This window comes from Marinomonas vaga (assembly GCF_055388305.1).
The window spans coordinates 3,169,093-3,630,465 of sequence record NZ_AP043903.1 but is presented as its reverse complement, the minus strand read 5'-3'; the positions used below and the strand labels follow the sequence as shown (position 1 = coordinate 3,630,465).

At 46.2% G+C, this 461,373-nt stretch carries 425 protein-coding genes, 24 tRNA genes, 1 pseudogene and 1 riboswitch (2 of these 451 cut by a window edge); of the genes and pseudogenes, 288 read left to right on the top strand and 162 right to left on the bottom strand.

The annotated features are described in order from the left end of the window. A protein-coding gene (locus ACZ5DR_RS17070; protein WP_377365412.1) for a LysR family transcriptional regulator crosses the window boundary here: on the top strand, nt 1-833 show its 3' portion. It extends 97 nt beyond the left edge of the window; the window shows 833 of its 930 coding nt (coding positions 98-930); the start codon falls outside the window, past its left edge; the stop codon is at nt 831-833. A gap of 40 nt (nt 834-873) precedes the next feature. Here ACZ5DR_RS17070 and trpA read toward each other — a convergent pair whose 3' ends face one another. Together trpA and trpB are read right to left on the bottom strand one after the other, a co-directional pair. After that, nucleotides 874-1,662 carry a tryptophan synthase subunit alpha gene (trpA, locus tag ACZ5DR_RS17065; protein WP_377365414.1) on the bottom strand — a complete coding sequence of 263 codons (789 nt, stop codon included), beginning with the start codon at nt 1,660-1,662 and terminating at the stop codon, nt 874-876. A gap of 2 nt (nt 1,663-1,664) precedes the next feature. After that, entirely contained in the window at nt 1,665-2,921 is a 1,257-nt protein-coding gene (gene trpB, locus ACZ5DR_RS17060) for a tryptophan synthase subunit beta (protein WP_377365416.1), read from the bottom strand. A gap of 562 nt (nt 2,922-3,483) precedes the next feature. Between trpB and ACZ5DR_RS17055 the strand changes: the two genes are divergently transcribed. The 6 genes from ACZ5DR_RS17055 (at nt 3,484) to ACZ5DR_RS17030 (ending at nt 7,202) form a co-directional block, all read left to right on the top strand. Then, nucleotides 3,484-3,657 carry a DUF1127 domain-containing protein gene (locus ACZ5DR_RS17055; protein WP_377365418.1) on the top strand — a complete coding sequence of 58 codons (174 nt, stop codon included), beginning with the start codon at nt 3,484-3,486 and terminating at the stop codon, nt 3,655-3,657. 233 nt (nt 3,658-3,890) lie between these two features. After that, nucleotides 3,891-4,208, top strand: coding sequence for a type II toxin-antitoxin system RelE/ParE family toxin (locus tag ACZ5DR_RS17050; RefSeq protein ID WP_377365420.1), 318 nt, complete (start codon nt 3,891-3,893; stop codon nt 4,206-4,208). Nucleotides 4,209-4,212: 4 nt separating this feature from the next. Beyond that, entirely contained in the window at nt 4,213-4,506 is a 294-nt protein-coding gene (locus ACZ5DR_RS17045; RefSeq protein WP_377365422.1) for an addiction module antidote protein, read from the top strand. A 328-nt stretch (nt 4,507-4,834) separates the two neighbouring features. After that, entirely contained in the window at nt 4,835-5,248 is a 414-nt protein-coding gene (locus ACZ5DR_RS17040) for a GFA family protein (RefSeq protein ID WP_377365424.1), read from the top strand. Nucleotides 5,249-5,429: 181 nt separating this feature from the next. Beyond that, nucleotides 5,430-5,969, top strand: coding sequence for a hypothetical protein (locus ACZ5DR_RS17035; RefSeq protein ID WP_377365426.1), 540 nt, complete (start codon nt 5,430-5,432; stop codon nt 5,967-5,969). A 204-nt stretch (nt 5,970-6,173) separates the two neighbouring features. After that, on the top strand, nt 6,174-7,202 hold the full coding sequence (locus tag ACZ5DR_RS17030; RefSeq protein ID WP_377365428.1) for a serine hydrolase domain-containing protein: 1,029 nt from the start codon (nt 6,174-6,176) through the stop codon (nt 7,200-7,202). A gap of 92 nt (nt 7,203-7,294) precedes the next feature. Here ACZ5DR_RS17030 and ACZ5DR_RS17025 read toward each other — a convergent pair whose 3' ends face one another. Both ACZ5DR_RS17025 and rutR read right to left on the bottom strand, forming a co-directional pair. Beyond that, nucleotides 7,295-8,149: a PA4780 family RIO1-like protein kinase gene (locus ACZ5DR_RS17025; protein ID WP_377365430.1), complete on the bottom strand. Its 855-nt coding sequence runs from the start codon at nt 8,147-8,149 to the stop codon at nt 7,295-7,297. A gap of 99 nt (nt 8,150-8,248) precedes the next feature. Continuing rightward, nucleotides 8,249-8,944, bottom strand: a complete 696-nt coding sequence (gene rutR, locus ACZ5DR_RS17020; protein WP_377365431.1) for an HTH-type transcriptional regulator RutR — start codon at nt 8,942-8,944, stop codon at nt 8,249-8,251. 424 nt (nt 8,945-9,368) lie between these two features. Between rutR and rutA the strand changes: the two genes are divergently transcribed. The 7 genes from rutA (at nt 9,369) to ACZ5DR_RS16985 (ending at nt 15,434) form a co-directional block, all read left to right on the top strand. Further along, complete coding sequence (gene rutA, locus ACZ5DR_RS17015; RefSeq protein WP_377365433.1) at nt 9,369-10,460, top strand: pyrimidine utilization protein A; 1,092 nt, start codon at nt 9,369-9,371, stop codon at nt 10,458-10,460. After that, nucleotides 10,457-11,167, top strand: coding sequence for a pyrimidine utilization protein B (rutB, locus tag ACZ5DR_RS17010; RefSeq protein ID WP_377365434.1), 711 nt, complete (start codon nt 10,457-10,459; stop codon nt 11,165-11,167). Before rutA ends, rutB begins: the two co-directional genes overlap by 4 nt. Before the next feature lie 10 nt (nt 11,168-11,177). Next, complete coding sequence (gene rutC / locus ACZ5DR_RS17005; RefSeq protein WP_377365435.1) at nt 11,178-11,567, top strand: pyrimidine utilization protein C; 390 nt, start codon at nt 11,178-11,180, stop codon at nt 11,565-11,567. A 23-nt stretch (nt 11,568-11,590) separates the two neighbouring features. Next, on the top strand, nt 11,591-12,367 hold the full coding sequence (gene rutD / locus ACZ5DR_RS17000; protein WP_377365436.1) for a pyrimidine utilization protein D: 777 nt from the start codon (nt 11,591-11,593) through the stop codon (nt 12,365-12,367). A 95-nt stretch (nt 12,368-12,462) separates the two neighbouring features. After that, complete coding sequence (locus ACZ5DR_RS16995) at nt 12,463-13,044, top strand: flavin reductase (protein WP_377365437.1); 582 nt, start codon at nt 12,463-12,465, stop codon at nt 13,042-13,044. A 138-nt stretch (nt 13,045-13,182) separates the two neighbouring features. Beyond that, a complete protein-coding gene (locus ACZ5DR_RS16990; RefSeq protein ID WP_377365439.1) occupies nt 13,183-14,664 on the top strand; it encodes an NCS1 family nucleobase:cation symporter-1 in 1,482 nt (493 codons plus the stop codon). Nucleotides 14,665-14,852: 188 nt separating this feature from the next. Beyond that, nucleotides 14,853-15,434, top strand: a complete 582-nt coding sequence (locus tag ACZ5DR_RS16985; protein WP_377365440.1) for a 3'-5' exonuclease — start codon at nt 14,853-14,855, stop codon at nt 15,432-15,434. 29 nt (nt 15,435-15,463) lie between these two features. Here the strand turns inward: ACZ5DR_RS16985 and ACZ5DR_RS16980 are convergent, their stop codons facing one another. Together ACZ5DR_RS16980 and ACZ5DR_RS16975 are read right to left on the bottom strand one after the other, a co-directional pair. Continuing rightward, complete coding sequence (locus ACZ5DR_RS16980) at nt 15,464-16,222, bottom strand: EAL domain-containing protein (protein ID WP_464543829.1); 759 nt, start codon at nt 16,220-16,222, stop codon at nt 15,464-15,466. Then, nucleotides 16,158-16,619, bottom strand: a complete 462-nt coding sequence (locus ACZ5DR_RS16975) for a hypothetical protein (RefSeq protein WP_377365442.1) — start codon at nt 16,617-16,619, stop codon at nt 16,158-16,160. Before ACZ5DR_RS16975 ends, ACZ5DR_RS16980 begins: the two co-directional genes overlap by 65 nt. A gap of 220 nt (nt 16,620-16,839) precedes the next feature. Here ACZ5DR_RS16975 and ACZ5DR_RS16970 point away from each other — a divergent pair, with 220 nt between their 5' ends. Beyond that, nucleotides 16,840-17,289, top strand: a complete 450-nt coding sequence (locus ACZ5DR_RS16970) for a helix-turn-helix domain-containing protein (protein WP_377365444.1) — start codon at nt 16,840-16,842, stop codon at nt 17,287-17,289. A 68-nt stretch (nt 17,290-17,357) separates the two neighbouring features. On the opposite strand, the gene ACZ5DR_RS16965 is transcribed toward ACZ5DR_RS16970, so the two are convergent. Then, complete coding sequence (locus ACZ5DR_RS16965) at nt 17,358-18,446, bottom strand: mechanosensitive ion channel family protein (RefSeq protein ID WP_377365445.1); 1,089 nt, start codon at nt 18,444-18,446, stop codon at nt 17,358-17,360. A gap of 118 nt (nt 18,447-18,564) precedes the next feature. On the opposite strand from ACZ5DR_RS16965, the gene ACZ5DR_RS16960 reads away from it, so the two are divergent. Together ACZ5DR_RS16960 and ACZ5DR_RS16955 are read left to right on the top strand one after the other, a co-directional pair. Next, nucleotides 18,565-19,044 (top strand): hypothetical protein, encoded by a 480-nt coding sequence (locus ACZ5DR_RS16960; RefSeq protein WP_377365447.1) that lies wholly within the window; start codon nt 18,565-18,567, stop codon nt 19,042-19,044. Nucleotides 19,045-19,297: 253 nt separating this feature from the next. Next, entirely contained in the window at nt 19,298-19,507 is a 210-nt protein-coding gene (locus ACZ5DR_RS16955; protein ID WP_377365449.1) for a cold-shock protein, read from the top strand. A gap of 67 nt (nt 19,508-19,574) precedes the next feature. Here ACZ5DR_RS16955 and ACZ5DR_RS16950 read toward each other — a convergent pair whose 3' ends face one another. The 3 genes from ACZ5DR_RS16950 to ACZ5DR_RS16940 form a co-directional block, all read right to left on the bottom strand. Beyond that, nucleotides 19,575-20,009: a pseudoazurin gene (locus tag ACZ5DR_RS16950; protein WP_377365451.1), complete on the bottom strand. Its 435-nt coding sequence runs from the start codon at nt 20,007-20,009 to the stop codon at nt 19,575-19,577. A 137-nt stretch (nt 20,010-20,146) separates the two neighbouring features. Further along, nucleotides 20,147-21,640 (bottom strand): methyl-accepting chemotaxis protein, encoded by a 1,494-nt coding sequence (locus tag ACZ5DR_RS16945; RefSeq protein ID WP_377365452.1) that lies wholly within the window; start codon nt 21,638-21,640, stop codon nt 20,147-20,149. Then, nucleotides 21,637-22,248 (bottom strand): SCO family protein, encoded by a 612-nt coding sequence (locus ACZ5DR_RS16940; protein WP_377365454.1) that lies wholly within the window; start codon nt 22,246-22,248, stop codon nt 21,637-21,639. The genes ACZ5DR_RS16945 and ACZ5DR_RS16940 overlap by 4 nt, the downstream gene beginning before the upstream one ends. A 247-nt stretch (nt 22,249-22,495) precedes the next feature. Here ACZ5DR_RS16940 and ACZ5DR_RS16935 point away from each other — a divergent pair, with 247 nt between their 5' ends. Continuing rightward, entirely contained in the window at nt 22,496-23,188 is a 693-nt protein-coding gene (locus tag ACZ5DR_RS16935; protein WP_377365456.1) for an META domain-containing protein, read from the top strand. 65 nt (nt 23,189-23,253) lie between these two features. Beyond that, nucleotides 23,254-23,589, top strand: a complete 336-nt coding sequence (locus ACZ5DR_RS16930) for a zinc ribbon domain-containing protein YjdM (protein ID WP_377365457.1) — start codon at nt 23,254-23,256, stop codon at nt 23,587-23,589. A 198-nt stretch (nt 23,590-23,787) separates the two neighbouring features. Here the strand turns inward: ACZ5DR_RS16930 and ACZ5DR_RS16925 are convergent, their stop codons facing one another. After that, on the bottom strand, nt 23,788-24,969 hold the full coding sequence (locus ACZ5DR_RS16925; RefSeq protein WP_377365459.1) for an MFS transporter: 1,182 nt from the start codon (nt 24,967-24,969) through the stop codon (nt 23,788-23,790). A gap of 98 nt (nt 24,970-25,067) precedes the next feature. Here ACZ5DR_RS16925 and ACZ5DR_RS16920 point away from each other — a divergent pair, with 98 nt between their 5' ends. The 3 genes from ACZ5DR_RS16920 to ACZ5DR_RS16910 all read left to right on the top strand — a co-directional run bounded on the left by ACZ5DR_RS16920 (nt 25,068) and on the right by ACZ5DR_RS16910 (nt 27,006). Further along, nucleotides 25,068-25,955 carry a LysR family transcriptional regulator gene (locus ACZ5DR_RS16920; protein ID WP_377365461.1) on the top strand — a complete coding sequence of 296 codons (888 nt, stop codon included), beginning with the start codon at nt 25,068-25,070 and terminating at the stop codon, nt 25,953-25,955. Nucleotides 25,956-26,016: 61 nt separating this feature from the next. Next, the gene (locus ACZ5DR_RS16915) at nt 26,017-26,319 is read left to right on the top strand and encodes an antibiotic biosynthesis monooxygenase family protein (protein WP_377365463.1); all 303 of its coding nucleotides are present in this window, start codon (nt 26,017-26,019) and stop codon (nt 26,317-26,319) included. Between the two features lie 84 nt (nt 26,320-26,403). Further along, on the top strand, nt 26,404-27,006 hold the full coding sequence (locus tag ACZ5DR_RS16910) for a flavin reductase family protein (protein WP_377365466.1): 603 nt from the start codon (nt 26,404-26,406) through the stop codon (nt 27,004-27,006). 71 nt (nt 27,007-27,077) lie between these two features. On the opposite strand, the gene ACZ5DR_RS16905 is transcribed toward ACZ5DR_RS16910, so the two are convergent. The 3 genes from ACZ5DR_RS16905 to ACZ5DR_RS16895 all read right to left on the bottom strand — a co-directional run bounded on the left by ACZ5DR_RS16905 (nt 27,078) and on the right by ACZ5DR_RS16895 (nt 31,543). Then, entirely contained in the window at nt 27,078-27,719 is a 642-nt protein-coding gene (locus ACZ5DR_RS16905) for a hypothetical protein (protein ID WP_377365468.1), read from the bottom strand. A gap of 66 nt (nt 27,720-27,785) precedes the next feature. Continuing rightward, a complete protein-coding gene (locus tag ACZ5DR_RS16900; protein ID WP_377365470.1) occupies nt 27,786-29,504 on the bottom strand; it encodes a hypothetical protein in 1,719 nt (572 codons plus the stop codon). A 128-nt stretch (nt 29,505-29,632) separates the two neighbouring features. Beyond that, entirely contained in the window at nt 29,633-31,543 is a 1,911-nt protein-coding gene (locus ACZ5DR_RS16895; RefSeq protein WP_377365472.1) for a methyl-accepting chemotaxis protein, read from the bottom strand. A 678-nt stretch (nt 31,544-32,221) separates the two neighbouring features. Here ACZ5DR_RS16895 and doeB2 point away from each other — a divergent pair. From doeB2 to ACZ5DR_RS16875, 4 genes are read left to right on the top strand one after another with little or no spacing between them, the layout of a single operon-like run. Further along, nucleotides 32,222-33,379 carry a N(2)-acetyl-L-2,4-diaminobutanoate deacetylase DoeB2 gene (gene doeB2 / locus ACZ5DR_RS16890; protein ID WP_377365474.1) on the top strand — a complete coding sequence of 386 codons (1,158 nt, stop codon included), beginning with the start codon at nt 32,222-32,224 and terminating at the stop codon, nt 33,377-33,379. A gap of 26 nt (nt 33,380-33,405) precedes the next feature. Beyond that, nucleotides 33,406-34,665: an aspartate aminotransferase family protein gene (locus ACZ5DR_RS16885; RefSeq protein ID WP_377365476.1), complete on the top strand. Its 1,260-nt coding sequence runs from the start codon at nt 33,406-33,408 to the stop codon at nt 34,663-34,665. Continuing rightward, nucleotides 34,662-35,942, top strand: a complete 1,281-nt coding sequence (doeA, locus tag ACZ5DR_RS16880) for an ectoine hydrolase (RefSeq protein ID WP_377365478.1) — start codon at nt 34,662-34,664, stop codon at nt 35,940-35,942. The genes ACZ5DR_RS16885 and doeA overlap by 4 nt, the downstream gene beginning before the upstream one ends. Nucleotides 35,943-35,955: 13 nt before the next feature. Further along, nucleotides 35,956-37,317 (top strand): NAD-dependent succinate-semialdehyde dehydrogenase, encoded by a 1,362-nt coding sequence (locus ACZ5DR_RS16875; protein WP_377365480.1) that lies wholly within the window; start codon nt 35,956-35,958, stop codon nt 37,315-37,317. 19 nt (nt 37,318-37,336) lie between these two features. Here ACZ5DR_RS16875 and ACZ5DR_RS16870 read toward each other — a convergent pair whose 3' ends face one another. The 3 genes from ACZ5DR_RS16870 to ACZ5DR_RS16860 all read right to left on the bottom strand — a co-directional run bounded on the left by ACZ5DR_RS16870 (nt 37,337) and on the right by ACZ5DR_RS16860 (nt 39,449). Beyond that, nucleotides 37,337-38,296: an acyltransferase family protein gene (locus ACZ5DR_RS16870; protein WP_377365482.1), complete on the bottom strand. Its 960-nt coding sequence runs from the start codon at nt 38,294-38,296 to the stop codon at nt 37,337-37,339. Nucleotides 38,297-38,369: 73 nt separating this feature from the next. After that, on the bottom strand, nt 38,370-39,113 hold the full coding sequence (locus tag ACZ5DR_RS16865) for a class I SAM-dependent DNA methyltransferase (RefSeq protein WP_377365484.1): 744 nt from the start codon (nt 39,111-39,113) through the stop codon (nt 38,370-38,372). Between the two features lie 126 nt (nt 39,114-39,239). Continuing rightward, nucleotides 39,240-39,449, bottom strand: a complete 210-nt coding sequence (locus ACZ5DR_RS16860; protein ID WP_377365486.1) for a hypothetical protein — start codon at nt 39,447-39,449, stop codon at nt 39,240-39,242. A 190-nt stretch (nt 39,450-39,639) separates the two neighbouring features. Between ACZ5DR_RS16860 and ACZ5DR_RS16855 the strand changes: the two genes are divergently transcribed. After that, entirely contained in the window at nt 39,640-41,424 is a 1,785-nt protein-coding gene (locus ACZ5DR_RS16855) for a diguanylate cyclase domain-containing protein (protein WP_377365488.1), read from the top strand. Between the two features lie 5 nt (nt 41,425-41,429). On the opposite strand, the gene ACZ5DR_RS16850 is transcribed toward ACZ5DR_RS16855, so the two are convergent. Together ACZ5DR_RS16850 and ACZ5DR_RS16845 are read right to left on the bottom strand one after the other, a co-directional pair. Next, nucleotides 41,430-42,704 (bottom strand): cation:proton antiporter, encoded by a 1,275-nt coding sequence (locus ACZ5DR_RS16850; RefSeq protein ID WP_377365490.1) that lies wholly within the window; start codon nt 42,702-42,704, stop codon nt 41,430-41,432. Nucleotides 42,705-42,937: 233 nt separating this feature from the next. Further along, nucleotides 42,938-43,363, bottom strand: a complete 426-nt coding sequence (locus ACZ5DR_RS16845; RefSeq protein ID WP_377365492.1) for a DUF3010 family protein — start codon at nt 43,361-43,363, stop codon at nt 42,938-42,940. Between the two features lie 97 nt (nt 43,364-43,460). Between ACZ5DR_RS16845 and ACZ5DR_RS16840 the strand changes: the two genes are divergently transcribed. Next, complete coding sequence (locus ACZ5DR_RS16840; RefSeq protein WP_377365494.1) at nt 43,461-44,015, top strand: TetR/AcrR family transcriptional regulator; 555 nt, start codon at nt 43,461-43,463, stop codon at nt 44,013-44,015. Here ACZ5DR_RS16840 and ACZ5DR_RS16835 read toward each other — a convergent pair. Beyond that, nucleotides 44,012-44,443 (bottom strand): GtrA family protein, encoded by a 432-nt coding sequence (locus ACZ5DR_RS16835; RefSeq protein WP_377365496.1) that lies wholly within the window; start codon nt 44,441-44,443, stop codon nt 44,012-44,014. The two genes, ACZ5DR_RS16840 and ACZ5DR_RS16835, sit on opposite strands and share 4 nt — an antisense overlap. A gap of 41 nt (nt 44,444-44,484) precedes the next feature. Beyond that, nucleotides 44,485-45,675 (bottom strand): MFS transporter, encoded by a 1,191-nt coding sequence (locus ACZ5DR_RS16830; RefSeq protein WP_377365498.1) that lies wholly within the window; start codon nt 45,673-45,675, stop codon nt 44,485-44,487. 255 nt (nt 45,676-45,930) lie between these two features. Here ACZ5DR_RS16830 and ACZ5DR_RS16825 point away from each other — a divergent pair, with 255 nt between their 5' ends. From ACZ5DR_RS16825 to ACZ5DR_RS16810, 4 genes are all read left to right on the top strand, one after another. Beyond that, entirely contained in the window at nt 45,931-47,952 is a 2,022-nt protein-coding gene (locus tag ACZ5DR_RS16825) for an oxidoreductase (RefSeq protein ID WP_377365499.1), read from the top strand. 74 nt (nt 47,953-48,026) lie between these two features. Beyond that, nucleotides 48,027-48,638, top strand: coding sequence for a peptide-methionine (S)-S-oxide reductase MsrA (gene msrA, locus ACZ5DR_RS16820; RefSeq protein ID WP_377365501.1), 612 nt, complete (start codon nt 48,027-48,029; stop codon nt 48,636-48,638). 70 nt (nt 48,639-48,708) lie between these two features. Continuing rightward, nucleotides 48,709-48,954: a DUF2164 domain-containing protein gene (locus ACZ5DR_RS16815; RefSeq protein WP_377365503.1), complete on the top strand. Its 246-nt coding sequence runs from the start codon at nt 48,709-48,711 to the stop codon at nt 48,952-48,954. A gap of 103 nt (nt 48,955-49,057) precedes the next feature. Further along, nucleotides 49,058-50,482: a DEAD/DEAH box helicase gene (locus tag ACZ5DR_RS16810; RefSeq protein ID WP_377365504.1), complete on the top strand. Its 1,425-nt coding sequence runs from the start codon at nt 49,058-49,060 to the stop codon at nt 50,480-50,482. 4 nt (nt 50,483-50,486) lie between these two features. Here ACZ5DR_RS16810 and ACZ5DR_RS16805 read toward each other — a convergent pair whose 3' ends face one another. The 5 genes from ACZ5DR_RS16805 to ACZ5DR_RS16785 form a co-directional block, all read right to left on the bottom strand. After that, on the bottom strand, nt 50,487-50,981 hold the full coding sequence (locus ACZ5DR_RS16805) for a LabA-like NYN domain-containing protein (protein ID WP_377365506.1): 495 nt from the start codon (nt 50,979-50,981) through the stop codon (nt 50,487-50,489). A 132-nt stretch (nt 50,982-51,113) separates the two neighbouring features. Continuing rightward, entirely contained in the window at nt 51,114-51,287 is a 174-nt protein-coding gene (locus ACZ5DR_RS16800) for a DUF1328 domain-containing protein (protein WP_377365508.1), read from the bottom strand. Nucleotides 51,288-51,456: 169 nt separating this feature from the next. Then, nucleotides 51,457-51,804, bottom strand: a complete 348-nt coding sequence (locus ACZ5DR_RS16795) for a hypothetical protein (RefSeq protein ID WP_377365511.1) — start codon at nt 51,802-51,804, stop codon at nt 51,457-51,459. Then, entirely contained in the window at nt 51,805-52,305 is a 501-nt protein-coding gene (locus tag ACZ5DR_RS16790) for a GAF domain-containing protein (protein ID WP_377365513.1), read from the bottom strand. A 122-nt stretch (nt 52,306-52,427) separates the two neighbouring features. Next, nucleotides 52,428-53,666, bottom strand: a complete 1,239-nt coding sequence (locus ACZ5DR_RS16785; protein ID WP_377365514.1) for a multidrug effflux MFS transporter — start codon at nt 53,664-53,666, stop codon at nt 52,428-52,430. 213 nt (nt 53,667-53,879) lie between these two features. On the opposite strand from ACZ5DR_RS16785, the gene ACZ5DR_RS16780 reads away from it, so the two are divergent. After that, nucleotides 53,880-54,398 carry a hypothetical protein gene (locus ACZ5DR_RS16780; RefSeq protein ID WP_377365516.1) on the top strand — a complete coding sequence of 173 codons (519 nt, stop codon included), beginning with the start codon at nt 53,880-53,882 and terminating at the stop codon, nt 54,396-54,398. A gap of 5 nt (nt 54,399-54,403) precedes the next feature. On the opposite strand, the gene ACZ5DR_RS16775 is transcribed toward ACZ5DR_RS16780, so the two are convergent. The 8 genes from ACZ5DR_RS16775 to dbpA all read right to left on the bottom strand — a co-directional run bounded on the left by ACZ5DR_RS16775 (nt 54,404) and on the right by dbpA (nt 63,395). After that, nucleotides 54,404-56,140, bottom strand: a complete 1,737-nt coding sequence (locus ACZ5DR_RS16775) for a protein kinase domain-containing protein (RefSeq protein WP_377365518.1) — start codon at nt 56,138-56,140, stop codon at nt 54,404-54,406. Nucleotides 56,141-56,227: 87 nt separating this feature from the next. Continuing rightward, complete coding sequence (locus ACZ5DR_RS16770; protein ID WP_377365520.1) at nt 56,228-57,088, bottom strand: formate/nitrite transporter family protein; 861 nt, start codon at nt 57,086-57,088, stop codon at nt 56,228-56,230. Between the two features lie 69 nt (nt 57,089-57,157). Further along, nucleotides 57,158-57,406 carry a hypothetical protein gene (locus tag ACZ5DR_RS16765; protein ID WP_377365522.1) on the bottom strand — a complete coding sequence of 83 codons (249 nt, stop codon included), beginning with the start codon at nt 57,404-57,406 and terminating at the stop codon, nt 57,158-57,160. Further along, the gene (locus ACZ5DR_RS16760) at nt 57,407-58,678 is read right to left on the bottom strand and encodes a nitrate- and nitrite sensing domain-containing protein (RefSeq protein ID WP_377365524.1); all 1,272 of its coding nucleotides are present in this window, start codon (nt 58,676-58,678) and stop codon (nt 57,407-57,409) included. A 129-nt stretch (nt 58,679-58,807) separates the two neighbouring features. Beyond that, nucleotides 58,808-60,112 carry a guanine deaminase gene (guaD, locus tag ACZ5DR_RS16755; RefSeq protein WP_377365526.1) on the bottom strand — a complete coding sequence of 435 codons (1,305 nt, stop codon included), beginning with the start codon at nt 60,110-60,112 and terminating at the stop codon, nt 58,808-58,810. Nucleotides 60,113-60,269: 157 nt separating this feature from the next. Further along, entirely contained in the window at nt 60,270-61,547 is a 1,278-nt protein-coding gene (locus ACZ5DR_RS16750) for a glycerate kinase type-2 family protein (RefSeq protein ID WP_377365528.1), read from the bottom strand. Nucleotides 61,548-61,634: 87 nt separating this feature from the next. Continuing rightward, entirely contained in the window at nt 61,635-61,991 is a 357-nt protein-coding gene (locus ACZ5DR_RS16745; protein ID WP_377365530.1) for a VanZ family protein, read from the bottom strand. A gap of 18 nt (nt 61,992-62,009) precedes the next feature. Further along, the gene (gene dbpA / locus ACZ5DR_RS16740) at nt 62,010-63,395 is read right to left on the bottom strand and encodes an ATP-dependent RNA helicase DbpA (protein WP_377365532.1); all 1,386 of its coding nucleotides are present in this window, start codon (nt 63,393-63,395) and stop codon (nt 62,010-62,012) included. Between the two features lie 109 nt (nt 63,396-63,504). Here dbpA and ACZ5DR_RS16735 point away from each other — a divergent pair, with 109 nt between their 5' ends. From ACZ5DR_RS16735 to ACZ5DR_RS16715, 5 genes are all read left to right on the top strand, one after another. Further along, entirely contained in the window at nt 63,505-64,095 is a 591-nt protein-coding gene (locus ACZ5DR_RS16735; protein ID WP_377365534.1) for an acyl carrier protein phosphodiesterase, read from the top strand. Nucleotides 64,096-64,408: 313 nt separating this feature from the next. Continuing rightward, entirely contained in the window at nt 64,409-65,395 is a 987-nt protein-coding gene (gene ylqF, locus ACZ5DR_RS16730) for a ribosome biogenesis GTPase YlqF (RefSeq protein WP_377365536.1), read from the top strand. Nucleotides 65,396-65,406: 11 nt separating this feature from the next. Next, complete coding sequence (locus ACZ5DR_RS16725; protein WP_377365538.1) at nt 65,407-65,787, top strand: YacL family protein; 381 nt, start codon at nt 65,407-65,409, stop codon at nt 65,785-65,787. 68 nt (nt 65,788-65,855) lie between these two features. Beyond that, nucleotides 65,856-66,452, top strand: a complete 597-nt coding sequence (locus ACZ5DR_RS16720) for a hypothetical protein (protein ID WP_377365540.1) — start codon at nt 65,856-65,858, stop codon at nt 66,450-66,452. 175 nt (nt 66,453-66,627) lie between these two features. Then, nucleotides 66,628-68,928, top strand: a complete 2,301-nt coding sequence (locus ACZ5DR_RS16715) for a fatty acid cis/trans isomerase (RefSeq protein ID WP_377365542.1) — start codon at nt 66,628-66,630, stop codon at nt 68,926-68,928. Between the two features lie 71 nt (nt 68,929-68,999). Here the strand turns inward: ACZ5DR_RS16715 and ACZ5DR_RS16710 are convergent, their stop codons facing one another. Beyond that, nucleotides 69,000-69,929 carry an LpxL/LpxP family acyltransferase gene (locus tag ACZ5DR_RS16710; protein WP_377365544.1) on the bottom strand — a complete coding sequence of 310 codons (930 nt, stop codon included), beginning with the start codon at nt 69,927-69,929 and terminating at the stop codon, nt 69,000-69,002. Then, nucleotides 69,922-70,635, bottom strand: coding sequence for a 3-deoxy-D-manno-octulosonic acid kinase (locus ACZ5DR_RS16705; protein ID WP_377365546.1), 714 nt, complete (start codon nt 70,633-70,635; stop codon nt 69,922-69,924). Before ACZ5DR_RS16705 ends, ACZ5DR_RS16710 begins: the two co-directional genes overlap by 8 nt. A 105-nt stretch (nt 70,636-70,740) precedes the next feature. Here ACZ5DR_RS16705 and ACZ5DR_RS16700 point away from each other — a divergent pair, with 105 nt between their 5' ends. Further along, nucleotides 70,741-71,739 carry a glycosyltransferase family 9 protein gene (locus tag ACZ5DR_RS16700; protein WP_377365547.1) on the top strand — a complete coding sequence of 333 codons (999 nt, stop codon included), beginning with the start codon at nt 70,741-70,743 and terminating at the stop codon, nt 71,737-71,739. Here the strand turns inward: ACZ5DR_RS16700 and ACZ5DR_RS16695 are convergent. Then, entirely contained in the window at nt 71,732-72,688 is a 957-nt protein-coding gene (locus tag ACZ5DR_RS16695) for a methylenetetrahydrofolate reductase (RefSeq protein ID WP_377365549.1), read from the bottom strand. The two genes, ACZ5DR_RS16700 and ACZ5DR_RS16695, sit on opposite strands and share 8 nt — an antisense overlap. A gap of 162 nt (nt 72,689-72,850) precedes the next feature. Between ACZ5DR_RS16695 and ACZ5DR_RS16690 the strand changes: the two genes are divergently transcribed. The 4 genes from ACZ5DR_RS16690 (at nt 72,851) to ppnP (ending at nt 76,111) form a co-directional block, all read left to right on the top strand. Next, complete coding sequence (locus ACZ5DR_RS16690; RefSeq protein WP_377365550.1) at nt 72,851-73,387, top strand: DUF1285 domain-containing protein; 537 nt, start codon at nt 72,851-72,853, stop codon at nt 73,385-73,387. Between the two features lie 68 nt (nt 73,388-73,455). Continuing rightward, nucleotides 73,456-74,787, top strand: coding sequence for a DEAD/DEAH box helicase (locus tag ACZ5DR_RS16685; protein ID WP_377365552.1), 1,332 nt, complete (start codon nt 73,456-73,458; stop codon nt 74,785-74,787). Nucleotides 74,788-74,873: 86 nt separating this feature from the next. After that, complete coding sequence (gcvA, locus tag ACZ5DR_RS16680) at nt 74,874-75,761, top strand: transcriptional regulator GcvA (protein ID WP_377365703.1); 888 nt, start codon at nt 74,874-74,876, stop codon at nt 75,759-75,761. A gap of 65 nt (nt 75,762-75,826) precedes the next feature. After that, on the top strand, nt 75,827-76,111 hold the full coding sequence (ppnP, locus tag ACZ5DR_RS16675) for a pyrimidine/purine nucleoside phosphorylase (RefSeq protein ID WP_377365554.1): 285 nt from the start codon (nt 75,827-75,829) through the stop codon (nt 76,109-76,111). A gap of 71 nt (nt 76,112-76,182) precedes the next feature. On the opposite strand, the gene ACZ5DR_RS16670 is transcribed toward ppnP, so the two are convergent. Next, complete coding sequence (locus ACZ5DR_RS16670) at nt 76,183-77,835, bottom strand: lytic transglycosylase (RefSeq protein ID WP_377365555.1); 1,653 nt, start codon at nt 77,833-77,835, stop codon at nt 76,183-76,185. A gap of 57 nt (nt 77,836-77,892) precedes the next feature. After that, a complete protein-coding gene (gene gloB, locus ACZ5DR_RS16665; protein WP_377365557.1) occupies nt 77,893-78,669 on the bottom strand; it encodes a hydroxyacylglutathione hydrolase in 777 nt (258 codons plus the stop codon). Nucleotides 78,670-78,768: 99 nt separating this feature from the next. Here gloB and ACZ5DR_RS16660 point away from each other — a divergent pair, with 99 nt between their 5' ends. The 3 genes from ACZ5DR_RS16660 to dnaQ are packed head-to-tail and all read left to right on the top strand — an operon-like array spanning nt 78,769 to nt 80,680. Next, nucleotides 78,769-79,506, top strand: a complete 738-nt coding sequence (locus ACZ5DR_RS16660; RefSeq protein WP_377365559.1) for a class I SAM-dependent methyltransferase — start codon at nt 78,769-78,771, stop codon at nt 79,504-79,506. Beyond that, nucleotides 79,503-79,946, top strand: coding sequence for a ribonuclease HI (gene rnhA, locus ACZ5DR_RS16655; protein WP_377365561.1), 444 nt, complete (start codon nt 79,503-79,505; stop codon nt 79,944-79,946). The genes ACZ5DR_RS16660 and rnhA overlap by 4 nt, the downstream gene beginning before the upstream one ends. After that, the gene (dnaQ, locus tag ACZ5DR_RS16650) at nt 79,943-80,680 is read left to right on the top strand and encodes a DNA polymerase III subunit epsilon (protein WP_377365563.1); all 738 of its coding nucleotides are present in this window, start codon (nt 79,943-79,945) and stop codon (nt 80,678-80,680) included. Before rnhA ends, dnaQ begins: the two co-directional genes overlap by 4 nt. Before the next feature lie 69 nt (nt 80,681-80,749). On the opposite strand, the gene nhaB is transcribed toward dnaQ, so the two are convergent. Further along, entirely contained in the window at nt 80,750-82,252 is a 1,503-nt protein-coding gene (gene nhaB, locus ACZ5DR_RS16645) for a sodium/proton antiporter NhaB (RefSeq protein WP_377365565.1), read from the bottom strand. Nucleotides 82,253-82,422: 170 nt separating this feature from the next. Here nhaB and sohB point away from each other — a divergent pair, with 170 nt between their 5' ends. Continuing rightward, complete coding sequence (gene sohB, locus ACZ5DR_RS16640; RefSeq protein WP_377365567.1) at nt 82,423-83,457, top strand: protease SohB; 1,035 nt, start codon at nt 82,423-82,425, stop codon at nt 83,455-83,457. A 69-nt stretch (nt 83,458-83,526) separates the two neighbouring features. Here sohB and ACZ5DR_RS16635 read toward each other — a convergent pair whose 3' ends face one another. From ACZ5DR_RS16635 to folX, 3 genes are read right to left on the bottom strand one after another with little or no spacing between them, the layout of a single operon-like run. Then, complete coding sequence (locus tag ACZ5DR_RS16635; protein WP_377365568.1) at nt 83,527-84,297, bottom strand: hypothetical protein; 771 nt, start codon at nt 84,295-84,297, stop codon at nt 83,527-83,529. Beyond that, nucleotides 84,294-87,707, bottom strand: a complete 3,414-nt coding sequence (gene mfd / locus ACZ5DR_RS16630) for a transcription-repair coupling factor (RefSeq protein ID WP_377365570.1) — start codon at nt 87,705-87,707, stop codon at nt 84,294-84,296. The genes ACZ5DR_RS16635 and mfd overlap by 4 nt, the downstream gene beginning before the upstream one ends. 13 nt (nt 87,708-87,720) lie before the next feature. Further along, nucleotides 87,721-88,086 (bottom strand): dihydroneopterin triphosphate 2'-epimerase, encoded by a 366-nt coding sequence (gene folX / locus ACZ5DR_RS16625; RefSeq protein WP_377365572.1) that lies wholly within the window; start codon nt 88,084-88,086, stop codon nt 87,721-87,723. A gap of 406 nt (nt 88,087-88,492) precedes the next feature. Here folX and ACZ5DR_RS16620 point away from each other — a divergent pair, with 406 nt between their 5' ends. From ACZ5DR_RS16620 to sthA, 9 genes are all read left to right on the top strand, one after another. Next, nucleotides 88,493-89,830 (top strand): Na(+)-translocating NADH-quinone reductase subunit A, encoded by a 1,338-nt coding sequence (locus ACZ5DR_RS16620; protein WP_377365574.1) that lies wholly within the window; start codon nt 88,493-88,495, stop codon nt 89,828-89,830. Nucleotides 89,831-89,833: 3 nt separating this feature from the next. Next, nucleotides 89,834-91,030 (top strand): NADH:ubiquinone reductase (Na(+)-transporting) subunit B, encoded by a 1,197-nt coding sequence (locus ACZ5DR_RS16615; RefSeq protein WP_377365576.1) that lies wholly within the window; start codon nt 89,834-89,836, stop codon nt 91,028-91,030. Further along, a complete protein-coding gene (locus ACZ5DR_RS16610; RefSeq protein WP_377365578.1) occupies nt 91,023-91,820 on the top strand; it encodes a Na(+)-translocating NADH-quinone reductase subunit C in 798 nt (265 codons plus the stop codon). Before ACZ5DR_RS16615 ends, ACZ5DR_RS16610 begins: the two co-directional genes overlap by 8 nt. A 2-nt stretch (nt 91,821-91,822) precedes the next feature. Next, nucleotides 91,823-92,485, top strand: coding sequence for an NADH:ubiquinone reductase (Na(+)-transporting) subunit D (locus tag ACZ5DR_RS16605; protein ID WP_377365579.1), 663 nt, complete (start codon nt 91,823-91,825; stop codon nt 92,483-92,485). Then, the gene (nqrE, locus tag ACZ5DR_RS16600) at nt 92,486-93,094 is read left to right on the top strand and encodes an NADH:ubiquinone reductase (Na(+)-transporting) subunit E (RefSeq protein WP_377365581.1); all 609 of its coding nucleotides are present in this window, start codon (nt 92,486-92,488) and stop codon (nt 93,092-93,094) included. 42 nt (nt 93,095-93,136) lie between these two features. Further along, the gene (nqrF, locus tag ACZ5DR_RS16595; protein WP_377365583.1) at nt 93,137-94,360 is read left to right on the top strand and encodes an NADH:ubiquinone reductase (Na(+)-transporting) subunit F; all 1,224 of its coding nucleotides are present in this window, start codon (nt 93,137-93,139) and stop codon (nt 94,358-94,360) included. Between the two features lie 68 nt (nt 94,361-94,428). Then, entirely contained in the window at nt 94,429-95,445 is a 1,017-nt protein-coding gene (locus tag ACZ5DR_RS16590) for an FAD:protein FMN transferase (RefSeq protein WP_377365585.1), read from the top strand. An 18-nt stretch (nt 95,446-95,463) separates the two neighbouring features. Then, nucleotides 95,464-95,697, top strand: a complete 234-nt coding sequence (gene nqrM / locus ACZ5DR_RS16585) for a (Na+)-NQR maturation NqrM (RefSeq protein WP_377365587.1) — start codon at nt 95,464-95,466, stop codon at nt 95,695-95,697. 17 nt (nt 95,698-95,714) lie between these two features. Then, entirely contained in the window at nt 95,715-97,109 is a 1,395-nt protein-coding gene (gene sthA, locus ACZ5DR_RS16580) for a Si-specific NAD(P)(+) transhydrogenase (protein WP_377365589.1), read from the top strand. A 72-nt stretch (nt 97,110-97,181) separates the two neighbouring features. Here sthA and ACZ5DR_RS16575 read toward each other — a convergent pair whose 3' ends face one another. Together ACZ5DR_RS16575 and ACZ5DR_RS16570 are read right to left on the bottom strand one after the other, a co-directional pair. After that, complete coding sequence (locus ACZ5DR_RS16575; protein WP_377365591.1) at nt 97,182-97,730, bottom strand: hypoxanthine-guanine phosphoribosyltransferase; 549 nt, start codon at nt 97,728-97,730, stop codon at nt 97,182-97,184. Nucleotides 97,731-97,766: 36 nt separating this feature from the next. Next, the gene (locus ACZ5DR_RS16570; protein ID WP_377365593.1) at nt 97,767-98,618 is read right to left on the bottom strand and encodes a YihY family inner membrane protein; all 852 of its coding nucleotides are present in this window, start codon (nt 98,616-98,618) and stop codon (nt 97,767-97,769) included. A 341-nt stretch (nt 98,619-98,959) separates the two neighbouring features. Here ACZ5DR_RS16570 and ACZ5DR_RS16565 point away from each other — a divergent pair. The 8 genes from ACZ5DR_RS16565 (at nt 98,960) to ACZ5DR_RS16530 (ending at nt 107,440) form a co-directional block, all read left to right on the top strand. Then, nucleotides 98,960-99,036 (top strand) — tRNA-Arg (locus ACZ5DR_RS16565). A 109-nt stretch (nt 99,037-99,145) separates the two neighbouring features. Beyond that, on the top strand, nt 99,146-100,480 hold the full coding sequence (gene tig, locus ACZ5DR_RS16560; protein WP_377365595.1) for a trigger factor: 1,335 nt from the start codon (nt 99,146-99,148) through the stop codon (nt 100,478-100,480). A 71-nt stretch (nt 100,481-100,551) separates the two neighbouring features. Continuing rightward, nucleotides 100,552-101,184 carry an ATP-dependent Clp endopeptidase proteolytic subunit ClpP gene (gene clpP, locus ACZ5DR_RS16555; RefSeq protein WP_377365597.1) on the top strand — a complete coding sequence of 211 codons (633 nt, stop codon included), beginning with the start codon at nt 100,552-100,554 and terminating at the stop codon, nt 101,182-101,184. Between the two features lie 18 nt (nt 101,185-101,202). Next, the gene (gene clpX / locus ACZ5DR_RS16550; protein WP_377365599.1) at nt 101,203-102,486 is read left to right on the top strand and encodes an ATP-dependent Clp protease ATP-binding subunit ClpX; all 1,284 of its coding nucleotides are present in this window, start codon (nt 101,203-101,205) and stop codon (nt 102,484-102,486) included. 179 nt (nt 102,487-102,665) lie between these two features. Then, the gene (gene lon / locus ACZ5DR_RS16545; RefSeq protein ID WP_377365601.1) at nt 102,666-105,053 is read left to right on the top strand and encodes an endopeptidase La; all 2,388 of its coding nucleotides are present in this window, start codon (nt 102,666-102,668) and stop codon (nt 105,051-105,053) included. A gap of 125 nt (nt 105,054-105,178) precedes the next feature. After that, on the top strand, nt 105,179-105,451 hold the full coding sequence (locus ACZ5DR_RS16540; RefSeq protein WP_115469112.1) for an HU family DNA-binding protein: 273 nt from the start codon (nt 105,179-105,181) through the stop codon (nt 105,449-105,451). Between the two features lie 7 nt (nt 105,452-105,458). Continuing rightward, nucleotides 105,459-105,535, top strand: a tRNA-Asp gene (locus ACZ5DR_RS16535). A gap of 75 nt (nt 105,536-105,610) precedes the next feature. Then, a complete protein-coding gene (locus ACZ5DR_RS16530; protein WP_377365604.1) occupies nt 105,611-107,440 on the top strand; it encodes a SurA N-terminal domain-containing protein in 1,830 nt (609 codons plus the stop codon). Nucleotides 107,441-107,509: 69 nt separating this feature from the next. Here the strand turns inward: ACZ5DR_RS16530 and ACZ5DR_RS16525 are convergent, their stop codons facing one another. Genes ACZ5DR_RS16525 through ACZ5DR_RS16495 form a run of 7 tightly spaced genes read right to left on the bottom strand, consistent with a single transcriptional unit; the run spans nt 107,510 to nt 115,309 of the window. Beyond that, complete coding sequence (locus ACZ5DR_RS16525) at nt 107,510-108,430, bottom strand: Dyp-type peroxidase (RefSeq protein ID WP_377365606.1); 921 nt, start codon at nt 108,428-108,430, stop codon at nt 107,510-107,512. A gap of 20 nt (nt 108,431-108,450) precedes the next feature. Further along, nucleotides 108,451-110,280, bottom strand: a complete 1,830-nt coding sequence (locus ACZ5DR_RS16520; RefSeq protein WP_377365608.1) for a BatD family protein — start codon at nt 110,278-110,280, stop codon at nt 108,451-108,453. Then, complete coding sequence (locus tag ACZ5DR_RS16515; RefSeq protein WP_377365610.1) at nt 110,274-111,992, bottom strand: vWA domain-containing protein; 1,719 nt, start codon at nt 111,990-111,992, stop codon at nt 110,274-110,276. The genes ACZ5DR_RS16520 and ACZ5DR_RS16515 overlap by 7 nt, the downstream gene beginning before the upstream one ends. Beyond that, nucleotides 111,989-112,987 (bottom strand): vWA domain-containing protein, encoded by a 999-nt coding sequence (locus tag ACZ5DR_RS16510; protein WP_377365612.1) that lies wholly within the window; start codon nt 112,985-112,987, stop codon nt 111,989-111,991. Before ACZ5DR_RS16510 ends, ACZ5DR_RS16515 begins: the two co-directional genes overlap by 4 nt. Then, nucleotides 112,980-113,450 (bottom strand): DUF4381 domain-containing protein, encoded by a 471-nt coding sequence (locus ACZ5DR_RS16505; protein WP_377365614.1) that lies wholly within the window; start codon nt 113,448-113,450, stop codon nt 112,980-112,982. Before ACZ5DR_RS16505 ends, ACZ5DR_RS16510 begins: the two co-directional genes overlap by 8 nt. Continuing rightward, nucleotides 113,450-114,340, bottom strand: a complete 891-nt coding sequence (locus ACZ5DR_RS16500; protein ID WP_377365616.1) for a DUF58 domain-containing protein — start codon at nt 114,338-114,340, stop codon at nt 113,450-113,452. Before ACZ5DR_RS16500 ends, ACZ5DR_RS16505 begins: the two co-directional genes overlap by 1 nt. A 3-nt stretch (nt 114,341-114,343) precedes the next feature. Then, complete coding sequence (locus ACZ5DR_RS16495) at nt 114,344-115,309, bottom strand: AAA family ATPase (protein ID WP_377365618.1); 966 nt, start codon at nt 115,307-115,309, stop codon at nt 114,344-114,346. A 126-nt stretch (nt 115,310-115,435) separates the two neighbouring features. Here ACZ5DR_RS16495 and ACZ5DR_RS16490 point away from each other — a divergent pair, with 126 nt between their 5' ends. Beyond that, complete coding sequence (locus tag ACZ5DR_RS16490; protein ID WP_377365620.1) at nt 115,436-115,657, top strand: DUF2835 family protein; 222 nt, start codon at nt 115,436-115,438, stop codon at nt 115,655-115,657. Nucleotides 115,658-115,689: 32 nt separating this feature from the next. Beyond that, complete coding sequence (locus ACZ5DR_RS16485; RefSeq protein ID WP_377365622.1) at nt 115,690-116,727, top strand: quinone-dependent dihydroorotate dehydrogenase; 1,038 nt, start codon at nt 115,690-115,692, stop codon at nt 116,725-116,727. A 61-nt stretch (nt 116,728-116,788) separates the two neighbouring features. On the opposite strand, the gene rmf is transcribed toward ACZ5DR_RS16485, so the two are convergent. Next, nucleotides 116,789-116,998, bottom strand: a complete 210-nt coding sequence (gene rmf / locus ACZ5DR_RS16480; protein WP_377365624.1) for a ribosome modulation factor — start codon at nt 116,996-116,998, stop codon at nt 116,789-116,791. Between the two features lie 124 nt (nt 116,999-117,122). On the opposite strand from rmf, the gene rlmKL reads away from it, so the two are divergent. The 3 genes from rlmKL (at nt 117,123) to ACZ5DR_RS16465 (ending at nt 120,628) form a co-directional block, all read left to right on the top strand. Beyond that, on the top strand, nt 117,123-119,288 hold the full coding sequence (rlmKL, locus tag ACZ5DR_RS16475; RefSeq protein ID WP_377365626.1) for a bifunctional 23S rRNA (guanine(2069)-N(7))-methyltransferase RlmK/23S rRNA (guanine(2445)-N(2))-methyltransferase RlmL: 2,166 nt from the start codon (nt 117,123-117,125) through the stop codon (nt 119,286-119,288). Between the two features lie 91 nt (nt 119,289-119,379). After that, nucleotides 119,380-120,237: a formyltetrahydrofolate deformylase gene (purU, locus tag ACZ5DR_RS16470; RefSeq protein ID WP_377365627.1), complete on the top strand. Its 858-nt coding sequence runs from the start codon at nt 119,380-119,382 to the stop codon at nt 120,235-120,237. Nucleotides 120,238-120,367: 130 nt separating this feature from the next. Beyond that, nucleotides 120,368-120,628: a hypothetical protein gene (locus tag ACZ5DR_RS16465; RefSeq protein WP_377365629.1), complete on the top strand. Its 261-nt coding sequence runs from the start codon at nt 120,368-120,370 to the stop codon at nt 120,626-120,628. 7 nt (nt 120,629-120,635) lie between these two features. Here the strand turns inward: ACZ5DR_RS16465 and ACZ5DR_RS16460 are convergent, their stop codons facing one another. Then, the gene (locus ACZ5DR_RS16460; RefSeq protein ID WP_377365631.1) at nt 120,636-121,694 is read right to left on the bottom strand and encodes a DUF3549 family protein; all 1,059 of its coding nucleotides are present in this window, start codon (nt 121,692-121,694) and stop codon (nt 120,636-120,638) included. 68 nt (nt 121,695-121,762) lie between these two features. Between ACZ5DR_RS16460 and ACZ5DR_RS16455 the strand changes: the two genes are divergently transcribed. The 5 genes from ACZ5DR_RS16455 (at nt 121,763) to can (ending at nt 126,619) form a co-directional block, all read left to right on the top strand. Next, nucleotides 121,763-122,104, top strand: a complete 342-nt coding sequence (locus ACZ5DR_RS16455; protein ID WP_377365633.1) for a YqcC family protein — start codon at nt 121,763-121,765, stop codon at nt 122,102-122,104. Then, nucleotides 122,104-122,970 carry a DUF1853 family protein gene (locus ACZ5DR_RS16450; protein WP_464543801.1) on the top strand — a complete coding sequence of 289 codons (867 nt, stop codon included), beginning with the start codon at nt 122,104-122,106 and terminating at the stop codon, nt 122,968-122,970. Before ACZ5DR_RS16455 ends, ACZ5DR_RS16450 begins: the two co-directional genes overlap by 1 nt. A 63-nt stretch (nt 122,971-123,033) precedes the next feature. Next, nucleotides 123,034-125,043: a putative bifunctional diguanylate cyclase/phosphodiesterase gene (locus ACZ5DR_RS16445; protein WP_377365637.1), complete on the top strand. Its 2,010-nt coding sequence runs from the start codon at nt 123,034-123,036 to the stop codon at nt 125,041-125,043. Nucleotides 125,044-125,144: 101 nt separating this feature from the next. Beyond that, on the top strand, nt 125,145-125,984 hold the full coding sequence (locus ACZ5DR_RS16440) for a putative RNA methyltransferase (protein WP_377365639.1): 840 nt from the start codon (nt 125,145-125,147) through the stop codon (nt 125,982-125,984). Continuing rightward, complete coding sequence (gene can, locus ACZ5DR_RS16435; protein ID WP_377365641.1) at nt 125,984-126,619, top strand: carbonate dehydratase; 636 nt, start codon at nt 125,984-125,986, stop codon at nt 126,617-126,619. Before ACZ5DR_RS16440 ends, can begins: the two co-directional genes overlap by 1 nt. A 96-nt stretch (nt 126,620-126,715) precedes the next feature. On the opposite strand, the gene ACZ5DR_RS16430 is transcribed toward can, so the two are convergent. After that, nucleotides 126,716-127,669, bottom strand: a complete 954-nt coding sequence (locus ACZ5DR_RS16430) for a LysR family transcriptional regulator (RefSeq protein ID WP_377365643.1) — start codon at nt 127,667-127,669, stop codon at nt 126,716-126,718. A 202-nt stretch (nt 127,670-127,871) separates the two neighbouring features. Between ACZ5DR_RS16430 and ACZ5DR_RS16425 the strand changes: the two genes are divergently transcribed. Then, the gene (locus tag ACZ5DR_RS16425; RefSeq protein WP_377365645.1) at nt 127,872-129,362 is read left to right on the top strand and encodes a TyrR/PhhR family helix-turn-helix DNA-binding protein; all 1,491 of its coding nucleotides are present in this window, start codon (nt 127,872-127,874) and stop codon (nt 129,360-129,362) included. Between the two features lie 44 nt (nt 129,363-129,406). Here ACZ5DR_RS16425 and ACZ5DR_RS16420 read toward each other — a convergent pair whose 3' ends face one another. From ACZ5DR_RS16420 to ACZ5DR_RS16405, 4 genes are all read right to left on the bottom strand, one after another. Next, the gene (locus tag ACZ5DR_RS16420; protein ID WP_377365647.1) at nt 129,407-129,562 is read right to left on the bottom strand and encodes a hypothetical protein; all 156 of its coding nucleotides are present in this window, start codon (nt 129,560-129,562) and stop codon (nt 129,407-129,409) included. 116 nt (nt 129,563-129,678) lie between these two features. Next, complete coding sequence (locus ACZ5DR_RS16415) at nt 129,679-130,500, bottom strand: HAD-IIB family hydrolase (RefSeq protein WP_377365649.1); 822 nt, start codon at nt 130,498-130,500, stop codon at nt 129,679-129,681. Nucleotides 130,501-130,653: 153 nt separating this feature from the next. After that, entirely contained in the window at nt 130,654-131,001 is a 348-nt protein-coding gene (locus ACZ5DR_RS16410; protein ID WP_377365651.1) for a HopJ type III effector protein, read from the bottom strand. A gap of 14 nt (nt 131,002-131,015) precedes the next feature. Further along, nucleotides 131,016-132,215 carry a Bcr/CflA family multidrug efflux MFS transporter gene (locus tag ACZ5DR_RS16405; RefSeq protein WP_377365653.1) on the bottom strand — a complete coding sequence of 400 codons (1,200 nt, stop codon included), beginning with the start codon at nt 132,213-132,215 and terminating at the stop codon, nt 131,016-131,018. 195 nt (nt 132,216-132,410) lie between these two features. Here ACZ5DR_RS16405 and ACZ5DR_RS16400 point away from each other — a divergent pair, with 195 nt between their 5' ends. Continuing rightward, nucleotides 132,411-134,261, top strand: a complete 1,851-nt coding sequence (locus ACZ5DR_RS16400) for an ABC transporter ATP-binding protein (protein ID WP_377365655.1) — start codon at nt 132,411-132,413, stop codon at nt 134,259-134,261. Nucleotides 134,262-134,335: 74 nt separating this feature from the next. Here the strand turns inward: ACZ5DR_RS16400 and ACZ5DR_RS16395 are convergent, their stop codons facing one another. The 3 genes from ACZ5DR_RS16395 to ACZ5DR_RS16385 form a co-directional block, all read right to left on the bottom strand. Next, nucleotides 134,336-136,087 (bottom strand): alpha-amylase family glycosyl hydrolase, encoded by a 1,752-nt coding sequence (locus ACZ5DR_RS16395; protein WP_377365657.1) that lies wholly within the window; start codon nt 136,085-136,087, stop codon nt 134,336-134,338. 78 nt (nt 136,088-136,165) lie between these two features. Further along, entirely contained in the window at nt 136,166-137,395 is a 1,230-nt protein-coding gene (locus ACZ5DR_RS16390; protein ID WP_377365659.1) for a glycosyltransferase family protein, read from the bottom strand. Nucleotides 137,396-137,455: 60 nt separating this feature from the next. Beyond that, complete coding sequence (locus ACZ5DR_RS16385) at nt 137,456-138,298, bottom strand: HAD-IIB family hydrolase (RefSeq protein WP_377365661.1); 843 nt, start codon at nt 138,296-138,298, stop codon at nt 137,456-137,458. Between the two features lie 667 nt (nt 138,299-138,965). Here ACZ5DR_RS16385 and ACZ5DR_RS16380 point away from each other — a divergent pair. The 7 genes from ACZ5DR_RS16380 (at nt 138,966) to ACZ5DR_RS16350 (ending at nt 146,728) form a co-directional block, all read left to right on the top strand. Continuing rightward, nucleotides 138,966-140,195, top strand: coding sequence for a pyridoxal-phosphate-dependent aminotransferase family protein (locus ACZ5DR_RS16380; protein WP_377365663.1), 1,230 nt, complete (start codon nt 138,966-138,968; stop codon nt 140,193-140,195). A gap of 264 nt (nt 140,196-140,459) precedes the next feature. Next, nucleotides 140,460-141,452, top strand: coding sequence for a Bug family tripartite tricarboxylate transporter substrate binding protein (locus tag ACZ5DR_RS16375; protein ID WP_377365665.1), 993 nt, complete (start codon nt 140,460-140,462; stop codon nt 141,450-141,452). 65 nt (nt 141,453-141,517) lie between these two features. Beyond that, nucleotides 141,518-141,958, top strand: coding sequence for a tripartite tricarboxylate transporter TctB family protein (locus ACZ5DR_RS16370; RefSeq protein WP_377365667.1), 441 nt, complete (start codon nt 141,518-141,520; stop codon nt 141,956-141,958). A gap of 3 nt (nt 141,959-141,961) precedes the next feature. After that, nucleotides 141,962-143,476 carry a tripartite tricarboxylate transporter permease gene (locus tag ACZ5DR_RS16365; RefSeq protein ID WP_377365669.1) on the top strand — a complete coding sequence of 505 codons (1,515 nt, stop codon included), beginning with the start codon at nt 141,962-141,964 and terminating at the stop codon, nt 143,474-143,476. Between the two features lie 93 nt (nt 143,477-143,569). Further along, complete coding sequence (locus ACZ5DR_RS16360) at nt 143,570-144,247, top strand: response regulator transcription factor (protein WP_377365671.1); 678 nt, start codon at nt 143,570-143,572, stop codon at nt 144,245-144,247. Continuing rightward, on the top strand, nt 144,216-145,670 hold the full coding sequence (locus tag ACZ5DR_RS16355) for a sensor histidine kinase (protein WP_377365673.1): 1,455 nt from the start codon (nt 144,216-144,218) through the stop codon (nt 145,668-145,670). The genes ACZ5DR_RS16360 and ACZ5DR_RS16355 overlap by 32 nt, the downstream gene beginning before the upstream one ends. Further along, entirely contained in the window at nt 145,667-146,728 is a 1,062-nt protein-coding gene (locus tag ACZ5DR_RS16350; protein ID WP_377365675.1) for an ABC transporter substrate-binding protein, read from the top strand. The genes ACZ5DR_RS16355 and ACZ5DR_RS16350 overlap by 4 nt, the downstream gene beginning before the upstream one ends. Here the strand turns inward: ACZ5DR_RS16350 and ACZ5DR_RS16345 are convergent. From ACZ5DR_RS16345 to ACZ5DR_RS16320, 6 genes are all read right to left on the bottom strand, one after another. Next, nucleotides 146,725-147,468 carry an AraC family transcriptional regulator gene (locus tag ACZ5DR_RS16345; RefSeq protein ID WP_377365677.1) on the bottom strand — a complete coding sequence of 248 codons (744 nt, stop codon included), beginning with the start codon at nt 147,466-147,468 and terminating at the stop codon, nt 146,725-146,727. The two genes, ACZ5DR_RS16350 and ACZ5DR_RS16345, sit on opposite strands and share 4 nt — an antisense overlap. 150 nt (nt 147,469-147,618) lie before the next feature. Further along, on the bottom strand, nt 147,619-148,944 hold the full coding sequence (locus ACZ5DR_RS16340) for a TRAP transporter large permease (RefSeq protein WP_377365679.1): 1,326 nt from the start codon (nt 148,942-148,944) through the stop codon (nt 147,619-147,621). Between the two features lie 2 nt (nt 148,945-148,946). Next, nucleotides 148,947-149,444 (bottom strand): TRAP transporter small permease subunit, encoded by a 498-nt coding sequence (locus ACZ5DR_RS16335; protein WP_377365681.1) that lies wholly within the window; start codon nt 149,442-149,444, stop codon nt 148,947-148,949. Between the two features lie 80 nt (nt 149,445-149,524). Next, nucleotides 149,525-150,577 (bottom strand): TRAP transporter substrate-binding protein DctP, encoded by a 1,053-nt coding sequence (dctP, locus tag ACZ5DR_RS16330; protein ID WP_377365683.1) that lies wholly within the window; start codon nt 150,575-150,577, stop codon nt 149,525-149,527. A gap of 74 nt (nt 150,578-150,651) precedes the next feature. Then, nucleotides 150,652-151,479, bottom strand: a complete 828-nt coding sequence (gene proC / locus ACZ5DR_RS16325; protein WP_377365685.1) for a pyrroline-5-carboxylate reductase — start codon at nt 151,477-151,479, stop codon at nt 150,652-150,654. 187 nt (nt 151,480-151,666) lie between these two features. Further along, complete coding sequence (locus ACZ5DR_RS16320) at nt 151,667-153,133, bottom strand: RimK family protein (protein WP_377365687.1); 1,467 nt, start codon at nt 153,131-153,133, stop codon at nt 151,667-151,669. Nucleotides 153,134-153,311: 178 nt separating this feature from the next. On the opposite strand from ACZ5DR_RS16320, the gene ACZ5DR_RS16315 reads away from it, so the two are divergent. Beyond that, nucleotides 153,312-154,409: a peptidase C39 family protein gene (locus ACZ5DR_RS16315; protein ID WP_377365689.1), complete on the top strand. Its 1,098-nt coding sequence runs from the start codon at nt 153,312-153,314 to the stop codon at nt 154,407-154,409. Nucleotide 154,410: 1 nt separating this feature from the next. On the opposite strand, the gene ACZ5DR_RS16310 is transcribed toward ACZ5DR_RS16315, so the two are convergent. Beyond that, a complete protein-coding gene (locus ACZ5DR_RS16310) occupies nt 154,411-155,256 on the bottom strand; it encodes a universal stress protein (protein WP_377365691.1) in 846 nt (281 codons plus the stop codon). A 10-nt stretch (nt 155,257-155,266) separates the two neighbouring features. Beyond that, nucleotides 155,267-156,751, bottom strand: coding sequence for a SulP family inorganic anion transporter (locus ACZ5DR_RS16305; RefSeq protein ID WP_377365693.1), 1,485 nt, complete (start codon nt 156,749-156,751; stop codon nt 155,267-155,269). 225 nt (nt 156,752-156,976) lie between these two features. Between ACZ5DR_RS16305 and ACZ5DR_RS16300 the strand changes: the two genes are divergently transcribed. The 4 genes from ACZ5DR_RS16300 (at nt 156,977) to recD (ending at nt 183,662) form a co-directional block, all read left to right on the top strand. Next, nucleotides 156,977-174,202: a Calx-beta domain-containing protein gene (locus ACZ5DR_RS16300; RefSeq protein WP_464543791.1), complete on the top strand. Its 17,226-nt coding sequence runs from the start codon at nt 156,977-156,979 to the stop codon at nt 174,200-174,202. A gap of 148 nt (nt 174,203-174,350) precedes the next feature. Beyond that, complete coding sequence (recC, locus tag ACZ5DR_RS16295) at nt 174,351-177,908, top strand: exodeoxyribonuclease V subunit gamma (RefSeq protein ID WP_377368828.1); 3,558 nt, start codon at nt 174,351-174,353, stop codon at nt 177,906-177,908. Next, on the top strand, nt 177,905-181,627 hold the full coding sequence (gene recB / locus ACZ5DR_RS16290) for an exodeoxyribonuclease V subunit beta (RefSeq protein WP_377368830.1): 3,723 nt from the start codon (nt 177,905-177,907) through the stop codon (nt 181,625-181,627). Before recC ends, recB begins: the two co-directional genes overlap by 4 nt. Beyond that, on the top strand, nt 181,620-183,662 hold the full coding sequence (gene recD / locus ACZ5DR_RS16285) for an exodeoxyribonuclease V subunit alpha (protein ID WP_377368832.1): 2,043 nt from the start codon (nt 181,620-181,622) through the stop codon (nt 183,660-183,662). The genes recB and recD overlap by 8 nt, the downstream gene beginning before the upstream one ends. Before the next feature lie 54 nt (nt 183,663-183,716). Here the strand turns inward: recD and msrA (ACZ5DR_RS16280) are convergent, their stop codons facing one another. Then, the gene (gene msrA, locus ACZ5DR_RS16280) at nt 183,717-184,376 is read right to left on the bottom strand and encodes a peptide-methionine (S)-S-oxide reductase MsrA (protein WP_377368834.1); all 660 of its coding nucleotides are present in this window, start codon (nt 184,374-184,376) and stop codon (nt 183,717-183,719) included. 159 nt (nt 184,377-184,535) lie between these two features. On the opposite strand from msrA (ACZ5DR_RS16280), the gene ACZ5DR_RS16275 reads away from it, so the two are divergent. From ACZ5DR_RS16275 to ACZ5DR_RS16245, 7 genes are all read left to right on the top strand, one after another. After that, complete coding sequence (locus ACZ5DR_RS16275) at nt 184,536-185,426, top strand: hypothetical protein (protein WP_377368836.1); 891 nt, start codon at nt 184,536-184,538, stop codon at nt 185,424-185,426. Between the two features lie 39 nt (nt 185,427-185,465). Next, nucleotides 185,466-185,542, top strand: a tRNA-Met gene (locus tag ACZ5DR_RS16270). A 48-nt stretch (nt 185,543-185,590) separates the two neighbouring features. After that, a tRNA-Met gene (locus tag ACZ5DR_RS16265) sits at nt 185,591-185,667 on the top strand. Between the two features lie 48 nt (nt 185,668-185,715). After that, nucleotides 185,716-185,792: transfer RNA gene (locus ACZ5DR_RS16260), tRNA-Met, on the top strand. A gap of 65 nt (nt 185,793-185,857) precedes the next feature. Beyond that, a tRNA-Met gene (locus ACZ5DR_RS16255) sits at nt 185,858-185,934 on the top strand. An 81-nt stretch (nt 185,935-186,015) separates the two neighbouring features. After that, nucleotides 186,016-186,092, top strand: a tRNA-Met gene (locus ACZ5DR_RS16250). Between the two features lie 689 nt (nt 186,093-186,781). Then, complete coding sequence (locus ACZ5DR_RS16245; RefSeq protein WP_377368838.1) at nt 186,782-187,252, top strand: hypothetical protein; 471 nt, start codon at nt 186,782-186,784, stop codon at nt 187,250-187,252. A gap of 42 nt (nt 187,253-187,294) precedes the next feature. On the opposite strand, the gene ACZ5DR_RS16240 is transcribed toward ACZ5DR_RS16245, so the two are convergent. After that, a protein-coding gene (locus ACZ5DR_RS16240; RefSeq protein ID WP_464543525.1) for an IS3 family transposase occupies nt 187,295-188,451 on the bottom strand; the annotation gives its coding sequence in 2 pieces (ribosomal slippage) (nt 187,295-188,203 and nt 188,206-188,451; 1,155 coding nt in all). Nucleotides 188,452-188,504: 53 nt separating this feature from the next. On the opposite strand from ACZ5DR_RS16240, the gene ACZ5DR_RS16235 reads away from it, so the two are divergent. From ACZ5DR_RS16235 to ACZ5DR_RS16195, 9 genes and pseudogenes are all read left to right on the top strand, one after another. After that, nucleotides 188,505-188,789: an MbcA/ParS/Xre antitoxin family protein gene (locus tag ACZ5DR_RS16235; protein ID WP_377370041.1), complete on the top strand. Its 285-nt coding sequence runs from the start codon at nt 188,505-188,507 to the stop codon at nt 188,787-188,789. Nucleotides 188,790-188,914: 125 nt separating this feature from the next. Beyond that, nucleotides 188,915-189,508, top strand: a complete 594-nt coding sequence (locus ACZ5DR_RS16230; RefSeq protein WP_377370039.1) for a class I SAM-dependent methyltransferase — start codon at nt 188,915-188,917, stop codon at nt 189,506-189,508. Between the two features lie 4 nt (nt 189,509-189,512). Further along, entirely contained in the window at nt 189,513-190,523 is a 1,011-nt protein-coding gene (locus ACZ5DR_RS16225; protein WP_377370037.1) for an HNH endonuclease signature motif containing protein, read from the top strand. A gap of 19 nt (nt 190,524-190,542) precedes the next feature. Further along, nucleotides 190,543-190,848 carry a hypothetical protein gene (locus ACZ5DR_RS16220; protein WP_377370035.1) on the top strand — a complete coding sequence of 102 codons (306 nt, stop codon included), beginning with the start codon at nt 190,543-190,545 and terminating at the stop codon, nt 190,846-190,848. Nucleotides 190,849-191,016: 168 nt separating this feature from the next. Next, nucleotides 191,017-191,472: a hypothetical protein gene (locus ACZ5DR_RS16215; protein ID WP_377370034.1), complete on the top strand. Its 456-nt coding sequence runs from the start codon at nt 191,017-191,019 to the stop codon at nt 191,470-191,472. 33 nt (nt 191,473-191,505) lie between these two features. Next, nucleotides 191,506-193,746, top strand: a complete 2,241-nt coding sequence (locus ACZ5DR_RS16210) for a S8 family serine peptidase (protein ID WP_377370032.1) — start codon at nt 191,506-191,508, stop codon at nt 193,744-193,746. A 93-nt stretch (nt 193,747-193,839) separates the two neighbouring features. Next, nucleotides 193,840-194,247: pseudogene (locus ACZ5DR_RS16205) on the top strand (transposase); the annotation flags it as partial. A 416-nt stretch (nt 194,248-194,663) separates the two neighbouring features. Then, nucleotides 194,664-195,440: an MBL fold metallo-hydrolase gene (locus ACZ5DR_RS16200; RefSeq protein WP_377370030.1), complete on the top strand. Its 777-nt coding sequence runs from the start codon at nt 194,664-194,666 to the stop codon at nt 195,438-195,440. A 12-nt stretch (nt 195,441-195,452) separates the two neighbouring features. Continuing rightward, complete coding sequence (locus tag ACZ5DR_RS16195) at nt 195,453-195,854, top strand: ester cyclase (RefSeq protein ID WP_377370028.1); 402 nt, start codon at nt 195,453-195,455, stop codon at nt 195,852-195,854. 184 nt (nt 195,855-196,038) lie between these two features. On the opposite strand, the gene ACZ5DR_RS16190 is transcribed toward ACZ5DR_RS16195, so the two are convergent. The 4 genes from ACZ5DR_RS16190 to ACZ5DR_RS16175 form a co-directional block, all read right to left on the bottom strand. Next, on the bottom strand, nt 196,039-197,385 hold the full coding sequence (locus ACZ5DR_RS16190; protein ID WP_377370026.1) for an aspartate aminotransferase family protein: 1,347 nt from the start codon (nt 197,383-197,385) through the stop codon (nt 196,039-196,041). A gap of 582 nt (nt 197,386-197,967) precedes the next feature. Beyond that, nucleotides 197,968-198,765 carry a helix-turn-helix domain-containing protein gene (locus ACZ5DR_RS16185; protein WP_377370024.1) on the bottom strand — a complete coding sequence of 266 codons (798 nt, stop codon included), beginning with the start codon at nt 198,763-198,765 and terminating at the stop codon, nt 197,968-197,970. A gap of 471 nt (nt 198,766-199,236) precedes the next feature. Then, the gene (locus ACZ5DR_RS16180) at nt 199,237-200,682 is read right to left on the bottom strand and encodes an aldehyde dehydrogenase (RefSeq protein WP_377370022.1); all 1,446 of its coding nucleotides are present in this window, start codon (nt 200,680-200,682) and stop codon (nt 199,237-199,239) included. Nucleotides 200,683-200,763: 81 nt separating this feature from the next. After that, on the bottom strand, nt 200,764-202,155 hold the full coding sequence (locus ACZ5DR_RS16175) for an APC family permease (RefSeq protein ID WP_377370020.1): 1,392 nt from the start codon (nt 202,153-202,155) through the stop codon (nt 200,764-200,766). Nucleotides 202,156-202,423: 268 nt separating this feature from the next. On the opposite strand from ACZ5DR_RS16175, the gene ACZ5DR_RS16170 reads away from it, so the two are divergent. Next, a complete protein-coding gene (locus ACZ5DR_RS16170) occupies nt 202,424-203,395 on the top strand; it encodes a GlxA family transcriptional regulator (RefSeq protein WP_377370018.1) in 972 nt (323 codons plus the stop codon). Nucleotides 203,396-203,500: 105 nt separating this feature from the next. After that, on the top strand, nt 203,501-204,001 hold the full coding sequence (locus ACZ5DR_RS16165; RefSeq protein ID WP_377370016.1) for an isochorismatase family protein: 501 nt from the start codon (nt 203,501-203,503) through the stop codon (nt 203,999-204,001). A 43-nt stretch (nt 204,002-204,044) separates the two neighbouring features. On the opposite strand, the gene ACZ5DR_RS16160 is transcribed toward ACZ5DR_RS16165, so the two are convergent. Together ACZ5DR_RS16160 and ACZ5DR_RS16155 are read right to left on the bottom strand one after the other, a co-directional pair. Continuing rightward, the gene (locus ACZ5DR_RS16160) at nt 204,045-204,977 is read right to left on the bottom strand and encodes a GlxA family transcriptional regulator (RefSeq protein WP_377370014.1); all 933 of its coding nucleotides are present in this window, start codon (nt 204,975-204,977) and stop codon (nt 204,045-204,047) included. A gap of 47 nt (nt 204,978-205,024) precedes the next feature. Next, nucleotides 205,025-205,864 carry an SDR family oxidoreductase gene (locus ACZ5DR_RS16155; RefSeq protein WP_377370012.1) on the bottom strand — a complete coding sequence of 280 codons (840 nt, stop codon included), beginning with the start codon at nt 205,862-205,864 and terminating at the stop codon, nt 205,025-205,027. A 96-nt stretch (nt 205,865-205,960) separates the two neighbouring features. On the opposite strand from ACZ5DR_RS16155, the gene ACZ5DR_RS16150 reads away from it, so the two are divergent. Both ACZ5DR_RS16150 and ACZ5DR_RS16145 read left to right on the top strand, forming a co-directional pair. Beyond that, nucleotides 205,961-206,299: a winged helix-turn-helix transcriptional regulator gene (locus ACZ5DR_RS16150; protein WP_377370010.1), complete on the top strand. Its 339-nt coding sequence runs from the start codon at nt 205,961-205,963 to the stop codon at nt 206,297-206,299. Between the two features lie 222 nt (nt 206,300-206,521). Further along, nucleotides 206,522-207,244 carry a LysR family transcriptional regulator gene (locus ACZ5DR_RS16145; RefSeq protein WP_377370008.1) on the top strand — a complete coding sequence of 241 codons (723 nt, stop codon included), beginning with the start codon at nt 206,522-206,524 and terminating at the stop codon, nt 207,242-207,244. Nucleotides 207,245-207,251: 7 nt separating this feature from the next. Here ACZ5DR_RS16145 and ACZ5DR_RS16140 read toward each other — a convergent pair. Next, nucleotides 207,252-208,408, bottom strand: a protein-coding gene (locus tag ACZ5DR_RS16140; RefSeq protein WP_464543525.1) for an IS3 family transposase whose coding sequence is annotated in 2 segments (ribosomal slippage) — nt 207,252-208,160 and nt 208,163-208,408 — 1,155 coding nt in all. Because the reading frame shifts where the segments join, the coding sequence is not laid out codon by codon here. A gap of 323 nt (nt 208,409-208,731) precedes the next feature. Here ACZ5DR_RS16140 and proV point away from each other — a divergent pair. The 6 genes from proV to ACZ5DR_RS16110 all read left to right on the top strand — a co-directional run bounded on the left by proV (nt 208,732) and on the right by ACZ5DR_RS16110 (nt 214,896). Continuing rightward, nucleotides 208,732-209,904, top strand: a complete 1,173-nt coding sequence (gene proV, locus ACZ5DR_RS16135) for a glycine betaine/L-proline ABC transporter ATP-binding protein ProV (protein ID WP_377367575.1) — start codon at nt 208,732-208,734, stop codon at nt 209,902-209,904. Nucleotides 209,905-209,935: 31 nt separating this feature from the next. Further along, the gene (gene proW, locus ACZ5DR_RS16130) at nt 209,936-210,913 is read left to right on the top strand and encodes a glycine betaine/L-proline ABC transporter permease ProW (protein WP_377367577.1); all 978 of its coding nucleotides are present in this window, start codon (nt 209,936-209,938) and stop codon (nt 210,911-210,913) included. Between the two features lie 25 nt (nt 210,914-210,938). Further along, nucleotides 210,939-211,961 (top strand): glycine betaine/L-proline ABC transporter substrate-binding protein ProX, encoded by a 1,023-nt coding sequence (gene proX, locus ACZ5DR_RS16125; RefSeq protein ID WP_377367579.1) that lies wholly within the window; start codon nt 210,939-210,941, stop codon nt 211,959-211,961. An 89-nt stretch (nt 211,962-212,050) separates the two neighbouring features. Next, nucleotides 212,051-213,013, top strand: coding sequence for a GlxA family transcriptional regulator (locus tag ACZ5DR_RS16120; RefSeq protein WP_377367581.1), 963 nt, complete (start codon nt 212,051-212,053; stop codon nt 213,011-213,013). Between the two features lie 27 nt (nt 213,014-213,040). Further along, nucleotides 213,041-213,799: an SDR family NAD(P)-dependent oxidoreductase gene (locus ACZ5DR_RS16115; RefSeq protein ID WP_377367583.1), complete on the top strand. Its 759-nt coding sequence runs from the start codon at nt 213,041-213,043 to the stop codon at nt 213,797-213,799. A gap of 107 nt (nt 213,800-213,906) precedes the next feature. Continuing rightward, the gene (locus tag ACZ5DR_RS16110) at nt 213,907-214,896 is read left to right on the top strand and encodes an isopenicillin N synthase family dioxygenase (protein ID WP_377367585.1); all 990 of its coding nucleotides are present in this window, start codon (nt 213,907-213,909) and stop codon (nt 214,894-214,896) included. A 138-nt stretch (nt 214,897-215,034) separates the two neighbouring features. Here ACZ5DR_RS16110 and ACZ5DR_RS16105 read toward each other — a convergent pair whose 3' ends face one another. The 5 genes from ACZ5DR_RS16105 to ACZ5DR_RS16085 all read right to left on the bottom strand — a co-directional run bounded on the left by ACZ5DR_RS16105 (nt 215,035) and on the right by ACZ5DR_RS16085 (nt 221,549). Next, nucleotides 215,035-216,144 (bottom strand): FAD-binding oxidoreductase, encoded by a 1,110-nt coding sequence (locus tag ACZ5DR_RS16105; RefSeq protein WP_377367587.1) that lies wholly within the window; start codon nt 216,142-216,144, stop codon nt 215,035-215,037. A 44-nt stretch (nt 216,145-216,188) separates the two neighbouring features. Continuing rightward, a complete protein-coding gene (locus ACZ5DR_RS16100; RefSeq protein ID WP_464543782.1) occupies nt 216,189-217,526 on the bottom strand; it encodes an NAD(P)/FAD-dependent oxidoreductase in 1,338 nt (445 codons plus the stop codon). Nucleotides 217,527-217,618: 92 nt separating this feature from the next. Next, nucleotides 217,619-219,136: an aldehyde dehydrogenase gene (locus ACZ5DR_RS16095; protein ID WP_377367590.1), complete on the bottom strand. Its 1,518-nt coding sequence runs from the start codon at nt 219,134-219,136 to the stop codon at nt 217,619-217,621. A 15-nt stretch (nt 219,137-219,151) separates the two neighbouring features. Further along, nucleotides 219,152-220,111, bottom strand: a complete 960-nt coding sequence (locus tag ACZ5DR_RS16090; protein ID WP_464543780.1) for a dihydrodipicolinate synthase family protein — start codon at nt 220,109-220,111, stop codon at nt 219,152-219,154. Between the two features lie 229 nt (nt 220,112-220,340). Then, nucleotides 220,341-221,549 (bottom strand): aromatic ring-hydroxylating oxygenase subunit alpha, encoded by a 1,209-nt coding sequence (locus tag ACZ5DR_RS16085; RefSeq protein ID WP_377367594.1) that lies wholly within the window; start codon nt 221,547-221,549, stop codon nt 220,341-220,343. A gap of 429 nt (nt 221,550-221,978) precedes the next feature. On the opposite strand from ACZ5DR_RS16085, the gene ACZ5DR_RS16080 reads away from it, so the two are divergent. Next, nucleotides 221,979-223,325: an MmgE/PrpD family protein gene (locus tag ACZ5DR_RS16080; protein WP_377367596.1), complete on the top strand. Its 1,347-nt coding sequence runs from the start codon at nt 221,979-221,981 to the stop codon at nt 223,323-223,325. 792 nt (nt 223,326-224,117) lie between these two features. Here the strand turns inward: ACZ5DR_RS16080 and ACZ5DR_RS16075 are convergent. The 3 genes from ACZ5DR_RS16075 to ACZ5DR_RS16065 all read right to left on the bottom strand — a co-directional run bounded on the left by ACZ5DR_RS16075 (nt 224,118) and on the right by ACZ5DR_RS16065 (nt 228,821). Then, a complete protein-coding gene (locus tag ACZ5DR_RS16075) occupies nt 224,118-225,275 on the bottom strand; it encodes an alpha-hydroxy acid oxidase (protein WP_464543778.1) in 1,158 nt (385 codons plus the stop codon). A gap of 138 nt (nt 225,276-225,413) precedes the next feature. Then, a complete protein-coding gene (gene rhaI, locus ACZ5DR_RS16070; RefSeq protein WP_377367600.1) occupies nt 225,414-226,706 on the bottom strand; it encodes an L-rhamnose catabolism isomerase in 1,293 nt (430 codons plus the stop codon). A gap of 21 nt (nt 226,707-226,727) precedes the next feature. Then, complete coding sequence (locus tag ACZ5DR_RS16065; protein WP_377367602.1) at nt 226,728-228,821, bottom strand: bifunctional rhamnulose-1-phosphate aldolase/short-chain dehydrogenase; 2,094 nt, start codon at nt 228,819-228,821, stop codon at nt 226,728-226,730. Between the two features lie 203 nt (nt 228,822-229,024). Here ACZ5DR_RS16065 and ACZ5DR_RS16060 point away from each other — a divergent pair, with 203 nt between their 5' ends. The 6 genes from ACZ5DR_RS16060 to ACZ5DR_RS16035 all read left to right on the top strand — a co-directional run bounded on the left by ACZ5DR_RS16060 (nt 229,025) and on the right by ACZ5DR_RS16035 (nt 236,205). Further along, nucleotides 229,025-229,807, top strand: coding sequence for a DeoR/GlpR family DNA-binding transcription regulator (locus tag ACZ5DR_RS16060; protein WP_133559440.1), 783 nt, complete (start codon nt 229,025-229,027; stop codon nt 229,805-229,807). A 67-nt stretch (nt 229,808-229,874) separates the two neighbouring features. Next, nucleotides 229,875-230,870, top strand: coding sequence for a rhamnose ABC transporter substrate-binding protein (rhaS, locus tag ACZ5DR_RS16055; protein ID WP_377367604.1), 996 nt, complete (start codon nt 229,875-229,877; stop codon nt 230,868-230,870). A 102-nt stretch (nt 230,871-230,972) separates the two neighbouring features. Further along, nucleotides 230,973-232,475: a sugar ABC transporter ATP-binding protein gene (locus ACZ5DR_RS16050; protein WP_377367606.1), complete on the top strand. Its 1,503-nt coding sequence runs from the start codon at nt 230,973-230,975 to the stop codon at nt 232,473-232,475. After that, entirely contained in the window at nt 232,472-233,473 is a 1,002-nt protein-coding gene (locus tag ACZ5DR_RS16045; protein WP_377367608.1) for an ABC transporter permease, read from the top strand. Before ACZ5DR_RS16050 ends, ACZ5DR_RS16045 begins: the two co-directional genes overlap by 4 nt. A 9-nt stretch (nt 233,474-233,482) precedes the next feature. After that, nucleotides 233,483-234,496, top strand: coding sequence for an ABC transporter permease (locus ACZ5DR_RS16040; RefSeq protein WP_377367610.1), 1,014 nt, complete (start codon nt 233,483-233,485; stop codon nt 234,494-234,496). Further along, nucleotides 234,493-236,205, top strand: a complete 1,713-nt coding sequence (locus tag ACZ5DR_RS16035) for an L-rhamnose mutarotase (protein WP_377367612.1) — start codon at nt 234,493-234,495, stop codon at nt 236,203-236,205. Before ACZ5DR_RS16040 ends, ACZ5DR_RS16035 begins: the two co-directional genes overlap by 4 nt. 361 nt (nt 236,206-236,566) lie before the next feature. Here ACZ5DR_RS16035 and ACZ5DR_RS16030 read toward each other — a convergent pair whose 3' ends face one another. The 7 genes from ACZ5DR_RS16030 to ACZ5DR_RS16000 form a co-directional block, all read right to left on the bottom strand. Beyond that, nucleotides 236,567-237,967: an HD-GYP domain-containing protein gene (locus ACZ5DR_RS16030; protein ID WP_377367614.1), complete on the bottom strand. Its 1,401-nt coding sequence runs from the start codon at nt 237,965-237,967 to the stop codon at nt 236,567-236,569. A 284-nt stretch (nt 237,968-238,251) separates the two neighbouring features. Then, entirely contained in the window at nt 238,252-239,052 is an 801-nt protein-coding gene (locus ACZ5DR_RS16025) for a M48 family metallopeptidase (RefSeq protein WP_377367616.1), read from the bottom strand. 19 nt (nt 239,053-239,071) lie between these two features. Continuing rightward, nucleotides 239,072-239,431 carry a DUF2750 domain-containing protein gene (locus ACZ5DR_RS16020; RefSeq protein ID WP_377367617.1) on the bottom strand — a complete coding sequence of 120 codons (360 nt, stop codon included), beginning with the start codon at nt 239,429-239,431 and terminating at the stop codon, nt 239,072-239,074. Between the two features lie 145 nt (nt 239,432-239,576). After that, the gene (locus ACZ5DR_RS16015) at nt 239,577-240,644 is read right to left on the bottom strand and encodes a BMP family ABC transporter substrate-binding protein (RefSeq protein ID WP_377367619.1); all 1,068 of its coding nucleotides are present in this window, start codon (nt 240,642-240,644) and stop codon (nt 239,577-239,579) included. A gap of 60 nt (nt 240,645-240,704) precedes the next feature. After that, nucleotides 240,705-241,637 (bottom strand): ABC transporter permease, encoded by a 933-nt coding sequence (locus ACZ5DR_RS16010; RefSeq protein WP_377367621.1) that lies wholly within the window; start codon nt 241,635-241,637, stop codon nt 240,705-240,707. Between the two features lie 9 nt (nt 241,638-241,646). Then, nucleotides 241,647-242,714: an ABC transporter permease gene (locus ACZ5DR_RS16005; protein WP_377367622.1), complete on the bottom strand. Its 1,068-nt coding sequence runs from the start codon at nt 242,712-242,714 to the stop codon at nt 241,647-241,649. Beyond that, nucleotides 242,711-244,174 (bottom strand): ABC transporter ATP-binding protein, encoded by a 1,464-nt coding sequence (locus ACZ5DR_RS16000; protein WP_377367624.1) that lies wholly within the window; start codon nt 244,172-244,174, stop codon nt 242,711-242,713. Before ACZ5DR_RS16000 ends, ACZ5DR_RS16005 begins: the two co-directional genes overlap by 4 nt. Nucleotides 244,175-244,799: 625 nt before the next feature. Here ACZ5DR_RS16000 and ACZ5DR_RS15995 point away from each other — a divergent pair. Both ACZ5DR_RS15995 and rlmM read left to right on the top strand, forming a co-directional pair. Further along, on the top strand, nt 244,800-245,492 hold the full coding sequence (locus ACZ5DR_RS15995; protein ID WP_377367626.1) for a pseudouridine synthase: 693 nt from the start codon (nt 244,800-244,802) through the stop codon (nt 245,490-245,492). Between the two features lies 1 nt (nt 245,493). Beyond that, nucleotides 245,494-246,546: a 23S rRNA (cytidine(2498)-2'-O)-methyltransferase RlmM gene (gene rlmM / locus ACZ5DR_RS15990; protein WP_377367628.1), complete on the top strand. Its 1,053-nt coding sequence runs from the start codon at nt 245,494-245,496 to the stop codon at nt 246,544-246,546. Nucleotides 246,547-246,602: 56 nt separating this feature from the next. Here rlmM and ACZ5DR_RS15985 read toward each other — a convergent pair whose 3' ends face one another. Then, nucleotides 246,603-248,294, bottom strand: coding sequence for a L,D-transpeptidase family protein (locus ACZ5DR_RS15985; protein ID WP_377367630.1), 1,692 nt, complete (start codon nt 248,292-248,294; stop codon nt 246,603-246,605). Then, on the bottom strand, nt 248,294-248,566 hold the full coding sequence (locus tag ACZ5DR_RS15980; protein WP_377367632.1) for a YkgJ family cysteine cluster protein: 273 nt from the start codon (nt 248,564-248,566) through the stop codon (nt 248,294-248,296). The genes ACZ5DR_RS15985 and ACZ5DR_RS15980 overlap by 1 nt, the downstream gene beginning before the upstream one ends. 103 nt (nt 248,567-248,669) lie before the next feature. Between ACZ5DR_RS15980 and ACZ5DR_RS15975 the strand changes: the two genes are divergently transcribed. Continuing rightward, nucleotides 248,670-249,893 (top strand): GGDEF domain-containing response regulator, encoded by a 1,224-nt coding sequence (locus ACZ5DR_RS15975; RefSeq protein ID WP_377367634.1) that lies wholly within the window; start codon nt 248,670-248,672, stop codon nt 249,891-249,893. Nucleotides 249,894-249,944: 51 nt separating this feature from the next. Here ACZ5DR_RS15975 and gatB read toward each other — a convergent pair whose 3' ends face one another. Genes gatB through gatC form a run of 3 tightly spaced genes read right to left on the bottom strand, consistent with a single transcriptional unit; the run spans nt 249,945 to nt 253,152 of the window. Next, the gene (gatB, locus tag ACZ5DR_RS15970) at nt 249,945-251,390 is read right to left on the bottom strand and encodes an Asp-tRNA(Asn)/Glu-tRNA(Gln) amidotransferase subunit GatB (RefSeq protein ID WP_377367636.1); all 1,446 of its coding nucleotides are present in this window, start codon (nt 251,388-251,390) and stop codon (nt 249,945-249,947) included. A 2-nt stretch (nt 251,391-251,392) separates the two neighbouring features. Further along, a complete protein-coding gene (gatA, locus tag ACZ5DR_RS15965) occupies nt 251,393-252,853 on the bottom strand; it encodes an Asp-tRNA(Asn)/Glu-tRNA(Gln) amidotransferase subunit GatA (protein WP_377367638.1) in 1,461 nt (486 codons plus the stop codon). Between the two features lie 11 nt (nt 252,854-252,864). Beyond that, the gene (gene gatC, locus ACZ5DR_RS15960; protein WP_377367640.1) at nt 252,865-253,152 is read right to left on the bottom strand and encodes an Asp-tRNA(Asn)/Glu-tRNA(Gln) amidotransferase subunit GatC; all 288 of its coding nucleotides are present in this window, start codon (nt 253,150-253,152) and stop codon (nt 252,865-252,867) included. A gap of 239 nt (nt 253,153-253,391) precedes the next feature. Between gatC and ACZ5DR_RS15955 the strand changes: the two genes are divergently transcribed. Genes ACZ5DR_RS15955 through ACZ5DR_RS15930 form a run of 6 tightly spaced genes read left to right on the top strand, consistent with a single transcriptional unit; the run spans nt 253,392 to nt 261,647 of the window. Then, nucleotides 253,392-254,435, top strand: coding sequence for a rod shape-determining protein (locus ACZ5DR_RS15955; RefSeq protein ID WP_377367642.1), 1,044 nt, complete (start codon nt 253,392-253,394; stop codon nt 254,433-254,435). A 28-nt stretch (nt 254,436-254,463) separates the two neighbouring features. Beyond that, the gene (gene mreC / locus ACZ5DR_RS15950) at nt 254,464-255,288 is read left to right on the top strand and encodes a rod shape-determining protein MreC (protein ID WP_377367644.1); all 825 of its coding nucleotides are present in this window, start codon (nt 254,464-254,466) and stop codon (nt 255,286-255,288) included. Continuing rightward, a complete protein-coding gene (mreD, locus tag ACZ5DR_RS15945) occupies nt 255,285-255,758 on the top strand; it encodes a rod shape-determining protein MreD (protein WP_377367646.1) in 474 nt (157 codons plus the stop codon). Before mreC ends, mreD begins: the two co-directional genes overlap by 4 nt. 11 nt (nt 255,759-255,769) lie before the next feature. Further along, complete coding sequence (locus tag ACZ5DR_RS15940) at nt 255,770-256,366, top strand: Maf family protein (RefSeq protein WP_377367648.1); 597 nt, start codon at nt 255,770-255,772, stop codon at nt 256,364-256,366. Continuing rightward, nucleotides 256,359-257,813, top strand: a complete 1,455-nt coding sequence (gene rng, locus ACZ5DR_RS15935) for a ribonuclease G (RefSeq protein WP_377367650.1) — start codon at nt 256,359-256,361, stop codon at nt 257,811-257,813. Before ACZ5DR_RS15940 ends, rng begins: the two co-directional genes overlap by 8 nt. A gap of 12 nt (nt 257,814-257,825) precedes the next feature. Next, nucleotides 257,826-261,647 carry a YhdP family protein gene (locus tag ACZ5DR_RS15930; RefSeq protein WP_377367652.1) on the top strand — a complete coding sequence of 1,274 codons (3,822 nt, stop codon included), beginning with the start codon at nt 257,826-257,828 and terminating at the stop codon, nt 261,645-261,647. Between the two features lie 75 nt (nt 261,648-261,722). Here the strand turns inward: ACZ5DR_RS15930 and yjgA are convergent, their stop codons facing one another. The 9 genes from yjgA to ACZ5DR_RS15885 form a co-directional block, all read right to left on the bottom strand. After that, nucleotides 261,723-262,253, bottom strand: a complete 531-nt coding sequence (yjgA, locus tag ACZ5DR_RS15925) for a ribosome biogenesis factor YjgA (RefSeq protein ID WP_377367654.1) — start codon at nt 262,251-262,253, stop codon at nt 261,723-261,725. Between the two features lie 11 nt (nt 262,254-262,264). Then, a complete protein-coding gene (gene mgtE / locus ACZ5DR_RS15920; RefSeq protein WP_377367656.1) occupies nt 262,265-263,620 on the bottom strand; it encodes a magnesium transporter in 1,356 nt (451 codons plus the stop codon). Nucleotides 263,621-263,628: 8 nt separating this feature from the next. Continuing rightward, nucleotides 263,629-263,898, bottom strand: coding sequence for an HPr family phosphocarrier protein (locus tag ACZ5DR_RS15915; protein WP_377367658.1), 270 nt, complete (start codon nt 263,896-263,898; stop codon nt 263,629-263,631). A gap of 9 nt (nt 263,899-263,907) precedes the next feature. Next, the gene (locus tag ACZ5DR_RS15910) at nt 263,908-264,357 is read right to left on the bottom strand and encodes a PTS sugar transporter subunit IIA (protein ID WP_377367660.1); all 450 of its coding nucleotides are present in this window, start codon (nt 264,355-264,357) and stop codon (nt 263,908-263,910) included. Nucleotides 264,358-264,368: 11 nt separating this feature from the next. Continuing rightward, on the bottom strand, nt 264,369-265,850 hold the full coding sequence (locus tag ACZ5DR_RS15905) for an RNA polymerase factor sigma-54 (RefSeq protein ID WP_377367662.1): 1,482 nt from the start codon (nt 265,848-265,850) through the stop codon (nt 264,369-264,371). Between the two features lie 76 nt (nt 265,851-265,926). Beyond that, nucleotides 265,927-266,652: an LPS export ABC transporter ATP-binding protein gene (gene lptB, locus ACZ5DR_RS15900; protein ID WP_464543770.1), complete on the bottom strand. Its 726-nt coding sequence runs from the start codon at nt 266,650-266,652 to the stop codon at nt 265,927-265,929. Between the two features lie 17 nt (nt 266,653-266,669). Continuing rightward, entirely contained in the window at nt 266,670-267,170 is a 501-nt protein-coding gene (gene lptA, locus ACZ5DR_RS15895; RefSeq protein WP_377367664.1) for a lipopolysaccharide transport periplasmic protein LptA, read from the bottom strand. Next, complete coding sequence (gene lptC / locus ACZ5DR_RS15890; protein ID WP_377367666.1) at nt 267,151-267,729, bottom strand: LPS export ABC transporter periplasmic protein LptC; 579 nt, start codon at nt 267,727-267,729, stop codon at nt 267,151-267,153. Before lptC ends, lptA begins: the two co-directional genes overlap by 20 nt. Before the next feature lie 13 nt (nt 267,730-267,742). After that, nucleotides 267,743-268,690: a calcium/sodium antiporter gene (locus ACZ5DR_RS15885; RefSeq protein WP_377367668.1), complete on the bottom strand. Its 948-nt coding sequence runs from the start codon at nt 268,688-268,690 to the stop codon at nt 267,743-267,745. A gap of 173 nt (nt 268,691-268,863) precedes the next feature. On the opposite strand from ACZ5DR_RS15885, the gene ACZ5DR_RS15880 reads away from it, so the two are divergent. The 10 genes from ACZ5DR_RS15880 (at nt 268,864) to ACZ5DR_RS15835 (ending at nt 275,933) form a co-directional block, all read left to right on the top strand. Further along, nucleotides 268,864-269,667, top strand: a complete 804-nt coding sequence (locus tag ACZ5DR_RS15880; RefSeq protein WP_377367670.1) for an ATP-binding cassette domain-containing protein — start codon at nt 268,864-268,866, stop codon at nt 269,665-269,667. Continuing rightward, nucleotides 269,664-270,443 (top strand): lipid asymmetry maintenance ABC transporter permease subunit MlaE, encoded by a 780-nt coding sequence (gene mlaE / locus ACZ5DR_RS15875; protein WP_377367672.1) that lies wholly within the window; start codon nt 269,664-269,666, stop codon nt 270,441-270,443. The genes ACZ5DR_RS15880 and mlaE overlap by 4 nt, the downstream gene beginning before the upstream one ends. Nucleotide 270,444: 1 nt before the next feature. After that, nucleotides 270,445-270,903 carry an outer membrane lipid asymmetry maintenance protein MlaD gene (gene mlaD / locus ACZ5DR_RS15870; protein ID WP_377367674.1) on the top strand — a complete coding sequence of 153 codons (459 nt, stop codon included), beginning with the start codon at nt 270,445-270,447 and terminating at the stop codon, nt 270,901-270,903. After that, nucleotides 270,903-271,532, top strand: a complete 630-nt coding sequence (locus ACZ5DR_RS15865) for an MlaC/ttg2D family ABC transporter substrate-binding protein (protein ID WP_377367676.1) — start codon at nt 270,903-270,905, stop codon at nt 271,530-271,532. Before mlaD ends, ACZ5DR_RS15865 begins: the two co-directional genes overlap by 1 nt. A gap of 1 nt (nt 271,533) precedes the next feature. Continuing rightward, the gene (locus tag ACZ5DR_RS15860; RefSeq protein ID WP_377367678.1) at nt 271,534-271,806 is read left to right on the top strand and encodes an STAS domain-containing protein; all 273 of its coding nucleotides are present in this window, start codon (nt 271,534-271,536) and stop codon (nt 271,804-271,806) included. 110 nt (nt 271,807-271,916) lie between these two features. Continuing rightward, the gene (locus ACZ5DR_RS15855; protein ID WP_377367679.1) at nt 271,917-272,150 is read left to right on the top strand and encodes a BolA family protein; all 234 of its coding nucleotides are present in this window, start codon (nt 271,917-271,919) and stop codon (nt 272,148-272,150) included. Nucleotides 272,151-272,171: 21 nt separating this feature from the next. Then, the gene (gene murA, locus ACZ5DR_RS15850) at nt 272,172-273,434 is read left to right on the top strand and encodes a UDP-N-acetylglucosamine 1-carboxyvinyltransferase (RefSeq protein WP_377367681.1); all 1,263 of its coding nucleotides are present in this window, start codon (nt 272,172-272,174) and stop codon (nt 273,432-273,434) included. Between the two features lies 1 nt (nt 273,435). Further along, nucleotides 273,436-274,074 (top strand): ATP phosphoribosyltransferase, encoded by a 639-nt coding sequence (gene hisG, locus ACZ5DR_RS15845; protein WP_377367683.1) that lies wholly within the window; start codon nt 273,436-273,438, stop codon nt 274,072-274,074. A 3-nt stretch (nt 274,075-274,077) separates the two neighbouring features. Next, nucleotides 274,078-275,388 (top strand): histidinol dehydrogenase, encoded by a 1,311-nt coding sequence (gene hisD / locus ACZ5DR_RS15840; protein WP_377367685.1) that lies wholly within the window; start codon nt 274,078-274,080, stop codon nt 275,386-275,388. A gap of 11 nt (nt 275,389-275,399) precedes the next feature. Then, nucleotides 275,400-275,933 carry an SRPBCC family protein gene (locus ACZ5DR_RS15835; protein WP_377367687.1) on the top strand — a complete coding sequence of 178 codons (534 nt, stop codon included), beginning with the start codon at nt 275,400-275,402 and terminating at the stop codon, nt 275,931-275,933. 9 nt (nt 275,934-275,942) lie between these two features. Here the strand turns inward: ACZ5DR_RS15835 and ACZ5DR_RS15830 are convergent, their stop codons facing one another. Next, nucleotides 275,943-276,992 (bottom strand): S1C family serine protease, encoded by a 1,050-nt coding sequence (locus ACZ5DR_RS15830; RefSeq protein WP_377367689.1) that lies wholly within the window; start codon nt 276,990-276,992, stop codon nt 275,943-275,945. 14 nt (nt 276,993-277,006) lie between these two features. On the opposite strand from ACZ5DR_RS15830, the gene ACZ5DR_RS15825 reads away from it, so the two are divergent. Continuing rightward, the gene (locus ACZ5DR_RS15825) at nt 277,007-277,768 is read left to right on the top strand and encodes a Nif3-like dinuclear metal center hexameric protein (protein ID WP_377367691.1); all 762 of its coding nucleotides are present in this window, start codon (nt 277,007-277,009) and stop codon (nt 277,766-277,768) included. Nucleotides 277,769-277,841: 73 nt separating this feature from the next. Here the strand turns inward: ACZ5DR_RS15825 and ACZ5DR_RS15820 are convergent, their stop codons facing one another. After that, entirely contained in the window at nt 277,842-278,279 is a 438-nt protein-coding gene (locus ACZ5DR_RS15820; protein WP_377367693.1) for a ZapG family protein, read from the bottom strand. Nucleotides 278,280-278,409: 130 nt separating this feature from the next. Between ACZ5DR_RS15820 and zapE the strand changes: the two genes are divergently transcribed. The 5 genes from zapE to ACZ5DR_RS15795 all read left to right on the top strand — a co-directional run bounded on the left by zapE (nt 278,410) and on the right by ACZ5DR_RS15795 (nt 281,983). After that, nucleotides 278,410-279,519, top strand: a complete 1,110-nt coding sequence (gene zapE, locus ACZ5DR_RS15815; protein ID WP_377367695.1) for a cell division protein ZapE — start codon at nt 278,410-278,412, stop codon at nt 279,517-279,519. Nucleotides 279,520-279,674: 155 nt separating this feature from the next. Next, entirely contained in the window at nt 279,675-280,103 is a 429-nt protein-coding gene (rplM, locus tag ACZ5DR_RS15810; RefSeq protein WP_377367697.1) for a 50S ribosomal protein L13, read from the top strand. 15 nt (nt 280,104-280,118) lie between these two features. After that, nucleotides 280,119-280,511 carry a 30S ribosomal protein S9 gene (rpsI, locus tag ACZ5DR_RS15805; RefSeq protein ID WP_377367699.1) on the top strand — a complete coding sequence of 131 codons (393 nt, stop codon included), beginning with the start codon at nt 280,119-280,121 and terminating at the stop codon, nt 280,509-280,511. Nucleotides 280,512-280,894: 383 nt separating this feature from the next. Further along, a complete protein-coding gene (locus ACZ5DR_RS15800) occupies nt 280,895-281,527 on the top strand; it encodes a glutathione S-transferase N-terminal domain-containing protein (protein WP_452600457.1) in 633 nt (210 codons plus the stop codon). Between the two features lie 63 nt (nt 281,528-281,590). Beyond that, nucleotides 281,591-281,983, top strand: coding sequence for a ClpXP protease specificity-enhancing factor (locus ACZ5DR_RS15795; protein ID WP_377367700.1), 393 nt, complete (start codon nt 281,591-281,593; stop codon nt 281,981-281,983). A gap of 4 nt (nt 281,984-281,987) precedes the next feature. On the opposite strand, the gene ACZ5DR_RS15790 is transcribed toward ACZ5DR_RS15795, so the two are convergent. The 3 genes from ACZ5DR_RS15790 to ACZ5DR_RS15780 are packed head-to-tail and all read right to left on the bottom strand — an operon-like array spanning nt 281,988 to nt 284,761. Then, on the bottom strand, nt 281,988-282,581 hold the full coding sequence (locus ACZ5DR_RS15790; protein ID WP_377367702.1) for an SIS domain-containing protein: 594 nt from the start codon (nt 282,579-282,581) through the stop codon (nt 281,988-281,990). Nucleotides 282,582-282,594: 13 nt separating this feature from the next. Further along, the gene (locus ACZ5DR_RS15785) at nt 282,595-282,966 is read right to left on the bottom strand and encodes a YraN family protein (protein ID WP_377367704.1); all 372 of its coding nucleotides are present in this window, start codon (nt 282,964-282,966) and stop codon (nt 282,595-282,597) included. Then, complete coding sequence (locus ACZ5DR_RS15780) at nt 282,926-284,761, bottom strand: penicillin-binding protein activator (protein ID WP_377367706.1); 1,836 nt, start codon at nt 284,759-284,761, stop codon at nt 282,926-282,928. The genes ACZ5DR_RS15785 and ACZ5DR_RS15780 overlap by 41 nt, the downstream gene beginning before the upstream one ends. Nucleotides 284,762-284,794: 33 nt before the next feature. On the opposite strand from ACZ5DR_RS15780, the gene rsmI reads away from it, so the two are divergent. The 7 genes from rsmI (at nt 284,795) to ACZ5DR_RS15745 (ending at nt 292,893) form a co-directional block, all read left to right on the top strand. After that, nucleotides 284,795-285,649: a 16S rRNA (cytidine(1402)-2'-O)-methyltransferase gene (rsmI, locus tag ACZ5DR_RS15775; RefSeq protein WP_377367708.1), complete on the top strand. Its 855-nt coding sequence runs from the start codon at nt 284,795-284,797 to the stop codon at nt 285,647-285,649. A 63-nt stretch (nt 285,650-285,712) separates the two neighbouring features. After that, a riboswitch (TPP riboswitch) is annotated at nt 285,713-285,817 on the top strand. A gap of 130 nt (nt 285,818-285,947) precedes the next feature. Beyond that, complete coding sequence (thiC, locus tag ACZ5DR_RS15770) at nt 285,948-287,903, top strand: phosphomethylpyrimidine synthase ThiC (RefSeq protein WP_377367710.1); 1,956 nt, start codon at nt 285,948-285,950, stop codon at nt 287,901-287,903. Continuing rightward, nucleotides 287,904-289,067, top strand: a complete 1,164-nt coding sequence (thiE, locus tag ACZ5DR_RS15765) for a thiamine phosphate synthase (protein ID WP_377367712.1) — start codon at nt 287,904-287,906, stop codon at nt 289,065-289,067. It begins immediately after the preceding gene. Beyond that, nucleotides 289,048-289,245 carry a sulfur carrier protein ThiS gene (gene thiS / locus ACZ5DR_RS15760; RefSeq protein WP_377367714.1) on the top strand — a complete coding sequence of 66 codons (198 nt, stop codon included), beginning with the start codon at nt 289,048-289,050 and terminating at the stop codon, nt 289,243-289,245. The genes thiE and thiS overlap by 20 nt, the downstream gene beginning before the upstream one ends. 1 nt (nt 289,246) lies before the next feature. Beyond that, complete coding sequence (locus ACZ5DR_RS15755; RefSeq protein ID WP_377367716.1) at nt 289,247-290,020, top strand: thiazole synthase; 774 nt, start codon at nt 289,247-289,249, stop codon at nt 290,018-290,020. After that, nucleotides 290,017-291,177 (top strand): 2-iminoacetate synthase ThiH, encoded by a 1,161-nt coding sequence (gene thiH, locus ACZ5DR_RS15750; RefSeq protein WP_377367718.1) that lies wholly within the window; start codon nt 290,017-290,019, stop codon nt 291,175-291,177. Before ACZ5DR_RS15755 ends, thiH begins: the two co-directional genes overlap by 4 nt. 150 nt (nt 291,178-291,327) lie before the next feature. After that, nucleotides 291,328-292,893, top strand: coding sequence for an MFS transporter (locus ACZ5DR_RS15745; RefSeq protein WP_377367720.1), 1,566 nt, complete (start codon nt 291,328-291,330; stop codon nt 292,891-292,893). A 101-nt stretch (nt 292,894-292,994) separates the two neighbouring features. Here the strand turns inward: ACZ5DR_RS15745 and ACZ5DR_RS15740 are convergent, their stop codons facing one another. Then, nucleotides 292,995-293,870 carry an MYG1 family protein gene (locus tag ACZ5DR_RS15740; RefSeq protein WP_377367721.1) on the bottom strand — a complete coding sequence of 292 codons (876 nt, stop codon included), beginning with the start codon at nt 293,868-293,870 and terminating at the stop codon, nt 292,995-292,997. Between the two features lie 234 nt (nt 293,871-294,104). Between ACZ5DR_RS15740 and ACZ5DR_RS15735 the strand changes: the two genes are divergently transcribed. After that, the gene (locus ACZ5DR_RS15735; protein WP_377367723.1) at nt 294,105-294,251 is read left to right on the top strand and encodes a hypothetical protein; all 147 of its coding nucleotides are present in this window, start codon (nt 294,105-294,107) and stop codon (nt 294,249-294,251) included. A 153-nt stretch (nt 294,252-294,404) separates the two neighbouring features. After that, nucleotides 294,405-294,692, top strand: a complete 288-nt coding sequence (locus tag ACZ5DR_RS15730) for a hypothetical protein (protein ID WP_377367725.1) — start codon at nt 294,405-294,407, stop codon at nt 294,690-294,692. 72 nt (nt 294,693-294,764) lie between these two features. Here the strand turns inward: ACZ5DR_RS15730 and ACZ5DR_RS15725 are convergent, their stop codons facing one another. After that, nucleotides 294,765-296,072 carry a YjiH family protein gene (locus tag ACZ5DR_RS15725; RefSeq protein WP_377367727.1) on the bottom strand — a complete coding sequence of 436 codons (1,308 nt, stop codon included), beginning with the start codon at nt 296,070-296,072 and terminating at the stop codon, nt 294,765-294,767. A 425-nt stretch (nt 296,073-296,497) separates the two neighbouring features. On the opposite strand from ACZ5DR_RS15725, the gene ACZ5DR_RS15720 reads away from it, so the two are divergent. Then, the gene (locus ACZ5DR_RS15720; RefSeq protein WP_377367728.1) at nt 296,498-296,791 is read left to right on the top strand and encodes a putative quinol monooxygenase; all 294 of its coding nucleotides are present in this window, start codon (nt 296,498-296,500) and stop codon (nt 296,789-296,791) included. Between the two features lie 497 nt (nt 296,792-297,288). Then, nucleotides 297,289-297,783 carry a Spy/CpxP family protein refolding chaperone gene (locus ACZ5DR_RS15715; protein ID WP_377367731.1) on the top strand — a complete coding sequence of 165 codons (495 nt, stop codon included), beginning with the start codon at nt 297,289-297,291 and terminating at the stop codon, nt 297,781-297,783. 67 nt (nt 297,784-297,850) lie between these two features. On the opposite strand, the gene ACZ5DR_RS15710 is transcribed toward ACZ5DR_RS15715, so the two are convergent. Further along, nucleotides 297,851-298,498, bottom strand: coding sequence for a YecA/YgfB family protein (locus ACZ5DR_RS15710; RefSeq protein WP_377367733.1), 648 nt, complete (start codon nt 298,496-298,498; stop codon nt 297,851-297,853). Between the two features lie 58 nt (nt 298,499-298,556). On the opposite strand from ACZ5DR_RS15710, the gene ACZ5DR_RS15705 reads away from it, so the two are divergent. From ACZ5DR_RS15705 to ACZ5DR_RS15690, 4 genes are all read left to right on the top strand, one after another. Then, nucleotides 298,557-300,323, top strand: a complete 1,767-nt coding sequence (locus ACZ5DR_RS15705) for a RecQ family ATP-dependent DNA helicase (RefSeq protein ID WP_377367735.1) — start codon at nt 298,557-298,559, stop codon at nt 300,321-300,323. Next, nucleotides 300,313-300,831, top strand: coding sequence for a SprT family zinc-dependent metalloprotease (locus ACZ5DR_RS15700; protein ID WP_377367737.1), 519 nt, complete (start codon nt 300,313-300,315; stop codon nt 300,829-300,831). Before ACZ5DR_RS15705 ends, ACZ5DR_RS15700 begins: the two co-directional genes overlap by 11 nt. Before the next feature lie 72 nt (nt 300,832-300,903). Then, on the top strand, nt 300,904-301,740 hold the full coding sequence (gene ttcA / locus ACZ5DR_RS15695; RefSeq protein WP_377367739.1) for a tRNA 2-thiocytidine(32) synthetase TtcA: 837 nt from the start codon (nt 300,904-300,906) through the stop codon (nt 301,738-301,740). Nucleotides 301,741-301,752: 12 nt separating this feature from the next. Further along, nucleotides 301,753-302,316, top strand: coding sequence for a YfaZ family outer membrane protein (locus tag ACZ5DR_RS15690; protein ID WP_377367741.1), 564 nt, complete (start codon nt 301,753-301,755; stop codon nt 302,314-302,316). 67 nt (nt 302,317-302,383) lie between these two features. Here the strand turns inward: ACZ5DR_RS15690 and ACZ5DR_RS15685 are convergent, their stop codons facing one another. The 3 genes from ACZ5DR_RS15685 to hemN are packed head-to-tail and all read right to left on the bottom strand — an operon-like array spanning nt 302,384 to nt 305,116. Beyond that, on the bottom strand, nt 302,384-302,926 hold the full coding sequence (locus tag ACZ5DR_RS15685) for an adenine phosphoribosyltransferase (RefSeq protein WP_377367742.1): 543 nt from the start codon (nt 302,924-302,926) through the stop codon (nt 302,384-302,386). Between the two features lie 27 nt (nt 302,927-302,953). After that, the gene (gene fnr, locus ACZ5DR_RS15680; protein WP_377367744.1) at nt 302,954-303,715 is read right to left on the bottom strand and encodes a fumarate/nitrate reduction transcriptional regulator Fnr; all 762 of its coding nucleotides are present in this window, start codon (nt 303,713-303,715) and stop codon (nt 302,954-302,956) included. Nucleotides 303,716-303,745: 30 nt separating this feature from the next. Then, complete coding sequence (gene hemN / locus ACZ5DR_RS15675; protein WP_377367745.1) at nt 303,746-305,116, bottom strand: oxygen-independent coproporphyrinogen III oxidase; 1,371 nt, start codon at nt 305,114-305,116, stop codon at nt 303,746-303,748. A 253-nt stretch (nt 305,117-305,369) separates the two neighbouring features. Between hemN and ACZ5DR_RS15670 the strand changes: the two genes are divergently transcribed. Further along, complete coding sequence (locus ACZ5DR_RS15670) at nt 305,370-305,963, top strand: alpha/beta family hydrolase (protein ID WP_377367747.1); 594 nt, start codon at nt 305,370-305,372, stop codon at nt 305,961-305,963. A 7-nt stretch (nt 305,964-305,970) separates the two neighbouring features. Next, nucleotides 305,971-306,219, top strand: coding sequence for a sulfurtransferase TusA (gene tusA / locus ACZ5DR_RS15665; protein ID WP_377367749.1), 249 nt, complete (start codon nt 305,971-305,973; stop codon nt 306,217-306,219). A 34-nt stretch (nt 306,220-306,253) separates the two neighbouring features. Here tusA and ACZ5DR_RS15660 read toward each other — a convergent pair whose 3' ends face one another. Further along, nucleotides 306,254-306,847, bottom strand: coding sequence for a CBS domain-containing protein (locus tag ACZ5DR_RS15660; RefSeq protein WP_377367751.1), 594 nt, complete (start codon nt 306,845-306,847; stop codon nt 306,254-306,256). Between the two features lie 47 nt (nt 306,848-306,894). Continuing rightward, entirely contained in the window at nt 306,895-307,185 is a 291-nt protein-coding gene (locus ACZ5DR_RS15655) for a hypothetical protein (protein ID WP_377367753.1), read from the bottom strand. 239 nt (nt 307,186-307,424) lie between these two features. On the opposite strand from ACZ5DR_RS15655, the gene ACZ5DR_RS15650 reads away from it, so the two are divergent. The 5 genes from ACZ5DR_RS15650 to ACZ5DR_RS15630 all read left to right on the top strand — a co-directional run bounded on the left by ACZ5DR_RS15650 (nt 307,425) and on the right by ACZ5DR_RS15630 (nt 312,469). Continuing rightward, entirely contained in the window at nt 307,425-308,147 is a 723-nt protein-coding gene (locus tag ACZ5DR_RS15650) for a DUF599 domain-containing protein (RefSeq protein WP_377367755.1), read from the top strand. After that, on the top strand, nt 308,137-308,844 hold the full coding sequence (locus ACZ5DR_RS15645) for an O-methyltransferase (RefSeq protein WP_377367757.1): 708 nt from the start codon (nt 308,137-308,139) through the stop codon (nt 308,842-308,844). Before ACZ5DR_RS15650 ends, ACZ5DR_RS15645 begins: the two co-directional genes overlap by 11 nt. Nucleotides 308,845-308,941: 97 nt before the next feature. Next, nucleotides 308,942-310,864 carry a molecular chaperone HtpG gene (gene htpG / locus ACZ5DR_RS15640; RefSeq protein WP_377367759.1) on the top strand — a complete coding sequence of 641 codons (1,923 nt, stop codon included), beginning with the start codon at nt 308,942-308,944 and terminating at the stop codon, nt 310,862-310,864. A 70-nt stretch (nt 310,865-310,934) separates the two neighbouring features. Continuing rightward, nucleotides 310,935-311,750: a DNA ligase gene (locus ACZ5DR_RS15635; protein ID WP_377367761.1), complete on the top strand. Its 816-nt coding sequence runs from the start codon at nt 310,935-310,937 to the stop codon at nt 311,748-311,750. A 23-nt stretch (nt 311,751-311,773) separates the two neighbouring features. Beyond that, entirely contained in the window at nt 311,774-312,469 is a 696-nt protein-coding gene (locus ACZ5DR_RS15630; RefSeq protein WP_377367762.1) for an alpha/beta fold hydrolase, read from the top strand. On the opposite strand, the gene ACZ5DR_RS15625 is transcribed toward ACZ5DR_RS15630, so the two are convergent. Together ACZ5DR_RS15625 and xthA are read right to left on the bottom strand one after the other, a co-directional pair. Beyond that, nucleotides 312,455-312,763 (bottom strand): ArsR/SmtB family transcription factor, encoded by a 309-nt coding sequence (locus ACZ5DR_RS15625; protein ID WP_377367764.1) that lies wholly within the window; start codon nt 312,761-312,763, stop codon nt 312,455-312,457. The two genes, ACZ5DR_RS15630 and ACZ5DR_RS15625, sit on opposite strands and share 15 nt — an antisense overlap. Before the next feature lie 179 nt (nt 312,764-312,942). Then, nucleotides 312,943-313,755, bottom strand: a complete 813-nt coding sequence (gene xthA / locus ACZ5DR_RS15620; RefSeq protein WP_377367766.1) for an exodeoxyribonuclease III — start codon at nt 313,753-313,755, stop codon at nt 312,943-312,945. 172 nt (nt 313,756-313,927) lie between these two features. Between xthA and gorA the strand changes: the two genes are divergently transcribed. The 11 genes from gorA to ACZ5DR_RS15565 all read left to right on the top strand — a co-directional run bounded on the left by gorA (nt 313,928) and on the right by ACZ5DR_RS15565 (nt 327,928). Continuing rightward, the gene (gene gorA / locus ACZ5DR_RS15615) at nt 313,928-315,286 is read left to right on the top strand and encodes a glutathione-disulfide reductase (RefSeq protein ID WP_377367768.1); all 1,359 of its coding nucleotides are present in this window, start codon (nt 313,928-313,930) and stop codon (nt 315,284-315,286) included. Between the two features lie 61 nt (nt 315,287-315,347). Beyond that, nucleotides 315,348-316,823 carry an aminoacyl-histidine dipeptidase gene (locus ACZ5DR_RS15610; protein ID WP_377367770.1) on the top strand — a complete coding sequence of 492 codons (1,476 nt, stop codon included), beginning with the start codon at nt 315,348-315,350 and terminating at the stop codon, nt 316,821-316,823. Between the two features lie 136 nt (nt 316,824-316,959). Beyond that, entirely contained in the window at nt 316,960-317,664 is a 705-nt protein-coding gene (locus tag ACZ5DR_RS15605) for a PAS domain-containing protein (RefSeq protein WP_377367772.1), read from the top strand. 79 nt (nt 317,665-317,743) lie between these two features. Continuing rightward, the gene (locus tag ACZ5DR_RS15600) at nt 317,744-318,487 is read left to right on the top strand and encodes a 2Fe-2S iron-sulfur cluster-binding protein (protein WP_377367774.1); all 744 of its coding nucleotides are present in this window, start codon (nt 317,744-317,746) and stop codon (nt 318,485-318,487) included. A gap of 3 nt (nt 318,488-318,490) precedes the next feature. Next, nucleotides 318,491-319,684, top strand: coding sequence for an exonuclease SbcCD subunit D C-terminal domain-containing protein (locus ACZ5DR_RS15595; protein WP_377367776.1), 1,194 nt, complete (start codon nt 318,491-318,493; stop codon nt 319,682-319,684). Next, a complete protein-coding gene (locus ACZ5DR_RS15590) occupies nt 319,681-323,358 on the top strand; it encodes an SbcC/MukB-like Walker B domain-containing protein (protein ID WP_377367778.1) in 3,678 nt (1,225 codons plus the stop codon). The genes ACZ5DR_RS15595 and ACZ5DR_RS15590 overlap by 4 nt, the downstream gene beginning before the upstream one ends. Nucleotides 323,359-323,624: 266 nt before the next feature. Then, complete coding sequence (minC, locus tag ACZ5DR_RS15585) at nt 323,625-324,350, top strand: septum site-determining protein MinC (RefSeq protein ID WP_377367780.1); 726 nt, start codon at nt 323,625-323,627, stop codon at nt 324,348-324,350. Nucleotides 324,351-324,392: 42 nt separating this feature from the next. Further along, a complete protein-coding gene (gene minD / locus ACZ5DR_RS15580; protein ID WP_377367782.1) occupies nt 324,393-325,202 on the top strand; it encodes a septum site-determining protein MinD in 810 nt (269 codons plus the stop codon). A gap of 1 nt (nt 325,203) precedes the next feature. Continuing rightward, nucleotides 325,204-325,461, top strand: coding sequence for a cell division topological specificity factor MinE (minE, locus tag ACZ5DR_RS15575; RefSeq protein ID WP_377367784.1), 258 nt, complete (start codon nt 325,204-325,206; stop codon nt 325,459-325,461). A 128-nt stretch (nt 325,462-325,589) separates the two neighbouring features. Beyond that, nucleotides 325,590-326,756: a cytochrome-c peroxidase gene (locus ACZ5DR_RS15570; protein WP_377367786.1), complete on the top strand. Its 1,167-nt coding sequence runs from the start codon at nt 325,590-325,592 to the stop codon at nt 326,754-326,756. A 119-nt stretch (nt 326,757-326,875) separates the two neighbouring features. Further along, entirely contained in the window at nt 326,876-327,928 is a 1,053-nt protein-coding gene (locus ACZ5DR_RS15565; RefSeq protein WP_377367788.1) for an aldo/keto reductase, read from the top strand. A 72-nt stretch (nt 327,929-328,000) separates the two neighbouring features. Here the strand turns inward: ACZ5DR_RS15565 and fusA are convergent, their stop codons facing one another. The 3 genes from fusA to ACZ5DR_RS15550 all read right to left on the bottom strand — a co-directional run bounded on the left by fusA (nt 328,001) and on the right by ACZ5DR_RS15550 (nt 331,821). Then, complete coding sequence (gene fusA / locus ACZ5DR_RS15560) at nt 328,001-330,091, bottom strand: elongation factor G (RefSeq protein WP_377367790.1); 2,091 nt, start codon at nt 330,089-330,091, stop codon at nt 328,001-328,003. Between the two features lie 311 nt (nt 330,092-330,402). Beyond that, entirely contained in the window at nt 330,403-331,068 is a 666-nt protein-coding gene (locus tag ACZ5DR_RS15555; protein WP_377367792.1) for a TIGR04211 family SH3 domain-containing protein, read from the bottom strand. A gap of 168 nt (nt 331,069-331,236) precedes the next feature. Then, nucleotides 331,237-331,821 (bottom strand): superoxide dismutase, encoded by a 585-nt coding sequence (locus ACZ5DR_RS15550; protein ID WP_377367794.1) that lies wholly within the window; start codon nt 331,819-331,821, stop codon nt 331,237-331,239. Between the two features lie 159 nt (nt 331,822-331,980). On the opposite strand from ACZ5DR_RS15550, the gene ACZ5DR_RS15545 reads away from it, so the two are divergent. The 18 genes from ACZ5DR_RS15545 to nadA all read left to right on the top strand — a co-directional run bounded on the left by ACZ5DR_RS15545 (nt 331,981) and on the right by nadA (nt 347,959). After that, on the top strand, nt 331,981-332,931 hold the full coding sequence (locus tag ACZ5DR_RS15545; RefSeq protein ID WP_377367796.1) for a hypothetical protein: 951 nt from the start codon (nt 331,981-331,983) through the stop codon (nt 332,929-332,931). 138 nt (nt 332,932-333,069) lie between these two features. Next, nucleotides 333,070-334,428: a prephenate-dependent tRNA uridine(34) hydroxylase TrhP gene (trhP, locus tag ACZ5DR_RS15540; RefSeq protein ID WP_377367798.1), complete on the top strand. Its 1,359-nt coding sequence runs from the start codon at nt 333,070-333,072 to the stop codon at nt 334,426-334,428. 156 nt (nt 334,429-334,584) lie between these two features. Further along, entirely contained in the window at nt 334,585-335,499 is a 915-nt protein-coding gene (gene cysD / locus ACZ5DR_RS15535) for a sulfate adenylyltransferase subunit CysD (RefSeq protein ID WP_464543760.1), read from the top strand. 17 nt (nt 335,500-335,516) lie between these two features. Next, nucleotides 335,517-337,130 (top strand): sulfate adenylyltransferase subunit CysN, encoded by a 1,614-nt coding sequence (gene cysN / locus ACZ5DR_RS15530; RefSeq protein ID WP_377367802.1) that lies wholly within the window; start codon nt 335,517-335,519, stop codon nt 337,128-337,130. Nucleotides 337,131-337,193: 63 nt separating this feature from the next. Further along, nucleotides 337,194-337,679, top strand: a complete 486-nt coding sequence (locus tag ACZ5DR_RS15525; protein ID WP_377367804.1) for a hypothetical protein — start codon at nt 337,194-337,196, stop codon at nt 337,677-337,679. A 165-nt stretch (nt 337,680-337,844) separates the two neighbouring features. Continuing rightward, the gene (gene aspS, locus ACZ5DR_RS15520; RefSeq protein ID WP_377367806.1) at nt 337,845-339,614 is read left to right on the top strand and encodes an aspartate--tRNA ligase; all 1,770 of its coding nucleotides are present in this window, start codon (nt 337,845-337,847) and stop codon (nt 339,612-339,614) included. 119 nt (nt 339,615-339,733) lie between these two features. Then, nucleotides 339,734-340,288 (top strand): crossover junction endodeoxyribonuclease RuvC, encoded by a 555-nt coding sequence (gene ruvC / locus ACZ5DR_RS15515; protein WP_377367808.1) that lies wholly within the window; start codon nt 339,734-339,736, stop codon nt 340,286-340,288. Nucleotide 340,289: 1 nt separating this feature from the next. Next, the gene (gene ruvA, locus ACZ5DR_RS15510) at nt 340,290-340,889 is read left to right on the top strand and encodes a Holliday junction branch migration protein RuvA (protein WP_377367810.1); all 600 of its coding nucleotides are present in this window, start codon (nt 340,290-340,292) and stop codon (nt 340,887-340,889) included. 7 nt (nt 340,890-340,896) lie between these two features. Then, nucleotides 340,897-341,910, top strand: coding sequence for a Holliday junction branch migration DNA helicase RuvB (gene ruvB, locus ACZ5DR_RS15505; protein ID WP_377367812.1), 1,014 nt, complete (start codon nt 340,897-340,899; stop codon nt 341,908-341,910). A gap of 10 nt (nt 341,911-341,920) precedes the next feature. Then, nucleotides 341,921-342,595 carry a protein TolQ gene (tolQ, locus tag ACZ5DR_RS15500; RefSeq protein ID WP_377367814.1) on the top strand — a complete coding sequence of 225 codons (675 nt, stop codon included), beginning with the start codon at nt 341,921-341,923 and terminating at the stop codon, nt 342,593-342,595. A 2-nt stretch (nt 342,596-342,597) separates the two neighbouring features. Further along, entirely contained in the window at nt 342,598-343,020 is a 423-nt protein-coding gene (gene tolR, locus ACZ5DR_RS15495) for a protein TolR (protein ID WP_377367816.1), read from the top strand. Between the two features lie 3 nt (nt 343,021-343,023). Then, the gene (tolA, locus tag ACZ5DR_RS15490) at nt 343,024-343,995 is read left to right on the top strand and encodes a cell envelope integrity protein TolA (RefSeq protein WP_377367818.1); all 972 of its coding nucleotides are present in this window, start codon (nt 343,024-343,026) and stop codon (nt 343,993-343,995) included. Continuing rightward, nucleotides 343,995-345,296, top strand: coding sequence for a Tol-Pal system beta propeller repeat protein TolB (gene tolB / locus ACZ5DR_RS15485; RefSeq protein ID WP_377367820.1), 1,302 nt, complete (start codon nt 343,995-343,997; stop codon nt 345,294-345,296). Before tolA ends, tolB begins: the two co-directional genes overlap by 1 nt. A gap of 20 nt (nt 345,297-345,316) precedes the next feature. After that, complete coding sequence (pal, locus tag ACZ5DR_RS15480; RefSeq protein ID WP_377367822.1) at nt 345,317-345,901, top strand: peptidoglycan-associated lipoprotein Pal; 585 nt, start codon at nt 345,317-345,319, stop codon at nt 345,899-345,901. Beyond that, nucleotides 345,901-346,662, top strand: coding sequence for a tol-pal system protein YbgF (gene ybgF / locus ACZ5DR_RS15475; protein ID WP_377367824.1), 762 nt, complete (start codon nt 345,901-345,903; stop codon nt 346,660-346,662). Before pal ends, ybgF begins: the two co-directional genes overlap by 1 nt. Before the next feature lie 43 nt (nt 346,663-346,705). Continuing rightward, nucleotides 346,706-346,781: transfer RNA gene (locus ACZ5DR_RS15470), tRNA-Lys, on the top strand. Between the two features lie 19 nt (nt 346,782-346,800). After that, nucleotides 346,801-346,876: transfer RNA gene (locus ACZ5DR_RS15465), tRNA-Lys, on the top strand. Between the two features lie 36 nt (nt 346,877-346,912). Then, nucleotides 346,913-347,959 carry a quinolinate synthase NadA gene (nadA, locus tag ACZ5DR_RS15460; protein WP_377367826.1) on the top strand — a complete coding sequence of 349 codons (1,047 nt, stop codon included), beginning with the start codon at nt 346,913-346,915 and terminating at the stop codon, nt 347,957-347,959. 46 nt (nt 347,960-348,005) lie between these two features. Here the strand turns inward: nadA and ACZ5DR_RS15455 are convergent, their stop codons facing one another. Next, complete coding sequence (locus ACZ5DR_RS15455) at nt 348,006-349,397, bottom strand: M48 family metallopeptidase (RefSeq protein ID WP_464543759.1); 1,392 nt, start codon at nt 349,395-349,397, stop codon at nt 348,006-348,008. 45 nt (nt 349,398-349,442) lie between these two features. Between ACZ5DR_RS15455 and ACZ5DR_RS15450 the strand changes: the two genes are divergently transcribed. Then, nucleotides 349,443-349,688 carry a sulfurtransferase TusA family protein gene (locus ACZ5DR_RS15450; RefSeq protein WP_377367830.1) on the top strand — a complete coding sequence of 82 codons (246 nt, stop codon included), beginning with the start codon at nt 349,443-349,445 and terminating at the stop codon, nt 349,686-349,688. A gap of 3 nt (nt 349,689-349,691) precedes the next feature. Continuing rightward, nucleotides 349,692-350,774, top strand: coding sequence for an AI-2E family transporter (locus ACZ5DR_RS15445; protein ID WP_377367832.1), 1,083 nt, complete (start codon nt 349,692-349,694; stop codon nt 350,772-350,774). Between the two features lie 48 nt (nt 350,775-350,822). On the opposite strand, the gene bcp is transcribed toward ACZ5DR_RS15445, so the two are convergent. Beyond that, a complete protein-coding gene (gene bcp / locus ACZ5DR_RS15440) occupies nt 350,823-351,269 on the bottom strand; it encodes a thioredoxin-dependent thiol peroxidase (RefSeq protein WP_377367834.1) in 447 nt (148 codons plus the stop codon). Between the two features lie 180 nt (nt 351,270-351,449). Between bcp and dapA the strand changes: the two genes are divergently transcribed. The 5 genes from dapA to ACZ5DR_RS15415 all read left to right on the top strand — a co-directional run bounded on the left by dapA (nt 351,450) and on the right by ACZ5DR_RS15415 (nt 356,165). After that, a complete protein-coding gene (gene dapA / locus ACZ5DR_RS15435) occupies nt 351,450-352,328 on the top strand; it encodes a 4-hydroxy-tetrahydrodipicolinate synthase (RefSeq protein ID WP_377367836.1) in 879 nt (292 codons plus the stop codon). Between the two features lie 3 nt (nt 352,329-352,331). Next, nucleotides 352,332-353,423, top strand: coding sequence for a hypothetical protein (locus ACZ5DR_RS15430; RefSeq protein WP_377367838.1), 1,092 nt, complete (start codon nt 352,332-352,334; stop codon nt 353,421-353,423). A gap of 37 nt (nt 353,424-353,460) precedes the next feature. Then, nucleotides 353,461-354,177, top strand: coding sequence for a phosphoribosylaminoimidazolesuccinocarboxamide synthase (purC, locus tag ACZ5DR_RS15425; RefSeq protein ID WP_377367840.1), 717 nt, complete (start codon nt 353,461-353,463; stop codon nt 354,175-354,177). A gap of 61 nt (nt 354,178-354,238) precedes the next feature. Beyond that, nucleotides 354,239-355,480, top strand: coding sequence for a lipoprotein-releasing ABC transporter permease subunit (locus ACZ5DR_RS15420; RefSeq protein WP_377367842.1), 1,242 nt, complete (start codon nt 354,239-354,241; stop codon nt 355,478-355,480). Next, nucleotides 355,473-356,165, top strand: coding sequence for an ABC transporter ATP-binding protein (locus ACZ5DR_RS15415; protein ID WP_377367844.1), 693 nt, complete (start codon nt 355,473-355,475; stop codon nt 356,163-356,165). Before ACZ5DR_RS15420 ends, ACZ5DR_RS15415 begins: the two co-directional genes overlap by 8 nt. A 30-nt stretch (nt 356,166-356,195) precedes the next feature. Here ACZ5DR_RS15415 and ACZ5DR_RS15410 read toward each other — a convergent pair whose 3' ends face one another. Continuing rightward, complete coding sequence (locus tag ACZ5DR_RS15410; protein WP_377367846.1) at nt 356,196-356,702, bottom strand: DUF2062 domain-containing protein; 507 nt, start codon at nt 356,700-356,702, stop codon at nt 356,196-356,198. 38 nt (nt 356,703-356,740) lie between these two features. On the opposite strand from ACZ5DR_RS15410, the gene ACZ5DR_RS15405 reads away from it, so the two are divergent. Genes ACZ5DR_RS15405 through murI form a run of 8 tightly spaced genes read left to right on the top strand, consistent with a single transcriptional unit; the run spans nt 356,741 to nt 363,069 of the window. Continuing rightward, on the top strand, nt 356,741-358,501 hold the full coding sequence (locus ACZ5DR_RS15405) for a ComEC/Rec2 family competence protein (RefSeq protein ID WP_377367848.1): 1,761 nt from the start codon (nt 356,741-356,743) through the stop codon (nt 358,499-358,501). Between the two features lie 24 nt (nt 358,502-358,525). After that, the gene (locus tag ACZ5DR_RS15400) at nt 358,526-359,140 is read left to right on the top strand and encodes a MotA/TolQ/ExbB proton channel family protein (protein ID WP_464543758.1); all 615 of its coding nucleotides are present in this window, start codon (nt 358,526-358,528) and stop codon (nt 359,138-359,140) included. A gap of 12 nt (nt 359,141-359,152) precedes the next feature. Beyond that, on the top strand, nt 359,153-359,575 hold the full coding sequence (locus ACZ5DR_RS15395; RefSeq protein WP_377367852.1) for an ExbD/TolR family protein: 423 nt from the start codon (nt 359,153-359,155) through the stop codon (nt 359,573-359,575). Beyond that, nucleotides 359,572-360,597 carry a tetraacyldisaccharide 4'-kinase gene (lpxK, locus tag ACZ5DR_RS15390; RefSeq protein ID WP_377367854.1) on the top strand — a complete coding sequence of 342 codons (1,026 nt, stop codon included), beginning with the start codon at nt 359,572-359,574 and terminating at the stop codon, nt 360,595-360,597. Before ACZ5DR_RS15395 ends, lpxK begins: the two co-directional genes overlap by 4 nt. Further along, complete coding sequence (locus ACZ5DR_RS15385; protein WP_377367856.1) at nt 360,590-360,784, top strand: Trm112 family protein; 195 nt, start codon at nt 360,590-360,592, stop codon at nt 360,782-360,784. The genes lpxK and ACZ5DR_RS15385 overlap by 8 nt, the downstream gene beginning before the upstream one ends. Beyond that, nucleotides 360,784-361,242 carry a low molecular weight protein-tyrosine-phosphatase gene (locus ACZ5DR_RS15380; RefSeq protein WP_377367858.1) on the top strand — a complete coding sequence of 153 codons (459 nt, stop codon included), beginning with the start codon at nt 360,784-360,786 and terminating at the stop codon, nt 361,240-361,242. Before ACZ5DR_RS15385 ends, ACZ5DR_RS15380 begins: the two co-directional genes overlap by 1 nt. Beyond that, a complete protein-coding gene (gene murB, locus ACZ5DR_RS15375; protein ID WP_377367860.1) occupies nt 361,239-362,276 on the top strand; it encodes a UDP-N-acetylmuramate dehydrogenase in 1,038 nt (345 codons plus the stop codon). Before ACZ5DR_RS15380 ends, murB begins: the two co-directional genes overlap by 4 nt. Then, a complete protein-coding gene (gene murI / locus ACZ5DR_RS15370; RefSeq protein WP_377367862.1) occupies nt 362,266-363,069 on the top strand; it encodes a glutamate racemase in 804 nt (267 codons plus the stop codon). Before murB ends, murI begins: the two co-directional genes overlap by 11 nt. 119 nt (nt 363,070-363,188) lie before the next feature. Here the strand turns inward: murI and rne are convergent, their stop codons facing one another. Beyond that, nucleotides 363,189-366,395, bottom strand: a complete 3,207-nt coding sequence (gene rne, locus ACZ5DR_RS15365) for a ribonuclease E (RefSeq protein ID WP_377367864.1) — start codon at nt 366,393-366,395, stop codon at nt 363,189-363,191. Between the two features lie 427 nt (nt 366,396-366,822). On the opposite strand from rne, the gene rluC reads away from it, so the two are divergent. Continuing rightward, nucleotides 366,823-367,791: a 23S rRNA pseudouridine(955/2504/2580) synthase RluC gene (gene rluC, locus ACZ5DR_RS15360; protein WP_377367866.1), complete on the top strand. Its 969-nt coding sequence runs from the start codon at nt 366,823-366,825 to the stop codon at nt 367,789-367,791. A 56-nt stretch (nt 367,792-367,847) separates the two neighbouring features. On the opposite strand, the gene ACZ5DR_RS15355 is transcribed toward rluC, so the two are convergent. Further along, complete coding sequence (locus ACZ5DR_RS15355) at nt 367,848-368,255, bottom strand: MaoC family dehydratase (RefSeq protein ID WP_377367868.1); 408 nt, start codon at nt 368,253-368,255, stop codon at nt 367,848-367,850. Nucleotides 368,256-368,323: 68 nt separating this feature from the next. Here ACZ5DR_RS15355 and ACZ5DR_RS15350 point away from each other — a divergent pair, with 68 nt between their 5' ends. Beyond that, nucleotides 368,324-368,968 carry an HAD family hydrolase gene (locus ACZ5DR_RS15350; protein ID WP_377367870.1) on the top strand — a complete coding sequence of 215 codons (645 nt, stop codon included), beginning with the start codon at nt 368,324-368,326 and terminating at the stop codon, nt 368,966-368,968. Nucleotides 368,969-368,972: 4 nt separating this feature from the next. Continuing rightward, nucleotides 368,973-369,980, top strand: a complete 1,008-nt coding sequence (locus tag ACZ5DR_RS15345; RefSeq protein WP_377367872.1) for a S49 family peptidase — start codon at nt 368,973-368,975, stop codon at nt 369,978-369,980. Between the two features lie 71 nt (nt 369,981-370,051). Here the strand turns inward: ACZ5DR_RS15345 and ACZ5DR_RS15340 are convergent, their stop codons facing one another. Then, nucleotides 370,052-370,642 carry a Maf family protein gene (locus ACZ5DR_RS15340; protein WP_377367874.1) on the bottom strand — a complete coding sequence of 197 codons (591 nt, stop codon included), beginning with the start codon at nt 370,640-370,642 and terminating at the stop codon, nt 370,052-370,054. Between the two features lie 113 nt (nt 370,643-370,755). Here ACZ5DR_RS15340 and ACZ5DR_RS15335 point away from each other — a divergent pair, with 113 nt between their 5' ends. From ACZ5DR_RS15335 to fabF, 7 genes are all read left to right on the top strand, one after another. Then, nucleotides 370,756-371,307 carry a YceD family protein gene (locus ACZ5DR_RS15335; protein WP_377367876.1) on the top strand — a complete coding sequence of 184 codons (552 nt, stop codon included), beginning with the start codon at nt 370,756-370,758 and terminating at the stop codon, nt 371,305-371,307. Between the two features lie 10 nt (nt 371,308-371,317). After that, entirely contained in the window at nt 371,318-371,497 is a 180-nt protein-coding gene (gene rpmF / locus ACZ5DR_RS15330) for a 50S ribosomal protein L32 (protein ID WP_377367878.1), read from the top strand. Between the two features lie 14 nt (nt 371,498-371,511). After that, the gene (locus ACZ5DR_RS15325) at nt 371,512-372,462 is read left to right on the top strand and encodes a hypothetical protein (RefSeq protein ID WP_377367880.1); all 951 of its coding nucleotides are present in this window, start codon (nt 371,512-371,514) and stop codon (nt 372,460-372,462) included. Beyond that, nucleotides 372,459-373,382 (top strand): ACP S-malonyltransferase, encoded by a 924-nt coding sequence (fabD, locus tag ACZ5DR_RS15320; RefSeq protein WP_377367882.1) that lies wholly within the window; start codon nt 372,459-372,461, stop codon nt 373,380-373,382. Before ACZ5DR_RS15325 ends, fabD begins: the two co-directional genes overlap by 4 nt. Nucleotides 373,383-373,406: 24 nt before the next feature. Then, entirely contained in the window at nt 373,407-374,132 is a 726-nt protein-coding gene (fabG, locus tag ACZ5DR_RS15315; protein WP_377367884.1) for a 3-oxoacyl-ACP reductase FabG, read from the top strand. A gap of 136 nt (nt 374,133-374,268) precedes the next feature. Then, a complete protein-coding gene (gene acpP / locus ACZ5DR_RS15310) occupies nt 374,269-374,502 on the top strand; it encodes an acyl carrier protein (RefSeq protein WP_055462884.1) in 234 nt (77 codons plus the stop codon). A 101-nt stretch (nt 374,503-374,603) separates the two neighbouring features. Beyond that, on the top strand, nt 374,604-375,842 hold the full coding sequence (gene fabF, locus ACZ5DR_RS15305) for a beta-ketoacyl-ACP synthase II (RefSeq protein WP_377367887.1): 1,239 nt from the start codon (nt 374,604-374,606) through the stop codon (nt 375,840-375,842). Nucleotides 375,843-375,895: 53 nt separating this feature from the next. Here fabF and ACZ5DR_RS15300 read toward each other — a convergent pair whose 3' ends face one another. Then, nucleotides 375,896-376,312, bottom strand: a complete 417-nt coding sequence (locus ACZ5DR_RS15300; protein WP_377367889.1) for a PA2817 family protein — start codon at nt 376,310-376,312, stop codon at nt 375,896-375,898. Between the two features lie 54 nt (nt 376,313-376,366). Between ACZ5DR_RS15300 and ACZ5DR_RS15295 the strand changes: the two genes are divergently transcribed. The 3 genes from ACZ5DR_RS15295 to queF are packed head-to-tail and all read left to right on the top strand — an operon-like array spanning nt 376,367 to nt 378,879. Beyond that, the gene (locus ACZ5DR_RS15295; RefSeq protein ID WP_377367891.1) at nt 376,367-377,281 is read left to right on the top strand and encodes an ABC transporter ATP-binding protein; all 915 of its coding nucleotides are present in this window, start codon (nt 376,367-376,369) and stop codon (nt 377,279-377,281) included. A 1-nt stretch (nt 377,282) separates the two neighbouring features. Beyond that, nucleotides 377,283-378,056 (top strand): ABC transporter permease, encoded by a 774-nt coding sequence (locus ACZ5DR_RS15290; protein ID WP_377367893.1) that lies wholly within the window; start codon nt 377,283-377,285, stop codon nt 378,054-378,056. A 10-nt stretch (nt 378,057-378,066) separates the two neighbouring features. After that, complete coding sequence (gene queF, locus ACZ5DR_RS15285; RefSeq protein WP_377367895.1) at nt 378,067-378,879, top strand: NADPH-dependent 7-cyano-7-deazaguanine reductase QueF; 813 nt, start codon at nt 378,067-378,069, stop codon at nt 378,877-378,879. Between the two features lie 39 nt (nt 378,880-378,918). On the opposite strand, the gene ACZ5DR_RS15280 is transcribed toward queF, so the two are convergent. Continuing rightward, nucleotides 378,919-380,439: a coiled-coil domain-containing protein gene (locus ACZ5DR_RS15280; protein ID WP_377367897.1), complete on the bottom strand. Its 1,521-nt coding sequence runs from the start codon at nt 380,437-380,439 to the stop codon at nt 378,919-378,921. Nucleotides 380,440-380,539: 100 nt separating this feature from the next. Between ACZ5DR_RS15280 and ACZ5DR_RS15275 the strand changes: the two genes are divergently transcribed. Both ACZ5DR_RS15275 and ACZ5DR_RS15270 read left to right on the top strand, forming a co-directional pair. Then, nucleotides 380,540-381,106, top strand: a complete 567-nt coding sequence (locus ACZ5DR_RS15275; RefSeq protein WP_377367899.1) for a nitroreductase family protein — start codon at nt 380,540-380,542, stop codon at nt 381,104-381,106. 71 nt (nt 381,107-381,177) lie between these two features. After that, a tRNA-Ser gene (locus tag ACZ5DR_RS15270) sits at nt 381,178-381,265 on the top strand. Nucleotides 381,266-381,335: 70 nt separating this feature from the next. On the opposite strand, the gene ACZ5DR_RS15265 is transcribed toward ACZ5DR_RS15270, so the two are convergent. From ACZ5DR_RS15265 to ACZ5DR_RS15235, 7 genes are all read right to left on the bottom strand, one after another. Continuing rightward, nucleotides 381,336-382,052 carry a GntR family transcriptional regulator gene (locus ACZ5DR_RS15265; RefSeq protein WP_377367901.1) on the bottom strand — a complete coding sequence of 239 codons (717 nt, stop codon included), beginning with the start codon at nt 382,050-382,052 and terminating at the stop codon, nt 381,336-381,338. A gap of 98 nt (nt 382,053-382,150) precedes the next feature. Then, nucleotides 382,151-382,543, bottom strand: coding sequence for an acyl-CoA thioesterase (locus ACZ5DR_RS15260; RefSeq protein ID WP_377367903.1), 393 nt, complete (start codon nt 382,541-382,543; stop codon nt 382,151-382,153). Between the two features lie 23 nt (nt 382,544-382,566). Further along, nucleotides 382,567-383,574: a GGDEF domain-containing protein gene (locus tag ACZ5DR_RS15255; protein ID WP_377367905.1), complete on the bottom strand. Its 1,008-nt coding sequence runs from the start codon at nt 383,572-383,574 to the stop codon at nt 382,567-382,569. Between the two features lie 146 nt (nt 383,575-383,720). Further along, complete coding sequence (locus tag ACZ5DR_RS15250) at nt 383,721-384,065, bottom strand: translation initiation factor (protein ID WP_377367907.1); 345 nt, start codon at nt 384,063-384,065, stop codon at nt 383,721-383,723. Between the two features lie 3 nt (nt 384,066-384,068). Next, nucleotides 384,069-384,821, bottom strand: coding sequence for a pseudouridine synthase (locus tag ACZ5DR_RS15245; protein ID WP_377367909.1), 753 nt, complete (start codon nt 384,819-384,821; stop codon nt 384,069-384,071). Next, the gene (locus tag ACZ5DR_RS15240) at nt 384,818-385,759 is read right to left on the bottom strand and encodes a D-2-hydroxyacid dehydrogenase (RefSeq protein ID WP_377367911.1); all 942 of its coding nucleotides are present in this window, start codon (nt 385,757-385,759) and stop codon (nt 384,818-384,820) included. Before ACZ5DR_RS15240 ends, ACZ5DR_RS15245 begins: the two co-directional genes overlap by 4 nt. Before the next feature lie 14 nt (nt 385,760-385,773). After that, the gene (locus ACZ5DR_RS15235) at nt 385,774-386,376 is read right to left on the bottom strand and encodes an arylesterase (protein WP_377367913.1); all 603 of its coding nucleotides are present in this window, start codon (nt 386,374-386,376) and stop codon (nt 385,774-385,776) included. Between the two features lie 26 nt (nt 386,377-386,402). Here ACZ5DR_RS15235 and ACZ5DR_RS15230 point away from each other — a divergent pair, with 26 nt between their 5' ends. The 4 genes from ACZ5DR_RS15230 (at nt 386,403) to ACZ5DR_RS15215 (ending at nt 392,721) form a co-directional block, all read left to right on the top strand. After that, complete coding sequence (locus tag ACZ5DR_RS15230; RefSeq protein ID WP_464543928.1) at nt 386,403-387,080, top strand: ABC transporter ATP-binding protein; 678 nt, start codon at nt 386,403-386,405, stop codon at nt 387,078-387,080. Next, nucleotides 387,081-389,537 (top strand): ABC transporter permease, encoded by a 2,457-nt coding sequence (locus ACZ5DR_RS15225; RefSeq protein ID WP_377367917.1) that lies wholly within the window; start codon nt 387,081-387,083, stop codon nt 389,535-389,537. A gap of 12 nt (nt 389,538-389,549) precedes the next feature. Then, the gene (locus ACZ5DR_RS15220; protein WP_377367919.1) at nt 389,550-391,877 is read left to right on the top strand and encodes a DNA polymerase II; all 2,328 of its coding nucleotides are present in this window, start codon (nt 389,550-389,552) and stop codon (nt 391,875-391,877) included. 175 nt (nt 391,878-392,052) lie between these two features. Continuing rightward, nucleotides 392,053-392,721, top strand: a complete 669-nt coding sequence (locus ACZ5DR_RS15215) for a TetR/AcrR family transcriptional regulator (RefSeq protein ID WP_377367921.1) — start codon at nt 392,053-392,055, stop codon at nt 392,719-392,721. Nucleotides 392,722-392,747: 26 nt separating this feature from the next. Here ACZ5DR_RS15215 and ACZ5DR_RS15210 read toward each other — a convergent pair whose 3' ends face one another. Continuing rightward, on the bottom strand, nt 392,748-393,518 hold the full coding sequence (locus ACZ5DR_RS15210; RefSeq protein WP_377367923.1) for a TatD family hydrolase: 771 nt from the start codon (nt 393,516-393,518) through the stop codon (nt 392,748-392,750). 171 nt (nt 393,519-393,689) lie between these two features. Between ACZ5DR_RS15210 and ACZ5DR_RS15205 the strand changes: the two genes are divergently transcribed. From ACZ5DR_RS15205 to ACZ5DR_RS15180, 6 genes are read left to right on the top strand one after another with little or no spacing between them, the layout of a single operon-like run. Beyond that, a complete protein-coding gene (locus ACZ5DR_RS15205; RefSeq protein WP_377367925.1) occupies nt 393,690-394,625 on the top strand; it encodes a chemotaxis protein CheV in 936 nt (311 codons plus the stop codon). Nucleotides 394,626-394,640: 15 nt separating this feature from the next. Beyond that, nucleotides 394,641-395,366 carry a hypothetical protein gene (locus tag ACZ5DR_RS15200; protein WP_377367927.1) on the top strand — a complete coding sequence of 242 codons (726 nt, stop codon included), beginning with the start codon at nt 394,641-394,643 and terminating at the stop codon, nt 395,364-395,366. A gap of 30 nt (nt 395,367-395,396) precedes the next feature. Next, entirely contained in the window at nt 395,397-396,383 is a 987-nt protein-coding gene (gene hemH / locus ACZ5DR_RS15195; protein WP_377367929.1) for a ferrochelatase, read from the top strand. A gap of 3 nt (nt 396,384-396,386) precedes the next feature. After that, nucleotides 396,387-397,109 (top strand): HAD family hydrolase, encoded by a 723-nt coding sequence (locus ACZ5DR_RS15190; RefSeq protein ID WP_377367931.1) that lies wholly within the window; start codon nt 396,387-396,389, stop codon nt 397,107-397,109. 4 nt (nt 397,110-397,113) lie between these two features. Continuing rightward, nucleotides 397,114-397,407 carry a hypothetical protein gene (locus ACZ5DR_RS15185; protein ID WP_377367933.1) on the top strand — a complete coding sequence of 98 codons (294 nt, stop codon included), beginning with the start codon at nt 397,114-397,116 and terminating at the stop codon, nt 397,405-397,407. Nucleotides 397,408-397,417: 10 nt separating this feature from the next. Continuing rightward, a complete protein-coding gene (locus ACZ5DR_RS15180; RefSeq protein WP_377367935.1) occupies nt 397,418-397,930 on the top strand; it encodes a DNA topoisomerase family protein in 513 nt (170 codons plus the stop codon). Here the strand turns inward: ACZ5DR_RS15180 and ACZ5DR_RS15175 are convergent. After that, the gene (locus tag ACZ5DR_RS15175) at nt 397,918-398,802 is read right to left on the bottom strand and encodes a TIGR01777 family oxidoreductase (protein WP_377367937.1); all 885 of its coding nucleotides are present in this window, start codon (nt 398,800-398,802) and stop codon (nt 397,918-397,920) included. The two genes, ACZ5DR_RS15180 and ACZ5DR_RS15175, sit on opposite strands and share 13 nt — an antisense overlap. A 144-nt stretch (nt 398,803-398,946) precedes the next feature. On the opposite strand from ACZ5DR_RS15175, the gene ACZ5DR_RS15170 reads away from it, so the two are divergent. From ACZ5DR_RS15170 to ACZ5DR_RS15145, 6 genes are read left to right on the top strand one after another with little or no spacing between them, the layout of a single operon-like run. Further along, on the top strand, nt 398,947-399,324 hold the full coding sequence (locus tag ACZ5DR_RS15170) for a sirohydrochlorin chelatase (RefSeq protein WP_377367939.1): 378 nt from the start codon (nt 398,947-398,949) through the stop codon (nt 399,322-399,324). Between the two features lie 41 nt (nt 399,325-399,365). Beyond that, a complete protein-coding gene (locus ACZ5DR_RS15165; protein ID WP_377367941.1) occupies nt 399,366-400,751 on the top strand; it encodes a Wadjet anti-phage system protein JetA family protein in 1,386 nt (461 codons plus the stop codon). A 5-nt stretch (nt 400,752-400,756) separates the two neighbouring features. Further along, nucleotides 400,757-401,401, top strand: a complete 645-nt coding sequence (locus tag ACZ5DR_RS15160; RefSeq protein WP_377367943.1) for a DUF4194 domain-containing protein — start codon at nt 400,757-400,759, stop codon at nt 401,399-401,401. Nucleotides 401,402-401,407: 6 nt separating this feature from the next. Beyond that, on the top strand, nt 401,408-404,833 hold the full coding sequence (locus ACZ5DR_RS15155; protein WP_377367945.1) for an SbcC/MukB-like Walker B domain-containing protein: 3,426 nt from the start codon (nt 401,408-401,410) through the stop codon (nt 404,831-404,833). A gap of 17 nt (nt 404,834-404,850) precedes the next feature. Beyond that, entirely contained in the window at nt 404,851-405,159 is a 309-nt protein-coding gene (locus ACZ5DR_RS15150; protein ID WP_377367947.1) for a BolA family protein, read from the top strand. A gap of 22 nt (nt 405,160-405,181) precedes the next feature. Beyond that, nucleotides 405,182-405,484 (top strand): STAS domain-containing protein, encoded by a 303-nt coding sequence (locus ACZ5DR_RS15145; RefSeq protein ID WP_377367949.1) that lies wholly within the window; start codon nt 405,182-405,184, stop codon nt 405,482-405,484. Between the two features lie 145 nt (nt 405,485-405,629). On the opposite strand, the gene gcvP is transcribed toward ACZ5DR_RS15145, so the two are convergent. The 3 genes from gcvP to glyA all read right to left on the bottom strand — a co-directional run bounded on the left by gcvP (nt 405,630) and on the right by glyA (nt 410,274). Continuing rightward, on the bottom strand, nt 405,630-408,488 hold the full coding sequence (gcvP, locus tag ACZ5DR_RS15140; RefSeq protein ID WP_377367951.1) for an aminomethyl-transferring glycine dehydrogenase: 2,859 nt from the start codon (nt 408,486-408,488) through the stop codon (nt 405,630-405,632). Between the two features lie 70 nt (nt 408,489-408,558). Further along, on the bottom strand, nt 408,559-408,942 hold the full coding sequence (gene gcvH, locus ACZ5DR_RS15135; RefSeq protein WP_377367953.1) for a glycine cleavage system protein GcvH: 384 nt from the start codon (nt 408,940-408,942) through the stop codon (nt 408,559-408,561). A gap of 54 nt (nt 408,943-408,996) precedes the next feature. After that, nucleotides 408,997-410,274 (bottom strand): serine hydroxymethyltransferase, encoded by a 1,278-nt coding sequence (gene glyA / locus ACZ5DR_RS15130; protein WP_377367956.1) that lies wholly within the window; start codon nt 410,272-410,274, stop codon nt 408,997-408,999. Between the two features lie 392 nt (nt 410,275-410,666). On the opposite strand from glyA, the gene gcvT reads away from it, so the two are divergent. The 4 genes from gcvT to ACZ5DR_RS15110 are packed head-to-tail and all read left to right on the top strand — an operon-like array spanning nt 410,667 to nt 414,208. Next, nucleotides 410,667-411,764, top strand: coding sequence for a glycine cleavage system aminomethyltransferase GcvT (gene gcvT, locus ACZ5DR_RS15125; RefSeq protein WP_377367958.1), 1,098 nt, complete (start codon nt 410,667-410,669; stop codon nt 411,762-411,764). A gap of 59 nt (nt 411,765-411,823) precedes the next feature. Next, complete coding sequence (locus ACZ5DR_RS15120) at nt 411,824-412,366, top strand: elongation factor P hydroxylase (protein WP_377367960.1); 543 nt, start codon at nt 411,824-411,826, stop codon at nt 412,364-412,366. Beyond that, nucleotides 412,347-413,480 (top strand): 4-phosphoerythronate dehydrogenase, encoded by a 1,134-nt coding sequence (locus ACZ5DR_RS15115; RefSeq protein WP_377367962.1) that lies wholly within the window; start codon nt 412,347-412,349, stop codon nt 413,478-413,480. The genes ACZ5DR_RS15120 and ACZ5DR_RS15115 overlap by 20 nt, the downstream gene beginning before the upstream one ends. Nucleotides 413,481-413,488: 8 nt before the next feature. Beyond that, complete coding sequence (locus ACZ5DR_RS15110; RefSeq protein WP_377367964.1) at nt 413,489-414,208, top strand: flagellar brake protein; 720 nt, start codon at nt 413,489-413,491, stop codon at nt 414,206-414,208. Between the two features lie 59 nt (nt 414,209-414,267). On the opposite strand, the gene htpX is transcribed toward ACZ5DR_RS15110, so the two are convergent. Both htpX and ACZ5DR_RS15100 read right to left on the bottom strand, forming a co-directional pair. Further along, nucleotides 414,268-415,155 (bottom strand): protease HtpX, encoded by an 888-nt coding sequence (htpX, locus tag ACZ5DR_RS15105; protein ID WP_464543927.1) that lies wholly within the window; start codon nt 415,153-415,155, stop codon nt 414,268-414,270. A gap of 66 nt (nt 415,156-415,221) precedes the next feature. Beyond that, a complete protein-coding gene (locus tag ACZ5DR_RS15100; protein WP_377367968.1) occupies nt 415,222-416,436 on the bottom strand; it encodes a pyridoxal phosphate-dependent aminotransferase in 1,215 nt (404 codons plus the stop codon). 66 nt (nt 416,437-416,502) lie between these two features. Here ACZ5DR_RS15100 and msrB point away from each other — a divergent pair, with 66 nt between their 5' ends. Beyond that, on the top strand, nt 416,503-416,916 hold the full coding sequence (gene msrB / locus ACZ5DR_RS15095) for a peptide-methionine (R)-S-oxide reductase MsrB (RefSeq protein WP_377367973.1): 414 nt from the start codon (nt 416,503-416,505) through the stop codon (nt 416,914-416,916). A gap of 21 nt (nt 416,917-416,937) precedes the next feature. Here the strand turns inward: msrB and ACZ5DR_RS15090 are convergent, their stop codons facing one another. After that, nucleotides 416,938-417,516, bottom strand: a complete 579-nt coding sequence (locus tag ACZ5DR_RS15090) for a YajG family lipoprotein (RefSeq protein WP_377367975.1) — start codon at nt 417,514-417,516, stop codon at nt 416,938-416,940. 131 nt (nt 417,517-417,647) lie between these two features. On the opposite strand from ACZ5DR_RS15090, the gene ACZ5DR_RS15085 reads away from it, so the two are divergent. From ACZ5DR_RS15085 to ACZ5DR_RS14960, 26 genes are all read left to right on the top strand, one after another. Further along, a tRNA-Glu gene (locus ACZ5DR_RS15085) sits at nt 417,648-417,723 on the top strand. 64 nt (nt 417,724-417,787) lie between these two features. Then, nucleotides 417,788-417,862: transfer RNA gene (locus tag ACZ5DR_RS15080), tRNA-Gly, on the top strand. 48 nt (nt 417,863-417,910) lie between these two features. Next, nucleotides 417,911-417,986: transfer RNA gene (locus ACZ5DR_RS15075), tRNA-Glu, on the top strand. A 32-nt stretch (nt 417,987-418,018) separates the two neighbouring features. Beyond that, nucleotides 418,019-418,093, top strand: a tRNA-Gly gene (locus ACZ5DR_RS15070). Between the two features lie 48 nt (nt 418,094-418,141). After that, a tRNA-Glu gene (locus ACZ5DR_RS15065) sits at nt 418,142-418,217 on the top strand. A 32-nt stretch (nt 418,218-418,249) separates the two neighbouring features. Beyond that, nucleotides 418,250-418,324, top strand: a tRNA-Gly gene (locus tag ACZ5DR_RS15060). A gap of 48 nt (nt 418,325-418,372) precedes the next feature. Further along, a tRNA-Glu gene (locus ACZ5DR_RS15055) sits at nt 418,373-418,448 on the top strand. 32 nt (nt 418,449-418,480) lie between these two features. Further along, nucleotides 418,481-418,555 (top strand) — tRNA-Gly (locus ACZ5DR_RS15050). A 48-nt stretch (nt 418,556-418,603) separates the two neighbouring features. Then, nucleotides 418,604-418,679: transfer RNA gene (locus ACZ5DR_RS15045), tRNA-Glu, on the top strand. 32 nt (nt 418,680-418,711) lie between these two features. Next, nucleotides 418,712-418,786 (top strand) — tRNA-Gly (locus ACZ5DR_RS15040). Between the two features lie 48 nt (nt 418,787-418,834). Then, a tRNA-Glu gene (locus ACZ5DR_RS15035) sits at nt 418,835-418,910 on the top strand. Between the two features lie 46 nt (nt 418,911-418,956). After that, nucleotides 418,957-419,032: transfer RNA gene (locus ACZ5DR_RS15030), tRNA-Glu, on the top strand. 44 nt (nt 419,033-419,076) lie between these two features. After that, nucleotides 419,077-419,151 (top strand) — tRNA-Gly (locus ACZ5DR_RS15025). Nucleotides 419,152-419,189: 38 nt separating this feature from the next. Then, nucleotides 419,190-419,265: transfer RNA gene (locus ACZ5DR_RS15020), tRNA-Glu, on the top strand. 44 nt (nt 419,266-419,309) lie between these two features. Further along, entirely contained in the window at nt 419,310-420,122 is an 813-nt protein-coding gene (pabC, locus tag ACZ5DR_RS15015) for an aminodeoxychorismate lyase (RefSeq protein WP_377368840.1), read from the top strand. Further along, entirely contained in the window at nt 420,109-421,134 is a 1,026-nt protein-coding gene (gene mltG, locus ACZ5DR_RS15010) for an endolytic transglycosylase MltG (protein ID WP_377368841.1), read from the top strand. The genes pabC and mltG overlap by 14 nt, the downstream gene beginning before the upstream one ends. 8 nt (nt 421,135-421,142) lie before the next feature. Continuing rightward, complete coding sequence (tmk, locus tag ACZ5DR_RS15005; protein WP_377368843.1) at nt 421,143-421,781, top strand: dTMP kinase; 639 nt, start codon at nt 421,143-421,145, stop codon at nt 421,779-421,781. Further along, nucleotides 421,778-422,710, top strand: coding sequence for a DNA polymerase III subunit delta' (gene holB / locus ACZ5DR_RS15000; protein ID WP_377368845.1), 933 nt, complete (start codon nt 421,778-421,780; stop codon nt 422,708-422,710). The genes tmk and holB overlap by 4 nt, the downstream gene beginning before the upstream one ends. A 4-nt stretch (nt 422,711-422,714) precedes the next feature. Then, nucleotides 422,715-423,515: a TatD family hydrolase gene (locus tag ACZ5DR_RS14995; protein WP_377368847.1), complete on the top strand. Its 801-nt coding sequence runs from the start codon at nt 422,715-422,717 to the stop codon at nt 423,513-423,515. Between the two features lie 57 nt (nt 423,516-423,572). Continuing rightward, the gene (locus ACZ5DR_RS14990) at nt 423,573-425,990 is read left to right on the top strand and encodes a Lon protease family protein (protein WP_377368849.1); all 2,418 of its coding nucleotides are present in this window, start codon (nt 423,573-423,575) and stop codon (nt 425,988-425,990) included. 515 nt (nt 425,991-426,505) lie between these two features. Further along, nucleotides 426,506-426,943 carry a cytochrome b562 gene (locus tag ACZ5DR_RS14985; protein WP_377368851.1) on the top strand — a complete coding sequence of 146 codons (438 nt, stop codon included), beginning with the start codon at nt 426,506-426,508 and terminating at the stop codon, nt 426,941-426,943. A 67-nt stretch (nt 426,944-427,010) separates the two neighbouring features. Next, nucleotides 427,011-427,349 carry a hypothetical protein gene (locus ACZ5DR_RS14980; RefSeq protein ID WP_377368853.1) on the top strand — a complete coding sequence of 113 codons (339 nt, stop codon included), beginning with the start codon at nt 427,011-427,013 and terminating at the stop codon, nt 427,347-427,349. Nucleotides 427,350-427,414: 65 nt separating this feature from the next. Further along, on the top strand, nt 427,415-428,470 hold the full coding sequence (locus ACZ5DR_RS14975; RefSeq protein ID WP_377368855.1) for an AraC family transcriptional regulator: 1,056 nt from the start codon (nt 427,415-427,417) through the stop codon (nt 428,468-428,470). 111 nt (nt 428,471-428,581) lie between these two features. Then, nucleotides 428,582-430,276, top strand: a complete 1,695-nt coding sequence (locus tag ACZ5DR_RS14970) for an acyl-CoA dehydrogenase (protein ID WP_377368856.1) — start codon at nt 428,582-428,584, stop codon at nt 430,274-430,276. Between the two features lie 176 nt (nt 430,277-430,452). Then, the gene (locus ACZ5DR_RS14965; RefSeq protein WP_377368858.1) at nt 430,453-430,902 is read left to right on the top strand and encodes a YaiI/YqxD family protein; all 450 of its coding nucleotides are present in this window, start codon (nt 430,453-430,455) and stop codon (nt 430,900-430,902) included. An 81-nt stretch (nt 430,903-430,983) separates the two neighbouring features. Continuing rightward, nucleotides 430,984-432,273, top strand: coding sequence for an NAD(P)/FAD-dependent oxidoreductase (locus tag ACZ5DR_RS14960; protein ID WP_377368860.1), 1,290 nt, complete (start codon nt 430,984-430,986; stop codon nt 432,271-432,273). A 38-nt stretch (nt 432,274-432,311) separates the two neighbouring features. On the opposite strand, the gene ACZ5DR_RS14955 is transcribed toward ACZ5DR_RS14960, so the two are convergent. After that, entirely contained in the window at nt 432,312-433,943 is a 1,632-nt protein-coding gene (locus tag ACZ5DR_RS14955) for an alpha-glucosidase (RefSeq protein WP_377368862.1), read from the bottom strand. A gap of 200 nt (nt 433,944-434,143) precedes the next feature. Between ACZ5DR_RS14955 and ACZ5DR_RS14950 the strand changes: the two genes are divergently transcribed. Beyond that, complete coding sequence (locus tag ACZ5DR_RS14950) at nt 434,144-434,974, top strand: amidohydrolase family protein (protein WP_377368864.1); 831 nt, start codon at nt 434,144-434,146, stop codon at nt 434,972-434,974. A gap of 83 nt (nt 434,975-435,057) precedes the next feature. On the opposite strand, the gene ACZ5DR_RS14945 is transcribed toward ACZ5DR_RS14950, so the two are convergent. The 3 genes from ACZ5DR_RS14945 to ACZ5DR_RS14935 form a co-directional block, all read right to left on the bottom strand. Then, nucleotides 435,058-436,326 carry a TRAP transporter large permease gene (locus tag ACZ5DR_RS14945; protein ID WP_377368866.1) on the bottom strand — a complete coding sequence of 423 codons (1,269 nt, stop codon included), beginning with the start codon at nt 436,324-436,326 and terminating at the stop codon, nt 435,058-435,060. After that, nucleotides 436,326-436,805, bottom strand: coding sequence for a TRAP transporter small permease (locus ACZ5DR_RS14940; protein WP_377368868.1), 480 nt, complete (start codon nt 436,803-436,805; stop codon nt 436,326-436,328). The genes ACZ5DR_RS14945 and ACZ5DR_RS14940 overlap by 1 nt, the downstream gene beginning before the upstream one ends. Nucleotides 436,806-436,886: 81 nt before the next feature. Further along, the gene (locus ACZ5DR_RS14935) at nt 436,887-437,897 is read right to left on the bottom strand and encodes a DctP family TRAP transporter solute-binding subunit (RefSeq protein WP_377368870.1); all 1,011 of its coding nucleotides are present in this window, start codon (nt 437,895-437,897) and stop codon (nt 436,887-436,889) included. A gap of 639 nt (nt 437,898-438,536) precedes the next feature. Between ACZ5DR_RS14935 and ACZ5DR_RS14930 the strand changes: the two genes are divergently transcribed. From ACZ5DR_RS14930 to ACZ5DR_RS14895, 8 genes are all read left to right on the top strand, one after another. Beyond that, nucleotides 438,537-439,544 (top strand): amidohydrolase family protein, encoded by a 1,008-nt coding sequence (locus ACZ5DR_RS14930; RefSeq protein WP_377368872.1) that lies wholly within the window; start codon nt 438,537-438,539, stop codon nt 439,542-439,544. A gap of 24 nt (nt 439,545-439,568) precedes the next feature. Beyond that, nucleotides 439,569-440,246, top strand: coding sequence for a 4-carboxy-4-hydroxy-2-oxoadipate aldolase/oxaloacetate decarboxylase (locus ACZ5DR_RS14925; protein WP_377368874.1), 678 nt, complete (start codon nt 439,569-439,571; stop codon nt 440,244-440,246). Further along, nucleotides 440,239-441,309 (top strand): 4-oxalomesaconate tautomerase, encoded by a 1,071-nt coding sequence (locus ACZ5DR_RS14920; protein ID WP_377368876.1) that lies wholly within the window; start codon nt 440,239-440,241, stop codon nt 441,307-441,309. The genes ACZ5DR_RS14925 and ACZ5DR_RS14920 overlap by 8 nt, the downstream gene beginning before the upstream one ends. 36 nt (nt 441,310-441,345) lie before the next feature. Then, nucleotides 441,346-442,218 carry an amidohydrolase family protein gene (locus ACZ5DR_RS14915; protein ID WP_377368878.1) on the top strand — a complete coding sequence of 291 codons (873 nt, stop codon included), beginning with the start codon at nt 441,346-441,348 and terminating at the stop codon, nt 442,216-442,218. 38 nt (nt 442,219-442,256) lie between these two features. Further along, nucleotides 442,257-442,616, top strand: a complete 360-nt coding sequence (locus ACZ5DR_RS14910; RefSeq protein WP_377368880.1) for a protocatechuate 4,5-dioxygenase subunit alpha — start codon at nt 442,257-442,259, stop codon at nt 442,614-442,616. After that, on the top strand, nt 442,616-443,467 hold the full coding sequence (locus ACZ5DR_RS14905) for a class III extradiol dioxygenase family protein (RefSeq protein WP_377368882.1): 852 nt from the start codon (nt 442,616-442,618) through the stop codon (nt 443,465-443,467). Before ACZ5DR_RS14910 ends, ACZ5DR_RS14905 begins: the two co-directional genes overlap by 1 nt. A 260-nt stretch (nt 443,468-443,727) precedes the next feature. Next, the gene (locus ACZ5DR_RS14900) at nt 443,728-444,075 is read left to right on the top strand and encodes a protocatechuate 4,5-dioxygenase subunit alpha (protein ID WP_377368884.1); all 348 of its coding nucleotides are present in this window, start codon (nt 443,728-443,730) and stop codon (nt 444,073-444,075) included. Next, entirely contained in the window at nt 444,075-444,917 is an 843-nt protein-coding gene (locus ACZ5DR_RS14895) for a class III extradiol dioxygenase family protein (protein ID WP_377368886.1), read from the top strand. Before ACZ5DR_RS14900 ends, ACZ5DR_RS14895 begins: the two co-directional genes overlap by 1 nt. 80 nt (nt 444,918-444,997) lie before the next feature. Here ACZ5DR_RS14895 and codA read toward each other — a convergent pair whose 3' ends face one another. The 6 genes from codA to ACZ5DR_RS14865 form a co-directional block, all read right to left on the bottom strand. After that, nucleotides 444,998-446,248 carry a cytosine deaminase gene (gene codA / locus ACZ5DR_RS14890; RefSeq protein WP_377368888.1) on the bottom strand — a complete coding sequence of 417 codons (1,251 nt, stop codon included), beginning with the start codon at nt 446,246-446,248 and terminating at the stop codon, nt 444,998-445,000. Between the two features lie 8 nt (nt 446,249-446,256). After that, on the bottom strand, nt 446,257-447,498 hold the full coding sequence (locus ACZ5DR_RS14885) for a PucR family transcriptional regulator (protein ID WP_377368890.1): 1,242 nt from the start codon (nt 447,496-447,498) through the stop codon (nt 446,257-446,259). After that, nucleotides 447,495-448,751: a cytosine permease gene (gene codB, locus ACZ5DR_RS14880; protein ID WP_377368892.1), complete on the bottom strand. Its 1,257-nt coding sequence runs from the start codon at nt 448,749-448,751 to the stop codon at nt 447,495-447,497. The genes ACZ5DR_RS14885 and codB overlap by 4 nt, the downstream gene beginning before the upstream one ends. A gap of 393 nt (nt 448,752-449,144) precedes the next feature. After that, on the bottom strand, nt 449,145-450,128 hold the full coding sequence (locus ACZ5DR_RS14875) for an aldo/keto reductase (RefSeq protein ID WP_377368894.1): 984 nt from the start codon (nt 450,126-450,128) through the stop codon (nt 449,145-449,147). 75 nt (nt 450,129-450,203) lie between these two features. Next, on the bottom strand, nt 450,204-451,151 hold the full coding sequence (locus tag ACZ5DR_RS14870; protein WP_377368896.1) for a Gfo/Idh/MocA family oxidoreductase: 948 nt from the start codon (nt 451,149-451,151) through the stop codon (nt 450,204-450,206). Between the two features lie 145 nt (nt 451,152-451,296). Beyond that, nucleotides 451,297-452,463 (bottom strand): LysR family transcriptional regulator, encoded by a 1,167-nt coding sequence (locus ACZ5DR_RS14865; RefSeq protein ID WP_464543741.1) that lies wholly within the window; start codon nt 452,461-452,463, stop codon nt 451,297-451,299. Nucleotides 452,464-452,778: 315 nt separating this feature from the next. Between ACZ5DR_RS14865 and ACZ5DR_RS14860 the strand changes: the two genes are divergently transcribed. The 3 genes from ACZ5DR_RS14860 to aroQ all read left to right on the top strand — a co-directional run bounded on the left by ACZ5DR_RS14860 (nt 452,779) and on the right by aroQ (nt 454,927). Further along, nucleotides 452,779-453,633 carry a shikimate dehydrogenase family protein gene (locus tag ACZ5DR_RS14860; protein ID WP_377368900.1) on the top strand — a complete coding sequence of 285 codons (855 nt, stop codon included), beginning with the start codon at nt 452,779-452,781 and terminating at the stop codon, nt 453,631-453,633. 122 nt (nt 453,634-453,755) lie between these two features. After that, complete coding sequence (locus tag ACZ5DR_RS14855) at nt 453,756-454,424, top strand: GntR family transcriptional regulator (protein WP_377368902.1); 669 nt, start codon at nt 453,756-453,758, stop codon at nt 454,422-454,424. 53 nt (nt 454,425-454,477) lie between these two features. Further along, nucleotides 454,478-454,927: a type II 3-dehydroquinate dehydratase gene (aroQ, locus tag ACZ5DR_RS14850; RefSeq protein WP_377368904.1), complete on the top strand. Its 450-nt coding sequence runs from the start codon at nt 454,478-454,480 to the stop codon at nt 454,925-454,927. Nucleotides 454,928-455,024: 97 nt separating this feature from the next. Here aroQ and ACZ5DR_RS14845 read toward each other — a convergent pair whose 3' ends face one another. Together ACZ5DR_RS14845 and pcaQ are read right to left on the bottom strand one after the other, a co-directional pair. Beyond that, nucleotides 455,025-455,966 carry an AEC family transporter gene (locus tag ACZ5DR_RS14845; RefSeq protein WP_377368906.1) on the bottom strand — a complete coding sequence of 314 codons (942 nt, stop codon included), beginning with the start codon at nt 455,964-455,966 and terminating at the stop codon, nt 455,025-455,027. A 61-nt stretch (nt 455,967-456,027) separates the two neighbouring features. After that, a complete protein-coding gene (gene pcaQ / locus ACZ5DR_RS14840; protein ID WP_377368908.1) occupies nt 456,028-456,969 on the bottom strand; it encodes a pca operon transcription factor PcaQ in 942 nt (313 codons plus the stop codon). A gap of 258 nt (nt 456,970-457,227) precedes the next feature. Between pcaQ and ACZ5DR_RS14835 the strand changes: the two genes are divergently transcribed. Further along, nucleotides 457,228-459,084 (top strand): bifunctional sugar phosphate isomerase/epimerase/4-hydroxyphenylpyruvate dioxygenase family protein, encoded by a 1,857-nt coding sequence (locus ACZ5DR_RS14835; RefSeq protein ID WP_377368910.1) that lies wholly within the window; start codon nt 457,228-457,230, stop codon nt 459,082-459,084. Between the two features lie 54 nt (nt 459,085-459,138). Here the strand turns inward: ACZ5DR_RS14835 and ACZ5DR_RS14830 are convergent, their stop codons facing one another. After that, nucleotides 459,139-460,032 carry a LysR family transcriptional regulator gene (locus ACZ5DR_RS14830; protein ID WP_377368912.1) on the bottom strand — a complete coding sequence of 298 codons (894 nt, stop codon included), beginning with the start codon at nt 460,030-460,032 and terminating at the stop codon, nt 459,139-459,141. Nucleotides 460,033-460,125: 93 nt separating this feature from the next. Between ACZ5DR_RS14830 and leuC the strand changes: the two genes are divergently transcribed. Continuing rightward, nucleotides 460,126-461,373, top strand: the 5' portion of a protein-coding gene (gene leuC / locus ACZ5DR_RS14825; RefSeq protein WP_377368914.1) for a 3-isopropylmalate dehydratase large subunit. It continues 180 nt past the right edge of the window; the window shows 1,248 of its 1,428 coding nt (coding positions 1-1,248); it begins with the start codon at nt 460,126-460,128; the stop codon falls past the right edge of the window.

The following is a 461,373-nucleotide window of genomic DNA, read 5'->3' as shown; positions in this document are numbered from 1 at the left end:
AGAGCCTTCATGTGACCCATGGGGCGGTAAGCCGTGCGGTAGCTTCCTTGGAGGCACATCTGGGGGTGCCCTTGTTTCATCGTCGTAATCGACGGGTGGTACTCACCCCTGCAGGGGAGTTGCTTTACAAGGCGACCCGAGACAGCTTGGCCGGGTTGGATGAGGCCGTGGAAAAAATCCATCGGCATTCGGTGGATTCGCCCTTTTTTACCATTTCCTGTGAACCGACTTTGGCTATGCGCTGGTTAATGCCAAAGTTGGGGGACTTTTACCGTTTGCATCCTGAGCTTAACGTAGACGTGCGGATGGCTGGGGGCCCCATTGATCTGCTCGCCGCTGGGTGCGATGTGGCCATTCGTCGCTCTGACTTTGGTATCCCAAATGACTATCGGGTGACCCCATTTGCTGAGGAGCGGGCAGGTCCTGTGTGTACCCAAGCCTACTTCGATGCCTTAGGAGGGCATTGGCAGCTGGGAGCGAGGCTTCATAGCAGAACTCGCCCCGCCGCCTGGAAAGACTGGTTAGCACAACAGAGCCAAGAGATGGTATTTGATGGTGAGCAGGAGGCTTCTATCTTAGACCGCCAACAGGATCGACATTTTGATCATTTTTTCTATGCTTTGCAGGCTGCACAAAGTGGCTTAGGTATGGCCATCGGCTCGTTACCGGTTGTTCAAAAAGATTTGGAAGAAGGGTTTCTAATAGCCCCTTGGGGAATGGTGCCTACAGGCCACTGTTATCAGGTATTGAGCCTCGACAGAATGACACCCGACCCGCGAGTGTTAGCGCTAGAGAGTTGGCTGATAGAAACCTGTTTAGAGCAGGAACGTTAGGCAACTAGATAGGAGCGTTGCCTAACGTGATGGGTAGAGATTATTCAGCAAACAGAGCGTTAAATAGCTTCAAACCTTCTACTTTACCGCCTTTGTTGTAGGCGTCCAGCAGGGCAGAACCTATGATAGCCACGTCAGCTTTGCCTTTTAGGGCATCCACATGGGCGCGTTCACGGATACCAAAGCCCACACCAATCGGTGCGTTGCTGTGAGCGCCGATTTCCGCTAGGTATTCGTCTAAGGACTGTTGTTTCTCACCGTTGTGCTTGGAATTGCCAGTCACACCAGAGCGAGCCACACAGTACAAAAAGCCACGGGCTTCGCTTGCTAAAAAGGCTAAGCGATCTTTTGGCGTCACGGGTGTTACCAACCAGACAGGGTCAATACCGTTGGCATCGCAGTAACCACGTAGCTCATTTGCTTGCTCGTATGGAAGATCTGGCAAGATCAACCCTAGAATGTTCTCTTCAGCACAGCGTTTTACCAGCTTTTCCAAACCGTAGCGGTACATAGGGTTTAAATAGCTCATCAAAGCAATGCGGCTTTCTGGAAAGTCCCGACCAAGCTGACCAATGTCTTTCAAGCACTGCTCAACCGTTAGGTTTTGTCCGTGTAAGGCACCGTGACAAGCCGCCACGATAGTTGGGCCATCGGCCACTGGATCAGAGAATGGAAACTGCACTTCGATAAAGTCTGCACCGGCTTCCAGCAAGGTTGCCATCCACTCCAAACTGTCTTTCACCGTAGGGTAGCCGTAAACCACGTGAGTCATGGACAAAATAGGCTTTTGCTGGCGTTTTGCAGCGATGTATTGGGCTAACTGACTCATGCTTATGCGTCTCCCTGTTGTGCTAGATGCTCTTTGTAATCCACCAAGTAGTCTTCCAAGAAGTTAGGGAAGGCTTCATCATTCAAGGCTTTGGCAACGTTAAAGATGTCTTTATCGCCACGGCCTGACAGGTTGATCACAATGCGTGATTCTTTTGGCAAATTCGGCGCGTCTTTAAACGCACCCGCTAATGCGTGGGAAGATTCCAGCGCAGGAATAATGCCTTCTTTTTTCAATAGTAGAGAACAGGCTTCCACCACTTCATCGTCCATGGCGTAGGTCATTTGAATACGACCTTCTTGTGCCAAATGGGCAATGATCGGCGACACGCCCACATAATCCAAGCCCGCAGCAATAGAATGGGTGTCTTGCAATTGACCGTTATCGTCCTGCAAAAACATGGTCGCAAACCCTTGGGCGATGCCTTTAGAACCTAAACCATTGGACAAGCGAATCGAGTGCTCACCCAACTCAAGACCTTTACCACCGGCTTCAACACCGACCATCTCTACTTTGGCTTCGTCCAAGAAAGGCAGGAACAAACCACAGGCGTTAGAACCGCCTCCCACACAAGCGTATAAACGCTCTGGGTACTGGCCAAACTGAGCGACACTTTGCTCTTTAACCTCTTCACCGATCACAGATTGGAAGTAAGCCACCATCTCAGGGAAAGGGGCACACCCACAGGTGGTGCCGATCAGGTAATGGCTGTCTTCATGGCTCGAAGACCAGTCTCGTAGAGCCTCATCTAACGCATCACGTAAGGTTTCGGATCCTTCGGCAACTGGCACGACCGTCGCACCCAATTGCTTCATCCAAAATACGTTCGGGTACTGACGTTTCACGTCTTTCGCACCCATGTAAATGGTACATTCCAGACCTAGTCGCGCGGCAATCAAAGCGGTTGCGACACCGTGCTGACCCGCGCCGGTTTCCGCGATCACACGGGTCTTACCCATGCGCTTAACCAACAGGGCTTGGCCAATCACGTTATTCATCTTGTGTGCGCCAGACTGGTTTAAGTCTTCACGCTTTAGGTAGATCTGAGCGCCACCAAAGTGCTCTGTTAAGTTCTTACAAAACGTTAACGGCGTTGGGCGACCAGAATAGTTCTGCCAAGTCTCCTTAAGCTCCGCAATGAACGCAGGATCATTCTTCGCTTCCTCAAAAGCATGAAGAATTTGCTGCTGGCTGGCATAAAGAATCTCGGGGATGTAGCTCCCACCGAACTCACCATAATAACCATTATTGCTTTGCATGGATGACTCCTGAACTAACGCAGTGTAGTGACAATTAATAACTAAACGATGTGGTAAAGTTAATAGGGAAAACGCCAAGCGTCAAGGGGTGAAATGTAATTTTCTTTACTCAATCGTTTAGTTATTGATTTGGAGAGATTTTTAGCGACGTCGCTCTTCACCTGTAGGTCGAGCTACAGCGCGACAAACCTTGCAACAACGAACAGAAGTCACCAGCTTGTAGGAGTCGATTGCATTGGTGGCAGTCTCTGCAGACTAGGTTCCAAATTGATAACAGCTGTTTATGACCTAGATAATGACCTGCGCCATGCAAGATGAAAAAACTGAGAATTTGATCAAACCGAGGATGACACCTAGCAAAGACTGTTTTAAAATTTGTCTTACTTGATTGAGTGGTAAAATCACCACATCCAATGGTCAAGATCGAATAAGCCTCTAAAAAAAATAACAGTCTAACCTTAGACAGATTACCTCGAATCTTGCAGTGTCCCTTCTACTGATCGTAGCTACGCACAATTGGAATCAAGTTATTTCTACTTGAATGATATATGTGAGGCTCACAATGATTAAACTGATTTCAAACCTAGTAAACCTACTAACTTTCTCATCCAGCAAAAAAGTGTCTGACCGTGAGAAAGCGATCCAAGAACTAAACTCATACACCGACCGCGAACTTGCTGACCTAGGCATCTCTCGTTTCGGTATTCAAGCAGCAGTAGACTACGGTCGCGCGTAATCTCGAATCGCTTGTAAAAGATAGAATTCACAGAAGCCAAGCTGCATTTAGCTTGGCTTTTTATTATCTAGCCCCTCAATCAACCGCCCATACCAACGACCTCAACACCTGTAGGTCGAGCTTCAGCTCGACAAACCTTGCAGTCATTACAATGAAATTTTCACTCTTGCTTAGAAGGGCAAACTAAGGTTGAAAAGTGTATCTTTTGGGATACAATTGGAGGCATAAAACGAATGGATTCGTTAGTGATGTATAAGATTAGAAAGACTGCAACTTTTGATAAGTGGCTGAGAAATTTAAAAGATCTACGTGGCAAAGCTTTAATTCTAAACCGGCTGGTTAAGGTCGAAAGCGAAGGACACTTTGGTGACGTTGCAAGTGTTGGTGGAGCACTTCAAGAGATGAGATTTTTTAAGTCTCCCGGATACAGAATATATTACGTAGAACGAAATAATGAGTTAATCGTGTTGCTGGCTGGAGGTGATAAATCAACCCAGAGCCGTGACATTAAAAAGGCTCAGCAATTACTTAATGCTTTAGAAGAGGGTTGAGACAATGAAACTAGAAACCACAAATCTAGATATCGCTGATTACTTGGAAACAGATCAAGACATTCAAGCATTTTTATTAGAAGCGATCCATGACGGTGGAAGTGAGCATTTGTTACACTGCTTATCCATCGCGGCCAGAGCAAAAGGCATGACAGATGTTGCTAAGCAAGCTGGGGTGACCCGAGCAAGCTTGTATAAATCGCTAAACAACAACGCCAACCCTAAACTCGAAACCATTACTAAACTACTTAACGTTTTTAACTGCCGACTTACGATTGAACCCATTACGCCAAACTAACCCTATTTTAGTCACTCAAGCTCACCTTACCTAGCTATAGGTCGAGCTTCAGCTCGACAAACCTTGAAACTTCAAAAGCAAAATAGAAGGTTCAAGCACTTGTAGGAGGCGATTGCATCGGCGACGAGACCAGCTACCTAGATGCCAAATCGCCTGAACTACAAGTACACTTGATACTGGTAAATTTATTTTTCATCAGACCCCAGTAGTTCAAGTGGATAATCTATTCTTATATTCCAGAGTTTGGGTCAAAAAACGATCCGTGCCTCTGCATTGAGTGTTAGATGATGTGAGGTGTCACTCACAATAAAAATATATCGGAGGATCTATGAAAGGTCATGGTAAGTGCTTATGTGGTTCCGTTGATTTAGAAGTAGAGTTCACCAGCAGCGAAGTCGCTGTATGTCATTGCAGTATGTGTAGAAACTGGATGGGCGGGCCTATGCTAGCTATCGATTGTGCCGATTCTGTTAAAATATCAGATGAAACTAGCGTTACTAGGTATTCATCTTCTGAGTGGGCAGAGCGAGGCTTTTGCAATAAATGTGGTACACATCTGTTTTATTATCTACTACCAGCCAATCAATACCATATACCTGTTGGGCTTTTACAAACTGATGAAGCGTTTGTATTGACTCACCAAATATTTATTGATGAAAAGCCAGAATATTATGAATTTAAAAATGAAACACATAATATGACAGGCGCAGAGGTCTTCGCCCATTTTGAACAAGAAGGGTAAGCGGCTGAAAAAGCCGATTCTTCATTTATTATCACACAATAGAGCGAAGGGGAATTGGCTTTTCACTGCAAAAGAAAGCGATGCCCAAAAGGTTAGATCGTGCCTTGGGGCCGCGCTTTTTATCGGTCGATTCAGCTCGCAAAAAGCAGACGGTTCATAGATGTTAGATTTTTAGGGAAGCATGAAGTATTTACTCATTTTATTAATACTGCTGATAACAGGGTGTGCGTCAAACTCAAATCAAGAGTTTCCAGATGCATGGGCAAAGCTCCCTAAATCTAATAGCAATATTTGTCCTGACGTTTCTGGGGCGTATGAAAATATTGCAACGACCATCAAAGGCGAAAGCGGTTTAAATTTGGCATGGTTAATTATTCCATCTTCTAAAGAGGTGCTAGAGCTCAACTCTATTGAGTTCACTCTCGATCCGTTACAGGAAAGCTTGCGTATTACCGCTCACTCTGAAAATGGTGCAGTAGTCTACTCTACTTTATTTAAGAGTGATAAAGACTTTTTTTGCGAAAAAGGTTCACTCATCATAGAAAACAGTGAATTTGTAAACCGAGATGGCGTCATTGCAAAAAACTGGAGGTCCTATGAATTTGCTAAAACTGCTGACGGGTTGGTGATGCACTATGTTGATAGTGCGACTGGACTATTTTTCTTAGTCCCTGTAATCGGGAGCCATAAATATTGGTATCTCTACAAGCAAAAAAGTTAACAAGCCAAACCGCTGGGGGTTATATAGTCGGGCGAGCCTCTCAATTAATACCAGCGTACTAAAAGATACCAAGGCCAAGAAAAATCTCTATTTGCTAACCGCCCATTCAACCCAATCATTCTAAAGCCCTAGGGCACTTTTTATTCTATGACTTGTCTCTTAATAGAATAGTACTCACTCCATTCAACGGATGATTTATCTTTTATGCTTTTATCAAGATCCCCGATTCTTCGAAAACTAGTACTTAGCTCCTTTGCATCGGTTGTTGTTATGGCCGCGGGTGTGGCGCAGGCAAGCGCTATTGATTTCAGTGCCATGGATAAAACTGCCCAGAGTTTTTCTAATATCGAAACCATTCAAGTGGCTTATCAGGGGGAGCGTGTTTGGTCTAAGGCGTATAACAATGCGGACATCGAGGCGGTGACAAACATTAAGTCGGCTTCAAAATCCTTGATGTCAGCAATCGTTGGCATTGCCATTGATCGTGGTGTGCTGGATGGTGTGGATCAATCTGTGGCGGCGTTACTGCCGGATCAGGTTCCGAGTGATCCTGATCCCCGTTTAAAAGAGATTACCATTGGTCATTTGCTGTCTATGCAAGCTGGATTGGAGCGTACGTCTGGTCGTAATTATGGTGCTTGGGTCACCAGTGATAATTGGGTGAAGAATGTGTTGAACCGACCTTTTGTAGAGGAGGTCGGCAGGAATATGCAATATTCCACCGGGAATACCCATGTGCTATCGGCCATCATTATGGGACAAAGTGGGCGACATACTTATCAGCTCGCCAATGACTGGTTTCAAGATTCTGGTGTGCAAATACAAAGTTGGGAGACTGACCCCCAAGGGATTCCAATGGGCGGTAATCAAGTGGGCATGACGCCCGCATCATTATTGGCCTTTGGTGAGTTGTACCGTCGAGGTGGTGTCACAAAAGCCGGTAAACGGATACTGTCAGAAGAATGGATAGAGCAAAGTTGGACGCCAAGAACTCAGTCTCGTTTTCATCGTGGGCTCTATGGTTACGGCTGGTTTATGCAGCCTTTTGCTGGCGTGCAGGGCTATTATGGTTGGGGCTATGGCGGTCAGATGATTTATGTATTGCCGGACTTAGAGCTCACCGTGGCCATTACGTCTCAGGAAAATTTGCCTTCTGGTCGCACAGGGTATCGTGACTCACTGCATCGTATGTTGAGCGAAGATATCATTCCCGCGATTCAGTCGGCTCAATAGAAAACAAGCGGGAGCAGACGAGTATAACTTTCAGCTTGAGACGATAACTCAAGCTGAAACTCTCAATCTCTCTTAATCCCTCGCAACCTCTCTCAATCTTCCTCGTCTCCCTTTATGCGTCTCAACCTTGCTTGCTCTTCTTCAAAGGCTTCTTGAATCTCTACCAAGACGGCATCCACATCCGCCGCTTCCGTTGGCTCATCAAAATGACCTGTGAGTTCGGTATCTGGTTTAAGTTTGCCGGATTCGTAGATGTCCCATATCTCTTTGGCGTATTGGGTGGTGAGCAGCTCTGGGGCGAATTGACCGTAGTAATCCCGCATATTGTTGACGTCACGCTCTAGCATCCATTCAGCATGGTTGTTGGCGACAGCATCCACTGCTTGGGGCAGGTCTATGATCACGGGACCATCTTGATCCACAAGTACGTTGAATTCCGATAGGTCGCCGTGTACCAAGCCAGCGCACAGCATGCGTACCACATCTCGGATGATCTGGGTGTGGTGTTCGAGGGCTTGTTCTTGGGTGAGCGTCACATCGTTTAAGCGCGGTGCTACATCGCCGTCTGCGTCGGTAATCAGCTCCATTAGCAAGACCCCATCAAAGCAGCCATAGGGCTGAGGCACCCGCACGTGCGCCTGGGCCAGCTTGTATAGAGCATCGACTTCGGCGTTGTGCCAGAGGGATTCTTGCTCTTCGCGACCGTATTTGGAGCCTTTTGCCATGGCGCGAGCTTGGCGGCTATTCCGCACTTTACGGCCTTCACGGTATTGCACTGCTTGTTTAAAGCTGCGTTTGTTAACCTCTTTATACACCTTGGCACAGCGGATGTCAGACCCACAGCGGACCATGTAAACGGTGGCTTCTTTACCGCTCATAAGTTGGCTAATCACTTCGTCGATGAGTCCGTCTTCAATCAGTGGTTGCAGCCTTTTTGGGGTTTTCATGACATTCCTTTAATGACAGAGAAAAATGGAAACCATAATCCTTAGGATAGTGAGGTTTCATTTTATAGGTAAAGTGAAATAGGTGGTCAGGTCGCCAACCTAAAGCCTTGGACGCTTTAATCCATCAATGATTAATTGTTGGATCGAGGTACAGGTTTCTTCGAAGAATTTCTTATTCGATAGGTCTTTGCCTGTGATGGCTTTGACCTGCACGTTGAAGTCGGCAAAGTGCTGGGTGGTGGACCAGATGAAGAAGATCAGTTGGATCGGGCTAATGGGTTTGATCTTGCCTTTTTTAATCCAGCTTTCGATGACCTTGGTTTTGTCTTGCAACAGGCTCTTTAGCTCGTTTTCAAGATAGCCTTTGAGAATCGGTGCCCCTTGGATGATCTCAAGGCAGAACAGACGTGACGCCTCCGGTTGATCCCGTGACAGCTCTAGCTTCAGGCGAATGTAGTTTTTTAGGACTTCTTCTGGGTCGTCCATTTCTTCAAACACGGCAATAGGCTTCAGCCAGTCGTTAAGGATGTTCTCTAAGATGGTGAGATACAGGGCTTCTTTGTTGCTGAAGTAGTAAAATAGGTTGGTTTTAGAGATGTCCGCAGTATTGGCGATTTGCTCAATGGTCGTTCCGTGAAAGCCGTAGGTAGAGAAGACGGATAACGCCGTTTCTAAAATAAACTGTCTTTTGTCATCAAACTTTTTACGTCTACGGGCACCTGGTTCGGTCTCGGTACGAGGCTTTTTTAGGGGTTGAACCTTGGTGTCTTTCAGAGAGATGTCAGTTTTTGTCATTGAAAACGCTACGTCCTTTCAGGGAACTCTTTAATTCATCAAGAGCAGTTGCTGAGATTGTACCACTTGCTAGGGCATGTGTGACTAACTTGGTTGCCTTGTCAGTCATGTCTCTCAGTTAGATCACTCTTCCATCGTGTTTTCGTTCAAATTTCCTTGTTTAGAAAGGTGTGATTTTGAATCCATTTTATGACGTTTGGTCATGGTCAAGTGTGTCTTTGTGTGCACTTTTTGTTCGATTTAAGTGCATGATGAAAAAAGGTTGCACCATTCTAGATGGTTCAAAACAGACCAATTGGTCTGAAAACTTTAGGCTGTTTTTAGCTAAGTGATTGTTAAATATAAGTAAAACTTTTTTGGCATCTTTCTTGATATAGATCAAAAAGTGAGCAGATAGATATTTTGAAAGATAAAAGGAGTTTTTATGCAAATTGGTGTTTTTATCCCGATTGGAAATAATGGCTGGCTGATCTCTGAAAATGCACCTCAGTACATGCCGACATTTGATCTCAATAAAGAGATTGTTTTGCGCGCTGAGCACTACGGTCTGGACTTCGCTTTATCCATGATTAAGTTGCGTGGATTTGGTGGTAAAACAGAGTTTTGGGATCACAACTTAGAGTCTTTCACCCTAATGGCGGGTTTGGCTGCTGCCACCTCTAAAATCAAACTTTTCGCTACCGCGGCGACCCTAACATTGCCCCCTGCGATTGTGGCGCGTATGGCGTCCACTATTGATTCCATTTCCCATGGTCGCTTTGGTGTGAACCTTGTGACTGGCTGGCAAAAACCTGAGTACTCACAAATGGGGTTATGGCCAGGGGATGAGTTTTTTGGTTCCCGTTATGACTATCTCTCTGAGTATGCTCAGGTGTTGCGTGACCTGTGGGACGAAGGCAAGTCGGATTTCAAAGGGGATCATTTCACCATGGAAGACTGCCGAGTCAGTCCTCAGCCACAGGAGAGAATGAAGATCATTTGTGCCGGCTCCAGTGATGCGGGCATGGCGTTTTCGGCCAAATTTGCTGACTACAACTTTATCTTTGGCAAAGGGGTCAACACACCACAAGCCTTTGAGCCTGCGATAAATCGTCTTAAAGGTGCCACCGAAAAGACTGGTCGTGATGTGAGTGCTTTTGTGCTCTTTATGGTGATCGCTGATGAAACCGATGAGGCGGCTCGCGCAAAGTGGGAAAGCTATAAAGAAGGCAAAGACGACGAGGCACTGGAGTGGTTGGGGGTTCAGGCTGCCAAAGACAAAACCTCAGGTTCTGATACCAATGTGCGTCAAATGTCTGATCCGACTTCGGCGGTCAATATCAATATGGGCACCTTGGTGGGCTCCTACGAAACCGTAGCAAAGCTACTGGACGAAGTGGCAGAAGTGCAAGGGACTGGCGGTGTGTTGTTGACCTTTGATCACTTTGTTGAAGGTGTGACGGCCTTTGGCGAGCGCATTCAGCCATTAATGAAAACCCGCCAGCACGTGACTGTGGAAGGGGAGTACGCCGCATGATGTCAGGGTACGCCTTAAATACCGGTGCGGATACGAGCAAGCAGATTAACGCTGAGCCGGAAGCCATTGCCATCAAGCCCAGCGAAACGGCCTTGATCGTGGTGGATATGCAGAATGCCTACACCACCATCGAGGGCTATTTGGATCTGGCGGGGTTTGATGTGTCGGCCACCGCACCAGTGGTGAAAAACATTAATACGGCCATTGAGTTGTCCCGCAAAGCAGGCATCCAAGTGGTGTTTTTGCAAAATGGCTGGGACCCAAAATATGTGGAAGCGGGGGGCGAAGGCTCTCCTAACTGGCATAAGTCTAATGCCTTAAAAACCATGCGTAAGAAGCCCGAACTTGAAGGCCGATTCTTAGCAAAGGGCGGGTGGGATTATGCCTTGGTGGATGAACTCACACCTCAGGAAGGGGATTGGATTATCCCGAAAACCCGCTACAGCGGCTTTTTTAACACTAACCTAGACAGCATGCTCCGTGCGCGGGGGATTCGTAATCTCGTGTTCACGGGGATCGCTACCAATGTCTGTGTGGAGTCGACTCTGCGTGATGGTTTTCACTTGGAATATTTTGGTATCGCCCTGTCCGATGCGACCTATCCCGCTGGGCCTCAGTCTGCCCATGACGCCGCCCTTAAAAACATCAGCACGTTTTTTGGTTGGGTTGCCAGCCTAGAAGACTACCGTAACGCTCTCTCTGAATAAGGAATCATGTATGCCAAAGCAAACTGTAATGCCAAAAGGAACCGGAACACCTATTGCACCTTTTGTCCCTGGGACAATGGCGGACGGCATTGTTTATGTGTCGGGCACCTTGCCGTTTGATAGTGATAACAACGTGGTTTTTCCGGGGGATGCCAGTGCGCAAACTCGACACGTTTTGGAAACCATCAAAGGCGTGGTGGAAGAAGCGGGAGGCACCATGGCAGATGTGACCTTCAACATGATTATGATCAAAGACTGGGGCGATTACGCTGCCATTAACCAAGTCTATGCGGAGTTTTTTCCCGGTGAAAAACCTGCCCGTTACTGCATTCAATGTGGCTTAGTAAAAGAAGCGGCCCTGGTTGAGATCGCTTCCATTGCTCACGTTGGCAAAGACTAATCCAGAGCAAGGCAGGGAAGACCATGTATTACGAAATCCATGGTGATCCTGCTCACTCCGAGGCGATTTTACTCTCCTCGGGGCTGGGTGGTTCTCACCATTATTGGCAGGCGCAAGTGCCTGAGCTGGCGAAGCGCTTCAAGGTCATTATTTATGATCACTATGGCACTGGGAAAAGTATGGGCACTTTGCCTGAAGGCTACAACATGGCTCAGATGGCGGCAGAGATTGAAACCGTCATGGCGCAGACGGAAACCGAACGCGCCCACATCCTAGGTCATGCCTTGGGGGGCTTGATGGGCTTACAACTGGCGATTCAAAGCCCTGAGAAGGTGGCGAGTCTGTTGCTGATCAATGCTTGGGCGAAAACCGATGATCACACTAAACGCTGTTTTGAGATTCGTCAGTCCATTCTTAAGCAATCCGGTTTGGCCATGTACCTCAAAGCCCAGCCGTTGTTTTTGTACCCATCAGAGTGGATGAAAACCAATCGGGCCCTGCTGGATCGCGAATTAGACCATTTACTGTCTTCTGATTTTAGCGAAGACAACTTGCTGACGCGGATCGCGGCCATTGAAGCCTTTGATGTGTCTCAGTCTTTACCATCTGTGACGTGCCCGGTTGGGCTAGTGGCCACCAAAGACGATTTGCTGGTGCCGTATTCTTGCTCCTTGGAGCTGGACAAGACTTTGACCCATTCAAGTCTGTATCTGTTAGAGCACGGTGGTCACGGCTGCAATGTGACTGAGCCTGAGGCTTTTAATCAACTACTCGAAACGTTTTACGATGCTTTGCGTTAGGGGCGAAGAATTGTTCACGACCACTGAGATGAGCAAAGCGCCACTTGCACCGTCCTTATATAAAGCAAATCTAGATTCAGAGGAGATCTGACCATATGTCTGATTCTGCAACCTATTCAAAACCACATTTTAAAGAATCCACCACAGCCCAAAGGGAATCGGCTGTAAACGCTTTTGCATTTGATCCGTCACTAAAGGGAGAAGATGTCTCCAAGCTGTTTCGTGAAGGGATGTCTCGATTAGGGGCGTCCGTCAACGTGATCACTACCATGACAGACGGGGGACCTGTTGGCTTTACCGCGACGGCGGTGACCAGTGTGACCGATACGCCACCGACACTTTTGGTGTGTTTGAACCGTTCTTCTTCGGTGTATTCAGCCTTTGATCAGGCGGAACACCTTTGTGTCAATGTGCTTGGGGCTGGGCAAGACGAAGTTTCTGGCACCTTTGCCAGTAAGCTCAGTCAAGCCGAGCGCTTTGCCCAGACCCAGTGGCAGCCTATGGTCACTGGCGCTCCGTCATTGACCGCCAGTGCTACCGTGTTTGATTGTCGCATTGCGTCGCGCAATACGGTCGGCACTCACGAAGTGTTTTTTTGCGAAGTGGTGGCGGTGGGCTTAGCCGAAGCCGCGACTAATTTGGTGTATTTCAATCGCAAATACCAAAGTCTGAGCTAACAAAGTGATTTTTGTATGGCTCAACGATAACCAAACAAACCTCTGAAATCTTAATAAAAACAAAGTCATGTTTGTGCAATACGTGGATGAAACGAGTGATTAACTAAAACTGTTTTCTTAGTCAATGAGGACCTAGAAATGAATTCAAGCATGAAAAAGATTGATGAGTTTTACGAGTTAGAAGTCGGGGAAGATCTAAAGTCGAGTAACAATTTCAATGAGGATTTGGCGCCGACGAAAGTATCTGAACGAACCTGGGGGAAATTTAATATCGCTGCCTTGTGGGTAGGGATTGCTATCTGTGTGCCGACTTATACGTTGGGGGGGATTTTAACCAACTATTTTGGTTTGTCTGTGGTGGAAGCCTTGGTGACGATTTTGATCGCCAATATAGTCGTGCTGATTCCATTAACCTTAAACGCTTTTGCAGGGACGAAATACGGCATTCCATTCCCTGTCATGCTCCGTTCTTCATTTGGTATAAAAGGGTCGAACATTCCTTGTATGGTTCGTGGTTTGGTGGCCTGTGGTTGGTTTGGTATTCAGACCATGTTTGGCGGTCTGGCTATTCATCTATTTCTCTCATCGATCTCTTCTGCTTGGGCGAGTTTAGGGGGCGTCGGGGAAGTCATTGGTTTCTTCATTTTTTGGTTGTTGAATGTCTTGGTGGTACTGAAAGGGGCTAATTCCATTAAGTGGTTAGAAACCTTGTCTGCACCTTTATTATTGGTGGTATCGCTGGGTTTGTTATTCTGGGCCAGCGGCAAGGTCTCCTATGTGGAGCTGCTAGCAACGCCTGCTAACCGTCCTGAAACCGATGGCCTTGCTAAATACTTCTTTTCTGGATTGACTGCCATGGTGGGCTTTTGGGCCACTTTGTCCCTGAACATTCCAGATTTTAGCCGTTACGCCAAGTCGCAAAAGGATCAGGTGATTGGTCAAATCATTGGCTTGCCGCTGACCATGTTTATGTTTTCGTCCTTAGGTGTGGTGATGACCGCCGCGTCAGTACAAATGTTTGGTTACACCATCTCTGACCCGATTACTCTAGTGGGCCAGATCGATAATCCTTTTGTGGTGGCTGTGGCCATGATCATGATCATTATCGCCACCTTATCTACTAACACTGCGGCTAATGTGGTTTCTCCTACCAATGATTTCCAGAACATTGCGCCAAAGTACATCAATCATACAAAAGGTGTGTTGTTGACCGGTGTGGTTGGGATCGCTCTGATGGGTTGGGAGTTGATGAAAAAGCTTGGTTGGGTCGCGTCCGATGTGAGTGTTGAGGGCTTTATATCCAACTGGCTGTTGGCCTATTCAAGTCTGCTTGGGCCGATTGCTGGCATCATGATTGTGGATTATTTCGTAACCAAAAAGCAGACTCTAGATGTGTTGGCTCTGTATCAAGAAGACGCTTATCCTGCGGTGAATTGGGCGGGTATGTTTGCCTTCTTGATTCCTGTGTCGCTCACCATGGTCGCTATCACCTTTGATACCTTAATGTGGTTCTACAACTACGGCTGGTTTACGGGAGCCATCAGTGGTGCAGTCTTGTATTACGTGATCACTCAGTTTAGCCCTAAGTATTATGTGAACTCTGAGCTGTCTAACGTCTAATCAGGCTTGCTCATCAGGGGGGGCTTTTATTCGTCCTTTCTGAGTTAGTCTAAGATCGATTCAACCCTAGTTCAGCCATGCTGGACTAGGGTTTTATTGTATGGAAGGAGGGCATCGTCCTCGACAAGCTAAGGTGAATCGCGTAAATAGAGTGCCTACTTAAAAAAGACTTAGATAAGAGCGAAACGATGCAAAGGCCGACGAAAGAACAGATCAATCAATTGCCTCCTTATGTGGGCTTAGCCTTGGCAGATATTTTAGTGGTTGAAAATGAGGATCAGGCTGAGCAGGCATTGGCCGTGTTACGCCAGCAAGAAAGCGTTGGTTATGACACAGAAAGTAAGCCGATCTTTCGCAAAGGCGAAGTCAGCCCTGGGCCAACCTTGATTCAGCTGGCGACCTTAACACAGGGTTTTTTATTTCCCACACGCTTCCCCGCTGCATTGGCCGCGGCGGCAGAAATCTTAGGCAATGCCAAGATTCAAAAAGTGGGTTTTGGGCTTAAAGACGACAACCGTGAATTACGAGGCAAGCTTGGGATGAGTATCGTAAATACGGAGGATTTGTCTTTGATCTTAAAGCGCTTAGCCGGTGAAAAGAACACTATAGGTGCAAGGGCCGGTGTCGCCATGGTGCTTCAGGCTCGGCTGATGAAAGGGGCACAAAAATCCAATTGGGGAGCCTATCCACTGAGCGAGAGCCAAATCTTGTATGGGGCAAATGATGCCCATTCTGCTATCTGCATTCAACACAAGCTCAATGGAGGTTAAGCGTTTACATTAACTTGTGCTGATGCAGTCTAACGACCCCAGCGATTGCTGATGTTGAAAAACCAGTTCTCAAAGTCTGCCTCGGAAAGTGGCTTTGAAAACATGTATCCCTGATAAATTTGACAGCCTAGATCTTCCAGTATTTCCAGTTGTTCGGTATTTTCCACCCCTTCGGCAATGACGGACAGTCCTAGTTTCTTGCCTATGGATAAAGTAGATGCACTGATTTCTTTATAGAGGTTTTCAGGAAGGTTTAATACGAATGATCGGTCTAACTTTAATTGTGAGACAGGGATTCTTGTGAGTCTTTTAAAGTTTGAATAACCAATTCCAAAGTCATCCAAAGAAAACTTTATTCCCAAGGCATTTAAATGATTCAATGAGGAAATAACAGCATCGGAATAATGTATTTTTTTGCCTTCTGTAATTTCTATGGTGATTTTATCAGTAGGGATTTGGTGTTTATTTAATGTCGCTAATATTCTGCTATGGGTGTTTAGGTTATTAAGGCTAACAGGTGAAAAGTTCACCGAGGTCATTGGGATTTCTATGCCTTTATCTTGCCATTTTGTTAACTGGTGACAAACCTGATCAAGTACCCAGATATCCAACTCAGAAATAAAGTTAAAATCTTCCGCTAGGGCAACAAATACATCTGGGTTAATAGGTGTTTCTTGTCCTCGATCCCATCGGCAGAGCGCTTCAATGCCAAATAATTCTCTATTAATTGTATTGATTTGAGGCTGGTAGTGGACTGAGAATTTGCCATAGTGAAGATCTCTTACCAATTGATCTATAAGCGTTTCTTGAGTCTTTGAAGGGGGGGGATAGTGTTGCAATCGGCTCTTCAACATAACTGACGGCAAGGTATTTTTGGCTAGGGGTTTCTATTTCATTGATGGTTAATTTGACTTCAGTAAACCCGCTAAGTTTACTTTTGAATAAAAGTTCAATTTCATTTCCGATTAAACCGTTAAATTCATTGAGATCAAAAATTCTTTGCTCATCCTTCAGCCAAAAACTATCTGAGGGTAGGGCGTATAGTTGTTTGGATTCAGAGTAGATTGCATTCAGTGCCTCGTTACAAAACACTAGACAATCATTACGATCTAATACAATAAAGCATCCTTTCGTATCTTGTAAAAAATGTGCATCAGTCTCAAAATCAGTCTTATCGCTATACATCAAATATTCGCCAAAGTTTTACTGTTTGCTGAAGTTTGTACAAGAACTCGCGATCTTTGTTTTCGAAAAACAACAACGGCTTTGTTAAGTCAATATTGCCCCATAGGCAATAAATGTCAAGGGTTTTGCCTTTGGTGTATTGCCCTGATGGCAAAAAAATATCGATTAATTTGCCCTATTGGTTTTGCCGTTTAGGCAAGAAAATACGGATAATTCCGCTATGAATATTGGCTATGTTATTAAAATCTTGCGCAAGCAGCGTAAATTGACTCAAGAGCAAATCGCGCTGGAAGCAGATATTGCAACCAGTAACATTTCGCGTATTGAGAAAGGCCTGAGACAGCCTTCCCAGAAGGTTTTGCAGAAGATCTCTCAAGCGTTAGGCACAACGCCGTCTATGCTTTATGCAGCCTGTGAGCAACCTGAGTCGAGTATTCCTAGCTTCTTGGAGCGTAGTAATGTAATGGCTTGGCATGGTCACCATGACGAGCAACATTTAACAGCTGGCTCTCAAACCGTGCTAAAGCTTTTTAACGAGCTTTCTTCCAACAATAAAGCCTTGTTAATTGAGCAGCTGAAAGCGCTTCATCAGTGGCAAAACTCGTCAGACGAAGAGATGGACATTCAGCTTTCGACCCACCACGCCAAGATAAGCATTGTCTCCAAATAGGCTTAAACCACCTATATTGTGCTTTCGACATTTTAATTAATGACTCTTTTAGCATCAGCTGGGTGACATCAGTTCTGATCCTTTATGGTCATAAACTTGGCATTCTCTTGATCGGTGTTGATAGCACTGATTGGATAAGGGATGACGATTTGCTCTTCTTTAAAGCGTTTATGTAGGGCTTTGATAAACGCGGCTCTCAAGAAAAACTGATGGAAAAACTCCTGACCTCTTAGGATCACGGTAAAGTTGATGCTGGAGTTGTCGAAGGTGTGAAACAACACAACAGGATCATGGGTCGGGACTCCGAATTCGTGTTCCTTCATCAGGTTTTTGGCGACGTCAATGACCACTTCTTCTACCTGCTCTAAGTCTGAATCGTAATGAACCCCCACTTCTACAGGCACGGACATTTCACGAGATGGGTAAAAATAGTTAATGATTTTTGACTCAGACAACACACTGTTGGGCATGATAACGGTGTTGTTGGGGAGCATCTTGATCCAAGTCGAGCGCCAGCCGATTTTCTCCACGAAGCCCTGCTCGCCAGAGTCCAGCTCGATGAAATCTCCTACCCGTATCGGTCGGTCTACCAGCAGCTGTACGCCAGAAAAGAAGTTTTCTAAGGTCGGTTGCAGAGCCAAAGCTACCGCCAATGAGCCGATTCCTAAGGAAGCAATCAATGGGGTAATGGATATTCCCAAGGTACCCAACAAGATTAAAACCCCAATACCAAATACAAAAGAGCGGCTGATGCCTTTAACAATCGGGCGGCTACTGTGAAGTAGGGTGGACTTGGTGCTGTAATGGTTGATGGTGCCTGCGACAATGCGATCAAAGAACAGCACTGTGGCTAAGACTAATAAGATAGGCACCACATAGACCGTTGAACCTTCAATGGCTTTTGAAAACTCGGTCTCTTTAGCGGGTAGGCGCTCTAAAATAAAGATGCCGATACAGACAATGACCAAAGAGAGAGGTGTTTTAATCGCGGTGAGAATGAGTGAATCTAGAAAGAATTGACTCTTGTTGGCTAAACGAATCAAGCGCTTTAACACGAAGTGTTTGATTAATAATAACGCACTGATAATGACCAATACGCCCACTAGTGAGAGCATCCAATCGGGCAGGAGTTGATTTAAGGAACTGATATCATTCATGAAAGTATCCTTGTCAAAGAGTCATAAATAAAATGCTGCAATATCCATTCCCCTGTAACAAAATCATCCGAACCTGCGTCTAACTAGATAATTAACCGCCATGGAGACCCTAAACACGATGGACAGTATTCAGTATCTACCCTTGGACCAGATTGCTGCGGCCGATCTGCTTCCCATTTTGAATAAATCCAGTACTCGTAAGCATTTGATCGAACACGACGTATTTGACCTACAGCGGGTGAGGGACTGGGTCGTCGATAAGGTCGAAGAAGACGCCTGTGATGGCTGCTTAGTGCGCGCTACTTTGTTGGATGAAACTCCCGTGGGCTGGTGTGGGATACAGCAATCAGAGTTAGGGTATGAAATTGCCATCGTGTTGGATGACGGTAGTTGGGGGATCGGTAAGGCTATTTTTAAACAATTGATTTTCTGGTGTGAGGCGTTCCAGCATGAGACGGTTTACATTCATTTATTGCATACTCGACCCGCTTATAACTTTTTGCACCGACTGGCAGAACGCACCTTTGAAACTCAAATGCTAGGGGATACCTTTACCACCTATGAGCTTAATGTAGGCAAGATGACAAAGCAGTTTTAGTCATCTTGTTAGGCGGTAGAGTTGGTAAGAGCGCGTTAATTGGTGAACTTCTGAATATATATGAAATAAATCTTGACCGAGTTAACAATTGTCTATAGATTAACCGCAGCTAGAAACACAGCGTCTTTTTACTTCCTCTTTGCGTAGCGTTATTCGTAGTTCTCCGTCCTGCAGTATTTAAAACTTTGTCTTCATTTCCATGCTATTCCGCCTAAAAAGGCACATTATTTTTTATATCTACAGGATACTTATTATGTCTACGACAACTACTGGCACCGTAAAATGGTTTAACGAAACGAAAGGTTTTGGCTTCATCGAGCAAAAATCTGGTCCAGACGTGTTCGCTCATTTCAGCGCTATTCAAACATCTGGTTTCAAAACATTGGCTGAAGGCCAAGCAGTTGAGTTCATCGTGACTCAAGGTCCAAAAGGACCTCAAGCTGAGAACATTGTAGCGATCTAATCATCACTGATTCATTGCTTACCGAAAGAGGCTGCCATTAGGCGGCCTTTTTTTATGTCTAAAAAACTTACTCTGCAAGCACTGAAGCCTTGATGGCGTTGAAACGTAGCTTGGGCTGTTTAGGCAGGGTTTTAGGGATGTCGAATTCGCTGATGTCTCCTTCACCCGCTTGGATGATCATCACCATCCCCATGGTAAGGTGGGGCGCGCATTCGATGCCATAAAAGCCTGCTTTATTGATGGTCATGGTAATCGGCTTATTGATATCACCACGGTAACGGTTTGCTCCGCGTGGAATCATGTAGTTTATTGTGACGGCGTTATGACCATAATCCGTGGGCTCAAAGGTCACGGTATCGCCCACCTCGACTTTCAAAAAGCTGGGTTCAAACGCCATGTAGCCCCATTCTCCTTGGTTAAGCATTTTTACCACGTGCTCTGCGGAATAGCTGACAGTGGTAAAAACAGTGAGCGCAACAGTGAACACGAGTCGATGGAACATAGGGCCTCTCGGACATAATGTTTGAAAACGCTACCTTAGCATATTGTGTTCAAAGGGATACTTTCTAAACATTAACCATGCAGAAAAAGAAAAGGCACGAATCCGGAAGGAAAACGTGCCTTTTAGGGAGTAGAGGGTTATGCCAATTTGAAGATTTTAGACTTCTCGTTGTAATCGGTGGCAATAGTGCTCAGCTCATCTGCTAAGCCTGAGACTTTGTGAATTTCGCTGGCCAGTTCTTTAAGAGTGGCGCAGTTTTCTGCCAGTTGGCGATCCACTTCAGTCAGCATGGAGGCTTGGTTTTTCGTGTCGTCTGCCGTAGCTCGGTTCATATGAGATACTTGGCTCACTTGAGATGCTCTGCTGGAGATGCGATCGGCAATGCCTTGTACCTTGCTGACATTTTCAATTGTACGGCTTCTTCCTGAGTCCATTGAGCTGACCGCATTGATCATGCTCTGATTGAGGCGTTCAACGACTTTTTCGATTTCGTCAGTGGACTCGCCACTGCGTTGTGCCAGGGCGCGTACTTCGTCGGCAACCACCGCAAACCCACGGCCTGTTTCTCCTGCTCGGGCGGCCTCAATGGCAGCGTTTAGGGCGAGCAAATTAGTTTGTTCTGAGATGCCTCGGATGGCTTCTAATGCACTGGTGATGGAGGCTACTTCCTGAGTCAGCTCATTAATAGACTGCACTGCAGATGAGGTTTCTTGCTCCAGTGTCTGCATGTCTTTAGCGACAACGTTGGCATCTTGCTGATCCGTTGCGCTGGAAGACTCCACTTCTGACGCTAGCTCTGCTGCATTGGAACAGTTGTTAGCCGTTTGCTCCACCTGCTCCATCATTTTCGCGGTTTCTTCCTCTAGGTGCTCTGTAGTACGACGCTGCGTGTCACTGGTCTGGATGGTCATCTGGCTGATGTTCTGAATACTTTCAGAGGTTTCAGACAGGCGGTTGGCAATACACAGATAGTCTTTAAAGATGCCACTCAAGGAGTCCAGCATGGCATTCAGAGCCAGCTCTGATTCACCTTTGGCATTATCAATACGGGGTGTGAGGTCATTGTTTAAGGAGACTTGGTTGACCACATCTGCGATACGGCGATTCGCTGTGGATTCACGGGCCATTAGGTGCGCCATGAAAATTAGGATACCGGTCTCTGCGGCAGCAAATGCCGCGTGTAAGAAGGTAATGCCCCAGTTACAGTCGCCAGCAAAAGCCATGGCCGGTAGGCCCATAATCATGCTGCCGTTCATTTGCAAATAGGTAAGTAGCAAATGGTGAACGGCTACGGTCAGCAATCCGGCGATAAATGGCAGATAGCGCTCATAGATTAGGAATACGGCAATGGTGGCAAAGATATGAAAGTGCATTTCGATCATACCCAGCTGGGATTGGATCAAGAGCCCTGACACGGACATCATGATAACAGCAGCGAGGATGCCAAAGGCCTTAGTGCCTTTTAACAGGAAAAAAGCAATGCTGGATACAACGGCGATGATAACGGCCGACAGCACAGAAAAAGTCATCAGCTTGGCTCCAAAGAACCCCGATACCAACAGGATTGGCGCTTGAGCTAATAAAATACGATAAATGAAGGTGTCACGCTTCAGTAAGAGTGCATCCATCATAAGGCGCTCCTTAAAAGGTCAGTTGTTGTAAGGTCGCTGTATAAGGCGCCTTTTGGTTGTGCCAATTGGCTGTATATCCGTACCAGTTCTTTGTCCTTGTTTAATAGGTAGAGATGTCCCGCATGAGATAGGGTGTCTCCCATTTTTCGAACGCGCTCCCCCAGCTGGTATTGCAATCGTTTAAGGGTTTTTTCGTCTAATGAAGCACTGATGAAGCGATCAGATAAACTAGCAAAATACCGCTCACGTAGATCCGCCGGTTCATTGATAGGGTCGATGGTGATCATGAAGAAGCGAACTGAGCTGTTAGGGTGCTTGGCATCCAGTTGTTGGCTAAGCTGCTGAAGCTGATGGACTCGCAATGGGCAGGCTTCTGAGCAGGAGAAGAAGCCCATCATTAAGTACACAGCATCGGACTCCAGATCACTGAAAGCATGGTTTTTAGCTTGAGTGTCCTGCCATTCAAATTCTAATCCCTGATCGTGTTTGACGGACAATCCATGCCCCGCGTTCACATAGCTGCCCATCATCAAGGTAATGGGAAAAGCCAGTGTCACAAGGACGCCTGCCAAGGTTGTTTTGAGCCATAGGGCTTTTCTTTGAGACATAGAGCACATCACGATCTAATTTTTTTTGCAGTGTAGGGAAGAGGGCTCTGATTTTCTGTGAGTTTTTGGTAATGACTGGTGTTTTTACGTATTACTTAACGGACTTCTTGTATTGACGAATGGGAGGCACTGCAAGCTGTAAGCTTTCTGTACGCTATATGGATAAATAGGGATCTATGTATTCAAGAGGCAAGGTTTTGCCTAAATTTACGCTTTTGAGTTCATTGGATGAAACTAGGGGAAAGTAATGTCTTATTTACGATTTGGCTCGTGTGTTTTTTTGGCTTCTGCGATAACAGGATGTGCATCGCAAAAAGCCGAGACCACCTCTTATGAAAGTGTTTCGGTAAGTGATCTAACGGGTCAATGGCAGGTAGAAAGCATTGACCAAGGGGGCGTAATTGATAGCTCCATGGTCACACTGATGTTTACCGGAGAAGGACAGGTATCAGGCGTGACAGGATGTAATCAGTATTCTGCCACCATGACCGACGAAGGGGAAACGGTGGCCTTGAGCCAAGCTATCTCCACACGCATGGCCTGTGCTCCGGCCCTGATGCGTCAGGAACAGCGCTTTTTAAATGCCTTGCAAGAAACGGTAACCATACATCGATTAGCGGATACTTGGCTGGTGGCAGAGGATGCAGCCGGTAAGCCTCGTTTAAAAATGATCGAGATGTCGTCAACTCCAGTGATTCATGATAAAGCGTCAAAATCTGTGACGTATTTTGACTGTGGCTCCGCTGGAGAAGTTGCCATTCGATTGCTTCGAGAAGATGCGATTCAACTTACGGTTGGGGAGCAACGAACAGTACTTGCAGGTATGGAAACCGGGTCCGGTGCTAAGTACGGGGAAGGGGAGCTAAGCTTTTGGCAAAAGGGCAACGAAGCTCTATTTGAATCCGGCGGACGCATGTTTCAGTGTCAACAAATGAACTAGCCTCGGTTGGATATCGGTAAAAGAGTCGTTACCATACGCTCTTTTACCGACCACAAGTGAATCCTATGTCTTTACCTTCTTGTCCTAGCTGCCAATCTGAATACGTCTATCAAGATCAAGAATTGTTGATCTGTCCTGAATGCGGCTATGAATGGAACCCAGTAGAAGTAGCGGAAGATGAGGCAGTGAATGTCAAAGATGCTAATGGCGCCTTGTTAGAAGAGGGTGACAAAGTCACTTTGATCAAAGATCTAAAAGTGAAGGGCAGTTCCCAAGGTCTGAAAATTGGCACCAAAGCCCTTGTAAAGCGAATTCATGACAAAAAAGATCATCAGTTAGACTGTAAAGTGGATGGTGCTGGGGATATGTTCATCACTGCCAAATATGTGAAGAAGGCCTGATGAAGGCCAAAAACCAGACAAGACTAGCCACTGAATGCAACAAAAAGCCAACCCATCAAAGGTTGGCTTTTTGCTATCTAGCACTCAGGAGCTATTAATCCCATTGGGGAGCAAAGTCTGGGTTGGCGATGCGTTCCCCTTGATCAAGGGTAGCGATACGACTCATGTCAGCTTCGGTCAGGGTTAGGTTCAAAGCGTTTAAATTGATCTCCTGATTGCGACGTTTGGTTGCTCTAAGGCGCCCGACAGGCGGGTGAGCACTAGGGCAATAAGGACGATCAGAGCGCCGATCCAAGCGGTATCCATCAGGGTCATATGGTTAATGATTTGCCCGCCGAGAATAGACCCAAGGGCGATACCCACATTGAACGCTGCGATGTTCAAACCTGACGCCACATCCACCGCATGGGGCGTGTATTTTTCAGCCAGTTGTACAACATACACTTGAAGCCCAGGCACGTTACCAAAGGCGAAGGCGCCCCAAACTAGAATGGTCAGCACTGCCAGCACTGGATGGCCTGCAGTCATGGTAAAGATCCCTAAGATGAGGGCTAAGGCTACAAAAATAATGGTTAATGCTTTGATGGGGCCAAGGCGATCCGCCAGCTTGCCACCCCAGATATTGCCCACGGCCACAGAGACGCCGTATACCAGCATGATTAATCCGACAGTGCTGGCTTGAAAGCCGGAGACTTGTTCCAAAATGGGAGCCAAGAAGGTGAACGTTGTAAAAGTGCCGCCATAGCCCACGGCTGTCATGGCAAACACCAACAGCAATCGAGGCTGAGCCAACACATTTAACTGCTGCTTAATAGGCGCAGGGGCTTTTTGCGTTAGATTTCTCGGGATCAATAAAGCACTCCCTATCAGAGCAATTAATCCTAGGGCTGAGACAATCATAAAGGTGGCGCGCCAGCCGAAATGCTGACCGATCCAAGTTCCCAGAGGCACACCTGTCACTAGGGCAACGGTCAAGCCGGTAAACATGATGGCGATGGCGCTGGCCTCTTTGTTTTTACTGACCAGACTGGTAGCAATGGTGGAACCGATGGAGAAAAACACCCCATGGGCTAAACCAGTAAGCACCCTAGCGGTAATCAGAGCCTCATAACTTGGGGCGAGCCAAGCCAGAAGGTTGCCAATAACGAATAGGCTCATAACGCTGAGCAACACCTGTTTGCGTTTCCAGCGTCCCATTAGGGCGGTCAGCACAGGAGCACCGATGGCAACGCCGAGGGCGTATAAGCTCACCAATAAACCTGCGGATGGTAGAGATACGTTAAGATCTTGAGCGATAGTGGGCACCAGTCCGACAATGACGAACTCTGTGGTTCCAATCGCGAAGGCACTGAGTGTCAGTGCTAACAATGCAATGGGCATTTGGGCCTCCAATTAGGCGAGATGTTTAGGTTGCGGAGAAGTATGCCCAATGCTATTTTTTGCAAAAACAGCATTAACAACAAATTACTTTTGCAAATATGACAATAATTTCCCGAAGTGAAGATTTAGAGATATTGCTAACCGTGGTGGACTGCGGCAGTTTTTCTCAGGCGGCTCGTATTTTGGATTTGCAGGTGGCGAAGGTGTCGAGAGCGGTCTCACGTTTAGAAAAGGAGCTAGATAGCACCTTACTGAACCGCACCACTCGCAAGCTAGAGTTGACGGAAGAAGGGCGTACTTTTACGGACCAAGTACGACTGGGATTGAAACAACTCATGGTGGCAGAAGAGTCTTTAAAAGCCCTCAAAGAAGCCCCCGCTGGCCGCCTGAGAGTGGATGCGGCAACACCCTTTATCCTGCATCAATTGGTGCCACATATTGATGGCTTTCGAGCCCTTTACCCTAAAATTGAGCTAGAGTTGGTGGCCAGTGAAAACAATATCGACCTAATCGAGCGGCGTACGGATCTGGCATTTCGTATCGGAGCTCTGAAAGACTCCAACTTACATGCCAGGTTCCTCGGGCGCAGTCTGCTACGGGTGGTGGCATCTCCAGATTATCTGAAGCGTAACACTGTCCCCAGCACTGTGGACGATCTCAGGCACCATCAGCTGTTAGGCTTCACCGATGCGCCCCATTTGAGTCGTTGGCCGCTTGCACAGGGTGGCGAGCTAAAGCCCACCCTGTATTGCAGTAGCGGTGAAACCATGCGCCAGTTATGTTTGCATGGCCAAGGTTTGGCGCTGATGTCAGAGTTTATGATTAAGCAAGACGTTACCGCAGGGCGATTGGTCAGCGTCCTTGAAGACGTGGTAGTGAGCCCCAATGAAAGAGAATTAGTGCATGCGGTCTATTATCGAAACACGGCTTTGTCGAGCCGCATTCAAGCGTTTTTAGACTATATCAGTGACCGATTAACACTCTGATTCAGAGCCTGTGTATATGGGCCCAATGGAGTGTTGCAAAGAAGATCCAACAGGAGTTGTTATGTTTATCGCCATGAACCGTTTCAAGATAAAACTAGGGTGTGAACAGGAGTTTATTGACGTTTGGAAAGGCCGTGATTCTTACCTAAAAGAGGTGCCAGGATTCCAATCATTTAACCTTCTACAAGGGGCTACTACAGAAGAGTACACCCTGTTTTCTTCTCACGCCGTATGGGAATCCAAAGCTGCATTTGAAGCGTGGACCCATTCTGAAGCATTTCGAAAAGCCCATGCGAATGCTGGTAGCCGTCGAGACATGTACTTAGGTCATCCTCAATTAGAGTGTTTTGAGGCGGTCATTTAATTCATTGAGCAGAACTTGATCTGAATCTCGTTGCCCATTGGCAATAGAAGACACGACATTAGATTAATTTAACTTGAGGTGTTCATGAATTTTGAAGCTCAATCGCTGCCGACTCCTGACATTTATCGACTGTTAGTGGGGGGCATTACCCCACGGCCTATTGCTTGGATCAGCACTGTTTCCCCAGATGGGGTTGATAACCTTGCGCCATATTCGTTTTTCAATGTGGCCAGTGTAAACCCTCCTGTGTTGAGCTATACCCAAGTGCTGCCACAAACGGGTGAAGACAAAGATACCCTGAAAAACCTGCTGGCCAATGGGGAGTGCGTGGTGCATATCGTTAACTCTGCCAGCATGGAACAGATGAATCAGACCTGCGCATTATTACCCTCTGAGCAAAGTGAATTTGAGTTTGCAGGGATAAGGAGTCAACCCAGCGAAACTGTGACACCCAAGTCCGTTAGTGAGTCTTCCGTGCGATACGAATGCACTCTTCGGGAGGTCATTCGAATGGGGGAAACGGCGGGTAGCGGCACCATGGTATTGCTGGATGTAAAGCATGTATATGTGGAAGACAGCTTGTTTGAGGATAGCCAGATTGATCAGCACCAGTTAGACAGTGTTGGCAAAATGGGAGGCGATTACTACAGCTTTACGGCTGAGTTGAAGGCCCTGAAGCGTCCATAGGTGATTCGACTTCATGTTATCAAGCGCCAGCCGTGTGTCTGGCGCTTGATATTGACTTATAAGAGGAGCCCCTAGAGCTTGTAGCCGATGGAAAGGCCCAGCTGAGTTCCATTATCCAGTTCCGGATGGTACACATAGCGCGTGTAGCCATACACCTCGATTCCCCCCGTAAGCATAGAAAAGCCCACCTCTGGGAACACGCCACCGGTAACATCTTCGTCACAGACGGTGGTGTCATCACATTGGTTGTCAGCAATGTAAAAGCCAGCACCAATGACAGGTCTAAGGGAAAAACTCGGGTTATACTTGCCGATGCTGTAGAGCAGTGCACCTGAACCACCAAAATTCATGCCTTCGAAGAGGTCTTTTCGGTCATCCCAGTACATCAAAACGTTGGCTCGGCCAGACCAATTGTCGTCAAATAACACTCGTACACCGGACTCAACGATCCAGATGTTTAAGTCATCTGAATCTTCATGGGTCAATCCCGCGTAGAAATAGGCGTTGATCTCTTCGTTGTTCGGGTTGAAGTCTGGGCTGTCTGGATCAAAGGGCTCAAAGACTTCTTCTGATTTCTCTTGGTTGAAGGCTTTTTCAATGGCCGCGTTGGATGCCTTTCTAGCTTCTGATATGTCGTCGTCGGATAATACCGGAGTCGAAACCACACTCAAAAGACCTGCAGTAACCAAGGTGTACAGGGTTGATTTATTCATAATGTCCTCAATGAACAAAAGCGGTGAAGGGAAGGACGATTATAAATGTAAAGACAACAAAACTCGCTAATTAAACTCTGAGTTCCGTTGTAATAAGTCAAATTTCATCTCCTGCAAAGCATTCGATAAGAATGCAAACTGTGTATTGGTCGTTACTTTGTTGCGGAAACTCTCAGAACGGATTTCATTACTGACATTTTCCATCAAGTCATCACGGATACCTGAGTGCATTTGATTTAGCTCACGGACAAATTGAGTGAGGCTTGTTTTCTCGGAGGCGGTGCTGTCTTGGCTCATACTCTCGAAAGAGACCAAGGTATTGACCAGATGACTAACATCGCTTTTGTAGGTTTCCAAGTCTTTGGCGCTGTATAGGTTTTCCGATTCATGTCCTTTAACAGAGTGACCCTTTTCCATTTGGACTTTATCAGGAGTAGCGCCTAGGAGCAGGCGAGATTGGCCAAAGGCGCTGTTAGCGTTTTGAAATACGGCGGCTCCTTCTAAAGCCACGACTGTTAAGCCTTCTTCAATGTCAGGGCGCTCCACTAGGGTGACATCATGGTAACGGGTGCGGTTCACCAGTTCTAAAACGTCAGGTTGAGTTCGTAACGCACTTACCGTCTCTAAGGCCTCTTCAAGGTTTTTTCCTTGTGCTAGCAGGGTATCTATTCCCGACGTTGTAATGTCGATGTAGGCACGCTTTTCTGGGTTAGATAGACGATTTAGTTCGCTGCCTAGGGTGGTTAATTGTTCTTCGGGCAGATCATGACTTTCTAACAAGGTGATCATGCTGGTAACACTATCCAGAGCAAAGTCACGGCCGCTACTTTGCTCATTTTCTTGGGCTAGTGCGTCTTCTCCTGTGTACGCAAAACCAAAGCTTTCTTCTGCAAATGGAGAAATCTTGATGGCTGCTACCATGTCTCCTAAAGCCTTGATAAGGCTTTCTGGAATAGCGCCTTGTTCGGATGCCATCAAGTTAGATAATCGCTCCCCAAGCTCTGTGTCCAAGCCATAAACGTTTAATAGACCTTGTTGAGCGTCTGCACTGAGTTCGCCAAGCTGTTCCGTGAGTGCCGCTGGGGTGTCGCTGGCAATGACTGCTGAGACGAAGTTCTGCAGATTATTAGCGGAGCTATCATCGGAAAATCGCTGTAGGGCGTTAAATCGACCAATGTCTTGGCCGTATACCACGGCGCTAAAAGTACTCAAATGCTCTTGGTCAACTTGGGCGGCATAGCTCGCCCCTTGTGAAAGGATTTGCTCCTGTTGTGCGACAGAGCTGTGTTTCAAAACATCCATAAATTGTGTGACTTTTTCAGTCAGAGTGCGATTGGCTTCAGCATGGTGAGTGATGCTGCTGGACGCAGGCAGCACCATGGCTTGCAGGGTGTCAGCAAGATCTTCTAAGCCTTGGTCGCTAAGCCCACTGGCCATGTCTAAAAATTCTGGGTCAGTCAGGACACCGGCTCGCATTAGATCTGACATGCGACCTTGATAGAAGAAGTGGTCTTGATTGGAGTCATGAATAGGGCCATCAAGGCGCTCTGCTAGGGCTTTGGCTTGGGCCATTACATCTGGATTTGTGTGATAAAGCTCGTAAGGGTCCCCGGCAGATCGGATGAGAGTAAAGCTGGACGAGCTACTTAGGTTAGTGTCCGAATCCTTGAGGCGAGATGCACTGTATTCTGCCACGGACTGGGACAGGGATTGAGCACTTGTTTTGACAGAGTGTGAGGAGCTTGTCAGTGATTGGGTGCCAGTCGTTATTGTTATGTGAGCCATACCACAAATCCTTGTCGTTAAGTCATCTGGAGGGTATCGGCGCACTTGATTGAATCTTGAACAGAAAAGAGCGCCCCCAGGAAATCCTCTCCTTGGGGGGGCGAGCTAGAATTAGGCCATGGTGCGGGTTAATTTGGCTGGCGGGTTATAAAACTCTCCGTAAGGGCCGTTAAAGTTTGGCTGAGGCCTTTTAAATTATCTGCTTCGATCACGGATTCTCGGTTTGCGGTTGTGGTTTGATCTGCCAAGTGGCGCACCGTTTCAACTTTGCAGTTGATCTCGTTAGCGACTAAAGCCTGTTGCTCTGCGGCGGTGGCGATTTGTTGATTCATATCTTGCACCTGGCTCATTTGCTCTGTGATATTTTCGAAGAGCATGAGTACCGTTTTAGCTTGGTCTGCGTTTTTAATGGATTGATTTCGGCTGGTTTGGATTTGCTCTAGAGAGGCCTGGGCGCCACTTTGCAGTTCGTCAACCAGTTGCTCTATCTCTAGGGTTGAGGCTCGAGTGCGAAAGGCTAGGTCACGAACTTCTTCCGCTACTACGGCAAACCCTCGACCGGATTCTCCAGCTTTGGTGGCCTCAATTGCGGCGTTTAGGGCGAGTAGGTTGGTTTGTTCTGCCACCGCTGTAATGACCTCCAAAATACTGCCCACATTATCTGAGCAGTGTTTGAGGGATGCCATGGTGTCTTGGGTGGTGTTCAGTTCCGTTGCTAGGTTGGTAATTTGTGCGACGGTGGATTTCACCAATAAATAGCCTTGGTTAACGAGATCATCGGTTCTATTCGTGGCGATAGCGGCTGTGTCTGCATTTCGGGCGACTTCTGCCACAGTGGAGGACATCTGATTAATCGCCGTGGCGACTTGATCTGTCTCGTCTCGTTGGGCTTTCATCATGGCTTGGTTGTCGTTGGCAATGGAGGTTAGCTGTTGGCTTGTTGTGCCCAACTGGCTCACGCTGTTGGTGACTTGAGATATGAGGTTGTTTAAGGAAACACTCATATTGCCCATCTTGTTATACAGTTTACCCAGTTCATCAGAGCGGTGGGTTTGGAAAGTTTGGCTTAGATCCCCTTGGGAGATAGTGTCTACAGCACCCATTAGCTCTTTTAAGGGGATGACAATCATGCGTTGGATAGACCAAGCAAAAAAGCCGCCAATCAAGATTGCCAAAAGGGTAACAATCACTAAGGTGGTCCGTACCTTGTCCCATAGGTGCTGACTGACTTGCTGCTGGTAGCGTCCCAGCTCGATCATTTTGGCACTCATGGTTTCAGACAAACGGAGCATCATATCGCTGTTTTCTTCCGTTTCACGCTTAAGTTCAGGGGTTCTCATCAGCAACTGGGAGTATTCATCAAACAGTTGTAATACCGCGTGCTGACTTAACTGCGCTGGGCCCCTGAGGGACAGGCGTTTTAAGTCTGACGCTATATTGGGGATGTGCTCTTGAATCACTGTGATAGGCACTGCACGATTCTTCCTCACATATTCAGAGATAATATCGGCGGACTGGTGAACGTTTTTAGACATGTAAAGGGTCGTTACCATCGCCTCTATTTCTCCAGCGTTACGTAATCGCTCTAGCAAGTGATCCACTTCTTGATAGATATGTTTGCGTTTAGTATTGATCTTTTGGACCGTTTGATTCCACTCTTGCTGGGTGCGATAAAAGCGGGCGAAGATGGTTTTGTACTCCTCTAGGCTGTTTGTCGCCTCCCTAACCAACCGCTGGCTGGTCGGCGAATCATAGCGCTGGTTGGCATCTAGCAGAGCCTCTCTGAGAATGGCTTCTAACACTAGGGTTTTTTCATAGGCTTCTTCGGTGCCGACCTTCAGATACAGTTGGCGCTGTTCACTCAGGGCAATGACGGAATTATCCAGTCGTTCAGATAGGTGGACTTTTTCAGCCCGGTCGAGGAGTGAGTTGATCCCCAAAAGGCTAGTGATAGCGACAATGAGGGTAATAAGTAGAACGAATCCAAAGCCCAACCCGAGCTTGGCTCCGATCGAGCAGTTTTCCATAGGGTTCTTCATGAAAATATCCTTTTTGCATGATGATGTAGGTAACGGGTTTTTATACGTCTCTATGTGTCCTGTATTTCCTCCTGATAGGGCTGATGGATTAAGTATATTTTATTCCTTGGGTTCAGGTTAACCGTTCAGTCTTTCTTTTCGTTTGTCATGGTTGCCGTGATGACCTGACAGGCTTTAGAGCCAGCTTCTCAAATGGGATTCCCCAGTTGCGATAAAAGTATTCGTGAATTTTTTAGTCAGTTTTATTCCCTTTAATTAATGATGTTTTCTTTGGCTGTCATATTGGCTCAAAAAATGGGGTTAATATTATAAAAATAAAACATAGTTACAGATCTAATTATTAGGATTGATTTGTTTTGACTTAAAAAGTTATATCTCTAATGGTTAGATATGGAATGTTTTTAATGGGCTGAAATGTCTATAAATGCTTGATTTTAGGGCGATATGGCTCGATTTTGGAGCAGCATTTTTAGGCTGTATAAATTGTGAATTTAAACTTTTTTTTGATGTTTTTATTATTGTTCTATCTGTTTGATTTGAGCGTTATTTTTTGGTTTTTTAGGCGATTAAATTCAATTCAAACTATTTTATTCGCATTTTACCCTCTTGCAAAAGACGATTTCGTTAATTACTACTTTAGTAACGATGCTATTTCTTTATGGTTTTCAGGAGGGATGAATGTCCAGCCCATGGCAAGAGACAATCGATTTTGCAGAAACGGTGCGCAAAACATTGCACACTCACCCGGAGCTAAGTTGGCAAGAAACCAATACTGCCGCTCTGGTGCGCGCTAAGCTGGATGAGCTGAATATCCCATGGCGAGCGTGTGCCAAAACCGGCACGGTAGCCTACCTTCGAAAAGACGCTGAAGGCCCAGCCATAGCGCTCCGAGGGGATATGGACGCACTGCCAATCCAAGAACAAACTGGCAAGGCTTGGCAGTCTGAGCATCCGGGCTGTATGCATGCCTGTGGCCATGATGGGCACACTGCAACCTTGCTCGCCACGGCTCGTTGGTTGAAGCAACATGAGCAGGATCTGCCACAACCTGTGGTGTTGATTTTTCAACCTGCAGAGGAGGGATTCCACGGTGCCAGAGAGATGATCAAAGATGGGGCACTGGATGGTGTCGGTGAAATCTATGGTTGGCACAATTGGCCCGCGCTGCCTTACGGAGCCATTGCCTGCCCAGACGATATTGTTATGTGTGGTAACGGCACCTTCGAGATGACGTTTCATGGGCGCGGAGGTCATGCCAGTCAACCGGAATTGTGCGCTGATCCTTTGTTAGCTGCCAGCGCGGTGAACGTGGCTTTGCAACAGATTGTGAGCCGTCGCATTGCCCCGCAGGCCACAGCTGTCATCAGCGTGACTCAAATCCATGGGGGCACAGCACCGACGGTCATTCCTGAAACGGCGAATTTGTCTGGGAGCATCCGAGTCCCAGATGAAACCACACGAGAAAAGCTTAATCAGCACATCACCGATGTGGCCACTCAAACCGCTGCCGCCTATGGTGTCACTTGTGAGGTGGTTCATGATATGCGCTACCAAGCCACCATCAATCACGCAGCGCCAGCCACACGTGCACGTCAAATTTGGACATCCCTTTACGGCGATGAGGCACTCAAGCATGGACAGGCGTTGCCCATTATGGCGTCAGAAGATTTTAGTTATTACTTGCAGGCCATTCCAGGCTGCTTTGCCTTAATCGGCAGTGATGATGGTCAAGGCCATGATGTGCCTTGCCACAGTCCTCATTACGATTTTAATGATCGTTTAATTCCAGATGTTTGCCGCTGGTTCAGCCAGTTGGCGGGTCTTTCCCAACCATAAACTACCAAGCTGCTATAGGAGGCGGTATGAGTATTTTTGAACAACGAGAATCCAGTATTCGAGCCTATGCTCGCACGTATCCTACGGTTTTTGTTACGGCAAAGAACGCCCGTCAGGTAGACGATAAAGGCAAGGAGTACATTGACTTCTTCGCTGGTGCAGGGGTATTGAACTTTGGCCATAACAACGAGCGCATGGTGAAGGCCATGGTGGATTACATGCAAAATGATGGCGTGCTTCACAGTTTGGATATGCAAACGGATGCCAAAGCACGCTTCATGCAGAAATTCACCGATGTGATCCTGACGCCACGGAACATGCCTCACAAAATGCAGTTTATGGGGCCAACTGGGACCAATGCGGTGGAAGCGGCGATGAAGCTAGCCCGCAGAGCGACAGGTCGACATCAAGTGGTGGCGTTTAGTGCTGGTTTTCATGGCATGACCTTGGGTGCTTTGGCCGCTACGGCGAATCAATACTTCCGTCAAGCGGCAGGGGTTCCACTGCTGCATGTGAGTCATGAGCTGTTTGATCAGGCCCATGACCCAGAAGCTGCCCTTCAAGGTTTGGAACAATTGGCAGAACAATACCGAGATCCGTCCAGTGGGGTAGAGCCACCAGCGGCGTTCTTGGTAGAGACCATCCAAGCAGAAGGTGGGGTGAACGTTGCCAGCACTGGGTGGATGCAAGCACTAGAAAAGTTAGCCAAGGAATTCGGATCCATTCTAATTGTGGACGATATTCAGGTGGGCTGTGGTCGTACCGGTTCGTATTTTAGTTTTGATGACATGGGGATTAATCCTGACATCATCACCTTGGCCAAAGGTATTGGCGGTGTCGGAACACCAATGGCCATGAACTTGGTTCATCCTGATTTAGATAAACACTGGTCGCCTGGTGAGCACACGGGGACTTTCCGTGGGCAAAACTTGTCCTTCATTGCGGGTGCGGAAGCTCTTTCTTACTTCGAAGACGATACCCTGATGAGTGCTGTGGATGTGAAAGCGCAGTTAGTACGAGATGTTCTAGGGCCATTAGTGGATGAAAAGAGTGTACAGGAGATTCGCGGTCGCGGTTTGATTTTAGGGCTCGATATGGGCAGCGGCGAAGTCGCCGCTAAAGTCGTACAACGCTGCTTTAAGCAAGGCTTGATGCTTGGTGCCTGTGGCAGTGGTGGTCGGGTATTGAAGATTATTCCGCCACTTACTATCCCAGAAGCGGATTTAACCGAAGGACTTGAGATTTTGAAAGACGCAGTGCGTTTCGTAATGGAGGAAGCCGCATGATTGAACGTGATGACATGACCTTTTCGTACAATGAGTTTCAACGCCGTTTAGGGGAATTGCGTAGCCGTATTGCGGAGCGTTGTTTGGATGCGGTGGTGATTACGGACCCAGAAAACATCACCTATTTAACGGATTATCAGACCACAGGATATTCCTTCTTTCAGGCACTGGTAGTGCCCCTAGAGAAAGAGCCATTTATGATCACTCGTGCATTGGAAGAGTCTAATGTTCACGCTCGAACTTGGGTGGAGGTGACGCGGCCTTATCCAGATACGGGGGATGCGATTCAGATGTTGGTGGATGCATTACGTGAGTTTGGTCTGAGTGATAAACGCATTGGCTACGAGCGTAACAGCTACTTCTTCCCTGCGTATCAACAGGACACCATTCATACCACTTTGAAGAACGCCAAGTTGATGGATTGCTTCGGAATTGTCGAGGAAGGGCGCATTTGCAAATCCCAAGAGGAAATTGCCGTTATGCGCCGTGCTGCTCTGGCAACTGAAGCGGGGATGAAAGCTGGCATTGAAATCTGTCAGCCGGGTGTCACGGAAAATGAAATCGCTGCGGAAATCTCTGCTGCTATGTTCCGTGCTGGCGGCGAGACGCCGTCTGTGATGCCCTACGTGACGTCAGGTCCTCGAACCATGATCGGTCATGCCACCTTTGAGGGGCGCAAAGTTCAAGCGGGAGAACATGTTTTCTTGGAAGTGGGAGGCTGTTATCGCCGTTACCATACCGCCATGATGCGTACTGTGATCCTAGGGGAATTGTCGGATGCCATGTATCAGTCCCAAGAGGTTATGAAGCGAGCGTTAAATGAGATTCATCGCATGGTTCAGCCTGGCATGACAGTGTCAGACGTGGACAATTTAGTGCGCAATATCATTATGGACAATCAAGTGGGAGCGCGCCTGATCACCCGCTCGGGTTACTCCATTGGCATCGCTTTCCCGCCAAGCTGGGACGAAGGTTACATCATCAGCCTTAAGCAGGGGGATTCGTCGATCCTCAAACCGGGCATGACCTTCCATATGATTCCTTGGATGTGGGGCATTGAAGGAGACAAAACCTGTGGTATTTCAGACACCATTGAAATCACCGAAGACGGGTGTCGTTCCTTCTTTACTTTAGATCGAGATTTTGTTGTGAAGCCTACGGTGGCGGAGTCCATTAAGCCAGTTGAAATATTGGCACCTAATGGCCAAAAGGCCTCCACAGAAGTTGTCACTGATACATCTAAAAAATCTAAACGGTCTGCAAAAGCCACCGGCTAGTAAGGAGAGAGGTATGTTACAAGCAACCAATCCTAATAATGGCCAATCGTTAGAAGCGTTTGAGGCGTTAAGCCTAGAACAGGCCAATGGGCTGATTGATCAAGTGGCAGGGGGCTTTGCGGCTTGGCGGGGACAGTCTATTGAACAGCGTAGCGAGATACTTAAATCCGTCGCGACCAAGTTGCGAGAAAATAAGCAGCCTTTGGCAGAGTGGATGGCCCTTGAAATGGGTAAGCCTATGAAAGAAGGCCTTGCAGAAGTGGAAAAGAGCGCTTGGTGTGCGGAATATTACGCCGAGCACGGAGCCGAGTTTCTGGCTCCGGAAACTCTTGCTTCTGATGCTAGCCATAGTTATGTGCAGTACCCTCCATTGGGTACTGTATTGGGCATCTTGCCTTGGAACGCGCCAGTTTGGCTGGCTTTGCGATTCTTAGCCCCCGCTTTGATGGCAGGCAATACTTGTGCCTTGAAAGCGGACCCCAATGTGCCCGCTACAGCTGAAAAACTGGTGGCGTGTTTTCATGAAGCAGGGGTTCCAAAAGATGCTTTGGTTAATCTTGCGGTGGAAAACCAAGTGGCTAAGCAGTTAATCGATCATCCTAAGGTCAAAGCGGTGTCCTTCACTGGCTCCAGCCAAGCAGGTCAAGTTATTGCGGCTCAAGCGGCAGGTGGTTTAAAACCCGCCGTCTTAGAGCTGGGGGGCTCTGACCCTTGCATTGTCATGGCGGATGCAGAGTTAGACAAAGCGCTGGATGTGATTACTCTGTCGCGTATGATCAATGCGGGTCAATCATGCATCGCGGTGAAGCGTTTGTTTGTCGAGGCGTCCATTTATGACACAGTTTGTGAAGCACTGCGACAAAGGTTTGAGCAGGTAAGCTTTGGTGACCCCATGGATGAGACCAAACAGCTAGGCCCCTTGGCACGTGCCGACTTGAGGGATCAACTCCATCGCCAAGTGTCCGATACCATCAAGTCGGGAGCCAAGTGTTTGATTGGCGGTGACCTGCCTAAAACCGATGGGTTCCATTATCCAGCAACCCTCTTGGTGGACGTGGAACCCGGTATGGCGGTGTTCGAAGAAGAAACCTTTGGTCCAGTGCTTAGTGTGACGCCAGTGTCTTCTTTAGATGAGGCACTGACCTTAGCCAATGCCACTGAGTATGGGCTTGGGGCGAGTATCTGGACCACAAGTCAAACGGCCATAGATCAAGCCGTGAACAACTTGGCCTCGGGGCAAATCGCGGTCAATGGCATTGTCAAAAGCGATCCGAGATTGCCTTCTGGAGGCATTGGCAAATCCGGCTATGGTCGAGAGCTTGGCCCCCAAGGCATACGGGAGTTTGTCAACGTACAGCAGGTTTGGATTGGCTAAATCGATTCCAGTATAAGGGCTACGGTGTAGCCCTTTCTTTCAAGCTGAACAGACGTTTTTCTACTTCCACTACGGCATACGCCATGCTGCAGAGCATGATCATAAACAAGGAAATAGCGAGGGGAATGGCCATGCCTAAATCTGATAGCCAAGGTACTATGAATAAAAATGGGTAGTGCAGTAAAAACAGAGGAAAGGACAGATCACTTAAAAACGCTAACCATTTCCCTTTTCCTAGATTCCATTTACACCAAAATTTGCTGCTAACGGTTTGGGCCAGCCAGATCCCTAGGGCAAATTCAAACAGGCGACACAAAGGAAACCAATCTCCCGGCCGCCCAGGCATAAAGCCATATTGACGGTAAAGCCAACCTTCCACTTGATCCAGCATATTTTTGTCTGTGAATGGTAAACCGTATTGCCCCACGTACCAGCGACTAGAAGCGCTGATGAAAAAAAATAGCCCAAGGGTAAGATGAGGGGCACGTCTTAAGCAAGCTGCCAAGAGTGGGAAGATTAAGTACATAGTTAGAATCAAGCCGATAAACCAACTGGGCGGGTTATAAGGCCCACCCCAGAGCCCTATCCAAGCATACAAGCCGGTAACAGAGCCAACGATGTCCAACATAAAGCCATTTGGAAATGGCTCAGGAACGCCGCTCCCTAAGAGCAGTTCCTTCAATAGGTAACCTGAAAAGCAGAAGGGGATGGTGAGCCAATAGATGGGGTAAATGCGTTTTAGCTTTTTCCAGATATAGTGTGTATAGGGGGTGGGGCGTGCCAGACCAGTCAGCCCCGCTAACAACCCAGATAACACTAAAAAAAGCGAAACCCCAACGCCACCTAGGCTCACATAATAGAAGTTTTTAACGCCAAAAAACTGCCCTACATTTGAGTCCAGTAGCTGCCCAAAGTGCGCGACAAACACCAATACGATGGCGAAGATACGAAGCAGATCCAATAAATGTGAGCGTTGCATAATGAGGCCAACCTAGGAATTGATAATTTAGGTTGTACCTCAACGAGATGACAAAATTGTGAGAGGGCGGCTGTTAGGGTTTTACACAGACGAACAAGGCATTGCCTGAGGTTTCGTTCCAAGGTTGCAAGGTGTCGTAATCGTGCTCCAGCACAGTGACCTGGAAATATGGCGCAAGGAGCGCTTGCAGTTGGGCAAAGCTGACCGCCACCATGGGATGGCTGTCGTGCCAGTATTCCACTTTATCCCCTGTGGTTTTGCGAATGCTTAAGCGCAGAGCTTGCTGGTTACCATGGCCTTGATAATACCAGCTTGACGAGAAATCAAATTGACTACCTTGGGACACAGCGGAGTGAGACACTGATAAGGTGTTATCGATATGATCCTTATCCACGGCATTAAAACAAAACACACCACCACTTTTGAGGGCCTTTGCGACGGCAGCAAAGCAGCTGTCTAACGGGGCAAGGTCGCCGCTGTAATGAACGGAATAGAGAAAACAGGTCACTAAATCGACAGTTTCGTTGATCTCGAACTCGCACATGTTTTGCAAAGTGAATTGGGCTTCAGGGCAGCGAATCTGTGCCTGATCTAGCATAGGTTGGTTCAGATCCAAGCCTTGGCATTGGTAGCCATATTCTAGGAAATGGCGAAGGTGTGGACCCGTGCCGCAAGCCAGATCTAAATGGCTCATACCTTGGTTGCCAAACACCTGGTGAATGCGTCGAACGCCTTCGCTTTGGGATTGATAATTGATGTCGGCACACATCAAATCATAGTAGGCGGACAAGTCCGTGTATAAGGCGTTTTCGGACATAAGCCAGCCCCTAATAACAGGTCAAATTGAAAACGCGAATAGTAGCTTTGAGTGTTGTGAAAAGCTATGAAAAACTGCTCAAATCAACTTAATTTGTAGGGATAGTGCAGTTATATTGATCATGACTCAGCAGGCAAAATAGCCTTGATCAACGATGGACTGTAGCGCGTCAAAGTAATTTTCCACATATTGGGTGAGAGCACCAATAATCGTCTCCTGGAAGCATGCCAAAAAAATCCCTACTAGGAATAGGATTACGAACAGTTTTGAATGTTCAGTAAAGTGGTGAATCACGTTGGACATGCCATGGATACTCAATGATTGATCTGTTTTCACGTACCCTTCATAGGGTGTCGTATTGTAAAAGACTAGTGTAGCGCATTCTTTTAACTCTCTCTCATTTTCACACTACATCGTTTCTGGAAGGCAAATGGTAAGGAATATTTTACAATTATCCACTACATTAGAATATGTTTATGTGGTTATTTTATAGCAAGTTTAACGCCCCACACACTAGGTAGTGTCTATGAAGGAACAGCCTTCAACGTTTCGAATGTATTTCTACAGCATGATAGTGATTGTCGGCTTGCTATGGCTTGGTCTTGTGCTTTTAATTGTCGAGCAGGGACGATATCAAGCCACGGTTGAGAAGCGTGATAAATCCCTTCGACTGGTAGAAGAATTACAACAGTCTTCAGCAGATTTAGCTAAGCTGGTGCGCACCTATATCATCAGCGAAAATCCCGTCTACAAAGAGCAATTCTTTTCTATCATTGATATTCGAGATGGGGAAAGCCCTCGCCCCAAAAACTACAATAATGCCTATTCCGACCAAAGGGTTGCCGAGCCTGAAAGCCACTCGACTCAAGAATATCTTGAGCCTCGCCCTCTATTGGAGCTACTTGGAGAAGTAGGGCTGACAGCTCAAGAGCTCCATAATCTGTATCAAGCAAAACAGAACTCGGATCTGTTGGTAGCCGTGGAGCGGAAAGCTATGGAAATGGTGGATGCCAATGTCTCAAATGATATGGCGACCCGCAGAGAAGCATTTTTGCTCTTAGCAGATGACTATTTTGTCCGTGTCAAAGCCGACATCATGGGAACCATCGCTGACACCAAACAAATGATTTTTGATCGTACTCAACAAGAAGTCGATCAAGCAAATCAGCGTTTGAATTGGGCGACCGGAGGGTTGGTTGCCTTAGGAGTCGCCTTGGTATTCTTAATGTTTAAGCTTGGGAAACAGGTGTCCAACACGATTGGCTGTTCCATCCCTGAATTACAGCGCACTATTAAGGAGTTGGGTAGGGGGAAGTTTGTTACGCCGATAAAGCAGTATGATGATACGGATAATAGTGTGATCGGTTGGTTGTCGCGCACTCAACAACAGCTTGCGGATCTTAATTTAGAGCATTTCCGTGCCATCGTCGGTTCGTCTGATGATGCCATTATCAGTAAAGATTTAAACGGGATTATTGCCAGCTGGAACCGAGCTGCGGAAACGGTGTTTGGCTACACCGCTGAGGAAATTATTGGCAAGCCCATGACAACCATAATCCCAAAAGAGCGTTTGTATGAAGAGCCTGAGATCCTCTCTAAGATCGCCAGAGGTGAAAAGGTTGATCATTTTGAAACACAGCGAGTGAGAAAAGATGGTCGTCTAGTGGATGTGTCCGTGACGATTTCACCTATGTATGATCCAGATGGAAAAGTTATTGGTGCTTCCAAGATTGCACGGGATATTACTTCAGCAAAAGTCGCTAAGGCGGAAATCCAACGGCTGGCCTACTTTGATAATCTTACTGGATTGGCAAACCGAGCCTATCTGGATGAAGCTTTACCTGAGGCCATACAGCGAGTTGCTCAAAAAGAGTCGTGCTTAGCGGTGTTGTTTGTTGATTTGGATAACTTTAAGCCCCTTAACGACCAGCATGGCCATAGCGCTGGAGATTTGTTGCTGCAACAGTTTGCGACCCGTTTAAACAACAGTATTGACCATAATGATATTGCGGCCCGCTTTGGTGGAGATGAATTCATTGTCGTGATGGAGCGTCCTTTTGATCACGAGCATCTGTCTTTTGAATGGCTAACCCATGAGCTTGAAGGTCTAGTGTCTTATTTATCGGAACCCTATCAATTACATGAAATCCAGCATCAATCATCCGTGAGTATTGGCGTGATGACCTGTGTGGATGGCAACGCAAGAGCCAATGACTTGATCTTACAAGCTGACCAAGCCATGTATAAGGCCAAAGCGGCAGGCAAAAATGGCTATGCATTTTTATCCCGCCGTATCTATCGCAATGGTTAAAGGCTTTAAGCTTGCTGTTTTCCCGCTTCGATACTCTTTTGAATGATGGGAGAAATCGTAGAGCCTTGAACGATGATTGAGAAAATCACCACCACGTAGGTGATCATCACCATAAGGGTATGGATGTCTGTGCCGTTTACGATGAACTGCCCTGTGGGCACGGACGCAGCCATAGCAAGTGCCAATCCTCCACGTAGCCCACCCCAAGTGAGTATTTTTACCGAATGAGCATCGTATTGTCGAAAACGACGGAATGCCTGATAGGGCAGAGAGATGCTGATAAAGCGTGCCAGCAATACCACAGGGATCATTAACACTCCTAAAGCCGCCTGTGCCCAAGTAACAGGCAAGACCACCAATAACAATCCAATCAAGACAAACAAGAGTGAGTTAAGGAAAGCATCCACTGTGTGCCAAAAGTGCGCCAGCGTTTCTTGGCTGTGCTTTGAAAAGCCACTGCCACGGGTTACGTTTCCAATGAAAATGCCACTGACCACCATGGCCAGTGGACCTGAGATGTCCATTACATTGGCAAAAGCATAACCTGCGGTGGGGATACAAAGTGTGACCAGCAGCTCAATGCTGGTGTCATTACTCCGTTTAATCAGCCAATGGGCGATTAGCGCCATTACGAGACCAAAAATGACGCCGCCTACGGCATCCGTCAGGAACAGCTCTGCTATCCCCGTAAAGGTTGGTTCTTCCCCAGAAAATGCCAGCGCAAAGATAGTGGTAAACACGACTAATCCCACACCATCATTAAATAATGACTCGCCTTCCACCTGTACGGAGATGGTATCGGGAGCGTTCATCTTTTTAATAATCGCCAATACCGCAATAGGGTCTGTTGGACTGATTAACGCACCAAACAAAAGGCAGTAAATAAAAGGAACAGACCAGCCAAATAAAGCCAATAGGCCATAGGCGAGGGCACCGACAATAAAGGTCGAGATCAAAGTGGAACCCAATGCCATGATGGCAATTTCCCAACGTTGGTGCCGCAGCAGATGCAGATCGATCTCTAGCGCCCCTGCGAACAACAAAAATCCTAACATGCCGTTAAGCAGTAAGAGGTTGAAGTCAATGTTGGCGATGGCTTGAGTAATCGCGATGGTAAGTTCGTTGTTGGCAAATTGCGTTAACAACATGAGTAAAAAGGAGATAACGACGGAGCCAGTGGTGATGGCGATAGTGGTTTGCAGTTTCAGTACATATTGGTTGGTAAAAGCAATGAATATTGCCACAACCGAGAGTAGGCAGAGAAAGTACCAAGCGTTCATTTGTGTTTCCTGTGAGTAACATGCTTACAACTAAGCACCATCACGATGAGGCATATCTGCGGCGGCGGGTGCTTAGTTTTAAACACGTGAGCGGCGCAAATTATAACTCTGAGCTATAGCTTGGGGAGTCTTTCTTGGTGAGAATCTTAATAAAACATTATTTCTACTAGAGTTTGCAAATAAAGTGCTTTGGAGAGGATACGCGCCCGAAGTTGAGCGCGTAGGTTAGCGTATTAGGCTTCTGACAAGGCTGCGTAAGCCACCATAAAAGCGCTTTCTTGAAAGCCTTTTAGACCGGTTGCAGCAAAGGTAATTGGGAGCGGATTTTGCTTGATGATTTCTTTCATGGAAGCGTTGTTCATAAGCTCCACAGTCAGCTCAGGAATGAGTTGAATCGCGGCTTCAATCTTAAAGCCTACCGCACCACCGGCAAATTTACCTTTGGTTGGGCGTTCGCGAATCACCACACGGGAGACCTTATAGTCTTCGAATAGTTTTTTTAGCATGAATTGAAACTTGCGCAGGCTTTCAGCGTCGTTTGGCCCTTGCAAGGTGTGACGTACTTTTCGGCAATCCGCAATTTGAAATAGGCCGTCTTGTTTAGAAAGTAAGCAGAGAATCACTTCGCTGCCTTTGATTTCGATGCCACAGGTAATCATAGAATGGATCCTAGAGGTGAGTATTGCCCCATTATCTCACAATTCATGGCCAACAATGGCATAATGTGCCACGACTAAATCATTTAAGTGAGACACCATGGCCAGAGGACGCCCCTCAAAAAAAGGACTGATCGCTACTGCTGCGTCGAGTCTGTTTCGTGTGTCTGGTTATCAAGGCACCAGCATTGACCAAGTAGTCGCCACGGCAGAAGTCTCCAAGCCCACTGTGTATAGCAACTTTCCGTCCAAACTGCTCCTGTGGCAAGAGGTGTTGCGCCTTTTGATCAGCGCCAGCGATACCGAACTGCATACTCTAAGGGAGAGCTTAGCGGCCTCTGGATCTAGCTTTACGGAAGGCTGGATTCGCCTTTGGCATGCTTGGGCAGACAACCCTGATCGGATTGCTGCCTATCGCATTCATTGGGGGGAGGCTCACAAACTCACGGAAGATGAGCAACTACTATTTAAGGGGTTAGAAGAAGTCCTAATCCAACATTTATCCCATTGGATGAATCAACATCAGATACCAGAGGTTTTGTTTCCGCAGCTGATGGCCTTAAGCCGAGAGGCATGTCTTATTTCAAAGCTGGCGGAACCTTGCTATTCCCATCCTGATTTGACATTGCAAATAGAGCAATGCATCGCACCTTAAACAGAAGCCCTGTGCTTACTGGGATTGAATACCCAGTATTTCGCTAGAGCAAAGTTCACACAATGACCCACCATGATACCTGGGATCATGGCCAGTACAGGTGCAAATGGGAACGCCTGATGAGTTTGATAAAAGCCAGTGCTCACCGTCCACCAGTAGATCCCCACATTCGGTAACATGCCCAATAATGACGCAATGGTGAAATGGGTCGCTTCTCTGAGTTTGGCATCCAGAGTAGCGTGGTCTTTAAAGGTGTAGATGCGATGAAAGATCCAGTTGCTCAGCACTGCCGCTGCAAAGGCAAGGACACGGGCTAGCACCAGAGGGAGTTTGTCTGCCAGCAGCCACATGACGACCACGTCAATGGCGAAGCTAACAAGCCCCACAAGACTGAATTGAAAAAACTGTCGAATAGAAGAAGTTGTCATGGTTGCCAGCATAACCAGCAACCATGAAGTATTTGTGACGGTTAGACTTTTAAACGGTTAGCGAAAAACGCAAAGATGCTACCTAGGGCACAAATGATCAGCACTAAACCGATTAAGCCATAAATACCAAATAAGGTAATAGCTGTGGCAAAACTTGGTGGCCCGATAGTGGCACCAAGGTTGCCTAACTGAGCAATCAAACCATAGCCGTTGGCTTGTTCGTGACTGTCTCGCGCAAGTTTTGGAATCATGGACAAGGCAGCACCAGGGATCAGTCCAGCGAACAAAATCATTTGGGCAATAATGATGGCAAACACACTCGGAGTATCTAAGAATTGGCTCAGCAATAGGGCACCTATGGCAAGGCCCACATAGGCTAACTGCGCCACCCGTTGAGGGCGCATGACATACTGCGACAGGGTGCCAGCTATGAAGGTTCCTGCAGTACTCATCAGGGGAAGCAGTACTTGCATAGTGGTTCTTAGGGTCGGTGACTCAATGGAATGAGGGATATAGGTCAGCAGGGACACCAGTGTGCAGGTATAAAACAAAAAGACTAACCCAGGTAACAGGGAACGTGGGTTAGAGTAAATTTGCCCTAATTTTTTGAAGTAGCCCACCCCATCACTCGGCTGAGCTGAGCCATAGCGTGACTCATCGCGATTGAGTAGTAATGTTAGTAAAATCGCCATAGAACCAATTAATACGCCATGGGCGAGATACAATCCGCTTATGCTGTATTGCTCCAAAATCATTTTGCCAGCAAAACCGCTGATGGCAAAGGCAACACCAAAGAAAGTACCCCAAAGCCCCATGGTAACTGAGCGGTGTTGTGGTGCGCTCAATTTAGCGATCATGGTTGGCGCTGCGACGACGACACCCAGTTGAGAGAAACCTTCGAGTACCCGTGTCACCAGCACCCATTGGAAGTCTGGCAAGCTGGCTTGTATAAAGGACATCACCGCCCCCAGAGATAAGGCGCCGATTAAAACTTTTCGGTAGCCAATTCGGCCCGCTAGCATGCCCGCTGTGACACCAAATATTAAGCCTATAACACCCACTACAGAGATGGCTGCGCCTGTCATAGTAGGGCTGGTTTGATAGTAGTCTTGCAGCTCGTTGAAAGAGAGAGAGAATTTCGCAAATTGCATGGCAGCGCTAACGCCTGCAATCCAAAGAATAATGACTTCGAGCCAACGGGTGTGCTCGGTATTTGGCTGGGTAGTGCTCATGAGAAGACGTCCATTATCGTTGAAATAGGCATAGAATCAATGACAGTGCCTGAAAATAGGCGCCGATTATAAACCGTATGGTCAAAGAAAGTTAGGGCTGAATCGGGTAAGTTTTAAGGCTTATTGGGTACTGGGTAATTCGCTTATGGCGTAATTTGTAACAAGATATGCCCAGTTTTGTGATTTGTCAGATTGAGCGCATTTGTCATGATAAATAGATTCTTTACCGACTTTGGCATATGAGGATCGTGTTTCATGGGGCATAAAAATAATCATTACCCTAATTTATTTGAGCCGCTGGACTTAGGCTTTACCACCCTTAAAAATCGTGTGTTGATGGGCTCCATGCATACGGGATTAGAGGAAAAAGACAAGGACGGCTCCCGCTTAGCAGCCTTCTATGCTGAACGGGCAAAAGGGGGCGTCGGGCTGATCGTCACAGGGGGCTACAGTCCCAATGCAGAAGGCTCACCTTACCCCATGCCCTATGAAAAGCCCCAGTTGCCTGCCCATCAAAAAGTGACGACAGCTGTGCATCAAGCCGGAGGTAAAATCTGTCTGCAAATCCTCCATACGGGCCGTTACGCCTTTCATCCTAAGCTAGTGGCTCCGTCAGCCATTCAAGCTCCCATTAATAAATTCACTCCTGCTGAACTCACCGAAGACCAAATAGAAAAGCAGATAGCCGACTTTGTCGAGCTGGCTTTGTTTGCCCAACAGGCGGGCTACGATGGGGTAGAGGTGATGGCGTCTGAGGGGTATTTACTCAACCAGTTTATCGCTACCCGAACCAATCAGCGTCAGGATGAATGGGGCGGAGACTATGACAACCGTATTCGTATGGCGGTGGCGGTGGTGCAGCGGATTCGAGCTGCCGTAGGGACAGATTTTATTATCATCTTTCGTTTATCCATGTTGGATTTGATCGAAGGGGGGTCTTCGGCGGAGGAGATTATTCAATTAGGCCAAGCGGTTGAAAGGGCCGGTGCGACCATCATTAACACGGGAATAGGCTGGCATGAAGCGCGTATTCCAACCATTGCTACCTGTGTTCCCAGAGGCGGATTTGCTTGGGTAACGGCTTCCTTCAAAGAGCATTTTTCTATACCTGTGGTGGCTACTAATCGTATCAATACGCCTGAGGTGGCCGAAGGCATTCTTGCCCGTGGTGAATCCGATATGGTGTCCATGGCGCGGCCATTTTTGGCAGACCCAGCGTTTGTGGCCAAAGCCGAGGCGGGTCAAGGGGATCGCATCAATACCTGTATCGGTTGTAACCAAGCGTGCTTGGACCATGTCTTTGTGGGTAAAACCGCCAGTTGCTTAGTGAACCCGTTCGCCTGCCATGAAACGGAATGGGTGAAAACGCCAACGGATCAAGTTAAAAAAGTCGTGGTTGTTGGTGCAGGACCCGCAGGATTAGCGGCCGCGACTACTGCCGCAGAGCGAGGTCATCAGGTCACATTAATTGATGGTGCCCATGAAATTGGCGGTCAATTTAATATCGCGAAAACCATCCCAGGTAAGTCAGAGTTCGATGAAACCTTGCGCTACTTCCGTCACCGTTTAGCAGATCTTAACGTGACACTAAGTTTGGGGGCGAGAGTAGATGCTGCCATGCTCAACAGTATGGATGTGGATGAGGTGGTCATTGCTACAGGGATTCAACCTCGCACCCTGGACATTGAAGGTATAGACCACCCAAGTGTACTGAGCTACCTAGATGTACTGCGGGAGCATAAACCCGTTGGCAAACGTGTTGCTCTTATTGGTGCTGGCGGTATTGGTTTTGATGTGGCGGAATACTTGATGCATGAACACCCAGAGCAAACACCAAGCGTAGCGGGCTTTACCAAAGAATGGGGGATTGACCAGTCCTTGCAAGCTCGAGGTGGCATAGAGAATGTCCCAGCAGAACCGGTTGCTGGGCATCGGGAAATGTATTTACTGCAACGAAAAACCTCAAAAGTGGGTGCGGGGCTAGGTAAAACCACGGGTTGGATTCATCGCACTCAACTTAAAAATGGTGGTGTAAGAATGTTGTCCGGTTGTACGTATAAGAGAGTAGATGATCAAGGTCTACACTTAACCTTAGACGGAGAGGATCAATGTCTTCACGTGGACAATGTGATTGTTTGCGCAGGACAAGAGCCGCAAAAGGCGTTAGTGGACGGTCTTAAGCATTCTTATCATGTGATAGGTGGCGCGGATGTTGCGAAAGAGTTGGATGCCAAGCGTGCGATTGCACAAGGGACTAAACTGGCTCTTTCGTTATAAGGAAAGACGTTTTAGAAACGAATCCACTTTGCGGCCTTTCAACGTACAATAATGAAAACGAATGGGGTAATACCATGAAGTGGACAATGTTACTTGGCTCGGTTTTGGCGTTTGGGACGGTGTTTTCCTTACCTGCCAAGGCAGAAGAGCAAACTATGATCGCAGCAGGCGGTTGTTTTTGGTGTGTAGAATCGGATTTTGAAGCCATTGAAGGGGTGAAGGATGTGGTTTCTGGCTACACGGGTGGCCATGTAGCCAATCCAACCTATCAGCAGGTGTCTTCTAAAGACACGGGTCATTACGAGGCGGTGTTGATTACCTTTGATGATGATGTGGTCAGCTTGCGTGAATTGACCGATTACTTCTGGCGCACCATAGATCCAACGGACCCAGATGGGCAATTCTGTGATAAAGGTGAGCCTTACCGTACCGGATTGTTTTATCAAAACGAGGAACAAAAAGCCGTGTTTGAAGCCTCGTTAGCAGCGGTTAAAGCAGATAAGCCCTTTGAAGCGGACATAGTGACGGAAGTGATGCCGGCGAAAACGTTTTACCTAGCAGAGGACTATCACCAAAATTATTACGAAAACAACTCTTGGCGATACCGTTTCTATCGGGCGAGTTGTGGTCGAGATAATCGTATAGAAGAGTTATGGGGAAGCGTTGCCAGTAAGCAATATCATTAATTGACAAGGTCAACCTAACTTTTCATCAGGCATTTGTTAGACTATCAATACCAAAATGGTTGAGGTCTTTATGAGTGATGTGAAGCTGACACAAGAAGAATTAGATCGTCTTGTGGTTAAGATAAAGCGATATTTTGATGAAGAGTTAGGACAGGACATAGGCGCTTTTGAAGCCCAATTTCTTATCGAGTTTTTCGCGAGGGAAGTGGGGCCAGCCTTTTACAATCAAGGGCTATCTGACGCCCACTCACTGCTAAACGAAAAAGTAGAAGAGCTGAGCTATCAGATTCAAGAACTTGAAAAGCCAATCCTTTAGGGTTGGCTTTTTTAGTATAGACCATGCAATTCTATGAAATCCTTCGCATATCTGTAACAGACAGGGTAAGCTTCGCGCCTTTCCTTTCAATTGAGTACCCCTAATGAGTTTTGAGTCCCTTGGTTTAGATCCGCGCATCCTAAAAGCACTGTCACAGAAAGGGTATACGGAGCCAAGCCCAATCCAGCAACAAGCTATCCCTGTGGTATTGGCTGGTAAAGACCTGATGGCCGCGGCACAAACCGGTACGGGGAAAACTGCTGGCTTTACATTGCCTATTTTGCAGAACCTTTTGAAAGGCAATAAAGCACAAAACAACCAAGTTCGCGTCCTGATCCTGACACCGACCCGTGAATTGGCACAACAAGTGGCTGACAATGTAGCGGAATACAGCGCCCACTTACCTCTGAAAAGTGCTGTGGTGTACGGTGGGGTTAAGATCAACCCACAAATGATGCGTCTGCGAGGTGGTGTCGATGTCTTAGTAGCGACACCGGGACGTCTGCTGGATCTTCATAATCAAAATGCCCTGAAGCTCAATCAACTGGAAGTCCTAGTCTTAGATGAAGCGGATCGCATGCTGGACATGGGCTTTATCCATGACCTTAAACGTATCATGGCTCTTTTGCCTCCTAAGCGACAAAACCTATTGTTCTCTGCGACCTTCTCTGACCCGATTAAAGACTTGGCGACGCGTATCGTCCAAAATCCAGTGGAAGTGTCTGTGGCCCCAGCGAATACCACGGCGAAGACCATTACCCAAGCCATTTATGAAGTGAACAAGGCGGATAAAACTCGTCTGTTAACGCATTTGATAAAGGATCAAGGTTGGGATCAGGTACTGGTATTTTCTAAAACCAAGCATGGTGCGAACCGAATCACCAAAACACTGGAATCAAAAGGCATTAAAGCGGCGGCCATCCATGGTAATAAGGGGCAAGGTGCTCGCACGAAAGCCTTGGCTGACTTCAAATCGGGGGCTATCCAAGCTCTGATCGCCACAGACATTGCGGCCCGCGGCATCGACATTGATCAGCTGCCTAATGTGGTGAACTTTGATTTACCGAAAGTACCGGAAGATTATGTACACCGTATCGGACGTACGGGCCGTGCCGGTGCGACAGGTCATGCGGTCTCTTTCGTGTGCCATGAGGATATTAAAGAGTTGTTTGCCATTGAGCGTGTGATTGGTGAGCTACTTGAGCGTAAGGTGGAAAGAGGCTTTGAACCCACTGAAGCCTTGCCTGCTTCGAAATTGGACACTCGCCCCATCAAACCTAAAAAGCCGAAGAAGCCAAAGAAACCGAAAGGAGAAGGGGAGACAGCCAGTACCACAGGGAACACAGCTCCTGGGAAGCAATCCAACAGCGGTGCTCCAAAGCGTCCTGCACAAGGGAGAGGCCGAGGTAATAATGAAAACCGTAGCGGTCAAGGGCAAAGCCAAAGCAGAGGCAATGCACCCCAAGGGGATACGCCACGTAAACCTCGTGCCCCTCGTCGACGCCCAACGGCTAAGCCTGCCGAGTAAAAGGTTACTTCAGCAGAAGTGATCCTTTAATTGGAATGAAATCATCGGCCGCTTGAATCAAGGAGGCGGCCGTGAGTTCTTCAACACCGTATACTTCCACCCGTTTTTGGTAGCGTTCGCGTAGGGTGGTGGCCAACATATCAAAATCCCCATCCCCTGATACCAGTACGATCACATCTACGTCCGATGCATATTGCAAAGCATCTATAGTGATGCCCACATCCCAATCGCCTTTGGCGGAGCCATCGGAACGTTGAATAAAGGGCTTTAATCGCACCGTAAAACCAATGCCACGAAGAATGTTTTGAAATTCCTGCTGCTTTTTGTCGCCCCTGTCTATGGCATAGGCAAACGCATGACGGACCTCTCGATCCTGAGTGGCTTGGGCCCAAAACTGGTTGTAATCAAAGTGGCAGCGATGGATAGAACGGGTGGTGTAATAGGCGTTTTGAACGTCCACTAACAACATGACACGTGGAACTTGATTGGAAGAAGTCATTCAATAGCTCTGGAAGTGGAAAGCCCCTATCTTCCATTAAAGACAGGCAAACTGCGAGGATTTGTCATGGATTATTGGGCATAAAACTAAAAAGCCCGCATTAGCGGGCTCTTTCAATGACGTCTTGAGTGATTAGAGCGGTGATTTACCTTTGACGATATGCATGACCACTGAGATAACCATCAATACCAAGAATACGAAGAAAAGCACTTTCGCGATACCAAAGCTGGCACCAGCAACCGTGGTAAAACCTAGTGCGCCAGCAATTAAAGCAACAATTAAAAATATCAAAGTCCAACCCAACATAATTAGTCTCCTTTCTGATGACTGATTGAAATACTTATCTTTTTGTCTTTCACAGGAATCAGCTTACGTAGGATCGAAAAGGATTTGGCGCAAAAAACGTGTCTCTTTTTAGGACTTGTACGCACAACTGTAAAGAAATTGACGGTCCAAAAGTCACTTACTGCCTGCTTTAAAAGCGCTTTAAGCGTGCTGCCCAGTTACCCTCATGGGTCCGTGCGCAGGCTTCTTCGTTATCGAAAAAGAGATGCTTTTTGAGATTTTTAAGCACAATTTGATGATTTTCTAAGGCGCGATTGACCAGATTTGGTAAGGCTGCAAACCCTTGGCTGGCTTGATATTGGCTCATGGCCGCTTCTGTTTCAAAGATGCAGATGATTTTTAAGCTGGCGGGGAAGCGATCATAGTCCACTAGGTGGGTGACCCATTGGAAACCTATGTTTTCCTCTAACAGTTGATCACACACTTGGTTGAGAGCATCCCGAAGCTGCTTTTCAATTTTCTTGTCTGACTTGCGCATTTAAAATTGCCAGGTCCAGTCTGTTGCATGAATAAAGCTGTTTACCAGTTGTTCAATGCCTTCTTGATCTGCTTCAGAGAAGCGATGTGTGATGGGACTGTCTATATCGAATACGGCTTTGACAACACCGCCAACGATTATGGGCACCACTAACTCTGCATTGGATGCTGCGTCACAGGCAATGTGATCGGCCACCGCATGAACATCATCCACTCGCTGCGTACTGCCGGTGCGCGCAGCAGCACCACAAACACCACGAGTAAAAGGAATACGTGTACAAGCAACTTTGCCCACATAGGGACCTAGCACTAACTCTTGACCACGAACCAAGTAAAGTCCAGCCCAGTTTAGATCCGGTAGGGTTTGCATGATAAAGGCGGAAAATTGCGCCCCATTACAAATCAGATCACGCTCATCTGCTAGTAACGCCATGAGTTGTTGGTTTAACTGGTTGTAAAAGTCTTCTTTGGAAAGGCTGGGGTCAATATCGATGGAAAACATAAAAAGGTCGTCCTGTTATTTTTACTGTGTTGTTCTTGTGTCTAGTGTCTGAAAACGCATCAGTTTTTACTGAAAAAAAAGAGCGCCTTAGCGCTCTTTTAGGAAGAGTGCTGATTTGATTTTCAAGCGGTTGCGGGATCTAAATCTAGATCGTCATTACGTTTGTATTCCAACCAAATCATGATTAATAGTGCTGTACCGCCTAGAACTGTGAAGCCTGTCGCGATAGGAATCAAGGTGTTGTTATACATTTGTCCGATGAGTGTACCAATCCCCATAGACATGATGGCCGAAACGGAACCAATCACCGCTGAGGCAATACCTGCCACGTGACCCATTGGCTCCATGGCTAAGGCATTGATGTTGCCAAATAAAAGTCCGAAGCAGAAAAACAACACTGTGGCGTAGACCATAAACATCCACAACTGAATCTCTGCGACCGCGTGGAGTACAAGGAACAGGAAGGATGCAATGACGACAGTACTGATCGCGCGCAGGGCGATTGGGCGCATGCCATGTTTCTCCACGATGCGAGAATTCACCAGAGAGGAGAATCCTAACACTAGGGCTAAAGCACCAAAATAAACGCTGAACATCACCCCGGTATCAAACTGCACTTGGAAAATCTGCTGGGATGAGTTCAAGTAGCCCATAAAAGAACCAAAGAAAAGTCCCATGCAAATGGTGTAGCTCGCGGTTTGTCGGTTGGTTAGAACTTCTTTGAAGCCTTCTTTGAAGCCTGCCACCGTCATTGGGATACGTTCAGACTTGGGTAAGGTCTCTTTTAGGCGTGTAGTAATCCAAAGCACTAATAGGGCTGCATAGATGAAGTACATGATGAAAATGGCGCGCCAATCCGCAAACAACATTACCCCTTGACCTAAAGACGGAGCGATCGCAGGTACTAACACGAAAATCATCATCACCAAAGACATGGTACGGGCCATTTGAGCCCCTGCAAACATATCCCGAACGAGTGAAATCGCCGCTATATAAGGGCCAGCAACTCCCAGACCTTGGATAAAACGACCCACCATTAAGCTATCCAGAGTATCTGCTTGGTAACACAGCAAGGTACCAACAAAGTACAGGGCAAAACCCGCGTAGAGAATCGGTTTGCGGCCTAAGGCATCTGACATTGGGCCTGCGATCAATTGTCCTATGGCCATACCAAGGAAGATCAAACCGATCAAAAGTTGTGGTTGGTTGGCGTCGGTGGCATTTAAGGCACCGCCAATAATCCCGAGAGCCGGTAACAGTGCATCAATAGAGATGGCAACAATGGACATCAGGAGCGCTACCAAAACGGTAAATTCCTTTGCTCCCATGCCTGACTGGCGAGATTGTGATTGAGTTGTCATGTTCATTTCCTAATGGTATGAAAGAGCAGTCGCCCCAAATGGTCGTAGCACTGCTCGATGTTTGATCGCAGATTATATGCCGTGTTTGTGAAAGCTTCCCATGTGAGAATGTGGACGAAAAGAGAAACATCAGCGGCTAAACTGAGGGGAGGAGCCTATTAATGAGGCCCAGTGAAGGGCTTAGGTAGCCAGTCGTAATGGAGAACCACTCTCATGAATACAGACAACCTACATCCCAGCCAAAAAGAGAAAATCGAGTTGGAGCATGACGCTGCTAAGTTGTTTATGCGCTGGTATGAGCAAAACACAGGTAAACCCATTCGCCATATTTGGCACAATGAACCGGCACGGCCAGACGTGTCTTGCCTGTTTGAAGACGAACGTTTGGATTTAGAAATCGCTCATTTATATGGCTCTGAAGAAGAGGCTATGTCCATCCTGGGGCGGTCCTTAAGTGATGCAACCCGTGAGGCTTTGCATGCATTGGATCAAGAGGCCCTTGATGATCGCCTGCTGCAAGCGCTCAACCGTATCTTGTTAGGGAAATCTAAGAAAACCTACCAATCAGAGCGTGTTTGGCTTGTCATTCGCAATGCACACCCCCAATGGAGTGCGGCGGATGTGAAGGTATTGTTCAGCCAAATTGAGGTGCCTCAAGGGCACCCCTTTGAAAAGATTTGGGTGTTGGGGGATATGGAGGGCAAATCCGGTATCGTTCGTCTTTACCCCTGATTCTCCTAATGGCTTACCATCCAGTAGATGAGCATCAGGCAGATCATCCCTAAGATGGCCGTAGTAGATTGCCAAAATCTCACAGGGTTTCTGTGAAGCAGAGGCTGAAAGGAGTGCTCGATGAGTTGTCGGTTTGGTTTTTTCAGATCGTAGATAAACTCATCAGCATCCTGATAGCGTTTTTGTGGTGTGATACTGAGAGCTTTTTTAATGGCTTCGTCTACCCAATTTGGCACGGTCGGTCCCTCGGTCAATTGGTTGATGGGTTGCATGCGTAGTCGTGACTGGTCTTTAGGTGTGCGAGTTTTGATGACTTCGACACCGTAGGGCAGTCTCCCTGTGAGCATTTGATACACGATCACCCCTAAAGAGAATACATCCGCTGAGGCGTTCACTGCTTGTCCCAAGAAGTACTCTGGCGCTGTGTATTGAGCGGTGCCGAGTATGGCTAAACGCTCTTGGTTAAGATCGGTATTAGCAAGTCCTGCCACATAGACCGATCCGAAGTCGATGATCTTTACCGTCCCATGCTGATCGATCATGATGTTTTCCGGTTTTAAGTCCTGATGAAGCATTTCTAAACGATGGAAAGCTCGTAAACCGCGGGCAATTTGTTGGGCGATGTTACGCACTTCATCCAAACTGGGCTTAGGGTTATCCCGCATCCATTGGGCCAGTGTGATGCCTTCAATATATTCAGAAACCACATACAGATACGTGGGACGACGCTGTTGTTCTAATGGCTTGATGACGTGGGCGCTGGTAATGCGTCTGGCGATCCATTCTTCCAGCAAAAATCGTTCGAGGTAATGCTTGTCGTCTTTCTTATCAACGGAAGGTGTTTTGAGTACTGCCACCTGTTGGGTAGCCACATCTTTTACTAGGTAGACATGACTTCGAGGACTCACATATAACTGACGCAGCACTTCGTAACCATCAAAAAGCGTGCGTGGCATTAATTCAGGAGGGAAAGGCAGTTCCTCAACCTGTTTTAAAACCTCTTCTTCATTCATGGATGGTAAGGAAGTGATTTCTAGTAGTTGTATGGTGAGATTGTCGACGCTGCCTCTTTCAAGGGCAAGTTCAGCCAGCTTTTGTGCTGCTAGGTCATAGTCTTCTTCTGCTTCTAAGGTGAGTTTTACATCCTGCTCACTGATGTACTCGTACACCCCATCAGTGGCTAAAACAAAAAGGTCACCTACTCTAAGGGGCAAACTACGGTGATCGAACTCCACATGGGGCTCCATCCCCAAAGCTCGTGTTAGGTAGCTTTGTGAGCTGGATGTTTGATATCTGTGATCAGTGGTTAATAGCTCCCAATTGTCCTTCTGCAGTCGATAAATGCGTGTGTCGCCAGAGTGAAAAATATAGCCCGTGGCCGACTTCAAAATCAAAGCACTGAAGGTGCAAACATACCCACGATCCATGTTGCCAGTGAGACGGTTATGACGGGATTGGGCGTATAGCCAAGTATTGAGGGCATGTAACACCCGTTGGGCAGAGGTTTTCACTGACCATGCTTGTGAGGTACAAAAATAATCAGATAGGAACCCTTGAACGGCAGCCGCACTGGCAAGATGGCTAACATCACTCGAGCTGATACCATCCGAAATGGCCAGCGCAAGTCCTTTGCGGTTCAGCAATAACGTCTCAGGTATTTTTGTCCCGTGACAGTCCTGATTAATAGGTTTGCGTCCTGCAGAGGAGAACTGACCTATTTTGACGTTTAGAGTGTGGCTCATGTTGGTGTCTCCGTTAAAAAACGGTGTCCATAAAGGACACCGAATGAAGGGAGTGCAAAATCTAAAGCAAGTTAAATGTACCTTGGATTAGAAGGTTGTTTTGGCTTCCGCCTCAACTTGAGCTTGTTCGTTAGCGTCGGCGATGCGGCGCTTAGAACCTTGTTTCACATGGGTGTAGTAAAGCGGTAAGCCAACGAATAGGAAGCCACCAGCTAAGTTACCCAATGCGGTTGGAAGTTCATTCCAGATCACGTAGTCCATGACCGTGAACTCACCACCCATGATCATAGAGAATGGGAATAAGAACATGTTTACGATGGAGTGCTCAAAGCCCATGAAGAAGAACAGCATGATCGGCATCCACATGGCCGCCATTTTGCCTGTAGCAGAGGTGGAGATCATAGCGCCAACAACGCCCATGGAAACCATCCAGTTACACAACATGCCGCGAATGAAAATAGTTAACCAACCATCAACACCGTGAGCAGCGTAGCCAACCGTACGAGATTCACCAATGGTTGCGACTTTTTCTGCTAGGGCGCCGCCATCTGTATTGTAGCCATAGGTTAGGATGAAGGAGATCATGAAGGCAACAGTCAGAGCCCCACCTAGGTTACCAATGAAAACCAAACCCCAGTTGCGCATCAGTTGGCTCATGTTACAGCCTGGACGTTTGTCGATCACAGCCAGTGGCACTAAAGTGAAAACGCCAGTTAATAAGTCAAACTTCATCAAGTACAGCATGATGAAACCAACTGGGAACAAACAAGCCCCTAAAATAGGTGAGCCACTTTTCATCGCCACCGTGATAGCGAAAACTGCTGCCAGCGCAAGAATAGCACCAGCCATGAAAGCACGAATAAGAGTGTCCTTGGTGGACATATAGATTTTTTCCTCACCCGCATCGACCATTTTTGTCGCGAATTCAGAAGGCATTAAGTAAGACATGGGGAATCTCCTTTCATCATTACTAAGTAGGTTGCTGGTCTTATTAGTGCTTGTTGTTTTTATGTCACCTTAAGTAGCAGGCAAAAAAAAGCGTCCACAACCCAGCCTGACGGAAGGGTTGTGGACGCCATTGTCCGATTTCTTAATGAAGCCATCGTTGGCTTCAATTAATATGTACATGTAGTAAATAGCAACTAGTGTGCCATTTTTAAATTCCTTTATTTTTAAAGGTGTTAGCAATACATGGTCAATGACAGCCTCAAATTTTGAAGCTATATGGTGCAATAAATGTGCAGGCGCACCGATTCGATGCTTCAATTAAGAGGTCTTTAACATGCTGGCGACACTGATGATGTTCTCAGCAATGTCGATAATACGCTTATTTCGATCCATGGCGGCTTGGCGTAGTTGTTTATAGGCGTCTTCCTCAGACACATTTTGTGTGCTCATTAAAATCCCTTTGGCTTTCTCGATTAACTTACGTTCGTTGAGTGTCTGTTTCGCGTTTTCTAGCTCTTCACTCACTTGGCGAAGGTGTTCAGACTGACGTTGTACCAGCTCATAAATGGAACCGGCGAGCTTAATGTGAACGCCTCTCGATAGGTTAACTGTGTAATCTTTGCCTTGCTTATTCATAGCGGTTAGCGCAGACATGGGAGGCTCTTCGTAGCTGGCTAAAGTAATGAGATGTTCTTGATGTTGCTGTAACTCGTCTTCGGCTCGAGCCACTTTGCTTTGGCACAATTGCGCTAATTCATTGGTGATTTGATAAGCGATCTCTAACATGCTGTCGATACGTGCAGTGGCGGCCTGATACCAGACTTCACCAATGGTGGTGGGTAGGGAGTCACCACTGCGAAAGCGTGCAATCAATTGACGCATGCGCTGAAGCTCAAATGCCGCTTCTTCTGCTTCGAGTTGACGCAATTTTGCAGCGGGTAAAATGGTTGAAAACTCGCTAAAAATCTCAAAACAGTGCTGCTGAGCGTCCTGAAGTGCCTTAATTTGTTCACGAGTGTTGTTAGAGAATGCACCTGTAGTGAAACCTATGACGCCCCATGCGCGCTCTTGTCCGGCGTATTCCTTGCCTTGCAAAAAGTTAAAAAGAGCCACTAATAGTCGAGTAATGTCGGGATCGTTTGAGACATCCGCAGCTTCAAATATCACTGCCAGTAAGCCGGCAATCAGATGATTAAAAAACTTGGTGTTGTCTGGTGCTGTTAGGCGACCTGAGGCAATGGAAGCGCGAATGGTTGGCAGTCCTTCCAGTGCATGAAGCGCATAGGCGAGGGAGTTATACAAGCGTGTGGTGGATGATCCACAGTCTTCTAAATCTAATGAATTCAGTGTGTTTTGAAAATTAAGTAGGGCGGTGTCTGTTACCGTAATGGCTTCGGAATGTTCTGTGACTAAGCGTTTGCCTTCGGACACTAAAATAGAATTGGAAAGTCCCCGTTCTTTTTGTAGTTCATGTATCAGATCGGAAATGGTAATGACCATTTCTGAACTCAGCATTAGGTGATTAAGAGAGTTTATTTCTGAGCGTTTGGCCGCGAGTAAAAAGTCTTCCGCATTGGGGGATCGAGTCATATAAAGCAACTTTTTCAATGATTGGACACTGAAAATCAAGCAAGCTTTATTCCACTTCGCTAATAAAGCTCCCCTTGAAGCCTCAAGTCACATTTGATGACGTTTCAAGGGGAGTGTTTAGCTTGCACGTTACGTGTTTTGGAACACGCATTGACCGTGGGAGTAGGTGGCTTGGATAGCTCTATCGTCCCCTAAGATCATCAAGGCAAAGAGGGTATCTTGGATACTGGTAGCACGTTCTGTACGGGTCTTGAGCAGGGGCGTGGCTTGGGTGTTAACCACCACAAAGTCGGCTTCAGTGCCCACCGCTAGATTACCGATCTTGTCTTGCAACTGCAGTGCTTTAGCGCCGCCCAAGGTTGCCATATAAAGGGACTTGATAGGATCAAGGTTCTGTCCCCGCAATTGGGTCACCTTGTAGGCTTCATTGAGGGTGGTGAACATGGAAAAGCTGGTGCCGCCACCCACGTCAGTGCCCATCCCCACGTTTACTTTGAAGAGGTCTGCTTTGGCTAAATCAAACAACCCGCTCCCAATAAAGAGGTTAGAGGTTGGGCAGAAGGAGATCGAAGACTGAGTATCCGCAAGGCGCTGCATCTCCTCATCACACAAATGAATGCCATGGGCAAAAACCGAGCGCTCAGAGAGCAGATTATGGTGATCGTAGACGTCCAAATAGTGTTTGGATTCTGGAAATAAAGACTGCACCCACTCACATTCCTGTACGTTTTCGGAAAGGTGAGTGTGCATGTAAACATCGTCGTATTCATTGAGTAGCTTACCCGCAAGAGCAAGCTGCTCTGGGGTAGACGTTGGCGCAAAACGCGGTGTAATGGCGTAGTGTAGGCGTCCCGTATTGTGCCATTTTTCGATCAGCTCTTTGGATTCTTGATACCCACTTTCTGGGGTATCCGTTAAGAAGTCAGGAGCATTTCGATCCATCAGCACTTTGCCGCAGATCATGCGCAGGTCCCGTGCGCTGGCTTCTTCAAAAAAGGCGTCTACTGAGGTTTTATGGACGGTGCCAAAGACTAGCGCTGTGGTGGTGCCGTTCTTTAATAGTTCATCTAAAAAACGTTTAGCCACTTCTGTTGCGTAGTGTTTGTCGGCAAATTTGCCTTCTTCTGGGAAGGTGTATTTATTGAGCCATTCTAACAATTGCTCCCCGTAGGCTCCGATGATGTCCGTTTGAGGGTAGTGGATATGGGTATCAATGAAGCCCGGTAGGATCAATCCGTCCGGATGATGGGTAATCTGGGTTTCCGGTGCCAGTGTTGGCAGTAACTCTTCGGCATGGCCAATGGCTTTGATCAGACCATTTTCAACAACTAGTAGTCCGTCTGGGTAATATTCGTAAGCGTTGTCAGTGCCAACCTCTGTTGGGTTGGCGATACAGTGCATGATGGCTGAACGCCATGCGTGTTCCTGATTCATTGGAGGTTCCATAGGTTTAATTGAATGTGCTGCAATGGAGCAGTTTTAAGGCGGAGCACGATGTCGTGATCTTATAAACTTTGACCGATCGGTTACATTTCGTCAATAAGCCAACCTAAAAAATTGACTTATTGACTCCTATTTAGCGCCATAATCCCTATGGAGTATCTATAAAGATGGCGCGGAAATCATTCACATTGGTCAATGTTGGACCTGTGATAACGGATTGTCCTATTTTTTGGAAATAGGTGTGGGCATCGTTGTTTGCCAAATAATCCACCGCCTTCATACCTTTATTGAAGGCATCCTGTACCGTATGTTCGGTGATGATGGCTCCTGCAATTTCGGCCCCGCCATCAACGCCATCCGTGTCACAGGCAATGGCTGAAATGCCAGCCTTACCCTGTAATTCAATGGCTAATGACAAGAGAAACTCTACATTTCGCCCACCCACGCCATCTCCCTTTATGGTGACGGTAGTTTCGCCGCCAGATAGCAACAGGCAAGGGGGTTTAATAGGTTGTTGAAAGGTGTTTACTTGGCGAGCAATCCCCGCCATAACCTTACCTACTTCTTTTGCTTCCCCTTCAATACTGTCTCCGAGAATTAAGCTATTGATGCCTAGCTCTTTGGCGCGTTTGGCTGCGGCTTCAAGGGCCATTTGAGGGGTTGCAATGAGCTTGGTGTCACAGCGTTCCAATTTTGGGTCACCAGGTTTAATGCTCTCGTACTCTCCGGCTTCCAGCTTTTGGCGTACCGCATCGGAAATCTCGATTTGGTATTTATCAATCACTCTCAGTGCATCTTCACAAGTGGTTGGATCACCTACGGTGGGGCCTGAGGCAATAGAGGGTAAGTCATCTCCCGGCACATCAGAAATAATCAAAGAGGTGACTTTCGCTGGGTAGCAAGCGGCTCCGAGTCGTCCACCTTTTATTTGTGAAAGGTGTCTTCGGACGATGTTCATTTCGATGATGTTGGCACCGCTTCGAAGCAATGCACCATTAATGGCTTGTTTTTCAGCTAAAGAAATTTCATCGAAGGGGAGTGGCATCAGGGCGGATCCGCCACCGGAAATCAAGACAATAACTTGGTCATCTTCGGAAAGATTAGAAATGAGCGCCAAGGTGTCTTTTGCGGCCTGCAGACCATTTTCATCAGGAACGGGATGTGCGGCTTCAACGATTTTGATGCGCTCACATGGCACTGCATAACCATAGCGTGTTACCACTAGACCACTGAGATCCCCTTTGAAATTTTGTTCTAGGGCTTGAGCCATCGCGGCAGACGCTTTGCCTGCTCCGATGACTATGGTCTTACCTGAGGTGGGGGCTGGCATAAATTTCGGCACACACCTTTGGGGTTGTGCAACATCTAATGCGGCTTCAAATAATGAATGGAGTAGTTGAGCATTGGCCGTCATGGAGCTGGTCATCGTGTCTCTCCCTTTTTATTAAATTGGTGAGCGCCCAAGTTAAGATCCTATCAAGTGAGCGCTACAGACGTCATGTCATACCAAGGACTATGCAGTATCTGTACCACGAATAAGGGAGCGTTTCAGAATAAAGTGGGTAACAAAGGCTAATAACACCCCAAAGCTGTTGGCGTAAAAGTCTAGCCATTCCCCGTAGCGATTAACTTGGGGCTGGATCAGCTCGATAACACCGCCCCAAATAACAATGGCCACACACATGAGCACGAAGCGTCGAGTCGCCCCAAACAGACATAAGCCCGCCCAGCCTCCAAAGCCAATAATATGGTGCAGTTTATCCGTGCCGGGTACGGTGGGCAGTTGCTCAAGAGGTGTTAGGGTGGCAAGACTAATGGCCAACCACCCGAGCAAGAAGCCCAACCACTGAGTGCGTGGCTGGGTCAGCATACTAGGGATTCTCATCGGCTATTTTAAGATACGTGTTTTGATTGAGCGGCCTTTGATCTTCTTACTAGAAAGCTGTTTGACCACTTGTCGTGCAAGACGCGTGCTGATTGCCACATAGGCTTGGAAATCGAAAATATCGATCTTGCCTACATCACTTTTCTCAAGGCCAAGACCTGCAGTGAGGGCTCCCAAGATGTCGCCAGCTCGCAGTTTGTTCTTTTTGCCTGCATCAAAGGCAATCGTGACCACATCCGGTTGCAACTCGTAGCTACCGGGGCAGTGATTCATGTCTGGGAACTCTGGGGTAATGTCGAAACGTTTAACGATCTCTGTCAGCTTGTATTCATCACGCTTGGTAAGAAAGCTCACTGCGATACCTGCAGCACCAGCTCGACCGGTACGGCCAATACGATGGGTGTGCACATCGATGTCTCGGGTGGTGTCATAGTTAATCACCAGGTCGATTTCTTTTACGTCTATGCCCCGTGCTGCTACATCCGTTGCCACCAAAACACAACAGCTCTTATTGGCAAATCGCACCAACACTTGATCACGTTGCTTTTGTTCGAAATCCCCGTGAATGGCTAAGGCGCTGACACGGTTATCTACTAGCCATTGAGCAACTTCGTCACATTCCACCTTGGTGTTACAGAAGACGATCACTTGACGTGGTTCAAAATGCCCCAATGTATCCAATAGTGCTTGTGGCTTTTCGTCGTTGTTAGCGTTAACAAAATATTGATCAATGTTTGGGCGGGAGTCAGGCTCCACCTCGATTTCGATAAAGGTAGGCGAGCGTTGGAATTCTTGGCTGATCTCCGCAATGTTGTCACTGTAGGTTGCGGAGAACAGTAAGGTTTGACGACGAGCTGGGGTGGTTGCCACGATGTCGCGGATAGCGTCAATAAAGCCCATGTCTAGCATGCGATCGGCTTCGTCCAGTACCAAGGAGTTCAAACCGCTTAGATCAAGATTACCCTTGCGCAGGTGCTCCATGATACGTCCCGGTGTGCCCACGACTATGTGCGCACCATGCTCTAACGAGGCGATTTGTGGGCCAAACGGCATGCCGCCACATAGGGTCAGCACCTTGATGTTTTCTAGGTAACGGGCCACTTTACGGATTTCTTTTGCCACTTGGTCGGCCAATTCTCGAGTAGGGCACAGCACCAGACTTTGGCAACCAAAATAGCGTGGATTGAGCTGCATCACTAGGCTGATGGCAAAGGCAAGGGTTTTACCACTACCTGTTTGAGCCTGTGCGGTGACGTCTTTACCAGCCAAGGCAACGGGCAGGGCTTGCTGTTGGATTGGGCTAAAGGACTTGATGCCCATATCGGCAAGCAGGCTTGAAAGTTTTTCTGGCAGTTCGATGCCATCAAAGGCTGGAATAGAGTTGTTCAAGGGGAAATCCAATCGTAAAAAAATATGAAGGGATACTAGCAAACTTTCCCCTTTCTCTCTATCTAGAAGCGTTAGGATAGGGACTTAAGAATCATTAATTGAGGGTGTTTTGAATTATATAGCCCATTTACACATCGCCAGCGTCACGCAAACGTCTTTTGCGGGGAATCTTTTGGGAGACTTCCAATGGCAGGCGGATCCACGAAACACAGAATTTTACTTGGGGTGGCAGCTTCATCAGGCCGTGGATACGTTTGTCGATGCCCATGATGCCACCTTAAGGTTCAAGGAATTGCCCCGTTTAGGGCGGAGGCGTTTTCTAGGCATTATCCAAGATGTGGTGATGGATTATTGGTTGATTCGTCACTGGCAAACTTTCTCTGATGAGCCTTTTGAACGGTTCGCCCAGCGTGCTGTGAATGGGTTGAGCCAAGTTAAGCCCGATTGCCCTGAGCGGTTACAGGGAATGATTGGCTCATTGGAAAATCACAATTGGTTACCGGATTTGGGGAAATCCAGCGGAATAGCACGAGCAATTGGTTCGATCCAAAGGCGCTGGACACTAGGCCATCATCTTGAGCCGTTTGTGCAAGAGCTGGATGAGATTATCTTGCAAGCGGAACAACCCTTTTTAGACCTGTATCCCGACGTATTAGAGATGGCGCAGGCTACGGCCAAGCAGTTGCAGCAAAAAATGTAAGACAAAAGAAAGGCCGCTAGGTTAATCCCAGCGGCCTAAGGGGCATATAGCCCGATCGAGAGAACACCCAGAGTGAGAGGCGACTAAGGTTGGCGCCTCAAGCTTGCCTGGATGATTTCAGTATAGATGGCTGGCTTAAAAGCGCTTTGACCTAGGTCAGACCTTTGAATTCTGCAGGCTAGGTGGTCGTTTTTCGTTCTATTTTCTGGATTCCAAGAAATAAACGCACGGGAGTCAGGAGTTTTCGCCATCGTCATCTAAACTTTGTGGTAGACTGCGCGCCAAATTTTGACAGCTTTAAAAGGGGTGAATCGTGAGCGTTCAATGGTTTCCAGGGCATATGAACAAGGCTCGACGTGAAATTGAGAAAGTCATGACTCAAGTGGATTTGGTGATTGAGGTACTGGATGCGCGCATTCCAGACTCCAGCCAAAATCCAATGTTGACGACTCTTAGAGGCGAGGTGCCCGTTTTACGTCTGTTAAACAAAAAAGATTTGGCTGAACATGAGCGAGTCAGTTTGTGGTTGGATCATTGGCGTGAAGCGGATCAGATTACAGCTTACCCATTTAGTACCAACGACAAAGGGGACCTTGCTAAGTTATCCAGCTGGGTGCAAAAGCTGGTGCCACACCGGGGCTCTGCGGAAAAACCGATTCGCGCCATGATTGCGGGCATTCCTAATGTCGGCAAATCCTCTTTGATGAATGCCCTGTTGGGTAAGCGTGTCGCTAAAGTGGGTAATGAGCCAGCGGTGACTAAGTCCCAGCAGAAACTTCGAGTCAATGATGGGTTTCAAATTTTAGATACACCGGGAATTCTTTGGCCCAAGATTGAAAACCCTGACGCCAGCTATCGTTTGGCAGTGACGGGTGCGGTGCGAGATACCGCCATTGATTATGAAGATGTGGCTTTGGTAGGGCTGAAGTTCTTTATTGAACAGTACAGCGATGCTTTGATCACCCGCTATAAATTGAAAAAGCCCCCAGTTGATGCCTTTGAGACCCTAGAGATTATCGGCTCTAAGCGTGGAGCTCTCCGTGCCGGAGGCAAGATAGATATGCACAAAGCTGCGGAAGTCTTTTTATCAGATGTTCGCAGTGGCGCTATTGGCCCATACGTTATGGAAACACCTGATATGGTGGCCAGCGAGTGGGTGAAAGTAGAAGAAGTAAAAGCTGCCAAAGAAGCTGCCCGTCAAGCACGTTTGCAGGCGGCTATTCCCCAGCGACAGCAACAGCAAAACGTCGAGTATCGCAGTAAGCGTGACGAGACAGATACGACCCGTGATGAAGAGTGAGGTTCTGCTCTATGGACTATGAAATTGCATTTGATCAAGAAGAAGGTAAATACCGTGTTTACACGGACGTTGATTTCTCCGCGATCGCCGAATGGGTGGCAGAGTACCTTGCCGACAAAGAAACCTTGCAGCGAGTTTGGCAAGCTGCCAAGTTAGCCGAAACGGAAGAAGAGGTGACCCAGTTTAAACATGGCATTTTTGACGTGGTGATTTCTCCTGATGGCATTGCTATCAGTCGCCGTGTGGATATGAGCCAAGTGGAAGACGAAATTAAGGCCATGTTTGATACCCAAAATGGTTTTTTTCAGGCTTCAAATGACGGCATTCAAGCGGAGTGTGGCTTGGATGATCTCATTGATTTGCTTGAAAATTGGCATGAAGTGCAGCAATAAGTTGTTCCCTTTGTTACCAAGGTTTAAACTAACCTCTGATTTTTAAATGATGTCCCTTAGGAGCCATTATGCTCATTGAATTGGAAAAAGCCCGCACGCGTAAGAATGTTGTTCGTATCTTCCGCGAAGATCTTGATGGACCAGATAATTGGACAGATGGGTTTGTGATTGCAGCCAATGAAGAAATGGTGCTGTTGCAGTTAATTGATGATGGCGTTCATTTGAATGGCTACCAAATATTATTTTTGGAAGACATCAGTGACTTCATGCATCCAGCACCGTTTAATGATTTTCAAAAACGTGTTCTAGAGCTTCGTGATGAAGAGATCGAAGACCCAGAAGTGGATTTGGATGATCTGGCTGTGCTGCTAATGGACATCAGTGAAGAATACGGACTGATAACTTTGCACCGTGAGGAAGTAGATCCTGATGGTTGTGAAATTGGTCGTGTACTTCGCGCTGACGCCACGTCGTTTGAATTAGAAGAAATCGGCTCTGATGCTCGATGGTTTGATGAAACCTTTGAATATGATTTGTATGACATCACTCGCATCGAGTTTGGTGGGTCTTACGAAGATGCCCTTTTGTTGGCCAATGAAGATATGGGTGATGATGCCTATGAATTGGCGGATTATGATGGGGATGAAGACGACACATCCAATTAAGCGTTAACCACGTATTGTTAAAAGGGGAAAGTTTACTTTCCCCTTTTTTGCTTCTAAGTAGTACATATTGTTGGGTTACTTGACTAAGCTATAACAGCTTAAAGGCCCGAAAAAGGACAAAAATATGATGAGATGGGTTTTAGTTGCTGTACTAGTAATAGCGTCAGGATGCGCTGTGTACGCAACGAGAGATTTGGACCAAGCCTTCGGGGATGCGGCGGTAGAGAACCGAGCTGATGCTTCCGTGACGGTTGCGAATGCTGATTTTTATCAGGATCAGGTAAAACCCATTTTAGAAAGTCGTTGTATCAGCTGTCATGCTTGTTATGACGCACCTTGCCAGATCAAGTTGACCGCTCCTCAAGGGATTGAGAGGGGGGGAAGCAAGCTCAAAGTGTACGAAGGTTCTCGTCTTTTAGCGGCATCTCCGACTCGCTTGTTTGAAGACGCGCAAACCACGGAAGAATGGCGCGGCAAAGAGTTTTATCCCATTTTAAATGAGCGTGGACAAAGTCCCGCTGCCAATCTGCAAGGCAGTGTCATGTACCGCGCCATTGCCCTGCGCAAAAGCCAAGGAGATGTTGACACAGATGTGCTTCCAGCCGATCAGTACGATTTTAGTCTAAGTCGTGATAGCCAGTGTCCTGCCATTGAAGAATACAACGATTTTGAAGCTTCTCACCCCACATGGGGGATGCCCTATGGCCTACCTGAGTTGACCAACCGAGAATACAATATTCTCACTACTTGGTTGGCGAAAGGAGCTGTCATGACGGCGCCCAAAGATGTGCCGGCTGAGATCTTGTCGCAAGTTGATAAATGGGAAACAAGATTTAACGGCGATTCCATGAAAGAGCGTCTGGTGAACCGTTACATCTATGAACACATCTACTTATACAGCTTGTACTTTGATGAACAGGCTCGCTATACCTTCAAATTAGTCCGTTCAACGACTCCCCCAGGTGAGCCCATTGAGCGAATTGCCACACGTCGTCCCTATGGTGATCCTCAGGTGGATCGCGTTTACTATCGATTGTGGTTAGACCCTGAAAGCCGAGTGCAAAAGACCTTTATTCCATTGCGTTTGGATGAAGCACGCTACCAGCGTTGGCATAACTGGTTCTACGAAACGGATTATAAGGTAACTCAAATGGCCAGCTATGCTCCGGGAGATGCAAGCAATCCATTTAAAACCTTTGCGCAAATCCCTGCCAACAGCCGTTACCGCTTCCTATTGGATCATGCTCAAAACACCATAATGTCCTTTATTAAAGGGCCTGTGTGTCGTGGTCAGGTGGCAGTGAATGTGATTAATGAGCAGTTTTGGGTGTACTTTGTAGACCCTGATTTAGACTTCCATAATATTGGTAGCCAATTTTTAGTGGAGAATTCCTCCGCATTAGCGCTACCAGCCTCCCAAAGTAGTAATGCTCTACCTATTAGCTCTTGGGTAAAATACTCTGAAAAGCAAAAAAGCTATTTGGCATCAAAAACTCAGCTCATGGAAAAAATGGTTTCTGAAGGTAAAGGGATCTCCGAAAAGCTGGTGTGGGATGGTGATGGCAAAAACCCAAATGCAGCTTTGACCGTTATGCGCCACTTTGACAATGCGACTGTTCAAAAAGGATTGGTCGGCCCTGCCCCTAAAACCGCATGGGTGATCGACTATCCGTTGCTTGAGCGAATTCATTACTTGCTGGTGGCAGGCTTTGACGTGTTTGGCAATGTGGGGCACCAGTTGATTACCCGCCTCTATATGGACTTCCTGCGCATGGAAGGGGAAATGAACTTCTTGATGCTTTTGCCTAAGTCAGAGCGCTTAGCGGTACGCCAATACTGGTATCGAGATGCTGATGATACCATCAAGGACTACATCTTTAGTGATCTCATTAAAGCAGATGTAGAAAGTAGCGTTGAATACGAAAGTACTGATTATCAGGCTGAGTTATTCGATATTTTGACTCAGCGCCTAGAGCCAGTACTGGTTCATGACAGTGATATTGATCAAGCGAACATCAGTGATGAGGCAAAAGAAGCTCTGGCGTCTGGTCACTTGCTTCAGGGGAAAGCGGTTTCCTTCTTCCCTGAGATTGCATTGTTGTTGATTGAGCGAGATGGTAAGTCTCAGGCACTAATCAGCATGGTCCATAATCGAGCCCACTCGAATATGAACAGTTTGCTGGATGAGGATTCGGCTCTTCTGCCAGATGAAGATACTTTTGTTATCACCAATGGTGTCATGGGGGATTACCCTAACGTTCTACTAAAAGTGGACGAAGAGGACGTATCTGAGTTTATGGCGGCGGTGGCAAGTATCAGCTCAGAAGCAGATTATGGTGAGTTGCTGGCTACCTATGGTGTACGCCGTACGGATTCTAAATTCTGGGAAGTCAGCGACGAGGTTGCCCGAGTGAATCAACAAATGGCACCACTGGCGAGTGGCATCTTAGATTACAATCGCTTAGAGAACCGTTAATCGAGCCTTGAGCTCACAAATGGTCGTGTAAAAAAGGAGAGCTAAGCTCTCCTTTTTTAGTCGTGTCTGGTTTACTTGGGACGATAGGGGGAGGGAGCGTTAGGATCTTGCTGAGTTTTGAAGCGGCGATGAGTCCAGAAATATTGTTCCTTCTTCGACGCGATAAAGCCTTCCATTAATTGGTTCATTAAGGTGGCTGCGGCCACCTCATCATCCGCAGGGAAATCTTTGACTTCTTCTAGTGTGAGGGAATAGCCCGTTTCCGTTCGAGCATAGTTAAAGGCCATAACTGGAGCGCCTGTCATTTTAATAATGCGCCCAACATGGGCGATGGTGGCGCATTCACGATTAAAAAATGGCGCAAATACCGAGTGTCGGCGACCGTAATCTTGATCCACTGCGTACCAAACAATGCGATTGTTTTTGAGGGACTTGATCACCTCGCGCATATTGGTGCGTTCTATGGTTTTTTCGTACACCCGATTGCGCTTGTGTTCCATGGCCCAGTTGATGACGGGGTTGCTTTGCAGCTTGTAAACAGGATGAACAGGAATGTGGCCTGCTAGCAAGGTGCCACATAGATCCAGTGACGAAAAGTGACCGCCAATTAGGATGCAGCCTTTGTTCTGTGACAAAAGCTTTTCTACCACCCCATGATCGACAAAGGTGGTTTGCTTGGCAAACATTTTTGGGGAGCGAAACCAACTGCATAGGGTTTCAAAAAAGCCAATTCCCATGCTTTGGAAGTGTTGTTTAACAAGTGTGTCCCGTTGGTCTTGGGTCCAACTAGGGTAGCAGATCTCTAAATTCACTTGCGCAATATGGCGGCGTCTGCCTGCAGCCTTATACATCAATGAGCCAAAGGATTTTCCGATCACTCGCTGACAACCCCAGGGCAGGTGGCTGATGGCCACAGCGCCTCCGAGGCCAACCCATGAAAGCCAGTGTTTTGGGTGCAATAATGGTTTTATGGAAGCGTTTAGAGAGCTTTGTTTAGCCATTCTGATACCCGTCTAATAACCAGCTCCATGCTTCTTCATTAAAGGAGAAATTAGGGTGTTTACCCTTTTCCTTGTTAAAGGAGCGTTTTAAACGATCCAGGTTTTTCTGTTGCCATGCTGGCGCAGGAATACGCTGTTGGCATTTATCAAAATCGATTAGCCAAACCTGCTTATCTAAGTCCACCATGATGTTATGACAATTTAGATCACTATGGTAAATACCGTGTTTATGAAACCGTTTGATAGTGTTGCCGATTTGTTGCCAAAGTTCTTGATCCAACTGGGTGTGCTGTAAAATGTCATAAAGATCAGATGCATCAGGAATGGTTTGAGTCAGCAACCAAGCTTCGTAAAACAAGCCTTCACGACGCACCATGCCGCCCATGGGTTTCGGTGCTGGTAGCCCTAAGTGTTGCATGTGTTCCAGTAAGGATAGCTCTAAAAACGCTCGAGTGGACTTTAGGGGTTGAGAGAAGAACCTGAAACGATTGATCTTTCCCATTAAGCCGCCCCGTCGATACTGACGAAGTACTGCTTGCGCGATCGGTGTATCTACAAACCAAACGGTGCCACGGCCTGTTGCTGTGTGTAAAAGTTTATCTGCTTGTTCCCAATGTTCCGGGTTAAACCACTCTCTTGAAACGCCCTGACAATTTGGGCTGATAAATACAATATCACTTGACGCAGTGGGGTGAATGCTTGGCATGGGGCTTATTTACAAAAAATGAATGAGATGTCTACTTTTGGGGGACATTTTACTGAGTAGGTATTTTATAATAGTTAGCGTTATTTATCAGCCCCAGAGAAGCAAATGGATCAGACTATTAGAAGTATTGCAGTAGTACGCCTGTCAGCCATCGGAGATGTGTGTCATGCCATGGCGGTGGTGGGGGCAATGCAGCGTCAGTATCCCAATGCCCGCATTGTTTGGATTACCAGTCCCCTAGAAGCCAACATCGTAAAACTGCTACCCAATGTGGACGTGCGCGTTTACAACAAGAAAAGTGGATTTAAGGGTATGCTGGCTCTGCGACGCGAGCTGGCGGGGGAATGTTTTGATGTGTTGTTGCATTTGCAGTGGTCCTTGCGGGCAAGTTTGCTGACACGCATGGTCAAAGCGGTACGTCGGATTGGTTTCCACCCTAGTGTTTCTCGGGAAAAACAACATTGGTTTGTTAACGAGCATGGCAATAAACCTAATGGCGCCCATGTGCTGGATTCGTTTTTGTCCATTACTGAAAAGCTGGGTGTCACGGAACCTTTGTTACCATTGCCTCTTAATTTGCCTGCCGCACCGGCTACTTTGCCTGAATCCTATGTGGTGCTGAATCCGAGCGCTTCCAAAGCTGAACGAAACTGGACACTTGAAGGTTATCAAGGGGTCATCGAATACCTAGTCAGTAATGGTAAGCCTGTCGTGTTAACCGGTGGAGGTAGCGCCAGTGAGATGGCCTTGGCCCAGAGCTTGGTGCAGGACGGTGTGATCAGTTTAGTAGGGCAAACAAGCCTGCCCGAGATGTTTAGCGTGTTGGCGGGCGCCCAGCTGGTGATCAGCCCTGATACAGGTCCTGCGCATATGGCGACCTTGGTGGGTACGCCAGTAATGGGGTTGTACGCTCATTCTAACCCTCGTCGTACCGGACCTTATAAGGATCTTGATAAGGTGGTGAGTGTCTATGATGAGCTGGCAGAGAAGGAATATGGTAAGCCTGTAGAAGAGTTACCTTGGGCGTCGCGAGTCCATGATCCAAGTGCTATGCAGGCGATCACTTTGGAGCAAGTGATCGCCCAGATGAAGGCGGTTATTTAAGGTTTTGCTCCGCCAGTTTTAGATCAAGAGTGGCTTTCAACAGCTTGTAAAGGTTGATGGAAGCATCAATTTCTTCTTTACGATTCGTTAAGCTCTCAATGTTTAGGCCAAGTGGAATGCCTAAAGGCAGAGCAACTTCAATAATTTGCTCTAGGGCGGAGCGACAAATTTTGATGGATTCATCCAATGGCGACTCGGCATCCAGAATGCGATGTTTGGTCGCATCGGGTACGGAAATCCCCAACCATTCCATGAACTCTAGGGTCTTTTTGCTGCCACAAGGGGTAAAGGTCAGAATCACACGTTTTGGCTCTTCGCCTTTTTCACGGCAAGCGCGGGCGTACTGGCTTAACATGTCGCCCGTAGCTTGAGGGTTGTACACCGCTTGGGAAACGAAGAACTCACACCCAGCAATAGATTTATTAATCAGGCGAAGGTGTTCATCGCCTTTCTTGGCATGACGTTCAGCGATGGTGACGCCGCCCAAGTTAAACGGGTGGGCGTTGTGTTGGAGTGTTTCATAGGCCTTGGGTAGCGGTAATACAATGTCTCCTTCAGAGGACGGCGCTCCCACAAGTACAATGTCGCGAATGCCGAATTCTTCCCAAGCCGTGTCTAGCCATTGATTGAATTCCTCTGCGCTACGGGAAGAGACGCTCTTGTAGGTAATCACAGGCTTGATTGCCAATGACTGAAGACGCTTTGACCAAGCGCGAGGGTCGTGGGTTTCCATGTAGGGGAATGGGCGTGGTTTCGAAATGCGGCTACTCTCGTCTTGAATGTCATAAACAATCAATCCGTCTACTTCGATTTGACCAAGACGGTCCAGTAGCTTTTGACCGATTTCATTCAGTTGCTCGTCACCAATACTGCTTTTTGGCGGTGTTGTGCCAATAAAGTAAACCCCACGATTTGGGTCTTTAAATTTAGTTGCTAGTTCGGTTGTCATGTTTGGGGGACTCGTTTTATTGTGATGAAGACGCACTTCATCATTAATCATATTTGTTGTGCTAAGTTTAACAGTGAACTGAATTCAAGATCTTCTATTTAGATTTGAATAATTTTGAAGTAGAAGTGAGCCGAGTTAATTCGAACGGTCGGATGGAGTGTTATGCCGAGTATAAATCTGGACCCCATCGCCTTAGATGGTGGGTATCCTCCAGTTGAAAAATGGACGCCGCCTTTTTGTGGCGACATGGATTTAATCATCAAAGCAAATGGAGATTGGGTTCATGAAGGAGGGGTGATCAAGCGTGAAAAGATGGTCACCCTGTTTAGTCGCATCTTATGGCGTGAAGGGGATGAATATTTTTTGGTGACACCCGCCGAGAAAGTACGCATCAAAGTTGAGGATGCCCCCTTTCAGATCATTCGCTATGAATGGCAAGTCAGTGATCAAGGAGATCCTGTACTGTCCTTGTTTACTCGAACCAATGACGTTCTGGCGTTGGGTGAGGATTGCGAGGTGGCATTATTTGAAGTGGAAGGCGAGCTACGTCCCTATGTGTCCGTACGTCATGGGATGTGGGCAAGCTTCCATAGAAATGTGTTTTACCAGTTGGTGAACGAAGCAGATATAAAAGCTGGCCGGTTAGAAATAGAAAGCAACGGCAAAGCACATATTCTAGGGGTGTTTGCCGAAGATTAGTGTATTTTTTGTGTTGTTACACTGGGTGGCTAGGTATAATGCGCCCTCGAAAAATTAAGTGTTATAAGGTGAAGCGATTGTTATTTTCTGAGTTTGATTTAGATAGCCGATTAATGAAGTCTTTTGGCCACTTTGGCTTTGAGCAGGCAACTGAGATTCAGGCGCGTGCGATTCCAGAGGCAATGGCAGGTAAAGATTTGTTGGCATCCTCCAAAACAGGTTCAGGAAAGACCATGGCCTACCTATTGCCAGCGATACACCGTCTGTATACCCAGAAATCGTTGTCTAAGCGTGATCCTCGTGTGTTGATATTAGTGCCCACTCGAGAGCTGGCGAAGCAGGTATTTGCTACCTTGCGTACTTTAATCGCGGGGAGTCGTTTTTCCTCTGTGTTGATTCTTGGGGGAGAGAACTTCAACGATCAGCATAAAGATTTTCAAAAAGACCCGCATTTTGTGGTGGCAACCCCAGGGCGTATGGCGGATCACCTAAAGCAACGTCATGTGTTTTTAGAAGGTCTTGAGCTGTTGATCTTAGACGAAGCCGATCGTATGTTGGATCTTGGCTTTGCTCAGGACTTGAAAGCCATCAATAGTGCTGCAAACCACCGCCGTCGTCAGACCTTATTCTTCTCCGCGACTTTAGATGACACAGAAGTGAATGACATTGCCAAAGAGATTCTACGTGAGCCAGTTAGGGTGGCGGTAGGTCAAGGTACTGACGAACATCAAGACATTGCCCAGCATGTTTATCTATGTGATCACTTGGATCACAAGCAAGCTCTGTTACAGCATTTTTTAGAGCAATTTCAAATCAAACAAGGAATCATCTTTACCGCGACTAAGCAAGATACGGTACGTATCGCTGAGTTAGTCTCTTCTTGGGGGATTGATGCACAAAGCCTTAATGGCGATATGAGCCAGTCTGCACGTTCCAAAGTCATGGAGTCTTTTTCCCGCGGTAAATTTAAAGTTCTCGTAAGTACGGATTTGGCATCACGTGGTTTGGATGTGGCGTCTGTTTCCCATGTGTTTAATTTTGATTTGCCTAAGCCTGCTGAGGAATTCGTTCACCGTACAGGTCGTACTGGGCGTGCAGGGTTTAAAGGTGAGGCTTTCTCCCTTGTTGGGCCGAAAGATTGGTTCAACTTTAAGGATATCGAGCAGTACCTGAATCGTAGCTTTAGTTTCGAAGAAGTGTCAGGGCTTGAGCCGACGTTTAAAGGGATTGCGCAAAAGCGTGCCCCGCAAAAGAAACAGTCTAATAAACCCGTTAAGAAACATAAAACGGCACCTAAGGCTAAAAAGCCATCCGCCCGTAAAAAAGTGGTATTTCATGACAACGAGCAACAAGGTTTTGAACCTTTCAAGTTGCCAACAAAGCGTAAATCTGATGATTGATCTGTCTTGTACTCGTATTTAGTTTGCAGGTCTGTCATTGACCCGTTATACAGTAAGAGTCTTGTTTAACTCTTGGAGCGTTTGCCATTAACCGATTACCGCCATTAAATTCGCTAAAATGCTTTGAGTCTGCCGCTCGCCATGGAAGTTTTAATAAGGCAGCCCAAGAGCTCAATGTCACCCCGTCTGCGATCAGTCATCAGATTAAAGGGCTGGAAAGCTTTTTGGGCTTGGAGCTGTTTCGTCGTACTCGACGCAAGGTTGTGTTAACAGAAGCGGGGGCCAAATACATTGAGCCCATTAAGCAGATCTTTCAGCAATTAGAGCAGGCTACAGCCGATTTACAGTCGGCCCAACATGCTGGCTCCTTGCGATTGGCGGTGGCTCCAGCCTTCCTCACGCGTTGGTTAATGCCTCGTATGGAGCGCTTTCAAACCCGTTACCCAGAGATTGAGATTGAAATTACCTCCTCAATGGGCTTGGTGGATTTTTCCATCGGCGATATTGATATGGCGGTGTATTTTGGTGCGGGTGATTGGGATCATGTGGAGATGAATTACCTGCGTCCGATTCGCTTGGCACCGGTTTGCTCCCCTAAAATGATTAAGCCTGATCGTCCTATTAATGAACCAGAAGACATGCGTTTCTACCCCTTATTGCACGTCAGTAAGCGTAGTGACGAATGGACCGACTGGTTGGTGCAAAATGGCTTGGATCCTAAGGTTTTTCGCCGTGGCTTAATGTTTTCCAGTGGTTCTTTAACCGCGGGTGCAGCAGGACAAGGCTTGGGTATTGCCTTGTCTGATATTAGTTTGATTACGCCTGAGCTGGAGTCTGGTCAGCTTAAAGTGTTGTTTGATAAACAGCTTGATACCAATCGTTCTTTCTACCTGGTATACGAGAAAAAGCGTGCATTAACGCCTGCAATGACTGCGTTTAAAGAGTGGATTATTGAAGAGATGAATGATGGTTAGCGCTTTGCGCTAGTCAGTCTATTTAGAGTGGCCCTTGGGTCGATTTTGACTGTGAGTATGTTTTTATGTCTTTAGCGGTAAATAGTTATTTTGATGATGCTGTAAAATCCATTGCTTTGGAAAATGCCGAAGGTACTTCTACGGTAGGCGTTATGAGTATTGGCGAGTACGAGTTTGGTACTTCTCAGCGAGAGTACATGACCGTTGTGTCTGGTAGCTTGACAGTGCTTCTTCCTGGGGAAGCAGAGTGGAAGACCTTTGCTAAAGGTGAAACTTTCATTGTAGAAGCGAACCAAAAGTTCGGTGTGAAGGTTACTGAAATTACGGCTTACCTTTGTCGTTACGAGTAAAGGGAAGGCTAAGACAAAAAAAGGAGGCTTAATCGCCTCCTTTTTTATTGCCTGTAAAGATGTGGTTGGGGCTAGCCGCCAACTACATTCACTAGCAAGGTTACCTTATCACCCGGTTGAACGTATTTCTGGCTGCCCACTTTCGGGTTCCATTTACGGATGTCGTTCACGCTTACTTTAAACTTGTTAGCCACCAAGGCTAAGGAGTCTCCTGAGCGGATGGTGTAAACCACGCGCTTGACGACGGAGCGAGTGCTCGTCGATGCACTGCTCTCTGAGTCTGGCTTGAGCCAAACCACCAGCTTTTTACCTGGGAAGAGAGGATCGCCCAACCCCATGTTGTTCCAACGGGCTAAGGTCTTGGTGTCTGTGTCATATTGTTGAGCAATGCTCCAAAGGCTGTCACCGCTTTTGACGTCGTAATTTACCTTAATTAGGTTTCTACTTGGTGCGCGGGACTGCTTGGCTAGTAGGCGCTGATGAGAGCTAAGGGTGTAGCTTTCAGAGCTCTTGCCTGCGATAGGGATCATCAGCTGTTGCCCAACACGGATGAGGGAAGATGAGATCTTGTTTACGTCCTTTAGAACTTCTACCGTTGTATTGTGATCGCGGGCAATCACCAGGAGGCTGTCGCCAGCTCGAACGGTATAGCGAGTCCAAGTCACTCGTTCATTATCCGAGATAGACGCCAGTTTGGTGCGGAAAGTTTTTGACTTGTTTACCGGGATCAGCAACTTATGTGGCCCATCTGGTGAGGTGGCCCATTGGTTGAATGCCGGGTTTAGCAGATAGATCTCGTCAATACTGATTTCAGCCATTTCCGCAGCTTGAGCAAGGTCTAGCTGACCGCCAATGTTCACTTCTTCGAAGTATGGTCGATTGGCGATGAAATGGGTTTGGTAATCGTATGCTTCTGGGTTTTTCATGATCTTAGCCAGTGCCAGTAACTTGGGTACATAGGCCCGAGTTTCTGTTGGCAAATCAAGGGACCAGAAGTCTGTGGGCTTACCGGCTTTTTTATTGCGACGGATGGCGCGCATCACTGTGCCTTCACCGGAGTTGTAGGAGGCTAGGGCATGTAGCCAATCCCCATCAAACATCTTATGAAGGCGCTGCAAGTAGGCGATGGCAGCTTGAGTTGATAGCTTGATGTCACGACGACCATCTAGCCACCAAGTTTGCTCTAGACCATAGATGTGTCCGGTAGAAGGAATGAATTGCCACGGACCTGATGCACGGCCATGGCTGTAGCCAAATGGATCAAAACCACTTTCAACTATCGGTAATAGAGCAATCTCTAAAGGCATGCCTGCCTTTTCCAGCTCATCAACAATGTAGTAAAGGTAGCGCTCTCCGCGTTTGGAAACACGGGTCAAGTAAGATGGGTGGGTGCTGTACCAACGAATCTGAGATTTTAGGCGAGGCTTGTCGATATCAAGGTTCAGTTGATAACCATCGCGGATACGATCCCATAGATCTTTTGGTGGTTGTGGAATGGCTACCACAGGTTCGGTGGGTTCTTCAGTGTCGTTTTCAATATCTTCTGCTGGAAGAACTGGGTCAACAGTATCGATGAATCCAAGTTGTTCGGTATCTGCTTCTGGGGCGCCAATGTCTTCGTTTTCGGCATCCACTTCAGCGATATCTGTAGGTTTTTGCGTAAAAGATTGGCACCCGGCTAGGATACTACTCGCTAAAAACGCGATGAGTAGGTGTTTAGTCATGCTGCTCACATTTCATTAATTTTGCCAGCATTTTAAGGGTGCTGGCCTATAGGTCAACTAAAAGCCATCTTTGGCTCGGCGTATTTGGGCAAATGCTCCCACTAAGTCGGTGGCGGGAGCTTCCTTTAGAAGTGTTGCAGCGCCCTGTATGACAGAGCCGACATCAAATCTTAGAAATGGGTTGGACTGGCGTTCTTGCTCAATGGTGGAAGGTAATGTGGGGAGTCCATTGGAGCGTAGTTCTGCTGCATTGTTATTGGCAGCAATAAGCGCCTGATTGTCAGGTTCGACCGCTAAGGCGAAGCGATAATTCGCTAGGGTATATTCGTGAGTGCCGTACACCAAGGTATGGGCAGGTAGCTCACGGATACGTGTCATTGCATTGAGCATTTGTGCCGGAGAGCCTTCAAATAGGCGACCACAGCCACCACGAAACAGCGTGTCACCGCATAATAAGAAAGGCGTTTCGTCTGACGTACCTAGGTAACAAACATGGTCTAAAGTGTGTCCAGGCGTCTCTATTACCAATAGCTCAGTGTTTTGAATTGAGATAAGGTCCCCTTCTTGAACGCTCTGGCTAACAACTTCAGGTGAGAGGGTTTTGGGGCCGTAAACAGGGCAGTGAAATTGTTCCACTAAGGCTTTCACACCACCAATATGATCTTTATGGTGGTGTGTGACGAGTATTGCTACTAGGCGGCAGTCATTGCTTTGACAATAATCTAAAACGACTGAAGCATCACCAGGGTCAACCGCCCAAAGTTGCTTTTTGGTGGCGTCGTGGTGAACCCAAATGTAGTTGTCATTGAACGCGGGTAATGGAAAAAATGTCATAAGCCTAACGTTGTGTTTAAATATGTATTGAGGCGGCGTTGAGTTAGTATTTAAACCTTCAAAAAAGTTCACGACGCCCTGTTAATAAGAGAGCATTGTATGTTGGATAACCAATCAAGACAATTATTCCAAGATTGGTATGCAACTGAGTTAGGTGAGCGCCTATTAAATGAAGAGCATGACTTCATCGAGCGCGAGCTTGATAACATGGTTGGTTACTACTTGGTCCAGCAATCACCGTTAAAACAATTGGCGTTTCATAATCACAGGATGCGAGAGACGCTTGTGCTGTCTCCTGTGCTGGAATTAGGCGCTTCTGAATCAACGGTTGTCGCAAATATGAGCGAGTTGCCATTGGAGTCAGATGGCATTGACGCAATTGTTCTGCACCATACCCTAGATCTGTCAGCGAATCCCCATCGTGATCTTCATGAGGTCGCTAGAACGTTATTGCCTAGCGGTAAGTTGATTATTGTGGGATATAACCCTGTTAGTTTCTGGGGAATACGCCGATTCTTTTCAAAGAAACTACGAGCCCCGTGGTCTGGGAGGTTTATTTCCCAAAGACGTTTAGAAGATTGGTTAAAAGTGGCTGGTTTAACTCTAGAGCATACGGAAGTGTTGGGGTATGACATGCCTATGAAGGTGGGTAAGTGGCGTGATCGATTTGCTTGGGTGAGCAAGTTGTTGAAGGCATCTAAATTGCCAGTGGGTTGCGTCTATGTGATGACCGCCACCAAACAAACTCGTCGCTACATACCATTGAAGCCTCGCTGGAATGCCACTAAGGTTCGAGTGCCGCCCTTGAAGCCAACAATTAAAGAGATGAATAAATGAAAGAAGTAACACTCTATACCGATGGTGCCTGTAAGGGGAATCCCGGCATCGGCGGTTGGGGCGCATGGTTGACCTTTGGTCAACATGAAAAGCGACTGTGTGGTGGTGAGCACGACACCACAAATAATCGAATGGAATTACTGGGTGCTATAGAGGGCTTGAGAGCCCTGAAAGAAAAATGCACTGTAGAGCTCTACACGGACTCATCCTACGTGCAAAAAGGCATCACTGAGTGGTTGGTGGGTTGGAAGCGTAAAGGTTGGAAAACCGCGTCGAAACAGCCTGTAAAAAACCAAGATCTATGGCAGGCCCTAGACGAAATGTGTCAATTTCACGATGTTCGTTGGCACTGGGTTAAGGGGCATGCGGGCATTGAAGGTAATGAAATTGCGGATCAATTGGCAAACCAAGGCATTGAAGAATTGAGGGCTCGTTCGTGAGACAAGTGGTACTGGATACAGAAACAACAGGTATCGACCCCAGACAAGGTCACCGCATCATCGAAATAGGGTGTGTTGAGGTGGTAGGGCGTAAGCTCACTAATCGACACTTCCATGTCTACATCAAACCTGACCGTGAAGTGGAAGAAGAAGCTTTCAATGTCCACGGTATCAGTAATGAGTTTTTGGCGGACAAACCAAAATTTGAAGAAGTAGCACAAGAGTTTTTGGAATTCATTAAAGGTGCTGAGTTAATCATCCATAACGCGCCATTTGACGTGGGCTTTATTGATCACGAATTCTCTATGTTAGGCAACTTCCCTAAGGTAGCAGATGTTTGCAAGGTCTTTGATAGCTTGGTGTATGCTCGTAAAAAGCACCCAGGGCAAAAGAACAGCTTGGATGCCTTGTGTAAGCGATATGGCATAGACAACTCTCACCGAGAGCTTCACGGAGCCCTATTGGACTCTGAGATCCTGGCAGACGTTTACCTACTGATGACGGGTGGACAGATCAGTATGGGAGGCTTAGGCAGCGATGGCAGTGGTGATGGGGAAGATGAAACCTTAGCGATTCGTCGTTTGTCAGCGGATCGTCCAAGACTGCCTGTGATTAAGGCGTCAGAGGATGAGCTATCACAGCATGAAGCACGGTTAGATATTATTGATAAAAAGTCTGGTCTATCCCTGTGGCGAAAGCTAGAAAACCCGGAACTAGCTGCTTCGGAAAATTAATATCACCTACCATTTAAACGTCAAAAAGCCTGCAAATGCAGGCTTTTTTGTGGCCGTAATTGAGTGATATTAAGTTAAGAATACCACTGCGATGCCCCCTACGGTTGTTAAGACAATAGTGTAAGGCAACGCCATCCAAACCATCTTGCCATAGGACAAACGCAGTAGTGGCGCTATGGCTGAAGTGAGTAAGAATAGGAATGCCGCCTGTCCATTTGGTGTGGCAACACTCGGCAAGTTCGTCCCTGTGTTTACGGCTATAGCAAGCAAATTAAAATGTTCGCGCGTAATCACGCCACTGTCTAAAGCGGCTTTAATTTCAGAGATGTACACGGTGGCGACAAATACGTTGTCACTGATGGCAGACAATACACCATTGGCCAAGAAAAACATGATGGGCTGAATGCTCGTGGGCAAATGCAGCACAGCATCAATAAATGGCTGAAATAAATGCTGCTCATGGATCACAGAGACGATACTGAAAAACACTACTAATAAGGCAGTGAAGGGCAGGGCTTCTTCAAAGGCATGGCCAATACGATGCTCTTCGGTAATACCATTCATGGAGGTGAGTAGTACGATAATCATCAATCCAACTAAGCCGACTTCGGCTACGTGGAAAGCCAGTGATAGCACTAGGATGACAGCCACCAGCCCTTGAACAATTAATTGAGCCTTGTGTTTATTAGTGCTCTTTTTGGATTCTTCGTCTGCATAGTTTTTAAGAATATTGCGAACGTTGTCAGGCAGTTTTTCACCGTAGTCAAACAGCTTGAATTTTTCTAGCACTATGACAGTAAGCAATCCCATGGCAAAGACTGGCATGGAAACTGGCGCCATACGTAAGAAGAATTCAATGAAGTCCCACCCCGCTACATGGGCGATTAATAGATTTTGAGGTTCGCCTACCAAGGTACATACGCCACCTAATGCCGTACCTACGGCACCATGCATGAGTAAACTACGCAGAAATGCGCGAAACTGTGCCAAATCCTTTTGGTTAACGGGCAAAATGGAATCGTCACCGCTGTGGTCATGGGAGCTGCTGTTTGATTGGTCGGAAGCGACCTTGTGGTACACAGAGTAGAATCCCACACTGACACTGATTAGAACGGCTGTTACGGTTAATGCGTCCAAAAAGGCTGACAGTAAAGCTGCCGCAAAGCTGAATACCAAGGAAATCAGAGTCTTGGAGCGGATGCGAATGAGTAGTCGGTTGAAGATAAACAGCAACATGTCTTTCATAAAGTAGATGCCGGCTACCATGAACATTAGCAGCAGTATGACTTCTATATTAGCTTCCACCTCGTGATACACACCATTGCTTGTGGTCAGGCCTAGGAGTACTGCTTCAATAGCCAATAGGCCGCCTGGTTGTAACGGATAGCATTTAAGTGCCATGGCCAAGGTGAAAATAAACTCAACAATCAATAGCCAGCCAGTGACAAAAGGCCCTAAAGACATCAGGATAATGGGGTTTAGGATAAGAAACGCAATGATGGTTTGTTTATACCAAAGGGGAGATGCGCCGAGAAAATTGTTCCCAAAGGCTTGGGACAATGTTGCCTTCATTTATGTCGCTCCTTTTGCTGACTATTTTTAGAATGCGCAAATAGTAAGCAAATGGTCGTTTTTGTTCTACCGATAATTTGCGCATTAATGATAAAGCATTGTGATTTCGAGCAATGTCCTTATAAATAACCTCAAAATACATCTCGAGCTTAATGTGACCTTAGGAGTACATGTTGGAATTTTTAGCAGATTATGCGGGTTTTCTGATCCGCTTACTGAGTATCGCACTGATTGTGTTATTGATCGTTGCAGTGGTAGCAGGAAATAAAGGCAAGCAGCGCAAAGGTAATCTTTCAGTAGTGAAACTCAACGAAGGCTACAAGGCTATGAAAGAGGAGCTACGTAAGCAGCTTCACGACAAGAAGGCGCTAAAGAAAGAGCAGAAGGCTCTCAAAAAAGAGCAGAAAGCGAAAGCGAAAGAGAAAAGCAAGGAGACGTCTGAAGCACCAGCAAAGCGAGTTTATGTATTGGATTTTGATGGAGACATCAAAGCGTCTGCTGTGAGTTCTTTGCGTGAAGAGGTGAGTGCTATTTTGAGTGTTGCCACCCAGCAAGACGAAGTGGTTGTGCGACTTGAAAGTCCTGGTGGTGTCGTTCACGGCTATGGTTTGGCAGCGTCTCAGTTGCAGCGTATTCGAGATAAGGGTATTCCTTTGACCGTTACAGTAGATAAAGTCGCAGCCAGTGGCGGATACATGATGGCCTGTGTGGCGGATAAAATCGTCGCGGCTCCGTTTGCGATTTTGGGCTCCATTGGTGTGGTGGCACAGGTGCCGAACATCCACCGTTTGCTGGATAAAAGCAATATTGACGTAGAGCTGCATACGGCAGGGAAGTACAAGCGTACTCTGACCATGTTAGGTGAGAATACCGACGAAGGTCGTGAGAAGTTTAAACAGGATTTGGAAGATACCCATGAGTTGTTTAAGCGTTTTGTATCGGGTAACCGTCCGGTCTTAGAAATGGATTCTATTGCAACAGGTGAAACCTGGTATGGCTCAGAAGCGTTGGAAAACCATCTTGCGGATGAGGTGATGACAAGTGATGCTTACCTTGAACAATTCTATGCTGACACGGATGTGTTGCATGTGTCTTATCGTGAGCCTAAGCCCTTAACAGAACGTTTTGGGATGAGTGTATTGTCTGCTGTAGAAACCAAGGCGATAGGCTGGTTGACGAAGATTCTCAATACCAAAGGTTATTAAGCCTCTAAGCTTGATGACTAATCATAAAAAATCCCCGGCATGCCGGGGATTTTTTATTGCCACCTAAGGTTAATTTGGTGTGTCCATGAACTGCTCCATTGAAACCCGCTCCATAGCGTCTTCTAGCTCCAATGGCTCAAAGTAAATCAGAGTGCCAATGGTTGGGTGATCAATGTAATTAAGTTTTTTGCTAGGCGTTTTGTTTAAGAAGTTGAGCTTCAATACCATGGCAGGTTCTATGTGTTTTTGAACCATGGTTTCTGGAGCTTGAGTTTGTTCTAGGGTGACCCGTGGACCGTCTGTGGTGATTGCTGGTTGATTTTCCTTTGTTTTTACAGTGGTGAACGTATCAAACAAGTAGTGCTCATAGGATAAATCGCTTTCAAGGTAGCGGTTAAGCGTGAAATCCACATGAGCAACGAACTCGGCATAACCATCAATCACGGTTTCACTATGAAACTCTCTTGATAATGTAGCGCCTGTTTCTGGGAAAATTAAGGTCCAACGCTCGTTGCTTAGAAGTTGTGTGCGACGCTTGAAAGTGTTTAAAAACTCATCGAATGGCGCCTTGAGTGGCTCAATATCTGCGGCAAAACTTGTTTCTGTGCTCGCTGTGTTGGTTTCTTGCCCTGATTCGAATACAGGTATCCCTGCTAGGCTCAGCACGTTTTCGTAATCGATGCGCTCAGAGCTCATGTTCTCCGGCCAAAGAAATGTCATGACATAGGCTTCGTAAGCACGAGCTTTATCCGGATCGATGGAATCTAAATCGACAGCATTAGCGGGTAAAGAGAGGCTGCCTAGCAGCAGTCCTGCTGCTAAATATGAAAAGGCTTTCAATGTAATTGTTCCAATGTTTTGAGTGTTTGGGTGAATCGTTCATCTGCATTTGGCATGTTAACAATAAAACGCAGTGTATCCGAGCCAGATAATTTAAAACGATCAGGTTTTGTTTGAATGAGTGTGATCAGCTTCATAGGGTCCACTGGCGTGTTGGACTTGAAGAAAATTTTGCCTTCATTCTGATTGGCTTCGATCTTATTGATACCAAGTTGTTCCGCTTTAAATTTCAAAGCAGTTTGACGGAATAAGTTTTTGGTAGCGTCAGGCAATAGGCCAAAGCGGTCAATCATCTCCACTTGAAGTTCTTTTAATTCGCTATCATTGGCAGCACTTGCTATGCGCTTATAGAGGATCAAACGTGTGTGAACATCCCCCAAATAGTCCTCAGGTATTAAAGCCGGGACTCGCAGGTTGATCTCAGTTTGAGCTGGTGAGGAGATGTCTACATCAGGGGATTCCCCATTTTTAAGGGATTTAACAGCCCGATCTAGCATATCCATAAACAAAGAGAAGCCTACGTGCTCGATGTGACCACTTTGGCCTTCTCCTAATAGCTCACCCGTACCGCGAATTTCTAAGTCGTGGGTGGCAAGGGTGAAGCCTGCACCAAGAGTGTCTGCCATGGAAATAGCATCCAGTCGTTTTTCTGCGTCCGGGGTAATCTTACGATCATCTGGGGTTAGCAAGTAGGCGTAAGCTTGATGGTGTGAACGTCCCACACGACCCCGCAATTGGTGTAATTGCGCCAGGCCAAACTTATCGGCCCGTTCAATAATGATGGTGTTGGCGTTAGGGACGTCTATCCCCGTTTCTATAATGGTTGAACACACTAGGACATTGGCGCGTTTATGATAGAAGTCTGACATGACTTGCTCTAGCTCGCGCTCACGCATTTGCCCGTGGCCAACGATTACGCGGGCTTCCGGTACCAATTCTTTAAGGGATTCAGCGGTTTTGTCGATGGTCTGAACTTCGTTATGAAGAAAGTATACCTGGCCACCACGATACAGCTCTCGCAAAATGGCTTCCCGAATCTGATGGCTGTCACGTTTTTTAATAAAGGTCTTAACTGACAGGCGTTTTGCCGGAGGTGTGGCAATGATCGATAGATCTCGAATGCCGCTCAGTGACATATTTAATGTCCGTGGAATCGGCGTTGCGGTCAATGTCAGTATGTCCACCTCGGCACGCAGTGCTTTAAATTGATCTTTTTGTTTCACACCAAAACGGTGTTCTTCATCAATGATCACCAAACCAAGATTGGCGAAATTGATGTCCCCTTGGATCAGTTTGTGGGTGCCGACGACAATGTCTGCTTTGCCTTCCTCGATGCGTTGTACGGCAGCGGTGGTCTGTTTTCCTGAGCGGAAGCGAGAAAGTAACTCCACTTGAACTGGCCAATCCGCAAAACGATCACAGAAGTTATCATAATGCTGCTGGGCGAGTAGGGTAGTTGGGACAAGTACCGCCACCTGTTTTCCCCCTTGTACGGCTAAGAAGGCCGCGCGCATGGCCACTTCAGTTTTACCAAACCCCACATCACCACAGACCAATCTGTCCATGGCCTTTGGCGCTGACATATCACGAACAACTGCATCAATGGCCAGTTGTTGATCTGGTGTTTCTTCAAATGGAAAGCCCGCGGAGAACTGTCGGTAAGCTTCGTCTGGTTTGTCGAAAGCGTGGCCTGATTTGGATTCCCGCTTAGCGTAGATCTCTAGTAGCTCAGCCGCCGTGTCCCGTGCCTTTTCGGCAGCCCGTTGTTTCGCAACGCTCCACTTTTCAGTGCCAAGTTTGTGTAGCGGTGCGTGTTCCTCGTCTGACCCAGCGTAGCGTGAGATAAGCTGTAGTGAGGAGACCGGCACATAAAGCTTGGCGTCGTTGGCATACCCTAAGGTCAGTAGCTCGGTTTCTTGGCCATCGATAGAGAGATTGGTCAATCCTAAATAGCGTCCTACCCCGTGGTCTATATGTACCACTGGAGCGCCGACTCTAAGCTCTGTCAGGTTGCGGATGATGGCGTCTTCATCGATGCTGGAGGCCTTGCGGCGACGGCTCTGGGTGACTCGTTCACCTAATAGATCACTTTCGGCAATCAAGGCCAGATTACTGTCGTCTACAAAGCCATTGGAAAGCATGCCGTCTGTGATGGCGAGACTGGGTTGTTCGGTTAAAAACTGAGACCAGCTTTCTAATACTTTGGGCTTGATCTTCGCGCTTGATAAGAGATCCAGTAATGCCTCTCGGCGGCCTGCGGACTCAGCCACGATTAGGGTGGGTATGTTGGCTTGATTTAAGAAGTCACTCAGCTTATCGAAAGCGGCTGATCCTTGTTGTTCCGCAGCCAGTGGTGGTAAGGCTAGATGACTTGCGTCCCCTGGGATGTCATTAAACTGAATGCCTGGGTGTTGTTTTAAATGTCCGAAAAATTCGTCTTCACTTAGGCAAAGCTCCTCTGGCTTGAGTATGGGTTTTTGAATGTCATAGGCCAGAGATTCATGACGGGTTTTATAATCAAGCAGCGTGGCGCCCACGTAGGCATTAATTTGCTCGTTGCGGAGAATCAGGGTTTGATCCGTTAGATAGTCAAACAGGGTGGCGGTGTGTTCAAAAAATAACGGAAGGTAATACTCGATACCCCCTGGAATAATGCCTTCTGTGACGTCTTGGTAGATAGGGCTGCTTAGTGGATCAATATCAAAGCGCTCTCTAAATCGCTTACGGAAATGAGTGATGCCATTTTTAGTGGTTGAGATCTCCCGTGCAGGGAGGATTTTGATCTGATTGACCTTTTCTATGGTGCGCTGGCTGTCCACATCAAACCAACGAATGGATTCCACCTCATTATCAAACCACTCTACCCGAATAGGGTTCTCAACACCCATAGGGAAAATATCCATGATGGCGCCACGTACGGCGAATTCACCATGTGTGTTGACGGTTTCGACGTTTAAATAGCCTCCATTCGTAAGGCGGTCTATTAAGGTTTTTTGTTCTAGGATTTGATCAACGGTCAAATCGAAACGTTGGGCATCGATGTGCTCTAAAGGGCAGATGCGCGTTAGGGCTGAAGCTGTGGTGGTAAGAATGATGCCAGACTTGAGATCACGGATTTTCGCTAAGGTATCGAGGCGGTCCGAGATGATGTCTTGATGAGGAGAAAAACTGTCATAAGGGAGAGTTTCCCAATCTGAGAAACGCAAAACAGGTAAGTCTTGATGGTTAAAAAACCTCAGATTCTCTTCAAGAGTGATTAGCTCAGTGGCGCTAGCAGCCATGTATAACATAGGGCGCTGATGTTGACCTGCCATGTCCATGATGAGCTTGGCCTTGTGACTAAGATTAAGGCTCTCTAGATGGTTCTTAAATCCGGCAGAAAAGTTAAGTCGGTCAGTAGATGTTGTCATTGTCGAGGTTAAATCAGTGTTTGTGTTTAGCAAGTCTAAAGGAAACCGAATCGGCGAAGCGTAGAGCGTGAGGTTTATCTACTTCCACTTGAGCGAAGGTCACAGGCCCAGGAGCCAAACAAATCTCTAATAGTTCAGATGTTAGTCGTTCAAGAAGTAAGAAACGATTGCTTTCAACGTGCTTTATTAAATCTTTGCAGATGGTTTTGTAGTTAACGGCATCTAATACTTCGTCGGTAAGGCAAGCTTGCTCAGCAGGGTACTCAATCAGTGCATTAATAACGACATCTTGCTTGTTGGCTTTTTCATCGTCGTTGAAGCCAATGTAGGTGCGAAGACGAAGGTCTTTGATTTGGATTTGAGCAACGTCATTAGGCATGTCTAGATTCCTTATCATTTCGATAGGCTCAGGTGAGCATTATTGTGTCGTGTAACCAAGATTGAGGCAACTTATAGCGCTATTAGTACGGAAAAATGCGTGAAACGGATGAAAGAGATAAAAATAATGTAGAAAAATTACGCGTATTTTAGCGGAGGGTTAGGCGATAAACCCCGTTTATACTTGTTATTTTGTTACTTTTGTACATTCTTCCCTAGTAAAGGAAGCGTCCGCTAGTAGTCAACGTTGCCAATGATCACTATAATACTCCGGTTTTTTGGTGAAGTGAGATTGCGCTATAAAGTTGCCTGATAACGGCAACTTTGAGTTGGAGTGCTTTCCCGGAGGGGATCTGACTCAAGCGTAAGTACGCTTTGGTGTTCAATTATATTGTTGGGCAGAACATATGTATAAAATTACGAAAGGCCTAGATCTACCGATTAGCGGTGCACCTAATCAAGTTATTGATAGTGCTCCAGCCGCGAAGTCGGTAGCGGTCATCGGCCCTGATTACCATGGTATGAAACCTACCATGATGGTCGTGGAAGGTGATAAGGTCAAAAAAGGGCAGGTTATCTTTACGGATAAAAAGACGGAAGGAGTAAAGTACACCGCCCCAGCCTCAGGTACGATCTCTGCGATTAATCGTGGTGAGCGTCGTATGCTGCAATCAGTCGTCATCGAAGTAGAAGGCGACGAAGCAGTAGAATTCGCAAAATACGCTGGCTCTGAGTTGAAATCACTTGAGCGCGATAAGGTTGTAGAAAACCTTGTTGAGTCCGGTCTTTGGACGGCTTTGCGTACACGCCCTTTTTCTAAGGTGCCTGAGTTAGAAGCTGTTCCGAGTGCCATCTTCGTGACGGCTATCGATACCAACCCTCTAGCAGCTGATCCAGCTGTGGTTTTGGCTGATAAAGCGGAAGCCTTCACAGACGGTTTAACTGTGCTGACGCGATTGACCGAAGGGAAAGTTTTCCTTTGTAAGGCGCCGGACAGCAAGATCCCAACAACTTCTGATGTGACAGTAGAAGAGTTTGCAGGTAAACACCCTGCGGGTTTGGCTGGTACACACATCCATTTCTTAAACCCTGTTAGCGATAAAAAGGCGGTTTGGTCTATTAACTACCAAGATGTGGTAGCAATCGGCGAACTGTTTGTAAAAGGTACCCTAGATGTTACTCGCGTGATTTCTCTAGCGGGTCCTCAGGTGACTAAGCCTCGTTTGTTGCGCACTGTTGTCGGTGCGGACCTAACTCAATTGGTCGCTGGTGAACTGGCGGAAGGCGATAACCGTATAATCTCTGGTTCTGTGCTTTCAGGTCGTAAGGCGACTGGTCCATACGCTTACCTTGGTCGTTACCATTCTCAAGTAGTTGTGCTTGCTGAGGGTCGCGAGCGTCAAATGATGCACTACTTACGTGCTGGTGTTGAAAAACACTCTGTGCTTAACGTGTTCATCTCTAAGTTGACGGGCAAATCCTCGTTCAACATGACGACAACGACAAACGGTAGTGATCGTACCATGCTTCCGCTTGGTCATTTTGAGCGTTTGATGCCGTTGGATATTCTTCCGACTCAATTACTGCGTGCATTAGTAGTAGGCGACACAGAGCAAGCGCAAAAATTGGGTGCTTTGGAACTTGATGAAGAAGATCTAGCGTTAATGACCTACGCTTGTTCAGGTAAGTTTGAGTACGGCCCGATTCTACGCGACTGTCTCACAACGATTGAGAAAGAGGGTTAATCCATGGGTCTTAGAAATATTCTAGATAAAATGGAGCCTGAGTTTCATTCAGGCGGCAAATATGAGAAGTGGTACGCGCTTTACGAAGCGGTAGATACTATCTTCTACCGTCCAAGTAGTGTAACGAAAGGCGGTTCTCACGTTCGTGACGCGGTAGATATGAAGCGTGTCATGATTCTTGTTTGGATGTGTACATTCCCGGCAATGTTCTTCGGTATGTACAACATCGGTTTCCAAGCAAACACAGCTATGGATGCAATGGGTATCGCTCCGGCTGATACTTGGCGTCAAGGCGTTATCGGTGCGCTTACCGGTTATGATGTCACCAGTATTTGGGACAACATGATTTATGGTGCCCTGTACTTCTTACCAGTTTACCTGACCATTTTCGTGGTGGGTGGTTTCTGGGAAGTGCTGTTCGCCGCAGTGCGTAAGCACGAAGTGAACGAAGGTTTCTTTGTAACCTCTATTCTGTTTGCTCTGTCTTTGCCGGCTACTATTCCTCTTTGGCAGGTTGCCCTAGGTGTCACCTTTGGTGTTGTTCTGGGTAAAGAAGTATTTGGTGGTACAGGTAAAAACTTCCTTAACCCAGCCCTTGCTGGCCGTGCATTCTTGTTCTTTGCTTACCCAGCTTCTATGTCTGGTGATGCGGTTTGGACTGCTGTTGACGGTTTCTCTGGTGCAACCATGCTTAGCCAAGTGGCTGCGGGTGGTACTGAAGCGATTTCGTCTTCGTGGTCAGATGCATTCTTTGGTCTAGTACAAGGTTCTATGGGTGAGACTTCAACCCTAGCAATCCTGATTGGTGGTGGTGCTTTGTTGGTGATGAAAATCGCTGCGTGGCGCATCGTTGCTGGTGTGATGCTGGGTATGGTTGCAACGTCTTTGCTGTTTAATGCTATTGGTTCTGATACCAATCCTATGTTTGCAACACCTTGGTACTGGCATCTAGTTATGGGTGGCTTTGCATTCGGTATGATGTACATGGCTACCGATCCAGTGTCTGCCTCTATGACAAACCGCGGTAAGTGGTTCTACGGTGCTTTGATTGGTGTGATGGTTGTCTTGATTCGTGTGGTTAACCCTGCATACCCTGAAGGTATGATGTTAGCAATTCTATTCGCTAACTTGTTTGCGCCGTTCATCGACCACTTCGTAGTGCAAGCAAACATTAAGCGGAGGATTGCTCGCAATGTCTAGTAATAACGATAGCATCCAAAAAACCATCATCGTAGCCCTAGCGCTGTGTTTGGTGTGTTCTGTATTCGTTGCGTCCGCTGCGGTGGGTCTAAAGCCGATTCAAAAGGCAAACAGTGACCTTGATCGTAAGCGTAACATTCTAGCGGCTGCTCAGATGCTGAATCCTGGTGATGACGTTGATGAAGTATTCGCAACGGTTGAAAAGCGTTTGGTAAACATCGAAGCTGGCCGTTTCGCTACTGACGAAGAGTTGGCTGAAGCAGGTGTTACTGTCGCGTCTTACGACCAGCAGTCTGCTGCGAAAGATCCGGCGTTATCTTCGTCTTTATCTGGTGATGAAGATCCAGCCAGTATCAAGCGCCGTGCGAAGTTCGCAACGGTTTATTTAGTGAAAGACGCTGACGCAAAAGCACGCATTATTGTTCCAGTTCATGGTTACGGACTTTGGTCGACCATGTACGGCTTTATGGCACTTGAGCAAGACTACTCGACAGTTGTAGGTTTTGGCTTCTACCAGCAAGGTGAAACACCTGGGCTAGGTGGTGAAGTGGATAACCCTAACTGGAAAGCGATTTGGGAAGGTAAAGAAGTTTACGATGAAGACGGTAATGCTGTAATTCATCTTGTAAAAGGCTCTGTTGATGGGAACAACCCACAAGCAGAACACCAAATTGATGGCCTTTCAGGTGCGACTTTAACAAGCCGTGGTGTGACAAACCTAGTTCAATACTGGTTGGGCAGCGAAGGGTTCGGTCCTTTCCTTGCAGAACTGCGTAGCGAAGGAGTGTAATCATGTCTGATGTGAAAAAGGTTCTCTTTGGACCGATTTTAGCTAATAACCCGATCGCACTTCAGATCCTAGGTATCTGTTCTGCGCTAGCGGTAACCAGTAGTTTGCAAGTAAGTTTGGTAATGTCTATGGCGGTAATCGCTGTAACCGCATTTTCCAACTTCTTTATTGCGATTATTCGTAACTACATCCCAAGCAGCATTCGTATCATCGTACAGATGATCATTATTGCCTCCTTGGTAATTGTGGTAGACCAGATTTTGAAAGCCTTTGCTTTTGAAATCAGTAAGCAGCTTTCTGTATTCGTAGGTCTGATCATTACTAACTGTATCGTTATGGGTCGTGCGGAAGCCTTCGCAATGAAAAACGGTCCTGCAATGTCGTTCTTAGACGGTATTGGTAACGGTCTTGGCTACAGTGCGATGCTGATTGTGGTGGCGTTCTTCCGTGAGTTGTTAGGTGCCGGTAAGTTGTTCGGCGTCACAATTTTCGAAACGGTTCAAAACGGTGGCTGGTACCAGCCAAACGGTTTGATGTTGCTTCCACCAAGTGCTTTCTTCGTAATCGGTCTTGTGATCTGGGCATTACGCGCCTACAAGAAAGAGCAGGTTGAAGAGCCAGAGTATAAAATCGTTGCTAACTCTCGTTCTCAGGAGGCACTCTAAATGGAACACTTTATTAGTCTATTTATTAAGGCTGTTTTCGTTGAAAACATGGCGCTTGCCTTCTTCCTAGGTATGTGTACTTTCTTGGCTTTGTCTAAGAAAGTAGAAACAGCCATTGGCCTTGGTATTGCCGTAGTTGTCGTACTGGCCGTAACGGTTCCAGTGAACAACTTGTTGTACCAAAACCTTCTAAAAGAAGGTGCATTGGATTGGGCTGGTCTACCAAATGTTGACCTGAGTTTCTTGGGGCTATTGAGCTACATCGGCGTTATCGCTGCATTGGTTCAGATTTTGGAAATGACGTTAGATAAATACATGCCAGCGCTATACAGTGCATTAGGTGTGTTCTTGCCTTTGATCACAGTAAACTGTGCCATCATGGGTGCGTCTTTGTTCATGGTAGAGCGTGACTACAATTTCAGTGAAAGTGTGGTTTACGGCGTAGGCGCTGGTGTCGGTTGGGCATTGGCAATCGCTGCGCTAGCTGGTATCCGTGAAAAGCTTAAATACTCAGATGTGCCAGCAGGTCTGCGTGGTTTGGGTATTACGTTCATCACCGTTGGTCTGATGAGCTTGGGCTTTATGTCATTTTCTGGTGTGCAGCTTTAATCGCTGCACAGTTGGGACAACCAAGAAGAAGGTTTAACTAACATGAACTTAGAAATCATTCTAGGTGTTGTGATGTTTACCGCCATCGTGCTGGCGCTAGTTGCGATCATTTTGTTCGCGCGCGCTCGCTTGGTGAGCAGCGGTGATGTGACAATACGTATTAATGGGGAAAAAGAAGTGACAGCACCAGCAGGTGGTAAGTTACTTCAAACCCTAGCTAACAGTGGTATTTTCTTATCGTCAGCTTGTGGTGGCGGTGGTACCTGTGCCCAGTGTAAGTGTAAGGTGCTAAGCGGTGGCGGCTCTATGTTGTCTACTGAGCAATCACACTTCACCCGTCGTGATGAGAAAGAAGGTTACCGTCTATCCTGTCAGGTTTCTGTTAAGCAGGATATGGACGTTGAAGTTCCTGAAGAAGTGTTCGGTGTAAAAGCTTGGGATTGTACTGTTGAGTCCAACCCTAACGTTGCTACCTTCATCAAAGAGTTAACGCTTCGCCTGCCTGAAGGTGAAAACGTTGATTTCCGTGCTGGTGGTTATGTTCAGCTTGAAGCGCCAGCACATACTGTGAACTACAAAGACTTTGATATCCAAGAAGAGTACCGTGGTGACTGGGATCACTTTAACCTTTGGAAATTTGTTTCTAAGGTTGATGAAACCATTATCCGTGCCTACTCAATGGCGAACTACCCAGAAGAGAAGGGCGTTGTTAAATTCAACATCCGTATCGCTTCACCGCCACCAGGTAAGGATGATGTGCCACCAGGTCAGATGTCTTCTTATGTGTTTAGCCTTAAACCAGGCGACACAATTAAAGTATATGGTCCATTCGGTGAGTTCTTTGCCAAAGACACAGATGCAGAAATGGTCTTCATCGGTGGTGGTGCCGGTATGGCGCCAATGCGCTCTCATATCTTCGACCAGCTTAAGCGTTTGAATTCTAAGCGTAAGATTTCGTTCTGGTACGGTGCTCGTAGTTTGCGCGAAGCCTTCTACACAGAAGAGTACGATATGCTTCAAGAAGAGAACGAGAACTTCGTTTGGCATTTGGCTCTGTCTGATCCGCAACCAGAAGATAACTGGGAAGGTAAGACTGGCTTTATTCATAATGTGCTGTATGAAAACTACTTGAAAGATCACCCAGCACCTGAAGATTGTGAGTTCTACATGTGTGGACCTCCAATGATGAATGCCTCAGTAATTAAAATGCTGGAAGACCTAGGTGTCGAGAAAGAGAATATTCTTCTTGATGACTTTGGTGGTTAGCATTGACTGAAGTAAAGACCCACCTCGGTGGGTCTTTGTTTTTTCTTCCTCTGAGTGTTTGTTGATTTATGCGAAACAAATTTTTACTGGTTCTAGTGGCTGTTGTCCTAGCGACTATTCTTTATAAAGCGGTATCCTTCACTCCTGAGCTTACGAGCTTTTCTGGCCCTACTATGGGGACAACCTATACCGTTAAATATGTCACAGCGGCTGATGTAGCAAGTCGTGAAGAATTAAAATCAGATGTGGATGAAATCTTAGTTCGAGTGAACAAGCTAATGTCCACATACGATCCAAATTCAGAGCTTTCCCTTTTTAATAAACTGCCTGCGCAATCAACAGAAGAAGTCTCGAAGGACTTGGCGTATGTAGTAGACGAAGCTTTGAAGATCAGTCGTATTACGAATGGTAAATACGATGTGACCGTCGGTCCTCTAGTTAACCTATGGGGCTTTGGGCCAGGTAAGCACAGAGATACTGTGCCAAGCGACGAGGAAATTGCTCAAGCACAATCACGTGTAGGCTATTCTCACTTGCGTTTGGAAGGTCAAGAATTATCGAAATCCGCTGAAGTGTATGTGGACCTCTCGTCTATCGCTAAAGGCTTTGGTGTCGATGAAGTTGCTCGAATACTGAAAGAAAATGGTGTGAACAATTTCCTAGTTGAAGTGGGTGGCGAAATTCGTGCTTCCGGCACAAAATTAGGCGATGAACCTTGGCAGATTGGGGTTGAGAGCCCTGCTGGAGGCCACAACATTGCACAACGAGTAATAGAAGCGGACAATGTAGCTATTGCTACATCTGGAGATTACCGCAACTATTTTGAAAAAAATGGTGTGCGCTATTCCCACACAATCGATCCAACAACGGGTAAACCTATTACTCACAGATTGGTTTCTGTCACGGTGGTAGATGCGAACACTACTAGGGCTGATGGCCTAGCAACGGCCATCACAGTGTTGGGGCCAGAGGCTGGTCTGGAATTCGCCGAGCAGCATGACATCGCCGCGTATATGTTGGTGAAAGAAGATTTTGGTTTTACTGAGCAGTATTCCGCTGCATTTGCGCCGTATATCCAAGAATAGACGGCAAGAGAGGTAATTATGACGACAGTATTAATTGTATTTGCATGCATGGTCGCCGTGGTGACTGCCATGGCTGTTGGTGTCCTAATGGGACGTAAGCCGATTTCTGGCTCATGTGGTGGCATGAGTGCATTGGGCATGGAAGTAGCCTGTGATATCTGTGGTGGCGACAAAGGGAAGTGCGAAAAAGAAACTAAAAAAGTTCGAGCTCAGGTCTCTACGGATGACCAATTTTACGACGCAACTAAATAAACGAGGTTAATGATCATATGACGACTAGGCATTATGATGTCGTGGTGCTAGGTACTGGCCCTGCAGGAGAAGGTGCTGCGATGAACGCAGCGAAAGCCGGTAAAAAAGTTGCGGTAATCGAAGCAAGTCCAAGAGTGGGGGGGAGTTGTACCCACCTAGGGACAATCCCTTCTAAAGCATTGCGTCATGCGGTTAAAGAAATCATCGCCTTTAACACCAATCCTATGTTCCGTGATATTGGTGAGCCTCGTTGGTTTTCTTTTCCTAAAGTTCTGGATCGTGCAAACCGAGTCATCGATAAGCAAGTTCTGGGTCGTACGGAGTATTACGCTCGCAACCGTATTGATGTGTATTTTGGTCTCGGTAAGTTTAAGGATGCGAATACCATTGAGGTAAATACCTACGAGAAAGGTCCAGAAGAGTTGGTGGCTGATAAGGTCGTGATTGCAACGGGCTCTCGTCCTTACCGTCCTGCAAACATTGATTTTACCCATCCTCGTATTTACTGTTCTGACAGCATTCTATCCTTAAGTCATACGCCTCGCTCTTTGATCATTTATGGTGCAGGTGTTATCGGTTGTGAGTATGCGTCTATCTTCTGTGGCTTGGGTGTGCGTGTTGAATTGATCAACCCTGGTAAGAAATTGCTAAGCTTCCTGGATGATGAGATCACTGATGCGTTAAGTTATCACCTTCGTGATGGCGGTATCTTGATTCGTCATAATGAGACTTTTGACTCAGTAGAAACCAATGACCGTGGTGTTGTCATGCACACAACTTCTGGTAAAAAGCTTCGTGCTGATGCGTTGTTGTTCTGTAATGGGCGCTCTGGTAACACAGATGGGTTGGGGCTGGAAAATATCGGGCTAGAAACCAACTCTCGTGGTCAGTTGGCTGTAAATGACACCTACCAAACTGCAGTTGAAAACGTTTACGCAGCAGGTGATGTGATTGGTTGGCCAAGCTTGGCAAGTGCTGCATACGACCAAGGTCGTTCTGTGGCGGCTAATATGTTGGGCTTGGAAGGTGGTCATTTTATTTCAGAAGTACCAACGGGGATTTATACCATTCCAGAAATCTCATCTGTCGGTAAAACCGAGGCTGAGTTGACCTCTGAAAAAGTGCCTTATGAAGTAGGTCGTGCCTTCTTCAAAAACACGGCACGTGCCCAAATTACTGGGGAAGCGGTCGGTATGCTTAAGATTTTGTTCCATCGTGAGACCCTTGAGATTCTAGGGATCCATTGTTTTGGTGACCAAGCATCAGAGATTGTCCACATCGGACAAGCGATTATGAAGCAGCCAGGTGAGTTGAATACATTGAAGTATTTCTTGAATACAACATTCAACTATCCAACCATGGCAGAAGCCTACCGTGTCGCCGCATTAAACGGTTTTAACCGAGTGTTCTAATGGGTTTTAGATCTAAAAAAGCGCCTCTAGGGCGCTTTTTTTGTGGCTGGTTAACTGTAAGGAAGTTAACTGCTATTTGCCTTTTACTGCATATATGGCTTGTAGGTTTCTGAAATAACCTTGGTAGTCCATGCCATAACCAAAGATAAAGCGATCCTCAACGTCGAGGCCGTTATAGTCGGGACGCATTTCTACTTTTCTATCGTGCAGTTTATTGACTACGGTAGCCGAATAGACATTTTTGGCACCACTTTCTTCGAACCATTTAACAATGGCTTCTAGGGTGTGGCCCTGATCAAAGATGTCATCAACGATGAGAACTTCACGATCTTCAAACTGGGACTGGGGAAACTTGGTCCATTTTAAAGCGCTGCCAGTCGTTTCCATGCCATAGCGGCTGGCATGGACATAGTCCAGCTCAAGGGGGAACTGAAGGCGCTGAAGTAGGGCTGCGGTTGGCAATAAGCCGCCGTTCATAACGCAAATAACAACAGGGAGCTTGTCTGAAAGATCCTCGGTTATTTGTGCTGCCATCTTGTCAAGGGCGTCATTTAGCTCTGCTTCAGAAATTAAGCAGTCTGCGTCTTCCAGTATGGCGTTAAGTTCGTCGATATTATGCATATTTATTCAGGAATTTATTATGGAAAGTTTGACCGATCATTCTAACTCATCCGTCTTGGGTTGGCGATTTAATTTGTGGAGCGTTGCGTTCAGGCTCACAGACAATAATATGATCAGCCAACTGAACTGCAACCAGATTAAGAAAATCGGCAACGCAGCAAAAGTACCGTACACAACTTGGTAATTGGCAAAGAATTGCGCGAAATTACCAAACAGGGTATTCAAAATTGAGATGCCGATTGCGCCAACGACTGCTGATGCGCAGGTTAGTTTAAGCTGTACTTCTGCATTAGGGGTTAGAAAGTTGATGGTAAACAGCAGTAAGAAGTAAATAACATAGCTACCTAAATCGAAGGCTTTAGATAATAGATTTGGGAGCTCAATTCCCTTAAGTTCATAGGACAATATGGTGCCGTATAGGCTCATGGAAACTGCCAGTAAAATAGGACCTAAAGTTAAAATTGCCCAATAGGTTAAAAGACGCTCACGAATTTTACGCTTACGTTTAATGCGCCAGATGGCCTGAACGGACCCTTCGAAGCTATTAAGTAATAAGAGCGCCGTGAATATTAATGTCACTATGCCGGCTGCAGGAAGGTTTTTGGCTTGTTCAGAAAATTCAACCAAATAGGGGATGACGGTATCGCTGCTTCCGGGGGCGAGGTGCTGTTCTACAAAGCCAACGAATGCATCTTGCATGTCACCCATGGCTGGGGTTAAACGCAAAATACCAAACACAATAGTAATAATGGGCACGGCAGCCAGTAATGAGGCAAGGGTTAAATGGGCAGCCCGAAGGCTGACAGATTGGCGCAGTGCTCTTAACCAAACAATCCGAATGAGATGGTACAGCTGTAAGGTTGCTTTTTTGGCGTTTTTGACCTGCATTGTCATCTCCATCGAGGGGGGAATTCTATTCTATATAAGAAGACTCTAGGGGGCTATTGTGTAAGAAAAAAGGCGAACGCACACAAATAGTGCAAGTTGAAAAAAAGTGTTCCATTTTGGTTGCGTAGGCTCGGGGGGTGGGCTATTATTCGTCTTGTTCCTTTTGTGATATTTGTACTGTGAATGACTAAGTGATTGCTTAGACCCATTCTCGGTTCCTTGGTGACGATAAGTCATACAATATCTTTTAGCCCAGCTTTGCTGGGCTTTTTTATGCCTATCAGTTGACGATTGTTATTCGTTCCCTATAATAGCGCGTCACTATTTGTGATGTAGTCATTGCGCCTGTAGCTCAGTTGGATAGAGCATCCCCCTTCTAAGGGGATGGTCGGGGGTTCGAATCCCTCCAGGCGTGCCAATTACATTACAGTAAACAATTTTTTGGTCTTGTTGACTGAGCTTTAAAGTAAGTCGTGAATGTTCGCGGCGGCGTCAACAAATAAAGCACGTTCCCAAGAGGAAGTTTTATGCAAGTTTCTGTAGAGACAACGTCTCCAATCGAACGCGTTCTTACTATTAGCGTTCCTGCTGCACGTATTGATGAAAAAGTTAGCTCTGAAGTAGCTAAAACTGCGAAAACAGTTCGCATTGATGGTTTCCGTAAAGGCAAGGTGCCTGTAAGCGTTGTTAAAAAACGTTTTGGTCAGAGCATCCGTTTGGAAGCTGTTGAGCAAATTATGCGTGACGCTTACGTAGAAGCGATCCAGGCTGAGTCCATCCAGCCAGCGGGCATGCCTTCAATTGAACCTAAAAACATCGCTGAGGGCGCTGATCTAGAGTTCACTGCTAAGGTAGAAGTTTACCCAACAATCGAACTTGCAGATGCTTCTAAAATTGAAGTTCAGCGTGTTGTTTCTGAAGTAACAGAAGCAGACGTAGACACTATGCTAGAAACTTTGCGTAAGCAAAATGCTGAGTGGACTGCTGTTGATCGTGAAGCGAAAGATGGCGATCAAGTTACTATCGACTTCGAAGGCTTCCTAGGTGATGAAGCGTTTGATGGGGGTGCAGCACAAGGTCACAAGCTTGTAATCGGTTCTAACACTATGATTCCAGGTTTTGAGTCTGGTGTTGAGGGTATCAAAGCAGGTGAAGAGCGTACTATCTCTGTTACCTTCCCTGAAGAATACCAAGCTGAGCATCTAGCGGGTAAAGAAGCGACTTTCAAAATCACTGCACACGAAGTGGCTGAGCAAGTATTGCCTGAATTAAACGACGAGTTCGCAGGCAAGTTTGGTATGGAAGACGCGACAGTTGCGGGTCTTCGTGCAGAAGTTCAAAAGAACATGGAACGCGAACTGAACCAAGCGATCAAAGCTAAGTTGAAAAACTCTTTGTTCGATCAGTTGGCTGCATTGAACCCAGTTGAAGTGCCTTCTGCTTTGGTTGATCAAGAAGTTGATGGTCTTCGTAAGCAAGCAGCGCAGCAATTCGGTGGTGCTCAAGGTTTTGATGCGTCTCAATTGCCTGCTGAGTTATTCACTGAAGAAGCCACTAAGCGTGCTAAACTAGGTCTTTTGATCTCTGAAGTGATCCAAACGAACGAATTGAAAGTAGAAGATGATCGTGTACGTGCTTTCTTGGAAGAAATGGCGCAAGCTTACCAAGAGCCACAACAGGTTGTTGATTTCTACCTAAACAACAAAGAGCAGCTAGCTCAAGTTCAATCCGCTGTACTTGAAGAGCAAGTTGTTGATAAACTGCTAGAAAGCGCGAAAATCACTGAAGTAACGCTAGGTTACGAAGATGCTATCAAGCCAGAAGCTCCCGCTGCAGAAGCAGAAGAGACTGAAGAAGCGTAAGCTCAGCTTATAATTCTCACAGGCCGGTATAGCGCACGTTATACCGGCCTTTTTGTTTTAAGGAATAGGATATGAATTTAACGACCCCTACAACTGGCCCCGTTGCAATTACCAGTAATGGCCTAGTCCCTATGGTTATCGAACAAACGGCACGCGGTGAGCGTTCGTTTGATATTTACTCTCGTCTTTTAAAGGAGCGCGTTATCTTCCTAGTGGGTCAAGTGGAAGATCATATGGCGAACCTTGTTGTTGCTCAGCTCTTGTTTTTGGAGTCTGAGAACCCAGATAAAGATATTCACCTTTACATTAACTCTCCAGGTGGTTCAGTAACGGCAGGTATGTCTATTTATGACACTATGCAGTTTATCAAACCAGATGTGAGCACTATGTGTATTGGTCAAGCGGCTAGCATGGGCGCGTTGCTGTTAACGGCCGGTGCTGAAGGTAAACGCTACTGCCTACCTAACTCTCGTGTGATGATTCACCAACCGTTAGGGGGCTACCAAGGTCAGGCCTCTGATATTGAGATTCACACTCGTGAAATCTTGGGTATTAAGCACCGATTGAACGAGATTATTGCTCATCATTCAGGCCAGCCAATTGAGAAAGTTGCTCAAGATACGGACCGTGATAACTTTATGAGCCCAACATCGGCTAAAGAATATGGTCTAATTGACGACATATTAGAAAAACGCGAAGTATAAATTAAAGGGTGGACTTGAATGTCTGATGATAAATACAGCCGAGGTGACCACTCTGATCGGTTGCTGTACTGCTCTTTCTGTGGCAAGAGCCAAGACGAGGTCAAGAAGCTCATTGCTGGGCCTTCTGTCTACATCTGTAACGAGTGTGTTGACCTGTGCAATAACATTATTACTCAGGAATTGCTCCAAGGTGATGGGGAAACTGAGTCAAGCGATGAGTTGCCAACACCAGCAAAATTAGCAACCTCCTTGGATGATTACGTTATTGGTCAAGAGCGCGCTAAGAAGGTGCTCGCTGTGGCGGTGTATAACCACTACAAGCGTTTGCGCCATCAAGGTACGGCGAACCGTGAAGTGGAGCTGGGTAAGAGTAACATTCTACTTATTGGTCCAACGGGTAGTGGTAAGACACTGTTGGCACAGACGCTTGCGCGAGTTTTGGACGTACCATTTACGATTGCTGATGCGACGACTTTGACCGAAGCGGGTTACGTTGGTGAGGACGTTGAAAACATCATCCAGAAGTTACTGCAAAACTGTGACTACGACGTAGATAAAGCGCAACGTGGCATCGTATACATTGATGAGATCGATAAGATTTCTCGTAAGTCTGATAACCCTTCAATTACCCGTGACGTGTCCGGTGAAGGTGTTCAGCAGGCGTTACTTAAGTTGATCGAAGGTACCGTTGCTTCTGTTCCGCCTCAAGGTGGCCGTAAGCATCCTCAGCAAGAGTTTGTTCAGGTTGATACCTCTAACATCTTGTTTATTTGTGGCGGTGCGTTTGCAGGCTTAGAGCGTGTGATCAGTGATCGAACAGAGAAGAGCAGTATCGGGTTTAAAGCAACGGTTAAGAGCAAGGAAGAAAATCGTTCCTTCTCTGAGTCCATTCACCAGGTTGAGACAGAAGATTTGGTTAAATTTGGCCTGATTCCTGAGTTTGTGGGTCGTTTGCCTGTTGTGGCGACTTTATCTGAACTAGATGAAGAAGCTTTGATGACGATCTTGAGTCAGCCAAAGAATGCTTTGACTAAGCAATACCAGCATCTATTTGAGTTAGAAGGGGTAGAGCTAGAATTTACTGAAGACTCTCTACGTGAAGCAGCCCATCTTGCCCTAGAGCGTAAGACAGGGGCTCGTGGCTTGAGAAGTATTCTTGAATCCTCTCTATTAGAATGCATGTTCGAGCTGCCTAATCGTACAGATGTGGCTAAGGTCGTGATGGATGGTCCTTCAATCCGTGGTGACTCTGCACCGCTCATGGTGTTAGAAAAAGAGCTAAAAGACGGCTCAAACGGTTAACTTCTGCACACAATTTGCCCGCGTCCCCTTGGCGCGGGCAAATTTTTCTCACTTCTCCTGCTTTTCTTCGAATAACTGACTGCACACGCTTGCATTTTGGTGCCGTTGACCTTATCTCTAAATTAATAAGCAAAGTCACTCATCATCAGACCAACGATGATGTTCAGTTGGAAAATATTATGTCTGATTCAGTATTTTTACCTATGTTGCCGTTGCGGGATGTGGTTGTTTATCCCCATATGGTGTTGCCCTTGTTTGTCGGTCGTAAGAAATCGATTGCAGCCCTAGAAACCGCAATGGACGATGACAAGCTAGTATTTCTAGTTGCCCAGCAAGATGCGTCAAAAGATGATCCTAAGAAAGATGATCTGTACACAATCGGTACAGTGGCTAAGGTTATTCAGTTGTTGCGTCTTCCTGATGGCACAGTAAAAGTCTTAGTAGAAGGCCAGTATCGTGCTGAACTTCAACAGTTGAGTGAAGGGGATGAATTCGTTTCCGCTACGGTTGAAGCCTTGCCAGAGACCCAAGATGACGAGTCCGAATACCCAGCGATCCGCAACGCTCTAATTAAGCAACTTGATGAGTATGTTGCTGGCAGTAAGCGTATCCCTAGTGAAGTGGTTACGTCGTTGAAATCCATCGATGACTTGTCAAAGCTGATTGATTCTATTGCTGGCCATATGAGCCTTAAGCTTGAGGATAAGCAGCGTGCCCTTGAAATCGGTTCCCTTATCGAGCGTGGCGAGCATTTGATGGGACTAATGGATGGCGAGCTAGACATTGCTCATCTTGAGAAAAGCATCCGTAGTCGCGTTAAGAAGCAGATGGAAAAGAGTCAGCGTGAGTACTATCTGAATGAGCAAATGAAAGCGATTCAGAAAGAGCTAGGTGATATGGATGAAGGCAGTAATGAACTGGATGTACTGCAAGAAAAAATCACCGAAGCCAAGATGACTCAAGAGGCGACTGAAAAAGCCGAAGCAGAGCTTAAGAAGCTTAAAATGATGTCGCCTATGTCTGCGGAAGCCACTGTGGTGCGCGGCTACATTGATTGGTTGATTTCCTTGCCTTGGTCTAAGCGTTCAAAGGTGCGTAATGACCTAGCTTACGCAGAAAAAGTGCTCAACGAAGATCACTTCGGTTTAGACGATGTGAAAGAGCGAATCTTAGAATTCTTAGCCGTGCAACAGCGCGTTAAAAAGGTCAAAGGGCCTGTGTTGTGTTTGGTTGGGCCGCCAGGGGTCGGTAAAACATCTCTAGGGCAATCTATTGCGCGAGCTGTGAACCGTAAATACGTTCGTATGGCTTTGGGTGGCGTCCGTGACGAAGCGGAAATTCGTGGTCACCGTCGTACTTACATTGGCTCTATGCCGGGTAAATTGATCCAAAAATTAGCCAAAGTAAAAGTGAAAAACCCTCTTTTCTTATTGGACGAAATTGACAAGATGGGTATGGATCAACGGGGCGATCCTGCATCAGCGCTGCTTGAGGTGCTTGATCCTGAGCAAAATCATACGTTTAACGACCATTACCTAGAGGTGGACTACGATCTGTCTGATGTGATGTTCATCTGTACTTCGAACAGTATGAATATCCCTGGGCCTCTGTTGGATCGTATGGAAATTATCCGTATTCCGGGTTACACGGAAGACGAGAAATTGAACATTGCTAAGCGTTATTTGTTGCCGAAACAGGTAAAACAAAGTGGTTTGAAAGACAAAGAAATCGATGTTTCTGATGAAGCCTTAATGGATGTGGTGCGTTATTACACCAAAGAGGCTGGTGTTCGAGGCCTTGAGCGCGAGTTGAGCAAAGTTTGTCGTCGTGTAGTGAAGCAGCAGGCGTTAAGTAAGAGTAAAGAAGCAGTAAAAGTAACGTCCGAAAATCTGGAAGACTACTGTGGTGTGCGTAAGTTTAGCTACGGCAAAGCAGAAGACAACAACCAAATTGGGCAAGTAACAGGTCTTGCTTGGACGTCTGTCGGTGGTGAGTTATTGACCATTGAGGCGGCAGGTGTTCAGGGTAAAGGTCGTCATGTTAAAACGGGCTCCTTGGGCGATGTTATGCAGGAGTCTATCCAAGCGGCACTAACGGTTGTACGCAGTCGTGCTGCCGGTTTGGGTATTGATGAGGACTTCCATGAGAAGGTGGATTTGCACCTTCACGTGCCTGAAGGTGCGACGCCTAAAGATGGCCCTAGTGCGGGTATCGCCATGTGTACGGCCATTGTCTCTGTGTTGGCGAAAGTGCCTGTGAAGGCTTCTGTGGCCATGACGGGTGAAATTACCCTAAGAGGGGAAGTATTACCCATTGGTGGCCTGAAAGAAAAGCTTCTGGCTGCCCATCGAGGAGGTATTAAAACTGTATTGATACCGAAAGAAAACACTCGAGACTTGAAAGAAATTCCTGACAATATCAAAGCGGATTTGGACATTGTGCCAGTAAAATGGATCGATGAGGTACTTGACGTTGCTTTAGAGTACGTTCCTTCACCAAAAAGCGCGGAAACTGTGTCAGGAAAGGAAAAAACTGTTGATGAACAAGAATCTGTAAGTCATCATTAGTGCAAACCCTGTGTTGACAGGGCCTAGGAAGGGCTTGTATAAATGCTCATCTTGTTGGCTGTTTTGTTTTTTGGCCAGATTTTAGAAATACAATGGAACCACGGAAATTACTAAAGGGGTAGAACGTGAATAAATCAGAACTGATTGATGCAATTGCCACGTCCGCAGATTTATCTAAAGCAGCGGCAAGCAACGCACTAGATGCAACTTTGACTGCAATCGAAGAAGCTCTTGCTAAAGGCGACCAAGTTACTCTAGTTGGCTTTGGTACTTTTGCTGTTAAAGAACGTGCGGCACGCACTGGTCGTAACCCACAGACTGGTGAAGAGATCCAAATTAAAGCTGCTAAGGTTCCTAGCTTCAAAGCCGGTAAAGGCCTTAAAGACGCAGTAAACTAATGATTCAGGAGCGGTAGTTCAGTTGGTTAGAATACCTGCCTGTCACGCAGGGGGTCGCGGGTTCGAGTCCCGTCCGTTCCGCCATTAGAGCAAAGAGGTGTGTTCCCAGCGGAATGCACCTTTTTTGTTATAACAATACAAGTTTCTAGGGTAGGCAAGATGCTCCAAGATATAAGAGACAAGTCACAAGGTATAGTTGTTAAAGTAATCATCGGTGTTGTCATCGTGACTTTTGCTCTATTCGGTGTTGAGGCGTTGGTACAAAGCTTCACATCTACTGACACCGTAGCCGAAGTGGACGGTAAGGAAATAACCCGTACGCAGCTACTTCAAACTGCTGAAACCCAGCGTAGACAATTGATTTCCATGATGGGTGGGCAGATTGATCCTGCCATGCTAGAAGAGAACGCTCTTCAGCGCCGCGCTCTGGATGAACTGATTCAGCGAGCTGTAATGACCAATCAAGCTGAAGCGTTGAATCTTGGAGTGTCTGATGCTCAAGTGGATGCTTACCTGCTGCAAGCAGAGCAGTTTCAAACTAATGGTCAGTTTGATCAAAACAAATACCTTAACTTTATTCGTTCCTTGGGCTTTACGCCTTTAGCGTTTAAAGAGCGAATCAAACAAGACGTGTTAATTCAACAGGCTCGTAATGCAGTGGCTGGTACAGAATTTGTTTTGCCAAGCCAAGTCGATGCCATTGTTACCTTGCAGAATCAAAAGCGTAGTTATGATTACATCCGCTTCTCTTTGGCTGATAAGGCTGAGTCTGTGTCGGTGACAGATGAAGAACTTCAAGCATACTACGATGACAATCAGGCAAGCTTTATCTCTCCTGAGCAGGTTAAGTTGGACTATGTGACAATTTCTGTCGCAGATCTTGAAGACAGCGTCTCTGTGACGGATGCAGAGCTACAAGATGCTTACCAAGCTCGTGTCGCTAACTTCGGTGGTGAAGAGCGTGAAGCGTCTCATATTTTGATTGACACATCATCTCGTTCAGACAGTGACGCCCAAGCCCTGGTAGAAGAAATCAAGGGTAAGCTTGACGCGGGTGAGTCTTTCGCTGATCTAGCGGCACAATACTCAGATGACTTGGGTTCCAAAGAAAACGGTGGTGACCTAGGTTATGTGGCCCGTGGCATCATGGTTGAGCCATTTGAGGACACCTTATTCGCAATGAATGAGGGGGATATCGCTGATGTGGAAACTGAATTTGGTTATCACATTATTAAGCTAAATCAGATCCATGAAACCGAAGCGCCTTCTATCGATGAATTGCGTGATGAGTTAATGGTGGATTTGAAAGCAGAGAAAGCAAAAGATCAGCTGTTTAATGAACACGAAAACATCACTGACTTGGCCTATGCGAGTGACCGCTTAGATGCGCTTGCAAATGAGTACGGTGTATCAGTATTAACCAGTGACTACTTTGGTCGTGATGGTGGTGTTGATGAGATTACTAGTGCTCCTGCTGTAATTGCCGCGGCATATAGCCCTCTAGTTCTGGAAGATAATCAAAACAGTGATCTGATTGAGCTAAGCGATGAGCAAGTCGTGGTGATTCACTTGAATGATCATCAGCCTTCTGCCCCACAAAGCTTTGAACAGGCCAAAGAAGCCATCACATCCATTGTTGTGCAGCAAAAGGCTCTAGAGGAATTGCGAGCAGAAGCGGAACAAGCTTTGGCGTCAGGCAATGGTGACTGGACAAGCGTAGACATGGCTGAACGTGGTCAAGATGAAGTGACAAGTCTAGCTTTCACTTTGCCACATCCACAGGCCAGTGAACCTGTGACTGCGGTTGAGGATGCGCCAAATGGTGATGTGGTTGCGTTCCGTCTGACTGCGGTAGAGCAAGGCGATGAGGTGGTAGAGGATTCCCAGCGCGAAATCTACCAAAACTACCTTTCTCAAACTCTTTCTAGTATGGCCTTAGGTGCTCAACAATCAATGGTGAAAAACCAAGCAGAGATTGAGAGAAACTAAGCGGTATTTAGAGATAAAAAAACCACGCAATTGCGTGGTTTTTTTTGCTTTGCTTTTAGAGTACTTGGATTAAGCTAGGGCTTTTAAAAAGCTAATCGATGGAATAAAAAACGCACTGCCAGCGGTCGCATTAGTGTACTTCATAAGATGATCCACATTGCCATCTTCATCTCCTTCAATCATGCTTTGAAGCATGCGATCAAAGATGCTTGGCGTACGAGAGTAGCTGGCAAATACTAGTCCTTGCTCCTGCAGATCACCAAAAGGCATGCTGTGTCGCAAAATCTCCAGGGAATTGCCGTTATCATCCTTTAAAGAGGTACGCTTAGTATGGGCGTGCACTGACTTATCTGCAGAGGCGTACTCTTCGTTGTCGTATTTTGTGCGGCCATAGGTATCTTCTTGGTCTTTTAAATCTACAGTATTCCACTTCGCTAGGTTGTGGGTGAATTTCATGTAGTTCAAGTATGAGCCACCCAAATGTGCAGAATCTTCTTCGCCTACCAAGGCGACGTCTTTCCTGTCTTCCCCTTGAGGGTTCTCTGTGCCATCCACGAAACCAGTAAAATCTCGGTTATCTAGGTATTTGAAGCAGTTTGTTTGCTGTGAAAAGGTGACACTGTCCGCAAATGACTGGAACAATTTGAGGGCAAGGGTGTGTGTAGCATCGTGACGCATGGATCTAATATGCAGCACTATATCGTGGGCCTCATCCGAGACGGAAAGTAACTCACCAGAAAAGCTTGGAAAGGGGGCTAATTCAGCAGGTTTGGCTTCTGCCATGATGCGTTCCCACCCATGGCATGAAAATCCGATGGCTGCGTGTAATTCAGTATCAGGAAATTGCTGCTGAATGGATTCAATGAGTGCTGGGGCTGTACTTAGGGCTTTGCGCAATTGTGCTTCTTTGCCCGGTGCCGCATTGAGTAGGATAAAGGTCGCATCGCTTGACGGTTCGGCAACAATACCAGTTTGGAAATCTATGGTCATTACTGACGACTCCTCGTTCGTTAAAAGTTTGGATAAAGTGTTTTAAGTTGGCTTGCCTGAGACGGTTTGCTTTGTCCTGTGGCATATTCTACTAATACGTCACCAAGGGCTTGTCCGTCCCAACTGTGGGCCGCTGAATTTGAATACATGACTAACTCGGCCTCCATTAAAAGTTGTGTCAGGCGAGGGTTGTTAGCCAATCGTTTGATGTCTTCGACGCCGCGAATGGTGCTGTCGCCCCAACGATGTCGTGCCCACTCCAGTAGGCACGGGCGCAATCTTCCGAGATCGTTTGTACGGCAACTGGTGAGTAGTTGTTGAAACGCAGCGTCTTCACTATTAGAGGTTAATGGTGCGAATTCTTGCAAAGTGGGTACTGAGTTTGATGCGCTGTCTATTTGTTTTCGTTTGTAGATCAATATTGCGCCGATTAGACCGATAGCACCAATTCCAATCAAGCCAAGTGCTAACCAGACGATCCAAGAAGATTGGGATTCAGGCGTGTCAATGACGACTTCCATTGGAGCGGGCTCATTAGGGTCTGCAATACTTGGGACTGGAGGCTTGGTTTTGGTCAATGAAATAGGTGCCACCGACTGGCTTGATTGAGTGGGTGCTGTGCTCTCAGGTGTGTTGACTTCAGCTGGTTCAGTCTCAGGCGCTGATGAATCACTTTGAGGGATGGAATTGGGCAATGGAGCAACTTCCAAGGTGTTGGTATTAGCGGTCACCGTCTTGATTGCGCGCTCTGTTGGGTCCCAGTAAGTGACTGTGACTGGAGGCAAGGTGAGTTCTCCAGCTTGTGTAGGCACAACTTCTATGTCGATACTTTGGCGGCCCATGATGCCTGCGGAGCTTTTACTGCTGTCGAAAACAGGAGAGGTGGGGTACAGCTTATAAGCCCGAGTGCTATCAAAACTCAAAGTGGGAAGTTGTTCCCCAAGCACCCCTTGGGCGGTTAGGCTGATGTTCCAGTTTAAAGTATCCCCAACACGAGGGTCAGTTAGGGTGGTGGTCAATTGAGATTTAACTGCTACCGCATCGGTTGGTAGCCAGTTCGTATTGCCATAGGACGCGGGAATAGGTAACACATCCAAGGTGATGGGTGTGCTTTTTACGCTCACTAGGCGTCGTCCAGAGCCGGTATTCAGTGTGCCTTCAACGCTCTGATTAATGAGCTCCAAAGTTCCACTGCGTTGGGGAAAGGCGACGTATTCTCTGGTCAGTACTTGGTAAGAGGTGCCATTGATTTCTTCGTAACGAATTTGGTCGTCAGATAAGCGCTCTAGCAGTAAGTTAGGGTGATTTGGTGTGGTGAGCTTGGCATTCTGCAATGTGGCGGCACTGTAGAGCTCAAGGGTCAAGATCACTTGTTGCTGTACATAGGGTTGTAATTCGTCGGTTTTAAACCGCAGCATGACTAGTGGATTGCCGTTTGGGTCTGTCATTTGTCTGGCAGGACGAACTTCTAGAAAAAGCGGCTCTGACTCCTGGTCTCCCACGGGAATAGGTGGGATTTCAAAGGTGCCCACCGATTTAGGTTTCAATGAAACCACCCAAAAACTGAGGGCTTGGTTGGTACCAAGGTTGAAGCTGAACTGGCTGTTTTGGCTTTTAGAAAGCACGTCAAAGTCACGTTTTAACGCTGAAAAGTCTGGCCCTGATCCGGTATCACTGAAGTTGGCTCGCACGGTAAGTTTTACGATTTCATTTTCGGCTACTGTGGTTTTATCAAGAGCTGCAGTAACTTCATCAGCTGTGGCAAGTGGCGTCCACAGGATTAGGGCTAACAAGGTAAGGAGTGTTAGTAAAAGGGGGTTAGTAGGATAGAGGCGAGAGCGCACTACCATGGTTGCATACCTTCTTCTTCGTTAAAGCGATTTTCGTTCCGTCGTTCTTGGTGCAAATACCATAGCTTCCTTTGTAACAGGGTCCCAGGATCATCTTGAATTTGGCGTAGCCATTGATCCAAAGCTTGTTGAGTTTCTTGTGACGATGACATGTCTTGGGAGCTATTGTCCTGTTCTGTTGAGGAACTAGATTGATTATCCTGATTTAAAGGATCTTTGTCTTGTGTTTGCGACTGTGTGTCTTGATTTTCATCCTCAGACCTTGGGTTGTCTTTTGAGTTTTGCTGAGTCTTATCCGGGGTATTTTGCTGTTTATTCTGTTGATTCCCCTGTTGATTGTCCTGCTCTTGTTGCTGTTTCTGCTGTTCTTTTAGATCCTGTAAATACTCTAGGTTTTGTTGGGCTTCTTTGAAATTTGGCTTTTGCTTTAAGGCACTTTTATAGGCTTCGATGGCGTCATCAAGGTCGCCTTTCAGGGCCAATGCATTGCCTAGGTTGTAATATTCTTCAGGAGAGTGTGCGAACTCTCGAAGTAACTCGGCTGCGCTGTCGTAATCTTCTGTGGCATAGTGGCTGGCGGCTTTCCAGTTTGGGTTCTCAAACAGCGCCCGTGCTTCCTCCCAATCCCCAAGGTTGACGGCCTCTTGTGCCTTTTGATCAGGTGTTTTAAACCAGTCCATGGGTGTCGCTTTCCCCTGTTGTGGGAGCAAGGGGAGAGCCACTAAAAATACAAATAAGGCACGGGTTTTAAACTGCCAAAGCATCCAAAGTAGAAACGGTAGAGCGAACCATTGGCCTTGCTCATTCCAAGTGACGCCCAAGACACCGGAATCTTTGGCATCGCGTGCATCACTGAAATCTGATGATTGGCTGATGGTTTTCAAGTCGGTAGGGGTTAAATCATGAGTATAAAAATTCCCACCTATGTTGTTGGTTGCTTGTTGTATTTTTTCCACTGGTGTTTTGGCAAGGATGGGAAAGCCATTGCGACGCAGAGTTTCTCCATTGGGTACTCTTATGTTAGCGCCAGCTTCTGTGCCGAGGGCGATGACATCAAACTTCAAGTTAGAAAGCCTTCCATTGTCCTCCATAAATGCTGCATCTTGATCGTTTAGTTCGTCTGTAATCGCGATAATGTGAGCGTTAGTATCCGTAGGGTCTAATAGCCCAGTGGCAAGTTCTAGCCCCTTATGAAATTGGCTCCCGTAAAGGGGCATAATGACCGGATCCAATGCCACTAAAAAGTGGATTAATGTCTGTTTGTCTTGGGTAAATGGGCTGATGACATAGGCGTCCCCGGCAAATGCGACTAAGGCGAATTCACCTTCCATGTCTTGATTCAAGATGTCCCGTAAGATTTGTTTGGCTTTGGTTTGTCGATTCGGTCGAACATCTGTTGCGTACATGGATAGGGATTGATCCACCACAAAAATAGTTTTGTTGGGGGCCACGTAAAGCGGTGTACTGCTTTTGTCAAAACTAATGCCACTGAGGCCAAGGCAGAGCAGTAAGCTTGATAATATGCCCAACCATTTATTGAGATTATGTCCTTTATGCTCATGGGTGAGATGCACAAGTAAGTGCGGCGCTATCAGTTGTTTAAGGCCTTGATGGGTTGCTTTCATTGTAAAAAGCACCCCGAGTAACCCTACGATAGGTATTAAGAGAAGCCATTCAGGGCGAGTGAAGTGCACCAAGTTAAATAGGGTCATGGCGTCTGCTGCCTCCTTAAGCGCACTGAGCCACTGGCTAGTAGCGCTCCCCCTGTTAACAGCAGGGCTAACAATCCAAGCCAATGAAATAGTGTGGTAACAGGGCGCTGTAGGGTGTCTATGCCTGGCGTAGGTTCTAATTGATCGAGTATCTGGTAGATGTCAGCCAGTTCTTCGGTACTGCGGGCGCGAAAAAAGCGGCCCCCCGTTAACTCGGCAATATTTGTCAATAATGGTTCATCTAGGTCGCTAGAAGGGTTGACCGTTTTGGGGCCAAAAAAACCTTGCACTGTCATTTGTTCCGCACCAATCCCAATGGTGTGTACGGTGACATTTTCTTGGGCTGCGAAGTTGGCCGCTTGCAGAGGGCTAACACGGCCAGCGGTATTGGCTCCATCAGTCATTAGAATGAGTACTTTTTGGTCGGCAGGTTTGTCCTCTAGGCGTTTCATTCCAAGACCGATGGCATCACCAATGGCGGTCTGCTCTCCGGCGAAGCCAATCTGGGTTTCCTGAACCAGTTGATTAATAGTGGCTAGGTCATAACTTAGTGGTGCCTGCAGGTAAGCTTTACTACCGAATACGATAATCCCCACACGATCCCCACGTCGCTCCTGGATAAAATCACTTAATACCGATTTTGCTGCCATAAGACGGTCCGCAGGCCGGTCGTTTAACACCATATCTGTCACTTGCATGCTGCCTGATAAATCCAGTGCAATCAGGATGTCGCGGCCTGTTGGGGGGATATGGGTGGGTTCTCCAAGCCATTTAGGGCCCGTAATCGCAAAGATTAGAGAGATCCAGGCACCCAAAAAACATATCAAGCTCATCTTATGGGTCGTCTGCTTTTTGGCGCTGCTGGCGGTGTAGAGTTGTTGGGCAAAGCGCCATTGTAGGGCTTCCGTTTGCTTACTAACTCGTGCTCGCGTCCAGAGCAATAACAAAGGGGTTGGCATTAGCAGCAGCGCCCACGGCCATTGCAGCTCAAGCATGGTGCCTCCTTAGCCAGTGCTGGGTGGTGCGTAAAACCTGTTCATGCTGATCAGAAGTTAACTGAACCCCAGGTCGATATAGGCCCTCATTCAGAAGCGAGGAAATATTTACTAAAGGGTATTTATGATGGGCCTTATCTTGATCTAGTTGCTGACATAGGGAGTCAATGGGCAAACTGGCTAGGTCGCTCTTACCCTCGGTTAAAAGTGTACGTCGAATGGCCTCGAGACAAGTGCTGCATAGGTCTTTGGAGGTTTGATTGGAGTGCAACGCTTTCACCAGTGTCAGGGCATCCGTTCGATAGCGGCGTTTTATGTGGCGGCGAATCCATACCCTGCTTAGTGCGATCAGGCATACTATAAGGCCAGCGACAATCAGCCAAAACCACCAAACTGGCGGCCACATGGCAATGGGATCGGGCAGTATGTAAGCTGTGTTGGGTAATTCTATTTTAGGATTCATTAGTGAATGACTCCTAAATGCAGTAACTCCCTTGCGATCGCAATGGGGGAATGGTTCACATCAAACAATAGACGGCGAACGCCGATGGCACTTAACTCACCATTAAATTGTTGCTGTTTAATGGCATAACGTTCCCCTAAGCGCGCCATTTCCTGAGCGTTTACCCTTAAAGCTTTTGGGCCTTGTGGTGTTTTAAGGGTATACGCACCGGAAGGAAGCTTAAAAGTTTGATCATCTTCCAGCGATACCCAGTAAACCCGGTTATGACGGGCCATGTGTGTTAAAACCTGTCGGCTTTGATCGCTCAAATTTAAATGATCGCTCAATATCACCACCGAGCAGCCACGGGTGCCTGTATTGGCCTCTAATTCCAGCAAAGGCGCAGCTTCTTCTATCCGATCGAGCATTGTGCAGTCTGCAAGTTCTAAGGAAAAGCGATGCCAGTCTTTTACTTGGGGAGCGTTGAAGCGAAATGGAATGTTCAGTTCAAGTTGCTCTCGCTTTGCTTGACAGCGCCAGCCAATCAGTGCGGCAAGCTGGGCAAACCGAGTGCTGATAAAGGTTGTTTGGGTGCCAAAGTAAGCGTCTCTAGACAAGGCGAGAATCACCAATGTTTTGGGTTCTCTTTCTTCGGTGTAAACCCGCGCATGAGGGGCGCCTGTTCTGGCCGTGACTCGCCAATCAATATGGCGAACTTCGTCACTGGCATGATAGGGGCGAATCTCATAAAGCTCTAAGCCATGGCCTTTACGCTTGCTGAGACGGTCCCCTGCAAGGGTTTTAGCTTGGGCTTGCAGCTTGGCTTTTCCTAAAGCTTGAGCATAGGGAGCCAGGGCGCGAAGGTCTTCTCCACTTAGCTCTGGAGACGGTGGACTAGTAAAGTCGGTCATCGATCACAACACCGGAACCTTGTTGAGGATCATGTTAATGATTTGCTCTACATTGATGTTCTGGGCGCTGGCTTGGAAGGACAGCAAAATACGGTGGCGCAACACGCCATGGGCGACCGCTCGAACATCATCAGGTGTGACATAATCCCGCCCCGAAATCAAAGCATGGGCCCTAGCACAACGGTCTAAGGCAAGAGTGGCTCGGGGGCTGACCCCATATTCGATCAGAGACGCAAAAGCACCTTCGTCTTCAAAATAAGGTGTAGGGTGACGAGTAGCTGTGACTAAATACACAATGTACTGCTCTACGGATTCAGCCATATAAATCTCTAAGGCGGCTTTCTGTAAAGCTTGGATGTCCGCTTGGCTCACTTGGGCCGTTATTGAGTGGCTTTGGACGCCTTTGTCTTGTTCACGTACCAAGCGCATAACCGCTAACTCAGACTCCAGATCTGGGTAACCTACTTCTAGCTTCATGATAAAGCGATCCAGTTGCGCTTCTGGCAAAGGGTAGGTGCCTTCTTGTTCAATAGGGTTTTGCGTGGCAATGACAAAAAACAAGTCGGATAGGGTGTAAGTGCTATTGCCTACCGTGATCTGGCGCTCTCCCATGGCTTCCAATAAGGCGGACTGTACCTTTGCAGGCGCACGGTTGATCTCATCGGCAAGCACTATATCGTGCATGATGGGGCCTGGAACGAATTTAAAGGCGGCGGTCTCAGGTTGATAAATTTCGGACCCCGTCACATCACCCGGTAGTAAGTCTGGGGTAAATTGAATGCGTTGAAAACTTGCGCTAATAGCCTTGGCTAAGGCTTTTGAGGCGGTGGTTTTTGCGATCCCTGGCGGTCCCTCTAGTAATACATGTCCTTTGGCGATCAGTGCGACAAGCAGATCGGTAAGTAAGGCTTCTTGGCCGACAATAGCGTGTTTTAAATGATCTTTTAGACGGTCTACAACTGCTTCCATACAAGGTTGGCCTTTATACTTCTGTCAATAAATGAAACGAGGCAATATAATACGCATCATAATATCCAAGATGAAACCTGCACCACAAGCAGGAGCTTGTATCAGAAAGCGTTAAACGGAATCTTCATGGCAAAAATCACAATTGGTGTCAGCCTTACTGCCAGTCAGTATGAAGAAATGTACCGCGGCTCAAAAAAACACGTTATTGCATACAGTTCGGACGGCAGAAGAGTGCGTTTGCCTTTGTTAGTCTTCCAGAAGTTTATTACCCACGAGGGATTGCATGGCATTTTTGAGGTGGAGTTTGACGAACATAACAAGCTGGTTAATCTTGAAAAACGACATTAACCCAAACACAGAGTTACCATTAGGCAGCCCATATGTATAACCTAGCGCGTTCGCTACTTTTTAAGCTTGATCCTGAAGTCTCCCATGAATTATCTCTTGATATGTTGGGGGCGGCATCACGATTAGGTGTGACTTCCTTGTTCAAAAAGGAACAAGTAACGCAATCAGTGAATGTCATGGGGCTAAACTTTCCCAATGCGGTGGGATTGGCTGCGGGACTGGACAAAAACGCCGATGCTTTTGAAGCATTAGGGGCTTTGGGGTTTGGTTTTGTGGAAGTGGGTACAGTGACGCCAAAGGGTCAATCAGGCAATCCTAAGCCTCGTTTGTTCCGTTTGCCGGAGCACGAGGCCATCATTAACCGCATGGGTTTCAATAACAAGGGCGTGGAGCATATGTTGTCCCGCATCCGCCAGCATAGTTACAAGGGTATTTTAGGGGTCAATATTGGTAAGAACCTGACCACCTCTGTGGAAGACGCCGCCGCTGATTATTTGACCTGTCTAGAGCAAGTGATTCCTTTTGCGGATTACATTACTGCAAACATCAGCTCCCCGAATACGCCTGGATTACGTACTTTACAGTTCGGTGAAAGCTTAGCGGAGTTGATCCAGCCTTTAGTGGAAGCCAAAAATCGTTACGCTGAAGAACATGGCCGTGCGGTGCCATTGGCAGTCAAAATCGCTCCTGACATGACAGATGATGAAATCAAGCTTGTGGCAGATACCTTGATGGAGCAAAAAGTGGACGGCATCATTGCCACGAATACCACCTTGTCCCGTGATGCGGTCATGGGGCATGTCCATGCTGCTGAGGCGGGCGGTTTAAGTGGTGCGCCAGTGCGCGATGCGTCTACCCATGTGGTTCGTGTCTTGTGTGACCACCTTCAGGGAGAGCTGCCAGTGATCGGGGTGGGCGGTATTTTGTCTGGCTCTGACGCGGTTGAAAAGTTGCAAGCCGGGGCGAAGCTGGTTCAGTTGTATTCTGGCTTTATCTACCGTGGTCCTGAGTTGGTTCGAGAGTCAGTGACCGCCACGGACGCCTATATCAGACAGCAAAACTTGGCTTAGGGTATAAAACAAACGAAAAAGGCCAGATGATTCTGGCCTTTTTCTTAAAGAATTTGGGTGTTTACTGAGAAAAAGTTGCGGCTTTATAGGTGCCGTCAACGGGGGTTAAGCCATTCCACATGTCTTCTCGACCTTCTCGCCATCCGGCTAACCAATCTGGGCGCGCAGTAACATGGCACGTCTCTGAAAGGGCTTTTGAACGACCTGCCATGCCTGCACGGTAGCCACGAACATAAGCTCTTTGATGAAGATCTCGTTTTTGTTTCTTCATGTATTGTTTCCTCTCAGTTCTCTTTTTCATTTAAGTGAACTTTAATAATTAGTAGAGGAGCGCTGGTTTGTCTAAAAACACTTTGCTCTAACATTATTTTAAAATTCATTAAAAAGTAATAAACATGACAGATATCCAGACACCTTCTCAGGACGGTGGTCAACAAAACATCGCCCTAGAGCTAACTTGCCCTATTGGCTTAGAAAACATCCTTGAGAAAGAGTTACATGCTCTTGGACTGACAAATACTCGCTTAGGTGAGGCACAGGTTAAGCTGACGACAGACCTAAAAGGCATGTATCAGGCCTGCTTATGGTCCCGTGTGGCCACTCGTGTGATGATGCCTTTGGCGACCTTTAAGGTCACCAATGCTGATGAGCTGTACCAAGGGGTGCTTGACGTGGATTGGTCGGAGCATATGCACCCTGACAACACTATTGCCATCGATTGTCATGGTACTAACCATGCCATTCGCAATACTCAGTTTGGTGCGGTGCGGACCAAAGATGCCATTGCAGACTTCTTTGTTAAAAAGACAGGGCAACGTCCGAGCGTTGAAAAGCAGAACCCAGATCTTCGTATCGCATTAAAGATCAAACGAGACAACGCGACCTTGAGTTTGGATTTGTCAGGTGACAGCTTGCATCGTCGTGGCTACCGTCAGCAAGGCGCTATGGCGCCACTAAAGGAAAACCTTGCGGCAGGCCTCTTGTTGCGAGCGGGTTGGAGCAAAGACGCTCCTTTCAAGCAACTGGTCGATCCCATGTGTGGTTCCGGTACTTTCCTTGTGGAAGCGGCATTAATTTCCATGAATATTGCTCCTGGGGCGCGCCGCCAATACTGGGGTTTTAAAGGTTGGAAAAAACACGATCACCGTATGTGGCAACAGCTGATGGACCTGGCAAAAAATGAGCGAGTGGATCCTGCTGATTTGAACGTCCGTTTTCAAGGCACGGATCGTGAGCAAAAAGCCATCGCAGCAGCACGAGAAAACATCAAGCGTGCCGGTTTGTCTGGTGTAGTGGAAGTGTCCATGTCTTCATTCCAATCCCATGAGTTTGATTGGTCGTCCCAGCCGACACTGATTATGGTGAACCCGCCATATGGTGAGCGTCTAGGTGATGAGATGGCATTGATCGCGCTTTATCGTCAGCTGGGTGATTGGGCCATTGAACATGCGGATCAAGGGGAAATGATGATGCTGACCAGCAGCGAAAACCTCGCTCGTCAGATTCCTATTCGCCCAGAAAAGAGCACTCGTGTTTTAAACGGTGGTCTTGAATGTCGTGCCTACCGTTTCCCTATTAATGACAGTCACATCAAAGCCGGTAGTCGGGAGCAAATTGGTTTGTCTCCTGGTGCTCAAATGGTGGGTAACCGTCTACAGAAGAACATCAAGAAGCTGCGTAAATGGTTGCAAAAAGAAAATGTGACTTGTTACCGAGTGTACGATGCAGACATGCCGGAATACTCTGTAGCCATTGATATCTACAATGATTGGGCCCATGTACAAGAGTACCAAGCACCCAAAAGCGTGGATGAAAATAAAGCTCAGCAGCGCTTGTTTGAAGTAGTGAGCGCGATACCGACAGCATTAGATATCCCTGAAACGAACGTTGTGGTGAAACAGCGTTTGCGTCAATCCGGTAAGCAGCAGTACGAGAAGGTGGACCACTCTCAGCACGAAATGATCGTTGAGGAGCATGGCTGTGATTTTATCGTCAACCTAAAAGACTACTTGGACACAGGGCTCTTCTTAGACCACCGTCCAGTACGTAAGCTGATCCAAGATAAAGCCAACGGCAAGCGCTTCCTTAACCTGTTTTGTTACACCGCTTCCGGTTCTGTCCATGCGGGGCAGGGTGGCGCTAAAACCACTTTAAGTGTCGATATGTCAAACACTTATACTGAGTGGGCCCGTCGCAATATTGAGTTGAATGAGTTTTCTGAGCGGGATCACCAAGTGGTTCGTGCGGATTGTTTTGAATGGCTGCGTCGCTCACAAGATGAGTTTGATCTGATCTTTATGGATCCTCCGACGTTCTCAAACTCTAAGAAAATGGCAGGGGTATTGGACATCCAACGGGATCACGTGGATTTGATTGATCTGGCTATGGCCCGTCTTAGTAGTGAGGGTGAGTTGATTTTCTCCAATAACTATCGTCGCTTTGAACTGGCTCCAGAGCTAGAAGAGCGCTACCAAGTGCAGAATATCACCCATAAATCCCTTGATCCGGATTTTGAACGTAATCAAAAGATTCACCAGTGCTGGATTCTAAAACACAAATAGAATCGTACTGGTAATTTTGTATAATCTTTAACTGTTTGACCAACTGGTTAACGTTGGTCCGTTAATCGAATTAGAGAAGTAGAAAAGCCTTATGAGTAAGACCTTTCGTCTAGTGATAAGCTGCCCAGATAGAGTGGGCATTGTGGCCGCTGTGAGTCAGTATTTAAACCGGCGCAACGGCTCTATCGTCGAAGCGAATCATCACACGGATGCCGAGCAAAAGTGGTTCTTTATGCGTCATGTGATTGATGCGGAAAGCATGACCGTAGACATTGACACCTTTCGCACGGAATTCGCTGCCATAGCGCAAGAATTCGATATGGATTGGTACATTAACAGCAGTGAGAACCTTCCTAAAGTCATGCTAATGGCAACCAAGGAATCCCATTGTTTGAATGATTTGCTCCACCGCTGGCACACTGGCGAGCTACAGTGTGACATCGTTGGAGTGATTGCCAACCATGAAGAGCTACGCTCTATGGTGGAGTGGTACAACATTCCGTACCACTGTATCAATGTGCCAAAAGAAGACAAGATGCCTGCATTTCAGGCCATTGAGAAAACCATCGATGAGTCCGGTGCCGATACCATTGTATTGGCTCGCTACATGCAGATTTTCCCTGAATACCTTTGCCACAAGTACAAGCACCGTGTGATTAACATTCACCACAGCTTCTTGCCTTCATTTGTGGGGGCTAAGCCGTACCATCAAGCCGCAGTGCGAGGTGTTAAATTGATCGGAGCCACTTGTCACTATGTGACGGCGGACTTAGATGCAGGGCCGATCATTGAGCAGGACGTTATTCGAGTCCGACACAGTCATTCGGCTACGGATATGGTTCGCTTAGGTAAGGATATCGAAAAGTTAGTTCTTTCTCGTGGTTTGCGTTATCACCTTGAAGATCGCGTCCTAGTCCACGGAAACAAGACGGTTGTGTTCGCCCAGTAAGGGTTTTCAGGGCTGATCAAATAAGGCAATTTCGGCTACGGGATTGCCTTCCTTTCCCAATAACATTCTGTTATTCCATTTTTTGACTATAGTTACTTCATCAATCAGAAAAACTGGTGGGAGGTGACGCATGAAATTAAAGTTAACGCCGACCCAAAACCTTTGTGTAGGTTTCTTGGAAACGGGGTTTGAGCTCATTCAAGTGGACGATCAGTTCTTCTTTGTGAAAGGAGATCGCAAACAAAAGGTTTTGCCAAAGACCCTAGATGCCTTGGTGAATCGAGGGGCGTTGCAGACAACACAAGAGGGAACTTATGAGTTGAGCGACGAATTTAAAGAATACCGGCAGCAAATGCGCTCAACCGAAGAGGTTAAGCACATTCGTCACTGATAGTGGATTATTGCAGGGTTGCACTGCCTTGGTTGAACAAACCGCCGACCGCTTGCTGAAGCGCTTTGCTGGCGTGCTGCGAGCGCAGAATTTCCCAACATTGCTCGCGGGTGTCAGGTTGTTGCGTCAGATCCGTCACTATGTGCTTAAACCCTAATAAGCCGTCTTCTCGGTGAGCCAATTTTTCAAGGATAATTCTCAAAAGCTGAGGTTGGGCGGTGATCCAATGAGGACACTTGGAAACCAACGAAGCAATCAGCTCAAGTTGCTCGTCCGTGCAATGGGCAATATCCCCCAGCAAAGTAAACAGAGGAATAAAGAGTGGCCCTGGGAAGTCATTTCTAGAAATTGCTCTAATCCAATGGGCAGCATCCATTGGGGTAGTGTCTGATTCCGTCAGCTTTTGACAAATCAAATGTACTATCTCTTCACCCTGAACGTCGTGCTCTAACGCATGGCATAAAGGAAACACCACTTCTTTTGGACCTTCATTAAGAAGACGCAAAGCGCGCTCTAAATTACCTGTGTCACTCAATCGTGTCGCGAAATCCGCAATGCCTTGGTATCCAAGCTCTGACCATTTTGATGCATCACACAGACCATCGCTGTCTGCATAGGCCAAGAAAGGCGCATAAAAGCTCGAAGGTTTCTGCTTTAAATCCTGCCCCAAAACAGCGTGTAAGCTTGCAAGACGTTCTTGATCGGGTTGAAACGCATAGGGGTTATCTTCCAACGCTTCGTTCAATCCCTGTTCGCTGCCTTTGTGCATGATTTTATCGACGATGGTTTTGATGAAGTGGTCGCGAGTGCCCAAATTGAGGCAGCCCGTTTCGTCTAACGGAAGGCGCAAGAACCAAATAACAGGTTCTTGGACAAGTTCCTTTTGTGATAAAACGCAGGCCAACCATGCATGCTTACGAAAACCATAAGGATATGGCTGTTGTTTACGGTCAAACTGGATGGCTTGCTGGGGTGTAATTTTGGAAATGTGTCGACCAACATCGTAGTAACTGACACGGCAGCCGACTAAATCAAACAAATCACTCAGAGATTCAATATTTTGCATGGGTACGTAGGGCATCTAAATCTGTATTATGAGGGGCATATCATACCGTTTTTTAGGAGAGAAATCAGTTGTCCCATTCTCTAACGTATTACAGTCAATTGGCAGATCATTTGTTGGTGCTACAGAGCGCCTTACATCAGGCTGATGTGTGGGAGGTGCCTGAGCCAACCCCAGAGCAAATGGCTTCAACACAGCCTTTTGCGGTGGACACTATGAGCTTTGAACAGTGGCTACGTTATGTCTTTGTGGCACGCTTTAAAGTGTTGATAGAGCAACAGGCGCCTTTGCCTTCGAGCTGTAATATCGCACCCATGGTTGAAACGGCCTTTCCAGCACTGTCCTCAGCCCATCAAAGGGCAATTCAAAACAGTCTAGAGGCAATTGACCAGCATCTTACGAGTGGTGTCTGATGCAAATGCTGTCGGTTGCTCCTCAGCAATATCTTAACGATTTGAAATGGTTGTTAGTGGGACAGGAGGTGATTACTGCTGACAAGCCATTTAAGGATTTTTTAAAACCGGATTGGCAGGATATTTTTGGGGCATTGGTGACAGATCCTGAGCCCCTCGTAGAGCATATGCGAGCGGCCAAGTCTCATTTCCTGGGAACCTATTTTGAGCAGTTGTTTTCATTTGCAGTGCTACGGTTTTCACAGTTAACCATTTTGGCAGAACATGAGCAGGTCTATGACGACAAAAGAACCTTAGGGGAGGTGGACTTGGTCGCAAAAGACATGACTGGCAAGATTTGGTTGTTTGAAGTGGCTCTCAAGTTTTATCTAGAACGGCCAGATTTGGCGCCCAATGATTGGATTGGTCCCAATAAAAATGACAACTTATTGAAAAAAACGACCCACGCTAGGACGCATCAGTTGAAAATCCTTGAAACTGGAGCAGGGCGGCATTGGTTAACCACGCTAACTGGCTTTGAAACGTATTGTTCAAATCTTTTAATTTTTGGGCGACTTTTTCCAAAAATGAACGTCCCCAGTGAGGAGTCAATTACAAAACTACACACTGAGTGCGGCTGGATGTATTTAAGGGATTTGCCTTGTTGGGCAGATTGGTTAGAGGCGCTTCACGTGGCTAATAAGCCTAACTGGATCACCCCGTCAGATATTGAAAAGTCCGAATTCACTGATGTTCAGGCCCTTCATGATGCATTGGAGCAAGTGTTTGAGAATGATAGTCGTCCACAGCTAATATCTTGTCAAATACGAAAAACTCCCTATGAAAACACGCTATTTTGGATTTTTATCTGTCCAAATTCTTGGTAATCCTTGAAAACTGAACCTGGTTCAGGCATATAAGACTATCTAGCAGAAGTAGCATAAACCTGAATGTCTGAAGTTGTAGAAAAAATTCCGTCTCATGCTCCCAAAGTGGCATGGGTAATCGATCTTGCTCAAGGAACTGTCTCTTGGAGCAGTGCCGAAGCTCGCTCAGTGTTTGGTGCGTCCCTTGGGGCGGATCAAGCAGGCTTGGTGTGTATCGATCGAAAACTACAGCAACAATTAACGGCCTTTGCTAACCTTCCTGATACGCCTACCAAGACCCGTTTTTACTGGTTTATGCACGATCAAGAGGCCTTGCCTTATCGCTGTGATGCAGTACAGATTTCACTGGGGGCTGATCGAATTGGCTTTGCAGTACAAGCGCAACCTTGTTCCCCAACTGTGGCTCTTAAGCCCTCTACTTCTGTTGACCTGCCAGCATCAGATTTATTTCAGTCTTTAGCGTTTTTATCTTTCGATGAGCAGGGGCGCAAGGTTTCCTTTAGTACCCTCGCTGAGTCTTGCTTCTCTGGCGTGAGCAATATTCGAGAGTTGTTTGCCGTATCCAGTGCTGCCAGTTCTTTTACTCAGCGTTTGAGCGAATCAGGGCATTTGGAACAAGAGATCCGATTATCTACCCAGGAAGGCGTTCGTTGGTACCGCATTGAGGCCCATATGGAGCCCCAAACCCAGTGTGTTCATATGTTTGCTCAAGACATACAGGCCCTGAGAGATTATGAAGTCGAACTGTACCGAATGCAGAATTACGACAGCTTGACGCAATTGCCTAATCGTCATCTTCTTTATCAGCAGTTGGCCAAAGCACAGGTCACGGCGAAAAAACGTGATCGTATGTTTGGCATACTCTATTTCGATCTAGACGGATTCAAAGTGGTTAACGATACCTTTGGTCATCGTGTGGGTGATCAGTTGTTACAGCGAGTGTCAGACCGAATCAAAGCCACAATTCCTTCCCGCTCTTGCTTGTATCGGCTTGGGGGAGATGAATTTGTGGTGGTGACTGAGCATGTATCATCTATAGAAGAGTTGGAGGCCATTGCCCGGGGGATTAATAGTACTGGGGTAACCCCTTATCCGGTTTCGGATTTGGAAATGTTAATTACCACCAGTATTGGTGTGGCCTGTTATCCCATGCATGGGACAGATGCAGATGCCTTGCTGAAAAATGCCGATGCAGCCATGTATCGCTCCAAAGAAGCCGCTCATAATGGTTATCGTGTTTACGATGACTTTATGAGTGATGGTCATCGTGCCTACATGACTTTGGGGGGCGGTTTACGTAAAGCTATAGATGAAGAACAGTTTGAACTCCATTATCAGCCCAAGATCCGCCTATCTGATGAGCTGACAGTGGGGGCAGAAGCCTTAATACGCTGGAATCACCCTGAACTGGGGATGATTCCCCCAGACCACTTTATACCCATTGCGGAAGAGAGTGGGTTAATTTTGCCCTTAGGGGAATGGGTGATTCGACGGGCTTGTCGCCAGTTGCAAGAATGGCGTGAGCAGGGACATGCTCCGATTAGTTTGTCCGTCAATTTATCAAGCCGTCAGTTTATGCAGCCGAATCTTGTGGAGATGGTGAGATCTGTGTTGCAAGAAACAGGGGTCGACCCTAAATACCTTGAGCTAGAGCTTACGGAAAGCATGTTGATGGCCGACGCTAATCAAACCATAGACAAACTTCATGCGTTCCGTGCTATGGGCTTAAGCTTGTCGATAGATGACTTCGGTACTGGCTATTCGTCATTGGCTTATTTGAAAAAATTCCCAATTCAGACCCTTAAAATTGATCGGTCTTTTGTACAAGACTTGGGGGTCGATGCGGACGATGATGCCATCGTCAAAGCGACCATTGCGATGGCTAACAGCTTGAATCTCAAGGTGATTGCAGAAGGGGTCGAAAGCCTACAGCAAAAAGACGTACTCGTGGGCTACGACTGTGAAGAAGTGCAAGGGTACTTTTACTCCCGCCCGATGAGTAGCGATGACTTTTCTCATTATCTCACCAGCCAACGCTATCAAGCTCCGCGGTTGGTTGCCAATATTCAATAGCTCCTGAAGTATTAGAAAACCTGCCTCCCTAGGCGTTTTTTGCCTGTATTTTTGATAGTATCCCCTGATTGAAAACCGCGACCGCCACATTGGGAGTTTGAGTGTCTCATCTAGACCATTTACTGTGTCCAATCGATCAGCAACCGTTGACGCAATCTGGACGAACTCTAACCTGTAGTGCTAACCACAGTTATGACCTAGCCAAAACGGGCTACATTAATTTGTTGCCAGTGCAAAACAAACACTCGAAAGATCCTGGTGATAGCAAAGCAATGGTCGCTGCACGGCAAAATCTGCTGATGACTGGCGTTTATGATCCCATTATTCAAGGGGTTCTTGATTCCATGCCAGAAGCGCTTACGGCCAAAAAGTCGATTAAGTTACTGGATGCAGGCTGTGGTGAGGGCTATTACTTGCATTGGTTAAAGCAGGCCTTGGGAACACAGCTTACTGGCACGGGCTTGGATATTTCCAAATGGGCGATTACATCCGCCAGTAAAAAGTCGAAAGAGTTAGCTTGGGTGGTGGGAAGTAATGCCCATATCCCCGTCGCATCAGAGTATTTTGATTGCGTGGTATGTGCCTTTGGTTTTCCGGTAGAAAGTGAGTTTTCTCGAGTGTTGCAATCGGAGGGCTGGTTGTTATTGGTTGAATCTGGCCCGCAGCATTTGATAGAGCTGCGCAACGTGTTATACCCCGAGATTCGTCCCTTTAAACAAACGTTTGAAGAGGGAATTACCGGCTTTGACTTGGTGCAGGCCTCTTCCTATCAGTTCCAATTTCATCTAGATAGCCAAGAGCAAATTGGCAATCTGCTCAGCATGACCCCCCATATTCATAAGGCACCCTATGCCGGTCGCCAGGCAGCGTTGGCTCTGACCGAAATACACCTCACGGCAGATATCTCGTTACGTTGGTTTAAAAAACAAGGAACCCCATAATGCCAGATAGATTGCGCCCCTTATTTGATAAAAATCGCGATTGGGCGGCGAAGGTTACGGCAGAAGATCCGCACTTCTTTGAAAAGTTGTCCCAACAACAGGAGCCAGAATACCTGTGGATCGGATGTGCCGACAGCCGTGTGCCCGCCAATCAGATTGTTGATCTTTTGCCGGGGGAAGTGTTTGTGCATCGTAATATCGCAAATGTGGTGGTGCACACGGATTTAAATTGCCTATCTGTGATCCAGTATGCAGTAGACGTCTTAAAAGTTCGCCATATTATGGTGGTAGGACATTATGGTTGTGGTGGCATTAAGGCCGCCATGGAAACCAATGAATTTGGTTTGATTGATAACTGGCTGCGTCACATTAAAGATGTGTACCGTCTACATAAGTCTGAAGTGGATAGCTTAGACACCTTTCCAGCAAAATTCGATCGTATGTGTGAGTTGAATGTGATCGAGCAAGTCGCCAACGTCTGCCAAACCAGTATTGTCCAAAATGCTTGGAAGAGAGGTCAGGACCTTGTCGTACATGGTTGGTGTTATAGCATTCAAGACGGCCATATAACCGATCTAAATGTGACCGTATCCAATGCTCTGGAAGCGGAAGTACGTTTGCATACGGTGCCGTAACAAGTGAATGTACTCTTCTAATGAAAAAGCAGCCATAGGGCTGCTTTTTTATGAAGGCTAGAAAATTTCCTGAAGACTTGGTACGTCTCAGTGCACTTACAAGTGCGCTTTTTCTGCAATGGTCTTGGCACAGCCAGCAATGGTTGAGCGTAACCAGATATGGCCTGGATCGTGTTGCAATAGTGGGCTCCATAACATCTTGAGCTCCACAGGATCGATCTCAAACGGTGGCTCAACCACGCGAACGTTTGGATTGCCTTTCATTAAATGGGTCGCAAGGGACGGCAGGGTCGCCACAAGCCCTAACTGCTCAGTAGCGCGCATGGCCACATTATAATTTCGAGTAAACAGACGAATGTTTCGTTTGTGGCCTTGTTCCGCTAGGGTAGAGTCAACCCAGCCTAGCTTTTGAACTTCTTCTGGCTGAATGCCAACGCCCACACCGAAGCCTGTCTTGCTGACCCAGACATGTTGCGATTCCAAATATCTTTCTAAGGTAAGTTCACCTTCGAAGGCATCATTGTTAGGTACAAGGCAAGAGAAACGGTCTACCCATACAGACTTTTGGTGAAACGACTGGGGCAGAGTTTCAAAACGGTTAATAACCAAATCCACCTTGCCTTTCTCTACATCGTGAAAGCTCACATCACTGGGATTCATAACGTCCATGATGACGTTTGGTGCTTCGGTTTGTAGCTTCTCCATTAAAGGAGGGATCAGGGTTGCCTCAGCATAGTCACTGGCCATAATGCGAAATACGCGAGAGCTGGATTCTGCTTCAAAGTTATGGCCCAGATGCAGTACTTCATCAACGGATTGAAGAATGGTACGAACACGGGGCTGTAGTTGGATAGCTAGGGCGGTGGGCATCATGCCATCGCTGGTGCGTACCAAGAGAGGATCGTGAAATAAATCTCGTAGACGACGCAGACCATTACTCATGGCCGGTTGAGTGATGCCTAATTGATTTGCAGCGTGGGTGACATTTTGTTCACGTAAAAGAGAATCTAAATACCTGAGTAAATTCAGGTCAATTTTATCTAGCTGCATAGGTGGCCCATTTCTCAAACTAATGGCCGCACATGTTACTTCATTTTCTGTATGAATAGAACGAGGGTTTTCGTTAGATTAGACAGAAGTATGATGTTTGTTCTAGGTTGCTGGCTGTGACCTAGGGATCTTTGATCATTCCCTTAGACTAAGGGAATTTATGGTAAATTATAGCGAAATCAACTCAGGCATGGGGACATGAATGCGCTTAGAAATCCGTTGTGAAGATCGTATCGGCATGGCCCGAGAGGTATTGGATCTGTTGATTCCTTATGGCATTGATATGCGTCGAATCGAGATCGATAGCACCGCTGGACGTCTGTATGTGGGTTTTGATGATATCGAGTTTCGACAACTGCAGCGTTTGCTGTCAGATTTGCGACGCTTGTCAGGCGTAGACGATGTAAAAACCGTTAACTTTACGCCGTCAGAACGAGAACAAAATGCTTTGCTAACCCTTATGGAAGCCTTGCCTGATGGGGTTGTGGCGGTCGATCTAGCGGGTAATGTCACCTTGGCCACTCGCCGAGCCGTTCAAGACATTGGGGTCGCGAGAGAAGCGCTGATCGGTCATCCTTTAGGGGATTTCATTCGCAGCGTGCCCTTTGAGCGATTAGATTGGCAAGACTTGGGAAGTGGTGTCACCAAACGGGTACGGCTTAATGGTCAGCTAGTGCTGTTAGAAATGCAGCCATTTTTTGTTTCAAACGAAACGGAAGCGCTGGTGTGTGCTGGAGGCGTTATTCACATTCGCTCAGCACAAAGATTAGAGCGGCAGACATCCAGCTTGCGTAAAGCGCCAGCAGCACTTTCTTCCTTAGGTAATCCCCTAGGGGATCAGGTAGTGAAGAGCCCGACCATGCTAAAGCTCTTTAAGGTGGCGCAAGCCTATTTTGAAAACGATACTCCAATGTTGGTAACAGGGGAATTAGCCACTGGCAAAAAGCATATTGTTCAAACGCTGTTTAATGAATGGAAGACACGCCATCTGGAATTAGACGCCCGTTTGGGACAGGTGTCAGGCTCTTTACTGACGGTAGAGCAGTTAACAGAAGTGCTGAAAACAAATGCCTGGGTCGTGGTAGAAGACTTTGAGCGCATGTCTAAACCTTGTCAGATCTTTCTTGCCCGTTGGCTCGCGGAGCAACCAGAAAAGCTTTATCAAGAGGAGTCACCGACCCGAGTGATTGCATTGTCACGAATGAAAGCCTCTGAATTGGCCCATATGCCGGATCTGTTGCCAGAGCTGTTTTACTCGGTGAACTCTTTTCAGATGGATGTACCACCTTTGCGTCAAAGACGAGAAGATCTTAGCAACATCGTTAAGGGATTGCTTGATTCGTTGGTAGAGCGAGTAGGGTTGCCGTCGGTGAGCGTTTCTAAAGAAGCTATGGCATTAATGAAGGTGCATCATTGGTCGGGTAATTTTAAAGAGTTGGAGGCTTGTCTGGCTCAGGCAGCAAACATTGCCACAGAAGGTGTCATTGATGTGGATGATTTACCCATCGAAGTCAGTGAGTCTATGCCTATTGAATTAATGGACAACTCGTTGGACAAGACATTGAAAGCTTATGAGGCAGAGTTACTAAGAAAACTGTATCCACGTTATCCGAGCACACGTAAACTCGCTCAGTTCCTGAACGTCAGTCACAGTTCAATTGCGAGTAAGCTAAAGGAATATGGCATTACCTGAGGGCCGCTTGAGACCTTAAGGCCTCATAGCGGAGTAGGCAATGATTATGGGTAGCGTTTGTTTGGACGACGGGTGGTCTTTTGTTTCTCAACTTTGATTGGTTGTGCTTTCATCTTTGGTTGAGATGCGTAGTCAGCTAATGAACGTACCATTACAAACGCACCGACAATGGCAACGATGAACAGGGTAAATTCAAACATAATCTCTCTCCACTTTTCAGTTTACAGACTAACTATGAGTTAAAGTCTTCCTCACGTAAAGCCCGTTTTGTTGCAATTACGTAACATTACGACCAATGTACTAGGCATTGGATGCTTCAAAGCTGAAATCGTTCCATTAAAAATTTCGCCACACCATCTTCATTGTGATGACCTACTGTCCCCTTGGCTTGAGCTTGAACATAGTCAGGCGCATTCGCTGTAGCATAGGCCTCGTCTGCCATTGAGAACATTGTCAGGTCATTATCCCCATCCCCAAATACGATGACATTCGAGGCGTTAAGCTCTTCTTTTAGTTTGGCAATGGCGGAACCTTTGCATGCACTGCTGTGGTGAATGTCTATCCAATGGGTTTGTGGATGATAGATGCCCCCACCACTGTAAGCGATTAAATGCTCTTGATTTTGGCAGCCTTTGACAATGTCTGATAAAGGATCTGGGTGACCTAATGCGCTGATATTAATGATTTGGGCATCGTTAGGCATGTGCTCCAGTGTTTTTAAGGTGACGTTTGCATGACTGGAAAGTTCCTCGAAAACTGACTGTGCGTACCGGTCACTGGGAGGCTCATGGAAGACGGATTGCTGGCCATTGGGTTCAAGGCAAAAGATAAAGGGTGTCACCTTATGTGCTGAGAACTGCTCTAATGTATGAGTGAGAGCTTCCAGAGATAAAATACCGTGATGGCGATAGCTCTGTGTTTCTGGGTGCCACCATTCCACACCGTTTTTATAGATCTGCCAAAGGGGGAAGTCATGACCTGCTAAGCAGGGCTGAGCTGCAAGATGGGTACGCCCTGTGGCTACGGTGTAGGCAATGCCTGCCGCTTTCATTCGATTAAGGGTCTCTATGGTGACGGGAGATAGCTGCTGATGTTGGTTGAGCAGAGTGCCATCGAGATCAAATACGACTAAATCCATTATGAACCTCTAACAAGATCGGAGTTGCCTATAGCAATAACAGATTTTTGTCTCATTCGTCACCCTTAAGTGCACGAATCTAAAAGGGGGCCAGAGGGGAGATAGCTAGGCAAAGCAGTCTGTTGAATGGACTACTTTGCCTGCAGTGATCGGTTACTTAACCGTGAGTGCCTGGCCTTCAAATGCCACGCCATTCCAGCCATTAAGGATGAATTGGCGAATGTTCTGGTGATCAGTGGCGGTAGGGTGTTCCAGGACATCCTTACGGTAAAAATCGCCAAATAGGTGCAGCGTAGATTCGCTCGACAGCTGGTTTAGCTTGGCAAAAGACAAGATTTTGCAGGAGCCGTTGTTTTCATTGGCATCATTCTTTTGCTCACCATTGGTGAATGCTGTGGGTGTAAAGGTGTATTCGTTATCAATGACAGCGATTACGTCCTGAAAAGCCACTGTTTCAGGTTGTGTGTTTAGTTGTTCGATCAATGTTTGTGAAGTCAGCATAGTCAACTCTATGTTTAAGATTCAATAAAAGGGGTACGCGCTTCATGGCGCTGAACAATGCGGTAAGAAATAAAGGAAATTAAACCGCAAGCGCTCATGATACTTAACATTGGCACAAAAGTACCATTATGGACGGCACTGAGGACCACACCGCTTAAAGCACCGGTAGAAAATCGAATGGTCCCTGCAAGGGCTGCGACACTGCCGTTTAGTGAGCCAGCTCGGCGCATGGCACCGCCCATGGTGCCGCTACCTAGAATACCTATGGGGCCTGTGAACAGCATGCAGCCCAACACAAGTGCTGCCAGCGGCGGTTTGTCCATAAAGCAAAGAATTAAAAGATAGACGGCGTCCGCGATAAGGAAGTACATGGCGTAACGCATTAAACGGTCGATGCCTAGACGCTCTACTGTACGGCTGTTGATGGTCGTCGCGATCATCATGGTGATGACGTTTAAGCCAAATAAGAAGCCAAATAGGCCTTCATCAATGCCATACAGCTTGATGTAGACAAAAGATGCCCCAGTGACAAAACACATCATGCCCGCAAAATGGAAAGCCCCTGAAATGATGTAGCCTAAGACAAATGGGTTTTTAACCAACTGGGCGTAGTTTTTTAAAGAATTACTGAACGATAGGGGAGAACGCTTTTCCGGAGGCAATGTTTCCGGAATTAAGCGGTTAAACAGGAACATTGCCACAATGGATAAGAGGGCAAGGAAAATAAAAATACCGTGCCAGCTTGAAATCACCAGTATGGTGCCACCTAAAATTGGCGCAACCAGAGGGGCGAGTGCCATCACTAGCATCACCATGGACATGGCTTTAGCGAATTGATTGGTGGTTAGGTTGTCTTTTACCATGGCTGGAACGCTTACTGCTACACCCGCACCGCCGATGGCTTGGATAATACGGCCAATAATGAGAGTTTCATAGCTACCTGCCAGAGCACACACCACAGAACCAATCATGAAGCCAATCAGTCCCATAAAAATGGTTTTCTTACGGCCAATAGCGTCTGAAATAGGGCCATAGAAAATCTGAAAAATAGCGAAAAACAGGAGATAAATACTGAGTGTTAGCTGAATGTGTGAGATGTCTTGGTCTAAACTCTCTGCGATGGAGGGGAAGCTTGGAAGGTAGGCATCAATCGCGAGAGGTGTGAGTCCGGCGAGTAGGCCTAGTACGATAATAATGGGAAGGGTAAGCTGCATAAGGTTCCGTTTTTAATAGAAAAATAGTTCATTAGTTGAGTGTATCAATTATAGGTGGGGAGACTTAACCTGCCTATGGTAAATTGAGGAAATACGGCTTAACTGGTAATTAAAAAGCTCGATCTTATAGTTATCATCTAAGAACTATGATTCACTTGTGACCCATTTTATCCTGCCAAAATGAATTAGGTTGTTATGTTAAAACTCTTCGAACGTTGGCTTTCGGCTTATCCATCCCATGCGCCCGAAGAAGCGCCGAAAACATTGTTTGCTTTTTGCCGGTATTACTCCCGTGGTGCAGAGATCCCTTTGATCATAATGTCACTGCTGACGGCGACGGTTGCGATTCTTGAGGTGGTGCTGTTCAGTTTTATGGGGCAGTTGGTGGATTGGCTGGTCACCAAGAACCCAGAAACATTCTTGTCCGATGAAAGTGGTCGCCTGATTGGCATGTCTTTATTGGTGCTTGTGGCGATGCCGCTGGTGACGTTTTTACATTCGGCGGTAGTGCATCAAACCTTGTTGGGTAATTACCCGATGCGCATCCGCTGGTTGTCTCACCGATTTGTCTTACGCCAAAGTGTTGGTTTCTTTCAAGATGACTTTGCTGGTCGTGTGGCGACTAAAGTGATGCAAACCTCTCTAGCGGTGCGTGAAACCGTCATGAAGTTGTTGGATGTGTTGATGTACATCCTTGTGTACTTTATTTCCATGTTGGTACTCATTGCTCAAGCCGACTATCGCCTAATGTTACCCATGTTGTTATGGCTCGGAGGCTACATTGCGATTCAGTTGTATTTTGTGCCTCGACTAAAGCGTATTTCAGAAGAACAAGCGGACGCTCGTTCCAACATGACGGGGCGCATTGTAGACAGCTACACCAATATCCAAACGGTGAAGCTGTTTGCCCATAACCAGCGGGAAGTGGACTATGCGCAAGAATCCATGGATGGTTTCTTAAAGACAGTACATAAGCAAATGCGCTATGTGACTGGGTTGAACTTTTGTGTCCAGAGTTTGAATTACTTCTTAGCCTTTTTGATCGCTGCCGTGGCGATAGGGTTATGGATGAGTAGTGTGATCAGTGTGGGCGCTATCGCGATTGCGGTGAGTTTGGCATTGCGTCTGAATGGTATGTCCCAATGGATCATGTGGGAGGTAAGCTCTCTGTTTGAAAACATTGGTATGGTGGCCGATGGCATGGGGACTTTGTCTAAGCCCCTCACGATTCAAGATGAACCGGGCGCAAAGCCTATGACGGTGAACCATGGAGCCATTGAATTTGACCAAGTGAACTTCCATTACGGCAAGCGTGATATCAAGGTGATTGATCAATTGAATCTGGCCATTAAGCCGGGTGAGAAGGTGGGGTTGGTTGGTCGCTCTGGTGCAGGTAAATCCACCATTGTGAACCTCTTGCTACGGTTCCATGATATTGAAAGCGGTACCATTCGTATCGATGGCCAAGATATTAGCAAGGTTCAGCAAGAAACCTTGCGGGCAAACATAGGGATGGTGACTCAGGATACGTCCTTGTTGCATCGTACGGTTCGCGAGAACTTGCTATACGGTAAGCCTGACGCTACGGAAGAAGAAATGATTGCCGCCGCGAAAAAGGCGGAGGCCCACGACTTCATTCTGAGCTTGACCGATCCGAAAGGTAATACTGGCTATGATGCCATGGTGGGGGAGCGGGGTATCAAGTTATCTGGTGGTCAGCGCCAACGTATCGCCATCGCCCGTGTGTTGTTAAAAGATGCCCCGATTCTAGTGTTGGATGAAGCGACATCAGCATTGGATTCAGAGGTGGAATCAGCCATCCAGGCAAGTTTGTATCGTCTAATGGAAGGTAAAACGGTTATTGCCATTGCCCATCGCTTATCGACCATTTCGGCTATGGATCGCTTGATCGTGCTGGATAAGGGGGAAGTGGTTGAGCAAGGTTCCCATGATGAGCTGGTGGCTCATAACGGAATCTACGGCAAGCTGTGGGCTCACCAAAGTGGTGGCTTCTTAGCAGAAGACATTGCTGAAGAAACGGTTTAACAAGCACTGTGAAACGAGAAATGGCGCCTTAAGGCGCCATTTTTGTCTCTATCAGGTGTATTTATTCGTTAGGTCTATTTGACCTTACCCTTCTTATTCGCAAGCCATAGGAACTGATAAGGGCGCAGGGTGATGTGCGCCAATCGGTCTTCGTATTTCTGGTTGGTGATGAGATCCCACCAGTCGTCCGTAGCAATTAAGTTTAATTCCGCTAGGTTGAAGGTCTGAGGCTCGTCGCTAATGTTATAAATGGCAAACAAACTTTGGCGGCGATCAAGGCTTTGGCGCCAGAACGCAAACAGCTTATCCCCTGTGTGCAGCACATATTGAGTGGCATTCGGATGAAATGCTGGCTGACAGCGACGGATCTTGATTAAGTCACGTATGGAGTTAAAGACTTTTTGGTGATGGGTAGGGGTGTTCAACTTGTGCTCAAGGTCGTCCATATTCCAAATATGGCGGTTGATAGAGCGGAATTGACCTGTATTACCCACGCGCTCATGGTCGTTTTCTGTGCCAAACAGAGAGTGTACATAGAAGGCAGGTAGCCCTTCTAATGCTAATTGAATTCCCGCTGCACACATAAAACGGGCAAATTGCCATTGGTCGGGCCCTTTGCTCACGGAGCCGCTCAAGGCATCCCACAAACTGATGTTGATTTCATAGGGCTTGGCTTCACCCGTAGGGGTCGTGCGGGAGCTGATCTTGCCACCAAATCGTTTCATGGTGTTGATCAAGTTGTCTAGCTCCCACTCACTGAGTAGGCCTTCCGTTGGGCGCAGACCCACACCATCGTGGGAGGCCACGAAGTTCAAATAGGTGGTTCCTTGTTGAGCTGGCGGCATACGCATCAGCCAGTTTTTAAGGTGATCACAGCTACCAGACACTAGGGTATTGATCAGCAGTGGTGGCAGTGAAAAGTTATAAATCAGATGGGCTTCGTTGGCGTTACCAAAATAGGTGAGGTTTTCACGGTTAGGGATGTTGGTTTCCGTGATGATCACCGCATCAGGGGCATAGTGCTCAATCATCAAGCGTAGCAAACGAATCATCTCATGGGTGTTTGGCAAGTTGATGCAAGGTGTGCCTGGGGTTTTCCATAGGAACGCCACCGCGTCCAAGCGGAACCAACGAATGCCTTTTTCTAGGTAAAGGCGGATGATGCGTAAAAACTCCAGTAACACGGTTGGATTTTCAAAGTTCAAATCCACTTGGTCGTGACTGAAGGTACACCATACGTGCTTAACGCCGTTTTTAGTCTGTACTTCCCGTAGCAGTGGTGAGGTGCGTGGGCGTACTACGTTGCTCACATCCGTATTGGGGTCTGCCTCGTAGAAATAGCTGGCACCGGGTTCGACCCCCGCTTTGAAATTTTCAAACCACATACTGCGGCTAGAGCAATGGTTGATAACCAAGTCACCCATGACTTTAAAGTCTTCTGAGAGAGCGGAGACGTCACGCCACTTACCTGATGAGGGATTCACAGAGGTGTAATCCATCACGCTGAAACCATCGTCTGAGCTGTAAGGGAAAAACGGCAGTAGGTGGACGGCCGAAATGCATTGGGCAAGCTCTGTTTTCACAAAGGAATGCAGTGTGTTGAGTGGCGCCTCGCCTTCCTTTCGCAGGGTATCCGCATAAGTGATGAGCATGACGTCTGACTGATCCCAAATGTTGCGGTGAGGCGTTGGGGATTCGGTCTTCGGGTCAAGGCCAAAGGTCGTTAAACAGGTGCGTGTAAAATCCCCTGCATCCAAATGAGGGTACAGAACTTGAATGTGTCCTATGAGTCGTTGCTCAAGGTGTGAAAGAGGCGCTGATTCCATTTTTACCTACCTACAATGTCGGGTGGTTAATCTTTTTACTATGCACGGGCTCCCATAGAGTCGCAAGTCTGAGAGGGCCTAGGATTTCGGCCCGTACTCAGCCATATCTTGTTCAACTGCACTTTCAAGCTGCTTCATAACGCCTGGGAAGGCGCTCACGACACGGTTCCAGCTTGGGATGAATGGTGCTTCCATTGGGTTCTCAAGATAATTGTTGCCGGCTTTCATAATATTGCTGGCAAATAACTCCACTGCACGTTCTTCAGAATGGACGTCTAATTTTAGACCGTTGATCTCAGCATCGTTTCGGTAGGTCTCAATAAAGTCCAGCGCTACTCGGTAATAAGTGGCCTTGATAGTACGGAACGTTTCTTGGTTAAAGACGATTCCGTTGGTTGCTAGCTTACGGAAGATGGCTTTAGTGATGTCGATGGACATTTTAGACAAACCACCAGCATCGTTGTCTGCTGACAGGTCCTGATGCTTGTGATCGTACACATCGGCAATATCTACCTGACATAGGCGGTTAGTGGAGTAGTTACGGTACATCTCACTCAATACGCCTACTTCTAACCCCCAATCACTTGGAATGCGAAGATCGGTCATTACATCTCGGCGGAAAGAGAACTCACCTGCAAGGGAATAACGGTAGCTGTCTAGGTAGTCTAGGTAATCCAAGTGCCCCAAAACTTTTTTCAGTGAGTAGAGTAATGGTGTCACGAGTAGGCGGCTAACACGACCATTCATCTTGCCGTTGGCGGTACGGGCGTAAAAGCCTTTACAGAATTCATAGTTAAAATTCGGGTTCGCGACGGGATAAATGAGGCGTGCTAATAGGCTACGGTCATAGGTGACGATGTCGCAGTCATGCATGGCAACGGATTCGGCTTCCGAAGCGGACAAGGTGTAGCCCATACAAAACCAGACATTGCGGCCTTTGCCAGGATCGGATGGAGACAGAGCTTCGCCTTTTAGAACTTCATCAATGGCGCGCAAGCGAGGGCCATCATTCCAAAGGACTTTGTGCTTTTGTGGTAACTGGGAGAAAAACTCCAGTGCATGGCGGTACTGTTCTTCGGTGGCGCGATCCAACCCGATAATGATTTCATCTAGGTAGGGAACTTCTTTAAGATGCTTAATGATGTTTGGCATGGCATCGGTTTCTAGTTCCGAGTACAAGCATGGCAAGATCAACGCGAGAGGGCGCTTTTTGGCGAATTCGCAGAGCTCATTCTCCATGTCTTCCAGTGGACGGTTGGCTAGATTGTGTAGTGTCGTAATGATGCCGTTTTGATAGAAATCACCCATTTTAATCTCCTAAAGCATGTGTATGCGTTATGACCAAATGTGACTTGGCCAGCATTATTGTTATACGTAACCTTCCGTAGCAAGTGCCTTATTTATGGCCTCACTCCAGCCCGTTGGGCCATAGGATTCGGTAATCCAAACATCTGATCGGTTTGGGATTTCTGGTGGAATATGTACTGGTGAGCGCACTACTACTGGGATGTTGGCTTGGCCAATCATGCCTACGTCATTTTCACCGTCACCCAAAGCGATAGTTTTGGTTTGTTCTTGGTATTTGTCTTGGTACTGCTGATTAAGCCATTCCATAGCGACCGCTTTGTCACAGGCTTCTCCCATAAGGTGAACGAAGCGACCGCCTTTTTGAACTTTCACACCGTGCTTTGCCATCTCTGTTTTTAATGACTCAAGAGCATTTTGAGAGTCATTCCATATTAGTGGTTCGGTGAACTCTCTCTGTAGTGATAGGGAGGCGCTGGCTAGATCTAAGCCTGTGTATTCCGCAAGTTGTTCTGGGGTTAATTCGCTGTAGCAAGTGAAGTCATAGGTGTCTTTGAAACTGAGAGCCAGCTCAATAAGATTTACTCGACTGGGGCCGAAAGCTTTTACCCAATAATCCCCATGACTTTGCAGTTCATCTGTGGCTTGAAGTGAGCAAGTCTTTGGCAGATAGACCGCGGCGCCATTTTCGGTAATGAATGGATCACGATGACGTAAGTCTTGGCGCAGAGAAAGTAGTTCTGAGTAGGTTTTGCTGGTGTTGATCACACAAGGGATGCCCAGTGTTTTTAGTGTGGTCAGTGCAGTGCTTGCAGCCTGGAAACTGTAATCAAAGTGATCAAGTAGTGTGCCATCTAAATCCGTAAATACGATCAGTTTGGATGTCATGTAATCAGATGAAGTCAATTAACCCTCTGAACTTCACCCTTTCCTCCTAAAGTTGATTTAAGGGGCATGGAAATGTATGTAAATCCATTTGCCCAGTCATTTTTGAAACGACTCTATTACTAGGTTAAAGCAATTAGCTTGCCAGCGTGTTTTATATGGTCGCCATTGAATGAAAGTGTAAGGGGCTTCCAACACAGTTTTGTGACAGCTGAGCACAGAGGAACACTCATACTCCAAGGATTTATGAGGAATCAAAGGGAGTCTAAGATTCTGTTTTACTTCATTAAATGGAGTGGAGCAGGAGAGTAATAAAAACCCATGGCGCACTGTTTTGGTGCTCTATTTTGTGGCGCACAATATTGTTGCGGTGGTTTTGCTCTTTTTGTGGGCTTGTTGTGGGAGTGTTTAGGTTGAAGTCGGTGGTGGCCTCAGAAAGTTAAAAATACTACTAATGAAACAGCGAGTAAGTGGCATATATGGGGGATGATAAGCATTCTGGTTTATTCGACTCTTTTCAAAATCTAGACTCTTAAAATGAGTTTTTTTGCAGTACTATTTCAGACGATTATTTTGAAAAACCAAATATCACCGAGTTTTGTACTGAAATAACGAATTTTTCGATATTAGATTTTTCTGCTAATCGAGATGGATTTTTCATTTTCGCAGATTTAAAGGCAGGCTAACTATGGACTCTTCCACGGGTATTCCCCGTCCTCAACTTCAATCCCTTTACGATATTCTTCCTCAAGAACCTCTGCTTATGATGGGCGCCGGTCCGGTACCTATCCCTGAGCGTGTCGCCAAAGCCAATTCAGTGGTTATCAATCATTTAGGCCCAACCATGGCCAAGGTGATTGATCAAGTGAAGCAGATGGCGCGTTATGTGTTTCAAACGGAATCCAAGTGGGTATTAGGTGTTGCGGGGCCAGCTTCGGCGGCCATGGAGATGTCGGCTGTGAACTTGCTTCAGCCGGGTGAAAAGATTCTTTGTCTGAATAATGGCTTTTTTAGCCATCGCATGGCGGAAATGGCGACCCGTGTTGGCGCAGATGTTCATGAATTGCATATTCCTGTTCATGAAGCCGCTGACCCTGAGCGGGTTAGAAAGGCCATTGAGCAAGTGCGTCCTAAAGTGATCAGCATGGTGCAGGGAGAAACCTCTAACACGGTTTGTAACCACACTTTAAAAGAAATTGCCGGGATTGCTAAATCCTATGGTTGCTTAGTGGTAGTCGATGCGGTGTGTACCTTGAGCACCATGCCCCTAAAAATGGATGAATGGAACGTTGACTGCGTCATTACGGGTGGGCAAAAAGGTTTGTCTTCTATCCCAGGGGTGTCTTTGGTGGCGTTTTCTAATGATGCTTGGCAAGCCATTGAAAGCCGCACTAAGCCTGTGACCCATTGGTGTTTTGATGCCAAATTAGCCGAAAACTTTTGGCACCGAGATGGCTATCATTATACAGCCCCTGTGTCTGGCATTATGGCTTTGCATGAAGCCTTAAAACTGGTCTGTGAAGAAACGCTTGAGCAGCGTTTCGCTCGCCATGAGCGTTGTTCTAGTGCCTTGCAGGCGGGTATTGAAGGAATGGGCTTGGATTTATTTATCCAAGGAAAAGCCCGTTTGAATTCAGTAGTGGGTATCAACATCCCAGAGGGCCTGTCAGCAAAACAGATATGTGATCATATTTCCGATGTCTATCGAGTCGAGATCGCGGGATCTTTCGGTCAGCCTATTGTGCGCATCGGGCAAATGGGAGAGCAGTGTCGAGAACACAACCTGTTCCGCACCTTACATGCATTAGGTAGTACCATGCGTGATCTTGGGGTTAAAGTCGATCAGCCTAATGGTATGGCTGAGATGGAAGCTTACTTACAGAGCACGCCTCGGTTAATTTCTCGCAGCGTCGCCTAACTCAAGCTTCACATGGCTGAATAAAAATGCCCATGATGATTTCATCATGGGCATTTTTTGTTTTTGTACTAGGCTCTATATCACTTTGCCTAAAGATACTTGGCGCAGGGTCTTGTTGCATGTTTTTTGTTGCTTTGTGTAAAAAATATGTTCGATGACAGGATCGTGACAGGTTAGCGGAGTATGTTGTGCGCATAGGGTGTTCGTATTGACGGATGTTCTTAATTATCTAAATACAAAAACAATAAAAGCAGGAGATAAATCATGCTTAAAACCATGTCAGTTAAGTCTGTTCTTGTTGCGGGTACAGCCGCTCTAACTATCGCAGGACAAGCGTATGCCTACGAGCCAGCTCGCAGTGCTGAATGTATCGCTCCAGCAAACCCAGGTGGTGGTTGGGACTTTACGTGTCGTAGCGTTGGCAAGGTACTTACAGATTTAGATTACATCAAAGGTAACGTTCAAACTGTCAACATGGCAGGTGCAGGTGGCGGTGTTGCATTCGCCCACACTGTTAGTAAACGTGACAAAGATGAATCCCTAATTGTTGCTGCGTCTACTGCAACAACCACGCGCCTTGCTCAAGGCCAATTCCCAGGTATGAATGCAGACCAAGTGAAATGGGTCGGTACACTGGGTGCTGATTACGGCGTTATCGCTGTCGGCAAAGATTCTAAATACACTTCTCTTAAGCAAATGATGGACGCTTTGAAAGGCAATCCAGGTGCGGTGAAATTCGCAGGTGGTAGTGCATCAGGCGGCTGGGATCACTTGAAAGTTTTGATCACAGCAAAAGAAGCAAATGTTGAAAACCTTCCAAAAATTCGTTACCTAGCGTTCAGCGGTGGTTCTGAAGCATTGGTACAAGTAGTTGGCGGTCACGTTGATGCGTTTACTGGTGACATCTCTGAAGTAAAAGGCTTCATGGATTCTGGTGACCTACGTGTACTTGCTGTGCTTTCTGAAGAGCGTCTACCTGCACCATTCGATCAGATCCCAACAGCGATGGAGCAAGGTATCAGTTCTGTTGCGCCAAACTGGCGTGGCTTCTACGTGCCGGGTAATGCAAGCCAAGATTCTTACGACTGGTGGGTTGACACTGTTGAAGAGCTTAGCGGTACTCAAGAGTGGAAAGATGTGATGACTAAAAACGGTCTAATGCCTTTCCAGAAGTCTGGTGAAGAATTCACTCAATTCGTGAAGAACCAAACCCTAGACATTCAAATTCTATCTAAAGACATCGGTCTAATTCGCTAATTAGTCTGATTTTGAGGGGAACCCGCTTCCCCTCCGTTTTCCCTTAGTTATTTCGGAGCATAAACATGCGTATTAATGATCGTGTGTTCGGGGTTCTATTGCTTATTTTAGCCGTAGCTTACGGTTATGGAGCATCTCAATTCCCCGTACCATTCGGTGGCCAAGAAGCTGTCGGCCCAGAAACGTTCCCAATTTTGCTTTCCATTATTTTGGGTATTGGTGCTGTGTACATGGTGATCAAACCTGATGAAGATGTGAAATGGCCTGCTGTGTCAATGTTGATCGAGCTTGGCGTGGTGTGTGTGGTATTGGCTTTGTTTGCCTTCGCCCTTGAGCATCTAGGTTTCGTATTGTCTGCAACACCTGCTGTAGCATTCTTATGTTGGAGAATGGGGGCAACGCCAGTGAAGAGCCTATTAACGGGTGTCATCACATCGGTTGTGATCTACGTATTGTTTACTCGCTTGCTTGAGCTAGCGCTTCCTTCTGGTATTTTGGGGCTGTAAGTTATGGGTACTATCGAACTACTTATGCAAGGCTTCGCGGTTGCTCTTTCTCCAGAAAGCCTTTTATTTGCACTCATCGGTGCGATCTTGGGTACGCTTATTGGTGCCTTGCCGGGACTTGGCCCTGCAAACGGTGTAGCGATCCTGATTCCTCTGGCGTTTAGCTTGGGTCTATCGCCAACGTCTTCTTTGATTTTATTGACCTCTGTGTACGCGGGGGCCATGTATGGTGGTCGTATTTCGTCCATCCTATTGAACATTCCAGGCGATGAGCCAGCCATGATGACCTGTTTGGATGGTTATCCGATGGCGCTCAAGGGCAAGGCTGCAGAAGCCTTGGCAACGTCTGCAATCGCTTCTTTTATTGGTAGCTTCATCGCCACCATTGGTTTGGTGATCTTGGCACCTATCTTGGCGAAATTCGCTTTGAAATTTGGTCCTGCTGAGTACTTTGCATTGTTCGCTTTGGCGTTTGCGACACTTGGCGGTATCACAGGTAAAAACCAATTCAAGACTTTAATCGCTGCTGCTTTGGGTCTAATGATCGCTACTGTGGGTATCGATATCTCATCTGGCGTTCAGCGTTACACGTTTAACAACCTTCACTTATTCGAAGGTGTGGACTTCCTGATTGCAATCGTTGGTTTGTTTGCCATCTCAGAGCTGTTCTTCTTCCTTGAGCAACATGCGGGTGACGGCCTTAAACAAGTGGCACTAAACAAATTGAAGCTAACGGCTAAAGACATTCTGTTTATTATGCCTGCTTCGCTTCGTGGTGCTTTATTAGGCTTCGTGTCTGGTGTATTGCCAGGTGCGGGTGCATCTCTGGGAAGCTTCATTAGTTACACCTTGGAGAAAAAAGCGTCAGACAAAGAGGGCACCTTTGGTAAAGGTGATCCACGTGGTGTGGCTGCACCGGAAGCCGGTAACAATGGTGCAGCATCAGGTGCCCTAGTACCTATGTTGACTCTAGGTGTTCCTGGTAGTGGTACAACGGCCGTGTTGTTGGCCATGTTGATCTCTTTAAACGTTAACCCTGGTCCTATGTTGTTCCAGCAAAGCCCTGATCTAGTATGGGGTGTTATCGCTGCGCTATTCGTAGGTAACTTGGTGCTATTACTGCTTAACATCCCAATGGTAGGGATCTTTGTTAAGTTGCTAAGCATTCCACCTAAGTACTTGATGCCGATTGTGACCTTGATTGCATCGGTTGGTATCTTCTCGATCACGGGCAGTGCGATCGACCTGTACTTTATGGTGGGCTTCGGCATCATGGGTTATGTGATGCGTAAGATTGAGATCCCACTTGTACCAATCATTTTGGGTATGTTGTTAGGGCCTGAAATGGAGAAAAACCTACGTCACGCCTTAGTATTGTCTGATGGTGACTGGACAGTGCTTTGGAGCAGTGGTCTAAGCATCGCTCTTTGGGCTGTTGCTCTAGCTGGCTTGATCCTTCCTGTGATCGTGGGTCCGGTATTACGTGCAAAAATGAAGCGTAAAAACACTGAAGCCTAATCTGATTTAGAGCGAAAAAGCGTTTATGATTAACAAGTCCGGGTGGGGATCTCACTCGGACTTGTTCCGTTTTTAGGCCGATGAGAAGTTGGAATGCGAATACTAGTAGTAGAAGATACCGAAGTGTTGGGCCAAGCCATATGCGAGCGCTTATCGAGCCTTGGCCACGGAGCAGATTTGATTATGGACGGCAAGCAAGCCAATGAGCTGCTGCGTTATCAGTCTGTTGACCTGATCATCTTAGATTTGAATCTTCCTAATATGTCGGGCTTACAAATTCTGCAGGCGCTGCGTCAACGGGAGGACGCCACTCCTGTGTTGGTGTTGACCGCTCGGGACCAAGTGGATGATCGTATTCGTTTACTTGATGCAGGCGCCGATGACTACCTGACCAAACCCTTTGATTTTGGTGAGCTAGAGGCACGATGCCGTGCTCTATTGCGCCGCAAACAGGGGTATGCCTCCAATGTCACTGAGCATGGCAATATTACGGTTGACCGCGACAGTCGTCAGGTGTTAGTGAATCAAGTCGTGACAGCGGTGACCAACCGCGAATTTCGTTTGCTGGAAATCTTTCTGGGGCATCTCGGTCGAGTATTGAGCAAGGACGAGATCACGGAGCATTTATTCAACTTTGATGAAACGCCTGGCCCCAATGCCATTGAGCTATACGTGGGACGTTTACGAAAAAAAATGGCAGGCAGCGACCTGACCATTAGCACCCTTAGAGGCATTGGGTATGTGGCGGAAGTTACCCCAGCACAACGCTAGTGAATCCTTAGCTGAGTATCGACGTTCTCCTTCCCTGCGAGGGCGCTTCGTTGCTGTTGGTATTGTCACCATTACCTTTATTGCTGTATTGGCGATGAAGTTGGTGTTTGATTACAGTCAGCGTTTGGCGGACATCTCCTATGATCGGTTGTTGCGCAGTGCATTATTGCAGATGGATGAAAACCTAGGTCAAGAGGCTGGTGAAATCACCATTGATATCCCTTGGTCTGCGTTTGCTACCTTGGCTCAGGCCAGTGACGACCGTGTATTCTATAAGGTTGAAAGCTCCTCTCAAGGTTTTGTGACTGGCTATTTTGATCTGGATGCCACACCCAGTTTACCGGTAGAGCAGGGCGTGATTCAGTTTTTTGATCGGCAGTATTCCGGCGAAACCCTAAGGTTTGCTTGGTTAGAACGTTATCTAACTGAGCCGGATGCCAGTGGTACCGTGCGTATTGTTCTGGCTCATACCCGTTTATCCCGTGAAGAAATGGCTGGTTCAGTGACCCAGCGTGCCGTGGAACTAATTTTGTTGGTTTCATTGGTGTCTATTGTTTTGCTATTGATCGGTAGTCATCTGATCCTGCGCCCTTTGCACCGAATTGAGCAGGTGTTAGAGGAGCGGACTCCAGGAGATTTAACGCCCCTGACGCTGAAAACCCCAAGAGAAACCTATCATCTAAAAGTCGTAATTAATGACTTTATGAAGCGCTTGCAGACTAACTTGGAAGAGCTTGAAAACTATACCGGCAACGCCGCCCACCAGCTACGTACACCCATTGCCAGCTTAAAAGCTTTGGCAGAAAACGCTCGAGACATTGGTAAGCCAGAAGAGCAGCGCCAAGCCTTGGAAAAAATCATTGCCCAGTGTGAAGCCTTGAGCGATACGGTGAGCTTTCTGTTGAATCAAGCGGTTATTAGCCATCGTTTGCAATCCAAAGCCATGGGGTTGATCGATTTGATCCAACCGATTCAAGAGTCTTGTCGGGCTCAAGCCCTTACGGCTTACCGTAAAGGGGTGATTTTATCCTTTGATGTGGAAGTGGAAGAGGCCATCGTAGTGGGGGACACCATTGCCATTGAGCAAATGATGCAGAACCTAATCGAAAACGCCGTACGTTACAGCATGCTGGATACCTCTGAGCAGAGCAAAGAAGTGACAGTTCGCGTGACCCCGCTTCCTCAAGTGTACCGGGTAGAGGTTATCGATCATGGGGTTGGTATCAGTGATGCAGACAAGCAGCGAGTGTTCGAGCGTTTCTACCGAGGGCGCTATGACATCGCTGGATCAGGAGTGGGCTTGTCCCTCGTAAAAGACATAGCTAAACACCACAATGCGGACGTGGTTTTGCTTGATACGGATCCCCATGGTACGACTGTGGTGGTTGATTTTCCTGCATACCAATTTTCTGGAGACCAATGATGAGACGATGTATTGCTTTGATTGGCCTTTTGTTCGCAAGTTTGAGCTATGGTGCTTTGCCTGTTTGGTTTGGTAGCCCGAATGCCCAGCGAGTGTTGTACATCAATTCCACTCTAGATATGTCCTCCTTTCGGCCGATCTTGGAGCGTTTTGTTGAGCGAAATCCCGATGTGCGCATCGGTTATGTGGACATAAATACCCTAGAGCTTTACTACTCCACGGTGGCGGATTCGGCTAAGCCTACTGCAAGCTTGATATTGAGCAGTGCCATGGATTTACAGTTAAAGCTGGTTAACGATGGCTTTACCCGTTCCTATCAGTCGGAGGAAGTGGGACGCCTGCCCAATCGGGCGAAATGGCGAGATGAAGTATTTGCCTTTTCTTACGAGCCCGTAGTGATGATGGTAAACAAAAATGCCTTTATGGGGGTGGACATCCCTCAGGATCGACAAGGTTTGCTGAGCTACATTCGTCAAAATGATGAGCAAGTCTCTGGACGCATGGGAACCTACGATATTCGCACCAGTGGTGTTGGCTACTTGTTGGCGAGCCAAGACGCCCGTCAAGCGGATGCCACATGGGGGCGTATGTTAGAAGCTTTTGGTAGCCACGGAGTGCGCACCTATTGTTGCTCGAGCAGCATAATTGATGATGTGGCCTCAGGTGAATTGGTTGTTGGGTACAACCTGCTAGGTTCCTATGCGGCTCAGCGTGCTGCTGAAGATCCTAATCTGGAAATGATCATTCCTAAAGATTACACCTTGATGCTGATGCGTACCGCTGTGATTCCTAAAAACGCCGTCAACGTTCAAGATGCGGGGCGTTTCTTAGACTTTTTATTGTCTGACGAAGGCCAGGCTCTGATGACTTCCGAGGAGCTTTTATACCCTATTCGCCCATCGCAAAATGCCTCTCAGTTTGCTTTGCCGCTTGGGCCAACGCGCACCATTCGGACGGTCGATCTAGACCAGCAGCTCTTGGTCGGGCGAGATTTAGTCAAGCAGCGACGCTTTATTCGAAGCTGGGAATTAGCCCTAGAGCTGAGCAGCGGTGATTAGCAGCTGACGGTGCGAAGTTGCCGCGGGGCGTAGCCAAAGTGTTTTGTAAAGGCGTGGGTTAGGGCGCTTTGAGAGCTAAATCCCACATTCTGGGCAATCAAAGAGAGAGGCTTGCGCGTCGAAACAATTAACTCGTGGGCCACGGTGAGGCGCTTTTTCAAAATGAACTGGTAAGGGGATAACCCCGTTTGCTTGGTAAACAGTTCATTAAAATGACCTCGACTCATGTGGTTCATATCTGCGAGCTGGGCCACCGAAATCTTGGCGGCGAGATGATGCTCAACAAATCGTTCAATGAGTTCAATATTCAAACGCTTGAAAAAAGTCGTATTAGGCGCGCTGCCATAAATTCGGCAGTAGAGAGAAGCCAATAGCCCCATGGAAATATTCAGATGTGCTTCGGGGAAATGCTCAAAGTTGTCTTGTTCGTTTTTGATGCAACGCACTAGATCGATTAGATTCTGATCTGATTTGAAGTAACAGGGCTTGTCGAACAAGGTGTCTACGCGGGTGTGAAAGTTCAAGATGGGCAAATCAATAATGACCTGGCGGCTGTCGCCGTAGCCCTTGTAGCAATGTTTGTCTGTGGTCGGAATAATGCATCCCTTATGCATGTTCATGGTGTCGCGGCAACCATTTATGTCAAATAGCGCTTCATCATGGGTATGAAAAATAATTTGATGAAAATCGTGGCTATGTGAATGGCAATGGTTAGGTAAGTGGACATCTCTGATCTGCATAAAGGTACTCTTATAGTTATTTTGGGGTATTTTTCCCCGAGCGTCTAAAGCATGCAAGAAATTTGCAAATAATGAATAGTGCCCTCTTTTGAGGGCACATTATCAATAATGATACTTATTTACTTGTGTTGGGTTTTGTGTACAAAGCGCCTACCAATTGGCTGTTGAGAGCTTTTTGGGCAGCCAAGTTGCCAGCTCAGGTATCGCCAAAATCGCCACCAACACGACTATCTGTATACCAATGAATGGAATTACCCCGGCATACATGTGTTTCAAGGTGATGGATGCAGGCGATATGGCCCTTAGATAGAAAATGGAAGGTGCCAAAGGAGGCGTTAGGTAACTGGTCTGCAAAATGACTAAGAAGGCAACACAGAACCAAATATCATCAAAGCCAAGCAAGCGCACGATTGGCATCGCCACTGGAATAATGATCAAGACCACGGACATCATGTCCAGCAGGAAGCCAGCGATAAAGGCGATCCCTAGAATCATTGCCAACACAGAATAACGGCTTAAATCTGAGTCCAGCAATAACGACTGAACCGTCCCCATGCCGCCTGTGGCGAAGAAGATCCCAGCAAACATATTGCCTGCCATCACAATCATTAAGATCATGGCAGAGATGTTTACGGTTCTGAGTACCGACTCCCACAATACAGAGAGAGAGCAGCTGCGATAAAGAATCGACAGCAGTACCGCGCCTACAGCACCGCAAGCGGACGCCTCGGTGGGGGTCGCCAGCCCTAGTAGAATGGTACCCAATACGGTGAAAATCAGTGCGGCCGCAGGCAGTAAAGCGGTGACAGTGACTTTTAATTTTTCGCTTAAAGTGATCTGAGGGCCAGTGTCTGTACCCGATGGCGCCATAGCCGGTTTGAAATAAGCTATTAAAATCACATAGAGAATGAACAGCCCCGCCATCAATAAGCCCGGGATAAGTAAGCCATTAAATAATTGACCAACTGATACCCCTGCTACAGGCCCTAGTACAATCACTGTGATTGAAGGTGGGATGGCGGTCCCCAGTGAACCACTAGAGCAGATAACGCCTGATAATAGACGCTTGTCGTACTGATGCTTAAGCATGATTGGAATGGCAAGCAAGCCGATGACTGCTTCCGTGGCGCCTACCACTCCGCTGGCTGCGGCAAAGATGGTCCCGAGTAGAATGGTCCCAACTCCAATGCCTCCGGGAAGGCGTTTAGTCCAAAGATGAATGGCATGAAAGAGTCTTTCGGCAATACCGGATTTTTCGAGCATGGCCCCCATAAAGATGAATAAGGGCACCGCTGCCAGCACAGAATTAGAGGCTGTTTCTTCGATCTTGGACAGCAGCTGATACGCCACCACGTCCTCAAATACTAGATAACCAAATACCGCAGCACTTAGCATCATGGCAAATGAGATTTGCAGGCCTAAGAAGATAAAACCGATCAAGGCCGGAAACATCAGTAAAGATAAATATTCGCTCACGGTTAAGGCTCCTGACCGGTTATTTCAACAAGACTTTTGAGTAGTTCTGACACCAATTGCAGTGCCAACAAAAGGAAGCCAATAAACCAGGAGCTGTATACTGGCCACATCACAGGGTTCCAAGCGGAGCGGCCGGAGCGTTCGCCTCGATGTAGGGCTTCTAAAGCATAGTGAGCCAACTCCCAGGTGAGCCAAAACATCAAGGGGATTAGTGGCAAATAAAACAAGATGCGAAGGCAAGCAGCCGCTCTAGGGGATAAGTGCATGGTGACTAAGTCCACGCTGACGTGTTGCTTGAGACGTAACGCATTGGCCATGCCGAGCATAAAGAGTGCTCCCATAACCATATAACTGATTTCATAGGCCCAAAGAGTAGGGGTGTTTAAGACATAGCGGCTGAATACTTCGTATACCAGCGCAAAAATAAGCGGCAATATCAATAGGGCAGCCATGGCACCAAAAAGGCGAGTGACCCCATCGATCAGTCGAATGAGTTTCATAGTGTGTTTCGATATCAGCTTAGTGGGAGCCAGCAACATTGGAGTGTTGCTGGCTGAGTGTTAGCGTAGGAGAGAACGAATTAGCTCTCTGTTTCGCCGATTTTTAGACGGTAGTTAGGCCAGCTTTGGATTTTGTCTTTGAAGGCGCGCTGGGACTCAAGAACTTTAGCGAACCAATCAATTTCTTCTGCATAGCTGTCTTCCCATGCTTTGGTTTCTTTAAGAACAGCACTGATAAAGCTTGGGTCAAGCTCGATCAGCTCATTGTTACCAGATTTAAGTTCTTCGTAGGCATCCAGATCGGCGTAAGATGCTGCCAACCAAGAATCAAACACAGACAGTTTTGCCGCTTGACGTAACAAATTCTGTTGCTGGTCAGATAGGCCTTCCCAAGCGCGACGATTCACTTGGCATTCCAAAACACCACCGGATTGGTGGATGCCAGGGAAAATCACGTATTTCGCAACTTCTTGGAAGCCTGTTGGTTTGTTCATTTCTGGGCTGCCCCATTCGGCGGCATCAATCACGCCACGCTCAAGAGCACTGTAAATTTCGCTCCCTGCCATGACCACTGTTGAAGCGCCTAAGCGCGAAGCGATTTCTGCCCAAGCGCCCGATGTACGAAGACGTAATCCTTTAAAGTCTTCTAAAGTGCGTACCGGTTTATTGGAGTGTAGGAAGATTTCTGTGCCCAAAATGGAACAAGGGAAAGCGACCACGTTAAATTTTTCTCGGCGGTACTGCTCGTAAAGCTCCACGCCACCCCCTTGATACATCCATAACATGAATTCTTCTGGGGTAAGGCCGCTTGAGTGGCCTGCCAGTAAGGCGGTAGTAGGGTCCATGCCGTAGTCGTAGTTGATGTAGTTATGGCTGATTTGTGCGACACCGGATTGCACTGAGTCGGTCACTTTCAAAGCGCTGCCTAGTGTGCCACCGGGGAACACTTTGATATTGAAATCGCCATTGCTTAAGTTGTTCACATGATCAACAAAAGATTGGGCATCCCTTTCTAACCAAGGACCACCGGACCAAGGTGTCGCCATACGCCAGTTGTTTTCCGCGAGGGTTTGAGTGGAAAGGGTGGCGGCAATGATACCTGATGCAAGACAGAGTACTTTTTGTATTTTCATTATGGTTCCTTTGTTTTAGATGCTTAGGTATGTCCTTATGACAGTCTTTGTTCCTCCTTGAATTCAGTGCGGAGTTAGCCTCCGAATTCTTTTTGCATGGCTTCAGCGCGTGCTTTGCAGGCATTCATTGCGGCTTCAATGGCTTCGCTGAATTCGTTGCTTTGTAGTGACAAAATGGCTTGTTCGGTGGAGCCTTGGGGCGACATGACGTTTTGCATTAAGCGGGTCAGTGATTCTGTGCTGTCTATGGCCATTTTGGCGGCACCGAGAGCCGTTTGTTGGGCAAGCTTGCGGGCGCTATCGGCTGAGAGACCTTGTTGTATGGCCGCTTGTTGCATCGCGTTTAGCATTAAAAAGAAGTAGGCTGGTGCACTGCCTGAGACGGCTGTAACAGCATTTAAAAGCGGCTCTTCTGTGACCCATTCGGCGATGCCAACGGCTCCCATGAGTTGCTCTGCGGCATCTTTTTGTTGATCGGATACAAAACGGTTGGCGAACAGGCCAGAGGCTCCAACCCCAATTAAGGCTGGTGTATTGGGCATGCAGCGGACGATGGGAGCTTCCACTCCAAGCCATTTGCTGATGGCGTTACATTCGATGCCGGCCGCAATGGAAATGATCAGTGGTGGTGCTTTGCGGTTTTTCACCACGGGCGCGATCTCTTCACAGACCATTTTCAAAATCTGTGGTTTGACCGCTAAAACCAAGACATCTGCTTTAGTGGTGGCCAATAGGTTGTCCGTGGTGGTGTGAATGCCATAGGTGTTTTGTTGGGTTTGTAAAACGTCCAGCTCTGGTGACGTGGCAGTGATCTGTGATGCGGGATAGCCAGAGCGAATAAGTCCGCCGTAAATGGCGCGAGACATATTGCCTGCTCCAATAAACGCGATGTGTTGAGACATGAATGATCCTCGAAAGTTGTAAATCAGTTGCGGTATTTGTAAACCGCTAAACCACTTTTAAGGATTCTATGGAAGTCGTTATTAAATAACGTTCAAAAAACACAGCAGTTCGTGTTCAAAAGATGGACGTATCGGAGAAAAGCTCACCAGAGCTGCTTTTGTGGCAACTCTGGTGAAGGTGAGAGGATTAGTTCATGGTCTTTTGCTGCATGCGGCGCAGGAACTCAGACATGATCTGCATGTAGAGTTCATCTCCAAGGTATTTGTCTTCCACACCACGGTCTATGCTGGGGTTGTCATTTACTTCGATGACGTAACCACGGCCTTTTACTTCTTTGATATCGACTCCATATAAACCGTTGCCAATCGGTTTGGTGGCAGCGATGGCCGCTTGCAGTACTCGTCTTGGCACTTCGAAAGTAGGTAGGGTGTCAAAGCCGCCACTCTCGCTTTTGGATTCACCGTGTTGGTAGATCTGCCAGTGGTTTTTCACCATGTAGTAGCGGCACGCAAAGATAGGCTTGTTGTTCAAAATGCCGATACGCCAGTCGAATTCGGTGTACAGGTATTCTTGCACCAGCAGCAAGCTCGATTTTTTAAACAGCTCGTCCAAGCACTTGGTTAGTTCAGCGCGGTCTTGGGCTTTCAGCACGCCTTTAGAAAAAGCACCATCTGGGATTTTCACGACCATGGGATAGCTGATGTGCTGCTCTAAGGTGTCCTCTATGCCTGTTTCGCCCCGGTGGATAATGCGCGTCTTAGGGCTGGGGACTTTATGGGTGTTAAAGAGGTCCGCCAAGTACACCTTGTTAGTACAGCGCATAATAGACGTTGGATCGTCCATTACGACCAGGCCATAGGCTTCGGCCTTTTTGGCAAACTGGTAGGTGTGGTGGTCGATGTTGGTGGTCTCGCGGATGAACAAACCATCGTATTCCGGTAGGCGAACGATATCCTTTGGACCAATGATGTCTACTTGGATGCCCAGTTGTTTGCCCGCTTGCACAAATTTTTTCAGGGCCTGCTTGTCGCTAGGTGGCAGCTCTTCCTCTGGGTTGACTAGCATGGCTAGGTCGAACTTGATGCTGCGACTCTTACGAGTTCGGTTCCAGACTTTTGAGCTGAAGCCATCGAGGGCTTCGGCAAACAAGGTTTCTTCCGCGTCATCTAGGGCTTTATGGGAGGTTGCCTTGAGTGACTTCACTTGCCATTGTTTCTTGTAACTTAGGGTGAATTCAATAACGGGCGCTGGGAACTTCTCAAACAGCTTGCGTGCGAAGTCTTTAAGCTCTGGGTTAAGTGTGTTGCCGAATACCGCATGACCTTTGATGGTTGTGGCTTCATTGGGCGTGCCGAGTTTTTCTGCTAGGGACGGCAGCCATTGTGACAACTCAATGTCATACAGGGCTTTTTTATTTAGGTCATTTAGGGTGCGTACGGAGGGCATAACGTTGTGGCCACGGCTTTCTGCAAGCAATGAGCAATAGTAGCCATCAGACAAATAACGGCTGCTTTTGCACAAGTTAATGATACGTGTGCGGTCATTCGCCTTAGTGGTGAGTGATAGATACTGGGGAAAGGTGATGACATGGTCACTTGGTAAGAATGCAGACCAGTCTTTGAGTTGATCGACCACAATGTAGGTTTGTGCCATGCAGAAAAGTCCTTCTAATAGGCTTGTTAAGATAGGCGCATAGTGCGCTATTTTTTATCTTTGTAATAGTAGTAAATTAATTAAATTTGCGTACCAATATGACTATATTTTTGATTAGTTTTGGTCTTAAAATCCGCACCATTATTACCGTCTTTATTTAGGCTTTGAGGGCCTTTATATGTCACAAGAAATTCTCGTCCGTGTTGCCCAGTTATCCGATTTAGATACGTTAGAGGCTTTAGAAAAAGAGGCGTTCCAAGGGGACCGGATGAGCCGCCGTAGTTTACGTCATGGTATCAAGTCTGAGGCGTCTGTTTTGCTTGTGGCCTCCGTGGATGATCAGGTGTTTGGTTATGCTCTGGTGCACCTTTTTAAAGGGCGTGCCCATGCTCGTTTGTATTCTTTGGCTGTGTCAGCAGCCGCGCGAGGGAAGGGGATAGGGCAACTGTTATTGGTTCAAGCGGAGAGACATGCTGCTAAACATGGCTGTATTTCCCTACGTCTTGAAGTCAGTGAGCGTAATCTTGGGGCGATCGCTTTGTATAAAAAAGTGGGCTACCGCCCATTTGGGGCTTATCTCAATTACTATGAAGACACCAGTAATGCCGTGCGAATGCATAAGCGCATTCGAGCCTTTGATGACAAAAGCAAGTTGTTGAAAGTGCCTTATGTGGGACAACGAACGCCTTATACCTGTGGGCCTGCTTCCCTATTGATGGTGTGTGCCGCCCATAATGATGAGGCGGATACTAGCTTAGAGCATGAATTAGACATTTGGCGTGAAGCGACCACGATTTACATGACCAGTGGTCATGGGGGGTGTCACCCTACTGGGCTAGGGCTGGCGGCTAAACGTCGTGGATTTAATGCTGAAGTCTGGCTCAATGATGATCAGCCGCTATTTTTGGATGGGGTGCGAGACGAATTGAAGAAGACAGTACTCTTAGCGTGTCATACTAAGTTTGTTCGTGAAAGCGAGGCGGAAGGGGTGCCTGTTCACTACCAGTCGTTGTCTAGTGCTGACTTAGTCACTGCGGTGGATCAGGGCAAGTGGGTCATTGTGTTGATCAGTACTTATCGAATGGATGGTAAAAAGTCCCCCCATTGGGTGGTGGTGACGGGCTATGACGAGCAACATATCTATGTCCATGATCCAGATTTTGAAGAGGATGTGGCGCTGGTGGAGTGTCAATATGTGCCGGTGGTGAAATCCGACTTTGAAAAAATGAGTCGCTATGGCCGCTCACAATTGCGAGCGGCCATCGTGATCTCGTGAGTTAACGCAAGATGATGACGGGAGCTTGGCAGTCCGTTAGCATTTTGGTGGTGTTACTACCCACAAAGAATTGACGCACCTTGGAGTGAGCGTAGGCGCCCATGGCGACCAGTCCGATGTTGTGCTGTTGCTGGTAATTTAATAGGGCTTGCTGAATGCTAGTGCCTTCGATTAGGTGTGATTCCACCTTAAAGCCCAGCTCCTGCAGCTTTTTACGTGCTTTTTCGAGCGCCTCTTCTTGATCTGCGACATCCCGCTTGACCATTATCAGATGACAAGGAATGTCTTTGAGTAATGGGCTGTTGGCAATGCGCTCGAGTGCTGCAATGGCGGTCTCTCGTCCATCGTAAGCGACCATGAAGCTCTCTGGAGTGCTGAATTTTCCTGAAACCACCATGATGGGTTGGGAGAGGGAACGCGCCGCGTTTTCAAGATTAGAGCCGATCACTGGGCTGGCACTATGGTCAGTACCTTGCTTGCCTACAACGTATAGGCGGGTGTCGTTTTGAAGGTCTTCCAAAGTTTCCACAAAGTGGCCGTGACGTTGTAGTGCTGTCACCTCAAGATTGCGATCTTGCACATGGGAGCTGGCTTGATCTAACAAAACCTTGCCGTGTTCTAGGGCGAGTTTGGCACGTTTTTCATCTAGCTCGGTCAGCTCTGATAAGAGATGCTCGCGGCTACTGAAACCAATGGTGCCTGATAAATCTTGCTCATTGGTACTTTGTTTCTCAAGGGCATGGAGCAGCACCAGCGGTGCTGCAAGTTTTGATGCCGCCCAAGCAGAGGCGTCAATAACAGGTTGGGTTAACGCTGAACCATCAATGCATGCAACAATGTTTTTCATCGTGAACTCCTTAGTGGCCGCTTAATAGTTTTTCGGCTTCTTCTGGTTTGTTGTGAACGCCAAACTTGTCTACTACAGTGGCAGTGGCTTCATTCATGCCGACCACCTCTACCGTCGCGCCTTCACGGCGGAACTTGATCACAACTTTGTCCAATGCGGATACGGCCGTGATGTCCCAGAAATGAGCGCTGGATAGATCGATGGTGACGTGCTGTACCGCTTCTTTAAAGTCAAACGCGTTGTTGAACTTCTCAGCAGAAGCAAAGAATACCTGACCAACCACTTTATAAACCGTGCCTTGGTCAGCGTTTTCGCTTTTAACCACCATAAAGCGGCCAATTTTATTAGCGAAGAATAAAGACGCCAGCAAGACACCGACAAATACGCCCAATGCTAGGTTGTGGGTTGCCACAACGATCGCCACTGTAGCCAACATAACAATATTGGTGGACATCGGGTGATGTTTCAAATTGATGATGGATTCCCAAGAGAAGGTGCCGATTGACACCATGATCATAACGGCTACCAAGGCGGCCATAGGGATCTGACTAATTAGGTCGTCAAGGAATACCACCATGATCAAGAGTAGTACACCTGCAATGAAGGTGGACAAGCGACAGCGGCCGCCAGATTTTACGTTGATAACTGATTGACCAATCATGGCACAGCCTGCCATGCCACCTAGTAAGCTGGAACCTATGTTTGCAACCCCTTGACCTTTACACTCACGGTTACGGTCACTGGTTGTGTCGGTCAGCTCATCGACAATGGTTGCCGTCATCATGGATTCGAGAAGTCCCACCACTGCAAGGCCGAGTGAGTAGGGCAAGATGATCAATAGGGTTTCCAGATTTAGCGGTACATCTGGTAGTAAGAAGATAGGCAAAGAGTCTGGTAGCTCACCCATATCACCAACGGTACGGATGTCTAGGCCAACAGCCATAGCAAAGCCAGTCAGCACGACGATACAAACAAGTGGGCTAGGAAGAGCTTTACCAATCACAGGTAAGTATGGGAACAAATAAATAATGCCTAGCCCTGCTGCCGTCATGGCGTACACATGCCATGTTACATTGGTCAATTCAGGAAGCTGTGCCATGAAGATCAAAATGGCTAAAGCGTTCACAAAGCCAGTCACCACCGACCGTGAGACAAAGCGCATTAAACTGCCGAGCTTTAGGTAGCCTGCTGCGATTTGGAAAACACCACAGAGAAAGCTGGCGGCGAGCAAGTACTGTAAACCGTGCTCTTTTACCAAAGTCACCATTAAGAGAGCCATGGCACCTGTGGCGGCAGAAATCATACCTGGACGACCGCCCAAGAATGAAATAATCACTGCTATACAGAAGGATGCGTACAATCCCACTTTTGGGTCAACACCTGCAATGATGGAAAAGGCAATGGCTTCTGGAATCAAAGCTAACGCCACCACGGTACCGGACAATACGTCACCGCGTATGTTCGAGAACCACTCTCTTTTTAATGTATCTGTCATGGACACCCTTTATATCATCTTGAGATTGTGCAGCGGAACGAACGAGACACATTGCATGCCTGGCGCTGCTAAATGAAGCGTCGCATTATAATGAGTCATAATTGTGAACGCAATTTGAGCGGCAAATTCTCGATAAATTGGCCGACTGTACCTTGGTACAATAGAAATGCTTGATAAGAAGGTCTATGTTCAGTCATAGCTGAAAATTCTATCAAGGTAATCATCATGAGCGACAATCAAGTTTCCTTTGCAACTCTCGGTAATGCAGTTGGCTTCGTAGTACAAATCAGTGGATCGGTCAGAGTCCAATCCATAGATGGTCAAGAGCGGATTGTTAACGTTGGGGATCCTATATTCTACGGTGAAACCGTTATCGCTATTGGTAATGGCAGTGCCACCATCGAGTTTGTAGATGGTAACCAGATTGTTGTGGCCAACGAGGCCGTCGTCGAAATCACAGATGAAGTTTTCAGCTTTGGTGACGCTCAAGAGCTCGTCGCCGACTCCAGTGTCGATTTTGATGAATTACAACAGGCCATCCTTGAAGGCCAAGACCCTACCTTAATCCAAGACGCTCCGGCCGCAGGTAATGACGGCACTGATGATGGGGATAGCGACCGTGTTGACGTCAGCATCAACCGTTCAGGTCAAGAAGCACTTCCTTCCTACGGCTATGACACCGATAACAGCCGGGACGTTGATACAGGTGGCTCAGCTTACTACGGCCGTGAAACCGCTCCAGATCCATTTGCCTTTGCGACGAGTAGTACTACAAATAACACTTCAGCGTCTTCTAGTGCCTCTACAACACCATTAACGATTAATCTGGATATTGATCCGATTACCACTGACTCAATTGTTAACGCGGCAGAAGCTGCGGACAATGTTACGGTTACGGGTAGTGTAACAGGTGATGCGTTCACTTCAGGTACAGTCCAACTTACAGTTAACGGCACTGTATATACTGGTACTGTGGTAAATGGCGGATTTTCAATCTCTGTAGCGGGCAGTGACCTGGCGAATGACGCAGATGCCATCGTTGATGGTAGCGTTCAAGTATCTAATTCAGCAGGACAGACAGGTCAGGCGAGTTCTAGCCAGTCTTATGCAGTTGATGTCACAGCGACAGCGGGTACAGTGACGGTAGACGATATCACCTCTGATGACGTGATCAACGCGAGCGAAGCGGCAGGCACAGTGACCGTGACCGGTACGGCCACAGGTGGCGATATCGCAGAAGGCGATACGGTTACTCTAGAAATTAACGGTAATATTTACACAACCACAGTGGCCGCAGGTGGCACATGGTCTGTGGACGTTGCGGGCACAGACTTGGCAGCGGATACGGCGTTCGATGTGAGTGTTGAGTCTGATGATGCTTCCGGTAATTCAGTCGTCAGTAATGGAAGCTCTACTCATACGGTTGATACGACTGCGAGTGCAGGTATTGATATCGACACCATTACATCCGATAGCATTCTAAATGCATCTGAAACAACTAACGGAAATATCGTTACAGTCAGTGGATGGGTGTCTGGGGATGCCAAAGCTGGCGATACTGTCCAAATTGTTTTGGATGATGCGGTGATTGCTGAAACAGTTGTGTCAAGTCAAACGGACTCCCTCGGGCGATTAACGTACTCGGTAGGTGTTTTGGGAAGCGTTCTGGCTTCAACTTCATCTGCAAATCCATATATTACTGCAAAGGTTTCTGGAACGGATGTAGCTGGTAATAGTTTTTCCGTGACCAGTACTGAGATTTATAAAGTTGATACCTGGGCTGATATCGAGGTATTTGCTCAAGATGGTAATGGTGATTTAACGGTTAACTACGATGAGCAAGGATCACTCTTAATTGGTGGTTTTACCGAAACTGCTAGCACTGTTACTGCTTTAACTATTTCCGACTCTGCTGGCAATAGCATAAGCATTCCTTTAGCTGATATTTCATACACAGATAGTGACGGGTGGGGGTATTTTGAGGCAAACGTTGATGTTACCGGCTTGTTAGATGGTGTTTTGACAGTAAACGCATCTGTATCTGACGCTGTAGGTAATGTGGCATATGCTGCACCAAGCACTATTCAAAAGGATACTGTCGCAGATCAAGGTACTGTAACAGTAGATAACATTACATCAGATGACATGATTTCTCTCGACGAGAGTCAGCAAGTCCTTCCTGTCACTGGTACCGCGATTGGTGGAGATATTGCAGAAGGCGATACTCTGACTCTAGAAGTTAACGGAACTAAATATACAACTTTAGTTGGTGTTGACGGGCATTGGTCTGTCGATGTTCAAGGATCTGATTTGCTCGCGGATACTGAGATTAGCGTCGTCGTTAACTCAAGCGATTCAGTGGGTAATACAGTGAAAAGTTTCGGGTATTCTACTCATTCTGTTGTGGCGCCAGTGGTGAGCATCGCGGCGGACCAAACCAACGTGACCGAAGGTGGCACAGCAGGCTTCACCGTGAGCATCGACCAGGTGGCGGATGAAGACGTTGTCGTGAGCTTCACGTACAGCACGACTGATGCAGACGGCAATGACTACACAGGTGTTGCGAGCGTGACGATCCAAGCGGGTCAAACGAGTGCAGACCTAGACATCGCGACCATCGATGACGGCATCTACGAAGGAGCAGAATCCTTCACTGTTAGCATCGACAGCGTGAGCGGTGCGGATGCGACCGTGTCTTCTGATAACGGCAGCGCGAGCACGACGATCGTTGATAACGAAAGTGCGCCAGTGGTGAGCATCGCGGCGGACCAAACCAACGTGACCGAAGGTGGCACAGCAGGCTTCACCGTGAGCATCGACCAGGTGGCGGATGAAGACGTTGTCGTGAGCTTCACGTACAGCACGACTGATGCAGACGGCAATGACTACACAGGTGTTGCGAGCGTGACGATCCAAGCGGGTCAAACGAGTGCAGACCTAGACATCGCGACCATCGATGACGGCATCTACGAAGGAGCAGAATCCTTCACTGTTAGCATCGACAGCGTGAGCGGTGCGGATGCGACCGTGTCTTCTGATAACGGCAGCGCGAGCACGACGATCGTTGATAACGAAAGTGCGCCAGTGGTGAGCATCGCGGCGGACCAAACCAACGTGACCGAAGGTGGCACAGCAGGCTTCACCGTGAGCATCGACCAGGTGGCGGATGAAGACGTTGTCGTGAGCTTCACGTACAGCACGACTGATGCAGACGGCAATGACTACACAGGTGTTGCGAGCGTGACGATCCAAGCGGGTCAAACGAGTGCAGACCTAGACATCGCGACCATCGATGACGGCATCTACGAAGGAGCAGAATCCTTCACTGTTAGCATCGACAGCGTGAGCGGTGCGGATGCGACCGTGTCTTCTGATAACGGCAGCGCGAGCACGACGATCGTTGATAACGAAAGTGCGCCAGTGGTGAGCATCGCGGCGGACCAAACCAACGTGACCGAAGGTGGCACAGCAGGCTTCACCGTGAGCATCGACCAGGTGGCGGATGAAGACGTTGTCGTGAGCTTCACGTACAGCACGACTGATGCAGACGGCAATGACTACACAGGTGTTGCGAGCGTGACGATCCAAGCGGGTCAAACGAGTGCAGACCTAGACATCGCGACCATCGATGACGGCATCTACGAAGGAGCAGAATCCTTCACTGTTAGCATCGACAGCGTGAGCGGTGCGGATGCGACCGTGTCTTCTGATAACGGCAGCGCGAGCACGACGATCGTTGATAACGAAAGTGCGCCAGTGGTGAGCATCGCGGCGGACCAAACCAACGTGACCGAAGGTGGCACAGCAGGCTTCACCGTGAGCATCGACCAGGTGGCGGATGAAGACGTTGTCGTGAGCTTCACGTACAGCACGACTGATGCAGACGGCAATGACTACACAGGTGTTGCGAGCGTGACGATCCAAGCGGGTCAAACGAGTGCAGACCTAGACATCGCGACCATCGATGACGGCATCTACGAAGGAGCAGAATCCTTCACTGTTAGCATCGACAGCGTGAGCGGTGCGGATGCGACCGTGTCTTCTGATAACGGCAGCGCGAGCACGACGATCGTTGATAACGAAAGTGCGCCAGTGGTGAGCATCGCGGCGGACCAAACCAACGTGACCGAAGGTGGCACAGCAGGCTTCACCGTGAGCATCGACCAGGTGGCGGATGAAGACGTTGTCGTGAGCTTCACGTACAGCACGACTGATGCAGACGGCAATGACTACACAGGTGTTGCGAGCGTGACGATCCAAGCGGGTCAAACGAGTGCAGACCTAGACATCGCGACCATCGATGACGGCATCTACGAAGGAGCAGAATCCTTCACTGTTAGCATCGACAGCGTGAGCGGTGCGGATGCGACCGTGTCTTCTGATAACGGCAGCGCGAGCACGACGATCGTTGATAACGAAAGTGCGCCAGTGGTGAGCATCGCGGCGGACCAAACCAACGTGACCGAAGGTGGCACAGCAGGCTTCACCGTGAGCATCGACCAGGTGGCGGATGAAGACGTTGTCGTGAGCTTCACGTACAGCACGACTGATGCAGACGGCAATGACTACACAGGTGTTGCGAGCGTGACGATCCAAGCGGGTCAAACGAGTGCAGACCTAGACATCGCGACCATCGATGACGGCATCTACGAAGGAGCAGAATCCTTCACTGTTAGCATCGACAGCGTGAGCGGTGCGGATGCGACCGTGTCTTCTGATAACGGCAGCGCGAGCACGACGATCGTTGATAACGAAAGTGCGCCAGTGGTGAGCATCGCGGCGGACCAAACCAACGTGACCGAAGGTGGCACAGCAGGCTTCACCGTGAGCATCGACCAGGTGGCGGATGAAGACGTTGTCGTGAGCTTCACGTACAGCACGACTGATGCAGACGGCAATGACTACACAGGTGTTGCGAGCGTGACGATCCAAGCGGGTCAAACGAGTGCAGACCTAGACATCGCGACCATCGATGACGGCATCTACGAAGGAGCAGAATCCTTCACTGTTAGCATCGACAGCGTGAGCGGTGCGGATGCGACCGTGTCTTCTGATAACGGCAGCGCGAGCACGACGATCGTTGATAACGAAAGTGCGCCAGTGGTGAGCATCGCGGCGGACCAAACCAACGTGACCGAAGGTGGCACAGCAGGCTTCACCGTGAGCATCGACCAGGTGGCGGATGAAGACGTTGTCGTGAGCTTCACGTACAGCACGACTGATGCAGACGGCAATGACTACACAGGTGTTGCGAGCGTGACGATCCAAGCGGGTCAAACGAGTGCAGACCTAGACATCGCGACCATCGATGACGGCATCTACGAAGGAGCAGAATCCTTCACTGTTAGCATCGACAGCGTGAGCGGTGCGGATGCGACCGTGTCTTCTGATAACGGCAGCGCGAGCACGACGATCGTTGATAACGAAAGTGCGCCAGTGGTGAGCATCGCGGCGGACCAAACCAACGTGACCGAAGGTGGCACAGCAGGCTTCACCGTGAGCATCGACCAGGTGGCGGATGAAGACGTTGTCGTGAGCTTCACGTACAGCACGACTGATGCAGACGGCAATGACTACACAGGTGTTGCGAGCGTGACGATCCAAGCGGGTCAAACGAGTGCAGACCTAGACATCGCGACCATCGATGACGGCATCTACGAAGGAGCAGAATCCTTCACTGTTAGCATCGACAGCGTGAGCGGTGCGGATGCGACCGTGTCTTCTGATAACGGCAGCGCGAGCACGACGATCGTTGATAACGAAAGTGCGCCAGTGGTGAGCATCGCGGCGGACCAAACCAACGTGACCGAAGGTGGCACAGCAGGCTTCACCGTGAGCATCGACCAGGTGGCGGATGAAGACGTTGTCGTGAGCTTCACGTACAGCACGACTGATGCAGACGGCAATGACTACACAGGTGTTGCGAGCGTGACGATCCAAGCGGGTCAAACGAGTGCAGACCTAGACATCGCGACCATCGATGACGGCATCTACGAAGGAGCAGAATCCTTCACTGTTAGCATCGACAGCGTGAGCGGTGCGGATGCGACCGTGTCTTCTGATAACGGCAGCGCGAGCACGACGATCGTTGATAACGAAAGTGCGCCAGTGGTGAGCATCGCGGCGGACCAAACCAACGTGACCGAAGGTGGCACAGCAGGCTTCACCGTGAGCATCGACCAGGTGGCGGATGAAGACGTTGTCGTGAGCTTCACGTACAGCACGACTGATGCAGACGGCAATGACTACACAGGTGTTGCGAGCGTGACGATCCAAGCGGGTCAAACGAGTGCAGACCTAGACATCGCGACCATCGATGACGGCATCTACGAAGGAGCAGAATCCTTCACTGTTAGCATCGACAGCGTGAGCGGTGCGGATGCGACCGTGTCTTCTGATAACGGCAGCGCGAGCACGACGATCGTTGATAACGAAAGTGCGCCAGTGGTGAGCATCGCGGCGGACCAAACCAACGTGACCGAAGGTGGCACAGCAGGCTTCACCGTGAGCATCGACCAGGTGGCGGATGAAGACGTTGTCGTGAGCTTCACGTACAGCACGACTGATGCAGACGGCAATGACTACACAGGTGTTGCGAGCGTGACGATCCAAGCGGGTCAAACGAGTGCAGACCTAGACATCGCGACCATCGATGACGGCATCTACGAAGGAGCAGAATCCTTCACTGTTAGCATCGACAGCGTGAGCGGTGCGGATGCGACCGTGTCTTCTGATAACGGCAGCGCGAGCACGACGATCGTTGATAACGAAAGTGCGCCAGTGGTGAGCATCGCGGCGGACCAAACCAACGTGACCGAAGGTGGCACAGCAGGCTTCACCGTGAGCATCGACCAGGTGGCGGATGAAGACGTTGTCGTGAGCTTCACGTACAGCACGACTGATGCAGACGGCAATGACTACACAGGTGTTGCGAGCGTGACGATCCAAGCGGGTCAAACGAGTGCAGACCTAGACATCGCGACCATCGATGACGGCATCTACGAAGGAGCAGAATCCTTCACTGTTAGCATCGACAGCGTGAGCGGTGCGGATGCGACCGTGTCTTCTGATAACGGCAGCGCGAGCACGACGATCGTTGATAACGAAAGTGCGCCAGTGGTGAGCATCGCGGCGGACCAAACCAACGTGACCGAAGGTGGCACAGCAGGCTTCACCGTGAGCATCGACCAGGTGGCGGATGAAGACGTTGTCGTGAGCTTCACGTACAGCACGACTGATGCAGACGGCAATGACTACACAGGTGTTGCGAGCGTGACGATCCAAGCGGGTCAAACGAGTGCAGACCTAGACATCGCGACCATCGATGACGGCATCTACGAAGGAGCAGAATCCTTCACTGTTAGCATCGACAGCGTGAGCGGTGCGGATGCGACCGTGTCTTCTGATAACGGCAGCGCGAGCACGACGATCGTTGATAACGAAAGTGCGCCAGTGGTGAGCATCGCGGCGGACCAAACCAACGTGACCGAAGGTGGCACAGCAGGCTTCACCGTGAGCATCGACCAGGTGGCGGATGAAGACGTTGTCGTGAGCTTCACGTACAGCACGACTGATGCAGACGGCAATGACTACACAGGTGTTGCGAGCGTGACGATCCAAGCGGGTCAAACGAGTGCAGACCTAGACATCGCGACCATCGATGACGGCATCTACGAAGGAGCAGAATCCTTCACTGTTAGCATCGACAGCGTGAGCGGTGCGGATGCGACCGTGTCTTCTGATAACGGCAGCGCGAGCACGACGATCGTTGATAACGAAAGTGCGCCAGTGGTGAGCATCGCGGCGGACCAAACCAACGTGACCGAAGGTGGCACAGCAGGCTTCACCGTGAGCATCGACCAGGTGGCGGATGAAGACGTTGTCGTGAGCTTCACGTACAGCACGACTGATGCAGACGGCAATGACTACACAGGTGTTGCGAGCGTGACGATCCAAGCGGGTCAAACGAGTGCAGACCTAGACATCGCGACCATCGATGACGGCATCTACGAAGGAGCAGAATCCTTCACTGTTAGCATCGACAGCGTGAGCGGTGCGGATGCGACCGTGTCTTCTGATAACGGCAGCGCGAGCACGACGATCGTTGATAACGAAAGTGCGCCAGTGGTGAGCATCGCGGCGGACCAAACCAACGTGACCGAAGGTGGCACAGCAGGCTTCACCGTGAGCATCGACCAGGTGGCGGATGAAGACGTTGTCGTGAGCTTCACGTACAGCACGACTGATGCAGACGGCAATGACTACACAGGTGTTGCGAGCGTGACGATCCAAGCGGGTCAAACGAGTGCAGACCTAGACATCGCGACCATCGATGACGGCATCTACGAAGGAGCAGAATCCTTCACTGTTAGCATCGACAGCGTGAGCGGTGCGGATGCGACCGTGTCTTCTGATAACGGCAGCGCGAGCACGACGATCGTTGATAACGAAAGTGCGCCAGTGGTGAGCATCGCGGCGGACCAAACCAACGTGACCGAAGGTGGCACAGCAGGCTTCACCGTGAGCATCGACCAGGTGGCGGATGAAGACGTTGTCGTGAGCTTCACGTACAGCACGACTGATGCAGACGGCAATGACTACACAGGTGTTGCGAGCGTGACGATCCAAGCGGGTCAAACGAGTGCAGACCTAGACATCGCGACCATCGATGACGGCATCTACGAAGGAGCAGAATCCTTCACTGTTAGCATCGACAGCGTGAGCGGTGCGGATGCGACCGTGTCTTCTGATAACGGCAGCGCGAGCACGACGATCGTTGATAACGAAAGTGCGCCAGTGGTGAGCATCGCGGCGGACCAAACCAACGTGACCGAAGGTGGCACAGCAGGCTTCACCGTGAGCATCGACCAGGTGGCGGATGAAGACGTTGTCGTGAGCTTCACGTACAGCACGACTGATGCAGACGGCAATGACTACACAGGTGTTGCGAGCGTGACGATCCAAGCGGGTCAAACGAGTGCAGACCTAGACATCGCGACCATCGATGACGGCATCTACGAAGGAGCAGAATCCTTCACTGTTAGCATCGACAGCGTGAGCGGTGCGGATGCGACCGTGTCTTCTGATAACGGCAGCGCGAGCACGACGATCGTTGATAACGAAAGTGCGCCAGTGGTGAGCATCGCGGCGGACCAAACCAACGTGACCGAAGGTGGCACAGCAGGCTTCACCGTGAGCATCGACCAGGTGGCGGATGAAGACGTTGTCGTGAGCTTCACGTACAGCACGACTGATGCAGACGGCAATGACTACACAGGTGTTGCGAGCGTGACGATCCAAGCGGGTCAAACGAGTGCAGACCTAGACATCGCGACCATCGATGACGGCATCTACGAAGGAGCAGAATCCTTCACTGTTAGCATCGACAGCGTGAGCGGTGCGGATGCGACCGTGTCTTCTGATAACGGCAGCGCGAGCACGACGATCGTTGATAACGAAAGTGCGCCAGTGGTGAGCATCGCGGCGGACCAAACCAACGTGACCGAAGGTGGCACAGCAGGCTTCACCGTGAGCATCGACCAGGTGGCGGATGAAGACGTTGTCGTGAGCTTCACGTACAGCACGACTGATGCAGACGGCAATGACTACACAGGTGTTGCGAGCGTGACGATCCAAGCGGGTCAAACGAGTGCAGACCTAGACATCGCGACCATCGATGACGGCATCTACGAAGGAGCAGAATCCTTCACTGTTAGCATCGACAGCGTGAGCGGTGCGGATGCGACCGTGTCTTCTGATAACGGCAGCGCGAGCACGACGATCGTTGATAACGAAAGTGCGCCAGTGGTGAGCATCGCGGCGGACCAAACCAACGTGACCGAAGGTGGCACAGCAGGCTTCACCGTGAGCATCGACCAGGTGGCGGATGAAGACGTTGTCGTGAGCTTCACGTACAGCACGACTGATGCAGACGGCAATGACTACACAGGTGTTGCGAGCGTGACGATCCAAGCGGGTCAAACGAGTGCAGACCTAGACATCGCGACCATCGATGACGGCATCTACGAAGGAGCAGAATCCTTCACTGTTAGCATCGACAGCGTGAGCGGTGCGGATGCGACCGTGTCTTCTGATAACGGCAGCGCGAGCACGACGATCGTTGATAACGAAAGTGCGCCAGTGGTGAGCATCGCGGCGGACCAAACCAACGTGACCGAAGGTGGCACAGCAGGCTTCACCGTGAGCATCGACCAGGTGGCGGATGAAGACGTTGTCGTGAGCTTCACGTACAGCACGACTGATGCAGACGGCAATGACTACACAGGTGTTGCGAGCGTGACGATCCAAGCGGGTCAAACGAGTGCAGACCTAGACATCGCGACCATCGATGACGGCATCTACGAAGGAGCAGAATCCTTCACTGTTAGCATCGACAGCGTGAGCGGTGCGGATGCGACCGTGTCTTCTGATAACGGCAGCGCGAGCACGACGATCGTTGATAACGAAAGTGCGCCAGTGGTGAGTTCAATTTCTCAGAATGTTAGCGCGGAAGAAGGCGACGACCTTGCGTTCGATGTGACGCTAAGCAATACAGCGGATACGGCACAAACGTTCGCGTTCAGCTTGACGGACGGCACGACCGATAGCAGTGACTACGGCGATGTGACGTTCAGCGACGGCGTGACCCTCAACGACGACGGCACCATCACGGTTCCAGCAGGTGTTGAAAGCTTCACTGTGACGGTAGCGGGTGCAGAAGATACGGTTCTTGAAAGCGATGAAACGTTCACGTTGAGTGTGGGCGGTGTTGAGAGCACAGGCACGATCACCAATGACGATATTTACGTGAATATTGACATCGATCCTATTACTTCAGATTCAACTGTTAACGCTTCTGAAGCGTCTGGAACGGTTGTTATCACTGGTGTAGTTACTTCAGGCGATATTATTGCCTCAGGGGAAGTAACTTTGGTAATAGGAGGAGAGAGCTATACTGGAGCAGTTGATGTTTCTAATGGTACTTTTTCCATTACAGTTGATGGCTCAAGTTTAGTCCAGGACTCAGATAGAATTGTCGTTGCTAATGTTACCGTGACGAATTCTGAGGGACATGTCGGAACAAGTCAGTCCACAGAGGCGTATTTTGTTGACACATCGGCTCGCGGGTCTATTCAGGTAAATTCAATTACATCTGATGACATTGTTAATATCGAAGAAAGTACTTCTTCTATTATTGTCTCTGGTCGAGTCGGTTTTGATGCTGCTGCGGGGGATACCGTTACATTGGTCATTGGTGATACGACTTATACAACGACTGTTATGGCCAACAAAACATGGGCTGTTTCGGTCGCAGGGGAAGATTTAGCTCAAAATACTACGTTTACAGCTAAGGTGACTGGTGAAGATAGTGCTGGCAACCCATTTACAGCCACTACAACTTCAATCCACCAAGTCGACTTGTCTATTGGTTCACCGACGCTTACGTTTGAAAGCACTGGTGAGGATGAGGTTTATAATGCGGCGGAAGTCGCCGCTGGCGAAGCAGATACTATCACTGCCACCATTTCTGTTGATGGATCGGAAGTGGGGGATATCTTGACGTACAGTGTGAACGGTGCGGTCAGTACCCATGTGTTAACACAAGCTGAGATAGCTAACGGTTATGTAATCGAAGTGGCTCCAGGCGCAGAAGTAAAAGCAACGTTATCTGATTCAGCGGGTAACATGTCGGACGAAGTGAGTGCAACAGTTGCTATAGCAGACGTCAGTATCGGCACCCCTGTTATTTCATTCCAAAGTACAGGTGATGACGATATTTACAATGCAGCAGAAGTTGCTGAAGGCGAAGTTGGTACGATTACTGCGACGATTTCGCTTGGTGGTTCAGAAGTAGGGGATACTTTGACGTTTATCGTTAATGGTGTTGAGAGCATTCATACATTAACGCAAGATGATATTAACAATGGATATACTATCGAAGTACCTCCTGGTGCAGAAGTGAAAGCAACCTTGTCTGATGCTGCAGGTAATACCTCTACGCAAGCGAGCGAGATTGCAGCAGAGGCGGATCTGTCTGTCAGTGGTTTAACGTCCGACATCACGGATGCGACCAACAGTGGTTCGAACGACGACACGATTACCAACGATGCGACGCCAGACATTACGGGTGTGACGGAAGCGGGCGCGACTGTGACGATCACGTACACAGATGCGAATGGCACATCGCGCACGGCGACTGGCACAGCGGATGGTGATGGTAAGTACACTATCGCGATCGACAATGCGCTGGCCGAAGGTTCAAACACACTGAGCATCAAAGCGGTAGATGTTGCGGGCAACGAAACGACGACCACGCAAAACGTGACGGTGGATACTTCCGTTAGCGGCTTGACGTCCGACATCACGGATGCGACCAACAGTGGTTCGAACGACGACACGATTACCAACGATGCGACGCCAGACATTACGGGTGTGACGGAAGCGGGCGCGACTGTGACGATCACGTACACAGATGCGAATGGCACATCGCGCACGGCGACTGGCACAGCGGATGGTGATGGTAAGTACACTATCGCGATCGACAATGCGCTGGCCGAAGGTTCAAACACACTGAGCATCAAAGCGGTAGATGTTGCGGGCAACGAAACGACGACCACGCAAAACGTGACGGTGGATTTGGCCGCTGAGGTTCAGGACGAGCAAGTGTCCATGCTTGAAGATGGTTCTCCTATCACCATCGATATATTAGATAACGATGAGTCTGGTGCTTCTTTAGTCGAAGACAGCTTCAGCTATGACGAGTCTCTTGGCACGGTAACTTTGAATGAGGATGGCACGATTACATTTACGCCTAAGGCGAATGTGAGCGGTGACATTGAAATTCAGTACACTGTTCAAGATGCAGCGGGCAATACGTCTACGGCTACTGCAACTGTGACAGTGACTGCGGTTGCTGATGCGCCTGTTATCGCAACATCTTCTGATGATTCGTCTTCTGCACAGGGTATTAGTTATTCCTTCTGGACGGGAGTTGATTCTAGTACTTATGGCGGTAACGGTGGTACGCCTGAGCAGCTAGCTGCTTTGGTGGATTCTTACTCTTCTGTTCCACCTGTTGGTTCTGGTGTAGTCCAATCAATTCCAAATCTCGATAACATTGCTACTGGTACTCTTGCAGTTGCTACGACTTATGTTTATCTGGAAGCTGGGTCAAATTACAGTTTCACAGGCAGTGCTGACGATACTTTCTATGTCAAAGTGGGCGGAGATGTGATTGCTGAGGCCCAATGGGACAACGGTAATAGTGGTGTTGAGTCTCAGGTACTTACTGTTTCTGAATCCGGTTACTACCCTGTTGAAATTGCATATCACAATGAAGATGGTAATGGGTATGTGAATCTAGGGATTAAGATTGACGGTGGAGATAGCCAAGAGTTTGGTACAAGTACTTTGTCAATGTATCCAACCTCTGTTATCCCAGGTGTTGGCGAGGCGGTTTATGAAGACGATGGTGTAACCGTTGATCACTACCTAATGTTAAATGCAGGGTATGAAGATCAAGCAGTACAGTTGGAATCGTTCACTATCAACTTAGCTGATACAGATGGCTCTGAGTCCTTATCTACGGTGATCTCTGGTGCGCCTGCCGGTACAGTCATTACTATTGGTGATGATGAGTTTACATTTGGTGCTGACGGCACAGTGGATGTAGGTGGTATTACTGACTTTACTGATATGACGTTAGAAACACCTGAGGATTACAGTGGAGAGTTCACATTAACGTTCACTGCTACTGCTACGGAAGCTTCTAATTCTGATACGGCTGTGTCGACTAAGTCCATTGATGTAACTGTCTATGAGGTTAATGACGCACCTTCGATCTCGATTGGAGCAGGTGATACTGCTTCTATTACGGTCTCTGAAGAAGGTCTTGCCAACGCGAATGCTGATACGGATGGTTCAACCGATACTACAGATGCTGTGACTGCGTCAGGAACGTTGACGGTTTCTGACGATGGCACAAATGCAGACATCAAGATGTCATTTGTTGCTCCTGCAGATGGTTTGTATGAGTCTAATGGTGTGGACATCAAGTGGTCGATTGTGGACGGTCAACTTGTTGGTAAAGCAGGCGATGAAACTATCGTAACCATCACTGTTTCTGATGTAGTGAATGGGCAAGTGACTTATCAAGCTACTTTGACTGGGCCGATTGATCATTCTGATAGCTCTACCGAAGATACTCTAACCATCGACTTCGGTGTTGTTGCGACGGATGATGGCGATTTAGCGTCTGCTACTCAGACTGTTTCATTAGTGGTGGAGGATGATTCCCCTGAATCAACAACCACAACAGATACTATTGAACTGGTTAAAGAGTCTAGCGCCGCGTCAAGCTTCACGGTGTCTTCTATCGCTGGTGGCTTCGTTAATCCATCCTTCAGCAGTGGTGAAAACCGTACTCAACAACAAAATACGGACAGTGACAGCTACAAAGACAAATTATCTTGGGACGATGGCAGTGGTTGTGATCCAACCTCCATTGCATTGACAGATACTTCGTCTGTTGCGTCTACAGATATGGGCTCTAACATTGTGATCGGTACTTTCACGCATGTGAATACGCCAGTTAGTACCAGCTATAAGTCTTTGGATAGCACTAATCTAGAGTACAAGGTAACGGTTAACATTAATGGTGTTGCCACACTTGTGACTTTAACGGCTCAAGTTGTAGTGGATGAGACCAATAACTCGAATAATGATTCAAGTGATTACATTCAGTTATCGAATTTGAGCTCTACGACTGTAACTGTTGATGGTGTGGATTATGTGGTCAGCTTGAGTGGATTCTTGGACAGCAACGGGAATGTTATTACCCAATTCTCTACTGCTGAAGACGCAACCAGCCAATACTCTGTTGTGGCGAACGTGTCTACTTCCAGTGGTTCTGTACCAGAAAGTGACTACGGCACCATTACGGGTAATGTCAGCTTGAATGTAGATGTGGGCGCTGATGGCGGTTCCGTTGTTGCTGAGACCATTACCACTGATAAAGGTACATTAGTGGTTAAAGCTGATGGCAGTTATGAATTCACTCCAAGTGATTCGTTTGCCGGCAGTATTTCTCAAGGTTCTTCTGGAGAAGCAGTATTCACTTACCATGTGAAAGACGCGGACGGAGATACGGTTGAGAATACGTTGACATTGACTGTTAATGACGCGAACGATGCACCAGTCGCTACGGATGATGTATTGACCACATACACTGGATTGAAAGGCGAATACTTCGGCTTTAACGAGCAAATTGATGATCTGGTTGACTTCAAGTCTTTGATCGCTGGAAAAACTGCGGATGCAACCTTTATTGGTCAGAATATTAATTATCAGTACGGTACGGGTGATGTTGGTAAAGATTCTAACTTACAGAATTTCCTTGGATCTGACGCCAGCTCGCTAAGTACCGACCCTGGTAACACCTCGGATGGTGGTATTCGTCTAACTGGTTATATCTACTTAGAAGCAGGGACTTATAACTTCAAGGTTTATGCAGATGATGGGTATCAGATCACAATTGATGGTAATGCAGTCGCGACCGTTACTAATAATCAAAGTCCAAACGGTACGGTTCATAATGCGTTTACCGTTGAAGCAGACGGCTATTACAGCATTGAAATGCTATGGTGGGATCAGGGCGGTGATTACGTCTTCCAACCTACATTAAGTTCTGATGGTGGTAATACGTACTCTGTTTTAGATAGTTCATCGCTTACAACCAATCCAACGGGAAGTCAGTCCGTGACGACAACGGATGGACAGTCCATTGTTATTGATCCAAGTGTGTTGTTGTCTAACGACACGGATGCAGATGGCGATACCTTGTCTGTTACATCTGTTGACAATGTACAGCATGGCTACGCCTACATTAATTCAGCTGGCAAGATCATTTTCGTTCCAGAAGCAGGTTACACAGGCAGTGCATCATTTGATTACACGATTACGGATGGTAATGGAGCATATGACAGTGCTACCGCTACGTTAGAAGTTGATGGTGATATGAGTGGTCAGGCATCCGTTGATGTTACGATAACTAAAGTTGGCTCTGGAGATTTGCAGGACCCAACTGCTGGTGTTTCATTTGATTCTTCTGTCTTAACTAAACATTACGATCATGATTACAATAGCTGGTTTAACTTCCAGAACAAACAATATCAAGTTATTGTTGATGACGACGTAGATGGGGCGTCTATGCAGACAGGCAATGGTGATGACATTGTGACTGTAGGAGATGACGTTAAGAATAGTGGCCATATTGATACTGGTGAAGGGAATGATGTAGTGATTATTGGTGACGACATTACATCTTCTAGTTCCGTGCATCTGGGTAATGGAGATAACATTGCTAAAGTGGTAGACGATGTAGATGGTCATATCGAGTCTGGTAGTGGTAATGATACTGTCTATATTAAAGGCAACTTAAACGGCACATCCGACCTTGGCGACGGTAATGATGTCGCAGTGATTGTTGGTAGGCTGGATGGATATATCAGTGGCGGTTCTGGTACGGATTCAATATGGCTTCAAAGTTATAGCTATAACGACTGGGTCAATAACAAAGATAACATCAAGTATGACGTAGCAAACTTTGAAAATATTAAGTTCAAAGATGGAGCTGTGATCGGGGACTCAAATGCCTTTGCGACGAGTTTCACATATTCAGTATCTGTTGATATCAACGACTTGGCTTCAGGAGAAGATGTAATTAGTGTCACCATCTCAGGCGTCCCTGATGGTGCTAAGTTGCAACAAGATGGTACAGATCTAACCGTAAACTCTGACGGTACTTACACTGTCTCTGTTACATCCGGTTCTACCACCATTGACAATCTGACAGTCGTTAGTGAAACCGACTCTGATATTGCAGAGTTTGAGTTGATCGCTACAGTGACGACAGATGGCGACAACACTGGCATCGTAGGCTCTTCTGATGAAGAGGATACTGTCGGTACTGGTGGCGATGACTACTTAGTTGGCGATAGCGATGAAGATTCATTGCTAGGCGGTGCAGGTGACGATGTCTTGTTCGGTGGTGATGATGAGTCGGTTGATGTGCTGGTGGGTGGCGAAGGATCTGATATCTTTATCCTTGATAACGATACCAACCTAGGCAACGGGTTTACCCAAGATGTGTTGATGGATTTCAATGCCAGTGAAGATGCCATTGATATCTCTGATTTGTTGGACCTACCGTCAGAGACAAATTCTGAGGATATCGATGCGGTTCAAGCCTTCTTAGAAGCGAACGTGACCATCTCTGAAGATGACGAAGGTGTGAAACACCTCTCTATCGGCGAGGGAGATGAGAAGCAAGACGTTGCCACTTTTGGATCCGACAGTAACTTGGATACAGATAACAGTGGCTCGGTTGGCTCTGGCGATTCCTTAACGGTGATCTACAACAACCAAGAGTACAACATCAATCTAGACGGCTAATATCGCGTCTCATTGAGCACAAAGCAAAAAGGCCAGCAGGTGATCCTGCTGGCCTTTTCTTTTTTAAACAATTAGTTGCCCTTGTGGGAGAAAGGGTGCGTCCCTTGTTATAGTATGGGATGGATTTTTGAATAAACCGGAGAATGGTGTGAGCGATTGGCCGACGGGATTGATGGTCATTCAAGGTAACCGCCTTGAATTACTAAAAGATGTGCTGGTGTCTTGGTTAAAGCGGTATCCGCTGGAGCCTTTGGAGACGGATAAGTTTCTGGTGCAGAGTAACGGTATTGCCCAGTGGCTTCAGCAGGCGATTGCTCAAGACGAGACAGAAGGTGGCTGTGGCATTGCTGCATCCATCGATGTGTCACTTCCAGGACGGTTCATTTGGGAAGCCTATCGCTCTGCCTTTTGGTCCCTTGATACCCAGTCTCCATTTGATATGAAGCCCATGGTTTGGCGTCTGTTTCGACTATTGAACACCATTGAATCGGAAAATGCAGAAGGCCATTACGACACCTTGGTACGTTTTATGGCATCGGGCAAAAGCCGTGAACACCGCCGTTTTATCTTGGCGGAGCGAATCGCAAAATTGTACGACCAATATCAGGTGTATCGCGCGGATTGGTTGCAAGCTTGGGAAGCCGGAGCAGATGTGTTGCCGGAACGGGACAAGCCTTATGTGGTAGGACAAACCAAAGCAGTGCCTGATGATCAAATATGGCAGCCTAGATTATGGCGATATTTGGTGGCCGATATTCAAAATGACCCCCAGTTCAAAGGGGAGACGCAACAGGTGGTTAACCGTTCCGAGATCCACCAAGACTTCCTCAAGCAATGTCAGCAGGTGGATCACTTAGAAGGTTTGCCTCGCCGCGTGATCGTCTTTGGTATTTCCTCTTTACCGAACCAAACCTTAGAAGTACTGCAGGCCATTTCGTCGTTTACTCAGGTGTTATTGTTCACCATGAATCCCAGTGAATATTACTGGGGGGATCTGATCGAAGGGCGTCAATTGTTGCGCCAAGCTCATTCTCGTCGACCGATGAAAGCTGGTCGACCAAACAAAGACGTGTCTTTGGACGAAGCCCATTTGTATGGCAACCCTTTGCTCGCATCATGGGGGAAACTAGGCCGAGATTACCTTCATTCCCTAGACGAGCGTGACCAGCCGGGAGCGTATCAAGGATTCTTTGTGGACAGCAAGATTGACTTATTTGAAGCCCCTGAAGGGCAGTCCCTGTTGGCGCAGTTACAGGATGATATTTTTCAGCTCCGCAGTTTGGAAGATTGTCAGTCCCTTGGCCGTCAGGTGGACACCCAAAGGGATACCAGCCTGACGTTTATTGAAAACCACTCCCGCCAACGTGAAATAGAAATCCTTCATGACCGCTTGTTGAGTGAATTCGAGCATGCCGCAGCCAAAGGGGAGTCTCTCGAACCGAGGGACATCCTGATTATGGCCCCGGACATTAATGTCTATGTTCCTCATATTGAGGCGGTGTTTGGTCGCTTTGCTAAATATGGTGACTACGCAGATAAGCGCTTTTTGCCTTACCACGTGGCCGATCAAAGTGCCCGTCAGCAGCATCCTATCGTGGCTGCTTTTGAGTCCTTATTGGCGATTACTCAATCCCGATTTGAAGCCACCGACTTGTTGTCACTGTTAGACATTCCTGCATTGCGTGCCCGTTATCGGTTGGAGGAAGGGCATGTGGTGCAACTTAAATCTTGGATTGAACACGCCAATATCCGCTGGGGGCTATCAAAAGAACAACGTCATTCTCTGGGCTTGACCAGTGCATCGGAACAAAACACCTGGTTATTTGGCTTAAAACGAATGCTTCTGGGGTATAGCGTTGGAGCGGGTGACATCTGGCAAGGTGTCTTGCCTTATGGGGATATCGGTGGCCTAGATGCACAGACTCTCGGGCAAATGCACCGTCTGATCGATGACATCCAAGAGGTTTGGGGGGCTTTCGTAGAGCCAAAACCTTTGTTGCATTGGGCGGACAGCTTGCAAGGCCTATTGGATACCTTCTTCCTACCCAGTAATGACTCAGAACGTCGGGTGGTCACTCGTATCGAAGAGCAAATTGAAGCGCTGGAAGACCAAGTACAAGGGGCAGGTGTTGACCAAGAACCTGTGTCTGTGGATGTGATCCAAGAAACCTTTATGGGGCAATTGGACGAACCTGCTTTGAGTCAGCGATTTTTATCTGGATCAGTGAATTTCGCTACTCTTATGCCCATGCGCGCGATTCCGTTTAAACAAGTGTATTTGATTGGTATGAACGACGGGGACTATCCCCAAGTGAGTACGCCAATGGACTTTGACTTGATGGTAGGGGATTACCGACCGGGGGACCGCTCACGTCGAGAAGATGCCCGTTATTTGTTTTTAGAAGCGGTGCTCTCCGCACGGGATAAACTGGTTATTAGTTGGCAAGGACGCAGCGCTAAAGACAACAGTGAACAACCCCCATCGGTTTTGGTAGGGCAGCTTCGAGATTACCTAAATAAGGGATGGCAAAACGACTCATTGGCTGTTCAGTTGACAACAGAATACCCGATGCAGCCCTTTAGTCGTCAGTATTTTACTCAAGGGTCACCAGTATTCACCTATCAGCACGAGTGGCAGGGGATTTATCAAGGTTATGAGGCGTTAGAGAAAGGGGACGAAGCACTTCCAGATTGGCAGCCTGATGCGCCCTTGAATGCGCGCAAGTTGACGTCTTTTTATCGCTCTCCAGTGGACGCCCTCTACAGCGAGCGCCTTGATATTCGTAAGCCCAGTGAGATCGAAGAAACCAAAGTAGTGGAAAACTTTGACTCTGATGGATTAGAAGCCTGGCAAGTCCATGACCAGATGCTGAATTATGCCAAACGGCTTAATGTGACCCAGTCCAGTTGGGATGATGAAGTGGAGCGCCAATTAGAGCGTCAAATCGCCGCGGGAGAATTACACGGTGGTGCTTTCTCAGAGGTGCATCGAGATCGTTTGTTTCCAACGAAAGTAAAGCAGTTATATTTTGGTTGGAAAAAGGCCATCGGCACACTGGCTATGGTGCCTGACACCCTGCGCCAAGCAGAAATCCAGCTCACCTGTGATGGGGTAACCTTGCATTACGAAGATGATCTGGAGCGTCTCTATAAAGCTTCAGATAGGGAGTGTTTGATTCAGTTTATTATGCAAACCTCCAACGTTTACAAAGACAGCATTATCGACGAAGAAGGTGACATTAGCCGCTCCGTCACAGACAACAAATTAGGGACTAATGTGGTCTGGCGCAATGGGGTAAACGCTTGGGTGCGCCATTTGGTGGCGAACCTGGTTCATCAGCAGCCCGTGGACACACAGCTGATGACCCCGAATGGGGATTTGCGCTTTCATGGTATGGCCACTGAAACCGCTGAAAGGGTGCTAAAGGATCTACTGACAGCTTGGCTACGGGCAATGCATGATCCCTTATGTTTTGGCATTCATGGGGGGATGGCTTACTTGATTCAAGGCCGATCTAAGAAGACAGACCAAGAGCGTTTGGTAGAGGGTTACATAAATGGGGATCTGGGGAGTCCATCCAACCATTATGGGCGATTGCATATACAAGAGCCTTTAACGTCTGAACAGCTAGCACAGCTAGAAGAGCACGCTCAGTTACTCTGTGGACCTATTCTGACCAGTGTGTCACCGGAGGCGAAAGCATGAGCCATTCCACCCAGCAATTGAACCCATTGACCTTCCCCTTAGCAGGCTCCGCGTTAATCGAGGCGAGCGCGGGCACAGGTAAAACCTATACTCTGGCGTTGTTGTATCTGCGACTTGTGTTAAAGCACGGGGGAGAAAACAGTTTCACGGATTTTTTGCTGCCCCCCAATATTCTGGTTGTGACCTTTACAAAAGCGGCCACTCGGGAGCTTAGGGATCGTATTCGTGCCCGTTTGGTAGAAACGGCTGCTTATTTTCGAGCCGATGAAGAAGCCAGTACGGATATGCACCTTCGAGCCTTGCGCAAAGAGGTAGAAGCAGAAACTTCCTTGTATGCCGCCGCTCGTCGCCTTGATATTGCGGCAGAATGGATGGATGAAGCCGCAGTGTCCACGATTCACTCTTGGTGTAGCCGTGTTTTGTCGGAACACGCGTTTTACAGTGGCTTGAATTTTCAGCAAACCCTGTTAGAAAACGAAAAGCCCCTAGTGATTCAGGCTTGTGAGGACTATTGGCGAGAAAAGATCTTTACCCTAGAAGAGCCTGAGCTACGTCAGGTGCTGGCGGTTTATTCTGCTCCTATGGCGTTGCATCGGTCGATCGGTAATCTAATTTACAAGGTTCATGGCATTGCACCTGTAGGCGCAGACATTAGCGCTGAGTTGCAGGCTATCACCACTCAAAGAGCCGCAGTCATTGACTCATTAAAAGCCCAGGTCAGTGGAGCGCTGCCTACCTTAATAGAAGACTTTGAGGCTGCGGCGAAAGGTAAGTTGTTTAAGGCGGCCTCGTTGAACAAAAATCATCGGGCCAGTGTGTTCGATGGTTTGGCTCAGTGGTGTGCTAGCGAGGGCGAAAACCTTGCCTTGGTTAATAAGCTCTTTCAGGGTAAAAGCTTCGCTAAAATCGCTTTGTTGGACACTGGATTTTGGTTAGACGAAGGGACTATCCCAGTAGATCGTGGGGCGGCAGCTGTCTTAGCAAAGCTGCCTGAGGTGCTGGATCAGTTGCCTACACCTAATGAGTTTCTCATTGCCCATAGTGCCCATTGGGTCGCAGCACGGGTAGAAGAGGAAAAGGCTCAACGTGGTGTGCTCAGTCAAAATGACTTATTGGATAAGCTGGATAAAGCCCTACAAGACGAAGGTGGGGCACAATTAGCAGAGGTCATCCGTAAGCAATTCCCTGTTGCTTTAGTGGATGAGTTTCAAGACACGGATCCGGTGCAATACCGTATTTTTAATGCCATTTATCGGGTAGCGGAGCCTCATCCTGATACGGGGTTCTTTATGATTGGTGACCCCAAACAGGCGATTTATCGTTTTCGCGGTGCCGATATTTTCACCTACTTATCTGCGAAACGTGACACTGGCAATCGTCAATATACCCTGACCCACAATTTCCGCTCTTCGCCGCGATTGGTGAATGCTGTAAATGGCTTCTTTGAGCGGGCAGAGCAGGCTCATCCAAACGGAGCATTTTTATTTAGGCAAGGGCAAGAGGATCCAATTCCGTTTTTACCAGTGCAAGCCGGTAAGAAAGATGGGATTGCTTTGTTGGTAGAGGGTGAGCCTCAGGCGCCCCAAAATCTTTGGGATTTGACTCTAGAGCATGGGGAAGCCTCTGATGATTCCATCGACCGAGCGGTGGCGACCGCCTCTCAGATTGCTCATTTACTAAATCTGTCTAATGAAGATCGTGCGGCCATTGATCTGGGAGACGGACCAAGGCCTCTTCAGCCGAAGGATTTTGCTGTATTGGTGAATTCGGGTGTGGAAGCCCGAAAAATTCGCCGAGCTTTGTTCGATGTGAATGTGTCCAGCGTGTATTTGTCGGATGCGAACGATGTATTTGATACAGAGGACGCAGACGATATTTTACATGTGTTAAAAGCCATGGCAGAGCCCTTTAATAGCTTCAATTTAAGGGTCGCGTTGGGGACGCGGTTGATGGGGATGAGCCTCACGGAGTTGGATGCCCTGAATCACGATGAGATTTATTGGGAAGGCTTTATTGAGCAATTCAGACGTTACCATCACCATTGGTTTGAGTTTGGCATTATGGCGACCTTGCATCGTTTCTTTACGGAACAAATGGTGCCAGAGCGGTATTTAAATCAGCCTAATGGTGAGCGCTCGATCACGGATCTATTTCATATTTCTGAATTGTTGCAGCAAGCCTCTGAAACCATACAAGGTCAGCAGGCGTTAATTCATCACCTTGAACAATGTATTACGGCGGAAAAGTCTGGGCAAGAAAGCACTCAACAGCGCCTCGAAAGCGATGCGGACTTGGTTCAAGTGGTGACGGTACATAAGTCAAAAGGTCTTCAGTACCCCTTGGTTATGTTGCCGTATTTGGATGCTGCTCGGGCCGTAAAGTCTTCCGATTTGCCGATTGAATATCATGATGACCAAGAAAATTTGGTGTTGAGTTTTAGCCCCTCTAATGAACAGGTAGCACAGGCTGATTCGGAGCGGTTAGCAGAAGATGTGCGCAAGATTTATGTGGCCATGACCCGAGCCATTTGTGCTCAATGGCTGGCCATTGGCGATGCGGCGGGTGGTGAATTGGGAGACTTTACCTCAGCAGCCCATGCGTTATTGGGAGCATCTGCAAATCATGTGGTGGCAGCCCATCAGGAAGACTCAGAAGTCTTTTCGGTAGTGCAAGCCATGTCCAGCGTGGCTCCCTATGTGGGACTAACGGTGCCAGAGTTTTGCCCAGCGAGGCAGGTGAATGCATTGAGCATTTCCCCCTGGTGGATTGCCAGTTACTCCTCTTTGTCTTTTGGTGGCAAGGAAGGGGAATTCGAAATAGAAGCCGGCAGTCCGGAGCAGGCAATTGATGAGCAAATGCTAGACGATGATCAAGGTGAGCCCGTTACAGAGGTTGTGCAAAGCCACAAACTGATGCACAAGCTACCTCGAGGCAGCCATATGGGGACCTTTCTTCACGGTATTATTGAATGGGCTGCAGAGCAGCGAACCGAGATAAACGGTGAAAAGCGTAAGGGGTTTGCGGCCGCTCAAGGGGATGCGGACTTGCGTTTAAACATGTTGGAAAGCCGCTGTAGAAAGCGAAACCTGTCAGAGTATGCCGAGCCATTATCGGATTGGCTAGGTGACTTTTTAGGCAAAACATGGCGGTTGGATCGCATACCAGAGCAAGCACCAGTGACCTTTCGTTTAATGGATGTTCCGCCAGAGGATATGGCGGTGGAGCTGGAGTTTATGTTTAGCGCCAGTAAGGTTCAGGCCCAACATTTGGATTCCCTTGTAAGACAGCAAACATGGGACGGTCAAGAGCGTCCTGCTGCCCAATATCAGATGCTTGAGGGGATGTTTAAGGGTTTTATCGATCTCGTGGCCAAGGTGGATGGTAAATACTATGTGATCGATTGGAAGAGTAACGGTCTGGGAGCTGATGACGCCGCCTATGACGAAGCCAGTCTTAGGGATGCTCTGTTAAAAAAACGATATGACTTACAGTATGTGTTGTATCTGGTGGCTTTGCATCGCCATCTAAAAGAGCGTATTCCCGCCTACCGTTATGAGGAGCATATTGGGGGAGCCGTTTACTATTTTATTCGAGGCTACGAAAACGAGACAACCCAAGGCCTGATTATGGACAAACCGCCCAAGGCGCTCATTGAAGCCCTAGATAAGATGTTCGCTGGTGAGACAGTGGTTCTGCAACAGGAGTTGTCTTATGTTTAATCTGGAGCAGATCAAAAGCTGGGTAGATGCAGACGTTGCGCGCTATGTGGATTTTTCCTTGGTGAAGTGGTTAGTCACGGAGGACGGTGAGTTAGATGAACGACTTTTGCCTTTGTTGCTGTCTGTCAGCTACAACGCCTCCCTTGGGCAAGTGTGTATTGACCTAGACAAGTGGCTGCAACATCCATCTGGTTTTTTGCAATTCGACGAAGAGGGACAATTTGAGACTCTGCTGATGGCAGAGCAGTTGAATGGTTGGGCAAGTACTCTAAGCAAGCAGGATTTGGTTGTTGCTCTAGAAAAATCCAATGCTGTGGCGACGGGGACCACAGACGAAATCGCTGCACAGTCGTCACCGCTGGTATTCGTTCAAGAGGAAGCGTCAAGTTTTCTATATCTACGCCGTTACTGGCGAGCAGAGCAAATCATTGTGAATGGCATTGCTGATCGCTTGGATCGTGCTACGAGTGTTTCGGAACGAGACATTAGAGATTGGCTAACGGCATTATTTGGCCAAGTAAGTCAGGTGGATGACACAGATTGGCAAAGGGTAGCTTGTGGCATCGCGGCCAGTAACCACTTTTCTATCATCACTGGTGGGCCGGGGACGGGTAAAACAACCACAGTGTTGCGTTTGCTTGCTTTGTTGCAAGGGCAGCGATTGGTAAATGGTTTGTCACCATTGGCGATTCGCTTGGCCGCCCCCACGGGTAAGGCTGCTGCACGTTTGAATGAATCCATAGCGGCCAACCTAACACGCTTAGACTTGCCAGAAGTGGGACATGTGAACCCAGACGCTCTAAAACAGGTAATTCCGACTCAGGTGACAACCCTACACCGATTGCTCAAACCCAAGCCGAATTCTCGTCAATTTATCCATAATCAGTCTAACCCTTTATTGGCGGACATTGTGGTAGTGGATGAAGCGTCCATGATTGATATTGAAATGATGGCCAGTTTGTTTGAAGGCATTGAGCCTGATACCCGCGTGATCCTATTGGGAGATAAGGATCAACTTGCCTCCGTAGAAGCTGGCTATGTGCTGGGAGATCTTTGTCGCGGTGCAGCCGAGGGTCAATATACCTCCCACACGGCACAGTGGGTCGAAGACGTTGTCGGTGAAAAGATAGCACCAGATTATATTGATGAATCTGGCTCTAAGCTGAATCAAGCAGTTTGTATGTTGCGTCGCAGCTATCGCTTCGTTGAAGGGGGCGTGATTCACCAGCTGGCGTCTCTTGTTAATGAAACACAAAGGGGGTCACAAGTATCTCCAAAGTTACCAAGACTCAAAGAAATCTTTGCTTTGAGCCTAAAGCGAGCTCCCAATGGGCCTGCGTTACAATATTTAGAGCAAACTCAATTTCCAGAAGCGCCTATCAACCCTGGTGTGAAAGGGTTATTGGTAAAAGGCTATGGGGGCTTTTTAGATCAAGTGGCTGCTATGCCAAATCTCGATGCAGGTGTTGAGGCCTTCGATGAATGGGGGAAACGGGTTTTAGAGCACCACGTAGATTTTCAGTTGCTTGTTGCGACTCGCCAAGGAGAGTGGGGCGTTGCCGCCATGAATGAGAAGATCGAACAGCTGCTCTTGTCGAGCGGCAAGCTCAGGTCCGTGGCGGGATTATGGTATTTAGGCCGTCCGGTTATGGTGACCCAGAATGATTACAGTGTGGACTTAATGAATGGCGATGTAGGGATCAGCTTGTTGTATCCGGTCAATGGTGCGTTAAAGCAACGCGTCATTTTCAGTGATGGTAAAGGTGGCGTGCGTTGGGTTCTGCCAAGTCGCTTACAGAGTGTCGAAACCGTATTTGCCATGACGGTTCATAAATCCCAAGGATCGGAATTCACTCACACGGCCATGTTATTACCCAGTAGGCATTCTAACATCTTGACCAAGGAGCTGATTTATACGGGCATTACCCGTTCTAAAAAGCACTTCACTTTGATTTCAGGGGATGACCAAGTATTAGAAGCGTCAATGAATCAGCAAGTCGAGCGTAGCAGTGGCTTGAGTTTATACATTCATTGATGATGGCAAACCGAGCATAGGCATCAGCCTATGCTCGTTGTTCATGTGGATGGATTACACCCCTAATCCAATAGGGCAACTAACGCCCGTACCGCCTAAACCACAATAACCGTTTGGGTTCTTATGCAGATATTGCTGGTGATAGGTCTCCGCAAAGTAAAATGTATCTAACTTGGCGATTTCGGTGGTGATTTTATCAAACCCCGAATTGGCCAATTGCGCTTGGAAGGCAGCACGGCATTGTTCTGCTACGGCAAGAGCCTCATCGTCTAGGACATATATAGCAGAGCGATACTGAGTTCCTATGTCATTCCCTTGGCGCATGCCTTGGGTTGGATCGTGATTCTCCCAAAAAACTTTCAAGATGCCTTCTAGGCTTATTTGCGCCTTGTTGAAAATAACCTTTACCACTTCAGTGTGACCGGTTTTGCCAGTGCAGACCTCTTCGTAGGTCGGGTTAGGTGTGAAGCCGCCTGCATAGCCTACCGCGGTGACGGTCACACCAGGTGTGTTCCAAAATTTCCGTTCTGCGCCCCAAAAGCAGCCCATGGCGATATAAATCTCTTGTTCACCCTCTTTGGCTGAGCGCTTTATGTAGTCTTTTGTAACAATGTTTGTATCCTCGATGAATAATGGTTCACTTCTTCCTTCGAGGGCTTCGTTTTTACTGATTACTGACGATTTGTCTATATTTTTTAATAAGTTAATGCTCATTCTTTGTGGTTCTCTTAAAGTTAAAAATGACAGAATTATTGATATATATGATCAATAATTACAATGTATTACGTTGTGAATCAAAACGATACGCAGTATTGATGGACTTATGCTTAGCGTAGCATAAACTGAAAAAATCCAATGTAGAGTGATTATGAAATGACGGATGCAATAGTCCTTTGGGATGCGAGAGCAAAGAACGCTTCACTAGCACAATTCATAGAAGAATTGAGTTATGAGCTCGCGCGTTTCTCTCTTAGTTTCCGTGTCGTTGCTCTATCAAATGAACATGCCCCTGAAGACAATAAGATTAAGCCATCCATGAGAGCGCTTTTGGATTTGCTGCATCTTGAGTCTCCTTATCACTTAATTACTTTCGGTAGCAAAGCGAACTCCTTAGGGACGCTTCTAAGTCCTGCATTAAAGTGTCAGCTTCATACCAATCAACTTCCAAAGGAGTTAGAGAGTGATGAGAGCATTTCGACCATAGGTAAACTCACTAATTGGTTAGGTCGACATAGCAGTTGGGGAACCACTGCGAAACGAGACAGTTACTTCTATGTACCAGAGCATAGTAAAGCAGCCCCAGGTGTTTTGTATCTTGCAGAGGATGATTTTGCGAGTGTCATTGATTTGCAATTGCGTGCCGAAAAAGCCACCTCTTTAGCAATTCCGATGGACAGCTTTCCTAATTTGGAGGCTGACATATTAAATAGCTTTGGCCTGTTAACAGTCTCTTCTAACTTCATTGATGAGGGGCGTTTCATTGAAATTGCTAATGGCTATGGTATTCCTGTGTTATTGATTGCTCCTAATGGTCAGTATTATGGCATTAAAGAAGGGCGCAACGGTTGGGTGGTTCGCAGTACCCAGCAGATTCAATATCTCAACTGCCTACGAAACTGGTTTCATATGAGTAAGGACACTCGTTCTATGATTTCCTATTACTGTCGTGTAAACCAGTCCTCTCTGTCCGGTATTCGCCACTATTGTTCTATGCTCGGATACCCTGAGCGATTAGAACAACAAGATTTTCATTTTAGGGGTTGACCTTTACCGACTTCGTCCGTAGTATACGCACCTCGTTGGCGCGGGATGGAGCAGTCTGGTAGCTCGTCGGGCTCATAACCCGAAGGTCGTTGGTTCGAATCCGGCTCCCGCAACCAATGAAGTGAACAAAAATGTTAGTGATTTAGTCTTAAATCATAATCTGTCGCGGGATGGAGCAGTCTGGTAGCTCGTCGGGCTCATAACCCGAAGGTCGTCGGTTCGAATCCGGCTCCCGCAACCAATGAAGTGAACAAAAATGTTAGTGATTTAGTCTTAAATCATAATCTGTCGCGGGATGGAGCAGTCTGGTAGCTCGTCGGGCTCATAACCCGAAGGTCGTTGGTTCGAATCCGGCTCCCGCAACCAACTTGGTCACATTCAAGTTGTTGGTTCATTATGAAAATTGTTAACTATATCAATAGTTTATTTGTCGCGGGATGGAGCAGTCTGGTAGCTCGTCGGGCTCATAACCCGAAGGTCGTTGGTTCGAATCCGGCTCCCGCAACCAATTCGTAAAGTCGTGAGAATTGGTCACAGTTTTCTTTAATACATTTCAAAATTAACCGTTTAATTTCAATAGGTTACATGTCGCGGGATGGAGCAGTCTGGTAGCTCGTCGGGCTCATAACCCGAAGGTCGTTGGTTCGAATCCGGCTCCCGCAACCATTTATAAAATACTGATTCATAAGTACTTTTATAATATCCTAGATAGATCTTGCCACATTACCATTTTTCTTAGTAAGAAGACTTAGAAAGCTTTGCTTGATTTGTAATGCTTAGCGTTTTTTGTCAGTAATTCTTCAATCATTTAACCACTTCTTAATTACCTCTAAATTTATCCTGGCTTCATAATTAAAAGTTCATGTGGCGAATCCGTGACTAAATTGTGACCAAAAGCCCTATGTTAGCGTTTTTGTAGCCCTCTGTTTCTCCCTCTTTAGCTTGCACATTCTAGTATGAATTAAGGAAATTTAGTCATAGGGCATTTTTGTATCTTAAGTTTTTAATGTCGAGTGTTGTCACATGTTTTGTGTGACCATTTTGGATACAAATATACATTAATTGATGTGGCTGATTGGCCGATTTTTTACTTATAACCCACTGAAAAATATAGATTAATTGTTTCTAATTCACTTCTGTGTAAAGCTGATTGCTTCTGATTTTATTGTGACCATAACACCCATAGAGCTGACTTTTTTACTATTCGTGTTTTTCTCGGTGCGCTGTCAAAAATTATCTTCAAACATCACTATGCGATCAGGTGATTTATTGACAACTAATTGCATTGAATACACTGTGTGGAATTGAGAGTACTGTTTATTTATCCATGCTATTTGTGTTGAGGGGACAGACTATTGGATGTGACGGATGTAAAGCTTGCTGTGCTATCGAATTTAGAGCCTAGGGTTATGCCTGTGATCGAGGGGCATCGTGTTGTGGAAAGATACAGTGGGTCCTCTGATTCAATCATTCAACAACAAGTCAGAATATTAGTAGAGGGCTTTGAACAGTTTACAAAACGAGCCTTGAAAGAAGGTTCAATAAAGCGCTCTAAGGGCGTAAGTTTAAACATAAATAACTTCAAGTTTGTGTATGATCAAAGCGAAATTTCTGGAGGTTCTGTTTATATCTTCTACGTCTTGGAAGAGGCCTTACTTGGTTCTGACCTCTCTGAAGATGTTTTGGACTGGTTTACTTACTTTATTAAAGCCCTAGATACGTCTAGTTCCATAATTCATTCGAGCTCGGCTGGTTTTTACGATCATTTGGAGGTTAGACAAATTCCAACTGTTTGGACTTCCCAGACTTTACTAGACACCTATTAACGTTAAAATCTAGTTAAATAAGAGGTGTTTTATGAATCGCCACTAGTTCAGTAGACACTTCTCAGTCATCTTTTCGAACAGTTTCTCATACTCAACAGGTGACAACATATCATTAGCACTATGGCGTCTGACAGGGTTATAAAACATTTCTATATAATTAAAAATGTCTTGTTTTGCTTCGCCCCTTGTCGAGTAAATCTTTCGCTTCACTCGTTCTCTCTTTAACAGCTGAAAAAAGCTTTCAGCAACAGCATTATCATGACAGTTCCCACGTCGACTCATGCTGGCTTGTAAGTTGTGATCTTCCAAAAATCTATGCCACTCATAGCTCGTAAACTGACTGCCTTGATCTGAGTGGATTATTACCCTTTGCTTTGACTTTCTTCTCCACACAGCCATCATCAGTGCATCAAGAACAAGTTCCTTCACCATTCTTGGCCCCATGCTCCAACCTATTATTCGACGGGAATAGAGATCAAGCACGACAGATAAATACAGCCAGCCTTCATGAGTTCGGATATAGGTGATATCTGTAACCCACGCTGTATTCGGGCTTTCTGGATTAAACTGTCTTTCAAGCACATTGCTGGCTATCGTATGTGTTTCTCCTGACCGAGCTCTAGGCTTACGGTAACCCACCTGAGCCTTGAGTCCCGCTCTTCGCATCAGATAATGCACTCGATTAATACCACAAGATTCATTCAAGGATCTCAGGTCTTGATAGATCTTTCGATAGCCGTAAACACAACCCGATTCCAACCAGAGTTGTTTGACAAGACCTGTTAGGCGTTCATTTTCCTTAGCAAGTTTTGATTTTGGCTCTTTCAACCAAACGTAATAGCCACTAGGGTGAACATCGAAGAGATTGCATAGTTGCCTTACTGAAAAGTCGGCACTGTGATCCCTGATAAAGGCGTATCTTAGTCTGGGTGGCTTGCGAAGTACGCCGCGGCTTTTTTTAACAGGTCGCGCTCTTCCGTCACTCGCTTGAGCTCTTTCCGAAGACGAAGTATCTCGCTCGACTCAGCAGAAGCCTCTGCAAACGATTCTGCCTCAGGGCCATATCGTTTAATCCAAGCGTATAAACTGTGAGTGGTGGTACCTAAGCGATTAGCGACTTCAGCAACACTAAAGCCTGCTTCAGTCACTTGCTTAACCGCTTCAATTTTGAATTGTTCTGGGTAACGTGTTTTGCTCATAAATACCTCTCAATTAGATCATTTTATCTAACTAAAAGGTGTCTAGCTAACTAGTGGCGATTCAAAACTCAGTAGAAGTGATTGGTAGTTGGCGGGTTTTAGAGCAAAACAATCAAGGAGTATCTTTGGCAAAAGATGTCGAAGAGAATATATCTCATTTAATTGCAATTTACCGACTGACGCAAGCTGTGTTTCCTGGAAAGGAGAGCTCTTGGATTAGGCGTTCGAACCAGTACTTTAATGATCGGAGCCCGTATGCAATTATGCTGAATGGCAAGACTGGAGCTGAGACGGTCAGGTCGTATCTTGAGGCGCTAAGTCAAGATAACTATATGTAACGATATTATCGCAAACCTCAAACTCGGTTCTGAACTGCTGGAATGCTCATATCAAGACAGTACTTCTTGTAAAGGTTAATAGCTGTCTGTAAACATGGATTATATGTCTTCAAGTAAGGGATTAAATGGATCTTAAAGCTAGCACCAACCAATACTATAGCGAGTCCGCTGAGAGCTTTACTGCCAATACGCTGCATGTTGATATGTCTGAGTTTTATCAACGATTTCTTCCTTATATTCCCCCCAATGCGCATATTCTTGACGCGGGCTGCGGTAGTGGACGTGATGCAAAACGCTTTAAATCTTTAGGTTTTCAAGTGGATGCATTCGACGCCAGTCCAGAGTTGGCAGCCATAGCCAGCAAGTTGCTTCAGCTCCCAGTCGTTGTTCAAACCTTTCAGCAATTTGATGGCATTGATTTATATGATGGGATCTGGTGCTGCGCAAGCTTACTACATGTACCTAATTTAGAGCTGAATGATGTGATTAAACGATTACATCGCGCATTGAAATACGAGGGTGTGCTTTATATGTCGTTTAAATATGGAATAGAGGAGCGTGTTAAAGAAGGACGCTTCTTCAATGATCAGACTGAGCAGACGATCCAGCAATACTTATCTGGCTTTCGAGTATTGGATACTTGGGTGACTGGCGATCAGCGGCCAGATCGAGGGTCTGAGCAATGGCTAAATCTGATTGTGCAGAAGCAAGAGCCTTAATAGTATGAAAACCGCGATAGAGTTTATTGCCTACATTCAGCGTTTACTGGTAGAAGGCGATTTTACTGCGACTTACAAATACGCATTGTTGCACGCGATTGCGGATGTCTGCGTCGAAAGCCTTAATGTAACAGTGAATGGTAAGCTTCCTATCTCTTTTGATGTGTTGGCAGATAAAATGCTGCGTTTGTATTGGAATCAAGCGCGTCCATTTGGTGTCCAGTCAAACCAGCAGCAATTACATCAGAACAGTGATTCACAAAAGCAAATAGCGATCATCACGGCAGTGCAAAGCATCCAGAAAACTGGGCTTTATAACATCAATCAGCTTTATAAAAGCCCTCATTACAAAACGGTTCACAGTGTCGCTAAAACCGCGCTTAAAAATGGCCCACTTTGGCGCCTACAAATTTTAGCTAAAAAAGAAGAGTGCTTTTTATACCCGCACGATAAAAGCCAGAGGCATATTGAATTAAACGCAGGCATGGCAGGATACTTTCGTGAGTTTTATCACCTAATAACCTACCTTGCTCGTGCCGCTTGGATCGACAAAATCATTTCGTTTAAGCACAACCAATATCTTGTTGGCGCTCAAGCTAATTTACCAGAATTCCTGTTTGGGCATGATCGTAAGGCCTTGGCCTACGCTAAACCACTACTGCAAGAAATACAGAAAGACAGCTGCTTTTATTGTGGTAAGAAGCTCGATCAGCACTCAGAAGTTGACCACTTTATTCCTTTTGCAAAATATGCGTTCGACCTTGGGCATAACTTTGTGCTCGCGGATCGTGCTTGCAATAACAGCAAGCGCGATTACCTCGCAAGTTATGAGCATAAATATAAATGGGAAGAGAATAACCTCGTTAATCATGCGCAGTTGATCACTGCGGAATTGGCCAGTTATGTAGAGTGCGATACTGAAAAATCTATTGCGGTGTCAGATTGGGCTTACCAAATTGCTCGGAACAGTGCATCGAACTTATGGCAGAGTAAGGGTGAATTTAGACTAGCGTGACTGTATGTAAGGAGATGAAATGTTCTATATCGGTGTTATGCATTATTTTGCGACTGGGGAGGGCGTTACACTTTATGTCGTCAGTGGGAACGAGGATTCAATAAAGGAAGCTATTCCAGAGTACTTCCATCGAGTGCTATTGATATTAACACCTTCAGATTGGCTTAAAGCAGCTGAAGGAGATTGTGTCGATGAGTACCAAAAATATAAGGCTGAAGTCCTTAAAGCTAATTTGCCTTTGTTGTGGAAGCAGATTGAAGAAATGGCTTCAGGCAGAGAATTCAATTTGGAGTTTTCTATGGAGTATCATTTTAACTATGCCTAGTGATCGGTTTATTGCTCACATCTGAAATAAGTTGTTTCGAAGGTTCTTCGATGACCTTAAAGAAGTATAATTATATTACGCTCTCAGATCACTTCGATATACTGTGCATCTATTTTCTGAAATTACGGAATCAGTACAAGCGGAAGTTTTATTTTTTGGATTAATGATATGGATATCAAACAATGGGGAACACCGAACCCAAGTTGGCTGATTGAGTTATTGCTTTACTGGGAAGGGCATATCAATTCTCGTGCTCTCACTGATATCTTTGACGTCACCCGTCAAACCGCTGGCAAGTGGATCAAAGCCTACCATACAGAGACAGGCTTAACGGTCGACTACCAAGCTTCTAGCAAAGCATTTCATGCGCCTATTTTTCATACCCAACGTTACATCTCAGGTGCCATTGATGAATACCTAGACTGGCGTCAGCTGGGGCTGTTTCCTAACCGCAGCGCAGAAACACGAGCCACAGATGCTCAAGTTGTTACGCGTATTATGATGCCGCGCCGCTTTGTTGCGCCGGAAGTCATGCGCCCACTGATCCAAGCCTTAGATACACGCACTGCTGCCGATGCTAATTATCTTTCTATAAGTGGTAGTGCCGCTCAAGAGCGTTGTTAATATGTTTCTGAATACTAACGAAAAGTATTTCAAATGTTTAAGCTAATGCTTTTATTATTAACTCCAATTGTAATCGTCGGGTGCGGTGGCGGCGGGAGCTCCGAAGAAGGATCAACTACAGCCACCTATAAAGCCGAATTAATTTCTTCTGGTTGGGATTGTGGCCCAACTGATACTAGCTGCTACAAAGTTCAAAACGCAGCATTGCTTACGACTTCGATTTACACCAAAGATGTTTCATCTGAGCAGTTAGATAATAGTGACACCTTGATGAATTTTGCCATCGAAAGCGTCTCAAGCTCCCTTAAACTGCTAGCCTCTTGTTCGACAGTTCAAGCGAAATCAACTGTAAAGTACACTTGCTATGTAGATGATGAACAAGCTTCAGTGGCGTCTTCAAACATATCTGAATTAGAAATGGAGTTATCAGTTAAAGAGATCGATAACGATGCCAATGGCTTACCATTCTCTGTTTCATCAACCAAAACAATTCTAGATGCAAGTAATTTGCCTAGTTACCTGTCCACATCTTTGGCGCGTACCTTAAGAAAATCTTACTATGAACATGCGGGCTATCAATGCGGTGAGGATGATTGCTACAAGCTAACTAGTACACTTAGCGCCAATATCAAGTTGACTGAGTATGATACTGCCGAGAAGTGCACTCTGTCTGATGGCGCTTGTGGCTCTGTTGCAGCCATTGAGTGGGCCATGAATCTTTCTGACTTTATTGATGAATTCAAAGACTCTGGACTGCTTGTATACAGCGCCCCTATTACCCCCTTTGAAGTGAGCTGTGCATACGAGCTTAAGAATGCAATTTACTGCATTAGTAAATTTCGCTTGAACTCGTCTAGCTCTACTGTTTCGACAGTAGCATCGAAGGTAGAACTAGCCCCTGAGGTAAGTGAGCCAACCACAGCATCACAGTTTACGTTTACCGGGGAAGGGAAATCATTTAGCGAACTTCAAGATCGTAACGTGAACTCCATTGTCTTAAACAACTTTAAAGACTCGCTATTTTCCGAATATTACCTAGGCACTATTCTTCCTGATTTACCTGTAATCCCATCTGACGACTTTGCTGCAAATCTTCCAACAGAGGTAACAAATAAACTTCAGAGCTTTCGTACCAATGATAACTGGGGTGGAACAAGTAATATCGAGGATGCGCGGGCTCCAGCATGCTTCGCCAGGCACATACCTAGCAGTCTAACTCCTGACGCATGGATATCCTGCTATGCATTCGAATCAGACACCACGGTGCATGAGTGCACAGCCCACTTGAATTTGGGCTCAATGGACTGCTCCACTCTAACCGGTTCAGAACTACCGTATTATGAGGCTAACTTTGACCAAATGCTGGAATTTCATGGCTTTGATTACGGTTATGACGATCTTGGAGTGGCCCATTCAAGCAGCTACCCCATTGTAGTTGTGGACAGCGGATGTGAAATTGGAAATGACCATGTTAGCTCTCGAATTTCACAGTCAGGTGTTTACTACACAAATAGCGGGAACAACCAATTGCAGTATTCATCGACCACTAGCGAAGGTGCAATGCGTTTCGATTTGGATCCATCATACTGGGAGTCTCATGGCAGCGCACATTGCACCAATATAATGGGGGTAACTTCTACTAACGAGGGGGCTTATCTAAATGTTGTGAATGTTCTGGATGGCATCGGCGCATCTGTCCCAACTTTGAAAGCAAAAATGGAATCCACCTTTGGGGCTGATGCGTTACTAGCGAAAAGTTCTCGAGTGCCGCTAGGGGAGTCCTATAACACAGTATTCGCGGCCTCTAGCTCCAATCAACTTTTAGTAAACAGTGGAGGTAATAGCAGTGAAGATTGGTCTGACCTTGTGATAGTTGCTGATGTTGAATCGATAGAATCTGCAGTCATAGTTGGTTCGGTTGGCTGGGGGAAAGAGTTATCTGACTTCTCAGCGGTTCCAGGGGAGAATGCTTCAATTCAGTTACGCTGGATTACGGCGTTAGGTGAGAATATTGTGACAGCGGCCAGTGTTTCGAATACCTCTAAGAGCATCATTAAAACTGACGGGACCAGTCTTGCGAACCAATTTGTATCTCGTGCATTAGATTTGGCCAAGAGTTATTGCACCAAACTAAACTATCGCGACCTCGCACAGGTAATGCTTAACACTGCTGATCATGATTTTGACGGTTACAATGCTGAGGAATACGGGCAAGGGATATTGGATGTTAAATCCATGATGACTAAGCTGCAGGGGGATGGTTGCTCAATTTAAATGTAAAAGCCCGCGGGCTTTTTAATGACTTAGTAAACTGATTGCCCGTCAGCCGACGCAAGGGAAAATGATGACCAGTTGGTACGCCATCCATACTCTCGGATCCGGACGCCCGCCAATGATCACGATTTAAACCAGATGACGGAACTTCTTCATGGCGATGAGTCATTTGTATCGGCGGACTCAGGCTACCGTGGCGTAGAAAAGCGTGCTGAAACCCAGGACCGGAAAGTCGATTGGTTAGTGGCTGAGATGCCTAGCAAGATACGCTCTTGGAAGAAGCATCCTCGCATAAATAAGCAGCTGATCCGAACGGAATACCTAAAGGCGAGTATCAGAGCGAAAGTAGAGCATCCGTTTAGAATATTGAAATGTCAGTTTGGGTTTCGCAAAGTCGTCTACAAAGGCCTGTCTAAAAATGACAACAAGCTCGCGGTGTTGTTTGCGCTTGGAAATTTGTTACGAGTGGATCAGATGATACGGTCTTCGCAGGGGGAATCCGTCCAAATAACGGGTTTAAGGTGCTTGAAGTGCCATAAAAGCGGGAAACTGCGGCTAATTAACTCTTTTGAAGCGTTGCAGGCGGGTGAATCAAGTCAGATCAAAATTCTCTGACTTATTCGTATGTTCCAAAAAGCGTTAAACCATCTTTTGAATTCCTAAAAACGGTTTCAAAACCAGTACTGTCGTTTACCGTCAATGGCACCTCTCATTAGACAGCTTTTAGATGAAATCTAGAGTGCAAGCATAGTTGAAAAAACAGGTTAATTTGCGTGATGAACGAAGATTTCATAGCAATGGCTATACTTGTCCCAATACTATCTTTGTATGTCCTTATAGCCACTTATTGGCATTTGTTAAATCCCATAGAATGTCCACATTGAATATCAAAACAGGCAAATTTCTGGAGACATTCTATGAAAATCACACAAATCCGAAATGCAACACAAGTTATTGAATACGCAGGCAAGACATTCCTAATCGATCCATTCCTGGCGCCAAAAGGCATGTACCCAGGCTTTGAGGGCACGGCCAATTCACACCTACGCAACCCATTAGTTGAGCTGCCGATGACGATTGAGAAAATCATTGCTGTGGATGCGGTCTTGTTAACGCACACTCACCCAGATCATTGGGATGAGACAGCTGTTAATGTGATCCCGAAAGATCAACTGATTTTCGTGCAGCACGAAGGCGATGAGTCTATCTTGCGTTCACAAGGGTTTACGAATCTACAAATCTTCTCTGAAAAGACAGATTTTTACGGCATTTCATTCACACGTACCTTCTGTCAACATGGCTCAGAAGCGGCGTTTGAACATGAGCAAATGGCTGAGATCTTAGGCGAAGTTACGGGCGTGATTTTTAATCACGCCGACGAAGATAAGCTGTATATCGTTGGTGACACTATTTGGGTGCCACAGGTAGAAGAGATAATGAAGCAAGAGCAACCAGGTGTCGTAGTTCTCAACACGGGTTGGGCGCATGTATTAGGCTTTGGTCCGATTATCATGGGCAAAGAAGACGTGTTGAAAACTCATAATGTTCTACCGGAAGCTAAAATTGTCGCGACTCACATGGGCGCAGTTAATCACGCTTTGGTGACCACAAAAGAGATGAGTGATTACGTATCAGCATTGTCGCTCAATGACTTCGTCTTTGTACCAGAAGACGGCGAAACAGTTTCACTATAAAGGAAGACTATTATGACTACTGAACAAAATGTTGCACTGGTTAAGGCTTTTTATCAGCATATCGAAGATAACAATTATGAGGCGGTTGCCGCATTGTGTCACGATGACTTCGTGTTCTATTCGCAAGTGGATAAGCCATTAGACTTGCATGGCTTCTTGGCGCAAGAGAAAGGCAATATGGATGGTTATCCAGGCTTTACCTTCCGAGTTCATGAAGCCATTGCTCATGATGACAAAGTTGCCTGTTACATGATTTTCGAAGGGGTGAACACAGCGCCCATACACGATCTGGCGCCAACTAATAAGCCTGTGCGTTTCTCTTTGATGATGTTGATGACCATCAAAGACGGCAAGATCATCGAAAAGCGCGCGCATTTTGATCATGCGGATATTAGTCGCCAGCTACAAGGCTAATTGCCGCTAGCGTGCGTTAGGGCAATGGACTTCCATTGCCCTAAGTGGGTTAATCGGGGAGCACCAATACTGCATATTGGTCTTTACCTTACCGTAAGCGCCTTTGGTCACGTTACAACTGAACTCAGATTTCTGGGCGCTTACATCTTAGTCAAAACTTAATAGTTTGATTTAGCTATTTACATTATTCACTAAAAATCGCCGACACAACTTCTTTGGTTGCTTCAATGAATCCATCAATATCTTCATCTGTCATCGCTAATGAAAGTGATAGCTGGCCTCTATGCACAGGGAAATAACCTTTTTGCGCCATTTCTAAGGAATAAATCAAAATCTTATCGTTATCAACCAGGTTCCAAAAATCACGGTGTGTTGTGATCTCACTTTCCAAATCATGAGTGAAAGCATACCCAAGAAATGAAAACCCTGCACCGTAAATCATGAATGGATATGAATGCAATTTAGCCCAGGAATTTAAGTCCTCTTTGATTCTATTGGATAACGAATTTAGGCGATCAAAGGCTGCTTCATTCATCACTTCTAGACATTTTGCGCCAGCAACAGTTGCTAGCAAATGACCATGATGTGTTCCTGAGATTTGTACTGTGTCAGATTCCAGGACTTCAAAGAATTTCGCTTGCCCACCTACTGCACCGATTGGAAGGCCGCCACCGATCATTTTTCCCATGATTGTAAGATCAGGCAATAGATCATATACATGCTGCATGCCGCGATAGTGCGCGCGTAATGTAATAGTTTCGTCTAAGATTAGCAGGATATTAAGCTCTTTTGTGAGCGCGCGGATACCTGCAACAAAGTCTGGATCCAGTACTACAATACCACCAGCACCGGATTGGAGCTCCATGAAAATGCATGCTATCTCATTCGCATGAGCCCTTATAATTTTCTCACAAGCATCTAAATCATTCTGCTTTAGAATAATTGTATTGTCTACTTTGTATTGAGGTATGCCTCCAGAATCGGCTACTGATTGGGGGGCATCTGATTGGCCAGACAATTTGTCATGTGGTGGATGCGCAGAAATGGCTAGATCATCAATAAAGCCATGATAGCCACCTTCAAATTTGGCAATCTTAGCTTTACCTGTATGGGCGCGTGCAATGCGAGCTGCGGTAATACAAGACTCACTAGCTGAACAAGAAAATTTTACTTTTTCAACAGAAGCTATCCGGCTGCATAGGGTTTCGGCCAACTTAACTTCATGATTAGAAGGGTTGCCAAAAGAGATACCATTTGGAAGAGCCTCTTGTAAGGCCTTAGTGATTTCAGGATGGTTGTGACCAAGGATATTTACAGTAAAGTTATTATTTAAGTCAAGAAGTTTTTCACCCTCAATCGTATAAATGTAAGCACCTTCTCCGCGTTCAACGAAGATTCCATGAGGGCCATAGTTAAAGGTTTTACGGCTAAATCCACCCGGAATAGAGCGTTTTGCGTTCTCAGTTTCTTTTTTTGACTTGGAAAAGCGTGCTGAAAAGCGCTCAATACTGTCATCTAATTGAATACTCATTTGTTGTTCCTATTAGTTCAATAGTAATTTTGATAGATTAATATCGCACGTGAGAAAAAATCGTGATTGTAAAAATCATGACTAGGGATTTTGGTTTACAATGGAGGGGGTTAAATGATTATACTTCAACTAACTGAAGTGTTTTAATATTTTATGGGTATTAGGCTTATAGGCTTATCGATAATTTCTCATTGATTTTATGATTAGATATCATTAATTTGAATATTAACGCTCTTTTTAATTTTTGAGTATTATAAAGGGCTACACCGACCATAGGATTTATCGTATTCTCAGCGTTTAATTGATTTAGTAATACCAATTCTTTCTAGATATTGATCAATGTTTACTGGTTTTAATATGGTTGTTAATTTTGCATTATAAAATTATTAGTTTTATTGAGTTTTATTGAGTTTTATTGAGTTTTATTGAGTTTTATTGAGTTTTATTGAGTTTTATTGGCATAAGTTATATGGATTTAGAGCTATATTGGATTCTAATAAAGTGGATTTAATGATTATTAGAAAGCCTCAATCATGTGAGTAATTTTTCTTCTTACTATCCAGTTTCTTTAAATATAAGAAGTTATAGTGAGTGAAAAAACTCTTGTAATTGAGTAGGCGTAAAAGATGTGAATTCTTTAAATTCATTAATGAAATGTGCTTGATCATAATAACCGGATTCAGATGCAATACCTGTTAAATTAGTTTTTGAAGATTCTTTAAATAGATTTAAACAGCTCTGAAAACGCACAACCCTTGCGTAGTGTTTAGGAGATACTCCTGTTTCCTTCAAAAAACATTTGTATATGTAATTTGAGGTATAATGAGTCAATTCAGACAGCTCCTTCATCTTTAGTTCTCCATTTTTCTTGTGTATATATTCAAGAACGAAAGAGACCAGTGAAGAGGTAGGGGTGTCATCATTAATATTTAAATTTAGATACTCTTCAAATAGAAAAACTTTTTCCTTAAATGATCTTGAGTTTATAAATCCTTCTTTTAATTTTTCAACATCTTTTAATATATTATTGGATTCAATGCAATCCTCAGTTATAATATCAATTGGCAGGTCAATAAGTTTATTTGCAGTACCTGGCTTCAATCGTACCCCAAAATAACTACAACCTTGATTAAACCTTCGAAGTGTTGCCTTTTTAACAGCTCCACATACATGAGAATCAACAGAACTGTCAGAGATTTTGAATAGAATATCTATCGTACCATCTGGCACAATTACAATTTTTTGATCCGCATCTTTGGATACCTCATGTGTATAGTATTGCGCACATGCTCTAGAGAATGGCGTGACTTGATGATGAAAACCTAGTGTCGTAAATTCAACAAGTGGTTGAGCAGGAAGAAAGCCATTTTTTTTAATCATACTAGTCCACCGAAAAGAAGATAAATATAAAGAAAAAATAAAGCCAGAATCAAGGGGGCAATTAATTTTTCTCCAAAACATCATTTTTTAAGCCATAAGCTCAAGTGTAAATAAAATTCTAGTAAAACGCATTACAATTAACTTAGAGGTTGTTGCTTTAAATTAGGTAGAACTACATATACCGTCCCCATCTAATAACCAGGGTTGATGCAATTAAGTCTGACAAGACGATGATAGATAAATATTATTGACGACCATTGCCAGAATTTGAAATAAATTACTAATTTCGAGCATCAAACCCTTGTAAAGAATCAGCGCATCCATCTAACCAATGAAGCTCTTTGCCAAACACTAGCAGATTCGATGTTTACCAAAGAGCTTCTTTATAGCGGATAGGGATCCTTAAAGGCTTAAGTTGGCAAGATTGTGTTATATTGCCGACCTAATCTCATTTTCCTAGGTTTTTATTGTTTAAAATGGATAGTGCTGGTTAGAATCTTCTATTGTGATCCAACGAATATCAGTGAATTCCTCTACACCTGACTTTCCGCCGAAACGTCCATAACCAGAGTCCCCAACACCACCGAATGGCATATGTGGTTCATCAGCAACGGTTGAGCCATTAATATGACAAATGCCACTATTTATTGCATTAGCACATTTTAATGCGCGGTTTATATCTTGGGAGAAAACCGCTGAAGATAGACCGTAGTTTGTGTCGTTTGCCACTTGAATGGCCTCTTCGTCATCTTTGACTCGGATAATCGATTTTACTGGACCGAAGCTTTCTTCGCGATAAATTCGCATTGAACTGTCTACGCAATCTAATAGAGTTGGTGCAAAAATAGAACCTCGACTTTCGCCACCACAAAGTAATTTTGCGCCTTTAGCGACAGCATCCTTGATCATTTCGTTCATTTTATCAGACACATCTGGATTGACTAATGATCCAAGTATCACATGATCACGAGGATCTCCCCATGACAACTTTGAAGCTTTTATTGTGAATTTTTTGACAAACTCATCGGCTATACAGCTCTCCACAATCACGCGTTCTGTGGACATGCAGATCTGCCCTTGGTTCATAAAAGCACCGAAAACAGCAGCATTGACAGCTCCTTCTATGTCGGCATCGGATAGAACAACTAATGGTGCCTTACCGCCGAGTTCGAGCAGAGCTGGCTTTAAGTTTTCTCCTGCAATGCTACCAATAATACGACCAACTGCGCTTGACCCTGTGAAATTTACATGACGAACCTGTGGCGCTTCGATTAGTGCTTTGACGATTACTGATGCATCACTTGGGTCATTGGATACGAAATTAACCACACCCGGCGGGAAGCCAGCTTGTAGAAAGCAATCAATAGTCAGTCGATGAGTCAATGGGCAGAACTCAGAGCTCTTTAGAATAACTGTGTTACCACATGCCAAAGGTGTAGCGATAGCGCGAGAGCCTAAAATGATTGGGGCATTCCAGGGCGCCATTGCTAAACATACGCCTTTAGGGGTTCTTATTGACATGGCTAGAGTGCCAGGTTTGTTTGAAGGTATAACCTCACCGCCCACATTAGTTGTTAATGCAGCAGCTTCACGGATATGATTTGCAGCAAGCATGACATTAAATTGCGCCCATTGAGTAGTCGAGCCTGTTTCATTGATCATTGCTTGGACAAACTCTTCTTGCTTAGTTTCCATGATATCAGCAGTGCGGTTTAATAAGATACGGCGATCAGCAGGCGAAGCATGAGACCAATTTTGAAAGGCATCATTAGCAGCTTGTGTGACAACTTTTATATCATCGAGTGTAGCGGCCGAACATATTGACGCAATCTCCCCAGTGACTGGGTTTATGCGTTTATACTCTTTTTGATTGCTGGCAGCACAGTCCTGCCCCCCAATACTTAATAATATAGTCATAATTTAATCATCCTTTTTTTGTTTTGTTTTTTTTGTTTGAAGAATGGTTTCTAAAATTTTGTCATCAATGATATTGAAATTTTAAAATAAATTTTTCTCTGCTCTATTAATATCAAGTAGTTTTTCATTATCGAAACCTTCCGATTGGAAAAGTCTTTTTTTCATTTTTAGCTTCACCCATGTGGCTGAATATATAATAAGAATTGACAGAACAATAAAAAATATTTTATAGACAGTAGCGCGCTGATCTAAATCGTCTGAGATGTTGATTACCATAAAAATACTGCCTAATATACCAATAATCTGCGGTATTCCCATAAAACTAAGGATTTTGTTACGTTTGGCTGTAGGATATTTCAACTTTAAAGTTAAGACGTTTAAATGAGCTATGACATAAGCTATTAGCCAAAAACATGATGCAGATAGAAGAAGAATAACGAACTCATCAGTTGTCCCAGCGCCCATACCTGAAATAGCAAGAAGTATTATTGTTTGTATAAGCATTATGACATATGGAGAACCATGTTGATTTGTTTTCGCCAATACAGAAGGTAATAGGCCATCCTTTGCCATACCATGGAAAATACGTGCACCTGCTGCATACATAGTGTTCAGTGTGCTAATAGCAGCAATAAGAGATAATGCCCCCATCCAGTATTTACCTAGAGTACCAAACATCTTTTCTGCAAATAAAAGGTGTGGTGTATTTGAGCTCAATAACAGGTTGAGATCTACATAGTTTGCAATTCCTAGACCCAGTAATGTTTGTACAGAAAACAATAAAACAAGCCCCGTAAGCATTCCAAATAGAAGGTTTCGTTTCGGATTTTTAATAGATTTTGCTAAAGGAATGGCAAATTCAATACCAATAAAAAGCCAAAAAGCTAACGCACTCAAACCTATCAAAGGTAAGAATCCGGTAATAGCAGGAGAGCTTTGTTGATTAGCAGGAATGACCTCGCCAGGAGCAATTTTCAATACACCCATGATGCCCATTATGAGCAGTGAGCCTACTAGAAAGATAACTACTAGGTTTTGAAGCTTCGCAAAAAAATTAATTCCTAGTAGGTTTATTACTAACAAGAAAATCATAATTGCTAGAGAAATCAAAAAAGGGTTTACACCCGGAATGAAAATTTCTGTTACAACCATACCAAGCATTGAAGTTTCGATAGTGTTTGCTAGTAGAATACAGATCGCATAAGAAGAGATTGTTGAGATAATGGAAACAAATGGACCGAAAGTAGCTAAATTAAACTGCCCTAAACCACCATAGTATTGTGGCATAAGTGAATATAATTCTAAAAATGTAAAAGCCACAGCAGTATTTATAAGCAATGCAATGAGCATAGGGATGTACAAGTCCTTCCCTGCAAGCCCTGTTAACTGAGCAAGAATAACCAAACAACTAGAAGCGACTATTAGCCCTACACTTGCAGCAGTTACACTGCCACATCCAAGTTTTCTTTCCATTACATGTTCCTCTATTTCATTATTTGCGACTTTATTTTTTATGTTTGACCTACTCCTAGTGGAGTAAAACTAAAGTCTTATTTTTAATAAAATGAAACATGACATACAAAATATAAGAAGCATTGGAAAAATCATGACTAATCGCAGCTAAGAAGGCTAAGCACTTTGATCATGTAGACGTTACTGGCTAGCTAAAAGGTTAATGTCACTCGCGTCCGTCAGGGCAATGGACTACCATTGCCCTGAACGGGTTAACCGCGGAGCACTCATGCCACACACCGAACTCTCCCATACTCCTCATGTTGCTGTGATCGTCTTTAACGATTTCAGCTCTTACCACACCTCGGTTCCGGGTATCGTGTTCAGTTCACGGACACTCAATGAAACCTTATTTGAGTTAACATTTGTCGCCGGTGAAGCGGGGTCGATTGTGTCCGATATTGGCATGGAAATGCAGGCTGAGTTGGACCTGAGTGTATTGCAAAGCGCCGATATTATTATCGTGCCCTATTGGCGCAGTGCCGATGAGCGGCCGAATCAAACCATCATGGAGGCTTTGTGCAGCGCGCACGCGCGAGGCGCTTTGGTGGTTGGTCTCTGTTTAGGCGCTTATGTGCTGGCTTATGCAGGCTTATTGACAGGCAAACGCTCGGCCACCCATTGGGAGCTGGAGCGTGATTTCACCCAGCGTTTTCCTGAAGTCAAACTTGATACCAACGCGCTCTATGTCGAAGACGAGGGCGTGATTACCTCAGCAGGTACAGCCGCGGGCATGGACTGTTGCCTGTATATCTTCCGCAAATATTACAGTGGTACGGTTGCCAATCGATTGGCACGGCGTTTGGTGGTGCCGCCATATCGAGGTGGTGGCCAGGCACAATTTATTGACCAGCCCATTCCTATCACGACATCAGATGTGCGCATTAATGAGCTGATGACCAAGATCCGCCAAAACATCGGTAAGAGATACACCCTCGATGAGCTAGCTGACTCGGTGATGATGACGCGCCGCACGTTCACGCGTAAATTTCATAAAGCCACTGGTATGGCGTTTGGGGAATGGCTAGCAAGTGAGCGCCTTACCTTAGCGCAAGACCTCCTTGAGTCCACAGAACTGCCCATTGAAACCATTGTTGATCGGATAGGCTTTAGTTCAGTGCTGACATTTCGTAATAAATTCAAAGAACGCTTCTCAGTGACACCAAACCATTGGCGTAAAACTTTCCATCATGATATTTAGCTGTCGTATTTGGCTTCATATATGTCATATGCGACACTGTTTCGGGATGGCAAAACAGGGCAAATTAATCAGCATAACGTGAAACCAAATGAGAGGATGAAAAGTATGAGCAAAACAGCCCTAATTGTTGTCGATGTACAGAACGAGTATTTCCCGCACGGTAACTACCCGCAACACGGAGTAGAAGAAGCGCTGCAATCTGTAAAGCAGGCCATTGCCCACGCTCACGCCCATGATTGGTCGGTGGTGTTGGTGCAACACTTCATGCCAGAAGGTGCTCCGCTTTTCCAAGCCGGTACAGATAATGTTGCGATTCATGCAGAGGTATTGGCCGCAGCCCCTGATGCGCCTGTGGTTCAGAAATACCATGCGGACAGTTTTTTTGAAACCAATCTCGAAGAGGTCTTGAAAGAGCAGGGTGCTGAGAGCATCGTTATCTGCGGCATCATGACGCAAAACTGTGTGGCGTACACTGCGATCTCTCCAGATGCAGCATCATACGATGTGAAAGTGTTGCCAGCAGCGTGTTGTGCTCCCGATCCTGTGGTGCACGGTGCTGCCCTTGAGGCGATCCGAGACCGCGGTGTGGCGTTTACCGAACTATAACTTTGAGTGCCTTAGATACCATAGGTCAATGCTCTTATGGTGTCTAACCGAAGCGTTTGCGAAAGGCTTGTGGTGTTAGACCAATGATTTTAATAAACGCTTTGCGACACGCCCCCACATCGTCATAACCTACTTTTCCAGCAATCGACTCAAAAGATTGACGACTAGACTCTAATAACTCGCAGGCTTTTTGAATGCGCACTCGTTGAATGTACAGTTGCGGAGATAAGCCAGTCGCTTTAGTGAAGCGTCGTTGCAACGTGCGAACCGTGGTATTAATCCTTTGGGCTAACTCGGTAATTTTTAGTGGTTGATCACAATTGTCTTGAATAAGGTGCTGCAACTGTATGATATCGACATCGCCATGGGTGAGGTTCGGTACGAACTGTTGATAATAGCGCTGCTCTCGTTGTCCAGTATCGACCACTAGCATCTTGCCTAATTGGCGCATCAGCTTAGGAGAGGCTTGCTGAGCAATAATTTCTAACCCCAAATCGACCCATGACATCATGCCACCGGCAGAGATGATGTCTCCCTCATTGATTAAAATGGCCTCACTTTGTAAGGCGATGCCAGGGAAGTGGTCTTGAAACGTATCGACCAGAGCCCAGTGAGTCGTCACTTTCTTATGTCGTAGCAATCCGGTATGGGCCAACAAAAAAGTGCCCGCGCACACAGAGGTTAGGATTGCCCCATGTTGATGTTGGTACCTCAGCCATTTTGATAAAGCGGGGTCTGATACCATATCAAAACCCCGTTTTAGACTTGGCGGTAAGATCACCACTTGAAACAAAGGCAATGAAGCGCGTGTTTCAAATGTCTCTGGCCACTCCAACGTCTGATATACAAACGTGGTAGCTTCTATGTCCGAGTTTCTACTGAGCTTAGAGGCGAGGGTGAACATCTCTTCAAGACCTTGAACCGTCGACTTTAAACAATCTGGATACGCGACAATGGCAATCGATACCTCAGCCATAAAGACCTCTATTTATACAAATAAATATCGTCTCATAGAATGTGGATTTAGGCGATGTCAGCAAGCCATTTTGCTACGCTGCGAGGTCGCAGACCAATTTTTGACTGAGCACTAGTTTCATAATGGATCGCCGAGTCTGATGTTTGTGCTTTGGCTTCGTAACCTGACACTACTTCGTCAGCGGCAGCACGGCCAAATAGTGTGGCTAAACGATCGCCAAATTCAGCCGGTGATAGAGCATCAAAGCGCACGGTTTTTCCGAAATGCTCGCTGAATGCTGTAGCAAGCTCTGTTCCGGTGATAGCCGGCAACATACCGACTTCTACTATACCGATTACTGTGCTGTCTTGTAGCAAATGTGCTGTTACGTCGGCGATGTCCAAATGTGAACACCAAGACACAGGGTAGTCCTCTCTTAGCGGGTAAGGCAGTACTCCCTCTTTTCTGACAGGCTCCATTACAATCGGCAACAACAAGTTTTCAAGGTAAAGCTGAGGTGCAATCACCGCGGTCGGGACGCCTGTGGCGGTGACCTTCTCAATCAAGGTTGGTAAGGCACTGGTATCGCCCTCAACACCAAGTTTCCAACCACTGGTAGAGATCACCACACGCCCAGGTTCTGCTCTCTCAATCGCTTCGGCAATATTATTAGCATATGTTTGTCGAGCGCTTTCTGGGCCTAGCGGTAGGTGCACAAAAATGCCGTCTGCGCCAGAGTAGGCAGCAACAAGGGACTCTATTGAGGCTAAGTCGACTTCGACTCCCTGGCTTGCATTGATGCTATCTAGGTGACGTACAGCAGCGAGCGCATTTTTCCCTTTATGGATTAATTGATCAAAAAGTGGTTTGCCTTGAGCGCCTGTTGCACCGTGAATAATATATTTCATGCTTAAATCCTATTAGTTAATTATTTGATCTATTAATAGTTTCATACAAGAATCAGTTACGTAAAATGCACTAATAGAATTTTTAGAGAGGTTAAAATGAAACAAAGTCGGCAAGAGCCTTGTTGTGGTATAGCACGTTTTCTTACTTTACTAGATGGCCCTTGGTCCACTCTTATTGTTCGAGAGTTGTTAAAGGGGCCGATGCGTTTTACTGAATTGCGGGCAGCTTTGGAGGGGATTAGCGCCCATACCTTGACCAATCGCTTGAAGCAGTTCGAAGTTAATGGCATTGTGATTCGTACGGCGTATGCAGAGACGCCTCCAAGAGTGGTATACCAATTGACCCCTTTGGGTGAGAGCTTACAAGAAGTGCTTGAAGCAATGCGTGAGTGGGGAGACTCTGTGCCCAATTATACTTACCTTCGTACAAGTTGATTCGACATCATAGTGTATGTCTGAAGATCCAAAAGATTGAACTAGAGATTGTTAAGAGCCTACCTAATCAATGATCAGCTAAAGCTAAAAATCGGATGTTAGGGTAGAAGTTCAGCCTATTGGCTGCTTAATCCGTTATTACACTAAATACATTTGTAAGTACGCTAGTTCTTTAAGCTAGCAACAGTGGTATAAGATTTTATAGAACTTTAGGAACACCATATGTCAATTCACATTGAGCCAGATCAAATCTTGGTCAAAATGCCTTCACTTAGAGCTGTCAAATCATTCGTTGCCGCCGCAAAGTATCAAAATTTCACGCGTGCTGCGGAATCATTGTGTGTGACACAAGCCGCGATCAGTCGGCAGATAAGAGAATTAGAGGCAGCATTAGGTGTAGAGCTTTTTATTCGATCTGGCCGGACAGTGGAACTTACGAGAGCTGGCTCAATGTTTTACGATGCGGCCTATCTATCATTTGTAAACATTGCCCAAGCAGCCCAGCGAATTCAAAATACTCAAAAGCAAAAAAAAGAGCTTAGAGTTTGTTGTTCGCCTGCTTTTTCAGCGCTTTGGTTATCTAAATACTTGGGTGAATTTTTGACGGACAATCCAGATATTAACGTCAGTGTTGTCACCACCAGTAACCTTCTAAATGTTGGTCCAGTTGAGCCGGGCGCAACACCGGATATATTCATTAGTAAAATTAATGACCCTAGGGAAGACTATACTGCCATCCCAATTTTCCATGATATTGTCTACCCTGTGTGTTCGCCAGCCTATTTAGAAAAACATCCTGAAGTAGCTAAGCTAAAAAATTTACCAGACACTAGTCTTTTGAATCTCACTCCCTATGGCCGCTCTCAAGTAGCGGAGCATGTAGATTGGGATGTATGGCTAAGGACTTATGGTTTTGAGATTGACCTAAATCAGCAAGCGCATTGAATCGCCACTAGTTCAGTAGACACTTCTCAGTCATCTTTTCGAACAGTTTCTCATACTCAACAGGTGACAACATATCATTAGCACTATGGCGTCTGACAGGGTTATAAAACATTTCTATATAATTAAAAATGTCTTGTTTTGCTTCGCCCCTTGTCGAGTAAATCTTTCGCTTCACTCGTTCTCTCTTTAACAGCTGAAAAAAGCTTTCAGCAACAGCATTATCATGACAGTTCCCACGTCGACTCATGCTGGCTTGTAAGTTGTGATCTTCCAAAAATCTATGCCACTCATAGCTCGTAAACTGACTGCCTTGATCTGAGTGGATTATTACCCTTTGCTTTGACTTTCTTCTCCACACAGCCATCATCAGTGCATCAAGAACAAGTTCCTTCACCATTCTTGGCCCCATGCTCCAACCTATTATTCGACGGGAATAGAGATCAAGCACGACAGATAAATACAGCCAGCCTTCATGAGTTCGGATATAGGTGATATCTGTAACCCACGCTGTATTCGGGCTTTCTGGATTAAACTGTCTTTCAAGCACATTGCTGGCTATCGTATGTGTTTCTCCTGACCGAGCTCTAGGCTTACGGTAACCCACCTGAGCCTTGAGTCCCGCTCTTCGCATCAGATAATGCACTCGATTAATACCACAAGATTCATTCAAGGATCTCAGGTCTTGATAGATCTTTCGATAGCCGTAAACACAACCCGATTCCAACCAGAGTTGTTTGACAAGACCTGTTAGGCGTTCATTTTCCTTAGCAAGTTTTGATTTTGGCTCTTTCAACCAAACGTAATAGCCACTAGGGTGAACATCGAAGAGATTGCATAGTTGCCTTACTGAAAAGTCGGCACTGTGATCCCTGATAAAGGCGTATCTTAGTCTGGGTGGCTTGCGAAGTACGCCGCGGCTTTTTTTAACAGGTCGCGCTCTTCCGTCACTCGCTTGAGCTCTTTCCGAAGACGAAGTATCTCGCTCGACTCAGCAGAAGCCTCTGCAAACGATTCTGCCTCAGGGCCATATCGTTTAATCCAAGCGTATAAACTGTGAGTGGTGGTACCTAAGCGATTAGCGACTTCAGCAACACTAAAGCCTGCTTCAGTCACTTGCTTAACCGCTTCAATTTTGAATTGTTCTGGGTAACGTGTTTTGCTCATAAATACCTCTCAATTAGATCATTTTATCTAACTAAAAGGTGTCTAGCTAACTAGTGGCGATTCAACCCTCAATCTAAAATCTGTCATGCACCAACAAAAGTCTACAATTACATTACTCCAGCAATACATTGAGCCCATCTTTCAATCTATTTAACCATTCTCATTTCCGCTTTTAATAACCTATAGTAATCAATCATACCGAAAATATGTGATTGGACGCTTCACTGTAAACTTCTTAACTTAGAGTTAGTCAATTTTTAACCAAAATAATAATTTTAAACTCAATGCTTAACGGCATAATTTTTGAGTAAAAAGAGGAACATATGGCTAATTCTCAAGAAATTCTTGAAGTAAAAAATGTATTCAAAGTGTTTGGAAATGCTCCTAAAAAAGCAATGGATATGCTTAATAGAGGCGCTACTAAAGAGCAAGTTTTTGCTGAGACAGGCCAAAACGTTGGCGTTTTTGACGCAAGCTTTTCAGTTAAGCGGGGTGAGATATTTGTGATTATGGGGCTTTCAGGGTCGGGTAAATCGACTTTGGTCAGATTGCTTAATCGCTTAATAGAGCCGACAGCTGGCTCAATTCAGCTAAAGGGCCAAACTATCACAAATTTGACCGATAAAGACTTACTGAACGTCCGTCGTAATGACATGAGTATGGTGTTTCAGTCCTTCGCTCTAATGCCTCACATGTCTGTTATTGATAATGCTTCTTTCGGTCTCGAAATTTCAGGCGTAGCTAAGAAAACTCGTCATGAGCGAGCATTCGAGGCTTTAAAGCAAGTAGGGCTCGACAGCTATGCATTTAGCCGACCCGATCAACTTTCGGGTGGGATGCAGCAGCGTGTAGGCTTGGCGCGTGCTTTGGCAAATGACCCGACCATACTTTTAATGGACGAAGCATTTTCTGCGTTAGACCCCTTGATTCGATATGAAATGCAAGGAGAGTTGATTCGTTTACAGAAAGAACAAGAACGTACGATAGTTTTTATCTCTCATGACCTAGATGAGGCGATTCGTATTGGGGATAGAATTGCCATTATGGAAGGAGGGCGAATTGTCCAAATTGGTACGCCTGACGAAATTATGAATAATCCTGCTGATGATTATGTTGCGTCCTTTTTCAAAGGCGTTGATATGACCAAGACAATAAAAGCCAGAGATATTGCTCAATCCGAAGAACTGGCAATTACTCCATCCCATGCTTTGCCACTCGATATATCAAACGCTGAAAATCGATTTGTCTATTTATTGGATGAAAATAATAAGCTAGTTGGTGTCACTCCAATCGCTAATGATTCGGTCAATTCGTTAGAAAATTTGATGTCTAATCGAATAAAACAGCATTTTACAATCAATGGCTCAACCTCTTTAAAGGAATCGATTCCAGTGGTCTCTGAGTCACCTTATCCCGTTCCTGTAATTGATGACAAGGGAAGTTACCAAGGGACTCTATCAAAAGAGCAAGTTTTAGCCACGCTCGCAAACAACTAATAAAAAGACCATAACACAAAAGGCATTTATTATGATTGATGTAAGTTTTCTAGATCCATTTCAACAATTTACGATTCCCGTTGGCGATTGGGTAGAAGCTGTATTGAACTACCTAGTACAGAATTTTAGAGATGTATTTCGCGCGGCGCGTTGGCCGATAGATCAGATTTTAGATTTAGTAGAAGGTGTTCTTAACTCCATTCCTCCTTTAATTGGAATAGTACTTTCAGTTTTATTTGGCTGGCAAGTGGCTGGCCCACGTATGGGGCTTTTCTGTGCAGTGACATTAACATTGTTGGGTCTGATAGGAGTATGGGAGCAGTCGATGGTTACGTTGTCGCTGGTTATTACTTCTTTATTTTTCTGTGTCGTAATAGGCATCCCGTTAGGGATTCTCAGTGCACGCTATGATCGAATGGAAAAAACGATTCGTCCCGTCTTGGATGCAATGCAGACTTTGCCTGCTTTCGTTTACTTAGTGCCTGTTGTCATGCTTTTTGGTATCGGAAACGTACCGGGGGTTTTGGTCACTATTATTTTTGCTCTCCCCCCTTTAGTCCGTCTAACGAATTTAGGTATCCGTCAAATACCTGCAGACAAAATTGAGGCAGCACGTGCCTTTGGTTGTACTAAGCAACAAATGCTTATTAAGGTTCAGTTGCCTCTTGCGACGCCAACTATCATGGCGGGTGTTAACCAAACTCTAATGCTTTCTCTTTCGATGGTTGTTATTGCTTCTATGATTTCAGTGGAAGGGTTAGGTCAGATGGTTCTTCGAGGTATTGGACGATTAGACATGGGGTTAGCAACGGTCGGAGGACTTGGATTGGTGCTATTGGCCATTTTCCTTGACCGATTAACACAAGCCATGGGGCAACAGACCAGTGCAAGTGGCGCGGTACGTTGGTACCAAGTCGGTCCTGTTGGTTTAATTGTTTCAATCTTTGGGGGTAAAACTCAGCATCAGAAGGTAATCAAATCTCAGCCCAAAAAAGCAACGCAAGAATAATCACAAGCAATCAAAAGGAAACATTATGAAATCTATCTCTAAATTTTGTAAGAAAACTCAAGTCGTAGAAAGTTTCTCTATCGCATTAATGGCAGGCGTATTAAGCAATTCGGCCATAGCGAATGATATGCCAGGGAAAGGTGTAGAAGTTACTCCAATTTTCCCTTCAATTGCTGAAGAGCGTTTTCGTGGAGAGATTGCTATTGCTGGTCTTGAAGCACTAGGATACGAAGTAGAAGAGCCGAAAGAGTCTGAGTATGCGACAATGCTGCTTGCTATTAGTTACGGTGATGCAGATTTTACCGTACATTTATGGGACAAACTTCATGACACTTTCTATCAGAAAGCAGGTGGTGATGACACCATGATGAAAGTTGGTAGTATCATGCCAGGCGTTTTACAAGGTTATCAGATAGATAAAAAAACAGCAGACAAGTACGGCATTACTTCTATCGATGATCTTAAAAAGCCAGAGATCGCAAAGTTGTTTGACAGCAACGGTGATGGCAAAGCAGATTTGACAGGTTGTAATCCAGGTTGGGGCTGCGAACTGATTATTGATCATCATATTGATGCATATGATTTAGGTGATACAGTGACTCATAATCGCGGATCATATTTTGCGTTAATGGCGGATACCATTGCACGTTATCAAGATGGCAAGCCTGTGCTCTTTTATACTTGGGTTCCACAATGGATTTCAGGTGTTCTTAAGGTGAATCAGGATGTTGTTTGGTTAGAGGTTCCGTACACCGATTTGCCAAACGGTAATGATGTACCAACGACATTTAACGGCAAGAACTTAGGTTTTGCGGTAGATGAAGTAATGTCTGTTGTTAATCGTGATTTTGGGTTAGATAATCCTGCTGCAATGGCATTTTTATCGAATGTCCAAATTAGCTCTGATGACGAGAGTGCTCAGAACTTATTAATGCGCAATGGTGAAAATTCTGAAGCTGATATAAAACGTCATGCTGATGAATGGATCTCTGAGCATCAAGAGCAATTCGATAGTTGGGTTGAAATGGCTCGTAAAGCCGCAAACTAATCGGCTAGTTAAGGTTTTACTATCAAAGGCTAGGCTAAAACCTGGCCTTTTTTATTTTTTGTGAAAAATACTTGTTCGTAGAGGTAACTTTGACTAAAAAGGTCGCTATTATTTTGTTACCGGGGTTTGCGTTAACCTCATTTTCTTTAACGGTAGAAGCCTTTAGTGTTGCTAATGCTTTAGAAAAAAAAGAGCTCTACAAATGTGTGATATTTAGCGCTTCTGATGAAGTAGGAGATAAAAGGGTTCTAAGCTCAAATGGCATAATGATACAAGCTGACGAACATATCTCTGAATTTAGAGCAGCGGATTTAATCTGTCTATGTGCTTATAAAGGTGCCTCTAAATATAATAATTCACATCTGATGACGCTATTGAAAAACCAGTATAAGAATGGTGGTAAGCTGGTTTCACTATCAAGTGGAAGTTTTATTTTTGCCCGTTCAGGGTTGATGAAAGAAATGACTTGTACAGTTACATCTGAGCAAGAAGATGTTTTTAGAGAGCTTTACCCTCGTATCCCAATTCAAGAAAGTTTGTACTCCGTTTCAGATCAGATTTATACCTGTAAAGGTGGCACAACGGCACTAGACCTCATGATGTATTTAATAGGTTTGGATTTTGGCACGAATTTGACTGAAAGAATCTCACAGCGATTTCAAGCAGATAAAATTCGGACATTAGATGAAATCAAAAAAAGCAATCATCATTTAAGGTTACGTTTAAAATCACCCGTTTTAGGGGCTGCAATAGAAATTATGGAAACAAATATAGAGGAGCCTTACAGTATTGATGAGATTTGTAGAATGATTGGTACCTCTATCCGCCAGTTAGAGCTGACTTTCCGCAAGCATTTTGATACTACGCCTAACAAGCATTATTTAAAAATCAGGCTTGAACGGTCCTATGAATTGGTTGAAGCAACCCACTTACCATTATCAGAAATTGCGAATGCGTGCGGATTCTCGTCTCATAGTTATATGGGGCAATGTTTTAGGAAAGAGTTTGGTTGTCATCCTTCTGCTGTTAGGAAAAGTATAGATAGTCAATAAGTATGGAACAAATATAGGAGTATCATAATGACGCTAAAGGGTAAATTTGCACTCATTACCGGTGGTGGTAGAGGTATCGGCCTTGGAGTCACATTAGCCTTACTAGAAGCTGGAGCGACCGTTCTTATTGCTCAGAGGCAGCCTTTACAAGGAACTCTTTCACAAAATCCCAACGTTCATTTTTGCCAAGTGGATCTACTTGCGAAGGATGCATCTAAAACTATTGCTGTCTACGTCGAAAAGCACCTAGGCGCTTTAGATGTGGTCGTGAACAACGCGGGGATTATGTTCGAGCAAGCGGTTGAAGACTTGGATGAAGAAGAATGGGATCGAATGATGATGATTAATACTCGTACCCCAGCCTTTATTGTCAAAGCGCTTATGCCATTTTTAGTGGCTAGTACTTCCGCTAGCATTATCAACATGGGTTCGATAGAAGGAATAGCGGCGAACCCAAACCACTTAGCTTATTGTACTTCAAAGTCAGCTGTTCATGGTTTAACTAAGGCGTTAGCCGTAGATTTAGGGAGCAAGGGCATTCGTTGTAATGCGATAGCCCCAGGTTGGATTCAAAGTGATTTAAGCAATGCCTATATTGGAAGCCAAGAAAATGAAGAAAAGGTGATGAGTGAATTACTGCGAATGCACCCAGTAGGTAGGACGGGCACGCCTTCAGATATAGGTGGAGTCGCAGTGTTTCTTGCTTCAGAGGCATCAAGCTTCGTCACAGGACAAATTTTAGTAGTGGATGGAGGTCGGACTTCAAAGCTACCTCTCCCGTTTTAGTGGGAAATAAAATTTGCTAAAAATGTTCGGATTTTTAATATCAGCAATAATCTAGTTTTTATCATAATAGCTTCTGTCCTATAAAAACCATAAAGGGAGAAAGGAGCATGAGTACTAGAGTTGATAGTTATTTGAGTGCACAAGAAACAAATTTTAATGAAATTCCAGTTATTGATTTGAGTACATTAATTGATGGAACAGACATTGAATCTGTGGCGAAAAAAATTGGTGAAGTATGTGAAAATATCGGCTTTCTTTACATCGTTAATCATGGTGTCAATGAACAATTAATGGAAAAAGTCAAAAATTATACAGAGATTTTTTTTGACTTACCCTTAGAAGAAAAGCAAAAGTTAAATATTGAAAGAAGCGGTGAGACACTCAGGGGCTATATTCCCATGTTTGGTGAAAACGTCGATCCAAATCACACGCAAGACTTTAAAGAATGCTTTGATTATGGACAACACGAGGATAAAGTATCGCCATTTTTTGGGCCAAATTTGATGCCGGAATCCATCGAAGGCTTCAAGCAAGTGATGGAAGAATATCATTCTGAGATGTTAGCTCTCGCAAATAAACTTATTGGCGCGATCTCATTGAGCCTTGGCTTGCCCTTTGACTACTTTTATAAATTACAGAAGAAACCTATTTCTATTCAGCGCCTATTGCACTACCCACCGCAAACTGGAGAGATATCTCGTGAAAAAATTGGTATAGGTGAACATACGGACTACGGATTTTTAACTATTTTATCTCAGGATGAAGTAGGTGGCTTACAGGTAAAAAATCGAGATGGTAACTGGATTAGTGCACCGCCAATGCCTGGAAGCTTTATTGTTAACATCGGTGATTTAGTACAAACGTATACGAATAATAAATACATTTCTACGTATCATCGAGTCATAAATACCAGTGGTAAAGAGCGATACTCATATCCATTCTTTATGGATATGGACTTTGATGCAGTTGTGGAGCCAGTTCCAACTTGTGTGTCGGATTTAGAGCAATCAAGTTATTCACCTTATAAATGCGGTGAACATAAATTCCGTCGTTTTGTAGACAGTTATGCACATCTTCAAATAGAGAAAAGTGCTTAATTATTTAATTTCTTCGAGCCTGTCTGTCCACAGAAATTAGGTGTGTAAATGATATAAAAATGGGCGTATAAGAAATCTTATACGCCCATTTTTGTATCAGGATGAATTAATAGGTAAAGATTTTAGACTATTCCTATTTTAGAGCTCTATTTCTATATCGCCTTTTACACGAGTACAGCATGATAATACGTAGCCGTCGTTTATCTCTTCTTCAGAAATACCGCCATTATGATTCATTTCAAAGTTGCCATGGACTACTTTTACACGACAAGAGCCGCATATGCCAACACCGCAAGCTTTTGGAATATTAACACCACCCTCTGCCGCTGCTTCATTTAGAATGACGTCAAGAGCTACTTCCTGCATTACTTCCATTTCAGGAATTCGAAGCATGATCATTTGTTTGGGTTCTAGATCTTCGAGCTCAGCTTGATTTGCATGTTTTTCTGCTAACTTAACATCTTCAATAGGAGTCGCGCCGAACGATTCCTCATGATAGCGAGTCATGTCAAATCCCAGCTCTTGAAGTAATGTTCGGACTGCTTTCATATAAGGCTCAGGTCCACAGCAAAAAACTTCTCGTTCCATATAATCAGGCGCAATTAATTGGAACATATGGGTGTTTAAATAGCCTCTATAACCTCCCCAAGATTCACCTATATTCGTTTGTTCGCAAATAAGATGCATCTTGAAGTTGTCAATTCGAGTTGACATGTACTCGAGTTCTTTAGCATAGATAATGTCTTTAGGTGAACGAGCACTATGAGCAAATACCATATCGACTTCGGAGTCTGTGTTAAACCACCACCTAGCCATAGACATGACTGGCGTGATACCAACACCACCAGAAAGTAGCAGGACTTTATCAGCGGGATAGTCCATACAATTGAAATTACCAACCGGTCCGTGAACTGCCAACTGATCCCCTGGTGTTAAATTGTCATGTAACCAGTTGGATACCACGCCACCAGGTACCCTTTTTACCGTGATCGAAAAACTGTACGGAATAGAAGGGGAGCTGGAAATTGTGTAAGAACGCATGATGCGTTCTTCTGCTATGTCTAACTCTAGTGTCACAAATTGACCAGGTTTAAAGAAAAACATAACTGGTTCATTCATACTAAAAGTGAACGTGGTGACATCATGAGTTTCAGGGATGACTTTCACGCACCGCACTAAATGACGACCATTGCTCCATGTTTGAGTATTCATGGTATTCAAAAAGTCTGAGGAATTAAATTCATTCATTGGTGTTCTCCAAGAGACTGATAGCAGTCCAGTGCAATTATTTACTAAAGCTCTTTGCCTGCTCGCCACTGTTTCCAGCGCATTGTCATATTTGCGCCAATTGATAAAAATGGCTCGGGGGGCAATGTACTCGGTAACTGGATATTATCCATTAAATCAGTGTGTCCCAGTACAGCAAGTTCAGCTGCTGCCATACCAGAAAGTGTTCCTTTAACGGTGCCAAGACCATTTTGACAACAGGCAGACCACACGTTTTTATCCAGTTCTCCGAAGGCTGGCATTGCATTCAAGGACAAGCATAAGCGGCCACCCCATCGATATTCCATCTCAACGTCTTTTAACATAGGGAAACGGTCTGAAAATGATTGGTCTTGCATTGATTTAGCTCGACGCATATCTGCAGTGGTCGCTTCGAGTGATTGGTTTAACGTGGCTAAATTGCGAATGATCAATCGATCTCCACTGCCAGAGTAGTTAGAGATCTTCCTAACTGTAGTGCCCATTGGATCAGCAGGGAGAATTCCCCAGTCTGGTCTGCCCCCTAAGGATATAAGCTCAGTAGGTGACAGTGCACGTGTCATTGAGGCAAAAGTGAACACATGAAGTAGCTGCTTAGGAAAAAATCCAAATGATTGTATGTGACCATTCGTCGCTAAGATCAAATGTTTCGCTTTTATTGACCCTTTAGGGGTTTTGAGAATATGAGGAGAGCCCGTTTTCATCTCTAAAACTGGCGTGTTTTCAAATATCTTTATGCGGTTTCGCAAACCTTTACCAAAGGCGCGTATGAAAGCAGCCGGTTGAACCATTGCACCACCGGAGGTTTCGAGTCCAGCGATGTAAAAAGATGATCCTGTAATCTGCTGCATTTCTGCAGCATCTTTGAGCACAAAACTTTCACCAATCTCATTTAAGTGTTTGCTGTAGCTGGATATATGTTTGATGCCTTGATTGGTTGAGGCTCCAGTGATCTTACCACTACGGCTGAAAACGGACTTGGGCATGCCATACTCAATGGCTGCTGATTCTGCAAAGTCGATAGCATGCCGATTCATTTTGATCTGCATGAGATCGTTCGCGTTGTTACCTGCGTAAGTCTCTGAGTTCAAATCATGTGGCAGGTCGATTAGAAAACCACTGTTTCGACCAGCAGGCCCTTCAGCTAATCGTGTAGCATCGACGACCACTATTGTTTCGTCATTAGGTATTAGTTGGCTTAATCTACGTGCAGCGGCCATGCCTGCCCACCCAGCACCAACTATGACCCAGCTAGCCTCGATGTCACTTGTTAACATCGGGTACTCGTCATCTGAACCGATGATCTTATTCCACGCCGAGGGGCCGGGGTCCTTTGGAAGTCTTGTGATTTTTTTATGCGTCATAGCAAATCCCATCTTGAAAACAATAGGGAGAGCTCCCCACTTATAACTTGAGGCGATAAGGGAGAGCTCTTGAACCTACCGACTAGAGGTGGTTAGTCGATAGAGCCATCTACTTGGCCGTCACTCAGATCGATCCAAATGGTTTTAAGTTCTGTGTACTGATCGTGGGCATGAATTGAATTATCTCGACCTCCAAACCCAGATTGCTTATACCCTCCAAATGGTGTCGTTATGTCACCTTCGCCAAAGCAATTTACTGTCACGGTACCTGCTTTAATCGCTTGAGCTGCTCGTATTGCTTTTTTCCCATTAGCGGTAAAGACAGAAGCGGCTAAGCCGTATTCGGTATCGTTTGCTACCTGAATCGCTTCGTCATAGCTTTGCACTGTAATGACTGACAGGATTGGACCGAAGATCTCGTCGCGGGCAAGTTCGTCTGAATTTGACACGCCATCAAACACAGTTGGCTCTATAAAGCGCCCATCTATAGTATTGCCACCAAGAACAAGCTCGTATCCTGCTTTTTTGCCTAGGTTTAGATAGCTTTCAACTTTGTTAAAGTGATTACTATCAATCATCGCTCCTAGGGCATTTTGAGGATCTAGCGGGTTGCCAATTTTCCAGTCGCGAGCATGCACTTTAATTCGCTCCAGAAGCTTGTCTTTGATGCCTGCTTGAACGATGAGACGAGAACCAGCAGAGCAGTTTTCCCCCATATTCCAGAATGCTGCAGCACAGACTTGCTGAGCCACATAATCAATGTCTTCTGCATCATCTAGAACGATACATGGGGTTTTACCGCCAAGCTCGAGTACGACTTTTTTCATATTTGAGTCAGCAGAGTAGCGAAGGAAACGTCGACCTGTTGCTGTGGACCCCGTGAATGTCAACATATCGACATCCATATGAAGGCCCAAAGGTTCGCCAACTTCCGCACCACCACCAGTAACTATATTTAGCACGCCTCGAGGTATACCTGCTTCTACAGCTAGTTCGGCAATGCGCAAGGCAGTCAGAGAGGTTTGCTCGGCTGGTTTTATGACCATGGAGCAACCTGCTGCTAATGCAGGAGCAATTTTCCATACAAGCATTAGCAATGGAAAATTCCAAGGCAACACAGCACCTACGACCCCAATGGGTTCCCGCACAATCATCGATATAGCATCAGGACCAACAGGGGCCGTTTGGTCATAAATTTTGTCAATGAGTTCGGCATGCCACTTCATGATGTGAACAAACTCTTCGATATCAATGTTCTCACAATCAGAAATCGGTTTACCTGAGTCCAAGCTTTCCATTACCGCTAATTCATGTCGGTTACGCAGTACGAGCTTTGACAATTTAATTAGCGATGCTTTGCGTTCACTTGGATGAAGCTTACTCCAGCGACCGTCATCATAAGCTTCACGTGCTTTCTCTACTGCAAAATCAACATCTTCTTTGCCACATGCTGCAATATCAGCGAGATGTTCACCTGTGGCCGGGTTTAAGCTAGCAAAGGTCTTTTCAGATTTTGCAGGTCGAAACTTCCCATCAATGAAAGCCATTGTCGGAAATGTCAAAGGGCTGGCAATGGCTTGATATTCTTGCTCTGTTAATACGTTTGACATAGTTTAATCTCCTGCTTACTTGGTGGCTTTCGCGGATGGTTTGGAAGGATTTTCAGCTAGAATCTTTGCGATAGAAGTTTTCAGCGTTCGGGTTACTTGCTCCATTTGGCGCTTGTCATCTTTGTTCAAATCACGCAAGGGCTTACGAACCGTGCCAGCAAACCGTCCGTCTAAAGTGACGCCATATTTAACAGACTGAATGAATTTACCGCCTTGTTCTAGCACTCGCATTAGAGGAAGCATAGAAGACATTATTCGACGTCCTTTTTGAAAGTCGTTCTCTAAAGCACATGCTTGATAGAGCGCTAGGTGCTCTTTTGGCAGGAAGTTAGACCCAGCACATACCCAGCTACGTGCACCCCAAGCAAAGAATTCCAATGCTTGGTCGTCCATACCACAAGCGGTTTGAATGTGAGGGTAATCTCGCAATAACATGTGAAGACGATTGATATCGCCTGAACTTTCTTTTATGCCGCAAAAGTTTTTTGATTGCCCAACTCGATCTAAGAACTCTTCTTCCATGTTTACACCCATTCGATCTGGGTAGTTGTAAAGCATGATAGGCAGATTTGCAGCACGGTCGATTGTTAAGGCATGAAGTGCAAGTTCCCGTTGTGTTGGCAGAGAATAAGGGGGAGTTGCGACAAGTAATACATCCGCACCGCATTTAGCTCCATCTTCCGCAAGCTTTAATGATGCTTTTGGGTCGAGTGATCCAGTACCAAAAATAATTTGTGTCTTATCACCCACGGCTTCCTTTGCTTTTTTCAGAAGTTCCAAGCGCTCTTCATGGCTTTCCACATAGTATTCGCCTGTAGTACCACCGATCATTAGACCATGAACACCTGAGTCTACTAGATAGTTTACATGCTTAACATATGCGTCAAAATCGATCGAGCTGTCTTCCCGGAAAGGGGTGATGACAGGAGTATATATGCCTTCAAATTTCATTTGCTTCACTCTCTTTTTATCCATGGTATCTTTATAAAAACAATACTATTAAGACTTAAAACATCATTACATTAATAATGATCTTACTCAGTTACTTGATACCTATACAATCAACCTTTTTTCGGCATAATGCCTAACCTGTAGTTATTAAAGATTTATTAAAAATAGGTTTTAGGTTTTTTGTTTTTAGAGGTTGCTAGCAAAAAAAATGCGGCTAATAAAGCCGCATTTTTAAGGGGAATGTAAAAGAGTATTAACTCAGCCTTTTTTTCATGGTATCGCAATACCAATCAACAAATTGGCAAACACCATTTTCAGCAATTTCAGAGAATGGGCCTGGTATATAAGCAGGTGACTGAACGCCGCGGAATGTTTCTTCTACTAACTCTCGATCTTGGTCATTAGTGGCCAGCCACACTTTTGTCAGGTCGTCGATGTCGTAATCGACACCTTCTTTGGCCTCTTTTGGAACGAGCCATTTTGTTGTAACTAATGTTTCTCCAGAGCTTAGAGGAAGAATGCGGAAACTCAATGCATGATCTCCTAAGAAATGATTCCAAGTGGATGGGTAGAGAAAGTAGAGCAGAGCACCGATGTCTTCAACCCCAGAATTATCAAGTCGACCATTTACAGCAGGTTTACCAGACATGGTATAACTCACTGCTTTTGCAGATAGTGGAATTCGTGTCATGCGAAACTGACCCGCTTCATCCATAACCAAGCGACTTGGTAAACCTGCAGCTTCACATTTATTCCAGTGCTCCGTAAGCTCTGGGTCTTCTTCCCCGCCTACCCCAGCTACGGAAAGGTTTTCAACAAACGAGTTTAATAATTCTGGGTGATTTGCATCACAGTGATAACACTCTCGATTGTTTTCAAAAACTAGTTTCCAATTACCTTTTTCTACTAGGTTAGATCCGAATGCAACTTTACAATCATCTAGATTATGTGGCGTAGTAAAGGTCCTTACTGCTTCTCGAAATGGAGCAAAATCAGGGGCTTCGTCTGCAACACAGATGTATATGTAGCTGTTTATGACTTCGCAGTGAACAGTGTTTAACCCATGAGTCGAGGTGTCAAAGTTTTGACCCATATTGCCTGCGAATAAAAGTTTACCATCTAGTCCAAATGTCCATTTATGGTATGGGCAAACTAATTTAGCATTTTTACCCTTGCTGTTTTTACAGATGCGGGATCCACGATGGCGACAGGCATTGTGAAAAGCTCTTACAGTACCTTTGTCATCACGAACAACGATAACGGGATAATTGCCAACTTGGAGTGTGATATATTCACCTGCTTTCTCAATTTCAAAAGTATGGCCAGCAAAGATCCACTCTTTGTGCCAGATTTGAGCAAGATCTTCTTGAAACACATCTTCATTGGTATACAACTCGCGACTTAAGGCATGCCTAGGTTGACGCTCGTTGATTAAATCTAAGGTAGACTTTTGGCTACTCATTTCTTTCTCCATTATGTTTGTCATCGGCAGTTGCTAGAGGATGTTATAACTCATCCTAAAACGACTGGTTCCCCCCGACGTAGGCTCTGAGGCCTGATTTTATAGGGCGCTTTTATACAATAGTTACCCTGATATCGCTAGATGTCTGGCTTATTCACAAGTCTAGGTCGGGTGTGCCAAAGGGGTAAAGCGACCTTTTTTAAGGGTAATTGAATACTTTAGGTTATCGAAGTGGGGAGGTTAACGACAATGTGTTTGTTAAAACCTCAAGGTTATTAATATTTTAGAATAAATTGAATGTAGACAGGAGATATTTTTAATAACTGATTTTATGTAGAGGAAAGGATTTATACTTTTTGTAAATATTGACTTTCATCAGACCTAATGATTATTTTCAGATAATTAAATGGCCAAAAAAGAGGAAATATAATGTACGAGGTCTTTAGGTTTAGCGAAAGTTTGAGTTTCCAAGATATACCTGAAAAAACGAAAATACTCTTGAAGTCCTCGCTGATAGATATTTTAGGTATTATTTGCGCCGCTTCGGAAAATGATACCAGTAGGAATATTAGGAAATTTGCAATTGATTACTATTCAGCCTCTGATGTTTCAACTCGTTTATTATTTGATGGTCGTTCTGTTTCTCCTTTGGGGGCAGCTTGGGCTGGAGGTTTTTCTGCGGATAGTTTAGATGCTCACGAAGGGCATTTTTTATCCAAAGGTCATGCTGGCGCTACAGTTGTCCCTGCATTATTGTCATTAGTTGATGCTTATTGTGATCAAGGGCGTGATATCTCAGGCGAAGAGTTTTTAACATTACTCGCAATCGGTTATGAAGTCTCTTTAAGAGCAGGAGTGGCGCTAATGTCAAACGCCTCCGATTACCATGCATCAGGCGCTTTTTCTGGCTTAGGGGTTGTGGCAGCAGGGGCTCGGATCTTAAAGATTGAACAAGGTGCTTGTTTACATGCAATGGGAATCGCGGAATATTTCTCACCGCGCTGCCCAATGATGAAGTTAATTGACTATCCGAGTAATTTGAGAGATGCCCATGGCGCAGGCGCTTTCAGTGGAGTGAATGCTTTGTTTTTAGCTCAAAGTGGTATTACTGGTGCGCCTACAGAATTAATGTTGAACGTTGGTCAATCAAATGCCTGGCAAGATCTTGGGGCAGTTTGGGAAATTGACAATCAATATTTTAAACCTTGGCCTGTTTGTCGTTGGGCGCAACCTGCACTGACAGCTGTTGTTGCTATGTTAGAGCTTGATGAAACGATTCGGCCAGAAAACATTGAATCGGTCCAAATTGAAACGTTCCATGAGTCCATGCGCTTACAAGGTTATCACCCAAAGAATTCCGATGAGGCTCAATATGCACTGGCTTTTCCTGTTGCTGCTTTGATTTGCAACGGAGAGTTAGGTCCTAACCAGGTTGATGAAAATGCGATTCATGATGAAGCTGTTTTAAAATTGGCAGACCGCATCAGGATTGTTGAATCCGATGAGTTGTCACAGCGTTTTCCAGCAGAAATTCTTTCTAGAGTAGAGATTGTATTAAAAAATGGTCGTGTGATCCGTAGTCCTATTAGTCAGGCTAAAGGAGATCCAAATGTGCCGATGACCAAAGAAGATATTGTGGCAAAATTTCAGAATTACACACGAGATGTGCTTTCCATAGAGCAACAATTCTCAATAATTGATGAGATAGAGTCTTTAGAAAAGAAATCTAATATTCTGCAGCTATTGTCTATGCTGACTAATTTACCAAATGGGTAAGTTGGATTGAATAATTCGCAGAAGCGAAAAGTTACTTGTTTCTATTTCCCCTAAATACATTTCAGGCCTTTAATTGCTTAGACAAACTGACACCTAATTTAACAGGGATAAAGGGGGGGTCAGTTTTCTAAGGAACTCATTGCGGTGCTTTGCGCACACTCTGCGAAATGGCACCCCAAAGTCAGCAAATCCAAAAGGTGTCCATTTTCAGAAAGGCCCATTATTGTGCTTCTCTGGCATAGTATGCTGAAAGTAGGGAGATCCATTAATGTCCTTGTACTCATCACATACAGAGAACATCTGTGAGATATTTAGTTCTACTTAACGGTTCGGAAACTGATATTCTTCTTTACGAATAGCAGCCCGAAGGACTTGTCATTCGTAGTGGGTTCACCCTAAGAGAATAGGGATTCTGAGACCAAGTTACATATAGAGAAAGTGAAATTAATTTCATTCTATTGGCTGATTTAGGTTTAGTACTTTAAATTTTAGAAATAAAGTAAAATTTAAGTTATTGATTTTTAAGGTTTTTAATTTCACATATTAGAAAATTGAATTTATGTAAGATAAAGTAAGATATAAAATTGATCCTCATAACCCGAAGCTCCCGCAACCATTTCTTTTAAATTCTCATGTCTGACCTTTATATCGGGGATTCTTATTTCTTCGAGGTTTGCTAGTAGCTTCGTTTTCTCTTAGTCACGACGATGCCTATTGTGGAATAGCATTACGCATTGAGTGGTTCACGATAGAGGTAACTCAGCACTGTTGTGCTGAGTTGTGTGGTTGTGCTTAACGAGGGAAGGGTGTCCTTAAGACAATATCGTCTCGGGTCACTTGGTGAATGTCTCGGTGACCGATAAAGGCCATAGTGAGTTCTGCTTCTTGGTGGAAAATCTCTAGCATTTTTGAGACTCCAGGCTTGCCCATAGCACCAAGTCCGTACACCATTGGGCGGCCCACCATGACGCCTTTTGCTCCTAGTGCTTTAGCGCGAATAATATCTTGTCCACTACGGATGCCCCCATCAAGCCATACTTCAATCTGGTCGCCTACGGCCTCAACGATTTCAGGTAAGGTGCTAATGGAAGATCGAGCACCATCTAGCTGTCGACCTCCATGGTTGGAAACAACGATAGCATCAGCGCCGAGTTTGACGCATTCCCGAGCGTCGTCTGCTTCCATAATGCCTTTGATGATGAGCGGGCCTTGCCAGATGTCACGGAAGTATTGGATGTCTTCCCAGCCTAATTTGGTATCAAAAGAGCCAGCCGTCCATTTCATTAGGTCGTTCATGTCATCGACGCCAGTTGCGCAGCCTTGAATGTTTCCGAACTCGCGGTTTTTTGTATTGAGCATGCCCATGGCCCATCGGGGGCGTTTAGCGATGTCGATGATGTTTGGCAGGGTTAGGCGTGGCGGTGCTGTCATGCCATTACGATGATCGGCATGACGTCGGCCAATCATTTGCAGATCCAGTGTAACAACCAATGCTGAACAGCCTGCGGCTTTGGCTCTATCAATAAGCTTTTTAGTGAATTCTCGGTCTTTTTGTACGTAAAGTTGAAACCAAAAGGGCTTTTGGGTTTTGGCGGCAACGGCTTCAATCGAGCAGATGCTCATGGTCGACAAGGTAAAGGGTACGCCAAATTCTTCTGCTGCTTGGGCGGCTAAGATCTCGCCATCAGCATGCTGCATACCAAGTAAGCCAACGGGTGCGAGGGCAAGTGGCATCTTCGCATCTTGGCCCACTAAAGTGGTTTTTAGGGAGCGCGGTTCAAGATCACGCGCTACACGTTGGCGGAACAGTATTTCTTTAAAGTCGGAAGTGTTGAGGGATAGTGTTTGCTGGGTCCAAGAACCTGACTCACAGTAACCCTGAAACATCTTAGGTACGCGTTTATGGTATAAGCGTCGTAGGTCGCTTAGTTCGCAGATTAAGCTCATCATGTGCTCCTGGATGTAACGGTTTTATTACCTTATGCGGTAGCTATTATAAGGGGAGAGGGCTCTTTCGTGGCAGTTATTGACATCAAAAAGCCCAACTTTATTGTTGGGCTTTTTTGTCATAGCAGCGCTCAGTGCCCGTTAAATGATGCCTGAGCCGGTTTTGTTTGGATCTACAGGGCGGGCTTGGGCGCACTGCTGACGGTAACCGCTTTCACGATAACAGGCGATAGGGTCTATGGCGCCGTTACTTTGGAAACGAGCCATTTGCAAAATAGGCTCAACGTCCAAGTTGTACGCTTGTTTCAGTGTGGCTTGCGCCATCATCGGGTCATTGGTTTGTTGGTAATGAGCCAATGCTTTGCGGTCTACAAGCAAGCTTTTCACGTATGCACGTTGCACTTCAGCGGCGCTGTACATCAAGCTTTCAATTGGATCAGTCACGTTATGGGACTGGTCCAGCATATAAAACGGGCTATAGCTTGGGTTTTCAAGCTGGATGTCCGTCAGCTCGTTGAACACTAGGAACAGTTGGTATGGATTAATAGAGCCACTGTCTAGGTCGTCATCACCGTATTTGCTGTCGTTGAAATGGAATCCGCCTAGTTTTCCAAATTGCGCGAGTCGACTCACAATCATTTCGATGTTCACGTTTGGCGCGTGATGTCCTAGGTCGACCAATGATAAACAGCGCTCTCCTGTTTCCTTGGCGGCTAGATAGCTGGACCCCCAATCTTGAATCACAGTGGAATAGAAGGCTGGCTCAAAGATTTTGTGCTCCAACAGCATATTCCAATCATTAGGAAGAGTCGCGTAGATTTGCTTGATACTGTCTATGTACTGAGCGAAGCTGTTTTTAAAGTGTTGTTGACCTGGGAAATTTGAGCCGTCCCCCACCCAAATGGTCAATGCTTTTGAGCCAAGCTTTTGGCCCAATTCAACCACGTCAATATTGTGAGCAATCGCTTGATCACGTACTGCCTGAGAGGTGTGAGTCAGACTGCCGTACTTATAAGAGTTCTCTTGATTTGCTTGATCTTGAAACGTATTAGAGTTCATCGCATCAAACATTAAGCCATATTGATCTGCATATTGACGAAGTTCATTTGGGTCAGACGGACGATCCCAAGGGATGTGAAGGGATACGGCCGGGGTCGCTTGGGAAAGCTGCTGAATGACAGAGCAATCATCAAGTTTTTCATAGATGTTGCGCGGCTCCCCTTGTCCTGGGAAGCGCGCGAAACGTGTACCACCTGTACCCACGCCCCAAGAAGGTACGGCGATCGAAAAAGCTTTCGCTTTTTGTAGGATGGCTTCAATATTGATGTCTGAGCGAGCAAGCTTTTCGCCCAGTGCGGTGTAGTCACTTTTAAGTCCGCTCTCTAGGCTTTGGTTTTGGGTGCCTAGCAGATCATTATTAATTAACTGAGTCATAAATAGTCCCTATTTTTATTGTTAGCGGGTAAATGATGGCGCATGCCCTGCATCGACATTCAGGATGTTACCAGTTGATTTAGCTGACGCATCCGATGCGAAGAAGTAGATTGCCTCTGCGATGTCCTCTGGGAAAACATTTAGCTTTAGCATGCTGCGTTGGCGGTAGTGTTCTTCTAAATCGTCGGTTGACATGTTGTAAGCGCTGGCTCGTTCTTCTTTCCATTTACCTGTCCAGATTTTAGAACCTCGCAATACTGCATCTGGGTTCACGACGTTTGCTCGAATACCAAGTGGCGCACCTTCTAAAGCAACACACCGTGATAATTGGATTTCAGCGGCTTTAGCAACACAATAGGCGCTGGCGTTTGCCGATGCAACCAATCCATTTTTACTGGCAACGAATACCATGTTGCCACCCATATTCTGAGCTTTTAATAGGGTAAAGGCTTCACGAGCCACTAAAAAGTAACCCGTCGAAAGAATCTCTTGGTTTTTATTCCATAGAGCAAGGCTGGTTTCGTCAAGTGGTGCTGAAGATGCGATGCCCGCATTGGACACTACCGTATCCAAGCCGCCAAATGCTAATGCACAATGATGAATGGCGTGTTTGACTTGCTCTTCACTCGTCACGTCCATTGTCACACTAGAAACAGTATCCTTGCCGAACTGGGCTTCCATCTCTTTGTGAGCGTTGGTGAGCGCTTCAGCATCAATATCCAATAGGACGATGTTGGCACCTTCTTTCGCCATACGCTTCGCGGTTGCTAAACCAATGCCGCCAGCACCACCTGTTACCAGTGCAATGCGGCCAGCCATGGCTTTCGGTTTTGGCATGCGCTGTAGTTTCGCTTCTTCAAGTAGCCAGTATTCAATATCAAAAGCTTCTTGTTCTGGTAAACCAACGTATTCACTGACGGTATCCGCACCACGCATGACATTAATGGCGTTAACATAGAATTCGCCCGCGATACGAGCTGTTGCTTTGTCTTTAGCAAACGAGAGCATGCCAACGCCTGGGATCAGGTAAATCACTGCATTTGGGTCGCGTATAGCTGGACTGTCAGCGCGTTTACAACGGTTGTAGTAGGCGGCGTAGTCTTCGCGGTAGGCTTCAAGTTCCGTGTCTAGATTAGCAATGACTTCGTCTAGGTTGTCTTGTTCTGGATTGTATTTCACAACAAATGGGCGAATCTTGGTACGCAAGAAATGGTCAGGGCACGACGTGCCAAGTTTGGCTAAGCGCTCTAGATCATTAGAGTTTACGAACTCTAGGACTTCGGCTGATTGATTAAAGTGACCTAGTTGGCGTTGAATCGCACTGGTTTTACCACGAATAATCGGCATTAAGGTTGCTGCCACTTGTTCGCGTTTGTCGGTTTCTAAGGTTGAAAATTTTGCTCCGCCAAATACCGCCTTTCCTTCGCTGCGTTGCTCTAGCCATGTTTGTGCTTTGTTGATGATTTCAAGCGACAACAGGTAACACTCTTTGCAATCATCTGCCCAAGTGAATAGACCATGGCTCTCTAGTACCACACCTTTTAAATGTGGGTTTTCTGTGGCGATCTTATGAAGATCCATCCCTAGCTGAAAGCCAGGCTTGCGCCATGGTAACCAGCCAATATCGTTACCAAATATCTCTTCAGTGAGTGCTCGGCTGTTTTTGCTTGCTGCGATCGCAATAACGGAATCTGGGTGTAGGTGATCGACATGCTTATAAGGTAAGTAGCTATGTAATGGCGTATCAATGCTTGCCGCACGGCTATTTAAGTTGAAAGTACAGTGTGGCAAGTACGCCACCATTTCATCTTCGTGCTCTAAGCCGCGATACAAGTCAGGTAAGCGATTTAGCTTGTCCATATAAAGAGTGGCGAAGCCATCTAAGCCCATTGAGCCAATGTCACCGCCAGAGCCTTTTACCCAAAGTACTTCGGTTGTCTCGCCAGTGAGAGGGTCAGTCATTTCGATCTTGGCTGAGGTATTGCCGCCACCGTAATTGGTCACACGCATGTCAGAACCGAGCAGGTTTGATCGATATTGCAACTTTTCTGGTTCGGACATCGATGCAGCTGTGGCGTCGACCCAAAGATTAGGAAGAGATGTAGAATTGGACATAGTAGACCTCTAAATGCTCTTTGGCCCAGTTTTATTAGGAATTTTGGGCAAAAGAATTTTTTATATTTGTTATAAGCAATCAGCGGGTTAGAATGATTGATGGGTCTATAATAAGACAAAACAAATCATTTTCAATATTTTTCGATCAAAATTTGCTTGAATATGATCGAAAATTAATTATATTGAATGGCGAGGGTTAATTTATGCACGAAGTTGAAAGGCATAGAGTGATCTTGTCAGAGGTGGGTAATCGGCCTGTGGTCACGGTAACAGAGCTAGTAGAAATGCTCGGTGCATCGGAAGCGACAGTTAGAAGAGACATCACCTTATTAGACAAGAGAGGCTTGTTGAAGCGAGTGCGAGGAGGAGCTGAGTCTCTTAATCCACCTTCTGATGCGAGCCTAGTTGGGCGCCCTTACTCGGTGAATCAAACGATTAATGCCGATGTAAAGCGACTGATTGGAAAGGCTGCTGCAGAGCTGTTATCAGACAATATGTCGATAATGATCAGTGGCGGTACGACCACCAGCGCGATGGCAGAGCATATGCGGAACTTGAAGTTGCAGGTGTTCACCAACTCATTTGTGATTGCGGACCAGCTGATAAAGAAAAGTAAATGCAGTGTGACAGTGCCTAGCGGCAAGATTCATCGGGAGCAGAACATTATTTTGAGTCCTTTCCCGACGGATATTTCTGCGCATATTTACGCTGATTACCTATTTATCAGTGCTTATGGTGTTAATTCTCACGGTGTGATGGAAACGGATCCACAGATTGTACAGGCGGTAATGAAGCTTATTAACCGAGCGAATCAGCGGGTGCTGTTGGTTGATAGCGCAAAGTTTCAAAGTCGCTCAAGTATGATCGTTTGTCCACTGTCACACATAGATATCGTTATCACGGATGACGGTATTGATAACAAGAGTAAAGAGATGATCGAGTCGGCAGGGTGTCGTTTGATCACAGTTGCAAAACAAAAACAATAAACTGCGTCTCTGAACCTTATATCGTCATAATGAACGGTAGGTGATGAACGCACTCTTGGAGTTAATAATGAATAAGAAACTCATCACATCAGTTGTATTAGCCTGTTCTACTTTTACCGCGAGCCACACGTTGGCAGCAGACGATGTTCGTATCGCCCTATTAGTGAAAGCGCTAGGGATTGGCTTTTTTGAAGCGGCGTATAAAGGCGCTCAAGAAGCCAGCGAGGAGCTTGGCGACGTAGAAGTTATTTACACTGGTCCTACCACGACGACCGCTGAAGGTCAGATCGAAATCATCAACTCACTTATTGCACAGCGTGTCGACGCGATTGCTGTCTCTGCTAACGATACGGATGCTCTGGTTCCATCTTTGGAAAAAGCCCAGCGTCGTGGTATCAAAGTCATTTCTTGGGACTCAGGTGTGGGTGAAGAGGGTCGTATTGCCCACATTAACCCATCTAGTAACAGCCTTATTGGTCGCATGAATGTTAAATTGGCCGCCGATGCAGTTGCCGAGAAAGGGCAGCAGTCAGGTAAGTTCGCTATCTTGAGTGCGACACCCACCTCAACCAACCAGAATATCTGGATTGATGAGATGAAGAAGTCTTTAGGTGAGTTCCCTAATCTGGAGCTTGTCGATACGGTTTACGGGGATGACTTAGCAGATAAAAGTTTCCGTGAAGCGCAAGCACTTATCAAAAATCATCCTGATCTAGATGTGATTGTAGCACCCACCACGGTCGGGATTTTGGCTGCGGCGCAAGCGATTACCGACCTTGGCCTGATTGGTAAAGTGTATGTAACAGGCCTTGGCTTGCCATCAGAGTTAGCGGGGCACGTTCACAGTGGTGCGGTTCATAACTTCGCGATTTGGAATCCAATCGATCTAGGTTATGCGGCAACAACCGTTGCTTACAACCTTGTGAAAGGTGAAGCCACTGGGAAAGAAATCCCAATGGGGCGCATGGGAAGCTTATCGTTGGACAATGCGGGAAATGGTGCAATGGCAGATCCATTTGTGTACGACGCGTCTAATGTAGATGATTTCTCATCGATCTTTTAATGTGAGCGGCTCAGGGAAGATGTTTCCTCCCTGAGCCGCTATCACCCAGCTATATCAGAAAACAAAATCCTTTAATTAGCTAAAAAAATAAGAGCAAAGCTTATGAGTGAAGGTAGCCCAATATTTCGTCTTGAAGGGGTCAGCAAGCTGTTTCCTGGGGTTAAGGCGCTTGATCAAGTCAATTTAAACCTCTATCCAGGTAAAGTAACGGCTCTAATCGGAGAGAACGGCGCTGGAAAATCTACCCTCGTAAAAACCATGACGGGTATCTATCAACCTGACGAAGGTCAGATTGTTTTTGATGACAAGCCAATACAATTTTCTTCGCCGCAGGATTCCCACCAGCTTGGTATTACAGCGATTCACCAAGAAACGGTGCTTTTTGACAACTTGAGTGTGGCTGAGAACGTCTTTCTAGGTAACTATCCACGTAAGCATGGCCTTTTTGTCGATTGGCAAGTCATGTTTGAGAACACCCAACAGATTCTGACTTCGATTAATGCTGAGATCGACCCAAAAGCGAACTTAGGCGGTTTAAGTATCGGTCAAAAACACATGGTGGCGATTGCTCGGGCATTGTCCATTGACGCTAAAGTTGTCGTACTTGATGAGCCAACCGCAGCTTTGTCACACCATGAAATTCAAGAGCTTTACGATTTAGTTGAGCAACTCAAAGCAGACGGTAAAGCCATTCTTTTTATCACCCATAAATTTGATGAGATCTTCCGTATTGCAGATTATTACACTGTCTTCCGTGACGGACGCTACATTGGTGAAGGGCGCATTTGCGATACCAATGAAAAGTCTTTGGTGGAGATGATGGTGGCGCGTAGCATCGAAGACACCTATCCCAAACAAGACGCAGACATCGGTGACGTGGTACTGGATGTTACGTCCCTCAGTCATCCTACTGAGTTTGACGATATTAATTTAACGCTTCGTAAAGGCGAGATTTTAGGCGTATATGGATTGGTCGGTTCCGGTCGAACCGAAGCCATGCAAGCCCTGTTTGGGGCGAGTCATAATGTATCCGGTCAAATCCGCATTGATGGTCAAACCGTGACAATTAACTCTCCGGCGGAAGCCATTAACCACGGTATTGTTTATGTTCCTGAGGAGCGTCAAAAGCAAGGCATCGTGCTTGAATTGCCGATTTACCAAAACATCAGCTTGCCGCAGCTCTCGGCTTTGTCAAAAAATGCCAGTGTTGATTTAGATGATGAAATGAATCTAGCGCGCCAGTTTGGGGAGCGTTTGCGTGTAAAAACATCGAGCTGGAATGAGCCGGTCGGTAATTTATCGGGTGGGAATCAACAAAAAGTCGTCATCGCTAAATGGCTGGCAACAAATCCTAAAGTCATCATTCTTGATGAGCCGACCAAAGGTATTGATATCGGCTCTAAAGCCGCGGTACATGCCTTCATGTCTGAATTAGTTCAATTAGGTTTGTCCGTGATTATGGTGTCCTCTGAGCTGCCAGAAATTTTAGGTATGTCTGATCGAATATTAGTCATGAGTGAAGGGCGCTTAGTCGGAGAGCTGGATCGGTCTGAGGCATCACCTGAGCAAGTGGTTACCCTAGCGACAGGAGGCGTAGCAGCATGAAGCAGTTTTTAGCTAATTCAAGAGAGAGCTTTCTGGCACTTGTTGTGGTGGTGATGTTTTTTGCGATTGGTTTGATCGCCCAGGACTTTGTCTCCATAAGCAATGTAGTGAGTATTTTTAATGATACATCCATTCTTATGATTCTCGCGATAGGGCAAATGTTGGTGATTGTGACCCGCTGCATTGATCTGTCTGTGGCGGCCAATGTCGCGTTTACGGGCATGTTAGTGGCGATGACGAATAACGTCTATCCGGAGTTACCTGTCATTGTACTGATCGCTTTAGCGCTGGGTGTTGGGGCGTTACTTGGTGCTATTAATGGTGTGTTTGTTTGGTTACTTAAAGTGCCGTCTATTGTTATCACACTTGGGACCATGAGTGTGTATCGAGGTATGACATTTCTAATCTCTGACGGTAACTGGATCAACTCCCACCAAATGAGTGCTGCATTTATTGATTTCCCACGTGCTGTGCTACTGGGTATTCCGGTACTCGGTTGGCTTGCCATTCTGTTTATCCTTGCGGCTTTTGTATTGTTGCGATTCACCGAATGGGGGCGCAATTTCTACTCCGCTGGTGGCAACCCGACAGCGGCGTTTTACTCGGGGGTAAATGTTGGCAAGGTGCAGTTCTATGCATTCCTTGTGTCTGGCACCTTGTCTGGCTTGTGTGGTTACTTGTGGGTGTCTCGATTTGCCGTGGCGTATGTGGATGTCGCAAACGGTTTTGAGCTTCAAGTTGTAGCGGCTTGTGTGATTGGTGGCGTTAGCATTATGGGTGGTATAGGTAGCGTCTTTGGTGTGGTAATGGGTGCTTTGTTTATTGGTGTCGTAAACAATGCATTACCTGTGATTGGTGTATCACCGTTCTGGCAGATGGCCATTTCTGGTGCTGTGATCATTGCTGCTGTGATAGCTAATTCCCGTTCTGGGAAAAGCAAAGGTCGCATTATCCTTCGGGATCGTCCTCAAGTTCAAACACCCATGGCCGCGAAGTAAGAGGTTAATATGACAACAAATACAATAACAAAAAAGAACAGCGTTCCTGACTTTTTGCCCGTAGGTAAGTTAAACAAGTTTGTACGTTGGGAATCATTTTTGGTGATTATTTTATTTGGCGTGTGTGTGCTGAATTCATTTTTATCGCCTTATTTTTTAGACCCTTGGAATCTGTCCGATGCAACGTTCAATTTTACTGAGAAAGCCTTGATCGCATTGCCAATGGCGCTGCTGATCATTGCTCGTGAGATTGACATATCCGTTGCTGCGATCATTGCGCTCAGCAGTACCATTATGGGGTTGGTCGCCGAGCTAGGTGCACCATTTTATGCGGTTGTTGTGACAGGTATTGCGGTCGGTGGTCTATGTGGCTTGTGCAACGGCTTATTGGTGACAAAGTTCGCGATTCCTTCGATCGTAGTGACGATTGGTTCGATGAGTTTATTTCGCGGTATTAGCTACATTATCCTAGGCGATGAAGTGTTGAAAAACTATCCAGATGGCTTTGATTTCCTTGGGCAAGGCTATGTGTACTGGGTAGTGTCATTTGAGTTTGTAGCATTCATTGTTTTCGCCCTGGTGTTCTATTGGTTACTGCATAAATCCATCTTTGGGCGACGTACTTTTGCAATCGGTAATAACCCTGATGCAGCCTACTATTCAGGTATTAATGTAAATCGCCATAAACTGATTTTGTTTGTTCTTGTGGGACTTATGTCTGGTGTAGCAGCGGTACTGTTAACATCTCGACTAGGCAGCACGCGGCCCAGTATTGCGATGGGCTGGGAGCTTAGCATTATTACCATGGTGGTTTTAGGAGGCGTCAGTATTTTAGGTGGTAGTGGCACCATTGGTGGTGTAGTACTGGCGGTCATACTGATGGGTATGGTGACGTTTGGAATGGGGCTGGTGAATATTCCGGGCATCGTTATGACAATTATTGTCGGTCTGATGCTGATGTTTGTGGTGAGTTTGCCAGTGTTAATTTCCATGTATAAAGCAAAACGTCAGAGGCAAGTATGAAGTACTCATCCGTAATGTACCTTCACAAAGGATGTGAAGCGGAATACAAAAAGCGCCATGATGAGCTTTGGCCAGATTTGGCAGAACTACTGAAATCCTATGGCATTAAGAACTACTACATTTATTTGGACGAGTCCGAAAGTCGCCTTTATGCAACATTTGATGCGGAGAACTTAGACTCCGAGGCGCTCGCAAAAGAGCCTGTGATGCAACGCTGGTGGAAATACATGGCGGACATTATGGAAACGAAATCGGGCTCCTTTGAGCCTGCTTCCGGGGCTCTGCAAGAAGTTTTTCGTTTCAATGTTCAGGATGCGCACCTGGCGCGAGTTGTAGCAGTTTTGGATATCGGTAAAACCAATATCAAGATCTGTTTGATGGATGCTCAAACAGGAATTTTGAGGGATGTGATAAAGCGAGCAAATAGCGTTGTGGATGATGGGCTTTATCCCCACATTGACGTAAATAACATTTGGCAATGGATCAAGGATACATTGACCAGCCTGACACCAAACTATTTTATCGGCAGTATTGCCATTACAACCCATGGTGCAACAGCTGCCTGCATGAAAGGGGATGAGTTGGCGTTACCTGTATTGGATTATGAGTACGATGGTATAGATCAATGCCGAACAGAGTATGAGAAGTTGCGCTCGCCATTTTCTGAAACCTTCAGTCCTTTACTGCCTCAAGGTTTAAACCTAGGTAAGCAGCTTTATTGGCAGCAATCTAAGTTCCCAGAAGCGTTTAGCAATGTGACCGATATACTCTTGTATCCACAATATTGGGGTTTTCTTCTGTCGGGACAAAAGGTGTCGGAAGTGACCTCTCTTGGATGTCATACGGATCTATGGAATCCATCCGCTTGCCAGTTTTCTCATTTTTCTCAGCAGCAAGGTTGGGACAAGCTTTTCCCGCAATTGGTTGAGACAGGTGCCAAGTTGGGGAACATTTTACCTGCTCTTGCAGAAGAAACCGGACTCCCCAAAAACTGCGCAATTTTTAACGGTATTCATGATTCCAATGCGTCCTTAGTACCTTACATTAGTAAACCATTGGATTCGCTTACGGTGATCTCCAGCGGCACTTGGACAGTGATCGCCACGATAAACGGTGACTTAGATTCCCTGGATGAGCACAAAGACATGCTTGCCAATGTGGACGCTTTTGGACGTGCCACGCCTACCATCCGTTTTATGGGAGGGAGGGAATGGGAAGCCTTGCGTTCGGATAAAGAGGGCACTATGGAGGACGTTGGCTTTATTCTGGAAAATGGTGTGTTCGCGTTACCTTCCTTTGCTGCCGGGGGAGGCCCCTTTGCTCAGTATCAGGGGCGCATTGACGCCAGAGGATTGAGTCTCACTCCAGGCCAGCAATCAGCTTTGGCAGATGTCTATGTGGCGCTGATGACGGACTATTGCATTGATCTATTGGGCGAGAGTGATATGACCGTGGTGGAAGGAGCTTTTAGTAATAACTTAAATTTCCTGACCTTACTGTCCAGTTTGAAAGCCAACAGTGAAATCTACGCGTCCCGTGATGTAACGGGCACGGCAGGTGGAGCGGCGCTATTGTCTAATAAAAGCTTGAAACATAAAGGGCGTTTGAGTCTCGCCCAATGTGAACCAACACTGAAGCCGTTGCTGAATCTGTATCGGCGTCAATGGCGCGAGCGGATTGCAGACATGGAACACCTTGCCACGCCGTAACGGAATACTTGGCTTCTAGGTGTGTTTGTCGCAAATAGAATGGCTTTGACGCATATAAGAAAACACGTTTTTAAAAGAACACATATTATAAATTCAGACATCGAGTTCTGGGCTGTGGCCCAATGTGCTTATCGAAGTCTTCTATGGAATGGTGATTATCTTAATGATTGATTCATTTAAGGGGCTGGCTTTCTAAAATGGGGGACTGTCAGCAACTTTAGGGAATGAACAATGGCTTCGGCTAGTTTTTCCCATTGAAACGATTCAATGATCACCCTTTGAGGAAAGTATGCGAGGCGTTAGTCTCGCTGCTTTCCTTTTTTATTTTGGTCTTGCTGTTCTTTATTGCAAGGTCTTCCGCTTAGTGTTGTTCTGCGCCATCTTCTGTCACAAACCAGCTTTTAGGGATTTGATCCAGTGCCCGTTCAAGGGCTTCAAAGCAGCGGCGATCAATAGCGCTATCTAAGTTCTCACGCATGATAGACAGCACTTTAGAAACGGGCATAGCCGCTCTGTAAGGGCGCTCTGCGGAGATGGCGTCGAAGATATCAGCTGTAGTGATAATGCGGGTGATCAGAGGGATCTCGTCTGACTGAAGCCCCTTCGGGTAGCCTGTTCCATCGAGCTTTTCGTGGTGGGCAGCGGAGACCGCGGCTAGGGGTTTTAGTGGGGTAATTTCGTTTAAAATCACCTCAGTGAAATGGGCATGCTTTTGTACGGCCAGCCACTCATCTTCATCTAGTTTACCGGGCTTATCGAGTATTGAGTTGCTAACACCTAGCTTACCTAGATCATGGAGCAGGGCGGCACGTTTTACCCACTTTCTTTCGTCCGCGTTTAGTTGGAGCTCTTGAGCAATCAGTTCTGCATAAACACCTACTCGTTGACTGTGGCCTGAGGTATAAGGGCTTTTAGCATCGACTATTTTGCCAAAGGCAGACACGATGCAGTCAAAATAGTCATCATCCAGCATAATACTGGCCTGTGCGGGGGCGAGATTCATCACTTTAGTTTTTACGTCTGCAGCAGTGAGACCAGCGATAAATTGTGGGTCTTGCACCAGTTCTTTGAAAAGACCAACCAATTCTGGATCAAACCAGACGCCACTGCGTTCGCTCACCTCGTCTAAGGCTTGCTCAATGGAGCCTTCAAATTGGAACACGTCGGCAACTTGAGACAGTAAAGCAATACGCGAAAACAACGGAATGTCAGTCTTGGTCAGTTGATTGGGGCGACCGGATCCATCCCAATGCTCATCTAAGCTGGCAATGCCAAGGGCGACAGATTCATTAAAGCGCAGTTCTCTGGCCACATCCGCTCCGCGAGTGCAGCGTGTTTGAATGAGTTCTTGGGAGTAATCTTTGCCATTTTTAAGAATGTCTATGGTGGTTGAAATACGCGTGAGCCAGCTTTCCCCTTGGCCTGCGTTTTTAATGACAAAATTCAGCACCGATGACAGGCTAGTACCCACGGTTTTATAGTTGCGTTTAAACTCGCGATCATCAGTGAGATATAGCTGACAAATTCGAGCGGCGTTGCTGCTGCATCCAGCATCTTTTAAGAGCAAGGAATAAAATAAATCGTGAAGAACGTCTGGAGCTAATTGGAGCTTCTTGCCAATGTGCATGCCAATCCAACATGAGCGTATGCAATGCTCTGGGGGTTGCCCTTCCGTCATATCCAAGGCTGTCGTTAATGACAGTATCAACTCAGAGAGCGGGATTTGGGTGTGCAGTTCATCGAGTGGAATGGCTTGAGACACAAGGTGCTCCTTATACTGACATTATCAACTCTAATATACAGGATAAATTAGCGCTAAGTGACCTGTATTGTGTGCGGGTCTTGATCATATCTTTACACACGATGACGCGTAATAAAAAGTTTCAGGATGAGCGTATGAGCGGGTTGCATATCAAGCTGTGACAACCGCTAAAGGCACCATGTTGTTGATGGTGGTAATGAGCGTTATGTCTCTTAATGGGGTGAGGTTTATGAATAGAGCAAAATTTAAAAAGCTCCTAGCAAAGGGATGCTAGGAGCTTTTTATTAATAGCAGTTCGCTGTTTGGTTCTTCGCCTGTAGCGAAGCGTAAATCTTGTTGGGCTCAGCCATTGCGCTTTCTAACGACTGAATGCGGGTATTGTTGGATGGGTGAGTGGACATCCATTCAGGTGTACTGGCACCACCGCCTCCCATTTTACGCCAAAGCTCGGCGCTTTCTTCAGGGTCAAAGCCAGCTTTTGCCATCAGGTCTAGGCCGATCAGGTCTGCCTCGGTTTCATGGGCACGGCTAAATGGCAGTATGATGCCATATTGAGCTCCCACACCAAGACCTTGGAATACGGCGCTTTTGACAGCGGAGTCTTCACCAGAGAGTTCATACCCTAGTGCAAGTGCCTGGCTGGTGGCAAGCTGTGTAGACACGCGCTCATTCCCATGACGTGCTAAGACATGACCAACTTCGTGCCCCATAACAGCCGCCAATTGTGCTTGGTTGGTCGCAACGGTTAGTAGTCCAGTGTAAACACCGATTTTATTACCGGGTAGGGCAAAGGCGTTGATTTGTTCATCGTCAAACAAAACCACTTCCCAAGCTTGTTTTTGATACTTCTCAGGCAGCACTGAGATGATATGGTCCGCAACACATTGGACATTTTGAGTCTGCTTCAGATTGTCTGACTTTGGGATTTCAGACTTCATCTGTTCGAAGGATTGAACGCCCATCTCGTTTAGTTGATCGTCTGGGACAAGAACCAATTGATTGCGTCCAGTCGGTGAAGAGCTACAAGCTGCGATGGCTAATCCTAATAGGGTAATCGTCGTGGAACGAAGTAATCGTGATGCCATGATGGGATCTCCTGAAAAGTTAACGCTGCAAGTCGTTAAGAAGCTCGGCGGCCTGAAGTACTATGCCTTCGCCAGCCATATTAGGGGCGACTCCCACACTAAAGCCATCATTAGTCATCCCTGGTAGCCATTTTTCAGTCAGATCTGCAGCTGAAATTTCCATGGCGCTAAAGCCTTCGTGCTCTTTGCTGGCCCATTCATTGGCCATCTCTGCAGTGGGCCAAATCGGCAATACTTGTTCCTGAGCAACTTCTAGTATCAAGCAACCCTCTGGGTCGGCAAGCACAAAGCAAGCTTGTTCGCGTTTGATATGGTTAACAAATAGCTCAAAACGAACTTGGCTGGTCTGGCGAAAAAATTCAGTGTTTAGGCTCGACATAATACCTTTTACTGCTGATGAGTGAATTTGCTCAAATCATAACATAAGGTTTTTTGTAATGCGGGGATGTTTACGTAATAAAAAAGGGCAAAACCATTAGGTTTCACCCTTTTTCAAAAGAGACAATGGTTAATAGGGTTTACTATTAACGTGGAATCTCGTCAGTGATGCCTTCAACATACCAGTTAACTTGAGCAAGTTCTTGGTCAGTTAAAGTGTGCCCTTCAGGGACAACAACATTACCTTTGTTGTCAGTGATTGGGCCAGTAAATGGATGGAACTCACCTGAATCGATCATGGCATACGTTTCATCAATTTTACTGCGCACATCTGCTGGTAGGTTGTCGTTGATAGACGCTAGAGACAGCATGTCTTCTTGGAAACCACCCCAGAAGTCAGAAGGCTCGTAAGTGCCGTTCATAACAGCTTCCACTACGCTGATGTAGTAAGGAGCCCAGTCATCACGTACAGAGAATACGTGTGCGTTGGGTGCAAAGCTGCTTTGGTCAGACGCTTGGCCAATGGCGCGCATACCACGTTTTTCGGCTGCGATAAGTGGCGCAGGGCTATCAGTGTGTTGTAGTAGTACGTCAACACCTTGGTCCATCAACGCGTTTGCTGCATCGGTTTCTTTACCTGGATCGTACCAAGAGTTCACCCATACGATTTTCATTTTAACATTAGGGTTGACGCTTTTCGCACCCATGTAGGCAGCGTCGATATCACGGATAACTTCAGGGATCGGGAAAGAGCCGATGTAGCCGATGGTATCAGATTTAGTCAGCATACCTGCCGCAACACCAGAGATGTAACGACCCTCGTAGGTACGTAATACATATGTACCAAGGTTCTTGGCACGCTTGTAACCTGTTGCGTGTTCAAAAGTCACTTTCGGGAAACGTTTCGCTACTTTCAAAGTAGGGTTCATGAAACCAAAAGATGTGGTGAAAATTAGGTCGTTGCCGGCTTTTGCAAGTTGAGTGATAACACGCTCAGCATCGGCACCTTCAGGCACGTTTTCAACGTAAGTGGTTTCCACTTTTCCGCCGAAGTGCTCTTCCAGCTCTTTACGGCCACGGTCGTGCTCGTAACTCCAGCCTAAGTCACCTACAGGACCTACATAGACAAATCCAACTTTGAATGGGTCTTCAGCTTGCGCTGCACCGACACCCGCTAATAGGCCAAGGCCTACGAGTAAACTCTTTAGTTTCATTTTTAGCTCCTTTTGTGCCCGAAGGCGATTTACATAGATCAAACTATCTTTTAACACGTTTTATGCCATCTGACGTGGGTCAAATGGTTTACCCAAAGAACGAGGGGCCAACAGCTTCTCTTTAAACTGATCGGCACTGATAATCACCATCACAACAATGGTTGCTACGTAAGGCAGCATTGCCAGTAAGTTTGGAGAAATCGACCAGCCCATGCCTTGAAGTACCAAATGCATAATGCTGGCCAAACCGAATAGGTAAGCGCCCAATACAATATTGCCAACGCGCCAAGAGGCGAATACCACTAGGGCTAAGGCGATCCAGCCGCGGCCAGCGGTCATGTTTTCTACCCACATAGGTGTATACACTAGAGACATGTAAGCGCCCCCAAGACCGGCCATAGCACCGCCAAACATGACAGCTAAATAGCGTACTCGCAAAACCTTAATGCCGATAGCATTGGCGGCATTTGGATTTTCTCCCACCGCTTTAATGGTTAAGCCTAGTCGCGTCTTGTTTGCCACATAACTCACCACAAACGCCATAATAATGGCGAGATACACTAATGGATCATGGCTGAATAATACTTTGCCAATAACAGGGATGTCAGACAAGCCAGGGATCAGCATTGGTTGGAAACCAGGAATGGTCTGGCCGACAACGCCTGAACCAATAAAGGCACTCAATCCTGTACCAAAGATAGTCAATGCTAAACCTGTTGCTACTTGGTTTGCCCCTAAGTGCAATACTAGGAAGCCAAAGATGAGGCTCATGAGGGCTCCCATCATCATTGCGCCAAGAATCCCGAAGCCAGCGTTGCCGGTGCCATAGGCGGCCATAAAACCAACCACGGCACCCATTAGCATCATACCTTCTTGACCAAGGTTGAGGACGCCAGTTTTTTCACAAATCACTTCACCAAGGGCAACAAATAAAAGCGGCGTACCGGTTTTGATCGCAGCAAAGAGAACCTGAGTAATTAAATCAATATCCATGCTTATCTCCTATGCGACGCTATCGCGAGTAGATACAAGGCGGTAACGGATGAAGAAGTCACACGCCAATAAGAAAAACAGCAATACACCTTGGAACATACCTACCACAGCGATTGGGATGCCCATTTCAATCTGAGCCAAATCACCGCCCATGTATAAAATGGCCAAGAAAATAGACGCTACAATGGCCCCTGCTGGGTGAAGTCGACCCAGATAAGCCACAATGATGGCCGCATAACCGTAGCCAGGAGACACGACAGGCGTTAGTTGGCCGATCGGGCCGGCTACTTCCGCTACGCCTGCAAGGCCCGCTAGCCCGCCTGCAAATAACATCACAAACCAGCTAATCGCTTTCGTACTAAAGCCTGCATAAATCGCCGCAGGGGCATCAGAACCATAAACACGGATCTTGAAGCCAAGATGTGTCTTGGCAAGGATGAACCATGCAACGAACGCCGCAATAATGGCAAACACCACCCCAAGGTGAACACGCCCTTGATCAGTTAATACAGGCAGCAAGGTGGCATCAGAGAACAGAGCGGATTCAGGGAATCCAAAGCCGTCAGGGTCTCGTAATGGTCCATGCACCGCCCAAATCAATAGATACAAAGCGATGTAATTCAACATGATGGTGGTGAGGATCAAATTAGAGTTGAAATTGATCTTCAAAAAAGTTGGAATCGCCGCCCAAACCATACCTGAAGCGATACCCGCAATAAGCGTTAATGGCATTGCCATAGCTGAGTCTGAATCAACGAATAGCAGTGCAACGGCACTGCCGCCCAGGGCACCAGCCAACAATTGACCTTCGGCACCTATGTTCCACATGTTTGCCCGATAGCAAAGGGACAAGCCCACAGCACACAGCAGTAGAGGTCCCATTTTTACAAACATTTCACTGATGTTATAAGCATCTGAAAGAGGCATGATCAACAACACGTGGAGCGCTTGCAGTGGATCCTTATCTAAGGCGGTAAATAAGATAGAGCCGAATATTAACGTCAGCACGATGGCTAGAATCGGAGACGCAAATGTCATTAAGGTGCTTTGCTCGGTACGAGCCTGAACGCGGATCATGCGTTAGCCTCCTGAGAAGTCTGTTTAGTATCGATGAAGGTGCCAGCCATCCATTGACCGATCTGGTCAATGTTAGTGTCTTCTGTGCGGACAACCGGAGAGAGGTGACCATTACACACGGCGGCCATTCGGTCGGCGAGTAAGAAGAGTTCGTCGATGTCTTCAGAAATCAGCAAAATGGAGGCCCCTTGATCCCTAAGTTCTAACAGCGCTTGGTGGATAGCCAAGGCAGCACCAACGTCCACGCCCCAAGTAGGGTGGGCACAAATCAGCACTTTAGGGTTTTGGCCAATTTCTCGACCCATGATAAATTTTTGTAAATTACCGCCACTTAAGCTTTTCGCGTCAGAGAACTCTCCATGACATTTAACACTGTATTGACCGATAAGCTTCTTAGCGTAGGTTTTCACGGCACCCCAGTTCACCAGACCAGATGAAACAAAGCCTGCGCTATGGGTAAGCAGAGTGTTTTCGCTCAAACTCATATCGGGTACAGCACCGCGTCCGAGGCGTTCTTCTGGAACATAAGCCAAGCCGCGCTTGCGGCGTGCACCAGCGCTTAATTTGCCAATGTCTTGATGATCAATAAACAGCACATCAGCTTGAGGGCGATTGTCTTCACCACTGATGATTGACATCAACTCTTCTTGGCCATTACCTGCGACCCCTGCGATGCCTAAGATTTCACCTTTAATAAGGTCAAAGCTGACATTTTTGAGTGAGGTACCAAAGGGGTGTTTGGCGCTAAGGTTAAGCTGCTTGGCAGAGAATGCCACTTCACTTCCGTAGGCTTTAGCATAGCCAGCATCTTGTTCAGCAAGATCTCCCACCATCATTTTAGCAATCGTGGCAGGGGTTTCTTCGGCGGGGGAGCACGCCCCTACAAGCTTGCCTCCTCGAAGAATGGTTGCTGTATGGCAAAGCTCCGTTACTTCGTGGAGTTTATGAGAAATAAACATGATGCTACAGCCTTCAGCTGATAGCTGGCGCAAGATGTCAAATAAGCCCGCCACTTCCTGTGGCGTCAGTACTGACGTGGGTTCGTCTAGAATCAGTAGTTTTACTGACTGCACAAGGCAACGCATGATCTCAACACGCTGGCGTTCACCGATGGATAGGGAGTGAACGTAGCGATCAGGGTCAACATTGAGACCATAAGATTGGGAAAGCTCGCGGATTCTACCTGCTAAATCACCAATGGCTTCAAGTTGTGGTTTGCTTAAACAGAGCTCGATGTTTTGTGCGACTGTTAAGGTTTCAAACAGGGAAAAGTGTTGAAACACCATGCCGATACCTAAATCCCGTGCTTTTGACGGGTTTTTAATATCAACTTCGTAGCCATCCCAAATGATCTGGCCTGCGTCAGGGGATACGACTCCGTATATGGTTTTAACTAGGGTGCTTTTACCTGCACCATTCTCTCCTAGTAGAGCATGTATTTCGCCGGGCATGAGGGTCATGCAAATTTGATCATTTGCAAGACATCCGGGGTACTGTTTAGTGATATTCAGTAACTCCAACCTAGGGTGAGAGTTCTGTTTTTTCAATGTTTCCGACACCGTTAATTCTCTAAATTGAGTGGGTTTAAATGCGAATATATACTCAAAAAAACCGACCAACATTTGTTGGATCTTTTCGCTAATGCGTCTAAGGCAGTTCGCTTTCAAGATGCAGCATCACAGTGTGTCACGCTTAATCTGATAGCCGCTTCTTATGCCTTATTATTTTGGCTTAACGTTCGCGCTTGTGTTTAAACATTCCATGTTATTTACAATAATCGTGCCATATGTGGCATGAGAGCGCGTATTTGGCTAATGGGCGCGAAGAATACGAAATTTCGCATTGTTTGTCTGCACGGTCAGCTTTTTAAACCAAAAAATATTAAGAGTTTTTTAGCATAAGTGGGAAAGTTGGGGGTATTTTGCCCGAGTTTGGTGCTAAAGTTTGACCGATCGGTTCAATTTTGGGCGTATTGGGTCCATTTAGTTGAATGCAATGAGATATTAGCGCAGCGGGATAAGTCCCTTTATAATGGAGGCCAAAATGGGCACAAAACAGTGGCCCTAGTTCATTCTTGATGTGACCATGAATCCCATAAAACTAATTTTCCAACATCCAGACTTTTGGATAGTGGTCAAACCCAGTGGCGAGAGCTTTCATTCGGAAGACGGAGAAGGATTCTTTGCGCGCTTGAGTGCCCAGTTTCCCGAGCAAGTTTTCTATCCACTCCATCGCCTCGATAAGCTGACGTCCGGTATTTTGGTGTTTGCGACCAATAAGCAGGCGGCGGCTGAGTTTGGGGTGTTGTTTGAGCAGCATAAATTTGAGAAGCGCTATCTTGCTGTCTCTGCAGCAAAACCTAATAAAAAACAGGGGACAGTGGCTGGAGGGATGATACCTAGCCGACGTGGCCAATGGCGTTTAACAAAACAACTCGATAATTTTGCAGCCACCCAGTTCTTTAGTTTTGCCGAGTCTGGGAAGCGTTATTTTTGGTTACGTCCGTTAACCGGTAAAACCCATCAAATTCGTGTCGCCCTAAAAAGTATTGGGTCTCCCATTCTAGGGGATGAGCGATACGGAGGGGTTGCCGCGGATCGTGGTTATTTGCATGCGGTGAAAATTGCTTTCGAATGGCGCGGAGAAGCTTTTGAGTTTGTCTCATGGCCGGACACTGGAGAGTTTTTTACTGAGTCATCTAAAACCCAGTACCAAGATTTATTTTTAATGGGCCAAGAGATTTGGCCAAAATTCACGATTCCAAAAAAGTCTATTTAATATGAAAAATGTGCTCATCTATTGTCGAGCTGGATTTGAACGCGATGCTTTGGCAGAGATCACGGATAAAGCAGCAGAGCTGGGGTTTTATGGCTATGGAAAACCTTCTGATCAGCAGGGTTTTGTTGTTTACCACACTAATGATGAGGACGGTGGTGAGAAACTGATTCAGTCCTTGTCATTTAATCATCTTATCTTTGCACGTCAGATTATTGCAGTAAATGATGTGATTGATTTCGAAAAGGGTGGTCGAGTGCAGGCTTTGTTGGAGGCGGCTCGGTCGTTGCCTTTGGCAGAAGATATTTGGTTAGAGACTGCAGACACTAATGAAGCCAAAGCACTGGCAGGTCTGATTAAAAAGATTGAGAAGCCCCTTAGGGAAGGCTGGAAAAAATCTGGCTTAATCCGTAAAAAGGCGGTAGGTGTGCGTCACCATGTGTTTTTTATGGAGGGTGACCAGGCTTATTTAGGTGTGAGTTATGCCTCTTGCCGCTCTGAATTTCCTCTTGGAATTCGTCGCTTGCGCTTTCCTGCGAAAGGACCCAGTCGCTCAACTCTAAAATTAGAAGAAGCTCTGTTGCAATTTGTGCCTCAGAAAACCCGAGAAAGAGACTTGCATGAAGGGATGCATGCGGTGGATCTTGGTGCGGCACCGGGTGGTTGGACCTACCAGTTTGTTGTTCGAGGTATTCATACTTACGCAGTGGATAATGGCCCCATGCAGAAGGAGCTTATGAATACTGGGTTGGTGTCTCACATGACGGAAGATGGTTTTAAGTTTAAGCCCCCTGTCAAAGTGGATTGGTTGGTCTGTGATATGGTGGAGCGTCCCATCTTGGTGGCAGAGTTGATGGCAAAATGGCTCAGTGAAGGCTGGACCCAGCGAGCAATTTTCAATTTGAAACTACCAATGAAGAAACGCTACCAAGAAGTAGATCAGTGTCTGCAGTTGATTGCTGGGCAGTTGTCGCAAAAGGGTTTGCGCTACGATATGCAGTATAAGCACCTGTATCATGACCGGGAAGAAGTGACTGTTTGTATTATGATTCGCTAAAGTTTATTCAATAAAAAGGGGCGCTAAATGCGCCCCTTTTTTGTTTAAGAATTAAGTTAAAGGCTCTCAGAAGGATGGAATGGCATATAGCCCATGGCTTCTTCCATTAATGGGTCTCGGTCATATACATCGTAACGGAACTCCGGCATGCCGTTAGCATTTGGTACGACTGTGAAGTAGACCAAGTAAACAGGAATTTCGCTTTCCAGAGAAATAACAGTGGTCTCTTTGGTTTGACGGGCTTTATTGAGTGAATCCACTTGTTTTTTGCTGTTGCCTGCCAATAAGTTGGCGAAATGAGCAGGTTTCTCTAGGCGGATGCAGCCGGAGCTGAATGCGCGGTCTGTTTCTCTGAACAAGTGTTTCGCTGGGGTGTCGTGCAAGTAAATATCAAACTTGTTCGGGAACATGAACTTGTAAGCACCGAGAGCGTTGCCATCATCTGGGGCTTGTTCAAAGCGATATTTAAGTTTCATTGGGTCAATGGATTGCCAATCGATAGTGGTCGGGTCCAGCTCTTTTGCACCAATGCTCCAGCTAGAGAACACTCGGAAACCGTGCTTGCCTAGATAGTTCGGGTCACGTTGTAGCTTCGGTAATAGGTTTTCTTGAGCGATTCTGTGGGGGACACGCCAAGTAGGATTGGCCACCATGTAAGACATTTTGCCGTAAAACACATTGGTCTTGCGTTCTGGCTTACCAATGACGACCTTCATGCTTTCGCTTTGGCCGTTGAGATAAATATGCGCGGTGTAATCCGTTAAATCGACCCAGATACGGTCGTCTTCCATTTGCGATGGAAGCCAGCGCCAGCGTTCTAAATTGTAGGAGATTTGTTTGGCGCGTTCACTTAAAGGCACATTAAGCATCTGAATGGTCTGCGACCCTGCTGCACCATCGGCCGTAAGGTGATGACGTTTTTGGAACTGCATCAAAGCGGATCTTAAATCCGAATCAAAGTAATCTTCATTTACCTTGCGGGTTGAAAAGCGAATGTCTCCAAGTTGCACAAGGCGGGCGCGTAATTGGGCAACCCTAGGGCCTTCGTCACTCATGGTGAGTGGCACGCCTGCCTCCACGCGAATATCACCTTCTTTCTGTGCAAGCTCTTGGTAGTAAACTAACCAGCGTTGCAGTACTTGGTATTCAGGCTGGCGGGGAGCGAGCATGGGTAGGTAGTTCACCATGTCACTTGGATTGTCCAAGAATAGGAGGTTCTTCCAGTCTTTATTGGGAGCATCCAATTGCCAGTTAGGGTCGATCAGCTGTGGCTCGTAACGACCGTTAGACAAATCATGAGCGAAGCTGGACATGGCGACCGTTGCGATGACATCTAATTCGGCTAACTGTTGCGCAGAGGGGGTTGGTAGGTCTAAGTATTCTTTAATGGTGTCAATGTGGTAATGAACGGCATTAAGACCATGGCTTTGGGCTGTTTCTAGGGTGTCTACTAGTTTGTAAATAGACATGTCTAGGCTTGTGCCTTTGATCCAAATAGGTTCGAAATCTCGAAAATCGTAGGCTTCTAGTACGCTGCGGTTAGGTAATGCTTGCCCAGCAATGGGGGTAAAGGCTTCAAGCATAAGTGAGACTTGCTGACGGACGCTGCTCTCAATCTGTGATTCAGAGGGAGGCGTCATAACAAATGAAGGGGCTTCGCCGCCTGATCTGGAGCCGCTCGAAGAACAGCCTGCAAGTACGGCGCTCATTAAAATGGCGGCGCCAAGTTCCTTAGCTCTTATAGTCATCAAAGCTCCTTAGAAAGCATTGGGGTCGTGGTGTCTTCCATGTCACTAATAATCATTAGTGCTTGTTCTCTATTTTCGCCACAAACATAAGCTTCTGCAGCGAATTTCGCACAGACTTCTGGGCGTTCTGGTTGTCCAAAAATCTTGCAGCGATACTCGTCATCCAGTTGAATGCAAGGGGTGCCTGCAGGTTTGCCATGGGGCATACCTGGAATAGGACTTGTGATAGAGGGTGCGATGCAGCAAGCGCCGCATTGAGGTCTACAGTTCATGGCTCACTATTACAAATTGACACGCTTCTGTTACACACATATTAGCGAGCAAATATACAATATTTGCTAGGCTTAATTCAGAATCGTCATTAGAGACTTCAGAATGTATAACATATTAGTAGTTGAGGATAGCGGAGTCGTTAGAAAAGTTCTCGGCAAGCTACTAGGCGGGATGCCTGATTTTAAGTATGTCATGTGCTGTGACTACGCAGAAGCCAAGGCGCATCTTGAAACAGACGAGCAGTTTTTTGCAGCGATCGTTGATTTAAATTTACCTGATGCTCCCTCAGGTGAAGCTGTTGAGCTGACTTTGCAGCATAAGGTGCCGACGGTTGTCTTGACGGGGAATTTTGATGAATCCTTACGGACTAATTTGTTGGATAAGGGTGTCATCGACTACATCACGAAAGACTCTAGGTTGGCATACAATCAAGTGGTTAATTTGTTAGACCGCTTACGCAAAAACCTTGCGATTAAGGTGTTGGTGGTTGAAGACAGTGTGACCAGCTCAGCGTATATCTGCTCATTGCTTCGCAAGCTTCAGTTTCAAGTTTTAACGGCTGTTGATGGGGTTGAGGCGATTGAAGTGATGGAGGCTGAATCCGACATTAAGCTAATGATAGCTGATCACAAGATGCCTCGTATGGACGGCTGTGAACTGGTTAAGAATCTTCGCTTGGATCGCCGGTTTCAAGAAACGGTTTTAATTGGATTGTCTTCAAGTGGCGACGGTATACTCTCTGCCAAATTCATTAAAAGCGGGGCAAACGATTTTCTTAAGAAGCCCTTTTATCATGAAGAATTTATTTGCCGTATTTTCCAAAATCTGGAATCTCAAGAGATGTTGGAGCAGATTCGTCAAGCTGCCAATATGGATGCATTAACTAATATCTATAACCGACGTTATTTGTTCGATCGTGGTGAAGAGATGTTTTTTGAATCTCAGGAAACGACCGTGGCTATGATGGACATTGATAATTTCAAAAATGTAAACGATACCCTCGGTCATAAGGCGGGCGATCAGTTATTGCAGCAATTTGCTTCCATTTTAACCAAGCATTTTGGTAATGATTTAGTGGGGCGTTACGGTGGTGAAGAGTTTGCGATCATTTCTAACCGAGACCAAACGACTTTTTGTGTGGACATGGCGCGCTTTATGACTGAAGTGCGAAACCGAGTGTTCACAGAGTTTGATCTGAATGTTACTTGTAGTGTGGGGGTCTGCACAACGCATAAACCCAGTCTCAGCGAGATGTTGGATACGGCTGACAGTCACCTATACCGAGCCAAGCATTCTGGCAAAGATTGCATAGAACTTTGCGCATAAAAAAACCGAGCTCATGGCTCGGTTTTTTGTCACTGATACAGTGGTCTGCAACTAGCCTTTTAATAGCTTGTTAAGGATTGGCGTTACCATGCCTGGGTTCGCTTTACCTTGGGAAGCTTTCATCACTTGTCCCATAAAGAAACCAATCATTTTCTTTTGTTTGTCTTCATCGGAAGCTCGGAACTGTTCTACTTGGGCTGGGTTGGCATCCAACACCCCTTGGATCATGCTTTCGATGGCGCCTGTGTCGGTTACTTGCTTAAGACCTTTCGCCTCGATGATGTCATCCGCGGAGCCTTCGCCTTCCCACATGGACTGGAGAACACTCTTGGCTGTTTTACCGTTGATTGTGTTGTCTTCAATACGGACCAAAAGGCCGCCGAGATGTTCTGCAGAGACAGGAGACTCGGTGATTTCTTTGCCTTCTGTGTTCAGGTACTTACTCAGTTCACCCATTACCCAGTTTGCTGCCAGTTTAGGGTTGCCTGCTACTTTGGCCACTTCTTCAAAATAATCTGCCATGGCGCGAGTGGCTGAAAGTACACCAGCGTCGTATTCGCTTAGCTTGTATTCAGACATAAAGCGTTCGGCTTTTTGAGTAGGCAGCTCAGGCAGGTTGGCTGCGATCTCGTCTACGTAGGCTTGTGTTAACTCGATTGGTAGTAAGTCAGGACAAGGGAAGTAGCGGTAGTCGTTGGCGTCTTCTTTTGAACGCATGCTGCGGGTTTCGTCTTTATCTGGATCATACAGGCGCGTTTCCTGGGTGATCTTGCCGCCATCTTCTAGGATGTCTGCTTGACGCTCAATCTCAGTGTAAATGGCGCGTTCAATAAAGCGGAAAGAGTTTACGTTCTTGATTTCTGTACGTGTGCCAAAGGCTTCTTGACCTTTAGGGCGCAAGGAGATGTTGATGTCACAACGCATAGAGCCTTCTGCCATGTTGCCATCACAGATGCCTAGGTAAGTCACGATTGAGTGAATCATTTTGACATAGGCAACAGCTTCTTTGGCTGAGCGCATGTCTGGCTCAGAGACAATCTCAAGCAAAGGTGTGCTGGAGCGGTTTAGGTCGATGCCTGTCATGCCTTGGAAATCTTCATGGAGAGATTTACCAGCATCTTCTTCAAGGTGGGCACGGGTAATACCAACCTGTTTCACTGTGCCATCATCCAGAGTAATGTCTAGGTGGCCTTTGCCCACAATAGGGTGGTCCATCTGGCTGGTTTGGTAGCCTTTTGGTAGGTCGGGGTAAAAGTAGTTTTTGCGTGCAAACACAGAGGTCATGCCGATCTCTGCATTCACAGCTTGGCCAAACATAACCGCCATGCGAAGGGCTTCTTTGTTAAAAACAGGCAAAGCCCCTGGCATGCCTAAATCCACAAGGGTGGTGTTGGTGTTTGGTTCTGCACCAAAGCTAGTGGCAGCGCCAGAGAAAAGCTTTGATTGTGTGGACAGCTGGGCGTGGATTTCTAACCCGATTACAACTTCCCAATTCATGATTATGCTCCTTCTACCAAGCTAGGTGTTTTAGTGTGCCAATCGGTTGCTTGTTGGAACTTGTGCGCAACATTAAGCAGCTTGGCTTCAGCGAAGTAGTTGCCCATGATTTGTAGGCCTACTGGCATGCCATCTGCAAATCCTGCAGGAATTGACATGGCTGGGATGCCAGCAAGGTTGACTGAAAGCGTGTAAATGTCTTCTAGGTACATGGCGATTGGGTCATCTGTTTTAGCGCCAATGCCGAAGGCAGTGGTTGGTGCAACAGGGCCCATGATCACGTCGACTTCTTCGAAGGCTTTAACGAAGTCTTCTTTAATAAGGCGACGGATTCGCTGTGCTTTTAAGTAGTAGGCGTCATAGTAGCCCTCAGATAGGGCGTATGTGCCAACCATGATACGTTTTTGAACTTCTTTGCCAAAACCTTCGCCACGGGAACGTTTGTACATGTCCATCAAGTCTTTTGGCTCTTCACAGCGGTAGCCGTAGCGAACGCCATCAAAGCGAGACAGGTTGGAGGAGGCTTCAGACGGAGCAATCACGTAATAAGACGGAATGCTTAGGTTTAAGTTAGGTAAAGAAATTTCTTTTACTTGAGCGCCGAGCTTTTCAAACTCTTTGACGGCGTCTTGAATGGCTGTGGCAACGTCATTGTTGAGGCCGTCACCAAAGTATTCTTTCGGCAAGCCGATCGTAAGGCCCGCTAGTGGCGCATCTAGGTTTGCAGTGTAGTCTTCAGTCGCGACTTCGGAACATGTGGAGTCGTTGGCATCAAATCCAGCAATGGATTGTAGAATGTGCGCGCAATCCTTAGCGGAACGTGCCATTGGACCGGCTTGGTCAAGACTGGACGCGTAGGCAATCATGCCAAAGCGGGACACTCGACCATAAGTAGGTTTAAGTCCTGAAATACCACAAAATGAAGCGGGTTGACGGATTGATCCACCCGTATCTGTGCCTGTTGCTGCCACGGCTAAGCCTGCGGCCACCGCTGCAGCGGAACCACCAGATGAACCGCCTGGTACCTTGTCTAGATTCCAAGGGTTTTTAACCGCACCAAAATGGCTGTTTTCGTTGGAAGAACCCATGGCGAATTCATCCATGTTGGTTTTGCCTAGAGTAACTGCTCCTGACGCTAACATGCGAGCCGTAACAGTGGACTCATAAGGAGGCACAAAGTTGTACAGCATTTTAGAGGCGCATGTGGTTAGAATGCCATCGGTACAAAATAGGTCTTTGTGTGCGATGGGAATGCCAGCAAGAGCACTTGTGGAGCCTGCGGCTATGAGTTTGTCAGCGGCTTCTGCTTGAGCTAATGCCACTTCTTCCGTCACTGTGATGTAACTGTTAAGTTGGCCATCTAGCTGTTTAATTCTAGCTAGGTAGTCTTGTGTTAATTCGACACTCGAGATGTCTTTATCTCGTAGTTTTTTAGCAAGGGATGCAATGCTTTGATCAATCATGTGGTGCGCTCTTAATCGATAACTTTAGGAACCAAGAATAGGCCGGCTTCGGTTTGCGGTGCGTTGGCTAAAAAGGCGTCACGACGGTTTTCTTCTGTTACTTGGTCGTCACGTAAGCGCTGCTTGGCTTCCAATGGATGAGATAGGGGCTCGACACCAGATGTATCGACGGTTTGCATTTGCTCAACTAGGTCAAGGATGCTGGTCAATGAATGTTGGTATTGCTCGGCATCGTTGTCATCCAACGACAAACGAGCAAGATGAGCTATTTTTTGCACGTCTTGCTTATCTAGAGACATGAATCACCTAATTTTGTCGGTTTTCGAAAAATGGATTCATTGTATCGCTATTGTGTTAGGGGAGAAAGGTTACGGCAGAAAAATATGGCTTTTAAAAGAGGTGCTCGAAAAACCACCAATAAACAACGATGTAAGAGTAAAGAAATCGAACATTTATGCGCTTTCGCCTTGCTCTTAGGGGTGCCGATTGTTACATTTTCTGACTATTCGTAATGGATCTTTTCAGGGTGTAGAAATTCATGTTTAAAAAAATTCGGGGAATGTTCTCCAGTGACCTATCCATCGACTTAGGGACAGCCAATACCCTTATTTATGTACGCGACCGTGGGATTGTTTTGGATGAGCCCTCAGTTGTGGCGATTCGCCACAATGGCAACCAAAAAACTGTGGCGTCTGTCGGGGTCGATGCAAAACGTATGTTGGGTCGTACTCCCGGTAACATCACTGCTATCCGCCCAATGAAAGATGGCGTCATCGCAGACTTTCATGTCACTGAAAAGATGCTTCAATACTTTATTTCTAAAGTCCACGAAAACAGTATTTTAAAACCGAGTCCTCGTGTGCTGGTTTGTGTGCCATGTAAATCCACTCAGGTTGAGCGTCGTGCGATAAAAGAATCAGCGTTGGGCGCTGGTGCCCGTGAGGTATATATTATTGAAGAGCCTATGGCAGCAGCGATCGGTGCTGGTTTGCCGGTGGCGGAAGCCTCAGGTTCTATGGTGATTGATATCGGTGGTGGTACCACAGAGATTGCGATCATTTCTCTTAACGGTATCGTGACTTCTGAGTCTATCCGTGTGGGTGGTGATCGTTTTGATGAGGCTATTACTACTTATGTTCGCCGTCAATACGGTAGCTTGATTGGTGACGCCACAGCTGAGCGCATTAAGACTGAAATTGGTATGGCTTATCATACTGGTGAAGATTTACAGATCGACGTTCGTGGTCGTAACTTAGCAGAAGGTGTGCCTCGTGCGTTTACTCTAACGAGCCGAGAGATTCTAGATGCATTGCAAGAGCCTTTAGCTCAAATCGTTCAAGCGGTAAAAGGTGTACTTGAGCAGTCTCCACCAGAGCTTGCAGCGGACATTGCTGAGTCTGGTCTAGTGTTAACAGGTGGCGGCGCATTGCTACGTGAGATCGATCAATTGATCAGTGAAGAGACAGGTCTGCCTGTTATTGTTGCTGATGATCCGCTGACCTGTGTTGCCCGTGGTGGCGGTATGGCTCTTGAAATGATGGATAAGCATGCTTCTGAGCTGTTCTCTGTAGACAGCGAGTAATGTAGGAGCTCGTCCCATTAGCAATTCCGTGTCCTTCTCTAATAAAGTCACCAGCACACGCTTTGTTGTGCTGGTGCTTATTTCTATTGCCATGATTGTGGCAGATCTACAATTCCGCGCCTTTAATCCTATCCGACCTTATCTCACTTGGTTGGTCACTCCCATTCAAGTCGTAGTCAGTATGCCGCAAAAAGTACTGAGCTGGGCGGACATGCGTCTCGAGAGCCGCGAGGGGTTGGTGGTCAAAAATGAAGAGCTTAATCAAGAGTTATTGATGCTGCGTGGGCAACTTCAGCGTTTAAACTCTCTAAAAGCTGAAAACGTCCGACTTCGGGAGCTGTTGGATGCCTCCCAGCGTGTTGATGAAAAGATAGTCATGAGTGAAGTGATTGGCTTTGACCAAAATGCTTACAGTCATCGTATTTTGATCGACAAAGGTTTTTCCACGGGGGCGTATGTTGGCCAGCCTGTGTTAGATGCCACAGGTGTTTTAGGACAGGTTGTTGAAACTTCTGCCTACACGAGTCGTGTATTGTTGATAGCAGATGCCAGTCATTTTGTGCCAGTACAAATCGCTCGTACAGGTTTTAGAAGTGTATTGCGTGGTACGGGTGATCTTAAAAAGTTGGAGTTAATGAGCGTGCCGCATACTGCGGATATCCAAAAGGGCGACATTTTGACGACCAGTGGTCTGGATGAGCGTTTCCCTGTTGGCTATCCCGTTGGTGTCGTTCGAGGGGTTCAGCACATACCTGGCAAAGCTTATGCGGATGTTGATGTGGTGCCATTGGCGCAATTGGGCAGGAGTCGCCATGTGATGTTGATTGAGCGTTCCGAGAGGGAAGAGCCATGAAGTCTTCTTTTGTCTTTATCCTGACCTTTATTGTGGCTTTGATGCTTGAAGGTCTGACCTTCCCCGCTGAATTTATTTGGTTTCGTCCTGAGTGGGCCTTACTGGTTGTTTTATATTGGGTCATTGCGTTGCCATTGCGAGTTGGGGTCGGGGTTGCTTGGTTTTTAGGCTTGCTTGTTGACCTTTTGCAAGGTGGCGTGATGGGGCAGCATTCTCTAACGTATGTGCTGATTACCTTTATGTGTGTTGTCTTGTATAAGCGCTTACGTATGTATCGTCGTTGGCAGCAAGCACTGTTTGTATTCCTACTGGTAAGCATTAACCAGTTGGTTGGTTTTTGGCTGGATCACTACACAGGTGATGCAGAGCCGACTTTAATGATTTTCATGCCGGCGATTGTAACGGCCTTATTATGGCCTTGGTGTTTTATTATTCTTCGTAGTGTTCGGCGTATTTATTCTATTCGATAAGTGAGTGATACATGATTGTCCTGGCATCAGCGTCTCCTCGTAGGCGAGATCTTTTAAGTCAATTGGTTAAATCCTTTGAGGTGATGCCTGCAGATATCGATGAAACGCCTTTTGAGCTAGAAACCCCTGAAGAATATGTTCTTCGTATGGCACGAGAAAAGGCAGAAGCGACGATTGAAAAGTCGTCGCTCGGTGTTCGTGATCTCATCATTGCTTCTGATACCAGTGTGGTGATTGGTGATACGATATTGGGTAAGCCAACGAGTCTTGATGATGCTAAACGAATGTTGCGTTCCTTGTCTGGGCAGACCCATAGTGTCATGACTTCCTTGTGTGTCTGCAACGGAGGGCTTAACCGCGTTGCGACTCGTAATGTGGTGACAGAGGTAACATTTCGAGAAATTTCTGATTTAGAGATTCAACAATATTGGAATACTGGAGAACCTCAAGATAAAGCGGGTGCCTACGCCATTCAGGGGATAGGCGGGATTTTTGTACAACATATTTCAGGTTCATTTTCCGCTGTGGTTGGCTTACCTTTATTTGAATTATCACAACTATTAAGTGAATTCGGCGTGAGTGCGCTGAAGGAGAATATTCATGAGTGAAGATGTACTGATTAATGTTACGCCCATGGAGATTCGCGTTGCGCTGGTAGAAAACGGCGTTTTGCAAGAAGTATATATTGAGCGTTCCAGCCGTAAAGGTATTGTTGGCAATATTTATCAAGGTCGCGTTGTGCGAGTGTTGCCGGGTATGCAGGCTGCATTTGTAGACATTGGTTTGGAGCGTGCGGCGTTTATCCATGTTTCTGAGGTGGCTGACCGTGATGCGGTAAATGCCAGTGATCAGATTGGTGATTATTTGCGTGAAGGCCAGTCTTTGGTCGTTCAGGTGACCAAAGACCCGATTAGTACAAAGGGTGCTCGTTTAACGACCCATTTATCTATTCCTTCTCGTTATTTGGTTTACATGCCGGATCAGTCCCATGTGGGCGTGAGTCAGCGGATTGAGAATGAAGAAGAGCGTGAACGATTAAAGTCTTTAGTCTCTAGTGCCCTAGAGGATCGCGACGAAACAAGTGGTTATATATTGCGTACCGCTGCGGAGCGCGCGGGCGAAGAAGAAATTTTGTCAGATATTAATTTCTTAACTCGCTTATGGCAGTCCGTTAAAAAACGCATTAGCTCTGCTAAGGCTCCTGCGGTTATTTATGAGGACTTACCACTTCATTTGCGCACTATGCGAGATTTAGTGAGTTTGACCACCGAGAAGATCCGCATCGATTCCAAAGAGAATTATGTGAAGCTGCGTGCCTTCGCAGAGGACTTTATCCCCGAACTCTTGCCACGTATTGAGTACTATCCAGGTGAGCGACCTATTTTCGACTTATACAGTGTTGAAGATGAGATCCAGCGGGCCTTGGATCGTAAGGTGCAATTAAAGTCTGGTGGTTATCTACTGATCGAGCAAACGGAATCTATGACCACCATAGATGTTAATACTGGGGCATTTGTTGGTAGTCGTAACTTAGAAGAAACCATTTACAAAACCAATCTTGAGGCTGCTACAGCGATTGGCCGCCAGTTGAGGCTACGTAATTTGGGTGGGATCATCATCATTGATTTCATCGATATGGAAGACGAAGAGCACAAGCGTCAAGTATTAAGAATGCTTGAGAAGGTGCTGGATTCTGACCATGCGAAAACTAAGATTACAGGTGTGTCTGAATTGGGCTTGGTAGAGATGACCCGTAAGCGCACACGGGAAAGTCTCGGTCAGATTTTGTGTGAGCCTTGCCGATCCTGTCGTGGTAGCGGTTTTGTGAAAACCCCTGAAACTGTGTGTTATGAAGTGTTTCGTGAAATTCTGCGTGCGGACCGTGCCTATGACTCCCAAACCTACACTGTGCTGGCATCAACGTCCGTTGTTGAGCGCTTCTTGGATGAGGAAAGTGCAGCGGTGGCAGAATTAGAGGCCTTTATTGGCAAAACCATCCGCTTCCAAGTGGATCCAGTCTATACGCAAGATCAGTATGACGTGGTGCTGAGATAATCGAGGGTGGTTATGTGGGTTATTAAACGAGCCTTAGGGCTCGCTTATTGGGTGCTTGTGATGGTTGCTGTCTTGTTGGCAACCATAGTGGTTGCGTCCAAATTCCTATTGCCCATGGTCGATAATTACCGCCCTCAGATTGAACGAAATCTGAGTCAGTTATCCGGTATGCCGGTTCATGTTGAAAACATCTCCGCCAAGCTCAATGGTATTAATATCATGCTTGCTGCAGCCAAAATTGACGTAGATACGCCACAGCAAAAGGCTGCATTGTCTGTGGAAGATCTTGAGTTTGAGCTGGATCTTCCAAGAACTCTTCTAACCTTATCTCCTCAGTTTAAGAATTTCGTTGTGTCAGGGGTCGATGTTGCCCTATACGAGGATGGCAACGGCAAGGTTTCTTTAGCTGGATTAGAGGTGTCATCTCAATCGTCCAATAATACGGATGTGGCGGTTTCTCGAGTTTTAAACTACGTCACTGAGCAACAGCAAATATCGGTACATGATGTTCAGTTGAGTCTTGCGAGCTCCCGTTTTGATGCTTTGCGTATTACCTTGCCGGATAGCTATTTGGTGAAGCAGCGCTCCAAAACCCTTCTTAGTTCAGATGTTTATGTCAATGATCAACACGCACCTATAAAAGTTCGGGTGGAAGTGGAGTCGGACATCACCAGCTTCCTAAAGAAATATGCCAATATTTATATTCAGGTGCCTGAGTTGTCTATGCCTACTGAGTGGCTTCAACTGAGCTTCCTGAAGAATACAAATTATTTGGATTTGTCTGGTGAGTTTTGGGCGACTTATCGTCCAGGTTCTGGTTTTGAAGTACAGAGTCAAGGGAGCCAATTTGGGCTCTCCTTTACAGATCAAAGCCGAGTAGATTTGGGGGCGGACTGGCGCCTGAAGACTAACGGTAATACCAGTGCTATCACTGTATCTCGGTTAGAGTGGTTGGATAACAATAAGGCATTTAAGTCTACTCAACTTAAAGGTGAGTGGGACCTTGAGGCAAAACGGGGTTTTGTTGCCTATGACTATTTGGATGCTCAAACAGTCAGTCAGTTGGCGCTCCAGTTTGTTCCTGAGGAATGGTATCTGTCTAGATTGCTTAATGGGCTAAATGCCCAAGGCTCTGCTCAAAACGGAATGGTGAGAGTTTGGAGCGCCAATGAAGCGATGCGTTACCAAGTTGGGACAAATCTTTATGATGCGAAAGTAGAGGGTTATAACGGTATCCCAGCAGTTGATAATGTGTCGGGGGTCTTCTCGTTAACGGATTCTGGTGGCGGTGTTGAGTTCTTGGCTGTTGATTCACAGCTGGCATTTCCGACTCTTTATGATTCGCCTTGGTCTATTGATAAAGCTTCTGGGGAAGTAGCATGGCGCAAGGTGCAAGATACGTTTGTTGTCAGTGGAGAGGGCTTGCAGGTCGATTACAAAGGGGCCGATCTTCGTGGCGAGTTCCGACTGGAGCAGCCCGAAGAAGGTGATGGTTGGCTTGCTTTAGATGTTAATGGTCGTAATTTAGATGTTTCGGATAAATTTACCTTCGTACCTCCAAATGCTTTGTCCGAAAGCTTGGTGGACTGGCTTGATACAAGTTTGAATGGCGGTAAAGCCCATAATGTCGATGTTTTGGTGAGGGCTGGTCTGTCGCCGGGTCAGAAGCCTCTGGTGCGCTTGAATGTTGATGCGCAAGTTGATGAGCTGCAATTCTCTCCTGATTGGCCTGCTGCCAAGAAGGTATCTGCAAATGTTTATTTGGGTCAATCTGAGGTGGATGTTCAGGTTGATAAAGCTTCCTTGGCTGATTTGCCAATTTCTGACCTGTCAATCAATGTGCCGCTCACAAGTAATGGTGCCTCTTGGCTTAATATAGCGGGAAGCCTTCAGAATGAGGCCAATCTTGTGCTTAATTCCCTGTCCCAAACCCCTTTAAAAGAACAGGTTCTGAGTCCTTTTGCTGAATGGGAGTTAGAGGGAGAAGTGGATGGGGCGTTCAGGGTTTATTTACCTTTGAGCGCCGAACTAGGTAATCCTGTCGTAGATTTGTTATTGAATTTTTCTCCGGGAAATCTCTATATCCCTGATATTAATTTGGCGGGCTCCTTGGAGTCTGGATTGCTGCATTTTAATAGTAGAACAGGCTTAAAAGACTCAGAGTTTCGAGTCAACACTTTAGGTGGGAGCAGCGAGATTGTGCTCACTTCTGAGCAGCCTGATGATGGTCGATTTGTAGTTAATGGCCAGGTTAATGGGCAGGTTGCATCTGCCGAATTGGCGGGTTGGCGGTCCCTGCCGGAGCCGATTGCCCGTCGCTTAACTGGCAAAACCGATTACGAAGCTGAGTTTCATATTAACAGATCCCAGTCGGGTCAAGTGGATGTTAAGGTGCTCACGGATCTGAAGGGCGTGTCAGCCGATTTGCCTAAGCCCTTTAGCAAAACGGCGCAGATGGCCTTGCCGTTTGAGTTAGATCTGAAAATCTATAAAGGAGAAATTCTTTTGGATTTCGATGCTGAGCAACTGCTGTATGGAAAGTTGCTGCTCGAATCAGGAGATATCAAAAGTGGTCATTTCTCTCTTTTCAAGCCACTACCAGAAGAGTCCACAATGCAGCCGGGGGTTGCATTTAATGGTCAGGTTGAGCGCTTTGAGTGGCAGGAATGGACGCCTTTGATTGAGGAGATCGTTCAAGGGAAAACTCAAGTATCTGCTCAAGAACAGAGCCAAAATACGCCTATTAGCTTAGAGGTGCCGGAGTGGATCCGAAGCCTTGATTTACTCATGGATGAGGTGCCGATCAATGAAGCTAACCAGCTGAATAATGTCAAACTTGTCTACTCAAGATATCAAGAAGGTTCTCCCCTGACGCTCACATCAGATGAGTTAAATTTGGTTTTGCGTGACGCAGCAACCACGCCATCCCTGCATATTGCCTACGCGAATTGGCGCACTGGGGAGAAGAAGGATCAACCCGAAGAAACGGAAGCCTCATTCTTAACGCCGTCAATGATTCCTACCATTAATCTGCGTCTAGATCAGCTGGTGATTGATAATCGGCCCTATGGTGACTGGCGAGCCAATGTGGTGAATCTTGGTGAGAATGTTCGCATAGATAATATCTCAACTGGCCTAAATGACGGTGAGTTTAAAGGCAATGTGTTTTGGCAGGGGGGTGAGAAGCCTAACGTGGAGATGGTGATCGATGCTTCGGGGTCTGATACTCGAGAGCTGACACGTAAATTTTCTCCAACGCCCTTTATTCAATCCAATTCCTATGACTTAGATGTGGTCTTGAGTTGGTCTGGTAGCATACTGGAGTTTGACCGTGAGAGTTTGAATGGTCGCATCAAGTTTCTTGTAGAGGACGGTACCTTCAATCAAGTGGATCAGTTACCTGCTTTTGTTCGGGTATTAGGTATTTTCAATGTGGATTCTTTATTGAAACGCCTAACATTTGATTTTTCAGACCTTTATGAAGAGGGGATGCCATTCGATGACTTCTCCAGTAGTTTGGTGATTCAAGACGGCATGTTGAACACCGATGAGCCTGTAAGGGTGATTTCGCCGACGGCTGAGGTGAGGCTGACTGGCAGTGCTAACTTGGTTGATGAGACTTTAGACGAGCGTTTAACGGCAACAATTCCAATCAGCAGTACTTTGCCTGTGGCGGGGTTGCTGCTGGCCACACCGCAAATTGCAGGGTTGCTATATATTACCGATAAGTTGATCGGCGATAAGATATCTCAAGTGACCAGTATTCAGTATGAAATTAAGGGGCCGTTTGCAAACCCTGAAGTCATCCCTGTGAAGTACAATCCACGAAGATAAGGGTTAGGTTTAAATTAAGAGAGTGAGGCGTTACATGGGAAACTGGACTCATAAGTAACGCCATTAAATTAGGGGCTAGGCTAGGCCTAGTTGAATGTCTTGTTGTTCCCGCAAGTATTTAAACAGCTTCTTTCGGTTGGTCGTGCCTTTATCTTGGCTGACTTCCTTTTGCGCCATGCGAACAAGGGATCGTAGGTGTTGGATATCAACCGATGGGTTCTGTTCGATATATTGATCCAGGGCAGATTTGCTGTTCTCACCGATCAGCATATCTCGTGTTGCTTCCAGTTGGTGAAAACGTTTGTTGCTGGCGGCCGAAGCGCTGTCAAACAGTTGTACGCGGTGTTCAATGGCTTCTGCATCTTCAGTCCGCATCACTTTTCCGATGTATTGAAGGTGGCGACGCTGAGCGCCCCATTGTTTGATGCGATCCGCTTCTGCTAAAGCATCTCTTAATGTATCAGACATGGGAACTTTCTTACGCTGTGCTGGGGTAAGTTTTACCAGCTTTGCGCCCAAATCCTGTAACGCTTCCATTTCCCGCTTAACTTGGGTTTTGCTTTTTATTTCTTCTTCGTTTTCGTCGTAGTGTTCAAAATCAGTCATTATGTATTCATCTAAATTAAATATAGAGTGGCTAGGCCAAGGAATGCTAAAAAGCCAACCACATCCGTAACGGTTGTGAGTATGACGCTCCCTGCCAACGCAGGGTCGATGCCAAGTTTTTTGAGGGCAATGGGGAGCAGGGTACCAGTTAAGGCTGCGAATAATAAGTTAATTATTATAGCGCCTGCAATGACATAAGCAATTTGCCAGTCACCAAACCAGACGACAGTGAGTGCAGCAATCACTGCAGCCCACAGCAAGCCATTGATCAAGCCAACAATAATCTCTCGGTTTAAAAGCCATCTAGCATTGCTGCCACCAATTTGGTTTAGGGCAATACCTCGAATTACTAGGGTGAGTACCTGGGAGCCAGCAATGCCTCCCATGCTGGCTACGATTGGCATTAATATGGCCAGGGCGACGACCTTGTCTAGGGTGTCTTGAAATAAGCCGATCACATAAGATGCGGTGAAGGCCGTTACTAGGTTAATCCCAAGCCATACCGCGCGACGTTTTGTGGTCTGCATGATGGGGGCAAAGGTATCCTCGTCATCATCAAGACCTGCCATAGAAAGCATAGAGTGCTCTGCTTCATCACGAATGACATCTACCACGTCATCGATGGTGATACGGCCAAGTAGTTTCTTGGAATCCGGGTCAAGGACGGGGGCCGACACTAGGTCCATTTTTTCAAACAGTTGAGCGACTTCGGCAGCGGATTGGTCGGCATAGATAACGTCACAATCTGTTTCCATGATGTCACGGACCTTGGCTTCAGGATCAGCAACCAGTAGTTTCGTTAGGGGTAAAATGCCTAAAAAGCGATCAGAACGACTGACCACCAAGAGGCTGTCGGTCATTTCTGGTAACTCGTTATGACGGCGTAAAAATCGAAATGCTATGTCGACGGTGATGTTCGGACGTATGGTGATGGTGTCCGTGTTCATCAGGCCGCCGGCTGAGTCCTCTGAATAGCTGAGGAGTGCTTCCATGCGTGCACGATTTTGTGCCGTCATGGAAGCCAGTACTTCTTTTACCAATGTTTCTGGTAGTTGTTGAAGTATGTCGGCTAAATCGTCGTTATCAAAGTGTTCAGAAACCGCTAGAAGTCGTTCTGTATCCATGGATTTCATAAACTGGATACTGATTTCTTCGGTTACATACTGGAGGACTTCACCTTGGTTTTTGTGGTCAATAAGCTCCCAAAGAAGTTTACGTTCTTTGGGGGGGCTGGATTCTAATAAGCGAGCAACATCCTGAGCGGGTAATGCGCCATTCAGAAGGTAGCGTATTTGCATGGTGGCGCCTGTCTCTAAAGAGTCAGATACGGCCTGCAAATGTTCAAGGGTGGTTTGCTCACTGCTCATAGTTGCTGTTATTCGCCTTCATCAAAGCGGTTATTAATAAGCTCTATGATGGCTGCCATGGCAGCTTCTTCGTCTGAACCATTAACTTTTACCTTGATGGTGGTGCCTTTTGCTGCAGCTAGCATCATCATTGCCATAATGCTTTTGCCATCCACGTTTCGGCCTTCTTTCTCAATGGTTACGTCAGACGAAAATTGCGAAGTGGTCTCAACTAGTTTGCCTGCTGCTCGAGCATGCAGACCAAGCTTATTAATTATCTCTATAGATTGCTCTAGCATGCTGTGTCCTTACGTTAATGGTTCGAATGCGTTCTGCAGGTCACCATTATTAGTTTGAGCGCGGAGAGTGTCCAGTTTCTCGCTTGATTGAGCCAACTCAGCAATCTGTGCCAAGGTCGCTAGATGGTCATCACATTGGTGTGGCGGCACAATTAAAGCAAAGATTAAGTCAACGGGCTTGCGATCAATGGAATCAAAGTCAATGGGGGTATCCAAAGACATTAATACTATGGTGGCATGGCTGGCTTGTTCTAGGCGGCAATGGGGGATGGCGATGCCATTTCCGATGCCTGTGCTTCCAAGTTTCTCTCGGCCGAGTAATGCATCGTACACTTCTTCAGCATTACAGTGTAAGCGTGAGCTGATGGCTTCTGATATTTGCTCAAGAAGGCGCTTTTTGCTTGTGGTGCTTTCTTTCGCAAAGACTAATTCTGGCTTCACTAAGTTTTTGACGGACATGTTAAAAACCTTTAAATGAGACGTTTACGTTCGTTAGATGGTGGAATATTCATCGCTTCGCGGTATTTCGCAACAGTTCTTCGGGCAACTTGGATACCTTGGTCAGCTAAAATAGTTGCGAGTTTGTTGTCGCTAAGCGGTTTTTTGGCTGGTTCATCTGCAACCAGCTTCTTAATCATGGCCCGTATGGCTGTTGACGAGCACTCGCCACCGGATGCTGTGTTCACATGGCTTGAGAAAAAGTATTTCAGCTCAAATATGCCTCGGGGTGTATGCATGTACTTTTGTGTCGTCACTCGAGATATGGTTGACTCGTGCATTCCTACTTCTTCTGCGACATCATGCAACACCATAGGTTTCATGGCTTCCTCACCAATTTCGAAGAATTCCACTTGGCGAGAGACGATGCAGCTGGCAACTTTCAGTAAGGTCTCGTTACGGCTTTGCAGGCTTTTTAAAAACCACTTGGCTTCTTGTAAAGAGTTACGGATATAAGACACATCATCATTGGACTTCGATGTGGCTAGCATTGCAGAGTAAGTTTCATTAATTTTTACGGGCGGTAGGGCATCATTGTTAAGTTCAACCTGCCATACACCCTTATGCTTTTTAACACTTACGTCCGGGATTACGTAGTCAGTATCACTGGTATCAACGAGGGATCCAGGGCGTGGGTTAAGCTGTTGGATTAAACCGATGACTTCTTTTAAGGCGTCTTCTTTGAGCTTGGTTTTGCGTGTTAGTTGAGTGTAGTCTCTGTTGCCTAACAGTCCAAGGTGTTGATCCACAACTAGATGGGTGCTGCGATAGAGAGGATGATCTTTGTAAGCTTCCAATTGTACTAATAGACATTCCCGTAAATCTTGAGAACACACGCCCACGGGGTCAAAGCGTTGCAACCGGTGTTGAACGGCTTCTACTTCATCGAATTCTAAATCTTCCAGTTCCTTTGTTAGTCCTGTGAAAATTTCTTCAAGGGTCGCTGAAAGGTAGCCGTCTGGCTGTACGCTGTCTATGATGGCGTAAGCGATCTCAATATCCTTATCGGACATGTGAGTCAGATTGAGTTGCCAGATTAGGTGGTCTTGAATGTCTTCTGATAGTGCATTTCGACTGTCTAGATCTTGTTCGCCCTCGAAGGCTGGGCTGTCAGACGCCGCTGCTGAGTTCTGGTAGGTGTCATCCCAGTTACTATCAATGGAAAGTTCATTTGGGATGCTTTCCGTCCATTCTGACTCGACACGGGAGTCCTCTGAAGACTCTTGGTTGGAGTCAATGTTCTCTACTGTCGAAGCCGCTTCGGCAACTTTTGCCTCAGCGTCATGGTTGAAGTTTTCTTCCTCGTCTAACTCTAGTAAAGGATTGGACTCCAAGAAGTCATGTATTTCTTGTTGTAGGTCGAGCGTTGACAGCTGCAGCAATTTGATTGCTTGCTGTAGCTGAGGTGTCATTGTTAACTGCTGACCGATTTTAAGTTGCAAAGACTGCTTCATAGCGCAACTCTTTTAAAATTAGAATTTTGGAATGAGTTATGCATACTACTCCCTTTTGATGGGAAAAATAAGGGGCTTACAGGCGGAAGTCGTCGCCCAGATAAATTTTCTTGACTTGCTCATTGTTTATTATGGTCTCAGCGGAGCCAGAGGCAATAATATGCCCATTGCCTACAATGTATGCTTTGTCACAGATATCTAGGGTCTCTCGCACATTGTGGTCTGTAATAAGTACGCCGATACCGCTATTTTGCAAGTGGCGGATGATTTGCTTGATGTCACCTACTGAAATAGGGTCGACGCCAGCAAAGGGTTCGTCAAGCAGGATAAACTTAGGGTTCATGGCCAATGCTCGAGCGATCTCAACTCGGCGTCGTTCGCCACCTGATAACGCCATACCTAAATTTTTACGGATGTGCGTGACATGAAACTCTTCTAGTAAGCTTTCTAGCTTTTCTTTACGCTCAGCTTTCGATAGCTCCTTGCGCGTCTCTAAGATAGCAGAGATATTATCTTCTACGCTCATCTTTCGAAATATTGAAGCCTCTTGAGGCAAATAGCCGACCCCTTTTTGAGCGCGAGTATGCATGGCATCTTGGGTGATGTCTTCCCCATCAATATATATGCCCCCTTGGTCGTTGGTGACCATGCCGACAATCATGTAAAAACAAGTGGTCTTTCCTGCACCATTTGGCCCCAGTAGGCCCACGGCTTGCCCCGTGCTCACGTCAAGAGAAACGTCTTTTACTACTTGTCTTTTCTTGTAGCTTTTTGCGAGGTGCTTCGCTTCTAAAATAGCCATGCTGTTTATCCTTGATGCTACTGCTCGGTGGCTGGCTGTAGGGTCATGTTTACGCGGCCTGAACCACGATTCTCGGCGTTAAAAACATCGGTCTCCATGTAGTAATGTATGTAATCCGCCGCGATTTCGTTGTCACCACGTTTTAGGAAGCCGTTTTTATGAATTTCTAGCTCACCCGCTGAGGTGTCGTAATCAAGAGTGTTTCCTGTTGCTTTAAGCAGTGTGCCAGCTTCATCAAGTACTTGTGAGAATTCCGATGGAGTTCCTGTTGCATGGAGAGACTGAAAAGCACTCGTGGCAGTGTTGGTATTTATGATTAAGCTTTCAGCCACGATCCGAATGCTGCCTTGGGTTGCGATAACATTACCCTTATAGGTTGCAACGCCACTTTTTTGATCAAAGGTGGCCTTGTCTGCCTCTACGCTGATCGGTTGAGATTGATCATCAGGTAGTGCATAGGCAGGCACTGAAAGTATTATGGCAAGGGTTGAAATTAGCTTAATTTTTTTCTGGTTCATAAGTACCTACTACACCGCCATCGAGGGACGTTGTTTCTTCTTTTAGGTTGTGAATGATGATGTCAGAAGATGTATTTATCTGAGCGCTACTGAGTTTTGCTTGTGCTTTACCTGTGATCAGCTGGCTTGAATCATCATAAGTAATCGTTTGTGCTTCAATTTTAACATTTTTATTGTCAGAACTGGTACGAACAACAGAAGCATCTCCATTGAGCGTGAAATTTTTCGAAGAGTCATTAATGGCACCATTCTCAGCTTGTGCAATAGTGGTTGCCCCTGGCTCGGTGCGTGTGATCACTGGTCGAATCAGCAAGGTTTCTTTAGAAGCGTTGTAGTGATTAGCTGTATTCGCTGCAACTTCTTCAACTAGGTTGCCATTTACGGCATACGTTTTGGTGGTCACGTTTTCTAAAAAGTAATCGGGAGAGCTGACTAGCTTTTGCTCCTCAATTAGATATAAAGAAGGTTTATTGCCGAGTATGAAAATCAAAACGAATACAATGAGTATGCAGGCAACACCTATTAAGCGTTTGCGTTCTAGTATGTATTTGATGGCCACATTTACTTCCAGATTAAACTAATGAATACATGTAGGTGCCGTATGCGCCCAGTAAAGGGAATGCCATCCACTTGGGGATACTGCGGCCGTGATGTTTGTTAAACACGAACACCGATAATGCAAAAATGACAGACAGTCCGAACATCCACCAATAATCCCGACTCATGATGCTGTTTTCAAGTGCTCCAGGCGCTAATAAGGCAGGTAATGGTAAAACGGTAGCTAGGTTAAAAATATTGGAGCCTAATATGTTGCCGATGGCGATATCGTGATGGCCTTTTTTTACGCTGGTTATTGATGCAGCGAGTTCAGGCAGGCTAGTACCAATCGCTACAATGGTTAAGCCAATGATTAAATCTGATACTCCAAGAGATGTCGCAATCCCAATTGCTCCCCATACCAGAAGTTTTGAGCTGGCGATCAGTACGATTAAGCCAACTAGGGCGATAGCAAGGGATTTGATGACAGGACTGCCGTCGTCTTCCGGTAGATCGCCAGTCAACTCATCTTCTATGTCTTTAGAGCCTTTCAACAAGAAAAATAAGGTGATAGCAAAACCAGCGACAAGCAAGGTTCCGTCCAAAATGTCTAGTGCGCCATCATACATCAATACCCCAGCAAGAACTGTAATTCCTAAAAACAGCGGAATTTCCTTTTTTGTCAGGCTGCTATTAATAGGTATTGCTGCAAGTAATAAAGTTGCCCCAAAAACTAATCCGATGTTGGCAACGTTAGAGCCGATAACATTACCAATGGCAATGCCTGGTGCATTATCGATAGCCGCTATAGCGGAAACCACCATTTCAGGAGCGGAAGTGCCTAGAGCTACGAGTGTTACGCCAATAATTATGGGGCTTACGTTGAGTTTTTCGGCGACCAGTGCAGCATGCTCAATAAATTTGTCTGAGCTCATGACTAGCAGTACTAAGCCAACAACGAGAGCGATGGAAAACAATAACATGTATAAGGTACTCAAATAGGCAATGAATGTGTTTGATATGTATTAATGCGGACATTTAATGAAGTTTGAAAGAGTATTTCAAGACTTGTATTTCCCGCGCTGAAAGTGTTGGCATTCCTTTTCCGAAGGTCCAATGCTAGTATCCCGAACTATCATAGGGCAGGGAGTACAACGTGGACGCCTACATTAAAATACGAGATTTGACTTTTCATCGTGGGGAAAGGGTCATATATGAAGGGATTTCACTCGATATACCTAGAGGCAAAATTACGGCGGTAATGGGCCCTAGCGGAACAGGTAAAACGACCTTACTGAGATTGATTGGCGGCCAGTTAAAAGCTGATCAAGGTACTATCGAGGTAGATGGTATTGAAGTTGGGAGCGCTGGACGCTCAAAGCTTTTTGAGGTTCGTAAAACAATGGGAATGCTGTTTCAAAGCGGAGCCCTTTTTAGCGATATGACGGTGTTCGAGAATGTGGCTTTACCGCTTCAAGAGCATACGGATTTTGATGAGCAAATGATCCGAGATATTGTGCTGATGAAACTCCATAGCGTGGGCTTAAGAGGTGCTGCGGACATGATGCCTTCAGAGCTTTCCGGAGGCATGGCACGAAGAGCGGCATTGGCCCGAGCTATTGTCTTGGACCCTGCATTGGTTATGTATGATGAGCCATTTGCTGGTCAGGACCCCATTTCAAAAGGGGTTTTAGTCGGTTTGATTAAGCGATTAAACAACGCGGCCAAGATTACCTCTGTGCTTGTTTCTCATGATGTGGAAGAGTCTTTGAGTATCGCAGATCATGTTTGTATTGTTTCCGGTGGAAGGGTGATTATGCAGGGGCCTCCGGATCAAGTTCGTCAGTCTGACAACGATCAGGTAGTGCAATTCCTTCAAGGTTTGGCTGATGGGTCAGTTCCTTTTCATTATCCTGCCAGTGATTATCAATCTGAACTTCTTGCGGAGGTTCAACCATGATTGCCAAAAGCGTTGCCATGAGGATTGTTGCTTTTGTTGAATCCTTTGGCTTGGCGGGGATTTTTCTGGCCCAATCCTTATTTAGATTGCCGGTGCGCTTTGATGAGGCGTGCCGCCTCTATGTTCGACAAGTCTACTCTGTCGGCTTTTTGTCTCTGATTATTATTGTTGTTTCTGGAGCTTTTATTGGGATGGTGCTTGCCCTGCAAGGGTTTAGTATCTTAGCTCGTTATGGCTCAGAGTCAGCAGTGGGTCAACTCTTGGCGCTTACCTTGTTAAGGGAACTGGGGCCTGTGGTGACGGGGTTGCTGTTTGCTGGCCGGGCTGGTTCTGCGCTTACTGCTGAGATTGGTTTAATGAAGGCCACTGAGCAGCTTTCTAGTTATGAGATGATGGGGATAGATCCACTTCGCCGAGTTATTGCGCCGCGATTCTTAGCGGGTATTACCTGTATGCCACTGTTGAGCGTGATTTTCTCGGCAGTGGGTATTTGGAGTGGGATGTTAGTGTCGGTTCATTGGCTGGGTGTGCATGATGGTTCTTTTTGGTCCTTGATGCAGCAGTCCGTGTATTTTGATCGAGATATCTTTAATGGCGTGATTAAGTCATTTGTCTTTGCATTTGCAGTGGTTTGGATTGCTGTTTATCAAGGTTACGTTTGTCACCCTACGTCAGAAGGAATTGGTCAAGCAACCACTCGTACCGTAGTGCTTGGGTCACTTGCTATTTTAGGGTTAGATTTTCTGTTAACTGCAGCCATGTTTGGGGATTTTTAAGATGAAGGATAAGCAGGCAGGAGTGTTAGTCGGCATTTTTATGTTGTTAGGCGTGTCGGCGTTTATTTATTTGGCTATTCAGGTGAGTGGATTGGCCTTTAATGATCGAAGCAATGGTTACACTGTAGTGGCCAGGTTTGATGATGTGGGTGGGCTCACGGAACGCTCTAAGGTTACGATAGCGGGTGTCACTGTCGGAGAAGTGCGCCGTATTGAATACGACAAAGAATACTATATGGGCAAAGTTGTTATGAATATTTACCCAAATGTAGACAATATACCCGTGGATAGCTCCATTGCTATTTTGACCAGTGGTTTAATTGGCGAGAAATATCTGGGTATTTCTATTGGTGCTGAAGATGAGGTGCTAACTGAAGGGGCTGAAATCTATGACACCCAATCTGCCCTTGTGTTAGAAAATCTAATTGGACAATTTCTATTTAACTCAGGAGATAAATAATGCGTAAAATCATTCTGGGGTTTTTGGGAGCGATGCTATTTTCCCTTGGTTCTGCCAATGCTGCGATTAATCCAGAAGGGGCTCGTACGACTGTTTTGGCGGTTGTTGAAGACTTTAAAACTAAGGTAGTTGCCAATAGGGATGAGTTAGAGAGTAATCCACAACAGCTAAATAATGTCATGAAAGACATCTTAGCGCCTGTGGTGGATTTCGATGATTTGGCTAAAAATGTAATGGGCAAATATTACCGTCGTGCTTCGGATGAGCAAATTGCTCGTTTTGCAAAGGTTACTGAGCGTACTTTGCTAAATACTTATAGTGCTGCCGTGATCGACTTCGACCCAAGTAAAATTGATGTGTTGCCGTTGGCTCAGCAAAAGCCAGGTCGAGAAGTGCGTGTGGATGCAGCGTTTACGCTGAACAGTGGCAGTCCTATTAATATTGCATTTTATATGGAGCCTACTGATGAGGCAGGTAGTGGCTGGCTACTAAGTAATGTTGTTATCAATAACATCAACTTTGGTCTCACCTTCCGTAAGCAGTTTGGATTAATGGTTCAGCAAAACGGAAATGATCTAGATAAAGCCATTGTTGCATGGCAAAAGTCTCTGGCATCTGAGGCTGAATGATATGCGTCTTTCATCATCTAAGGAAGGATTCAAGCTAGAAGGGGCTTATTCATTAGACAACTTATTGAAAATAAAGTCTGAGCTTTCTCACTATGGATTCGAAGGAAATGTGCGGGTTGACTTGTCTGAATTGAAATCGATCAACGCTCCCATATTGTCTTTGCTTTTGGAAATGAGGCGCCATACGGACAGTATAGTCTTGTATGGTGGCTCAGAGGATTTTTATGACATGTTGCGGTTGTACGGGCTAGAGGCAATATTTGAGATTGAATAGATTTCGTAAGCAGGAGGAAACTCCTGTTTTTGCGTTTTAAAAGGTGCCAAAACCCCTCCCGTGTGAGGTACAATACTTCTATGAGTCACTAATTTATATTGGGAGTTTTTGTGAACGCCTCCGAAGTTAAAGAGTTATTAGAGTCCAAAATCGAAGGTAGCCAAGTCATCGCTGAGGGCGAAGGCTGTAATTTTAAAATCACCGTTGTTGCTGATGCATTTGAAGGCTTAAACACAGTCAAGCGTCAGCAACTCATTTACTCTCACCTCCAAGATGCCATTTCAACTGGTGCCATCCATGCGGTAACGATGAAGACGTTAACGCCAGCACAGTTCGACAGCTAATAAAATCATAGAGAGAATTTAATGGATAAACTGCTTATTACTGGTGGCACGCCTCTAAATGGCGTTGTACGAGCATCAGGAGCGAAAAACGCAGCATTGCCTATTTTGGCGGCCACCTTGCTGACGAAAGACTTGATTACCATCAAAAATCTACCCCATCTACACGATATAACCACCATGCTTGAGCTATTGGGCTCCATGGGATGTGGCGTCGTAGTGGACGAGCGGATGAATGTTGAGTTGGATGTTTCCACTCTTGATAACTGTGAAGCGCCATACGAGCTAGTTAAAACCATGCGTGCTTCCATCCTTGTATTGGGGCCGTTAGTTGCTCATTTTGGTAAGGCGATTGTTTCGTTACCGGGTGGCTGTGCTATCGGTAGTCGTCCAGTGGATTTGCACCTTCGCGGCCTTGAAGCGATGGGGGCCAACATAGAAGTAGAGAATGGCAACATCGTGGCAACCGTGGACGGTCGCTTGAAAGGTGCGCGTATTTTCTTTGATAAGGTAACGGTAACTGGCACGGAAAACTTGCTAATGGCCGCTACTTTAGCGGAAGGTAAAACCATTCTTGAGAATGCTGCCCGTGAGCCGGAAGTGGTCGATCTAGCAGAGTGTCTTAATGCAATGGGCGCTAAGATTACCGGTCATGGTACAGATACCATTACCATTGAAGGGGTGGAAAGGCTGTCTGGAACGACTTACTCCGTAATGCCTGATCGTATCGAGACGGGGACATTCTTAGTGGCGGCTGCGATTACGGGTGGTAAGGTCAAGGTCATCGATACGGATGTTGAGAGCCTCGAAGCCGTATTGGCTAAGTTAGAAGAAGCGGGTGCGACTGTTACCACAGGGGAAGATTGGATTGAGCTTGATATGCAAGGTCGTCGCCCTAAAGCAGTGAATATCTCAACGGCACCATACCCAGCATTCCCTACGGATATGCAGGCACAGTTTGTTGCGCTAAATGCTGTGGCAGATGGCGTAGGCAGTGTTATTGAAAATATTTTTGAAAACCGTTTTATGCACGTAAATGAAATGGTGCGCATGGGGGCTGATATCGAAGTTAGCGGCAACACTGCTATTGTTCGAGGAAAAGACTCTCTAACGGGGGCCCCTGTTATGGCAACCGATTTACGTGCCTCTGCGTCCTTGGTGTTGTCGGCACTGGTGGCAAGCGGTGACACTAAGATTGATCGCATTTACCACATTGACCGTGGCTATGAATGTATTGAAGAAAAATTAGGCGCTTTGGGCGCTAAAATTTCAAGGGTTCTAAATTAACATGAGCGAGACCTTAACCATTGCCTTGTCAAAGGGGCGTATTTTAAAAGAAACACTCCCATTGCTGGAAAAGGCAAATATCTTTCCAGTAGAAGACATTAGTAAAAGCCGTAAGCTAATTTTCGATACCAACCATTCTCATATTAAGTTGGTGATTTTACGTGCAACGGATGTTCCTACTTATGTTGAGCATGGTGTGGCTGATTTTGGTGTGGCAGGTAAAGATGTGTTAATGGAAGCCACCACCAAAAATTTATATGAGTTGCTAGATCTTAAAATCGCCAAGTGTCGCTTAATGACCGCGGGTGTTACCGGAAAAGAACTGCCCCAACGACGCTTGAAGGTGGCTTCTAAGTTTACTAAAACAGCTAAGTCATACTTTGCTGAACAAGGTATTCAGGCAGATGTCATCAAGCTTTATGGTGCGATGGAGCTTGCTCCCATTATGGGCTTAGCAGATTTGATAGTGGATATCGTTGATACTGGTAATACCCTAAAGGCGAATGGCCTAGAGCCTCGAGATCACATTGCTGATATTAGTACACGATTAGTGGTGAATAAAGCGGCTTACAAAACCAAGTACCAGCATATTCAGCCCATTTTAGACATGCTAAGTGGTGCGGTTGAAGCGGGGGAGTAGTCCATGCAATTGAACATAAGACAGTTTTCTTCACAAGACACTGGATTCAAGACGGAGCTGAGTAAGCTTTTGTCATGGGAAAGTGTTTCCGATGCAACAGTACAGGAGCGAGTGGAAAGTATTGTTAATCGTATTCGCACTGAAGGCGATGATGCCTTAGTTGAATTAACCAATACTTTTGATCGTCGTGATGTGACCAATGCTTCGGAATTGGTGATCGAAGCGGATGAGTTGGCCGCTGCCGCTCAGCGTGTCGATAGCGCTATTGTGGATGCCCTAGAAAAAGCAGCTGCTCGCGTTAAGGCGTACCACAAGAAACAAAAACAAACCTCTTGGCAATACCAAGAAGAAGACGGCACCATCCTGGGTCAGCAAATCACTCCGCTCGATAGAGTGGGGGTGTATGTACCGGGCGGTAAAGCAGCTTACCCTTCTTCTGTGTTGATGAATGTTATGCCCGCTAAGGTAGCAGGTGTGGGTGAAATCGTAATGGTAGTGCCGACACCAGATGGTTTTGTGAATGATATTGTGTTGACAGCTGCCCACGTTGCAGGGGTCGATCGTGTGATTACCGTTGGTGGTGCGCAAGCTGTAGCTGCCTTGGCCTATGGTACTGACACAGTGCCTAGGGTCGATAAAATTGTCGGTCCAGGTAATATTTATGTGGCAACAGCCAAGCGTATGGTATTTGGTCAAGTGGGCATTGATATGATTGCTGGGCCATCAGAAATCTTGGTCGTAAGTGATGGCTTGTCTAACCCGGATTGGATCGCGATGGATTTGTTCTCACAAGCAGAACACGATGAAGATGCCCAGTCTATTTTGATCAGTACGGATCTTGAGTTCATCAAAGCGGTGAAAGCGTCTATGGAGCGATTGATCGATGACATGAGCCGTAAAGAGATTATCAAAACCTCTCTTGAGGGACGTGGTGCTTTGATTCATGTGGCTTCCAAAGAAGAAGCCATTGAGGTGGCCAATATCGTTGCGGCTGAGCATTTGGAATTGTCTGTAGAATCTCCAGAAGAGTGGGTAAAAGATATTCGCCATGCGGGTGCGATCTTTATGGGTCGTTATACACCAGAAGCATTGGGTGATTACTGTGCGGGTCCAAACCATGTCTTGCCAACTTCTGGGACAGCACGCTTTTCATCGCCTTTGGGGGTTTATGATTTCCAAAAACGGAGCTCTATCATTCATTGTTCCCATGAAGGTGCCAGCGAGCTAGCTAAAATTGCCTCACCTCTTGCCCGTGGTGAGTCTCTTGAAGCTCACGCATTATCCGCTGAGTTTCGTATTATTGATAAGCAATAACGAGGTAAACAGTGCAGCCTACTAAAGCACTTGTTTCTCTTCGCTATGTAACCCGCATCGCAGCCGTCATCATTTTGGTGATGGTTGCTGTGGGTTTTTTCTTGCCTTCAGATTACCGAATTGAGCGGTCTGTTGTGGTAAGTGAAGGGAACCAAACTGAGCTAAAAAGCAGATTGTTCAATGCTGAACGCTGGTCGGATTGGATGCTGATTCAATCGGGTCGCTTACAGCTAAGCAGTGTTCCTGTGAGTGATTTAGAGGGAGCGAAGTTTCAACTTGTCTACGATGAGGCGGATAAGCAAGGGGAAATTTTGGTTGGTACGGTGACTGATGACAGTGTCGCGTTTTTAGTGACGCCAAGCGCTTCAGTAAAGCCTGTTCCCAATGTCATCTACTTGCGCAATCGTCCCCAAGGGATTGAAGTAAGTTGGGTTATTGAGGGGGTTTTGGACGCTGGTTTTCTAAGCCCATATCTTGCTCTGCTTGCTAATTCTATTGCTGGCTCCAATTTAGAAGCCAGCCTTGCTCGTCTTACAGACTTTTAATCACTAAGGCTATGGGGTGTTTGTTTGCTGAATGGCAGGCAAACGCTCCACTAGTGCTTTGGTGATATAGCTCTGCCGTCCTCTTAGAGCCTTTATAGTTACCCTCTCTCCAGGCGTTAAGTCTGATACAAGTTGTTGTGCGTTATGGGCACTTAAGTTGCTCTGTTTCTCTATCGATATGATGATGTCTCCTGCTTTCATGCCAGCTTTTTCTGCAGGTCCATAAGGGGTGACTGAAGTGACAAGTAACCCTTTGGCAGAGGGAAGGTTTAAAGCCTGAGCGACTTGCTCATTATTTTCTTGTACTTGAACTCCCAAATACCCACGTACCACGCTGCCATGTTTAATGATGGCGTCCATGATTTTAATGGCGTCATTAATAGGAGTGGCAAAGCCAATGCCTTGGGAGCCGCCGGAGCTTGTGTATATAGCAGAACTGATGCCAATTAAATTGCCGGAAAGGTCAATTAAAGCACCGCCAGAGTTGCCTGGGTTGATGGCTGCATCGGTTTGGATGAAATTTTCATAGGGATTGAGACCTATGCTATCTCGACCTTTGGCACTGACAATGCCTGAGGTAACTGTTTGACCAATGCCGAAAGGATTGCCAATGGCGAGAATTTGGTCACCCACTCTTATGGTGCTGCTGTTGCCGATCTTAATCGGTGTTAGCTGATCTAGATCTGTCTTTAGTACGGCTAGATCACTGGCGGGGTCTGTACCGACAAGGGTAGCGCGCGCCTGTCGTCGATCATTTAAAGAAAGAATGATTTCTGAGGCACCCTGGATGACATGGTGGTTTGTCAGTATGTAGCCGTCTTTTGATATAATGACCCCAGATCCAAGGTTGGTAATAGTGTGCTGGTCGCCATTGCGGAATGGAGAAGCTTGGTTCGAAAAGGTATAAATATTTACCACTGAGCTAGAGGTAGATGCTACTGCGTCAGCAAAGGTTTGATTAGATTCTGTTTTATAAAATTGCCAAAAAAGTAGGACTGTTCCTAGCCAAAGCCCGAATAATCCCCAGATTAGACTATTGCGGCCGATAACAAATTTCATTGATAGGGGTGCCCATGAAAAAAAGTGAATTAGAAAGAAAGCTGACTGAGCTTTTTCGTCCAAATATATTTAAAGATTATGCGCCCAATGGCCTTCAAGTGGAAGGCAAACAAGAGATACGTAAGATTGTTACTGGTGTAACGGCGAGTATGGCGTTAATTGATGAGGCTATTGCTAGGCAAGCAGATGCGATTGTTGTTCATCATGGCTATTTCTGGAAAGGAGAAGCGCCTGAGATCGTGGGGATGAAATATCACCGCATCGCAACTCTAATTAAAAATGACGTAAATTTGTTCGGTTACCATCTACCAATGGATGCCCATCTTCAGGTGGGGAACAATGCTAACCTAGCGCGGGCGCTGGGTCTTCATTCGTTGCGGCCATTGGAAGTGGGTAAGCCTCTCGAAGAGTCTATTGGTGTCATCGGTGAGCTTGATGATGAGGTCTCTCCTGAGTTGTTTTCTCAGCGAGTGTCACAGGTGGTGGGGCGTGAGGTGTTGTTTGAAAATATTGGCGACCAAAATATAAGGGAAGTGGCCCTGTGTACCGGCGGCGCCCAAGGCTATATTGGCAAGGCAATCAGTGCTGGCGCTGATGTGTTTATTACGGGTGAGGTTTCAGAACAGACCATTCATATTGCTCGGGAAGAGGGGATCCATTTCTGTGCGGCAGGTCATCATGCAACAGAGTGCTTTGGTCCTCGAGCGTTAGCGGAATACATAAACGCGAATTGGGATGTGGAGTGCGAATTTGTTGATGTGCCGAATCCGGCGTAACAGATAAAAAGATCTTTTGTCGAAAATAAAAAAGGGACCTTTAGTCCCTTTTTTATTTGCTTATAGCACTCAGTTAGATTGTGCGTTTAGGCTCTTCAATGGTCTGGCGATGTAGGCCGTAATTCTCACTTAGCATGCCTTCGTCAGTTTGGCCTTTGGTGGCGTAGTCTCGCGGCGGTGCAGAGAGGCTCTCAGTGGTTGATTCAGGCTCTGCTTCTGGCTTAGTAAATTCCACTGTGCTGAGTGAGCTCGCACCTTCGTTAAGGGTTTTGCGAACGTCCGCTAGCTTCTTCTCTACACCCTGTAAATGATTGTTAAGTTGTAAAAAATGATCGTCTGCTAACACTTGTCTACGTTCAAGCTCATTTTGCAGTGCTTCAATGGTCGCGCCGGTTGACTGATGCTTAGCCATTGCGCCTTTTTTGCCCAGTGCACGAAAGATAAGTGCCGCTGCAAAACCTAAGATGATTCCTGTAACAAAGACGATGATATCGAATACTTCTAGTTCCATGGTTTACTCCCCAAGACATCTGTCCGCATTATAGCGGAAATACCGCAACGGAAATATAGTGAATAGTGAGGTTTCTGTATCATTTTGGTAAGATGTGTTCCTCAACTATGCAATGGTGTATTCGCAGACAATGACCCCTCTATCCCGATATCAAGAAGACCTTAAGCGTTCTGACTTTAATTACGATCCAGCCCAAGAAGAAGCCGTAATGGCGTTGCAGGACTTATTTGATCGTTTGGTTGCACGATCCAATAACCCGCCAAAGGCTGAAAAATCTTTGTTTGGCTTCTTAAAGAAGAAAAAAGCAGAAATAGACGTGGAAACCGGGTTGTACTTCTGGGGAGGTGTTGGTCGCGGCAAAACCTACCTAATGGATACGTTTTTTGAGTGCTTGCCGATGGAGCGTAAGTTACGTTTGCACTTCCACCGGTTTATGCAAATGGTGCATCAGGAGTTACGTCAACTAAAAGACACTAAGAATCCATTGGAGATTGTTGCTAAACAAATTTCTGCTAAGGCGGAAGTGTTGTGCTTCGATGAATTTTTCGTAACGGATATTACGGATGCCATGATTTTGGCCGGTTTGCTTGAGCATTTGTTTATGAATGGTACGGCGTTGGTGGCTACATCTAATATAGAGCCTGATGGTCTGTACAAGAATGGTTTGCAGCGTGCTCGCTTTTTACCTGCGATTGACTTGGTGAATAAGCACACTCATGTGATGAATGTGGATGGCGGGATCGATTACCGTTTACGTACACTTAAGCAAGCGAAGCTGTATCATTTTCCTTTGGGGCCAGAAGCAAATGAGTCATTGGAAGAGCGTTTTAATAGTCTTACGCCAAATAAAAATCTAGTGAAAGAGGGGGGATCAGTTGAGATCGAAGGTCGTAATATCCCGCTTTATAAGAGTTATGAAGATTTGGCCTGGTTTGACATTAAAGCTCTATGTGATGGTCCGCGTAGTCAGGTGGATTATATAGAGATTGCCAAGCTCTACTCCACCATCATCATTTCTGATCTACCTCAATTTGACTCTGCCCGTGATGATATGGCGCGTCGCTTTATCAACCTGATCGACGAGTTTTATGATCGTCATGTAAAAGTAATTATCTCTGCGGATGTCGCTATACCTGATATCTACACAGGGACGCGTTTGGCTTTTGAATATGATCGTACTGTCAGCCGACTGCTTGAAATGCAGTCGGAAGAGTACTTGATGCTTGAACATCGTCCTTAATAAAAGACTTTAGTTTTAGTTAGAACTTGGTTATAATTCGCGCGCTCCAAAAATGGAGTATGTGTACGTTATGGGATTTAAGTCCGCTTAACCCCATAACCAATAATAATAGGTATTGACATGCGCACTGCATGTAAATGGAAAAGGGTTTTTTAATGAAAACTTTTACTGCAAAACCTGCTGAAGTACGCCGCGACTGGTTCGTGGTTGATGCTGAAGGCAAAACTCTTGGTCGTTTGGCTACAGAAATTGCTCGCCGTCTACGTGGCAAGCATAAAGCAGAATACACTCCTCACGTTGACACTGGTGACTACATCGTTGTGATCAATGCTGAGAAAGTTCGTGTCACTGGCAACAAAGCTGCTGACAAGAACTACTACCGTCACACTGGTTACCCAGGTGGCCTACGTTCAATGAGCTTTGAAAAGCTGATTGACCATGCTCCAGAGCGTGTTCTTGAACTAGCTGTTAAAGGTATGTTGCCTAAAGGTCCTCTAGGCCGTGCAATGCACAAGAAAATGAAAGTGTATGCTGGTACTGAGCATCCACATGCCGCACAACAGCCACAAGAACTTAACATCTAATACGGGAAGGTCATTATGTCAGCTACTCAATACTACGGAACAGGTCGTCGTAAATCGTCTACTGCTCGTGTATTCCTAAAAGCGGGTTCTGGTAACCTAGTTGTTAACAACCGTTCTTTAGAGCAATACTTCGGTCGCGAAACTTCTTGCATGGTTGTTCGTCAGCCTCTTGAACTTGTTGAAGCAACTGAAAAATTCGACGTATACGTTACAGTTTCTGGTGGTGGTATCTCTGGTCAAGCAGGTGCCATTCGTCACGGTATTACTCGTGCGCTAATTCAATACGATGAGACTCTACGTCGTACTCTACGTTCTGCTGGTTACGTAACTCGTGACTCTCGTCAGGTTGAGCGTAAAAAAGTTGGTCTACGCAAAGCACGTCGTCGTCCACAATTCTCCAAGCGTTAATTTTTTACTTACGCTTCGAAATTTCAAAACGCCTGCTCAGTCAGGCGTTTTTTTATGCCTGAAATTAACCATTTTAATGATGCGGCTTATATAGGGTTCCTTGAGAATTGAAGCGCTTTTCACTGATGTGACGATTTTTTTTGTCTATATGAGAAGCTAAGTCTTTAAGAGGCTGAATTTTTGGGAATAAAAGTGTTATCATTCGTTGTTCACATAGGTGCGTTAATATGCCTAGCGTGGAAAGAATTCTGGTGTGAGGCTCCTTAACAAGAGCATCAATTCTGCCAAAATGTCCTCGCCTATTGGCAAGGAGCATTTCAAATTAGTTTGTAAAGTTAAATCCCTCTTCGGGGGGTTCGTTGTTTTTAATATAGGGGTTATACATGGGTGTTATTGCCAAGCGCTCTTCCATGACGTTCTTCTCTGATGGAGAAGATCATTACAGCCATCGCGTACGTATTGTACTGGCTGAAAAAGCGGTAACCGTAGACATTATTGATGTTGATCCTTTCAACAAGCCAGAGGAATTGGCGGATATAAACCCTTACAATGAGCTGCCTGCGTTAGTAGATCGCGAGTTAGTTTTGTATGAGCCAAATGTGATGATGGAGTACTTGGATGAGCGTTTTCCTCACCCACCTCTATTGCCTGTGTACCCAGTGGCACGTGCTGACAGCCGTTTGTACATGTACCGTATTCAGCGTGATTGGGCTAAGTTGGTTGACTTAATTTTGTCCAGCAAAGACAAAGAAGCGGTTGAGAATGCCCAGAAAGAGCTTCGTGAAAGCTTAATCAGTGTGTCTCCAATCTTCGAAGAAAAACCATACTTCATGAGTGAAGAGTTCACTATCGTTGATTGCTGTTTAGCTCCTATCTTATGGCGACTACCCGCTTTAGGTGTTGAGATTGAAAAATCTCAAGCAAAAGGCTTGTATAAGTACATGGATTTGGTATTTGAACGTGAGTCGTTCAAAGAGAGTTTGTCTGAAGCCGAACAAGAAATGCGTCTAGACTAATTGGACGTGATTAAATAAAAGGGGCTTATGCGCCCCTTTTTTTGTTTTTAGGAGTTGCGAAGTATGATCCCTAAACGTTCTTATTTGTTAAATGCCATTTACGAGTGGGTGGCAGATAATGACCAAACGCCTTATTTATTGGTTAATGCAGATTATCCAGGGGCGATCGTTCCCCGTGAATTCGTTCAGGACGGTCAAATAGTGCTGAACATCAGTATGAGTGCGGTGCGCCAGTTACACATGGATAAAGAGGGGGTGTCCTTTGAGGCGCGTTTCAGTGGCAAACCCATGCAAGTATTTGTACCCATCGGTGCCGCTATGGCTCTGTATGCCAAAGAAAGTGGCGATGGTTTGTCATTTCCACCAGAAGACTTTGAAGTCTCAGGGGATCCAGACCCAGAGCCAACGCCACCAGAGCCACCTAAAAAAGGCTTTACCTTAAAAGTGGTAAAATAAGTCTTTAATCTTCGTAGCCAAATAGCTGGCGTTCGAGCAAATCCACTAGGGTGTGAACGACAGTTGTTTGGCACTCTTGTACCCGTGCCGTTCCTGTTAAATTAATCTTAATTTCTGTGTCATCCCTTGATGTTAAAGAGGAGACGTTTTTGGCGTCTGGAGTCGTTAAGGCTACGATACTCATCTTGCGTTCATGGGCGGCTTGGATGGCCTGAATGATTGGGGATGTATTGCCTTTATTGGCCACAATAAAAAGCACATCACCTGGGTTACCAATGGCAGTAATTTGCTTCGAAAAAACATCGTGGTAACTGTCGTTGTGGGTGATAGCCAATAGGGTGTTACCGTTGCTGCTCAGAGATACGGCAGGTAGACCTGGGCGTTCACGATCCATGCGATCAATCAATAGTGTGCTGAAATACTGTGAAATGTAAGCCCCTGTGCCATTGCCTACAGCGATGACTTTGCCGCCACTGGCGATGCTGTTAAACAGTACTTTGGCAGCATGCTCAATAAAAGGAGGAAGGTTCTCCAGCGCATATTGCTGGGACTCAAAGCTTTGGGCAAATTGGGTGTAGATCGCTTCTTGATAATCCATGCTTGTTACTCAATTATACGGCCGGCATCCAGGTTATATGTTGTTCATCCAGGCTGCCATCAATGGCGATGACATCTATTTGGAACTGACTGCCAGATAAATGATGTTTCATTAACCAATATTGCGCCGTTTTTAAGCAGCGCTGGTACTTATGTTGGGTAATGCTTTCAGCGGCTTTGCCTCGTGAGGCGTTGGCCCGATAACGCACTTCAACGAACACATAGGTGTTGTGTTGACGCATGATCAAATCCACTTCTCCTACTCGAGAGTGGAAGTTTCTCTCTAAAGGTTGGTAACCCTGCTTGATCAAAAAGGCTTCGGCTAAGGCCTCAGCCTGTTGGCCATCAGCGTGTTTCCGATTCTTTAAGGTATTCCTCTTTAGCATCTACCAAGTTCCCTCTCTTGTACGTCACTATGTTAGGACGTCGATTGAAGATTCCTTCTTCATTCAATGTAATGATGCCGGTTTTGGCCGAGACTTTAGCCAAATTGACATTAATGAATAATGGCAGGCGGCTCGCAATCAGGTAGCTGTCATTACCCAACGCAGTCAAGCGCTGTAATACATAAGGGGTATTCGAAGTTTCTGATCCGTTACTCAGAACAGGGATTTCAGTAAAGACAATGCGTTCAATGTCTTCGTTTTTGGTGTTACGGCTTGGTTGACCATCATGTAAGGTCTGAGAGGCCAGCATTGGAATCTGATCTGCAAAGTAGAAATCCACCAAAGGTCGTATCTGCTTGGCATTATCTAGTTTCCCCGCATAATAGATGTAGTCCAAATCTTGGCGTGCACGGGAGGTGGTTTCTATAGACTGGCCAGTCCATTGGGTGATGGCTCTGATGCGTGCTTCACTTTCATCTATTTGTAATAGGGATTTAATGGCGCGTTGACGTCCTAAAGGTGTGTCTTCATAAGAGATGGTCTCTAGTACAGGGACATTTTGTTCCTCAGCAAGGCGTTGAAATTGGTCACTCTGACGCAGGGCCCAAGTATCCTGAGTTGACAAAATTGCAGCATATTTAGCTCCCTCTAATTTTGAGAAGGACATTAATTCTTTAATGTCGTCATCCACATTAAGAGAAAAATGGTAAAGGTTGTCCGTTACCCGAGTGATATCCAGCTGGTTTAAAGCAATGGTTGGAGTGTCTGTAATTAACCCTGGAAGACGCGCCACATTTTGCTTACGTAAGGGACCAATGATGATTTCCGCATCAGAGTCCAGTGCCGTTTGATAGGCATCTTCAAAATTTTCAAATTTATCCGTGTCAATGACGTGTACTTTTGGTCGTTCGCCAGTTGTCGCATAGTACTGTTGTAACATGCCGTTCAATATGGCCTGAGAGGCAGTTTCTAGCTCTTTACTCATGGGCAATAGCACGGCAAATGAGGTAGGAAGCTGCTCGTCAAGGGAGGCCATGATTTTGAAATCCAAGGGCGGGTTAGCACTTGCTGGGTGGGAGCTGTTACGACCACGCCATAAAGAGAAGGCTTGAAGTTGCTGATCTACCGTTAGATTTTGGTTGCGCAATATTCGGGAGATCTGTAGCCATCCAGACAACAAGGGCAGGTCGCTGGATTCTAAGTAGCCAATTTCGTTATCCGTCAGGTTTTGAATGGCGCTCCAAAGTTCTGTTTGATTTTCTTCCTGCTTTTCTGGCGGCACCATGGTGCTTAAGCGCACTCGGTCTCGGACCACATTTGGCCAGTTATCTAAAGATGCCATCACTAGTGCACGGGTTTCTAACAGTGCTATTTGATTTTTCGGCTGGTCTGCAACGGGTAAACGGCTTGCTTCGCCCAGCGCTGTTAAAGCGGGAATTGGAGTGTTTAGTGACGCCATGACACGTCCATAGAGCAATAAGCCTGAGAACTGCCCTGGAAAGCGTACTTCATTAACGTGATCTTCAAGGATCTGTTGCGCTTTCACGGATTGTTGGTCAATGACTAAAAGCTCAGCTGCGTGAAGGTAATAAGGGGCAGCCAGCTCTGGTGTGGCTTGTTGTTCAGCCTGCCAGAGAGCATAGCTTGCTGGGTTGTCAGTGGGAGCGTTGCTCTGCTCTAGTGCCGCGTTTGAGGCGGTGTTTTCCACTGGCATGTTGGTTTCGATAGCGCCACAACCGATTAACGACAACGTGACGATTGAAAGTGGTATGATACGGGATCTTAACAAACTCATATGCTCGCGATACTTAAGCCCAAAAGAGGAAACATGGTAACACAGACTGATAACGATGTGAGAGGAACCTTCTACATTGTCGCTACCCCTATTGGTAACCTAGAAGACTTTACCGATCGAGCTAAAAAAGTACTCACAGAAGTGGACTTCATTGCAGCGGAAGATACCCGTCACTCAAAGCGTTTGCTCAATCATTTTGGCATTGATACCAAGCTATTTGCGCTCCACGATCATAATGAAAGGGATAAGGCGAACTACATTGGTTCGTTGCTGGACGAAGGTAAAAATCTTGCCTTAGTGTCCGATGCGGGGACGCCTCTGATTTCTGATCCCGGCTACCATGTGGTGAATTTTTTGCGACAGCAAGGGCATAAAGTGGTACCAGTCCCTGGACCTTCAGCTTTGATAACTGCCTTATGTGCCTCGGGATTACCAACAGATCGTTTTAGCTTTGTGGGCTTTTTACCGGCTAAAAGTAAGTCCCGTCGGGACGAAATGTCCAGTTGGACACCGAGTCAAGGGACGGTCGTTTTTTATGAGTCTACCCATCGAATTCTTGATTGTTTAGTGGATCTTGAGGCCGTTTGGGGGGACCGCATTCAAGTGGCTTTAGCACGAGAAATCACTAAGACATTTGAAACTTTTTTGAGTGGGTCAGTGGCGGATATTCATCGTATTTTAACGGAAGATAGCAACCAAACCCGTGGTGAATTTGTCATAATGGTGTCTCTTCCTGAACAGGAAGAAGACAATTCAGAAGCCCTGAAAGTTCTTAAAGTCTTGCTTAAAGAGTTGCCTGTAAAGCAGGCGGCTGCTCTGGCTGCAGAGATCACTGGCGAGAAGAAAAATGCGCTTTATAAACAGGCGCTAGCTTTAAATGAATCCTAACAAGCTTACCAACTAAACTGCGTTAAGGGAGTTTACAGCACCCTTTAAACGCGTATACTGATGCCCAACTTGTCGGAGTGCCTTAACTGGCTGAGATCGCATTTTAATGCGGGATCCGCAGAACCTGATCAGGCTAATACCTGCGAAGGGAACAAGAAAGCCTCTTTTCTTTTCTGCTGAAATTGCGCTGTATTTGGAAAACCATTGGTTTTTTCTTCGCTAACAGCCACACGTACGTGGAAGTACGTGTCCTCCTGACAAGCATTTTTTCCATTACAATAATGACGGGAATCTGCTTATGTCGACTGCAAAACCTAATAAACAAACACGAGAACAAGCGCGTTTAGACGCCAAGGCCTTTATTGAGTCACTACAGGCTAAACCGTTCCCATCTTCCGAACGCATTTATGTTGAAGGCTCAAACCCTTCAATTCAGGTACCAATGCGTCAGATCAACCTAACTGATACCCCGATTGGCTCTGATCCTGACAACTTAACCTTTGAGCCGAACGAACCCATCTATGTTTACGATACAGCTGGCCCATATGCGGATCCGGCAGAAACCATTGATGTCCATAAAGGGATCAAAGCCTTGCGTCAGCAATGGATCGATTTACGCAATGACACCGAAGTGTTAGAAGGGGTAAGCTCACAGTTTGCGCAACAACGCTTAGCAAATGATGCTCTGGATACACTGCGCTTTAAGCAGCTGCCCACAGTACGTAAAGCCCAACAAGGACAATGTGTGACGCAAATTCACTACGCCCGTAAAGGAATTATCACCCCTGAGATGGAATACATCGCCATCCGTGAAAACCAAAACCTTCAGGCGATCAAAAGCGAGCTGTTGTTGAAGCAGCATCCTGGCCATAGCTTTGGTGCCAATATCCAAACAGAAATCACCCCTGAGTTTGTCCGTAAAGAAGTGGCGGAAGGGCGAGCCATTATTCCTGCGAACATTAACCACCCAGAAACTGAGCCGATGATTATTGGTCGTAATTTCTTGGTCAAGGTGAATGCCAACATTGGTAACTCCGCGGTGACGTCTTCCATTGAAGAAGAAGTCGAGAAATTGGTGTGGTCGACCCGTTGGGGTGCGGACACGGTGATGGATTTATCAACGGGTAAAAACATCCACGAAACCCGTGAATGGATCTTGCGTAACTCTCCAGTGCCGATTGGTACGGTCCCCATCTATCAAGCCCTAGAAAAGGTAGATGGTGTGGCCGAAGACCTTACTTGGGAAGTGTTCAGAGACACCTTGATTGAACAAGCGGAGCAAGGGGTAGATTACTTTACTATCCACTGTGGCGTCTTATTACGTTACGTGCCCATGACCGCTAAACGCCTAACGGGTATTGTGTCCCGCGGTGGTTCCATCATGGCGAAATGGTGCCTGGCCCATCATCAAGAAAACTTCTTATACACACGCTTTAAAGAAATCTGTGAGATTTGTGCCGCCTATGATGTGTCCCTTTCATTAGGGGATGGTTTACGTCCGGGTTCCATTATGGACGCCAATGACGAGGCTCAATTGTCCGAGCTGCGAACACTAGGTGAGCTGACCAAGATTGCTTGGGACTATGACGTTCAGGTCATGATCGAAGGCCCTGGCCACGTGCCCATGCAATTGATCAAAGAAAATATGGACTTGCAGCTTGAGCACTGTCACGAAGCGCCGTTTTACACCTTGGGGCCTCTGACTCAAGACATTGCGCCAGGTTATGACCATTTCACCTCTGGGATTGGTGCGGCGCAAATCGGTTGGTATGGCTGTGCCATGTTGTGCTATGTGACCCCTAAGGAACACTTGGGTTTGCCCAATAAAGAGGACGTAAAACAGGGGCTCATTACCTACAAGATCGCTGCCCACGCAGCCGATTTAGCAAAAGGCCATCCAGGTGCCCAAGTACGAGACAATGCGCTGTCTAAAGCCCGTTTTGAATTCCGCTGGGAAGACCAGTTTAACCTTGCTTTAGATCCAGAAACGGCCCGTGCTTATCACGATGAAACCCTGCCTCAGGCCTCTGGTAAAGTGGCGCACTTTTGTTCCATGTGTGGACCAAAATTCTGTTCTATGAAGATTACTCAAGAGGTACGGGACTACGCTGCTGGCCTTGAAAAAATCGAAGCAGTAGAGGTCACTGCCGAAGAAGGCATGCTGCAAATGTCTGAGCAATTCAAAGAGCTGGGCAGTGATGTGTATCTCACCACTGACAAATTGACCGCAGACCCTCTTGAGACAGAAAAGTAAATGAACACCACAGAGATGAAAACCATTGGTTTTGCCGATGTTGAGTTTAAATCTTCTGTCTTAGACAACACACGGCACCTTGGGTGTCGTGTGTTTCACGCCACCACAGAAGATACGATCATTCAGATGTGTCAAGCAGGGCTGACCCTCAACACAGGGGATAATGTGTGGCAATTTGTTCGCGAATCTCAGCCTTCGGAGTCTATTTATCAAGTTTGTTGCCAAGACAATAGGGTGGCTGTGCATATACCTAAAGGTGAATGTCCAAAAGGTGAAAATGTACAGTCAGTCGCTTTGTTCCATGCAGACAAGCTTACCAAGGTGAACCAAAACGATTTGGCGGTCGCCTTAGCGTGTTTTATTGAATTGGGATTTGACCCACTAGATGCCATGACCTTAGGTCTTGCTTGGATGACACAACAAGCAAGGGCTGCAGGGGCAGGTTGGCCTGAAGATCGTACTTGGTTTCCCACTACGCATTTTTCAGGGGATCATGTCATGGGCGAAGAGGCGGAATTTAGTCCGATTCGTAAAGACCTTTTCACTTTGTACCCTGTGGTGGATACAGTGGAATGGTTAGCCTTGGTTTTAGAGCAAGGGGTGACAACGGCCCAGTTACGCATCAAAGACCCAAATGATCCTGAGCTGAAAAGTAAAATCCAGCAAGCCATTGCCTTAGGTCAACAATATGGTGCCCAAGTCTTTATTAATGACTATTGGGAGCTGGCCATAGAGATGGGGGCTTTTGGCGTACATCTTGGTCAAGAAGACATTGAAGTGGCTGATTTAACGGCCATACAGGCGGCTGGTCTTAGGTTGGGTATCAGTACCCATGGTTATTTTGAAATCATGCGCGCATTTAACCTGAAGCCAAGCTACATCGCTCTTGGTCACATTTTTCCAACCGTTACCAAGGATATGCCCTCGCAACCTCAAGGAGTGATTCGTTTAGGTCAGTATGTGGCGTTGATTAAAGGGGCTTACCCTACGGTCGCGATCGGCGGAATCAGTGGCGAGCGTTTGCCAAAGGTAAAAGCAACGGGAGTCGATGCCATTGCGTTGGTCACAGCCATTACCCGTGCTTCTTCCCCTAAAGCAGCGACCCAGTCCTTACTTCAAGCTATGACAGAAAAAGGAGCGCCCCATGCAGCTTTATGTGAATGATGAGCCAGTTCAGTCAGACTCCGTCATCTTGTCAAATTTACTGGAGTGCTATGTCAAAGCGGATCAGCGAGTGGCTGTTGCCGTGAACCAAAACATCGTACCTCGTAGCCGGTGGTCTGAGTTTGTGTTGAATGAAAACGACCGCATCGACGTTTTTGAATCTATCGCTGGAGGCTAATATGTCTTTAACCATTGCAGATCATACCTTTTCGTCCCGTTTGTTTACGGGCACTGGTAAGTACGCTAACCAAGAGCAAATGGTGGCGTCTATTCTTGCTAGTGGCAGCGAAATGACCACCTTGTCCCTGCGCCGAATGGATCTTAAGAGTGGCACTGACAACATTCTAAAACCTTTACAAGCATTAGGTATTAAGCTCTTGCCTAATACTTCTGGTGCCCGTGATGCGAAAGAGGCCATCTATGCGGCCCAATTAGCCCGAGAAGCCTTGGAAACCCATTGGGTAAAGGTTGAGATTCATCCAGATCCTCGCTATCTCATGCCTGATCCGGTGGAAACCCTCAAGGCGGTAGAAGAATTGGTGCGCCTTGGCTTTGTTGTGATGCCTTATGTCCATGCGGATCCTGTGTTGTGTAAACGCTTAGAGGAAGTGGGGGCTCAATGTGTCATGCCTTTGGGGGCGCCAATTGGCTCTAATCAAGGGCTGGCGTCTAAGCCATTTCTCGACATCATTATTGAGCAAAGCAATGTACCTGTTATCGTGGATGCGGGTATTGGTGCGCCATCCCATGCGGCGGCGGCCTTAGAAGCGGGTGCGGATGCTGTGTTGGTGAATACCGCCATGGCTGTGGCCAGTGGGCCAGAAACCATGGGCAAAGCCTTTAAATTGGCCGTGGAAGCAGGGCGTCTAGCCTATGAATCTGGCACTGGGCAAGTGCTACAAACGGCGGAAGCTTCCAGCCCCTTTACTGAGTTTTTAAAGGAGCTGTCATGAGTGGCGCCATACGGGTGTTGCATCAAAGTCCAGCAGTCGAGGGGCATTTTAGTCAGCAGTTAGAGGCCCTTAATTGGCATGAGGTAGAGGCAAAGCATCTCAATGTCACCGAAGCCGATGTGCGCCGAGCGCTGGTGAAATCCAAGCGTGATATAAATGATTTTGCGGCATTAATTTCTCCTGCTGCAAAGCCCTTTATAAATGACATGTTGGCACAAAGTGAGCAGTTAACCCGTCAGCGTTTTGGTAATACGGTCAGTCTTTTCGCCCCTTTATATTTGTCTAATACCTGTGCCAATGAATGCACCTATTGTGGCTTCTCCATGAGTAACGCCATTAAACGTTTGACCCTCGATGAAGCACAAGTAGAGCGTGAGATAAAAGCCATTAAAGCTAAGGGCTTTGACCATATTTTGCTGGTGACAGGTGAGACCAAGAAAGTCTCAATGCCGTATTTTGAGCGCATGCTGCCTTTGTTTAAACCGGCATTTAGTCAACTTTCTATGGAAGTGCAGCCATTGGAGAGGGAAGAGTACGCGCAGCTTAAGACCCTGGGTTTGGATGGTGTGTTGGTCTATCAAGAAACCTACCGTCGAACCACCTATCTAGAACATCATCTGCGAGGTAATAAATCTGATTTTAACCATCGTTTGGATGCCCCAGATAGGATAGGGCAAGCAGGGGTTCATAAAATTGGACTTGGTGTGTTGCTGGGCTTGGATGATTGGCGAACGGACTCCATCATGATGGCCTATCATCTTAGACATCTGCAGAAGCGCTATTGGCGATCTCGGTTTAGCGTAGCGTTTCCAAGGATACGCCCCTGTGCTGGTGGTATAGAGCCAAAGTCTGTCATCTCTGACCTAGAGCTCATTCAACTGATCGCCGCATGGCGCTTATTCGATGCAGATTTGGAAATGAGCATTTCGACGCGGGAGTCACCTGAGTTTCGTAATCACGCAGCACGGATGGGGTTCACCACCATGAGTGCTGAGTCAAAAACTCAACCGGGAGGCTATGCGGACGATGCGAAAGAAGCTTTAGAGCAATTCGAAATCAGTGACGAACGCAGTGTCAAAGACATCGCTAATGCCATCCGCTCTCAGGGTCGAGAAGTGGTCTGGAAAGATTGGGACCCATCACTTAACCTCGCTTAATTTCTACCCGTGGGAGCCACACCCACGGGGCAAGCCTATCGCCCTATGAAGGTCGAAAGTTGACCGGCTAGCTTGGCTGCCCCCTATGCTTTGTGATAATAAAGTTAGTCCGCCCTAACAAAATTTTTATTACCTAGTATATGGATGTATATGGATCTGTTGAAAAAATGTGTGGGCTTATTTACCCACCTAGCGAAAGAAATGCGCTGGTCTTACGTGCCACCGCTGATGGTGTATTTTGCCTTTGGTGTATCTGGCTTCACCAGTATTATCGAAAGCTTTTATGTTAAACAAGAGCTTGCTTTAAGCGCTGATTTCCTTGCCGCTCTAAGTTTCTGGGTCATTATTCCGTGGTCGTTAAAAATCCCAATAGGGCATATGGTGGATTTGTTCTGGCGTTGGAAGTCTACTTTTGTCTTTATTGGCGCGGGCTTCATGACGGCCAGTATACTCATCATGGTGGGCCTAACGGGAAACCCCCAATGGATGACTGCCATCTGGAGTCTAGAAAAATGGTATATCCTAGGCGCACTGTTGGCACCTGTGGGTTTTGTGCTGCAGGACGTTGTGGCTGATGCCATGACCATTGAGGCGGTCCCCACAACGGATGAAAATGGCAATGAACTGCCTGAAGAGCAACTGCGGTATATGCATGTGACCATGCAGACCCTTGGCCGTATTGCCATCATGGGGGGGATCACCTTGGTCTCTGGTATAGGTGGTTGGCTTGCTTCTGTTTATTCCTATCACTGGATGTACACGATTTCATTAGTTGTGCCGCTTATTTCTGTTTCTGGTGTGTTCTTAGGCTTCTGGTTTAAAAACAAACAAGCAAAAGACCTCAGATTCAACGGTGTAGAAGAATCCCGTATCAAAGAGATCCTTCATGAGAGCCAGCAAAAGGTGACAGCTAACTGGTGGATTCTAGGAGGCAGTGCTGTTTATGTTGTGCTGGTGGTAGGTATCGGACTGTCTAGTTTTGCTCTAGATAAAGAAGTTGTCTTTATTGGCTCGTTAGCCATTATCGGCTTTCTAGTGAAAAAGCTCATACAAGATCTCCCTAAGGAAAAGCAGACTCAGCTAGTGGCAATGGCGTGTATTATCTTTGTATTCAGGGCAACACCCGCATCAGGAGCGGGTGCCTATTGGTGGCAAATTGATACGCTTGCTTTTGATGAATCCTTTATGGGGACCTTGAGTCAAATTGCTTCTGTGCTATCCATCATTGGCATGTTTATGCTCCGTGAATGGATGCAGAGTAGGCCCATGCATTATTTTGTGGTGTTTTTAAGCCTGATTGGTTTTGTGTTATCTCTGCCAACGATTGGTATGTACTATGGTTTACATGAATGGACTGCGGCAAATTTGGGGTTTGGTGCTAAAACAATTGCTATTATTGATACGGTAGCAGGGTCACCTTTTGGACAGGTAGCCATGATTCCGCTGCTTGCCTGGATTGCTCAAGAAGCACCAAAGCATTTAAAGGCAACGTACTTTGCAGTTATGGCGGGCTTTACAAACCTTACACTCTCTGCGTCCAGCTTGGGAACGAAATACCTGAATCAAATATTTACGGTGACCCGGGAAGTGCGGGAAAATGGCGTGGTCATTGTCTCACAAGATTACAGTGAGGTAGGTAGCTTGATGATCACAGTGGCGATCTTATCTTTGGTGATACCTATCTTAGTGGTTTACTTGCTGCGCAAAAAAATATAGCCCTGACTCTATTAAAGTAGACGAGCTGTTTGTTGAACCTTGAGTGAGATGAAAACACCTTACTGTCATCTCACTCAAGCATTTTTATTGCCCTTGGTGGGCTAGTTTTTTATCGCCATTTCAGCCATTTTCATGGTGCTGTCAAAGGATTGGCAGCCCGCGATAAACAAGCCGTTGTGACAGAACATGGCATCCTCTAAGCCAGTAACATCTTGCAGTGCTTGATCAGACAACCCTGCCCAAGCTGCGGGAAGTTTTTTGCGATCCGCAAAGGAGCCAAGTTCTACTGGGACAGTTTGTATACGCCAAGCGCCAGTCTCCGAAGGGTAAACCACAAATAACGCTTCTTGGGACAGGTTTAAAACCGTGGTTTTCCAAGGAGTGTATTGCTCAAGAACGATAACTCTTGGGTCTTCGGCTTTAGCAATGGCATCTGCCACAATCGATTTTGCGTTAATACCGCCTTGTGCCGCGGCAATAAAGCGCGCCAATACTCGGGATGCAAACGCTACGGCTTCTTGAAAACAGGCATCAAAATCTCCTTGTTCTTCCCATGTGGGGTTAAACATTGAGATGGTTTGGCTCAAGCTGACGCCAGTGAGTGGGCCATCAACATGACCACAGTCGATAGCATCGATAACGGATACAAGGTTTTTGTCTACCGCATGGGTGACTTCTGGGTTGTTGCCACAGAGTTGTAGGCCATACTTTTGCCACATTAGACCAAAGGATGAAAAGGGAATGCCATTGTCTCGTGCTCCAGCGCCGCCCCTTTGATGATGGTCGAAGCGGTCTGTATCAGCATCATAAATACCCCCCACATCTAACACTATGTCGGCCTTTGCTAATAGGTCTAGATCCCGAGTTCGTAAAATCTCGGCGGAAGGATAAAGTGTTTTCAGCGCAGCCACGGCAAAGACATCGTCTGCGTGAAAACTGCCATTGTGGGTTGCGATTACTTTGGTGGTTTCGGTCATTCTTCCATCTCTTGGTTTGATATCATGTCGCATGGTGGAATGCAGGCACTTGAGGGCGGCATTCTACGGGGTTTTCATTAGAGGTAACACCTTCAATCCAGAATAAGAGGCGGTTCGACCCCTAGATGCTTTTATTGCATTGGATTTATCGAGCATTAATGCTGATGACTTGTTACTATGCCGTACGCCAAAGGCTGCGGCTATTTTGGTAATTTCAAAACATGAGAGTTATACATGACAAAGTTTGACACAAGAGTTGAAGAGTTAATCGCTAAGCACCCTCATCTGACCAAGGATGAAGCGATCAAAATCATTACAGAGAAAAATGCGCGTAAAAAGCAAAAACGCCAAGCAAGATCCAATAAAGGCGACGCTAACTAAGTCGGATTAAGGGGGAAGTCTCCTCCTGAATGGATTGACGGATAACAAGGATGTCACCATGAATACTTCCCTGATTACTGGCATCAGTGCAGCACTAGCTGGCATTAAAAATCATTTTGTTTTGATAAAAAGCGTGATGTTGAGAACAGGGTTATGAGGTTAGAGACAAAGATTGCCCTTATTTCAGTATTGATTAGCTGTGTCCCAATCGGTATAGCGATACTAGCCATGATCATTGCAAATCTGAGCGGGTGTGAGCTTAACGAAGCTTCCGTTTCTAGTTGTGTGGTACTTGGCGTCGAGTTAGGGGACACCTTGTATAATATGGGGATGATGTTTTGGTTGGCGATTCCCGCATTTGGTCTAACGTTTTGGGGCTGTATCATTGCTTTTGTTATGTGGCTTTTGCGTAAGCGTAAAGAAGCAAAGTCAGGTCATTAAAAGATTGATCGAGGAAAGCTAGTTAAGGCGTTACGTGGTTATTTGTACACGCAACGCCATAAATGGAACCTTTTAACTTGCTAAGAAATAAGCAACGGGTGTTGCTAAGATCATGGTTAGTACGGTTCGGATATACCAAACGACAAGTATTTGTTTGATCGAAATGGGAATTTGCGTCGACAAAATACAAGGAATGGATGCAGAGAAAAACAAAATAGACGAAATAGAAATTACCCCCACCACGTACTTCACTACAAACACACTTTTCGCGGCGATTAATGCCGGCAAAAACATCTCCGCTAGACCCGTTGCTGAGGCTTTGCCTACTAGGGCTGGATCAGGCAATTGTAATAACCATGCAAATGGGTAAAACAGTAGGCCAATCCAATCGAATACCGGGGTGTATTTTGCTAGCAGTAGGCCAATCAAACCAATAGACATAATAGAGGGCAGGATACTCATGGCCATGATGAGACCATCTTTTGCGTTTCTCACGATGAGCTTAAACAAGGGTTCTGCTTGCTGAGCGACAGTAAGGCCTTCTGCTGTCGCTTGTTTCCAACGGGAATGGGCAAACTCAGTAACTTCAGGTTGAGTTTTATTGTTATCCATGGAGCGAATGGGAGGCAAGCGCACCGTGATGGCGGTGACCAGGAAGGTAATGGCCAATGTACTCCAGAAGAAGGTATTCCAAACCTCCATCAAGCCTAATGTCTTGGCCACAACGATCATAAAAGTGGCTGAAACAGTAGAGAAGCCCGTGGCAATAATGGCCGCTTCTTTAGCTGAATACTGGCCTTCTTTGTACACTTTGTTGGTGATCAAGAGGCCAACTGAGTAACTGCCCACGAAGGAGGCCACCGCATCAATAGCGGATTTCCCCGGTGTTTTAAAGAGTGGCTTCATTATAGGCTGTAACAAGACGCCAACCCATTCAAGTAAACCAAAGCCTAGTAAAAATGCCAGAAAGATTGCGCCAATTGGCACGATTAGACCCACGGGTACGACCAGCTTTTCAAATAGGAAAGGCAGCATGTCTTTTTCAAATAAGAAAGCTGGCCCAATACTAAAAAAAGCCAGTAACGCGGCACAGATACCGAGCACTTTTAAAACAGATAATACCTTCTGAGTTGTGCTCTGTTTCCACGAGCCATTGACGAATGGATAAATGCCGCCTGCAATCACCATTAATAGGGCGTAAACCCTAATTAAAGAAGCATGGTCTGAGCGTAGCCAAGAGATAATGTGATCGAGGGGGATGGTGCTTTTACCGTTGAGAGTAATGGGCACAAAGAAGAACACGATGCCAATTAAGCTGAAAAGAATTAACTTAAAAACAGCAGTGCCCACAGGGGCAGTTTGAGTTTGGTTGGTATCCATTAGATGACTCCCTTTAAATGAGATGGATACAGAGGTGATAGCAATTGTTGTGCCATCATGTATATACAATCTCTAGGTGTTTTGTTGTTGTTTTTTGGCACTTTGGGGTGCGTTAGATGTCAATCTAGCACACTTTTTGTGCGAAATGTAAGTGTTTGTATATACAAATATACTTCCCCTGATACGCACTAGTAGGGGTAGCTTTTTCCCGTTTATATTTAATTCGATACATTTCTAATATATGGTTTTGTTCAGACAATTAACTTTCAGTAAGAGCTGCTTATGAGTCACTAACACTCACGCTAAAGTCTCTAGTGATGGCCAGGCTTACTATATACTTAGGGTGAGAGCTCAACGGGGCGAGAGAGATTGGTTGAGCAAACACCCTGCTTTAAAACATATCCCCATCTTTTAGTGGAAGCTTTATGTCAAAAGTGATCCTGCAAGGGCACATCATTGTGCCGTCTCATGTCTTAGATGACGTTCTGGAAGAGTTGCCAACTCATATAGCGCTGACACGAAAAGAGGTTGGTTGTTTGGTGTTTAACGTGAATCAGTCTGATAATTATCCATTGCGTTTCAATGTATACGAGGAGTTTGCTAACTCTCAAGCATTTGAGGCACATCAGGCAAGAGTGAAAGCCTCCCGTTGGGGAAAGATTACCCAACAGGTTGAGCGTTGTTATCAGGTGACAATGGAAGAAGCTGTTTTGAAGTAGTTTTACCCCGTGTTTGCAATTGCATGACGGTATTTGCAATGGGCTTTGCGTACCATACGCGCAACATAAACATGACAAGGGACAGAAACATGGTGCGGTTTATTGAGCAGACGTTAAAGTTTGGAACCATTGGATTGGTTTCCTTGGTTTCGGCCACTTTTCAGTCCGAAGCGCTAGAGGCTCAAACATCGGATGGATCAGAAGACGAGTAATCACTTGTTCGTTTAGGTTGAACTAATAAGGCGCGGGATAATTCTTGCGCCTTTTTTTTGAAGTCGTCTAAGGTGATCAATTTTTATGACAAGTGAGCGGTAATTGAGCACAATATTGAACACTTCAGGTGAGATTATGGATCATTCAACGATTCTCTTTCAAAGAATGAGAAAGAGCACATAACTGGGACCAACCTTTACATACCCTTTCTCAACAATGACACTCACTGACTGATTCTGGTCCCATAATGAAATCATCGAAACGAAGCAAAGAGGTGTTTCATTATGACGAAGATAAAAACCAAATCAGCTAAATACGGCGCGCTAGGTGTCGCAGCGATTTTATCTACTGCTGTGGCGACTGCTTCTTTTGCGGAAGTTGAACCTGATAGCCGCCAAAGCCACAAGACTCAAGCTCAAGGTAGCCAAGCACAACAGCGAATGGATATGATGAATCCGTATTCTGAAGCGATGCTGGATCGTGTTGCTCAGCAACTTCAGCTTGATGAACCAACAAAGGCCAAAGCATCTAAGTTGTTCGCAGACGCTCGTCAAGAACGTAAAGAGGTGATTGAAGGCTTGCGTTCCTTAAGAGAGCCGATTCAAAATCTTGAGCCATCTTCTGGGGATTATGTGGATCAAGTGGCAGAATTAGCTGAAAAACGAGGTGATTTGATGATGCGCTTGGACGTTCAGCAAGCGGAGACCCGCCATGCCTTTTATGCCATGCTGACCGATGAGCAAATCTCTAAGCTAGAAGCCTTACCTCAGCGTAGCTAGGTCACTGCGCTAATCATTAAAAAAGCCGCTAATTAGCGGCTTTTTTGTGCCTCAAAAAAGAACGGTATTAACGTTTGCCTTTTTTGCCTGTCTTTTTACCTTGGCTGCCTTTTTTGCCAGGATGGAACTTTGGTTTGGTTTTTTTCTCTGGCTCCGTGCGCAAGATAAGGAACAGATCCGTTATAAGCTGAGGAATCTGGGCGATACAGGATTGGGTCAGTTTTTCACTTTCGCGAATTTGCTGAACTTCTTCATCCTCGAACAGTCCTGATGCCACCATAAAGGGTAGTAGGCATTCTGCGACTTCTTCTTCCTTTTCTGATTCAAACCAATAGCGCTCAGTAAAGAATACTCCTTCCATAAAGCCTGATGCCCATTCTTCTAGCTCACTGAGCTCATCTGGATTATGGCTGACTTCAATGTCACATGGGACTAAATAATCGTCTTCCGATTCCAGCTCTTTTTGGAGATCAGAGAATAACCGTACGAGTAGATTCTCGATGTGCTTTTGTTCTTTATCGGAGGTAAACTCTGGGGTTTCCTCAAATACGATAGGCAACCATTGAGACGGGGCTGGCGCTTCTGGACTGATTGCTAGGGCTGTTAAAAAACCGTGTGCCATGACAAAATTCTGGCAGTCTTCATGAACAGCATCCGAGTCCAAAAAGTTTTCGAGTTCTTCGAGTTCTAGGTCATCAAGTGGTTGGTGGTGCATTTAGGCATTCCTATTAATTAATCGCGTCACAGTTTAAACATATCAGTTGTAAAAAACCATGAGCAAATCGGTGAAAAGCCACAGTTTAGCTATCCCTCCAGAATGCCACGTGGCATTGCAGCGCCTTGGTTTTAGTACCTTCATCGGGTCTCAATGGGCTTGTGTTGAGCCTATAATAAATGGCGAAGACGTGCTGGCATTGCTGCCAACAGGTGCTGGTAAGTCGGCCATTTATCAAGTGGCGTCATTGGCTCGTAATGGTGTGGGGATTGTGGTGAGTCCATTGATCGCAATCATGCAACAGCAAGTGGAAGATCTGGTTGCCCTCGGAATAAAAGCAGAGTTCTTAAACTCAACGCAAAACGGCGCCGAGCAGAACGATCTTCATTGGCGCCTACGTCATGGGGATGTGGAGATTTTGTATATGTCTCCAGAGAAGTTACTACAGCCCAGTGTGTTAGGGTTGCTGCAGGATATTGAAGTGTCCTGTGTTGCCGTGGATGAAGCCCATTGTGTGCTGCGTTGGGGGCAACAGTTTCGTCCAGAATATGCCCAATTGGGTCAATTAAAGCAGGTGTTTCCTGAGACGCCTGTCATCGCATTAACGGGGACATTACTACCCTCTAAAGAAGCTGATGTGGCCCATGCTTTATCTCTGGTGTCGCCTAAGGTAATCCGTGAGAGCATTGATCGACCTAATTTACGGGTGCAAATATCGCAAAAACGTCGGGCTAAACACCAGTTGCTTGGCTTTTTAATGAAAGAAGGTCTGGCTCAACCAGGCATTGTTTATTGTCGTTCACGGCAAAAAACCGAGGACATCGCCCAATGGCTCCGTGAGCGAGGTGTCAACGCTTTAAGTTATCACGCTAATTTACCTCATGAGCAACGCATACAAGCTCACCATGGGTTTTCTACTGGAGAAGTTCAAGTACTGGTAGCGACCACTGCCTATGGTATGGGAATAGATTTGGATCATGTGCGCTTTGTGGTGCATATGGATTTGCCTCTATCACTTGAAAACTATGTACAGGAAATCGGCCGAGCTGGGCGGGATGGCCGTCAAGCTTATGCTCTTTTGTTTTACGGTCTGCAGGATATTTTGCAAGCATGGCAGTTTGTGCAACATGAAGGTGTGGGTGAAGAGGATTTTTGGGAGTTAGTCCGCTGCGTTGAGTCTTTAGGTTGCCGTCAGAGTGCCTTGTTAAAGGTCTTTAACCAAGATGACACTGAGCATTGTGGCCATTGTGATCGATGTATTAAGCAAAGTGCTCAGCATAATGTGACCGTGGCAGCGCAAAAATTACTGACTTTGGTCCATAAGACAAGAGGTCTGGCTTCTTTCTCTGTGATGATCGCAACACTTTTAGGTAAAAATAACAAAAGTGTCGCTGCTTTCGGTTTGTCTAATCATCCACTATTCGGCAGTGGCAAAAGTCTGGACGAAAGTCAGTGGAAAGGTGTTATTCGCCGTCTTTTAGCATTGAATTACATAAGAATTCATCAAACCGCTCCATTTATGATCACTATGGATGAAACCTGTCGACGGATATTAAAAGGCAGTGACCAGCTCATTCTTACGGCTGATTTCCATTATCCAGCAGTGAAAGAAAGTGATGAATTGCCTTCGTTAAATGATCGAAGTTGGAAAGGACTTATGCGATGGACTGTGGCCAATAAAATTTATGAGCATTTGTCTGATGTGCAAATTCATAAAATTTATTCCGCCCGCCCCAAAAACTACGCATCTTTAAGTCGGGTGACTGGGTTGAGTGTGCCTCAACTAGAGCAACTTAATGCAGAGGAATTGTTTGGTGAGTTCTAACCCTGCTTCAAATTGCACTGTGACACCGGCCATTCGGGCAAAAATTACGGCAAAGATTGCCCACTGCATTCAGCTTGCCGAACGCTATTTTAAGATCAAGCTTGTTGTCCCGACTTTTAACTTTAAACAAAGAGGGCGAACGGCTGGGACAGCCTATCTACAAACGAACGAAATGCGTTTTAATCTTTTCATGCTCAAGCAAGACTGTGAAAAGTTCATTGAGCAAGTAGTGCCCCATGAGGTTGCGCATCTTGTGGTGTTTCAAGTTTATGGAAGCCGGCCCAAACCCCATGGTCCTGAATGGACGGCTATCATGGAGCATTTGTTTAATGTAGAAGCGGACCGAACCCATGACTTTGACGTGCCAAGCCCTAAGCGTTTATTTATCTATCAGTGTGACTGCCAAACCCATGAATTTACCGCTCATCGTCATGGTCGAGCCAAACGAGGTACTCAGTATCTTTGTAAGCGATGTAAAGGCCATTTAGCCTTTGTTCGAGCCAAGTAAAAATGAGACAGCTTGATGCTTAGCGTTTGACCTTGTAGTAAGATAGCGCCATCTGATATACGGTACTTGTAAATGAATTCTGAATTTGATCGAAAAGAAAAACTGGAGCTAAACAAGCTGCAGAAACGTCTGCGCCGACATGTGGGGCAGGCCATCGCTGATTTCAACATGATTGAAGATGGCGACAAAGTCATGGTGTGCCTATCTGGCGGTAAAGATTCTTATACCATGCTTGATATTTTGTGTAATTTACAGCGCAGTGCGCCGATTACATTTGAAATTATCGCGGTGAACTTGGACCAAAAACAACCAGGCTTTCCAGAGCATATTCTGCCTGCTTATCTTGATGAATTGGGTGTTAATTATCATATTTTAGAGAAAGACACCTACAGCATCGTAAAAGAAGTGGTACCAGAAGGTAAAACTACTTGTGGTTTATGCTCTCGCTTACGTCGTGGTTCTTTATACGGCTTCGCAGAAGAGATTGGTGCGACTAAAATTGCTTTGGGGCATCACCGAGATGACATTTTAGAAACCATGTTTTTAAATATGTTTTTTGGTGGTAAATTGAAATCCATGCCTCCCAAGTTATTAAGTGATGACGGCAAACATATTGTGATTCGCCCCTTGGCCTACTGTAAAGAGTCAGATATTGAGGAATACTCTTTACTAAAGGCTTTCCCTATTATCCCTTGCAATCTTTGTGGGTCTCAGGAAAATCTACAGAGACAAGTTGTTAAAGAGATGTTGCAAGGTTGGGAAAAACAACACCCAGGACGATTAGACACAATGTTCTCCGCAATACAGAATGTTGTGCCATCTCATTTGGCAGATACCGAACTGTTTGATTTTAAAAGTCTTAAACAGTCGGAAGACGCTTTAAAACGTTTAAATATAATTTCGCTCTAAAAAGGATGCAGAATGTCGATTAAGAAAATACTGCCATTGGCTCTAGGTGCTGCCGTAGCCGCTCAAGCAAGCGCAAACACATTTGAAGGTTCTCTTTCAAACGAAGCGGTTAAAGCTGACGTGAGTATCGATCGAGGCTCATACTTCCTTGATGCTGGTGGTATGTACCATACCGACGACGGTAAATATGGTTACATTGGTGCCCATATTGAAGATAAAGATACAGCGAAAGATTACCCACTTCAGATTGGTATTGGGGCTCGCTTGTTGGCGGTTGATACTGAAGTAGGGGACAACGATGATGGTGTTGCAGTGGGACTAGGTGGCTTCTACCGTTACACATTCCCTAAGGCAAACCGTTTCAGCGTTTATGGCTCCCTATACTACTCTCCTCAAGTATTATCGTTCCAAAACATTGAAAACATGTACCAGGCTGAGATCCGAGGTGAGTACCGTACTTTGCGTAATGCTCTTGTGTTTGTCCGCTACGGCCTAACCAATGTCGATTTGGATGACTACTCTTCTGATGCTGAAATGAACAAAAGCATCGGAATTGGTGTGGTAACTTACTTCTAAATCCTTTTGAGAGATCAAAAAAAGGTGGCCAATGGCCACCTTTTTTATTGTCCCTAGGAAGGGAAAGCTATTCGCCTTCAAAGGCACATAATGCAAAGACAGGCACTTCAAGTTCCTGTATTTTAGCGCTACCACCTAGATCAGGAAGATCAATGATAGAGGCTACTTCTTTAATTGTAGCGCCTTGCTGACGAAGCAGAGACATGGCTGCGATCAAGGTGCCACCTGTTGCAATAAGATCATCAAACAATAGAACATTGGCGCCTTCAGATACGGCATCTTCTTGAATCTCCAGCTCTGCGCTGCCGTATTCAAGGTCATAGCTCTGGGAGATCGTTTTGCCTGGCAACTTGCCTTTTTTACGAACAAGTACCAAAGGTTTGCGTAGCTCGTAAGCCAACACAGATGCGATCAAAAAGCCTCGTGCATCAATACAAGCAATGTGAGTGATGTCTGAGTCAATGTAACGGTGAACATAGGCATCCACGACCATTCTCATCCCTTTCGGGTTGGTGAAGATGGGAGTAATGTCGCGGAAGCTGATACCTGGCTTTGGCCAGTCTTCGACCGTGCGAATCAGCGACTTAAAGTAAAAGTCATCAAAGAGCATGAAGTAAAACCTTAACTGTTTGGTTAATTAAGCGTGCTCGATCTTACCACACTCTTCCACAACACCGACAAGTTTCTCCATCTCTGGCAGATCGACAATGGTAATTTCTTTGCCGTCCACATCAATCAGCCCATTTTTTTGGAAGCGTGTCATCACACGGCTCACTGTTTCAACAGCTAATCCAAGGTAGTTACCAATCTCACTTCGTGACATGGAAAGACGGAAAGAGGTGGCAGAGTAACCGCGCTTTTTAAAACGATGGGAAAGGTTCATCAAGAATGAAGCGACTTTTTCATCCGCATTTTTCTTGCCAAGTAACACCATCATTTGTTGGTCGTCACATATCTTACGACTCATCAAACGAAAGATCTGATGTTTCAAGGACGGAATTTGCGCTGTTAATTGCTCCAAGTGAGCGAATGGAATTTCACAGACTGTCGTTGTTTCTAATGCTTTTGCAGATACAGGGTATGTGTTGTTATCAATGCCACTTAAACCCAATAATTCGCTAGGGCAATAAAACCCTGTTATTTGTTCTTCACCGGTATTAGTAATATTGAATGTCTTAAGTGTGCCAGTACGCACAGCAAACACAGAGTCGAATTCCTGACCTTGGCGAAAGAGTAATTCACCTTTTTTAAGCGGTCGCTTACGTTCAATAATCTGATCTAAGCGGTTTACGTCTTCGTCAGCCAAGGCAATTGGCAAACAAAGGGCGCTTAAACTGCAATTCTGACATTGCGATGTCAATTTACTATTGAAACGAGTATTTGCGTTGATAACAGACATTGGACTCTCCCTGAGCTCGATCGGGCGTTATTATATGACTTTAGAAAATGATGCGTTTTCGTTGATATATTGGTCAAAAGCCATGCACACACAGCGCACTAGTAATCGACCAATCTCATTAATTTGGATGGTAACGCCGTCATCACTTTTCGTGATTGTCAGGACGCCATCTTCCTCCAGCGCTGCTAGCCTGTCTAGTTCAGTTTGGAAATATTCACAAAAACTAACATTAAATTCAGACTCCACCATGCTGCTGGAAATATAGTTGTGACAAAGCAACTGCATGATCACAAAATGTCGGATACGATCGTCTTGGTGACTAATATAGCCTTTCATAATGGCTAATTGACCATTCTCAATACTGTTTTGATACAGCGAAAGATCCGTATGGTTTTGAAAGTAAGCCCCATCAATTTGACTAATACCAGAGACACCAAATGCAAGCAGGTCGGTTTCTGCGTGGGTGGTATAACCTTGGAAATTGCGTTGCATATGACCCTGCTGCTGAGCAATCGTTAGAGGGTCGCTGGGCTTAGCAAAATGATCCATGCCTATATAAACGTAGCCAGCTCCCGTGAGCTTTTCAATGGTATATTTTAATAATGTAAGTTTTTGATCGGGTGATGGTAGATCAGCATCTAGAATTCGCTTTTGTGGCGCAAATCTATTTGGTAAGTGGGCATAATTAAATACTGAGATCCTATCAGGAGATAATGCGATGACTTGATCTAAGGTTTTATCAAAACCTTCTAAAGTTTGTTTTGGTAGGCCATAAATAAGGTCAAAGTTTATGGAGCTGAAACCTAACGCTCTTATATCATTGACTACCTTGTTGACCAGATCTAATGACTGGATTCGATGAATGGCTTTTTGCACATCCGGATTAAAGTCCTGAATGCCCAGGCTGACTCGATTAAAACCAAGGTCTGCCAGTGTTTCCAGTTTGCTTCGATCAACTTCTCGCGGATCAATTTCAATGCTGAAATCTTGTGAGCCATCACGCACTAAAGTAAATGTCTCATCGATTTTTTTAAACAAGCGTCTTAGGTTGGTTTCGCTAAGAAAAGTGGGGGTGCCACCACCAAAATGGAGTTGTGTTACTGGGCGGGTTTGGTCAAGCATCAAGGAGCGAAGACGCATTTCTTCACCCAAAATCTCCACGTATTCGTTACCCTTATCATATTGCTTGGTCACAATCTTATTACAGGCGCAGTAATAGCAAAGGTGCGCACAGAAAGGCACATGAAAATACAAGCTTAAAGGCTGATTTGAGGGCGTCAACATCTTGTCGATCAGTGCCATTTTGCTGATGTTACTGTCAAATTTAGGTGCAGTGGGGTAGGACGTGTAACGTGGCCCCGCTAAATTGTATTTATGAATGAGTTGTGAATCCCAAAGCATGGAGTCTGTCCTATTAAATTTTCTAATAGGAAGTGTACTCCCATTGCATTATGGGAAACTGATATAGATCAAGCTTTGTCATTATCCACCCCTCTCTGATTAGCTTTGCAGGGCTGCGAGTGCGTTCAAGTAGGTGTGTTCATTGATGGGGCACCCTTAACAGGCTTGTTATTAAAGCTTCTGTCCTCATAATAGTGCGTCCATTCTCGGGCTTAATCGTTACAATTTGTATAGGAGATGATTGCGGCTACGTATGATTAAAGTATATGTGTTACATGGTGCTGGCGCAGGCCACAGTGGCGATTTCTTAAACGTTTTTGACCAGCAGTTAACCCAGTGTCTTGCAGTGTTTGGAGAGGTGGAAGTGATACCTTTTACCCTCGACTATATGGCTGAAATGGACTTGGGTGGAAAGCGGCGTCCTCCGCCAAATATTAATAAGCTGATTGAAGAAGCCCGTGACAAGATTCCCAAGCAAGAGCCGATTATATTGATTGGTAAGTCCATGGGGAGTCGAATCATTGCTGAACTGTGTGCAACGCACCAGGTTAAGGCCTGTGTCGCGTTAGGGTACCCATTTTACCCTCCCAAAAAACCAGAAAAAGATCGTTTATACCATCTAAAGCACTCCAAAAATGTGCCTTTCCATATTATACAAGGTACGCGAGATGGGTTAGGGAATAGGGATTGGGTAGAGCAGCAACAATTGTTACCCAATATTAATCTGCATTGGTTTGAAGGCGCTGATCACGATTTTAAACTGTTAAAGCGTTACAATATGAGTCAAGAAGAGGTCATTGAGACCTTGGTCAAGCAGACTGTGAGCTGTATTCAGTCGTCGATTTGAGGCAAATATGACAGATACCATTGAACATAAAGAAGAGCTAGATACCCAAGGGTTATATTGCCCTGAGCCAGTCATGATGCTCCATGGAGTCATACGTAAGATGGCCCCTGGAGAGGTGGTTAAGATTATTGCGACAGACCCATCAACTGAACGGGATGTGCCGAAATTTTGTAATTTCCTTGGTCATCCACTGATTAAGCAGGTGGTAGAAGGGGATCTTTACTACTATTGGGTGCAAAAGAAAAAGGCTGGTTAAACCAGCCTTTTTCTTTGGGGTATGCGAAAGTTGCTTAGGCAACGCGTAGGCGTTTGCTCTGAGCGTAATCGCCTTCAATCACTGCATGTAACTTGGCGAAACTGGTAGAAGTTGTTACGTCTACGTTTAGTTTTAATTGGCGCACAATGTCATTTGCTGAGATTAAACCACGTATGGCTTTAGTTTCCTCATCTACCACCAACAGGTGTTGAAATGGATTTGATTTTTGGCTGTAAATTAAAGATTCGATATCACTGTTTTTAAGTGAGCTATAAGATACGGCTAATAGTTCTTCTTTAGGGCGCATTAGATCTATTGCTAAAAGTTCATCTCTAAGGTAGCCAGCAGCTGCTTGCTTGATAAAGGCTTCTTCAGACAAATCCTCTAAGCTAACGATACCTAAAAAGCTGTTTTTTGCGTCTACCACGACTTTCATGCGCACGTGCTCTTTTTTCATAATGTTAGCAAGCACATCAGCACGAACCGTTGGCTCGATCACACGTGGGATGCTGACTTTAAAATCCGTAAAAACACGGGTAGCAGGTGAGTAAAGGCCTGTGTTTTGTTGCAGTTCAGGCCAAGCAAGTTCGTTTACGTCTTTCGTAGTCACGTAGGTAAGTGTTTTCATGGTGTTACTCCAAATAGTTAATTATTTAAAAAAGGCTTGTTAAATAATTAAGCGGTTGGAGGACCACGACAGGTGAATAGGCTGATAGCATCAGAAACAGCGCAGAAATGTGCGATGGATACTTTAAAAGTGCTAGGTGAAGAGCCTAAAGGGTTATGGCTAGTGACTAATACGTCATCTAAGTCGGGAGCCACTTCGACAGTGGGAAGCTCAAAAGCGGTTTCGACTAAACCTGTTTTGAGGTAGCTAGGAGCGTTGCAATCTTCACTCGCATGACTGCCTGCACTCACAAAGAGCATCAAAGGCAATAGCAATATGAAAATCAACAAACGTTTCATCAAACGTCCTCCCATCAAGTTACAAATCCAGCATAGCGCTATTTTTCTGTTAAAGACAAGGAACAAATGACTATCAGACCAATTAGTCAAATTTATTTCACTGTGTGGAGCTAAAACGTCACAGACCTGCAAAAAGATTAAGATGTTTGCTTAACTTAGGTCCATTAGACACTCTCTTTGTCACAGTTTTGGATATAATGACGAGTGTCTCTCTCATTGATAAGGCGTTGTAACGATATATGGACAGTCAGGTTCTATTTGATCCGTTAACTATTTTAACCATGGTGGTGTTTATTGGATGTTGGTGGGGGTATGCCTTCTATGCGCTGCATAACTCCAAACGACGTACCTGTTTAGTGAGTGTGTTGCACCAATTTCGATTAGCATGGATGTCCCGCTTACTTCGTCGAGACAATCGCATCGCCGATGCCTCGGTCATGGCCAACCTTGAGCGCAGTAGCTTATTTTTTGCGTCAAGCAGTCTGTTGATTATTGCTGGCTTGTTTACAGCCTTTAATTACTCAGAGCAGGCCTTGAGTATTATTAATGAGTTTGCATTGTTTTCTCCCACCAATCAAACCGAGTGGGAATTGAAAATCATCGTCTTAGTTCTGATTTTTGTCTATGCGTTCTTTACCTTTACTTGGTCGGTTCGCCAGTACAATTTTTGCTCTGTCTTAGTGGGCAGTGCCCCCTTAGCCACGGAGCGTGGTATCGAAGACAGTGAGCGGGAACTTTATGCCATGCATATGGCGAAAATCTGCAGTTTAGCGGCGAACCAGTTTAATTATGGTTTGCGTGCTTATTATTTTGCTATGGCTTTTTCTGCTTGGTTTTTGGGTCCGTATTTCTGCATGGCCGCTAGTGTTATGGTGGTTGCGGTGCTTTACCGTCGCGAGTTCCGTTCTAAGACGTTTAAAACCCTCAGCCGTGGTTTGGTGATTAAGTCTCATGCTTCCTAATTTCCCTAAACAAGTGTCCGAAGATAATCCTCCTGTTAATCGAACGGTACAGGTGGATGATGGTTTGTACCGTTATTTGATTGAGCATTCCGTCAATGAGCCAGAGGTACTTGAGGCCCTGCGTCGAGAAACTGCTCAATACCATATGGCTCGGATGGCTTTGTCACCGGAAGTGGGTCAGTTTTTAGGGCTATTGATTGCTTTGCAGCAACCCAAAAAGGTCCTCGAGGTAGGTGTTTTTACTGGCTATAGCACTCTCTCTATGGGGTTGAAGTTATCTCAGGATGCTTCTTTGCTGGCATTTGATAAAAAACAAATGTGGCTAGATATAGCGAACAAGTACATCGACCAAGCAGGCTTATCTGATCGAATAACGACACGTTGTTGTGATGCAAAAGCGGCACTAGAAGCCCTCGTTCAAGAGCAAGCGGGTACTTTCGATTTTATGTTTGTGGACGCCGACAAGGGCAACTTACTGGCCTACTACGATCTTGGTAAAACCTTGCTAAGAGAGGGTGGATGTATGGTCATAGATAACACGCTGTGGTGGGGCAATGTGGCAAATGAAGAATTTGATGACAAAGATACTCGCATTGTCCGTGCTCTTAATGATCTCATTCACCAAGACTCGGAAGTGGATTCAAGCCTACTTACCATCGGAGATGGCCTCACAATTGTGCATAAGCGTTCACGTTAACGGTTGAAAAATTTTTCAGTGACTCCATAACCCTAATCAGAACTGAATTACGCGCCCTTTGGTGCGAATGTTGTAACTGTGAGGAGCATGGAGAAACATGACAACTGAAACTCAAAAAGAAACGTTAGGATTTCAAACTGAAGTCAAACAACTGCTTCATTTAATGATCCATTCTTTGTACTCGAACAAAGAAATCTTTCTACGTGAGCTTATTTCAAACGCATCTGACGCGGTAGATAAACTCCGTTTTGAGGCAGTTTCAAACGCCGATTTACTATCAGACGATCCCAATCTTAGAGTGCGTATTAGCTTCGACCAAGAAGCGGGTACCCTAACGATAGATGACAACGGTGTCGGTATGACCCGTGATGAAGCCATCTCAAACTTAGGCACTATTGCCAAATCAGGTACTGCTCAATTTTTAGAGCAGCTTAGCGGTGATCAAAAGAAAGACAGCCAATTGATTGGCCAATTTGGTGTAGGTTTCTATTCTGCGTTTATCGTAGCAGATCGCGTATCCGTCGAGACACGTCGAGCAGGCTCACAAGAGGGGGTTCGTTGGGAGTCAGAAGGGACCGGTGAATTCACTATTGAGACCATCGAAAAGGACACCCGTGGTACTCGTATTACCTTGCATCTTAAAGAAGGTGATAAAGAGTTTGCGGACAACTGGCGCCTACGCTCTTTGGTTTCTAAATACTCTGACCATATTTCCATCCCTGTAGAAATGGAAAAGCAGCCGACTCCTGAGTTCGATGAAGAAGGTAACCCAAAACCAGTAGAAAATACTGGTGAAACAGAATGGGAAGCCGTGAACTCCGCTAAAGCGCTTTGGACACGTCCTCGTAACGAAGTGAGCGAAGAAGAGTACAAAGAGTTCTACAAGCACGTGTCCCATGATTTCCAAGATCCATTGAAATGGTCCCATAACAAGGTTGAAGGTAAGCTTGAATACACTAGCTTGCTGTACATTCCAGCGAAGGCACCACAGGATCTTTGGAACCGTGACATGTTGCGTGGGCTGAAGCTTTACGTGCAGCGCGTGTTTATTATGGATGATGCAGAAGCCTTCCTGCCGCCTTACATGCGTTTTGTGAAAGGTGTCATCGACTCTAATGATTTGTCTTTGAACGTTTCTCGTGAAATTTTGCAAAATGACAATGCAGTGGATTCCATGCGTTCAGCGTTAACCAAGCGTGTGTTGGATATGTTGTCTAAAATGGCTAAAAACGATCCAGACACTTACCAAACTTTCTGGGATGAATTTGGCCAAGTGCTAAAAGAAGGCCCAGCAGATGACTTTGGTAACAAAGACAAGATCGCTGAATTGCTTCGCTTTAGCTCGACCCATACTGATAAAGCGGCTCAAACTGAGTCATTAAAAGGCTACATTGAGCGTATGCCAGAGGGTCAAGATAAGATTTACTACATCTATGCTGAAAACCACAATACGGCCAAAAACAGCCCGCACTTAGAAGTACTACGTAAAAAAGGCTACGAAGTCTTGCTGCTAAGTGATCGTATTGATGAGTGGATGATGTCTTCTCTACGTGAATTCGATGGCAAAACTTTCCAAGATGTGACGAAAGGTAAGCTGGACATCGATGTAGAAGAAAGCGAAGAGAAGAAAAAAGAGAACGAACAAAAAGCGGAGCAAATTAAGCCTCTGCTAGAGCGTATGACAGCTGTGCTATCTGAAAAAGTGACATCGGTAAACAGTACTGATCGCCTGACTAACTCTCCAGCTTGCCTTGTGGTTGGTGAGTTTGACATGGGCTTACAGATGCGCCGCTTGTTAGAGCAGGCGGGCCAGCAATTGCCTGAATCTAAGCCTTCCTTGGAAGTGAATCCTGATCACCCAATCGTCCAGAAAATGGACGCTGAAAGTGACGAAGACCGTTTCTCTGATATGGCTTGGTTGCTTTATGAGCAGGCGACTTTGGCAGAAGGTGGCCAACTGGATGACCCAGCGACCTTTGTGAGTCGAATGAATAAACTGATTGTTCAAATGTCGAACTAATCAGGCTAAAGTGAAAAGCCCAGACAGGATGTCTGGGCTTTTTTTTGGCTGCGCCACAGGGAGGTGGAGTATGAAGCTTTGGCTAGGATTGTGTTTATTGTTCGCAACTCAGGTTTTTTCGCAAACAGGTGTTCAGTTAGCGAAGGTCTATGATGCAGAGCCAGTTGACCAATATTTGGTTAGTGAGAAACTGGATGGCATACGTGCCATTTGGGATGGTGAACGTTTGGTTACTCGCAACGGTCATCCTATTGTGACCCCTGAAGGTTATACCCAAGGATGGCCAAAACTTTGGTTGGACGGAGAGCTTTGGGCAGGGGAAGGGAAGTTTCATCTAGTTCAACAAACAGTTCTGGATAACACGCCAAATACCGCTGATTGGCAACAGATCACCTATATGGTGTTTGATGCTCCCTCTGCAGAAGACACGTTCGAACAACGGGCTGAGCGTTATCTTGCAGTCATACTCAGCTTAGACAGTCCAACTATTCGTCCCATTTCTCAACATCAGGTAAGCGACGCAGCTGCCTTGTATCAATGGCTTGATAAGGTTGTTGCCAAAGGGGGCGAAGGTCTGATGCTGCATCGTAAAGATGCTTTGCATAGAAGTGGTCGCAGTGATGCCTTGTTAAAGCTTAAGCCCTACATGGATGCTGAGGCCAGAGTGATTGGCCATATCCCAGGTAAGGGAAAGTATGAGGGTAAGCTTGGCTCTCTATTGGTGGAAATGCCTGATGGTAAGCAGTTTCGAATTGGCACAGGATTTACTGATGTAGAGCGTGCTCAGCCACCAGCCATAGGAGACCATGTGACCTACCGCTATCAGGGATTGACTCAAAATGGGATTCCGAGGTTTGCCAGTTTTATCAGAGTTCGACAAGATTAGATTTAGAAGAGAACAAAGATCCTATGATTGATGTGTATTGCCTACCTGGCACCATGTGTGACGAGCGCCTTTGGCAAAGGGTGCTCGATTTTTTACCTGATAACATCCGTCTGATTCACATAGTCATTCCTGAGGAGAATGTCTTGGATCGGATGGTGGCAGCTCTTGTTGAATCTTTACCAAAAGAGCCATTCCACGTAATAGGGTTTTCCCTTGGTGGATATCTGGTGTCTGAGTTAGCTCGCGTCGTTCCAGAACGCTTATTATCTGCGGTTATGGTCTCGAATGTAGGAACGGCTTTACCTGAGTCGGAGAAAGCTCAGCGAGTGCAAGCGTTGAATTGGGTTAAAAAGGTCGGCTATAAAGGCATCCCAAAGAAAAAAGCCATGGCTATGCTGGCGCCAGATCATAGGGAAGATGGTGGACTTTTAGAGTGTATTAAAGCCATGGATGAGGCGCTTGGGGAGCCAGCGCTTTTGGCGCAATTAGAGGCGACTTTGGAGCGTCGAGAGAATTTTGATGTCATTAAAGCTAGCGGGTGTGATTGGTTGGTCTTAGCCGGTCGATATGATCAGTTTGTCAGTCCGCAGGCCATGGTGCGCTTAAATGCTTTAGATAATGTGACCATCCACTCAGTCTCAAATTGTGGGCACATGCTGCCCTTGGAGCAACCAAAGTGGATGGCAAATAAGTTAGAGCAATTTCTACTGGCAAAATAGACGATAAAGGGTCTGGATCAGCTCTTTAACGCGCTCATCTGCAATAGAGTAGTAGATGGTTTGAGAGTCGCGACGTGTTTCTACCAACTTATCTTTACGTAACACGGCAAGGTGTTGTGAAAGAGCGGACTGGCTCAATGGGAGTTTTTCATTCAACGAACCAACTGATAACTCGCCTTCTAGTAAATAACACAGAATAATCAGTCTGTTTTCATTTCCTAGCGCTTTAAGAAACCCTGAAGCTTCTCCCGCTCTATCGAGTATTTCGTTAATGGTTAAGTTAGGGTTAGGCATGGTGGTCAGCTTGTAATCGTTAGTGTAAATGAAAATGACTATAATGTTTTATATCAAATAGCCGTTCAGAAATAAATGATCCACATCTATTGTGGATAAGACTGGGGGTAGATTCCGTACAAGGCGTTCCTACCCCCAGCGTATGTCTATCTATTCTACTTGATCAAATAATGATCTAATCAGGCGAGATTAAATTCTGCCCAAATCGGTGCGTGGTCAGAAGGTTTTTCCATGCCGCGAATTTGGTAATCAATGCCAGAGGCAACTAGCTTGTTCATTAGCGAGGCTGTAGCCAGGACGCCATCTATTCTCAATCCGCGTTTAGGTTGGTCATCAAATCCTTTGGAACGGTAATCAAACCAGCTAAAAAACTCATTGTTATCAGGGTTTTGGACACGATAGGTGTCCCCAAGCCCCCAACCAAGAAGTTGCTCAAACCATTCACGCTCTTCCGGCAAAAAGCTACATTTGCCCGTACGTAACCAACGTTTTGCATTTTGTTCACCGATACCAATATCGCAATCTTGGTAGGAGATATTGAAGTCACCCATGACGACAATTTGCTCTTCAGGTGATTGATTTGCAAGGTAGGACATTAGGTCCGCGTAGAATTTACGCTTAGCAGGGAATTTTGTTTCATGGTCACGGCTTTCCCCCTGTGGAAAATACCCATTAATGACCTTTAGTGGTCCTGATGGCGTATCAAATGTCGCGATAATCATACGGCGCTGGGCGTCTTCTTCGTCCCCTGGAAAGCCGTATTCAACACTTACAGCAGGTGCTTTGCTGAATATGGCCACACCGTAGTGGGATTTTTGGCCGAAGTGGTATGCGTGATACCCAACTGATTGAGGGATCTCATGGGGAAAGGCTTCGTCATGAACCTTAATTTCCTGTAAACCAATGATGTCCGGTTGTTGCTCGGCTACCAAAGCTTCAATTTGATGGGGGCGTGCTCTAAGGCCGTTGATGTTGAAGGATACAACTTTCATAACACCTATAAATCCTGCTTATATAATCCTGTTGGTCAAGAATAGTTACAGATTAAAGTCCTATTGACAACACGATTAGCGCTTTTCTTCTGCATTTGGCGTGCAAAACCTTCATTGAAAATAGTGGATTGATCCTCATAAAAGAAGCAAACGAATTTAAGAGGGAAACGTTATGCAATATCAATACGATCTTTTCGTAATAGGTGCTGGTTCTGGTGGTGTCCGAGCCAGCCGAGTTGCGGCATCAAAAGGCTTTAAAGTAGGTGTTGCAGAAGCCTCAGCCCTGGGCGGTACCTGTGTAAACATAGGTTGTGTCCCTAAAAAATTATTTGTCTATGGCTCTGAATACGGTCATGTCGCGGAGCAGGCCCAAGGATATGGCTGGCAGTTTGCTAAACCTTCCTTCGATTGGGCGACCCTACGAGACAATAAAACAAAAGAGATTGAACGACTGAACGGAATTTATAAAAACCTTCTTGAGAACCCTGGGGTTACTATTCATCAAGGTTATGGCAAGTTGGTTGATGCACACACAGTTCAAGTGGGTGAGGAGTTGATCACGGCAGAGCGTATTTTGATCGCAGTAGGGGCTCAGCCTTTTGTGCCTGAATTTCCCGGCAGTGAACACGCTCTGGTGTCAGATGACATGTTTTATTTGGATGAATTGCCTGAGTCTATTCTTGTGGTGGGCGGTGGTTACATCGCTGTAGAGTTCGCGGGTATTTGTAATGGCTTAGGCGTCAGCACTACTCTTATGTATCGTGGTGACAAGTTGCTACGTGGCTTTGATGAAGACGTACGTGAGTTTGCGACCCAAGAGTTTAATAAAGCGGGCATTGATGTGCAGCTCAACAGTGATGTGGCAGCCATTGAAATGGATGGCAAACAAAAACGCGTAACATTAAAAAATGGTCGAGAGCTAGTGGTGGATCAAGTCTTGTATGCGACTGGACGTGTTCCTAAAACGGCAGAGTTAAACCTTGAGGCAGTGGGTGTGAAAACCAACAGCAAGGGGGCTATTGAGGTAGACCACAACTACAAAAGCACAGTGGAAAGTGTCTACGCCATCGGTGATGTGACTGATAAGGTTCAGCTTACGCCGGTTGCGATCAAAGAAGCTATGGCACTAATAGGGTACTGGTTCGACCAGAAAGAATGTGCCATGGATTACGACAACATTCCTACTGCAGTCTTCTGTCAGCCGCCGATTGGCACTGTGGGCCTCACTGAACAAGAAGCGGACGATCGTGGTTTCGATATCGATGTGTATCAAACAGATTTCCGCGCCATGAAGCATACCCTGTCAGGGGCACAAGAACGCTCCTTTATGAAACTGATCGTGGATCGCGGAACCGATCGAGTTTTAGGCGCACATATGGTGGGTGATTATGCGGGTGAAATCATTCAAGGATTAGGAATTGCTATCAAAGCAGGCGCAACTAAGGCACACTTTGACTCAACGGTCGGAGTCCACCCCACAAGCGCTGAAGAATTTGTCACATTCTCCGCAGCGGCGCTCAAAAAGCGTTAATTAATCAGACTGTTTGAGAAGCCATCTTGTGATCCATGATGGCTTCCCTTAGGAGTAAATAATGAATGCATGGTTAGACACATTGGCCCCCGAGTCAGTGTGGACACAATTTCGCCTAATGTGCGACACCCCACGCCCTTCCTTTCACGAAAAAAAACTGCGAGATCATTTGATCGCGTGGGCTAAGGCAAAGAACCTAACGTCCTTTGTGGATGAGGTTGGTAACCTATTTATCTTAAAAGATGCCACTGCGGGTATGGAACATTGTGAGACCACAGTGTTGCAAGGCCATTTGGATATGGTGGCACAAAAAGAAGCAAACTCATCCCATAATTTTGAAACTGATCCGTTAGAGACTTATGAACAGGATGGTTGGGTTCATGCCCGTGGTACGACACTTGGGGCTGATAATGGTATTGGCGTTGCGGCGATACTTGCTGTGCTGGCAGCGGAGGATATCCCCCATGGGCCTATTGAGGCGTTATTTACCATTGAAGAAGAAACCAGTCTTAGAGGTGCGGCACAACTTGCTCCAGGTGTTCTAAAGGGCACTCGGCTGCTGAATCTAGACTCTGAAGACCGGGGTGATGTTTACATCGGTTGTGCGGGGGGGATTGATATCAATGTTGCTCATAAGTATCCCGCACAACGAACTGAGCTGTTTGATACGGGCTTGCAAGTGACGGTATCAGGGCTTAAAGGTGGGCACTCGGGACTTGATATTCATAAGGGACTGGCCAACGCCAACGTTCTTTTAACACGCTTGTTGTCTGAATTGGCGGAGCAGATTTCATTTGGCTTAGGGTCTTTTGAGGGGGGCACTTTACGAAATGCCATTGCTCGAGATGCCAAAGCTACGATTGCCCTTGCAAAGGATCAGCTTGACCAAGCGTCAAACCTAGTGAAGGGTTTTGCGGAGGTGTTTGCTGCAGAATTTGCAGACACAGATCCTAATTTGACGATCTCGGTGGTACCAGCACCCGCAGCACCTCATTTGCCTGAGGCGGAGCAGGTCGCGTTTTTGCAAGCCTTATCTGTGGCGCCGAATGGGGTTCATAGAATGTCACCCGTTTTATCCGGTGTCACCGAGACATCCTGTAATTTTGGCGTTGTTCGTTTGTTGCCAGAGGGGAGTGGACTGTCTTTTTCAGCGTGCTTATTGGTGCGATCGTTAGTTGATAGTCAGACGGATTACTTGGCCCGAGTGGCGGCGTCTCCCTTTGAGTTAATTGGATGCGATGTTTTGTTGGAAAATGGCTACCCAGGTTGGAAGCCCCAGCCTGATCAGGGGCTGTTAAAGCAATTTAACGAGATTCATCAGCAAGTGATGGGCTTTGCGCCAAACGTTAAAGTGATCCATGCAGGGCTGGAGTGCGGGATCATTGGAGCAAAATACCCCGCAATGGAAATGGTGTCTTTTGGGCCGAATATCCGCGGCGCCCATTCTCCTTCTGAGCGACTAGAGATAGCCTCAGTAGCAGAGTTTTGGGAGCTGCTTAAGGCTCTGCTGCTGGCGACACCAAGAGTGCGAGCATAGTTACTCCCCACCAAAGTAATTACAACATTTCGTCACACAGAGAGCCCCAACGACCTGCTAAATTTAGCAGGTCGTTTTTTTTATTGGGTAGAGCCTGTGACCATTTCGTTTCGTTACACTAAGAGTGCCAAATTCGATGCGTAGCAGTTTTACTCTGGCGCTTGTGCTCGCGTTCATACTCGGTGTGGCGGTTGAATACCTAGTGTTTAATCAAGTCCATTCCGAGTTCAATGTGCAAGCTTATTTGGTTGTTCTGGTTGTAGTGCTTATTTTAGCGCTCTTGTACAGCTTATACCGGCGTTATCATAGCTTTCATCTAATTTTGGCTCGTCATCATTTGGAATACCTAGAGGTCAGTATGGATGGCCTAAGTCTGTGTGAAAGCCTAGCAAAACGCTGTGAGGTGTTACGGCATCAACGAAATGATCTGAATGATGATTTAATTGGCGTACAGGTTCAGCTGCAAGAGGTGAATGAACTGTCGCGACTTTTGCTCGATAAACTACCAGACGCCAGTATTTTAGTTAATCAACATGGCGCTATTTTAGGTGTCAGTCAAAGTGCCCAATTGCTAACAGGCTACCCCATGCAAGAGGTGTTTGGGGCTTCCTTGGGTAAGTTGAAGCTGTTTGATGATTTAACAGAGTTATTTGAAAAAGGTTGGAGTCAGGAGCTAGCAACACGTTTAAAAGAGGTTTCTACTCCTCATATGGGGCAGTTGAAAGGCAAAGGAGGGAAATCGATGGCCTGTACATGGAGTATTAAAGAGTTGAATTTGCCCATCCATCGCTATTATCTCATTACCCTTGTTCCCCACAGAGGCGCATTGAAAATCTGCTAATCCCCCATGGGGGCTTGGGTTTGCATCCGATAGCTTCCCCCCGTCATAATAGGGTTTTGTACGGGATACTTAGCCCTTCATGTCTGAAATTTATACGGTCACACTGGATGGTTCTTCTTACCTTTTGCCCGCGGGCAGCAATCTTCTTCAAGGCTTGCTGGGTAAAGGAGCGATTGTGCCACACAGTTGTCTAGCGGGCGCTTGTGAAAGTTGTGCCTTGTTTGATCTGCACTCTCAGGAAAAACGCCTGACCTGCCAAACATCCGTGGATCAAAATCTCGCTTTAACCCGTTATGGACAAAATGCTTTTCCTATTGCCACACGAATAACGGATGTAACAGTGGAGGCAGATGATTTCGCTATCGTTACCTGCCACGCTAATACCGCTTTATTGCCCTGCGACGCCATTAATTGGCGTATTGGCGATGAGACGGGGATGTCAGTGAGTTTAACTTCCTCTGATGAAGCCGTGCGTTTATTGCTACCTATTCGTTTAGAAGCAGACTTTGGCACCCTAGAATTAGGTAAAAAACAGCAACGTACCCATATAGATCCAGCCCTTAAATCGGTCATTATTTGTGAGGGGCACCTCGTGCCATTGGGGGACGAGTTAATTAAATCACTGATGGCGCTCAGTCACCGAGTTTATGGGCAACCACTGGTGACTGACTTTGAAGGGGCCATCCCAGATCAAGTCTTTCAACGTTATGACGTGGCATATGTTTTAATTGATCGCAGTGTGTCTATGGAATCCTTAGAGAAAGTGTTTAGCCTCAGTAAGATGCGGGTTGAGCAGTACCAGTACCTTTTACTTACGAAGTAGTCTATGAAAATTCTCCATACCTCTGATTGGCATCTTGGGCAAAGCTTTATGGGGCGAAGTCGCGCCGAGGAACATCAATTATTGATTAGCTGGTTACTGGATTACGTAACCGCAGCAAACATTGAAGCAGTGATTTTAGCTGGAGATGTGTTTGATACCAGTACACCTCCCAGTTATGCCCGAGAGCTTTATCTAGAATTGGTGTTGGCTTTATATCAACGGGATTGTGCTCTGATCGTGGTGGCAGGAAATCATGATTCTGTGAGTGTGCTCAATGAAAGTAAAAGCCTGCTACAGCAGATGAATACCTATGTGATTACTCAACCCAGTTGGGACCAACTAGAAGCATCATTGGTGACCTTAAAGAACCGAGCCGGGGAGCGTGCTGCAATGGTCTGCGCGGTCCCTTTTTTAAGAGTCAGAGACATGGTGCAGCGTGAGTTAGGACAGTCCATTGATGCGAAACAAGCGCAACTGTCAGATCGTATTCAAGCCTATTACAGGGTGCTATATGAGCAAGCCAAGCAAGTGGCCGAAGATTTACCTATCATTGGTACAGGGCATTTGACGGTATTAGGTGGCCAGAAAACAGAGTCCGTGCGAGATATTTATGTGGGGACCCTTGAGGCGCTCCCGCCAGCGTTATTACCAGAATTCGATTACTTGGCGCTTGGTCACATTCATAAGCCAATGCAGGTGGGGGGTAAAGAGCAGTGGCGTTACTCGGGTTCACCCATTCCTATGAGTTTTGATGAAAGTGGTACACAAAAATCTGTGGCGGTTTTTGATACAGAGAATAAGAACGTAGACCTTATTTCTATCCCAAATTTTAGGGAGCTAAGAAGTCTAAAAGGCAGTCGTGATGAGTTAGTTGAAGCATTAGCGGCTATCACAAACGAGTCCGAATTATGCCTATGGCTTGATTTAACCTTGACCGATGACATCAATATTGGCTTGTTTCAAGAGCAGGTGAGTGAGCTACTGGAGGGTAAAAATATTGAGGTGCTTAAGGTGCAACGCCTTCGTAAGCACATTAGTCTCAATACCAATAACGGCGAAACAGCGACCTTGGAAGATGTGACTCCGCAAGATGTGTTTGCCCAGCTATTGGAAGAAAAACAACTTGATGAAGATCACGCCAAACATCTTGCGCAAATGTTCAATACCTTTATCGATGAGAATGAGGTCGCGGAATGAAGATTTGCTCACTGGGGTTTGAAAACTTAAATTCCCTCAAAGGTAAATGGTTCATTGATTTCGAAGCTGAGCCGTTAGCAAGTTCTGGAATATTCGCCATCACTGGGCCAACAGGGGCAGGTAAGTCCACCTTACTAGATGCCATGTGTCTTGCCCTTTACCATCAAACGCCAAGGGTAAATGTGTCCCAGTCGGCCAATGATGTCATGACGCGTCATACGGCCCATTGTTCAGCCGAAGTGGTGTTTGAAGTAAAAGGTGTCCGCTATCGAGCCTTTTGGGGACAGCGGCGGGCCCGCAACCAAGCCACTGGAAATTTACAGCAGATTCAATGTGAACTGGCCCAATCAGATGGCACAGTTATCACCGACAAAATTGCCCCTAAAATCGCCAAGGTTGCGGAATTAACAGGTTTGGACTTTGACCGCTTTACCCGCTCCATGATGCTGGCACAGGGTGGCTTTGCTGCTTTCTTGAATGCCAAAGATGGAGAGCGTGCTGAGTTACTAGAAGAGCTTACCGGTACGGAGCTGTACGCCATTATATCTAAGCGTATCTTTGAACGGCATCGTGAAGGCAAGCAAGAGATACAACAACAAGAGGCGATTTACGCAAGCCATAAGTTGATGGATGAAGACGCTTTTTCGGCTCTGTCTACACAGCTACAAGAGTATAGTTTGACCCAACAGGCTCTTGAAAAAGAGTTGGAGCGATTGAATCAGGGCGTAAGTTGGTTTAGCCGCCTAAGAGAGTTGCGTAGTAAGCAAAATCAAGCTCAAAAGGAGTTCGGACTTGCAAACGAAACCTTGGCCTCTCATGGATCAGAGTTTGACCGGTTGGCATTTGCTCAGAAAGCAGAGAGTCTGGAAGTTGGGCAACAACAATTGGTTGAGTTGGCCAAGGAGTGTGATAAGCAAAGCACTCAATTAAAAGGTATTAATCATGAGGTTCAGGTCTGTGATGAAGCGTTAAAAGAGGCCAATTCTGAATGTGACCAGAGCCAGCATCACCTAGATCAAGCGAAGCAATCAATGATGACGTTTGAGCGCCAAGCTGAAAATCATTGGACTCCAATGGAACAAAAGATTGGGGCGGTAAGTGGAGAATTAGAGCGTGAGCACAGTCTTCTTGTAAAGCTGTTGGAGCAAAAGCAGGCGGCTGCATCGACGGATCAGTCATTGCAGTCTGACATTGATAAGGTTCAATCTGAGTTGCTGTCTCATAAAGTGGCTTCTGCGGCGTGGAAAGATGGAGGTAGAGCTCAATCTTTACTGGCCAAATGGGAAGCCCAAGAAGCTGAGTTGGTCAATGCTGAACGACAATTAAGTGAATTGATTGCCAAAGAAAACCAGCAGGGAATAATACTGCAGCAACTTGAGCAAGAGAGAGTATCGATTCTTGATCAGCAGAATACATGCCGCTCAGAAATAGCTCAGCAGGATGAAGTTGAAGAAGCCGCGCGCCAACAACTGCAAGTGACACTGGGGGCGTCTGGCAGTATTGAAGAGCGACGTTCCTTGCTTCAGAAAAAACGGGATGCCTTGGCTCGTTTGTCTGGCGCGGAAGGGGATGTTCGCCGTTTAGAGCAACTGAGTCGACTGGTGAGTGAGCGAAAGCAAGAATGGCAGGTATCGGAACAGGAGCATCAAAGGCTGACCCAGCAAGAAGCAGACCTTGATGCTAAACAACAAGCGATACATCAGCATTTGGAAGACTTGCAAGCAAGGCGTCTGTTACAGCAGCGGTTATCGGTGTTAGAGCAAGAACGGAAGAGCTTAATTCCCGGCGACCCTTGCGGTGTTTGTGGTGCGACAGAGCATGACCTCAACAAAGCCGCCCCGATTACGATTGATCTAAATCTTGAAACTCGTTACCAGCAGTTAGAAGAATCCTATCAACAAGCCGTTAAAGCTTACCAAGCATGCCATCAAGCATTAGAGTTGCTGCGGCACAAGTTAGCCCAGCAGCGTCAAACAGTTCTTGATTGGGAGCAGGAACAGCAGGCTCTTAATCACCAGCTTGAAATGACTTTATCCAGCTGGTTTGAAAAGGTGCCTGATATAGAAAGCTATAAAGCTGGGATGGAAGCTTTCTGGGGAGAACTCACACATCAGGAAGCCGAATTAGAGCAAGCCGTTAATATTGAAAAGACCCTACAAAAAGGCGGCTTAGCGAGGGTGCAAAACACCATTAGATTGACTCAGCTGGAAAAAGATGCAGAACGTTTGGATCTTAGTAAGGCCCAAGCACAGCAGCAATTGACGTCGTTACAACGACAGAATGCAGAGCAAACCCAAAGCTTAGCTAACAGACGTCAGGTATTTATTAGTGAAGTGAATGAACTGATTTTGGAGCCAGCTTTAATTCAAGAGGATTACGTCAATCTTCAGCAAATCAATGAAGCACTGGAGAAATGGGCATCGGCATCTCGGAACACAGCAGAGTGTCAAAAATTAATCAGCGAATTAGAGTGGCGCTTAGAAGCGAGCGGTAAACATACACAGGACCTCCTATCACAAGAACAAGCCTGTCAAGAGCGCATGGCGGAACTCAAAAAACAAAAGCAAGCATTGGTCGCTGAGTTGGTCACCGCACTAGATGGCAAAAGTGTGGCTTCCACACGTCAATGGTGGCTGGATCAAATTGTTGATAAAGAACGAGCCTTTAATGAATGGTCGACCAAGCGGGAAAGGCTAACGCTCAATCATACCCGGTTGGCGACTGAGCTTGATAGTTGTCAAATTCGATTACAGGAAGCAGAGCAAGTGCTTTCAAAAGCGCAAGCAGAGTACCAACGTGCGTTAGAAGAAAATGGGTTTGCTTCGGAACAAGTGCGTCAGAGCAGTCGATTGGCACCAGAAGTGCGACAGCGGTTATCTGACTTGAAAGAGCAACTACATAGTAAGATCCAAGAATTAAACATTGAGATTCGTAATAGAGATCAGGAATTGGCTCAAGAAGAGCAGTCGGTTCCAAGTTCGATAGCGGAGTCGGATACCTATGAAAGTCTCACGGATCAGCAGCAAGGGGTTAAAGCTAAGTATCAAGCCCTATTGCTGGAGTTGGGAGAAGTTCGTGAGCGAGTTCGGGCGGAGCAGGAAAACCGACAAGGCAATCTGACCTTAATGAAAGAGATTAAAGCAAAGAAAGAAGCTTTTGCCGTACTGGATGACTTAAATGCTCTTATTGGCTCCGCGGACGGAGCTAAATTTAGGCGTTATGCCCAGTCAGTCACACTGGATCATCTTATTTGGCTGGCAAATAAGCATTTAAGTAGTCTCCATGGTCGCTACGAGTTGCAGCGTAGGGCAGCTGAGGGTCTAGCGTTAGAAGTGATTGACCATTGGCAAGGGGATGCCTCTAGGGATACTAAAACCCTATCAGGAGGAGAGTCTTTCCTTGTCAGTTTGGCGCTTGCTGTCTCTCTATCTGATTTGGTATCCCATAAGACATCCATCGATTCTCTGTTTTTGGATGAGGGGTTTGGGACGTTAGACAGTGAGACCCTTGATACGGCCTTGGATGCCCTAGATCGGCTGAATAGTCATGGTAAAACAATAGGTATCATCAGTCATGTTGAGGCGTTAAAGGAACGCATACCCACTCAAATTAAAGTGTCTAAGCACTCAGGGTTAGGGGTGTCCACATTAGACTATCAATACCGTGCGCCATAATGGGGATCAAAATGGGTCATGAGTTTTCCCCAGAAAAGGTGGCAAAACCTTGTAAATAAGCTGTAAAAGTTATTAAAAAACAGGGGGTTAAGGGATTAGTTTAATTTGCACACAATGGGGTCTATCGGGCACAATCAAGGTGCGATGATAGAAATAGTTTTCATCATCGCACTTCATTTGCGGTGGTATATTGCTAGAATAGGTACTGGTTTACAGCCAGCAAAATGTAATTGCTACGGCTTTGATTTATTTAAGGATTTCTCTAGATGTCAGATACTGACTTTCGTCTCAAAGGAAGCGTTGTTACCACAGTCGTGTTAGAAGTACGCAGGTTAAATGTGGAACAGGTCATTTTGGGGCTAAAGGAAAAGATTGCTCAGGTGCCGCAGTTTTTTAATCAGGCGCCATTGATTGTTGACTTCAGTCACTGTGAGAAGGTGTCTTTTGATGCTTTTGAATCATTAATTGATAACTGTCGGCTGCTAGGTTTAGCGGTTATGGGGTGGAGAGCTCCTGACAATGGTGTTCCCCCTTGGCGCTCTGATGTATTGCTTCCCATGTTGCCAAGTGGTGGAAACCGCAAGATTAACATTAAAAATGAGGACAGTGCTCCCGCTTCAGACCCACATGTGGTGATCAAAACGGTTGTGGAAGAAAGGGAAATTGCTCAGCCTGCCACCTTGGTGACGAAGCCGATTCGCTCTGGGCAGCAGATTTACGCTCCAGGTGATCTGATCATTGTATCCCAGGTCAGCCCAGGGGCAGAGGTGTTAGCGGAAGGCAATATTCACATTTACGGGGCGTTGCGTGGCCGAGCCCTGGCAGGTATTAAAGGTAATACTGACGCGCGTATTTTTTGTCGTAGTATGGAAGCTGAACTGGTCTCTGTTGCAGGAAATTTCATGTTGAGCGACGCACTACAAAATATTATTTGGAAAGAGACAGCGCAAGTGCTATTAGTGGACGATACGTTAGAAGTCGTACCGTTGTAACCATAGCATGAGCTTATGAGATTCAGTTTGGGGGATAAATAGTTGGCTAAGATTATCGTCGTAACCTCTGGTAAAGGCGGGGTAGGTAAGACCACTTCCAGTGCCGCAATTGGTACCGGGTTGGCTCTAAAGGGGCACAAAACAGTCATCATCGATTTTGATGTGGGCTTGCGTAATCTTGATTTGATTATGGGGTGTGAACGTCGCGTGGTATACGACTTCGTAAACGTTATCAACAAGGAAGCGACCTTGTCCCAGACTCTTATTAAGGATAAACGTACGAAAAATTTGTTTATTCTGCCGGCTTCTCAGACCCGAGATAAAGATGCATTGACGCCGGAAGGTGTTCAGGCTGTATTGGATGAGTTGTCCCAAGAGTTTGATTACATTGTGTGTGACTCTCCGGCAGGTATCGAGCGTGGTGCTCAGATGGCTCTCTACTTTGCTGATGTGGCGATTGTTGTGACCAACCCTGAAGTATCTTCAGTGCGAGATTCTGATCGTATTTTAGGTATTCTACAGAGCAAAAGTCGCCGTGCAGAACGTGGTGAGTCACCGATTGAAGAGCATTTGCTGCTCACTCGTTACAACCCTGAGCGAGTTTCAGAGGGTGAGATGCTAAGTGTAGAGGACGTGGAGGAGATTTTGGCAATTCCTCTATTGGGTGTTATCCCTGAGTCTGAAGCTGTGTTAAAGGCATCTAACCAAGGTACGCCAGTGATTCTTGATAGCCAAGCTGAGGCAGGATTGGCTTATGGTGATGCAGTGGATCGATTGCTAGGTGAAGAGCGTCCTCTTCGCTTTATCGACTTGCAAAAGAAAGGATTCTTCAAACGGTTACTAGGGGGCTAGAGTGGGTATTTTTGATTACTTTAAGAGTAAGAGTGAACCAAGCTCTGCATCGGTTGCGAAAGATCGTCTGCAAATCATCGTTGCCCATGAGCGCAGTCGTCGTCACCAGCCTGATTATTTGCCGCAAATGCAGCAAGAGATCATTGATGTGATCCGTAAATACGTACAAGTGGAATCAGATGATGTTCAGATTCAGCTTGAAAATACAGATGACTGCTCTGTGCTGGAGTTGAATGTAACCTTGCCTGAGAAAAACTAGGGGCAAAAGCCTGATTAATATCATGGAATATTGATCAGGCTGAATTCCAGTTTGCTTTGGTTGGAATTGCACTTAACCCCATTTGCCTTCCGATGTATCATAGGGGCTTAAATGTAATGAGTTTTCCTATGAAATACACTGCTATATTTTTTACTTTGCTAACCTCTTTTGTTGTGGGTTGCTCATCACAGTCTGAGCCTCAAAATCCCCCTGAGACCCCCAAAAACGACTTGCCAATTCCTTTGGACAATCCTAAGGCGATGCTTGGGAGTCAGCTGTTTTTTGATGTGAATCTTTCTAAAAACCGTAATCAATCTTGTGCCACTTGCCATGACATTGGCCAAGCATTTACAGATAGGCGTTTGACTGGCGCTGAAGGGGCTGTGTCAATCGGTAGTGATGATGTCTCCATGGGAGATAGAAATACGCCTACAGCGATGTATTCTGCTTTAACGCCGCGTTTTCATCGCATGTCTTCTGGAGAATATCGAGGCGGGCAGTTTTTAGATGGCCGAGCGTCTTCATTGGCTGATCAAGCGGCAGGTCCTTTTGTAAATCCTGTTGAAATGCAAATGCCCTCAGAGGACTCAGTTGTAGATCGTGTGCTTGAGCGTGATGACTATGTTGCCTCATTTGAGCAGATTTATGGTGATGGCTTGTTTGAAGATAAGGCTAAAGCATTTAGTGCTATTACGGATGCCATTGCCCATTTCGAAAGCACTGAATTATTCATGCCGTTTAACTCGAAGTATGATCGTGTCATGCGTGGGGAAGCAACATTTACACCTCAGGAGGAGTTGGGGCGTACCTTGTTTTTCTCTGAGCAGTTTACGAATTGTAATGCTTGCCATCAGTTGAATCCTTCGCCTTTCTTTGAGCGGGAAACTTTTACAAATTACGAGTACCGTAATATCGGAGTGCCCCCAAATCCTAACTTGAAGCATTTAGCTGGTGCGGATCTGGGTTTAAGGGCTCATCCGAATATCAATGACGATATTGAGCGCGGTAAGTTCCGTGTGCCAACCCTGAGAAATGTGGCGGTCACTGGCCCTTATATGCATAACGGTGTGTTTAAGGATTTGCGTACCGTGGTGTTGTTCTACGATAAGTACAATAACCCAACACGTAAATTGAATCCTGAAACTGGCGCCCCTTGGGCGGAACCAGAAGTTTCCGAAAACATTGATTTTGCGACCTTAGAGCAGTCACCCGCTTTGGATGATCGTCGAGTAGATGCTCTGGTCGCTTTCTTGAAAACGTTAACAGATCAGCAATACGAATACCTACAAGAGTAGGTATTTCTCTCCCTTCAGCCAGCCCTTCACATTCTTTCCTCCCCTTGGGCTGGCTTTGTTTCTCGGTATTCTTTACATTTCTAAAGTCGAATATTAACTGTAAATAGGAATGTGAATTCATGAAGTACAGTAAGTTAGGTCGAACTGGTCTAGATGTGTCCCGTGTGTGCCTTGGCACCATGACATGGGGGACTCAAAATGATCAAAAAGACGCTGATGAACAAATGGCGTACGCTTTAGATCAAGGTATTAACTTTATTGATACGGCGGAAATGTACTCAGTACCGCCTACGCCGGAATCCTATGGTAAGACTGAAACCATTATCGGTGATTGGAACCGTCGTAATCCAAATCGTCGCGAAGAGTATGTCTTAGCTTCAAAGATCGCAGGTGGTGGTGTAAAACATATCCGTAATGGTGGCGAAATTGATGGTGAGGCTATTATTTCATCCGTTGATGCGTCTCTGGCTCGCTTGCAGACGGACTATATTGACCTGTACCAGTTGCACTGGCCAAATCGCACGTCGCCTCATTTTGCGAAGCATTGGCCTGGCAAGATTACATTCTCAGATGTGGATCGTGATGCCCATTCTGCGAAGATGTTAGAAATCCTTCAGGCCATTGAGGAGTGTGTCAAAGCGGGTAAGATCCGTCATTTTGGTCTATCAGATGATACGACTTGGGGAATTAATGAATACATTCGCTTGAGTGAACAACATGATTTGCCTCGTGTTGCATCGATTCAGAATGAGTTCAGCTTGTTGCACGCAAAAGATTGGCCTTATTTGATCGAAAACTGTGTGCATGAGGATGTGGCTTATTTGCCATGGTCACCACTAGCGGCTGGCTCTCTAAGTGGTAAATACCTTGATGGCGCACGTCCTGAGGGAAGTCGTTGGACATATTCTCAGCGCCAAGGTTTGTTCCGTGATACTGAGCAAGCAAACGCGGCTGTAAAAGCTTATATGGACGTGGCGGCTAAGCATGGTATGAGTGCAGTAGAATTAGCGCTAGCTTGGTGTGATCAAGTGGATGGTGTGACTTCTACAATTATCGGTGCGACGACTTTGTCGCAGCTTCAGGAAGATGTAGATGCTTTTGAGCTATCATTGTCGGATGAAGTGTTGAAGGATGTGGCAGAGGTATTTAGGCAATATCCTGTACCATTCTAAATAATGGTCACCATAAGACATAAAAAAACCCGGCCTAAGCCGGGTTTTTGTTATGCACTTCTAGAAAGAAGATTATTTTTCTTCTTTCTTAGCTTTAGCTGCTTCGATTACTGTTTCAGCAACGTTTGCAGGACATGGAGCGTAGTGAGCGAATTCCATAGAGAATTGACCACGGCCAGAAGTGATTGTACGTAGGTGACCAATGTATCCGAACATTTCAGATAGTGGTACTTCACCTTTGATACGAACGCCAGTTAGGCCAGCTTCTTGGTCTTTGATCATGCCGCGACGACGGTTCAAGTCACCGATTACATCACCAACATTGTCTTCTGGAGTGAACACGTCAACTTTCATGATAGGCTCAAGAAGTTGTGCGCCAGCTTTTGGAATAGACTGACGGAAAGCGCCTTTTGCAGCGATTTCGAAGGCTACTGCAGAGGAGTCAACTGCGTGGTAGCTACCGTCAAACAATTCAACTTCAACGTCAAGAACAGGGAAGCCTGCTAGGACACCTTCGTCCATCATAGACTTGAAGCCTTTCTCAACTGCAGGCCAGAATTCTTTCGGTACGTTACCGCCCACAACAGAAGATGTGAACGTGAAGCCAGAGTTTGGCTCACCTGGTTTGATGCGGTAATCGATCTTACCGAACTGACCAGAACCACCAGATTGTTTCTTGTGCGTGTAGCTATCTTCGATTTCTTTCGTGATAGTTTCACGGTAAGCAACCTGAGGCTGACCTACGATTAGGTCTACGCCGTATGTACGCTTAAGAATGTCAACTTTGATGTCAAGGTGAAGCTCACCCATACCTTTAAGGATGGTTTCGCCAGAATCTTCATCAGTTTCAACTTGGAAAGAAGGGTCTTCTGCAACCATTTTACCGATTGCGATACCCATTTTTTCCATACCAGACTTATCTTTAGGCTGTACAGCGATAGAGATTACTGGCTCTGGGAAGATCATTGCTTCAAGAGTACATTCGTTCTTAGGATCACAAAGAGTGTGACCTGTTTGAACGTTCTTCATACCAATGATGGCAATGATGTCACCAGCTTGCGCTTCAGTGATTTCGTTACGATCGTCTGCCTGCATTTCAACCATACGGCCGATACGCTCAGTTTTACCTGTAGCAGAGTTAAGAATCGTGTCACCTTTCTTAAGGCGGCCAGAGTAGATACGAATGAACGTCAACGCGCCAAAGCGGTCGTCCATGATCTTGAATGCAAGTGCGCGTAGTGGCTCGTCTGCAGAGACTGTTGCAACTTTACCAGTCGGCTCACCAGTTTCAGGATCAGTAAGATCTTGTGGGTCAACTTCTGTTGGGTTTGGTAGGTAGTCAACAACAGCGTCTAGTACTAGTTGAACACCTTTGTTCTTAAATGCAGAACCACAGTAAGTTGGGAAGAATGCAAGATCACGTGTACCTTTACGGATACAACGTTTAATTTCGTCGATAGATGGCACTTCACCTTCTTCAAGGTAAGCCATCATTAGATCTTCGTCTTGCTCAAGAGCCGTTTCGATTAGGGCTTCATGGTATTCTTCAACTTTGTCTACCATGTCTGCTGGAACGTCTTTGATTTCGTAGTTTTCTGGAAGACCAGTGTCGTCCCAAACGTACGCTTTCTTAGAAAGAACGTCTACAACACCTACGAAGTCATCTTCTTCACCAATTGGAAGAGTCATAACAAGTGGGTTAGCAGCTAGAACGTTTTTAACTTGATCTACAACGCGGTAGAAGTTCGCACCAAGGCGGTCAAGTTTGTTAACGAAGATAACACGAGCAACTTCTGACTCGTTAGCGTAGCGCCAGTTGGTTTCTGATTGTGGCTCAACACCACCAGAACCACAGAATACACCGATACCGCCGTCAAGTACTTTCAAGGAACGGTATACTTCTACTGTGAAGTCAACGTGTCCAGGAGTATCGATAACGTTCAAGCGGTGCTTTTTCCACTCACATGTTACGGCAGCAGATTGGATAGTGATACCACGCTCCGCTTCCTGCTCCATGAAGTCAGTAGTAGATTCGCCGTCATGAACCTCACCAGTTTTGTGGATCTTACCAGTAAGTTTCAAGATACGTTCAGTTGTGGTCGTTTTACCCGCGTCAACGTGGGCAAAGATACCGATGTTTCTGTATAGAGATAAGTCAGCCATTACATTGCTCTAATTAGTGTAGGATGAATTTTTCGCGTATTAGTATACGAGACTTTTCAGCGAAGTAGTCAGGTATTGGCGGCTATTCTATTATAAGAAGGCACAGCAATAAAAGAGGCGCATGGGCTACGGCTAGGCTATTTACGTAATTATTTTAGTTGGTTTGCCATTATCCGTTAGGAATACTGCCGTAAAGTGAGAGAGGGCACTGGTTTGGGGGTCACTTGGTGAATCAGTGTATTTGCTGTTCAAAGTGAAAAAGTCGATAGGATTAGCAAAAAAGCGAGCCGGAGCTCGCTTTATAGCATCTATTACCAAGAGCTGGATGGTGTTTTCTTACGACGTGTCATAGGAAATAAGAAGCCAAATAAGCCGCCTATTAATAAGGTGCCGGCACCAATCATAAACCAGCGCTGCTCCGTAGAGGAGGTTAGACGATCATTTTGAGCGACTAGGGCATCAACTTGCTGTTGCAGAGATTCAATTTTGTAATCAGAGGACTCGTTTGCAGAGACAATTTCTTCTGCACGCTGTGCGAGTTCCGATACGTCTTCTAATTGTTGTTCCAAGCTTTCACGTTGTTCTGTTAACTGGCTAACAGAATTGGCAAGTTCAGTGTTTGAATTGCGCACTTCTTGTAGGTCTTCTGCAGCGGCTGCGCGTTGTTCTTGCGCTGCAGTAAGTTGGTTCTGTAAATATACCAATTGGTCGCGGCTTACACGGTCTTCACTAACAAAGTAATCTGGCAGCCAGCCCTCATTGCCTTCAGGTGAACGGACTTTTACATAGCCTTCGCTGCGATCTAGAACTGTTAGAGGTGTGCCGCTGCGAATACCTCGTTCAGTGGCCCTTGTGGAATTATCCATGCCTTCACGAATCGCCACAAATTGAATATCAGAAACATAGACAGTTTCTGCTTGCGCGGAAAGTACAATACTAAAAGAAGCGGTTAATCCAAAAAGAAGGTGTTTCAGCACGTTAAGACCCTTTAACAATCAATTACTTGTAGCGCCACAATACCGCCACAGACCAATAAGAGCAACATGCAGTTGGTCTGTGCTAGGGCGCGATTGTGTCAGTAAAGAGTAAAACAAAAAAAGCGCGATTAAAATCGCGCTTTTGTGACTGGCTCTTAATAGCCTTTATTATGCTGAGAAGTTGGCTGCCGCAAATTCCCAGTTAGCAAGTGCCCAGAAGCCTTTAAGGTAATCAGGACGTACGTTGCGGTAATCGATGTAGTAAGCGTGTTCCCACAAGTCAACAGTGATTAGAGGTGTCTGGCCTGCTGTTAATGGTGTGCCTGCGTTACTAGTGTTAACGATTTCTAGGTCGCCAGATTCAGTTTTAACCAACCAAGTCCAGCTAGAGCCGAAGTTGTTAACCGCTTTGTCGTTGAACTCTTCCTGGAATTTAGCGAAAGAACCCCATTTAGCGTTGATCGCGTCAGCTAGCGCGCCAGTTGGCTCGCCACCACCGTTAGGGGTTAAGCTGTTCCAAAAGAAAGTGTGGTTCCAGATTTGCGCAGCGTTGTTGAAAACTGGGCCAGCTGGAGCAGCAGCGATGATTTCTTCTAGAGTCTTACCTTCGTACTCTGAACCAGGTACTAGACCGTTCAATTTAGTCACGTAAGTGTTGTGGTGCTTTCCGTAGTGAAACTCTAGAGTTTCAGTAGACATATGCGGCTCAAGTGCATCTTTAGCGTAAGGTAGAGCTGGTAATTCAAAAGCCATTTCTTTTCTCCTTGCTTTATGTGTAACGAAAAGTGCTTGTGATCAAGCAGTTAATGGTGATTATATACTAGCATCGAACGTTTGAAGATTATATTCATTCTGTTTGTGTGGTTATTTATTTCATAGTTATTCAAAAATGTACTCGACGACCTGGTTACCATGCGAAAAGATGACGACGTAGAAATCCCAAGTCTTACACTAGATCAAGATGAGATCAGTGATCGACCTTCCTCCGTAAATCCGACGGCTCAAGCTAAAAAACGCCGACTTAATCCGCCCCCTGCGAAACCAACCCCTGGTACACAGGCCACCAGTGTGCGAGCAAAAAAACAAAGCTTGTTTGGTGTGTATTTCCTATTGCTGCTGATACTTGCGGCAGCCGGCGCTGGGGGTTATTGGCTTTGGTTGGATAATCAAAAGCTGCGTAATGAATTAACTGGCGCTAAGAGTCAGATCCAGGATCTCGATCATCAGCTGTTAGCCGCCGATGTTTCCTCCGATAAGTTAGGAGCCACTGTCGAAGAGGTGCTTAAGAACCATGACAGCGAAATTCGTAAGTTATGGGGTGTGGCGTATGACCGAAATCGCGGCAACATCAGTGCCAATACCGAGGCTTTAGAAAAGCTTGATGGGCGCTTGGGCGATTTGCGTGAAACAGTGTCTACCCAATCTAAGCGTGTGGCAGTTCAAGCAGATGCTTTTAATGAAGTGGAGAATGGTTATAACCGTTTAATCGACTCGGTTGCCGCAGTTGAGGTGAAGCAGACGGCTCAGGATGAAAGCGTCAGTGAGTTGGTGGCCAAAGGGGAGCAAAATGCCAGTGCTTTATCTGCCCAGCAGGGGAGTATCGAAGCCATGCGTTTACAGCTAGATGAAATCTCTTCCCGCTTAGATTCTCTTGCTAATTCTTTGGAAGAGCAGCGCCGCCTAGTGGCATCTGCTAGCGATTCGCCATCCTTTACACCAGAAATGGAGGCGCAATTGAATAGTTATGATGAGGCGATTAAATCTATCGATGAATTTCGCCCCCAAGTGTTGCGTGAAATTAATAGTTTGAAAGCGCAAGTGCGTCAGATTTCATTGCAACAAACTTTGAGCTTGGATGAGTAACACGTCCTTAGCGCTCTAAAATTATGATGTGTATCAAAGAAAGGCTGACTTGTTCAGCCTTTCTTGTTTTTGGGCTTCGGATACCTTTTGAGAGTTGGATAGAATGCGCGGCATTTCTAACTTGTATAAAGATTGATTATGACTGAATTGCTTTCTCCTGCGGGCACGTTAAAAAACATGCGTTATGCCTATGCATACGGAGCGGATGCGGTATACGCAGGCCAACCCCGCTACAGCTTACGTGTGCGCAACAATGACTTCACCATGGCAAACCTTGCTCAAGGAATTGAGGAGGCTCATGGCATGGGTAAGAAGCTCTATGTTGCGACCAATATTGCTCCTCACAATGCAAAGATTAAAACCTTTATAAAAGATATGGAGCCTGTCGTGGAGATGGGGCCGGATGCCCTTATTATGTCTGATCCTGGGTTGATGATGCTGATTAAAGAGAAATGGCCGGATATGCCAATCCATCTTTCAGTGCAAGCAAATGCGGTGAATTGGGCGACGGTTAAGTTTTGGCATAACTTTGGCCTAGAGCGCGTGATTTTGTCTCGGGAGTTGTCCTTAGATGAAGTGGGTGAAATTCGTCAGATGGTGCCAGAAATGGAGATCGAGACTTTCGTTCATGGGTCTTTGTGCATTGCTTACTCAGGGCGCTGTTTGTTGTCTGGGTATTTTAATCGTAGGGACCCAAACCAAGGCACATGTACCAATTCTTGTCGTTGGCAATACGATGTGAAATCAGCAGTGCAGGATGAGAATGGAGACATTGTCCCTGCAGACGGTAGTCATCTTAAAGGTGTGCAAAGCTTTGATCCGTCAGACTTTATTGCACCAACGTTAGGTGAGGGTAAGCCTTTTGATGATGTAGTGTTGCTTCGTGAACAAGGTCGTGAAGGTGAGTTTATGCCCGCCTTTGAGGATGAACATGGTACCTACATCATGAACAGCCGTGACCTTCGTGCGATTCAGCATGTTGAAAAGTTGATCGAATTGGGTGTGCATTCATTAAAAATTGAGGGGCGCACCAAGTCCCATTTTTATGCAGCCCGTACTGCTCAGCTTTATCGTCAGGCCATTGATGATGCGATTCATGGTCAGCCATTTGATATGTCATTGATGGATAAGTTGGAAGGTCTGGCTAACCGGGGTTATACAGAGGGCTTTTACCGCCGTCATGTGCACGATCAGTACCAAAACTACCAATACGGAAACTCTATTTCAGATCGTCAGCAATTTGTGGGAGAGATGCTGGATTGGCACAACGGATGGCTAACAATAGAGGTGAAAAACCGCTTCAAAGTGGGGGACTCTATTGAGTTGATTACTCCTAAAGGCAGCATGCTATATCAGATTGAGGTGATGGAGAACTTGAAAGGGCAGACGATGGCGGTAGCACCGGGATCTGGTCATAAGGTGAGAATTCCTTTGCCTGTTCAGCCAGAGCAGTTGGCGTTGGGGTTGGTGATGCGCAACTTACCTAATGGTCATTGAATTGGGTTAAAAATGAATTCTATTTAAGAAGGCTCGTTATGAGCCTTTTTTAATATCCATATGCCATGAAAGTCTATGTGCTATGGTTTTTATAACTTTCCGGCATGTTATAGTAAGCGAAATGCCGAAGCCTTAAAATTTTCGAGACGAGATACTATGACAGTTACAGAGGCAAGACTGACTCACCTTAAACAGCTAGAAGCTGAGAGTATTCACATTATTCGTGAAGTGGCCGCCGAGTTTGATAACCCGGTGATGTTGTATTCTATTGGTAAAGATTCAGCGGTGATGCTGCATCTTGCTATGAAGGCCTTCTACCCAGGTAAGCCACCATTTCCGCTACTACATGTGGACACTGGTTGGAAGTTCAAGGAAATGATTAAGTTCCGTGATGAGCTGGTCGCGAATCTTGGTCTTGATCTATTAGTGCACCAGAATCCTGACGGCCTTGCACAAGGTATTGGTCCATTCACTCACGGTAGTGCTGTGCACACCGATGTGATGAAAACCCAAGGCTTGAAACAGGCGCTTGATAAATACGGCTTCGATGCAGCCTTTGGTGGCGCCCGTCGTGACGAAGAAAAATCCCGCGCGAAAGAGCGTGTTTACTCTTTCCGTGATAAGCAACATCGCTGGGACCCAAAAAATCAACGTCCAGAATTGTGGAATATTTACAACGGTAAAGTGAATAAAGGCGAAAGTATTCGCGTATTCCCTCTTTCTAACTGGACTGAGTTGGATATCTGGCAATACATCTACCTAGAGAGCATTCCAATTGTTCCTCTTTACTTTGCTGCTAAACGTCCTGTGGTTGAGCGTGATGGCGTTCAAATCATGGTGGATGATGAGCGTATGCCTTTGAAAGAAGGTGAAGTGCCTGAAATGAAATCAGTGCGTTTCCGTACCCTTGGATGTTACCCACTGACAGGTGCGGTTGAGTCCGAAGCGGACACTTTACCTGAAATCATTCAAGAGATGCTTTTGACTAAAAGTTCAGAGCGTCAAGGCCGTGTCATCGACCACGATTCTGCGGGTTCGATGGAAGAGAAGAAGAAGCAAGGTTATTTCTAGGGCTAGGAGTTTTAAGAATGTCTCATCAATCAGAATTGATCAGTCAAGATATCCTTGGCTACCTAAAACAGCATGAAGAAAAAGATCTGCTTCGCCTTCTTACTTGTGGCAACGTAGATGATGGTAAAAGTACATTAATCGGTCGTTTATTACATGACTCTAAGTTGATTTATGAAGATCATTTAGATGCCGTAAAACGAGACAGTAAAAAGTCTGGCACCCAAGGTGAAGAAGTTGACTTGGCGTTACTTGTTGATGGTCTTCAAGCAGAGCGTGAGCAGGGCATTACGATTGATGTGGCTTACCGTTACTTCTCAACTGAGAAGCGTAAGTTCATCATTGCGGATACTCCTGGGCACGAGCAATACACTCGTAACATGGCTACCGGTGCATCGTCTTGTGATCTTGCGATCATCTTGATTGATGCTCGCTACGGTGTACAAACCCAGACACGTCGACACAGCTACATTGCCTCTTTGTTAGGGATTAAGCATGTAGTGGTTGCTGTTAATAAAATGGATTTGGTGGATTTCTCAGAAGACAAATTCAACGAGATTCGATCAGACTACCTAGAATTTATTGAGCAGTTGGGTAACCGTAAGCCTGAGGATGTTCATTTTGTACCTATGTCTGCCCTCAAAGGCGACAACGTAGTAAATGCTTCAGAGCAAACGCCTTGGTATCAGGGTGGCCCTCTGATGGAGATTCTGGAATCGGTACAGATTAATCGTGACGTGAAGAGCGATGCGTTCCGCTTCCCTGTGCAATACGTTAACCGTCCGAACCTAGACTTCCGTGGTTTCGCTGGCACTATCGCAGCGGGTCAGGTGAAGCCTGGTGATGAGATCGTGGCATTGCCTTCAGGTAAGAAGTCTAAAGTAGCTGAGATCGTTACTTATGACGGCAACCTTGAAGTGGCTAAAAAAGGCCAAGCGGTCACCATTACCCTGGAAGATGAAATCGATATCAGCCGTGGCGATATGATTGTGCACCCAGGTGAAGAGCCTGAGATCAGTGCTAACTTACGAGCGTCTGTTGTTTGGATGTCTGAACAGCCGTTGGTGCCAGGTAAGCTTTATAACTTTAAGCTGGGCACGCAAACGGTTCCAGGTAAAGTGCATCACGTTAACTATCGTGTTGACGTTAACACGCTTGAAAAGACCGAAGTTGATCAAGTTGAGCTTAACGTTATTGCGGACTGTGTCATTAGCTTTGACGCGCCAGTGGCATTTGATAACTACCAGTCGAGCCCATTAACGGGTGCGCTGATTGTGATTGATCGTCTATCAAACGTCACTGTTGGTGCTGGTATGGTAGAAGAGACGGTTGGTGATCTTGATGCGGATACGGTTGTTACGGCTGAAGAGCGTGCAGGGCGTTTGGGTCAGAAACCTGCAGTAGTGGCTTTGGCTACTGGTTCTAAGGTAGATGCGCAGCAACTTGAGCGTTCATTGTTGCGTCGCGGTGTCGTGGCCTTGGCCAAGCTTGATGCGACAGTTGGCGAAGCCGAGTTACTGAAACAGACAGGTGTTGTAGTTGTGGTGGCGGATGCAGGTATCGCTGATATTGAACTGACAGAAGGTAATGTAGAAGATGTTGCCGAACAAATTTTGTCGACAGTTCGCCTGTAAATAAGCGTTAAATCGTGTATAAAAAGCCACTGAATTTCAGTGGCTTTTTTGTTTGTGAAGAAAATGTTTTTAAAGAATCTGCATCAGGCTTTAATTGAATATGGCGTGAAACGGGTAAGGGTGTCTAAAGACGCAGCAGACCAAGCCCGAAGTGCTGCTACCGACCGTGAGAGTGTAGCGGAGACCAAGTGGGATACCTTTGGTTTGGAGAATTCATACCTTGCCCATGGGCAATCGGTGCGGGTGGCTGAGTGTGAAGCGGACCTTGCCTATTTTCACAAACTGTCTTTTGCAAAGACACAAGAAGTTGTTGTCGGTTCTGTAATGCAGCTAGAGCGTGATGACGGTTGGAGTCGAATCGTAATTCTCTCTGCCCGTTGTGGTGGAGGAGAGTTCATTTGTGATGATCAATATGTATTGCTGGTCACGCCGCAAACACCTCTCGGTCAGTCGTTGCTTCATAAAGAAGAGGGTGATGAGCTGCAGATGAAAAGTCGTGGAGTCGATCAAATTGTCGAAATTACCCGAATATTCCTGCCCCAAGATTAGAAATTTAGGTCACACCCTAGAGAGTCCTTGACGCTTGGCATATAATGCTTGGCCTTTGAAAGACTTAAGAGGTTTTGGTTGTCTAAAAAGTGAGCTTAAAGGCTCGGCAACGAGAACTCAGAACAACATTAACGCTCAAGATGAGACGGTAATAGGATACAAATTATGCGCAGCCATTATTGCGGCGAGTTAACAGCAAAAAACATTTCAGAAGAAGTCACTCTTAGCGGCTGGGTACACCGTCGCCGCGACCATGGTGGTGTTATTTTCTTGGATCTTCGCGATCGTGAAGGTTTGACTCAAGTGGTATTTGATCCAGATCGTGCCGACAGCTTTGCCCTAGCAGACAGCTGCCGTAGTGAATTTGTGGTTCAGATTAAGGGTGTTGTTCGTGCTCGTCCAGAAGGGACAGTTAACCCAAATATGACCACAGGTGAGATTGAGGTTTTGGGTCACGAGCTAGAAATCCTAAACCGAGCGGCAACGCCTCCATTCCAGCTAGACGACCACCAAACAGTAGGTGAAGACATTCGTCTGAAGAATCGTTTCATCGATTTGCGTCGTCCAGAAATTCAACAGAAACTACGTTTCCGTTCAAAAGTAACGTCTGTATTGCGTCGTTACCTAGACGAAAATGGTTTCTTAGACATTGAAACGCCTATTTTGACCCGCGCAACCCCAGAGGGTGCACGTGACTACTTGGTGCCTAGCCGTACTCACCAAGGTAGCTTCTTTGCCTTGCCTCAATCGCCACAGTTGTTTAAGCAGTTGTTGATGGTGTCTGGCTTTGATCGTTACTACCAAATTGCAAAATGTTTCCGTGACGAAGACTTGCGTGCAGATCGTCAGCCTGAATTCACTCAGATTGACTTGGAGACCTCTTTCCTAGGTCAAGAAGACATCATGACCCTAACCGAGGGTATGATTACGAATTTGTTTAAAGAGTTGAAAGATGTGGATTTGGGTACCTTCCCGCGCATGCCTTTCTCTGAAGCAATGGAAAAATACGGTTCTGATAAGCCAGATTTGCGTATTCCACTGACTATTGAGACAGTGTCTGACTTAATGACAGAAGTTGACTTTAAAGTCTTCTCTGGTCCTGCGTCTGATCCTAAAGGTCGTGTTGCAGCATTGAAGGTGCCAGGTGGCAATGCCTTAACTCGTAAGCAGATTGACGAGTACACTAAGTTTGTAGGTATCTACGGTGCGAAAGGTCTGGCTTATATTAAAGTAAACAATAAGTCTGATCTGGAAGAAGGGTTACAGTCTCCAATTGTTAAATTCTTGCCTGTAGAAGTGCGTCAAGCTTTGCTTGATCGTGTGGAAGCGCAAGATGGTGATTTAATCTTCTTTGGTGCTGACCAAACTAGTGTTGTTAACGAAGCGCTAGGTGCGTTGCGTTGTAAGCTAGGTGCTGATCTTGACCTATATACCTGTGAGTGGGCGCCGCTTTGGGTAGTTGACTTCCCAATGTTTGAAGAAACATCTGACGGTGGCATTACAGCTATCCATCACCCATTCACTGCGCCGTCTTGTTCTCCAGAAGAGCTTCAGGCAAACCCGCTGACAGCTCTTTCTCAGGCCTATGACATGGTTCTAAATGGAACCGAGCTAGGTGGTGGCTCTATCCGTATTCACCAAGCAGAAATGCAGCAAGCAGTGTTTAAATTGCTGAATATCTCTGAAGAAGAGCAAGAAGAGAAATTTGGTTTCTTGCTGGATGCGTTGAAGTTTGGTGCGCCGCCACATGGTGGTTTGGCATTTGGCTTGGATCGCTTGGTTATGCTAATGACGGGGTCTGCATCGATTCGTGATGTGATTGCCTTCCCTAAAACGCAAAGTGCTACTTGTCTGTTGACTCAAGCGCCTGGCGAAGTCAGCGATAAACAACTTAAAGAGCTGAGCATTCGTGTTCGTAAGCCAGTTGTTGAGTGATTTAGCGTAAGTTTATAAAAAAAAGGGCCGCATATGTGGCCCTTTTTTGTATCTAGGATTGCATTGCATTACTGGGGCTGGTGAAATATACAGTATCTTAATGGTTAAGTGGTTAGGCTGTGGCTTCTACACGTATATTGGCGATTGACCCAGGTTCTCGGGTGACGGGGTTTGGTGTTATTGATGTAATAAATGGCAAGGCACGTTATGTGAGCAGTGGCTGCATTCGTCTTCCTGATGAAAATTTGCCCATCCGTTTAAAGCGCATTTTTGAGTGTGTCTCCCAAGTGATTGAGGAGTTTTCACCAAAGGAATTTGCCATTGAAGAAGTGTTCTTGGCAAAAAATGCCAATTCTGCGTTAAAGCTTGGGCAAGCCCGTGGCGCAGCGATCGTGGCGGCGGCTATGGCTGATTTGCCTGTTTTTGAATATGCCGCACGGCGCGTGAAGCAGTCTGTCGTGGGTAATGGTAATGCTGATAAGTCACAGGTTCAGGCAATGGTTCAATTGCTAATGTCTTTGGAATCAACGCCCCAGGCTGATGCGGCGGATGCCTTAGCTATTGCCCTATGTCATTCAAATACCCGGACTTCGGATGGTTTGGAATATGGTGTTGGTAAACGCGCCGGACGAACGTCAAAGCGTTGGCAGCAATCTGATTTAAGGAAAGCTTAAAATGATAGGTCGAATTGTTGGGGTGCTGGTTGAGAAGTCCCCTCCTGAATTGTTGGTCGATGTGGCTGGTATAGGCTACGAGGTGACGGCCTCCATGAGTACTATTTATGAATTGCCTCCCATTGGTCAGCAGGTCACCTTGCATACGCACTTTCAAGTTAAGGAAGATGCTCAATCCTTGTATGGCTTCGTCACAAAGGATGAACGAGCATTGTTTCGCATCCTTATTAAGGTCAATGGTGTGGGGCCTAAAATGGCTTTGGCCATATTATCTAGTATGTCTCCGTCTGAGCTCATTGAAGCTGTCCAGGAGTCCCAAATCACCTCATTAACTAAAATACCGGGTGTGGGTAAGAAGACTGCCGAGCGTTTGGTTGTGGAGTTACGTGATAAACTTGGTGCCGCGGCAAAACAAGACTTGTTTACTACGAAGGCTGTGGTGCAGCAGGTGACAACAGATCCTAGGCAGGAAGCAGAGTCAGCCTTGGTGGCGTTAGGCTATAAGCCACAAGAAGCCGCACGGGTGATTGCTAAGTTGCCTAAAGATGACTCCGACAGTGAGTCTCTAATTAAAGCGGCATTAAAGAGTACGTTGAGATAAAACAAATATGATAGAGCATGACCGTATAATCTCTCCTCAAATTAAGGGTACTGAAGGACAGGTTGATCGGGCGATACGCCCCCAATCGTTGCAGGAGTATATTGGACAGCCTGTTGTTAAAGAGCAGATGGATATTTTTATTCAAGCGGCTCGGCAGCGGGGGGAGCCTTTAGATCATTCCTTAATATTTGGTCCTCCAGGCTTGGGTAAAACAACCCTTGCTAACATCATTGCAAATGAAATGGGGGCGGAGATAAAAACCACTTCTGGCCCGGTCTTGGAAAGAGCAGGAGATTTGGCGGCTCTGCTGACGAATCTAGAAGAAGGTGATGTGCTTTTTATTGATGAAATTCATCGCTTAAGTCCAGCCATTGAGGAGGTGCTTTATCCTGCCATGGAAGACTATCAGATCGATATTATGATCGGAGAAGGGCCGGCAGCTAGATCCATAAAAATAGAGATTCCTCCCTTCACTTTAGTGGGTGCGACGACCCGTGCGGGCTTACTTACGTCACCTTTACGCGATCGTTTCGGAATAGTGCAACGTTTGGAGTTTTATGATGTCCAATCTCTCACTACAATCGTACGTCGTTCTTCACAAAAGCTTGGCATCGATCTAGATGATGAGGGTTGCTTCGAAGTGGCTCGTCGTTCTAGAGGTACGCCGCGGATTGCCAATCGATTGTTGCGCCGTGTCCGTGATGTGGCTCAAGTGGGTGGTGATAGCATTGTCGGTCAGAAAGTTGCCCAGCGCGCACTAGATATGTTAAGTGTAGATAACCAAGGGTTTGACCACTTGGATCGACGTATGTTATTGACTATGATAGAAAAGTTCGATGGCAGGCCTGTAGGGTTAGACAGTATTGCCGCAGCGGTGGGCGAAGACAAAGATACCATCGAAGATGTGATCGAGCCCTTTTTGATTCAGCAAGGTTTTGTGATTCGTACGCCACGGGGACGTCAAGTGACTAAGCGTGCCTATGAACACTTTAATTATCAACTCCCTCAAGATTTAGAATAGAGGAATACAAATGTCCATATGGGGCTTGATTGCCAGCGCGAGTATTGTCGTGCAACTTGTAATGCTAACTTTGTTGTTGGCTTCAGTATTTTCTTGGATTGTTATTTTTCAGCGGATTCGTGTTCTTAAAAAGGCGAAAACCGTAAGACGTCAGTTTGAAGATCAGTTCTGGTCAGGGATTGACCTAAGTAAATTATACCGGATGCTTACGACGGAAGGTCGTAAAGTAGAGGGGATGGAGAATATCTTTACTGCGGGTATCAAAGAGTTTACTCGTCTACGTCAGCATCAGGGAGTTGATCCCGATGCGGTGATGGAAGGTGTAGAGCGTGCTATGCGTGTTGCCTTATATCGTGAAGAAGAAAAGTTAGATGCGCATTTGCCTTTCTTGGCAACTGTAGGCTCTATCAGTCCTTACGTTGGCTTGTTTGGTACTGTGTGGGGGATTATGCATTCCTTTATTGGTTTAGCAGAAGTGCAACAGGCTACCTTAGCAACCGTCGCTCCAGGTATTGCCGAAGCACTTATTGCTACGGCCATTGGTTTGGCGGCAGCCATTCCAGCAGTTGTGGCTTATAACCGCTTTTCTGCTAACGCGGAATCCCTTGCTTCTAGCTATGAAAACTTTGCTAACGAATTCAGCAGTGTCTTGCACCGCAAAGTGCATGCTCGCGAAGGAAATTAATTATGGCTTTGAGAAATCGTATCAAGCGCCGTAAGCCCGTTGCAGAAATAAACGTCGTCCCTTATATCGATGTTATGTTGGTGTTGCTGGTTATCTTTATGATTACTGCTCCCATGCTCACCCAAGGGGTGGATGTGGAATTGCCCAATGCTAATGCGGCGCCGATGCAAAACGATGAATCCGATGTGCTGATTGCTTCCGTAGATAAGGATGGGAATTATTATGTTGATTTAGGGGGTGAGCAGTCTTCCGTCTCCCTAGAACAATTAAAGTCCCAAGTGACAAAGGTGCTAGCCCAGAATCCACGGTTACCAATTTTGGTTCGAGGTGACAAAAATGTGCCCTACGGTGATGTCGTAGGTTTGATGGTGGCTCTACAGGGGGCAGGGGCGCCCAACGTAGGTTTAGTAACGGAGCCCGAATAGTTCATGAAGTGGACTGATAAGGAAAGTTATTCGCTACCTGTTGTTCTGGCGGTTGGTCTTCATGTGGTCGTTTTAGGGGCCGGTGTTGTCGCTATGGCATTTGGCGATAATACGCCGCCAGCCCCGAAGCGTCCGCCTATTGTTAATGCCACGGTAGTGGATGTGGCTGATACCATCATAGGTAAGCGAGAAGCTGAAAAACGTCAGTCTGAGATCGCTGCTGCAAAAGCTGCTGAAGAGGCAAAACGTAAAGCCCAAGAGGCGGCTAGACAGCAAGCTGAGCGTCAGGCGATTGAAAAACAGCGTCAAGCAGCAAGAGCAGCCCAAGAGCGAAAAGAGGCAGCTGAGCGCAAGGCAGAAGCAGATCGTCAGGCGGCCATTAAGCGCAAAGAAGCGGAACAAGAGCGTGCGCGTAAGGCCGAACAAGAGCGTAAGCTTGCTGAGCAACGTAAAGCTGAACAAGAGGCGGAGCGTAAGAAGCAAGCAGAAGCTGAGCGTCAGCGTAAAGCGGAAGCAGAGCGCAAGCGTCGAGAGCAAGAGCGGGCGGAAGAGTTGGCTCGCCAGCGAGAAGCGGAGCGTAAGGCTGTTGAAGAAGCGCGACGTAAGCAGGCGGAAGCCGAAGTTCAGAAGGCTATAGCGGAAGAAGAAGCAAGGCAAAGGGCCATTGAAGAAGGTCAAGCCGTTCAATCAATCAGTAGTTTGATTATGGATAGAATTGCTTCGGGTTGGATTCGCCCCCCAAGCGCACGTAATGGCATGACCACTAAGTTACGTATTGGTTTTTTACCAAATGGTGAAGTGGCAAGTGTTGATGTGGTAGAGGGAAGTGGTGATGCGTTGTTTGACCAGCGTGCTAAGGATGCGGTCAGCCGAATGGGGCGTGTTGAAGAATTAGCGGATATTGATTACGCGATCTTTGAACGTAACTTCAGGCAGATTGAGTTGTTGTTTAACCCCCAAGATTTGAGAAATTGATGAAAACCAAAGTTTTATTTTCAGTTATTTTGGCTTGTGTGATGGCGTTTTCTTTGCCTGCGCGGGCCCAGTTGGTTATTGAGATCACCAGTGGTGCTGATCAGCTTCTTCCTATCGCGGTAGTGCCATTTGGCTATACTGGTTCAACCCCATTGTCCGAAGATATTGCTGGGATCGTGGAAAGTGATTTAAAGCGAAGTGGTGTGTTTGAATCCATACCGCGTCAAAATATGCTGAGTCTGCCTTCATCTTCCCAAGACATCTCCTATCGGGATTGGCGTTTACTCAAGGCAGATTATGTCATTGTTGGTAGTGTTACCCCAAATGAAGGGGGTACTTATCGGGTTGCCTATGAGTTGGTGAATGTTTTAACTCAAAAGCGTGTAGGTAATAAAGAAGCCCTGGATGTTCGACCTAGTAATTTTCGTGATGCGGCTCACTACATAAGTGATAAGGTTTATGAGCAGTTGACAGGTATTCGCGGTGCTTTCAGTACTCGAATTTTGTATGTGACTGCAGAAGGTGACAAAGCTGCTCCAACATTCAAATTGCAGGTTGCTGATGCGGATGGTTATCGACCTCAGGTGGTTGCGTCGTCAAAAGAGCCTATCTTATCCCCATCTTGGAGTGCTGATGGGCGCTACATCGCCTATGTGATGTTTAGAAATCGCCGTCCTAATATCTTTATTCAAGAGCTTGCCACAGGTCGCCAGCAGCAATTGGCTCAGTTTAGAGGGTTAAATGGTGCTCCGGCATGGTCACCGGATGGTAAAAAATTAGCACTGGTATTGTCCAAAGATAATAATCCAGAAATTTACACACTTGATATCGCTACCAAAAAGCTTGAACGTATGACTAATCATTACTCGATTGATACGGAGCCAAGCTGGGAGCCCGATGGCAAGGGTATTATTTTTACGTCTGATCGAGGTGGCAATCCACAGATTTATCGACTAGACGTAAATAGCAAGGACGTTGAGCGAGTAACGTTTGAAGGGGAATTAAATACCCGCGCACGTATCACGCCTGACGGACGTTATTTAGTGACCGTACAGAAAAATGACGGTAACTATCATATCGCACTTCAGGATATGAAAACTGGACGGGTGCAAGTTTTAACCGAAACCTATCTTGATGAATCACCAAGTATTGCGCCAAATGGCAGCATGGTAATGTACGCAACTACTGAGAATAGAAAAGGAATTTTGGCAGTTGTTTCCGTTGATGGGCTTGTTAAATATAGGTTACCATCGGCAGACGGAGATGTACGTGAGCCTGCTTGGTCTCCGTATTTTAAATAGCACACTTTAAGGAGCTAACAATGAGTGTAAGTAAACTGGGTAAGTTCGCTGTAGTGGGTCTGTCAGCAGCTTGGTTGGCTGGCTGTAGTACAACTGCTACAGAATCTGATAACGCTGCAATGGCAGAGGAAGGCACTGGTACTGAAGCAGCCGACACTATGGCTGAATCTGACGATGCTACTTACGGTGCAGGCGAAAACGGTGGTGTATCTAGCGTAATCGTTGAAGATGACGCAGCCATGGCTGCTGACATGCAAGACGTAGATCCTCTAGAAGGTGTTGCAACTGTGTTCTACTTTGACTTCGATAAGTCAATTGTACGACCAGCTGCTCGCGAAGCGCTTGCTAAGCACGCTGAATTTCTAATTAACAACCCAGATGCGCGCATTGTGCTAGAAGGTCACGCAGATGAGCGTGGTACTCGCGAGTACAACATGGCATTGGGTGAGCGTCGTGCGAAAGCAGTGTTACGCTACCTAACTATTCAAGGTGTTGCTGCTTCTCAGATCGAAACTGTGAGCTTTGGTGAAGAAGTGCCAGTTTCTTTCGGCCATGATGATGATTCTTGGCAGCTAAACCGTCGTGTTGAGGTTCGTTACGAGTAATGAGTAATCGACTCACGATGAGCTCCGTTGCATTGGTGCTGACATTGTCAGCACCAATCGCAATGGCTGCGGATCAAGAAAATCGCGGAATTTCTGCAAGTGTTGCTGCGGATCTGTTATATCAGCTTGAGAATTTACAATACGAAGTATCACAACTTCGTGGGAAAGTTGAAGAGCAACAACATGAAATAAATAAAATGAAAGCGCTACAGAAAGATCGCTATATTGATCTTGATAGACGTATTTCTAATGCTATTACACAGCGCCAAGCGGTCCCTGAGACGAGTGCGCCTGTACCTCAGTCTAGCACATCTGTGTCTTCTGCTGGTGTTACTTCAGCACTTCCCACTGCAGCGGTTCGCCCTGCAGAATTATCACCAGCCAGTGATGAGGCGAAACAGGCCTATCAGGCTGCTTATGAGCTTATTAAAAACAGAAACTTCGAGTCAGCTCGAGATGCTTTCAATAAGTTTGTGATGGATTACCCTAATAATCAGCTTACCGGTAATGGCCATTATTGGTTGGGTGAGTTGGCTCTAGTATTGGGTGATCAAGGTATTGCTTTAGTAGAATTTAAAAAAGTTGTAGACGAGTTTGCTGGTCATGCGAAAGTGCCGGATGCGGTTTATAAACTGGGCATTGTTAACGATCAAATGGGTAACCAAGCGTTAGCTAAAGAATACCTGCAGCAAGTGATTAACCAATATGGTGATTCTAATGCTGCGAAGCTTTCCACTAATTATTTGAATAATATGAAATAATTACTTGTTTTCTGCGTCAGCTGCTGTAGTATACGCGCCCGTTGGGTCGTTAGCTCAGTTGGTAGAGCAGTTGACTTTTAATCAATTGGTCACTGGTTCGAATCCAGTACGACCCACCAACTCTTCTTTTCTTGTGATGGGTCGTTAGCTCAGTTGGTAGAGCAGTTGACTTTTAATCAATTGGTCACTGGTTCGAATCCAGTACGACCCACCATCACATCTGTAACAGCCCAGTCCAAGGGGTTACTCAATGTCAGAATTAGTCGATAAAGTAGCGCTACGAGATACCGTTCAAAAATACTTATCCGAAGCCGAAGAGTCACTTAAAAAGCCTGTGGTGGATAACCAAGCCCTACGTGACGAAATCAAAGCCTTACTTAAAGCCAAAAATGCCGTATTGGTGGCGCACTATTACACCGAGGATGCCATACAAGAATTGGCGGAAGAAACGGGTGGTGTCATAGCTGACTCCCTTGAGATGGCGCGCTTTGGTGCAGAGCACCCAGCTGAGACACTGGTTGTGGCTGGCGTTAAGTTTATGGGGGAAACCTCCAAAATTTTAAGCCCAGAGAAAACTGTCCTTATGCCAACGCTTGAGGCAACCTGTTCTTTGGATATCGGTTGCCCTGCGGATGAATTTGCAAAATTTTGCGATGCGCACCCGGATCGAACCGTGGTTGTGTACGCTAATACGTCCGCAGCGGTAAAAGCTAGAGCGGATTGGGTTGTGACGTCAGCCATTGCATTGGATGTTGTTCAGCATTTATCAGATCAGGGCGAAAAAATCATCTGGGCTCCTGATCAGCATTTAGGGCGATATGTTCAGACTCAAACGGGTGCGGATGTACTTCTTTGGGACGGTGCTTGCATTGTTCATGAAGAGTTTAAAGCAAAAGGGATCCTAGATCTTAAAGCCATCTACCCAGATGCCGCTGTTCTTGTTCATCCTGAATCTCCACAGTCAGTGGTAGAAATAGCGGATGTGGTGGGTTCAACTTCTCAGTTGCTAAAAGCATCACAAACCCTTGAGAATGAGACTTTCATTGTTGCCACAGATCGCGGCATTTTTTACAAGATGAAACAGGCCTCTCCTGGTAAGCGTTTTGTGGAGGCGCCTACAGCTGGTTCTGGGGCCACTTGCCGTAGTTGTGCTCATTGTCCTTGGATGGCGTTGAATTCCCTTGAGCTTCTAAGAAATGCTTTGCGCGATGGGACCGATGAGATTCATGTGGATGAAAGTGTTCGTGTGGATGCATTGAAGCCTTTGCAGCGAATGTTGGATTTTAAAAAGTCCTAACAACCCTCGGATCTACAAAAAAAAGCAGCCTCTGGCTGCTTTTTTATTATCTAATATCCTGCTGTTTCTGTGCCTCTCTAATTCGCTCAAGGTGCTGTTTGCTTCGCTCGATTTCTTGTTTTAGAGGGGGTTCTGCAGTCCTAAGAGCCCTGTTAATAAGATTTAGTGCTGCTAATTCCCAGCCGCGGCTGAAGTCGAGTAATCCTTGGTAATAGAGTGCTGCCTCATGGTTGTTTTGCTTACGTGCGACGGCAATGTTGTTGCGGTAGGTCATGCGCTTCTCATAACCTAGAGCGTCATCTCTGGTCCTTAGGTATTGGTCAGTTTGATTTGCTTGGGATAAAAGGTACTGAAAGGTCCTGTCATTAGGTGATAAAAGAAGCCTTTCATTAACTGTTTGTTTGAGTCCGCTTAAGTCATTCTTAGCCAATGAAATTAAGCCTTCAAGATATTTAGTAAATTGAGTGACCTCGTTGACTTGATTGATATGAGATTCAGCGTCCTTGATGTGGTGAATAAGCAGTGCGGCTAAGGCGTTGGCAAAGTGTTGCTGATCTCTGTTGGTGACATGACGAGCAATGAAATTAGAGTATTGATTGCCTTCAATGGCCGCCCGATACGCAATAAGGGTTGCGCGAAAATATTGAAATTCATTTGAAGAGGGCTCAAATACTATGGAGTCCTCTGGATCGGCGGTTAGCGTATCGCTAACCCGTGTTTGCGGAAGCGGATGGGTCGATAAAAATTCAATGCGATTGGAGCCTAGAGATTGGCGCTGCAATGCGCCCAATAAGTGAGCCATTCCATAAACAGGGAGCCCTGATGCTAGAAGCAGCTCTCTGCCGCGTCTATCGGCTTCTTGTTCTTGTGCTCGTGAGTGTCTTAGATAGTTTTCCTGCTGGTTGGCGATTCCACCTAGCCAAAGTGCAGAGGTGGCTTCACCATTGCCGGCGGATGCCGCAGCAATCCCCGCCAGTAACATCATGAGGGTTTTGTTTTGTTCATTGCGCTGGGATTCAAGGGTTCGCTCATAGTGATTTAGTTCAAGGTGGGCGATCTCATGAGCAAGTAATCCTAAAAATGCCGCTTCATCAGTGATAATGCGCATAATGTCTGAGTAAATAAAAAGGTGGTTCCCAGGGATAACAAAAGCGTTGCTTTGGGAACTGTTTAGCAAACCGATGTCTATGGTTTTGTTGTATAAGTCGGTGTTGGGAACTAGCCGGGACATGGCATCCTGCAAGTATTGGTAAGCAGGGGGGAATTCTATGAGTCCAGAGCTGCCGCTCAGTTGTCTAAACCAGTATTGACCTAGAATATATCCAGGATTAGATAGGGCTCTTTCATCTTGATTGTTGGCGAAATCGGGTAAGGTGTTGGCTACGGTTAGGGGAGAGCTGAAAAATATTATCCCTATGAGTAGCTTGCTGATTTTCAAAAAAAAATGTCTCATACTGACCTGGGTAAACTATCGGAATAAACTATGTCTGATGTAAATGAGTATGACGTAATCGTTGATGCAAGAGAAGAGCGTTGTCCTATGCCGCTCCTCAAAATGAAACTTGCTCTTGCTAAAATGACTGTTGGCGAATGTGTGTGTGTCTTCGCGACAGATGAGGGCTCAAAGAAAGATATTCCCCATTACCTTGAAATGGTTGGGATGAGCTTGGTAGATACGGGGGAAACCGATGATTCCGGGTTCTATTTTGTGGTAAGAAAGGGTGAATGATAAATGTTTCGTGTTGTAGATAACCTTTTAAAGCGTTACTTGTCCAACGAAGAAGTTGTGATTTTTATCCTTTTGTTGGTGTTTGTGTTGGGTGTCGTTGCTCTATGGGGGGGCGTTTTAGCACCTGTGTTTATTGCCGTGGTTTTGGCTTTTTTGTTGCAGGGGCTTATTAATTTTCTTAAAAGCATTGGCTTGTCCCACAACCTTAGTGTCACGGTAGTTTTTATAGCCTTTGTTACGGCCTGCGGTGCTTTTATTGGCATAATGGTGCCGATCATCTGGAAGCAAGCTGTTCGTTTTGTTAACGATTTGCCGCGCATGTTTGGGGATTTTCAGGTTTTTGTCCAATCTTTGAGCGCTGAGCATTCTGCTTATGTGAGTCAGGCTGCTGTTGATGAAGTGGTCAATTTGTTGGCGGCTGAATTGGGGAGTGCGGGACAATGGCTGGTAACGTATTCGCTTTCTAGCATTCCTTCCGTGTTTTCTTTGGCTCTGTATCTGGTGTTGGTGCCTTTGGTGATGTTCTTTTTATTAAAGGATCAAGAAAGCATCATTGCTTACATGACTTCTTGGTTGCCAAAAGAGCGTAAAATGATTCGTAATATTTCCCATGAAATGAATGATCAAATCGCTAACTATATACGTGGCAAAGTCATTGAGATGTTGGTGGTGGGGGTTGTTTCCTTCCTGGTATTTTGGTTCTTTGATTTGCGCTACTCCGCGTTGCTTGCACTTCTGGTTGGTTTGTCTGTGCTGATCCCATATATTGGTGCGGCAGCAGTGACCATTCCTGTGGTCTTAGTGGCTTTTTATCAGTTCGGTAGTTCTAATGAGTTTTGGTATGTCTTTGTAGCATACGTGGTGGTTCAGGCTTTGGACGGTAATGTCCTGGTGCCACTGTTATTTTCTGAGGCGGTAAACCTGCATCCTGTCGCAATCATTGTGGCTGTGTTGTTTTTTGGTGGGGTTTGGGGGTTTTGGGGTGTGTTTTTCGCTATTCCGCTTGCCACCTTGGTGAAAGCGATTATCAACGCTTGGCCTAGGGCTCATGTGGAGCCGCCATTATTACAAAATGCTGATAAGTAATTTGATTTTGCCTAAATGCCCAGCTTGGTCCAGCTGGGCTTTTTCGTTTTAGAGTATCTGTGCTGCGTGCTCTTTGGTTTTGACTTTTGTTATGATGTCTTGGATTTTACCTTCTTCATCAATGATAAAAGTGGTGCGTACCGTTCCCATGTACTCTTTGCCCATGAACTTTTTAAGCTGCCATGTGCCATATAATTCGTGAACGCTCTTGTCTTCATCTGAGATGAGGGTAAATGGAAGTTCGTATTTGTTGATGAAGTTTTGATGGCGCTTTTCTGAGTCTGGGCTGATGCCAAGGATTACGTATCCAGCGTTAGTTAGATGATCTATGTTATCCCTCAGGTTGCAAGCTTGGGCGGTACAGCCGGGTGTAGAATCCTTTGGGTAGAAATACAAGACAATTTTTTTGCCTCGGTAGTCGCTTAATTTTATGGCTTCACCGTTTTGATCTTTTGACTCAAAGTCTGGTGCTTGGTCGCCAATCTTAAGGCTCATAGTGATCTCCATTCAGGTGTCATTGTTCAACTTTTAGTAAGACTAATTCATTTACGAAGGTGTTAGTTTACTGGATCTGTAAACTAACCTAAATATTCCATTCTAAGGCTGTTGTCGTGTTGTATAGGGTAAGCGTGAGCGGTAGTATATGCACGCTTAAATGAATGTGGAGATTCAAGAATGATCACTGGAAGCCTAGTCGCGCTTATCACCCCAATGAAGCTGGACGGAACTATTGATAAGCAAAAGCTAGATGAGCTTGTCGAGTTCCATATTTCGGCTGGCACCCATGGCATCGTCGCGGTTGGTACAACCGGTGAATCCGCAACGTTAACTTATGATGAACATGCGGATGTTATTCGTCAGGTAGTAGAAAAGGTCAATGGGCGTGTGCCCGTTATCGCTGGCACAGGGGCAAACTCCACCCACGAAGCGATTGATCTAACTCAGCGAGCTAAAGAAGCGGGCGCTGATGCATGTCTCTTAGTGGTTCCTTATTACAATCGTCCAACCCAAGAGGGTTTGTATCAACATTTTAAAGCCATTTCTGAGGCCGTTGACATTCCACAGATTCTTTATAATGTTCCTGGTCGTACGGCCTGTGACATGCTTAACGCAACGGTAATCCGTTTAGCTGAACTTCCTAATATTGTTGGTATCAAAGACGCCACAGGTGACTTGGCTCGGGCAAAAGAGTTAATCGAGTCAACACCCGCTGAATTTGCCGTGTATTCCGGTGATGATCCAACGGCACTTGGCTTAATGCTATTGGGTGGCAAGGGGAATATCTCAGTTACAGCAAACATTGCGCCACAACAAGTGGCAAAAGTAGCTGAGCTGGCATTGCAGGGTGATGCGGAAGCTGCACGAGAGATTGATGCTAAGATTTCTCCGTTGCATAAAGATCTATTTGTTGAACCAAATCCAATTCCAGTGAAGTGGGCGGCTGCAAAGATGGGGCTTTGTGAGCAAAGCATACGTTTGCCGCTAACAGAACTTTCCCCTGAATATCATGCCCGTGTACTAGATGCTTTAAAAAACGCTGGAGTTAAGGACTAACTCATGAATAAATTATTTGTAATGACCACTGTTTGCTCTGCTTTAGTGTTAGCAGGTTGTTCCAGTGTCGTGAAAGATCATGGTTTGGACTATCAAACCGCAGAGTCAAATGAAAAGACTTTAGTTGTACCTGAAGGTGCAGAGCCAGTTAAAGACCGTTTAGTTATTCCTAATGAGTCTAATGTGGCAGACTTAGAGGCCTCTGGCGAATTTGAAGCACCTAGGGCTCCATTCTTGTATCAACCTCTAGCTGATGTGTCATTCTCCTTGCTAGGGGATCAGGCAACCATGACGGTTCCCACAGACATCAATCGAACTAAGGCGCTATTTAAGAGTTACTTAGCGACATTAGCGACCGAGGAAGAGCCTGAAACCATCGAGACTGACGAGGGTGATGTTTTAATCAGCAAACCTATTCAGCTTGAGAAGCAGGGGTTCTGGGCCCGTACATGGTCTTCTATCACCCGTCTATATCCTGAAAAGTATCAATATAAAGCATCCTTTTCTGAAACAGGTAACGGTACTGATGTCGCATTTCAGGTACTGGTACACAAAGATGGTGAACAAACAGTTGCTGAGCTTAATGATGATCAGGCGCCTACATCTATGGCTCTGAACTCATGGTATCATGTTGCTAAAAAGATCAGTGAAGACAGTGTATTGCTTTCGGATCAAGGTCGAGATGATCTGACGCGCTCGACAGTTTGGGTCAACCAGAGAGGCGAGTATGCTTACTTCTTAGGTAAGAATTTTGACCCTGCTACCGTAGACAACTTTGTATCAGCCCAAATGGATTTCTATGTAGTAGAAGATGACGCTGGTGTTAAAAGTCTTTCCATGATCCCTTCAGATGAAGTGCCCCGTGTTGGTGATGTGGTTCCTTTAACCGTCCCTATGCGTGATCAGGATGGCACAACAAAAGAGATGAAGTTGTTCAACGTGTACCGACGTGACCTAGATGATGTGGAATGGACCCATCGTACATACCCATATCAGGTTATAAAACAGCAAGAAGGTTACTTCTTGAAAGTCGATACATCGGCTGTTGAATTTCCTCGTTTGGTTTCATATCGAATACTTTCAATGTTCGAGTAATAATTTTCCCCTTACAGTACTAACCGGAGACCCTCCAATGGAAAAACGACAAGAGCTATATGCAGGTAAGGCAAAATCGGTATTTCGTACCGATGACCCTGATAAAATGGTTCTCGTGTTTCGTGATGATACGTCTGCTTTTGATGGTAAAAAAGTGGAGCAATTGGATCGTAAAGGCATGGTGAACAACAAGTTCAACGCTTTTATCATGACTAAGCTTCAAGAAGCTGGTATCCCAACACATTTTGAAGCATTGCTAAGCGACAACGAGTCTCTTGTTAAGCGTTTAGACATGATGCCAATTGAGTGTGTTGTGCGTAACGTCGCAGCAGGCAGTTTATGTCGTCGTCTAGGTGTTGAAGAAGGTTTGGAACTAAATCCACCAACCTTTGAACTATTCCTTAAAAACGATGCCTTAGGTGATCCTATGATCAACGAATCTCACGTTGAATCGTTCGGTTGGGCTGATCCTGCGCATCTGGCCAAAGCAAAAGAGCTGACCTACAAAGTCAATGATGTTCTAAAAGCTTTGTTTGCAGAAGGTGGCATGACTTTGGTGGACTACAAGCTAGAATTCGGCTTGTTCAACGGAGAAGTGCTCCTTGGTGATGAGTTCTCCCCCGATGGTTGTCGTCTTTGGGATGCCCAAACCAAAGAAAAATTAGACAAAGATCGCTTCCGCCAAGGTCTTGGTGGAGTGATTGAGGCCTACGAGGATGTAGGTCGACGCATTGGCATCGATTTTGATGCCTAATGTAAGTTGTTTTATAGAAGGGGCTTAGGCCCCTTCTTTTGCTTTAGGAACAAGAGAGAGTATGAATCTACTACCCGTAAAAATAGGCTTACGTTACGCTAGGGCGAAGCGGGCAAATCATTTCATTTCTTTTATCAGTTTTTCTTCGATTGCAGGTATAGCTTTAGGTGTGGCCGTTTTAATTACAGTGTTATCTGTAATGAACGGGTTTGATCGAGAATTACGTGAGCGTATTTTAGGGATGGTGCCACATGCGACCTTGTGGGGTAATCCTACCTTGGTTGATTGGCGAGAGACGGTCGATCAGGTGTCAGAGATGCCTGGGGTGAAAGCTGTGGCGCCTCATATTCAGGCACAAGTGATGTTCCAGTCCGCAAGAGGAGTTCATGGGGCCTTGTTAAATGGGGTGCAGCCGGATCTGGAAAACAAGGTGTCGATTATCTCAAATCACATGACGAGTGGTTCTTTGGAGGATCTTCGTTCAGGGGAGTTCGGTATTGTTTTGGGGGAGCAGTTGGCCCGCATGCTAGGCGTGCGAATGGGGGATAAAGTTACCGCTTTGCTACCCAAAGCCAATGTTTCGATTGCTGGAATTACTCCAACTTTAAAGCGTTTTACTCTAGTGGGGACGTTTAAAGTGGGAGCGGAATTAGACAGTAGTTTTGCCTATATAAACATACAGGATGCGGCTCGACTGAAGCGCTACGATCAAGATGATGTGGAAGCCCTACGCATCTCATTTGATGATCTGTTCAAAGCGCCTGATTTGATTTGGGACATCGCTAGAGCCGTTCCAGGTCAAAATAAAGTCAGTGACTGGACGCGTACCCACGGTAATTTATTCCAAGCTATCAAGATGGAAAAAACCATGATTGGCTTATTGCTGCTGCTGATTGTGGCCGTGGCTGCATTTAATATTGTCTCTACGCTTGTGATGGTTGTGACGGATAAGCGGACTGATATTGCCATTCTTCGTACCATGGGCTTAACCTCTAGTCAGGTCATGGCGGTGTTTGTCGTGCAAGGAATCTTTATCGGATTATTAGGGACTTTAATTGGTTTGGTTTTAGGGGTGACGGCTGCGTTAAACGTTAGTGATGTCATTGCCTGGATTGAACAGTTGCTTGGCATACAGTTTTTGAGTGGTGATGTGTATTTTATCAGTTACTTGCCGTCCCAATTGGAATGGAGTGATGTTCGGTTCATTGTGGGCTGTGCGTTTGTAATGACGGTTCTCGCAACACTTTATCCAGCGTGGCGTGCGTCCAAAGTCGAGCCAGCGGAGGCGCTACGTTATGAGTAATCCAGTATTAGTGAGTCGAGGACTTTCTAAAACCTATCGTGATGGCAAAAAAGACATTGTTGTATTTGACGATATTAATTTCGAGCTGCATACCTCGGAAGCCGTTGCCATAGTTGGTAGCTCCGGCTCTGGCAAAACCACCTTGTTAAATTTATTAGCAGGCTTAGATCGATCTTCAAGTGGCAAGGTCGAAATTGATGGTCAAGATTGGCTGTCTATGAAGGATGCTAAGCGGTCCAAGCTGCGGAACTCCACTGTTGGTTTCGTGTATCAGTTTCATCATTTGTTGCCAGAGTTTTCCGCGCTTGAGAATGTCATGATGCCTCAGCTTATTGCGGGGGTGTCGAACGCTAAGGCGCAGCAAAAGGCTCTTGGTTTGTTGGCGGATGTTGGATTAACAGATAGGGCGCAGCACCGTCCAGCTCAGTTGTCTGGTGGCGAGCGCCAGCGGGTGGCAATTGCTAGAGCCTTGGCAAACGATCCTGTCTGCGTGCTGATGGATGAGCCTACAGGTAATCTAGATGAAACAACGTCTAAAGATATTCAACAATTAATTGTTAAGTTGAAGCACGAAAAGCAGATGGCGTTCTTGATCGTAACCCACGATGAGAAAATGCTTACATGGATGGATCGAGCATACCGATTGAGTCAAAAGACGTTAAATAGTATTGCGTTAGGCGAGTAAGTTAAAAGAGAAAGGGCGCTAATGATTATGTTAGCGCTTTTTTCGCTCTTTCCAGCGCTTGATGACGTGCATACGCCACAGAATAAGCACTGTGCAATAAGAAGCCAAACCCAGGGCTAGACCGGAAACAATAGAGCCAACATACAGTGGTAGCCAAATGTGTTCCATCTGCATCCAGATCCATTCTACAGATAGGTGGAAGTCTGAATCGATGCCGGCACCGGTGATCCATTTACCTACGCGGTAGTTTGCGTAGAAGACGATTGGCATTGTCAGTGGGTTGGTGACCCATACTAAAGCGATAGATAAGGGGATATTTGCCCTTAGAGGAATGGCAAGCAGGGCCGCGGCCACCATTTGAAATGGCATGGGTAAAGCTGCCCAAAATAAGCCGTTTAAAAATGCCTTAGCAACGGACCGTCTGGTCAGGTGCCATAACTCTGCCTCATAGATCTGAGAGCCAAGCACGGCTAATGCTTTATTTTGCTTAAGTTTCTCAGGATGAGGAATAAATTTTTGTAGAAAACGCTTCGGCATAAACAACTACTTAGGCTGCGCACGGACACGGAGGTCCTATGCTGCTTATAAATATTTGTGTGCTAGTCGGCGCAATTTTGACGCCGCCATCGCTCTGGTGGCTGTATTCTACGCACATCGCTTTGCTATGTCTCTACCAATTGCGAATGGGTAATTGGTCTACACTGACCTTTATCGGTTTTTCCTTAATTGCTTTAACCCATGCTGATGTTTGGCGAGATTGGTTTGTCTCATCAAAGCCAAATGATGTGCCCGGGATTTTGTATGCTGATGCCCGTTGCTATGTCAGTGAGCAACCTCTGGCTCTTGAGCGAGTATATATTCTCCAAGGGCAAGAACGCTTTTACGCAAAGCCTTGTGCAAAAGAAGAGGTCAACGGTCATGGGCAATCCATTGTCCTTAGGTTGCCTGATCGATTTGGCCAGTGGGCAGGGCAATATGGTTACGGTAAACATGTTGGGGCAATAGCTTTTGCGCCTGTTACCCATTCGCCGAGTCTTTCTGAATCTAATCAATATTTCTCTCAGTTTTCTTCTTGGGCCTTTAGTCTCTCTTTAATAAAAGGGGACAGAACTTTTTGGTCAGAGCGTGACAAGTGGTTAATCAACTACTTGGGGTTGACGCATTTATTTGTAGTTTCCGGTTTGCATGTGGGATTCGTGTGTTTCCTAGCCATTTGGGCGGTGAAGTTGCTTTGGTATGGATTGCTGTTTTTACCCAGTGGCTGGAAGCGTTTTCCTGTTGGTCGGCGATGGTTAGAGTTTGTCTTGGCTGTTCCTGCATGTCTCGCCTATACCTTATGGAGTGGCTCAGGGGAGCCGGCGATTAGAGCGTCTTTAATGGCGTTTGTGTTTCTGGGGATTCGTGCCACATATAGAGCATTTCCTTCTGCTCTTGTATTAGCGATGTGTGCATGGTTGATGTTGTTGCAGTGGCCTGGAAGAGCTTTAGATGCCTCTTTTTGGTTGTCATTTGGTTTTGTGCTGTTATTAATTTGGTTGGCTGGCAGAACGCCTGAAAAGGGTAAGTTTTTAATTGTTCAGTGCTTACTGTCGCTGTTTGCTGTGCTGTTAACTTGGGGTTGGCAAAACAGCATAAGTAGTATCACTGTGCTGGCGAATCTTGTGATGATTCCCTTTGTCGCGGCTGTTTGGTTTCCGGCGGCCTTGTTGTCCTATGGTGAATACAGTCTTTGGGGGAAGAGTTTTGTCTATCCATGGTTAGATAGTTTGCTAGTCAGTGCGTTTCAATGGAGTTATGGGGGATTGGCTTGGTCCCCTGATATCCAGATTACACAACCAGTAGATGGTCTACAGAAATTACTGGTTGTGTTGGTAGCCTTTCTGGGGGTGTTCTACCTGCCTTTACTACGCGGCGGTGTGTTATTGATTGGCGCATTTGTGTTGTTGTTTTGGCGGGTTGGAGAGGATGATGTGTCCTTGGTTATCGGTACTGACCGGGGTGCGCTAACAGCTCTATGGCCAAATCGGGCTATTATGGAGCGAGGGGAGGTGATGGTGATAGCCCCTAATGTGTTGGCTATTCAATCAATTGAATCCGCTCAACAAATTATTTCGGACCAGTGGCGCCTTGTGGTGGTGCCACAAGGACAAGACTCGATCACATTACTGCAAGCTTTATCTGTTAAAACTCTTGAAATACCCACGAATGAGCGTTTTACGATACGTTATAGTGACGCAAAATATACCGTACAGGCGGCAAGCTGCTTTCAGGTATTAAATCTTTTGAAAACTGATGGTTGTGAGCATGCAGAAACTTTGGAGAGTGTGTTAAATTAAGCTCAGTTTGAACAGGAGGTCCCGGTGTTAGAGTTTTTTAAATCAGGCGGCATTTTTATGTGGCCACTTCTCTTATGCTCAATTTTGGCTTTAGCCATTATTCTTGAACGTTTTTGGACCTTACGCAGTAAACGGGTCGCCCCCAAGGCCCTGTTGTCCGATGTTATGGCCCGTCTTCGAGATGATCGAATGACTTTGGATTATATTCGCACTATGCAGGCTCAATCTGGATTGAGTTTTATTTTTGCCTCAGGTTTGCTGAATTCTAAACACGGGCGTCGTGCGATGAAAGAGAGTATCCAAGAAGCGGCCAATCACGTTATTCACGAGCTTGAGCGCTTTATGAGTACTTTGGGTACGATAGCAGCCATAGCACCATTACTTGGTTTGCTGGGTACCGTTGTAGGCATGATCAAGGTCTTTAATGTGCTCATGGAGGAAGGTGCAGGAAATACTCAGCTGTTGGCGGGAGGTATTTCTGAAGCGTTATTGACTACCGCAGCAGGCTTAGCTGTCGCCATTCCAGCGTTAGTTTTTCATCGTTATTTTAGTCGTCGCATCGATGAGTTGGTGGTTAACATGGAACAACAATCTACCAAACTTATCGATGTATTGAATGCTGATGGTGGCAACGACTAACGGGGTGGTAGTGTGAAATTTCGTCGACAGAAATTAGAAGATGTTCAGATCAATTTAACTCCTCTTATTGATGTGGTGTTTTTATTGCTGATCTTCTTCATGGTGAGTACCACTTTTAAGCAAACAACAGAATTAACCATTGACCTGCCAACCGCATCTACGGATGCCCCTTCACTGCAGTCACAGCAGCCTGTAGAGGTTGTGATTACTCAGGATGGTCAGTTTACAATTAATGGTCAAACCCTGATTAATGAGCGTGTGACCACATTAGTTCAAGGTTTAACGGAAACCTTTGGAGGCCAGTTGGAGCGTCCTCTTATTATTACAGCAGATGCTAATGCGCCTTATGAGCTGGTTATGCGGGTATATGATGCAGCGGCTCAGCTCGGAATCACCAAGCTTGCTCACACAGCACAAAAAGAGCCTGTTCAGTGAGTTTAGAGACACACATTACTCGTTCTTGGTATAAAAAACTGGGGTGGACTTGGGCGCTAGCGCCATTATTGTTGATTTCTGCTCCTGTTATTTATGGTAAACGACGCAAATTTCTTCGCCATCCAGAGGCCAGTTACCAAGCCAGTATCCCGGTAGTCATCGTTGGAAATATTACTGTCGGGGGGACGGGAAAGTCCCCCATGGTAATCGCTTTGGCTCAACATATTAAAAATATGGGCTTGCGGCCAGGTATTGTTAGCCGAGGTCATAAGCGAGAAGGTCAGGGTGTTGTATTGGTAACGGCTAATTCTGCCGCAAAAGAGGTGGGAGATGAGCCTTTAATGCTTCACCGCCGTGCCCAATGCCCAGTTGCCGTATGTGCTAATCGGGTCGAGGCAGTGAAAGCTTTGGAGTCATCTCGTCAGGTTGATGTGATCATTAGCGATGATGGTCTACAGCATTACCAAATGGGTCGTGATGTGGAAATTGCCATGATTGATGCTAAGCGTCAATTGGGAAATGGTGCTCTTTTGCCAGTGGGACCCTTGCGTGAGCCGTCCAGCCGACTGGCCAGTGTGGATTTTTGTTTTTCTATTGGTGCTATTTCTGGGGCTAACAATGGACTAGGTGTTGTCCATGAAGGAAAGCTTGAAATTGCTTCCTTAGTATCCCTCAATCAGGGGCACACTATGCCTTTAGATGCCTTGCAAAAGGACCTAGATTGGCTGGTTTTGGCAGGGATTGGCAATCCGGAGCGTTTTGTTTCTTCTCTTGAAGCGTGTGGCTTAGCCCGCGGAACGCAAACCTTGTTTTTTCCAGATCACCATGAATATCAGTTAGACGACCTTCCTAAGGATCGTAAAATAATAATGACGGAAAAAGATGCGGTGAAGATTGAGCCGTTTGCAACGTCGTTAGACGATTGGTGGTATGTGACTGTGGACCTTGAGCTTCCTGAGTCATTTACTACAGAATTTACGAAAAAGATCGAACACATATTAAGTGAGAAAAGTTATGAATAAGGCCTTGTTAGACGTACTTGTGTGTCCTGTTACTAAGGCGCCTTTGACATTGAGTCCAGAGGGCGACGAGTTGATTAGTAAAGTAGGGGGTATGGCTTATCCAGTTCGAGATGGTATCCCTGTGTTGCTGGAGTCAGAAGCTCGCACCTTGAATGCAGACGAGCGTCTGGAAAACGGCAAAAACTAGTGAAAGTTTTAACAGTCTGTTTGGGCAATATATGCCGTTCCCCTGCCGCTCAAGGCATTCTTGAAGCTATGGCCTCACAGCGAGGGCTTACCTTATCAGTGGCATCCGCGGGCACTGCTGCTTACCATATTGGTAAAGCCCCTGATCCTCGCTCCCAACGCGCATTAAGTGATATTGGTATCGATATCTCTAGTCAACGTGCCCGACAAGTCACCAAATCCGATTTCGATGAGTTTGATTGGATTCTTGCTATGGATGCTCAGAATTATGCCAATCTGAAACGGCTTGCCCCTAAGAATCATACAGCTAAGGTGGTCATGTTTGGCAGTTTCGCTGCAGATCGCCATTACGGGGAAGTGGATGACCCTTACTATGATGGTGATGAAGGGTTTCAGCGTATGCGTGAGCATCTGCTGGAAATATCAAAGGATTTTGTTGAACACTTGAGCGCCCAATGAGCCAAGATCTACCTTTCGACATAAAAGCGAAAATCAGCCTCAAGGCTTATAACACATTTGGTTTTGATTACTACGCCGACTATCTGGTAGAGGTGAACACCATTGATCACCTCAAATCTGTATTAGTTTGGGCAAAAGCTAAGCAATATGCTGTTCAGATTTTAGGTGGTGGTAGTAATATCTTACTCCAAGGAAACCTCCAAGGCTTGGTTATCGTCAATCGTATCAGTGGTATTGAGGAGGTTTGTGCTTCAAATGAGAGGGTAGAAGTCTCGTTTGGGGCCGGTGAAATTTGGCACGAGTGCGTTCAATGGGCTGTGGAAAATGGCTACGGTGGCATTGAAAATCTTGCTTTGATTCCTGGTACCGCGGGTGCAGCCCCCGTGCAGAATATTGGTGCTTATGGGGTAGAGATTAAAGATGTCATTAAACAGGTTACGGTGCTTGATCGAGAAGTGCTTGAAATCAAGCAATTGCCGGCGGCTGAGTGTGGTTTTGGTTATCGTGAGTCACACTTTAAGCATGATTGGCAGGATCGCTACGTCATTGTTTCTGTCACTCTCAACCTCACTCGTGTTCCTAAATTAATCCTGAACTATGGTGGGTTAAATGCGGTGCTTACCAGTGATTCCTCCATTAGGGATGTTTTTAACCAAGTATGTAAGGTGCGCAGTGAAAAGCTCCCAGACCCGAATTCGCTAGGTAATGCGGGTAGCTTTTTCAAAAATCCTGTCGTTAATGATGTAAAGCACAGTGCATTAAAGCAGAAATTCCCCGATTTGGTTTCTTTTCCTTTTGGTGAGCAATGGAAGCTTGCGGCTGGCTGGATGAATGATAAGGCGGGTTGGAAGGGGGTTCGCCAAGGTGGTGTTGGGGTTTATGATAAGCAAGCGTTAGTGCTGGTGAATTATTCTGATGTGGTGGCTGACGGCTTGTTGTTGCTTGAGCAGAATATTAAACACTCTATTTATGAGTGCTTTGGTGTGATCTTAGAGCGTGAGCCAGTATTGCTTGGAGAAAGGCGTGACGATTAAAGTGGGGGTTATGGACTCTGGTGTGGGGGGCTTAACGATACTTAAGGCCATTACCGGTGCCATGCCCTCGGCTGAAATTCTTTATTTTGCCGATCAGAAATATGCACCCTATGGTAATTTAACTGCCCCTGAAATCGCGGAGCGACTTGTCAGAATTGGTGAGTATTTCCTCCAGCAAGGCTGTCATGCCATGGTAGTGGCCTGTAATACAGCTACTGTGGTCAGTATTCATCATTTGCGTTCCAGTATTCAGATCCCTGTAGTGGGGGTTGAGCCTGCGGTAAAGCCTGCCTGCTCTTATACACGTAAGAAAAGCGTGAGTGTGCTCTCTACCCCTGTTACAGCAGCCAGTTCAAGACTCAATGACTTAATTAATGCCTGGCGACAAGATGCTGACGTAGAAATTCTTTCCAGCGCGACTTTAGCCTTTTTAATTGATCATATGCCAACTTCTCAAGTTGAAGTGAATCTTGAGGTGCAGCGTATTTGTGCTCAGGTATTAGATCATCGTTCTGATACCTTGGTGCTTGCTTGCACTCATTACCCTTTGGTTAGAGCGTATTTTGAGCAGTATCTGGGTGAAGCGGTCAGTATTTTAGAGCCTAGTGTAGGGGTTGCGGCTCAGGTTGTCCGAGTGACGTCTTATAATGAGGCGAATAATTTACTCGTAAGTCAGGCTGAAAACAGTGGTCTGATGGTGCAAAGCAATGGTAACCAAGCGCAATTGGAAGCTTTATCTCACTGGCTGGAGGAGCTAGGGCTGGCCGCTCAGGTTAAGAGTCAGGTCATCTAAGTTAAGTTCTAGTGTTCTAGCGGGTCTTTGATTGATGGTCGAGATTCTTTGCTAAATACTCGATTAAAAATCTACCCATAAAAAAACCGCCATTAGGCGGTTTTTTATGGAGCTGATAGTTATTCAGCTGATTCAGTTTCCGCTGCAGAGTCATCGCGACTGATGCGTGGATCATTTTGAACGCGTCCGCTTCGGCGCTTACGGCGCTCTTGAGCAGCTTGTTCTCGTTTAGCTTGAAGCTCTTGCTTGGCTTTTTCTTGCTGCTCAAGAAGTGCTTGAGGCAGTTCGATAGGAGCCTTGTCGTCTGCTGCAGGCTTAGCTTTTGAGCGACCGCGTACTTGACGAGGTTGACGAATCTTCTTGCCTGATTGGGTGGCTTTACTTTCGTCAGCCTTAGTTTCTTCGGCTTTCGTTTCTTCAGCTTTAGGCTCTTCGACTTTAGGTTCTTCAGCCTTAGGTGCTTCAGCTTTTGGCTCTTCGGCTTTAGGTTCTTCAGCCTTAGGTTCTTCAGCCTTAGGTTCTTCAGCCTTAGGCTCTTCAGCTTTAGGTTCTTCAGCTTTAGGTTCTTCAGCTTTAGGTTCTTCAGCTTTAGGTTCTTCAGCTTTAGGCTCTTCAGCTTTGGGTTCTTCAGCTTTAGGTTCTTCGACTTTAGGCTCTTCGGCTTTAGGTTCTTCAGCTTTAGGTTCTTCAGCTTTAGGTTCTTCAGCTTTAGGTTCTTCAGCTTTAGGCTCTTCGACTTTAGGTTCTTCAGCTACAGAAGTGACTGCTTCGGTCTGTTCTTCTGCTTTGATCTCAGCTTTGCTCATACCTGCTTTGGCGGTCATTTTCGGTTTTGCAGGCTTGTCAGAAGACTCTTTTGAAGCATTTTCGGATGCTTTGTTGGCCTCAGTTTCTTGAGCTGGTTGCTCAGCTTTGGCTTGTGCATCCGTTTTTTCAGCTTTCACTTCAGGTTTAGAAGAGGTTGGCTTATCAGATGATTCGCTGTTTTGTTGCTGGGCGTTAACCTTGCCTTCCGATTCTTGAGTTGTGTTCTCTTCTTTCACCTCTACCTGAGACGTATTTGATTCGTCTTTTTGTGGGCGGCGTGAACGACGAGAGCGACGTGGTTTGCGTTCTGCAGGCGCGCCGTCATTATTTGCTTCTTTAGATTGCTCTGACGTGGCTTGTTTGCTGGCTTCCTCAGCTGCTTTTGCCTGAGTTTCAGCTTGTTGCTGTTGCGCTTGATTCAGTTCAACTTCTTCTTTGAGTTTACCATTACGACGTTTGTTGTCGTTGCGCTCACGCTTACGCTCTTGCAATTCTGGCTCTGAACGGCGTTGTTTCACCGCAGGAGTGTTGTCCTTATTGGCCTTTTGCTCTTCGCGGTTGTCCTTATTGCGATTATTGTTGCGGCTGTTGCCTTTGTTTTCGCTTGGGGTGTTCTTTGCTTCAGCTTGCGCACGACGAGATTGACGTGTGGACTTAGGCTTTTGTTGGTCGTTATTTTGCTCGTTATCTTTGTTTTGATGCTTAGCATTACGACGATTACGGTTATTCTGAGACGGTTTTTTGGTTTCAGAATGAGGTTTCTTATCAGACTTGCCTGAGCTTGTCTTAGTTTGTGCTGTAGCTTTGCTTGGGGTTGTTTCTTCTGAAGAACCAAACAATGCTTTGATAATTCGACTAAAGAGTCCTGCTTTAGCTGGCTCTTTTTTGGCTGCAGGCGCCGTTGGAGCTGGTGCAGGAGAAGCTGGAGCAATGCTTGTTACAGCCGCTTGAGGGCGAGCATGCTCATGGGCTTGGCGAGGCTCGTAATCTGGCTGCTCTGGTGTTTCGACTAAGGTGTAGCTGCTGTCATCTTGAGAGATCACAGAGTTGTCATCGCGAATACGCTCAACGTGGAAGTGAGGTGTTTCCATGTGTGGGTTAGGCACTAGGATCACTTGAACATCGTTGCGTTTTTCAATTTTGGCAATGTTGGCGCGCTTCTCATTTAGTAGGAAGGTCGCTACAGATACTGGCAAGATTGCGCGGATTTGAGCAGTGCGCTCTTTAGCACATTCTTCTTCGATTAAACGAAGAACAGAAAGGGCTAGGGATTCAACGTCTCGGATAAAGCCTTGGCCGTTACAGCGTGGACATACAATGCCGCTTGTTTCTCCAAGAGAAGGGCGCAGGCGCTGACGAGACATTTCTAATAAGCCGAAACGAGAAATGCGGCCGATTTGTACTCGGGCGCGATCAGCTTCGAGTGCATTTTTCATGCGGTTCTCAACCTCTTTTTGGTTGCGAACCGGCGTCATGTCGATGAAGTCGATCACCACAAGGCCGCCAATGTCACGGAGGCGAAGTTGGCGTGCGATTTCATCCGCTGCTTCTAGGTTTGTTTGTAGTGCAGTTTCTTCGATATCACCGCCTTTTGTTGCGCGAGCGGAGTTGATGTCGATGGAAACCAATGCTTCCGTAGGGTCGATAACGATGGAGCCACCAGATGGTAGGCGAACTTCACGTTGGAATGCTGTTTCGATCTGTGTTTCGATCTGGAAGCGGTTAAACAACGGTGTGGAGTCAGTGTATAGCTTGATGCGGTTTTTGAAGTGTGGCATCACCTGCATGACGAAGTTCATCGCATCTTGGTAGACACTCTTTTCATCGATCAGTACTTCGCCAATGTCTTCACGAAGATAATCACGAATTGCACGGATAACGATATTACTCTCTTGATAAATCAAGAAGGGCGCAGGGCGTTCTGCAGCAGCTTTAGTAATGGAGCTCCATAGAGTTTGCAGGTAATCAAGGTCCCACTGTAATTCTTCTGTGGAACGACCGACACCTGCTGTGCGTACGATTAAACCGCCGTTGTCTGGAACTTCTAGACCAGACATAGCTTCTTTAAGTTGTGTGCGGTCATCACCATCAATACGGCGGGAGATGCCACCGGCACGAGGATTGTTTGGCATTAATACAAGGTAACGACCCGCTAAGCTGACAAAAGTGGTTAGGGCGGCACCCTTGTTACCACGTTCTTCTTTATCAACTTGAACAATGACCTCTTGGCCTTCAGTCAACACGTCTTTGATGTTGATGCGGCCGTCAGAGTTGGTTTTTTTAGAGAAGTAGGTCTTGGAGATTTCTTTAAGAGGGAGGAAGCCGTGTCGCTCAGCGCCGTAGTCGACGAAGGCTGCTTCTAGGCTGGGTTCGATGCGAGTGATTTTGCCTTTATAGATATTGGCTTTTTTCTGTTCGCGAGAACCTGATTCGATATCAAGATCGTAAAGACGCTGCCCGTCTACCAGTGCAACGCGCAACTCTTCTTGTTGAGTTGCGTTAATTAGCATTCTAATCATTATAGTGTGACTCTTCTATATGAGTCAGTGTGTTCTAACCTCATGAGGTATAAAGATTTTTCTGATTGCGCGAACAAAAATCAAGCACATATATAAGCTCTAAACCTAACCGATAAGTTGGAATTACAGGAGAGCGTTTCTGTATTGAACTTGTGTTTTCAAATACCGATCAACATAAATGGTGAGGATCTTGAAAGCGCATTCATTGATAAACTATTACACCCATGAACAGACTGACTGGCTCATGCGGTTTATTATAAAAAAATATCTTGTTGCTAGAGGTAAGAAAGATCCAAAGTGTCGCTTTGGTAATGGCTTCTCATTCGTTACAATTGATTCTTCGAGGCGTTTTGTTGCCTCTTACCCTCTGCGGATTTGAATATAACAGTAAAATCTAAGTGCTTCAATTACATAGGAAACCATTCTTTTGGCTGTAAGCGAAAATAAAGCTTCTATAGAGCGTCCCCAAGTACGATTTGAAACCATTGATGAAAGTCATGATGGTCAACGGGTCGATAATTATTTAATGACTCTGTTAAAAGGGGTGCCAAAAGGGAAGATCTATAATTTGCTTCGTAAGGGCGAGATTCGTGCCAATAAGAAGCGTATCAAGCCTGATTATCGATTGTCGGTGGGGGACGTCATACGTATTGCGCCAATTGTGTTAGCGCCTGTTTCGGATAAGCCGACAGTACCAGATGGCCTAAAAAAGGAAATCGAGCGCCGCATTGTTTTTGAAGACAAAGGGTTGTTAGTGGTCGATAAACCTTCTGGCCTTGCAGTCCATGGCGGAAGTGGCTTGAGCTTTGGGTTGGTTGAAGTTGTTAGGCAAATGAGGCCTGATGAGAAGCTCGTTGAGCTTGTTCATCGACTTGATAGAGATACGTCAGGCCTAATAATGATTGCAAAGAAGCGTAGTGTGCTTAGGGCTTTACATGAGGCGTTAAGAGAAAAAGAGGGTGTGCAGAAAACTTACCAAGCGCTTGTTGTTGGTAGTTGGCCAAAGCGTAAGTTACAGGTTAATGCTCCATTACTTAAAAACGAACTCAAATCTGGCGAACGGGTTGTAAAGGTTCATACGGATGGCAAGGAGTCTTTAACGCGTTTTAAAGTGCTGCGTCCTTTTGATGGATACACCTTGATAGAGTGTGAGCCAGTGACTGGGCGAACTCATCAAATCCGGGTGCATACTCAGTTTGCTGGGTACCCGATTGTTGGAGATGATAAGTACACACCAAATGATGCCAATCAAATTGCAAAGCAACTAGGTTTCAAGCGCTTATGTTTGCATGCGGCTAAATTGGAGCTAATGCACGAAGGTAAAAAACTGGTTCTTGAAGCCCCTTTAGAAGAGGGCTGGAAAGAGGCGATGGACGCCTTGCCGACTAAGTATTAAGTTTTTTGAATTATTAAAAAGGGGCCTAGGCCCCTTTTTTGTATATTGCAGATAGTTTATGGAAGCATGATGGTTGCTTCGCCAGTGACGACTTTTTTGCCTTCTACCGTACAGATGGTTTCGATGGTGGCTCGGCGGCGACGTTCGTTTAACTCAGTCACGATCACTGTGGTTGTGACTGTGGCGCCAATGTAAACCGGTGCGCGGAATTTCAACGACTGCTCTAGATAAATGCAGCCAGGTCCTGGTAGTTTGGTGCCGATTGCGGCAGAGATGAATCCCGCAGTTAGCATGCCGTGGGCAATGGGTTTCTCAAAACTGGTTGTGGCAGCAAATTCTGCATCAAGGTGAACGGGATTGTTGTCTCCAGTGACGGCTGCAAACGTATGTACGTCGTCTTCCGTTACCGTTTTCTCAATGCTGGCAGATAGCCCTAAAGTAAGTTCTTCAAAAGAGTAGCTCACAGTTACGTCCTCATTTATAAAATTTTGCGTATGGTACACTCAGCGTAACAATTTCTTAAGAGTTCAATATGATAAAGCTGGTAATCTTTGATTGGGATGGCACCCTTTATAACTCCCTTACTCGTATTTGTGAGGCCATGTTGCGTGCGGGTCAAGAGGCGGGTGCCGAACCACGTGCCCCTGATGATGTCAAAAATATCATAGGGTTGTCTCTGGATGTGGCTGTGGACGTTATCTGGCCGAATGAGTCCCAAGAAACAAAACAGCAAATACAGATGTTCTACAAGAGTCATTATGTTGCATCGGATCAAACGCCTCCAGAAGCTTATGGGGGTGCGATAGAGTTTTTGGAATGGCTTAAAGAACAAGGTGTGCAAATGGCGGTCGCAACGGGTAAAACCCGCCGTGGGCTTGATCGAGTAATGGGACATACTAATACAGGACGTTTTTTTGGTGCCACACGTTGTGCAGATGAAACCTTATCTAAACCCGATCCACTTATGATCAAAGAAATATTGGCAGAGTTAGAGGTTTTGCCTGAGCATGCTCTAATGATTGGCGACACGGAATACGATCTGGAAATGGCTTCCCTTGCGGGTGTTTCCTCTGTGGGGGTTGATTATGGTGCTCATCATCCAGAACGCTTAGTGGCTCACAACCCCTTGATGGTTGTTTCAAATTTACTTTCACTTAAAACACAGTTGGATTGGTGATTTCATGGCATGGACAGAAGATGAAGATCTAAAGCAAGAAGATACGACAACAACCCCTAAAGTTAAGGAAGACAGATCAAAGGATGCTTCTGAAAACGAGCAGTTGATAGGGGCACTAAAAGAAGTTTTATTATCTCAAACCACAGAAAAGCGCCGAGCTCGCCGCTGGAAGCTGTTTTTTAGGTTTGTTTATTTATTTGTGTTTATTGGGCTTATTGGTACCTATTTTTATACAGCGGATTTTGATGATGTGGATGTGGCGCCTTCAGTGGCAGTTATCCCTATGCAGGGTGCTATTGGGGCCGGCGCGGAAGTAGACGCAAATGACTTTGTTGCTTTGCTGGATGATGCCTATGAAAACAGTACTACCCAGGCTGTACTCATTGAAATGAACAGTCCAGGTGGCAGCCCTGTTCACGCGGGGATTCTGCATGACGCCATCATGTCTTACCGGGCCGCTCGACCTGATGTTCCTGTTATTGTGGTTGTGGAAGATATGGCAGCGTCCGGTGGGTATTACATTGCTTCTGCGGCAGATCAAATTGTTGTTGATAAGGCCAGTTTAGTGGGTTCTATCGGTGTGGTTTCAGGAGGTTTTGAAGCCAGTGAATTGATTGAAAAGATTGGTGTAAAACGTCGTATCTTTACTGCTGGCGAAAATAAGGCTTTCTTAGATCCTTTTTCACCTATGAGTGACCATGCAATAGAAAGCTGGCAAGCGGTGCTAGACGAAACTCATGCCCAATTTATAGCTGCTGTGAAAGCAGGGCGTGGCGATCGATTGACGGATGATCCTGAAATCTTTTCCGGTATGGTTTATACGGGTGCCCAGGCGGTGAATTTGGGGCTCGCCGATCGTTTTGGCTATGCTCAGCAATTATTGAGCTCAGAGTTTAGGGGGTTAACGCCTCATTATTATTCGCCTTATCAGGAGCCTTGGGAAAAGCTAGCCAAAGAGTTTGGCGTGCAGTTATCAGCTTCATTTGAGCGTGTATTAACCCGTTGGTATTGATGGCATAAATAATCGAACAACCGAACCGAAAGCGGCGCTAATTATGCGCCGCTTTTTTATTTGTGGTTATTTTAAATTGATAGGGGGTCGATACCTTGATTTCTTAACAGTTTACATGTGGTGATTAAGGGTAAGCCTTCTAGTGCTGTAGGGTCATCACCAGACATGGACGAGAAGAGTGCGATGCCGAGTTTTTCGGATTTGAAGCTGCCGGCGCAATCAAGAGGGGAGTCTTTGTCCACGTAATTAGCAATGTCCTCAAGGGTGAGGTCTCTAAACGTAACGGAGTAATCTACCCGCTCATATTCGTATTCAGATGTGAGGGTGTTAAAGACACAGACGCCAGTTTTAAATGTGACCGATTTGCCGCTAAATGCACTTAGCTGCTCTATGGCATTTTGTCGGGTATGGGGTTTGCCGATGATGTTTTCTTCAAACGTTGCGCTTTGGTCAGAGGCGATGATGATAGATGGCTCCTTCAGTGTCACGGCGACTGCTTTGGCTTTCGCGACAGAGAGTCTTTCAATGTAATCGTCTATGCCTTCATTGTGCAGACTGGTCTCATCAATGTTGGGGGCGGTGCATTGAAACTCTAACCCCAGTCTTTTGAGTAAGGCGGCACGGTAAGTTGATGAGGATGCTAGGACTAATTTGTGTGTCATATGGCCTGTCTAGTGCTTTGATTTGGTGAAAAAAACCGTAAATGTGGTTTGCTAGTGAAATATTACGTAAAAAATGCCAATTACGCCTCAGTAATCTTTGACAACATGGGGACTTGGCAATATTATTCCCCGCCATGTTGAATGACACATTACCCAAATACTTTGACCCTCGTAAATACGCTGCCCAAGAGGTATCGATAGAGGGGCGTTTACTGCTCAAACAGTTTCCTGAGTTGTGCGCTGCTTTAGCGTCAGATGAGGGGGATGCGTTCGTTCATCTAGACTTTAGAGTGGATGAAGATAGGCGCTACATTGCGACTGGTTCAATTAAGTCAACGGTTCAACTTGAGTGTCAACGATGCTTAGAACCTGCGCCAATTGAGCTGGAGGTCGATCTTTCAATTGGTTTTGTCTATGACGAAGATCATGCGAAAAATCTTCCTGGCGACTATGATCCCGTTGTCATGACCGATGGTGAGGTCGTTCTCGCTGAGATGGTTGAGCAGGAATTGCTTCTTGCGCTACCCATTGTTGCCTATCACGCTGAAAGTGGTTGCAACCCAGTAGCTCTAAAGTATGCATCGTCTACCGATGACGCACCGGATGACGAAAATAAACCGAATCCATTTAGTATATTGGCTTCGTTGAAAGCCAAGAAAAATTAGGAGCTCCAAAATGGCAGTACAAAAAAGTAAAGTGACTCGTTCACGTCGCGGCCAGCGCCGTTCACACGATGCTTTGACTAGCGCAGCACTTTCTGTAGAACAAACTACTGGCGAACTTCACCGTCGTCACCACGTTTCTGCAGACGGTTTTTACCGTGGTCGTCAAGTAGTCACCCCTAAAGGTGAGTAAATAGATACCCCAATATGATTAGGGTAGCTATAGACGCTATGGGCGGGGACTTAGGTCCCCGCATTGCTTTTCAGGCAACGCAAAAGATTCTTGCCGCCTTTGCTGATGTTGAGGTGCGCTTCTATTTTGACCCTCAGCACTTCACTGTGCCTGAAGGGGCTTCGTCAAATCGCTTTACTTCTGTTTCTTGTTCCGAGCATGTTGCTAGCACTGAGTCGGTTGATCGTGCTTTATTTAAGCGCTGTGATGCCACGATTTTTCGTGCCTTGACGGATTTGGCTGGCGAGCAAGTGGATGTGGTAGTGACCTTTGGCAACACGGCCGCTATGGTGGCGCTTACCCGTTACATTGTTGGCTTACTTCGACCTAAGCTATATCCCGCCTTGATTAGGGAAATGCGACCCGCTCCGTTAAAGTGTTTGGTAGACTTAGGTGCTAATGTTCACTGTCCTGCGGATATGTTGACGGGTTTTGCTTTATTAGGTTCGGCTTATTTAGAGGCTCGCAGTGATGATGCGGCCAATGTCGCTCTGCTAAATGTTGGCGTTGAAACCTCCAAAGGCAGTTCGGTGATTAAAGATTGCTATCAAATGTTAAGTGCTCGCTCTTGGCCTGCTTTTTCTGGGTTTGCTGAGGGCTTTGAGTTATTTGATGGGGGTAAAAATGTCATTGTGTGTGATGGCATGGTCGGCAACGCTGTTTTAAAAGCGTCCGAAGGTTTGTTTGCTTTTCTATTATCTCAGTTGTCTCAGCATTCCATGGATACAACAGCGGTAGAAAAGTTAGTGCGCGCTGAGAATCGACATGGTGCGTGCTTAGTGGGTGTTAAAGGTAATTTAGTGAAAGGTCATGGTCGTTCCGATGAAAAGGCCATGGTAGGTGCGATTGAGTACGGTATTGATATAGCTCGCACGAATTTATCCAAAAAAATCGAACAAAAGTTAATTCAACAGGGGGTGTTATGAGTAATTCGGTAGCATTTGTTTTTCCTGGGCAGGGCTCTCAGCAACTCGGTATGCTTGCAGACTTGGCTGAGAAATACGACGTGATCAAGGCAACATTTGCAGAAGCATCAGATGTATTAGGCTATGACCTGTGGGAATTAGTGCAAAATGATGCGGAATCATTGAATCAAACAGACAAAACCCAGCCTGCTTTGCTGACTAGCAGTGTTGCGTTGTGGCGCTTATGGTCAGAACAAGGGGGTGAGCAGCCTTCTTATGTGGCGGGTCACAGTCTTGGCGAATATTCAGCACTGGTTTGTGCAGGCGTTATTCCTTTTGCTGCGGCGGTTGAGCTGGTTAAGTTGCGTGGTGAATACATGCAGCAAGCGGTACCTGCGGGTGCCGGAGCAATGGCGGCTATTATTGGTTTGTCTGATGAGCAAGTGGTTGCGGCTTGTGAGTCTGTTTCCGAGGGTGTAGTAAGCGCGGTAAACTTTAACTCTCCTGGTCAGGTTGTCATCGCAGGTGAAAAGGCGGCAGTTGAATTGGCCATGGCTAATGCCAAGGAAGCTGGTGCTAAGCGTGCACTGCCGCTGCCGGTGAGCGTTCCGTCTCACTGTTCATTGATGGTGCCTGCGGGTGAAAAATTGGCTGAAAAACTCAATGCGATTGAGTTTAGTGAGCCGACCATTACTTTAGTACAGAACGTATCGGCGCAAGCGGTGTCTGATGCGGCGCAGATTAAAGCAAATCTTGTTTCTCAGTTAAGTGAGCCAGTATTGTGGACTCAATCTGTTAATTTACTGAGCGAACTGGGTGTTAATAAAACCGTAGAGTGTGGGCCAGGTAAAGTATTGACTGGTCTCAACAAGCGTATTGTGAAAGGCTTGGATGCGGTAGCAATTGGTGATCTTGCTAGCTTTGATGCTGCGATTGCCTAACTATAAAATATTGGAGAACTATTCATGAGCAAGATTGCGCTAGTAACAGGTGCGACACGAGGAATCGGTAAAGCGATCGCTCAGGCTTTGGTTGCAAATGGTGTGACAGTGGTTGGCACGGCAACAAGTGAGTCTGGTGCAGCCAGCATTAGTGAATACCTTGGTGACAACGGTAAAGGTCTAGTATTGGACGTATCCAGTGACGACTCTGTTAATGATGTGATCAAGCAGATCAACGATGAGTTTGGTGCGCCAACTATCTTGGTTAATAACGCTGGTATTACCCGTGATAACCTAATGATGCGTATGAAGATCGATGAATGGGACCAAGTTATCAACACTAACTTGACCTCTGTTTTCCGTGTAACCAAAGCGTGTCTTCGTGGCATGACAAAGGCTAAGTTTGGTCGTGTAGTGACGATTAGCTCTGTCGTTGGTTCCATGGGTAATGCTGGGCAGGCGAATTATTCGGCAGCCAAAGCAGGTTTGGAGGGCTTTAGTCGTTCCTTAGCAGCAGAAATCGGTTCCCGTGGCATCACAGTAAACTGTGTGGCACCGGGCTTTATTGCTACGGACATGACAAAAGATCTTCCTGAAGAACATAAGGCTAATCTAGTGTCAAAAGTGCCAGCGGCACGTCTAGGTGAGCCAGAAGAAATCGCAGCAGCAGTCGCATTTTTGACGAGTGATGCAGCGGGTTATATCACCGGCGAAACATTGCATGTCAATGGTGGTATGTATATGGCGTAATTTGAGTTGAATTTTGTAATGAATTCAACGAAAATACGTCTCCGGTTCATGATGAGAATCACGCCCTTTTTTCGGGTGTCACAAATTTCATAATATGCTCAAAATGAGCTATTAACGAGTAGAGTAGGAACTTCTAATGAGTAGCATTGAAGAACGCGTTAAAAAAATCGTTTGCGAACAACTAGGTGTTAAAGAGGAAGAAGTAGTGCCAGCGGCATCTTTCGTAGATGACCTAGGTGCAGATTCCCTAGACACTGTTGAGCTTGTAATGGCTCTTGAAGAGGAATTCGACACTGAGATTCCTGATGAAGAAGCTGAGAAAATCACCACTGTACAAGCAGCAATTGATTACATCAACGCTAACTTGTAATACTCTGGTGTATTGAGTTTCCGAAAAGCCGCTCGTATTTTAGGTACAGCGGCTTTTCTTATTTTACCCCCTAATGACAGGGAGTTTTTCGGAGGACGCATATGTCTCGTCGTCGGGTCGTAATCACCGGAATGGGAATGGTGACACCCCTTGGCAATAACGTAAAAGACACTTGGGATAATATCCTAGAGGGAAAAAGTGGTGTTTCTAATATTGAGCACTTCGATGCTTCTCAGTTTTCAACACGTTTTGCTGCACAAGTAAAAGACTTCGATGCAACGCAGTATATGAGCTTTAAAGAAGCTCGTAAGATGGATGTTTTTATTCAATATGGCATTGCTGCGGCCGTACAAGCTATTGAAGATTCAGGATTAAGCTCCGAAAGCACTGATTTTAATCGTATCGGTTGTGCAATCGGCTCAGGCATTGGTGGTTTGCCGATGATTGAGAAAAATGTCGCTTTATTAAATGAATCTGGCCCGAAGCGTATTTCACCATTTTTTGTGCCTGGGGCCATCATTAATATGATTTCGGGGCATGTTGCCATTCGTTTTGGTTTTAAAGGGCCAAATATTTCCATTGTGACCGCTTGTACTACTGGTACACATAATATTGGTATGGCGGGGCGCATGATTGCATACGGTGATGCGGATGTCATGATTGCTGGTGGTGCAGAAATGGCTATCACGCCACTTGGTATTGGTGGTTTTGGTGCTGCTCGTGCATTATCTACACGAAATGATGATCCTAAAACTGCAAGTCGTCCATGGGACAAAGACAGAGATGGGTTTGTGATGGGAGACGGTGCAGGCATTCTTGTGCTTGAAGAGTACGAACATGCGGTTGCACGTGGAGCGACTATTTATGCTGAGCTTGCGGGCTTTGGCATGAGCGACGATGCTTACCATATGACCGCGCCTCCTGAAACGGGTGAGGGTGCCTTGTCTGCTATGAGTGCAGCACTTAAAGACGCATCTGTTGAAGCCAGTGATATTGACTACATCAACGCCCACGGAACTTCTACGCCTATTGGTGACCTTGCTGAAACGGAAGCAGTGAAAGCTCTGATGGGGCAGGCGGCATCTGATGTGGCCATTAGCTCCACAAAATCTATGGTGGGGCATTTGTTAGGAGCTGCTGGAGCGGTAGAGTCTATATTTTCTGTATTGGCAATCCGTGACCAAGTGGCACCTCCAACGATTAACTTGGAAGATCCAAGTGAAGGGTGTGATTTGAACTATGTGCCCATGACGCCTCAAAAGCGAAAAGTTGAGTTAGTTCTAAACAACTCTTTCGGTTTTGGTGGGACCAACGGGACCTTGGTGTTCAAGAAGGTATAAAAAAAGCGGCTAAGCCGCTTTTTTTAACGATAGTGCTCTCTAACTAAGAAAACTTATTGCAATGGTGCGTTTTGCGGTACGCTTGGTTTGTTTATTTCGATAAGCTTCGCGATATCCGCAGTTTCTCCGGCGCTTTCTAACTCATATAGCTGTTCATCGATGCTTTGATACAGTGCTAGCTCCTCATCACCTAGGTAATGTAGGCACTCGCCACCAACGAAGTATAATAGTTCCCTGTGCATCAGCGGCACTAAATTCGGATAACAGCGAATAAATCTGCCAATGAGTTCTTGTGTGTCGAATAGAAACTCAGAGGTCGGTGCATCAGCCGACACAATCAGTGTGTTCCACTTATCGATAAAGTCTTGCTCCTCTTCAGCTAATACATCGCGATCGAAAGGGTCGTGCTCTTTGATTCGCTGATCAAGTGTTTGTAGCAGGTCTTTGATGAAATTGATTCTTGAACTCACGTGTAATGTAACCTTTTTCAGTGGGTTTCTAATATTTAAGGTAAGAAGATTATTATGGCATATGCTATCGAGATAAAGGACCTTAAAAAGCGTTATGACAATGGATTTGAAGCGCTAAAAGGTGTGGATTTGAATGTCGAGCAGGGCGATTTTTTTGCATTACTGGGGCCTAATGGGGCCGGTAAATCAACTACCATTGGGATTCTCTGCTCATTGGTAAATAAGTCCTCCGGTAAAGTGAGCATCTTTGGTGTGGATATCGACAAGGATTTTGCAGGGGCAAAAAAATACCTTGGTGTTGTACCACAGGAATTCAACTTCAACGTTTTTGAAACCGTTTTTAATGTGGTGGTCACTCAGGCTGGGTTCTACGGCATACCTGCAGATGTGGCAGAAGAGCGTGCTGAGAAATACCTGAAGCAGCTCGATCTATGGGATAAAAAAGATGTTCAATCCCGTATGTTGTCTGGCGGTATGAAACGTCGACTAATGATTGCTCGCGCACTGATTCATGAGCCGAAAGTGTTAATACTTGATGAGCCTACCGCGGGTGTTGATATCGAATTACGCCGTTCTATGTGGGAGTTTATTAAGGGGTTGAATGAAGGTGGTACTACTATCATTTTAACAACTCATTACTTGGAAGAAGCTGAACAGCTGTGTCGTAACATTGCCATTATTAATTCTGGTGAAATTGTTGAGAACACCAGTGTTAAAGCTTTGCTTAAAACACTAAGTAGTGAAACCTTTATTCTAGATTTGGCTGAGCCTCTCAATGAAGTGAATCTATCTGATTATGATCTGCAATTAGTGGGTGATGGATCTGTACTAGAGGTTGCCATTAATAAGGGGCAAGCACTAAACGATGTATTCAATTATTTGCAAGCTCAGGGCGCAAAAGTTGTCAGTATGCGTAATAAATCAAACCGCTTAGAAGAGCTATTCGTCAAATTAATCAAAGGAAACTAAAATGTCCTCAGGTGAAATCTGGATCGCATTTTATACTATTTTACGTCGTGAAATTCGTCGCTTTATGCGCATTTGGCCGCAAACTCTTTTGCCACCAGCCATTACCATGACCCTTTATTTTGCCATTTTCGGTAACCTTATTGGTTCGAGAATTGGAGAAATGGGCGGCTTTACTTACATGCAATACATTGTGCCAGGTTTGATTATGATGTCTGTCATCACTAACTCTTACTCCAATGTTGCATCTTCATTCTTTTCAGCAAAGTTCCAGCACAGCATTCAAGAATTGCTGGTGTCACCTACACCAAACTGGGTGGTGTTGGCGGGCTATGTTTTGGGAGGGGTGGCTCGAGGATTATGTGTCGGTGTTACGGTAACCATATTGTCGTTGTTTTTTACCAAGTTACATTTGCATAACTTGCTTCTAACGGTCTTAGTGGTGCTGTTAACGGCCATCATGTTTGCCTTGGGCGGCTTTGTGAACGCTTTGTTTGCTCGTAGTTTTGATGACGTCTCCATAGTGCCGACATTTATTCTAACGCCATTGACATACTTGGGTGGGGTTTTCTATTCGATCTCATTGTTGCCAGACCTTTGGCAGGGTGTCTCCATGCTAAACCCTGTGCTTTATATGGTGAATGCGTTTCGATATGGCATCTTGGGTGTTTCTGATATTGATGTTACGTGGGCATTGGTTATTATTGTCGCCTTTATCGTGGCGTTATCATTTATAGGTATTACTCTGCTGAATCGCGGCAGAGGCATTAGAAGTTGAGGTGTGTGATATGGGTGCATTGCCCTTAGGTCAGAAAACGGAGTATGTTTCTGAGTATGATCCGGGGTTATTATTCCCGATTGCCAGAGTGGATAAATGGCAAGAGATGGGAATTGAGTCAGAGCGCTTACCATTTCACGGAGAAGATATTTGGAATGCCTATGAGTTATCTTGGCTCAATAAAAAAGGAAAGCCTGTGGTTGCTACGGCGGAATTTCGACTGCCGTGCGACTCACCAAATATTATTGAATCAAAATCCTTTAAGCTGTATCTAAACTCTTTGAATCAGATGCGTTATCAAGATGAATATGAAGTTCAGGGGATTTTAGAAAAGGATTTATCCCGCGCGGCGGGTGCTCCTGTAACGGTCATTATTCGTGGCGTTGACGCGATGGAATCTCTAGTGGTCTTGACACCCGACTATTGCATTGATGAGTTGGATGTGGAGGTTTCTGAGTACCACCCTAACGCTTCTTTGTTGGTTTGTGAGTCAGAAGGTGTGGTTGAAGAGCGCTTGGTAAGTCATTTGTTGAAGTCAAATTGCCCTGTGACCAATCAGCCTGATTGGGGGTCTTTGTTCATTGACTATCGTGGTGACAAAATCAGTCATGAAGGACTACTAAAATATGTGGCGTCCTTTCGTGAACACACTGACTTTCATGAGCAATGTGTAGAGCGTATCTTTATTGATATTATGACCCAGTGCCGTCCAGAGAGTTTAGTCGTATATGCTCGATATGTGCGTCGCGGAGGCTTGGATATTAACCCATATCGCTCTAGTGACAATATCGTCTTGGGTAATGATCGCTTAATTCGACAATAGTTATAGATAAGAATCTTCCCGACGCGGCCCTAGGTCGCGTCAGCGAAGTGTCCCTAAATATTTCCTTTCAAGATCCGAATAAGCAAGTTGAAGTCGGTCTAATTCTAGGCTCTTTTTGTTATAGGTGTTTCTAAGGTCTTTTTCTGCGCTTTCTGACACCTGAGATAAAAGGGACTCTTTTATCTTGCTTACTTTGGAGACTAGGTCTCGGTTGTTTTCCCGAAGTTTTTCAAGCTCTTTGAGTGGATTTGGCTCGTCAGATTCTAGGGCTTTTTCACGCATTTTTGTTTCGACTTGTTCGCGCAGGTTTTCATTTGCTTTTTCTGCGCTGTCTAGCTCTTGAGCGAGGAGCTGCACACAGGTTTCAGACTCTTTTAGCATGTGTTCGAGGTTTTTGACCTCTTTTTCTTGTTTAGATAGGGTGGAGTCTGATTCTGGTGAAGTGTTCTTAATGCTCGATAAATTACCAATGATAGATTCCAGCGTGGTTTGTTTATCAGAATGCAGTGCTAGGAAACCATCTAAAGCGCCATTGCCTTCTGCGGCTTTAATTTTCTCATCAAGCTCTTTGAGCTGAGTATCTTTGGAATGTATTTCTTCTTTTAGGGAGTTAATGGATAGGTTTGCACTTTCAAGCTCTGCTTGCAGTTGTCCTATAAGAGAGTTCGATTCTGCGGCCATTCGCTCCATCCGTTTCAAGGCCAAATGGCTAACTTCTTCCCGTTCAGTGGGGTTGGTTTGGTTGTCTACGAGTTGAGCTTGTAATTGATCAATAATCGCTTGCTGGCGCTCTGATAGGCGCTGTAATTTATGTAGATGACGTGCAGCATGGTGATTATGGTGTTCAATCTCAGCTTTTGAAGGCGCAGTAATTTCAAAGCTTTGATCACTGCTTTGTTCAAGAGTTTTGATGTGTGATTTCAGTGTTTCGAGCTCATGGATTAGGCGCTCTAACTCAATCGTTTTGACACCAAGTTTCTTTAATTTTTTGTCAGCTCGATCAATGTTCTCGCGTAGTTGTTCGTGTAATGCCTTTTGATTCTCTAATAGAGATTCTTTGCTTATCAATATCTCACTCGCTTGAATGAATTCGGCGTCTAGGTCTTCTAGGTTTTTTGAAATGGCGTGTTTGTTTAGGTTTTTGGCTTGTACAACTTCTAAACTTTGAATGATGGTCGCCATAAAACGATTAAGAATGATCTGGGGGTTTTGGGATGCATCATTTAATACAATGGCTCTCTCGGCTTTGACGAGTGTTCCCCACAGTTTCAATTCGGTAACGGCTCTTAGGTCGTCGCTGTCCCTCAGCATCGCAAGTCGGTCAGCTGTGTCATTGGCTTGGGCATCCAGTTTGCTTGCAAACAGTCGATAGGGGTTTATCGTCTCTGGCTCGTCTTCGTTAGTGCTAGGGGAGTCCGTGTTTTTGTCGATTTGCTCTTCTTGATTACTGGAGGTTAGGGGAGTACGTTTTAAGGCATGGATTCGCCACATTAGGAAAAGAAATGTAGCGATAAATACGGTTGTGGCTTCTAAAAGTATCCAAACTGTCCACTTTTCCATGATTAAACTCCACTTAAATGAGATTCATTTCAATTTACATTGAACAACACTTTCGTTATGTTGTGGGTATGTTTTTGATATTAACGGAATTATTGATTGTATGAGTAAAGATTTTTTGCAGTTCATGCGTAATCGTGTATCTAAAAATCAGCTTGAGGCGCCAGCGCCAAGCCATGATGAGTGGTTTGAGGTATTGGATGCGGCCAGCAGGGCAGCAGATCACGGTGCTCTGAAGCCATGGCGTTTTCGAGTGTATGAAGGAGAAGGGCGTCGCCAACTGGGTGAGTTGTATTGGCAGCACGCAAAAAAAGAAGTCGATAGCTTAACTGATGAAAAAGCAGAATCATTTATTAAGAAAGCGTACCGCGCTCCAGCAGTATTGTTGGTTTACGCTGAGCTTGTTGATCACCCAAAGGTCCCAGAGTTTGAACAGCTTATGGCTGCCTCTGCGGCGGCACAACAGGTATTGCTTGGTTTAGATGCCCTGGGATATGGTGCAATGTGGCGTACTGGCCCTGCCGTGTTTACTAATCAGGCAAAAGCATTATTAGGTTTACAAGCCAATCACCATGTTGTGGGCTTAATTTATGCAGGAACCCCTACAAATACGCCACAACCTGTACAAGATACAGGCATAACAGAAAGATTGTCTTTTATTGATAAATAAATGCTTGCAATTCAATAACTTCACCACTAATATACGCGCCACGAATTGCAGAGAAGCAATCAAAAAGTTTTGGTGAGCTGTCCGAGTGGCCGAAGGAGCACGCCTGGAAAGCGTGTATGTCGAAAGGCATCAAGAGTTCGAATCTCTTGCTCACCGCCATATTAAAAAGCCGCTACTTGAAAAAGTAGCGGCTTTTTTGTGTTTGTTATAAACAGCTCTAACAAGCGGTTTATTGTTTGAAGATTGAGTGGAAGTCTGGCGTACGCTTTACTTCTGTCGCGATGTTTAAGCTTTTCTGGATTTCAATTAGGTGTTTCTTCATCCAAGCTTTTGCTTTCTTCCCTTCGCCACTTTCCAATAGCTGGATAAGTTCTGAGTGGTGGCCGCACTCGCAGCCTATTTGAGTCTGTGAACCATAGACAGCAATGATTAGGGAAGAGCGTGTTGTAAGCTGTGACACCACTTCTGTTAAGACATGATTTTTTGCAATATGTGCTACGGCAATATGGAACTGACTGGATAACTGAATGGATAGGTTCTGTTGGTTGGTTTGTTGTGCTTGGTGCTCTTGCTCTGCAATGCTTTTCAGATTGTCCCAGTCTTCCTTGGTTCCCTTTTCAATCACTTGCGCCATAAGGCCTGGCTCGATCAGTTGGCGGGCGGCAAATACATCATTCGCCTCTTGTTCACCGGGTTCTGCGACAAATGCACCACGTTTCGGCTTGATCGTAATGAGTTTTTCAAGGGCCAAGCGTTGTAATACCTTGCGGATACCAGTACGGCTTACGCCGAATACTTCAGAAAGGGAGTCTTCCGGGAGGTGGGTGCCGGGTGTTAAACGATGCTCAACGATGGCGTTAAGTATGCTTTGGTGGATGCTGTCGTCTTTGCTCAATGTCTTTGTTTGATTGTTGTCGATCCAAGAAGTCTCTGGGGGGGTGCTCACTTTGTTACTGCCTCTAATGTGTATCCCGTAGGTTGATTGTATACGCAAAGTCCCTTTGCTATCCATGCAATCCTTTCATGTTGGGTTTAAGTAAGTGGTCAGCTAAAAAGAGCGTCAGCGTCTTCGTATACAACTGGTCGTCCATTAGGATTTATCGATGCAATGATAAAACGGGCCACCATGCTGGTGCGTCCATTTGCTGTGATTTCTTGCTGGAATGCGATTTTAAATTTGCTAATGCGTTCGCACTGGGTATTGATGCAAGCAGTCATGCCGCTTTTAAGAGGGGCTTTGTAATCAAGCTCTGCGCGCATCACGACAAGGTGCACGCCTTGGGCAGTGATTTTCGCGAAATCTAAGCCTTTGCTTTTGATAAACGTATGACGGGCGTGTTCTAGGTAATTTTGGTATACGGCGTTGTTGACGATGCCTTGCATGTCGCATTCGTAGTCTCGAACTTCAATTTCGAGCGTGTGTACTGAGCTATCCATAGGAGGGTGGATCTTCTGTTAAGTTAGCGGCTGGCCGTTCTGTTTCGGCCTTGACGCTTAGCATTATCCAGATATCCGTTGGCACGGGCAATTAAGTTAGCAGGGTTTTCCTGACCTATGATGGTGGCGACGCCAATTGAGACTTGAATGCTTGGTAATATCCCTGATCCGTTACGAGATTTTAGGCGTTGTTTATTGAGGTGGGTTCTTAAGATTTCTGCGTACTCAATAGCAAAATCCAGCGTGGCTTCATGAAGTACCACAGCGAAGGTGCCACCGTGTAACCGTGCAAGGGTGGCGTTTTCCAGCTTCCGGCTTTGTAATACTCGGCTAATATGGCAAATCAGTGCAGTGCCTGCGCGACGACCATAATTGCTGTTAACGGACTTCAGGTGATCTATGTCGATTATAAGAACAGATAGATCGTCTTCTGAAGAAGGTACTAGGGTATACAATTGTCTTTCCAAGCCTTTCTGATTTAGTAATTGGGTCAGTGGGTCTAGGTCGACATTGTTTTTGATTTCTTCTAGTTCTGCTTTAAGTTGTGAGACTTCTTTGTTAACTCTAGATAAGGTCTTGGAGAATTCGTCAGCATCTTGAAGTGCCTTCTGTGTACCTTTGTCCAAAAAGTTAATCACTTTATCAAGATGCTTCGCACGATCTGCACGAGCTAAAACTTTGCGGCTCTTGGCAACATTAGACTCAAGTGTCTTGAGGCTAGACTTCATGTCAGTGGTGCTTTGTGAGACGTTTTCGACTAGTTGCTCAAGGCGGTCTTTATGTTCGTTGTTATAGCGGGCTTCTTCAGCCACCAGAAACTGATGAAACAGCTCTTTGGAAACAAAGCTGGGTAAACTTCCCAGCCGGCCGATAGTAGTGTCGACGAGCTGGTTAAGTTTAGGAGAAGTTTGGCGAACGTATTCGTACCAAATTCCGTAGTTGTAAGGGGTCGGTGCGACGTCCATTTTTCGCATCAGAGGAACTGCTTTTTTGAGTAGAGCGTTTGCCTGACGAGGACTGTCCACGTGCATTCGATCACCTTAGTTGAATTAAGATTCAGTCAAATTTAACAGTTGCGCGTATAAAACAAAACCTTAGCTTATTGATAAATAGGGACAATTTCCATTCTCATGTATCGATTAGGTTACAGTAAAAATACAACTGTTAACTTTTGTAACTAGCCTCCAGCTATTTTGGCCTTAATCCCTTGGCTTTCAAGAAACGCTTTAATCTTGGGGCGTTGATCACCTTGAATTTCAATTGTTCCGTCTTTAACGGATCCGCCGACACCACAGTGATTCTTTAGCTTTTTCCCAAGTGCCTTTAACTCATCGGCTGTAAGCGCTAAATCTTTAACTAAAGTTACCCCTTTTCCTTTTCGGCCTTTTGTCTCGAGCTGAATTTTAACGTTGCCACTGCCTAGGGGTTGGTCTGCGGTACTGCAGCGACAGTCATCGATGGCTTGGTTGCATTCTGGACACAGTCGTCCTTGGTCTGTTGAGTAAACTAGTCTTTTGCTCATAATTTAATTCACTGTATTGCTGGGTAAGTCTGGTACTGATAGTGCATTAAGCTCTGCTATCAGTTCATTAAAATCTTGTGGCAGTGGTGCATTGATGGTCAAGGATTCTCCACTTTTTGGGTGCTGAATGGTCAGAGAGGTTGCATGAAGCATAAGTCGCAAAGCCGGGTTCCAGTTCGCCCTCATTACCTGGTTATGATGGCGGCAGCCATAACGGGTATCCCCAAGAAGTGGGTGAAAGATGTGTTTAAAGTGGCGCCGGATTTGATGGGTGCGGCCATGTTCGGGTCTCACTTCCACTAAACTAAGACGCATCTTGTCATAACGACTGACGGCATAGGGGATTTCAAAGTGCTGTAGTGTTCTATAGTGGCTAACCGCTTCTTTTTCTGTGCCTTCAATTTTAAACCTTGACCTGCCTTTTTCTTCGTTAAGCTTTGCAAGGGGATAATCAATGATCCCATTGTCGTTGGTGTGGCCTCGGACAATGGCTTGGTAAACTTTTTGGGTTTCGCGATCAGTAAATTGGTTCCCAAGCTGGGCTGCAGTGTCACTGTCTAGCGCCATAATCAGTACCCCTGAAGTGGCTCTATCAAGTCGATGTATAGGGTAAACCCATTGGCCTAGTTGCTCATTTAGACGCTGTACTACCGCGTCTTGTTCTTCTTTGGCGAGATCCGTTCGGTGCACCAGTAAACCGCTGGGTTTATTAACCGCCACAATGGCGGAATCTTGATACAGGATGTCGAGACTCATTTGGCCTCTTGTTTAACAAAGGTTTCGATGTTGGTCGCTGCAATGTTAACCAGTCTGGTCATCGCATTTTCACTGGCCCATGCAACATGAGGCGTCAGTAAGAAATTGGGCATGTCCATAAGGGTATTTAGAATATGGTCTTGTGGCATGGGTTCTACCGTAGCCACGTCAAATCCCGCCCCAGCAATTTGACCTGACGTTAATGCAGAGACCAAGTCTTCTTCATTCACTAAACCACCACGACCTGTGTTGATCACTAAGGCGTTGGATTTCATTTTGGCAAATGCTTCTGCATTAATCAGATCTTTGGTGTCACTGGTTAATGGGCAGTGTAGGGTGATGATGTCAGCGCTACTGATGGCTTCTTCAAAGGCAACATAACCAGAACGAATTTTAGTGGCTGATTTGTGCTCAGCAAATACTGTTTTCATGCCAAAGGCTTCGGCGATGGTAGCGACTCGTGTTCCTAGTGCCCCTTTTCCAATGATGGCTAAGGTACTGCCGTAGATGTCCTGCATAGGGTGATCCATAAAGCAGAAGAATTCTGAATGCGCCCAGCGCCCATTGCGTACATCTTGATGATACTGAAAAACCTTACGGCGCAAAGCCAAAATCAGTGAGAAAGTGTGTTCTGGGACGGCTTCAGTGGAATAGCCGGAAACATTACGTACTGCGATCCCAAGTGACGCGCAAGCCTCTAAATCCACATTGTTAAGGCCTGTCGCCATGACTTGGATTAATTTTAGATTCGGTGCTTGGGCAAGTTGAGCCTGATTGAGTTTTACCTTGTTGGTGAGAATGATCTCTGCGTCTTGAATTCTTTCAACCACATTGCTGTCATCAGAATTATGGTAAAACTCTGACTGGGTAATACAGTCAGGGAGTGGAATATCTATATTTTCAGGGAAAGATCCACGATCCAAAAATACAGCTTTCATCGTACTTCCTTAGGTTATTGCAGCATTGGCAAGAGAACCGGTGCTATGTTGTTTAGAACTATGGGCTGGCCAGCGGCATTGGGGTGAAGGCCATCGCTTTGCATAAGTGATTTATCAAGGGCGACATTTTCCAGCATAAAGGGAATGTATGCCACCTCTTTACTGTCCGCTAGAGTCTTGTACATAGTAAAAAATTGCTCAGTGTAGGTGCGGCCATAGTTACTGGGAAGACGATTACCAATAAGGAGTACTTCTGCATTGGTATTCATGGCAAGGTCAATCATGGTTGCTAGGTTTTCTTGAGTTTGTTGCAGTGGATAGCCACGCAGACCATCGTTAGCACCGAGTTCTAAAACAACCCAGCTGGGATCATAGCGTTCTAAAAGTGCAGGTAAGCGTGACAATCCACCTTGACTGGTTTCGCCACTAACGCTGGCATTTACAACAGTAATTTCTGGGTGGGAAGATTTTAACGCTTCTGCCATTAAACTAACCCAGCCATCCTGTTGTCTGAGGTTATATGCAGCACTGAGACTGTCGCCAAAAACCAATAGCGTTTTGGCTTGAATTGACACTGACAGCAACAGCATTCCAAGTGAAATGAACAGTTTAAACATTATAGGGCACCTTATATATGCAAGACATGGAAACACCGTCGGCTTTGACCATCAGAGACTTAAATCATTCCGTCGATACCAATAACGGGCAACTGGACATACTGAAAGGAATTAACATCGAAATCAAGGACGGGGAATCCGTTGCCATTATTGGCTCCTCTGGTTCCGGTAAATCTACGCTCCTTGGTTTGATGGCCGGTTTGGATCAGCATACCGGCGGAAGTATCGAGTTGTTTGGGGAGAAGCTAGAAACGCTAGATGAAGAAGGTCGAGCTGTTTTGCGGGGTAAATATGTGGGCTTTATCTTTCAGTCGTTTCATCTATTGCCCAGTTTGACGGCCCTTGAAAATGTCATGTTGCCCAATGAATTAAAAGGTGAAAAATCCGCTAACGATCGTGCCCATGCCTTGCTAGAGGCTGTGGGGTTAGCGCATCGTCTAGATCATTATCCGCGACAACTGTCTGGGGGAGAGCAGCAGCGTGTTGCCATTGCCAGAGCGTTTGCCTCAGCCCCTAAAATTCTATTTGCGGATGAGCCCACCGGAAACCTAGACAGTAAGAATGGTGATCTGGTGGAAGACCTGCTGTTTGATTTGAATAAGGAGGAGGGCACCACTTTGGTTGTGGTGACCCATGATCCTGAGCTTGCAAAGCGTTGTGACCGCCAGATTGAAATCGCCGATGGCATGCTGAAGGAGTCGTAAATGTTTGCGTGGAGACTCCTATTACGTGAATTTAAAACGGGGGATGTGCTGACTCTATTGGTAGCCCTTGTTTTGTCTGTTGCGACTGTCACAGGCATTGGTTTATTTGTAGACCGATTACAGCAATCTTTTGAAGTGCAGTCTGCCAATCTATTGGGTGCAGATCGAAGTGTCAGACGGGACGACCCGATCCCCTTAGAATGGATAGAGGAAGCTCAAGCGGCAGGGTTAGAAACAGCTAGGACAGCGTCATTCTCGTCTATGGCCTTTGGTGGTGAAGGCCTGCAATTGGCACAAATCACCGCGGTTGAGTCCAACTACCCTTTGCGGGGGGCTTATCTCACGGACACCAATCCATTTGGTGCTGGGGTAGAAACCTCGGCGTCTCCATTACCAGGTACTATCTGGATTTCTTCTCGCTTAGCCAGTCTGTTGTCGGTTGTTCTCGATGACACAGTTCGGGTTGGAGAGAAGGAGTTAAGGGTGTCCAAATACCTGGTACGGGATCCAGGCAGTGCCACGTCGGCTTTTTCTATTGCCCCAAGGGCAGTAATGAACGAAGCGGACTTAGCGGCTACGGAAGTGATTATTCCTGGTTCTCGGGTGCGTTATGCCTTTTTGTATGCTGGGGATCAGAGCGCACTAGAAAGTTTTGATGCGTCTTTATCTGCTCAGCTCCCAGAAAATGAGCGTATTAGAACGCCAATAGAGCGTGGCGAGCGCATTGGCAGCACAGTTAATCGCGCCGAGTCCTTTTTGTTATTGGCTGGAACCTTGGCTGTAGTGATGTCAGGGGTGGCCATGGCGCTGGCATCCTCTCGTTATGTAAAACGTCATCTAACTCAATTTGCGGTGATGAAAACCCTTGGGGCGACGCCCAAGCGATTGGTGTCTTTGATGTCCTTTCAGGTGGTGATGATTACGCTTCTGGGGATTCTTATCGGGTCGGCTCTTGGGCTTGGGGTGCAGGAGTTTATTGCCCAATTATTATCCTCGCTAATGACGTCAGAATTACCTGCGCCTAGTTTGGTGAAGTTATGGCTTGGCGCAGCTACGGCGGGTATTTCTGTCCTAGCATTTTGTGCGCCCTTACTTGCACGGTTAATACAAGTTCCACCCCTGCGTGTACTGCAGCCAAATGCTGAAATAAAAGGCAGCGCCGTATCCTTGTTTGTCTTTGGATTGGTGGGCATGTACCTACTGATGGTGGTCTATGCGGGGGGCTGGACTTTGCCGAGCATCATGATGGTGGCGCTGGGGGCTGTCACCTTGCTGGTGTTTTTGGTGGGATGGGGGCTGTTTCGTGTCAGTCGCTCATTATCAAGGCAAGCCACTACGGGGTGGCAGGTTGGTTTAGCCTCTTTGCATCGTCGCTTAGTGAGCAACCTGTTTCAGTTATTGGTGTTTACCTTAATTATTATGCTGAGTTTAGTTTTGGTGGGGGTTCAGAGTAACCTGATACGTGACTGGCAAAATCAGATTCCAGAAGACACCCCAAATCACTATTTGTTTAATGTTCAAGCACAGCAGCTTGAGGGTATTTCTCAATATACTCAGAGTGCCAATATTGTGTCGTCCGACTGGTTTCCAATGGTTCGTGGCCGTGTGACACATATTAATGGGGAAGCGGTTGAGGTCTTGTTTCCTGATCGTCGAGATGAACCTGAAATCGCTGAACGAGAGCTAAACCTGACTTGGGCGAATGAGTTAGGTGAGGGCACCAGTGTGGTTGAGGGTAACTTTAATGGTGAAGGTTTATCCATTGAGCAAGAGGCAGCGGTTGAGGCTGGTGTCACCTTAGGGGACGAATTAACCATTAATATTGGTGGTATTGATTACACCTTGCCGATTACGTCTATACGGGAAGTGGATTGGCAAAGTATGCAGCCTAACTTTTATCTGATATTGCCTGAGTCAGTGCTATCTGATTATCAAGCCAATTATGTGAGCAGTGTGTTTTTGACCGATGCGACGGCACCTGGTTTCTATCGCTTCATGGCGAACTATCCCACGGTATCCATGTTAAATATTGGTGAGTTACTTAAACAGGTTCAAGCAATTATTGCTCAGCTCGCCAGTGCCTTGCAGATAGTACTAGCCTTTATCTTGTCTGCGGGGGCCTTGGTATTGATCGCCAGTGTACGTGCAACCTTGGATGAGCGACTTGAAGAGGGGGCATTGCTACGAACACTTGGTGCAACGAAAGCGGTTGTGCGACAAGCTCTGTTAGTGGAGTTCGGAGCGCTGGGTTTGTTTTCTGGCCTAGTGGGTGCCGCCGGTGCGGAGCTCTCACTAATTGGATTGCAGCACTTTGTTTTTGAAATGGAAGTGAGTCCACATCCTGTTCTCTGGGTAATTGGTCCTTTGGCTGGATGGTTGATTGTGACAATTATAGGTGTATTTGCGAGTCGAGCTGTGTTAAAAGTGCCGCCCATTCGACTTTTGAGATCCATTTAAGTACATCTATTCATGTTTGAAACACATCAAGGTTATATCGTCAGCCGTCACAGCAGTGATGAAAAAGGTCAATTAGACATTCACTATTACGTTAAAACGGATGGCGGAACAGTCAGGGTGAGTATCGCTAACCCTGACTCGCTTTTCTTTACTAATGCTCCTGCGGATGTCATTGAACCTAATGTAGTAGGTGTGACTTGCGAAGACAGTCACCTAAAATCCTTTTCCCATGAAAACGTCACTGTGGTGCGTTGCGCAAGCTTATTGTTGCTGCGCCAAATGGTTGCCCTAGTAAAAAAACAGGGCTATGACGTTTACGAAGAAGATGTAAAGCCAGAAGACCGCTATTTAATGGAGCGGAACATACGTGGCCAAGTAGAGTTTATCGGGCGACCGGAAGGCGGAGCTTTTACTGATGCTCGAATGAAGCCGGGAACTTATCATGCGGATTGGCAAGTTTGGTCTTTAGACATTGAAACCTCTGTCTCTCGTAATGAACTCCTGTCTATTGGTATCACGAGTGGTGAGCGTCAGGTGGTCTTGGTGGTGAGTGATTCCACTGTGGAGATTGACAACGTTTATGCTTTTTCAGATGAGCGTAAGCTACTGTTGGCGTTTATTAAGTTTGTCCGCCGCCATAGTCCAGACATCATCATTGGATGGAATGTTATTGGCTTTGACCTGATGTTTCTTGATCAGAGATTTAGGGCCTTGGGGCTCAGTCCTGCTTTAGGTGTTGGGGGAGAGCCATGGCGTGTTAGAGAAGCAAAAGAATCTGGGAAGGTGTTCGCCAACATGGCTGGGCGAGTAGTGTTAGATGGCATCACCATGCTAAAAGTGGGGGGATACCATTTTAATTCTTACAGCTTAAATAACGTCAGCCATGAATTGCTGGATGATGGTAAGTTACTCACTGGTGGTGATCGCTGGCAAGAAATCGAGCGTATGCATCAGGAGGATTTGCCTCAGTTTGTTGCTTACAACTTACAGGATTGTGTTCTGGTTGAACGAATCTTTCACAAGCTTCAACTTATTGAATTACAGCAAACACGAGTTGATTTGACCGGTATCCCTTTATCTCAAACAGGAGGGTCGGTTGCTTCCTTTGAAAACCTGTATTTACCACGACTGCACCGTAAGGGTTGGGTGGCGCCCGCTTGGCGAGACGAGAAGTTTGTCGCGAGCCCGGGTGGTTTTGTCATGTCTTCGGTACCGGGTTTATATAAAAACGTGCTTGTTTTTGATTTTAAGAGTCTATATCCCAGCATCATTCGCACCTTCTATGTGGACCCTTTGGCGAGAATAGTCGCGCAAGCCCTGAAGCAAGATCCCTCATTGGTGCCTGGTTACCGTGGAGCCTCATTTGAGCGTCAATATGCCATTTTGCCAGAGTTGGTGACGGAGCTGGCACAATCTAGAGAGCAAGCCAAACGAGACGGCAACAGTATTTTGAGTTATGCCATCAAAATCATTATGAACTCATTTTACGGCGTGCTGGGTTCTGCTGTGTGCCGCTTTTATCATGCGGAGTTGGCTAGCTCTATCACTATGCGAGGTCATGAATTGCTTGGGCGTACCAAGGACTGGATGGAAGAACGCGGCGCTAAAGTGATTTATGGGGACACAGATTCTTTGTTTATCACCCTGTCTGATGATTTGAATGAAGAAGAAGCAAGGCAAGCTGGTACTGAGTTGTGTGCTGTGATTAACCAGTGTTTAGCAGATTGGTGTGGTGACTATGCAGATTTGAACTCTTATTTAGAGCTTGAATTTGAGACTCTGTATACTCGGTTTTATATGCCAACCATTCGTGGGCAAGAAGAAGGTTCGAAAAAACGCTATGCGGGTTTGAGCAATGGGGAACTTGTATTTAAAGGGTTAGAAGCTGCCAGGAGCGATTGGACGCCCATAGCCAAACGCTTTCAAGTTGAGCTATTTGACCACCTTTTTCATGACCGTGATGCAGAAGCTTATGTAAGCGACTTTGTGCGGGACCTGCTTGAGGGGAAATTTGATCAAGAGTTGGTGTATTCCAAACAGCTAACCCGACCTTTGGCAAAATATACAAAAACTTTGCCGCCACACGTGCGCGCAGCAAAAATGGTCGACGAAGAACGCGCCAAGCTTGGGTTGCCCCCTGAGTACGATCGCGGGCGAAAACGAGTGTCTTACCTGTATCAACTATCTGGTGTTGTGCCCTATCGTGATGAGTCTGATTTAGTCAATGTGGATTACCAGCATTACATAGATAAACAAATCTTACCTATTGTTGAGGGGGTCTTCCTAATGCTCAATATGAATGCTAATGATATACTAACGCCTCAATTTAATTTACTTTGACAGCAGTGAGCTTTTGGTTTGTTTAACTGACTGCTAATTTGCGTTAATTTATGTCTACCAAAATGGAATTGACAGGTGTCAATATTAAGTTAAATGATTTGACTTAATTGCAATTATGCTTAAGTAATAAGTAAAGCCATGGCACCATTTGTCAAAAGGGATGATAGGGTTGAATATGACACCACCACGTAAAAGACTGATTACCCATGATCGATTACGTACTTCTGTGCAAAATCTCCTGTTAGAGACAAATTGGCGAGAGATAACCGTTCAGCACGTCGCAGAACAAGCTGGGGTCAGTATTGGCACATTTTATAATTACTACGATAGCAAAGATGAAGCTCTACGAGATGTTCGCAATTGTTTGTCAGAGATGATTAAAAAGGATGTGTTTATACTCTTGAACACCCAGCCAGGTGTTGAAAATCGTATTTCAATTCTCATCAAGTACTTTATTAATATTCTAAACACAAAGCCTACTTGGGCTAATTACTTTTATCGGGCCGATTGTTTTTCTGAACGGCTGGATGGGGGGCTTGTTGCCTTGCTAGAGCCCCTTATTCTTGAAAGTGCCTTGTTTCAAAAGAGTCACTTTACCGACGCAAATATAGCCGCTCGCTTCGTTGAGAATGGTCTCTTCCCGTTACTGAAGTCCTATCATCACAAGTCTCAAACCGTACCGGAAGAAGAAGCAACGCAGATTGTAGTATTAGCATTGTCTGCAATGGGGTTGATCGGTGATTCATTAAACAGTGCTTCCAGTCTCGTTTGCCCATTGACCCCTTTGAACCCACTGCCACAGTCAATATTTGAATTAGAGCGTGCCCAGGCTGGATATGCTTAGGGCATATCTAATCAACTTAAAAGGGATTACACAGAAAAGAGTGTTCGTGTGTTTTGGTTGGCAGCTTCGATCACTTGCGATACGTCAAGGTCTTTTATGCGAGCGATTTCGGCTGCAATGTAAGATAAATATTTAGGGTGATTTCGCTTGGGACGAGGGCGAATGTTTCGCGGTGTCAAATAGGGAGCATCTGTTTCTAATAACAGGCGATCAAGTGGAAGTGATTTTACCGCCTGTTGAATGGCCTCATTACGTCTCTCATCCAGTAGCCAACCCGTAATGCCTACATGCAAACCAAGGGAAAGGTAAGCTTGCATTGTGTCTTCATCACCCGTAAAGCAATGTATCACGCCACCGGCTGAAAGGTCCGCGTTACTGAGCATCTTAATCATTGTGTCTTGGGCGTCACGCTCGTGTAGAAATAAGGGCTTTTTGACGGCTTCAGCCAGTTTTAATTGTTGCTCAAAGGCATAAATTTGCTCGTCAGGCGTAGAATAATTACGATTAAAATCTAATCCTGTTTCCCCAACCGCTACAGCCTTGCTGTGGTTTGTAAACATCGTCTGTAATATGTTGAAGTGATCATTCGTCCAGCTGCTGGCGTGGTGTGGATGGCAACCCAGTGTAACCTGCATGTCATGGTAGGGTGCGCAATGAGATAGGATTTGTCTGGCTTCTTCCAAGTGTGAGGCGATACAAATAATCCCTTTCACACCAGCCTCGTTGTACTCTTTTCTAAATAGATCAAGATCATCTAAATAAGCAGGTTGATCAAGGTTCACACCAATATCAAACATCTAGGCTACTCCTCGGGCTGTCTCAAATTCCACGGAAGTCTGTCACATAACTTCTTATAAATCATGACTTAACAACGTATTGAGACAAAAAAATACTGTTAAGTCGGCAATATTTAACTATCATGGCTATAGTTTGAATTAGCAGATGAACAGAAGTTCTCGGAGTTTCCTATGGCTGGAATGTTAGATGCGGTTGATCAACGAACACAACTGGTAGGTGAAAACCGTCTTGAGTTGTTAATGTTTCGCCTTGGCGGAATGCAAATGTTCGCGATTAACGTATTTAAAGTTCAAGAAGTTGTTCAGCTACCACGTCTCAATTTAATGCCTCATCGTCATCCTTCTGTGGCGGGTGTGACACACTTCCGTCGTCGCACCATTCCGGTTATCGATCTTTCTGAGTCCATTGGCTTACGTCCAATTAATCGCGATGAGCCCTGTAATCTCATTGTGACTGAGTATAATAACTCGGTGCAGGGATTTATGGTTGGAGAGGTGGATCGCATTATCAATATGAATTGGAGTGAAATTCTTCCACCACCGGATGGGGCAGGGCGCCAGCATTATCTGACGGCTATTACACGGGTCAATGATCGCATGGTTGAGATCATTGATGTGGAAAAAGTCTTGGCGGAAATCACGCCTTATGACACGCGTATTTCAGAGGATGTGATTGATAAAGACCTGCTTACCTTGGCGAAAGGCCTTGAGGTACTGGTGGTTGACGATTCCTCTGTGGGCTTAGCTCAATGTAAATCTACCCTTGATCACTTGGGTATTACTGTGCATTCAGCTACTGACGGTAAGCGTGGGCTAGATGTGCTAAAAGGCTGGGCTTCTGCCGGTGAAGACGTACCCAATAAATTGTTGATGTTGATTACGGATGCGGAAATGCCGGAAATGGATGGCTATCGACTGACTCGAGAAATTCGTGAAGACCCCCGTTTAAAAGATCTCTACATCGTTTTGCATACTTCCCTGAGTGGTAGCTTTAATAAGGCCATGGTTCAAAAAGTGGGGTGTGATGATTTCTTGTCGAAGTTCCAGCCTGATAAGTTGGCGTCTATTATCCAAGAACGCATTCGCAGTGTGGTGGGACAAGACTAGTTGTTTAGAGTTTAAATGCTGTTAATTGCTGTTTATGTGTTTTTAGCTTTTTTCTGTGTCGCCTTGATGCAGAAAAAAGTGCTGCTGGACCCTTCTTTAATAGTCATTCCCTGTGTCTTGATAGTTCCTCAATCGTTGGCGAGCATTGCCAACCTTTATGTCAATCTTTTACCAGCCTGCGCTGTGTTGGCTATGGTGACTATTATTACCTATCGGCAGACATTGCAAATTGAATCCGTTACCCGTTTTGCGGCAGGTTCTGGCTTGGGCGCATTTGTCGCACTTCAGGTTCTCGCTTTAGGGATTAACGCCCATTATTTGTTGGTGCTGTTACTGATCGCCTCATTAGGGGCGGTTGCGGTCTTATTTGGGCGTTTGAATCTGTCGGCCTGTTACGCCTCTCCATTGAGCTTGATGGCGGGGCTAGGAGTGGGTGTTGTTCATTTTATTTCCCTCACGTCTGGAAGGGCATTTTTACCCGTTAATAGCCCGGGAGCTTCCGCAGTAGTATGGTTGGTATCCATTATTGGTGCGTTAGTTGGTGTTTTAGCCTTACCTAATGCTTCAATGTTTGTTTTTGATCCAGAAGTTATCATTGCTTCTTTGATGGCTGTATTACTAGGAACGCTGGTGAGTCGTCATATAAACTCTAATCAGTTTGAGTCCAAAGTCTTGTCTGCCATCGTATTGGTGATGATGTTGAGTGTTTGGGGGCATGTGTGCGTCCAATACTTTTGGTGAACGTAAATCTATTTTTAAATGGAATCAGATATGAAGCCGATCGGCGTATTGATGATGAACTTAGGCACGCCCGATGCACCGACAACGGTTGCGGTGAAGCGATACTTACGAGAATTTTTATCAGATCGTCGCGTGGTCGATATGAGTCCTTTGTTGTGGAAGCCCATTCTTAATGGGGTCATTCTCAACTTCCGTCCGGCAAAAGTGGCTAAAGTCTATCAACAGGTTTGGATGGATGAAGGATCCCCTTTATTAGTTTTGGGAAACAGGTTAAGAGATCAGCTGCGTGAACGTTTAAACAGCAAATATGGTGTTAATGCCTACGTGGTAGAAACAGCTATGACTTATGGGGCCCCGACCGTTGAAGAGGCGGCTAAAAGCTTTCGAGCACATGGTGTCGATAAAATTGTGCTAGTGCCTATGTATCCACAGTTTTCAGGGTCAACTACCGCGGCGGCCTATGACCGTTTCATGAGGTCTTTAAAGCGTTGCCCCCATTGGCCAGCACTGAGCTTGGTACAGGATTATGCCGACGACCCCATCTATATTTCAGCTTTGGAGAAGTCTGTAAAATCCCAGTGGGAGGCTCAAGGTGAACGACGCCATTTGGTATTGTCATACCACGGCATACCTAAGCGATATGTTACTCAAGGGGATCCCTATCAAGCCAGATGTGAGGCCACGACCGCAGCCTTGGTAGAAAAGTTGGGTTTAAGCGAAGATGAATACACCCATGTGTATCAATCGCGTTTTGGTCGAGAAGAGTGGCTAAAACCTTATGCTGACATGACTTTGAAAGGTTTTCCTGAGAAAAATATCAAACGTATCAACGTGATCAGTCCAGCATTCTCGATTGATTGTATTGAGACACTTGAGGAAATTAGCATGGAGCTACGAGATGAGTTTGTTCATGCTGGTGGCGAAGCATTTGATTATATTCCCGCCTTGAATGACTCAGAAGAACATGTTGATGTTTATGAGCATTTGGTCCGGGATAACACAAAACATTGGATTTAGGTTTTGCAAAAACAGAAGATTACAACAATAGCCTTTGATGCGGATGACACCCTTTGGCGCAACGAAGAGCTGTTTAAAAACTCCCAGCAGCACTTTGTTTCTATGCTTGAAGCCTATCACTCTAAAGAGTACATACTTGAGCATTTAAATACTGTGCAGGTTCGTAATTTAGCGAATTTTGGCTATGGGATTAAAGGCTTTACGCTGTCGATGATTGAAACGGCGATCGAGTTAACAGAAGGGCGAGTCACAGGCTACGAAGTTCATCAAATCATCACCTTGGCAAAAGAGATGGTCGCCTCTCCAATAGAGGTTCTACCTGGTATTAAAGACTTGCTTGAAAGTCTGCAGGGGAAATGCCAGCTGATGGTGATCACCAAAGGGGATTTACTTGACCAAGAAAGCAAAATAGCCCGCTCGGGTCTTAGCCAATATTTCGACTTATACGAAGTGGTGAGTAATAAGAACGAAGTAACCTATCGCAAACTGTTTAATCGTTTGCAAATCCCAGCGGACGAGATTTTAATGATTGGTAACTCCATGCGTTCTGATATTTTGCCTGTGTTGGATGCTGGTGGGATTGCATTGCATGTGCCGTACCATACCACTTGGGATCATGAGTTAGTTTCAGAGGCGGAACTCGAAAAATATGGTCCTATCTATCAGGTATCATCGGCTGAAGAAATATCTCTTTGGTTAGAACAACACATTAATTTAAAGGGTTAGAAGTATGAAAATAAAAGCTTTGAACGTTCTATTGATCTCAGCGGCTGTTGCCATCGCTATTCCTGTTCAGGCGGATGACGCGGCGGAATCCACTAAATCTGCAGCAAGCAGTGCTCTAGATAAAACTAGAGAAGTAGGGAGAGACGTGGGCGAAGCTTCAGCTAACGCTTGGGAAAAGGTGAAAGAAGTAACTGGCAAAGCAGTAGATGCGACTCGAGAGAACGTTACTAAGTTCCGTGAGTACAGTAATGAAAAGGTTTGTGAGCATTCCGAAACCTTGTGCAAGGAAGACAAATAAGGCTATTTAAGTGAAGGATAAAGACGATCAGGCTCACTCTGATCATTGGGAAAATGAGTTCCTCTCTCAAGATTCCGGCTATATTGGGGAGCCTAGCAAGCGCTATCGCTGCCCCAAGTGTCAGGGCCTGCTGGTGTCAAAGCAGGGTAAAAACGGAACCTTTTGGGGGTGTGAAAATTATCCGTCCTGTGATTACACTGCAAACGATGAAGCGGGTAGGCCCGTTCGTGCTAAAAAATATTTTTGTCCTTTGTGTGGTGGGCAGTTAAAGCGTAAAACCTATAATGGTAATACGTTTTGGGGGTGCACTAATTATCCTGATTGCAAAATGACACTGGATGATTTTGATGGCGCACCCGCATCTGCTAAAAAATACCCATGTCGTGCTTGTGGCCACTATTTAGTCCGTAAAAAAGGCCCTAAAGGCTATTTTTGGGGATGCATAAAATACCCTGAATGCCGGCACTCCCTTGAAGACAATAAAGGTCAACCTGTGCCCCGCAAGGTCCGTCATTCCCCGTGAGGGGCTGATACTATCGATGTCAGGGCCTGATTGAGTTCTGGATATTCAAATGTGAAGTCACGTTCTAGCAATCGTTTGGGTATAACCTTTTGACCTTTTGTTACTAAGGTTCCCATCTCTCCCATAGCAAGCTCCAATGCGCAGGCTGGCGTCCAAAGTAAGTGGGGGCGTCCCAGTGTCTTAGAAAGAGTTTTTGAAAAATACACTTGGTTTACTGTTTCCGGAGCAACAAGGTTGTACACCCCTTGATAGCTTTGGTCGGTGAGGGCATTGCAGATGAAGTTGCAGACATCTTGTATGTGAATCCATGGGAAAAATTGCCGCCCGCTACCAATCTTGCTGCCCAGGCCTAATTTGTAGGGGAGTAACATCTTGTCTAGTACTCCACCATTGCCTAACACAACGCCTAGGCGAAAGATCACAGTACGCTGGAAACCTCTGTCTATAGCGAACTGTTCCCATGCATTACAGAGGTCATGGGTAAAGCCAGAGTTGGGGGTGCTTTCTTCGGTGAAGGTTTTGTTCTCATCGTTACCGTAATATCCCACCGCTGACGCGTTCAACCAGATGGCAGGTTTATTGATCAGTGAGTTACATAACTCCTGGGTGAAGTCCACTCGACTTGAAAAGAGGGTGTTTTTCCGTTCTTGTGTCCAGCGTTTTTCCCCTATGTTGGCCCCAGCCAAGTTGATCACGCCATTAAAAACGAAATCCCAGCCTTTTAGGTCATCCAAGCTTAATCTTGTTACGTAATCAGGAATGGCAAATGAATGTTGATGTATCAAGGCGTAGAGCTCATGACCTTCCTTAGCCAGTTTGGGCATCAGGTAAGAGGCAACAAAGCCATTTGCTCCAGTGATCAATAATTTCATGCTTCAGCCCTAGATCGGTTGTTGCTTGGTTATACGTTACACAATTATGTTCAGATCAATTTGCCAAACGGGATCTTTCACTTCTAAGCCCTTCTTTTTACAAGGCTTAATCGCTAAAATGACAACTTACTCAAAGGTATTTCTATGATGCTAAAGCAATACGACCATATCATCCTATTGGCCCACGGTAGCAGCGACGATAACTGGAGGCTGCCATTCGAACGTCTATTGGCTAGGGTGACTGGTGAAGTGTCTTCAGATAAGGTAAGTTTGGCGTATATGGAATTGTGCTCGCCAAGCATTGAAGATGTTTTGGCAGCTCTGCCGACGGATAAAGTGAATGTGGCGGTTTATCCTTTGTTTTTTGCCCAAGGCCGGCATTTACGAGTCGATGTGCCAAAACAACTTGAAACCTTAACCAACAATCAACGTGTACTGACATTGCTTGAGCCAATTGGAGATAACCCCGAGGTGATCAAAGCAATGGAAAGTGCGATCGTCAAAAAGCTGGTAGAAAACTAATCTAACAGCGACTCAGACGTTTATAAATGGACTGATTCTTAATGCTATTCACCCATTTGCCTGATGAGATATTTCAAGCGTTATCAGGCTCAAACAAAGCGCTTGTTGAAGCGGTATTATTTGATTTGTCAGATGTGTTTTATGATCATGCGGAAGATCCTATTAAAGAGAAATCCGCTATCATAGAGTCCATTGAAGACACCCTTCATAAGCTGGATACTCTGGCATGGCATGATGAAATCAAAGAAGGCTTCGACTCTCCGAAAACGATTCATGAATACGCTTTACGGATCTACCATCGATTAGTAAATACTGGGTGGTTAGTAGAAGAGCAGGAGCTGTATCGGGTCAGTGTTTTGATGACGCCTCAGGTATCCATGCTGCTACGTTCCTTGGTTGAGATTAGCCGCCATGGTAAGCGTAACTATGGCGCCACCGTGCTAAGTATTTTGAGTAACCTGGAGTCGGTCGCAAATTACCCCCAAGAGCGCGGAGTTACCCTAAGCCAATCCGCTGAAGCCTCTCGAGAATTCTCGGCACATTTAAACCAAATTTTGCTAGGCATTCGATCGTTGCAGAGAGACCTTTTCGCAAAACGAAACCCTAAAGAGATAGTGGCCGGGTTCTTCGATTTGTTTGTAGAAGGCATTCTGATTGCTGACTACAAGACCATTAAAACCAGTAATAACCCGTTTCGTTTTCGTCGCCAAATTCTAGAGCTTGCACAAAACTTTCTCGCAGACCCGGCTGTCGCCGGTAAAATTGCGAAATGTTATGCGGACCAGCAACTGATCTCTATGGATCAAGCCTTGGCCGCGGTCGAAAAAGACTGTCGTGATATCATTCAGACATTTTCGACCATTGAGCAACGCCTTGAGCGTATTGATGAATACCGCTATCGACTTGAGAAGCGGGCGGCTGATACGGCTCGATACATGGACTCGTCCCGTCCAGGCTTAGCAAACAAAATCGCTGGTATTATTAGTGATGTGGCAAGCTATGAAGTGCTGCCTACCCTTAAAAACGTGGTAGGCAGTAAAGTGGTGGGGGTGGAGTCTGCAGCCCAGCCTGCTAAGCGACGTGAGCCACCGGCTCCCCGTGTTATTACCCAAGCGGAGGTCTCACAAGATGCCATCGCTTTACGAGACCGCCAGCGTCGCTTCCATGAAGCACGACAGGTAAGTGCGGTTAAATTACAGGGTTACCTAGATCGTCAATTGTCCCAGAAAGCCTCCATGCATGTGTTGGACTTTACCATCGAGTCTGTAGAGGATTTTGTTTGCTTCGACCACCTTCGTTACATAGGTTCGTTAGGTATCAATGCGAAGCGAATTGAAAAGACCTTTGATGTCATTTTTACCGATCAATATATCAATGTTCGCGACTTTGTCGAATGTCGTGAATTCAATGTAGTGCGCAGGAGTTAACCCCCATGCTAAGAGAGTTAAAAAAAGCTGCTGAGGAATCAGGGAAAGACCCACAGGAGTTTCAGCAGACTGCGAACTACCTGCTCGCGAATCAGTTTGTCAGTGCCTTTAAACATGGCCAACGACGTCATTTCTTATTGGTTGAAATGTATCAGCAATACTTTGCGAACCTGTTTGATGCCTTAGGCATGAAGCTCTACGTAAACGAAAATGAACGTTTAGCAGGGGTGTTGCCTGTTGAAAAAGAAGCCTTTGTTCGTTTAAAGACAGACGAAACTTTGATTTTGTTGGTGCTGCGACAAGTTTACGAAGAGAAAATCGAGAATTTCGAAGTAGACAATGGTTTTGTGGCAACCAATACCCTCACTGTCTTGGAACGTTACGTTCAGCTGGTCAAACGAGAAATTCCATCAGAGACTCGTTTTAAAGAAATCTTGAGCCTGTTCAGTAAGCACGGTGTCATTATTCGTGGCAAAGCCTATGAAGAAGATGCTAAGAACCTGATGATCAACATTACCCCTGTGGTGCGCTTAATTGTTACAGAGGCTTATCTGCGTCAACTTGAAAACTTCAATGGTGTTGACCCCGATGAAGATGAAGTGGTTGATGAAGAAATGGAAACGACTGAATCAGGCACAGAGGCACAGTAAACGACTATGAAGAAGCTAAATCGAATTGTACTCGTTAATTGGTACCTGCTGGGCGCAGAAGAAATTAACTTACGTGGCAATACGGCCATTATTGGTCCTACCGGTTCTGGTAAATCATCACTATTGGATGCCATCCAAACTGTTTTGACTGGCGCTAGCAAACGTCACCTAAATTACAACGCCAGCGCCAACGATGGTAAAGCGTCCGGTCGTAGTATTCGCTCTTATATATTGGGGATGATCGACTCAGGCCAAGCGAGTGATAAGGTGTCTGGCGCGCAAACTCGTCAAGATGCCATAGCTTACCTTGCTTTGGTGTTTGAAGATGAAAACAGCGGCAAAGAGACCACTGTGGGGTTGTGTTTGTCCGCCTCATTAGCATCGCCAGAAGAAGATGTACTCGGTCGTTTTGTGTTGTCTAATTATGGTGTTCGACGTGACGACTTTGTTGAAACCATTAGTGCGAAACAATACAAGGCTAAACCTTGGTTGGAAGTGCGTGAAGCCATGAAAAAGGTCTGCCTAGACCCATACATTAAGTCAGGTAGTGCTTCCGCAACCCAGTACATGAACCGCTATTTAGAAGAGTTGAGCCCGAGTGCAGATCAGCTTATTACTCTAGATGGCTTTATGAAGAACTTTAAGAACGCCTTAAAGTTTGTGCCGATTGCTTCACCAACACGCTTCGTACAAGACTTCGTTCTCGCTGAGGCGCCGCTACAAGTTGGCGCATATCAAAAATCTCTGAGCGAATATCGACAGCTGGAAGCCAAAACCCAAGAAGTGGCCAAGCGAATCGATGATTTAAAAGCCATCCAAGTAGAGTGTGAGAAAAAACACCAACAAGAGCAAACCGTGGTGAATTACCAGTGGATTGCGACCGAAGCCCGTTTTGATCAGCTAGGCAGTAAACAGGATGAAATTCAGGATCAATACGAAGGCTTTAAAGAACGTGAAGAAGAGATTGACGAGGAAATTACGGCTCAATCTAACTTACTTAAGCAACTGCAAGGGCAGTTGTTGCGTCTAGAGCAGCAGTATGAGCATTCTGATGTGGGTCTTAAACTGCAACAGCTAGAGCAAAGCAAAAAGCTGTTAACACTGGAAGGCCAGCAGGACAAAAAGCTTGTTGTGCAGGCACACCAAGTGCTGCAATTAATGTCGGCGTTGCATACCTTTGAGGATGTGTTGTCACCTAAGGTGCGCGCGTTAGTAGAGGATGCTGAGCAAGCGGCACAAAACATCGATGCCGATGGCAACATCATTGGTAACGCCAAGGTGGTGAGTAAGCTTCTTGCTAGTGTTAATGAGGCCCTAGATGAAGACAAGGGTGCCTTATTCCAGCAACGTACCCAGTTGAACCGCAATATACTTAACCTGAAAGATGAGTGTCGCCAACTGGAATCAGACGTATCGTCTTTAAAAGGTGGCTCGAGCCCGTTATCGCCTAACGTTAAAAAACTCATTGGCCTATTGGATCAAGCCAACATCAAAGCGACTCCGTTAAGTCACTTAGCTGAAGTGACGGATCACAAGTGGCAAGATGCCATTGAAGGTTATCTTGGTAGTCAGCGGGAAGCTTTGATCGTGGCGCCAGATGATGCGGAAGAGGCCATTCGTATCTTTCGTGCGCATCGACGCCAATTAATGGGGTGTCGAGTAATCGATACCACTCAAACCCGTTTGTGGCTCAATCGTGGTGATAGTAACTCTGTGTTGCGTTTTATTCGTTGTAACGATGATCATGCTCAAGCGTATTTAAACCGTCGCCTTGGTGGTATCAAGCCAGTTGAGACGGAGCGTCAGCTGCTTCGTGAAGACAGCGCAATGACCGCCGACGGCATGTTGAAGTTGTCAGGTACGATTTCCACCATTCGTTTTACCCCTCATATGATGGTGGGGATTAACACAGACGGTATGCGTAAATCCCGTGAGGCTCAGCTACAGCAATTGAGTGGCGAGTTGATGGACTTTATGAAAACAGACCAACGTCTTGAGCAAGCAGATAACTTGCTGGGTCGTATTATGGCGTCTAATCAGATAGATGCGTCTGCTTTACATGAGGCGGGTGCGTCGAATACCCGTATCGCCCAAGATTTGGCAGATGTAGAGGCGCAGATTCAAGGCCTGCAGCAGAATGATGATAAAGAGCTGCAGGAGCGAATTGAAAGCTTGAAGGAGCGTATTGCTGGTATTGAATTAGAGCACAAGAAACTAGACCGTGAACGTCAGCAAATAGCGGAACAGTATGGCTCTTTAAATACGCAGAAATCTCAGCTTTCTGAGGCGCTAGCCGCTTTAGACGAAGAGCGTAACAAAATTACCGGTAACCCATTGTTTAATGCTGAGTTCGCTAGTGAGCGTTATGACCTGCTGGAATCCAGCATGGTAAATGGTGCTGCGATCTACAAAGAGGCCATGAGCCGCTCTGAAAAAGCCGCAGAAAAAGTCCGCTCCTTTGATCAGAAGGTGCGTAAAGAGGTGGCCGATCATTACGCTAAGTACCACAACAGTAATCTAGATGATGATGTTCAGCTGGACTACTTAGAGTCCAAGTTCGAAGAATTTGAGCACTATGTCACCCACCAGATCGATGTGCTTGGTGAAACAGAGCTTGCTAAATATGCCAAACGTGCCGAATTGGCGCGTCGTGAAGCAGAAGAAACCTTCCGCAGTGACTATGTTTCTAAGTTGAAAGATTCCCTTGATCAGGTGGCTCACATTATTCGTGAGTTGAACCATAGCTTGAAGCGCCGTCCGTTTAACCAAGAGGTTTATCAATTCCGCTTTTATCCGAACGGGGATATGAAAGACATTTTGGACTTGGTTGAGAAGTTCAGCTCCATGGATCAAGCCAATGTAGGGGGATTATTCGATCCTGAGCAGACTGGTGACCCAGAGCATGCAAAAGCTATTTCAGTGATCCAAGAGCTAATTAGCGATGAAGAGAAGCAGAAAGATCTGGCTGACTACCGCAAGTTCTACAACTTTGAAGTAGATATCCTAAACTTGGATGGTGAGAAGAAAACCACCTTGTCCCAGCGTATCCAGACCGGTTCCGGTGGTGAGCACCAGATTCCTTTCTACCTTGCTATCGCTGCAGCCTTATCGACAACCTACCGTTTACACGAAACTATGGATGGGGACATCGTAGGGGGCTTCTCTCTAGCAATGTTTGACGAGGCCTTTAACAAGATTGATATGGCGAAGACCTCAACTTGTATGGGCTTTATGCGTGATATCGGCTTACAGGTTATCGCCGCAGCACCTGATGACAAACGTGCCGTCATGGCTGCGAATATGGATACCATTATTAGCGTTTGGCGTGAGGGTGGTGCCGTGTCACTGGATGTGGCGTATCCGCAAAATAAAGGCCAAGCTCTATTGAGCGGTGACAACGAAACCAATGCAGAAGAAGCGCCTGCCCAATAAGGCGCTTGGAGAGACTAATGCAAATTGAAAACGAGATTCGTGAAACCTTAAGCAGAGCATTTAATGTGCATCATATGGAGCTTGAAAATGAAAGCTACAAGCATAATGTTCCTGCGGGCAGCGAGTCGCATTTTAAGCTAACCTTAGTAAGTAACATCTTTTTTGGTAAAACCCGCGTACAGCGACATCAGTTGGTCTATGGCGCATTAACTGACCAGATGCCAAAGATTCATGCTTTGGCATTGCATTTGTATACCGACGAAGAATGGGAGGCTCGTAAATACGAATCTCCAGATTCACCTGATTGTTTGGGAGGAGGGCGTTAAACCGCCTGATAAGGGATAGGATATGAGCATTTCCGTAACCGTACAGGATAGTAAAGGAATCGTCGAAATCGGCGTTATCGGCAGTTTCGACTTTTCTTTGTTCAATGATTTTCGTTTAGCTTATTCTGATTTCATTGGCCAGTACGATCACTTTGTAGTCAACATGGAAAACGTTGAGTACTTAGACAGCGCAGCCTTAGGTATGCTCCTCAGTATGAAATCGGCACTGGGTGATGGGGTTGAAATCGAGATCATTAATGCTAATGACTTTATTGGCAATATTCTAATGATCAGTCGTTTCGATAAGCGTTTTACAATTAAGTAACTGCTTATTGATTGAGGTTCTAAAGCGAGCTTAATGGCTCGCTTTTTTGTATTGAAAATCAGTGATAGCGAGCTTTTGCCGAGTAAAGAGAACAAAAAAGGCGAATCCTAGGATTCGCCTTTTTGATGTTTATGCTTAAAGGGGCTTAGCCCTCGTAGCTTTCGATTGGTGGGCACTCACAGAACAAGTTGCGGTCACCGTAAACGTTGTCGATACGACCAACAGGTGGCCAGTACTTGCGTGCTGCAATCCAAGGTAGTGGGTAGGCTGCTTCTTCGCGAGAATATGCGTGTGCCCAGTCGCCTTTTAGTAAAGAGGCTGCCGTATGAGGAGCATTGACTAATGGGTTGTCTTCTAGTGGCCACTCGCCACTTTGTACCTTGGTGATTTCGGCCTTGATTTGAATCATAGCATCGCAGAAGCGGTCTAGTTCTTCGCGGTTTTCAGATTCTGTTGGCTCGATCATTAGGGTGCCGGCTACTGGGAAAGACATGGTTGGCGCATGGAAACCAAAGTCCATTAGGCGCTTAGCGATGTCTTCTTCAGAAATGCCAGACTCTTCTTTGATGGGACGAATGTCGATGATACATTCGTGAGCAACTGTGCCGTTTTTGCCTGTGTAAAGCACTGGGTAATGCTCACCTAGACGCTTAGCGATGTAGTTAGCGTTCAAGATCGCATTGAATGTTGCATCACGTAGACCACGGTCTCCCATCATTTTGATGTACATCCAAGTGATAACAAGGATGCTTGCAGAGCCATATGGCGCAGCAGACACGGCGCCGTGTTGCATGTCGTTTTGTACGACAGGAGATACCGCATGGCCTGGCAAGAAAGGCGCAAGATGTGATTTAACACCAATAGGCCCCATACCTGGACCGCCACCACCGTGAGGGATACAGAAGGTTTTGTGTAGGTTAAGGTGAGACACATCCCCGCCGAAGCTGCCTGGAGGTGCAATACCTACTAGTGCATTTAGGTTAGCGCCATCGATATACACTTGGCCGCCGTTATCATGAACAATGTCACACACTTCACGGATCTGTTCTTCAAACACACCATGAGTAGAGGGATAAGTGGCCATGATACAGCTTAGGTTGTCAGCGTGCTTCTCTGCTTTTTCTTTAAGGTCTGCGACGTCAATGTTGCCGTTCTCGTCACATTTAACGATGACAACTTTCATGCCAGCAAGAGCAGCAGAAGCTGGGTTAGTACCGTGCGCTGAACTTGGAATCAAACAAATATTACGCTGATCATCACCGCGGGACTTATGGTATTTGTCAATGGCGATCAGGCCAGCGTATTCACCTTGCGCACCTGAGTTGGGTTGCAAAGAAATAGTGTCGTAGCCGGTTGCCTTTGAAAGCATGGCAATTAGATCATTAAGTAGAGTTTGGTAGCCTGCTACCTGTGTTTTAGGTGCGAATGGGTGTATGCGACCAAATTCTGCCCAGGTCACTGGGATCATTTCAGAAGCCGAGTTTAGCTTCATTGTACAAGAGCCCAGTGGAATCATGCTTTGGTTCAAAGCAATGTCTTTTACTTCAAGCTGGCGCATGTAGCGCATCAGTTCGGTTTCACTGTGGTGCGAATTGAAAACAGGGTGCGTTAGGATTGCGTCCGTACGCAGCATGTTTGCATCAATACCTGTTTCTAGCTCTGCATCGAGTAGGTCTTCATTTAGTGAAACGCCGAAGCTGTCTGATAGGTTGCGTAAGTCTTCGATGGTGCTGGTTTCGCTGAAAGACAAAGAAAGCGTTGTGCTGTTTACACGGTATAAATTGATGTTCTTATCTGCAGCGCTCTTTAGAACTGTATCTGTTTTATCAAGCGTCTTAACGACCAGGGTGTCGAAATGGGTGCTGTTAACGGAATAAGTGCCTTTAAGAGATGTCGCCAAGATGTGAGTGAAACCTGCCACACGTGTAGCGATTTTTTTCAAGCCTTGTGGGCCATGGTAGACGGCGTAGAAGCCTGCCATCATGGCTAGTAGTGCTTGGGCGGTACAGATGTTTGACGTGGCTTTTTCACGGCGAATGTGCTGCTCACGTGTCTGCATGGCCATACGCAATGCAGGCTTGTCATGGCTGTCTTTGGAGACACCGATTACACGGCCGGGCATTGAGCGTTTGAATTTATCTTTCGTGGCTAGGAAGGCAGCGTGAGGGCCACCAAAGCCCATTGGAACACCAAAACGCTGTGCGCTACCCACAACAATGTCTGCACCAAGATCACCTGGTGACTTAATTAGTACCAGTGATAGTAGATCCACGGCAACAGAAACCAGTGCGCCTTGTTCGTGTGCTTGTGCAATGGTGCTGGAGATGTCCACTACTTGTCCATCAATACCTGGGTATTGAAGAATGGCACCAAATACATCGTATTCTGATAGGGTGCTTGGGTCTGCAACCACCACTTCAATTTCTAGTAGCTCGGCACGGGTTTTAACAACGTCGATGGTTTGTGGTAGGACGTTATTACCCACAAAAAGAGTATTTACTTTCTTTTTACCAGCACGCTGCATCAGGGTCATGGCTTCTGCTGCGGCAGTCGCTTCATCTAATAGGGAAGCGTTGGAAATTTCCATGCCAGTAAGGTCGATGACTACTTGTTGGAAGTTTAGTAAAGCTTCAAGACGACCCTGAGAAATCTCTGGTTGGTAAGGTGTGTAGGCTGTGTACCAGCCTGGGTTCTCTAACAGGTTGCGTAGGATTGGGCTGGGAACGAAGGTGTCGTGGTACCCCATGCCAATGTAGCTGCGGGCAATCTTATTATTGCCTGCAATTTCTTTTAGCTGTGTAAGGGCGTCGTTTTCGCTGACAGGCTGTTTAGACATGTCGAGATTAGCTAAGCGAATCGCGCTTGGAATGGTGTTCTCGATCAATTGGTCTAGGGATTCGAAGCCGATGGTGTTTAGCATCGAAGATTGTTCTGTTGCATCAGGGCCGATGTGGCGTGCAATGAATTCGTCTTTGCCTAGCAAGTCGCGGATACACGAAGTCATGTAAGGTCACCTATAAAAGAAATTGCAGGAGGAGAAATAACACCCCTAGGGTTAGGGGTGTTGAGTCGAATTATTCGATAGAGGTTGCGTATGCAGCCGCATCTAAAAGCTTGTCTAGTTCAGCAGGGTCATTAAGTTTGATTTTAGCAATCCAAGCGTCTTCAAATGGTGATTCATTCACAAGCTCTGGGGAGTCGTCTAGGGCTTCGTTCACTTCAACGACTTCACCAGAAACGGGTGCGTAGATATCAGATGCTGCTTTCACAGACTCAACCAGTGAGAACTGTTCAGAAGCAGTTGTTTCTGCGCCCACATCAGGAAGCTCGATGTATACCACGTCTCCTAGTAGGTCTTGTGCGTGGTCTGTGATGCCAACAGTAACGGTGCCATCACCATTGTCGCGTACCCATTCGTGAGAATCAGCATATTTCAGATTAGATGGAATGTTGCTCATGGCCATAAGTCCTATATAAATTGCCCGAGACGGTAGGTCTCGGGCGTGAACAAATTAACGGTATAGAGGGAATTGCTTACAAAGCTCAGCAACTTCCGCACGTACACGTGCTTCAACTTCAGTGTTGCCTTCTGGGCTTTCAACTAGGCTATCTAGTACATCACTGATCAGGTTGCCAACTTTACGGAATTCTTCTTCACCAAAACCGCGAGAGGTCGCAGCAGGAGTACCAAGACGGATACCAGAGGTAACCATTGGTTTTTCAGTGTCAAACGGAATGCCGTTTTTGTTACATGTGATACCAGCGCGCTCAAGGGCCTTGTCTGCAACGTTACCTTTCAAGCCTTTTGGACGAAGGTCAACCAACATCAGGTGCGTGTCAGTACCGCCAGTCACAATGCCGTAGCCGCGCTCAACCATTACTGCAGCAAGGGTTTTAGCATTGCTAACAACTTGCGCAATGTAGTCTTTAAATTCTGGTTTCAGTGCTTCACCAAATGCAACCGCTTTACCAGCGATAACGTGCATAAGTGGACCACCTTGGTAGCCAGGGAATACTGCAGAGTTGATTTTCTTACCTAGATCCAAGTCGTTAGATAAGATCATGCCGCCACGAGGACCACGAAGTGTCTTGTGGGTAGTTGTAGTAACAATGTGCGCATGTGGCAGTGGAGAAGGGTGTGCGCCTGTCGCTACTAGACCAGCAATGTGTGCCATGTCTACGAATAGGTAAGCACCTACTTTGTCAGCGATTTCACGAAAACGTTTGAAGTCGATTTGACGTGGAATAGCAGAGCCACCAGCGATGATCATTTTAGGTTGGCATTCGATTGCTTGCGCTTCGATCGCATCGTAATCGATCAACAATGTGTCCGCATTAACTTCGTATTGAACGGCATTGAACCATTTACCAGATTGTGCTGGTGGCGCACCGTGAGTTAAGTGACCGCCAGAGGAAAGGGACATACCCATGATGGTGTCACCTGGCTGAAGCAGTGCCAACATTACAGCGCCATTTGCTTGAGCGCCAGAGTGAGGCTGAACGTTCACGAATTCACAGTCAAATAGCTGCTTAGCGCGATCAATTGCCAATTGCTCAGTTACGTCTACTGCTTCACAGCCGCCGTAGTAACGACGCTCTGGGTAGCCTTCAGCGTACTTGTTGGTTAGGACAGAGCCTTGTGCTTCTAAAACAGCTTTAGAAACGATGTTTTCAGACGCGATTAGCTCGATACCAGTTTCTTGACGCTCTTGTTCTTCTACAAGTGTTGCGTAAAGCTCAGCATCACGCTCTTTAAGTGCTTGGCTGAAAAAGGCTTCAGTGTTCGCCATGTTGGGGTCCTCTTAGATTAACATTCATGTCAGTGACATTTTACAACGGACATATTCTAACATTTGTCTGATCAAAATAGATGAAAAAAGATCAATTACACTGTCGCTATAATCATCTGCTCTGACTAAGTTTCTCAAATCATAAACAAAAAGTTTCCAATTGGAAACATGTGTTGCTAAACAAAAACACGAGTCTAGTAAAAAATGTTCAGAATTCAAATGTTGACCGAATGGTTATAAATATAGCTTTTCAGTAGATAATACGGGGATGCTGGACAAAAATTATTCGAACAATCAATGGAAGGTTGCAAAACTAACGGCGAACTTAGATACTTTGTTTCCAATTGGAAACTTAATTCTCTAGCGAACCTAAGATACTGTTGAGGTGCTCAATGAAACGTACTCCTTTATACCAAGCCCATGTTGATGCCGGTGCTCGCATGGTGGAATTTGCAGGCTATGAAATGCCTGTGCAATACCCATTAGGGGTCAAAAAAGAGCACTTGTGGACGCGCAGCGATGCAGGCTTGTTTGATGTGTCTCATATGGGTCAAGTGATCTTGAAAGGTGAGAATGTAAAAGACGAGCTTGAAGCTATTTTGCCAGTAGATGTCAAAGGCTTGCCATTGAATACTCAGCGTTACGGTGTTTTTACTACTGAAACAGGCGGCATCACAGATGACCTAATGTTCACTAACTGGGGTGACGACTGTGTTTACATGGTGGTTAATGCTGCCTGTAAAGAGCAAGATGTGGCGTATTTAAAGTCGTCTCTTAAAACCACTGAAGTGACGGTTGTTGAAGATCGGGCCTTGGTGGCAATCCAGGGGCCTAAAGCACGCGCAGCGACTGCTAATCTATTACCTGGTGTTGAGCAGATGTTATTTATGCAATCTGCCAAAATAATCTGGGAAGGTGTTGAATTGTGGGTTAGCTGTTCAGGTTATACGGGAGAGGACGGTTACGAGATTTCTGTGCCTAATGATTCTGCTGCGGTTTTTTGTAAGGCCTTAACAGGTCAAGCAGAAGTGGAGTGGATTGGTCTGGGTGCCCGTGACTCACTTCGTTTGGAGGCAGGCTTATGTTTATACGGTCATGATCTAGACGACACCACAACGCCAGTGGAAGCCTCTATTACTTGGGCTATTCAGAAAGTGCGTCGCCAAGAGGGTGAGCGTGCTGGGGGCTTTGTGGGGGCTGATGTTATTCTGTCTCAGCTTGATTCAGGCGCTTCGCGTAAACGTGTTGGTTTTGTTGTGGAAGGAAAAGCGCCAGTACGTGAAGGGGTTGAGGTTGTCACTGAGTCTGGTGAAGCGGTAGGTGTTGTGACCAGTGGTGGCTTTGCGCCAACTCTTGGTCAACCAATCATTATGGCTTACGTGTCATCCAGTCATTTAGAAACCCCTCTTTTTGCCTCACTTCGTGGTAAACTGATCCCATTAAAGGCAACAAAAATGCCATTCGTAACCGCTCGCTACTTCCGAGGCTAGAGACATTCTCAGGGTTTGCTCTACGTCAGAAGTGTCGAGCAAGCCCATTTCGAGATTCAATGTTGACCGCAGAAATTCTTGAAAAGACGTTTAAGGACGTCTTTTTTAATGCTTATAAAACCACCTTGTGTGGTGGCTTTGATGAGCCTTTTTATCTTGCCTCTGATTCAGATGGTATTGCCCAAATTCAGTATCGGTACGATTACGCCTCCAGTGCTTTGCATGAAATAAGTCACTGGTGTGTGGCAGGAGAGGCACGACGTCAGTTAGATGACTTCGGGTATTGGTATGCGGAGGATGGTCGTTCAGAAGCTCAGCAGAAGCAGTTTGAGCAAGTGGAAATTACGCCCCAGTCCTATGAATGTATTTTCCATTGGGCCGCAGGCATGTCTTTTGATGTCAGTGTTGATAACTTAGCTTTGCCAGACTACGATCCGACGCCCTTTCGACGGACGGTGTATGACAATGTTAAGACCTTATTAGAAAATGGCTTACCTAAACGGGTAGAACAGTTCGCCCAAGCGTTATACCTGCGCACGGCACAATCCTCGCTACCGCTACAACAATTTTTAAGAGAGTCTCATGAAAATAATTGCCGATGAAAACATGCCAAACGCCCAGCGCTTATTCTCTGGCCTAGGGGACGTCACTCTTGTGAGTGGTCGTGATTTGACGAATGACATGTTGGCTGATGCGGAGGTACTTTTAGTACGCTCTGTGACTAAGGTGAATGAAGCCCTATTGGCGGGGTCATCCATTAAGTATGTCGGTAGTGCCACCATAGGCACTGATCACATTGATAAGTCTTATTTAGCAAAGCAAGGAATAGGCTTCAATAGTGCCCCTGGGTGTAATGCGGATGCGGTAGCAGATTATGTGTTTAGCTCTTTGGCGCATTTGTATCTTAACAAGGGGTTGAACTGGTTGGACGCCACTATTGGGGTGATTGGTCAGGGGAATGTTGGCAAAACGGTAGCGGCTCGTTTTGTTAAATTAGGCTGCAATGTGACAGTTTATGACCCATTGGTACAATCGAGTGTTACAGGTGTCACTCAAGGTACCCTTGAAGAAGTGTTGGGGGCTGATGTTGTGTGTTTGCATGCGCCTCTTACTCGGACTGGTGATTACCCTAGTTTCGATATGATTAACGCCCAGAGCGTTGCGAATCTTCGTGCTGGTCAAACGATTATTTCTGCTGGCCGTGGCGGCGTGATCAATGAAGAGGCTCTAATGGCCCGCTTCGATGAGCTCAACGGTGCTTTAAACTTAGTATTCGACGTATGGCATCAAGAGCCAACCCCTAATATGGCATTTGCTCGTATTTGTGATATTGCCACGCCTCATATTGCAGGATATAGCAAGCAGGGCAGGGAAAAGGGGACTTGGCAGATCTATGAGGCAATGTGCAAATATTTTGACTTGAATGTCAGAAGTTCCTTTTCGGAATCCATCTCTCGGGGTAGTATCGAATCATTGAGCTTAAGCAAGCAGTTGTCTCCGTTAGAGTTTTTATCAAGAGCCATGCTCGCTATCTACGATCCATCACGGGACAGTAATCGTTTTCTAAGGGTGATGACGAGTGGTCAATTGAAACCCTTTGATTGGCTTCGCAAACATTACGTGGAGCGAGATGAGTTTAGTACTTGTGTTATTTCAGCTCCATCTTATGAGCAACAATTGATGGCTCTCGGTTTTAAAAAAGCATTTGAGAAGTAAGGATAAAAATGGCCGAAGTTCGCCAGGTAGACTTCAAAGAATTGGATGTGCCAATTGGAACAAATGTCCAGTTGGAGTTCATTTCTCCCCCAGGTCGTCACACTGTGAAAGTGCTTGGTCGTATTCCGGGAAGGTCTCTGATTGTATCGTGCCCTCGGGTTGGCGGTAAAAATATCATTGTTAGGGACAGTCAAGTTGTGAATGTCCGGTTAATGCTTGCCACATCCGTCTGTGCGTTTTCTACGAAGGTGGCTAAAAGCTATATGGAGCCGGGCGCACATCTCCATTTAGCTTATCCTGCCTATGTGGATACCTCTGAAGTACGCCAAGCCGCTCGTGTTGAAACTCGTCTTATTTGTTCCTTGGAGGCGGGTGTCGGTGATCAGCCTATTAGTGAGTCTGCAACTGGGGTGGTGGTGGATTTAAGTACTGGCGGATGTAAGATCTTATCCAAGACGGATTTTGGGTCTGTGAACCAAACCATGCGTATGGCCGTGAACGTGACGATTGGTGGCTACAAGCATATCCTCAAAATCCAGTGTGAAATTCGCAATCAAGAAATCCAGATGCTTGAGCAGGTTCAGGCCTCCATTGCAGATAATGCATTCCTCTCAAGGATGGGGGTTGAGTATTTATACGTATATGGTATTCGTTTTATCGATATGGATAAGGAGCAAGGGATTCCGTTGCTTGCTTATATTCTTGAAACCATCAGTGCCAAGTCTTAAATTTACTTACTATTAAAAAGCCCCTCAATTGAGGGGCTTTTTTGTGCTTTGTGGCGACCTTACAGCTGTTGCAATGCAGCGATGCGATCTTTGATGGGTGGGTGGCTAGAGAAAAGCTCACCAAGTTTAGGTGAAGGTCCTTTGTGAATACCAAAAGCCAGCATGCTGTCAGGCATGTGGGAGACTTCGTTTTCGCTTTGGATTCTCGCCAGAGCGGCGATCATGGCCCCTTTGCCAGCTAAACGTGCCCCCGCTTCATCGGCGCGGAATTCACGGTAGCGCGAGAACCACATGACAATCATGCTTGCTAGGATGCCAAATAGGATTTCAAACACAAAGGTCGCAATGTAATAGCCAAAACCGACACTTCCTTGGCTTTCTTCATCGTTACGGCGAAGGAAGGAGTCCACGGCGTAAGCGGCAATACGGGCAAAGAACATCACGAAAGTGTTTACCACCCCTTGAATGAGGGTCAGGGTCACCATGTCGCCATTGGCAACGTGACCGATCTCGTGTGCCATAACAGCACGAATCTCATCCGGTGGGTAGCGATCCAGCATACCGCTTGATACGGCCACTAGAGCATCATTTTTGTTCCAGCCTGTGGCGAACGCGTTAGCCTCATGAGCAGGGAAGACCGCCACTTCAGGCATTTTGATGCCTGCTTCGTTGGCAAGCTCTTGAACAGTTGTTAGAAGCCACTGTTCTTTGTGGTTACGAGGTTGTTCAATAACCTGTGCTTTGGAGCCCCATTTTGCCATCTTTTTGGAAAGAAGAAGGGAAATGATGCTTCCAGTAAAGCCGAATACAGCACAGAAAATTAACAGTGATGTTAGGTTTAAACCGCTACCAGAGATGTAGCGCTCTACGCCCAACAGGCTCAGAACAATACCAGCAACAACTAGAACAGCTATATTTGTTAATAAAAATAGCAGTATACGCATTATTTAGACGCTCCAAAGTAAAAGTACTATGGAGCATCATAGGGGCAGTTAGTTCCTTTTCAAGTAGTACTATTTTCGAATTCTTCCTAGAAACGCGGCAAAACGTTCCATGGCGGGTTGTAGCTCTTCTACATGGGGCAGGAAGACAATACGAAGGTGATCTGGGGTAGGCCAGTTAAACCCTGTGCCATGGACCAATAGCACCTTTTCTTCCTTCAGAAAGCGTAGGGCAATGTCCACGTCATCTTTGATGTCATACATTTTAGGATCGAGTCTTGGGAAAAGGTACAAGGCACCTTCAGGCTTATGACAGTGAACCCCTGGGATGCTATCGAGAATTTCCCAAGCAAGATTTCTTTGTTCATAGAGTCTGCCCCCTGGAGCGGTCAGTTCATTGATGGTTTGGTAGCCTCCAAGCGCTGTTTGTACAGCATGCTGGGCTGGGACGTTGGCGCAAAGGCGCATTGAACTCAACATATCAAGTCCAGCAATGTAATCCTCCATGCCGCTGAGTGGGCCAGTGATGGTCATCCAGCCAGAGCGGAAGCCTGCGGTGCGATAGACTTTTGATAGGCCACCGAAAGTGACACAGGGAATGCGGCCTTCCGTTAAGGTGGCGAGAGGTATGTGTAGTGCGCCATCGTAAAGGATTCGATCGTAAATCTCGTCAGAAAACAGAAGTAGTCCGTGTTCTTCGGCTAGGGCAACAATTTCTTTGAGTATTTCTTCAGAATACACTGCACCTGTTGGGTTGTTCGGGTTGATGATAACCAGGGCCTTTGTTTTGTTTGAAATCTTCGATTTGATATCGGCGATGTCTGGCTGCCATCCATTTCCCTCATCACAAAGATAATGGCGCACATAGCCACCAGAGAGTGTGGCCGCCGCCGTCCAAAGAGGGTAGTCCGGTACAGGGATTAGGATTTCGTCGCCGTCATCCAGTAGGGCTTGCATGGCCATCACGATTAACTCACTGACACCGTTCCCCATCCAGACATTTTCTACGTTGGCGGAGCGAATGCCTAAGGCTTGGTACTTTTGCATAACGGCTTTGCGGGCGGAAAACAAACCTTTGGACTCACAGTAACCTTGAGCGTTAGGTAGATTCTTGATCACATCGACTAGAATCTCATCAGGGGCTTTGAAGCCAAAAGGGGCTGGGTTGCCAATGTTCAGTTTTAAAATTCGATGGCCTTCATCTTCCATACGCATGGCTTCTTTTAATACTGGGCCGCGAATTTCATAGCAGATGTTGGCTAGTTTATTGGATTTACGTATTTCCACGACGCTTCCTTATTAAAGAGGGATATGTTCAGTATACTAACGCTACGTTATTTCGGAGTCTTCAATATGAGTAATGATAAAATCAATAATGATGTTAAAGCTGTAACCGATGAAGAATGGAAGCAACGTTTACCAGAAGAAGTGTACCAAATAGTTCGTAATAAAGGCACGGAGCGTCCATTCACTGGTAAGTATGAAAAGTTCTACGAGCCGGGTAGTTATTACTGCGTGTGCTGTGGTGCTCACTTATTTGATTCTGATACTAAATATAACTCAGGCTCTGGCTGGCCCAGCTTTTATGATGCAGACAAGGAAAACATTAAAGAGTTATTTGATGACTCTTGGATGATGCGTCGAACGGAAATTGTCTGTGAGCAATGCGATGCTCACTTGGGGCATGTATTTCCTGATGGACCAAAGCCGACAGGTGTTCGTTATTGCGTTAACTCTGCTTCATTAGACTTTAAGCCCAAGGATTAACCTTGGGCTTATTGCTATCTATTAATTGCTCAGCATGTCTAGAATGGTCGGATCTTCAAGGCTGCGTGCGACTGTTTTTCCTACCAAATCATTAATCTCTTGTTCTACGTCCTCGCGATCAGGTAATGAACCGTATTGATCGATTTTTTCTGATTTGAAATTGGCCGTATAAGTCTTCGCGCCTTTTTCTACTGTTACCTTAATATCGTTTACTAATTTCGCTTCGGTCTTAAGGGAAAGAGTTTTCGTTGTGTAGCTTAATTCTTCGATGGTGTAGGTAATAGAGGTAGAAGGGGTTCGGCCTTGGGATGGTGTAAAACCTAACTGGGTTAGGGAAGACTGTATGCTCTGGTAAAGGGCAACGCTGACATTGTTGGCAATGGTGATATCGGCGTGTTCACCAATGCCTGTATCGATGCTGCCAATCGCGCTGCCATCAAATCCAGAGACGTTTACCTTAATAGAGTGAGTATTTGTACGTTGTTGGCTTTCAATGTTTGCTTCAGGAGCTAAGTTGATGACATGGGTAGTGTTTGCACAGCCTTGTAAAAGGATTGTGCTGGCTAATGCTATACCCACTAATAAAGGTTTGCGGATCATAAGATCTCCTAATCAAAATTCAGTTGTTGTGACGATTTTATACTTAGATTACATATATTTAAAAAAAGTTGTTGATTTTCAGTCTGGTAACAGTAATATACGCACCCGCTTGCACAGCAAGACTCTGACGTGTCCCATTCGTCTAGAGGCCTAGGACACCGCCCTTTCACGGCGGTAACAGGGGTTCGAACCCCCTATGGGACGCCAATTTACGAATTGGCTCCTTGGTCAGAGTAGCTTAATGAAAGTTATCATTAAGGCAAGCAAGTATGCGGGAATAGCTCAGTGGTAGAGCACAACCTTGCCAAGGTTGGGGTCGCGAGTTCGAGCCTCGTTTCCCGCTCCAAATATCCTCACTCAAAAGAGTAGGGAGCTTCTACGGAAGCAATCATGTGTCCCATTCGTCTAGAGGCCTAGGACACCGCCCTTTCACGGCGGTAACAGGGGTTCGAACCCCCTATGGGACGCCAACTTAACGTAGTTGTTAAACACGTAACATTATGCGGGAATAGCTCAGTGGTAGAGCACAACCTTGCCAAGGTTGGGGTCGCGAGTTCGAGCCTCGTTTCCCGCTCCAATTATCCTCACTCGTAAGAGTAGGGAGCTTCTACGGAAGCAATCATGTGTCCCATTCGTCTAGAGGCCTAGGACACCGCCCTTTCACGGCGGTAACAGGGGTTCGAACCCCCTATGGGACGCCAACTTAACGTAGTTGTTAAACACGTAACATTATGCGGGAATAGCTCAGTGGTAGAGCACAACCTTGCCAAGGTTGGGGTCGCGAGTTCGAGCCTCGTTTCCCGCTCCAGTTATCCTCACTCGTAAGAGTAGGGAGCTTCTACGGAAGCAATCATGTGTCCCATTCGTCTAGAGGCCTAGGACACCGCCCTTTCACGGCGGTAACAGGGGTTCGAACCCCCTATGGGACGCCAACTTAACGTAGTTGTTAAATACGTAACATTATGCGGGAATAGCTCAGTGGTAGAGCACAACCTTGCCAAGGTTGGGGTCGCGAGTTCGAGCCTCGTTTCCCGCTCCAATTATCCTCACTCGTAAGAGTAGGGAGCTTCTACGGAAGCAATCATGTGTCCCATTCGTCTAGAGGCCTAGGACACCGCCCTTTCACGGCGGTAACAGGGGTTCGAACCCCCTATGGGACGCCAACTTAACGTAGTTGTTAAATACGTAACATTATGCGGGAATAGCTCAGTGGTAGAGCACAACCTTGCCAAGGTTGGGGTCGCGAGTTCGAGCCTCGTTTCCCGCTCCAATTATCCTCACTCGTAAGAGTAGGGAGCTTCTACGGAAGCAATCATGTGTCCCATTCGTCTAGAGGCCTAGGACACCGCCCTTTCACGGCGGTAACAGGGGTTCGAACCCCCTATGGGACGCCAACTCTCGCAGTTGTTAAATAGCGAATGAAAGTACGCTTTCTATTGTGTCCCATTCGTCTAGAGGCCTAGGACACCGCCCTTTCACGGCGGTAACAGGGGTTCGAACCCCCTATGGGACGCCAACGCTTTTCACTACATAAAAGTCAGTTGTAAAACTCAATGTCATGCGGGAATAGCTCAGTGGTAGAGCACAACCTTGCCAAGGTTGGGGTCGCGAGTTCGAGCCTCGTTTCCCGCTCCATTCTGTGCTCAGCACATACTTCTACGGAAGATCTCTACGTCCCATTCGTCTAGAGGCCTAGGACACCGCCCTTTCACGGCGGTAACAGGGGTTCGAACCCCCTATGGGACGCCATTTCCTTATCTGTTATGATTAGCTTTTCTTTAGAGATCAGTCATATGCAGTGGTTTTTAAATTTCAATCCAGCAACAAGTATAGAGCTTTCTGATCGTGGCTTGGCTTACGGTGATGGCTTATTTGAGACCTTGTCTGCCCATGATGGTGTCATCTCTAATCTTTCTCTTCATCTTAGCCGCTTAGAGCGCGGATTTAAGCGCTTAGGGTTTAAAGTCGATACCAGCGAAATAGTTAAGTTGGCTGGTTTCTTGTCAGATCAGGCGGCAAGATTTGAGTCGGTTGGTTTTAAGGTGATGGTGACCCGTGGTTCTGGCGGGAGAGGCTATTTGCCACCTGCATCGGCGAATTTTTCCTGGCTGGTGGGGATGTTTGATCTGCCAGATTACAGTGCCGCTCAATCTCAAGGTATTTCGTTAACTCATTTACCTGTTCAAACTTCCATTAATCGCAATACTGCTGGGCTCAAGCATCTAAATCGTTTAGAGAATGTCTTGGCTAAACAAATGTTACCGGATGGGTATTTTGAAGCGGTTTTGAGTGATGCGAATGGCAAGATGGTTGAATGTGTGCAGAGTAATCTATTTTGGGTGAAAAATGGCGAGCTCTTTACTCCGTTACTGTCTGCGTCAGGGGTTCAGGGGACCATGCGTCATGCTGTTATCCAAGCCCATCTTGGGGTCGTTAATATAGTGCAGGAGGATATTCTTACCTTGTCTGATGCGGATGAGATTTTTATTACAAATGCGCTCAGTGGTATTTTGCCGGTTGTTCAATTCAATGATCGAGAGTTATCTGTCGGTCCAATTTGCCGATCTTTAAGGGAGCGTTTGGTAAATTCTCATGAAATTAATTAAGTCTTTTTTACTGCTTTTAGTATTGGCTGTCACTCTTCTGGCAATTGCTGGGGGGATGGCTTATCACTATTTAACTAAGCCAATTAATATCACTGAGCCGGAACGCTACGAGGTTCAAAAAGGTGTGAGCAGTATTAGAATTGGGCAGCAGTTGGCCGATCTTGGATGGATTGAGCATCCTGTGCTTACACGTATTGCTTTTAAACTGGATCCCACCTTAGTGCCTAAGGTTGGGGTTTATGAGCTGCAGCCAAATATGAATCTTATTGATGTGATGGCCCTGCTGGATTCGGGAGACACTGTTTTTTACCCAGTGACCTTACTGGAAGGCAAAACCTACCGTGATTATCTGATTGCCTTAGAGCAAACGGGTAATATCCAAATGACACTGAGTGACCTGTCTGAAGAGCAAATAGCTGAGAAAATGGGGCTAAACGTTGCTTCTCCTGAAGGTATGTTGCTGGCAAACACCTATCGCTATCACGATGGTGATACGGATTTGGATATTTTTATGCAGGCTCATAGGTTATTGGTTAGCACCCTTGAATCAGAGTGGAGCGATAAGGCGAAGGGGCTGCCTTATGCGACGGCTTATGAAGCTTTGATTATGGCGTCAATTATTGAAAAGGAAACGGGGGTTCCTGAAGAGCGACCGTTGATTTCTAGGGTGTTTGTCAGTCGCCTTGAACGGGGGATGAGATTGCAAACTGATCCAACGGTTATTTATGGAATGGGTGACTCCTATAAGGGGAATATTACCCGTCGTGATCTTCAACGACCTACCCCTTATAACACTTATACTATTAATGGGTTGCCGCCTACGCCCATTGCGAACGTTGGTTATGAAGCCATTCATGCCGCGATGCACCCGGGTGAAACGAATGCTTTATACTTTGTCGCCAAGGGTGATGGTTCCCATGTGTTTTCGAAAACATTGAGAGAACACAATGCTGCGGTAAGAGAGTACCAGCGTCGACGTGTTGAAAATTATCGTTCCTCCCCCAGTCAGTAGAGGTTAATTTGAGCGGATATTTTATTTCTATAGAAGGTGGCGAGGGTGCAGGTAAAAGCACGGCTCTTGGCTGCATTAAGACTTGGTTAACAGATCAAGGTATTGAGTTTATTGTCACCCGTGAACCGGGCGGAACTCCGTTAGCGGAAGAAATCCGCAATTTAGTGCTGGCTCCCCGGGATGAGCCTGTTGATGTGTATGCTGAGTTGTTGCTGGTTTTTGCTGCCCGTGTCCAGCATGTTAAGCAGACTATTTTACCGGCTTTGAAGGCGGGGAAATGGGTGATTAGTGATCGTTTTGTTGATTCCTCTTACATCTACCAAGGAATTGGACGAAATATTGACGCTAAGGTTATTGATGATCTTGTTGATCGTTTTCTGCAAGGGGCTTTACCTGATGCGACTCTCTTATTAGATGTGCCGGTGAGTATAGGCTTGCAGCGCGTTGCCTCCCGTGGAGAGATGAATCGTCTTGATGGTGAATCTATTGCGTTTCATGAAAAGGTTCGTAGTGGCTTTTTGGCATTGGCGGCAAAGCACTCCCAGCGGATTCATGTCATTGATGCGAACCAATCACTTGAGTCGGTTGAAGCGGACATTTGTAATGTCTTATCCGATTTGAATACTTCTGCAGTGGGGAATCCATGAGGTTTCCAGATTGGCTATTAGATCCGTATCAGCAAGCTGTGGCATGGCGAAAGTCTGGCAATTTTCATCATGCTTTGATGATGACTGGCGCTAATGGTATTGGGCAGGGTGTATTTGCGGAACAAATTGCTCGCTTATTGCTGTGTGAGCATCCTCAAAGCGCTCCCTGTGGAAAGTGTCATTCATGTGAATTGGTGAAGTCCGAAACACACCCAGACTGGCTGACTTTGGATGGATCGGCTGGTTCGATTAAGGTTGATGCAGTCAGGCAGGTGGTCGCGAAAGTGGCGAACAAGCCGCAACTTGGGTACTCAAAAGTTGTCTTGATTCAAGATGCTCACGCTATGAATATCAATGCAGCGAACGCTATCCTTAAAGCGCTAGAAGAACCTCCAGCAGCGACCTATTTTTTGCTTACTAGTAATACCTCTCGGTCATTAATGCCCACCATCATCAGCCGCTGTCAGCGTCTTAACTTGCCATCTCCTAATCCTGAGCAGACGGCTCATTGGTTAGAGGGAGAGGGGAAGTCTAATGCGGCAGAATTGTTATGGTTTTCTCAGGCGCCTTTTCGATTGTTGTCTTTGGCTGAATCAAGTAGCCACGAAATGATGCTCACACTTCCTGATGAATTAGAAAAATGGTTATCTGGCCAAAGCCGGTCGGATGAGTTGGTGTCCGCTGTCAATAATGACAAAATTCACTACTTTATTGATGGGGTGTTGGCGGTGTTGCATGGTGCGCTTATGTATTCTGCAGCGGGCCAATGCCATGAGCGTATTAAGCCTGCTATTGAGCGTATTCTGATGCGATATGATCTGTATCGATTAATGGAAATGATCAAACGCCTCGAAACCCTTAAGTCTAACCTTGATAAAACCCACCTAAACCCCACTATTCAACTTATTGGCGAACTAAATTCTTGGTAGGTACATGTTAATAGATACACATTGTCATTTAGACAAACTGGATCTCTCTCCTTATAACGATAACTTAAAAGACGCTGTGCAGGCTGCAGGTCAGGCTGGCGTGCAGCAAATATTAACCATTTCAGTGGATCTTGATGGCTTTGAGGGTATTCATAGCTTTACTGATATAGAGGGTGTATTTGCCAGTTGTGGCGTTCATCCACTTCATAAAGAAGGTTTATTAGACGCTCCTGATTTTCTGAGAACCCTTGCCCAAAGGGATAAGGTTGTTGCCATCGGTGAAACTGGCTTGGATTATTTTTATGATAAAGAGCCTGAACTTCATCAGGCGCAAAAAGACAGTTTTGCGATCCATCTAGATGTGGCGGGGGAGCTTAATTTACCTACGATCATCCATACTCGCGACGCAAAAGAAGACACTCTATTCTTGATAAAAGCTCATGGTAATGAGAACGTTGGTGGTGTAGTTCATTGTTTTACCGAAGATTATGCCATGGCTCGGGCAGCACTTGATCTGAATTATTTGATTTCAATTTCAGGTATTGTGACTTTTAAGAATGCTGAGGACCTTCGAGATACTGTGCGTAAAATTCCATTGGAATCATTGTTGGTTGAAACGGATTCGCCTTATTTGGCTCCCGTACCCCATCGTGGGAAAAAGAATGAGCCCAAGTATGTTCGTGATGTGGCTCAGTTTGTTGCTGACCTGAAGGGTGTCCGTTACGAAGAATTATTAGAAATTACTTCACAAAACTTTCATCAAAAATTTTCAAAAGTCGTCCCGACACAGACGCTGCGATACTAACCATAACAATTCGCCTCCCGCATAAGTGGTGAGGCGTTCATCATAAGGACCTATTAGATGTCAGAAATGGTTCAGTCTTTACCTTATCAATCCCTATGCGCCAAATTAGACGTGGCATCCTTACCATTCAAAAAGTTAAGTGACATGGAGCCCCTTAGCGGCATTTTAGGGCAAGAGCGTGCGGTTGAAGCGATTCAGTTCGGCGTGGCTATGCATCGACCTGGTTACAATATTTTTGTAATGGGTGACTCGGGCACTGGTCGCTCATCTTACGTGACCAGCTATTTAAAAAGTGAAGCAAAACGCAAGCCCTCTCCAAGTGAGTGGGCATATGTCAACAACTTCAAAGAATCCCATGCTCCTAAGGCTATTGAGTTTAAATCAGGTGATGCGGCGCATTTTGAACAAGATATGCGTGGCTTGATAGATGGCTTAATGTCTACTTTTCCTGCGGCATTTGAAAACCCGGATTATCAGCAACAAAAAAGCGCTATTGATCGTGCCTTTAATGAGCAATACGAAGCGGCCATTAACCTGGTAGAGCGTCACTCGTCTAAAATTGGCGTGGCTATGTTTAGAGATGCTTCTTCTGTGAGCTTCGCACCAATGCGTGATGGCAAGGCACTAGAAGAGTCTGATTTTGCCACCTTGACTGATGAGGAGCGAGATGCATTTCAAGCGGGTGTGCAAGAGCTTGAGGGAATGCTGAATGACGAATTACTCAGTCTGCCAACTTGGAAGCGTATTTCCTACGAACAGTTGCGAGAGCTCAACCTGGAAACGGTCAAAGAAGCTCTTGATCCTTTGATGGCGCCTTTGTTTGAGAAATATGCAGAAGACGAATCGTTAACGGCTTATCTTAAAGCAATGCGCGAAGACCTAGACAAGGTCATCATTGATCAGTTTGTGGATGATAAAACGACTGATAATCGTGATGAGTCTAGCCGACGCACCCTGTACGAAGAGATGTATTTACCTAACGTTGCGGTGACCCATAAACCAGATGGTGGTCAGCCGGTGGTGTATGAATCCCATCCTACGTACCGCAACCTATTTGGCCAGGTGGAATACAGTAACGAGCAGGGTATGTTGGTGACCAGCTACCGTTTGATTCGGAGCGGCAGTTTACATGCTGCAAACGGCGGTTATTTGATTCTGGATGCTGAAAAGCTTCTAACTGATCACTATTTATGGGAGGCACTCAAGCGTGCTCTAAAGAGCAAAACACTTCGTATCGAGCACCCATACGCTGATATGGGGTTAATGAGTACGACTACTTTGTCTCCTGAGGAATTGCCTCTTCAGGTAAAAGTGGTGCTAATTGGCTCTCGAGATATTTATTATTTATTGCAGGATGCGGATCCAGATTTTCAAGAAATGTTTCGTGTCTTGGTGGACTTTGATGACTCCCTAAAGCGTTCATCTGACACAGAGTATGCCTTTGCTCGCTTGTTGAAAGACCGTGTTCAGAAAGAAGGGTATGCGGATGTTTCTCCGCAGGGAGTAGCGCGTCTAATCGAATACAGCAGCCGTCTGGCAGAGCATCAAAAAGAGATGGCGGCTAAGATCGGTGATGTGTTTGAGCTACTCGGTGAAGCGGATTTTAATCGTCAGTTGGCCAAAGATGACATCATTACTGATGTGCATGTTCAGCGAGCTTTGTCTGCTAAAAAGCACCGAACAGGTCGTGTGGCAGAAAAGATCATTGAGGAAATCGTTGATGGAACTATCTTGCTGGATAGCCAAGGTGAGGCCGTTGGTAAGATTAATGGTTTAACTGTGATGCAGATTGGTGATAGTAGCTTCGGTGCGCCAGCTCGAATATCTACTACGGTTTATCCAGGAGGTAAGGGCATCGTAGATATCGAGCGTGAGTCGAATCTAGGTCAAAATATTCACTCGAAAGGGGTGCTTATCTTGTCTGGTTACCTTGGCCATAGATACGCTCAACATTATCCGTTGGATATCTCTGCCTCCATCGCCATGGAACAAAGTTATGGCTATGTTGATGGGGACAGTGCTTCGACCGCGGAGTTGTGTTGTTTGATTTCTGCCTTGATAAACGTACCTTTGCGCCAAGATCTTGCGATTACTGGATCCTTGAATCAGTACGGTCAGATTCAAGCTATCGGTGGGGTAAACGAAAAGATCGAAGGTTTTTTCAATGTTTGTAACGCTCGTGGCCTAACCGGTACACAAGGTGTGATCATTCCTAAGTCCAATGCCATTAATCTAATGCTAAATGATGATGTGCTTGAGGCGGTGAAGGCTGGTAAATTCCATATTTATGCTATTGAAAATGCGGATGAAGCATTGCATTTGTTGACAGGAATGGAGCCAGGTTCATTAGATGATCAAGGTAACTATCCTGAGGGCAGCTTGTCTCAACGTATTCTCAAGCGATTGGAGGAAATCTCCAAACTGGGTGAAGATGAAGAGCAGGATAAAAAAGAAGCCGATAAAACTAAGTCGTGACAGGCTTGATCTAATATTTGCCGCGGGTTCTTTTTATAAAACTTGCTTGGCAATTTGAATTGACTAGAAAGTAAAGTGTGTAATGGAGGTCGCCTCGTTTGAAATACGTGGCGACCTCTTTGCGTTTACTGGGGTGGTGTCTTTTAAGTACCACTGGTGGTCGGAAACTCTCTCCACCTAGCACGCTACCAGAGGCATTCGTGGCGGCTAATAGGGCGCTACGATCGTCGCATTCGGCTCTGACCTTTCCTGTCAGGACTAATAGAGCCACCATGATGTAAAACGTTGGCCGGACTTTAAGCATTTTGATCTACTTTTGAATGCATTGCGTATCCTGTAATGTGCTTAATATGATAGTTTTTATGATGAAATGCAGTGAACAATGTCAGCTTGATGAGGTCATAAACAAAGCCAATACTTAAAAGTACAAAAGTATGGGGCATTTGGCTATATCCTATCGGCATCGATGGATTAGTGAAAAGAGCATTTTCGTTTATTGATAAAAGGAGAGAGAGATGCTTACGGTTAAAAAGGTACTTGGTGGCGCTATTCTAGCGATGGGGCTTTCTGGTTATGCAGCAGCCCATGGTCATTGCGGCGAAACTGCTTTGCATGAAGATATGGAAAATCTTAAAACGGAATTAAAGTCCCTGTCATTTGACTTACGTGGTAAGGATGCGGCAGCAGCTTCTGAGCGTGTGGATGTCATTATTTCACTTCTAAAAGATTCACGTGAAGAAACGCCGTTTAAATTCACTAAAGAAGGCTTAACGGGTGAGGCTTTAGCGACAGAAATGGCTGAGTACCAATCTCTTATGGATGAGACTATCGAGGTCTTTGTGTCCGTAGATAAAGCGATAGAGGCGAATGATATGGGTGAAGCAGGTTCTTTACTTAGAGAAGTAGGGAATTTGCGTAAAAAAGGCCATAGTGCTTTTAAAGCCAGTTGCTAGGCTGCTAATCCCCGTGACCTCGCTGGGCTAGATTGATACAATAGACGACTTGTTAAAGAGGTTTATTATGTCTCGCTCGAAAAAATCACGTAGCTTAAAAGGAAAATTAGGCAAAACAGGCACCAAAGAAATGATGAAGGAGCAGAAGAAAGCTCGCAAAGCTGCTTCGCCTTCACGTTTTGATGCTAAAAAGGTCAAGCAACGTAAGGTCCAGGCTCAGCGTAAGCTTGAGCGTTTAGGTATAGCGCCAGAGGCGGAAGCCCCTGTGGCAAAGGTTCGCCCAAAGCGCTTTACCTTCACCCCTGCGAAGCCCTCTCAAGAGGCTGAGTTATCAAAGGCTGAGTCCCAAGATAAAGAACAGCTATCTAATGAGGAATTGCTGTCGGCACTTACAGAACAAAACTAATCATTATATGATTAAAGGGCTGCAATTTTTGCGGCCTTTTTTATGCCTTGAAAAGGAGAAGTGTTATGAATTCAAGGGCATCTGTGCCAGCTTCTAGTGTGCGTTATCTAATAGGAGCGGTTGAAAAACAAGGATGTGATACGGCTGAATTACTAAAGGAAGCCGGAGTTACGCTAGAGGACATTTCGAGCGACCGCCCGATCTCGACCTATAGTTATGGATTGCTGTATCAGCAAGTGATGCAGTTAATGAAAGATGAATCCTTCTGTATTTTGAGTGGTGGGCGAATGCCTATTGGCTCATTCAGGATGATGTGTCTGTGTATTATTCATTCAAAGCATCTCGCTCAAGCGTTAAGGCGCTGTAGCGACTTTTATGAAATCTGCCGTGGTCCAACCATTAAGCCGATTGTCATCCGTAAGGGGCGTTATGCGAAGATCACCTTTACGCCGATTGATTCAGTGGCAACGCCAGAAGGTCAGTTGGACGAGGCGTTTGAATCCAAAGAGCGAGTGAGAACCACATTATCTATGTGGCATCATTTTGTTAGTTGGTTGATTGGTCGTCGTTTGAATCTGAAAGCAGCGTATTTTACTACCCCGCGTCCGGATGATGTGGAGTATTACCGTACCCTGTTTCAATCAGATGTTAAGTTCGGTCAACATGGTAACGCTCTGGTGTTTCCTGCTTCTTATTTGGATATGCCCATCGTTCAAAATGAAGAGTCTCTACGGAGCTTTTTAAAAACGGCCCCATATCAATTGATGGTAATGGTGGATAATGACAACAGTCTTAAGTCCCGAATCATATCGATTTTAGGGAAAGACTTCTCACAAGATATGTTCAGTGCTGAAGAAGTGGCTGCATTCTTGAATATGAGTGTCTCGACCATGCGTCGTCGTTTGGCTGATGAGGGGACTTCTTTCCAGCATATTAAGGATGAATGCCGTAAAGAAGCGGCCATCACCTATATTAATGCGCCACAATTATCATTCAATGAGATTGCTGCATTAATGGGATTTGATGAGCCGAGTGCCTTCTATCGTTCATTTAAGAAATGGACGGGTATGACACCCGGTGAATACCGCAAACATACGGACTATCGTACTTTGCCATCCTAAGAGCCTCCTCAATGAGCAGATATGTCATGAAACTCGCGACCATTTGCCATTGAGGAAATTTAGCTAATTAACCACTCTTAAAATAAAAGTCATTAAACTTAGGAGTATTTTATGAGTGGTTACCGCTATCCCACCGATGACGTTCGGTTTTGTTTAGAACACATCGCAGGCATTCATCGTCTAACCGAACACTTTCCAAATTATGATTCTGAATTGCTGGACCCAATTTTGTCTGAGGCAGCAAAATTTTCAGAACAGCTTGTGGCACCTTCCAATCGTGCAGGGGACATTAACTGGCCCACTATCTCAGATAAAGCGGTTACCGAAACACCGGAATTTAAAGCAGTCTACGAAGCCATGTGTGATGGCGCTTGGACAACCCTGAGTGCGCCAGAGGAGTATGGTGGACAGGCCCTGCCTCGAGCTTTAGAGGTCGCCGTGAATGAGGGTATTCAATCAGCCAATTTGGCGTTTTCCCTTTGCCCCTTGCTGACTCAAGGGGCTATCGATGCCATCGAAACCCATGCCAATGCCGATCTCAAAGCAACCTACTTGCCTAATATGATCTCAGGTCGCTGGACTGGCACCATGAATCTGACTGAGCCTTCAGCAGGCAGTGATTTGTCGGCCATTAAAACCAAAGCGATACCTGATGGCGATGGGTACCGAATATTTGGGCAAAAGATCTTTATTACTTGGGGCGATCATCAAATGAGCGACAATATCATTCATTTGGTTTTGGCGCGGCTGCCTGATGCGCCCGAAGGTGTCCGGGGTATTTCTTTGTTTCTTGTTCCTAAATTCCTACTAGATGAGAGTGGTGAACCTGGGGTTCGTAATGATGCCTATGCCATCTCTCTTGAGCACAAGCTTGGTATCCATGGATCGCCAACCTGTGTGATGCAATTTGGTGATGGGGATGGGGCGATTGGTTATTTGGTAGGGGAAGAAAACAAAGGCTTAATGGCCATGTTTACAATGATGAATAACGCCCGTCAAAGTGTTGGCTTGCAGGGATTGGCTGTGGCTGAGCGTGCCTATCAGATGGCGTTAGATTATGCCTTTGATCGTACTCAGGGGGTTGTTAAGGGTAGTCCAGAAAAAGTCGTGATAGCGAAACATGGTGATGTTTCTAGGATGCTGTGGCAGATGGCAAGCTCCTTGTCTGCCATGCGCGCGCTCATGTATGTGGCGTCCGTAGAATCGGATTTAAAAGGGGTGGATGCTAAACATCAGAAACGAACGGATTTGTACACTCCTATTGTTAAGGGTTGGATGACTGAGCTGTCTCAGGAGATAGTTTCAACAGCTGTTCAGGTTCACGGTGGTATGGGGTTCATCGAGGAAACGGGGGTGGCTCAGTTGCTCCGAGATGCACGGATTCTTCCCATCTATGAAGGGACTAATGGTATCCAAGCGTTGGATCTTGTTGGAAGAAAGCTTGCAGCTGATAAAGGTGAGGGGTTAAAGGCTTTGATTTATGAAATGTCACAAGATGCTGAATCCTTCGTTGGTCATAAAGATCTTTTCCTTGCTCATCTTGATCAATTAGAAGTGGCGGCTAAGGCGATCCTTAATGGTGAGTCCGTAGCGAACACGGCGGCTTATGATTTTATGATGATGGCTGGTTATGTGGTGGGCGCATGGTTGATGCTAAAGGGATGCCAAAGTTCAGAAGTGAAACAAGACTGGCAAACAAAAACGGAGTTTTACGTTAATCATTTGCTGCCGCGAGCCAATACGCACTTTGCAGGTGTGAAATCATTTAATGTGGAAGATCAGTACAACGCAGAGCTTTTACTTTAAGATCAAATAAGTAAATTAATTATTCAATTTATCAAAGGTTGAATATTATCTAGATACTCAGCCTTTTTTCTTTAAAGGAAACTGTTAATGGTATTTTCCTCCAATTCGTTTTATTGCAAGCCTAGCCAAATTCCTCTTTAGCCGTGATAATAAAGCTCCATATAAAGGAGATGTTCATGCGAATTTTGGTTGACGCCGATGCTTGTCCCAACGCCATTAAGCCTATTTTGATTAAAGCCTCTGAGCGCTGTGAGGTAGAGTGTTTGTTTGTCGCCAATGTCGCTATCGCTTTACCCAATTCAAAGTGGGTCTCCCGCAAAATTGTCCCCAGTGGCTTTGATGAAGCTGATAAGTTCATCGAAGATAATGCTCAGCCAAACGATCTAGTGATTACTTCTGATATCCCGCTCGCTTCAGACTGCCTTAAAAAAGGGGCCCAAGTTCTTACCTCCAAAGGGGAAGAATACTCCCAAGAGAACATTAAGCAGCGTCTCGCCATTCGTGATTTTATGGATCAAATGCGCTCCAGTGGGTTTGATACAGGAGGTTCAGCGCCCTTTGGAGACAAAGACAAGGCAGCCTTCGCCAATGCGCTGGATCGAATCTTGGCGAAACGTGATAAGTAACTTCTTAATGGGAGTTATTTGCTAAGCATACTCGGGCTATTTAGGTGTTTAGCAAATCATTCGCAATTTAGGGAGTTTTGTATGAAACGCATAGTAGTTCTCGGTGGTGGAGCCGGAGGTTTAGAATTGGTGACCCAGTTGGGACATCGTTTTGGTAAGCGAAATAAAGCTGAAATTATTCTAATTGACCGTTCCCAGACCCATATTTGGAAGCCTTTGTTACATGAAGTCGCAACAGGATCTCTGGATATTAATACTGACGGCATTAACTATCGCGCCCACGCCGCAAAGCACCATTATCAATTTCAATTGGGTACTGCCTTCGATATTAATACAGAAGAAAAAATCGTTCGCTTACAGTCCATGAAAGACGAAAAGGGCAAAGAAGTCTTGCCGGAGCGGGAAATTTCTTATGACACCCTAGTGTTGGCTGTGGGCAGTGTGAGCAATGATTTTGGTACGCCCGGTGTGGCGGATAATTGTTACTTCTTGGACTCTCACCGTCAGGCAGAGCGATTCCAGCAGGCTTTGTTGACACAGTTTCTTCGTGTTCACCAAGTGGGGGGCGATGCCACACTCAAGATCGCAATCGTAGGGGGTGGCGCAACGGGTGTAGAGTTGTCTGCTGAATTATTCCATGTGGCAGACTTGCTAAAAGCTTACGGCATGCCGGAGATGTCCGCGGATAAGGTCAAAGTGGAGTTGGTCGAAGCTGGCCCTCGAATCCTTCCTGCGTTGCCTGATCGTATTGCTAATAATGCGAAAAAAGAGCTAGAAAAGCTTGGCGTCAGTGTGCGTGAAAATACGCGCATTACGGAGGCGATTCAGGATGGTTTGAAGACTGCCGATGATACTTTGATTGAGGCGGATTTGATGATCTGGGCGGCTGGGGTTAAAGGCCCTGAGTTTTTAGGGCAAATGGAAGGCTTTGAAACCACCCGCAACAATCAAATCCTAGTCGCACCAACTCTGCAGGCTAAAGGGCACGAAGATGTCTACGTTATCGGAGATTGCTGTGCTTGCGAACAGCCTAATGGTGCGTTTGTGCCGCCACGTGCCCAGTCGGCTCACCAGATGGCCTCAGTGGTATTTGAAAACATCACTGCTGCCAGTCGTAATGAAAAGCTAAAAGATTACACCTACAAGGATTATGGCTCTTTGGTTAACTTAAGCCGATACAGCACGGTTGGTAGCTTAATGGGTAATTTAATGAAGGGTTCAATGTTTGTAGAAGGGCGCTTGGCGCGTTTTGTGTACGTTTCCTTGTACCGCCTTCACCTAATTGCCATTCATGGATGGTTCAAAGCGATGATCATTTTGGCGGCACAACGCATCGGCAAAGTGGTTAAGCCGAAGTTGAAACTTCACTAACATACGATATAAAAAAACGGGGCATGTGCCCCGTTTTTTTATGGCTGAATGGCGCCTAAATATATGGAATTGGGGGGTAAGGGTAAGCGTCCGTTTTCGAATCGAGTAGAGAGGAATCCCTCGGGCAGAATAATATCCTGTACCTGATGGTCTGCTATGGGCACGATATGGTCTTGGTCGCCAACGTTTACGCCAATTAAAAGGTACTCATTTTCGTCTTTACGGGTAAACACGAGAACCTCTGCATCCGTGTATAGGAATTCTATGTCCCCTGATATCAAAGCTGAGTGGTGTTTACGTACATGGAGAAAGTCTCGATAGGCATGCAGAACTGAGTGACGGTCTCCTTCCTGTTCACTTACTGAAAGAGGTTTGTGGCTATCGGCAACAGGTAGCCAAGGGCTGGGATTTTCACTAAAGCCCGCCGTGTCGGTATTTTCCCAAGGGAAAGGGGTACGGCACCCGTCGCGGCCTTTAAATTCAGGCCAAAAGTTAATGCCAAAAGGGTCTACCAGTTGCTCAAACTCCAGTTCTGCTTCAGGCAATCCTAATTCTTCCCCTTGATACAAACAAACACTGCCTCGTAACGAGAGCAGCATTGCCATATAGACCTTGCTTTTAGCGGGATTGGCTGTGCCGTGATTCCATCTTGAAGCAACACGCTCCACATCATGATTGCTCATGGACCAGCAGGGCCAGCCTGTCCCCAAGCCTTCTTCTATGGTTGTCATGGTGTTGTGAATATGTGTCATTGTGTTGTCGTGGGTGAGTAGGTCAAATGAATAACACATGTGCAGTTTGTCATTCCCTTGGGTGTACTCGGACATGGTCTTTAAGGAGAAATCACAGCCCACTTCACCAACAGTCGTGGTGCCAGGATATTGATCCAACAAAGACCTTAGGCGCTGTAAAAAAGGAATGTTTTCAGGGCGTGACTTGTCGTATAGGTGCAATTGATAACCATAAGGATTATCCAAGCTCACACCAATACTTCCTTCTACGATTTCCTGTTTCGGTGGGTTATCTCTTAACTCTAGATCGTGGTAAAAGTAGTTGGCGGTGTCTAAACGAAAACCATCAACGCCTCGATCCAGCCAGAATTTCACTGCATCCAGTAGGGCGTTAACGACTTCTTCATTGTGAAAGTTCAAATCCGGTTGGCTATCCAAAAAGTTATGCAAATAGTATTGGCGACGACGGCTGTCCCAGTGCCAAGCGGGGCCGCCAAACACTGATAGCCAGTTGTTAGGAACGGTGCCATCTGGTTTGGCATCTTGCCATATGTACCAATCGGATTTCTCTGAGTCACGGCTCGAGCGAGAATCTTTGAACCAAGGATGTTGATCAGACGTATGGTTGAGCACCTGATCAATGATGACCTTGATGCCCAACTCATGAGCTGTGCCGATCAAGGCATCAAAGTCATCTAGGGTGCCAAAAATGGGGTCTACGTCACAGTAATCTGATACGTCGTAACCAAAGTCTTTCATTGGAGATGTGAAGAAAGGTGAAAGCCAGATGGCATCAACGCCAAGGGAGGCGATATAAGGCAGCTTTTGGGTAATGCCTGCTAAATCACCAATGCCGTCGTTGTTAGCATCCATAAAACTACGAGGATAAATCTGATAGATAACGGCGCCGCGCCACCAATCTAAATCTGTATTGCTCATGACATTTCCCTTCCATCGTAAGATGTGTTGATAGTTTCAACACTAGCATGTAATCCAGTAAAGATAAGCAATTCATGTGCCTTATAAGCTCTAAATGACGTAAAGAGTACTGTTGTTTAAATACAATAGCCGTGGTCGCTAAATGAACTGCCTTAATGTGACGTAACTAGGTACAGTTTAGAAAGGATTAGGAGAATACAATGACCATTTTCACTGAACGAAAAATCGATTGTCATAACCATATATTTGACCCTGCGGGATTCCCTTATCAGCCCGATACCCCTTATGCCCCTTCTGGTCATGAAATTACGACGGCAGAGTATTTTCACCAAGTGCTCGATGCTTACGGTGTCAGTCATGCCTTAATAGTAGGGCCGAACTCCGCTTACGGAGAGGACGATAATCGTGCCTTAATAGATGCCATTGCCAGATCTAATGAAAGATTTAAAGGTATGGCTGTGGTGTCAAAAGATGTGACTGATGCAACGCTAGCGGGCTTTGAAGCCCAAGGCATTGTCGGGGTGACATTCAATGTTGCTTATTATGGCCCCGAGCATTTTGCTCATGCTGCTGAGCTAATGGAACGATTGCATCGTTTTGGTTTGCTGGCACAAATTCAAACCCAAGGAGAGCAAATACTCGCCTTTGCTGACGTGCTGTTTAATACCTCGGCAACCGTTGTCATTGATCACTGTGGGCGTCCGGATCTTAATCAGGGGCTGGATTCAGAAGCCTTCAAAATGTTGGAAGAAATTGGTCGAGCAGGGCGTCACTTTATAAAGCTATCGGGTATGGCAAAGTTTTCTGAACAAGCTTATCCCTTTGCAGATACCAAACCCTATGTGGAAGCTTTATTTGCTGCCTATGGTGAAGATAGGGTCTTATGGGGCTCAGATTGGCCATTCTTAATGGCCCCTCAGCGTATGGATTATGGCACCTTGCTGACTCTAGCAAAGTCATGGTTTCCAGATACAGCACAGCGAGAGAAGTACTTATGGAAAAACGCTAGTCGTTTGTATGGATTCGATTGAACCTGAGTTAATAATTTATTTTCGTCAGAAACAAAAAAGCCCCCGCTAATAGCGGGGGCTTTTATGTTTCAAAGTGACGTTATCTAATAACCAAATAACCTAGGTAAGAATGTCACTGTCGTCGGTACAAAAGTAATCAGCATCAGTACCGCAAGCTCCACTAGGAACATAGGCATAATCTGACGAGAGATGGCTGCTATACCCACATTGGCAATGGAATTGGACACAAACAAACAGATACCCATCGGTGGGGTCACCAAGCCAATCATTAGGTTAAAGATAACCACAATACCAAAATGAACTGGGTCAATGCCTAGGCTCATGGCAATCGGATGTAAGATTGGCAGCAAAATCAACATGGCTGCAATCCCTTCAAGGAACAAACCAACCACCAAAAGGATCACGTTGACTAGCAGCAAGAACATCCAAGGGCTAGAGACTTGCTCTAACACCATGGCGGAAACCGTCTGAGGTACGCGAGAGAAGGTTAATAGCCAGTTTGCCGCTGCAACCACTGCAATCACGATCAAGATAACAGACGAGTCGCGCATAGCTCGTACGAAGATGCTTGGAAGTTGTGTCACTTTCAGGCTTTTAAGGATAAACATACCTGCTACTAATGCGTAGGCTGCGGCGAAAGCGGCGGCTTCCGTTGGCGTTACGATGCCCGTTAGGATCGAACCTACGATGAAGATCGGCATGAATAAAGGAATCCAAGCTTCAACGAAGGCTTTTATACGCTCTTTTGTGCTTAGCTTTTCTTTTAGAGGCGCATAATCCCCTGCAAAGAAATACACATAAACAGATAAGCCAACCGCTAGGAATACCCCAGGTGCCACACCAGCAAGGAATAGGGCAGGTACAGATACGCCACTGGTGATCAATGCATAGATGATCACTGGAATACTAGGCGGAATCATAGGTCCGATTACAGAAGACGCTGCCGTTAAGGCCGCGGCGAAAGAACGTGGGTAGCCTTCTTTTTCCATGGTTGGAATGAAGACACGACCAAGAGCAGAGGTATCTGCAACCGCAGAACCGGATAGTCCTGCAAAGATTACCGATGCCCAAATATTCACTTGCGCCAAGCCGGCACGCATATGCCCCACTAAGGCATTGGCGAAATTTATAATTCGGCTAGTGATACCGCTTTCGTTCATTAGCTCACCAGCTAAAACGAACAGCGGAATGGCAAGAATAGAGAAGGAGTCCAAGCCTGCAAAGATACGTTGCGCCACAAGGCTCACATTGAAAGGCAGAGTGTAGACATGACCTACAACCCCAAGCAGCACCGCAAAAGCAATTGGGCTACCAATGATTAATAAAACGATTAGAATGCCAAAACCTAACATTATTGAGCCCCTTCTGATGTGGATTTGAACTGAGTAAAACGCTCAATAACACGCATTAAGGCTGCAAGGGTTAAGCCTGCACCACCAATAACCATAGCGACTTGGAAGTAGTACATATCAATGCCTGTACCGGGGGCTTGAATCCCGCCACGCTTCATCATGAATAAGTAACCTGAGTAACAGAGTACGGCACCGGACACTAGGGCAACGATGTCAGATACAAAGTGCAAAATGTTACGAATTTTGGGTGGAACAATGTCCTCTAAGAACGTGAAGCGAATATGAATACCCTCCAAGTAACACAGAACCATGCCAAACATGGTGCCGTAGATCATGGCGTATTTGGCGGCTTCTTCAGCCCATTGAATAGGGGCGTTAAATAAATAGCGGCTAAGACTGCTGGCAAACACCACAGCAAAGACCACAAACAGAGAAGAGCCTGTCAGGAATGACAGAAGGTATTTATAAAGGCGCTTCATGGGATATTCCGATTTACTAAGAGGATATAAAAATCGGGGAGTGCTGCTCCCCGATCATTTTGGTGCGGTAGAAACGAGTGCTTACTTGTTTGATACCACTTGTACAGACGCTTGAACACGGTCAATCCATTCACCATCGATTTCACCGCGTAGCCATTCAAGAACAGCAGGTTGTGCAGCTTCTTGGAATTTAGCTAGTTGCTCAGCAGTTGGTGTTGTGATTTCCATGCCATTTTCTGCAAGAGATTTTAGACCTTCAGCAGATTTGTACTGCTGGATAGCGCGGCCGACAGTACCGGCTACTTTTGCAGCACGGTCAATGATTGCGCGGTCTTCGTCACTTAGAGAAGTGTACAAATCATCATTGATAAGCATGAAGTCTGTACCGTAAACGTGGCCGTCTAGGGTTAGGTACTTCTGGAACTCGTAGAATTTATTGGAGTTGATAACACTCACTGGGTTTTCTTGACCATCTACAACGCCTGTTGTAAGAGCTGATGGCACTTCAGGCCATGCGATCGGCGTTGGCTCAGCGCCCATGGCTTTAACCATTTCAACGTACAATGGTAATGTCATGACACGGATTTTAAGACCATTTAAGTCAGCAGGTTCTGCTACTGGTCGCTTGGAGTTAGTAAAGTTACGGAAGCCTGTTTCACCGTACGCTAGGGTACGTAAACCAGTTTTTTCTAAACAGTGTTGAGAAAGGGCTTGTCCGAACTCACCATCTAGGACTTCCCAAGCAACAGGTGCGGAAGGAAATAGGTAAGGGATTTCTAGAACAGCGGCTTCTTCACATACTTTAGCGAACGCGCCAGAAACCATAGTCATACTGATCATGCCTTCTTGAGCGGATTGCACTAGGTCAGTTTCACCACCAAGTTGGCCGGCAGGGTATACGTTTACTTCAATACGGCCGCCAGACTCGGCTTCAACTAGGTTTTTAAAAACTTCAGTTGCTGCGCCTTTTTTAGAGTTAGTCCACTCTTGAGGGTCAACATGACCAAGAGTAAGAGTAAGATCCGCAGCGCTAACAGAGCTAGCTACTCCAGCGGCAACAAGGCTAAGCATTAGTTTTTTTGATAGTTTCATATCATTTCTCCAAGCTCGGGAACCACCCGATATCGTTATTTTTGTATTTGCTTTTCTGTCCCACAGCGTAAGGTCACTTATAAAGACCTTGTCATCTTAATATCCAGCAAAAGAAATACTATAGGTAAATTGTAAAAATACCCTTTATTTTTCCTTTGAGGTCAAAAAGTATGACTCCTGTGTTGGTTTACGGAGCAACCTCGTCCTTGGTGGGGGTCGAGATACCTTCTCAACATGGGCTAAAGAGCAAAATAAGAGAAATGATTTTTTTGCGTTTTAGCATGCTGAAATGGAATACATAGATTTTTATCATACACATTAAAATATAAAAAAATGATTAAAAACAGTGGATTAACCCATTCGCGGCCTATTTTTAGGTATTCAAAAATGAGAATAACGACGAAACAAATATAATTTGTTTGAGCATTATAAATAAATAGCATTAACTCACTATCTCAAAATGCAATATCGTTTGCCCATTTTTGAAATGGCAAATACCCCCCACGGTCTTAATACTTCTTGCCATGCTAAAAACAGTGGCTGTTGCTAGAGTTTAGCTAAACTTAATGTTTTTGCTTTATGCAAAAGTAATAACAGCTTCTGATCACACTAATAATGATAGAAACAGTGAGCAGTAACATGATTATAGATTGCCATGGCCATTACACGACCACTCCTCCTGGTGTGGGTGCATACCGCGACAAGCAAAAAGAATTAGTAGCGAAAGACCCGACCGCTAAAGGTGAGAAGGGGATGGTTCACGTTACTGATGATGAAATTCGCGAAAGCATCATCAACAACCAATTACGCTTACAGCAAGAGCGTGGCACTGACCTCACCATCTTCTCTCCACGTGCTAGCTGGATGGGTCACCATGTTGGTAACGAATACACCAGCCAATACTGGACAGAACATCAAAATGATCTGATTCGCCGCGTTTGTGATTTATTCCCAGAAAATTTCGTACCCGTTGCTCAGTTGCCACAATCACCGGGTGTTGATCCAGCCAAGTCTGTTCCTGAAATCGTTCGTACCGTAGAAGAAATGGGATTCATTGGTGTTAACCTGAACCCTGATCCTAGTGGTGGACATTGGAACGGAAGCCGTTTGTCGGATCGTTCTTTCTACCCAATTTATGAAAAGATGTGCGAATACGATATTCCAGCGATGATCCACGTTTCTGCTGCATGTAACGATTGCTTCGACACAACGGGTTCTCATTATTTAGGGGCTGATACCACAGGCTTTCAGCAACTAATGATGTCTGATGTATTCAAAGACTTCCCAGAACTGAAAATTATCATTCCTCATGGTGGTGGCGCTGTGCCTTATCACTGGGGTCGCTTCCGTGGTCTAGCGCTGGATAAAGGCTTTGATCTGGAAGAACGTGTACTGAATAACATTTACTTCGATACCTGTGTTTACCATCAGCGTGGTATTGATCTATTGCTGGATATTATTCCTACCAAAAACATTCTATTCGCTTCAGAGATGATTGGTGCGGTACGTGGTGTTGACCCAGAGACAGGTCACTACTTCGACGACACCAAGCGTTACATCGACAACAACACCGTTTTGACTGCTGCACAGAAAGAAGACATCTTCGAACACAACATTCGTCGTGTCTTCTCTCGTCTGAAAGTTTAATGGTCTGAAGCCAAGGAGCTGATTATGCGTGAGAACGTAGTAGTACAACATATTGAACGTGCCGATCAGGCGATCATTGATGGTTTGGCAGAATGTGGTGTTGCCACTATTCATGAAGCACAAGGTCGTGTTGGCCTGTTAGCCCATTACATGCGTCCAATTCAGCAAGATAAAGCTATTGCTGGCTCCGCCATCACCATTTCTGGTGCGGCGGGAGATAATTGGATGATGCACGTGGCCATTGAGCAGTGTCAAAAAGGGGATCTATTGGTATTTGCACCAACGTCTCCATCGGTACATGGCTTTTTTGGCGATTTGCTCGCCACGTCGGCTCAGGCTCGCGGTGTAGTGGGTCTTGTGATTGATGGCGGTGTACGTGATACCCGTGACCTACGTAAGATGAACTTCCCAGTATGGTCTAAGGCGGTCTTTGCAGAAGGTACTATTAAAGAGACCTTAGGCTCCGTCAATGTGCCAATCGTCTGTGCGGATGAATCTATCAATCCAGGTGATGTGGTTGTAGCAGATGATGACGGCGTAGTTGTTGTACGTCGTGAGAAAGCAGCAGAAGTACTTGAGCTGTCTCGTAAGCGTATGGAAAACGAGGAAGCCAAGCGTGTTCGCCTTGAAAATGGCGAGCTGGGTCTAGATATCTACGATATGCGTCCTCGCCTAGAAGCGAAAGGCTTAAAATATGTCTAAGGGCATTGAATGCATGTGGATGCGTGGAGGTACCTCTAAAGGGGCGTACTTCCTAGCAGATGCTTTGCCTGCGGATCATCAAGAACGAGCAGATGTGCTGTTACGTGTGATGGGATCTCCCGATGACCGTCAAATTGACGGTATGGGGGGCGCTGATCCGTTAACCTCAAAAGTAGCGGTAGTGAAAAAGTCGGATCGTGATGATGCGGACGTTGATTACTTGTTTCTACAGGTTTTTGTTGATCAGGCCATTGTGACGGATGCTCAAAACTGCGGCAATATTTTAGCGGGCGTTGGGCCATTCGCCATCGAGCGGGGACTTGTGACGCCCGTTGAAGGTGAAACCAGTGTTCGTATTTACATGGAAAATACCGGCCAAATCGCTGTTGCACGTGTAAACGTGAAGGACGGCGAAGTGGTTTACGAAGGTGACGCCCGTATTGATGGTGTGCCAGGATTTGCTGCCCCCGTACCGGTTACATTTAAGGACACCGCAGGCTCCAGTTGTGGCGCCTTGCTGCCAACGGGTAATCCTGTGGATGTTATCAATGGTGTAGAAGTCACCATGATTGATAATGGTATGCCTTGTGTGGTTATGCGTGCTTCAGACATGGGGATCGAGGGTACTGAAACCCGCGAGGCGTTAGAAGCCAATTCGGAACTCCGTGCCAAGCTTGAATCCATTCGTCTTCAGTGTGGTCCACTCATGAATTTGGGCGATGTGACTGAAAAGTCTGTGCCTAAGATGACTATGGTGTCAGCGCCAGTTGATGGCGGGGCGATTTCCACTCGCACTTTTATTCCTCATCGTTGCCACGCTTCTATTGGTGTGTTGGGCGCGGTCAGTGTCGCAACAGCTGCAGTGTTAGAGGGGTCTCCCGCTAATGCCTTAGCACAGTACGAATCTGCTGGTCAGATGACCCTTGATGTGGAGCACCCAACAGGGCGCATGACTGTGGTATTAGACCAAAGCGAAACCGGTGAGATTCTTTCGGCGGCATTACTTCGTACTGCTCGTAAGCTGTTTGACGGAAAAGTATTTGTACACAAGAACGGCCTTTAGGTCGCTCCTTTTGCAGAACAAGAATAGGTATTAATTATGATGGATAAAGATTATCTTCCATTTCATCCAAACCCAAGCAAGCCAAAATATGTTGCGCCTGCTGGCGCAGTGGATGCTCATTGTCACGTATTTGGTCCAGCTGATAAGTTTCCTTATCACCCAAAACGTAAGTACACACCATGCGACGCATCCAAGGATCAATTGTTTGCCTTGCGTGATCACCTAGGTTTTTCTCGTAACGTTATTGTACAGGCATCTTGCCACAGTACTGATAACGCAGCCTTGATCGATGCGTTGCAAACCGCAGGCGAATTGGCTCGAGGCGTTGCTTTTATTGATGACAGCTTCACAGTTGAACAACTGCAAGAAATGCACGATGCCGGTGTTCGTGGCGTGCGCTTTAACTTTGTGAAACGACTGGTCGACAGTACTCCTCGTGAAGTGTTCTTTTCGATCGCAGAAAAGATTAAAACCCTAGGCTGGCACATTGTTGTGTACTTCGAGGCTCCTGACTTGGAAGAGCTGATCCCGTTCTTGAAAGAGCTTGGTACTACGATTGTGGTGGATCATATGGGGCGTCCAGACGTTGCCAATGGTGTTGACCACCCAGATTTCCAACGCTTCATTAACTTCATGGCGGAGAATGATAACGTTTGGTGTAAGGTAAGCTGCCCAGAGCGCCTAACTCTTCAAGCACCAGACTATTCAGATGTTGTTCCGTTTGCCAAGACTTTGGTGGAGCAGTTCCCTGATCGCGTTTTGTGGGGCACGGATTGGCCTCATCCGAATATGAAATCACATGTGCCAGACGACGGCCACCTTGTGGATGTGATTCCTGAAATTGCCACCACCCCTGAGCTTCAACAAAAGCTATTGGTGGACAATCCAATGCGTCTGTACTGGGACTGATCCCATACAACCGTGAATGAATAAAAAGAGGTCTCCCCATGGCGACTAATGAAAAAAAAGCCATCCCTGGTACGTATCTATTTGATAGCACCATGGCTAAAAAAGGCTACGGCTTAAATAAAATGTGCTTCTCGTTTAACGGACAAGAAGCCCGTGATGAATTTAATGCTGACCCAGATGCCTACTGTGATAAGTTCAAGCTGACTGATGCCCAGAAGGAAGCAGTCAAAAATAAAGACATCATCGCTATGCTTAGAGAGGGCGGTAGTATTTATTACCTCGCTAAGTACGCAGGGCTATTAAAACTTAACATGCAAGATATCGGCGCGTTACAGACTGGTATGAGTGTGGATGAGTTTAAAGCCATGTTAGAAAAGAACGGCAAAGGAGAAGTGTAATGGCGAAAATTATTGGTGGTATTACAACTTCTCACATTCCTGCGATTGCCAATGCAATGGCGAATGGATTAGAAGACACGCCGTACTGGAAGCCATTTTTTGATGGTTACCCACCAGTACGAGACTGGCTCAACGAACAGAAGCCTGATGTCATCATTCTGTTTTACAACGATCACGGTTTAGAGTTCTTTATTGATAAGAAGCCGACCTTTGCGATCGGTGTAGCGGATGAGTATTTCAACGCTGACGAAGGTTGGGGTATCCCAACTATCCCGCCTGTGACAGGTGAATCGGACTTGTCTTGGCACATAGCCAATAGCTTAGTTGAAGACGGCTTTGACATGACCATCTGTCAAGAAATGAAGGTGGATCATGGTCTTACTGTACCATTGAACCTGATGTGGCCTGGTCACAACTATGGCCATGTAAAAGTCATTCCGGTTTGTATTAACTGTGAGCAACATCCAATGCCGCAACCAAAGCGTACTTATGCGCTTGGTCAAGCGATTGGTCGTGCGGTGCAATCCTTTGATGAAGATTTGAAAGTTGCGGTATTTGGTACTGGTGGTATGTCTCATCAGCTAGATGGTGAGCGTGCAGGTATCATTAACCGTGAATTTGATATTGAATGTTTGGACAAGCTGGTCTCTGATCCAGAAGCCCTAACTAAGTACTCAAATCACGATTTAGCAGAAATTGCCGGCGCCCAAGGTGTTGAGCTGAATATGCTGATCGCGATGCGTGGTACTTTAATCGGTGAAGTGAAAGAGCTACATCGTAACTATCATGCGCCTATTTCTAATACTGGTTCTGGTCTTATGCTCCTTGAGCACACCATGCCAGAGAAATAGTGTATGAAAGCCTTGTTCTGAGTTGGGCAAGGTGCACGAAATTCAAAACTTATAAGCCACAACAGTTTGTTGTGGCTTTTTTTATGCCTCATATCACGCTGTTTTTTATATTACTTTTTTGGTTTTTAAAGTAGGTCATTATTCAATGATGTGGGCTTTAGAGACTAGATGTATATCAAATAATGGCTTGATCATTCTTCTTATACTCTTGTTTTCACCTTTGATTAACGAATAAAAATATTGTGACGACGAGGTAAGACATGAGTAAGGCGAGTAATATTCCCGGTACCATTATGTTAGATGGACCCATGGCAACCAAAGGCTATCCCCTTAACAAGATGTGTTATTCCTTCAACAACGAAGCAGCACGTGAGGCGTTCCGTTTGGACGAAGAGGCCTACTACCAGAAATTTGAACTCACCTCAGAGCAAAAAGATGCCATGCGTAAACGCGATGTCATTGCCATGTTGGAAGCAGGTGGAAGTATCTATTACTTGGCTAAATTTGCCGGATTGCTTGGTTTAAGCGTTCAGGATGTGGGTGGCTTACAAACAGGCATGACAACGGATGAATTTAAGGCATTTCTTGTCGCACAGGGAGAAGTGTAATGGCTAAATTATTAGGCGGTATCGCCACTTCTCATATTCCTGCGATTGGTGTGGCAATGGATCAAGGGCTTGAAGATACACCGTACTGGAAAACGTTTTTTGAAGCGTACCCACCTGTAAGACAATGGCTTTATAGCAAAGAGCCGGACATTGTCATCATCTTTTATAACGATCACGGTTTAGAGTTCTTCCATGATCGTAAGCCCACATTTGCGATAGGCGCCGCCGCACACTATGAAAACGCTGATGAAGGTTGGGGGATCGCTGAAATTCCTCCTGTCACAGGCGAAACGGAGTTATCATGGCACATTGTGAATCATTTAATTGAGCATGATTTTGACATTACTGTTTGCCAAGAAATGAAAGTGGATCATGGCTTAACGGTACCTCTCACTTTGATGTGGCCAGGTCATAACTATGGTCATGTAAAAGTGATTCCAGTTGCAATTAACTGTGAGCGGCACCCAATACCTAAGCCAAGTCGTAGCTATGCGTTTGGTAAAGCGATTGGAGATGCGGTTCGTTCATTCCAAGGCGACCAGAAAGTTGTGGTAATGGGCACCGGTGGTTTGTCGCACCAGTTAGATGGTCAACGCGCCGGATTCATCAATAAACCTTTTGATCTGTACTGCATGGAAAAGATTGTCGATGAGCCTGAGCTATTAACTCAATACTCAAACTATGAGCTGGTTGAAAAAGCCGGTGCGCAGGGGGTGGAGTTAAATATGTGGCTGGCAATGCGTGGCGCGTTAGGACAATCCGTGACTGCTCTACACAGCAGCTACCATTTACCAATCTCAAATACTGGTGCAGGTGTTATGCTGCTGGAAGACAATGGATGATTCTGATTAGTAACCTAAAGCCGCTTAATTAAGCGGCTTTATTTTTGCATTAAGAATGCAGCAGACCGTATGGGCTGCGCTTAATTGGTTTTAACATAATTTGGGGTGAGTATTTTAGCCGCTTGGCGCTCCATAATAATCTCACCTTGACGGATAGACAGCAGGACTTCCCCTTGGCGTCGAATGACGCTGTAATCGTCTTCACCTTCGAGCAGGATGCAGTTCGCACTGTTTCCAACGGCAATACCGTAGCCTTCCAAGCACAGTGTTTTGGCACTGTTTTCAGTGATCAGGTCTAATGCTTGGCGATAGTCTTGGTAACCCATCATCTGGCAGATATGTAGGGCAAAATCTAACGTTCTTAAAAGCTTGCCATTACCTAGTGAATACCATGGGTCAAAGATGGAATCCTGCCCTAAGCATACATTCATACCGGCTTCTAATAGTTCTTTCACACGGGTGACGCCCCGGCGTTTGGGGTAAGTATCAAAGCGCCCTTGAAGGTGAATGCTTTCCGTGGGGCAAGAAATGAAGTTGATGTTGGAGTTCTTCAATAACCGGAACAGCTTAGAGCAATAGGCGTTGTCATAGGAGTGCATGGCCGTTGTGTGGCTGGCGGTGACTTTATGGCCCATATCGTATTTTAGCGCTTCATAAGCAAGACATTCTAAAAAGCGCGAGTTAGGGTCGTCTATTTCATCACAATGAACATCCACTAAGCGATCATACTTACGTGCTAAGCCAATTAACGTTTTTACGGATTCTTCCCCAAGCTCCCGTGTGTATTCAAAATGGGGGATGCCACCTACCACGTCTGCACCGACTTCTAAAGCTTGCTCCATTAATGCTAACCCGTTGGGATACGACAACATGCCGTCTTGGGGAAAGGCAACCACTTGGATTTGAATTTTGTCCTTCAATTCATCTCGAATGGCGCAGAGGGTTTTAACGCCTACTAAACTGGGGTCGGTGGTATCAGCGTGGGTTCGGATAGCCTGAACCCCTTGTTGTACCAGAAGCTCAATAGTAGATATGACCCGCTGATAGATATCGTCTTCGTTGAGCATGGGTTTACGTTGGCGCCAGCGCTCAATGCCTTCAAATAAGGTGCCGCTCTGGTTCCACTCGGGTTGTCCCGCGGTGAGGGCTGCATCCAAATGTATATGTGGCTCTACAAAAGGCGCACAAAGTAGATTTTCCTGGGCATCAATTTGCCCTTCGCTGATAGTGATAGCTTGGGTTTGAGGAGTGATGTGGGTGAAAATTCCGTCTTTAATGGTGACGGTGAAAAGTTCAGGCTGATGACGTAATCGTGCGTTGATGATTTCCATAGGTGTCCTCAATCTTCGACCAATGAGTGTTGTTGCTCATCTAAATTATGATGATGAAATAGGATCTGCTCGATCAATAGGGCGTTTTGTAAATTCAAACGACTAAATGGGTCCTGTAAAGAATAGCCAAGCCTTTGTTCGATGCGCCCCAAACGATAGCTTAGTGTGTTACGGTGAATGCCCATGGCGTCAGCGGTATGCTGCAAATGTCCAAAGTGGTTGAAGTAGTGCTCTAAAGTGCTTTTCATTTCGGTACTGGCTGTATCTCTGCAAAAGCAAAGTGAACCTAAATGACGTTTACAAAATTCCGCCAGCATATTGCGCTGTGGAATGGCGGCAAATAACTGGGCGATGCCTAGCTGATCATAGAAAAACAGCTTCTGTTGCGGGTGCTTTATGGCAAATTGTAGTGCTTGTTTGGCTTCTTCAACGGCCTGAGATAATTCATCTAAGCCCTGTTTTTGAGTGCTGACCCCCATGCATAAGTCCAACTGAGGAAAGTCCGACTGGAGGCGCTCACGAAGTTGAGCTAGGTCTTCATATAGCTCTGATATTTCATTTTTCTGAGTAGGCCAGACCGCGAGCAATCCGTTTTCATCAGAGAGGACAGGCCACTCAATATGGCGTCTTCTTAATAGTGCTTCTAAGGATTGTTCTATTTGTTGGTAATTCTGAAGGGGCTTGTTGGCAGATGATGCGGCATTTTCAGAACTTTGGTGGTAGCTGAGAGATAAGCTAACAAAAGCAGAATGGCTGCTGATACCTAGGTCTTTTGCTCTTAAATGAATGAGTTCTGGCGCTTGCTGGAAACCGTTAATGAGCTTGCTCAAAAATAAGCGAATGGATTTGCCCAATAGGTTATCTTGGACAATGGCGTTACTGATGATTTCCGTGACTATGACCATTTTTAAATCATAGGGCTGTTCAAATAAGGGCACCTGTAGTTTATTTGCCAGCTCTAAAACTGATTTAGGGATTTTTTGAATGAATTCAGGGCCGGTCAATATCACCAAGCCTGCAACCTGACTCTCAGAGGCTTCACGCACAAGTTGGCAGAGATTTGATTCATCACGGGTGTGATTAATGCCGGTGACAAATACTAATTCACCTCCGCTGACCCATTCTTGAATGGACTCGTTTTCTGCAACGTAAGGCCAGCGCACAATACGCTGACCTCCGGTAAGCCCAGCCCGAAAGCTAATGCTCTCTAGGCCGGGGAGTTTAGGGATATCGGCACAACTGATGCTCATAATTGGGTAACGGCTGCCTTTGGTTGGTTTTGCATAATTAGGGTGAAAGCACCGTAGACTAGGATAGCGCTAAATACCCCAACAACAGGTGGCATGAAAGGAGAAGCGTATGCAGCGGCGGAGGCGATCATATAAGCAATGATTCCTGGCCAATGGAAGGCTGGTAGCTTGGCTTCCCCAAGGCTAGGGTATTGCCCTTTATGGCGCATCCAAAAATCCGTCATAATGATGCCGCCAATAGGTGGGATAAAGGTGCCAAGTAACACTAAAAATGGAATCAAGAAGTTGTACATTCCAAATACTGCCAACAGGGTACCAATGGCAGCTCCGACCACTGTCACTGTTCGACGCTTATCGGTACGAAGTAGATTGCAGCCTGCCACTGCGAAGTTATAAATAGTGTTGTCTTGGGTGGTCCAGATGTTCATAAATAACATGAGAACCGCTAACACCATAAAGCCTTGAGCCAGCAACACGTCAACGATATCTGCTTGCTGGTAAATAAGCGTGCCCAATGCGCCAGTAAGTACCATTAGGCCATTCCCAACGAAAAAGGCAGTCATAGTAGCGATCACGGCAACCTTGCCGCTGCTTGCAAAGCGACTCCAGTTCGTGGCTTGGGTGCCGCCACTGATAAAGGTGCCAATGACTATGGTGATGGCAGCGGTGAAGCCAAGGCTCTCTGTGGTTTCTATATTGAGGAGCCCTGTCATGCCGCCCACATCAATCAAACCCGTATATAGACTGATTAAAATGAAGATCAGCATCAATGGAACCGCGACGCGGGACAGGATATCCATGCCTTTAAAACCCACCATTGCGGTAAGGCAAAATGCCATGCCAAACAAAATCATTAGAGGTGTTTGCCAGCTTTCACTCATACCCGTAACTTTAACAAGCACAATAGCCAGGGTTGCCGTCCCCCAGGCATACCAGCCAATCTGAGTAAAACCTAAAACAAAGTCGGATAATTTACTGCCAACTTCGCCAAAACAATAACGCCCCATGAGAACGCTGTTTAAACCACTTTTGTAGGCAATGTATGCCAGAGCGGATGCGTAAGCTCCCAGTAGGAAATTACCGATTAAAATCACCAGCAAGAGTTCTGAGAAGGAAAAAGCAGTCCCTAATGTCCCTCCAGCCCACATGGTGGCTGTAAAAAAAGTAAATCCCAGTAGCACGAATGCCATAGGTAATAAGCCTCGGCGTGCGTTTTGCGGTACTTCAGATAACGGATAATCAGATTGGCTCATGTGGCTCTCCTTATGCATCTTATTGATACTCACTGAGTTGTAATAAGCAACATGCGAACCAGTTATTGATAAAAGCGTTAATGATTAGGGGTTTTGGCAATATGACCAAAATACCCATCCTATGTTTAGTACAAACTATACAAGGTGTTTGATGGGAAATATTAAGTCATTAAAAATGAGAGGAGTCCGTGCACCGATATAGTCATGCTGTTAGACGGTGTATTGCTATTTTGGCTCAGAATCCAATGACTGATAGATGCGCTGATTCAGTAGATGGTTAATTAAGAGGGAAAGCATGGGAAGTAAACAGGCTACAAGTATGAGAAGAAGGCAGGTTTGGCCCAAGCAAAAAAAAGCCGCTAAAACATAGCGGCCTTCTGTTTAAGGAAAATGTTAGAACTCTTCCGTATCAATTTCTTTCTGTTGAGCGGCATTGTAACGAGGACCGCTAACAGTGTTCTGATTGATCAACTCATTCAGCTCCGCCACTTGATCCCCTGCAAGTTTTAAACTGCTTGCTGACAAGTTTTCTTCCATATGGGAGACAAAACGTGTTCCTGGGATGGCTACCACGTGCTCTCCTTGTGACAACACCCAGCTTAAGGCTAGCTGAGCAGGGGAGTAGCCCCATTTTTTAGCAAGTGCCTCATAGTCTTTCAATAATGCTAGGTTCCGTGCGTAATGTTCGTCGTCAAAGCGTGGCATGTTTAAGCGAATATCGCCTTGTGTCAGATCTGAGCGATCTTTTACTGCGCCGGTTAAATAACCTCGAGCAACAGGACTGAAGGCGACAAAGGTGATCCCTAGGTCTTTAGTGGCTTCAAGGCATGCAATCTCAGGGTTACGTGTCCATAAAGAATATTCCGATTGCAACGCAGCAATGGCGTGTTCTTGATGGGCTTTACGTAGGGTCTCGGCAGAGACTTCGGATAAGGCAATGGCACCAATTTTACCTTCTTTGACTAGATCGCCTAAAGCACCAACGCTCTCTTCAATGGCTACGTCAGGGTCTTTGCGATGAAGGTAATACAAATCGATATGATCTGTGTTTAGGCGCTTTAGACTTGCTTCACATTGCTTTTTTAGGTTCTCTGGACGGCCGTTAATCTCTTTCTTGCCGTCCACGTTCGCCATGCCACATTTGCTGGCAAGAAAGAACTCGTTACGACGAGAGCTTAATGCTTTGCCCACAAGGCTTTCATTGCGGCCACCACCATATAAGGTTGCGGTGTCAAAATGACGGTATCCCATATCAAATGCAGCATGCAGCGCCTTAATGGCCTCGTCTTCTTCGACGGGCACGCCGTATGCGTGGGAAAGGTTCATACAGCCCAAGCCGATTTTGGGATCTAGAAAAAGGGAGTGTTTATCAGCCATGTTGCGCCTCGTACACAATTTAAATAGACAAAAAAGCAGGACCTAGGCCCTGCTTTTTATAGAAAATATCGGAACTTAATCTTCTAGGCAAAGTTCAAGTTTGTGCAGTGTTTCCATTGCATCGATAGCTTGAGTCACACAAGAGTTTGGTGCGCGGCCTTCTTGGATGGCAGCGATGAACTCACGATCCTGCAGTTCGATACCGTTATTGGACACGGCAACACCAGAAAGATCGATCTTGTTTTCTTTGCCGTCATACAGATCATCGTAACGAGCAATGTAGGTGCCATTGTCACAGATGTAACGGAAGAAAGTACCAAAAGGACCGTCGTTGTTGAAAGACAAAGACAGAGTACAAATGGCGCCGCTTGGAACTTTCATACCAATGCTCATATCCATCGCAATGCCTAGCTCTTCATGGATTGGGCCTTGTAGCGCTTGTACTTTAGTCGATACTTCGCCAGTTTGGTATTGGAACAAATCTACTGTGTGGCAAGCGTGGTGCCATAGTAGGTGATCAGTCCAAGAACGAGCTTGGCCAAGAGCATTCTTATTAGAACGACGGAAGAAGTATGTTTGAACATCCATCTGTTGAACTTTTAGTTCGCCAGCTTGGATTTTGTTGTGGATCCACTGATGTGAAGGATTGAAGCGGCGAGTGTGGCCGGCCATGGCAACTAAGCCAGTACGCTTCTGTACTTCAACAACTTTACGTGCGTCTTCAATATTATCCGCCATTGGGATTTCAGACATCACGTGCTTGCCTGCTTCCAAACACTGAATCGTTTGTGCGGCGTGCATTTGAGTAGGGGTAGCAAGAATCACCGCATCAACGTCGTCACGAGCCAATGCTTCTGCTAAATCTGTGGTGTAGTGTGGAACGCCGCGCTCTTCTGCGAAGGCTTTAATAGCGTCAGGTTTAGTGCCGACAACAGAGATTACTTCTGCGCCTTCAATTGCCGCAATGGCATCCATGTGTTTCATGCCGAACGCGCCAGATGCGCCTGCAATACAAATTCTCATGTTATTCGCTCCTGATTGTTATCATCACGATGTGTTGGGCTTAAGCCGTATTTTTGTGTGCTTCAATCTAGCACTCAAGTCTAAAAGGCGATAATCGATAAACCGCGCACATCATTCAAAATATGCATAGCATGTATGAAAATCTCTACCTGAAATTTTCTGATATATCACGTAGCACGGATAGAAAATGTGACTGAGTTATGGTTGGAAGCCAGTTTTTACGGACACATAACCCAATCGGACGACGTGTATGCTCTAACGGAAAGTCAACACAGTCGAGCAAATTGATATTGATTTCCCGCTCAACCTGATGAGCCGAGATTAACGTTAAACGGTCACTTTCAAGTAATAATTCTCGAATTAGGATCTGTGAGCTGGATTCTACAATACGCAAAGGCTTGGGCGTGTTTGCATCAGTAAAGATGGCTTCAAATGCCTGTCTTGTTGGCGTTTTTTCCGCAGGTACTACCCAAGCGTATTTCGCCAGATCGGCGGCACTTACCTTAGTCTGTGATAACAGCGGATGCCCTTTACGGCAAACAATGGCTAAAGGGGGGTTCCATAGGGCTTCTTGAACCACATCATCCGCAGGAGATGGGTAGCGCAGGGCTCCCAAAATCATATCGATATCCCCTTGGCGTAAATGCTGTAACAGGTCAGGGTAGGGGCCTTCGATGACTTTAACGTTCACATCCGGATGACGTTCGTTAAATTTCAAAATGGATTTCGGCAGTATGGTGGTACGAGCCAAAGGCATACTGCCAATGGAGATGGTACTGACATCTCGAAACTGCAGGGCATTGATTTCATAAACCCCTTGGCGCAACTCACTGAATGCAAGCTTAGTGGCTTTGGATAGGGTTTTGGCAGCCCGAGTAGCACTGATACCAATGCTGTTTTTCTCAAATAAGGTGACACTTAGCAGTTTTTCAAGATCCCGGGCGGCACGGTGTACAGAGGACTGGGACACACCTAGGTTACGGCTTGCGATGCTAAAGTTTTGGGCTTCACAGACAGCAACCAACGCCTTGAGTTGGGTCGTGCTAATTTGAGCCATCATGTTCTTAGGCACCGCATCACGAGGATTATGCTCTTTTAAAATATCGTCTGTTGCGTCATTTAAATAATCCAACGCCCGTGACACACGCTTTTGCCAAGCTTCCCCTGCAATGGTGGGATACATGCCATCAGAGTGCCGTTCAAATAAAGAGACACCAAGTAGCTTTTCTAGCTTGGCAATGGCTTGTGTGATGGCGGGTTGGGACAAATAGATACTTTCTGATGCACGGGTAATGCTTTTCAGTTCGGTCACCGAAAGAAAGACTCTCAAGTGTCTGAGGTTGGGGATTTGCATGTCCATCTTGGTACCTTGAAGCAACGAAATTTAGATGACTATATCAAAAATGAATGGCAATTCCATAATAAGTATTAATATAGCTCAGTTTCTGCAAAGTCGTGGCGTGCTTGGGTTAGAGGGCTTACACAAAACATAATTGACTTTTTGAGTTGCAAATATAACGAAATCGTTATTTGACCCATTTCAAAAATATAGGATACTTTTGCTAATATTCAATATTTGAAAGATTGGCAGCGGTAAGCTGCCTCGTTCCACCTGGGGATAACAATAATGTATAAACTCGGCTTAATTGGTCAAAACATCAACGCCTCACGTTCTCCTGCTTTGCACAGAATGTTGGGTGCTCTAAACAATCTACCTGTCACTTATGATCTGCAAATTCCAACAGACAGTAGTCCTGAAGCCTTCAGCAAGAAGCTGGATGAGATGTTGGTAGAAGGATTTACAGGTACGAACGTCACCTTCCCATATAAACAAATTGCCATTGAGCGCGCTGATGAAGTGAATGATGCTGTGCTTAAAACAGGTGCCAGCAACACTCTTCGTATCAAAGATGGCAAGATTTCAGCCTTTAACACTGATTACACAGGCTTCATTCGTGGTTACCGTGGTCGTGTAGGGGATTTGCCTGCTGGTAAGGTTTTGCTTATTGGCGCTGGTGGTGTCGGCCGTGCAATTGGTTTCGCCTTATTTGAAGTGGGTGCTACGGAAGTGATGGTATCCGACCTTAATCCTGCCGGTGCTCAATCCTTAGTCGATGCGATCAATGAAGCGGGATACAGTGCTAGATATGTGCCCGCTGAAGCGGTTGGTGAGGCTGCAAAAGCTGCTGATGGCTTGGTTAACTGTACTCCTGTAGGGCATTACACCACACCAGGTATTCCTTTGGCTCCAGAGCACTTCGGCGATCAGTCTTGGGCGTTTGATGCGGTTTATACTCCGATCGACACAGAGTTTCTGATGGCTGCCAACAGCGCAGGATTAAAAGTGGTCTCTGGTTTCGATCTCTTCTTCTATCAGGGCATTGATGCATTCGAGATCTTCACCGGACAGCCAGTGCAAAACATAGAGCCGGTTTGGAATGAGTTCTGGGAAAAATACGAGATCGTCAGCTCACTTATTTAAACGCAATGTTTATTATTGTGTTTGCCAGTTAACAGCGACTGTATTCCTGTTTAGAATACAGTCGCTAAATATCAGTGAGTTGATATTTGGGTATAAAAAATCATAAGAGCCCGAATCCGCACATGCTAGAAACTGTAGAAAAGAAATTAGTTGGCCAATCTGTGTACGAGCAATTGCGTACCGACATCATGACAGGGCAACTTACTCCTGGGGCAAAGCTTAAGCTTAACCTTCTAAAGGCGCGTTATGGCGCCAGCGTCAATACACTGCGCGAAGCACTGATGCGACTGGTGTCGGATGGGTTCGTGCGCTTCATCGATCAAAAAGGTTTCAGTGTTCAAATGGTGTCGAAAGACGACCTATATGAGCTACTGGAGCTGCGCACCATGTTAGAAACCACGGGACTTGAAAAGTCTATGACCAATTCTTCGGGCCTGCTTGCATGGAAATCGGAGATGGTGGCTGCCCATTATCGTTTAAGCTGTATGGAAGAGTTAATGCTTCAAGATGAGCGTGCTCACGTTCAGGCTTGGGAGCGTGCTGACCGAGACTTTCATATGACAATGGTAGCAAACTGTGGGTCTCACCAGATGATCCGCTACCACGGATCCATCATTGAACAGTATATGCGTTATCAGCTTCTGGCGTTGCAGAAGCGTCCCTTTAGGGGAAGCAAATCCCTTGGGGAGCATAAAGAATTGCTAGAAAGAATCATGCAAGGAGATGTGCCCGGAGCCATAGCAATGTTAAAGCATCACATTGCACAAGGCGCTAATAACCCCGGATCATAATCTCGTTTTTACGCTCATTTAGAAATGAGCTTGTTTATTTGAGGAAGAATCCTATGGCAACAATTATCGTTATGAACGGCCCTAATTTGAACCTTCTTGGTCAGCGTGAGCCAGACCAATACGGGCACGAAACCCTTGCGGATGTTGAGGCCCTATGTATCGAAACGGCAAAGCAATATGGCCACGACATCGACTTTCGTCAGTCTAATCATGAAGGAGTGCTAATCGATAGCATCCATGAAGCAGGCCGTCTTATTAAAGAAGGTAAAGTCTTAGGTGTGGTATTTAACCCAGGTGCCTACACTCATACATCGATTGCTTTGCATGACGCCATCAAAGGTGCTGAAGTGCCTGTGATTGAAGTGCATATTTCTAACGTTCACGCCCGTGAGTCCTTCCGTCATCATTCTTACATTTCCCCTTGTGCTACTGGCATCATTGTTGGATTTGGTGTCCAAGGTTATGCCTTGGGTATTCAAGGTTTGGTTAACAAGCTTTCGTAATCTATATCTGATTTACGAGAGACACAAAAAAGCCGTCAGCGAAAGCGAGACGGCTTTTTTATGTGGGACAGTTTTTTTAATGATAAGTATTTGATAGCTATTGAATGCTCAGTACTTGCAAAACCACCATCAAGGTAAAGAAAGAAGCGATGGTAGTGACTAATAAAGTGCTGGCACAGATGGCGCGCTGTCCATAAGCACTGCCAATAATAGGATAGATGCTCATCATAGGAACTGCGGCAATTAAGATGCCCCCTAAAATCATCGTCTTATCCACCCCTGGCATCAAAAACAGCATGACGCCTACGGCAATAGGGTGAAGCACTAACTTTCCGAAAGTCACTATCGTAATGTCACGGGCATTTCCTTTAACGCTATTTCCAACCAAAGAGCCCCCAAGCACGATCAAGGCCAGCGTCGCAGAGGCGCCAGACAGCATTACTAGCACCCGGTCTGCCGTGGCAGGTAAGTCTACATGGAGATTTGACGCGACTAATCCCGCCGTGACCGCAATAATGAGCGGGTTTTTTGTCAATCGTTTTGCGGTGGCCTTAAGCATGGACCAAGTGCTTCTGTCTCCTCCTTGTGAAGAGCTGAATTCTAGAATCATAAAGGTCACGGGTAATACGACAATGTTTTCGATGATCAGCGCCATGGTAAAGGCCGCTGTGGGCGGGTTGCTGAACGCAAGAAGCATCACTGGGTAAGCGAAGAAGGCAGAGTTAGAGTTTGCCATGCCCACGCCCCGAATGGTGGATTCGCTCAAAGGGCGTTTGAAAATCTTACTGTATAAGAATAAGCCCCCAAACAGCATGATGAGTGAGCCAATCATATAGCCAAAGAAATACGATGGGATGATGACCTCGTCAAACTCCATCCGAGCAAGGGTGCTGAAAATGAGAGCAGGGAGGGTGAAGTAGATCACCACCTTGGACATGCTGACCATGCCATCTTCAGAGACCAGCTTGGTTCTTACGGCAATGAAGCCCAAAATCATTAGAATGAAAATAGGGGCAGTGGTGGTAAGTATGTTTCCCATAGGTCTATCAAATGTCCTTATCTGGCAAAAGCCAAATCAATGCAAAGGAAAAGTTAGACGATTAATGGTCTTGAGGATTGTAGTAATTGTCTAACGTTTTGGCTGTGTCGCGCACGGCATTCATAAAAAGCTGCAATAGCATTGAAGGTGCGGCATCCGCCCGAGTGGTTAAGCCTACTGGGCCGAGGGTTTCTTTCGTATCAACCGGTAGTTCTGCTAATTCACCATCAGCGATTTCTCGGGCAACAACACCACGGGAGATAATAAAAATCGCATTACTCATACGTAAGAACTCTTTACCAAAGGAGTCCGAAATGGTGTCGATTCGATCTGAAATATTGCCAACGCCTTGCGACAAAAGGAATCGATCAACAGATGGCGCGGTAATCGAATCCTTCGGTGGGTAGAGCACAGTGTAATCTGATATGTCTGCTACTTGGAAGTTGGATTTCGTCAAAAGCGGGTGTTCAGGGCGAACAGCAAAGGCCACTTGCTCTGAATAAAGGTGCTGAAAGGAGAGGCCAGACATGGCTTCTGGCATACCTAAACGGCCTACCACTAAATCCAGTTCACCCACGCGTAATTGGCTCATAAGCAAGGAGTTGGAGCCCGTCACCAAGTGCAATCTGGCGTCGACACCCCCTTCACGAAACCGTTTTACTGCTTCAGGTAAGACACTTGTGGCTACGGTAGGTAACACCCCGATACTGATGTGACTTACCCCTTTTTGTTGCGCTTGGGCGACACGTTCAGCCCCTTCACGCAATGCTGCAACACTGGTGCTGGCATGTTCTAAAAACACATTACCAAAAGCTGTTAGCTCGATGCCTTTTTTACTGCGCTCTAAGAGACGCACCCCGAGAATTTCTTCCAACTCTTTTAGTTTCTTGGAGACTGCTGGTTGAGTCAAAGATAGGGCATCGGCGGCGCGAACCACACTGCCTTGGCGTGTCACTTCTAAGAAGCATTGCAGGTGGCGGTATTTGATGCGGTTCTCAAGCATGGGGGTCTCCAAATGGCCAACGAACTGAGGGGGTGAATGTGTGACCAGATTCTATAAAGGCAATCTATACTAAGGATAGCTGGATAGTAAGTCTGTATGTATTCCATTTTGGTATTATTTTTAATGTCTTATTTCATTAACGGTATACAAAGAAGGCGGATATCCTTTGTGTACAGCAATTAAATAACTTAAATGATAGGTTTCATAAAAATCTGTCTTTTTAATATAACCAAACTGATATGTAATAAGAGGCGTACCATGAAAACTGCGCTCGCAACGGTCACCATCTCTGGCACCTTAAAAGAAAAGCTTGAAGCGGCTGCAGAAGCAGGCTTCGACGGCGTTGAAATCTTCGAAAATGACCTCACCCAATACGAACGCTCTCCCCGTGAAGTCCGTAAAATGGCAGATGATCTGGGGCTAGAAATTATCGCACTCCAGCCATTTCGAGATATGGAGGGCATGCCAGAGCGTTTACGCCAACAAAAACGTGAAATGTTAAAGCGTAAGATGGATGTGGCCCATGAGTTGGGTACTAGCCGTTTGCTTATGTGTAGTAACGTGCAATCTTACGCTTCTGGTGACCGTGATTTGTGTGCAGCAGATCTCCGATTTCTAGCGGAAATGGCCGAAAAAGAAGGCATTATGCTAGGCTACGAAGCCTTGGCTTGGGGTTATCATATTGCCGATTACATGGACGCATGGGACTTGGTAAAACGTACCGATCACCCAAACTTGGGGATTAACCTAGATACCTTCCACATGTATTCCCGTGGCAACACACTGGATTGCCTACGTGATGAAATCCCAGTTGATAAAATCGCGTTGGTTCAAGTGGCGGATGCTCCAATCATGCCGCGCCAAGATTATCTGACTTATAGTCGTCATTCCCGCTGTTTCCCTGGTCAAGGAGACATGCCAGTGGTCGAATTCCTTCAAGTTCTGAAAGACAAAGGCTTTAACGACTACTTGTCCCATGAAATCTTTAACGACGAATTTCGTTCTTCTTCACCGATTGCAAAAGCCATTGATGGCATGCGTTCATTGATCTGGTTAGACGATCAAACGGTGTCTGCAGAAGAGCCTAAGTCCAAGCCCATTACTGTCCCAGAAGTGAAAGAGATCGAGTTCATCGAATTCGCCATTGAAGGGGAAGCCGGTGAGGACTTAATCAAAACACTGGCGCAACTCGGTTTCCATGAGACCCATAAACACGTGTCTAAAAACGTAAGTTTGATGCGCCAAGGGGACATCAACCTGATTTTGAATCGTGAATCCGCTAGCCAAGCCCATGAGCATTTCCAAAAACACGGTGTGTCGGTCTGTGCCTTAGGTTTCACGACAGAAAACGTAAAAGAAACTCTTACTATGGCTGAGCGTTACCGTGCTGAGCGTTTTACCAACCAAGCGGGTCCGGGTGAACTAAACATCCCAGCAATCCGTGGTATTGGCGACAGCTTGGTTTACCTTGTGGGTGCGAATAGCCGTTACCGCTTCTTTGATGTGGATTTTGAAGAAATCGAAGGCGTGAAAGGGGAGCAAGGTGTTGGTTTAACCCGTGTGGATCACATTGGACAAACCGTGTCTAACGTAGACTTCTTATCCGCAGGCTTTTTCTACAAATCTGTCTTCGGTTTTGATATTGAACCAAAACAAGATTTGCCAGACATTCATGGCTTGGTGGTAAGTCGTACGGCGACCAATAAGAGTAAGTCTGTGCGTATCCCAATCAATATGACCAACGCACGTTCCGCCTCAGCAGAGCGCTTTATGAAAAAAGCGGGGGGCTCTGGTGTACATCAAATCGCCTTCGCTTGTCAGGACATCTTTGCTGCAGTTAAAAACATGGATCAGGAAAAACAATTGCCGATCCCAGATAACTACTACCGTGATCTAGAAGCGCGCTTGGGTCTTGAGCCAGCGTTGATTAGGAAGCTACAAGATCACAATATCATGTACGACGAAAACGAAGACGGTGCCTTCTTCCACTGTTATACGGAAGAAGTGAGTGGTGTGTTCTTTGAAGTGTTGCAGCGTGTTGATGGTTATAACAACTATGGTGAAGCCAACGCCTATGTGCGCATGGCATCACAGGCACGACAAGAATTGAAGTAATTTAATTTCTTGTTTAGTCAGAACGAAAAGAGTCGCCCAGTGCGACTCTTTTTTTTATGGGATAAGAGGTCGCTCTGACGACGCATCTTGAAGCATGGCGATAAATGCACTGGCTGCCTGGCTCAAGGTGCGTTGTCTGTGATGAATAATGCCCAGCTTACGTTCGACGTTGAGTGCGGGCAGATTAAGCTCCACTAGTTGATCCCCCACTACGGTAGACGGGATAAGGGACCAGCCCCAACCAATACTGGCCAGCATGGCGAGGGTTTCCAAATTATTGGTACTCATACGTACTTGAGGACGCACCCCGTGCACTGCTAGTACCTTCTCCGCAATTTGCCGAGTAAAGGTGTTGTCGTGGGGTAATAAGCACGGATACTTAGCGAGTTCCACCACATCCACTTCTGTCCGTTGGGCAAGGGGATGGTCTACGCTTACCACACATTTTAAGGGGTCAGACCAAATGGGTATGGCGGTCAGCATCTGCTCAGATTGCCCTGAAAGGGTGATGACTCCAATTTCAGCTTCCCCTTTTAGCACTTGTCTATGAGCTTCTTCGGATTGAGTGAAGTCAATCTTGATCTCCGCTTGTGGGTAGCGTTGTTGGAAGGCTTTCAAGGTATTTGGTAATCGATGGAGGCCAATATGGTGGCTGGTAGTGATGTGTAGCTCACCTGTTACATCTTCCATTTGCAGGGACATACTGCGTTTGATGTCTGACAGGTCTTCTGCAATACGGCGGGCCTTTGGCAGCAGTCGATGACCAAACTCTGTGAGCTGTACCTTCCGGCCAATACGATCAAACAGCTTCACGTTGAGGCTTGATTCTAATGCCGCCACACGTTTGCTCACTGCGGGTTGGGTGACAAAAAGAGCCTCTGCAGCATCGGAGAAGGATTCGGTTTCGGCGACTTTGATAAAAGTCAGCAGTTCGGTAATGTCCATCATTCCAAATAATTATCCAAAACATGAAAAATATGAATTGGAGTAATTTAAAAGGACTGAGTACCATAACGCAATGCATATTTAGGAGAGAGAAAAATGGCAGGCAAAACTCTTTATGACAAGTTGTGGGACAGCCACCTTGTCCAGCAGCGTAACGATGGTAGTGCACTAATCTACATCGACTTGCAGCTACTACACGAAGTAACGTCTCCACAGGCATTTGAAGGCTTGCGTATGCACGGCCGTAAACCTTGGAGATTATCCTCAAGCTTGGCAACCCCAGATCACAACGTTCCAACGACTGTGGAAGAGCGTAAGAGCGGTGTGAATGGTATTGCTGACCCAGTATCTAAAATCCAAGTCACCACCTTGGATGACAACTGTGATGAATTTGGTATTACAGAATTCAAAATGACCGATGCTCGTCAAGGCATCGTACACGTAGTGGGCCCAGAGCAGGGCGCTACCTTGCCAGGTATGACGGTTGTATGTGGTGACTCTCACACATCGACTCACGGTGCGTTTGGGGCTTTGGCCCACGGTATCGGTACGTCTGAAGTTGAGCACGTATTGGCCACTCAATGTTTGGTGCAAAAGAAAATGCGCAACATGCTTGTTCGTGTGGACGGTGAATTGTCCTCTTACGTGACAGCAAAAGACGTTGTCTTGGCTATCATCGGTGCGATCGGCACCGCTGGTGGTACGGGCTACGCTATTGAATTTGGCGGCTCTGCTATCCAGTCTTTGTCAATGGAAGGTCGTATGACCGTTTGTAACATGGCCATTGAAGCGGGCGCACGTGTCGGCTTGATTGCCGTTGACCAGACGACCATCGACTACGTGGCGAATCGTCCTTATGCCCCTCGAGGCGCTCACTGGGATATGGCTGTTGAAGCGTGGCAAGACCTAGTGTCTGACACGGATGCAGAATTTGACGAAGTGGTTGTACTTAAAGCGGAAGACATCAAGCCTCAAGTGACCTGGGGTACATCTCCTGAGATGGTGATCGCAATTGATCAACCGATCCCCCGTCCAGAAGATCAAGACGACCAAGTAAAACGTGAAGGCTATGCTCGCGCATGGAAATACATGGGCTTGGAAGGTAAATCCACCTTGGCTGACATTACCTTGGACCGAGTGTTCATTGGTTCTTGTACTAACTCTCGTATTGAAGACTTACGCTCTGCTGCAGAAGTGGTAAAAGGCCGTAAAGTGGCTTCGTCCTTGAAGCAGGCCATCGTTGTCCCTGGCTCAGGCTTAGTGAAAGCGCAAGCGGAGCAAGAAGGCTTAGACAAAATCTTCACGGAAGCGGGGCTTGAGTGGCGCGAGCCGGGTTGTTCTATG

Coding starts and splice junctions, on each gene's coding strand:
- trpA (WP_377365414.1), bottom strand. CDS start 1,662: ATGAGTCAGTTAGCCCAATACATCGCTGCAAAACGCCAGCAAAAGCCT.
- trpB (WP_377365416.1), bottom strand. CDS start 2,921: ATGCAAAGCAATAATGGTTATTATGGTGAGTTCGGTGGGAGCTACATC.
- ACZ5DR_RS17055 (WP_377365418.1), top strand. CDS start 3,484: ATGATTAAACTGATTTCAAACCTAGTAAACCTACTAACTTTCTCATCC.
- ACZ5DR_RS17050 (WP_377365420.1), top strand. CDS start 3,891: ATGGATTCGTTAGTGATGTATAAGATTAGAAAGACTGCAACTTTTGAT.
- ACZ5DR_RS17045 (WP_377365422.1), top strand. CDS start 4,213: ATGAAACTAGAAACCACAAATCTAGATATCGCTGATTACTTGGAAACA.
- ACZ5DR_RS17040 (WP_377365424.1), top strand. CDS start 4,835: ATGAAAGGTCATGGTAAGTGCTTATGTGGTTCCGTTGATTTAGAAGTA.
- ACZ5DR_RS17035 (WP_377365426.1), top strand. CDS start 5,430: ATGAAGTATTTACTCATTTTATTAATACTGCTGATAACAGGGTGTGCG.
- ACZ5DR_RS17030 (WP_377365428.1), top strand. CDS start 6,174: ATGCTTTTATCAAGATCCCCGATTCTTCGAAAACTAGTACTTAGCTCC.
- ACZ5DR_RS17025 (WP_377365430.1), bottom strand. CDS start 8,149: ATGAAAACCCCAAAAAGGCTGCAACCACTGATTGAAGACGGACTCATC.
- rutR (WP_377365431.1), bottom strand. CDS start 8,944: ATGACAAAAACTGACATCTCTCTGAAAGACACCAAGGTTCAACCCCTA.
- rutA (WP_377365433.1), top strand. CDS start 9,369: ATGCAAATTGGTGTTTTTATCCCGATTGGAAATAATGGCTGGCTGATC.
- rutB (WP_377365434.1), top strand. CDS start 10,457: ATGATGTCAGGGTACGCCTTAAATACCGGTGCGGATACGAGCAAGCAG.
- rutC (WP_377365435.1), top strand. CDS start 11,178: ATGCCAAAGCAAACTGTAATGCCAAAAGGAACCGGAACACCTATTGCA.
- rutD (WP_377365436.1), top strand. CDS start 11,591: ATGTATTACGAAATCCATGGTGATCCTGCTCACTCCGAGGCGATTTTA.
- ACZ5DR_RS16995 (WP_377365437.1), top strand. CDS start 12,463: ATGTCTGATTCTGCAACCTATTCAAAACCACATTTTAAAGAATCCACC.
- ACZ5DR_RS16990 (WP_377365439.1), top strand. CDS start 13,183: ATGAATTCAAGCATGAAAAAGATTGATGAGTTTTACGAGTTAGAAGTC.
- ACZ5DR_RS16985 (WP_377365440.1), top strand. CDS start 14,853: ATGCAAAGGCCGACGAAAGAACAGATCAATCAATTGCCTCCTTATGTG.
- ACZ5DR_RS16975 (WP_377365442.1), bottom strand. CDS start 16,619: ATGTATAGCGATAAGACTGATTTTGAGACTGATGCACATTTTTTACAA.
- ACZ5DR_RS16970 (WP_377365444.1), top strand. CDS start 16,840: ATGAATATTGGCTATGTTATTAAAATCTTGCGCAAGCAGCGTAAATTG.
- ACZ5DR_RS16965 (WP_377365445.1), bottom strand. CDS start 18,446: ATGAATGATATCAGTTCCTTAAATCAACTCCTGCCCGATTGGATGCTC.
- ACZ5DR_RS16960 (WP_377365447.1), top strand. CDS start 18,565: ATGGACAGTATTCAGTATCTACCCTTGGACCAGATTGCTGCGGCCGAT.
- ACZ5DR_RS16955 (WP_377365449.1), top strand. CDS start 19,298: ATGTCTACGACAACTACTGGCACCGTAAAATGGTTTAACGAAACGAAA.
- ACZ5DR_RS16950 (WP_377365451.1), bottom strand. CDS start 20,009: ATGTTCCATCGACTCGTGTTCACTGTTGCGCTCACTGTTTTTACCACT.
- ACZ5DR_RS16945 (WP_377365452.1), bottom strand. CDS start 21,640: ATGATGGATGCACTCTTACTGAAGCGTGACACCTTCATTTATCGTATT.
- ACZ5DR_RS16940 (WP_377365454.1), bottom strand. CDS start 22,248: ATGTCTCAAAGAAAAGCCCTATGGCTCAAAACAACCTTGGCAGGCGTC.
- ACZ5DR_RS16935 (WP_377365456.1), top strand. CDS start 22,496: ATGTCTTATTTACGATTTGGCTCGTGTGTTTTTTTGGCTTCTGCGATA.
- ACZ5DR_RS16930 (WP_377365457.1), top strand. CDS start 23,254: ATGTCTTTACCTTCTTGTCCTAGCTGCCAATCTGAATACGTCTATCAA.
- ACZ5DR_RS16925 (WP_377365459.1), bottom strand. CDS start 24,969: ATGCCCATTGCATTGTTAGCACTGACACTCAGTGCCTTCGCGATTGGA.
- ACZ5DR_RS16920 (WP_377365461.1), top strand. CDS start 25,068: ATGACAATAATTTCCCGAAGTGAAGATTTAGAGATATTGCTAACCGTG.
- ACZ5DR_RS16915 (WP_377365463.1), top strand. CDS start 26,017: ATGTTTATCGCCATGAACCGTTTCAAGATAAAACTAGGGTGTGAACAG.
- ACZ5DR_RS16910 (WP_377365466.1), top strand. CDS start 26,404: ATGAATTTTGAAGCTCAATCGCTGCCGACTCCTGACATTTATCGACTG.
- ACZ5DR_RS16905 (WP_377365468.1), bottom strand. CDS start 27,719: ATGAATAAATCAACCCTGTACACCTTGGTTACTGCAGGTCTTTTGAGT.
- ACZ5DR_RS16900 (WP_377365470.1), bottom strand. CDS start 29,504: ATGGCTCACATAACAATAACGACTGGCACCCAATCACTGACAAGCTCC.
- ACZ5DR_RS16895 (WP_377365472.1), bottom strand. CDS start 31,543: ATGAAGAACCCTATGGAAAACTGCTCGATCGGAGCCAAGCTCGGGTTG.
- doeB2 (WP_377365474.1), top strand. CDS start 32,222: ATGTCCAGCCCATGGCAAGAGACAATCGATTTTGCAGAAACGGTGCGC.
- ACZ5DR_RS16885 (WP_377365476.1), top strand. CDS start 33,406: ATGAGTATTTTTGAACAACGAGAATCCAGTATTCGAGCCTATGCTCGC.
- doeA (WP_377365478.1), top strand. CDS start 34,662: ATGATTGAACGTGATGACATGACCTTTTCGTACAATGAGTTTCAACGC.
- ACZ5DR_RS16875 (WP_377365480.1), top strand. CDS start 35,956: ATGTTACAAGCAACCAATCCTAATAATGGCCAATCGTTAGAAGCGTTT.
- ACZ5DR_RS16870 (WP_377365482.1), bottom strand. CDS start 38,296: ATGCAACGCTCACATTTATTGGATCTGCTTCGTATCTTCGCCATCGTA.
- ACZ5DR_RS16865 (WP_377365484.1), bottom strand. CDS start 39,113: ATGTCCGAAAACGCCTTATACACGGACTTGTCCGCCTACTATGATTTG.
- ACZ5DR_RS16855 (WP_377365488.1), top strand. CDS start 39,640: ATGAAGGAACAGCCTTCAACGTTTCGAATGTATTTCTACAGCATGATA.
- ACZ5DR_RS16850 (WP_377365490.1), bottom strand. CDS start 42,704: ATGAACGCTTGGTACTTTCTCTGCCTACTCTCGGTTGTGGCAATATTC.
- ACZ5DR_RS16845 (WP_377365492.1), bottom strand. CDS start 43,363: ATGATTACCTGTGGCATCGAAATCAAAGGCAGCGAAGTGATTCTCTGC.
- ACZ5DR_RS16840 (WP_377365494.1), top strand. CDS start 43,461: ATGGCCAGAGGACGCCCCTCAAAAAAAGGACTGATCGCTACTGCTGCG.
- ACZ5DR_RS16835 (WP_377365496.1), bottom strand. CDS start 44,443: ATGACAACTTCTTCTATTCGACAGTTTTTTCAATTCAGTCTTGTGGGG.
- ACZ5DR_RS16830 (WP_377365498.1), bottom strand. CDS start 45,675: ATGAGCACTACCCAGCCAAATACCGAGCACACCCGTTGGCTCGAAGTC.
- ACZ5DR_RS16825 (WP_377365499.1), top strand. CDS start 45,931: ATGGGGCATAAAAATAATCATTACCCTAATTTATTTGAGCCGCTGGAC.
- msrA (WP_377365501.1), top strand. CDS start 48,027: ATGAAGTGGACAATGTTACTTGGCTCGGTTTTGGCGTTTGGGACGGTG.
- ACZ5DR_RS16815 (WP_377365503.1), top strand. CDS start 48,709: ATGAGTGATGTGAAGCTGACACAAGAAGAATTAGATCGTCTTGTGGTT.
- ACZ5DR_RS16810 (WP_377365504.1), top strand. CDS start 49,058: ATGAGTTTTGAGTCCCTTGGTTTAGATCCGCGCATCCTAAAAGCACTG.
- ACZ5DR_RS16805 (WP_377365506.1), bottom strand. CDS start 50,981: ATGACTTCTTCCAATCAAGTTCCACGTGTCATGTTGTTAGTGGACGTT.
- ACZ5DR_RS16800 (WP_377365508.1), bottom strand. CDS start 51,287: ATGTTGGGTTGGACTTTGATATTTTTAATTGTTGCTTTAATTGCTGGC.
- ACZ5DR_RS16795 (WP_377365511.1), bottom strand. CDS start 51,804: ATGCGCAAGTCAGACAAGAAAATTGAAAAGCAGCTTCGGGATGCTCTC.
- ACZ5DR_RS16790 (WP_377365513.1), bottom strand. CDS start 52,305: ATGTTTTCCATCGATATTGACCCCAGCCTTTCCAAAGAAGACTTTTAC.
- ACZ5DR_RS16785 (WP_377365514.1), bottom strand. CDS start 53,666: ATGACAACTCAATCACAATCTCGCCAGTCAGGCATGGGAGCAAAGGAA.
- ACZ5DR_RS16780 (WP_377365516.1), top strand. CDS start 53,880: ATGAATACAGACAACCTACATCCCAGCCAAAAAGAGAAAATCGAGTTG.
- ACZ5DR_RS16775 (WP_377365518.1), bottom strand. CDS start 56,140: ATGAGCCACACTCTAAACGTCAAAATAGGTCAGTTCTCCTCTGCAGGA.
- ACZ5DR_RS16770 (WP_377365520.1), bottom strand. CDS start 57,088: ATGTCTTACTTAATGCCTTCTGAATTCGCGACAAAAATGGTCGATGCG.
- ACZ5DR_RS16760 (WP_377365524.1), bottom strand. CDS start 58,678: ATGACTCGATCCCCCAATGCGGAAGACTTTTTACTCGCGGCCAAACGC.
- guaD (WP_377365526.1), bottom strand. CDS start 60,112: ATGAATCAGGAACACGCATGGCGTTCAGCCATCATGCACTGTATCGCC.
- ACZ5DR_RS16750 (WP_377365528.1), bottom strand. CDS start 61,547: ATGACCAGCTCCATGACGGCCAATGCTCAACTACTCCATTCATTATTT.
- ACZ5DR_RS16745 (WP_377365530.1), bottom strand. CDS start 61,991: ATGCTGACCCAGCCACGCACTCAGTGGTTGGGCTTCTTGCTCGGGTGG.
- ACZ5DR_RS16725 (WP_377365538.1), top strand. CDS start 65,407: ATGGACTATGAAATTGCATTTGATCAAGAAGAAGGTAAATACCGTGTT.
- ACZ5DR_RS16720 (WP_377365540.1), top strand. CDS start 65,856: ATGCTCATTGAATTGGAAAAAGCCCGCACGCGTAAGAATGTTGTTCGT.
- ACZ5DR_RS16710 (WP_377365544.1), bottom strand. CDS start 69,929: ATGGCTAAACAAAGCTCTCTAAACGCTTCCATAAAACCATTATTGCAC.
- ACZ5DR_RS16705 (WP_377365546.1), bottom strand. CDS start 70,635: ATGCCAAGCATTCACCCCACTGCGTCAAGTGATATTGTATTTATCAGC.
- ACZ5DR_RS16700 (WP_377365547.1), top strand. CDS start 70,741: ATGGATCAGACTATTAGAAGTATTGCAGTAGTACGCCTGTCAGCCATC.
- ACZ5DR_RS16695 (WP_377365549.1), bottom strand. CDS start 72,688: ATGACAACCGAACTAGCAACTAAATTTAAAGACCCAAATCGTGGGGTT.
- ACZ5DR_RS16690 (WP_377365550.1), top strand. CDS start 72,851: ATGCCGAGTATAAATCTGGACCCCATCGCCTTAGATGGTGGGTATCCT.
- ppnP (WP_377365554.1), top strand. CDS start 75,827: ATGTCTTTAGCGGTAAATAGTTATTTTGATGATGCTGTAAAATCCATT.
- ACZ5DR_RS16670 (WP_377365555.1), bottom strand. CDS start 77,835: ATGACTAAACACCTACTCATCGCGTTTTTAGCGAGTAGTATCCTAGCC.
- gloB (WP_377365557.1), bottom strand. CDS start 78,669: ATGACATTTTTTCCATTACCCGCGTTCAATGACAACTACATTTGGGTT.
- ACZ5DR_RS16660 (WP_377365559.1), top strand. CDS start 78,769: ATGTTGGATAACCAATCAAGACAATTATTCCAAGATTGGTATGCAACT.
- rnhA (WP_377365561.1), top strand. CDS start 79,503: ATGAAAGAAGTAACACTCTATACCGATGGTGCCTGTAAGGGGAATCCC.
- nhaB (WP_377365565.1), bottom strand. CDS start 82,252: ATGAAGGCAACATTGTCCCAAGCCTTTGGGAACAATTTTCTCGGCGCA.
- sohB (WP_377365567.1), top strand. CDS start 82,423: ATGTTGGAATTTTTAGCAGATTATGCGGGTTTTCTGATCCGCTTACTG.
- mfd (WP_377365570.1), bottom strand. CDS start 87,707: ATGACAACATCTACTGACCGACTTAACTTTTCTGCCGGATTTAAGAAC.
- folX (WP_377365572.1), bottom strand. CDS start 88,086: ATGCCTAATGACGTTGCTCAAATCCAAATCAAAGACCTTCGTCTTCGC.
- ACZ5DR_RS16620 (WP_377365574.1), top strand. CDS start 88,493: ATGTATAAAATTACGAAAGGCCTAGATCTACCGATTAGCGGTGCACCT.
- ACZ5DR_RS16615 (WP_377365576.1), top strand. CDS start 89,834: ATGGGTCTTAGAAATATTCTAGATAAAATGGAGCCTGAGTTTCATTCA.
- ACZ5DR_RS16610 (WP_377365578.1), top strand. CDS start 91,023: ATGTCTAGTAATAACGATAGCATCCAAAAAACCATCATCGTAGCCCTA.
- ACZ5DR_RS16605 (WP_377365579.1), top strand. CDS start 91,823: ATGTCTGATGTGAAAAAGGTTCTCTTTGGACCGATTTTAGCTAATAAC.
- nqrE (WP_377365581.1), top strand. CDS start 92,486: ATGGAACACTTTATTAGTCTATTTATTAAGGCTGTTTTCGTTGAAAAC.
- nqrF (WP_377365583.1), top strand. CDS start 93,137: ATGAACTTAGAAATCATTCTAGGTGTTGTGATGTTTACCGCCATCGTG.
- ACZ5DR_RS16590 (WP_377365585.1), top strand. CDS start 94,429: ATGCGAAACAAATTTTTACTGGTTCTAGTGGCTGTTGTCCTAGCGACT.
- nqrM (WP_377365587.1), top strand. CDS start 95,464: ATGACGACAGTATTAATTGTATTTGCATGCATGGTCGCCGTGGTGACT.
- sthA (WP_377365589.1), top strand. CDS start 95,715: ATGACGACTAGGCATTATGATGTCGTGGTGCTAGGTACTGGCCCTGCA.
- ACZ5DR_RS16575 (WP_377365591.1), bottom strand. CDS start 97,730: ATGCATAATATCGACGAACTTAACGCCATACTGGAAGACGCAGACTGC.
- ACZ5DR_RS16570 (WP_377365593.1), bottom strand. CDS start 98,618: ATGCAGGTCAAAAACGCCAAAAAAGCAACCTTACAGCTGTACCATCTC.
- tig (WP_377365595.1), top strand. CDS start 99,146: ATGCAAGTTTCTGTAGAGACAACGTCTCCAATCGAACGCGTTCTTACT.
- clpP (WP_377365597.1), top strand. CDS start 100,552: ATGAATTTAACGACCCCTACAACTGGCCCCGTTGCAATTACCAGTAAT.
- clpX (WP_377365599.1), top strand. CDS start 101,203: ATGTCTGATGATAAATACAGCCGAGGTGACCACTCTGATCGGTTGCTG.
- lon (WP_377365601.1), top strand. CDS start 102,666: ATGTCTGATTCAGTATTTTTACCTATGTTGCCGTTGCGGGATGTGGTT.
- ACZ5DR_RS16530 (WP_377365604.1), top strand. CDS start 105,611: ATGCTCCAAGATATAAGAGACAAGTCACAAGGTATAGTTGTTAAAGTA.
- ACZ5DR_RS16525 (WP_377365606.1), bottom strand. CDS start 108,430: ATGACCATAGATTTCCAAACTGGTATTGTTGCCGAACCGTCAAGCGAT.
- ACZ5DR_RS16520 (WP_377365608.1), bottom strand. CDS start 110,280: ATGGTAGTGCGCTCTCGCCTCTATCCTACTAACCCCCTTTTACTAACA.
- ACZ5DR_RS16515 (WP_377365610.1), bottom strand. CDS start 111,992: ATGACCCTATTTAACTTGGTGCACTTCACTCGCCCTGAATGGCTTCTC.
- ACZ5DR_RS16510 (WP_377365612.1), bottom strand. CDS start 112,987: ATGCTTGAGCTGCAATGGCCGTGGGCGCTGCTGCTAATGCCAACCCCT.
- ACZ5DR_RS16505 (WP_377365614.1), bottom strand. CDS start 113,450: ATGAATCCTAAAATAGAATTACCCAACACAGCTTACATACTGCCCGAT.
- ACZ5DR_RS16500 (WP_377365616.1), bottom strand. CDS start 114,340: ATGACCGACTTTACTAGTCCACCGTCTCCAGAGCTAAGTGGAGAAGAC.
- ACZ5DR_RS16495 (WP_377365618.1), bottom strand. CDS start 115,309: ATGGAAGCAGTTGTAGACCGTCTAAAAGATCATTTAAAACACGCTATT.
- ACZ5DR_RS16490 (WP_377365620.1), top strand. CDS start 115,436: ATGGCAAAAATCACAATTGGTGTCAGCCTTACTGCCAGTCAGTATGAA.
- ACZ5DR_RS16485 (WP_377365622.1), top strand. CDS start 115,690: ATGTATAACCTAGCGCGTTCGCTACTTTTTAAGCTTGATCCTGAAGTC.
- rmf (WP_377365624.1), bottom strand. CDS start 116,998: ATGAAGAAACAAAAACGAGATCTTCATCAAAGAGCTTATGTTCGTGGC.
- rlmKL (WP_377365626.1), top strand. CDS start 117,123: ATGACAGATATCCAGACACCTTCTCAGGACGGTGGTCAACAAAACATC.
- purU (WP_377365627.1), top strand. CDS start 119,380: ATGAGTAAGACCTTTCGTCTAGTGATAAGCTGCCCAGATAGAGTGGGC.
- ACZ5DR_RS16465 (WP_377365629.1), top strand. CDS start 120,368: ATGAAATTAAAGTTAACGCCGACCCAAAACCTTTGTGTAGGTTTCTTG.
- ACZ5DR_RS16460 (WP_377365631.1), bottom strand. CDS start 121,694: ATGCAAAATATTGAATCTCTGAGTGATTTGTTTGATTTAGTCGGCTGC.
- ACZ5DR_RS16450 (WP_464543801.1), top strand. CDS start 122,104: ATGCAAATGCTGTCGGTTGCTCCTCAGCAATATCTTAACGATTTGAAA.
- ACZ5DR_RS16445 (WP_377365637.1), top strand. CDS start 123,034: ATGTCTGAAGTTGTAGAAAAAATTCCGTCTCATGCTCCCAAAGTGGCA.
- can (WP_377365641.1), top strand. CDS start 125,984: ATGCCAGATAGATTGCGCCCCTTATTTGATAAAAATCGCGATTGGGCG.
- ACZ5DR_RS16430 (WP_377365643.1), bottom strand. CDS start 127,669: ATGCAGCTAGATAAAATTGACCTGAATTTACTCAGGTATTTAGATTCT.
- ACZ5DR_RS16425 (WP_377365645.1), top strand. CDS start 127,872: ATGCGCTTAGAAATCCGTTGTGAAGATCGTATCGGCATGGCCCGAGAG.
- ACZ5DR_RS16420 (WP_377365647.1), bottom strand. CDS start 129,562: ATGTTTGAATTTACCCTGTTCATCGTTGCCATTGTCGGTGCGTTTGTA.
- ACZ5DR_RS16415 (WP_377365649.1), bottom strand. CDS start 130,500: ATGGATTTAGTCGTATTTGATCTCGATGGCACTCTGCTCAACCAACAT.
- ACZ5DR_RS16410 (WP_377365651.1), bottom strand. CDS start 131,001: ATGCTGACTTCACAAACATTGATCGAACAACTAAACACACAACCTGAA.
- ACZ5DR_RS16405 (WP_377365653.1), bottom strand. CDS start 132,215: ATGCAGCTTACCCTTCCCATTATTATCGTACTAGGCCTACTCGCCGGA.
- ACZ5DR_RS16400 (WP_377365655.1), top strand. CDS start 132,411: ATGTTAAAACTCTTCGAACGTTGGCTTTCGGCTTATCCATCCCATGCG.
- ACZ5DR_RS16395 (WP_377365657.1), bottom strand. CDS start 136,087: ATGGAATCAGCGCCTCTTTCACACCTTGAGCAACGACTCATAGGACAC.
- ACZ5DR_RS16390 (WP_377365659.1), bottom strand. CDS start 137,395: ATGGGTGATTTCTATCAAAACGGCATCATTACGACACTACACAATCTA.
- ACZ5DR_RS16380 (WP_377365663.1), top strand. CDS start 138,966: ATGGACTCTTCCACGGGTATTCCCCGTCCTCAACTTCAATCCCTTTAC.
- ACZ5DR_RS16375 (WP_377365665.1), top strand. CDS start 140,460: ATGCTTAAAACCATGTCAGTTAAGTCTGTTCTTGTTGCGGGTACAGCC.
- ACZ5DR_RS16370 (WP_377365667.1), top strand. CDS start 141,518: ATGCGTATTAATGATCGTGTGTTCGGGGTTCTATTGCTTATTTTAGCC.
- ACZ5DR_RS16365 (WP_377365669.1), top strand. CDS start 141,962: ATGGGTACTATCGAACTACTTATGCAAGGCTTCGCGGTTGCTCTTTCT.
- ACZ5DR_RS16360 (WP_377365671.1), top strand. CDS start 143,570: ATGCGAATACTAGTAGTAGAAGATACCGAAGTGTTGGGCCAAGCCATA.
- ACZ5DR_RS16355 (WP_377365673.1), top strand. CDS start 144,216: ATGTGGCGGAAGTTACCCCAGCACAACGCTAGTGAATCCTTAGCTGAG.
- ACZ5DR_RS16350 (WP_377365675.1), top strand. CDS start 145,667: ATGATGAGACGATGTATTGCTTTGATTGGCCTTTTGTTCGCAAGTTTG.
- ACZ5DR_RS16345 (WP_377365677.1), bottom strand. CDS start 147,468: ATGCAGATCAGAGATGTCCACTTACCTAACCATTGCCATTCACATAGC.
- ACZ5DR_RS16335 (WP_377365681.1), bottom strand. CDS start 149,444: ATGAAACTCATTCGACTGATCGATGGGGTCACTCGCCTTTTTGGTGCC.
- dctP (WP_377365683.1), bottom strand. CDS start 150,577: ATGAAAATACAAAAAGTACTCTGTCTTGCATCAGGTATCATTGCCGCC.
- proC (WP_377365685.1), bottom strand. CDS start 151,479: ATGTCTCAACACATCGCGTTTATTGGAGCAGGCAATATGTCTCGCGCC.
- ACZ5DR_RS16320 (WP_377365687.1), bottom strand. CDS start 153,133: ATGGCACAAACCTACATTGTGGTCGATCAACTCAAAGACTGGTCTGCA.
- ACZ5DR_RS16315 (WP_377365689.1), top strand. CDS start 153,312: ATGTCACAAGAAATTCTCGTCCGTGTTGCCCAGTTATCCGATTTAGAT.
- ACZ5DR_RS16310 (WP_377365691.1), bottom strand. CDS start 155,256: ATGAAAAACATTGTTGCATGCATTGATGGTTCAGCGTTAACCCAACCT.
- ACZ5DR_RS16305 (WP_377365693.1), bottom strand. CDS start 156,751: ATGACAGATACATTAAAAAGAGAGTGGTTCTCGAACATACGCGGTGAC.
- ACZ5DR_RS16300 (WP_464543791.1), top strand. CDS start 156,977: ATGAGCGACAATCAAGTTTCCTTTGCAACTCTCGGTAATGCAGTTGGC.
- recB (WP_377368830.1), top strand. CDS start 177,905: ATGAGCCATTCCACCCAGCAATTGAACCCATTGACCTTCCCCTTAGCA.
- recD (WP_377368832.1), top strand. CDS start 181,620: ATGTTTAATCTGGAGCAGATCAAAAGCTGGGTAGATGCAGACGTTGCG.
- msrA (WP_377368834.1), bottom strand. CDS start 184,376: ATGAGCATTAACTTATTAAAAAATATAGACAAATCGTCAGTAATCAGT.
- ACZ5DR_RS16275 (WP_377368836.1), top strand. CDS start 184,536: ATGACGGATGCAATAGTCCTTTGGGATGCGAGAGCAAAGAACGCTTCA.
- ACZ5DR_RS16230 (WP_377370039.1), top strand. CDS start 188,915: ATGGATCTTAAAGCTAGCACCAACCAATACTATAGCGAGTCCGCTGAG.
- ACZ5DR_RS16225 (WP_377370037.1), top strand. CDS start 189,513: ATGAAAACCGCGATAGAGTTTATTGCCTACATTCAGCGTTTACTGGTA.
- ACZ5DR_RS16220 (WP_377370035.1), top strand. CDS start 190,543: ATGTTCTATATCGGTGTTATGCATTATTTTGCGACTGGGGAGGGCGTT.
- ACZ5DR_RS16215 (WP_377370034.1), top strand. CDS start 191,017: ATGGATATCAAACAATGGGGAACACCGAACCCAAGTTGGCTGATTGAG.
- ACZ5DR_RS16210 (WP_377370032.1), top strand. CDS start 191,506: ATGTTTAAGCTAATGCTTTTATTATTAACTCCAATTGTAATCGTCGGG.
- ACZ5DR_RS16200 (WP_377370030.1), top strand. CDS start 194,664: ATGAAAATCACACAAATCCGAAATGCAACACAAGTTATTGAATACGCA.
- ACZ5DR_RS16195 (WP_377370028.1), top strand. CDS start 195,453: ATGACTACTGAACAAAATGTTGCACTGGTTAAGGCTTTTTATCAGCAT.
- ACZ5DR_RS16190 (WP_377370026.1), bottom strand. CDS start 197,385: ATGAGTATTCAATTAGATGACAGTATTGAGCGCTTTTCAGCACGCTTT.
- ACZ5DR_RS16185 (WP_377370024.1), bottom strand. CDS start 198,765: ATGATTAAAAAAAATGGCTTTCTTCCTGCTCAACCACTTGTTGAATTT.
- ACZ5DR_RS16180 (WP_377370022.1), bottom strand. CDS start 200,682: ATGACTATATTATTAAGTATTGGGGGGCAGGACTGTGCTGCCAGCAAT.
- ACZ5DR_RS16175 (WP_377370020.1), bottom strand. CDS start 202,155: ATGGAAAGAAAACTTGGATGTGGCAGTGTAACTGCTGCAAGTGTAGGG.
- ACZ5DR_RS16170 (WP_377370018.1), top strand. CDS start 202,424: ATGCCACACACCGAACTCTCCCATACTCCTCATGTTGCTGTGATCGTC.
- ACZ5DR_RS16165 (WP_377370016.1), top strand. CDS start 203,501: ATGAGCAAAACAGCCCTAATTGTTGTCGATGTACAGAACGAGTATTTC.
- ACZ5DR_RS16160 (WP_377370014.1), bottom strand. CDS start 204,977: ATGGCTGAGGTATCGATTGCCATTGTCGCGTATCCAGATTGTTTAAAG.
- ACZ5DR_RS16155 (WP_377370012.1), bottom strand. CDS start 205,864: ATGAAATATATTATTCACGGTGCAACAGGCGCTCAAGGCAAACCACTT.
- ACZ5DR_RS16150 (WP_377370010.1), top strand. CDS start 205,961: ATGAAACAAAGTCGGCAAGAGCCTTGTTGTGGTATAGCACGTTTTCTT.
- ACZ5DR_RS16145 (WP_377370008.1), top strand. CDS start 206,522: ATGTCAATTCACATTGAGCCAGATCAAATCTTGGTCAAAATGCCTTCA.
- proV (WP_377367575.1), top strand. CDS start 208,732: ATGGCTAATTCTCAAGAAATTCTTGAAGTAAAAAATGTATTCAAAGTG.
- proW (WP_377367577.1), top strand. CDS start 209,936: ATGATTGATGTAAGTTTTCTAGATCCATTTCAACAATTTACGATTCCC.
- proX (WP_377367579.1), top strand. CDS start 210,939: ATGAAATCTATCTCTAAATTTTGTAAGAAAACTCAAGTCGTAGAAAGT.
- ACZ5DR_RS16115 (WP_377367583.1), top strand. CDS start 213,041: ATGACGCTAAAGGGTAAATTTGCACTCATTACCGGTGGTGGTAGAGGT.
- ACZ5DR_RS16110 (WP_377367585.1), top strand. CDS start 213,907: ATGAGTACTAGAGTTGATAGTTATTTGAGTGCACAAGAAACAAATTTT.
- ACZ5DR_RS16105 (WP_377367587.1), bottom strand. CDS start 216,144: ATGAATGAATTTAATTCCTCAGACTTTTTGAATACCATGAATACTCAA.
- ACZ5DR_RS16100 (WP_464543782.1), bottom strand. CDS start 217,526: ATGACGCATAAAAAAATCACAAGACTTCCAAAGGACCCCGGCCCCTCG.
- ACZ5DR_RS16095 (WP_377367590.1), bottom strand. CDS start 219,136: ATGTCAAACGTATTAACAGAGCAAGAATATCAAGCCATTGCCAGCCCT.
- ACZ5DR_RS16090 (WP_464543780.1), bottom strand. CDS start 220,111: ATGGATAAAAAGAGAGTGAAGCAAATGAAATTTGAAGGCATATATACT.
- ACZ5DR_RS16085 (WP_377367594.1), bottom strand. CDS start 221,549: ATGAGTAGCCAAAAGTCTACCTTAGATTTAATCAACGAGCGTCAACCT.
- ACZ5DR_RS16080 (WP_377367596.1), top strand. CDS start 221,979: ATGTACGAGGTCTTTAGGTTTAGCGAAAGTTTGAGTTTCCAAGATATA.
- ACZ5DR_RS16075 (WP_464543778.1), bottom strand. CDS start 225,275: ATGATGAGCTTAATCTGCGAACTAAGCGACCTACGACGCTTATACCAT.
- rhaI (WP_377367600.1), bottom strand. CDS start 226,706: ATGACTCAGTTAATTAATAATGATCTGCTAGGCACCCAAAACCAAAGC.
- ACZ5DR_RS16065 (WP_377367602.1), bottom strand. CDS start 228,821: ATGTCCAATTCTACATCTCTTCCTAATCTTTGGGTCGACGCCACAGCT.
- ACZ5DR_RS16060 (WP_133559440.1), top strand. CDS start 229,025: ATGCACGAAGTTGAAAGGCATAGAGTGATCTTGTCAGAGGTGGGTAAT.
- rhaS (WP_377367604.1), top strand. CDS start 229,875: ATGAATAAGAAACTCATCACATCAGTTGTATTAGCCTGTTCTACTTTT.
- ACZ5DR_RS16050 (WP_377367606.1), top strand. CDS start 230,973: ATGAGTGAAGGTAGCCCAATATTTCGTCTTGAAGGGGTCAGCAAGCTG.
- ACZ5DR_RS16045 (WP_377367608.1), top strand. CDS start 232,472: ATGAAGCAGTTTTTAGCTAATTCAAGAGAGAGCTTTCTGGCACTTGTT.
- ACZ5DR_RS16040 (WP_377367610.1), top strand. CDS start 233,483: ATGACAACAAATACAATAACAAAAAAGAACAGCGTTCCTGACTTTTTG.
- ACZ5DR_RS16035 (WP_377367612.1), top strand. CDS start 234,493: ATGAAGTACTCATCCGTAATGTACCTTCACAAAGGATGTGAAGCGGAA.
- ACZ5DR_RS16025 (WP_377367616.1), bottom strand. CDS start 239,052: ATGGCATCACGATTACTTCGTTCCACGACGATTACCCTATTAGGATTA.
- ACZ5DR_RS16020 (WP_377367617.1), bottom strand. CDS start 239,431: ATGTCGAGCCTAAACACTGAATTTTTTCGCCAGACCAGCCAAGTTCGT.
- ACZ5DR_RS16015 (WP_377367619.1), bottom strand. CDS start 240,644: ATGAAACTAAAGAGTTTACTCGTAGGCCTTGGCCTATTAGCGGGTGTC.
- ACZ5DR_RS16010 (WP_377367621.1), bottom strand. CDS start 241,637: ATGGATATTGATTTAATTACTCAGGTTCTCTTTGCTGCGATCAAAACC.
- ACZ5DR_RS16005 (WP_377367622.1), bottom strand. CDS start 242,714: ATGATCCGCGTTCAGGCTCGTACCGAGCAAAGCACCTTAATGACATTT.
- ACZ5DR_RS16000 (WP_377367624.1), bottom strand. CDS start 244,174: ATGACCCTCATGCCCGGCGAAATACATGCTCTACTAGGAGAGAATGGT.
- ACZ5DR_RS15995 (WP_377367626.1), top strand. CDS start 244,800: ATGAATCCCATAAAACTAATTTTCCAACATCCAGACTTTTGGATAGTG.
- rlmM (WP_377367628.1), top strand. CDS start 245,494: ATGAAAAATGTGCTCATCTATTGTCGAGCTGGATTTGAACGCGATGCT.
- ACZ5DR_RS15985 (WP_377367630.1), bottom strand. CDS start 248,294: ATGACTATAAGAGCTAAGGAACTTGGCGCCGCCATTTTAATGAGCGCC.
- ACZ5DR_RS15980 (WP_377367632.1), bottom strand. CDS start 248,566: ATGAACTGTAGACCTCAATGCGGCGCTTGCTGCATCGCACCCTCTATC.
- ACZ5DR_RS15975 (WP_377367634.1), top strand. CDS start 248,670: ATGTATAACATATTAGTAGTTGAGGATAGCGGAGTCGTTAGAAAAGTT.
- gatB (WP_377367636.1), bottom strand. CDS start 251,390: ATGAATTGGGAAGTTGTAATCGGGTTAGAAATCCACGCCCAGCTGTCC.
- gatA (WP_377367638.1), bottom strand. CDS start 252,853: ATGATTGATCAAAGCATTGCATCCCTTGCTAAAAAACTACGAGATAAA.
- gatC (WP_377367640.1), bottom strand. CDS start 253,152: ATGTCTCTAGATAAGCAAGACGTGCAAAAAATAGCTCATCTTGCTCGT.
- ACZ5DR_RS15955 (WP_377367642.1), top strand. CDS start 253,392: ATGTTTAAAAAAATTCGGGGAATGTTCTCCAGTGACCTATCCATCGAC.
- mreD (WP_377367646.1), top strand. CDS start 255,285: ATGAAGTCTTCTTTTGTCTTTATCCTGACCTTTATTGTGGCTTTGATG.
- ACZ5DR_RS15940 (WP_377367648.1), top strand. CDS start 255,770: ATGATTGTCCTGGCATCAGCGTCTCCTCGTAGGCGAGATCTTTTAAGT.
- rng (WP_377367650.1), top strand. CDS start 256,359: ATGAGTGAAGATGTACTGATTAATGTTACGCCCATGGAGATTCGCGTT.
- ACZ5DR_RS15930 (WP_377367652.1), top strand. CDS start 257,826: ATGTGGGTTATTAAACGAGCCTTAGGGCTCGCTTATTGGGTGCTTGTG.
- yjgA (WP_377367654.1), bottom strand. CDS start 262,253: ATGACTGATTTTGAACACTACGACGAAAACGAAGAAGAAATAAAAAGC.
- mgtE (WP_377367656.1), bottom strand. CDS start 263,620: ATGAGCAGTGAGCAAACCACCCTTGAACATTTGCAGGCCGTATCTGAC.
- ACZ5DR_RS15915 (WP_377367658.1), bottom strand. CDS start 263,898: ATGCTAGAGCAATCTATAGAGATAATTAATAAGCTTGGTCTGCATGCT.
- ACZ5DR_RS15910 (WP_377367660.1), bottom strand. CDS start 264,357: ATGTCCGTCAAAAACTTAGTGAAGCCAGAATTAGTCTTTGCGAAAGAA.
- ACZ5DR_RS15905 (WP_377367662.1), bottom strand. CDS start 265,850: ATGAAGCAGTCTTTGCAACTTAAAATCGGTCAGCAGTTAACAATGACA.
- lptB (WP_464543770.1), bottom strand. CDS start 266,652: ATGGCTATTTTAGAAGCGAAGCACCTCGCAAAAAGCTACAAGAAAAGA.
- lptA (WP_377367664.1), bottom strand. CDS start 267,170: ATGAACCAGAAAAAAATTAAGCTAATTTCAACCCTTGCCATAATACTT.
- ACZ5DR_RS15885 (WP_377367668.1), bottom strand. CDS start 268,690: ATGTTATTGTTTTCCATCGCTCTCGTTGTTGGCTTAGTACTGCTAGTC.
- mlaE (WP_377367672.1), top strand. CDS start 269,664: ATGATTGCCAAAAGCGTTGCCATGAGGATTGTTGCTTTTGTTGAATCC.
- mlaD (WP_377367674.1), top strand. CDS start 270,445: ATGAAGGATAAGCAGGCAGGAGTGTTAGTCGGCATTTTTATGTTGTTA.
- ACZ5DR_RS15865 (WP_377367676.1), top strand. CDS start 270,903: ATGCGTAAAATCATTCTGGGGTTTTTGGGAGCGATGCTATTTTCCCTT.
- ACZ5DR_RS15860 (WP_377367678.1), top strand. CDS start 271,534: ATGCGTCTTTCATCATCTAAGGAAGGATTCAAGCTAGAAGGGGCTTAT.
- murA (WP_377367681.1), top strand. CDS start 272,172: ATGGATAAACTGCTTATTACTGGTGGCACGCCTCTAAATGGCGTTGTA.
- hisG (WP_377367683.1), top strand. CDS start 273,436: ATGAGCGAGACCTTAACCATTGCCTTGTCAAAGGGGCGTATTTTAAAA.
- hisD (WP_377367685.1), top strand. CDS start 274,078: ATGCAATTGAACATAAGACAGTTTTCTTCACAAGACACTGGATTCAAG.
- ACZ5DR_RS15830 (WP_377367689.1), bottom strand. CDS start 276,992: ATGAAATTTGTTATCGGCCGCAATAGTCTAATCTGGGGATTATTCGGG.
- ACZ5DR_RS15825 (WP_377367691.1), top strand. CDS start 277,007: ATGAAAAAAAGTGAATTAGAAAGAAAGCTGACTGAGCTTTTTCGTCCA.
- ACZ5DR_RS15820 (WP_377367693.1), bottom strand. CDS start 278,279: ATGGAACTAGAAGTATTCGATATCATCGTCTTTGTTACAGGAATCATC.
- zapE (WP_377367695.1), top strand. CDS start 278,410: ATGACCCCTCTATCCCGATATCAAGAAGACCTTAAGCGTTCTGACTTT.
- rplM (WP_377367697.1), top strand. CDS start 279,675: ATGAAAACTTTTACTGCAAAACCTGCTGAAGTACGCCGCGACTGGTTC.
- rpsI (WP_377367699.1), top strand. CDS start 280,119: ATGTCAGCTACTCAATACTACGGAACAGGTCGTCGTAAATCGTCTACT.
- ACZ5DR_RS15800 (WP_452600457.1), top strand. CDS start 280,895: ATGGGTGTTATTGCCAAGCGCTCTTCCATGACGTTCTTCTCTGATGGA.
- ACZ5DR_RS15795 (WP_377367700.1), top strand. CDS start 281,591: ATGATCCCTAAACGTTCTTATTTGTTAAATGCCATTTACGAGTGGGTG.
- ACZ5DR_RS15790 (WP_377367702.1), bottom strand. CDS start 282,581: ATGGATTATCAAGAAGCGATCTACACCCAATTTGCCCAAAGCTTTGAG.
- ACZ5DR_RS15785 (WP_377367704.1), bottom strand. CDS start 282,966: ATGCTAAAGAGGAATACCTTAAAGAATCGGAAACACGCTGATGGCCAA.
- ACZ5DR_RS15780 (WP_377367706.1), bottom strand. CDS start 284,761: ATGAGTTTGTTAAGATCCCGTATCATACCACTTTCAATCGTCACGTTG.
- rsmI (WP_377367708.1), top strand. CDS start 284,795: ATGGTAACACAGACTGATAACGATGTGAGAGGAACCTTCTACATTGTC.
- thiC (WP_377367710.1), top strand. CDS start 285,948: ATGTCGACTGCAAAACCTAATAAACAAACACGAGAACAAGCGCGTTTA.
- thiE (WP_377367712.1), top strand. CDS start 287,904: ATGAACACCACAGAGATGAAAACCATTGGTTTTGCCGATGTTGAGTTT.
- thiS (WP_377367714.1), top strand. CDS start 289,048: ATGCAGCTTTATGTGAATGATGAGCCAGTTCAGTCAGACTCCGTCATC.
- ACZ5DR_RS15755 (WP_377367716.1), top strand. CDS start 289,247: ATGTCTTTAACCATTGCAGATCATACCTTTTCGTCCCGTTTGTTTACG.
- thiH (WP_377367718.1), top strand. CDS start 290,017: ATGAGTGGCGCCATACGGGTGTTGCATCAAAGTCCAGCAGTCGAGGGG.
- ACZ5DR_RS15745 (WP_377367720.1), top strand. CDS start 291,328: ATGGATCTGTTGAAAAAATGTGTGGGCTTATTTACCCACCTAGCGAAA.
- ACZ5DR_RS15740 (WP_377367721.1), bottom strand. CDS start 293,870: ATGACCGAAACCACCAAAGTAATCGCAACCCACAATGGCAGTTTTCAC.
- ACZ5DR_RS15735 (WP_377367723.1), top strand. CDS start 294,105: ATGACAAAGTTTGACACAAGAGTTGAAGAGTTAATCGCTAAGCACCCT.
- ACZ5DR_RS15730 (WP_377367725.1), top strand. CDS start 294,405: ATGAGGTTAGAGACAAAGATTGCCCTTATTTCAGTATTGATTAGCTGT.
- ACZ5DR_RS15725 (WP_377367727.1), bottom strand. CDS start 296,072: ATGGATACCAACCAAACTCAAACTGCCCCTGTGGGCACTGCTGTTTTT.
- ACZ5DR_RS15720 (WP_377367728.1), top strand. CDS start 296,498: ATGTCAAAAGTGATCCTGCAAGGGCACATCATTGTGCCGTCTCATGTC.
- ACZ5DR_RS15715 (WP_377367731.1), top strand. CDS start 297,289: ATGACGAAGATAAAAACCAAATCAGCTAAATACGGCGCGCTAGGTGTC.
- ACZ5DR_RS15710 (WP_377367733.1), bottom strand. CDS start 298,498: ATGCACCACCAACCACTTGATGACCTAGAACTCGAAGAACTCGAAAAC.
- ACZ5DR_RS15705 (WP_377367735.1), top strand. CDS start 298,557: ATGAGCAAATCGGTGAAAAGCCACAGTTTAGCTATCCCTCCAGAATGC.
- ttcA (WP_377367739.1), top strand. CDS start 300,904: ATGAATTCTGAATTTGATCGAAAAGAAAAACTGGAGCTAAACAAGCTG.
- ACZ5DR_RS15690 (WP_377367741.1), top strand. CDS start 301,753: ATGTCGATTAAGAAAATACTGCCATTGGCTCTAGGTGCTGCCGTAGCC.
- ACZ5DR_RS15685 (WP_377367742.1), bottom strand. CDS start 302,926: ATGCTCTTTGATGACTTTTACTTTAAGTCGCTGATTCGCACGGTCGAA.
- fnr (WP_377367744.1), bottom strand. CDS start 303,715: ATGTCTGTTATCAACGCAAATACTCGTTTCAATAGTAAATTGACATCG.
- hemN (WP_377367745.1), bottom strand. CDS start 305,116: ATGCTTTGGGATTCACAACTCATTCATAAATACAATTTAGCGGGGCCA.
- ACZ5DR_RS15670 (WP_377367747.1), top strand. CDS start 305,370: ATGATTAAAGTATATGTGTTACATGGTGCTGGCGCAGGCCACAGTGGC.
- tusA (WP_377367749.1), top strand. CDS start 305,971: ATGACAGATACCATTGAACATAAAGAAGAGCTAGATACCCAAGGGTTA.
- ACZ5DR_RS15660 (WP_377367751.1), bottom strand. CDS start 306,847: ATGAAAACACTTACCTACGTGACTACGAAAGACGTAAACGAACTTGCT.
- ACZ5DR_RS15655 (WP_377367753.1), bottom strand. CDS start 307,185: ATGAAACGTTTGTTGATTTTCATATTGCTATTGCCTTTGATGCTCTTT.
- ACZ5DR_RS15650 (WP_377367755.1), top strand. CDS start 307,425: ATGGACAGTCAGGTTCTATTTGATCCGTTAACTATTTTAACCATGGTG.
- ACZ5DR_RS15645 (WP_377367757.1), top strand. CDS start 308,137: ATGCTTCCTAATTTCCCTAAACAAGTGTCCGAAGATAATCCTCCTGTT.
- htpG (WP_377367759.1), top strand. CDS start 308,942: ATGACAACTGAAACTCAAAAAGAAACGTTAGGATTTCAAACTGAAGTC.
- ACZ5DR_RS15635 (WP_377367761.1), top strand. CDS start 310,935: ATGAAGCTTTGGCTAGGATTGTGTTTATTGTTCGCAACTCAGGTTTTT.
- ACZ5DR_RS15630 (WP_377367762.1), top strand. CDS start 311,774: ATGATTGATGTGTATTGCCTACCTGGCACCATGTGTGACGAGCGCCTT.
- ACZ5DR_RS15625 (WP_377367764.1), bottom strand. CDS start 312,763: ATGCCTAACCCTAACTTAACCATTAACGAAATACTCGATAGAGCGGGA.
- xthA (WP_377367766.1), bottom strand. CDS start 313,755: ATGAAAGTTGTATCCTTCAACATCAACGGCCTTAGAGCACGCCCCCAT.
- gorA (WP_377367768.1), top strand. CDS start 313,928: ATGCAATATCAATACGATCTTTTCGTAATAGGTGCTGGTTCTGGTGGT.
- ACZ5DR_RS15610 (WP_377367770.1), top strand. CDS start 315,348: ATGAATGCATGGTTAGACACATTGGCCCCCGAGTCAGTGTGGACACAA.
- ACZ5DR_RS15605 (WP_377367772.1), top strand. CDS start 316,960: ATGCGTAGCAGTTTTACTCTGGCGCTTGTGCTCGCGTTCATACTCGGT.
- ACZ5DR_RS15600 (WP_377367774.1), top strand. CDS start 317,744: ATGTCTGAAATTTATACGGTCACACTGGATGGTTCTTCTTACCTTTTG.
- ACZ5DR_RS15595 (WP_377367776.1), top strand. CDS start 318,491: ATGAAAATTCTCCATACCTCTGATTGGCATCTTGGGCAAAGCTTTATG.
- ACZ5DR_RS15590 (WP_377367778.1), top strand. CDS start 319,681: ATGAAGATTTGCTCACTGGGGTTTGAAAACTTAAATTCCCTCAAAGGT.
- minC (WP_377367780.1), top strand. CDS start 323,625: ATGTCAGATACTGACTTTCGTCTCAAAGGAAGCGTTGTTACCACAGTC.
- ACZ5DR_RS15570 (WP_377367786.1), top strand. CDS start 325,590: ATGAAATACACTGCTATATTTTTTACTTTGCTAACCTCTTTTGTTGTG.
- ACZ5DR_RS15565 (WP_377367788.1), top strand. CDS start 326,876: ATGAAGTACAGTAAGTTAGGTCGAACTGGTCTAGATGTGTCCCGTGTG.
- fusA (WP_377367790.1), bottom strand. CDS start 330,091: ATGGCTGACTTATCTCTATACAGAAACATCGGTATCTTTGCCCACGTT.
- ACZ5DR_RS15550 (WP_377367794.1), bottom strand. CDS start 331,821: ATGGCTTTTGAATTACCAGCTCTACCTTACGCTAAAGATGCACTTGAG.
- ACZ5DR_RS15545 (WP_377367796.1), top strand. CDS start 331,981: ATGCGAAAAGATGACGACGTAGAAATCCCAAGTCTTACACTAGATCAA.
- trhP (WP_377367798.1), top strand. CDS start 333,070: ATGACTGAATTGCTTTCTCCTGCGGGCACGTTAAAAAACATGCGTTAT.
- cysD (WP_464543760.1), top strand. CDS start 334,585: ATGACAGTTACAGAGGCAAGACTGACTCACCTTAAACAGCTAGAAGCT.
- cysN (WP_377367802.1), top strand. CDS start 335,517: ATGTCTCATCAATCAGAATTGATCAGTCAAGATATCCTTGGCTACCTA.
- ACZ5DR_RS15525 (WP_377367804.1), top strand. CDS start 337,194: ATGTTTTTAAAGAATCTGCATCAGGCTTTAATTGAATATGGCGTGAAA.
- aspS (WP_377367806.1), top strand. CDS start 337,845: ATGCGCAGCCATTATTGCGGCGAGTTAACAGCAAAAAACATTTCAGAA.
- ruvA (WP_377367810.1), top strand. CDS start 340,290: ATGATAGGTCGAATTGTTGGGGTGCTGGTTGAGAAGTCCCCTCCTGAA.
- ruvB (WP_377367812.1), top strand. CDS start 340,897: ATGATAGAGCATGACCGTATAATCTCTCCTCAAATTAAGGGTACTGAA.
- tolQ (WP_377367814.1), top strand. CDS start 341,921: ATGTCCATATGGGGCTTGATTGCCAGCGCGAGTATTGTCGTGCAACTT.
- tolR (WP_377367816.1), top strand. CDS start 342,598: ATGGCTTTGAGAAATCGTATCAAGCGCCGTAAGCCCGTTGCAGAAATA.
- tolA (WP_377367818.1), top strand. CDS start 343,024: ATGAAGTGGACTGATAAGGAAAGTTATTCGCTACCTGTTGTTCTGGCG.
- tolB (WP_377367820.1), top strand. CDS start 343,995: ATGAAAACCAAAGTTTTATTTTCAGTTATTTTGGCTTGTGTGATGGCG.
- pal (WP_377367822.1), top strand. CDS start 345,317: ATGAGTGTAAGTAAACTGGGTAAGTTCGCTGTAGTGGGTCTGTCAGCA.
- ybgF (WP_377367824.1), top strand. CDS start 345,901: ATGAGTAATCGACTCACGATGAGCTCCGTTGCATTGGTGCTGACATTG.
- nadA (WP_377367826.1), top strand. CDS start 346,913: ATGTCAGAATTAGTCGATAAAGTAGCGCTACGAGATACCGTTCAAAAA.
- ACZ5DR_RS15450 (WP_377367830.1), top strand. CDS start 349,443: ATGTCTGATGTAAATGAGTATGACGTAATCGTTGATGCAAGAGAAGAG.
- ACZ5DR_RS15445 (WP_377367832.1), top strand. CDS start 349,692: ATGTTTCGTGTTGTAGATAACCTTTTAAAGCGTTACTTGTCCAACGAA.
- bcp (WP_377367834.1), bottom strand. CDS start 351,269: ATGAGCCTTAAGATTGGCGACCAAGCACCAGACTTTGAGTCAAAAGAT.
- dapA (WP_377367836.1), top strand. CDS start 351,450: ATGATCACTGGAAGCCTAGTCGCGCTTATCACCCCAATGAAGCTGGAC.
- ACZ5DR_RS15430 (WP_377367838.1), top strand. CDS start 352,332: ATGAATAAATTATTTGTAATGACCACTGTTTGCTCTGCTTTAGTGTTA.
- purC (WP_377367840.1), top strand. CDS start 353,461: ATGGAAAAACGACAAGAGCTATATGCAGGTAAGGCAAAATCGGTATTT.
- ACZ5DR_RS15420 (WP_377367842.1), top strand. CDS start 354,239: ATGAATCTACTACCCGTAAAAATAGGCTTACGTTACGCTAGGGCGAAG.
- ACZ5DR_RS15415 (WP_377367844.1), top strand. CDS start 355,473: ATGAGTAATCCAGTATTAGTGAGTCGAGGACTTTCTAAAACCTATCGT.
- ACZ5DR_RS15410 (WP_377367846.1), bottom strand. CDS start 356,702: ATGCCGAAGCGTTTTCTACAAAAATTTATTCCTCATCCTGAGAAACTT.
- ACZ5DR_RS15405 (WP_377367848.1), top strand. CDS start 356,741: ATGCTGCTTATAAATATTTGTGTGCTAGTCGGCGCAATTTTGACGCCG.
- ACZ5DR_RS15385 (WP_377367856.1), top strand. CDS start 360,590: ATGAATAAGGCCTTGTTAGACGTACTTGTGTGTCCTGTTACTAAGGCG.
- murB (WP_377367860.1), top strand. CDS start 361,239: ATGAGCCAAGATCTACCTTTCGACATAAAAGCGAAAATCAGCCTCAAG.
- rne (WP_377367864.1), bottom strand. CDS start 366,395: ATGATTAGAATGCTAATTAACGCAACTCAACAAGAAGAGTTGCGCGTT.
- ACZ5DR_RS15350 (WP_377367870.1), top strand. CDS start 368,324: ATGATAAAGCTGGTAATCTTTGATTGGGATGGCACCCTTTATAACTCC.
- ACZ5DR_RS15345 (WP_377367872.1), top strand. CDS start 368,973: ATGGCATGGACAGAAGATGAAGATCTAAAGCAAGAAGATACGACAACA.
- ACZ5DR_RS15340 (WP_377367874.1), bottom strand. CDS start 370,642: ATGACACACAAATTAGTCCTAGCATCCTCATCAACTTACCGTGCCGCC.
- rpmF (WP_377367878.1), top strand. CDS start 371,318: ATGGCAGTACAAAAAAGTAAAGTGACTCGTTCACGTCGCGGCCAGCGC.
- ACZ5DR_RS15325 (WP_377367880.1), top strand. CDS start 371,512: ATGATTAGGGTAGCTATAGACGCTATGGGCGGGGACTTAGGTCCCCGC.
- fabD (WP_377367882.1), top strand. CDS start 372,459: ATGAGTAATTCGGTAGCATTTGTTTTTCCTGGGCAGGGCTCTCAGCAA.
- fabG (WP_377367884.1), top strand. CDS start 373,407: ATGAGCAAGATTGCGCTAGTAACAGGTGCGACACGAGGAATCGGTAAA.
- acpP (WP_055462884.1), top strand. CDS start 374,269: ATGAGTAGCATTGAAGAACGCGTTAAAAAAATCGTTTGCGAACAACTA.
- fabF (WP_377367887.1), top strand. CDS start 374,604: ATGTCTCGTCGTCGGGTCGTAATCACCGGAATGGGAATGGTGACACCC.
- ACZ5DR_RS15295 (WP_377367891.1), top strand. CDS start 376,367: ATGGCATATGCTATCGAGATAAAGGACCTTAAAAAGCGTTATGACAAT.
- ACZ5DR_RS15290 (WP_377367893.1), top strand. CDS start 377,283: ATGTCCTCAGGTGAAATCTGGATCGCATTTTATACTATTTTACGTCGT.
- queF (WP_377367895.1), top strand. CDS start 378,067: ATGGGTGCATTGCCCTTAGGTCAGAAAACGGAGTATGTTTCTGAGTAT.
- ACZ5DR_RS15280 (WP_377367897.1), bottom strand. CDS start 380,439: ATGGAAAAGTGGACAGTTTGGATACTTTTAGAAGCCACAACCGTATTT.
- ACZ5DR_RS15275 (WP_377367899.1), top strand. CDS start 380,540: ATGAGTAAAGATTTTTTGCAGTTCATGCGTAATCGTGTATCTAAAAAT.
- ACZ5DR_RS15260 (WP_377367903.1), bottom strand. CDS start 382,543: ATGGATAGCTCAGTACACACGCTCGAAATTGAAGTTCGAGACTACGAA.
- ACZ5DR_RS15255 (WP_377367905.1), bottom strand. CDS start 383,574: ATGCACGTGGACAGTCCTCGTCAGGCAAACGCTCTACTCAAAAAAGCA.
- ACZ5DR_RS15250 (WP_377367907.1), bottom strand. CDS start 384,065: ATGAGCAAAAGACTAGTTTACTCAACAGACCAAGGACGACTGTGTCCA.
- ACZ5DR_RS15245 (WP_377367909.1), bottom strand. CDS start 384,821: ATGAGTCTCGACATCCTGTATCAAGATTCCGCCATTGTGGCGGTTAAT.
- ACZ5DR_RS15240 (WP_377367911.1), bottom strand. CDS start 385,759: ATGAAAGCTGTATTTTTGGATCGTGGATCTTTCCCTGAAAATATAGAT.
- ACZ5DR_RS15235 (WP_377367913.1), bottom strand. CDS start 386,376: ATGTTTAAACTGTTCATTTCACTTGGAATGCTGTTGCTGTCAGTGTCA.
- ACZ5DR_RS15230 (WP_464543928.1), top strand. CDS start 386,403: ATGGAAACACCGTCGGCTTTGACCATCAGAGACTTAAATCATTCCGTC.
- ACZ5DR_RS15225 (WP_377367917.1), top strand. CDS start 387,081: ATGTTTGCGTGGAGACTCCTATTACGTGAATTTAAAACGGGGGATGTG.
- ACZ5DR_RS15220 (WP_377367919.1), top strand. CDS start 389,550: ATGTTTGAAACACATCAAGGTTATATCGTCAGCCGTCACAGCAGTGAT.
- ACZ5DR_RS15215 (WP_377367921.1), top strand. CDS start 392,053: ATGACACCACCACGTAAAAGACTGATTACCCATGATCGATTACGTACT.
- ACZ5DR_RS15210 (WP_377367923.1), bottom strand. CDS start 393,518: ATGTTTGATATTGGTGTGAACCTTGATCAACCTGCTTATTTAGATGAT.
- ACZ5DR_RS15205 (WP_377367925.1), top strand. CDS start 393,690: ATGGCTGGAATGTTAGATGCGGTTGATCAACGAACACAACTGGTAGGT.
- ACZ5DR_RS15200 (WP_377367927.1), top strand. CDS start 394,641: ATGCTGTTAATTGCTGTTTATGTGTTTTTAGCTTTTTTCTGTGTCGCC.
- hemH (WP_377367929.1), top strand. CDS start 395,397: ATGAAGCCGATCGGCGTATTGATGATGAACTTAGGCACGCCCGATGCA.
- ACZ5DR_RS15185 (WP_377367933.1), top strand. CDS start 397,114: ATGAAAATAAAAGCTTTGAACGTTCTATTGATCTCAGCGGCTGTTGCC.
- ACZ5DR_RS15175 (WP_377367937.1), bottom strand. CDS start 398,802: ATGAAATTATTGATCACTGGAGCAAATGGCTTTGTTGCCTCTTACCTG.
- ACZ5DR_RS15170 (WP_377367939.1), top strand. CDS start 398,947: ATGATGCTAAAGCAATACGACCATATCATCCTATTGGCCCACGGTAGC.
- ACZ5DR_RS15165 (WP_377367941.1), top strand. CDS start 399,366: ATGCTATTCACCCATTTGCCTGATGAGATATTTCAAGCGTTATCAGGC.
- ACZ5DR_RS15160 (WP_377367943.1), top strand. CDS start 400,757: ATGCTAAGAGAGTTAAAAAAAGCTGCTGAGGAATCAGGGAAAGACCCA.
- ACZ5DR_RS15155 (WP_377367945.1), top strand. CDS start 401,408: ATGAAGAAGCTAAATCGAATTGTACTCGTTAATTGGTACCTGCTGGGC.
- ACZ5DR_RS15150 (WP_377367947.1), top strand. CDS start 404,851: ATGCAAATTGAAAACGAGATTCGTGAAACCTTAAGCAGAGCATTTAAT.
- ACZ5DR_RS15145 (WP_377367949.1), top strand. CDS start 405,182: ATGAGCATTTCCGTAACCGTACAGGATAGTAAAGGAATCGTCGAAATC.
- gcvP (WP_377367951.1), bottom strand. CDS start 408,488: ATGACTTCGTGTATCCGCGACTTGCTAGGCAAAGACGAATTCATTGCA.
- gcvH (WP_377367953.1), bottom strand. CDS start 408,942: ATGAGCAACATTCCATCTAATCTGAAATATGCTGATTCTCACGAATGG.
- glyA (WP_377367956.1), bottom strand. CDS start 410,274: ATGGCGAACACTGAAGCCTTTTTCAGCCAAGCACTTAAAGAGCGTGAT.
- gcvT (WP_377367958.1), top strand. CDS start 410,667: ATGAAACGTACTCCTTTATACCAAGCCCATGTTGATGCCGGTGCTCGC.
- ACZ5DR_RS15120 (WP_377367960.1), top strand. CDS start 411,824: ATGTTGACCGCAGAAATTCTTGAAAAGACGTTTAAGGACGTCTTTTTT.
- ACZ5DR_RS15115 (WP_377367962.1), top strand. CDS start 412,347: ATGAAAATAATTGCCGATGAAAACATGCCAAACGCCCAGCGCTTATTC.
- ACZ5DR_RS15110 (WP_377367964.1), top strand. CDS start 413,489: ATGGCCGAAGTTCGCCAGGTAGACTTCAAAGAATTGGATGTGCCAATT.
- msrB (WP_377367973.1), top strand. CDS start 416,503: ATGAGTAATGATAAAATCAATAATGATGTTAAAGCTGTAACCGATGAA.
- ACZ5DR_RS15090 (WP_377367975.1), bottom strand. CDS start 417,516: ATGATCCGCAAACCTTTATTAGTGGGTATAGCATTAGCCAGCACAATC.
- pabC (WP_377368840.1), top strand. CDS start 419,310: ATGCAGTGGTTTTTAAATTTCAATCCAGCAACAAGTATAGAGCTTTCT.
- mltG (WP_377368841.1), top strand. CDS start 420,109: ATGAAATTAATTAAGTCTTTTTTACTGCTTTTAGTATTGGCTGTCACT.
- holB (WP_377368845.1), top strand. CDS start 421,778: ATGAGGTTTCCAGATTGGCTATTAGATCCGTATCAGCAAGCTGTGGCA.
- ACZ5DR_RS14995 (WP_377368847.1), top strand. CDS start 422,715: ATGTTAATAGATACACATTGTCATTTAGACAAACTGGATCTCTCTCCT.
- ACZ5DR_RS14990 (WP_377368849.1), top strand. CDS start 423,573: ATGTCAGAAATGGTTCAGTCTTTACCTTATCAATCCCTATGCGCCAAA.
- ACZ5DR_RS14985 (WP_377368851.1), top strand. CDS start 426,506: ATGCTTACGGTTAAAAAGGTACTTGGTGGCGCTATTCTAGCGATGGGG.
- ACZ5DR_RS14980 (WP_377368853.1), top strand. CDS start 427,011: ATGTCTCGCTCGAAAAAATCACGTAGCTTAAAAGGAAAATTAGGCAAA.
- ACZ5DR_RS14975 (WP_377368855.1), top strand. CDS start 427,415: ATGAATTCAAGGGCATCTGTGCCAGCTTCTAGTGTGCGTTATCTAATA.
- ACZ5DR_RS14970 (WP_377368856.1), top strand. CDS start 428,582: ATGAGTGGTTACCGCTATCCCACCGATGACGTTCGGTTTTGTTTAGAA.
- ACZ5DR_RS14965 (WP_377368858.1), top strand. CDS start 430,453: ATGCGAATTTTGGTTGACGCCGATGCTTGTCCCAACGCCATTAAGCCT.
- ACZ5DR_RS14960 (WP_377368860.1), top strand. CDS start 430,984: ATGAAACGCATAGTAGTTCTCGGTGGTGGAGCCGGAGGTTTAGAATTG.
- ACZ5DR_RS14955 (WP_377368862.1), bottom strand. CDS start 433,943: ATGAGCAATACAGATTTAGATTGGTGGCGCGGCGCCGTTATCTATCAG.
- ACZ5DR_RS14950 (WP_377368864.1), top strand. CDS start 434,144: ATGACCATTTTCACTGAACGAAAAATCGATTGTCATAACCATATATTT.
- ACZ5DR_RS14945 (WP_377368866.1), bottom strand. CDS start 436,326: ATGTTAGGTTTTGGCATTCTAATCGTTTTATTAATCATTGGTAGCCCA.
- ACZ5DR_RS14940 (WP_377368868.1), bottom strand. CDS start 436,805: ATGAAGCGCCTTTATAAATACCTTCTGTCATTCCTGACAGGCTCTTCT.
- ACZ5DR_RS14935 (WP_377368870.1), bottom strand. CDS start 437,897: ATGAAACTATCAAAAAAACTAATGCTTAGCCTTGTTGCCGCTGGAGTA.
- ACZ5DR_RS14930 (WP_377368872.1), top strand. CDS start 438,537: ATGATTATAGATTGCCATGGCCATTACACGACCACTCCTCCTGGTGTG.
- ACZ5DR_RS14925 (WP_377368874.1), top strand. CDS start 439,569: ATGCGTGAGAACGTAGTAGTACAACATATTGAACGTGCCGATCAGGCG.
- ACZ5DR_RS14920 (WP_377368876.1), top strand. CDS start 440,239: ATGTCTAAGGGCATTGAATGCATGTGGATGCGTGGAGGTACCTCTAAA.
- ACZ5DR_RS14915 (WP_377368878.1), top strand. CDS start 441,346: ATGATGGATAAAGATTATCTTCCATTTCATCCAAACCCAAGCAAGCCA.
- ACZ5DR_RS14910 (WP_377368880.1), top strand. CDS start 442,257: ATGGCGACTAATGAAAAAAAAGCCATCCCTGGTACGTATCTATTTGAT.
- ACZ5DR_RS14905 (WP_377368882.1), top strand. CDS start 442,616: ATGGCGAAAATTATTGGTGGTATTACAACTTCTCACATTCCTGCGATT.
- ACZ5DR_RS14900 (WP_377368884.1), top strand. CDS start 443,728: ATGAGTAAGGCGAGTAATATTCCCGGTACCATTATGTTAGATGGACCC.
- ACZ5DR_RS14895 (WP_377368886.1), top strand. CDS start 444,075: ATGGCTAAATTATTAGGCGGTATCGCCACTTCTCATATTCCTGCGATT.
- codA (WP_377368888.1), bottom strand. CDS start 446,248: ATGGAAATCATCAACGCACGATTACGTCATCAGCCTGAACTTTTCACC.
- ACZ5DR_RS14885 (WP_377368890.1), bottom strand. CDS start 447,498: ATGAGCATCAGTTGTGCCGATATCCCTAAACTCCCCGGCCTAGAGAGC.
- codB (WP_377368892.1), bottom strand. CDS start 448,751: ATGAGCCAATCTGATTATCCGTTATCTGAAGTACCGCAAAACGCACGC.
- ACZ5DR_RS14875 (WP_377368894.1), bottom strand. CDS start 450,128: ATGGCTGATAAACACTCCCTTTTTCTAGATCCCAAAATCGGCTTGGGC.
- ACZ5DR_RS14870 (WP_377368896.1), bottom strand. CDS start 451,151: ATGAGAATTTGTATTGCAGGCGCATCTGGCGCGTTCGGCATGAAACAC.
- ACZ5DR_RS14860 (WP_377368900.1), top strand. CDS start 452,779: ATGTATAAACTCGGCTTAATTGGTCAAAACATCAACGCCTCACGTTCT.
- ACZ5DR_RS14855 (WP_377368902.1), top strand. CDS start 453,756: ATGCTAGAAACTGTAGAAAAGAAATTAGTTGGCCAATCTGTGTACGAG.
- aroQ (WP_377368904.1), top strand. CDS start 454,478: ATGGCAACAATTATCGTTATGAACGGCCCTAATTTGAACCTTCTTGGT.
- ACZ5DR_RS14845 (WP_377368906.1), bottom strand. CDS start 455,966: ATGGGAAACATACTTACCACCACTGCCCCTATTTTCATTCTAATGATT.
- pcaQ (WP_377368908.1), bottom strand. CDS start 456,969: ATGCTTGAGAACCGCATCAAATACCGCCACCTGCAATGCTTCTTAGAA.
- ACZ5DR_RS14835 (WP_377368910.1), top strand. CDS start 457,228: ATGAAAACTGCGCTCGCAACGGTCACCATCTCTGGCACCTTAAAAGAA.
- ACZ5DR_RS14830 (WP_377368912.1), bottom strand. CDS start 460,032: ATGATGGACATTACCGAACTGCTGACTTTTATCAAAGTCGCCGAAACC.